We start from the raw sequence: 461,373 nt of genomic DNA on the forward strand, positions 1-461,373 counted from the left end.
CCACCGGATCCGGATAGCTTGGACTGCGGAGCAAATTAATGTCCAGCACGTTCCGTTCCGCGCTGTAGCCGTATTTGCTGTCGCTGAGCAGAGCTACGCCGTAGTCCGGCTGCGACAGGTCGATATATTGATGCGCGCATATTTCATCGCGGACAAATTCGATCATCGTGTTCCTTGTTGTCGGACGCTTCAAATAACCAAATTGAATCTCGCAGTTCACATGGTCGGACATGACCTGAACCGGGAAGGAGACGCGAAGCATCTTCTCCGATTCCTTCCAATCCGCCTTGGATTCAAATCTTACGGTGGTTGCTTCTTCATCCAGCACAATCCGCTGTACCAGCGTGGATTCGCCGAACCGATAATGCTGCTCCAGCACCGCTTGGCCTTGCTCAACCGAGAAGGAGCTTTCTTCCAGCTTCATGAGGCCAGCCACCGTCTCCCGGTAATCCCGAGGGAAATCCCAGGCATCGCCTCTGTCGTGATACACGGTCAGCACGTTGGCCTTCTGGCCCGGCATAATCGCTTCCCGGCCTGCTGCTTTGTCGTACAACGACTCGATGCTTCCGTCCTGTCCAAAGCGAATGCGCAGATTCTTGTTCTCAAGAAGCTGCTCGCCTGCGCGAAGCCCGGATTGCTCCGTCTGCTCTTGGCGAAGCTCCGCCTCCGCAAGAGACGCAAAGCCCATTGCCGGCACTTTCACGGCGTAACGGCTGCCCTTATGCTCTACAACCTCTTCGCGTTCCCACGGCAAAGAGTTAAAGACAACCGCCTGACCTTCACGGGCTCCCGCGAGCTCCGCCACTCTGGCATAGGTTTGCGCAATTAGCTCCTGCGTGCGGCCATGCATCGCGGCATAACGCTCCAGCGATTCTTCAAAGACGCGAGTAATCGAAGAGCCCGGCAAAATATCATGGAACTGATAGAGCAGCGTTTCCTTCCAGATCCCTTCAAGCTCCTCGGACGGGTACGCATTCTCACCCATTGCGAGCAATAGGGAGGCCGCAAATTCAAGCTCGCGGAGCGATTTCTCCATCTTGCGGTTATACCATTTGTTCCGGGCCTGCGAGGTCAGCGTACCTTGATGCTTCTCCAGGTACAGCTCTCCGCGGTACGTCTGGAAGCGCGCTCTCTCCTCCTCAAGCTTATGGAAGAAAGACAAGGAAGACTCTTGAACAACCGGCGGCAGTCCAAGAAGATTATGTTCGCGCGACAGCCGTTCCAGATGCTCCTCGCCCGGTCCCCCGCCGCCGTCGCCGATCCCGAACAGCATCAAGGCATGCTCGGATACGTTGCGGTCGAGATAGCTGTTCTCAATCTTGGCGAGCGATCTTGGCGCGCCCGGGCTGTTGTACGTATCCTCCGGCGGAAGATGCGCCAGCACCTTGCTTCCGTCAATACCCTCCCATTCAAAGCTGTGATGCGGATGCGTGTTGTACACGTTCCACGACAGTTTCTGGGTCATCATATAATCGACGCCCGACTTTCTGAGCAGCTGAGGCAAGCTAGCCGCATAGCCAAATACGTCCGGCAGCCACAGCACCTTCATCTCCTGGCCGAATTCCTGCTGGAAGAACCGTTTGCCGTACAGGATCTGGCGAACCAATGCTTCGCCGCCGGAAATATTCGTATCCGGCTCAACCCACATCGCGCCTTGTACTTCCCAGCGCCCTTCCTGAATACGCTCCTTAATCCGGTCGTACAGCTTCGGATAATACTCCTTCATCCATTGATAGAGCTGCGGCTGGCTTGCGCCAAATACGTAATCCGGATATTTCTCCATGTTCGTAAGCACGGTAGAGAAGGTGCGTGCGCCTTTCCGGATCGTCTCGCGGATTGGCCACAGCCACGCAAGGTCGATATGCGCATGGCCGATTGCGCTGACCGTCACAACGGGATCCCCGCCTTTTTTGGCAAGCTCCTTGGCCAGAATTTCTCTCGCCTGCCGAGCAGTCTCTTCATCAATCACTTGCAGCTTATGAGCCGCGTCATAGAGACTTTGAATCAAGCGTTCTCTTCTCGCACCGTTCTCCGGCGTATGCTCGGCAAGCTCGATAAGCACCTCGTAATCGTAATACAACTGCCGGATTTCCTCGTAACAGATCGCGATATCGGCTTCCTTCAACGTGCCGCTGCGGTATCTGCCGAATAGGTCGTTACAGCCGGCATCCGCCCACAGATCAATCTGCTGGCCAGCGGCTTCATAACCAAGATCAACGACGCGTTTGCCCGGCAGGCCAAGGCTGAAATCAAATTCGGAGTTGATATTGGTCAGCCCCTGCATTGGCGAGCCTTCTTTATCAACGAGGCATAACTCACCGTTGACGTCAATCAGCATGACGGCTTTTTTCCCGCTAACGGCTTCAGGTACAATCCCTTCAAACCGGAACCAGGCGCAATCCCACAGGTTGCCCCATTTCGCGCCGGGCGTAAGCTCGACAAGCTCTCCGGAGGTCCGCTCCTCGTAAGGCACCGGCTCCTTCGTTACCCAGGCGGTTACTTTCAGCGCGGAGACGGGTTGGTAGATCGCTTCGCGTATGCGCGGAAGGAGATCCTTCGCTTTCTGCAGCTTGATTCGTTTCGTTTCGTATGGCATAAAGTCACTCCTGTGAAAAAAAGAGGACTGATTAACAGTCCTGTGGCCGGAAGGATTGGATTAACTGGCTATTAGCACTAGGGGAAAAGGGTATCCTCTTCCGGCCGCTGTTGCCTGAGGGAAAAATCGAATTAGATTTGTTATATGAAATTTCCCTCAGGCAAAGGCGAACGCTTACGCTCCTCCAGAGCATACACCTTCTCCTCCTAGAGCTCAGCCACGTTATCAACACTTCGGGCCGTACAGGACGTGTTAAGAAAGTCCTCTTTTTAGATTTTTATTTGGTGATTTGTTCGGCTTTCTTTTGGGCGTCGTCCAGAATGGCTTTTACGTCGCCTTTGGTCATCAGCGATTTCACCACTGCGTCGCCCCATACTTGCCATACCTTGGAGTTGTCTTTCGCAAAGGTAGGAAGACCTTGGACATTGCCGTTCATCGCTTGGTAATGCAGGTACATCTCCGGATGCTTTTGCTGGTAATCAGGTGCCTCAGCGATTTCCTTCAGAATCGGGGAACGAACGTTGGAGTCCGCAATCAGCTGCTGAATTTCCTTGCTGTACATCGCTTTGATATACTCGAATGCCGCGTCTTTGTTCTTCGCGTCCTTCGGTACCGAGTGGAAAGCCGCGCCAATCGTTACGTTAGCAGCCGCTCCGTTAGGCGACAGAGGAATTGGCGACATGCCGCATTCCAGCTTATTGTCTTTACACTGCTGTACTTGCCAAGGACCGTCGATCAGATAAGCAATCTGGCCTTTGTTCCATGCATCGAAATACGTGCCTTCCGTATTGTTGACCATCAGTCCAGCCGGATGATCCGCATTCAGCTCGCGGAGCAAATTAACCGTCTCTACGTTTGCATCGGAGTTGAAGGTCGGCTGGCCGTTCGCATCGGCATAAGAACCGCCGTTAATTCCGATCAGCGCGCCGTAGCGCAGGTATCCGCCGAAGTTAGGACCCGCGTAAACGCCGCCGCCATAGAACTTGCCTTTGCCCGCTTCCGTTACTTTCTTCGCATTGTCAGCCAGCTCTTGCCAGGAAGTAATCGGCTTCTCCGGGTCGATGCCGGCTTCTTTCACCAGCTTCTTATTCCAATACAGGCTGCTTACGCCAGGCTGCGAAGCAAGACCGTAAATTTTGCCGTCGTACTCCATTGGCTTCCATGCCGCAGGCGATACATTTGCGCGGATATCCGCAGCCATATCGTCCGGGAACGGCTCGAGCAGCCCTTGCTGCGCGAAGCCAGGCATTTGCGTTTCGCCTACGATAATATCCGGAACGTTTTTAGCGAGGAAGCCTGCTGTCTCTTTCTGGATCAGCGGCTCGCCCCAGCCCCAGTCTTCGGTTTTCACGCTAATATTTTTCTCATGCAGTTTGCCTGCGATAATTTTCTGGTAATGAAGCGGGAATGCCGCTACCGGGTTGCCCGGCGTATAAGTAACGTCAATGCCTTTCCCTTTCAATTCCTTCTCTTTCGGCGCGAACAGATCGTCCAGCTTGCCAACCCCGATCCCCACGGCTCCTTCGTTCAGAACCGTAATCGTTACCGGATTGCCCGTTCCCGTGTCTGTGCTTTCCGACGGAGACGGTGAAGCAGAGGCGGATTCAGCCGGTGTAGCCGAATTTTGCGGCGAGTTGGTAGCTGCCGAATTATTGCCGTTATTGTTACCGCCGCAAGCTGATAATGAAACCGTTAATAGTGCAGTTACAAGCAAGGATGTGATCTTTGTACTTTTCACATGGAACCCCTCCAGATTAGGATAACTGACTTCTTGGCATTAATATATCATGACTATTTGTTATATTCAATATGTTATAACAAATATTTTCCCTTAACCTTTTATGCCTGTATTGGCGAGACCCTGCACGATGTACTTCTGAAAGAAGAAGAAAATAAGCAGCGCGGGAATCGTCATGCCTAGACCAAGCGTAATAATAAGCGGCCAGTTCGGAATAGCTCCCGGGCTCGCGGCAGCCGAGGACAGTCTTGTTATCGCGGCAGGCAGCGTCTGCAGCTTATCCGAAGAGGTATAGAAGAACGGCGTGGCAAAGTCATTCCAGGTAGCCAGCGCAGTCGTAATCGCGATAAACGCCATAATCGGCAGCTGCAGCGGCAGCATGATTTGGAAGATAATGCGCATGGTGCCCGCACCGTCCACTTTTGCCGCTTCATCGAGCTCAAACGGTATTTTCTCAATGGACTGCTTAACGAGGAATGCCCCCATAATATTCAAGCTTGGTCCGCCGATGAAGTACACCCACCACGTGTCGAGAATCCCGGAGCCCCCGGTGAAAATATGGTTGCCCCCGGCAAATGGAAAGCGCGCAAATTCCAGATAAGTCGGAATGAGGGCAATCGTTCCCGGAATCATTTGCGTCCCCAGCAGGACAAGGAACAGCTGATCCTTCCCTTTGAAACGCAGCCTTGCGAACACGTACCCGGCCAGCAAAGAAGTCAGAAGAGCCCAGAAGGTGTTGTAAATCGTGCGGTAGCCGGAATTAATGAAATATTTCTGTATGCCTGCATCGGCAGAGCCGTAGAACAGAACTAAAAAGTTCTGAAGGGTTGGCGCTTTGGCAATCGGTAACAACCCGATAATGGAGCTTGTAAACTCGTCTTTCGTGAAGAAGCCGGCCAGGATCATAAAGACCAAAGGGTATAACAGGACAAGTCCGATACCCAGCAAAACCAGATGGGCAAACAGATTGCCAGGCTTCAGTTGAAACGCCAGCTTTTTGGATAAGGAATCTTTCATGCTTTCGGACCTCCTTTAACCCCTTTGATCTTAATCGTTGTGCTTCTGTCCGAATTCGTCGACCAGCGGTAATAAGCGATGGTAACCAAAAAGACGATAACCGCCATAATAAGCGAGGATGCTCCCGCCATGCCGAGGTTGAAATCCCAGAACGCGTCGCGGTAGATGCGGAATACAAGCACTTCCGTTTTCCCGTAAGGACCGCCGCCCGTCATGAACAGCACCTGCTCGTAAATCTGAATCGCGCCAATCAAGCTTGTAATGACAATGTAGGTTGCAATCGGCTTCAAGCCTGGCAGTGTCACGTTCCAAAGCTTGCCCCAGCGTCCCGCTCCGTCGATTTCCGCCGCTTCGTACAAGGAGACGTCAACGGACTGCAAGCCCGCCAGCCAGATCAGCGCCGCGCCCCCTACGCCCTTCCATACGGAGTAGACAACGATCCAGAACACGCCCCAGAAAACGGAATATTGCCATACGATGGGTTCCTTGCCGATTGATTTCAGAAAGTTATTAATAACGCCATTGTTGGTATCGAGAAGGAGATTAAAAATCTGCGTAGTCGCAACCGTTGACGTAACCGCCGGAATGTACCAGATGGACCGGTAGATTCCTTTACCGAACAGCGGCATATTCATTAGCAGAGCTGCTCCAAAGCCGGCAATCAGGGTAATCGCGGTAACAAGTCCCCCAAGCCAGATCGATCTCCATAAGGCTTCGTAGTAAAGCGGATCGTGGAAAAATCGAACATAGTTGTCAAACCAGACAAACTTCGGATTAGCCGCAATGCCGATCCAGTCAAAAAATCCAAGGAAAAAGCCAAATAGCGTCGGGAACCCCGACAAGACAAGCCACCACAGTATCATTGGACTCAAGATGGCCGTCGCGATTAATGCATCTTTGTGTCTGACCGCAAACTTTTTGAGAGAGGACTTTGTTGATGCGTTTTGGACTGGCAGATGCAAAGATGCGGTTTTTACAACTTTCCTGTCGTTCATAATCATCTTCCTCCTTGCTTGTTTTAGACTTTCTCAAATGCTATAAAACCCTTATGCAATTAATTATATTTGTTATATCAAATTAGTCAAATAAAAAAAAAGAAAACCCAACCCCTTATGATGCAAGGGAATTAGGTTTTCTCGTATGTTTTGCCTGTATGACGGCTTATGCTTTCGCTTTTGCCGTTGTTTTGCGTTCAATCAGGGTTGGCTTCAAGATTTTCTTCTCGAACTTAATCGGCTGCTTGCCTTTATTCTCGATGACTTGAAGCAGCAGCTGCACCGCTTCGGCTCCCATTTGATATTCCGACTGGTCGATATGCGTCAGCAGACTGAACTCCTCGAGCAGCGGCGTCGGGTTATCAAACGTCACGATGGAGATATCCTCCGGAACGCGAAGGCCAACCTCCTTGGCAATCGATAAGATCTGAACGCCAAGCGAGCAGTTAAGCGCGATATAAGCGGTCGCCATCTGATTTTTCACGAAGCGGTAGAATGGATGCTCGGCACTCATGCCGCCGCCGTTAATATGGATATCATTCAGAATGAGCGACGGGTTAATCAACGCTTCCTTTTGTTTCATGGCTTCCTGATAGCCTTGGATCCGTTCGTCTACCGATACCGTCATAAGCGGAGAATCGGAGCAAATCGCGATATTGCGGTGTCCCAGCTCCCACAGATGGTCAACCGCCAGCATCGTCGCGAACGCGCTGTCCGATGCGACAACGTTTGTCTCCACGCCCGGCAGATACCGGTCAATCAGGACAAACGGGTAGTTCTGCATTTTGAGCGCGATAATCTCTTCGTTATACACCTCGGCGTCGACAGGGAAAATAATAAGCCCGTCAACGGTGTTCTTCATCTCCCGGATAACTTCCTTCTCTTTCTCCTTGGAGTTGTTGGTCAGCATAATAACAAGCGAATAACCTTTGGCCTTAAGGCCGTCCGTTATCCCCGCTATTAAGCGAATGGCAAAATAATCGGCAAGCACTGGGAACACGAGACCGATTTTCACTTTAGGTTCCGACTGCTCTCCGCGCGTTTCGCTGATCGGGCTGACTGCCATCTGCTTTTCCGGGATGCCTTTGACGAAGCTGCCTCTTCCCGGAATCCTGTAGATCCAACCATCTTTCGCTAGTTCAGCAAGTGCATTCACAACCGTAATCCGACTAACGTCGAATTCGTCCATCAGATCTTTTTCCGTCGGGATTTTATCGTCCTCTACGAGCTCCCTGGAGATGATCAGATCTTTGAAATGATTCTGTATTTTAATATACAGAGGCTCTCTATCTTGACTCACGCGTAATCCTCCTATCCGGACCGCAATTCATAGGTTATAACAAATATACCATATTCGGGTTTATTAACAAAATAGTTATTTAAACAATTGTCTATTTTCTTCAGTAGAGCAAAAACAAGGGCGCACTTCGCATGCGCCCCTGTCCGTCACAGGATCTTAAATTTACTTTCCTCCGTTGACGGAAGAAACCGCTTCGAATGCCTTCATAACGCCTTTGTCCTTCAGCACCTTCATGAAGATGCCGCCAACGACCGTCCGGTGCTGGAAGCCGATTTGACGCGCGGTAACCGTATCCGTCCAGTCGGAGAACTGTACGCGGTCTTCCGTCTCGTTCAGCATATCCCAGATCGGACTGACCAGCTCCTCGAAGTCGTCCTGGTTATCCGACAGCGCGGCCGACCAGACAAGCCAGTCGTTCTTCGTATAGTTGGCACGGTTGTCGAGCGGCGTGCCGTAATCGTTGCTCATTTTTTTATACCAGCTGATCTCCTTGTTAATCATCTCTTTGGAGAACAGCTCGGTGCCGAACAGCACATCCCAGATCAGGTTGTACTTGAGGCTCCACGTGCCTTCCGAGCCAAAAGCCAGCTTCGTATGGTCGCCATCCGCCGCAAGCTGCTCCCATTGCACGGCCATTTCCTTCGCCTTGGCCATGTAACGGCCTGCCGTTTCTTCATCGCCTTGCAGCTTCTTCAGGATCGAATAGCTCGCTACGCCCATAACCGCCTTCACGGACAGGTTCGCGTTGCGCGCAAGGTGGCCGGCAAAGTCATCCGTGCACAGCTGGTTTTCCGGATCAAGGCCGAACTCGGTCAAGTAGTCCGCCCACTCGCCAAAAATATCGATATGGCTGAACAGGTAGTCGCGGTTGCCGCCGGCAAGAGCGACGGATGCCGCCATGCAAAGCATGTTGCCGCATTCCTCAACCGGCATTTGTCCCTCGCGCTGGTTCTCGCTGTATACCTGGCCGTTGCCGATCGGGTATTGGCCGATATCATGCGGCGCGAATTCGAAGGTCCAGGCATCGCTCTCCGCATACTTCAGAATCGGACGAATCATCCCTTCCACCAGCTCCGGTGCGTACAGCAGGAACATCGGTACGGATGGATAGCTGACGTCAACCGTAGCCATACAGCCGTTGCTGTAGCATTCCTTGGATAGGAACAGAATCTCGCCTTCCGTATCGAGGACAAGCTTATGCGCAGCGATAGCCTGGCGGTAGGATAACGCGAGAAGATCCGCATAACGGCTTCCGCCGGATTGTTCGCCTTCGGCAATGATTTGTTTATCGAAAGCAGCGCAGCGCTCGAGCAGGCTCTCGTATTCCGAGAATGCGGCCGCGATCATTTCCTCCGTGCTTTGTCCGTTTCGTTTCCAGTAAGCCTGCAGCTTCTCGCCGAAATATTCAATCGCGATCACATCGTCGTAAGCGAGCACGGCCAGGCGTTTTTCCGTTACGGAGCCTACGCTGCCAATGTTGTAGACAAGCGCCATTACCGGCTGAACGTCCGCAACAATCTGCGCTTCCGTCTGTGCCGGAGATTCGGCCAATTTCTCGTTGCGAACAAAGTTTTTGCGGATATGCGCAGGCGCTATGTAGCCGCTCAATTGATCGGATTTCTCCGCGTTCAGGTAGAAGTAACCCCAGTCAATGCGGTGGTCGTCGCCGGAACGGTTCACGGGCTCTTGCGTCTCATGAGCGATCTGCAGCGAGATCAGGCCGTCCGTTTCCTCTTTCTTGCTGATAACGGCTTGCTTGGATTGATCCACGCACCATTCGCCGGTAACGTCGAAGTAGATCTGTACGTCATGCTCCCCGCCGTCGGTCGAGCGTACTTCGAACGCTACGTAGGAAGCCGGTCTCGACAGCACATCCAGGTCATTCAGAAGCAGCGGAGACGTAAAGCGGACCGTCAATTCGATTCCTGCCGATTGGAACGTGTAAACGGTGCTGAGCGGAGATACGGTTACGCTCTTTTGCTCCATCGCCTGCGGTTCCGTGTAATATCGCTCGGCGTTAGGCTCTACCAGCCCTGCAAATCGCTCGACCATACCGTCAATTCGGATCAAGCCGGTCATGGCATGCCGTTGTCCCGTCCAATGGCGGGTAAAGTCATCCGTAAGACGGTCCGCTTGGGACCATACACTGAAATAAGGATCTACCGTTACGAGAGGGACTGCAGGAGGACGAATTGCGCTCATGAAAACAACTCCTTTATCATATTAACATTTGTTATAATGGATATATTATAATGCTATATTAAATTTTATGTCAATGATCAAAAACGGGCGATGTACAGGTTTTTCTCCCTAGTAGTCTTACACACAATCCAATTCCAAGCTTGGTTCATATTCATACCTTAACACTAAGAATGAAAAGGACTGTGATTATGCCCAATCTAGCAGCTGAGATGTATTTGGAATTATTGAAGAAAACGATTCTATTTGAAATCTGGCTGGAGCATGAGCCCGGCGCCACGAAGGAGAACCGCCTTCAAGGCCTCGATTGGCCCATTATTGCGCATAGCATGATCGGCCGGATCCGGATGAACAACCTCCATATGCTGATGAATGACGTCATCGCCAACAACGTTCAGGGAGACTTTATTGAAACCGGGGTATGGCGCGGCGGAGCATGCATCTTTATGGCGGGCTATTTGAAAGCGCATGGCGTACGGAACCGCAAGGTGCTTGTGGCCGATTCCTTCGAAGGGCTGCCAAAGCCGGACCCGCAATATCCGATCGACGCAACCTCCAAATTCCACGAGCAGGACTTTTTGCGCGTTTCCTTGCCGGAGGTACAGAGTAATTTCAAAAAATATGACTTGCTGGACGACAGCGTTGTCTTCCTGAAAGGCTGGTTCAAGGACACGCTGCCTACGGCGCCTACGGAGAAAATCGCCATTGCCCGCCTCGACGGCGACATGTACTCCTCCACCATGGACGCGCTGAACAACCTCTATCCGAAAGTATCCGTCGGCGGCTACGTCATCATTGACGACTACTCCATCGGCTATTGCGCCGCAGCCGTGCATGATTTCCGCGCTGCCCATAACATCACGGACCCGCTCGTGACTATCGATATTACCGGCGTGTATTGGAAAAAGTCGAAGTAAGCTTGAGGAGCAAAAAGGAGCAACCGGTGGTTGCTCCTTTTTGCTCCTGCCAGTTGGCCGCCGGATCGGCCGGATCTGGCAGCCAACTGGCCGGATCTGGCTGGACTGCCCCAGCTTCCCGCACAGCGGGATTCCTTAACGATACGGCGTATCGTTAAGGAGCTGGATTGGGGGTCGAGCCGATGGCTTGACGATGTCGCACATCGTTAGGGTCGGCGAAATTGGCCAGTTTCGCCCTTTTTTATGCTCAGCGGGACTCCTTAACGATATGGCATATCGTTAAGAGGCTGGATTGGGGGTCGAGCCGTTGGCTTAACGATGTCGCACATCGTTAAGGTCGGCGAAATCGGCCAGTTTCGCCCTTTTCCAAGCTCAGTGGGACTCCTTAACGATATGGCATATCGTTAAACTGCCGGAATCGGGCTGTTGACGGCGGCTTAACGATGTCGCACATCGTTAAGCTCGGCGAAATCGGCCAGTTTCGCCCTTTTTCACGCCCAGCGGGATTTCTTAACGATATGGCATATCGTTAAGAGGCTGAAGTCGGGCGCGAGCCGAAGGCTTGACGATGTGACACATCGTTAAGCCTTCCATCAACACTCGTTCGACCGCGAAGCAACGCGGCCTACGTTGGATTCACTCCAGCGTAAAAGTCTATTCTACCCGGGTTCGTGTGCCTACGTTGGATTTCGTACAGCAAATTGGGCTCCATATCCACCTAATTAACCTCAAAAGCATAAATTTAGTGGAATGAATCCAACGTAGGTAGAAGCAGCAAACAAAAAAGAGTAACTTTACTGGACGAAATCCAATCTGGTGAGAGTCCCCCCTTACTACCTGCTGCAAATAGCTGACCTGTTCAAATGAAAAGAGGCTCCCGAGGTCATCTAAGATGACTTCAGGTAGCCCCTTTATCATGTCGTTTCTATCGCCTATAGCCTTCACTTTCTCGCAATGCAAGAAGTGAGTCTCCCAGCTCTATGAGCTCGTGTCTCAGCAGGATTTTATCCGTATACTTGGACGGGATCCCGTCATATCCCCAGTAGATACCGGCCAGTCCGCCTGCGATGGCGCCAATCGTATCGGAGTCGCCGCCTTTATTCGCCGCACGCTGCACTACATCCCCGAAGCTCCCTGCCGCAAGCAGATGATGGACAACCCATTCCATCGTGTGAACAACAAAACCATCCGGCGGAGATGCCGGCGCGACGCCGTTCAGCAGCCGTTCATAACGGGTTCCGGTTATTTCGGCGCGGATTGCCGTAGTCAGCTGTTCCCCTTCCAGCAGTCGAGCGGCTATCCGGTTGTAGATAAGACAAGCTTCCGCCGCCAGCGGATCCTCATGCGTCATCTCCGACTGACGTCTCGTTACTTCTTCCATCAATGCCGCATCCCCATAAGCAAGAGCAACAGGCAAACAACGCATCAACGTTCCGTTCCCCGCCGTTTTTCCGCCGAGCAACATACCTGCCTTCCTCGCCGCCTCCGGCCAGCTTCCGGCATAAAGACCAAACACCGTCCGGATAATATTGCCGATATCCTTCGGATGGGTAGCCTTCCACTCCATAAAATACTCCCCGATCGCCTCAATCGGATCCTGCGGATTGCGCAAAATCCCTTTTGCTACCGCAATCGTCATCGCCGTATCATCCGTAATCTCTCCGGCTTCAAGCCGCCAGACGCCTCCGCCAACAATCTCCTCCAGCCAGCCGTGCCTGCGCCGGATTTCCGCTTCGCTCATAAACTCCGTTGTTCCGCCCAAAGCATCGCCAACCGCAACCCCAAACAAACCGCCCAGAATTCGGTTTCTCATCATCGTAACACCCCCGTCCATTCATATGGATTTCTGTATTTCTCGTATCGCCCGAGAACGGCTTTTACCTGCTGCACCCTCTCCTCCAGGCTGCCGCGAAGCGGAATAAAAGGAATTTTACGCTCAATCAGATCCGCCACAATCTGCTTCTGAAAAATAGACCGGTTCACCTCACCCGAGCGGTCCGGCGTATCGTCATACGGAATATCATCCTCGCAAAGGAAGACAAGATCATAACGCGAAGCGCAGCGGACCGCCAGTTCCTCCAGCTTGGGATGAGCTTCGCCATGATAATAGAGCGAAAACATATAAGTCGTAATCGCATTCGTATCGACAAGCAGCACATCCTTTGCTTCAAGCAGCAATCGCTCCTCACGTTCCAGATGGCCCACCGCAATCTCGACCAGCTGCTCCAGCGTCAAGCGGCGCTCGATCTGATGCTCCTCCCAATATTCCCGGCCATACTCCGGCATCCAAACCGTCTGCAGCTCTTCGGCCAAACGGGCGGCAAGCGTTGTTTTGCCGGTAGAAGGGGCTCCGAGGAATACGGCGTTCGTAATAAGATCCCGGTAAACGATCGGATTCACCAAGCTTTTATTTTCGAACAAACCCTCTCGCACTTTGGTCCCGGATACGGGAAACGTCTCCCGCAGCGGGTCGACCTGACGATTAACCGCCCCAAGCGCTTCGCTCATATGCTCGCCGTAGAATTCGCTGGAATAGAAATACGTAACCTTCCTGTCGCCTAGCAGCCCTAAGATATAATTCTCCTGTATACGCTTGATCTCGGGCGTATCCCCGCTGTCCGAAGGACCGTCCCACGCTTCCAGCACTTCCACGGTTGGATACAGCTTGCGAATCCAGCGAGCCCGCATCGATAACGGCACAGGGGTCACCTCGGGGCTGTCGTAAATAACGACAATCAGATGGTCGACTTCGCGCAGCGCCGTCTCCACCACATGCTGGTGTCCGCGGTGAAACGGAGCAAATTTGCCCAGCGTCAGTCCTACTTTTTTAGCCGGCATACGTGTTCACCTCATCCTGCCGCGCCTGCATAGCTGAGGCTCTCCGCGCATATTCCCGCTTCCACTCCACAAGCCCCATAATCGCAATGCAGAGAAAAATAACATATAAGAACGAAGTCGCGTACAGCTCCTTGTAGTAATACATCCCAATCGAAAGAACGTCCACGACGATCCAGAAATACCAGCTTTGCAGGATTTTGTACGAGAGCAGGAACTGGGCGACCAGGCTTAGGGTAGCGATAAAAGCATCCAGATAAGGAATAGAGGCATCGGTATAACGTTCAAGAATGTAACCCCACGCCACCGTGAACACAACCAGGAACGCTAGTAGCAGCGCAGCCATTCGCGGGGTCCAGGTTCTTGTTGGCCGAACGGCCGCCCCTTCGCGCTTGGTCATCCATACGGCCCAGCCGTAAATACTAAGCACGAAAAAGAATACCTGCAGCATCATATCCGCATACAGCTTAACGTTCAGGAACATATAGAAAAAGCAGGCTACGTTGACCAAGCTGATCGGCCAGTTCCACATCTTCTCCTTCGCGGTCAGCCATACGGCCGCCAGCCCGGTTGTTGTAGCCGCAATCTCGATAGCGCTCGACGATGTAAAATAAGCGACCGCCAGAATCGCCGCAAGCAGTCCCAGCATCGATAGATTTTGCTTCATCATGCTAATCTCCTCCTAAAATGTATTGTCACCTAAATGGCCAATTTCGGACCGCTTGTTATGATTCATACTTCGTAAGCACTCATTAACTATAAATCGAAAGCTCCGGCACAAAGCCGGTAAAACGGTACAGCTGCGCCGCACGCTGTGAATACTGATTGGATTGCTTCAAGCTTCCGTCCGCATGGCGGACTTCTTCAATTAGACCCTTGCGGCTTTGCGTGGAGGTCACTTTGCGGATAAAATTCTTCTCTTCAAATGCCGGCACAACCGTCTGAATGATCTGATATAGCTCCCCGATCGTAAATTCCTCCGGTAAAAACTCCTTGGCAATTGGCTCGGTCACCACCTGCTGCTGAATGCGCCGGTAAGCGTCACGGATAATGTCATGATGGTCAAAAGCCAGCTCCAGCTCGAGCGCTTCGCTTAGCGGAAAAAGCTGCACGTCCTCCGCATCGTCCGATGCCCGCCTGTCTCGTAGGTATCGCTCATTCACCAGCGCGCAGAAGGCATGACTGATCATCCAGCCCCGCGGGTCGCGTCCCGGCTTGCTGTACACCTTCAGAAACTCCATGTGCACCCGCTCGACACCGGCTTCCTCCTTCAGCTCCCGAATCGCGCATTCCTCCACCGTCTCAGTCTCGCGGGTAAACCCGCCAGGCAAAGCCCATTGACCTGCAAAAGGCCATACTTTCCGCCGAATCAGCAGCACCTGAAGCTCCCTGTTCGGAAGAGCTTTCTTTGCCGACTCCTTCTCCTGCGAGGTAATCGTAAAAATAACAATATCCGTAGGCGCACCATCGGGAGTCCGGTAGTTGCCGGCGGAATAATTCGTTTCGTTTTCGTTCAGGTTCAAGGTACTGGCCTCCTCCGTAAATCATATTATCACTTTGATAATATCAATATGACATAATGAAAAGGAATGTGCAAGCACTTTCTGGAAAAAAAGAAATGACCGCCATACGCGAAGTAGGCGGTCATTCCCTTTTCCCTTATTTCAAAACAATCCGTTCCTGCTCATCGGCTTGCACGTAATCCAGCTCAATGGCTTTCTGAATGCCATTTCGAATCACCCGGTCAAGCGCATTGCCTGATCTTGCGTAGCTGAGCAATTTAACGACCTGCTTGATCAGATCCTCTTGCGGCAGGCTGATTTGCGCAGCAAGGACAGCCTTCACCGCTGCCGCAACCTCCTCCGCAGGCAGCTCTTCCGCCGCCCGTCTTGCTTCTTCGGTTGCAACCCTGTACCGGTCGTAACCAGACGGTTCGCTGCCTTCCGGCCAGTAGAACACAACTCCATCGGAGATCGTCTCCACAGGCTTCAGCCGTACAATCAGGTCGGTGAGACGCTGATCAAGCTTAGCTCCTAGACGGGTAATTCCCCATGCCTGCAGCACCCGCTTTGCCAGCAGACTGCGGCTGATTGGCCCTTCCTCGCGGATGACCTGCCTGATCTGTCCAAGGATCAGCTCCGTCGATGCGGGAGAATAGAAGAGGTCTGTTCCAAGTGTAACCGGTTCAAGCTGGCAAGGGATATACGAAAGCGATGAATCCTGCTTACCCGGCGCTTCAACCGCTGCGGGTTCTTCCGAAGCTTCCTCAGCATACGCATCCGCAGCAGTAGAAGAAGCGGTCGCCGAATGAATCGTTACAACCGGTTCAGGAGGAGCAACTGGCACTGCCACAGTCGTTTTTTCCTTGGCTTGCTCAATAGCTCCGACCACCTGCCGGATTACATTCCCCTTGTTCTCCCACCATTCCGGACTCCATACGCGAACTAGGTTCCAGCCAAGCTGCTCCAGCACCTGCTCGCGTAAAATATCCCGGTCGCGGGCAGCCTCCGCATCCCGGTACATCGGTCCGTCAAGCAATATCCCAAGCACATATTGCCCTTTATTCACCGGATCAAGTACCCCGAGATCAATCCGGTAGCCCGACGCGCCTACATGCTGCTCCGTTTCATAACCAAGAGCCTTCAGCTCTTCGGCTAGACTGCGGTGCAGATTGGACACCAGCGCAATTTGCTCGGCAGTTGAGCTTGCCGGCAGCGCGCGCTGGCCTTTTTCCGCATAATCCAGGAAAGCTTTGAGGCCCAGAACGCCTTGCGCGCTGATCCTGCTCGCGTTCAAATGATGCGACATTAACGTCGAGTAGACCAGCATCTCATATCTGGCACGGGATACGGCGACGTTCAGACGGCGCCAGCCGCCCTGCCGGTTCAGCGGTCCAAAGTTCAGATTCACTTTGCCGGCTGCATCTGGTCCGTACCCAACGGAGAACAGGATCACATCCCGCTCATCGCCCTGCACGTTCTCCAGGTTTTTCACAAAGATGGGCTCCGGAAGCTTCGCAAATAACAGATCCAGCTCCTGATCCAACTTCATCGCTTCCTCGAGCAGATCCTCGATCAGGGTCTGCTGCACGGAGCTAAACGTTACCACCCCAATACTGCGCTGGCGCAAGACCGGATCCTTCACTCTGCGAATCATTTCCGCCACAACCGCTTCACCCTCCGCCCGGTTCTGCTTCGAACGTCCGCGGTCATAATAGCCTTCGATCGGTATGAGGGTCACACTGGAGACCGGCTCATCCGGAGACGGGAAGGTCATCAGCTTGTTCTCGTAATAATGCGCATTGCTGAAGGCAATCAGGCTCTCATGCCGGCTTCGGTAATGCCAGGTGAGATGCCGCTCCGGCATGCCAAGCGCCAAGCAGTCGTCCAAGATGCTTTCCATATCCTGCAGCGCTTCTTCCTCATCCGCCTCGCTTGAGTTCTTCGAGAAGAAGCTTGTTGGCGGCAGCTGCTTCGGATCGCCTACGATAACGGCTTGATGCCCTCTCGCGAGCGCTCCAACCGCCTGCGCCGTCGGTACCTGGGACGCTTCGTCAAATATAACCAAATCAAACTTCGCACCATTCGGATCCAAATACTGCGCGACCGAAATGGGGCTCATCAGCATGCAAGGCGTCAGCCTTGGAAGAAGATTCGGGATCGTCTCGAACAGCTTGCGAATGGAGAGATTCCGTCCCCCGCTGCGAATGGCTCTCTGCAAAATACCCGCCTCGGAGCTTTGCGCGGCTTCCACCGTCATTTGCGGGATTTTGGCCGATAAACGTGCCGCAATCTCCTGCTGGGTTAAGCTCAAATACTGCTGGTCCGCGGCTCTGAACCGCTCAATCGTATCCTCGAATAATTTGCCCGAGAAGGCCTGCAGGCTTTGATCCCTTGCAATCATGTAGTTGGCAATGGATTTGTACAGCCCTCTCTCATAGGCGGCAATCAGCTGGGCATTAGAGACCTGGCCTTCCTCATACGGCGTAATAAGAGACAACAAGCCTGCTTCTACCGCTTCCGTACGGACTCTGCGCCAAGTCGTCCATTCGCGCAGCCGCTCGATATGAGCGGACCATTGGTTCGCTTTGTCTGAGATATATACCAGCCACTCCCCTGCGGTCTCCGATGCCCGCAGCTTCTCGAAAGAAATGCTCAGCAGTCTGGCTAGTTCCATCTCATCCGCCTTGATCCGTTGATCAAGACTTCCAACTCCTTGCAGAAGGATAATCTGGGCCTGATCATGACGGCCATCCAGAAGGACATCCGTCATTTGCTGTCTCAAAGATTGGGCAGCAGTCCGGCTGCCAGACCATTGAACAAGCGTTGCTTGCAGCTTTTCTACCCAATCGCAGGCAGCAGCAAGCTCCTCCCATTGGCCGTCCTCCGCATCCGCCCATGCCTGACCAAGATAAGGCGCTGCAGCTGTTTTCATCGTCTTCAGCTTCAACTCTTCTTCCTGCCAGACGGTTAGTTCCACGAGAGCGGGCTTAACCTGATCTTTAGAGAAGGAAGAGGCGTTAGCTGCCAGACCTTTTAGTCGTTTAAAAATACGCTTTTGCCCCGACCACTTCGGCAGGAACCATTGCAGCTCCGTCCGATCCCATTCGGCTAAAACCGATTTTGCGTCCAGCGTGGTGACTTCGGAGGTGAATCTGGCGAAAACCTTCGTCCGGAGCTGATCTCTACGCTTGCCTTGCTCGGCCGTTGCCCTCACCTGCGCTGCAGCCTCTTCGACATCGGCAGTTTGAAGGAAGGCAGGCTTGATCTCGGGAACCCGGCTCGCCAGCTCGCAGAGCAACACCAGCACCTGAAGACGCTGGTAGCTGAGATTATCCGCAGCCCCATTCAGCTTCAGACGTTCCACAGCCTGGCTTACGGCTTCACGCAGCTGGTCCAGCAGTGGAATATACCGCTTCAGCACCTGATCCGCTTCCGATTTGATCGCTTGCGAATAGGTGGTAAGCTCGGCGTCGCTCAAAGGATGAAGATGCGGATCCCCGCAATCCGCTCCCGCGATTTGCAGACGTGCCGCTAGATCCTTCCAGAGGATCAGCTTTTCAGGCGTTAAGGCATCTATAGACGAATCATCAAAACGGACAACGGCAGGAGCCTCTCCCGCTTGTTCGTACCCGGCTATTGCTTCGAACAAGGTCATGCCGAAAGGATATTTACGGTGAAGAGCCGATACATAACCGTTCAGCTCGTTCCTGAGCTGGAACAGACGGTCCGCTTGGCTGCTCCAGGAATCGGGCGCAGGAATCTTTTTCGCTTCAATAGCAGCAGCTAATTGGTCCAAGACGGATTTTTTCGTGCTCTTATTCGAATGCAGCTCCAGGCAAAACGGACCAAGCCCAATCTGCTCCAAACGGCGCTGCACGACGGATAAGGCCGCCATTTTCTCCGCGACGAACAAGACCCGCTTCCCTTGCGCCAGCGCATTAGCAATCATGTTCGTAATGGTCTGCGATTTGCCCGTTCCCGGAGGACCATGAAGGACAAAGCTTTGACCGCCTGCCGCTGCACGCACCGCCGATAACTGCGAGGAATCCGCGCTGATCGGAATCGATAACCGGGTTGGATGATCGAGATCAAGCGGAGTTGTCTCCTCCGGCTGCTCTTCCCATTTCAACTGGCCCTCCATCAGGCTGGCCACGATTTTGTTCCGGGCAAGCTTATCGGCATGCGTGCGGATATCATTCCACATGACGAATTGGCCAAAGGAGAACAAGCCCAGGTAGGCGGTTTCCTCCACATCCCACCTTGGCACCTGAATAAGCGCATGGCGGAACACATGGAATACCTGCTTCAGGGCAATGCCCTTCTCGTCGCGAGGCAGAGGGTCCAACCCGTCAATGCCGATGCCGTAATCCTGCTTCAGCATTTCCAGCAGCGTAATGTTCATCTGCGGCTCTTCGTCTCTTGCCCGGATGACATAACCTTGCCGCGAGGACTTCCGGATAATATCAACCGGGATCAAAGCGATTGGCGCATAACGAGGCAGCTCGCTGACCGAAGTCTCATACCATTTCAGAAGGCCCAGCGCCAGATACAGCGTATTGGCCCCATTTTCCTCAAGGGAGACTCTGGCCGAGCGATACAAATGCACCATTCTTCTCTCCAGCTCCACCGCATCCAGATCGACGCGCAGACGCTTCCGGTTGAACTCCTCTCTCAGAAGCTGAGCGAGCGGGTGATCGTTATTAATGCTCTGGTACAAATCCGCATTCCGGCCGTTGTTCTGCCAGTCGTTAGGCTTGGCAAGCAGTTGGAATTCCTCGCCGTCTGCCAGCGCGTCCTCCAAGTCACCTAACTGAGCCGTAATGACCGGAATACTCGACTTAGACAAACGGAAGTTAAGAAGCGAATTACGGAGCGTCAGATCCAGCAGCCTGCGTTCCCATAACTTCTGGCGAGGGGATTGCGACAAAGCTTCCACTTCGAGCGGTTTTTCGAAAACATCAACCAGCCCAGGCGCAGCGGCATCCGTCTCGCCGGGTGTTACCGCTTGAGGCTCCACAATCCAGCCTTCCGGCGTAGCCGTACGAATCGGCAGCGGGCGTACCGCCGCAGACCGGGCTCTTCGAATATCCAGCACGCAGTCGAACTGGTCGGGATCCTGGAGATGTTTTTCCGCTAATCCAACCGCTTGATCAAAGCTTGCCGTCTCGCCTTCCACGAAAGCCGTCGCTTCCACCACGCAGATCTGGTTCATGCCCGAAGCGATCCGCTTCGTAAGGACGGAAATATCATCCTGCACGCTTTCCGCAAAGGTCTCCTCCTCCAGCCATAAGCCGGAGAACGCATGTCCCTTGGTAAAGACGAGCAGCGGATGCAGCCCAACTGCCTCCAGACAAGCCGTGTAGAGAAGAGACAGGTCCAGACAATTGCCCATGCGGTGCGTAAAGATCGTCTCCGGCAAGCGAACGCGCTGCCCAATGACTTCAAAGCTTGGCGGTGCCACGTTATACGCGATTTTCCGGTTCTGCAAAGCTGCGTAAATGGCAGCCGCTTGCGTGCGCACCTTGTTCGGGTCCTTGCTCTGGTAAGCGGTGAACGAGGAGCTTCCGGTCCATTTGGCCAAAATATCCGCTGCCTCCCGGACAACCTGCGCAATATGATGATGATTCGGCATGACAAAAGCCGCCGTCAGCTCCGGCAGCACGGCAAGCCCGCTCCATTCATCGAAGGCTAATACGGCTATCGTCCCGCGCTCGCGGTAGACTTCCGAGTCTCCTTGAAGCACCTGCAAGGTAAGCGTCCCGGTCAACCGTTCGGACAGATTCGCCAGAAAAGACGCCGACATCTGCAGGTTAACCGTTCCGAGATTAAGCGATTGGCCGGCAGGCAGCAGGCTGTAGCTTTTGCTCCACTCGTAAGCAAAATCCGGCTCGGCTGAAATCCGGACCGTAAAGTTAGAAAGATCTTCTTCCGTATGATTATGTAGCTCTATACTTCTTACGACCGGTACGTGATTTTGCTGAATGCCATAATTAACAATCTCGCTATACGACCAGTCGCAGGATATACGTTTGTTTTCCAAAGGCTTCAAACCTCCTTGCTTTCCGTTTCTATCATTGGATGTCAATAGGTTTACTATAGCACTAAAGAATTAGGATTTCTCCTAAATTCGACATGAAAAAAGAGAGAGATTCCTCTCTCTCTTTTTTAAACAGATCGCTCCACTATTATACTGTTACATCCCGACATTCATGTCTATAGATAAAAACTGGCAACTACAGCGTCATCGCCTGCCCGTAACGGGCCAGATACGCTTCCTTGTCCTTGTAATCGGGCATGATGCTTCCGACCAGGCGCCAGAAGGAACGATCATGGTTCATATGCGTAAGATGGCAGAGCTCATGGATAATGACATAATCGATGACTTCAACCGGTGCCATCGCGAGGCGATAGTTGAAGGTCAGCTTTTTGCTGGAGCTGCAGCTGCCCCATTTGGTCGCCGATTCGACAATATCAATCGACTTGGGCTTTACTTTCAGCCTCTCCTGATAGGGCTTAATCCGCTCCGCTACAACCTTCTTGCAGCTGGCAAAATAAAACTTCCGGAGATTCAGCCTCAGCTCCTCCTCCGTTAAGCCTTCCGTCTCGATCAATTCATGGAGAGAATAGTATTTACCTAGGTGAAGGAATCTTCCTTCGTCCTCATACTCCCTGGTCTTAGGCGCTGTGGCCTGCGCTTTCGCAATGGCCTGCAGCCTGCTTACGATTTCTTTTTCATGCTGCTTCACGGCCTGCTGAATCACTTCATCGCTTGTATCGTTAGGGGCCTTCACCGTAATATGCCCCATCGAATCCATCTGGAGATACAGCTTCTTCCTGACGCCATAGAGGACGTTCACATCTATTGTGTAATTGTCTAACTGAACTTTCATAGTCACCATCGTTCCTAGTTATTGTATAGGTATACAATAACACAAAGACACCCTATCAGCCGCTTGTTCTTCCCGAACTTCGCTCCCGATAGGGTGTGCTTTTTACAATAATACTTGTGTGCGTGGCCACCGTCTACTCCCCGCGAACCAATCGAAAGCCCTGATCCGGCCCAAAGCCGTTAGGCTCGAACTTGCCCCGGAAGGCTGATTCGGCGCTGCCGATATCTCCAATCCAGCCGCCGCCCTTGACGACTCGCATAGCACCTTGCGGTACATCCTGCCCCACGTACCAGTCCCAGCACCATTCCCGTACATTCCCCGTCATATCGTATAAGCCTAATTCGTTAGGCTTCTTGATGCCAATCGTTTTGGTCGTATCGTGATTGTTCTCTATCGCAGGCCAGGTCCAGTCTCCCTCAAGATACTTGTCCCCGGCGTTTCTCCAATACCAGGCGACTTCGTTCACATTATTGCTTCCGCTGTAGGTAAAGCTCTTGCTCTGCTGTCCGCCGCTTGCGGCATATTCCCATTCCGCCTCTGTCGGCAGCCGGTAGCCGTTGGCCCCTTCGTTGATCGTAACCGTCCATTTGAGTTGATCATGCTCGCTCTTGTTATTCATGTCCTTCGTATTCTTGTCTATGCTGTAATAAGGCTTAAGCCCTTCCTTCGCGCTTCTCGCATTGCAATATTCAATCACGTCGTACCAGCTGACCATCTCAACCGGCAGCTTGGCGCCGCTGAACTGGGAGGGGTTGCTTCCCATCACGTTAACCCACTCTTCCTGCGTGACCTCGTATTTGCCGATATAGAAGTCCGGAAGCTTGATGTCTTTCCCATGGTAGCTGGATTTCGTATTGGCAAAAGCTCCGCCTTTCACCAGTACAAAGCCGTCATCCTTCTTGTCCTCCGACTTGGCAGGCTGAACGGCTGCGTCTTGAGAAGGCTTTTTCTGCGCGTTCTTGTCCGGCTGCGACTCCTCCGAGCAAGCGCTGACCATAACTAGTGCCGCTAATAGAGAGCAGGTTAAAAGCTTTCTCATCGGTTATTCTCCTTTGAGCATTCGAAATAGAGAAGGCCGCCGTCAGGGAGACCGGCCGGCCTTGGCTCTTTTTTTCCTATGGTAAAAAGCAAGCAGGCTCTCTTAGTAACTTATTAGATTACCACACCGTTACGTTCGAGCTGCCGCTGCTTTGATAGCCTTCCGTCGCGAGGACTTGGTAGGACCAGCTGCTGCCCAGGTTCATGCCTTTGCTCTTCCAAGCGTTAACGTGGTTGGCGAAGGTAATGGCGACGTTGCTGCCGGTTGCTCTCTTCGATTGACGGACGCTCCAGTATTGCGTGAAGGTAGCCGTTCCATCAATGGATGGCGCGTTGACGCGTTGAGCCGTGTAGATATCGTAAGTGCCGCCGTCGCTGCTCACCGTCCCTTTATAAGTACCGGTAGGCCGGTATGTACCCCAGCTGTCTACCACGTAATATTCGATCAGGGAGTTTCTAGTCCAGCCATAAAGAGTCAGATAGCCATTGCCGCTTGGCGCCCATACGCCCGCGTTATAGTTGATTACCCGGGATGCCGAGCCGGTAGTCCAGCCTTTACCTACCACGAAATTGCCGGTATTCGACCAATTCACGCTATAGTTGCCGCCGGAACCGTTAACCGCGTTCACCGTTCCGCCGCCATCCGTCCAGTTCTGCCAGTAGTCTGTTGCCGCATTTGCCGTTGCCGCGAATAAACCGATACTCATGGATGCTGCCAGTACTGCTGTCATAACCTTCTTTTTCAACTTAAACATAATCTACCTCCTGGGATTTTGATATGGCTTGTCACAACATTGTACCTACGACTTAACGTGAATCATCTCTGCGCGCTGATTCTCTATGAAGTAGATTGTTATTGTGTCTGACCCTCTCTGCTAAGCTTGGCGGCCACCTCCTTCTGAACAAGATTATAAAAGGAAAACGCTTTCATAATAAGGATCAAATTAAAGGGTTATCCCCCTTGAATTTAACTTGTATGTAAGTATTTTTTATTTTTGGGCCACCTTCGCAAGAGGTAAAGATAGTTCCATTACATGTAAAATTAATTGGATGAATACGCTTCCAAACTTTTCTATAATAAAGCGGCGTAATTGAATACGGAAGGGGGAACATCTGCGAGCCATTGCTTGGCATACGCATTCACCATCACATCTTAGACGAGACACTTGCAGCATGACCATCGTCCACAAAGGAGTGAGCAGGTAATGAAGATAAGCAATCCGCTTCAAAAAAGCCTTTCATTTGTTCTAGCGCTTGTTCTCGCTATTCCACTGATCTCCCCTGCCCCGGCTGCTGCCGCCGAATTTGCGCCAACCGTGGTTACCATCGACGGCGACGCCGCCGATACGAACCCTGCCAATACGTTTAAAGGCTACGGTCTTGTGTCCGCCAATAATACCTCCCGCCTGCTGCTGGATTATAAGGAAGAGCATCCCGACCAGTACTGGGAAATGATGAATCTGTTATTCAATCCGAACACCGGAGCTGGCATCAACGATATTAAAATCGAGATGGGCAACGACTCCAATACCTCCTCCGGTACCGAGCCCGCCACCAAGCGGTCAGCCGACGAAGAAGCCAATGTCCGCCGCGGAGCCGGTTACCTATTTGCAGCCGATGCCAAAACAATTAATCCCGACATCAAAGTCAGCATCCTCCGCTGGACGCAACCAGGCTGGGTACAGCCCTGGAGCGATGGCAATACCGATCCTTCCCAACCCGCTACAATAGCAGCTTACGAAAGAATGTACAAGTGGTACAAAGATACCGCGATCGCCATTCATAACACCTACGGCTACGACCTCGATTACATTAACCCGGACCGCAACGAGACCGGCACTCCTAACGTGAACTTCATCAAGTGGTTCGCAAACCGCATGCGCGGCGACGCGGAATTCCCTAACTACAACAAGATCAAGATTATCGCTTCCGACGAAAATACTTCCCTCAACATTCCGACCCGCATGCTCGCGGACCCGGATCTGATGAATGCCGTGGATGTGATGGCCTATCACTATAACATGGCGACCAGCGCCGACTACCTGAAAGTCAACGAGCAGAACCAGAAGGAGGTCTGGTACAGCGAAGGCGTTGCTCCTCAGACGTTCGCCAAGTACCGTGCCAATTCCGATGAAAAATTCGGCGGTGTCGCCAGCGCGCTGGACGTGGCCGGCCGCTTCATCGGCATGTACACGCAAGGCAAGCGGACGCATTACATGTTCCAGCCCGCGATTGGCGCTTTCTACAGCGGCGCTCCTTACAGCAGCAAAGAGCTGATCGGCGCAAGAGATCCATGGTCCGGCTACTACGTCCCGGACGTGGGTATCCAGACCGTGATGCAATTTACGCAATTCGCCGCCAATGACTGGATGTATATTCCGAACGCAAGTCTTGGCGTAATCGGCAGCCGCGGCAACAGCGAGATGGAGGGCAATGCGGCCGGAGCGGAATATAATCGGCTTGCTTTTGTCAGCCCGGATAAGAAGGACTTCTCCGTCGTCATGGTTAATGACAGCGACCGGGTGGCCGAATACCAATTCGACGTGAAGAAAAATATCGCAAACGCCGGCAACCCGCTCCAGGTCTGGGAAACACGCGGTGCCGACGCCGGGCAGGCTTATGATGCCAACTGGTACAAGCAGCTTGCTAACCTTGCTTCGACCGATAATGGAGACGTCTATTCGTATACCCTTACGGTCAAACCGCATTCCATGGTCAGCGTGACAAGCACGACGGTGAACCCGAATACGGGCAATCCGCGCACGCCATACACGCGCAATAACGATATTCCGGAGCAATCCGTGCTGGACGTTGACGGAAGCAATCCGGCCGTCCTGTACGAGGATGATTTTGAATATACGGATTATCCGGCAGACAGCAAAGGACTCAGCTATATCGAGCGCCGCGGCGGCACGCCTCGTTATACGGCCGACCAAGGCGGTGCCTTCGAGGTGTATCCGGGCATTGGTCAGGACGGTTCTAACGGCATGAAGCAGATGATCTACTCCGGCAACAAACCGGGGACTTGGGCAACGACGCCATTCTCGTATACGGTGCTTGGCGATGAACGTTGGGCGAACTATGAGACTTCCATCGACTTCAAGATGGACCAGGACGCTACGCATTCCGGCGACAACTATGTCGCGATCGGCATGCGCCATAAGCTGAACGGCACTACCTCCGATTCGGAGTCCGGTTATAAATTCCGGATTTATGCGGATGGCACTTGGCGCCTAATCCGCTTGACCGCTACGGTTGCAAGCGGCACTTTAACAAGTTTTGATGCTTCCAAATGGCATCGTATCTCCATTAAAGGAGCCAGCCAGTTCATCACCGCGTCCCTTGACGGCGAGGTTGTAACCACATACAACGATACGGCCAGCGGGGCTCCGCTCTCCGGTCAGGTGATCATTCAAACGAGTCTGCAGCAATCCGTTTTTGACAACCTGAAGGTTGAAGCGGTTAACGGTTATGTGCCTTACGTAGCGGAGCGGGTCGATGATCTGGATTCCCGCGTTACTTACCATGAAGGCAGCTTCCCGTGGTCGCATAGCTTGTCCGGCGGTGCCGATCGGCTAAACCGGACGATCTCCACCAGCGGAACAAGCATTATGTTCAGCAGCACCTCTAAGACCGAAGATACGTTGAACCGTTGGTACATGGTAAAGAACGAAGGCAATACCGCAGCCTGGAGCTCGAACAGCACCAATGCATGGGCCGGCGAGACGGGCAGCTATGCCTCCCTCACCTTTAACGGAACCGGCATCTCCGTATACGGCCAAGGGCAAGGCACCAACGCGGTTGTCCGGGTGGACGTGTACTTGGACGATTTTGGAACGGGCTATAATCATGACGTTTCGAAAAGAGTCGTTACAAGCAAAGCCTACGCCAACAACAGCAGCAGCCAGCTTATCTACCAAATCAGCGGTCTTGCGCCAGGCGTGCATAATGTCAAAATCGTCAAAACCGCCGCAGCATCCGGCAGCGGCAATTACCTTTCCATTGAGAAAGCTGTCGTAACCGCCGATGCAACGGATCCGACTTCTTTTGAACTGCCGTTTACGGGTACCGGCTTCCGTCTCGTAGGCGATACCGGAGCGGCAACCATAGATGTTGCGGTAGACGATAAGCTTGTAGGAACAAACGCTGCGATTCCTGCCGCTACGGTCAATCGGACGGACTCGTATTCCTATGAAGGCTTAAGCTACGGCCCTCATACGCTGAAGGTCTCCGTGAAGGACGGCAGCTTTTCCATCGATGCGATCGATATTTTGGGAGAGGTGTACGGAACGGTGTCCAAAGTGGCTCTCGCCGACTTCATTACCGAGGTTACCGGATACGCGGAAGCGGATTACATGCCTACGGAATGGGGAGCTTTTACGGCGGCCTTAGAGGCTGCGCAAGCGGTTCTGGCCGATGAAGCGGCTACGCAATATAAGGTAGACCTTTCCTTGAACAATTTGAAGGATGCTTCCGGTGCCCTCAAGCTGCGGACACAACCGGTGGCCGTTACGGGTAGGTACCCAACCATTATCGCAACCCGATCTGGGCAAGCCGTTACGGGACTTCCAGATACCGTAAAAGTAACGCTGGCGGACGGAACAACGGATGCGGATGCAACGGTTCATTGGCTGAACAACACGCCGGAGCGCTTCAGCACACCATACTCCAGCGTACAAGTGACCGGGGAAATTGTCGGCGGCAACAATCTGTCCATTACCGTGCAGGTCGAAGTTGTACCTGACAACCTGGTCTATTTCCTTGATCCAGGGGTATCGGACAACACAACAACGCCACCGTATAATGCCATCAAATCTCTTGTAGGTGACGCCCTGCTTAACGATAAAGCCGACCAGCCTTCTACCGGCGATACTGTCTGGGGACATACACCTACCGATGCAAACTATAAGTATAAGGCTCTTACGGGTGCTGTTGTTGCAACGGATAAAAGCCAGACCGGCGTCTACGGCTCGGATACGAGAAACAACCCGCTCGGATACGTCCTTCCGTTAACCGCGGGCGACTATACCATTACTTCCTTCCATAGAGACTGGTGGAATAACACAAACCGGACGATGGATATTACCCTGAGCTATAAGGATGCCGACAACAATGTCGTCACATTGCCAGTAAGGACCGGTCTTATCGCTGGACCTGACGGCGCAACGGTGACCTTTGATTTTACCCTGCCTATCGATAGCACGGTCACTTATTCCATCAACAACACGTATACCGGCAACCAGGCGGCATTAATCAGCTATCTGGGTGTTGCGAAACGGGTTGCGGATCCTGCGGATGTGCAGGCTCTCGAGATTGCGAAGAGCATTATTGAAGCGGGTAATTATACGGTCAAAAAGGTGAAAGCAAACTCGGAGGATGAAGTGAAAGCATGGCTCGCGGATGCGATCCAAGGCTTGGATGGCTTGAGCGCAACCGGCGCTTCCGTCGATAGCATTACGCTCGATGCCTTCCAGACTGTAACCGAAGATACGAACGGCAGCTTCAGCTTTACCGTTCAATTGTCGAAGGGACTTGCGAAAGATACTGCGGCTTCTGAGGGAGTTATTGCAGCAAAAGATACCGTAAAACCGGTTATCTCCTTGAACGGAGATGCGGTCGTTAACCTGCCAATCGGCGCCGAATATACCGATGCGGGCGCTACTGCGTCGGATGATTGGGACGGTGATCTTACTGGAAGCATCGTTACGACGATTACTAACGACGTGAATGACGGAACTACGCTGGATACTTCCGTGGCCGGTACTTACACCTTCCACTATAACGTGAGTGATGCTGCTGGCAATGCAGCGAATGAAGTGACTAGAAACGTTGTTGTTAGCGAGGATCCGGATACGGTGAAGCCGGTAATCACTTTACTTGGTGACGCTACAGTTAATCTGGCTAATGGAGCTAGCTATACCGACGCTGGGGCTACGGCATCTGACGACCAAGACGGGGATATTACCGGCCAGATCGTAACGACGATTACGAACAACGTCAATGACGGCACAACGCTGGATACATCAGTCGCTGGCACGTATACCTTCCACTACAAAGTATCTGATGCTTCTGGTAATGCAGCAGATGAGGTGACTAGAACCGTTGTTGTGGCGGAACGGGTACAGCCGCCAGTCGTAACCAACCCAACCCCATCTGAACCGACAGTTCCTGCAACTACCCAGGTTCTGACAAGTGCAGATCTGCAAAATGCGGTTTCCGGTACGATTACTGTCACTGTAGCGGACGGCAAGAATACGGTTCAGTTCCCAAACAATGTCGTTCAGCTTGTGGGTGACAATACCCTGAAGCTTGTTATGGATGGCATGACCGTATCGTTTACGAAGGATGATCTGACCGGGATCATGGGAGCTGTAACAGGTGCTCAAGCTTTTGAGGCGAAAATCAGCTTCTCTGCTGTTGAGGTGCCGAACGGTGAAGTGAATAGTCTAATTAACAACCAAGTTGTTAATGGCACAGTGAAGCTGACTACAGCAAGCCCTGTCTACGACTTCAGCTTGTCGGTTAGCAGAGCAGATGGAACTGCAGTGTCTGTCTCAACTTTTGATGAGCCATTGAAGCTTACGTTCACCGTTGATCCTGTTGCGAATCCTGATTTGCTTGGCGTATACTACATCGCAGCTGATGGAGCTTTGCAATATGTTGGCGGAACATTAGAGAATGGTCAGATGACGGCTTATGTTAAGCATTTCTCGCGATATGCTGTGATGGAGTACGACAAGTCGTTCACCGACGTCAGCCCAGCCTTCTGGGCACATGATGTCATTCAACAAATGGCTGCCAAGCACATTGTCACCGGAATCAGTGACACCCTGTTTAATCCGGAGGGCAATGTCACCCGCGCTGAATTTGCTGCTATGATTGCTCGTGCTCTAGGCCTTGAAGCTGTCGATGGATCAACAACCTTCCTCGATGTGAAAACCGATTCCTGGTACGCTGGGTACATCGGAGCGGTTAGCAAGGCAGGTATTGTGCTGGGTCGAAGCTCGAGTCAGTTTGCACCTAACGATGTCATTACTCGCGAGGAAATGGCCGTCATGGCCGTTCGGGCTTATGAGTATATAAAGGGTGAGCAGGGGGATGCTGAGAAGGATGCTACTTCATTTGCCGATAGCAGCAGCATTAGTGCTTGGGCACAAGATGCAACAAACCTTGCGCAGGAGCTTGGCTTAATCAAAGGTCGCGGCAATAATCTGTTTACTCCGCAAGCGCTTATGGCCCGTGCTGAAGGAGCGCAGGTTATGGGGAATTTGATTAGTCTTTTATAGTTATAAAAAAACAGATGCCATTCTCCAGGAATGGCATCTGTTTGATTTGATTTAATTAGTCATTACACATTTTATTTTAAATGTAATATGTATGATTACTCCTGGTTATTTAGTGGTTTCAATATCGTCACGTGTATAAAATCTAAATAATGATCAAGTGCTACACTATACATATTGTGACCTTTGATATTTTTACGTATAAAATACTCATTACCTTTTATTAAATCAATATTTTCCATTAGATCATACAACGAGGTAATGTTATAGAGATTCTCCTTAATTATTCCCCATTTAATCATATCTTTAGAAATTGAATTTATTGCGCGGGAATATTTATAAGCTGAACTTTTGCTCAATCCAATTCCGGTCGTTTCATTATTTTTATTTAATAACCAAAACTCAAATTCTTTAGAATTGATCACCTAATCACCTCAAACTGCCTGGATATAAATAGGTCAGACCTTGCATGATGGTCTGTGAAAAGAAACGTAAACTCCAAAACGGGTTTTGATTCTTCAAATTAAGGTAACCTATTTTATTAAGAAAAATAAGCGATTTCCCTCATTCCAGGTAATCCGACCGTTAATCCTCTATCTAGAAACCGATTAAATTCCTCACAAGCTGTTTCTGGTACAAGAGAACAACTATGACATGCAGCCATATTACATGAATCCGGGCCTTGTGCCTCAATCTCAGAACATATTGGGTCTGCAGAACACCATCCAGCATTTAACAATGATTTTCGAATTACCTGTTCCAAATAGCCGGGCTTTCCCATCCTAACTAAGCCCCCCATAGTTCCATCAGAATCACCCGCAGCAGTATAGATTAAGACGCCATACATTGGTTTAGATTCATCATTTGATATATACAATCGTTCTCTAAGCGACGAAGAACTATATCCACATTCAAACGTTAGTTGATTCATTAAAAGATGTGCAAAAGTATGTGCCATTACAAATCGTGGAATAATCTGTTTTTCGCGGGTACGGCGATTATTTAGCAAATGTCTATACCGCTCTGCTAATGGCTGGATCCTTGTATTTACATTAATCCGTTGCTCCCAATCATGTAATAATTCAGGATTAAACTTTAGAAATATTCCTTCACCATAAACTACATATGCCGGCAGCCAATCATCTGAAGTATTATGTGGTACACTTCTCCACATATGATGCTTTAATTCTAAGTAGTCCCTAGGCTGATCGTTAAATACCCTATTGAACCCCGCTAGTACCCTTGTTTCTTTTAACCTTTCTACTAAAAATACATCAGAGAAATACTTTTCAAGTTGGAATATTTGTTTATCATATTTCTCAATAGGTACATGACGAATCTTTAGTTCTTCTTGCTCAGTAGGCTCGCTTAACACACTATATTCTTCTAAACGTAATATCCTTTCTAAATCGAATTCTTCATTAACAATACCTGCACGTTCATCTTCATTTTGCTCCATAGCAATTAGTGCACGTTTAATTTCATTATCAGTGTACGATTGTAGTTCTGTTGGAAATTGTGTTCTTAACTCGATAATTGTTTTTTCAAAACTTAAATTACCGAGTTTTGTTAAATTTATTAAGCGCTCAAATTGATTTGTTCTAAACATTGTTACTAATTGATTAATCTGCTTATTGGCTTCTCCAGGAATATAAATTGCACTTTTTACTTGTGCAAAATATACATTTGATGCACTACGAAGAGAGCCTCGTAGGTGACAATCACAAGGTTCCCCTTCTTCTGTTCCAAGCCACGGCTTTTTTCCTTGGCAGGTAAATATCATCCCATCACCAATCAATTCTTTACTAAGATCTGTCGTTCCGTCTGGATGTGCTGTAGTTATTCCGTTTAATAAACGCGATTTTCCACAGCTGCATTTTACTTGCATCGTCGTCAGTGCCCCACCTCCTGTACTAATAAGTTTCATCTTTGCATTGCAAGAAGGGGATAACTCATGATGAACCCACTCTCTCCATGGAAAATCCTGAATATGCCCTTTTTCGCAAATTGCTATAAATGGTACTTGCACCATATATCTTTTTACATTCTTTTCTTTGCAGGAAGGGCATTCTTCTCGAGATTTCGTAGTCAGTTCTGTTTTTTTCATTTCACCACAAAATGTACAATAATGCCATTGTGGAAATCTTAAGAAGGGTACAGTGAGGAATTTATTCTTCTCACTTTCTCCTCTATAACGGAAATCAGGTGGTAAACGAAAATGATCTACGCCAAGTAAACGCTCTAATCTCCACTCCTTTATTTTGAATTCAGACAAATCTACCTTCTCAAAAGTACCGTTTTTATCTTTAAACCAATGATCCAACCCACTGCATATAGCCGAAAGTCCATTCTTGGAGATAGACATTGCTCCTGTACCAAATGGAGCAATAAGTTGAGCTCTTCGTATCGGATAAACCATTATTCAATACCCTCCAATTCTTCTAGTTTATACAATATAGAAATATCTCCCTGACATGATGCATCAACGTTGCGCAACGACATAGGTGTAGGCCATGAAAGCCTTCTGGTACGTTCGTCTGCATACTCACCTGCAAGACGTAGAAGAGGATAGTTACCATCTTCTGCACTTTTAGACCATTCAACAGGATTCAATTTTTCCCAATGCGCAATTCTTTTTTCAAATACTAGTTTAACATTTTCTATTTCAGCAGGATCAATATGTTCTACCCTCTTGAGAATAATATTCTTAATTTGATTTAATAATTTCATTAGCATTGGCCGCGGTGTATCAACCTCTGACATTTCTCCAAATTGACGGACATAGCCAACCATCACAGCATGAAGCAATCTGTCTACAACAGATGGCGAAAAAGGTGTTACACTTGTTGGCTCCACCTGGGAATAAAGCTTTTCGTGATAAGTCCTGAACTTCTCATAATGTGATCGATCCCTCGGCTTCGAGGCGCTATATAACGTTACCACTAATCCGGGTCTCTCATACCATCTTCTACCTACCCGACCGGTTACTTGAATATATTGACTTGTTGTCTTGGGCTGACCAACAACTGCCATTAACGAGAGTCGGTCAATATCTACCCCAACTTCGATAATATTTGAAGCAAGGCACACATCAATAGCAGCGCCACGTTTCACTTCCGTTTTCAACTCATTAATTGCAGCTGAGACTTCATCACTATTTAAGCGGGACGTTAATTCTTTAATCCTATTTAGTCGTCGCAGTTGCTCAAACCCTATACCTTCTCTATTTTTAATTACCTTTAAATGATTTGGTATGTCAGATTGAAGTAATGTTACCGTTGTACCTAGCTCTCTCAAACTATTAAAGAAAATTAATAGCGTCCACCATGGATCTTTTTCATTTTCATCCATGCCTACTGGACCCTGTAACAATGCAGTTAGAGATCTTACTTGAAGTGTTTGCATCGATCCTAATCCTGGAGTATTAATGCCTACATATTTTCTGCCTGGCATCATATTGCCCTCTTGATCAGTAGCATTTTGTGCAAAGAATGAATCTTCCACTTCAAGCCCCGGTGAAGGGAAAAGCCTTGTTTTTTCTCTGGCATATATATCTTGAACCTGTTTTTGAAATCTTCGTATAGTTGCTGTCGAGCAAACAATTTTTGGTCGTACCGGATTATCAATCGAGCGGTAGTCAGTACATAATTCCTCAACCAATACCTCAAACATTCCGGTCATAGATCCTAAAGGACCTGAAATAAGGTGTAACTCATCTTGAATTATTAATCCAGGAGGCGAGCAAAAACGATCCCCTTCCTTGTCTATGCCGAACATGGATCGAGGTGATGAATTCCAAGCAAGAAGTGCAAATTTATCTACAGTACCAATGACAAGAGTCGGACGTTTTGAATATATATCTTCATCTACAACATAGATAGGAAGCCCATCATGAAATATACATTCGTAGTCAGAACAATGGATAACAACAGTTCCTGCCGCCACTTTATACCCGTGAATACTGTGCTGTGTTGAGTTATTGTGTTTAAATCCTTTCCTCCCAATATTATGATTTTTACGAGTATCAAGTATCTTGCCTATTTGTGCTCCACACCAAGGACAGGATCTGACCAGGAAAGGATTATCCTCACTAGTTCCTCTCTTTAGTGCCTTTAAATCGGCTAGCGCTTTCACGTGGGTATTTGGAGTTGTATCAGAACCTAACCAAATACCGATAGAAAAAGGATCTTGACCCAGTTCGTTCACACTTGATTTGCGCAAATAGTCCATTGAACAGATAAGTCTTGATGCCCTTTGGAACTGATCTGCAGTCAATAGACGTAAAGTGTACCGCATAATGACGTGAACCCCCGAATCATACGGGTCACGAAGTCTTCTTAAGAAAATCGAAAACGCAGCTAATCCAAGATATGCCTCGGTTTTACCACCACCTGTTGGAAAGAAAATAAGCTCTACAGTATCCCGATCCAAAGAATAAAAGTTACTCGAAGATTCCAATGTCATCAAAATAAACGCAATCTGAAATGCACGCCATTTTCCTTTCGTTGTATTTTGAACATCCAGCTCAGGGTATGGTTTGTTAAACAAAATACCGGAATCAGTCACTTCTGCCTCTCTTATTTCATTCCCTGTTACCTGCTGAAGTAACATTGCGTGGTTTGCAAGTTGAAAGGCCTTTAATACTTCACCATTAGCCTTCAGGTAGTTAAGTCCCTGTTCCATCCTGTTTCCACACTCATCACAGAGTAAAAGATTTCTTTCAGCTGCAACTCGTAAGTAATTACTATCAAGTGAAGGTATTTCCTCACGCTTCTTTTTAATCCAAGATCTATATAGCGCTATGATCTCTTCTAGTTCATCTAAGCCATTATTATCAACTTCAAGACCAGCCAAAGCACTCATGGAAACGTGGATTTCAGAGCCGTCTGCTCTTTTTATATCTGGCGTTAAGCTTTTGGTTTCATACGATGGAAGAAATTCTGTCCATAGCCTTATAACATTATTTCCTTGTTTTTCCCAATCGGCTGAACAACCGTGTCCAATAGCATAAGTCTTCATATCTCGGTATAATAGAGCAAGAGATTGTTCCTCTTCGTCATATTCGGCGTTATCCTGCATCTCAGGATATGGAAGTATACATAGTTTTTTTTCATTATGGGAAATTTCAACAGAAAAATGCGACTGGAAAAAGCAAACACTATCAATCGGAATACCAGCTTCATGCTCTGAGCGGTTTACAAGACTAATTGTGACAAGTCGACTACCATCATCAGACGGTCTAGTCAATAATTGAACATGAAGTTGCAATCCGTCAACATTTGTAGATTCAATAATTTTCCCACTTATTAATGCCTGTTCCTCAACATTTAATTGCTCTGCTGTAAATGAAAGCTGGATACTTACTCCTGTACGCACCCACCACTTTCTCACTTTTTTATCATCCCGTACGCTTACTTTTAGAGGATTGTAACGCCCACCTGTTACTAATACTTTTAGTTCTGAATTGGGTATAAATTTCGCCCGAAAACTTATTGCCATACTACTCTGCTGATACTCATTTGCAGAAGAGATATCTAGTTCCTGAGAATCTTCTTCATCCTTACTTATATTGAAGTTATTTCGTGTTTCAATTACTTCAATGTCCTTTTCGTTTACAAATGTGGCCTTGTCGGCTTCGGGTAACAGAGGACTTTCTAGATTTCCATTTTCGTCGTGGCCAATTCCATATGGATATAATACTGCTGCTCCATATCGTCTAGAGGGTTGCTCCTGTAAAATCTCTTGACCGCTATTCTTATCTCTATATGGTTTATAGAGGTCTTCTTTACTTTCAAAGAATAATTCACTTTTACAATCCAGCGGGCTACTATTCGAAGATACGGATGGCCCAATAAATTCTCTTCTTAGTCCATTGTAAACAAGGTCTCTATTTTCCAGATTTCTTTTCAAATCACTGTTCAAGATAATCCACCCCATCCAATTGAAGTAAGTTTCTTGTCTGATGTTGATCAACAAAAAAAACTTTTCTACTTATATATTCCACTTTAAAAGCAGTAAAACTAGCGCTATTGGAACCCGGTAAAGGAAATAAAATTTTTGTTTCTAATTCTAATTTTGAAAGATCCGTACAGCTGACAACCTCCAATAATTGTTGCCTAATAATATTACCTGCTCTAATATGGTGTTTCGCCAATATCTCTGCCTCTTCCCATAGACTGCTCTCTTGTTCTTCATATTTCAGAAACTTAATAATGGCAGTAAAGTCATTTCTTTTTTGAGGTTTTATGTTATCTTCAGACATCCAATTTCTTAGATTTGTCGTGTTAGCCCTAGTGGAGCCATTTTTTCTTAATTGTTGAATTACTCCGTCGTATCCTTGTCTGTATACTTCACTTTGCAATTGCTTTTTCCAATTGTTATGCCTGTTTCTTATTTCGAAAGACCTCTCACCTAGCTGCTCATCAGCAATCAAATGAATTAAATCCTTACCGGTACCAGTACGAATGAGCAAATAGCAATCTGTATTAATCGCCTGAACAGGAAGCCTTTTTACTTTTTCCTCTTCATCTAATTGCAGAACCCATATATTATCTAGAGTATGGTTTTCAAAAAACACTGCTTTTCCTCCAGAAACAACAACTAAAGTTGTTGAAACTTTATTCGGTGCTTTTTGTTCACCTAAAGCTCTATTAAAGTTTTCTTCAATACCTGAATAATCAGTTTTTAGAAGATCAACTTCAATTTTATTATTTTGTTTAAAATGTGTTTTTGAACTTTTTATAACTGCTGCTCCTGAGTAAAGATTTGAATCCCCCCCTCTCAAGTGAGAAGCCTTATCAAAGCTCCATGCTTGCCAATCATATATCACAGTATCAATTAAAGGCGATCGGGGACTATGGTATAAGTGATCAGGATACCAATGTGGTGGGCCTATAATAAATAGTTGTTCATATATTTGACCATTCTTTAGTGCAAGCGGGCTAACCACTTTAATAGAGTTAGAAAATGTTTCAGCTAACACTCTATTATATAAATCAACACTTTGAGATACTTTTACAACTAAGCCGGTTTTAACATCTTGTTGAATCAAACCTTTGAGAAAGTTAAGTACTGGTTCATCTTTTGATTCGACAACGGTAACAAGCGCATTTAGCAATGTATGTAGCAAATCCTTTGACTCTGGAAAAAAAAGTGTACATTTTTTAATAAGGTCATTTATTTTAATTAAATTGAATCTATCTTTAGAGTAATGTGGAGATAGTGGACTTGCCATTAAAAAAAAACGATACCTTCTCAATTCACTAATAAGTTCATTGATTAAAATATCTTGCCTTATTTCACTTTCTAATGTACGTTCAAATTGAGAAAGTAATAATGAAAACTGGAATAATGATTTAAATGATAGCTCGTGAAACCGCAGTGTGTACTCATTCGAAATAGCGAATAATTGATTTATGTAGTTTAAGGTTCGCATTTTGACTCCTTCCAACATAGCGTCTCGATCCCATTAGGCATATCGCTGCTGAATTCTAGTTTTGGCGTTTCAGCAAACTTCATTACCTCAAGATATCTATTATTTAGCTCTTCCTTAGCGAGTTGATACTGTGTGTCAGTTCTATTAAGAATTACAATAGAGTTATTTCCCCGAAAGAAATCCCCCCAGTTTAGGTACGCTAGTGAATTGCAGTAAATGATTACAGTTCTTAAATCTTGAACCTGTTCTTTTTTATTTAATTTTGACGTCAGAACGTCTGATTGAAATAGCTCATTGGCTCCCATAAAAGACTTAATTCTCAGAATTTCATTAAGACTACCTGAAATAAATCTTTTTTTCTTAGCTATAAAACCAAACTTTGCATTAACAGTTTCATTTAACAACGATTCCCTTTCTCCTAAAAGAAGAAATTTGGTGTCTGAAAACGTGTAAGAGTTCTTATAATCAACATCTTCAAAAAAACAATCCATAAATGGAGAATAATAGTTTAATTCCTTTTTTCCTGACTGGCTATTAGGTATCCGACGGTCCTGATTTTGATTTATACTTATATCAAGCGAACGTTTCTTAGAAACAAACTCAGTTAAACCACCAGCACTAGCATTCTGAGTTTGTATCATTAGCAAAGTCTCATCAAACATCTCTGTTGTTCCAATAAATTTACCTATTTTAAACATTCCCTGATTTCTAAAACGTAGAATCGTACCTATTGGCAACTTTAATAAAGAATTGAAATGATTATCTATTAAATTAGTTGGGTTTGCAGAATTCACAAAACCAGCCATGAGTCCTAAGGAAATAATAGATGGAATAAAATTTCCTACCGGTACCGTTATTCCCATAGTCAATTTTCTTTTTTCTTCAATCTCTTGTGCAAAATATTGTCCAGTTTTAAAAAAGAAATTCAACCATCCAGGTGCTGGCAGCCAAGAACTTTCTGAATTATAGTAGAAATTTTTACCAATATTCATCATACTTGTGTCTTCCTTATATTTTTTATTTTCCTTTATATAATATTCCTTACTTTTGTACCATTTACCTTCAATCCAATAGAAAAAAAGTCCTATCACTGATTTCAAATTTATTTTTGAAATCAACTAGAGCAAAACGCAGAGTAACTTAGCTCTGCGATGATTTCAAATATTTTTTTGAAAACACTGTGGTAAAATAAGCCCCTTGCTTAAAAAAGACTTTGGTATATAAATTGTCTTCCACCTTCTTCGAGCATGACTTCGTTACGATTTACTAATCGAAGATTAAACAATTCAGATAATTGTGTACTTACTAAACTGATCTTTTTTCCAGATTCATCGGACAGATCTCTGGCTGTTATGCTTTTCTTCTCATAAACGATATCTACAACTTCTTTTAAAGTTTTGCCTAAATGTCCAAGTATTAAATGGGTATTATCTTTCTTTACAACTACACACTCTTTAATCCCTAATAAAGAGCTACCTATGTTATACTCATGATCATATTCTTCATTTAAATAATCAAGAAACAAAAATTTATTATGTCTTTGAATGTTATCTTTCATCCACACAAGTACTTTTACTATTATTTCATCTACTCCAGAAACATTTATTCCTTCAACATCGCACATGTTATAAAAAAATATAGTCCCCCTTGGAGCTTCTTTAACTTCATATAAAATTCTATTGCTCAGAGGTTTCAGGGAGGGACGATGTAAAAAATTTCGTTTGTTATACTCTTGAGTAATTAGATGTATTTGTTGCATTTTTCACCTCCACCGATTAGTTTCAAATTTTTTTTTGAAACCGAAAGTTTAATCAAATGATAACTGATGCTCTTTCTGCTGTCAAGATCAAGATATCATAATTGTCAAATAATAAAAGGTACCCAGAAAATAATTACTTTGTAGCCTTAGAATAAGATCATTTTCTTTTATTATATATGAAGAATTATGCGTTCTTATATAAAAATTAACGTCACTAAAATTATATGCTCTCGAAGTGACATCCATAAGTCCCTTGCCTCTGTTATCATTTACATGCCTGGAAGCATGTGTGAAAATAGCTTTTTTGATAACAGCATGTGACGTCAGAAAGGGTGAGACCACATCTTTTAGACTTTTGTATATTCCTTGTCCTGTATCACACATAGAAATACTTATTGTACGTGTAGCCTCATAATATTGGATACACGCGTATGGGATTGCGCCAGAATGCTCCAAAGCATTATTAGCTAATTCTGAGAATATATTCGCAATGTCAAATAACCGTTCCCGTTGAATTGATTTATCACGTAAAATTTTAACTATTCTGTGATAAAACAAATCAACATTATCTGGCGATGATAATTTTGATATTTCCAATAGATTGAATTCTTGATGATTTCGGACTCTGTCATAGAATCTATTCATGTTTATTTGATTTTCAAACTGATCTTTTATTCCGGCATCACATTGTTTAAAAAAATCCATCCTTTCTAAATATCCTATTGTGTCTCGATTTTCCGGTACATAAATTTGAACATTCTGATGCTTATAAAAATAATCTAAAGTAGATATTAAAACAGTGCATCCCATCGGTGAGAGCCAACCCAATTGGGTTAAATCAACCAGAAAGACTTCGTCAAGTTTTTTTGAGTTATATTTGAGAGAACATTGTTCGATCCATTTATCAATATCCTCAATAGTATCTAAATTACCTTGCCATTTGAGCATATTGTTTCACTTCCATAATAATTATTTTATTAGAGACTTGAGCATAATGTTTAAACCAAACTGATTTAATACTTCGTAACTTTCCTCACCAATACTGATTAACCGCTCTAAGTTAGTATGAGTATTCCCTTCCATGACTATATAAGTTCCAGGCGCAATTTCTTTAGGAACTAATTCCCTGGAAGTAATAATGTATCTAACATTATCCTTGTATATTTCGTTACTTCCAGATGAAAAACTCTTACTACGATTACCTGTCAAATTCTCAAGGGTATTTACAACTGATAACATATCATTTGCTATAATCACGATCTCAGTGGTTACTTTTGCTAATCTTATTAATTCCTTTCTAACCTTATTTGCTCCATCTTCGCCCATTTCGAGAATTGTACCATATTTATGACTAGGTTTCCCTACAAATGCTAGATGTTTTCTTTTCTCGTACATTAACCATTCAATATAAGGGAGATTTGCCATTATGGTTTCGGGTTGATTCCTTCTTGAACCCGATCCCCTCAGTGCACTATCAACATGTACAGCAGGATAAGAACATAGTCCTTCCCAAACTTTCTCTAATTCCGAAAAAGGACGTGTGCTTAATTCCCCATCGCCGGAAATTAATTCTATTCTTTTATTTTCTCTATCAACCTCAATTATTGTTAAACTGGATGCTTTTTTTATACTTTTTAGACCAATACCAATCATTTTTTCAATATCTGAGATAACATCTTCAAACATCATCTAAGCTTCCTCCATTAAATATGTAAATAATTATTTAATAGTATAGATTATACTATATTTATTGCTCTGTGGTTGTATATATTCAAATCATTTAACATTGGTTTCTTGATCTATCCATATTTCCATACTTACTTAATTGTCTAGCACACAAATTATTTAGTAGTTCTAACATGAATTGACTCATTTAATAGGTTTCCAGAATAAAAGCAACACTATTCATCTTCATGATTAGACTTCGTTTTAATTTATTGTAGAAACACGAAATACATCTTCTCAGTCAAGGAAGATGTATTTCTTTAATCACAAATATCATTCCTGATTATTAATTAATCAACAATTGACACCGCAATTTCTTTTAAAGCTCCAATGGACTCTTGCTTCAATAATATGAAATTAAGTTGTTTAACCACAGCTTGTGCTACCGCTTTTCCGAGTAGAGGAGGCACTGCGTTACCGACTTGTTTTAGTTGTTGAAATTCACTGCCTAGGAACTCATAATGATCAGGGAATGATTGTAATCTTGCAGCTTCACGTACAGTAATCGATCTCCCGTATTCATAATGAATAAAATCCGATAAATCCTTTGACATATGAGCTGTCAATGTCGGTGCAGGTTTCTTAGAATGAAGTCTTCTATATTTATTTTCATGTCCGCCAGCTCTTAACTCATCGGGTAAGACTGTTTGTAATTCCCCTTCTTTAAGACGAGAAATTCTTAATAAACGTGTTTCCAAAAGCTTTTTTGTATGATGATTTTTAATTACTGTTGCTTTACCTTGTATATATTTTTGATATTCTGTTTTTAATTTATTTGGGTATGACATTACTGGACTTGGGTTATGCCTGATACTTTCAACCACATCCTCAGGAAGGTTTCCGATAGCATCTTCGACTGAAACATAGGGCTTTAATTTCACAAATGAATCATTTTTTCCAATTGGCATGTGAGTACGTTCAGGATATCTTAAAGGCTTATCCGTAAGATCGCCACGTATTCCAAGAAAAAATACACGTTTTCGTAATTGAGGAACCCCATAATCAGCTGCAAGAAGGACCTCAGGTTCCGAAATAATGTACCCTTTATCAATACAAGTCCTTAGACTATTTAATATCTCTTCCTTAACATTTCCATCTTCCATAGAAAGAATCCCCAATACGTTTTCCATAATAAAAGCCTTTGGTTTGACCAATTGTATTACTTTTACAAACTCTTTAAATAAACGATTACGGGGATCATTAGGGTCACGTTGACCAATTATCGAAAAGCCTTGACATGGTGGCCCACCTACAACAATATCAATGTCTGAAAACTTCAAGCCCTTCTCAGATAATGCTTCGATCAAATCATGTTTACGTAACTCTTGAATATCCTTTTGGATAAATTTAGTCTCTGGATGATTATGTTCATGGGTCTTGGCCGCCCAAGAGTCAATTTCATTAGCAACTACTACCTCAATATCAGCCATTCTTAATCCTTCTGACAGTCCACCAGCGCCAGCAAATAAATCTATTGCTTTAAATCTATTCATGTGTTGCCTCCAATTCCTTAACCCTTAGACTTTCAATAAACACAACTTTAAGCACCAACTATTATCTTCTTTAAGATTTAAGTAGACAATAGGTAAATCGTGATGTCAATCATGATTTTATCATTTTTATCTTTTCAAATATAGCTTGATAAAAAATCCAGAATAGACTTTTCTTTTAGGGAAATAATTCTTTAGGAAATCGACTTCGAGAATATTGAATTAAGATAGGCTTATAATTACCCTGAAAAATTTTAGGACAACAAAAAACTCGCTCATATGAGCGAGTTTTCTATATTAAATAATTCTTAAACCCCGGCCGCCGGCCGCTCCTTCGCCTTATCCGACTCAATCGCGTTGCGAGTCGCAGCCTCTTTATCCTGGCTAAGCTCCTCGACCGACTTCGTCTTCAGGCGCGCAGCGCCTTGATAATTCTCCCGCGTTGGCAACAGGTTGCCGCTAGCCAACCGCTCCTCCGCTGCCGCTATCGCTTCCGTATACTGCGGCAGCCACTTCGCCTGCGCTACGAGCATCTCGTCGGCCATCTGCCAGATTTCCTTCGGATTGCACACCGCGCCGGTAAGCGGGTCCATCATCATCGCTTGGCGGAGCAGCTTGTCATCGCCGTGGACGGCTGCTTCTACGGCCATGCGTTGGACGGAGATGCTGACGTTGCAGACGGCTGCTGGGCCGAGCGGCAGGTCGCCGACAACCGGCATGTTGATGCCGTTGCGGTCGACATAACCCGGCGCTTCGATGATAGCATCGTCCGGCAGGTTGGTGATAACGCCGTTATTCACGACGTTGAAGTGACCGCGGTACACTCGGCCTGTCTCGAGACCCTCAATAATGTAGGAACCATGCTCTTCGCCGCGGTTCTCAGCCGTATACTTGAACGGCTCTGCCTTCATCCAGTTCGGGAAGTCGGTCTCGAACCAGTTGCGGCCTTCGGTACAGACGCGCAGGTAACCGCCGGTCTCGCCGTTGATCCATACGCCAAGATCAATCCAGTCCTTGATCTCATCGGCGCGTTTGCGGTACCAAGGCACGTATTCGCTCAAGTGACCATTGGATTCGGTGGAGTAGTAACCGAAGCGGCGCAGCATGTCGATCCGGACCTTTTCGGTCTGGGCGAATTCCGGTACCGATTCGAATGCCTCCAAGAGATCCCCCGTACGATCTACGCCATCCGTCTTAACCGAAATATACCACGTCTGATGGTTAATACCCGCGCAGATGATGTCGACGTCCTTCTTCTCCCGGCCCAGTGCGCGCGCGATCTGATGATGGCCGCCTTGCACGCCATGGCAGAGGCCGATGGTACGAACACCGCCGTACTTGTTGCACGCCCATGTCAGCATAGCCATCGGGTTCGCATAGTTTAGAAGAAGCGCATTGGGTTCCGCTACCTCGCGAATGTCCTTACAGATGTTCAGCATCTCGGCAATGCCGCGCTGGCCGTACATGATGCCGCCTGCGCAGAGCGTATCGCCGACGCATTGGTCGATGCCGTATTTTAATGGAATGTCGATATCGTATTGGAATGCCTCAAGACCGCCAATCCGCACCACGCAGAACACGTAACGCGCATCCTTAAGCGCCTCTCTGCGGTTGGTTGTAGCCTGAATCTCAATGGACAAGCCATTTTCGTTGATGTCTCTTTGCACAAGCTGGGTTACCATGTCGAGATTATGCTCGTTAATGTCTGTAAAAGCAACCTGAATATCCTTAAACTCCGGCACGGCGAGCAAGTCTCTCATCAAGCCGCGCGTGAACCCGATACTTCCCGCACCTACAAATGCCACCTTAAAACTCATAAAAAACGCCTCCTCTTCGCCTATAAGGGTGTTGTCTTTCGTTACCCTTATTCTAACAGGCGGAAAAAGAAGGCGTTTCCACATTCGCAACAGCTTGCGTTAGATGTTGTCAACTATTTCAACTTCATAATCGGTCCAACTGGAGATCGTATTCTTGGATTTGCGGTATTCGGCAGGCGATATGCCCGTCATTTTCTTGAATAACATACTGAAATATTGGCGGCTGTTTAGCCCGATATGATCCGCCACCTCGATGATGGGCACATCCGTCCTGGCGAGCAGCATTTTAGCCTTATCCATTCGCAAGTCCACCAGATATTCATTGATGGTCTTGTTCATATTCGATTTGAAAATACGCTGGAGATAGACGGGATGAAGATTAACGGCAGCCGCAATATCCTTGGCTTGAATCGCCGTATCGTAATATTGATGAATGTATTCCGTTGCTTGCCGCACGTATTGATGGATTTGGCGCTCCGTGCTATTTTTCGCCTCAACGGCAACTAGCCTTCCAACTCGGACGAGCAGCTGGGACATCAGAAGATTGGTCATCAGCTCGCGCCCCTGCTCCTTGCCTTCGCCGCCCAGATCCAGCTCGAACACGAGATTCCGCAGGTTCACCTGAATATCTTCATAGTCTCTCAGCACAATGGTATCGAGCCGCTGCTCCAGCAGCTTCGCGAACATCGGATTATGATTGGCCATTTGATTCATGGACGGGTAGATGCCGTCGCAGGGCTGGAACCCAAACTCTACGTTCAGCATCCGGCATGGACTGCCGCTCTCGACGATCAGCCTATGCGGTACGCCGGCGTCCAGCATAATAAGGTCACCTTTTCGCATCGCGATAACGTCCTTATTCGTCTCGACCGTGCAGTTCCCGGAAATGACGTACATGAACTCCGTCCAGTCGTGCTGATGGAAGCCCATGTGGAAATCCTCCCACTGCTTGTAGTAATACGCCATGATCTTGGGCCGGAACTCCCCGTCTCTCCACTTTGCATCGTAAAAGCTGTTCGCATTCATGCTTTTCCCACCTTTGCAACCGGTATAGCCTCTAAGGTCAGCATATACCTGCCGGCAAGGAAGGTCAACGCTTCCCGCTCTCCTCGTTCCATTGCTCCGGATAGATGACGAAATACCTGGTCCCCGGCTTCACCGTATAATGCTCGGTTGTAATGCCGTATAGCTTCAAGCGTTCCTTCAATCTTCGATAATAGCTGTCGAGTCTGCCCCTATCCTTCTTGTTGCCCGGCTCGAGCTCCTGCTTGTATCTGGCCATGAAGATCATCTCAGAGGTACAGGACAAGCCTTCGGTAATCATTCGGAATAACACGCACACATCTGCGGCAGACAGCTCCATGGCTTCGCCCCTCGCCAGCCATTCCCCTTTGCAGAGGTCCAGATAAATATCGTAATACAGCGGACGATGCTGTTCATACACCTGCTGGAGCTGCTGAGCCGTCCCGGCCTCTTTCCAGCCCTCCGCATCCGAATGGATGTAGGCCAGCACCTTTTTCTGCCTTGCCTCTATCGTTACTATCGCGCATCTCTCTTCCGTCATATTCACGTTGCTGCTTCCTCCTAGCCCTTTCCTGACTGAATCATTTTCCGATGCAAATACCCCGCTAACGATAAGCGAGGTACTTTACAAATATTTAACCGTTATTTCGCGAAAAAGGTTGCAGCCTTATCCCGGTGCTCGTCCGTAATATGCGAACTGATAGCCTTATAGGCAACGAAAATCGCCGTAGCATCATCTCCGTAACCGATAACCGGGAAAATATCCGGTACAAGATCGATCGGCAGAATCCAGTAAGCTAGCGCGCTGATTGCGGTAACTTTTACTTTTACCGGGGTATTGGGGTCCATCGCGCAATAGTACATCGCCACCGCTTCATGGGCAAAAGGCACCTTGCCCGCGTATTTTCTCACCTTGGACCAAAAGCCTTTGTTTACGTATTTCACTTGCTCCTCGTAATCGCCAATTTTGGCGGACCAGGAGTCGGTATCGACCTCTTCCTCCTGCCTCTCCGCAGGAAGCGACTCAACGCTGCTTGCAATCTCTTCATCCGACAAGTCGGCCGGAATAACCTCCTCTTGAATGAAGCCTTCGTGGCATGCTTCGCATTTGGCCTGCCTCAGCTTCAGAGCTTCAACCTGATTTTTGTGACCGCAACTTGGACATTCAACCGTAATTTCCGACATAGAAAGCCGCCCTCCTATTTGAAAATAGTTCTATATTCGCTTCCCGATATACAGCTGGATTGGACATAAGCCGGGCTTGTACAAGCCCTCTTATATCATTAAACAGAAAAACCAATCTTTAGACAATTAACTTTGGTTTATTTTTGCATAAAAAATCCAGCCTTTGGGTCACAATAGCTGTTGGGTGCTAAGCGGTGCCCGACTACCAACACGAATAAAGGAGAGGTATACGTATGGCAAAGCCGGACAATCGCGCGGACAATGCAGAACATCTGCAGGAGCATATCGCTAATACGCAGCAAAATATCCAGGAGACTGAACAGTATTTGAACGAGTTCAGCTCGGAGATCAGCAGCACGGAGCAAAACCAGCTCGAGGAAAAGAACGAACGCCGCAGAGAAAGCGTTGCGGAGTTCGAAGAAGAGCTCGCAGACGAAGAGGGCTAACAGTTAAGCCACAGAAGACTTCCGCATTCGGCGGAAGTCTTCTTTTTCATGTTCGCAACCTATGCTATACTGTCGCTAATTAGCTGCGAATCACGCACTCGACAAAGGAGCAGGCCTTAATGAACTTCGATCAATGGATCGCACCCGAACAATATAACATCAGCTCTGAGATTGAGCGTCACAAGTCGGACAAGCTTGCGCTCCGCTTGCTGGACGATCAGGGCCATACCACGTCAATTACATATAACGACCTGCTGAAGCAGGTGAACCAGCTGGCGGGCGGCTTGAACGAGCTTGGCCTGGCAAAAGGCGACCGCGTCCTCGTCATGGTCCCAAGAACCATCGAAGCGTATATGATCTACGTAGCCTGCTTGAAGCTTGGCCTTGTCATTATTCCATCCTCCGAAATGCTCCGGGCGAAGGATCTCTCCTACCGCCTCCAGCATTCCGAAGCGCGCGCGGTTATCGCTTGGGCAGAAGGTGCCGCTGAAGTAGACAATATTACGGAAGAGCTGCCGGCGCTGCAGTTCCGGATTGACGCAAGCGGCGGACAAACGGGCGGCTGGATTACTCTAAGCTCCTTAATGGAAGGACAGCCCGAGGAACGCGAAGCTGAGGCTACCCACCGCGATGATATGGCTATTCTTGCTTATACGTCGGGAACAACCGGCAATCCAAAAGGCGTCGTTCACAGCCACGGATGGGGTTATGCGCATCTGCGCATCACCGCTGCATGGCTTGGCATCCAAAGCTCCGATCTGGTCTGGGCAACCGCTGCTCCAGGCTGGCAGAAATGGATCTGGACGCCGTTCTTATCCGTGCTGGGCAGCGGCGCAACCGGCTTGATCTATAACGGTTCGTTCAGCGCGGAGCGTTACTTGCGGATCATTCAGGAAAACCAGGTTCAGGTGATGTGCTGCACGCCAACCGAATACCGCATTATGGCGAAGACGGATGGCTTATCCGGTTACGACCTGTCGTCGATCCGCAGCGCGGTATCGGCCGGCGAGCCGCTTAACCAAGCCGTAATCAAGCAGTTTGAAGAGCTGTTCGGCTTCATCATCCGCGACGGCTACGGCCAGACAGAAAATACGCTCTTGATCGGCAATCTGAAGGATTCCCCGATCAAGATTGGCTCCATGGGCAAGTCTATCGTTCCGGGTCTCGTCGAGATTATTGATGACGAAGGCCGTCCCCAGCCGATGGGAGAGGTCGGCAGTATTGCCGTTCATACCGACATGCCTGCCCTGTTCAAGTCGTATTACAAGGATCCCGAACGCAAAGGCGCCAACATTGTTGGTTCATACTTCATCACCGGCGACCGCGCGAGCAAGGATGAGGAAGGTTATCTGTGGTTCGAGGGCCGCGGAGACGATATTATTATCAGCTCCGGCTATACAATTGGACCGTTTGAGGTTGAGGAAGCCTTGCTCCGGCACCCCTCCGTCAAGGAATGTGCGGCAGTCGCAAGTCCGGACGAAATCCGCGGCCATATCGTGAAGGCGTTTATCGTGTTGAGGGACGGCGTCTCCGGCTCCCCGGAGCTGGTCAAAGAGCTGCAGGATCATGTCAAATCCGTAACGGCGCCTTACAAATATCCGCGTAAAATCGAATTCGTAAGCGAGCTGCCGAAAACCAACTCCGGCAAAATCCGCCGGATTGAGCTTCGCCAGCGCGAAGCGTTTCTGAATTCTTAAGCAAAATAACAGCCGCTGTTCAAACCAAGCTTTTACTAAGGCTTAGTTTTGAATAGCGGCTTGTTTATTACGATAGTTCTTTCTCTATGCCGCAGTAAATAACGTATTCTAGGCAATCATCTATCTCACTGGTATAATTAACCTATTAAAGGACATATTCTCTAGTAGCACGTTTGTAGAGGAGGAATGTTCTTGGAGGGCAAAGAGGAGGAGAAGGATGTGGCTAATAAACAAGAAACTATTAAAACAACCGTTGCCAGTGATCGTGTCGTTGAAGAAGCTATGAAAAAAGGCATGAAAAAATACGACAAGACACTTAAAAGGTTGTCGAAAAGTTAATGTATGTACAACTTACCGCAGAGCAGATTATTCAAATTCATGATGAACAATTAAAAGTATACGGCGGCCTACCTGGTATTAAGGATAGAGGCCTGCTCACGCATTTAACGATGCAAATAAACGCACTGCCGTCTTAACTTGTTATGTTTTTCTTGCAATCCACAACCAAGAGCTAATCGCCGATGATGATGACTTGTATGAAGTAGCTATAAAAGTCGCTACTAAAACAATGAATATAGATGAATTAAGTATTTGGCTTCAAAATAATTGCGACTGAACTAAGCCCCCAATCCTTCAAAAGGATTGGGGGCTTTGTTTTTACTGCCTTATACTTTTAACGAAAATGCCGCGTTATCGAAGTTGCCGATGTATTTCTTGCCTGTCTCGCCATTGCCGGCAGAGCCGGTAAGCACCAGGTATACATCTTGAATGCCTGTCAGCTTTTGCGTCAAGGCACCGCTTACGGTGTCATAGGTTGCCCAGTTTCCTGCCGTAGGAGGAGTGGAGATTTTACCCACGAGCGTACCTGTTGGACTACCGAGTCGTATTTCAACTGCGGAGTTCGTAAAACAATTAGTGGTATTACCCGCATACTCAACTGCGAACGTATTAACACCTTCCGTACCGAAGTCCATTCGTTTGTAGGCCAACCATGCGCCATTGAACGTGTTCTTCACTTGCAGCCCAGCTCCGCCTTTACCCGGTTCCGTTCCGAGAGCGGTGCTGTTCGCCGGATTCAATGCCGTTGTCCACGCATCGTACGATTCCAGCTCCAGCTTCGCAAAGTCGCTGCGGACCGTCTTGTAGCCAAAGGTTAAGCTGTCATAGTTGCCTACGTATAGCAGACTTGAAGTCGTGCTACCCGTCATTACGATGTACAAATCCTGCTTGCCTTTGATCGTCGTATTCAGATCAGCGGTTGCCGTATTATATTGACCCCATGTACTGCCTGTATTAGGGATCGCTACCGTTCCGACCAAGGTACCTGTTGGGCTGCCAAGCCTGATATCTGCTTTTACATCCGCAGGAGCTCTATTGGTTGGCGCATCGTAGACGATGGATACTTGGTTTTTGCCTTTCTCCGAACCAAAATCAACGTCTTTGAAGCCCAGCCATGCGCCTGTGTACGTATTGCCGATCGTCTGGCCGCCATTGTTGTTCTCGATCTTCATGGCTTGATTGTTAAACGTGTTGAAAGCGGTATTCCATTCGGTCTTGTTCTCGAATTGAACGGTAATTTGCTCTTGCTCCGGCTGCTGCGGCTCTTCCGGCTCCTGCACGCTCAAGGAGAAGGACGCATTATCGAAGTTGCCGATATATTTCTTGCCGGTCTCTCCGTTTGCTGCAGATCCGGTAAGCACCAGATAAATATCTTGAAGACCAGTCAGCTTCTGAGTCAAGCTGCCGCTTACCGTAGTATACGTTCCCCAAGCAGCCGCGGTTGGCGGTGTTGCCACCGTTCCAACCAGCGTGCCTGTTGGACTTCCGAGACGAACCTCTACCGCAGAGTTGTTGAAGGTATTGGTCGAGTTGCCCGCGTACTCGATCGAGAACTTGTCTACGCCTTCACTGCCAAAGTCCATACGCTTGTAGGCCAGCCATGCACCGTTAAACGTATTGGCTACCTGCTGGCCAACTCCGCCCTTGCCCGCTTCCGTCTTCAGCGGCGTATTGTTATTGCCTGTGTTTACATCCGTTGTCCACTCGTCATAGCTCTCAAGCTCAAGCTTGGCGTAATCCGTTCTAATCTTCTCATAATCGAACTTGAACCAGTCGAAGTTGCCGATATACGGAAGATTGTTAGGCGTACCCGCCACCATCACCACATACAGCTTCTGCTGTCCGGTGAGGGTTCTCGTCAGGTTCGCTTTGGTGGTGATATAGCTGCCCCAGCCTGCATTCTTGTCTTCTATATTAACCGTACCCACGAGCTCGCCAGTCACGCTGCCGAGTCGGAACTCCAGCTTGGAGCCGGCCGGCACCTTATCCGTTGGAGCATCGTATTGGACAGTTACGTTATTGTAGCCTGAAGTGCCAAAATCTACGTTATAAGCAAGCCATGCGCCGCCAAACGTATGGGCAACAACCGTTCCGCCGTTGCCTGCTTCCGTCTGCAGACCGCCGCCACCGTTCGGATGCGCAGCGGAAGTCCATTCCGCGCGGTCCTCGAATTGAATCTTCATTCCCGTCTCCGGCACTTCCGGTTCTTCCGGCTCGTCCGGCTTCGGATCCGGCAGCGGAATTGGTTCCGGCAGCGGCTCCTCGGTTACTGGCGGCCCCTCCGGATCCGGAAGCGATCCCGGCTCCGACTGCTGCACGATTGGATCGGCCAGCCAGAGCGGCGATTCGTAGATATCTCCGTTAAATTCGTTGACAAGGTATACGTTAACCTTGTATTTGCTAGCATCCACGTTATAGATTTGCGAGATGTCGAAGCTTCCGGTCTGAACCGGCACCGCGCTGGATACCCAAGCGTGTTCCTTGCCGTCCATCAGCTGGAAGACAACAACCGCCGAATCGGTATAGTCGCCTTTAAGCGTACCGGTAACATCCACCACCATGTTGCCGTCCTGGTGAATATCGGCATCCAGGTCATACACATCCCACTTCACGTCCGAGGTATAAGCCTCGGTAGACAGAAGGGCTTCGCCTGCTGCGCGATTGGCCGCCGCGTTCGCCATAACTCTAACTTGAACAATACCTGGGGCATAGTTCAGCGGTCCAACGGTTTGCGGATTCGCCTTCGCTTGCTTCCAAGACTTGCCGCCATCCGTGCTGAACTCGTAATCCGATGCGTTGTTGATGCCTTCTACAGGCGTCCAGCCAATGGTATTGGCTTTGTCATCAACAACCGGATGGGTTGGAGCAGCCGGAATGTTCAGCTTGCGTACCGCTTCTAGACTAAATTCGAACGCGATATCCGAGCTGGTTGCGTTAACCTGATGCACCTCTGCCGTCAACACGTTCTTGCCTTCAACCAGGTAAGAAGGATCGATAATGAAGCCATTCTTATCCCGCTCATCGCCAACCGTCGCATTGGCAAACGTGCTGTAGTTTACGGCGCCGGAAGGCATATTCGTACGGAAAATCTCATGTCCGTTCAAGTATACGATTGCGCCGTCGTCGCGGATCAGGCTGCCGTCCAGTTCAAGGATGCCGTCCAGATCCTTCGCGTCGAACGTTTTGCGGAAATACGTGGTTACGTACTTATTGTTGGCATTAGGTCCGTAGCTGACCGTCGTTGCCGGTTTGCCGTAGCTGTCATAACCCAGCATGGCTTTCCCGGAGCTCCAACTGCTGTCGTCGAAATCTACTTGCGTCCAGCCTTCGCCGGCTTCCTTGCCTTTGTCGTCATATTTCCAAGTCGATTTCTCGGGGATCAGCTGCTCATGGTTGAAGTCATTGTCCATGTCCGCGTTGTAATCAACCGTTGGAGGAGCAGCGCTTGCTTTCGCGCCCCAGCTCATGTTCGGCGTGCTGCTCATATGAAATTCAAGCGTGCCGCCAGCCATCAGATCATCGTACTTAATCCAGGACTGATTGAAGTCTTTGCCGTTCAGCTCAGCCGATTGGATAAAGCGGTTCTCGCTCGAAACATTATCCGCCTTGATCACAAGCGTCTTCCCGCTGCCCATATGCAGCTTCACTTCGGAGAAGATCGGCGAGCCGATCAGGAAGTAAGCTTCGCCCGGGTTGCCAGGGAATAAGCCAAGCGCGCTGAAGACGTACCAGGAGGACATGCCGCCTGCGTCATCGTCCATCGAAGACAGGTAGCCTTCCGGATCGTCCCGGTATACGCGGGATTTAAGCGGATAAGCGTAAGCCCCGTGGTTATGGTATTTCTGCGTCACGACTTCCGTCGTAAATTCTCTCGCATAGTATTGCGTCAGGTAGGGATAACCCAGATAGTTGAACAGATACGGCGCCGAGATGTCTTCTTCGTTAATCGCCATATACTCGTCGATCTCGAAGAAATGCTTCAGCTGCTTCGCCATCTCCGTCTTGCCGCCCATCAGCTCGGCAAGGCCGTTGATATCCTGCGGCGCGGACCAGCGGTATTGCCACAGGTTGCCCTGATAAGCATAGCGGTCAACCGCCTGAATGTCGCCGGCTCCAACCGTCGTACCGTTAGGCGTAAAGAAGCCGGTTGGGACACCCTTTTCATCTACTTGCGCCTTGTTCCACAGCTTTTTGTAAGAAAGAGCTAGCTCTTTGTACTTCTCGAATGTTGCTTTGTCTCCGATCAGCTGGGCCAGCTTCATCGGGAACGATGCACTGTTCGCTTTCTCCAGCTTGCCGGAGATCTCTCCGTCGCTGATGGAGAAGTTGTCCGCGTCAACCGCCATTCCTTTTAACGCCTTATAGACGTCAAAGTCCTGGAAGCCTTTCGCGTACGCATCAAGAATAACTTGTCCGTTGAATTCGTTCCGGACCGTTGGGCTTGGCCAGTAACCGTCGCCCCATTGGGTATAAGTGCCGCGGGTATTGTAAAGATCCACAAGCGACTTCACCATGTTGTTGTAGCGCTGCGGCTCGAACAAGGAGAACATCGCGTATTTGCGGAAGTCGTCCCATGTCGTCCAGCCGTTGTAATACTCGAAGTCATCGCCCAGCTCGGAAGCCTGGCGAATCGTATTCTCGTCTCTGCCTGCTTTGAACGTGCCGGCCGAGCTTGTTACGTTTTTCGGGCTCAGATAAGAATGGTACATTTGCGTATAGAATACGCGCTTGTTCTGCTCATCCGCATCCGTAATTTCAACCTTGTTCAATACGTTGCTCCAAGCTGCTCTTGCTTCCTCGTGACGGGCGTCAAAATTCCAGTCCGAGTACAAGCCGCGCTCCGCTTGCGCCTGCTCCACGCTAATCGTGGACAGACCTACCTTGGCTTGAACCGTCTTGCTGCCTGCCGTGTTGAAGTTCAGCCATACGCCGCTGTTCGAGCCGCTGCGCTGAGCTACCGCGCCTACGGAATCGCCTTGCCACGAGCTGTAGGAATCAAAGTCATGATCGAATTGAATTGAGTAATAGATTGTGTAGTAGCCATGGCCGCAGACGTTCTGGGATTTGATCATCCCCGTAATTTCGTTGCTGCCCGTTACTTTCAGGTTCGCATCCACCATACCCGCGTAGGAGTTCGACAGATCGACCAGAACGGAACCGGTATTGGCCGTATCCGGGAACGTATACTTGTGGAATCCTACGTTATCGGAAGAAGTCAGCTGCACGTTAATGCCGGAGGCAAGCGTTACGCCGTAAAAGCCTGCGGATGCCTGCTCGCTGCTCTTGTCATACTTCTGCTTGTATTCCGCAACGTTCTTCGTAAAATCGCGCGTCTCCGGCATCATCAGGATGTTGCCGCCTCCGCCGCTGCAGCCTACGCCGCTGAAGCGAAGATGGGAGAAGCCCTTCAGATTTTTGTTCTCGTAGTAATAACCGCTGAATGCTCCGCCGTCGCTGTCCGGACCAAGCGATACCAGACCAAACGGCGTTGTAGGGCCAGGGTTGGTCTGACCGTTATCGCCGAGCGTATTAATGAAAGGATCTACGTAATCGATCGGAGCCAGATTCGTCTCCGGTTCAGCCGGAATTTGATCGGCTTCAACCCCGTATACTTCCAGCTCGTAGATCCGGGCGATGTTGCTGTCATACGCCGCCTTGTCGATGTAGAGACGGAGGTACCGCGTGGTGAACGGAGTAATAAACCGGTCAACAATCGTCTGAGCGTTGTTCGTCACGACGTCGACATCCGTCCATGTCTCGCCGTCATCGCTTTTTTGAAGTCTGAAGTTTTTCGTATTCCAGAACGGGCTGTTGCCGGACTCGTTAATCGACGCGTTCTGCAGTACCCATTCGTTCACCAAATATTCTTTGCCCAAATCAAGCTTGAGCCATTTCTTCTGGGCGGAAGTGTTATCGCACCATTTCGTATCGGTCTTTCCGTCCACGGCGTTGCTGGCACTTTCGTTCGCGTTGCACTGGCCGGAAGCCGTCGCCGTCGCGTTTATAGCCACGTTCCTGGTCGTAATTCCTTCGGCCGCAGCCGCAAATGCGGCATTTGATCCGACAGGCACCAGAATGCCGGTCAAGCACATAACGGTCATCGCCACCGCAAAAAGCTTTTTAAACATTTGCCGGGTCCTCCCTCTTTCGTCATCCTTACGGCATCAGCCGGTTAATCATAACGGCGATTTCCGCACGTGTCAGAGCAGCTTTCGGATGGAACTGCTTGCCGTCGCCTTCGATTAAACCAAGCTTCCAAGCTTGATCGACAGCGGCGCTAGCCCAAGCCGAGATTTGTTTCTTATCCGCGAATGCCGGCGCATCTTTGCCGGTATCTTTTACTTCAAAGTACTTAACGGTCCGTACAAGCGTAACGACAGCCTCTTCACGGGTAATCGGATCGTTTGGTCTAAACGAACCGCCGTAGCCCGACATAATGCCAAGCGAAACCGCGCGCGTTACCGCATCGGTGTAATATTGGCCAGCCGGTACATCCTTGAACGGATTGGCTGCCGCCGCGTCTGCCTCTTTACCTGTGTAATCCACGGCGCGCATCATCATAGTCGCGAATTCCGCACGCGTAATGTTGCGGTTAGGCGCATAATGCTGCTGGTCCACGCCGGATACGATATGCTTCGCGCTCAGGGACTTCACAGCTGCTTCCGCCCAATGGCCAGCCGGCACGTCCACGAAGGTCTTGCTGTATTCCAGAATGGTATACGTGGAGAAATGACGAGCATTAAACTTGAACGTATTGCCTTCAAGCTTGCCGCTGACATAGTCAAGCTGCTTGCCGTTCACGTAATAAACGCCAGCCAGACCGGAATGGAGCTGCTTCGCTTGGTCATCCGTCAGCTTAAACGTTACTTCCGCAGGCTTGTCCAGATGATGAATCTCCGTAACGCTGCTGCCATTGATCACTTGAATCGTTGCCGTAAGCACAACGCCCGTGGAAGCGTAGTCCGGGTTCGATTGAAGCGCTTGGTTAACGGCGTTCTTGGCATCGCTTGTCAGAACCGTATTGACGACAATGCGAACCTGCGAGCTCGCCGATGTATCGGATGTCCCGATTGAACCTGCAGGGAATCGAAGGGTCGAGCTGCCCGAAGTCACAATCAGGTCCAGATTCTTGTCCTTCAGCGTCTTCAAGGTCTCTGCCGGGAAGTTGAGAGCGCTACCCGCATCGCCGGTCGCTGCAGGCAATTCTACCGTAATGGAGCCTTGAGCGCTGCCCATAGCGGAAGCTAAAGTGCCGCTTCCGAACATATAGCCGTCTTTGCCAAGCTCCGGCTTGATCGTAGAGCCAGTCGAGTCGCCGGCATCTGCAGGAATGGTTGCTGCAGGAGGTGTTGTTCCCGTGCCTCCGTTACCATTGCCGTTACCCGGGTTGGATGGCTCCTCCGGATCCGTGCCGCCTCCGCCAAGCTTCTCTACAACGGAGAAGGTCTTGTTCACCGTAGAAGAGCCGCTGGTTGCCGCAACGTTATACACGCCCCAAGGAGCAAAATCCTGCGTCTCGGGAATGGTAATGGTTGCTGTATAAGTGCCGTTAGTTGGTTCAATAACATCCATATAGAAAGTTGTCTGATTCGGACGGATGATCTTCAGGACTACATCGTCCTCTGCCGTTCCGGAGAACGTAATCTCTCCGCCGCGCAGCACTTCCTTCGCGCTTATATTAAGCGCGAAGGCTGCTGCAGCCGCGTAGCCGGTTGCCGGCAGAACAACAATACACAACGCCAGTAGGGCTGCCAAAACTTTTTTCACTTCACATGATCCTCTCTTTCCAGCCGTTATTGGAACAGCATCGGTCTTGCCAATTGAACCGGAGTCTCGTTCTTGCTGTCGAACTTGTTCACGACGAATACCTTCACCTTGTAATCTTCGCCGGTCTCGTTAAAGTACTGCGTGATGGCAAGCTTGGTCTTCTTAAGCGGTACGGCGCTGACGAGAATCGGCTGCGGATTGGTCCCCTTCATCAGCTGGAACACCACATAGGCATCATCCCCATAGTTCTTGAGCTGCTCGACATTAACGCTGACCTTCAGCTGCTCTTTGCGATCGATTGTCCCCGTAAGAAGGAAGGTATCCCGGGTATCGTTCTTCGTGAATGCCTTCGTGGATATTAGAGGCGTACCGGCCATAATGCTAAGCGATTCATTCGCTGCGACGCGAACCTGTACCGCACCGGCAGCAAAGTCACCATCGGCGATGGGCTGAGGGTTAGCCGTAGCCGGGCTCCAGGTTTTACCGTTGTCTACGCTGTATTCGTAGTTGATTACGGCATCGTAGCCTTTTACGTTAGTCCAGCCAAAGGTGTTATGCGCATCGTCCACAACCGGAGCTGTAGGCGCAGCCGGCTGGTTACCCACGCTTGTTGCGATTTTCGCTTCCGAGTTATCGCGTTTGTTAACTGCCTTCACGACGAATTGGTAGGACTGGTCAAGATTTGTTTTGTCTACGACATACTGGTAGCTGTCTTGGCCTGCAACCGTTGGAATGTACGCATTCCAGTTCATGCCAAGCTTGTCGTTCTTCTCGTAAATACGGAAGCCTCTGATTCCGTCATCCACCGGCTTGTTCCAGGTAATGGTCCGTTTGCCGTCCTCCGATTTGCTTACTTCCAATTGTTCAACCGGCTTCGGCTTCTCGTCTTCGCGTACAATCGTGTACGTATCGAACGGATCCGTCTCGCCCGTCATAAAGGAATCGATGGTGAAGGTGCTATCCGTCATGCTGACGCCGGAGAAAATCGCCTTCTTCGGCTGCTTGAACACTGCGGCGTAGAAGCGGTCAACACCGTCTTTGACATCATAGAACTTCGTTGCAGCCGAGTTGTTGATCATGTAGAGCGTACCGTCGGGATTAAGGGCTCTGCCTTGCACATCCGTCTCTACGTTCTGAACCGGCTTGTTATCGTACATTTGATATGAACGCATAAACGTATGGTCATGGCCTTGCAGGACAACGTCGATTCCGAGCTCGTCAAAGATCGGATACATCTTTTGACGCAGGGCCAGAATATCGCTGTCGAGCGCATGGTTGCCCACGGAATAGATTGCTTTGTGGAACGCTACGATCTTCCACTTCTTGTCCGTCTCCGCAACCTCGTGCTTCAGCCATTCAATCTCCTGCTCGAAGGATTCCTTCTGCGCATCGTCCCAGCCGATATCCATCGTGTTAAGGACCATGATATGCGCGTCGCCGTAGTCATACGCGTACACGCTGCCCGGCGGCAGCGGGTTCTTGATCGAATCGTTCGGGTAGTTGAAATGGTAGTAGTAGTTATCGTTGTACGGGCCTTCATGGTTGCCGACAGCAGCCATTAGCGGCAGGTTCATTAGAATCGACTGCGGCTTCTTGAAGTAATCCAGCCACTGCGATTCGAGTGCGCCCGCATCAACCTGGTCGCCGGTCATCAGCAGGAACTTCGCATCCGGGAACTTCGTGATGGCTTGCTGCATCGTGTTGCCCCAAACATCGTAATCCTGCGAATTGGAGCCTTGCGAGTCGGTCAGATACAAGAAGTTGAAGTTGTTCTCGTTATCGCTTTCCGTCGTGAAAGAACCCGTCTCGCTCCAGTAGCCGTCGGCGCCAAGGCGGTACTTGTACGCCGTGCCCGGCGTCAGTCCTTCAACCAGCACTTTATGGCTGATGAACGAGCCCGTCGTGCTGCTTGTCATTTTCAAATTCGTGAGAACCCGCGTATCCTCCGGCTTGCCCGTTACGCGGATTTTATTCGGCGAATCAAATCCTTCCGCTGCAGGCACGATCTCAACGATACTGTCCTTAATGTTCGTTGGAGCGCTTTGCGGACGGTCGTAAGGGGTATACCAGGCAAAGGAACGGTTCGTCTTCGCGCTGCCGTAGAGCGACATCGCGATTGCGATTGGCGAGTAGTCCGTTACCTCGGAGAAGTTGGAAGGACTAAACGCAAAAGCCTTAACGGCTGTTCCGTCCGCATATTTGAGATTGCCTTGACCGTCATAGGCAAGAGACACCGTTTGACCAGGCAATACGATCTTCGCCAGACTAACCGTCAAGCTTGCGGAATCCTCGCCGGCCGCAATCTGCGAAGCGGAGACCGGTTGGCCGTTCGCCATGACCGTAAGGTGATTATTCAGATCAGCCGGCAGTTCGCCAAGCCCGGAGAGCATGCTAAGCGATACGGTTTTTCCATCCGCGGCAACGTTTGCCGCCTTAGGACCTGTATACTCTGCCGGAAGATAGAAGGCGTTGCCCGGAATGATCTCCTTGGCGAGCGTTGGCGTGGACCAGCGCAGAAACAGGTTGGAACCGCCAAAGTCCTCGAAATATTCGATCTTGATATCATACTTGCGGTTGCCTTCGAGCGTAACCGGGGTGCTTGTCTGCTCTTTATCCCAATCGTTCACCCAATGGTCGATCACAAGTTTGTTGTCAATCCATACCCGGAAGCCGTTGTCGCCCATCATGTAGAAGGTGTAGTCACCGGATGCCGGCGGCATGATCTGGCCGGTCCAGCGCACGTTGGCGTTGTCCTCGACGCCTGTCCATCCCTTTAATACCGGGTTCAAATCTGTGAAATTAATAAGCGGATCTACCGTTGTCGCTTTATAATCGCCATAAGCAAAGTTGTTGCCCGAGCCTGAGTTCAAATAATATTCGCCGAGCAAGCCCTGCGCTTCGGAAGCTGTTGCGGCCAAATCAGAGGTTGCCTCTTGATTCGTATTGTCAGGCGTTTCCGGAGCTGCTTCGCTTCGATCGAAGCCAATCGCTTCAAATTCGTAAATCCGTGCGGCGTAAAAGCCGGTATCGGCATCCACATCTCCCGGATTCGTAATGTTAAGCTTGAAGTATCTTGCCGTCATCGGCGTGTCCAGCTCATGCGTCGTTGTGTCCTCGGTATTGCCGGCTACCGTTACGACAGGAGTCCAATTGACATTGTCATCGCTTGTCTCAATGGTAAAATCCTTCGTGTTGTACGGCTCCTCTTGGCCGCCTGCTCCGGCATGTCCAACGATAAACTTCTCTACGCTGACCTCCGAGCCGGCATCCACCTCCAGCCAATACGGATTGTCCGCCGTTGGCAGACCGTCGTTGCCTTGGAATACCCATTCACCGCTCTCTCTGTGTCCGTCAATGGCCAAGGAAGGCGCAAAAGCATCCGATACATAACCGTTTGCGGTTGCGGTAACTCCCGCTCTTGCAAACACGTTCTCGGCGGATGTTCCGGCATTAGCCTGCTGCACCATGAAATAACCGCCGGACGCGGCAACGGATGTCCACAGCGTCACGACGGCCAACATACGGTTTGTCAGCTTATAACTTCTCTTCACTCCCGATTCCTCCTACTCTACCTAATGCTTCTGCATCATAATAGAGTAGAATAATTTTGAGAATGTAAAAAACTTTTAAAGAAATAGTAAATGTAAGAAATTTTCATTGATTATTTCGATTTAATATTCTAAATTATTTATTTGATAATCGTTTGTATTATATATTTCATATAATTCCGGGCAGTAATATATATATATGAATTTTATAATTATTACTAATGTAAAATGTGCATCGTTTGCTTTTGAATGGAAGATACGACTTGTTCGGATAGATATTCTCTTAGGGTTTAAACATTCCATCTATAAATTACCCTATAAAATGGGATATTCCCTACTAGATGACAGGCATTTAGGAAATAGGTTTACATTGAAAAAGGAGGCTATAAGAGGAAAAAAGCCGCTGTTCAAGCGGGGCTTTAACAAGCTCCGGCTCAAACAGCGGCTTCTTGATTATACAATGGCATGAACGCCAAGTTTACGGTCAATCATATTCTTAATGTCTTTCACCAGCTGCACCGAAGCTTCAATCTCGACTTTACGCGTCGACACGCTTTCGATACTGCAGCCAATCGGGATGCCCTTCTCGATGCCGAACTCAAACAGCTCTTCGAAGATTTTGAGCGACAGCGCAACCGACTTGTCCAAAATATCGGTGGACTTGATCAGGTCGTTCTCCAGCCACTTCGGAATGCTGATGCCCAGCCATTTCATGAACTCGAGCGTTTTCTGCGAACCGCATGGCGCTAAATTGAACAGAATCGGAACGGTCTCAATGCCCTGCTCTTGGCAATAATAGTAGTAGTCGGACAGCATATTCTTCGATGCTTCCACATTAAAGGTCGCCTGCGAAATAAAGAACTTGCATCCGCCGTCTACCTTATCCCTGATGCGGAGATGCTCGTCGTTTTTCTTCATATGGCGCTCGGGAATAACGACACCGCCCAGCGTTAAGCGATCGTTCAGCTTTTTGCTAAGCTCGTAGGCTTCCGGCAGCTTCATCGTAGTCTGCTGCTTGCTCGAGGAAGTACCAACAAAGACCGAGAACCGGTCCTCTTCGGCATCCTGCTTCAGCCATTCCGCGAAGCTTTCTTCCGAGTTGTTGCCAACTACGCGGTAAATAATTTTGGGAACCTTCCAGTAGTTCAAGTAGTTCTTACTGTAGGAGGTTGGATCGAGCGCTTCAAGGTACGGGAAAGGTCTCTCCTCATCCGTCCGGTCCGCTTCATCCTGAACGTCGTACAGGATCAGGCCGTCAATATCGAGATTTTTCAGCCGCTCGTATTGCTTTTCCGATATTTCGGCCAGCTTCTCCGGGGTATGGCTTGATTTGGGCGGAGTCATGCCGTAAGTAATAATGCCCGCCTGTCTGTTCAAAATTTTATCCTTAAGCATCGTTCTTCATCCTTAACGTCCATAGTAGTAGTGGAATAATTTCTAGAGTACTTCTACATCCCGCGCTAAATTCCTTCTTATACAGTCGGATTTGTAACATTTGCTTGCTGATCCGGAATTCGGGCCATCAACCGTTCAATGGTTCCGTCAAAAGGAAACTGCCGCTCCGCGACACGGGCCTGCAGCCCGGCCAGCTCTTCCCTGACCTGCTTCATCAGCTGCTCCGAATATCCGAACTTAATCGCATTGTCGGCAAATTCGTCCTCATCTATAACCATCCATTCGCCGCCGCGCTGGACAAGGTCCAGATCATAATCAACAAAGGATATTTCGCTGCCATTAATAATAGCAGGCTGATTAATATTGCAGTAATATTCATTAATCCGGCCGTCTACAACGGCGGCGCTGACGGTAAACCAATGCTTGCTCGAGAAAAACTCGATCGACCAGTTGTTTACGGTAAATACGGATTTTTTCGTATGATGCTGAAGCTTCCTGCCGTAACGGCCAAGGACAAACACGTAGCCGTCCCCTTCCTCCAGCAGCTCGGTGTTCCATTCGTAATGCAGGAGATCACCGTGTTTTAACGCTTTTATTTGAACCGAATGATTCACGGAGCCGTCTTCCCTTCAACAATCGTTAGGTTAAGAAAGTATATCATACTTTCCGCCTATTCGTCGTTACTCATCGGCTTCCTCATATTGCCCGGTCACCTGCATTTTTCCGTTAATAAGCTCGTTGATGGTAACCTGCCACAGTACTTGATCGTCATCGAATTTGTGTATCAGGCTTAGGACAACTACAGGCGAGCCCTCAATATAACGATAGTAAACATCCGAATACTCGGCAGCATTATCCCGATTAAAACAATGAATGGTTTGCGTGAATGAATCAAACTCCGTAGCCGTTATTTCCTCCAGTTCCTTATTGAGCTCTAACAATGATGACTTCGGATTCCACAACCAATACAAATAAGGCGTATTTGGCCCTGCTGGAATCAACGATTGAATCCGAAGATCCAAGAAGCCGTCAAAATTCATGTCTTCGACCTCTGCTCCGAGATTCATACCATCCCAAGTATCGGTTGCCTCTAGCGGAATCGATTGAACTAAGCGGTCCCCGTCGTACAGCTCTATTTTATTGGCATGATAAGATTGGTCTTCAATGTGCTCCCCTTCGGCACGGCCGTATATCTTCAGCAAATATTCCGGCATGTCCGGATGAATGCGGATATACTGATAGCGTATAACGGCTTGGGGATCTGCGGCAAAAGAATCATCGATCTCGCGATCGGAAAAATAATCAATAACAGCCCGGCCTCCAAAACCGTTTTTATTACGAATTTCACCTATCTGAAAATAAACCATCTGCGTTCCGGTACCTTTATAACCGTCTACAAAATTTAATTCCATGCCGTATTGTCGAAGCGGATCTTGTTTAACCGTCTTGGCGGTGATGATAACCTCCTCACCCGTCCTGCGAAACCAGCCGATCAGCTTTTTCTGCTGTTCGAATACGGTATCGCTGCCGGATATTCTCCGAATGTCCGTTAAATCCAGCGTACGGATGGCTTTCTCGAGAATCGCCGGATAGTTGTCAAAGAGCATCTCCGCATAATAGCCGTCCCTTTTTACAGCACCGCTCCTCTGCTCCATATCCTTGTCGTAAGTCGTCCATTCTTCAAGCCCGCTGAGCTTAAGCTTGCCGTCCGCCTGCTTTGCGGTATAAAGCCAATTAAAGTCCTGCACTCTTGCCCCTTTGTCTGGGTAATGAATCATTACTTTCTCGGTCACCTCGATCTGAATTTCATTTTCTTTGTCCGTATAGCCATAGATCGTAGAGGAAATCAGACTTTCTGTGATTTGACGCGAATACAGATCCGCAACAAGCTTGCTCTGCGCTTCGTAGAGACTGCTGCCCGGAGCCAGATAGGGCTCCACCTCGGAGAATGTATTTGTATCGATTGCCTGAACCAGCTTCTGCTGATAGTGATGAATCAAACTGTTGATTTGATCAAACGTAGAATCCGGCGGTTCTTCCTTAAATGCTATAGGCTCGGCCGTATGTTCAGCTGCTGCCGGGGATACCGGCGCCGGCATTGATGTGGTCTCCGCGTTCGCCTGATTGGAAGGATGGCTTTGGCAGCTTGCAAGCAACACGCTTATTGCAATAGCCGCTGCAAGTACTTTTGACCTCACTAGAAAACAACTCCTATTCCTTAATCCTGCTCTTCATACTACCATATAAAACCAAAAAAACAGCCCCCCGTCTTAGACGAGGAGCTGTCTTATAAAGTTACTTTACATAAAATCTACGTACTCGAGCAGTCGCTTCAGCATCACGGTTGCTTCCGCGCGGGTCGCTTTGCTGCCTGGAGCAAAATTGCCGCCCGTCTTGCCTTCGATAATCTTCGCTTCAACCGCTTGCGCGACTGCCTGCTTCGCCCAAGCTTCGATAGAAGCTTTATCCTTGAAGGCGTTCAGCTGCGAGGCAGCGCCGGCTGGCTGTTTGCCTGCAAAAGCGAGGGCACGGGAGATCATAACCGCCATCTCTTCGCGGGTAATCGAAGCATTCGGCTTGAAGCTATTGCCATCGTAGCCTTTTACAATACCCGCTTTCACCGCTGCGCCTACCGCACCCGCGAACCAATTTTTGCTACTTACATCCTTGAAGGATGCCGCTGCTTGATCTTCGGAGATACCAAGAGCACGGACGACCATAGCTGCAAATTCAGCACGACTGACAACGGCATTAGGAGCAAACTTCGTATTGCTGGTGCCTTTGACAATGAGCTTGGAGGCCATCAGCTCGATATCCGTTTTCGCCCAATGTTTGCTCAGGTCGCTGAAGGTCTTGCTCAGCTGCACAACTCCATAAATACTGTTGCCGTTGCGTTGAATGGTTACAATCGTATGCCCGTTTACTTTCTTAAAGGTTGCCGGTACGAATGTAAACGTGCTAGTCGCCTCGTTATACATCACGGCTGTGGAATGCGAAGCATCCAAAGTCTGATTGATGTCGAGCGTACGGGATACGTACGTCTTGCCGAAATCATGAATTTCTTTTGTATTGCCGTTGGCTTGAAGGATGACGCTGAACTCAACCGGAGTACCAATCAGCTTAACGCCGGCTTTGGCTGCCTTGTCCTTCATCGTGCCCAACAATGTACTGTCCGCTTGATTAATCTTGATTACGATCGTAGCGTCAGTGCCGATTGTCATTGGCAGGTTAAGAGCGCGAATGGGCAGATCATAGCTTGCGTTACCCATGATAACCGAAATCGTCAGATTCGGAGCTTGCTTAAGCGCGTCCAGCAGCACTCGTGCCGGCAGCTCCGCGCTTACGGCTTGCTTGGAATCGGCTTTAATGGTTACCGTCTGGCCTTTTTGACCCGCAATCATTTTGATCGCTTCGTTCAACGACTTAGCCGATACGGTTAACGTTTGACCGGCTGTTGTGCCGTCAATGCTGACTCCGTTGTCTGTTTGCTCCGGCTTCTTCCCACCGTTACCGGATCCTCCAGGCACTTCCACAGGCGGCGGGGTTGTACCGGTATCGCCATTGGAGCCTGTGTTAAAGCTCCAAATGTCGGACAACGTCTTGCCGGAGAAAGCATCCTCGGCTGCCGCATACCATTGGTATTTGGTATTCGCCTTCAGACCGCTCCATTTCACGGATGCCTGCTCTCCGCTTGTTACCTGATCTACCTTGCCGATCGGCTGATCGGAGTAGACGTTAACGCCCATGTAGTCGGTTGAAACCTCTTTTACTTGCGGCTTTAAATCCACATCAAGCGTAAACTCTTCTTGTTTAGTCGCATCGCTTGGATCGTAGAAGTTATAGTCGTCCATGTACGGCGAGTACGTTTTTACGTACATCTTGCTATTCGCGATATCGAACTGCAGCAGCTTGATATAGCCTTGACCGCCTTCCGGACCTCCTTGGTAGTCGGACAGCATTTGATAAACCTTGCGGTCTGTCTTGCCGTCGCCATTGTCATCCAATTCGCTTACAAGAAGCTTGGAGTCATGGTAATGGCCGGAAAGGACGGCAAATACGTTTTTGTTCTTTTGTACGACTTCTTCAAAAATCTTATCCGCAATCGGAGCCCGGTTGCCGGATACAAGCAGGAATTCATGGAAATTCAGAATCGCTTTGCGGTCCGGGTATTTCGCCAGCACCTCATTCATCCAGTCGATATCCGAATCGCGGATCCCCCAGCCCATGTATACCATAATAAAATCATTGCCGTTCGAGGATACAAGGTCATAGTGACCGCGGTTGTTATCCAGGGAACCGCCGTAAGTCGGCTGATCCTTGAACCGGTCTTCCCCGAAGTAGTTCCAATAGTAATCGTAAGCGCCAAGCTGATGGTCAACGTCATGGTTACCGGCAAGCACGCCATAAGGAACGTTGGCGTCCTCCAGAACTTTCATGTCGGCGGAAGCACGCTTCCATTGAATTTCTTGATCCGCATCGTCGACAATATCGCCGGTATGGATCACGTATTTGATTTTGTTCTTCTCTTTATTGTCGGCAATCCAATTTACGACATCCTCGTAAATGTGCGGATAGCTTTCCGAGTAATACTGCGTATCGGACATCCAGGCAAACGAGAAATCATAGTTTTCCTGCGATACCGGTAGCTCGTCCTGCACCATAACCTGAAGCGTATGATTATCCGCGTATTCGCCTGCTGTAACCCATGCGCCAAGCGTAAAGTCTTCCGCACCGGCTACTTTGTAATCTACGCTAGTCCATTGCTGTTTGGACGGGCTCCATACATACATGCTGACTTTACGGCCTTCGAGCGATTTACCTTTCCAGCTCAGTTCAATCTTATCCGTATCCTTCACGGAAGGATCAAGCTGTACCTGGAAGCGCTGATAAGGGAACTGATCCGTGGAATCATCGGTCAAATATTTACCGTCAGCGGCGCTGATCAACGCATAATCTTCCGCGCTCATCGCTTTCTCGCCGGCAGGAGCTACTTCCTTCGGAGGCTCGACATCCGCTGCATTGCGGAAGCCCTGGAAGCCGTCCTTATTGGCCCCGTCATACTTAAAGCCGCGATAGAAGGAAACATCCATCTTGTCATTTGTAGGATCCTTAACCTTGACAGCCAGAACCGGATTGCTGCCTGTACCGGAAGCGCCATTAGCAGGAGATACCAGCTCCGGCTTAAGCGGATTCTCATCCGGCACGGAGAATTTAATTTCCTTAACGGCTACGTTGCCCACTTTATCGGTTGCTTGAACCTTGAATACATGCTCTCCGCCCGTAAAATCCTTGGATGCCGTTGCATACGGGATGGTGATTGGCGTCTCGTCGAGCCACACTTGCACTTTGTCCACGCCGGACAACGCATCATTAGCGGTAGCGTCAATAGTGAAGGCGCCGCGGTATTCTTTTCCGTCTTGAATCGTTGTTGTAACGGCTGGCGCGGTATTATCCACTGTCACAACCGCAGCCTTTTCTCCGTACTCGGAATGGCTTACTTTTACGGTATGATCGCCGTCCGTCAGCTTTGTTGTATCCAGAGCGTAAGCCTTCGATGCAAGCAGCTCGTCCGGAATAACAAAGTTGAAGTCCATAACCGGGAACTTACCGGCACTGTCGCCCATCGGGATAACGGTATCCCGGTTTTTGTAACGCTCGTCGAAAATTTCAGTTCCGTCCGCGAATACAAGTCTTACATTACGAACGGTAAAATCATCCTTGTTCTCTTCCGGGCGGTCATCAAACGGCGATGCCTTCGTACCCGCGCGGATGGAGATAACGTTACTTCCGCCCTTCAGGCGTTCCGCCGCGATTGGCACCGTCAGCGTTGTATAGGTGTTGATCGGATCCAGGAAGATCGACAGAATTTCGTCTCCCATCGTAACGCCGTTCTTAAAATAGTAGTTAACGCCATTCGCTTCGAAAGCGAAGTACGCATCCTGCTCAACCGCGCTGTACGTTCCTTCCGTCGCTTCGTTCTGATCAATGGACAAATGAAGCTCGGAAGCCGGCGCATTCTCCGCCGTTGCCTTCAGAACCTTCGTTCCGGCAAGGAAATCGCCGTCCTTCACGTTAAGACGCAGATCCGAATGATCCGTATTGCCGGTCACGCTCGTACGGTACTTCTCCGATGTTACTTCGTTCTGGCCGTCCGAGATAACGTAATAGTACTCGATGTAATCACGGCCGATAAGCTCCGGCGAGTAGATCGTGTAGTGATACAGCGTATCGTCGAAGCTTTCCGCCAGGTAACGCTTTGTATATTGCGTATCCAGGTTGCTCTTGTAATAGAGAGCTACGGATTTAACCTTATTCTCGTCTTTTGCTTCCGCAACGATCGAGAGGTTTTTCGATTTGTCGATTTCCGGCGTATTCGTCAGATCCTTATAAGTAGGGCTTGTTGTATCAACCGGTGTCTTAACCGTAATGATTGGCACCTGAACCGGAGCTACGGTACCTGGCGTTGCCGCTTCCGTACCGGCGCTGTATTTGATCATCTGCGTGCTGCCGGCCTGCGAATATTTATAGAAAATCCCTTTGTTCGCAACAGTCTCTGCGTCCGTATCGTAATAAACGGCCGAAATTTCCGTCTTCGTATTCGTCGCGATAACGATGCCGCGTCCGCCGCCGTTAGCCATACCGTCGCTGTACATCTTGACGATATCCGTGCCTTCCGTGAGGTTCGTGCCGTAGTTAGCGTTGAAATCGGCAACGGTTTTTTCCTTGTTCTGGCTGTTGATGACCCAGAATACCAGCGTCTTTTTCGAAGGAATAAGCAGGTCCTCCGAATCGGTCGGCCAGACCACGTCGGCATCCGGACCAGAAGCGGTGTAACGGTATTGAATTTTGTAATCTTTAAAGTTAACGGTTTTATCCGTATTGTTATAAATCTCAACAAACTCGTAGCCGTCAGCCGTGCCTACGTTTGTGGAGTCCGGAACAATCTCCGTCACCATCAGAGGAGGAAGCTTCGAGAAATCCACGTTGCCAAGCTCAATCGTTACCGTGTAAGTATTCGATTTGACCGTATCGATTCCGTCGTTCGCTTGAATATAGTATTGCAGCTGGGAATCGGTAAAAGCTTCCTTCGGAATGTTCGCCGAGAACACGTTGTTCTCTCCCGCCGTCATCGGCAAGGACGCGTAATCCGCTGCATCGCCTACTTTGTAGAACAACGATGCTGTTACGGTGTCGCTGTCCGGGTCAGCAATGTTTGCTTGCACCGTCAGATCATTATCGATGCTGCCCGAAGCAGGTGCCGTATGCTCGATAACCGGCAGCTTATTAACGGCAGGAGCCGGCTGCTCCGGAAGCAATGCCGCTTCTACCGTGCCAGGAGTGGCAGCAGTAACGCCCGCGCTGAACAGCTTCATCTGATTCGAGCCGTCAACCGGATATTGATAGAAAATCCCTTTGTCCGCTACCGTCTGCGCATCGTTCTCGTAGAACGCTTCGGCCATTTCCTTGCCGGTCTTCGACCCGATAACGATTTTGCGCTGGCCGCCGTTAGCCATACCGCCGCCGCCATCGATGCGGAACAGATTCGTATTCTCCACAAGAGCTGTATGATAGTTGGCGTTGAAATCATCCGCTTTCAGCTCATTGTTGACGCCGTTCATTACCCAGAACACTACATTGCCAAGCGGAGGAATAACAGCCGTGCTTGGAAGCTCCCATGCAGCGTCCGCTGTCGCGGAGTTCGTGTAACGATAGATCAGCTTATATTCGCTCATCGAGATTGGACGGGTCGTATTGTTGTACACCTCTACGAACTCATAAGCATCGGAGCTGACTCCCGTCACGTTGGTGCTGTCCGGTACAAGCTCCGTAATAAGCAGAGGAGGCACTTTCGAGTAGTCGAAGTTATGCTGCTCGATGGCAACCGTATAAGTGGACGATTTTACATGGTTAACCGCGTCCGCAGCTTCAATATAGTACTGCAGCTCGGTTCCCGTAAGAGAAGCCATCGGAATAACCGCGGAAAAATCCGAGCCTCCCGTATTGGTCATCGGTACCGAGGTAAACGCAACGTCGGACGAGTTCTTGTAAAAGACCGCCGCCGTAGCCGTATCATCGGCATCCGTAATTTGCGCCGTAATAGTAAGATCTTGTTCACTGCTTCCTTCCGTCACCGGCGTATGGGTAATGACCGGAGCCTGGTTAACCGGGCCTTCGGGGAATTGGTAGTGAACCGTCGGAATTTGTCCCTGTGCCAACGCGCCTGGAGTTGGGGCAGACTTTACTGCAAATTTGTCGGTTTGCACGCCGCCTGCTGCTGGCAGCATGTAGTGGTCGCCGAGACCGGCGCCAACATCGGTGGAGGCGGTATAGCTGGAACTCGAAATTTCGGTTCCTTGGCTGTTTTTAATGACAACCCCACGGTCAGCCGTATTAGAGAAGCCATTGAAGCCCGTAACCTGGACGATCTGGCTGTCCGTCAAGCTTACGCCGTATTTAGCATTAAAATCGGTGAGAACAAAGTTTTTGGGATTGTACCAGAACACCATAACCTGCTCTGGATCCAACGTTTTCTCGCCAAAGCTGAACGTTGCATCCGGAGAAGCCGTTGGGTCCGGATAACGGTATAGGAAGGTATAATCGTTCAAACGAATGGTTTTGTTCGAGTTATTGTATACTTCGAAAAACTCGTAATCATCCGTACCCGCTACGTCGGGATGAATTTCGGAGACAAACAGCTCCGGTACGGTATTTTCGTCTGCAGCCGCAACAACGCCTACAGAGGATAACAAGCCCATCATCATGCTTGCCAGTAGAACGCTAGAGATCCATTTCTTGTATCTCTTGCTTAACATAATAGGAAACACTTCCTTCTGATTAGTATGTAGCTTGTTACATCGTGAAGTCTGAGATCAGGCGTTCGATCAGCCAATAAAGTCCCATCAAACCAACCACCGAGGAGGTCACATACGTCCACCACATCTGACGGTTGCTTGTGCTTGCGATCAGCTTCCGGATCAACCAAAGGATTGGAATGACGATCGCCAGTACAACAAGCTGGCCAATCTCAACGCCAAGATTGAAGGAGAAGAGAGGCAGGGCAATGTTGCCCGACATCGTTCCGTGCAAAATCTCCGCAAAGCCAAAGCCATGCACCATCCCGAACATCACCGTGACGACAATCTGCTTGCCCTTCAGCTGCGGGAATCTTTTGCGGAACATCGTCTCAAAAGCTACGAACACGATACTCAGCGCAATAAGAGGTTCCACGATAAGCGGCGACAACGACGCCAGATCCATCGCGGATAAGACCAACGTGATGCTATGTCCAACCGTAAAGGCCGAGACCAGCTTCAGCATCGTCCAGCCGCTTGTACCTGAGGCAAGGATTAACCCGCAGAGGAACAGCATATGATCGGCACCCGACCAGATATGCTCCATCCCCATCGTCACGTAATCTTTCAGCATGCTTGTCCACGAGGATGATGTGTTTAATGGCTTTGAACCGGCATCGCCTTGAGCCGCCGCGCCCGTATCGGAGCTTGCCGCATCCGTTCCATGGTAGCCTTCCATCTGCAAAATGTTATTCGAGCTGTTAATCACTTGCACGATGGATTGCTTCCCCATCCGGATCGTTGCATAGCTGCGGTGGTCGGGGTTCGTACCGTCATAAAAGTTATATTGAACCATGTACCGGTCGACAGGCTCGCCAAAATCATAGTTGATGTCGATCTCGATCATCGGCACTTTTGCTTTTTCCGTCTGTTTGGCGGCGAGTACAACTCCCGTACCAACCTTGTTATTGCCCGTAACGATAAGCCTGTCGTGAACGAGTGCCGTAAGCTCATCATTTTCACTGGACAGCTCGTCTTCGGAAAGCCTGCCGTCACCGTTGCCGTCAAGCTGCGGCATAGCTTCGAGCAGCTCCCTCTCCAGCAAGAACAAGTTGTACTCCAGGCTCTTGTCCTTAACGGTAATATCCGAGAACCCCGTCGAGCTGAAATGTGCCTCGGCCGTTCCGCCCATTACGGTCAAAAGCACCCATAAAGCGGCCAGTACTACCCCAGCTTTTTTGTGTAGTTTCACCTGTGTCTCCTTTCTCCCTATTGCTTGGCTTCCTGCTTCTCTCTATCTATCGAATGCGGACATACTTAGCGATTATAGTTTTGAAGTGTTTGAAGAACGTAAATGATACTTAAAGAAATTATTGAGATTGAGGAAAATAGTAGAAAAGAACCCCCGCAGGCTGGCATCCAGCCTTGCGGGGGTTCCCTTACGCGATCGAAGAGCTTAATAGATCGCGCACATTGGTATAGTTCATCTGATGCGCGGCGGCGACGGCTTCATGGGTGACGAAGCCGTCCATGGCATTTACGCCGCGCCGGATCGGCTCGCTGCCGGCAAGCGTATCGCGGACGCCGCGGTCGGCCAGCGCCAGCATATACGGCAGCGTGGCGTTCGTTAGTGCCGCCGTTGCCGTATAAGGCACCGCGCCCGGCATATTGGCGACGGCGTAATGAAGGACGCCAAATCGCTCGAATACCGGATCGGCATGCGTCGTAATCCGATCGATGGTCTCCACGCTGCCGCCCTGATCGATGGCGACATCCACGATAACTGAGCCAGGCGGCATGGCACGCACCATGTCCTCCGTCACAAGCTTTGGAGCACGGGCACCCGGAATAAGTACGGCTCCAATCACGAGATCCGATTCAGCCACTGCCTCGGCGATTTGCCGGGAATGCGAGGCGAGTGTCTGCACTCTACCGCCGAACCGATCCTCCAGCGCCCGCAGCCTATCGGCATCGCGGTCAATAATGGATACGTCGGCGCCAAGACCAAGCGCGATTTGCGCAGCGCCTGTCCCAACTACGCCTCCGCCGATAATGGTCACGCGGCCTTTCCGCACGCCGGGAACACCGCCTAGCAAAATTCCTCTGCCACCATGTACCTTCTCCAGAAATTGTGCTCCGACTTGGGCCGCCATCCTTCCGGCAATATCGCTCATCGGGGTGAGCAGCGGCAGCTGGCCGTTTGCGAGTTGAACGGTCTCGTAAGCGATCGCGGTCACCTTATGATGCACCAAAGCCTCAGTCAGCTCCCGCTCCGCAGCCAGATGCAAATACGTAAACAACACCAGCCCTTCACGGAATTGCCGGTACTCTTCCTTCAGCGGCTCCTTCACCTTCACGACCATATCCCTTGACCAAGCTTCATCCGCAGTCGCTACAACTATGGCTCCAGCCGCTAGATACTGTTCATCCGGGAATCCGGAGGATGCTCCCGCTTCCGTCTCCACAAACACGCGATGTCCATGCTTTACTAATTCAAAAACGCCGCCGGGCGTTAGAGCAACGCGATGCTCCGAGCTTTTTCTCTCTTTTGGAACGCCAATTTCCATATACGCTCCCTCCCTTTTCCCCTGTCCACCTGCCACTATGCGTTACGTTGCCTGCGAATTCTATCCTCTTGTATAATGGGGAGAAAAAACTAGATTCAGATTCCCCCACTATTCCACGTTAGGGCGGTGAATGTCCATGGTTGAAACGTTGATGCAGCTAACCGTTAGAGACATCCTGCAGCGCCCGCTGTTTCAGAAGGCGGAGACGATCGCAAGCGAAGAAGCGCTGAATCGCACCGTACGATGGGTCCACATTATGGAAGTTACCCAGATTGGCAAGCTTCTAAGCGGCAATGAGCTGATTCTCTCCACCGGCATCGGCTGGCATGACGACGAGGAGCTAAGCCTATCGTTCCTCCGGCAGCTTATCGATTCCGGAGCCTCCGGCCTCTGTATCGAGCTGGGCACCTACACCAAAAAGCCATCCGATGCCATGATCGAGCTGGCTAAACGCGAGAACTTTCCTCTCCTTTTTTTCCACGAGGAGGTTCGTTATATCGACATTACCCAAGATCTTCACGCCTACTTCATCCATCAGCATCACCGCATGGTCTATGAGCTTGAAGCACTCTCCACCAAGCTGAACCAGCTGCTGCTCTCCGGCAAAGGCATTATGCCGCTGCTTAAGCTTCTCCACCACACGACCGGCACCCAAGTCGCTTTTTTTCCGCTAAATGCCGAAGCCGAGTTCGTTCCGCATATGCCCAAAGCCAAGGCAGACAGCTTCTACGAGCAATGGATTTACGGCGAAATGTTTGCCACTCCTGACCTGAAGCGCGGACTTGCGCACCGGCCGATTCTTGCCCTTGACCATCTGTTTGCCGATTTGCTGCTGCAGTCGGAGCAGGAGCTTAGCGAATTTCAGATTCTAGCTCTCGACCGCTGCGCTACCGCTATCGCCCAAGAAATGATGCGTACCAAATATATGGAGGAGAGACGTCGCTACAAAGATGAAATGTGGGTGACGGATTGGCTGAGCGGCAAGCATGCCGAGAAGGAAGTCCGGGAGTATATCAGCTCGATTAAGCCCGCCGCCAAGCTGTACGGCTTAACCGTTTGCGTATTCCGCTTGAACCTGAAGATGGCGGAATGGAAGGAAGGCGAGGAGCTGCTCATTCAGAAAAACATGGTCGCCCGCGCCATCTTCGAAGGCGAAGGCTACTTCCTTCTCCCCGCTATTTTGCATGATCATATCGTCTTTGTTCTAATTGATCAGATGAAGCAGCTCAAGTGGAAGGACCGCCTCCTCCGCGCCATTGACCGTCTAAGAAAAACCGAGCACAACCCGGATTCAGCCCTATTCGCCGGAACGTTGGGCATCGGCAAATATATGACCGATTTGTCCCGCGCCAAGGAAAGCTACGAGTCCGCACGGGAGACGGTTGCAATCCAGACGGATATCGGACCGCTAAGCTCGCCTTTTTTCAATGACCTGCACACGTACCGGATCATCTCGGGTCTCAAAAAGACCGGAATGCTGCCCGCCCTCATCGAGGAATATATCGGCCCGCTGGCGCGGTACGATCAGGAGAAAAACGGGCAGCTGCTCAAGACGCTGAAGGTGTTCCTCTCTCTGTCCGGCTCCAAGCAGGATACGGCCAAAGAGCTGTTTATCGTTAGGCAGACGCTATATCACCGGCTCGAGAAAATAGCATCGCTGCTAGGCGAAGACTACCTGGTTGCAGACAAAAGGCTTGCTATTGAGCTTGCATTAAATGGTTACGAATACACCTACGGAGCGATCCAGTAGTTCGTCATTACCCCGCATCGTTCCATCCGGAGGAAGCCAGCTGCTTCACCACCAGGTTGGACATATATTTCCGGGCATCCGCGGAGAGCAGCTGCAGCACCGCGCTCTCCCCGCCGGGATGGACAAGCTCAATCGTTGCACCGCTCAAATTCTCCACTACGCTATGAATTCTGAACTGCCTGCCGATATAAGCATCCAGCTTTTGTTTCTCTTCCAAAAACTCCCGGTAAGCGGACATAAGTAAGCACCTCCGTTGAATGGTCTTCCCGCCTGCATCCTTATCCCTGCTTACAGCTGTTCAACTTGTTCCTTGGCGCCTGCATTTGCCTGCTTGTATGTCGCGCGCTTCAGGAATTCCCCCGTGCCCGCTTCCCCTACAAAAGCTTGATTCCGAATGACAAACTCGCCTCGCGACAATACGCTTTCCGGCACGCCGCTCACGCGAAGCCCTTCAAACGGGTTGTAATCGACATTCATATGATGAGTCTCCGCCGAGATCGTTCTTTCCGCTGTTGGGTCAAAAATAACGATATCCGCGTCGCTGCCAACGGCAATCGTCCCTTTGCGCGGGAATAAGCCAAACAGCTTCGCGTTGCGGGTCGAGACAATCTCTACGAATTGGTTAAGGGTCAGCCTGCCCTTGGCAACTCCCTCCGAGTACAGGATCGAGAACCGATCCTCAATGACCGGACCCCCGTTCGGAATTTTGCTGAAATCGCCCTTCCCCAAATCCTTCTGCCCCTTGAAGTTGAAGGAGCACTGATCAGAGCCTAGCGTCTGCAAGGAACCCGTAATAAGCGCATTCCAGAGCACCTCTTGATGGCTCTTCTCGCGGAGAGGCGGAGACCAGACGTACTTGGCCCCTTCAAAATCCGGCAGCGCGAGGTACGACTGATCGAGCACCAAATATTGCGGGCAGGTCTCGCCCCACACGTCTACGCCGCGGGTTCTCGCCTCGCTAATCGCCTTCACCGCTTCCGCGCAGGTAACATGCACAACAAACAGCCTAGCACCCGTAAGCTCGGCAAGAGCTGCCGCTCGTGCCGTTGCTTCGCCTTCGATAGCAGACGGACGTGTGAGCGCATGGTAGATCGGGTCCGTATTCCCTTCGGCAAGCGCCTTCTCCACCAAAAATTCGATGACATCGCCGTTCTCGGCATGCACCATCACCATGGCGCCAAGCTCCTTGGCCGATAACATGGTCCGGTACAACGTGCCGTCGTCGGCCTGAAACACGTTTTTGTACGCCATAAACACCTTAAACGAAGTGATTCCTTCGTCCTTCACGATGGAAGGCAGCTCCGCCAGCACGGCGTCATTGATCTCGCTGATCATCAGATGGAAGCTGTAATCGATAACGGCTTTACCAGCCGCTTTAGCATGCCATTTCTTAAGCGACTCGCTTAACGGCTTTCCCTTGTCCGTCAGGCAAAAATCGATAACCGTTGTGGTCCCGCCAAAGGCCGCGGCTCTTGTTCCCGTCTGGAAATCATCGGCCGTCACCGTCCCGCCAAACGGCATATCCAGATGGGTATGCGGGTCTACGCCGCCAGGAAACACGTATTTCCCGGTGGCATCAACGATCTCGGCACCCTCAGCCGAAAGGCTATGGCCAATCTGCTTGATAACGCCGTCCTCGATCAGAACATCCGCCCGATACGTATCCGCAGCGGTTACGATTGTACCGTTACGTATGATTTTCGCAGCCATCCTTATACCGCCTCCTTGCTCGCGCCGCCTGGCGCTGGATTGGAATCGCCAACTGAAGCTACCGCCTTCTGGCGTTCATTCCAGGACATCGGCAGCTCGCCGGAAGGAATCTCCACCATGGAGATGGCGCCTTCCACCGGACAAACGATCGAACAAAGATTGCAGCCTACGCAATCCTCTTCCCGCACTTTCAAATAAGCACGGCCGTCGTCCGTTGTCAGGCGCTCAATGCATTGATGCGACGTATCCTCGCAGGCAATATGGCATTTGTTGCAGACAATGCAATTCTCCTCGTGAATCCGGGCAACGACCTGATAGTTCAGATCAAGATCGCCCCAATCCGAGTAACGGGAAACGGATTTGCCAATCAGCTCGTTAACGGAGGATAGGCCTTTGTCGTCCAGATAGTTGTTCAAGCCGTCGATCATATCCTCCACGATGCTGAAGCCGTGATGCATGGCCGCTGTACACACCTGCACCCCGGTTGCTCCCATAAGCATAAACTCGACCGCATCGCGCCAATTGGAGACGCCTCCAATTCCGGAGATGGGTACGTTCACCTGAGCGTTGCGCGCGCACTCCGCCACCATATTTAGAGCGATCGGTTTTACCGCCGGTCCGCAATACCCGCCATGAGCGCCTTTGCCGCCAACATGAGGGATTGTGTTCCAGGTGTCCAGATCCACGCCAGCCAATGAGTTAATCGTATTAATCAGCGAGATCGCATCCGCACCGCCGCGAACGGCCGCTCTGGCGGTAGCCGTAATATCCGTAATATTAGGGGTCAGCTTCACGATGACCGGTGTTTTCGCCGCTTCCTTCGCCCACATCGTTTGCGCTTCAACGAGATCCGGCTGCTGGCCGGAGGCCGAGCCCATGCCGCGCTCCGCCATGCCATGCGGACAGCCGAAGTTCAGCTCCAGCCCGTCGACGCCAACTGCCTCGACTTTTTTGACAATCTCATGCCACTTCTCCCGCTTCGGCTCCACCATGAGGGACACCACAACGGCATGATTCGGAAACCTTTTCTTTGTCTCGTAAATCTCCTTCAGATTCACTTCAAGCGGCCGGTCCGTAATCAGCTCGATATTGTTAAAGCCCGCCACGCGCTGTCCGTTAAAATGCACGGCCGCAAACCTTGACGACGTATTGATAATCGGATCGCCAAGCGTCTTCCATACCGCTCCGCCCCAGCCCGCCTCGAAAGCCCGCTGCACCTGGTAGCCCGTATTCGTAGGCGGCGCCGACGCTAACCAGAACGGATTCGGCGAGGATATGCCCGCCAGATTGATACGCAAATCAGCCATCGTTTTCCCCTCCTCCAAAGATCGTTACGCCGTTTCCTCCTGCTCCTTCACCAGCTGCCGATAGATGGCATACGCCGCTTTCTTGCCCTGCTGCGCCGCCGATACAACCATCGCTTCCCCTTGCCCGTCGCCAAAAATAACATCGCCAGCCGCATACACCTGCGGATCGGAGGTTTGGAACGTAACCGGATCAATCGCTACGATTCCGCGTTTATGCGATAGACCAAGCTGCTCGACCAGTCCGATATGGCGCGTTTGACCAATGGCCAGAACAACCGCATCCACATCCATAAAAAACTCCGAGCTTTCCACCGGCACCGGCCGGATCTGGCCAGCGCTCTCTTCCAGCTTCATCAACGTGCATTCAAGCGCCGTTACATTACCCGCGGAATCCCCAATAATCCGCTTTGGCGCGGTCAGCCATTTGAACATAACGCCATCCTGCTTCGCAAAGTCGAACTCAAAATCGTAGGCCGTCATCTCCGCGGAAGTCCGCCGGTAGACTATCGTCACCTCGTCCGCTCCAAGCCGAACAGAGCAGGTCGCCGCGTCGATAGCGGTATTGCCGGCACCGATAACGGCAACCTTTTTGCCCGCAATATCCGTCCGGATGGACGTTTTCGTGGATTCTACGAACTCGATCGCGTCATAGACGCCCCGGAGACCTTCGCCCTCGATGCCGAGCTTCGGCACCTTGGACATGCCGATAGCGAGGACAATCGCATCATACTGCTGCTTTATTTCCTCGACGCTTATATCGATGCCAACCTTCACGCCCGTACGGATCTCAACGCCAAGCTGCCGGACCTGCTCGACTTCCCACAGCGAGATTTCCTGCGGCAGCCGGAACGAGACAATGCCATACGTATCAAGGCCGCCTGCCTGCTCCTTCGCTTCGAACACCGTGACCGCAAAGCCGAACCGGGCCAGCTCCCTGGCCGCCGACAAGCCTGCGGGACCACCTCCGATAACGGCGGCTTTTTTCCCGTTGCTGCTTCCTGCCTTGAAGAAAACCTGCTCATTGTGGATTGCCCAATCGGTCGCATAACGCTGCAGATCCCCGATCATAATCGGCTTGGACGAATGATTAAGCACGCAGGCCCCTTCGCATAGCTCCTCAGTCGGGCAAACCCGCGAACAGCTTGCGCCTACCGGATTCGCCTCCATAATGGTGCGGGCGGAGCCTTTCATGTTGCCGGAGGCGATCTTTTTGATAAAGGACGGAATGTTGATGCCTGTCGGACAAGCCTGGATACACGGGGCATCATAGCAGTACAGGCAGCGGTTCGACTCCTCGATCGCTTCCTTGGGCTTCATTCCGGCTTTCACCTCGGCAAAATTGCGCCGCAAAGATTCCGCGGATATAAACGTTGCAGCCATCCGTTCATCCCCCTTTCCACTTAGCACTTATTATAGGTTTATGATGCTGTCGTACGTTTCCGGCCTGCGATCCCGATAAAACTGCCAAATATTTCGCACCTCGCGAATCAGCTCTTTGTCCATCACGCCAATCACAACCTCATCCTGATCCCGGCTGCCAATGGCAACGATCGAGCCTCGCGGATCCGCCAAATACGACTGACCGTAGAACTCACCCATATTCCAAGGCGTCTCATATCCGACCCGATTGATAGCCGCCACGTAATAGCCGTTCGCCACCGCATGTGCCGGCTGTTCCAGCTTCCACAGGTATTCCGAAGTGCCCGCTACCGTCGCAGACGGATTAAACACAATCTCTGCCCCGTTCAGGCCAAGCGCGCGAGCCCCTTCCGGGAAATGCCGGTCATAGCAGATGTATACGCCAACCTTCGCGTAAGCCGTATCGAATACCGGATAACCCAGATTGCCCGGCTTAAAATAATACTTCTCCCAAAAGCCGCAGCCCCCGTCGCCTGCCGCCACATGCGGAATATGATGCTTGCGGTATTTGCCGAGGTAAGCACCGTCCGCATCTATGACCGCTGCGGTATTATAGTAGCTCGCAATGCCCTCGCGCTCGTAAATCGGAAGAATAATAACGACGCCTAGCTCCCGGGCGAGCTCCCGGAACAGCCGTGTAGTTGGCCCGTTCGGAATTTCCTCCGCGGCGCCATACCATTTAGTTACCTGCTCCGCGCAGAAATACGGTCCGTAGAAGATCTCCTGCAGCGAGATAATTTTAGCGCCTTTGGCAGCGGCTTCGCGTACAAGACGGATATGCTTCTCAATCGCTGCCTTTTTATGCGCCTCTACCGGTTCATCGCCATGTACGTCATGGGATGCCTGAATTAATCCGATCGTTACTTTACTCATCGCTTCTCCTCCCGATTTCGGTTCCGCTTGCTATACGTACCGCCGACCGGTACAGCAGCTCCGCTCCCAGCGCGATATCCTCCGGAGACGAATACTCCTTGGGGTTATGGCTGATGCCGTCCTTGCACCGGACAAAAATCATGCTGTAATCCGTCACGTAAGACATCGTCAGCGAATCATGGAACGGCCCGCTCATCAGCTCGGGCAGCTTCATCCCCATGCCGGACGCTTCCTTCCGCAAGATGTTCTTCATCCATTCCGCGCAATACCGCGGCTCGCTGTTCGTATCCTCCCGGATCAGATACTGCAGGTCATGCTCATCGCAGATGTCCTGAATGGCTTCCAGAAGCTGCTGCTCACGCTCATTCCGGCGGGAAAGAACGATATCCCGGAGGTCAACCGTAAACGTCACCTTCTCCGGGATGATGTTGCGGGAGTCCGGGAACACCGACAGCGAGCCTACCGTCCCCACTGTTGAGGCCCCGTCTTCCAGACGGGCGAGGTCGTTAAGAGCGACGATCACCTTGGCCGCGCCAACCAGCGCGTCCCTCCTCATCGGCATGGGCACCGAGCCCGCATGTCCGGCAAAGCCGTTCAGCTCAACCGTCCACCAGAGCGGACCGGAAATACCGGTTACAATGCCAATTGGCGAATCCAGCGATTCAAGCACCGGCCCCTGTTCAATATGAAGCTCCAGGAAAGCGCCAATCCTACCCGCCTCAAACGTATATCCTTCAAACTCTGCCGGGTTGCAGCCGAATTCCAGCAGAGCTTCCCGGCGAGTTACGCCATTCTTGTCCTTCCGGTCGAGCTCCCCTTCCTCGAGCTTGCCCGTCATGCCGCGGACGCCAAATAACCCTTTGTTGAAGCGGCAGCCCTCTTCATCGCAAAAGGCAACCACCTCAATGTCCATTTCGGGTCTGAAGCCTTTTTCAGCCATCGTCTGGACCGCTTCAATCGCTCCTAGAACGCCGATAGCCCCATCATACCGACCGCCGTAGGGCTGGGAATCGACATGGGAGCCAAGCATAAGGACCGGAAGCTCCGGATGTTTTCCTCTGAATACGCCTATCAGATTGCCAAAAGGATCTATTCTTGCGCTCATTCCCGCTTCTTCCATCCAGCATTTCACTTGCTCTACGCCCGCTCTATCTTCCTTCGACAAAGCCAGCCGGCATACGCCGGTCTCCCCAATCCTTCCGATCTGCGCCAGCTCCTCGATATGCCGGTTCAGCCGTTCCGCATTAATCGTAGCGTTGAGCTCCACACTCATGTCCCGATCCCTCCCGCCTTGTCTCCGATGACATATAAGTATGTACGAGATTTGAATTTATACGGCTAGTCAGAGAGCCGCCCTCAGGCGAGGGCAGCCGTTTGAACGAAATTACCCCTGCATATCCCAATCCCGGCAGCCGCTTCCACTGGAACTTCGATGCCTACCGCAGTTTTCTCGAGCTTAAGATCCCTTAGGGACCTTAAGCTTCCCCCATCTCGCTAGCTTTTTTCCGCGTCCGCCAGAATCGTCTTGTCTATGGCTTTGCTCAAATCCGGCGCCGCCTTGATTAATCCGTATTTGAGCGAAATATCTACCGTCCGCTGTACGGCATCATCAACGAACGAGCCGACCTGAGCATCCGTGAACCCTTCCGGCTTCACAAGCTTCGCCATCTCCATCAGCATGGTGGACTGATGCTCCTTCGTTGTGCTGCCCTCCGTGACAGCCTTCATGACGATATCGACCGCCTCTCCCTGATTGGCAATGGCGTAGTTCCAGCCCTTCATCGTGGCGCGGATGGCCTTCACCGCGGTATCCCGGTTATTTTTCAGCCAATCCTCCTTCACCACCAGCGTATCCTCGAGCATCCCGACACCCGCATCCTCAAAGTCGTATACATACAGATCCTCCGGCTTCACGCCGCTCTCCAGCACGACATGGTACTCGTTATAGATGGTAGAGATCGCTACATCCAGCTGCTTGTTGAAAAACTGGTCCATCGTAAAGCCCTGCTTCACCAGCTCGACATCCTTCTGCGGATCAAGGCCGTTCTTCTCCATAAAAGCAAGCACCTGGAACTGCTGGCTTCCCGTCCACATGCCTACCTTCTTGCCTTTCATCTTCGCTGGGGAATCAATACCGGAAGCCTTGTCGGCAACAAACCTGTACGAGCTCTTTTGCAAAATCTGCGCCACAGAGACAAGCGGCAATCCGTTGTCCCGGTTCACCAACAAGCTGTCGAAGCTTGTTACGCCGATATCCGCCGCGCCGTTCACCACCTGCTGCTCGATAACGACATCCGGCCCGCCGGGCACAATTTCGACATCCAGCCCTTCCTGCTCGTAGAAGCCTTTTTCCTTGGCGACAAAAATCCCCGCGAACTGGGCTTGAGGCACCCATTTCAGCTGAATCTTCACCTTCTTCAGAGGTTCGCTTGACTTGCCTTCGTTCGCCGAGGATTCCGATGGACTGTTATTGCCGCAGGCGGCGACCATAAGCAGCGCCATTGCCATCGTCAGCGAGGTTACGGCCTTCATGACCCGGTTTCTCCTTTTCATCTACCCCATCCTCTCCCTATCGCTATCTATTTAAAAGATGAAGACATCCCCTGATGCGTAAGAAGTTATTGCGGTTTGCGCCTGGCGGCATGCCATGGAATCGCGATTCTCTCGATTAGCTGAATGAGATAATAGAGCGCGATGCCAAGCACGGCGGCGATCACAATGCAGGACCAGGCGATAGGCATATTGCCCAGCTTGATCTGATCGGATAGCAGAAAGCCAAGCCCTCTGGAGGAGATAAAAAACTCGCCAACTATCGCTCCTATAATGCCGGTTGCCATGTTAATCTTAAGTGCCGTAAAAATAGCCGGCAGGGCAAGTCTGAGCCTCAGCTTGAAAAAGATTGTTAACCTTCCTGCCGCGTAAGCATGCATCAGCTCCAGATAGGCGGGCTCAACGGAGCGCAGTCCCTTATAGGCGCTAACCCCCATCGTAGCCATCGTCATGATCGCGACAATCGCCATCTTGGAGGCGACACCGTCGCCAAACCAGTTGTTCATAACAGGCGCGAGCGCAACGATTGGGACGGCGTTTAAAGCAGCTACTAAAGTGATGGCTCCTTTGCCTGCTTGCGGAATAAAGGATGCCGCAATAGCAACGAGAAGGCCAATAGCCGAGCCAATCAGGCAGCCCCCGATCATTTCCGTGCCGGTATAGAGGGAGTAGTTCCAGAGAAGATCGCCATTGGAATGAATGGCTCTGACGATTGCCGATGGAATCGGCAATTGATAAAGCTCCAGGCGGAACAGCTTATGGAACCCTTTAAGCTGCCAGATGATCAGAAAGAGGAGGCCGAATCCGATAGGCAGCCATATCGTGCTTCGGGATTGTTTTCGTAAGGAATTTGGAGTTGAGCTATTAATCCTGGCGTTCAGTCCAGCTGATTGGTCTGCAGCTACTCTTGGTTGCGGGGTCGGCGCAGGGGACTGCTCCGTATTAACGGCGGTCATCATTCTTCCCCTCCCCCTTGCTGACGGAATTCCGGCTGCCACGGAGTCAGTAACCGTTCCGCCAGCGTGACCAGCAGAAACCAGATCAAACCGATGGCAACGCTGATTAGGATAGTGGACCAGAACATATACACTTGCGAGCTGCCGTAGTAGAGAGAGCTGAGCATTAATACGCCGATGCCGTTTGGCGCTCCCATCAGCTCAACGATGATAGAAGCGGTAATCGCGAGAGGGGCGGACAGCTTAAGTCCGGCAAAAAGTCCGGGAAGCGATGCCATCAGCCGCAGCTTGGTGTACGTCGTCCATCCGGAGGCTGCGTACGAGCGCATCAGCTCCTCCTGCTCAGGCTTGATGCTCTGAAGGCCGCGCAGCATATGGATGGCTACCGGAAAAAAGGTTACATATCCCGCCATCAGCACCCTCGACATCGCAGGATCATGGATAATGCCGTACAGGATTGGGGCAAGCCCAATGATCGGAACCATCTGCGAAGCAATCATATACGGAGATAAGGTTAGCTCGATGGTTCTGGACAAGCTCATGATAATAGCAAGAGCAGCCCCTACCGCCGTCCCAATCAGGAATCCCATTATCGAGTTCCCGAAGGTGATCGCGCCTTGCTCGGCTATCGTGGACCAATGCTTGATAAGGGCTTGAAGGACAAGATGAAGATACGGGAGCTTGGAGGCCGGTGCCAGTACATGTGCAATATCGGCTATGTACCAAGCCGCTGCTTCCCATAGCACCAGAGCTCCCGCCACCCATATGGCGAGAATACCGCCTTGGCCGCTTTTTCTAAGCCATCCGCTTATCAAGAGGATCACGCTCCTTGTAAAGGCAAGCTCTCACCCTGGCCGTCATCTCATGGAAACGTCCGGAATTACGGATAAACTCGTAGCTGCCCTCTTCCCGTTCGATGTCCAGAATCGTATGGACTCGCCCGGGATGCGCTGACATGACGATAACCCGATCGGACAGGAATACCGCTTCCGGAATGCTGTGAGTAACAAATACGATCGTTTTGTTGGTCTGCTTCTGGATGTCGAGCAGGTCAAGCTGAAGCTTCTCTTTCGTAAACTCATCCAAAGCGGAGAAAGGTTCATCCATCAGCAGAATCGGCGGATCAAGCGCCAATGCTCTGGCAATGGCCACTCGTTGCTGCATGCCGCCGCTTAGCTGCCAAGGATAGTGATCCTTGAATTTTGCTAAGCCAACCATGTCGATCAGACGGCTTGATATGGCTGAATATTCAGACTTTTTAAGGCCAAGCACTTCCATCGGCAGCTCGATATTATCCTTCACCGTGCGCCATTCGAATAAGGTAGGGCTTTGAAAAACAATCCCGAACTTTCTCTTCAATCGGACTTCACGGGGCTCCTCTTCGCCGATCGTAATCCGTCCGCTTGTCGGCTGCAGCAGATCAGCGATTAGCCGGAGTAATGTAGATTTGCCGCAGCCCGAAGGCCCTAGCAGGGAGACGAATTCGCTCCGATGGATATCAAAGCTGACCTGCGAGAGCGCCGTCACCTCTCTGCCCTTCCGTCCGAATACCATCGACACATCGTCGATCCGTATTTCTATTTCCTTCTGACTCTCTTGTGACAACCCCTCAACCCCCTCGCTCATGATGAAGATTGTTTATGTCATCCTTTTACGCGCCACTTGTGTTGTTATGTAATATTATATAACACGAAATTTGGATTACATTATACAAACTGTTTTACAAAATAGCATGAACGTTTGACGTTATGTATAGAGGCGGCTGGTTGGCGGTTAGTCGATGTAAGGGTCGGGTTAGTGTTGGCGCTACGTTGCACATTGTGCAGGATAAGGGACGTAAAACGCTCTCCCTCGGGGAATACATTGCACAGATTGCAGTAAATCGGGCCTCAATGGTCCGTTCCGCTGCTCATTCACCGCAATATCCTGCATAACGTGCAACGTAAAACAAGTTACTGGACTTTAGAGCCTCATTATACTGCATTTCGTACAGGGTGGCGGGCTGGGAAAAGGTTGGTTGGCATGGGCTCGATATGGTCTCGATTGCACTCTGGGGACAGGAGCGGTTACACAATTTGTTTCAGGCGTGAACGCACCATTCTGGGCTTGATAGACTAGTTTCAGCCTTTCAATTAAACATACAGACCTGCAAAAAAAATAGAGGCTGTCCCAAAGGGACAACCTCTATCCTGCAACCTTCTATTTCGTAGAGCGATCAACCGCCGAAATCGTAAACGTGAAGCTCAGGTCCTGATCCGCCGGGATTTGGTATTCCGGATGAACCGGAGCGCCCCAGCTGTCGTCGCCGCCTACGCCCATTTGGCGGCCGGCAACCGTTACAACCGTGTAATGCGGCTGCGGCAGCTCGTACCAATGAGCGGCATTTTCAAGCTCGAACGCCGTCCAAGGCGAAACGTTGCATTCCACCGGCGCCGATGCTGCAGCATTCAGCTGCAGGCCAAAGCCTTGGCTGTCGGTGATGCGCACTTGGCGTACGCCGGTACGGTTGCCCGTCTCTTGCGGTACCAGATACGGAGTTGGCAGGTCCTTCACCGCACGGCTGAATGTACCGAGACGCGCGCCAAAAGCACGGTCGATATAATTCTCTTCCGGCCCCATGGCATACCACTCGGTCTGATCATAGTCCGCAGACAGCTTGAACGTCAGGCCAACAATCGGCACATTCGGAAGCCCGGCCGCACCATTGTAATCGGTCTTCACCTCAATGCTTCCGTCAGCAAATACCGTATAAGTCGTGCGTACGCGCAGGTCGGCGCTAATGCTGAAGCCGTATTCGAACGCAACCGTTGCGCGGTCGCCCGACGCGGCAACGTCCAGCTCAACCTTCAGGCATTTGCGCGCCAAGCTTGCCGCATACCACAGACCGGCATCATAGCCATGCGCGTAACCTTTATCGTTATCCGTCTGCGCACGCCAGAACTGCGGCACCGGCGGTGCTGCGATAAACTCGCGGCTGCCGTAACGGATGGAAGCCAGCGAGCCAACGCCTTTGGAGAACTGGATCGTGAAGCCATCGCCCATCACGCCGATGTTCACGTCGCCTTCTACAACGCGAATCGAGCCTGTTGGTACGGCTTTCTCGGCAGCAACCTCGAATACGTACTCGCCAAAGGCTACTTCATGACCGGCTTTTGCCCACAGCTCATCCTGCTTGAGCACAAGCGCGGCATGAACCGCATACTCGCCGGCAATCTTTGTTACTTCCGCTGGCAACGAAAGCGGCACAACGTCTTCGCTTCCCGGTTCAACGGACGTTTCACCGTTCCAGCCGAATACTTCCACGCCATCGCGGTATACGCGGACCGTCAAATCCCACTCGCTTGTATTCACGAACAGGTTCTCGTTAATCACTTTAACGCCCGTACGCGAAGGAACCAGCTTTACGTTCTGGTACAGGAACTTCACTTCCTGCATTTTCGGCGTTACCTTGCGGTCTGCGAATACGATGCCGTTGCCGCAGAAGCTGTAGTCCGTCGGACGATCGTTAAAGTCGCCGCCGTAAGCGAAGAACTCTTTGCCATAACGGTCCTTGGTCATAATGGATTGATCCATGTAGTCCCAAATGAAGCCGCCTTGGTACATTGGGTACTTTTGCTCAAGCTCCGTGTATTTATGCATGCCGCCAACCGAGTTGCCCATTGCATGCATGTATTCGCAGCTGATGTACGGCTTGGACGGATTGGACTCCAGATATTCGATAATGTCCGCAGGCTTGGCGTACATCCGGCTTTCCATATCGCTTGTCGCGTCGTATTTCCGGTTGTGGAATACGCCTTCGTAATGGACAAGACGGCTTGGATCCTTCGCATGGAAGTACTTCGTTGCGTTGAGAATAACTTCGCCCGCATACGATTCGTTACCGCAAGACCAGATTAGAATCGAAGGATGGTTCTTGTCGCGCTCGAGCATCGACTCGGCACGATCCAGCACGGAGCCTTGCCATTCCGGCAGATTGCCCGGCACGTTCCAGGACGGCTCGACTGCGCCCATCTTCTGCCACGAGCCGTGGGATTCAAGATTCATCTCATCGATCAGATAAATGCCGTATTCGTCGCACAGCTCGTACCACAACGTCTGGTTCGGATAATGCGAGGTACGAACGGCGTTCATGTTATTCGCTTTGATCGTGGTAATATCCCAGATCATGTCTTCAGCCGTAATGGCGCGGCCGCGGCGTACGTTGAATTCATGGCGGTTAACGCCTTTGAATACGATACGTTTGCCGTTGATGTGCATCACTTTATCGATCATTTCGAAGCGGCGGAAGCCGGCTTTTTGCACAATGGCTTCAACCAGCTGACCCTGTGCATTCAAGACGGACAAGCATACGCTGTACAAATACGGAGATTCCGCGCTCCACAGCTTTACTTCGCCCGCATCAACCGTTACCGACAGCTTGCCGTCCGCAAAAGCACCCTCGCCCGCAGCTGCAACAACGCCTTCTGCATCCTTCAGCTCAAGCTTCACCGAAGCACCGGCATTGCCGGCTTGCTCCAATAATTCCAGATCCACCTTCAGCGTACCTTGCTTGTAGCTGTCGTCGAGGTCCGCATGGATACACATATCTCTAACATGGATCTCCGGAACCGTATACAGATATACGTCGCGGAAAATACCCGAGAAACGCCAGAAGTCCTGATCCTCGAGCCAAGCGCCCGAGCTGCGTTGGTACACTTCCACCGCAAGCTTATTGTCGCCTTCCTTGATAAACGGAGTCAGATCAAACTCCGAAGGCGTAAAGCTGTCTTCCGCATAGCCGACAAACTCGCCGTTCAGCCATACATAGAAGGCCGATTCGACGCCTTGGAACGAAATATAGACAGGTCCGTTCATGGATTCCGGCTTGCGGAAATGCTTCACGTAGCTTCCCACCGGATTGCTGACTACCGGGATAGCCGGAGGACGAACAGCGTCCAGACCGTCCCAAGGGTACATCGTATTTACATATTGCAGCTGACCGTAGCCTTGCATCTGGATATGCCCCGGCACTTGAATATCATCCCAGCCGCTGCAATCAAAATCTTGTTTATAGAAGTTTTCGATTCGGCTGGCCGCATTTACGGCGTAGCTGAATTTCCAACCGCCGTTCAAATCCTGGCGCATCGCCATTGGCGCTTTGCCCTCCGCTTCCTCCATCGAACGGTAATACCGATGATCGGAGTGCGCGTCCAGACGGTTTACGCGGTAAACTGTCGGATCGCTGAGCCAATTGATGTCTGCCCTTGTTGCTTTCATTTTTAAAAAATCCTCCCTAAAATGAATTATCACCACAATAGCCCGTTATACGGGTTATCGTGATGATTCATACTTCGAAAGCGTTCGCCTAATGAATTATCACCACAATAGCCCGTTATACGGGCTATCGTGATGATTCATTACTTGCGAGCCTATTTGACCGATCCTGTCATTCCCGCTACGAAATGCTTCTGCATCAGGAAGAAGACAATGGCTGTTGGCAGCGTCGCAATCAGAATAACAAGCATATTCACGCCGTAATCCGGCGAGTAGCTGGAGCCCAGGTTCGAGATCAGGAGCGGAATCGTCCGTTTCTCCGGGGATTGCAGCACAACGAGCGGCCACAAATAGTTATTCCAGCTGGACATAAACGTAATGATGGCAGCCGCCGCATAAGTCGTTTTCATGGTTGGAACGTAAATGCGGAAGAAAACGCCAAGTTCGTTTAATCCATCTATTCGACCTGCTTCAAGCATTTCCTTCGGGAACATCTTCGTACTTTGACGGAAAAAGAAAATTAAGAACGCGGTCGTTACCGTTGGCAGCACGACAGCCGTCATCGTATTGATCCCGATTGCCGGGATATTCTGCGTAATCGTACCAAACATACGGTACAGCGGAACCATCAAAGCAGCAAACGGAATCATCATCGAGAGCAGAAGGATGTTAAAAACAACGTCCTTCGCTTTGCTGCGGAAAATTTCAAAGCCGTAACCGGCCAGAGAAGCAATAAGAAGGGCCAGGATCGTTGTCGAGATCGAGATTTTTGCCGAGTTAAGCATGGCTTGCCCAAGATCGACCTGATCCAAAATTTTGTGCCAGTTCGCACCCAGACTTGAGCCGGGCAGCAAAGTCCCCTTCGTTACGTCAACCGATTTGTTCGTTGCGCTTATGATCATCCATATGAATGGGAAGATCGATACAATGGCCGCAATGCTCAGGAATACATAGGTGAAAATCCGTTTAGCCATTTTTATCACCTGCCAGTTTAAACTGAAGAATCGAGAAGATTACAATAAGAATAACAACGCCGTACGAGACGGTCGCGGCATACCCGAAGTCAGGCGTATATTTGAACGAAAGGTTGTAAATATACTGCGACAGCGTCATGGTCGAGTTGCCAGGTCCGCCCTTCGTAATGTTCATAACTTCATCGAACAGCTGCAGGGTACCAATCGTTGATGTGATCGATGTGAACAAAATGATCGGCTTAAGCAGCGGTACCGTAATCTGGCTGAATTGACGGAAGGCCGAAGCACCGTCAATCCGTGCCGCTTCATAAATCGAGTTATCGATATTTTGCAGGGCAGACAGATAGAAAATCATGTTATATCCGGTCCAACGCCATGTGATGGCGATAATAATCGTAATTTTAGCCCAGAACGGGTCAGTGATCCATTGAATGGGAGCGCTGATCAAATGAAGATTAGTCAGCAAAGAGTTAATCAAGCCGTCATTACCGAACAGGTATTTGAAAATAACGGAATAAGCAACAAGCGATGTTACTGCCGGCAGGAAGATCGCCGTACGGAAAAATCCTTTAAGCTTCAGCTTGCTATCATTAAGCAATACCGAGATAAACATGGCAAGTACGATCATGATCGGTACTTGGATAATCAAGAATATAAACGTGTTTTTCAGTGCGGTAATAAAAGTCTGGTCTTTAAACAGCCTTGCATAGTTGTCTCCACCAACATAATGCAGGTTCGTGCCGGTTCCGGTCTGGAACGATAACATCAGTGCCTTAATCATCGGGTAGAAATAAAAGGCGCAAATCATAATGACCGCTATCGCTATAAACGACCAGCCGATCGCATTCGTTTTCGCCTTAATATTCATTGCTTTTGCTTTACTCACAGCGGCAGCCAGCTCCTTCCTATCTTGAGCATTCATAATAAAGACCTTGGAGCATGCCCCGCGGGGCACGCCTTAAGAGATGGCGGCGGAACGCGGAGGACCATGTTCCAAGGTCAATTTCTCTCTTTATTTTACAGACGAGTCTGCTTGTGCTTGCGCGTCCTTCAATACATCGTCAATCTTCTTGCCGTTCAGGTAGTTCTGCATTTCCACAACCAGAATGTCCTCGATTGCGTAAGTGTGCATACCGTAGTTCACGCTTGGAATTTCGTTCGTCCATTTCGCGAAGTCCTGTACGATTTTTTGACCGCCGAAGAAGTCGTTAGCAGCTGTGTAAGCTTCGCCGGTTGTAGCCGGTTTGTAAGTACCGATTGCGCCAACGTCAGTAACGAGTTTTTGGTAAAGGTCAACGTTCGAGCCAAGAGTTGCTTTCAGGAATTCAGCTGCCTGCTCTTTGCCTGGAACGTTCAGAACGTACCACGAGCTGCCGCCAAGGTTAGTTGCGTGTACGGAGTTAGGCGTTTTCGCAAGCTTAGGCATTGGAGCAATCGCCCATTTGCCGGACTGCGAAGCTTCCGCCGTGATGGAAGGCGTGAACCAGTTGCCCGTTGGTACCGATGCAGCGTCACCGTTGTTGTAGTTCGCGACGAATTGGCTCCAGTCGGAGTGGATTTTCACGATGTTGGCATCCATCATTTTTTTGTATACTTCGAACGCTTCTTTCATTGCTTCGTTGTTCGCAATGTTAGGCGTTTTGCCGTCTTCGTTCAGGTACCACGAACCAGCGGATTGAATCATCATGCGGATGATACCGAGATCGTTCGGATCAAGGGAGATCCAGTCCTTGCCTGTTGCTTCTTTCACTTTTTTACCGATATCGATGTACTGGTCCCAAGTAATGTCTTGAAGATCATTAATGGTGTAGCCGGCTTTCTCGAGGTAATCCGTTCTTACATAAAGACCAGCAACGCCGGAGTCAAACGGAACGCCGTAGTATTTGCCGTCAACGCTTGTAGGTCCAAGCTTGTAATCAGCAAAGTCTTTAGGGTTGATCACGCTGCTCAGGTCGTAGAACATGTCCGGGTAAGCTTGCAGGAAGCTTTGCGCGCGGTAGTCCTCGATAAGTACAATGTTAGGCAGACCTTTCGTCGTGCCGGAGCTCATGCCCGTATTCAGCTTTTGAACGATATCGTTCTGAGCGTTTTCTACAATATCAACGGTCAAATCCTTGTTCGTTGCCGCATAAGCGTCTTTCGCAAGGTTCATCGCTTTGATGTTAAAGTTAGGATCCCATGCCCAAACCGTAATTTTGCTTGCAGCTTTGCCGCCGTTTTCCGCACCCGTATTCGCAGTGTTTTTGTTGTTGTCCGAGTTGGACGAACAAGCCGACAATGCAACCGCGCTAAGAGCAAGTACAGTGACTAATTTCTTCACTTTCAAGACCTCCGCATCTGTATATGTGTTGTAAGCGTTTTCCGGCTTACGAATCCATGATAGCATTCCCATCATGGCGCTCGTTAGAACGATCTTTACAACGAATTGTCATTTTATTATGAGTTGCTTGAAAGTGGTCTATTCGCACTAGGACAATCTTTAGAAATTTGGATCATTATTGGATTTGAGCAGCGGAATGCGAATTTTTACCCGGGTCCCTTCCCCGATCTGGCTAGTTATGGTAACTCCGTATTCCTCGCCGAACAACAATTTGATCCGGTCATTTACATTGCGCACGCCAATTCCGCTGAACAGCTGGCGTCTGTTCTCCTGGCTCGGGATTCCTCCGTTAATATTCATGCCGTCGCCGTTGTCCACCACTTCGCAGACCAGGGCGGAGCCTTCCTGCGCAACCATAATGTAGATATAGCCTTCGGATTTATCATTAAAAGCATGAAAAAAGGCGTTCTCGATAAAGGGCTGAATCATCAGCTTCGGAACCCGGTAATCCAGGCAATCCGGACCGATAAAGTAACTGACGCGGATCCGCTCGCCGTAACGAACCTGATTGATAAAGACATAATTTTTCATATTGTCGAGCTCTTGCTGTACCGTAATCATCTCGCTGACGTTGCCGATGGCATTCTGCAGAAGCGAGATAAGAGCATTAATCGTCTCAGCCGCTTTTTCCTTGTTGCCTTGCTGGACCATAAACTTCACCGAAGCGAGCGTATTATATAGAAAATGTGGATTGATCTGCTGCTGCAGCGCTTCCAGCTCCGCATTGCGCTGCTGCTTCTGCGTCTCCACCAGCTTGTCTACGTATTCATTCAGCTCGTCGATCATGGCATTAAAGGCAAGGCCAAGCTGACGCGTCTCATAGCTGCCGTCCACCTTCACGTGGCGGTCGAATTCGTACTTCGAGATGGTTGAAATCTGCTTCACGAGCCGGGTCAGCGATTTGGTCAGCCGTCTTGAAATGAGGAACACAATAATAACCGCAGCGGCCACAATCGCCATAACGATAAGCGTGATCTGCCTCGTATCCGTCAATTGTCCCAGGACCTGCTTCTTATCAATAACGTTCACCATGTAGAGGTCTAGTCCGGCAATATACTCCGATAAAAGAAGATGGTCTTTCCCCATAATGTCGGCATTCTTGTAATCCAGGTTCTTCTCGTCGATCTCTTTCGCATACTGAAGAAGATCCGGCGAACGCTGCCCGATCCAGTCATTGCGGTTGGAGGATACAATCGTTCCCCGGCTATCGATGACCGCCACATCATTTCCTAGACTTGTATTGCTGTCATAAAACCGGGCGAAATAAGGCTCGCGAACGGCAAAATAAACCATTCCATAGACGGTTCCGCTGCGATCGACCAAAGCCTTGGAGGCTACAATCGTAGGCTCGATGCCCGGCGTACCGGAGGTTTCGGCGTCGTCATAGGAATACATCAGCCTGCGAGGCTCCGCAAGCGAACGCTTCGTAATGGGATGGTTCGCAAGAGCATCGTCCGGTACCGGCCAATAGGAACGGTCCGTCGAATAACGACGGCCGTTCACCCCTGTTACCGTAATGCCTACCTCATAAGCGTCCACGCTGGATTTAATCTTGTTCATCTGCTGCCCCATCTGAAAATAACTGCCCACCATGACGTTCGATTCGCCGCTGCCTTCGGTCAGAAACTGCTTGATCGTACCGCTCTGCGAGATTTTGTTCGCCGTCAGCACAATGGAATAATTAAACGAATCCATACCGTTTCGGATCTGCGTGATAATTTTAGAATTGGTAATACTGAAGGTCTCCATAAACACGCGGCTGGATACGTTCATCGTTGTCCAGGTCGCCGTAATCGATACGGCCACAATGCTCACGACCATAATGATGAACATTTTCACGAAGAGGCCGTTATATTTGAATCGGTCGAGTATTTTACTCAAAGCTATCACTCACTCATCTCAGGTTTTGTTGCCGGTAGCGGCTTGGCGACAGTCCGGTATGCTTCTTGAACACCTTGCAGAAATAGCTGTGATCCGAATAGCCCACCATCCCGCTGATCTCCGAAATCGAAGCTTCCCCTGCCCGCAGCAGCTCCGATGCTTTCTCCAGTCTCACCCTATGCAAATAATCGACAAAGCCCTCATTATGATGGGTAGAGAAATAGCTCGACAGATACGACGGGTTAAAATGAAAATGCTTCGCCATCTCCGTCAAATTAAGCGATTCGGCATAATGCTCGTGAATATAATCAAGCAGCCGCTTCATGTTGGCATTGCCGGACTGCTCGGCTTTCTCGGCAATGCACAGCTTCGCTTCCCCGATAAACGCCGTCAGCAGCTCTGCCGCCGCATTGGCGTTCCGCGACTCTTCAATAGCTTTGAAGTAGTAATATTTCTTCGTCTCCAGCTGCTGCGTGCTGTAGTTCATATTGCCTAGCAGCACGGTAATGTTAAAAATAACATTGCTCAGAAACGACTTGAACTCAAAAACATCCGTCGTATAGTTTGTTTTGAACACTTCGAGATGATCCAGCAAATAATCAAATGCCGTATCAAAACGCTCGCGCTTGAAAGATTCCGTAAAGCTGTTCAAGTTAAACGGCTCTGCCGCCTGCCCGGCTTCCGGGAACTCATGGAACAATAACAGATGCTTGTCCGGGAAATAAAAGGCGTAATCCATCATTTTCAGCAGACTAGCCTTATAGGACTGCTCCAGCTCGGTAATCGCCGAGAAAGGCTCGCTTACCACAACCGCCACATCCAGCTTCAGCTGATTGATCAAGCTCGCCATCGTTCTTCCCCAATAAGGAAGCAGGCTTAGCATCGTATAATCCAGATTAAGGAGCAGCAGAATCATAGGCGCTTCGGCTTTTAGCACGTGGTAGACCAGCTGGTCGGCATGGACTGCCTGTTTATCCAGCTCGCCTTCCATCGTTTGCCGGATAGCATTCACCTGCTCCTTCGTTACATTCATTCCTCGGAAGTCCACGCCCAGAAGGCAGAAGGCGCTATGCGGAAAATGGTCGCCTAGCTCCGCTTCAACCTGCATGGCATCCATCTCGTAACCGGATAACAGCTTCTCCAGCACCGTGTCGATGGTTGGACCTTGATTCGCGGATGGCTCTTCCCCTTGCAGGGACGGAATTTTATCGGCAACGGCTTTCAGCACGTTCAGCATGTGACGGGTGTCGAGCTTGGGCTTTAATATATAGTCGCGTACGCCGCTTTGAAAGGTGGAGCGTACGTAATCGAAATCTCCGAAGCTGCTAAGGACAATAACTTCAATATCAGGGTATTTGACCTTGATCTGCCGGGTCAGCTCTTCGCCGTCCATAATCGGCATGACAAGATCCGTCAGCACGATATGAGGCTGCAGCTCCGCGATCATCTCAAGCGCTTCTTTCCCGTTTGAAGCCTCGCCCACGATCTGAAAACCTTCCTGCTCCCAGTTCATATAATGCTTGATCCCTTGCCGGATCAAAGCTTCGTCATCCACGATCAGCAGTCTGCAGTAGTTTGACATGGTGCTCCTCCTCAAAAGAATTGCCGCATGCTTTTTGTGGCAATTCTTACTTCGTAAGCATGGTTCTGCACTTACATATGTAAAGTACATTATAACCGATAAAGCGAGCCCATTTCTCACCTTTCTGAATGGGCTGTCCTTGTTACATTTTGGCGGATTATTTGGAAGTTTGCTAGAATCGGGCAACTTTTGCTTCACATATCCGGGGAGGACTTGAATATATTGAATAACAAACCCAAAAAAACTGTGCAAGGAGGTGCTCCGAAATGGGTTCAGCAGAAGATAGACTGTTTGTTGTATCTCAGGAGGATTGGTCGCTGCATCGTAAAGGCTACCAGGATCAAGCCAGGCACCAGCAGAAGGTCCGGGATGCCATTAAGCAAAATTTGCCCGACCTCGTGTCTGAAGAAAGCATTGTCATGTCTGACGGCAAGCAAGTAATCAAAGTGCCGATTCGGAGCCTTGACGAATTCCGATTTGTGTATAACTACAATAAAAATAAACATGTAGGTCAAGGAGACGGCGACAGCCAGGTCGGCGACGTGTTAGGCGTCGATCCGCAAGCGGCCAAAGGTCCCGGCAAGGGCGAAGGCGCTGGCGATCAGCCCGGCGAGGATGTTATCGAAGCGGAGATCAGCTTGGCTGAGCTGGAGAGCATGCTGTTCGAGGAATTAGAGCTGCCATTCCTTCGCCAGAAGGATAAGGATCAGCTCGAGACGAAGGAAATCCGGTTCAACGATATCCGGAAAAAAGGCATCATGTCGAACATCGACAAGAAGCGGACGATTATGGAAAACCTGCGGCGCAACGCTACCTCCGGCACGCCGGGCATTCACGGCATCTCGCCGGATGATCTTCGCTACAAGACCTGGGAAGAGATTGTGCGTCCGCAATCCAATGCGGTTATCCTAGCCATGATGGATACATCGGGCTCCATGGGCTCCTTCGAGAAATACGTAGCCCGTTCGTTCTTCTTCTGGATGACCCGCTTCCTGCGGCATCAATACGAGAAAGTCGAAATCGTATTCATAGCCCATCACACCGAAGCGAAGGAAGTGACCGAAGAAGAGTTCTTCACCCGCGGCGAAAGCGGCGGTACGATCTGCTCGTCAGCCTATATCAAGGCGCTCGAGATTATCGACAGCCGGTTCTCGCCAAACATGTACAACATTTATCCGTTCCACTTCTCCGACGGCGACAACCTGACCAGCGACAACGAGCGCTGCGTCAAGCTGATCGGCGAGCTGCTCAAGCGCTCCAACCTGTTCGGCTACGGCGAAGTGAACCAGTACAACCGTTCGAGTACGCTAATGTCCGCGTATAAGCATATTAATATGCAGCATTTCATGTACTACGTCATTCGCGAGAAAGGCGAAGTGTATAACGCCCTGAAGTCCTTCTTCCGCAAGCGGGAAGGCGTTGTAGGGTAAAAGGAAACCGGTCGTCCTGGGGACGGCCGGTTTTTCAATCCATCAATAAATAACAAACATATCATCATCCACTGTGCCATCAAAGTTAAAGAAGAGTTTATAATACCCGACAACCTTATCAGAGTACTCCATATTAAGGGCTGCAACGATATGATTGTAATCAAAATCAGGATAGTTGTTACTAAACTTTATTGATACTGAATCAATCTTAAGCTCAAGACAAGTTGAGTCATAATTAGGAAAAACTTCACCAAACTCAGCTGATTCCTCTACTTTGTAGTGTTCAAAGCTTCTCCAAAATGCTGAATACAATTTCGATTCGACATCATTTGTAAGCATCCACTCTCTCAAAACCCCAACCTCAAACATTGTCCAAGGACTCCTTCGTATATACACTTAAATTATGCCGATCTTGCACAAAAGCGAAAACAATTGCTGTATGCCATCTCTTAATCCTTCCTTGGCCTTGTAAAAGCTTCCCCAATTGGACAATAGGAACAAGTTGGACATACCGCATTTGCCTTATCCCTCTGAATGTTTAATTTGATTAGAGTATCCGCCATGAACAATCTTTCTCTCTCAAAATTAATGTCCATGCATACCCCTAATTCAACAGTCTGATCTAATAACTTACAATAATACTCGTCGTTCATTCACTCACCACATTATTCTCGGGCAATTCTTCTGCGATCGGCTCTCTAACTAAGTGCTTAAATATTACTTTGCAAACGCCATGCTTTTTATAATTTTTAATAGCTTCATTTAGTGACAGCTTGTTTGCCCCAATGCTTATATGAGGCTTTTCGTGCGCTATAAGATCATATTGCCAATAACAAACTTCACAAATATCTGCTAAAACTTCATCATCCCTGCAGATCGTAAAGTAACCGCAGCAAGGGCATTGAACATTTCCTAAGTTTGACCTGACAACCTCGGCATGAACCCGTTCCTGTTTATCCTTCCAATTCATCTGTCCAAAAATGATCCCCATTACCGCTCCTGCTAAACAGTCGTAGTAGTCGAACTCTCTATGAAACAACAAATAGGCAGCTAACATAAAGACTAGATAAAAGAGCTCCCCTTCTACTGCTCTTCTGAAAAGAAACTTGTACTTTATTCGCTTCATCGCTTTAGTATTCAACAGACCGCTTCCCTCCAGGAGCTATCAAATGAAGGACATCCTATATGGGTATATTATACAGAAAGATGACTCACAAAGAGTCATCTTTTTCCCGCTACTATCTATTCAAACACTGTAAACATCCCCGTCATCCCCGGGGAATGATCCTTGAACCCAAACTGCTCGTAAAATGCATCATTGCCATGAGAGGCAAACAGACCGACAAAAGCCAGCCCGTTCTCATGGCGGCGTTCTTTGATATAGTCCAGCAGCTGTTTTACAATAAGCTTTCCTAGGCCATTTTTCTGGTGCTCCGGCGCGATCGCTACGTCCTGGATGTAAAAGTACATAGCCCCATCGCCAACGATCCGTCCCATGCCGACAACCTCGCCTTCATGCTCGACTACCACGCCATACAGCGAGCCAGCAATCGATTGCCCGGACATTTCTATATGAATGCTCCCCCAACCTACAGCTTCCCATAAAGCTTTATGTTCCTGCACCGTGGGAAGACGCTTAATGATTTCGTATTGTTTATTTGCCATAAATAAATGACCACCTTTATCTCATCAATTGGTGGCTGCCACGTACAACCACCTGATTTATGGTTGGATCCCGCGGTTATACTCCATATTATTCATCCCCCTGCATGATTCTAACTGACACTTTACCGTAAATTCAGGTAGAAGGGAATCTATATTCGCAAAAACAACGGAACTAAGATGACTTTTAAGCTCCAAGTTCTCTCTCCCAACGCTTGTCCATCGTCGCTGATTGTTTTCCTTGAACCCATTTATACACCTGATAGGCTCCATGGCTCTGCAAAAGAATCAGTATAGGGATAAAGTCGAGCCGATACCTGGATTGAATTTCTATCAGCAAATGCGCTCCGATATATAGCAGCAAAAGAATTAAATAGAAGAATGCGTCATGCCCTTTATCCGTTCGCCATAAAGCAACCATACTTACAAAGCCAAATGCGCTCATGAGCACATACAATGGCCTCTCCCACTGGTGAAGGCTGGTCTCCAGTTCCCATTTGTCTAATCCCCGCAGGCTCCAATAAGGCGAAGAATCCGACGAACCCCACATATAAACAAGCTTTCTTCCAAATAAGGCGATAAGCTCGCTTTTATTTTGGAGGCGTTCTTTTATGATTACAAGCTCCGCCTGGTGACGCTCCTCGCCAAAAGAATACTGGTTCGTATAGTCAGCATCCTCCTTATTCCAGCTTCCGTTTGTCTGCGCGTTAAGCCCCACCATAAACTTCCAATATTTTTCTCCGCCAAATAACGAATGCTCGGTAACACCAGAGGAAGTCAGCGAAATGCTGGCTAGTAGCTGCACCAAATAATACACGGCTATCAAGGCTCCAAGCTTGCCTGCCGTACTCACCGCTTGTCTTTTGATAGGGCCGCGCCATTGCTGCCATAAGATTAGAAGAACAAATAATACAACACCAGCCAAATAGACGCTTCCAATGGGACGCATGAGATGCCCTAAGCCAATCGCTAATCCGGCAAGCACCCAATAGATAACCCGTTCCCTGCCTTTAAGAAGCAGAAAGCATCCCCCTATAAATAAAAACACCGATATATGCTGGTTCGTCAGCACCGAACACATCAGGATATTCGGAATATAAAAGAGGTACACCAAAGCCGCGATTCTTCCGCAGCTTTCATGAAATACTTTCGAAGCGGAAAGATAAAGGACAATAGCGGTTCCTATGCTAAACAGGACATTCAAGAGCTTAAAAATAATGAAGTGATCGCCAAAAAGCTTAATGACTCCGGCCTCATACATCGTAAACCCAAGCTGATAAGGAAAGCTGATATAGTAAGCTGAATCACTAAAAGCAAAGTCCCCCGAAGCCGCCGCTTGTGCCGCATTATACATAAATAGAAAATCCGATTCCGGCAGCGCCGGATTCCACAGGACCCATATCACTCGGCAAACCAAGCCAAGGAAGAGAAACACCATCAGGAAAGCTTTCCGGCTAAGAGCGGTAATTGCCCAATGAATAACAAGCAGGGTTAATACTGCCGCCGCAATAAATGCAGCGATCATTTTAAATGCCGAATCATAGAAGCTCCATGCATTTGCAAAGGAAGCTGCCAAAACCGTCGCAAAAAACAGTCCGCCTGCTGCAGAGAGAATACGTGTGCGAAAAGTCATACTACTCCTATCCTTTCAAAGTTTATCCAAATATGTTACCATATTTTTCTTTGAAAAGGCATGATTGCATGGAACTAATTTCCTGACGCTTCAACAAAAATAGCCATCCCTAAGGACAGCCGTGTCAATTTCCCGGGTAATTTATCGAATAAACAATTTTTAATCTTCTACTATATACGTTAGCCTATACCCGCTGTAATCCGTCCTCATACGCTATAGCGTACCTGCCTAAAAAAATGACTAAGAAGCGAAGTATAGCCATTCATTCATAGGGAGATGGATACGTGAAAGCCAAGACACAGCTTACGGGGCGAGTTATTTTCAAAGGTGATCCCGGTTACGAGACTGCTCGAAAGAACTGGGATCCTCATACGGACCGGTTTCCGAAAGTATTTGTTTTTGCGAAAAAAACGCGTGATGTAGCAAACGCCATCAAATGGGCACGGGAGCATAAGGTGCCGATCCGCCCGAGAAGCGGCAGGCATGCGCTGGAAACTAACCTGTCTCAGGTTAACGGCGGACTTGTCATCGATACAAGCGAACTGAAGAAGATTACGTTGAATAAAAAAAGCAATACCGCCGTTGTCGAGACCGGTAACCGCGTAGGAAGAATCGTAGATACGCTTGCGCGGCAGGGTTACATGGCGCCATTTGGCGACAGCCCTTCCGTCGGCATCGGAGGCATCACCCCCGGAGGAGGAATTGGTCCGCTGCAACGGACGACCGGGCTTATCAGCGACAATCTGCTAGCTCTGGAAATGGTTGATGCCAAAGGCAGAATCATTCGCGCAAGCAAGAAACGCAACTCCGATCTGCTCTGGGCTTCACGGGGCGGCGGCGGCGGTAACTTTGGCGTATATACGAAATACAAATTTAAAGTGAGACGCGCTCCGGTTCGGGCGACCGTATTCAGTATCACTTGGCCGTGGGAGCAGTTCGAGGAAGTCGTCAAAGCTTGGCAGCGATGGGCGCCTTTCACCAGCACCAAGCTGGGCAGCGAATTATCCATCGGTCCGAAAAAAGGCGGAAATGTCAGTATGCTGGGTGTCTACCTGGGCTGCAAAAAGAAAGCCCTTAAATTCCTGCAGCCTATCTTAAGCGTCGGAACAACGACCAAGAGGGACATCCAGTCTCTTCCTTGGCTGCAAGCAACCAAGTTCCTGCTCGCTCCGGATCCTATCCTTCCACAGAAGTTCAGCAACCAGTTCTCCAGCGGTTTCGGCAGACGTCCATTCCCGGATAAGGCGTTTAAATATATGCGCGAGTTCCTGGAAAAGGCCGAAGGCGGAACTCCGGCCGGCTTCTATTTCCTCAACTGGGGAGGAGCCATAAGAAAAATTGCGCCTAGGGCTACCGCCTTCTATTGGCGCGATCCGCAATATTACGTGGAATGGAACAGCTCATGGGTGAAACCGTCGCATGCGGCTAAAAATATTGCCCTAGCTCGCAACACCAGGAAGAAGCTGCAGCCGTTTATCGTAGGGTCCTATATCAACGTGCCGGACCAAGGCATTAAATGCTCCGGTCCCGTCTATTACGGCAAGAACTTCGCGAGACTGCGCAGAGTAAAAGCCAAATACGACCCGCAAAACGTGTTTAACAACCCTCAAAGCATTCCTCCGGCAAAATGACAAAACGAAAGAGGCAGCGGATCCCGGACTTGAATTACAAGTCTGGGGCCGCTGCCTTCTTGCTCTTTTATGTATCTGTTTCACCCTGATTGTTAAACTGAATTAATTGATCCAATTTTTCGGTTATCACAATAAACTCATCCGACCAACCATTACTTATTGAGATCTCTTGCATGGAGCCTGTTGGAGCGATAAAAAATTGTATGTCTTTCATTACATCAATATCCATAGCTGATAATCGAATAACATAACTATCTATTTCTTCTAAGATTTCTGAAACAGAATGGTAAGAGCTCCAAAATAAATCTGTTAAAGGAGACTCAACTCGTGCCCGTAGCTCCTCTAACAAATAGATAATCTTATTATGATTGTCTGTTATCTTCATCCCTCTATGTTCGTACTCCATATTCCACGCCCCGAACCTTAGAGAAAACCATCGTATCCCGCAGCGAACCGTCGTTGGCGCGTTTTTCGTTGCGCAAAATCCCTTCAAGCGTAAACCCGGACCGCTCGGCTACTCTAGCACTCTTCGCGTTGCGCGAATCACAGCGGATCTCGATCCGGTTAGCCTCTAATTGATGGATAGCGAACTCCGTAATCGCCTCTACCGCTTCCGATATGTAACCCTGCCCAGCGCAAGATGTCCTCACCCAGTAGCCGGTCTCAAAATTCCGTGCCTGCCAATCCATCCGGTGAAGCCCGCTGCTGCCAACTAATTGACCAGTCTCTTTATGAATGAGAAGCAGCCGCAAATCCGTCCGTTCCAGAAATTCGAGCCGGGACTTTCTGATCCCAATCTCAGACTCTTCTATCGTAGGAATTTGGTTCGCCCAAGGCATCCATGGGCGCAGCTCCTCGATGCTTTCCACTACTGCCTCGTTAACGGCCGCACCGTCTCCAAATAAAGGAGCACGAATAAGGAGCCGAGCGCTCTCAAAGCTTTCGGGTATTGTCAGCAGGATTGGATTTATACCGGATTGACTCATCGGCTCATCTCTCCCCTATTTCATAATGTTATTTTCATACAATTATAGTCGCCTGTTGTATGGGCCCGCAACGATTCCTTTTTGCACCACTTGCTCCGGCTTAAGAGGAACAGTATGATGGGAGGATTGACTATCACAACTAGAAGGATCAGGACAACATGAGAATTAGAGATTGGGACCGGAATTTAAAAATCCGGCTATTAGGAGAAACCTGCTTTAACGTTATCTTTTGGGTGTTCTACCCGTATTTGTCGATCTATTTCGCGCAATCCTTCGGCAAAAGCTGGACCGGTATCCTGCTCATCCTGTCGCAGGCTTTATCCGTACTCGTTAACTTATTCGGAGGTTATTTCGCGGACCGGCTTGGGCGGAAAAAGGTTATGGTGTTCGCAGCCAGCGGACAAGCCGTTGGTTACGGCATATTCGCCTTTAGCGCAACTCCTTGGCTGGATGCCCCTGCTATCGGGTTTATCGGCTTCGGTCTCGCCAGCTTATGCGGCACCTTGTATTGGCCTGCCAGCCAGGCCATGGTAGCGGATGTTGTACCGGAGGAGCACCGTTCCGGTGTCTTCGCCGTCTTTTACACGGCGGTTAATATGGCTGTTGTCATCGGCCCGTTGATCGGCGCAACCTTCTTTCTGGATTCGCCTTCCATCATCCTGTTTGCAGCGTGTGCAGTCTGTCTGCTTGTTGCCGTATTGCTTGCCTCTTTTACAAGAGAGACGCTTTCGGCGGACATGCTCAAAGAGAAGCGCAGCGGCAGCGAGCCGTGGCACAAAGCTGTCGCGGCACAACTTCGGGATTATAAGGTTATTGCCTCGGACCGCGTATTCCTGCTGTTCATCATAGCCGGTGTTCTGTTAGCCCAGACCTTTATGCAGCTGGATTTGCTCTTCCCCGTCTTTCTGAAAGAGACGATTGACTCGACTACGATACTCACTTACGGGAATTGGAGCTTCCAATTGTCCGGCGAGAAGCTTTTTGGACTCATCGTATCGGAGAACGGATTGTTTGTCGCCTTGTTTACGGTTGCCGTAACCAAATGGATGCTGCAATTTCGCGACCGCTTTGTATTCATCGGAAGCGCGCTGCTGTACGCGGCCGGAATTGCGATGTTTGGTCAAATGTCCACGTTCTGGGGCTTGACCGCGGCAATTGTTGTATTTACGCTTGCGGAGCTGATGACGGCCGGACCGCACCAGACGTTTGTATCCCGGCTGGCGCCGGAGCATATGCGCGGGCAATATTTCGCGGCTTCCAGCCTGCGGTTTACGATTGGGCGAACGCTGGCTCCGATCTCCATTCCGCTGAGCGAATGGATTGGTTATGACGGAACGTTTGCCCTTCTGACCTTGCTTGCCGTGCTGTCCGCGGTAATCTATTACAGGATGTTTAACCAGTTCGATAAACAAACGGCATAATTACAAGGCGAAAGGCTGAACCCTAGGGTTCAGCCTTTTTAACATGCTAGGTTCTAACCACAAGCTTCCCTTTGAAAAACAGCTCGGAGACTTCAGTCTCATCCAGCTCGCCGTCCAGGATCCGCTTCACGTCCTCCAACGTTTCGTACAGGGACAGCCATTCGCCGGCCTTATTCGTATAAGCCTCCGAGACGTAAAACGGCTGAGCCAGATAAGACTCCAATCTCTCTCCCCGTCTATACAGCTGCGAATCGGAATCCGTTATTTTATCAAGCCCGTGCGTGGTGACAATCAATCGCAGCTCTCTATAACGGCGAAGCAGCTTGCGGGCGCGTTGCTGCAGCGCAAGATGCGCCGCATCCAAGTAATTGCCTTCCGAGATCGTCGAGGTGGAAGTAATAGGATCGATAGCCGGATAAATGCCGCGGCTGATCAAATCCGAATCGAATCGCCATAACGTATCGAGCGGCCCGTAAGCTTCGGCAGCCGAATCGTCCGCAACCGCGTAAGCCATATCGACCAACGCGACCGTGATTGGTCTGGCACCCGCTTCCTTCAAGCTTTCCTTGAGCGAGAAAAGCTCTCCGCTTAATACGGTGCTGCGGTCAACGCCCAGCAAAATATCCTTCTCTTCGCGAAGCTTAACGATCTGTTTGTATAAGTCATCCCTTGTTGCAAGTACATATTCGGATTGATCTTTGACATGGCTAATGCCCGGAGCATCGGTACCCGGATCCCAAAAAATCGTCGTATAACCCCGTTTGTTCATCCGGTGCATAAATTCGGCCAACAACACAAGCTGCCCCATATTGGGTCTGGCCACAAAACCAACCGTTCCGCCCCGCACGACCGGTGCGAGCAAATCCAGCGCTTTAATTCCGGTTTCGATCATCCTCATCCCGCTCCCTCGAATAATGAGTTCATCAAGACTGCAACCTGCCAATGCGGCTAAAGCAACCAAAGTGCGGACCTCCGCGCGGCCGACGGGTATTTTCCCCGTACAGAGATTGGAGACGGTTGCTGCCCGAAGACCGGCTGTCCGTGCCGCGGAGGTAAGATTGGGTACGCGACGGCGCAATAGCGGAACGTTAAGCTGTAGCTCTTCCTCCATTTTTTAGCACCTCCTTACTTTATATAGTAATAATAATTACTCTAAAGCGCAACGACTAATTGTAAATAAATGTGAACGAAAATGGAATATCCCAATCTGTCGGCTTCCTATTTTTAACAAGAAATTTGACCTATTATATGCTACGATAAGGTTTGAATAAGTAGATTAACTCTAGTATTGGAGGCGCTTTCAGAAGATGAGTCAAAAACAAGTAGCTGAAGGATATTTTGGAGAATTTGGCGGCAGCTTTGTCCCGCCTGAGCTGAAGGAAGTATTGGACTACTTAAGCGCGCAATTCAACAAGTTCAAGGATGATCCGGAATTTAAGGAAGAATTGGATTATTATCTGAAGGAATACGTCGGCCGCGAAAATCCGCTGACTTACGCCGAGCAGCTGACGAACGCCTGGGGCGGCGCGAAAATCTATCTGAAGCGCGAGGACTTGAACCATACCGGCGCTCACAAAATCAATAACGTGGTTGGCCAGATTCTGCTCGCCAAACGGATGGGCGCCAAACGCGTCATAGCCGAGACCGGCGCCGGCCAGCACGGCGTTGCAACGGCAACCGCCTGCGCGATGTTTAATATGGACTGCGTCATCTATATGGGCGCAGAGGATACGCGCCGTCAGGCGCTGAACGTATTCCGGATGGAGCTGCTTGGCGCTACCGTTGTGCCGGTAGACAAAGGTCAAGGCCGCCTGAAGGATGCTGTTGACGAAGCGCAGAACGATCTGGTTGCCAACTATAAAAACACGTTCTACCTCCTGGGTTCGGCCGTAGGCCCGCATCCGTTCCCAACGATGGTCAAGCACTTCCAATCGATCATCAGCGAAGAATCGAAGCGTCAGATTCTGGCCAAGGAAGGCCGTCTTCCGGATGCCGTTATCGCCTGCGCTGGCGGTGGCAGCAATGCGATTGGCGCCTTCGCCCACTACATTGACGAGCCATCCGTACGCCTAATCGGCGTTGAACCGGATCAAGCGCCAACCTTGACCGAAGGCGTGCCTAGCATCATCCATGGCTTCAAATGCCTCGTGCTGCTCGATGAGGAAGGCAATCCTAGAAAAACGTACTCCATCGCCGCAGGTCTCGATTATCCGGGTATCGGACCGGAGCACAGCCATCTGAAAGTCAGCGGCCGAGCGGAATACGTTACGGTAAGCAACGAAGAAGTTCTGGCAGCGTTCCAGGAGCTGTCTCGTACGGAGGGCATTATCCCTGCGCTTGAAAGCGCGCATGCGGTTGCCCACGCGAAAAAGCTCGCTCCAACGATGAGCAAGGACGAAATCATCATTATCAATCTGTCCGGCCGTGGCGATAAAGACGTGGAGCAAGTCTTCCACATGCTTCATAAATAACGTTTGACTGCAGCTTCTGCCCCTTGGGCGGGGCTGCCTTTTTTTTGACTGCCCGGAAGCGTATACTTGGATTAGGCTTTTATAGCCTGAAGCGGTTATGGAGCATAAGCTTACGGAGTAAGAATCATCACGAGCAGTCTAATCCTGGTTGTTCGTGTGACAATTCTTTTTGGGAGGTACATAAACAATGAGTTATGAATCGTATTTTTCGGAACGTAGAGAGCAGCAGCTGGAGGAGCTTAAAGAGTTTTTGAGAATTCCAAGCATTTCGGCGCTGTCTGAGCATAAGCAGGACATGGTTAAAGCGGCCGAATGGGTGGCAGGCAAGCTTGAGGCAGCTGGCCTTGAGAACGTAAAGATTCATCAGACGGCCGGACATCCGATCGTATATGCCGATCATCTTCATGCGCCGGGCAAACCAACGGTCCTTGTCTACGGCCATTATGACGTGCAGCCGGTTGATCCGCTTCATTTGTGGGAGACGCCTCCGTTTGAACCAACCGAACGTGACGGCAAGCTGTATGCGCGCGGGGCAACGGACGATAAAGGGCAGGTATTCTTGCATATCAAAGCTGTTGAGGCCTTGCTGAAACAAGAGCAGCAGCTCCCGGTTAACGTGAAGTTCTGCATCGAAGGCGAAGAAGAGATTTCAAGCCCTAGCCTGCTGACTTTCTTGAACGAGAAGCAAGAGCTGCTCGCAACCGATGCCGTGCTGATCTCGGATACTTCCCTTATTGAAAAAGGCAAACCTGCCATCTCGACGGGTCTGCGCGGACTTTGCTCGCTCGAGCTGACCATTAACGCGTCGAACACGGACCTGCACTCGGGTACATACGGCGGCGGCGTTCCGAATGCGCTCCATGCGATGGTTGAATTGCTGGCATCTCTGCATGACAAGCAAGGCCGCATTACGGTGGAAGGCTTCTACGAAGGCGTTCCCGAGCTGACGGCAGCCATGCACGAAGAGTTCGAGAAACAGAAATTCAACGAAGAGCAGCTGAAGAAAACGCTTGGACTCGGCAGCTTGTACGGAGAAGAAGGCTATACGTTTGTCGAGCGCACCGGCGCCCGTCCAACGCTCGAACTGAACGGCGTATGGGGCGGCTTCCAAGGCGAAGGCACCAAGACCGTTATTCCGAAGGAGGCGCATGCGAAAATCACCTGCCGCCTGGTTGGCCAGCAGGACCCGCAGCGCATTCTGGATGCGATCATCGCGCATCTTCATGCGAACGTGCAGCAAGGCGTGAAGTTAACCGTGAAGCCAGGCGAAAAAGCGCGCGCCTTCGATATGGATCCGTCGATCCCGCTTCTGCAAACGGCTGCGGACGCATACGAAGCCGTATACGGCACACGCGCGTTGTTCACCAAGGACGGCGGTTCGATCCCAATCGTCGAGACCTTCTCCCGCCAGCTGTCGGCGCCCGTTATCATGATGGGCTTTGGCCTGCCGGACGAGAATCTCCATGCTCCTAACGAGCACTTCAATCTCGAGAACTTCGACAAAGGCTTGCTGACCATCGTGGAGTTTTTGAAAAGAGTATAACTAGACATAGGGGGAAAGCTCCAGCTTACCATCCCCGCAATTCTGTTGAGTCTCAAGCCGTTTGAGGTCAGGCCGAAAGAAGTCGTAAAAAAGCCGGGTGGGTATATGCCCCTTCCGGCATCGGCATAACGGGAAGACTAATTGCTACCTTGCACGAAGTGCAGCATATTCCGCGCAAATGAGCAATTACGAAACTCTATGTTGCACGAAGTGCAGGATTTTTCGCTAAATTGAGCTTTCATAGATCGTTTTGCCTCCTTATCCTGCATAATGTGCAGGATAAGGTTGGCTATTAAGCTAAATAGCATTTTTATGCTGTAAATAGTGCAATGTAATTAGCAATATACAAAAAAGCAGCCCGCATGGGCTGCTTTTTGTATCTATTAAAACGCCGGAAGCGCGATATCGCTGTAATTTTCTTCGAGGAATTTCTTTACCTCCGGGCCGGTCATCCGCTCTGCCAGCTTTTGAATCGCCGGGGAGTTTACGTTGTCCTCGCGTGCGACCAAAGTAATCACGAAGTCTGATTCGCTGCCTTCTTTGATCAAAGCGTCCTTCTTAGGCGTCAGACCAAGCGGCTTCGCGTAAGCCGGCGTCATGAGCACCATGTCTACGTCATCGATGACGCGGGCCAGCATAAGCAGATCCACTTCTTTGAATTTATACTTATGCGGATTGTCTACAATATCCGCCTGCGTGGCTTTAATCCCAACTCCTTCTTTCAGCTTAAGCAGGCCGTTGTTCTCCATCATGACAAGCGAGCGTCCGATATTGGACGGATCGTTGGCAATCGCGATGGTTGCGCCATCCGGCAGATCCTCGATTTTTTTATACTTTTTCGAGTAGCCGCCGTATACCGCATTGTAGATCGCTTTAACCGGTACCAGGTTAGCCTTGTTGGTTGCGTTGAAGTCGTTCATGTACGGAACGTGCTGGAAGAAGTTCGCGTCAACCTCTTTATGCTGAAGAGCCGTGTTCGGCTGCACGTTATCCGACAGCGTTACAATCTCCAGATTAATGCCGTCCTGCTTCAAGAGCGGCTTCACCAGCTCCAGAATCTCGCTCATCGGCGGGATGAGAACCGCTACCTTCAGGTTCACTTCCTGTCCGGCTTTTCCTTCGTTTGTTGCCTGATTGTCTTGCTTGTCTGGCTTATTATTTTGACCGCATCCCGCGACAATCGCCACAAGGAGTGCGAGCATGACGAGCCCGATTAATTTACTTCTCACTTTCCATTCCTCCCGTTTATATCCGGCTGGCTTTATTATCTCTCTCTGCCCTATTTGGCAGTCAGCCGCCTGTAAGACCCAAGTCTAAGCGAGTCCTATTCATAAATCAATCTAGAGATTCGCTCGCACTGTTCGCAATTCGGAATATGAAATATAATATAGAAAATAGAGATACGAACGGCTTGGAATGGAGGAACCTACTATGTCATTTACTGCACAAGAACTCGAATTAATAAATCGCCAGCTCCCTGTTTGGGTAGAGGCGAGTAAAGTCCGTTCCGCCTATGGCAAGACAGCCTCCTATATTCCGGAGCTGGCCAAAGCTCCGCAGCATGCGCTTGGCATCCATATGATCGATACAAGCGGGCAAGCTGTTTCGGCCGGCGATTGCGGCCTGGCTTTTACGATGCAAAGCATCTCTAAGGTGTTTACGCTTATTCTCGCCCTGATGGATAACGGGGAAGAAGCCGTCTTTCAAAAGGTCGGCATGGAGCCGACCGGAGACAACTTCAATTCCATGCTGAAGCTGGAGCTTGTCCGTCCCGGCATCCCTTTCAATCCACTGATCAACGCCGGCGCTATCGCCATTTCTTCTTTGATTCACGGCCGGAATTCGGCTGAGAAGTCCTCACGCATTCTCTCCTTCTTCCAGTCGCTTGCAAGCAACGATACGTTAACGTACGACATGGACGTATACAAATCAGAATCGGATACCGCCAATTTGAACCGTTCAATGGCTTATCTGCTGAAGGACAACGGCGTTCTGGAAGGACAAGTCGAGGATGTGCTGGACGTCTATTTCCGTCACTGCTCGATTCAGGTTACCTGCAGCGACTTGGCCCGAATGGCCCTGGTCCTCGCAAACAACGGCACCGATCCGGTAACAGGCGTCTCCCTTATCCCCCGCCGGTATGTGCAGATCGCGAAGACCTTTATGATTACCTGCGGAATGTACAACGCATCCGGCGAATTCGCCATCCAGGTAGGGCTTCCCGCAAAAAGCGGCGTGTCCGGCGGAATCCTGACGATGGTGCCGGGAAGGCTTGGCATCGGGGTAATTGGTCCGGCTCTTAACTCCAAAGGTAACAGCATCGCCGGCGTCCATCTTCTTGAGACCCTTTCGCGCGAACTGGATTGGAGTTTGTTCTAAAGTTATGAGAGAAGTTTCGAGCCCAATAATACCCTGTGAGGGTCTTATTGGGCTGTTTAAGGCTGTTACTTTAATTGATAAGACCCTGATGGGGTCTTATACTCAACCACAATGCGTATTTTCACCGGTTATTCTGCGTTTCGCAAACGAATAAGACCCTGCGGGGGTCTTATGTAGCTGGCCGCTGCCCTATTTTTATTAGATAAGACCCTGACAGGGTCTTATTTTGGCTACAACGCATGTACACTTTTTATACCTATACCCCACCCACATAGTGTCCTTAACTTAAAGTCCCTAAGGACCTTAAGCGAAAAATAAAAGGGATGTACGTAGCCCCGAGTCCCAGACTCGGCAGGCTACGCGCATCCCACCCTACTTAAAGCTCCCGCATAAATTCGTCAATATCTTTATCCGCTTTGGACTGATTACACTCATTGCAGGCGCATACGCAATTATCCGGCGTGGTATGGCCGCCCTTTGCGCGCGGCAGCATATGGTCGATGGTATCGCCGTATTGCCCGCAGAAATGGCAGGTGTAATTGTCTCTAGTTAGGATATAGCTCCGGAAATCCTTGTTGCTGAACAATCGGCGGATCGTGGTCCGGTTCACGATAACGGCTGCCCGCTCCTTCACGAGCGTAACCGCAAGCTCCAGTTCAATCTCCTGGTGCCATCGCCGTCCTTTATCGGTCTTTCCGCGCATCCAGACCGTTCCTTTGCGCGTCGTCCGCAACAGACTGGCATCCGTCGGCGAATAATTCGCCGGCAGCGGACGGGGACGGTATTTCCCGCCGGCTCCGGCAGTCCGCGCCTGAGCTTTGGACGGTCTAGGCCGCTTTGGTGCCACGGCAGGAGCAGCTGCCGCAGCTGGCTTTGAAGCAACAGCCGGCCCAACGGCATTCTCAGCTGGGCTTACCGGTACGGCTGCAGCCGCAACCGCCTCGGGCATCGCAGCCAATGGCGCTGCCGGCTGAACCGCCGCCTCTTGATTAGCGGCAGACACCGTAATCGGCGCGGTAATCCGGCTTCTTGTTTTCCGGCAGCTGCGGCAGGAACCGCGCCGCGAAGCCGGTCCCGAACGTCTGCCCGTACGGCGGAGAAAATCCGTCACCGGCTTTTGCTCCAGGCAATGCACGCATTGCTTATATTGAGTCGTTTGCAAGTTATCGGTCATCGGTAGTGCCGGGTGTTCGAGCACCCGCCTTTCACCCCATTACCCTTTATAATTACAGCTTCATCCGATAGATCGGTTTATTCTCCAGTCCGCGGACAACAGGCGTCCATGGCTCGCTTTCCGGAGTTGTCTGGAGGGCATCCTCGACCATTTGAAGCTTGGCGTCCATCGCATCGATATGATGCAGCGCCACGGCTTCCGCCGTTTGCGGCTGAACGGGACTCCCCCACTCTCCCAGATTATGATGAGACAGCACCATATGCTGCAATCCCAGCACTTTTTCCGAATCCAAATTAATATTGCAGCGGATGGCCGCTTCCGTAATCCAAGTGGACGCCAGCGAAATATGTCCCATCAGCTTACCCGAAAGGCTGTAGTCGGATACGATGCCAAGCTGCGCGATCATCTCCTCGGGCTTGGCGATATCATGAAGAATTATGCCGGCTTTAAGCAGATCCGCGTTCAGGAACGGCCGCTGCTTGCATAGAAATTCCCCGATCTCCAGCATTCTGGCCATATGGTAAGCAAGTCCGGCAAAATACGCATGATGATGCGTCTTGGCTGCCGGGTAATGCGTCAGCTTTTCCTCCACCTTCGACACGCAATAAGCGACAATCGCCTTAATCTCCGTATCTTGAATACTGTCCTTCGCTTTATAAATCGTATCGATAAGTTCATTGGAAGCAACCGGCGCCGAACGGATAAAGTCTGTCAGCGTAATGCCGTCTGCCTCTACCGCGGGACGCATGCGCGAAATCTTGATCTGAAGCTTCTCGCGGTACAAATGGACAATCCCCTGAACCTTAACGAGTCCCATCGTGAAAAAGGTTTCTTTGTCCTGCGAAGAGACATCCCAAAACTTAGCCCCCAGCTGCCCCGTACTATCGGCTAGTACAATATCGAAATAATCCTTTGGTGTTGTTGCATTGGTCTGTTTGACTTCCAGCTCTTTAAGCAAATAGAAGCCGGTAAAATCATCCTGATTGCGAAGATCTTTAATTTGCGTCATTCGTGTTCCTCTCTCCAGCTGCCCATAACACTTGCGCAAAGATGCCGTCGTTATGGGACACATGATGCTCCTATTATACTATGAAATGACGCGCTGCGGCGCGATAAAAGAAAGAGGCTGTCCGCCCGACATTTTGTCGGATGGACAGCCTCTGCCTTTTTTCCTCTTACGCTGTTGCCGGCGCCGAAGCCGCCGGTTCTTCGGGAGCCCCGGCTTCGCCGTTATCCTTATGCGTCTCTACAAATTCATGAGCCGCAAAAAGAATAGCAGCCGCTTCCGCGCGGTTTACGACTTGCTGCGGATGGAAATTGCCGTCCGCGTCAAGCGCAACGATCTTGTACAGCAGCGCGCGCTGAATCGTTCCTTGATAATCTACCGTTATATCCTTCTCATCCTGAATGTTGATGTACATCTTGATCAGCGGGTATTGGCCGGTTTTCTCAAGGGCCTGAACCAAATAATGAGCGAACTGCTCTCTCGTGAGCGGCTTATTCGGGTCGATGTCAGCCGGCAGATCCAGTCCGTTATAGTGCGCGATGACAAAGCTCTCCGCGTACCAGGCATCATTTTTCACATTGGTGAAAAAGCCGTCCGCGGTAGGAGCTTGATTGAAATCAATGGCGGCCAGGCTTAACTGCATCGTGCGGACGATCAGCTCAATCCCTTGCGCTCCCGTCAGGTTCTCTTCTGGATGGAACTCCGAGGAAGATACCCCTTTCACAATGCCAAGCTCCTGGAGAGCTTCAATTTGCGCGCGGCTGCCAGTATTGGCGATGTCCGTAAAGCTGGAATGATCGGCGGCAAGCGCCTGGCCGGATAACGCTCCGAACAAGACAGCGGCGGAAATGGCCGCGGCAGTGATGCGTTTTTTCATAATCGTATGTCCTCCTTCATCCTCTAAGCTGTGATATTGAACAGCTGTTCAAAGTTATGGACGAAGGTGCCTCGCGAAAGGTTGCTAAAAGCTGATTTCCCGCTTGTTCTTTTTGACGGCCGTCATCCTCATATACAAATAAAGCAAGGTGAACCCGACCAGTCCGATTAACGCCATTCCCGTTCCCGTCCAATAGATTGACTTTGGCCCGACTTGCTGGAACAGATACCCGCCGAGAAATCCGGATGCGATTCCCGACAAGCCGCCCCATGTCAACGCATAGACCGCCTGCCCCGATGCCCGCAGCTCGCTGGGCACAAGAAGTGCCGTCAGCTGCGTACCGATATAGTAGAAAGCTCCAAATGTCAGACAGTGCAGTGCCTGGATGAAAATAATCTGCTCCGCGTTGCCCGCTCCCGCCATGAGGAACCAGCGAAGCGCATACAGCAGGCTGACGAGAATCAGGCAGCTGACCATCGTCCGGGCATGCTTGGACAAGTACCGGTCAAAGAGCAGGAATACCGGAATTTCGAAGACGGAGGACAGAAAGGCTGACCAGCCCACAAGATCCGTATGCCCGCCAAGCTCCGTCATGTACAATCCGATAAACGTTGTGTTCATCGAGTTCGGAATCGAGATCAGAAGCCCGATGACGAGAAACACGAGAAACACCCTGTTGCCGAGCATCTGCCGGTAATTTACGCCCTGAGCCGTCTTTGGGGAGGATCCTCTTGGCAGGGTAAAAGCGAATCCGATCGCGATCAGCATCATAATCGTATACACCAGCCATAGCCGGCTGATGCCAATCTGTCCGAGTATCGGCCCCGTAACCAGAGCAAGTATCGCCCATCCGCACGATCCCCATAACCGGAACGCACCGAACTTGTGGCGCGTCCCTTCGATGCTGTTCAGGATCAGGCTGTTGCTCTGCGAGAACAACGGCATCTGGAAAAAGAAAAAGAGCAGCATGCAGCCAAATATAAACGCGTAGGAATCGCTTAAAAAAACGAGCTGCATCGCGACAAGATTACCGACCAGCATCAGTATAAGGATCAGCCGGATATTGCGAGTCCGGTCGCTCAAATAACCCCATAACGGGTTGGCAATGAGCGACACGATAGGGCCGCCTGCCATAAGAGCCCCGATCTTCAGCGGATTAATTCCGATCGACTGCAAGTAAAGGGCAAAAAACGTGCTGTAGACCGCTATCGTTCCGTAACTGAAAAAATTGAACGCCTTAATAAAGTGAAAGCTTCTTCTTTCTATTTTTCCTTCTATCTCACTCATGTTGTCCATCACCGCTTTCTTTGCAGCCTAGACGGGAATAGCCGTTGAGCTTGACCGGGCGATGACTTCCTCCGCCGTCACTTCGCGGCCGAGCTCCTCCGATAAATAAATCCCTTCGCTGATCAGCATCGTACGCAGCGCAATTTCGGCTGTCGGCAGCAGCGGAACCCTTCCCTGCAGTGCCGCAATCCAGTGATGCTGCGAGGAGTCGTAAGCGTCTTCATTCCCGCGAAGCCGGTGCCAGCGCAAATCCATCATGTCCAGGTCAATCGTGCTGTCCATATCGATATCGCAAACCGTGCTATGGTAGCTGAATGGCTGGGAGGATTCGCCAGGCAGTCCGTTAGGCAATCTGACGCCTCCTTCAGAGCCAAGAATGCTGCTTCCCTCAAAGCTTCCCATATGAACCGACCAAGCTTCGATCAGGTCAAGCGTTAAACCGCCCTTGAACCGGATAAAACCGGTGGCCAGCTCCTCCACGTTAAACCCGCTGCTATTCTTGCGTTCCTCCAGCATCGCCATCTCCTGATACACCTTGCCCGAGATGCGTTCTACTTCCGGATTGCCAAGCAAATAGAGCAGCTGTGCCACATGGTATACGCCCATATCGAGCAGAGCGCCTCCGGCAGCCGTTTCTTTGCGGGTGAAAAAGGGCGTTCCGTACCCGTCTACATACGGACGGTTTCTTCGGCGGAAGCCGGTGGACCGCGCGTGGTACAACCTGCCAAGCTTGCCGCCGTCAATCAGCGTTTTGGCCGCTTTCGTATCCTTGCCGTACAGCGTAAACAGCTGAATATGCAGCAGCTTGCCCGTTTCCTCCGCCGCCTCCAGCATTCTTCTGCCGTCCTCGTAAGTACCCGCGATCGGCTTCTCGCAATACACATGCTTGCCGGCCTCGAGCGCGGCAATCGTGACGGGAGCATGGAAGTTATTGTGCAGGCAGACATCAACCGCAACGATATCCTCGCGCCCAATCAGCTCGCGATAATCCGAGTATACATGCGGGATCCCGTATTGCTCGGCTACCCTTCTGGCCTCCGCCTCGTTTACGTCGCATACCGCGATAATCTGGGCGCCGGCGATCTGTCGGTACTTTTCGATATGCTGCTTGCCGATCTGGCCAACGCCGATAATCCCGATTTTAACCGTCTCCATTACCCTTCACTCCTTAAGTCAGCTTCGTCCGCAAGCAGCTTTTTCACCATGCCGAGCAGCCTCTCCGTCTCCAGATACTGCCGCTTCGCCGCGTTGTATTCAATTCCCCAATATCCCTTGTAACCCGCATCCTTCAACGTTGCGATCGTATTCAAAGCATCGCCGGATACGGCGGTTTTTTCATCGAAATGGGTATGGTAGGCCCACGGCGCAACCAGCCTGTCGCCCTCTTCAGGGTCGGCTTTCCACCGTCCGAGATGGACCAGGAAGCCAAAGGCCGGGTGGTCGACCGCTTCGGCGATCCGTCTCATTTCGCGCGGCAGCAGCGATGCGCCCATATGGTTCTCGGGGCCGATCAGGAAACCGTTATCCGACGCAAATTGCGCAAACTCCCTGTATATCCGGACCGTATAATCGAATTGCTCCTCCGTCATCGTCTCCACGTCATGATAGCTGCCGCCAGTATCTATCCGGACGGTCTTCGCGCCGAGAATGACCGATGCGCGCAAATGCACAATCGCGTTATCATAAAGCCGTTGTCGCACCTCAGGATCCGGATCCCACAGATGAGCGCCGTCGACGGCGAAGTTGACCACCGACATTTCCTTTTCGTCCAAAGCCTCGCGGATTTTGCGGATATAGCTTTCCTCTGCAAGCTGATAGATCGGCCCCGTGCTGCGGTCTATAAAGAAGCCGTTCCACAGATCGGCGACATCCAGCTTGTAACGGTATTTGACCGTTTCCAAATAGCCGAATACATCCATTTTCCCTTCCAGGTACGTGTTGTTAAACGAATAGCCTCCAATTGATACGTTCACGATTCCTCACTCCCGCTGATCAATATGTCCATCCCCTTCCATTATAGGGCTTGAACAGCGCGAAAAAGGGATATTTTTGGCGGCTTGCGGGGTAAATTTCTATTCGCCTTGCAACGCAAGAAGAAGGATCGTTCTCGAAAATGAATGCCTTTTATAAGAAAACAGCAGCTTTCTGCGGCGCTCACGTGTTGGATATTGCCAATATGAGCATAATAAGAAGGAAAAATGCCGCCCGCCAAGCCGAATCAATCTATATTCAAGATAATAATGATACATATTCGTTATTTAAGTTTTAAGGCCTGTTTATAATATAATGGATGCATAAGTAAGTTCTAATTTCCGTCCCTTTGAACTTCAAAATCCTAGACGGAGGTATCTGTCGATGTCATCTGGCAATTTACACAAGCAAGATCCTTGGGCTTCCTATTATGGGCCCAACCTTGGTTACGTCCAAGAACAATACGAACTTTTTAAACAAAACCCTGAATCCGTCGTAGCCGAGTATCGCGAGCTGTTCGAGCAATATGGCGAACCGCCTCAATACGCAGGCCACACGGCAGCACCAATCGTAACCGCGCAAGCTTCCGGCGGCGCGGCAATCGATGCCAAAGTCCTTCAAAACCTAGTAGCGGCTGGTAAGCTTGTATGGAACATACGCGCTTTCGGCCATTTAGCTGCGGATATCGACCCGCTCGGTATCAGTCCTAAGGTAAGCACCAACATGCTGGAACTTGAAACATACGGTCTAACGCAAGCCGATCTCGCTGCCCTTCCGGCAGAGCTTGTCTGGACGAAAGCTCCCGCTGACGTTAAAAACGGCTGGGACGCGATCGAGAAGCTTCGCAAAGCTTACACCGGAACAATCGCTTACGAGTTCAGCCACGTTCATAACGAAGAAGAACGCGCATGGCTGAAGCAACGCGTAGAGAAAGAAAATCCGGGAACCAAGCTGAATACGGAAGAACGCAAGAAGGTTCTGACGAAGCTGTTCGAAGCCGAACAATTCGAAGATTTCCTGCAACGCACATTCGTTGGCCAGAAACGCTTCTCGGTTGAAGGCAACGACGTTCTCGTAGCTCTCATTGACGAGATGGTCCATGAGCTGTCCAATGACGGCGTTAAACATATTCTGATGGGCATGGCTCACCGGGGCCGCCTGAATATTCTGGCGCATGTGCTCGGCAAGCCTTACAGCAAGATTTTCTCCGAATTCCATAATGCAACGAACAAGAAAATGAGTCCGTCCGAAGGCTCCATCGGCATCAACTACGGCTGGACCGGCGACGTGAAATATCACCTTGGCGCGAACCGTTCGATCGGTACGGGCGAAACGGTTAAGACCCGCATTACGTTGGCTAACAACCCGAGCCACCTGGAGTACGTGAACCCGGTTGTCGACGGCTTCACCCGCGCGGCGCAGGATGATCGCACGGCTCCAGGCTATCCGAAGCAGAACGCCGATCTCGCCGCAGCGATCATTATGCACGGCGACGCCGCTTTCCCGGGCGAAGGCATCGTTGCGGAGACCATGAACCTGTCGCAGCTTAACGGCTACGCGCATGGCGGTACGCTTCATATTATCGTCAACAACAAAATCGGCTTCACTACGGAGAGCCACGATTCCCGTTCGACGCATTACGCAAGCGACGTTGCGAAAGGCTACGAAATTCCTATCGTTCACGTCAATGCCGATGACCCGGATGCGGTAATCGCGGCGGCCCGCATGGCAAGCGAATACCGTACGAAGTTCAAAAAGGATTTCCTGATCGACCTGATCGGCTACCGCAAATACGGTCACAACGAAACGGACGATCCGGAAACAACGCAACCTACGATTTACAAAAAAGTAAAAGCTCATCCGACGGTAAGCCGTATCTTTACGGACAAACTGATTGCGGAAGGCGCGATTACCGAGCAAGAAGCAGAAGGCCTGAAGCAAGAAGTTATCGGCCGTCTGAAAGCAGCTTACGAGGAAATGAAGAGCCGCGAGGGCCAAGAGCCGGTTCATCAAACGCAAGGCCTGCCTAACGATCTGGCAACCGGCGAAGCGGTAGCTCCTATCTCGGTTGAAACCCTTCGCGAGATCAACGCCAACCTGCTGAAATGGCCGGAGAACTTCAAGGTTTATCCGAAGCTGCAACGCATCTTGGAACGCCGCGCAACGGCTGTGAACGACGGCGAGAAAATGGATTGGGGCCATGCCGAGACGCTTGCGTTCGCATCGATTCTGGCGGAAGGCAAGCCGATCCGCATCAGCGGCCAGGACGTGGAACGCGCAACGTTCGCACACCGCAACCTGGTGCTGCATGATGCCGAGACTGGCGACACGTTCTGCCCTCTCCATCACCTGCCTGAAGCGAAAGCATCGTTTGCGATTCATAACAGTCCGCTTTCCGAAGCAGCCGTGCTTGGCTTCGAATACGGCTACAACGTACACGCTCCGGAGACTATGGTCATCTGGGAAGCGCAGTACGGTGACTTCACTAACGTTGCGCAAGTACTGATCGATCAGTTCATTTCCGCCGGCCGTGCAAAATGGCAGCAAAAATCGAGCCTGATCATGATGCTTCCGCACGGTTACGAAGGTCAAGGACCGGAGCACTCCAGCGCTCGTCTGGAACGCTTCCTGCAGTTGTCCGCCGAAGAGAACTGGACGGTTGTGAACCTGTCCAGCGCGGCGAACTACTTCCATCTGCTTCGCCGCCAAGCTTCGATCACGGAAAGCGATGCCGCTCGTCCGCTGATCATCATGGCACCGAAGAGCTTGATCCGCAATCCTCGCGTAGCCGCGGAAATTTCCGAGCTGAGCAACGGTTCGTTCAAGTCCGTTATCGAGCAAAAAGGTCTTGGCGCGAAGCCGGACCGCGTAGAACGTCTCGTTCTTGCGACTGGCAAAATGGCCATTGATATTGAAGAAGCAATCGAGAAAAACGGCGATCAAGAGCTGGATTGGCTGCATGTCGTACGCGTTGAGCAGTTGTATCCGTTCCCTGAGAAAGAAATCGCGGCGATTATCGAACGCCTGCCGAATCTGAAGGAAATCGTCTGGGTACAAGAAGAGCCGCAAAACATGGGTTCGTGGTTCTACATGGAGCCTCGTCTGCGCAAAATCGCGCCAGCCGCTGCAAGCGTAAGCTACATCGGCCGTCCTGAGCGCTCGAGTACGGCAAGCGGCTTCCAGCAAGTACACAGCTTCGAGCAGCAGCACATTTTATTGCAAACTTTAAAATACAGTCCGACGTTGACATATAACACAGGGAGGTAAGCTCACGTGCAACAAATCATAGTACCGGCAATGGGTGAATCAATTACGGAGGGCACAATCTCCAAATGGGTCGTTAAGGTAGGAGACGCCGTTAAACAAGGCGACGTGCTTCTTGAGCTTGAAACAGACAAAGTAAACATCGAAATCAGCGCTGAGCAAGACGGCGTTCTGCAAGAAATCGTGAAAAACGAAGGCGACACCGTTGAAATCGGTGAAGTCATCGGCACAATCGGAGCTGGCAGCGGCGCTGCCGCTCCGGCACCGGCTGCTCCGGCAGCTGAAGCAGCGCCTGCACCGGCAGCCGCTCCGGCTCCTGCAGCTCCAGCTGCTGCTCCGGCTACAGCGGTAGCCGTTGCTCCGGCACCTGCGGCTGACAGCCACCTGAATGCTTCTCCTGCAGCCCGCAAGCTTGCAAGAGAAAAAGGCATCGACATCAGCGAAGCGCAATCGACGCTTGGACGCGTTGAGCTTCGCCCTGCGGCTCCTGCACCAGCAGCAGCACCTGCTCCAGCTGCAAAAGCGGCTCAACCGGAATTTACGTCGAACAAGCCTTACACTCGTACGAAAATGTCCCGCCGCCGCGCGACAATCGCTAACCGCCTCGTTGAAGCACAGCATACGGCAGCTATGCTGACTACGTTCAACGAAGTGGATATGACAGCGATCATGGACGTTCGCAAACGCCGTAAGCAATCGTTCCTGGACAAACACGAAGTTGGTCTTGGCTTCATGTCCTTCTTCACGAAAGCAGTTGTTGGCGCTCTGAAAGAGTTCCCTAACCTGAATGCTGAAATCAACAACGGCGATATCATCGCTAAACAATACTACGATATCGGTATCGCGGTATCGGCTAAAGAAGGTCTCGTTGTTCCGGTCGTGCGTGACGCGGACCGCCTGAGCTTCGCAGAGATCGAGAAATCGATCGTATCCCTGGCTAAAAAAGCACGCGACAACTCGCTGTCGCTGGATGAACTGCAAGGCGGTACATTCACGATCACGAATGGCGGTACATTCGGATCGCTCTTGTCGACGCCAATCCTGAACGCTCCGCAAGTCGGCATCCTGGGTATGCACAAAATCCAGCTTCGTCCGGTAGCAATCGACGCAGAACGTTCGGAGAACCGTCCGATGATGTACATCGCCCTCACTTACGATCACCGTATCGTTGACGGCTCGGAAGCAGTACGCTTCCTTGTAAAAGTGAAGGAAATGCTGGAAGATCCGGAAACCCTTCTTTTGGAGGGCTAAAAAAGTGGGCTGTACCCTTGGGTACAGCCTTTTTTATGTGCGGTGCGGTGTGGCTCGCTGTGGGCAGTCGCTGCGTAAATGTATCTTCTTCCGATCGCTGTGGTCTTTGGGTTCCTTCAACAACTATTGTTTAATGTTGGAACCCAAAGACCAAGGCGAACGCTCCGCTTCTCCAGAAGATACATTTACTCCGCGCCTTCCCGGCTCGCCACGCAACCCACAAAAAGGGCTGAACCCAAGGCTAAAAGCCCATGGGTTCAGCCCTTTTTGCTGTCGCCTATCGTTCCTGACTGACCGCCCAGGAACGATTGCATTTGCGCCTCTGGCGAATGCAAAAGTACATTTAAACGATCGGCTTGGCGGATCGCAGGATAAACAAAATGCAAAAATGCAGGTAAATCCAGCCTAATTATGCCTCACGGGCATAATGGGACGGATTAACCTGCATTTTTGCATCAGAATGAGGATTTTGCGCCGGTTAGCGCAAAACAACCTGCACTTCTGCGTTTGATAAAAGGTTGTTGATTGGCTGACCAGCCCAGCAACAACTAATAAAGAAAGGACTGCTGGGTCATCAGCAGTCCACACACGGCCCCACACACAAGGGCGAGCGACTATGGAGCGAAGGAAGTAAATGTTCTGGAGAAGCGGAGCGTTCGCCTTGCTTTTCCGGTTCCCACCGCTAATACTCGTTCACGGAACCGGAAAAGCACAGCGATTGGAAGAACATTTACTTTCGTAGTGACACACCCATGCGAGCATTTTCCCTGATTCACTTACGTAGAGACACCATCAGCGAGCCCATCACTCACTATAATGGACACGGAAAATCATGTCCTGATTGTAGTTGCCGAAGCCTTTGCCGAACAACGTTAGGCCTCCGACATGGGCGGCGTTGTCTTCGACGGCAAGGCGGAATACCCACTGATTGCGGTTTAGGCCAATCTGGTCGATTCCGACATCCGAAATTTTCTGACCATCGATGAAGGTACCGTTTTTCTGGACTCGGATAATCTTGAGCAGGCCGTACTGATTAACGAAATCCTGCCACCAAGTTGGCGTGTATTTCCCTTTTACGGCTCCGTAATCGCCGGGACTGGTCCACATGCCAATCCGGACGCCGTTCAGGGTAAATACGATGTCCGACGGCCAGTTTTCATTGTAACCCGGCGCCTCGGAGCTGATCTCCAGCACAATCTCGAGATCCTCGGGGTGCTGACCCGGCAGCAGATAATTCGGAATCCGGTACTCCACGTACCCTTTGCCGAACCATAGAATGCCGGCATTCATCCGCTCCGGCTCGAGGAAATACCTCGGGTCATCAAATTGGCCAATGACTTTCTCCGTTGTTGCAATACCGCAGGTCGGATACACCTCAAATTCGGTATAATGGCCGACCGGTATACTGATCTCGTGGGTTTTCTTCGGAGTAAAGCCGGGCTGCGGCAAATCAATCTGGATGCGAGAGGCCGCGATTTCGCAAATTTTATGCGTGCCACCCTGTTTTCTGACCATCTTCGTCTGGATAATTCCCGCTTGCTCGAGCTTGCGGACATGCATTGTTACGATGGCACTGCTCAGCCCAAGCGCGGCAGCCAGATCTTTGACATTCATCGGCTCAGCCGCAGCGGCGAGAAGATCCAGAATATTTAATCGCACAGGACTAGCCAGCGCTTCATAAAGCGGAAGCCAGGCTTGATCGGTATCCGCTTTGATTAACATGTTTCACATCCTGTTACTGAAGTTTAATTCGAATGACGTTCCAGGAAGCTTTGCTCAGAGAAGCTTCAATCGTGCCGTTTTGTTCAAGCTTTGCATTGCCGTTCGCATGCGGTTTCACGTTATCCGGATTTGCTGCCGTATTAACGGCTTGCAGGTCGTCATTCTCAAGGACAATATGCTCGATGACGCGGAACGAGCCAAAGCTGCGAAGATCGATGTCAAACGTTCTCGCATTGTCCAAATCGCGGTTAACCGCAAATACGGTTACTTCTCCAAGTTCTTCGTTATGAACGGCTACCGCTTCCACATAAGGTACATCGGTGTAATCCTTGGAGTCGTATTTATCCGATTTGAGCAAAGGAACCAATACCGTGCCGCGGCCGAACAGGCTTGCATGCATATACGGATAATAGATCGATTGCTTCCATGCGGCTCCGCCGTTCTCCGTCATAATTGGCGCAATAACGTTAACGAGCTGCGCGAGACAAGCCATTTTCACCCGGTCGGCGCGTTTCAGCAAGCTGATCAGCATGCAGCCAACCACAAGCGCATCCTCATGCGTATAAATATCCTCCAGCTGCGGCGGCGCGATAGACCAAGGCTCGATCTTGCGGTCGCTCTCGTTGGAGTGGAACCAGACATTCCATTCATCGAAGCTGAGGTTAATGTTTTTCTTGCTGCGCTTCTTCGCTTTCACATAGTCGGCCGTGGAAATAACCGTCTGAATAAAGGAATCCATTCCTAACGATTGAGCCAGGAAGTTCTTCGTATCCTTGTCTCTATTTCCATAATACTGATGCAGCGAAATGTAATCAACGTTATCGTACGTCAGATCAAGCACGGTTGCTTCCCAATCCGGGAAGGTTGGCATGCCAAGGCCCGAGCTGCCGCAAGCTACGAGCTCAATCGTTGGATCCACCCAGCGCATGATTTTAGCCGTTTCATTGGCAATGCGGCCGTATTCCACGGCTGTCTTTGCGCCAATCTGCCAAGGTCCGTCCATCTCGTTGCCAAGGCACCAGGTTTTAATGTTATGCGGGTCTTTGTAGCCATGCTTAATGCGAAGATCGGACCAATACGAGCCGGAAGCATGGTTGGAGTATTCGATCAGATTGCGGGCATCTTCCGGCCCGCGGGTGCCGAGGTTAACAGCCATCATCGCTTCGGTGTTTGCTTTTTTGCACCAGTCCACAAACTCGTTAAAGCCTACCAGGTTAGGCTCGATTGTCCGCCATGCCAGCTCAAGACGGCTAGGGCGGTCCGCAACCGGACCAACGCCGTCCTCCCAGTTGTAACCGGATACAAAATTGCCGCCAGGGTAACGGACGATAGGTACGTCTAATCCTTTTACAAGCTCAAGCACGTCCGAACGGAAGCCTTGCTCGTCTGCGGACGGATGATCAGGCTCGTAAATACCGCCGTATACCGCACGTCCCAAATGCTCAATAAAGGAGCCGTAAATTCGTTTATCTACTTCGCCTACGATAAAATCTTTGTCAACGATCATCTTTGCACGGTTCGTCATTAAAGAATCACCTCATGATAAATGTATAAATCAATATCTTTATTAAACATCAGTCGATGAAATAATTCAATAACGAATTCTTATATACTTGAATTAACAAAACCATTAATTGTGTAGATTAGTTTCATTTTGAAATACCCATTATTAAGAAGTTCTTTGTTGAGTCCGCAGCCGGTTTCGACTAAACTGGAATCAGAAGGTAATTTTTCGATATGGTTCGCCATTCTTGCAGGAGATGAACTACGCAATGCCCAGCAAAATTCGCTCATTCGACGATGCAGCCGGACATGTTCTACAGCTTTTGACCTCGTTTCTTCATGTCGACACTCTCTTTATTGCGGTACAGGAGGGTTCAAGCCACCGGATCGTTGGGGCTTATAACCGCAGTGACATCCTCGTGCAGACCGGAATGACTTTTCAATCCGACATCAGCGTAATTATTGGACAACGTTCCCACTATATAGTTCCGATATCAACAAGCGATTGCGTCGTTCATGGTGCTCTTTATCTGGTTGACCGGGATCCCTTGTCCCCGAGCGAAGAGGAGCAGTCGGTTCTGAATGCCATGGCCGCCTTGCTTGGTTACACGATAGATTTGGAGTACGCAACCGTTACCGACAGTTTAACCGGGTTGTACAATCGAAGGTTTCTGGACGAGCTGTTCCAGCGGAACATTGAGGCACCTCTAGGGGTCCTGTTTATCGATCTGAACGACTTCAAGCAGATTAACGATCAATTCGGCCATGAGTTTGGAGACCTGTTGCTCATTGAAATCGCCAAACGCCTGAAGCAGCAAATCCGGCACAGCGACCGGATCGTCAGGTACGGTGGCGATGAGTTTATTATCTGCTTCCAGAACTTAAGCGAGGATAACGGCGTTCGGACGGTACACGACAAGATCAACGCTGCTTTCCTGGATCCGTTTCTTGTTCAAGGTAAGCCCATTAGCCTATCGGCCAGCATTGGCATAAGCTCCAATCAAGACCGGTATACCAGTCTCAAGCAGCTGATTACCGACGCTGACCAAGCGATGTATCGAATGAAGCAGTTAAGAAAAAAACCTTGAAGGGAAAGCGCCATACCTAGGCGCCACACCTTCAAGGTTTTTTGTTTTGCTAGCTAGCCGATGAGTCCGCCCACCGCTGTCCATATCCCGGTAATCAGGATCAGCCAAAGCGCGATTGTTTTGAACAGCTTGTCATTAAGCCGTCCAACCGCCTTGATCCCCATAATAACCCCGGCAATAAGCGCCGGAGCCGCCCAGCCTGCCGTCTTCATAGCCGTCTCGTTAAGCAGTCCTTCATACCTATACGTCCCTATCGTAATGATATTCAGGATTAAGGCGTAAGCCGTAATGTTCGCCCGGAAGGTCATCTTGTCGAGGCCTTGGTTAGTCAAAAATAGCGCCACCGGAGGCCCGCTCATCGAGATGCTTCCGTTCAAAAAGCCGCTTACCGCACCAACCGGCGCATAAGCCAGCCGGCCAAGCGGAAAGCTTTTTCCGCTCAGCATCAGGATGGATACGACGGCGACTAGCAGGCCGGCCCCAAGCTTCAGCGCATTCGCCGGAACATATAGCAAGGCATAGGTTCCAAGCGGTGCCGCGAGCAAACTTGCGGCCATAAGCGGCCAAATCTGCCTGATCCGGATATGCTTCCGGCTGCTGTACAGCACGGCAATGTTGGTTAATAGACTTAAGACAACAACGACGGGGACGGCCTGCTGCATCGGCATCAGCTTTACAAGCAGCGGCATAGCTATTAAGGCAAAGCCAAAGCTTGTCAATCCCTGCACAAAGCCTGCAAGCAGGACAATCATAAAAACAAATACCAGTTCATCTAGATGCATAACGGAATGAAAACTCCTGATTCTTTTTAAGCAAGCGATAGACGACTTCAGCTGCCTCCGCGCGTGTCATCGATGCTGCCGGGGCAAACCGGTCACCGCTCCGTCCTTTTAACAGCCCTTGCTCATAAGCCCATTGTACAGATGGCATAGCCCAATCCGCAATTGACGATTTGTCCAGGAAAGGAAGTTCCTTTTCGGCAATAGAGGTAGCCGGGGCTGCTTTATGGGAAATTTCATAGGCTTTGGCCAGCATAACGGCCATTTCCTGGCGTGTAATCAAGCCGTTTGGCACAAACAGCTCTGCCGAACGTCCTTTTACAAGACCCGCTTCATAAGCCGCCGATACGGCTTCGGCATACCAGGCGGATGCCGGTACATCGCTAAAGCGCGAACCTTGACTACCGGTGCCGGACAGCTTTAATGCACGAACAAGGATGGCGGTGAACTCGGCACGGCTGATCGCGCGCTCCGGTTCAAAGCTTGCGGCAGCAGTCCCGTTAATAATCTGCTTCGCCGAGAGGGATCCGATGGCAAGCGCTGCCCAATGCGCATCCGGCACATCCGTATAAGATTTTTTCACTTCAAGCAAACCATAGCTGCTGAAATGCGCAACCTCTGCCTGCCATACGCCATTTACTAATTGCCCGCCAACATAATGGATGGATCCGTCTTCAGCGATATAATAAATGCCCGTCAATTCCGCGTTACCGCTTTGCGATGCCTTCATGCGAAGAGTCAACGGACTGCTGAACCTGGTCAGCTTCTCCGTATTGCCGGCCGCATCGGTTACCGACAACTCAAAGTTATAAACAGTGCCAAGCGCTCGGACATCCGCGCCGGTGCCGGCAAGCCTTGTATCCGCAGCCTCCCCTGTCACGGGCACGAGGCTTAAAGTAATCTTGCTGCCCGCCTCCGTCTTCAGCTTGCCAAGCAGCTCGATTACGACCGCCGAAGGAATCGTGAGGGACAGGTCTGCGGCAGACAAAGTAACAGGCCCTTTCTTCAATTGATCATACAAGCCGGCTGGTAAAACGGCCTGCGTTGTTCCCGTCGGCAACTCTACCGTATAACCGCCCTTGCCGTCCGCAGCCAATTGGGAGGAAGTAACGGTAGCAACGCCGTTCATGTTATTGCTTGATCCCCCGCTATTGCCGCTGCTTGTTCCGCCGTTGCCGTTATTATCGCCGCCGGAAGGCAGATCTCCTACTCTCACCAGCGCAATATCGTCCATGTAGCCCCATGCACCAGCTGGAGCATCCACATCAAAACCAATGGATGCTTTGCCGTCACGAACTGCAATGGTGCTGACCTTATAAGAATGCCAATCGTTCCAGCCGGTATTTACAACATCGGTGCTGTACGTTAATCCGCCGGATTTGGCGAACAAGCTTATCTTCTGCTCGTCGTATACGCCGCCGGAAGCCGATGCGCGGAGCTCGTAAATGCCGTTTTCAAGGTTCTCGAAAGACTGCGTAACCGTATACTTAAATGCCGTGCCCAGCCAATAATTCAGCGCATACTCGCCGGACTTGGCATTAGCCGCATTATGCTCGACCTTAACCGCTCCGCTATCCCCCGTAACCGTCCAAGGTACAAGAGTTCCGGTTTCGAAGCCTGGATTTTGCACGACGTTAACTTCTGCCGCTTCCACTTTTACCAGCTCAAGCTTGTCAAAATACCCCCATGCTCCTGCCGGTCCGTTCACATGAATACCGACCTTTACTTGGCCGTCCGTAACCCGAATCTCCCCAATCGTATATGGCTTCCAGACGTTGTATCCGGCATTCGTTACCGGAGTGGAAAGCGTCTGTCCGCCGGTCTCAGCCGTCAGCGAGATCGTCTGGTCCGCATATTCGCCCCCGGAAGCATAGCCGCGAAGCTCATACGTTCCGTTCTCAAGACCCGTTACCGTCTGCGATACCTGATAAGCAAAAGCCGAGCCCGACCAATAATTCAAAGCGTATTCGCCAGCTTTTGCGTTGCCCGCGTTATGTTCGATTTTCACCGCGCCCGTATCGCCGGAAACCGTCCAATCCGCCAGCGTACCGCTCTCGAAGCCGCCATTTTTCAACAGATTCGGGCTTCCCGTCACCGTCACTTCTACCGAGGTGCGAAGATTCGTGCCCGCCACATTCCCTTGAACCGTAAACGTTCCCGGCGTACTCAACAGCTCCGGGTTATATTCCTCCCATTCAACCGATGCCGCCGTAATGGTCCCTTCGTTATAAAGCACCTTTGTATCTGCCGGCAGTATCAAGGCATCTCCCGTTGCAATCGTAACCGGTGTCGCCGGGTACACGAGGATCGGATCTACGCTTGCGATGCTCCCCGGTACATATTGGAATGCGTTAAGCGAGTCAAGCGCATTGCCGTCATAATCAAACATCGCCTGATTCTCCCATGCATTGCCTTCGCCTTGCTTCCAGCCAACGCCCGGCAGCCAAGCCGGCTCCCAGTAAAAGACCCCGAGTCCCAGCCCGCCTTGCACATGGGCAACGGTGTTCAGCACCGTCTCGGTGACAAGCTTCTGGTTCGCCACGGATGCTTCAAAGCCAACCAGCTTTGTTTCGTTCTCGCCCACCGTATTGGGATGATCATCGCCATTCTCAAGCGTATTGGCATACGACGTTTCCGCCACGACAATCGGCTTGCCGTATCTTGCGGCGATATCGTCCATATTGGATTTCAGCTGCTGGAACGTACCGTGCCAGAACGGATAATACGACATGCCGATAACGTCATAGTCTACATTCCGCGCTTCCATTGCGTCAAAAAAACTGCGGAACTTGCCGTTATTGCCGCCTTCCGCCAAATGCAGCATGATTTGCGTCGTTTGACCGTTTGGCGTAGTATCCCGTACCGCTTTAACGCCTTCGCCGATCAACCCGGCAAGGTTATCCATATTGCCGGTCGATCCGTCGGGCAGCAGCATGCCGCTGTTAATTTCGTTGCCGATCTGCACCATGTCCGGATAAGCATCCGCATCCGCCAGATCGCTCATGACGTCCGCCGTATAATCATAGACAGCTGACTTCAGATCCGCAAAGCTGAGGTCCTTCCACGCCGCCGGCTTTACCTGCTGACCGGGATCCGCCCAGAAGTCGGAATAATGGAAATCCAGAAGCAGCTTCATTCCTGCCGCCTTCACCCGCTCCGCCATCGCAAGCACATGAGCCTTGTCATTGTAGCCATCCGCTTGCACCGGGTCATTCCAAAGGCGAAGACGGACGTAATTGACGCCATGATTTTTCATGATGGTCAACAGATCCTGCTGGATTCCTCCATCGTAAAACTTCACATTCTTATCCTCTAGCGCCTGCAAAGTCGAAATATCGACGCCTTTAATAAACGTATCGGGATCAGACAAATTGCTCTCCGCCGCCTCCGCTTTCTTCACCGGCCCAACGGCCAGCATCGATGTAAGCGCTAACGTAAATGTGAAAAATAAAAGAATGCTTCTTCTCACCATTCGTTTCATAAATTTTCCTCCCCATTTGGCTATAAATAAGGAGGAGACTTTTGTCTCCTCCTTAAGCTGAGAAAATTGTTCTAAGAGAATAGTTGGCGAAAGGAAAAGGGGTGTCCCCTGAGGAGCGTTAGCGTCCGCCTTTGTCTGCAGGAAATCTCCTTAACAAATTGGATTCATCTTTCCTGCAGACAACAGCGGCCGAAGGGGATACCCAGTTCCTGCACGCCTCCCATTCTCGAATCAATCATTTTCTTGCAAGGGAGAGACAACGGTCTCCCCTTATTGATTAGCCAAAAACGCATCGATCTGAGATTGAAGCTCTTTCTGAACCTTCTCGATACCAGCAGCTTTCAGCTGCGCGATCAGATCCGCTTGACCTTTGTCGATGTCCTTGATCAGGCCGTACTCGAGCGGAATCGCGTAACGAAGCATCACGTTGCCTACGTTAGCTACTTCGTTCTTCACGTTGGCGTCGTTGAATACAAAGGTCTCAAGCTTGAAGTGGTAAACCTTCTTTTCCCAATCCGTAGCAATCGCGTCTGCTTCCGCCGGATACGATGCGTCTTTGCGGTTCAGAGGGGAGTTCGAGCCCCAGTTGGAGAAGCCGGTGTAGTTCGGCGTGCCAGGCAAAGCGTTAAACTTGTCATCGCCTACAGGCTCATAGTTCGTGCCCGCAATGCCGTACATGAACAGGTCATGAATTTCTTTATCGTTTTGCAGCAGGTCAAGCACCATGAGCGAACGATCCGCTTTCTTCGACGTCGCATGGATCGCAAAGCCGTTTTGCGTCGAGATTGCCGCGATTTTCTTGCTGTTAGGCGTCAGATCCGCGATAGCCAGCTCAACATTCGGCTGCTCGCGTTTCAGTTCAGCCAGGTTCATCGCTACCGTACCCAGGTTTTGAGCGTAAGAAGCGGTTTTGCCGGCTTTAATATCCTGCCATACGTCGTTTTTGTTGGACACGATATTTTTGGACCATGCGCCGTTGTCAGCCAGATCTTTATAATAAGCAAGAAGGGATTTGAATTCCGGTGTGTCGTAAATGTTGAATACTTTGCCTGTTGCATCGTCCAGCTTGTAAGCAAGCGGCATGCTGTAGTCGACCAGGTTGAAATCATTCGCCTGCTCGAGCAGGATCTGGTCAAGCTCATGCCATTTCCAGCCGTCGGCGCCTTTGGCGTTAAAGCCGTTAATGCCTTTTTCGTTAGTCGCAATCGCCTTCAGGTAAGCCGCGTAAGTCTCAGGGCTGTTAACCGGCTCCAGATTATATTTCTTGCGCAGATCTTCGCGGATCAGTACCGCTTTGTCCGTTACTTCCGGGTTGTTGTTCGGCACCATGAACTGCTTGCCGTTCACCTTGGACTGCTCCCATGCTACCGCAGGCATAGCTTTCATCGTTTGCGGCATAAACTTGCTGAGCATATCGTCGGTCAGCTCCATGAAGCCGCCTTTGAGTGCCTGGTCATTGTAGAACGCCCAGTTCGCCGTGTATGCGATATCGAAATCTTCGTTTGCCGCGAATTTCAGCGGGTACTTCTGCGTCCAGTCCGCCCAATCGAGGAACTCGGCATCGATGGTTGCGTTAACCTTTTCTTTCAGCTTTTTATTGATCTCCGCGAATACCGCGTCGTAATCAACAGGCTTGCCGCCAACCATCAGCATTTTGATCTTTAGCTCTTGCGAAATGTCAACCGCGCCGGCATCAGCCGATGCCGCAGGAGATTGCGATTCCGCGGCAGGCGACCCTGTCGCTCCCGCATTTGTTCCGCCGTTATTACCATTGTTGCTGCCGCATGCACCAAGAACCGTAGCAGATAGGGCAAACGTTGCTGCCAGCATCATGACCGTTTTTTTGTTTCGCATGTGTATCCCCCTAAATAATGGTAGTCCTATATGATAACCAGGTCGCCCTGAGGTCATCCTAACCTTTTACCGCGCCAAGCGTGAGGCCTTGCACGAAATAACGCTGAATGAACGGATAAGCGAGCAGGATCGGCCCGGTAGCGACAATCGTCATCGCCATCTTCAAGCTTTCCGTCGGAATGTTGGTCGTGACGACAGCTCCCGAGGCGACCATCGCTTTACGCATGCCATCCATGTTGCCAAGCATTTTGTACAGATAATACTGAAGCGGCATCAGCTTCTCGTCGCTGACGAACAGCAGCGCGTTGTACCAGTCATTCCAGTAAGCCAAAGCGATGAACAAACCGATGGTGGCAAGTACAGGCTTGGACAGGGGCAGGATCAGCTGGACGAAAATGCGGAAGTCCCCCGCGCCGTCGATCTTGGCCGATTCGGTAATCGCCTCCGGAATGCTGCTCATAAACGTCTTCATAACGATAATGTAGAACACGTTCAGCAGCATCGGGAGAATAAGGACGATCAACTTGTCTTTCAAATCCAGATACGTAACGATCAGCATATACCATGGTACAAGACCTCCGCTGAACAATGTCGTAAAGAAGAAGAAGAAAGCAAACTGGTTGCGCCACCTGAAATCTTTGCGCTGCAGGACGTAAGCCGTCATCGCGGTTATGAATAAACCAACCAGCGTCCCGGCTGCCGTCACCGCAATGGTGACCCCATACGCCCGGAGCATTTGCTCCGGATATTTAAACAGAATGCTGTAAGCATCCGTGGACCACACCGCCGGTATGAGCTGATAACCCTTCTCCACAATGGAGCTTTCCTGCGATAATGAGGATGATACTACAAGCAGGAACGGTATGAAGCAGATAACAGCCAAGAGCGATATAAAGATGTATCCGATGAATCTCAGCAGCATGATGTCCGCCTGACGTTTAACCCCGCTTTTTCCCGTTTGGGCAATTGCACTCATCTATAAACCCTCCTTCGTAAGCATGTGCTTAGAACAATGCATGATCTTTGTCGTATTTGCGTACCGCATAGTTAGCCAGCAAGATCGTTGCAAAGCCAAGCACGGATTGATAGAAGCCTGCGGCGGCCGATAAGCCGATTTCGTTCGAGGTCGTCAGCGACCGGAAGACGAAGGTATCGATAACGTCGGTTGAAGAGAACAAGAGGCCGTTGTTGCCGACCATGTTGTAGAACATCCCGAAATCTCCTCTGAAAATATTGCCTACGGCAAGCAGGACCAGAATAATGACGGTTGGGAACAGATTCGGCAGCGTAATGCGCCAGATCCGCTGGAACACGTTTGCTCCGTCGATCTCAGCCGCTTCGTACATCTCGTTGTCGATCCCCGTGATGGCCGCCAGATACATAACCGAACCGTAGCCAAGCGTTTTCCAAGCGGATACGAGCACGAGAATGACCGGCCAATAGGAAGGCGTGTTGTAAATATCAACCGGCTGCATGCCTACAGCCTTCAGCAGCACGTTCAGCGTACCCACGTCGTAGTTGAAGAGGTTGTAAGCAATAGCGCCTACGACAACCCACGAAATAAAGTAAGGAAGGAACAGCATCGTCTGCGTTAACTTGCGGAACCATTTGCCCACCGCTTCGAACAAGAAGATCGCCGCCGAGATTTGCAGCACGTTGTTGACGATGATAAAGGCGATGTTATAAAGCGCCGTATTCCTCGTAACCATCCAGGCATTGCCCGATTCGAAGAAAAAGCGGAAGTTGCTGATTCCGTTCCACGGACTTCCGAATATGCCGCCCGTGTTGTTGTATTGTTTGAATGCAAGCACAATGCCGGCCATCGGGACATAAGCGAACAGTATAAAAAAGAATACCGCCGGCGCCAGCATGAGCAGCAGCGTCTTGTTCTGAAGGGCGTAACCCCAAAATCCGCGTCGCTTCATTCGTTTCTCCTCCTGTACAATCTCTCTGTCTTATACGTTAATTATATAAACCTCGCGGCCCCTCCAAAATTAAGCCAAACTACAAAAAGTAATACTTAATCTACGATTTTGGCCGGAAAGTTTAGTTTATAAGGGGAGGAAAAACAAAAGCCCGCAGGCTTGGAAAAACAGCCGCAGGCTTATGAATGAAGGTCAAACGGGCTAGATTTTATGCTTCTTTCGGTATTCGCCTGGTGTCATGCCGGTAAACTGCTTGAACTGCCGGTTGAAATAAATGATGTTCTTGTAGCCGACCCTCTCCGCTATTTCGTATACCTTCAGACAAGGATCCGCAAGCAGCTCCCTGACGCGGTCCATGCGCCGTTCATTCAGCCAGTCGCTGAATAAGGTGCCGGTCTCTTCCTTGAACAAGGTGCTCAAATAATTAGGCGTAAAATCAAAAAACGCCGCTACTTCCTTCAGCGTAATCTTCTGCTCCAGCCGCTCGTCCACAAACGCCATAATATTGTCGAACAGCTTGCGCTTCTGCTTCTGGCGCTTTACGTACAGCAGCTCGGACAGCTCGAAAAACCTTCTTCGCAGCCAGGACAGGATATCGTCGATCGTCTCGAACTGGAACAGTACGGCAGCCTTTTGCGCATCCCATTTCAGCAGCTCGTACAGATTTTCGTTTTGCTGAAGCAGATCGGCATGCAGCTTCGACGTTACCCGGATAATCAGGTCGTACGCATATTGCTTCTGGGATACGCTTTCGTTCTTGTCGAACAGTTTGAGCAGCCGGTCGTCTATCGCTACCAGATCGTAATCGAGGATTGCGGTCAGCATCTCTTCGACGTTCTCCTCGACATTGTGCTCCAGCTTGTCTTCCCTTGCCGTGCCGAAAACATCCTTGATCAGCCGGTTTTTGCCGAGCAGCCACTTCGCGCTAAGGGCTGCCTGCGCCTGCCGGTAGGATTCCCGCAGCTCCTCCGTGTCCCGTGCGGAGCTGCCGGCTCCTGCCGTGATCGTAACCGGGAAGCTCTGGCGGACCTCGCCAACCAGCTCCTCCAGCATGGCGTTGAATCGATCATCGGAGATCGGCGATAAAATAGCAATGCGCTGATCATGGCTGACCAGCACCGTACCTCCGTCATGGTCGCCGACAAACTGCTCGATAAAGGAGGAGATGCTGCGGATCAGGCTGCGCCGCTCCTGTTCGGGAATTTTCCACTCCACGTCATCGATCTCGATAACCGCTGCGGCTGCCCCGTATTGCAGGAGCGAGTTCAGGAACGGGACGATATGCTCCCGCTCATGCTCTTCGGTTGTATCGGCCAGCCACTTAAGCATCAGCTCCCTATTCACCAGCGATAAGGCCTCCGTTACGATCGAATGCCGCTTCCGCTCGCTCTCCACCTGCTTATAGACCGTTTCCAGCATGTCATGCAGCTCCTGGTCCTTGACCGGCTTCAGCAAATAGCCCGAAGCATTCATCTGAATCGCTTCCTTCGCGTATTGAAAGTCCTCGTGACCGCTGATAAAAACAACCTGAACATGCGGGTTCCGTTCTTTCGCCTTCCGCGCGAACTCCGTCCCCGACATAATCGGCATCCGGATATCGGACAGAATGACATCGATCCGCTCATCCTCCATCAGCTTCAGAGCTTCAAATCCGCTGCTTGCCGTCCCCACCACCTGCAAGGGCAGCGGGCTGCCCGTTACCCTGCGCCGCATCCATTCCAGATCTATCGCTTCGTCATCTACTAGTAATACTGTAATCATGCCAGCTGTCTCCTTTGCTCTTCCTCGTCCACGTTGCCCTGCCGGTCTATCGGCAGCAGAATCCGTACGGTCGTCCCTCCGCCGAACACGCTTCCGATCTCAATGCCGTACTCGTCGCCATACCGCAGCTTGATGCGGTCATCCACGTTGCGGATACCGTATCCGCCCGACTGCCCCGGCTGTGCCATTACGGCCTTCAAAGCATCCGGCTTCATCCCGATTCCGGTGTCAATGACCTTCAGCTCCACCTTATTCCCCACTGCTCTGCCGCTGATCCGTATCGCAATATGGCTGCCAAACCAGGCATGTTTAAAGATGTTCTCTACAAAAGGCTGCAATATTAGCTTAATGACTCTGCAATCTTCAAGTCCCCGCTCCATATCGATATGGACATCAAATTTCCCCGCGTATTTTATACGCTGGATGTCCAGATAAGCTTCTACTTGCTCCAGCTCCTTCGCCAGAGGTATAAACACGTGGCCGTCGTTCAGCGTAAGCCGGTAAAACTTCGCCAGCCCTTCCACCATGCCCGTTACCTTCTCCGTCTCCGACAAATTCGCAAGGCTGCCTATCGTCGACAGGGTGTTGTACAGGAAATGCGGATTAATCTGCGCCTGCAGCGCTTCGAGCTCCGCCTGTTTTTTCTGAATGCCTTCCACGTATACCTTTTTGATCAGGTCCTGAATATTCTCCGCCATATCGTTAAACGCACCGGCAATATGAACAAACTCGTCATTGCCGCTGAAGCGCAGTCGCTTCTGGAAGCTTCCCTGCTGGAAGGAACGGAGGAACGTGACGATACGCCTCATTTTTCGCCCGGACAATCTGGCTACGAGGAACCCGATAATCGACATCACAAGGAAGCTGATCAGGCATACGTAGAAAATAACGCTCCCCAGCTTGCCCGCATCTTTTCTCAGGTATTCGTTCGGAACCAGCGTCTCTATTACGAAGCTGGTGTTCGGAATCTTATTTTGCATAACGAGATAAGTGCCGTTATCCTCCTCTGGCATCGTGCTTGCAGCAGCAGCCCCGTCCGTATCCCCATTGTCTCCCCGTTGATAGAGAACCGTATCGCTGCCCGTGTCCACCAGGCGAAGAATAAGCCCCTCCTCGGTTGGAAACGCTTTAAAATCCCCAAGCAAATCATCCAGCCGCGTCGTAATCCGGACATAGCCGATAATCGTCTTATAATCGTTGTAAGAGACCAGCTTCCGGAAATGCGAAATATTGTTCAGGGTCCGGTCGGTATCGACCTGCAGCCATATATTATCCTTGTCCGAGTCTTGGATGGCGTTAAACCATGACTTATTCGTAATCTCGCTGTACGGCAAAATGTAATAATCGCTGTCCTTAATCTCCTCGTACATGCTGTCTCCGTCAACCTCGTTCAAATAGCCGTTGGTCGTATAAACAAGCAGCCGGATATGATTGCCGTACAAGTGGAGCGGTGCCTGAATCTGAGGCACGATCTCATCCAGCATCGTCAAATACGTCTGAAGGGGATCGCCCTTCTTCTGCAGCGCCCGCTGAAAGGATAAGCTGCCGAACAGCGTATCGGACATCCGCTGAATCTCGCCCAGCTGGTAGCTCAGATTATTTTCCGTCTGCTCCATGGCCGTCTTAATGTTGGTCTCTGCCATTTCCGTACGGGATTGCACCAGCATCGTATACGAGAAATAGCCGATAACCGCGTCCGTAACCAAGACCAGCAGCAGGTAGGAAATCATCATTTTATACGTAAACGGCATGAAGGTTCTCATCCGCTTCTCCATGTTGCTGCGCCCTCCCAGGTTCTATCGTTCATGAATAGGGAAATCATATACGAATTTGTCTAATAAATAAATAGGAGATTACTTGAACGCTTAGGGCATATCCAACCGCCGCCGCGGCATACACATGGTATGAACGGTATTTATCAAGTACGGGGGGATAGCGGAATGAATCAGGATGAGATCCGTGCACTGGAATATGCCATCGATGAAATTACGGAAATCGCGACAGGTTTCGGTCTAGATTTTTACCCGATGCGTTATGAGATTTGTCCGGCGGACATCATTTACACCTTTGGCGCTTACGGGATGCCGACGCGCTTCAGCCACTGGAGCTTTGGCAAAACGTTCAACAAGATGAAGATGCAATACGACTTCGGTCTAAGTAAAATATACGAGCTTGTTATCAACTCGAATCCGTGTTATGCCTTCTTGCTCGAGGGCAACTCGCTGATTCAGAATAAGCTTATTGTCGCGCACGTTCTGGCCCACTGCGATTTCTTCAAGAACAATGCCCGCTTCAGCCAAACCAACCGCAACATGGTGGAGAGCATGTCCGCTACCGCCGACCGCATTCATCAATACGAGATGGACCACGGCACGGAAGCCGTCGAGAAGTTTATTGACGCCGTTCTGGCCATTCAGGAGCATGTGGATCCGACCATTATTAAGCCTTACCAGCTGGATAAGACCCGGTATATCGAGCTGCTGACGAAGGAAAAATCTCGTTCCTCGAAGCAGTCGGCAAAGTCGGAATACGAGGATTTGTGGTCACTCGAGGAGATCGCCGAGTCGGCTGGAGCAGCCCCTCCGGCGTCCAATCACTTCCCTCCGGAGCCGGAGAAGGATCTGGTCTGGTTCATCGAGGAATATTCGCCAAAGCTTGAGCCTTGGCAGCGCGACATCATGTCGATGCTCCGCGACGAGATGCTTTACTTCTGGCCGCAGATCGAGACGAAGATCATGAACGAAGGCTGGGCTTCGTATTGGCATCAGCGCATTATCCGCGAGTTGTCGCTTACAAGCGACGAGACGATCGAGTTCGCCAAGCTGAACTCCTCCGTCGTTGTCCCTTCCCGCCACAGCCTCAACCCGTATTATCTCGGGCTGAAGATCTTCGAGGATATCGAGAAGCGATGGGATAAACCAACGAAGGAAGAGCAAGCGCGGTTCGGACGCGTGCCTGGCAAAGGCCGGGAGAAAATTTTCGAGGTCCGGGAAGAAGATTCCGACATCTCCTTCCTGCGCAACTACTTAACGAAGAATCTGACCGACGAGCTCGATCTTTACATCTTCGAGAAGAAAGGCCCGGAATGGAAAATTACCGATAAATCCTGGGAAAATATCCGCGATCAGCTCGTCTATTCCAAGGTAAACGGCGGCTTCCCGAGCATCGTTGTCACCGACGGAGACTTCAACCGCATCGGCGAGCTGTACCTGAAGCATAACTACGAGGGAACCGAGCTGGACTTGAAATACGTCGAGCGGACCCTCCCTTATGTCGTGCAGCTGTGGGGCAAAAACGTCCACCTCGAGACCATCGTTGAGGACAAGAAAATCGTGTTCAGCTGCGACGGGAAGAAGACCAGCCGGAAGTTTGTGTAAAGTTTTTGATTAAAAAAAGCCGCATCCAAGGCCTGTTCGTCAGGCACTGGATTGCGGCTTTTCCTTATTATGCGTCCTTCCGCCCGTAACTCCTCGCGAACTTTTTCATCTTCTTGTACGCCTTTGGGTCAAGTCGCTTCACCGGGTAAAACTGCGGGTGATTGGAGTTGACTTCTATGACCCAGAGGCGCTGCTTCTTGTCATAAGCAAAATCGATGCCCAGCTCATGCATGCCTTTGCGTTTGCCGCTGAGATGCTTAGCTATTTTAAGCGATCTCGATTTTAGCTGCGAGATCCGCTTAGCTGTTTTCTTTGGCGAGAGGCCTTGCTTCTTCCCAAGCTTCTCCATCGTATACAGCTTGCCGCCTTGATAATAATTCGTAACAATCTTCTTTGGAGCCCCAACCTTCACTATACAGCCGTTTACGGTCCAGGAGCCGCCCGGCTTGCGCTGCACCATTACCCGGATGTCATACGCTCTGCCGTCGACGCGGTCGAGTGAAATGCCTTTCTGAATAATTAACCTTTTCTCAGACCTCTTGCTGATATGGTCATACACGGCGGAAGTCGTAGTTAACCGCCGGCTAAGCTGCTTTTTGTTCACGATATGCTTGACCGTATAGCCGGAGCCCTTCGCTTTCTTGACTTTAAAAATCCCCACTCCGAGCGAGCCCGTATCCGGCTTTACATAGACCGAGGAATGCTCTGCCAGCATCGATGCCATATGTTTCCGGCTGAACGATACGGTGTGAGGGACAAGCTTCTTCAAGCTTTTGTGAGAAAGTAAATAGCGGCACACCTTAAGCTTTCCGTAGATGTTTCGGCTTTTGTATTTTTTTACGTACATGGAATTCACCCTCCAATCCCAGTGTATGTTCTGTCGCTTAATGCCACTTGTGCTGAAGTGGATAGGCCTCCATACAACTGCTGCTGCAACTATTCGGCTCATGCTCCCGTTAAGTAATTATTAGGAGAGTGGTGTCTCGTGCAAAAAAATGCGGTTATCCTCTGTTCAAGCCTGCTGCTTATTCTAGGATTGGGCGCAATCACCTATTGGGCGCTGGCAAGGGATCATTCCCAATCGATTAAAGGAAATGCCGTCATCGACTGGGTGGATTTCGTTAAGCTTAACGGTCATACCTACACCGGTCTTTATGACGGCGTGCTTGTGAATCCGGACGACGTAACGGATGCTGTGGCAGGCAAGGTGAAGTTCAAGGTAGGGGATGTTGTCTCCAATCCGGACTACCGGACCAAGGAAGGCGATGCGGCATTTCTTGCTATCGGCACGCAGCTTTATGAGGTAGAAGGTTATAAACCTGAAGAGATCATTGCTGCAGAGGATAAGAGCAGAATTGGCGGGTACCGCATTTATGTGGAAGATTCCTATTACAAAACGTTAAACCGGCGCAGCTTTAAGGACCTTCCTATGGACCAGGTCAGCAAGATCGAACTGTATAAAATGAACGAAACCATACCGTACCGGACGCTTGTGAATCAAGAGCAAGCCGACTTTATCCATTTATTGAAATCCGGCGAATATAAGCCTACTTATACGCCAAACACCCAGAATGGAGACCCGTCTTATTATTCAATGGTCTTTTATACGAATGAGCCGATCGCCTATTCCTTCAGTATTGCCGACGACGGCGACCATGTTTTCTTTTACCCGTGGGACCTCAGTCTTGTCGATAACCGGATACGGACATTAATGGCCGATTCTAACAAATCCTGAAATCCTGATAACCAAACTAAACAAAGGGCTGTTCCCTCTGCCAAAATCGGCTTTCGGGAACAACCCTTTTTTTGTGCTGAGCTAAAGCTCCTCTTCCTTCTATCGGCTGCTTCGCGCTTGTCCATGGAGCCCTTCCCAAAGCACCAGCTATAGCACGAAGCTACGTCTTACGGAACAGCTTCCCTATTTCAGCTTCTATTCCGTAATCGTCTTCGTATAAGTACTGTTTGTTGTGATGTAGACGGTTTTGCCGTTTACTTTAATTTGGTACCAGTAGCTGTTGACTTTCTTGATCAGCTCGGCTTTTTGGCCAAGCTCCAGTCTGCCAACCGTGGACGAGCTCGAGCTCGCAGCCGATTTCAGGCTAACCCAGCCCTTGACCGTTACCACATATGTAGTCTTCTCATTGGACGGATTCGACGGTGTCGGATCCGGAGTTGGCGTTGGTGCAGGCGTTGTAGAACCGCCGCCTGTTGATGGGCCCGTCCAAGCCGGAACCGGCTTTTGCGGCGGCAGCACATACGACTCAGGAATGGTAGGCGCTTTAATCGTTTTGCCTGCCATACCCGTGAATCCGGCTGCAGGGACTACGCGGCGGGCTTCCTTGAAGTTCTCGCCCCACCAATATTCCCAGCCGTCAACCGTGCCAAGCGCTGTTGGGTTGCCGTCCGAGCGGGTGCCGATAACAACCGGCTGACCATCGCGGTTAGTTCCCATGTAAATCGCAACGTGCATAATATGATCGGTTTCCTGCCAGGTCAGAATATCGCCAAGCTTCAGGTTCTCAATGCCGGTAAGCTTCCACTTGCCGTTCACCTTCTGTTTGCCGACACCGGCAACCTTTGTGCCAACCGTGTTGTAATTTGCGGATGTTCCTGTAACGTTAATGCCAAAGTCCCCGAATACGAAACGGACAAAGCCCGAGCAGTCCTCGTAGCCGTATTTGCCGTAAGCATCCGAACCGCTGCCATACACCATATAACCGTTTTCCATATACCAGATCGCCCGTTCGACGATTTGGTAAGCGAGAGTGTTCGACTGACTTCCGTATTTCGCCCGGAAATCCGCCACATTATAGAGCTCGTCCTTCATATAGCTATCCGCGTTTATGTACTCATTGTATTTCTTTACTGCGCTTGCCGTAGTCCAGGTCGTGCTTGCGTTTGCAATGCCGGCTGTCCCTAGTAAAGATCCGATAATAGCGAGGCTTAGTAATTGCTTTTTCATGCTTTTGTCATCCCTCCCACCCCTATTAAAATATATGCCAACTCTCACCGCAATGACCAAAAAGTACCACTATTGATAGACGGAGCCAATCTTACGGCCTTCTAATTTTCTAACCTTTACCAATGTTTTTTCTTAGTAAGCTTTAATGAAAATCCTCGTCAAACCTAGGCCGTGACTAGCTTTGATAGCATCCGGGAAGCCGCGTTTTTAGGCTGTTTTCCGTCATTTTGCAGGATAAAAATTCCTCAAAAAATCATTTCCTCCGTTACCAATTATGAGAAAAAATTTAGGAAAACTCGCCCAATAAAGCAAGATACCCGCTTATAGCATTTTCTCTCTATCTTCACTATAATTTCTCTAGTACCTACTAACGCGCAAAAAGACTTCCGAGGTGATACCGTTGTCCAAAGATAAATTCATAGGCTACAGAGTTATGTTTAATGTGGGACCAAGGTTTATGGTTCATGTCTATATGAAAGAGGAGTATTACGAGCAATGGCGATATACGCGGGATCAGCGGATCACGGATGTTGTCATCGAAGAGGTTGAGGTCGAGCTCGATTATTTTCTTGGTTAGCGATAAAAATAAAAAGGCTGCTTCCCTCGGTTCCGTCCATTGAACGAACCTGTGGATGCAGCCTTATTTTAACTTCCTATCCTTCATCGCATTAATCCTCGATTTTGCGTACATCTACCGTTACCTTCAGCTTCTGAAGCCCGTTGCCGCGGTATACTCCTTTTACCGGTACAATATCCTTATAGTCCCGGCCATGCCCCAGCTTGACATACCGCTCCCCAACCGGCGCTTCATTCGTCGGATCGAAGCTGCACCAGCCAAGCTGCGGCACATACGCCTCTACCCAAGCATGGGAAGCCTGCTCGAAATCGGCACTGCCGCCCTGCAGATCCCCCACGAAATGATACCCGCTTACGTAACGGGCGGGAATCTGATGAAACCGGCAGCAGGCAATCATGAGATGGGCGAAATCCTGGCATACCCCGCGTCTGCGCTCGATCAGATCGCTGGCTTTGGTCGTAACGGTCGTAGCTTCCGGGTCGTAAATAAACTCGGTTCTGATCTTGCTGGACAAGGAAATGAGCCAGCTCAATACGCTCATGTCTTCGCCTTCCTTCAAGGCAACGCTCTCCGCATAGCGCTCCACATCGGCCGTTAAATCCGCGTAACCGGTCGGCAGCAGAAACTCTGCGAAGCGGTTAGCCGCTTCCTCCGTCTCCAGCCAGGTCCATGCCTCCCTGGCAAGCTTGCCGTTCAGCAGAGCAGCCTGCTCCTCGGGACTAGGCGCATGCCTCGTTACGACCGTCATCTGCGTACGGATCGTCAAGCGCTTGTGCGGCGGGTTCACCGAGAACGAATGCACCCGGTTGCCGAAGAAATCCTCATAGCTGAAGAGCGAGGCATTCGGCTCTATGAAGATAGCCTGCTGATAGCAGGATTGACGTTCATTGGTGCTTGGCGTCAGCCGGATCTCATTGACACTGTCCGTTGCCGTCTCCTCGTAATCGTATTGCGTCACGTGGGATATATTTAGCTTCATGCGCTTGCCTCCCCCATCCGAAAAAAGGTTTTAGCAAAAGAATGCCCAAGCATCTGGCACGCCTCCAGCAAATGACCTACGATCGACCCGTTCCGGTCGACGATCATATCGTCATGCTCCAGGCAAGCCAAGTCCGCCTTCACCTTCGCTACCTGGCGGATGATTCGATCATTGGCGGTACGCAGTTGATTATCCGACAGCTCAATCTGCTTCATATGCTCGTCGAGCGCATGGAAGGAGAAATGAACGGAACGTGGAAACGATTGGTTCAAAATAACGAATTCCACGATGGACTCGACCGACATTCCATCGGCATAATAACGGCGGAACGACTGATGACCGCTCAGCGATTTCAGGACAGCTTGCAAGTAAGGATAAGCGCCGGCATTGTTCCAGCCATCGCCAACGGCCGCATTGCCAACCGCTTTAATAATCCGCAGCGTATTCTCCGACCGCTCCAGGAATCGCCCGCATTCGATGAAATGCCATTCGTTCTCGCGCGGCATAACCGATTGGCACAAGCCCTGGAACAGAGCCGCCCATTCCTTGATCCGGCCATAGAACAGATGAGGCGATTCCTTCATCAGGTCTTCCGGCTGTTTCTCGCGCAGCCATAAGTAAAAGGCATTAATCGTGTCCCACAGCTCGCTTGGAACCTTCTCGCGCAGAGTACGCAGGTTGCCTCGGGCATGGCTCACGCAAGAGACCAGCGAGTTGCCGTTGTCCCGGTCAAGCGTAATGTAATGAAGCACGTCTTGTTCGGTATAATTTCCGTATTGCTGCTCGTAAGCGCTTCTGCTGCCCAAAGCGTCTACAATCCGGGTCCACTTGCATGGAACCCCTTTGCTCTCGCCGTCTTGACCGCAAGCTTCAACGCCTAATTCATCCTCTGCCTGCAGGTGATAATGGACATCAATTAATCTTGCATGGTTCTCCGCTCTTTCCATATAGCGGCCGATCCAAAACAACGCTTCAGCGTTTCGGTTAAGCACAGCGATACCTCCGTTTCTGGATTGAAGCTATTAACGATTTAACACCCATGTATCCTTCACTCCTCCGCCTTGCGAAGAGTTAACAACCAGAGAGCCTTCCCGCAAAGCAACGCGGGTAAGTCCGCCGGGAATAACATGAGTGGAATCTTCCCCCATTAGCGCAAATGCCCTCAGATCGATATGGCGAGGCGTCATTTGCCCGTCGACCATAACCGGTGCCCGCGACAGCTTCATTGTGGTCTGCGCGATGTAACGGCTCGGATCTTTTTTGATCTCCTCGGCGAACTCCTTGATTTCCTTGGGGGTAGCCGTAGGGCCGATCAGCATGCCGTACCCGCCTGAAAGCGAAGTTTCCTTTACGACCAGCTGGTCCAAATGTTCCAGAACGTAGTCTCGCTCTGCCTTCCGGGATAACAGATACGTCGGTACATTGTGCAGAATCGGCTCTTCTCCGAGATAATAACGAATCATATCCGGAACATAAGCATACACTGCCTTATCGTCCGCAACACCCGTACCCGGCGCATTGGCTATGGCGATATTGCCTGCCCGGTAAGCGTTCATCAGCCCCGGAACCCCCAGCAGCGAATCCGGCTGGAAAGCAAGCGGATCAAGGAAATCATCGTCTATCCGGCGGTAAATGACGTCCACCTGACGAAGGCCTCTCAGATCGCGCAAATAAATTTTGTGATCTTTATAGACCAGGTCGCGGCCTTCAACCAAATGAATGCCGAGCTGCTGTGCGAGGAAGGTATGCTCATAATACGCCGAATTGTACGAGCCGGGAGTAAGAAGCGCAATTAACGGATCCTTCTTCCCGTTAGGCGCGAGAGAACGCAAAGAACGAAGGAAATAGTTCAGGCTGCGCTCAATGCTTTGAACGGAAGAGGACAAGTATAAATCATGGAAAAGCTCGCTCATAATGGTACGGCCTTTGAACAAATAGGAGTAACCGGAAGGCGAACGGAGATTATCCTCGAGGACAAAATAACGGCCCTTCTCGTCTCTAATTAAATCTATGCCGGAGGACGTAATATACACGCCTCCCGGAACGTCTAAACCCATCATTTCCGGGCGAAAATATACGTTGGATACGATCATTCGTCTTGGGATGACCCCGTCGGACACAATGCGCTGAGCGTGGTAAATATCGTGGATGAACATATTTAGCGCCTTTGTCCGCTGACGGACGCCTCGGTCCACTGCTTCCCATTCATGCTTAGGGATAACGCGAGGGATGTAGTCAAAGGGAATGGTTCTTTCCAGAGGCTCGCTTTGGTTAGGACTGTTCAGGGTAAAGGTGATTCCTTCCTCCATCATGCGTTGATTAAGAGCATGCTGCCGCATCGTCAATTCCGACGGCTTCATTCTTGCGAACAGCCGATGGATATTGTCATAGTGGGGACGAACCGAAAAGTCTTTCTCGAACATTTCATCGTAAAATGATTGCGAATCGTAATAATGCGACTGCGACTGTTTGGCCGTCGACATGCCAACCGCCTCCTCCATGATGGTACAGCACCTTCCCTGATGCCTGCATTGATGACTACCAAAGTTGGCTCAGAACCTTTTAAATGTTAACTTAATTTACATTTATACCATGAAAATCTTTATGAAAGTAAATTTTTGTTAGAACTATCATACAAGAAATGGATTTTCATGTCAACTTATATAGCACGAAAGCAGGGCTTCTGCGCTGGCGAAGAAACCCTGCTTTATATCATATGCCTATTCTCTTGTTATGTATTCAATTGACGCAAATCTTTTGTAACGGCATCCACGGTTTGAACGAAAACGGCAAGCTCCTGCGATCTCGCCGCCTGATTGCGGGCTTCAACCGAGGTTTTCTCCGATTCCATTTGAACCAAATGGATCTTCTTGTGAATCTCGTCCAGGTTCGTTTGGATCGTCTCCAGCGCTGTACGCGAGGATGCCGCAAGCTTGCGAACCTCGTTGGCCACAACCTCGAAGCCTCGTCCCATTTCGCCGGCGCGCGCTGCCTCAATAGCGGCGTTCAGACCAAGAAGATGCGTCTGGTCGGCAATCCCGCGGATCAACAGCCCCATCTCCGTAATACCCGCCAGCTCCTCCTGCAGATCTCCAAGCAGCTCATGCGAGTGGTCTTGCGACTGCGAAGTGGATACGGCCGCCTCGGCAATCGACTTGGCGCCTTGGTCAAGCTCCGTCATCAATCCCGACAGCTGCTGCACCGACTCTGTAATCGTTGTGAGCATAACCGATCTTTGGTCAGCCAGCTCCTGAATCAAAGACTGCTCGGCTCGGTTATACGCTTCAAGCACCAGCTGCGAGTCCAGATTAAACATTTTGGACAGGGAGTGCAGAACGGAAGTCCATTTCTCCGGAATCGCAAGCTGCAGCACGGTTGCGGCGATATCGAGATAGGTCATGTAGCTTCCCAGGTACCAGTCCGTCGTGAGTCCAATCCGGGAATGGACAAGCCCGATCGTAATGCGGTTCTCGATGTACTCCTGGTCAATGACTCCTGAAGCCAGAGACAGCCAATAACCGCGTTGTGTCTGTTTAAGCCGTTCAATGGTGCTTACATTCGAGATAATGCGCATCAGATGCGGCTGTTGTCCAATGTTGTCATAGAAGCGGTTCACAACCTCTTCGACGACTTGTTCGAATATAGGCTTGCATGCCGCGAGCCGTTTCAAATCTTCTTCCGTAATACGGGTATATTCCAGCTGTTTGCGGCGTTCTTCCGAGACTTTAATCATAGTTCCGATCTCCCCCTAAAAAGTCAAAAGTCTTATAACGATTATATCGGAAAATAAGGAACCGACTTGTATGCATTCTTGTATTCTTCATGACGAAAGGGCATAGTTAAACAGCATACTACGCATTTGAATGTTCTTCCGATCGCCATTGCTCGGGGATTCCTTCGGAACTATTCCAATAGGATTGGAATCCCCGAGCAAAAGCGACCACTTCGTTTCTCCAGAATCATTCAAAATGCTCCGTATGTATTTAACTAATTAACAAACCAAAAGCGGCTGTGCGAGGGATTACCCCGCACAGCCGCTTTTTAGTTGAGAAATTAACGATTCAAGAGGCTTCCCACGTACCGCAGCAGCTCGTTTGCGCACACCGGGCAGTAGCCGTGTTCGTCAATCAACCGTTTGGTCACTTCGTTAATGCGCTTCAGTTGGCTTTCATCCGGCGTTTTGGTCGAAGTCGTAATTTTCACGATGTCCTTAAGGTCGGCGAAAAGCTTTTTCTCAACGGCCTCTCGCAGACGTTCATGGCTTGTGAAATCGAACTTCTTCCCTTTCCTCGAGTACGAAGAGATCCGGATCAGAATTTCTTCGCGGAACGCTTTTTTCGCATTCTCGGAAACGCCGATCTGCTCCTCAATTGACCGCATCAGGCGCTCATCGGGATCCATCTCTTCGCCGGTAAGCGGATCTTTGATTTTGGACCAATTGCAATACGATTCGATGTTGTCGAGATAGTTTTCGAATAAAGTCCGGGCGGACTCTTCAAAGGAATAAACAAATGCCTTTTGAATTTCCTTTTTCGCCAGTCCATCATACTCTTTGCGCGCTACCGAGATGAAGTTCAGGTATCTCTCCCGCTCCTCCTTCGTAATCGAAGGATGCTGGTCAAGGCCGTCCTTCAGTGCCCGAAGCACATCGAGAGCATTGATGCACTGCATATCCTGCTTGATGAGTGCGCTGGAAATCCGGTTGATGACATAACGAGGGTCAATGCCGGACATGCCTTCCTCAATATACTCGTTCTGCATTTCCTTCAGATCGGCTTCCTTGAAGCCTTCGACCTCTTCTCCGTCGTACATTCTCATCTTCTTGACAAGGTCCATGCCTTGCTTCTTCGTTTCCTTGAGGCGAGTAAGTATGGAGAAGATGGCCGCGGATTTCAAGGAATGCGGCGCAATATGAATATGCTTCATATCGCTTTGGCCGATCAGCTTCGTATAAATCTTCTCTTCCTCGGATACTTTGAGGTTGTAGGGAATCGGCATGACAATCATACGCGATTGCAGCGCCTCGTTCTTCTTATTGCTGATAAACGACTTGTACTCGGATTCGTTCGTATGCGCGATAATCAGCTCGTCGGCCGATATAAGCGCAAACCTGCCCGCCTTGAAATTCCCCTCCTGCGTCAGCGAGAGCAGGTTCCATAAGAACTTCTCGTCGCACTTGAGCATCTCCTGGAATTCCATCAGACCGCGGTTCGCCTTGTTCAGCTCGCCGTCGAAGCGGTACGCGCGCGGATCGGATTCCGAACCAAACTCCGTAATCGTCGAGAAGTCGATACTGCCTGTCAAGTCGGCAATATCCTGCGACTTCGGATCGGAAGGGCTAAACGTACCGATACCTACCCTGTTTTCCTCCGATACGAGCACGCGTTCAACAATGACATTCTCTATATCTCCATCGTATTCAACCCGAAGCCTCATTTGGCAGGAAGGGCACAAGTTGCCTTCAATGCGGACACCAAGCTCCTTCTCAATCTCCGGACGAAGCTCATGCGGGATCAAGTGCAGCGGCTCTTCGTGCATCGGGCAGCCTTTAATGGCGTAAGTAGCTCCTTTCTCCGTTCTGGAGAAACGCTCCAGCCCTTTCTTCAGCATCGTTACAATGGTTGATTTGCCGCCGCTGACCGGCCCCATTAAGAGCAGGATCCGTTTACGGACATCCAGCCTTCTGGCCGCCGAGTGGAAGTATTCCTCCACCAGCTTCTCCACGGCGCGGTCGAGACCGAAAATTTCCTGTTCGAAGAACTTATAACGCTTCCTTCCGTTATCGTCCTCTACCCCAAAAGAATCAATCATCTCATAGACGCGCGCGTGCGCAGTCATGGCCGGGGTCGGGTCCTCTCTAAGCAGTTGAATATATTCTCTGAAAGATCCCGTCCACGCAAGCTTTTCACTCTCTGTCTGATACTCCGATATTCGCTTGAAAATGTCCATGCCGTGCCTCCTCCCATCGCTTCCGCAATCCGCTAGTTTTCATTCCGCCCGGGATTATCTCTACATCATTGATCGTGTGGACCAACTTTTTACTGAAGTATTACAATCCTATGCTTAGTTATGTAGGAAATTGACCACTATTTTAGTCGGCAATCCGGCAAATAACGACAAGCATTTGCTATAATGATGGGAGAAAGAGGGGAATTAACATGGCAGTTAACAAGGAAGAGGAGCTGTACAGCCCCATCAAGGCCTACTACGAAAAGCTAGGTTTTACGGTAAAAAGCGAGGTTCTCCATTGCGATTTGGTTGCGATGAAACCGGATGGCAGCGAGGCGGTTGTTGTCGAAATGAAAAAAACGTTCAATCTCGCTTTGCTGCTGCAAGGGATTGAACGTTTACGCATAAATGATCATGTTGTACTGGCTGTTGAGCGCAACCGCAAGAAAAGCGGCGCCCACAACCAGCGCTTCAGCGATATTACGGAGCTGTGCCGGATGCTGGGTCTCGGCCTGATGACCGTCACCTTCTTCAAAACCAAAGCGCCACTGATCGAAATGCTGTGCGAGCCCGGCGAGATGCCGAAGCGCGGGATCCGAAGAACCCGCCAGGCACGGCTCCTCAGGGAGTTCCGCGAACGGAGCGGCGATTACAACGTGGGCGGCAGCACCGGCCGCAAGCTGGTCACCGCCTATCGGGAGAAGGCCCTTCGGGCCGCATACGCCATGCAGCAAGCTGGCATCCTGTCGCCAAGTCAGCTGGCATCTCTGACGGGTAATCCGCAAAGCGCCTCCATGCTGCGAAGCAATTATTATAGTTGGTTCGAGAAGGTGGGGCGCGGCCAATACCGGCTAACGCCAGCCGGAGCCTTGGCCTTGGCGGAGTATGCCGAGGTGATCGCCGAATGGAAAGAGACCTTTACCCTTCCGCCGGCACCGGAGCCCAAACCCGCCAAAGCGCCAAGAACGAAAGCTCCCAAAGCTTCCACTGGAAAAACGTCCAAACGCGCAAAGGAAACTCCCTTTAGCTACGAGCGGTAAACTCGCGGATCGCTTCCGCCAGACGCGCAACGCCAAGCGCCGTTTTTTCTCCTTTATTATGGGTGAAATTAAGCCGGGCTGTGTTGCGTTTTGGATCGTAAGCATAAAAAGCGATGCCCGGAACAAAAGCGACGCCCTTTGATACCGCAACCCGCAGCAGCGCTTCGGCATCCAGTCCTTCGGGAAGTTCAACCCATAGGAACATGCCGCCCTTCGGCTCGATCCAATGAAGTCCTTCGATTTTTTGCGCCTTGATCAGGCTTTGCATTTCCCGCATCCGGTCCCCGTAGGATTCCGAAATTATGCGGATATGTTCGTCGAGCGGGAAATGCGCAAGCAGCTGGCTTAAGATCTGCTGATCCATCGTGCTGGACTGCAGGTCGGCCGCTTGCTTCGCTTTTGCAAGCATCTTGATCACCCGGGTATCGCCAATCGCCCAGCCGGTCCGGAGCGCGGGAGCTACGATTTTCGAGAAGGTGCTTGTGTATATAACAACGCCGCTTCCAAACTGCTGCTGGTCAAGCGCAAACAGCGTTGGGTAAGCCGCATTTTCATCGTATTTCAGCTCGCCGTACGGATCGTCCTCAATAATAGGCACTTGATGGCCGGCGCAGATCCGCAGAATTTCCTGCCTTCTTTCCAGACTCCACACATTGCCCGTCGGATTGCCAAAGGTCGGAACGGCATAAATTAACTTGGGCTTATGCTCGCGGACCAGTCGTTCCACATCCTCCGGAATCATGCCATGCTCATCGCTTTCCGCGGCAACCACCTTTAGACCATGCAGTTCAAACACTTGCAGGCAAGCTAAATAGGTAGGCCGCTCAACAAGCACCGTGTCCCCCGGCTCGGTGAGAACTTGAACAAGCAGGCTGATCGCCTGTTGGGAGCCTGTCGTAATAATCATTTCCTCCGGCTGCACGTTCATCCCCTTCTGAGCCATTCGGACGCACAGCTGCTCGCGCAGGGGTAAGTAACCTTCAGTAAGCCCGTACTGCAATGCGCTTGTACCCGCAGAAATCGCGCGGTCCGCAGCCTCCCTGACAGCCTGTACAGGAAAAAGCTCTTCCGCCGGCAGGCCGCCCGCAAAGGATACGATGTCATTTCCTTGCGTCAGCTTCAGAATATCTCTTACGACGGAAGACTTAACCTGCGTCATTCTTGATGCAAAGCGAAATTCCATATTTCCCTTCTCCTCCCGCAATAAAAACCATGATTTGTACTGTCATTATTGTCGCATAATAAAAAGAATCCATGCAAACTTAAACGTTTTCTTTTCCCTAATACTTGGTTATAATGAAGCTAGCATATCGGAGGTGCACAAAATGTCTATTACTTTCGTTATTGTTATGACAGTCTTTATTTTGTTCCTGACTGCCATCTTGACGTCTTCGTACAACGACGACAAGACCAAAGGCCTTTAATCAAGGCTCGGTGAAACGGCTTTGCCATCCTTTGGCTGCGAGGCGCGTTTTCATTCCGGAGAATTCTAAGACGTTGTAATAAATGGCTTGGAATTCAAAAAAAGAAGCTCCTCTCGTTTGCGGGAGGAGCTTCTTTTTTTATCTTCGTATGTTTGTAGTAGTGCTTGGATGATTATCCGATTAACGGTTTTGAAGTTGTCCCATTTCAATCATGCACGGTTCGCATAAATAACGGTCCTTGAATTCCTTCACATCTTCCATTGATCCGCAGAACACGCATCTTGGGCGGTAGCGCTCCAAAATAATATGGTCGCCTTGCACTAAAATCTCTACAGGGTCCCCCTCATTCATTTGATACCTTTTACGAAGTGATTTAGGAAGAACGATTCGTCCGAGTTGGTCCACCTTTCTAACCACACCTGCTGGTTTCATCTTTTCACCTCTTTTTATGACTGGATTTGCAAGCTAACGTTGTGTAAACATAGCACAGTAGACTTTCGATGGTCCCTAACGAATTCCTTCCTATGTTAGGATAGTCCTTAATATTATGTAAATTCAGTCCATTCCCGGGAACTTATTTTGGCGTAACGCCTCATACACAATAATCGCCGCCGAATTGGAAAGATTCAGCGACCGGACATCTCCCGTCATCGGCATCCGCATGCAAGTATCCAGATTCGCATCAATCAGCTCTTGCGGCAGTCCTTTTGTTTCCTTCCCGAACACGAAGAAATCCCCGTCCCGAAAGTCAAACTCCGTATACACTTTGGTAGCTCTCGTGCTTGCATAAAAGAATCTTCCGTTTGGATTCGCATCCTGCAGCTCCTTGAAGGAATCATGGTATTCCACATGAACCGCATGCCAATAATCCAGTCCGGCGCGTTTGAGAGTGCGGTCATCGGTCTGGAATCCAAGGGGGCGTACAAGATGAAGATGCGCGCCTGTTGCGGCGCAAGTCCGGGCGATATTACCCGTATTTGCAGGAATTTCAGGTTCAACCAAAACAATATGAAAAGCCATAACTGTACCAACCTCACATTCTATGTCATTATACACGAAACACTGCGTTCTCGCACCAGTGCCAAAGAGGCAATTTTTACATTAGGTTAACGTACTCTTAATCTCCGCATAAATGTCTCCCCTCATAATGAAAACATCATGTAGGAGGCAAAAGGAGAATAGATACGATGAAAAAGAAAATATTGGTCGTTGATGACGAGCCGTCCATCTCCATGCTTATCGAATTTAATTTGAAACTCGCCGGTTACGATGTCCGGTGTGTAAGCGATGGCGAGGCCGTATTCGAGATGTTAAAGCCATTCCGTCCTGACCTGATCGTACTCGACTTGATGCTTCCGAAGATGGATGGCATCCAAGTATGCCGTGAGCTGCGCAAGCAGAGCAATGCGGTACCAATCGTTATGCTGACCGCCTTGCAGGACGTCACGGACAAAATCGCCGGGCTTGATAACGGGGCCGACGATTATATGACGAAGCCATTTAGCCCGCAAGAGCTGATCTCGCGTATTCAGGCCATTTTCCGTCGAATTCAGTCCCTTCCGGGTCAAGCTGAATCAACAACCTTCGATATTGGCCGGTTGACGGTACGCGCCGAACAGCGCGAAGTGCTGATTGACGGCCGGACCATTGAATTGACACCGAAGGAATTCGAGCTTCTTCTCTTCTTATGCAAGCATAGAGGCAAAGTATTAAGCCGTCAGCAGCTGCTTCACGGGGTATGGGACTACCACTTCCTCGGCGATACGCGAATCGTTGACGTTCATATCAGCCATCTTCGAGATAAAATCGAGCAAAACGCAAGAACGCCGGAGTACATTATGACGGTCCGCAACGTCGGCTACAAGCTTCACGCCCCTAATATGGCCGATTCGTCACTGGCATAAACACCCCTAACAATGAAGACCGCCTTTCCGATTACGGAAATGGCGGTCTTTGTCAACTTTCTTAACCGTTGCGGCGCTGGAAGTCAGCCATAAATTCAGCAAGCGCTTTGCAGCTCTCGTGCGGAACGGCGTTGTACGTCGAAGCGCGCAGACCGCCAACATCGCGGTGGCCCTTCAGGCCAACAAAACCGTTTTGCTCCGATTCCTTAACGAATTGCTTCTCCAGCTCTTCGCTTTGCATACGGAAAGTGATGTTCATAAGCGAACGACTGTCCGGATGAGCGCATCCCACATAATAGCCGTTGCTTTGGTCAATAGCATCATAGATAAGCTTTGTTTTATCGCGGTTGAGCTGCTCCATAGCAGCAACCCCGCCGTTGCCCTTGATCCATTTCAGAACCAGGTTAACCATATAAACCGAGAAGGATGGCGGCGTATTGTAAAGCGACTTGTTCTTCGCATGCGTGTCGTAGCGGAAGATTGCCGGGATGTTCTTCGGACTTTCTTGAACCAGGTCATCGCGTACGATAACAACCGTAACACCGGATGGACCAAGATTTTTTTGCGCGCCGGCATAGATGAGGCCAAATTTGCTAATATCAATAGGACGGCTCAAAATATCGCTGGACATATCGGCTACAAGCGGTACATTGCCAAGGTTCGTTGGGAACTCCTGGAACTGTACGCCTCCGATTGTCTCATTAGATGTCAGATGAAGGTAAGCTGCATTTTCCGGCACAACGATTTCGTTAATGCTTGGCATACGCATGAAATTGTCGTTTTCTGACGAAGCAGCAATAACCGTCTCGCCAATCAGCTTCGCTTCCTTAATGGCTTTGTCAGCCCAAGCGCCCGTTTTAACGTAAGCGGCTGGACGGCCCGCGGAAAGCAGGTTCATTGGAATCATGGCAAATTGCTGGCTTGCGCCGCCTTGCAGGAAAAGAACATGATAGTTATCCGGAATACCGAACAATTCGCGCATGAGGGCTTGTGATTCGTTGTTCACTTGCTCATAAAGTGCGCTGCGGTGGGACATTTCCATGATGGACATCCCCGCGCCCTGATATTCGACAAATTGCTCTTGCGCCTGCTGCAGCACCTCGAGCGGTAAAGCGGCCGGTCCTGCATTGAAATTATAGGCTCGTTTCATTTCCGTTACCCACCTTTTGTTTTTGTTAAGCATCTCACATGATATTGATTATGATAGCAATTTTACCGGCTCTCTTCAAGTACATTTACATAATGTTAGTGACAAAAAGTCGAACGGAGATTATTCACATGGCAGATAATATTCGGATTTTCACCGCAATATCCATTCCTGCAAACCTTAGCGGACAAATCGTTAGCCATTTGCCCGATTGGCAGGATCAGCTCTCTTTCCAGAAATGGGTGGATCCCCGGGATCTGCACATAACGCTCCACTTTATCGGGGACATGCCCGTTTCCTCCATTCCCGCCATACAGACTGCCATGCAGGAAGCCGTTTCCCGAACATCATCCTTCTCGTTAGAACTGTCGAAACTTGGCAGCTTCGGACGCGAGGAACGCCCCTCCGTCTTATGGCTTGGCTTAAAGCAATTGCCCGCCGAGCTAACCAGGCTTCATCAATCGCTTGGCCAGTCGCTTCATTCGGGTATTGGCTATACGCCGGAGACCCGTCCTTACCGGCCTCACGTGACCTTAGCGCGGAAATATTCCGCCGATGAACCATGCACAGCCGAAAAGCTTGAGAAGCTCTCAAGCCCCTTTCTGCAGCATCAGACAGCCTTCGACATCACCGGCATTACGCTATACCGTACCCGGTTAGGCGAAAGACCTATGTACGAACCCATTGCAGTCGCACAATTCGACAAATAAAAAGCGGACTCCCGCCAAGGGAGTCCGCTTGAATAAGTGCGTTTCGAATTAGCAGCCGAAGTACAGGCTGTACTCGTGTGGATGAATACGAATCGATACCGCTTTTGCTTCGCTGCGTTTAACGGCAACATAGTTAGCGATGAATTCTTCCGTGAATACGCCGCCTTCAGTCAAGAATTCGGAATCCGCTTCGAGAGCGTCAAGCGCTTCGTCGAGTGTACCAGGTACGCTGCGGATTTCTTTTTTCTCTTCTTCTGGCAGTTCGTAGATGTTTTTGTCGAATGGACCGTAGCCGAGAGCAACTGGATCCAATTTACGTTTCACGCCGTCCAGACCAGCAAGCAGCATAGCCGCGAATGCCAGGTAAGGGTTAGCTGTGGAGTCCGGAGTACGGAACTCGATGCGGCAGCCTTTTGGCGTTACCGATGCGATTGGAATACGTACTGCAGCGGAACGGTTACCTTTCGAGAATACGAGGTTAACCGGAGCTTCGTAACCAGGAACCAGACGTTTGAACGAGTTTGTCGAAGGGTTCGTCAAAGCGATCAGAGCTGGTGCGTGGTGCAGAATACCGCCGATGTAGTGCATAGCCAGTTGGCTCAGGTTGCCGTAAGCGCCTTTTTCATAGAACAGCGGAGTGTCGCCGTCGAAGATCGAGGAGTGAACGTGCATACCGGAACCGTTGTCGCCGAACAGCGGTTTTGGCATGAAAGTAGCCACTTTGCCGTATTGGCGAGCTGTGTTGTGAACGATATATTTGTACAGCATGAGGTTGTCAGCTGTCTTAGTCAAAGTGCTGAAACGGAAGTTGATTTCTGCTTGGCCGGCAGTTGCAACTTCGTGGTGATGACGCTCAACGCGAAGGCCAACTTCTTGCATCAGGCGAACCATTTCGCTACGGATGTCTTGTTGTTGGTCAACCGGAGCAACTGGCACGTAGCCGCCTTTTACAGGAACTTTAAAGCCAAGGTTGCCGCCTTCTTCTTTACGGTTCGTGTTCCAGCCTGCTTCTTCGGAATCCACGTAGAAGGAAGAAGAATTCATTGTGCTTTCGTAGCGAACTTCGTCGAAGATGAAGAATTCGGACTCAGGCGCGAAGAATGCAGTTGTACCGATACCGGTTGTTTGCAGGTATTCTTCCGCTTTTTGAGCGATGCTGCGTGGGTCACGCTCATAACGCTCGCCGTCCGGTGTATGGATGTTACACATAATGTTCAGTGTAGGATGATCTGTGAAAGGATCAACGAATACTGCATCAGTATCTGGCATCATTACCATGTCAGATTCTTCAATACCGCGGAAACCTGGGATCGAGGAACCGTCAAAAGCTACACCGTTTACGAAAGTATCAGCGTCAACTTCTGTCGAAGGAAGAGTAATGTGGTGCGCGCGACCAGCAAGATCCACGAAGCGGAAATCTACAAACTGGATGTTGTTTTCTTGAATTTGTTCCAAAACTTTTTGAACTGACATCAGATATTTCCTCCATTTCCGAACATTTGCATAGTGGTGAACAGTTATTGTTCAAGTTTCTCGTTAAACTATGAGGTAATTATAAGACTACGTTTTGGCATCGTCAATACTTATGTCAGGTATTTTTTATTCATATGTAAGGTATACTTACAAGTTTAAACATTTGTTCACAATTAAGCCTTTACATTCGATCAGAAAAGCCGGGAGGCCTTGTGTATCAAGGCTTCCCGGCTTTTCACATTTTAAAACTGGATTAAATTTTCCATTCTGCAAAAGCGGCTGCGGGTTCTTTTGGAGTGTTGAATTGCTTTCCGACGATTGGCGCCAGCTTTTCTAAATCCTTTAATAAATTAGCGAATTGGTCAGGGAATAAGGATTGTACACCGTCACCTGTCATCGAATTATCCGGATCCGTGTGCATTTCGACAATCAGACCGTTCGCCCCTGCCGCAACGGATGCTTTGGACATCGGCTCTACCAATTCGCGGCGGCCCGTACCGTGGCTCGGGTCCGAAATGACTGGTAGATGGCTAAGCCCTTGCAGGACCGGAATCGCGGACAAGTCCAGCGTATTTCTCGTGTAAGTTTCGAACGTTCGGATTCCGCGCTCGCACAACATAACATTCGGATTTCCGCCCGCGAGGATGTATTCCGCCGCGTTCAGGAACTCGTCGTACGTTGCGCTGAAGCCGCGCTTCAGCAATACCGGAGTCTGAATGGTACCGAGCTTGCGGAGCAGATCGAAGTTCTGCATGTTGCGTGTACCGACCTGAAGGATATCGGCATATTCGGCACATACATCAACATACTCCGGAGTCATAACTTCGGTAATCGTGAGCAGGCCATGCTTCTTGCCCGCTTCCGCCATCATGATCAAACCTTCGACGCCAACGCCCTGGAAGCTGTATGGACCCGTGCGCGGCTTAAACGCGCCGCCGCGAAGCACCTGTCCGCCGGCTGCCTTGACAAGGCGTGCGATCTCATCGATCTGCTCCGGGGATTCAACCGCGCAAGGGCCGCCCATAATAACAAGGTTCTCGCCGCCGATCTTAACGCCTTTAATATCGATGACGGTATCGTCCGGATGGAAGTCCCGGCTCGCCAGCTTGTAGGACTTCGAAATTTTGATCACGTTCTCTACGCCTTTCATTTGACGGAGATGCTCCGCAAGCGTTGGCTCCGCCTTGCCGATAATCCCGATAACCGTACGGTCCGTCCCTCTGGATACATGGGCTTGCACGCCCGCTCTTTCGATATGATTCACAATTTCTTGAATACGCTCTTCGGCAATATGTGGGCTAGTAATTACGATCATGTCCATCTCTCCTTTTTCACTTCAACGCTTATACGCTTTTATGCTTTGCGGCTTTTATGCTTTTACTTGTTAAAGCAAATATACACGATGGACTTTGGGTTCGTCAATTATTATTTTTCTTAAACCAGCTGCTAAGCAGCTACGGAAGTGAATATTCTTACAATCGCTGTTCTATTCGGATTTCCCTGAACTAGTCTTATCCGTTGAAATCCAAATAGCAAGGCGAGCTACAAGCTTTCCAAAGGAAAGCTGTTTCGTAAGCATTATCTCCGCTTCTCCAGAACATTCACTTCCTTCGCCGCAGTCTGCTTCAGGAAAACAATAACACACTCAACCCTAATGTCCGGGGGAACCGGACCTTCACATCTGCTCGGTGTCCACCCGCATTTCCTGTCACCGAAAAAATGATCAAATCATTGGCGACAATGTCAGGATAGCTGGACTATGCTCAGCTTAAATTCCACTCTTAACGATGCGCGGCATCGTTAAGTTCTATCATTTAGGACAGAGTAGCCTCCTTTACGATGTCGCACATCGTTAAGGTACGGCCATACCATGGAGACGGCCTCCTTTTCACGACTTTCACGCTTCTTAACGATGCGCGGCATCGTTAAGCTCTATCATTTAGGGCGGAGCAGCCCCCTTTACGATGTCGCACATCGTTAAGGTACGGCGTGGAAATGGCCGCCTTTTCACGACTTTCACGCTGCTTAACGATGCGCGGCATCGTTAAGCTCCACCATTTAGGGCGGAGCAGCCTCCTTTACGATGTCGCACATCGTTAAGGCGCGGCTATACCATGGAGACGGCCTCCTTTTCACGACTTTCACGCTTCTTAACGATGCGCGGCATCGTTAAGCTCCACCAATTAGGACAATTCAACCCCCTTTACGATATCGCACATCGTTAAGGCAGGGCTAAACCCATGGAAATAGCCGCCTTTTCACGGTTTTCACGCTTCTTAACGATGCGCGGCATCGTTAAGCTCCACCATTTAAGGGCGATCAGCCTCCTTTACGATGTCGTGCATCGTTAAGGCACGGCTAAACCATGGACATGACCGCCTGATCACGGCTTTCACACTAGTTGACGATGCACGGCATCGTTGAGTACTAGCCTAAAAACAAAATAAATGCGGTGCAAGGGAGCACCGCATTTACTTGATCTTCTATTAAGCTTCGGCTGCGCCGGAAGCCGATTTGGTACGAATGGTCGGAAGGAGCTTGTTCTTGTTGACCGTACGCTTGATCTCCCACGTGGAGGGGTCGTTATGATCGTATTGCTCCAAATACGCGATAACTTCTTTTGTAATCGGAGTTGGAGTCGAAGCGCCCGAAGTTACGGCAACGCGGTCAACACCTTTTAACCATTCCTGCTCGATCTCCGATACGTCGGATACGCGATAGGCCGGTACGCCCGCGATCTCCTGGGATACCTGGGCAAGGCGGTTGGAGTTGTTGCTGCGCGGATCGCCAACAACAATGCACAGCTGCGCCTGTCCGGCTTGCTCCGCTACAGCCTCTTGGCGTACTTGCGTAGCCAAGCAGATCTCGTTATGAATCTCCGCCTTCGGATACGTCTCCAGAAGCTTGCTCATAATATGACGGATGTCCCATTGCGACATTGTCGTCTGATTCGTAATGATAATGCGTCCCTCAGGCACATTAAGCTTGGCAATATCCTCAACGCGTTCAATCAAGTGAACGCGATCCGGTGCCACGCCAATAGCGCCTTCCGGCTCCGGATGGCCTTTTTTGCCGATATAAATAATATGATAATCCTCGGCGACTTTCTCCCGGATCAAGTCATGCGTCTTGGTTACATCCGGACAAGTCGCGTCCACGATGGTCAGACCCTTCTCGCGCGCACGGTTGCGGACTTCGGGAGATACGCCGTGGGCCGTGAAGATAACGGTTCCGCTCTCCACCTGCTCCAGAATCTCCAGTCGGTTCTCGCCGTCAAGCGTAATGACGCCCTCTTGCTCGAAAGCTTCCGTTACATGCGCATTATGAACAATCATGCCAAGAATATAAATCGGACGCGGAAGGTCCAGGTTTTTGGCGGTTTGCAGCGCGAGCACCATGGCATCCACAACGCCATAGCAATAGCCTCGCGGCGATATTTTAACAATTTCCACTTGTAGCACCTGCTTTCTGAATAACGAAGGTTAGTCTTCGATTCGATCGGTTCCTTCTATTATAATCGAAGCAGGCTGGGGGGAAAAGTCTATTGGCAGCCAAATGACAAACGTGGACCCTTCTTCCTCCATCGTCGTCACCTCAATCGAGCCGCGGTGCTCATCGATAATCCATTTGGCTATGGACAGACCAAGCCCCGTGCCAACGGTCTTGCCGCGCGATTCGTCCGCCCGGTAGAACCGGTCGAAAATATGAGGAACCTCCTTCGGATTCATGCCGATTCCCGTATCCTTAATAATAATGCCAAGCTGGTTCTCCCGGCGTGTCGCCGACATCTCGATCCAGCCGCTCGGCGTATATTTGAACGCATTCTCTATGAAGATAAACAGCAGCTGCTGCAAATAATCCGCATTCCCGTGTACCTGGTATCCGTCCAGCGCGGTCAAATCGCCAATCCGCCACTCCGCATTGCGAGGCAAGAGACCCGCTCTCCGTCCTACTTCTTCCACGATCGGCAGCATAGGCTGCGTTGTTTTTTCCATCTCGTACCCCGCATCCGCTCTTGCCAGAGCTAGAAGGTCGTTAACGAGAGTGGACATCCGCCGCGCCTCCGCCGCAATATCCTGCATGGCTTCGTTAGACAGCTCATAGCGCTGGGAATCGAGCGCCAGTACAATATCTCCCGCTTCATCCGGCTCAAGCGTCTTGGACCACATCCGCTGCAGCAGTTCAATATTGCCGCGAATCGTCGTCAGCGGAGTACGAAGCTCATGCGACGCATCCGAAACAAACCGTCGCTGCGCTTTATACGATTCGTCCAGTCCGTTATACGCCATTTCAATGCGGGATAGCATAATATTCAGTGTGTAGACCAAATGGCCAATCTCATCCTTAGGACCCTCAATCGGAATCCTCACGCTCAAATCGGAACCGCTCTGAATTTTTTCGGTAGCGTGGACGACCCGTTCGATTGGCTGAAGAGCTTTGCGCGCCATAAAAAGACCAACAGTAAAGGCAATTATAAGGCATATCAAAGAAGACAATATAAGAATAACCCGAAGTCCGGCCAAATAGTTCTCTTCGCTTGCTACAACAGTACCAACCTGAAGCAGGCCAATTAACGTCCCGTCCGTATTGTTGGGAATTGGTTTTTGATAGATTAGAAAAGCAACTTCACCTGCATTTGTATTCAAAACCGCTTTTTTATAGCCATAATCCGGATTGGTCTTGGCTTCTGGGATTGGGAACTTAATTCCATTTATTTGAAGCTCGCCAGAGGTTTTTATAACGCCTTCTTTATAGTTGACTAATTGCACGTAAAAATCTTTCTCGTAAAAAGGGGAATTCCTTTTAATGTTCAGGTCAATCTGATTTAATCCGTTCTCGTATTTCACGATATCATAGGAATCGGCCTGATCTCGAAGCTGCGTCTTTGTATCGTCGTACGTATTCATGTTTACGAAAAAATAAATCGCTACGCATAACACGATTAGCGCTGCCGCAAGAATACCGGAAAACCATAAGGTCAGACGAAGCCTGATCGTCATGTGAAATCAACCCTCTCCCCGCAGTACATAGCCGGTTCCGCGTACGGTCTGAATAATCCGCTTGGCCCCGCCTTCCTCCAGCTTCTGGCGCAGCATCGCTATGTACACTTCAAGTACATTGGACTCGCCGCTGAAATCATAGCCCCAGATCTTCTCCATAATGGCATCTCGCGTCAATACGCGGCGCGGATTCTGCATGAATAAGAGCAATAAATCGTATTCCTTCGCGGTCAGCTCGATTCTTCTGCCGGAACGGATGGCTTCGCGGGAATCCAGATCCAAGGCCAGATCGTCAAATACGATCTTGTTGCTGCTGGATTCGTCAATCTTGTCCGATTTGCGGCGCAGCAAAGCACGGACCCGGGCCAGAAGCTCCTCCAACGCAAAAGGTTTGATCAAATAATCGTCCGCGCCCGCATCAAGCCCTTTTACCCGGTCCGAAATATCGTCTTTCGCGGTCAGCATAAGAATAGGCACGGTGCTTCCGCCTTCCCGCACGCGGCGGCATACTTCCCAGCCATCTACCTGCGGCATCATGACATCCAATATCAGCATGTCCGGGTCCGCTGTTAAAAGAAGCTTCAAGCCTTCCATTCCGTTACCGGCCGTTGATACTTCATAACCTTCGAAAGCAAGGCTTCTTCTGAGCAACGAAGTGATTTTCTCGTCGTCGTCCACGACCATGATGTGTTGTCTCATTTTCTACTCTCCCCTTGTATAGCTTATCTTTTCTAGAAAAGAAGCGCAGAGACTTTCCTCTGCGCTTACTTTACCTGCTTACTCGGCGTTAAATTTGTTTTTGTCGCCAATCTCTACTTTAAGATCCATTTTTTCGCCTCTGCGGATAATGTTCAGTACGGCTTTATCACCGACTTTATGTTTCTTGATCTCGTCAATCAGCGCCTGCGTGCCATTAAACGTTTTGCCGTCAATACCTACGATGACGTCGAATTGCTTCAGATCGGCGATGTAGGCCGGAGAGTTGTAGTATACGTTGCTGACAATCGAGCCTTGCGCTTTATCCATGCCGAGCTGCTTCGCAATCGCATCCGTTACGTCGCCAAGCTCTGCGCCGATGAACGGAACCGGCTCTTTCGGTACTTCCTTATTGTTTTTGAGCGTATCCAGAACTTCCTGGATGGTGCTTGTCGGAATCGCAAAGCCAATGCCTTGCGCCTGCGAGCTGACTGCGGTGTTAATCCCAACAACCTCGCCATTCACATTCAGGAGCGGACCGCCGGAGTTGCCCGGGTTAATGGAAGCATCGGTTTGGAGCAAATGTTTGTACTCCCGTGTACCGTCCGTATCCTGAATATCGATTGGACGTTCCTTCGCGCTAAGCACGCCTACGGTTACGGTATGGTCAAATCCATACGGGTTGCCGATCGCAACGACCCAGTCGCCGATGTTGATTTTGTCCGAGCTGCCAAGCGGCAGTGTAGGGAATGCTTTATCGCCCGTAACCTTCAGTACGGCAAGGTCAAGATTAAAGTCGGATCCCAGAAGCTCTGCCGTAAACGGCTTGTCATAGCCTTGTACCGTTACTTCGATTTTATCGGAATCCGCAACAACGTGCTGATTCGTGAGAATATAACCGTCCGATTCAAAGAAGAAGCCTGTGCCAATTCCCGCTGCCTGCAGATTGCTGTCGTCTTTCTTGTTATTGTCCTGCTGCTGATTCGCGTCCGGCGCATCCTCGCCGAAAAACTGACGGAAGAACGGATCATCCAAAATGCCGCCACCGCCGCCATTGCTTCGTGTTTGCGGCTTCACGTACGTCTCGATCTTTACAACAGCAGGGCTCGCTTTCTCGAATAGAGAAGCAATGTTGTCCGGTCTTGCCGCCGCTACGGAAGCGCCTCCGTTGCCGCTAGGCGAACCGGATGCCGTTGAACCAGAGCCCTCGTTAGCCGTGCTGTCCTGCTTGGAGGAAAATACCGAGTTGCTGGTAAACCAGTTATTCGTATCCGAAGCGTACATCAATCCGCCCATCAAGCCGCCAACCACCACAACGCCGGCGAGGAAAGAAACAAACATTCCTTTAATCGGGCTTTTCTTGCGCGGTTCGCGGTTCTGCCAACCGCTTTTGCCGGATTGCTGATTATAAGTAAAAGGTCTCATCGGCACCGGAGGCGTTACTTCAACCTTTGGCTGTTCCAGCTCAGGCTCGCTGTCGCCGGATGCCGCCGTGTAATAATCCTGAGGATTAGACCGGGACGGAACGTTCGCTCCGTTATCGTCTTGCGCCGAAGATTTGAAAGGCCCGTATGAATAATAGTAGGAAGTTTTACCCGGAGCTTCCGATCCTTCAGCCGTTGATGCCGTGTTGTCTTCTTCGCGCGGATTGTTGTCATCATCACCATTAGCACGATTTTGAAAGAAATCGTCGTATTTTTTGTTCTGATCGTCCATTTCCGTTCTCCTCCTTGATCTATTCCGTTAAAGCAGCCGAATCTTTCATTCATCGGCGCTTAATTCCTGTATTCCTATCATGCACATTCTACCTTAAAACAAACTTAAAATGAATTAAAACGAACATAAAAAAAACGCCTGACGACGTTATTTCTATGCACTTTTCGTATGACTCTACCAAACTCCCCATTTCTCAATAGGGAGTTTGGCGTGCGATATTCTATTGGGGGAACAGTCTTTCGACCTCTTTCAGAACTTCCTTCGCCTTGCCTATCCACTTCTGGTCGACATGGGCATCCGGATCGGAAGGCGCCTGGAACTGGTCGAATAACGCTCCTACTACGCGGGCACTTGCCTCCGGATCATTGCCCTCTTGATACTCATGCCTTAGCACATAGGGCTGCGCAAACGTAATAACGGCATTCGTATCCGCGTTTATATCCACTACGCTGCCATTCGTCACTTGAAACGGCAGACGAAGCCAGACTTTATTCTCTTCATCAAGCGCCCGGTCAAAGGAACCGTTCGTATAGTCCCAGTTGCCCCCGAGCGAGAATTGATGCTGCTCCAGCCAGTCTCTGGAATCGGTAAATGCTTGCTGACGGGCTTCCAGCGATGAGGATAATGGAATCATGACCGTTCATCTCTCCTTTAGCGTGTAGAGTGTGTATAACTCTCATGCATATATAACCACTAAAGGATAATATGTCCCACCGTTTGACCGTTTATGTGTTTTTGACCCAGCCTTTGCGATGGGCGAGCACCGCCAGCTGCGTCCGGTCCTCCAGCTCGCATTTCATCAGCAGATTGCTGACATGGGTTTTGACGGTTTTTACGCTGATATGAAGCTCTTCGCCAATCTCTTTGTTGGAGCGTCCTTCCGCGATCAGCAAAAGCACTTCCTTCTCCCGCTCCGTCAGCTCCTCGTCCCCCGATTGGGCCGTACGCTGGCGAAGACCCCTTGTAAGAGCTTGCGACACATCCGCCGTCATAACCGGCATGCCTTTGACTGCCCCGTGAAGCGCATAGATCAATTCTTCCGCCGATACGGTCTTCAGAACATAGCTTACCGCTCCGGCTTCAATGGCCCCGTATACCTTGTCGTCTTCCAGGAAGCTTGTAAGCATGATAATCTTCAGATTCGGATACTTGGCAATCAGCTGCCTGGTCGTCTCGATTCCGTCCATGCCCGGCATCATCAAATCCATCAGGACAACATCCGGTATGCCGGAAGGCAGACCCGCCTCCAGCAGCGAAATCGCTGCCTGCCCGCTGCCCGCTTCAGCTACGACTTCAAATTTGGGTTCCAGCATTAAATACGTGCGCAAGCCCGTTCTCACCATGTCATGGTCGTCCACAATCATAACTTTTAACGTATTAGTCTCGCTCATCGTTTTCATTCCTCCGCCACATTTTCGGTATCGTAACCTTCACTCTGGTGCCGCTGCCCGGCTTGCTTATAATTTCGGCAAGACCGCCCAGCTGCTGGGCACGTTCCTGCATCGTAGACAATCCGTACGATCCGCGTCTTACCTGATCGGCCCGGAAGCCCGCTCCGTCGTCCTGCAGACTAAGCACAACCTGCCGCTCATTCTCCGTCAGACTTAGCGAACAGCTCTGCGCACCGGAATGCTTTACGACATTCGCCATTGCCTCCTGAACGATCAGGAACAGCTGATGCTCCTTGGCTTCCGTAAGCGGTTCTGTCAACCGCCAGTCGAATACGCCCTGCAGACCGTTCTGCCGGCAATAATCCGGAAACCATTTATCAAGCGCCTCCAGCAGCGTACGCCCTTCAAGCTCCATCGGCCTAAGCTGCGCGATAAAGATCCGCATCTGCTTCTGCGCGAGCGTTGACATCTGAATAAGCTGCTCCAGAACGGAAGCAGCCCGCTCCCTGTCGATTTCCTGAAGCTTCGGCAGCGAGGAAGCACACATATGCATGGCGAACAGCTGCTGGCTGACCGTATCGTGCAAATCCCTTGCCAGCCGTTTGCGTTCCTCCTGAACCGCAGCTTCATTGGAAGCCGCTTGCGACATCACCTGTTCTTCGCCGGTCATCTGAAGACGTTTCATTCTCTCTTCCATCAGCTCGGCAAGATCGTTAAATTCACGGTACAGCTCCGAAAAGGAAAAATCGCCGGATTCCGTAATCCGAACCTGGAAATTCCCGTTGACCGCTTGCTTAAGCGCAAGCTGAAGCGTATCGATCCGTCTCTGAATATGCTGGCCCGTCCAGTACCCGAAGCCTGCGCTGACAAGCAGAAAGACGGACACTGCGCCATAGCGCACTTCCGTCTGCACATTGTCTCCGTCTGCCAATCCAACCCACACGGCGATTCCAAGCAGCAGCGCGGTTACGGAAGAAGCCACAAACATCGTGAGCAGCTGCCATTTGCCGCCGCGGAACAATCGTACGATCATAACCGTCTATCCCACCTTCGTCACACGAACATCGCCGACGAACGTGCTAACGACGAGTTTGATTTTTTTATCCGTCTCCTCATAGTAAGGGGAATGAATATGGATGCTCTTGAACATTCCGCCTTCCTTCTGGCCCAGAATCTTTACGTCCCCCACAAAAGCACTCGACACGACCTGAACGCCTACCTCGTAATCGTTAGGCACATAGACCTTGACATCGCCTATAAAGGAAGAGATGCAAATCTTCGTCTCGCCAAGCGGTATCTGAGCTTTCGTTAAATCTACAATGGTATCGCCGATAAAATGCGAAATATTAAGCGGCTTCAGCTCCCAATAATCCTGGCCGATGTGAATATCCCCGATAAATCCCGATCTAGATTGCGCATGCGGATCGTGGTTCCAGTATTCAAAAGAGCCATGCTTCGCCCGGTGACGATGCTCGCGGATATGCTCCCTTACTTGCTGCTTATGCTCCCGGATATGACGCTTTTGTTCATGAAGCTGACGGCGAAATTGCTGTCTCATGTCATGATGCCTCATGCGATGCAGCGGTTCTTCTCGGAAATCCCCGGCCGGCTCGCCGCGTTCATTCCTTCCATTAAAAGCAGAGGAATCTTCTTCGCCGGCGGAATCCTGGCTTCCGTCCGCGCTGCCCGGTTTCGTAGGATCCGGATGAAGCGGAGGAGCCGACGGCACTTCGCCTTTATAATCGGTATAAGCATTGTACGATTTCCACTCGTCTTCGTATTGCGGAGGTTCCTGGTGACGGTGCCGCGGACGGCGCAAGAAGTTAATGCCCACCAGGATGATGATGATCGGCCATGCATAGGAAATGATATCGCTGAACGACCAGGCGAACCATTCCAGATTATGACCCAGGAACAGAAAGCCGAGTATGATCATTACCCCTGCCCACCAGCCCGAGCCGTGACCCTGACGGCCCGCAAGCAGTCCATGCAATCCGATCCAGAGCAGCACGACCGGCCAATAATTGGAGATAATCTCGCCAATACTAATGTCGTAATCAATCATGCCCAGTTGTTTCAATAAGAAGAATACGCCAACGGAAATGATGACAAGACCAGAAAACAGCCGGTTTAGAAAGCTTCCATTCAATTTAGTCAACTCCCTGCCTGTACTTCAAAATGTCTTATTGCTACTTAGTATAGCTAATGAAAGAAGGGATATAAAGGGACGGCCGATTGAACTTGGCATCGGTCTCGAGACGGAGTTCAAAAGGGTTTGTCAGGTCATTTGCCAACTTTTCGAGTCCGAATTCTATAAATCTGTAAAAAAAAGTTAGACTGCGTCATAAAACATCACGCTAATACGTTGACATTACTTACTTCGGCTATTTATAATGGTTAGCGGATTCATAGAGACAGAGAAACCTTACATCAAATTAGACTATGAACAACGGGAGTTGAATCAATGGATGTAGCAGAACTGTCGAGAGGGCTGGATACCATATGGGTTGTCTTGACAGCAGCAATGATTTTGCTGATGGAAGGCGGATTTGCCCTGCTTGAGGCCGGATTTGTCCGGCAGAAGAATGCGGTTAGCATTATTATGAAGGTATTTGTCGACATTGTATTTGGTGCACTTGTCTTTTACTTCTTCGGTTTTGCCATCATGTATGGCAAAGACGTCGGCGGCTTGTTCGGCTCATCCGGTTTCATGCTTAACGGAGACTTGTCTCACATCAATCTAAATATTTCCCACGAAACCTACTGGCTGTTCCAATGCGCCTTTGTTATCGCCGTTATTTCCATCGTATCCGGAGCCGTTGCGGAACGAATTCATTTCCGGGCTTATATTTTACTTACCATCGCCATGACCGGGCTGATCTACCCCTTGTCCGGACATTGGGTATGGGCGGTGAACGGCTGGTTAGGCAAGCTGGGCATGATCGATTTTGCCGGATCGGCAGCAATCCATGCTCTGGGCGGATTCGCTGCGCTTGCCGCAACCTTGTTTATCGGTCCGCGGATCGGCAAGTTTTCGCCTGACGGCAAAGTAAATATCGTATCTCCATCTAATCTGCCGCTCGCATCGGTTGGCGCTTTTATTCTCTGGTTCGGCTGGTTCGGCTTTAACGCAGGCAGTACGCTTAGTGCAACCAACGCGGCAATCGGCCACATTGCCATAACAACGATGCTGTCCGCGGCATCGGGCGGCGCAATCTGTATTTTGTTTACGATGTTCCGTTACCGCAAAGCGGATCCGCCAATGGTGATTAACGGCTCTCTCGCCGGCCTTGTCGGGATTACGGCAGGCTGCGCCTTTGTATCCGACGGCGCTGCCATCTGGATTGGCTCTATTTGCGGGATTGCCATGGTTCTGGTTACGGAATACATGGAACGCAAACAAATCGATGATCCGGTCGGAGCTTTCGCCGTGCATGGCATAAGCGGCAGCATCGGCACCCTGGCCGTTGGATTATGCGCGATTCCCGAGCTGACCACAGGCGTCGGCAACGGCTACTACGGCCTTTTGTACGGCGGCGGCTGGCATCTGCTTGGCGCGCAAGCCCTTGGACTTGTCGTGATCGCAATTTGGGGATTTGGCCTAACATGGGCTGTATTATGGCTGATCCGCAAAGCGATGCCCGTTCGCGTATCCAAGGACGAAGAGCTTGTGGGCCTTGATGTCGGAATCCACGGCGTCCCTGCATACAGCCAGGAGAATGATTTTATCGATGTAGACCATATCACGAGAAAACCATAAAAATAACGGCGTTCCTCCGAAGGGGAACGCCGTTTATTTATAAGTATAAGGATTATCGATATAGTTCATTAACCAGGTCTCCGGAGACTGCTACGATATCTGTAGGCGACGATACCTGAATAGATCTTGCATGCTCAATCTCTAGCCGAAGCGCGCGAACCTGCTCCATCGGTTTTCTCACGAAATGGATGTATTCAACGGCCAAATGATGATCCGGCTTCCGGCCATGCAATAACCGGCGCAACGTGGACATCGACTGGTAAGCCCGTTCTTCCTTCAGACGCCGCTTCTCATAACGTTCAACCATTTGCTCGATTTCCGCGATTTCCTGCTCCTTCTTCGTTACATACGCATCGATAAAGGGCAGCACTTCAGCTGCTTTGCGATGATGGGTCGAAGAATGATTCGTATGGATAATTGGATCGGTCATGTCAACTCACCTGTCTTCATTGCGTGATTATTTATTACATACCTAATCATACAACAAAGATTCGCTCTTGAAAACTCAATTTATGTAACATTAGAAAAATTGACATAAACAATATTTTCAAATCAATAACCTTTCGTTGCACTTGCGGCAATCTTGGAAATTGAAGAAAAGAGGAACCAGAGAGGGTTCCTCTTGTTGATTGGTTTAAGTAGTTACTTCTGTGCTTTTTGAGTTGCTTGGTTAGCTGCTTTACCAGCTGTAGCATTTTGGTTCTGGTTGAATTCTTCAGCGAATTCTGCATTGTACTTGCTGCTTTGAGCTTTGTTGTTTTTATTTTTAGCCATGGTAGTCATTCACCTCCCCGTCCAACCTTAGTATGGCTGAGAGAAGGCGTATTATGCAGGTACGAAAGCAGAGGGATCACGACTCCAAATAGGTTTGCGGGATTGGTTTTCCCGCTTCCACGGCGCGGTTAATCTGGTTCAACCAGGACTGGGACAGCTTGCCGTTGCCTTTGCGGAGCACCTGAACATCAACCGTTCTTTTCCCCCACTGCTTGTATACATCTTTTATCGTCTCAAAGTATAAGTCGAGCCTGTGGCCTTTGATGGCCGAACCTGTATCCGCCACTACGCCGTAGCCATAGCCCGGGATATAGAGCAGAGTACCAATCGGGAACAGCTTTGTATCCGCCGCGACGGTCGATACTTGCCCCCTTCTGACTTTTACTCCGGAATAAGTGATTCCGTATTGCGGATGACCCGGACGCTTGCCGGTTGACTCATAACCAGCCGTATAACCGGTAGCTACGACCTGAACCGTTGACAGGGCCTGTTCCGCAATGGCTTCGACTGCTTCATTGCCGTTCTTGTTCTTCTTTGTTCCTTCATGAATTTCTTGCTTGGCTGCGGGTGCTGCTGCAAGGCTTGGAGCAGCAACTCCTCCTGTCAGCACGGCGGCTATCGCCAGGCTTGAAATTGTTTTTGTGCAAGTAAAAAAGCTTGTGACCATTTGGGCAGCTTCCTCCTCAGAAGAATATTTCCCAAACGGTCCAAGCTTTATGCAAGAGACTTAGATTGTTTTTGTTGCGATTTCGTTTTGCAGCAGCTCAACCAGCTCTGCTACTGGCTTAGCGCCAATATCGCCTTCGCCGCGCTTACGTACCGATACGGAGCCCGATTGCGCTTCGTTCTCGCCTACGACAAGCATGTAAGGCAGCTTCTCCAGCTGAGCTTCGCGGATCTTATAGCCAAGCTTCTCGTTGCGTAGATCGCTCTCAACGCGGATACCAGCCAGCTGCAGCTTCTCTTCCACTTCGCGCGCGTAAGCTTCGTACGCCGTGGATACCGGAATAACCTTCGCTTGAACCGGCGACAGCCACAGCGGCAGCGCGCCCGCAAAGTTCTCGAGCAGGAATGCAGTCATCCGTTCCATTGTACTGATGATACCGCGGTGGATAACGACCGGACGATGCTTTTTGCCGTCCTCGCCGATGTATTCAAGCTCAAAGCGGTCAGGCAGCAGGAAATCGAGCTGAGCAGTCGACAAAGTCTCTTCCTTGCCAAGCGCCGTTTTGATCTGAACGTCAAGCTTAGGACCGTAGAACGCCGCTTCGCCTTCCGCCTCGAAGAATGGCAGGCCAAGCTCTTCGACTACCTCGCGCAGCATACGCTGCGACATTTCCCACATCTCGTCGTTCTGGAAGTACTTCTCCGTATCCTGCGGATCACGGTACGACAAGCGGAAACGGTATTCCTTGATGCCGAAATCCTCGTAGACTTTACGGATCAGGTTAACAACGCGAGCGAATTCCTCCTTGATCTGATCCGGACGGCAGAAGATATGCGCATCGTTCAGCGTCATCGCGCGTACGCGGTGCAGACCCGTCAAAGCGCCCGACATCTCATAGCGGTGCATAGTGCCCATCTCGGCAATACGAACCGGCAGATCGCGGTAGCTTCTCATATCGCTCTTATAGACCATCATGTGATGCGGGCAGTTCATCGGACGAAGAACAAGCTCTTCGTTATCGAGTGCCATAAGCGGGAACATATCCTCGCTGTAATGCTCCCAGTGTCCGGAGATTTTATAAAGCTCCACGTTGGCGAGAACCGGCGTATACACATGCTCGTAGCCAAGGCGCTCCTCGAGGTCAACGATATAACGCTCCAGCGTACGGCGAACCTTCGCGCCGTTCGGCAGCCACAGCGGCAGGCCTTGACCAACCTCGCGGGAGAACGTGAACATTTTCAGCTCTTTGCCCAGCTTGCGGTGGTCGCGCTTCTTCGCTTCCTCGAGGAAATGCAGATGCTCGTCCAATTCGGCTTTCTTCGCGAAAGCTGTTCCGTAAATACGCTGCAGCATCTTGTTCTTGGAGTCGCCGCGCCAGTATGCACCAGCCACGCTAAGCAGCTTAAAAGCTTTGATACGGCCAGTGGATGGCAGATGCGGTCCGCGGCAAAGGTCAAAGAATTCGCCTTGGTCATACATCGTAATAACCGAATCCTCAGGCAGGTCGCGAATCAGCTCAAGCTTCAGGTTGTCGTCAAGCTCGGTGAAAATCGCAAGCGCCTCTTCGCGGCTGACAACGCGGCGGCGAATATCGAGGTTCTCGTTAACGATGCGCTGCATTTCTTTCTCGATCTTAGTCAGATCCTCCGGAGTCAGAGACTGGTCCATATCGATATCGTAATAGAATCCGTCCTCGATCACGGGACCGATGCCAAGCTTCACGTTGGCGTTGCCATACAGGCGTTTGATGGCTTGGGCCATCAGATGGGCCGTACTGTGACGGTACACTTCAAGGCCGTCCGCCGAATCAACGGTAACGATCTCGATTGCCGCATCGGATTCGATTGGCGAGTATACGTCAACGACTTTGCCGTTGATTTTACCTGCAATTGCATTTTTGCGCAGACCCGGACTGATCGAGCCTGCTACTTCTTCGATTGTTGTTCCAGCCGCATACTCGCGAACCGCGCCGTCTGGAAAAGTAACTTTGATAGACATGGATTTCCCTCCTGAGAAAGTTGAGATAGCAGGCGGGATGAACGCAAAAAAAGCACGCATCCCGCAAAGGGACGAGTGCTTGATTACCCGTGGTTCCACCCTACTTCGACTGCTCTCTTGCATCTGAATTCAGACCATTAGCTGAGCAATCCTTGTATTGATCTGATAACGGAGACATCCGGTGCGGCTTAATAGGGGCCTATTCGTCATAACCCACGTTCAACGGCACAGCTACAAAGGGGTATATTTGCTTATGTCACGAAGGAAATTGCAGCCGAGTTTCCTCTCTCTGAACCGACATTGCGGGGCAAATACATGGCTTTGTCATTGCTTTTTGCATAGTTATGAGAAAATTATAACCGCTTTATCCCCCATTGGTCAATAGATGCGGCTGTCAGGCTGGATGGTTCCGTTTCCTTCAAAGCATGGGCTGCAAGCCGGACATTGGGTGCAAATCGATACCCTGTTGTCAAAAATCGTCTCGATCGTCCGGATGACCTGCATATCATCCTGTCTCGTGTGGATCATAATATGCTTAGGCGAGACGGCAATGAGCGAACTGATCACCATATCTTCGATATTCATCTCGGTCTCCAGCATCTCGGCCACTAACTTGTCCGAGTGGGGCTTCGGTTCAAAAGGCTGAAATTTCTCGTTGAAAAGGACAAAATCATGGCTGCCCTTATGCACGAGATGGACAATCGGAACCTTGGATTCCTGCAAACCCACAAAATATTTCAGCAGCGAAATAAACTCCTGGTACTGTTTATCCAGTACGTATTCGTCCAAAGCGTAGTCTACAATTTCGGCTAATTCCGTCCGGTAGGGCAATAACCGGAAAGACGTTAAGCCATCCAAATGCAAAACAGAATTTTCCTGCAGGTAACGGTCGATCTCCTCGGCTACCTTCGTTTTGCGTCGCTGCCGGTCCGCATCCAGAAATCTCGTTCCCAGACCATCCCATTCGGTTCCGTGAAGCAGCTCGTGGCAATATTTTTCGATGACAGGCGCATCGATGGCGTGGTTGTTCCTGTATTTTCTCCGAATGATGGCTGCCAGTATGAGCGGTTCCATATCGGTTACGATGAATTCGGCAAGCGCTTTGGATGCCGCTTGAAGCACCGATTGGCTATGATCAGCCAGCTGAAAATACGGCAGGATTGCTTGGCAGCTGATTTCCTTGTCGGAAAGCAGCGTGTACTGTATAGCATCTTCTTCGATGTGTGCGATATGTAGATCATTGGTAGTGTATTCCGCCATCAACGCCGCTAATTGGGCAGCGGATTGCTCCATGTTCGAAGGCAGCGTTACGGTAAACAGCTCCATGAGCTCACCCCTTTCATTCCCCTTATAAGTATATGGCTGGGGGGTTGGGTATATACGAATGGAGTAGTGGGAGATGATGGGGAGTGGCGGTGGTGCGTGCTGGTTTGTTTTTGGCGGATGTTGATGGCGGGGTGATGGCGGTGATGGCGGTGATAGCGGTGGTGGCGGTATGGTCGCTGCGCGAAAGTAACGTTCTTCCGATCGCTGTTGTTCCCGGATTTCTTCGATTCAAACCGCGCTGCGGTTGAAATCCGGGGAACAAAGGCGAACTAAAAGCTTTCTGCAAGAAAGCTACATCGGAAGCATGAACTGCGCTTCTCCAGTACGTTACTTTCGCTCCGCTCACGCCAGCCAATAGCCAGTGCTCACACACCAAGCCTCACCCCGCCACTCCTGGTGGGGTGAGGCTTGGTGTACTGCCCGGTTTCCTCGGGCAGAAGCTTTACTAATCAATTACGCTGTATCTTCCTTCCACAAGGCTACGTTGGAATCACTCCATTACAATCGCTCCTTGCAGGCTCATTTCGAGTTTACGTTGGATTCCCTCCAGCGTAATTGTCGATTTTGCGCGCAAATGGATTAAATTGGAGCATTATACTGGAGCAAATCCAACGTAGAGATTGTAATCGGCTTTACAACGCTTTATTAATTGGAGTAAATCCAACGTAGCATAAACTATGGAGCTACTCCGTTGGCTGATGGAGATAAGTTTTTTTATGGGTCAGCAGCTTCGGACTGACGTCGCAGCAAAGCTTGATTTGCGGATCATCCAGGACAGACAGATTTTTGACAGCGATCATATTGAAGCCATGCGGAGGTCCTTCGAGATAAACCCGGTCCGGAGGGATAATTTCCACCGGCTTGCCGGCCATATCTATGTTGGTGTTATAATCGCGCAAGGCATAGATATGGTAGCCGAAGGATTGCAGGTATTGGATGATGTCACTCTTATCCAGCCCATTGCTCCAGTCAACGTAATTGCGGTGTACCTCGAAAATGATATTGGGGGCGTGGTACGGAGACAAATTCAATTGACTCTCAGCGCCCTGAAGGACGGTATGCTCCAGCCCTTCGATATCTAGAAGAATCAGATCCAGGCTCACAATGTCCTGCTCCTTCACGTATGTATCAATGGAAATGGTATGGAAAACATCGGCATTCCCGCAGCCGTCCTGCTCCGTCACCAGCTCCGCATGGGCGAAGGAATCTTCCCCGACCAGCTTCATTCTGGCCTGTTCGTCTTTCCATAAGCCGAGCTGCCACGCGCGTATATTATCCAGACCGTTCAGCTCCGCATTATGCTGCAGCATGTAGAACTGGTCCTTGTTGGGCTCAAAGCAATGCACGGTCCCGCCTTGCGGCAGTAGCTCCTTCGCGACGATCAGCGCCTGATCGCCAAAATAAGCTCCGCCAATCAGCACCTCCTTAGCCTGCCTGGAGAAAATCTTCAGCAGCTTGGTCGTCTGCGGCTCCCATACATGGTCGGGACAATCCGGTTCGGCCAGCAAAAAGTCGCGCGCGATTTTGGTCCGGTAGTAGAAATCGAAGGTTAACCCGCATGCGATTTTTTTCCTCAGAATGGTGTTTTCGTCAAAGACGGCATCCAATATGGGGGCCGTTAACTCTTCCCTTATATGGATACCTTCCCGGTGAAGGCTATTCTCCATCTGCTTGATTGCTGCAATTAGTTTCTGCTGGTCCATCCCTCTACACATCCTTCTCCACTTGTCTTGTTCATGGAAAAGAATATGTGGCTTCGGCCTCCTTTCATGCCGGAAATAAAAAAAGCATCCAAGCCCCGTAAACCGGGACCGGATGCTTATACCTCTATTAGTTCTGCATGACAAAGTCTTTCGAAGCATGCTCGTTGTCATCGTACATCTTAAGCGTGTTGTATTTCGTATCGCGTTGTGCCGGGATTTTGCCGGACTCGCGGATAAGCTGAAGAATAAGTTCAATATTAACTTTGTGCGTGGTACCCGCAGCGGATACGACGTTTTCCTCGATCATCGTGCTGCCGAAGTCGTTACAGCCGTACGAGAGCGACTGCTTGCCGATTTCCGGCCCCATCGTTACCCAGGAAGACTGGAAGTTATCGATATTGTCGAGCATGATGCGGCTAACCGCAACCATCTTCAGATATTCCTCCGGCTTCGACTTCTCCACCTTCCTCATGTTGGTGTTATCCGGCTGGAACGGCCAGCAGATAAACGCGAGGAAGCCTTTCGAATCGTAACCGTTAGCGATGCATTCATCCTGCGCGTCGCGAATGCGGAGCAGGTGGAGCGCACGCTCTTCCGCCGTCTCGCCAAAGCCGTATACCATCGTTGCCGTGGTGTTCATGCCATGACGGTGAGCGGATTTCATGACGTCCATCCAATCGGTCCAGGAGCCCTTCAGACGGCTGATTTTGCGGCGGGTGCGGTCATCGAGAATCTCGGCGCCGCCGCCAGGCAGCGAATCAAGACCGGCTTCGTGAAGCTGGCGAATCACCTCGTCAAGCGACAGTCCTTCCGATACTTCCTTCATCTTCTGAATTTCGGCTGGCGAGAAGGAGTGCATCGTAATATCCGGAAAATGCTGCTTGATCTCGCGGAGCAGATCCGTGTAATAGGAGAACGGCAGATTCGGGTTTGTACCGCCCTGCATCAGAATCTCCGTGCCGCCCACATCGATGGTTTCCTGAATTTTATTAAGTATCGTTTCGTTCGAGAGGACATAACCCTCATTCGAACCCGGGGCGCGGTAGAATGCGCAGAACCGGCAATACACATCGCAAATATTTGTATAGTTGACGTTCCGGCCTACGACAAATGTCGTAATCGGTTCAGGATGGCGTCTCAGCATCAGCTGATTCGCAACCTCGCCCATTTTTTCGATTTCATCGGATTCAAGCAGCGTTACGCATTCGTCAAACGTAATCCGTTCGCCCTGCAGCGCTTTATCCAAAATCTGGTCCAACGTAGACATCGCAAGACCTCCTTATCTTTCCGTTCTTAATAGCTATCAACTAATCCTATCATATCTCGTTCTTGTCCGTCATCTTTCGTATGTTACGGAAAAACGAAAAAATACGGTCTGTCGCAAGCGACAGCCGCATTTTTCGCTTATTTTGAACGAAAATTACCCGCGCAGGGCAGCGTCCAAATCCGCAATCAGATCCTCGATATCTTCGAGTCCCACCGAGTAACGAACGAGACCGTCCGTAATTCCCCGCTCATAGCGGACTTCCCTAGGCATTGCCGCATGCGACATTTTGGCCGGGTAAGATAAAATACTTTCCACCGCGCCGAGGCTGACCGCAACCAGCGGCAGCTGAACGCGGCTCAGAAGCGAGGCAGCGCGTTCGCCGCTTCCTACATCGAAGGACACGACAGCTCCGTAGCCCTTCGACTGCTTCTCGTGAATCTCGCGGCCCGGATGATCCTCAAGGCCAGGATAGTACACTCTCGTAACTTCCGGATGCTCATTCAACCATTCGGCGAGTCTGCGGGCGCTGCGCTCGCTATGCTCCATGCGGGCCTGCAGCGTCTTCATGCCCCGCATCAGAAGCCAGCTCTCGTGAGCGCTCAGAACCGCGCCGAGGCCGTTCTGAAGTTGATACAGCCGGCGTCCGAGCGCTTCGTCGTTCGTTACGGCCAGTCCAGCCAGCACGTCGCTGTGGCCACTCAGGAACTTCGTAGCGCTATGAAGCACAATGTCTACGCCAAGCTCGAACGGACGCTGGTGGTAAGGAGTCATAAACGTATTGTCGAGCATCGTTAGAAGGCCGTTTTCTTTTGCCCAGCCCGTTACCCGCGCGATATCGGTAATCTTGAGCGTCGGGTTGGACGGCGTCTCCATAAACACGGCTTTCGTGTTTGGTTTAATCGCGTCTTTTACTTGCTCGAAATCCGTCATGTCCACAAACGTGGTCTCAATATTGAAACGGGTCAGCACAGCCGTAAGCAAACGGTATGTACCGCCGTACACGTCCTCCGTTACGATCACATGATCGCCTGCGGACAGCAGCATAAACGCCGTCGAGATCGCAGCCATGCCGGAAGCGAAAGCGAAACCGCGGGTACCGCCTTCCAGCAAGGCGATATAGTTTTCGAGCGCCTCGCGCGTCGGGTTGCCCGAACGGCTGTAATCATGATGCGGCGGATTTTGAATATCCGCCTGATGGAAGGTTGACGCCTGGAAAATCGGTGCACTGGATGCGCCGGTTTGTTCATCGATTTCAGCGCCGAAATGAAGCAGCTTTGTCGCAAAGTGGCGTCCGGCGATTTTTTCGGGATTATGTCTGTCGCTCATGGCGCTTTAAACCCCCTCGATTTCGCGTTTTGCCTCAGCCAAAGCCTGCTCCAGATCGGCAATCAAATCATCGGCATGCTCGATTCCTACCGAGAAGCGGAGGAGACGGTCGTCGACGCCGATCTTCTGGCGGATTTCAAGCGGAATATCCGCATGAGTCTGAACGGCCGGGTAAGTCATAAGCGATTCCACGCCGCCAAGGCTTTCCGCAAATGCGATCAGCTTGATATGACGAAGGATTGGCTCGACGTAACGGGCATCCTTCAGACGGAAGGAGAAAATGCCGGTGTTGCCCGAGGATTGCTTGTTCTGCACATCATGACCTGGATGATGAGGCAGCGCAGGATAATAGACATCTTCGATCGCCTCATGCTCCAGCAAATAATTCGCAATAGCCGTTGCGTTAAGCTGATGGCGTTCCATGCGAAGCGCCAGCGTCTTCATGCCGCGAATCAGAAGCCAGGAGTCCTGCGGCCCGAGAACGGCGCCAAGCGAGTTATGCAGGAAAGCCATTTGCTCGGAGAGCTCTTTGCCTTTCGTTACGATCAGACCGGCAAGAACGTCATTGTGACCGCCCAAGTATTTGGTTGCGCTATGGACGACGATGTCCGCGCCAAGCTCTATAGGACGCTGGAAGAACGGAGTAAGCAGCGTATTATCTACAATAGTAAGGAGACCTTTGGACTTCGCCCAAGCGGATACCCGCTCCAGATCCGTAATCATCATCAGCGGATTCGTTGGCGTCTCGATCAGAACGGCCTTCGTGTTCGGTTGAAGAAGCTCGGACACGCCGTCAAGATCATTGGTATCTACGTACGAAGCCGTAACGCCGTATCTGGACATGATTTTCTCGAGCAAACGGTATGTGCCGCCGTACAAGTCAAGCGATACGATCAGATGGTCGCCTTGGCTGAATAAGGAGAAGATCGTTGTCAGAGCGGCCATACCGGAGCTACAGGCAAACCCTGCGTCGCCGGATTCGAGTTGAGCCGCCGCTTCTTCCAGAACGGTACGCGTCGGGCTTTTAGTGCGGGCGTAATCAAACCCTGTGCTTTGGCCAAGCTTAGGATGGCGGAACGCCGTTGCTTGATAAATCGGGAAGCTTACCGCACCCGTTACAGGCTCCTTCTCGGAACCGATATGCGCAAGATGACTTTCAATTTTCATAAAGTTCGTCCGTCTCCTTCGTCTTCGTCATGTCTAATTTATTATTTAGATACCCGCGCCCAAATCATAAGGCGTTTGTTGGTATACATAATAGTTCAACCAGTTCGAGAACAGCAAGTTCGCATGGGAGCGCCATGTCGAATAAGGAAGCTTTTCCGGATTATCTCCCGGGAAATAGTTCTTCGGAAGATCAATCTCCAGCCCTTTTGCTTTATCGCGGTCATATTCGTATTTCAGCGAAAGCGGATCGTATTCCGAATGCCCGCTGACGAAAATTTGCCTGCCGTCCTTGGAAGCTACAATATATACGCCGGATTCTTCGGACTCGGACAAAATTTCCAGATCCCCGATATTCTCGATATCCTCGCGGCGAACTTCGGTATGCCGGGACTGCGGTACAAAGAACATTTCGTCAAAGCCGCGGAGCAGATTGACGTTCTGCTTCTCGGTTGTATGCGGGAACACGCCGAAAATCTTTTTGTCCAGCTCGTATTTCGGTACCCCGTAATGATGGTACAAGCCGGCCTGCGAGGCCCAACAGATATGGAAGGTCGAGGTCACCTGACGTCTGCTCCAATCCATAATGTCCTTCAGCTCTTCCCAGTAATTCACGTCTTCGAAGTTCAAATGCTCGACCGGAGCGCCAGTGATAACAAGACCGTCATAATACTGGTCCTTAATGTCATCGAAGGTTTTGTAGAACGATTCCAGATGCTCGTGCGACGTGTTCTTGGACGTATGGGTCTTCGGATGCAGCAATACAATCTCCACCTGCAGCGGCGTATTGCCAATCAGGCGAAGAAGCTGCGTTTCCGTCGTTTCCTTGGTCGGCATCAAGTTTAATATGGCAATCCGTAATGGACGGATATCTTGATGGAAAGCGGTGCTTTCATCCATAACGAAAATGTTCTCATTGTTCAAAATCTCTTTGGCTGGTAAAGAATCAGGTACTTTAATCGGCATTGCGATTCACTCCTTTGCTTCGATATCGGCCTTCTCAACGCAAAAAGACCCTTTCTGCCGTGAGAAAAGGTCGTGCGCTCATCAAAAAAAAGAGCTCTCGCCTCCCTCATCTCTCAGAAACTAATGTTTCCGCAAGAATTAGCACCGTGCTTACGCCGGTTGCCGGGCTTCATCGGGCTAGTCCCTCCGCCTGCTCTTGATAAGAAAGTGGTTCTATTCGGTTGTCGAAATCCAATTCTATTCTTAACTTTAATGGATTCTGCCATTCGCGTCAAGGACGTTATTGACATATGCTGTAGAAGGCGTTTTTTGAAGGCGGTCGGCCTATTTTTCCGCTTGAATGTAAAGTGTATGGGGGAGTATACTAGACAAGGATTAAAAGCCGATTTTTCATGAAGAATAAAGGGTAAAGGAGTGCAAACAGACATGGAAGGCGATCGACCTAAGCCTGACAACAACCGAATACGGCAGCTGCCGGATCTATCGTTGCTCAAGCGGGCGTTTGCGTTTTAAGTCCGTTCTTTTGCTCGTTCATCCGGCAGCTCGTCACAAGAGAGGAGAAGCTCGGATGAAAATTCGTCATGTAAACAGCGGGTTATTTACCCTGATCGAAGACATTAATGAAACGCTGGTTCCGGCAGCGGAAGGCTTCTATTGGATTGATGCCGACGTGGAAGACCTCGCGATCCTGCAGCCGCTGTTCGGCATGCATGATCTGGCCGTCGAAGACTGCCTGAGCGAAGAAGAGCAGCGTCCGAAAATCGAAATTTATGAAAACCAATATTTTATCGTTATTAACAGTATCCGGTTCGATGACGAGGAAATTTTCCTCCGTGCGCTGAATATTTTTCTAGGCCGTCATTATATTATTACGATTACGAAGCAAAAGCTGAACGAGCTGCGCACGCTGAAACCCGTTCTGTGGGAACAGGAAGTTAACCGGCCGGACTATTTCTTATACCATCTCGTCGACATCGTGGTCGACAATTACTTCCTCGTAGGCGACCGGATCGACAACCGGATCGAGATGCTGGAAGAAGATATATTAATGAATACGAAAAAAACGCATCTAAACGAAATCATCGGTCTTCGCGGCGAGATTTTGTGGCTGAAGAAAGTGCTTGGCCCGCAAAAGGATCTCATCGCCACGCTGAACAAGCGGGATTTGAAGCTGATCGACGACCAGTTGCAAAAGTACTTCAGCGACATCTACGAGAATGCCGTAAAAATCGCCGAGTCCTTCGATACGTACCGAGAGCTCATGGGGAACTTACGAGAAGCTTATCAGTCGACCATCTCCGCCCGGGCGAACGAAATCATGCGCGTGTTTACCGCGATGACCACAATCTTCATGCCGCTGACCTTTATTACCGGGATTTACGGGATGAACTTCGATTTTATTCCGGGAATGCACGTGCGGGGCGGATCGATCATTCTGCTTGGCATCATGCTCGCGCTGGGTGTAGGAATGCTGGTTGTGTTTAGGAAGAAAAAATGGTTGTGAGTGTGTGGAGCCGCCCTGGTGTTGGGGCGGCTTTTTGCTGCTGTCCGCTTTGCTGCGTGGGCGATCGGGTCGGTCCGGTGCGGTCGGGTCGGTGTGCTCCGGGGACGGGGGAGATCTCCTTTCAGCCGCTGTTGTCTACACTTTGCCTGAATTAGTATTCCAAGGTTGCAAAGTGTAGACAAAGGCGGACGCTCCGCTCTTCAATGGAGATCTCCCCCTTACCCCTGCGCCCCTCCCCGACCGCCCCGCGCTCCCAGCACCGCCGCCCGCAATCCCCGGCGGCTTTGGGGAGAGGGCCGAAAGGGGCTCAGGTGCTGCGCACGAGCCCGACTTCACAATACAATAAGCACGATAAGACCCTTGCAGGGTCTTATCACGGCGACTTCAGCCCCCTTACAACGCAATAAGACCCTCGCGGGGTCTTATCTCATCGCCAACTGACCGTTTCCGCCAGTTTCACGCCGCTCGCTTAGACGATAAGACCCTTGCAGGGTCTTATCACGGCGACTTCAGCCCCCTTATAGCGCAATAAGACCCTCGCGGGGTCTTATCTCATCGCCAACTGACCGATTCCGCCAGTTTCATGCCGCTCGCTTAGACGATAAGACCCTACCAGGGTCTTATCACGGCGACTTCAACCCCCTTACAACGCAATAAGACCCTCACGGGGTCTTATTCCATCGCCAACTGACCGTTTCCGCCAGTTTCATGCCGCTCGCTTAGACGATAAGACCCTTGCAGGGTCTTATCACGGCGACTTCAGTCCACTTATAGCACAATAAGACCCTCGCGGGGTCTTATCTCATCGCCAACTGACCGTATCCGCCAGTTTCACGCCGCTCGCTTAAACGATAAGACCCTGACAGGGTCTTATCACGGCAACTTCAGCCCCCTTATAGCACAATAAGACCCTCGCGGGGTCTTATTGTGCTATGCGAAGAGCTCGCGCTCCTCGCCCTATTAAGCTTCGTCGTACAAATTCGCCGACAAATAACGTTCGCCCGTGTCGGGGAGAAGGACAACGATCGTTTTGCCTTTGTTCTCGGGGCGCTTCGCCAATTGCGAAGCCGCGAATGCCGCCGCTCCGGAAGAGATACCTACCAGCAAGCCTTCGCTGCGAGCCAGCATACGGGAATTGCGGTACGCGTCTTCGTTTTTGACCGTAATAATCTCGTCCACGACGGATGCGTTATAGTTGTCCGGCACAAAGCCCGCGCCAATCCCTTGAATCAGGTGAGGGCCTCTTTCGCCGCCCGATAACACCGCGGAGCTAAACGGCTCAACCGCAATAATCTTTACGTTTGGATTAAGCTCCTTCAAGCGTTCGCCAACGCCGGAGATCGTGCCGCCCGTACCTACGCCGGCCACAAAGATATCCACCTGGCCGTCGGTGTCGCGCCAGATTTCCTCCGCGGTTGTTGTCTTATGAATCTCGGGGTTCGCGGGATTGCTGAATTGCATCGGTATGTAGGAGCCCGGGATTTGAGCGGCGAGCTCATCGGCTTTGCGAATTGCGCCCGACATGCCCTCGGATGCCGGCGTAAGCACAAGCTCCGCTCCAAGCGCTTCCAGCAGCTTGCGGCGTTCGATACTGAACGACTCCGGCAAAATAATGATTATCCGGTAGCCTAAAGCCGCCGCCGCAAAAGCAAGCGCAATGCCGGTATTGCCGCTTGTTGGTTCAATAATAACGGAGCCTGGCACAAGCTTGCCTTTTTCCTCCGCATCCTTGATCATCGCAAAGCCAATCCGGTCCTTCACGCTGCCGGCCGGATTGAAATACTCCAGCTTGGCGATAACTTTCGCAAGCGAATCCTGACTCTTATTGTAATGAGTAAGCTCGAGCAATGGTGTGTTGCCGATCAGCTCCGTCAAATTACTGTAAATGCGTGGCATTCATCATCGCACCTTTCTATATTGGATCACTATCCATTATAGCATTAGCTGCGGAAGCCTGCTTATGCCATCTCTTCCTCTGCCGCTTCGCTTGCGCCTTTTTCCAAATTCACCTTCCACAATAAAACGATTCCAATGATGAAAAAAGCAATCAGAGACAAAATCGCGACCCGGCTCGAACCGGTAATGGTCCCTACCACGGAGAATACAAACGGACCCGCAAAGGAGGAAAACTTGCTCGACAGCGCCAAAAAACCGAAAAACTCGCCGGTCCGCGAAGGCGGCACCAGATTGGCATAGATGGAACGGGCTACCGCCTGGCTTCCGCCCTGAACAAGGCCAACCATGATGGCAAGCGCATAGAAATGGATGGCGCTGGTCATAAAGAAGCCAAGGCAAACGATAAGGACATAGATCATCAAGGAATAATACAGCATACGCTTCGAACCGAAACGTCCGGCCAGCCTGCCGAACAGGATCGTGCATGGCCATCCGACAAACTGCGTAATCAGCAGCGCAATAATCAGATCGCTTGTATCAATACCGATACCCGCTCCGTAAATCGTTGCCATGACGATAACCGTATTGATGCCATCGTTAAAAAACCAGAAGGAAGCCATATATTTCAGCAGCTCGGGATATCGCTTAATAACCGAGAAGGTCTTTCCAATCCGGACAAAGCCAGCCCGAATGATTTCACCTTTGCCCAGATGGTCAGTCGGCCTCCTGGTTTCCTTCACCCAGCGAAGAATCGGAACGGAGAACAGCAGCCACCAAATCCCTACCGTAATAAAGACCATTTGGGTAGCAAACGTTTTGCTTGGGAAGCCCAGCTTCTCCCAGCCTTGAATCATGATAACGTTAATAAGCAGCAGCAGGCCGCCTCCGGCATAACCGTAAGCATAGCCCTGTGAGCTGACGCGGTCCCTCGACTCCTGCGGTACACCATCCGCCAGCATCGCGTCATAGAAGGTATTTCCTCCGGAGAAGCCTATGGAGCCCAGCACCATCAAGCTTGAGGCCAGCAGCCAGTCTCCCTCACCGGCAAACGCCATAAATACGCAGGACAAGACGCCAAGCAGCATAAATACGGACAGAAATCTCAGCTTGGAGCCCGTATAATCGGCAATGGCCCCAAGAATCGGCGACAACACGGCCACCAGCAGCATCGCAATGCTTTGGGTATAGCCCCAATAGGTCTCAGCCCGGTTGCCCGCCAGATGAACGCCTGCGACATCGGAATAATAAACCGGCAGCACCGTTGCCATCATCGTAGTGGCAAAGGCGGAGTTTGCCCAGTCGTACATTTTCCAGCCACGCAATGCTCTATGATCCAGAACAAACGCCCCCCGTTTTAGGTATTGGCCATACTTCAGCAATAGTTCGACGGTCCCCCATTTATTCCTTTAAAAATGAATAGCCCTACAAAAAATTAACATTAACCGTTGGCGGCCATGATGCTTCGAAAACATCTTCTTAAGAATTTTTGAAGCTTGCTCGCTTTTTTGCTGTAATCATCCATTTGCTTTATAATATATAGTGATCATGTTCGAGGGGGAATTGAATTGAATATTAGCCAGCTTGAAACGCTCCTCACCATATCCAAGACGATGAGCTTCCGCAAAGCCGGCGAGCTGCTGAATTTGACACAGCCGGCCGTCTCTGCTCAAATCAAGACGCTGGAGGACGAGTTCAAGACAGTTCTCATCGATCGCAATCAGCCCGTTACCCTGACCGACCACGGAAAAGTTTTTTTGGAGCACGCGGAGAGAATACTTGCGGTTGTTGAAGAATTAAAGCAGAAGCTGTCCGATCTGAATGCGATACCTCAAGGCCATATTGTTCTTGGAACAACCTCATCCATGGCCATTCAAATATTGCCCCGGGTGTTATCTTACTTCCAGGACCAGTATCCGCTGATCAAAACGACGATCCACACGATGCCGTCCTCGCAAGTTCTAGCCAGCGTAGAGAACGGTTCCGTCGATATGGGCATTACTTACATCTCGGAAAAAAATCCGAACATGGACACATCCATTCTTTATTACGATTCCTTTGTCCTCGTTGCTTCTCCCGCTCATCCATTAAGCCAAGTAGTACATACTACGATAGATATGATCAAGGACTTCCCCTTTATCATGCTTGCGCCCGACACGCTTGGCCGCCGCTTCCTGGATCAAATCTTCAAGAAGAACAATATCCAGCCGAATATTATTATGGAGCTGTCGAGCAGCGAAGAAGTAAAACGAATGGTTGAAATAAATCTTGGCATTGCCGTCGTATCCAAACTGTCCATTGCCAATGAGTTGAAGCTTGGCTCACTGAAGATCATCAAAGTGGCAGAGCTTGAGCCGGAGCACCCGGTAGCTGTCGTTTATAAATCCGGCAGATATTTAAATACAGCCATGCAGCAGTTTTTAAGCGACTTAAAAGGCATGCCTGAGCAATCGTTTCTTGGCAGCGAGTAAACCAAACTTACGAATCATTTCGTTTTCAGGAGGAACTCATCATGAAATTCGATTTGCACACTCATCACGAACGTTGCGGCCACGCCGACGGCATGATCGAAGATTACATCATTGCCGCGCTTGACGCTGGCCTTGAGGTCATTGGCATTTCCGACCATTCGCCGTATTTCGGAAGCAAGCAGGACCAGCCTTTTCCCGGTATCGCAATGGCCCGAAGCGATTTTCAGAGCTATGTAGACGAGGTGCTGCGCCTCAAGGAGAAATATAAAGACCGCATTGAAGTACTCCTTGGCATGGAGTCGGATTTCTTCCCGCAGCATGCCGATACTTACCGGGATGCCTACCGCAATATCCCGTTTGACTACCTGATTGGTTCGGTCCATCAGGTAAGCGGAGTGAGCATCTTTAACCGCAACCGCTGGAAAGGCTTGTCCGATGAGAAGCAGATTTCGGAAAAAACGGCGTATTACGAGCTGATCCAGCAATCCGCCCGCAGCGGCATGTTTGACATATTGGGCCATATCGATGCGATGAAGGGCTATTACCCTGCCTTCTCCGATATTCCGGCGAATGACGTTATCGACGATACGCTCCGCGTTATCGCCAACTGCGACGTTGCCATCGAAATCAACACGTCGGGCGGCACGAAGGATGTTGGCGGCTGGTACCCTTCCGATGCGATTCTCGAGAGAGCGCTTCATTTTGGCGTAAATGTTACGTTTGGCTCCGACGCTCACAAACCAAGCCGCATAGGCGAGGATTTCGAGCTAGTGCGCAAGCGCTTGAAGGAAATCGGCTTCTCGCAGTGGGTCTTCTACCGCAAGCGCCAGCAAATCATCGTTCCTTTGTAATAAATGAAATTCCGGCTTTGCCAACTGGCAGAGCCTTTTTTGTTTCGTGATTTTCCGTTTCCGGACAAAAAAAGTGGACCTGTGCGCTCACAGGTCCAAAATCGATATATTAAAAGGGGGTCTTGTTTATTATAATAGCCTAATAATATGTTTGTACCGTAACAGAACTATTTCAATTGTGTAACAAATTCAGGTAGGAGATGACAAACGGATGTGGCTGGCAATCGCAGTCGGCAGCGCCTTGCTGTTTGGACTGGCAGGCTGGTGGATGAAGGTAAGCCAAATGCGCCGGGGGAATGTCTCGGTCATGCTGTTTGGGCTGTACGCCTCGGGAACGGCGGGCTTTGGCATGCATGCAGCCGTGGAAGGAACGATTCATCAATTAAGCGATTACCGGATATGGCTGGCCGGAATCATTATTGGAGCAGGCTCTGCTCTTGGCAATGCTTTATTTATGAAGGCGCTGGACTATGGCCCCGCTGCCTTGACGTCCCCGCTTACGAACATGAATATCGTGCTTGTTATTGCGCTTGGTACATTGTATTACGGCGAGAAGCTGCATTATGCGGAAGCAACGGGCATTGCATTGCTGCTTGCCGCCGTGGTTTTGATTTCGTATAAAAAACAATCGGCACCCTCTTCCGTGCAATCGCGATGGTACCTGTATGTAACCGCTGCGATCTTGTTCTTTACCTTTCGCAATGCCGGATTAAAAGTAACCGAAGAGCTGGGTCTATCCAGTGCCCCCATTTTGTTTATCGGTTACGCCTTATCTCTAATCTGGTTTGCGATTCCTCTTCGCAAAGCGAGCAGCTCGGCAGCGTTCCGAACAGGCCTCAAGCTGGGACTTCTAGCCGGCGTATTCTCATACGGCGGGCTTCAGCTGTATGCCGTTGCATTAGCGACCGGCCCCTCCAATCTGGCTGCGCCAATCTTCGCGACGAACAGCCTTGTTGTCGCAGCTGGCTCCATACTCGTTTACAAGGAAAAGCTGAACCGTGCCCAATGGGCCGCTTTTATTTTGACGATCGCCGGGCTTATTATTATCCGGATTTGACCGTTATCCCTTACAAAGCAAAAGCACCCCGGAGTCTGCCCGCGCAGAACCCTGAGGTGCTTTTTCTAATTTGCCTTAATTCAGCAATGCGTCAATCGAGAAATCTCCGGCGCCCGTGAAGGCTACGCCAAGAAAAACGGCAATCAGAACCAGGTTGTACTCGTAACCGTTTTGAGTAACCCAAAGGCCGTTAGCGCCATGCACCTTCGCAATCGCAACAATCATGGTAAGAATGAGCAATGCCGCTCCCACTTCCACCCAAAGCCCCGCTCCGAACAGTACGCCGCCCAATACCTCGAACAAACCTGCACCGGCTGCCATCAATACGCCTGGCTTCATTCCGATCGATTCAAGCCATCCGCCAGTACCTTTCAGACCGTATCCGCCGAACCAGCCAAACAGCTTCTGCGCGCCGTGTCCGATCATCAACAAACCAATAATAACCCGTATAATCAATAATCCTGTATCCATCATAATAGTACCTCTCCCTTTATCTCTTCTCGTTTGTTGAGCGGCCGCTCTCTTTGATGCACTTATCATAATGTATGTTACTTACTTTAGTCAAGTATATAAATAAAAATTAGCGAATACCCAAATTTGGCTATGCTAACGAACTTACTTTTCCTTAGAACATATGCTACAATATAGGTAGAAAAAGGGGTGATCGCGTTGGATTATTCAACTATGTGCCCAAAGTATGAAGCTGCGGCCGACATTCTTGGTAAGAAATGGACAGGGCTTATCATCCGGGTTATGCTTGGCGGACCTAAACGGTTCAAGGAAATTAAAGAGCAGATCCCCGAGATGAGCGACAAAATGTTAACGGATCGGATGAAGGAACTAGAGAGTCAAAGCATCGTGAAACGAACTGTCTATCCTGAAATGCCTGTTCGAATCGAATATGAGTTAACGCCGAAGGGTCGCGAGCTCCAACCCGTAATCGAATCGATTCAAAGCTGGGGCGAGCATTGGATGTAAAGCTGTACAACAAAAAAGCTGTGCCGGACTAAGGATATCCCTATCCTGTCCGGCGCAGCTTTTTTGCATGAGTTGACTTTCATCGCCAACTCCATTACTATTATTGATAATAGTTATCATTATCAAATAAGAGCAAGAAAAAGCCCCCCGCTGCTGCGGAGGGCGTCCTTCTTAGCCAAGCCATTTTTTGAACAATTGTTTGGTCGTATCGCGGTTGATCGCAGCGATCGAAGTCGTAAGCGGAATGCCTTTCGGGCACGAACGCACGCAGTTTTGCGAGTTACCGCAGCCTTCGATACCGCCGTCTTCCATCAACGTCTCCAGACGTTCAGCCTTGTTCATTTCACCCGTAGGGTGAACGTTGAAGAGGCGGACCTGGGAGATCGCTTGCGGGCCGATAAAGCTGTTGCGATCGTTAACGTTCGGGCAGGCTTCCATACAAACGCCGCAAGTCATGCACTTGGACAGCTCGTATGCCCATTGGCGCTTCTCTTCAGCCAGACGAGGGCCAGGGCCCAGATCATACGTACCGTCGATCGGAATCCATGCTTTAACCCGTTTCAGCGCGTTGAACATGCGCTCGCGGTTAATAACAAGGTCACGCACGACAGGGAATGTGCGCATCGGCTCGAGGCGAATCGGCTGCTCCAGCTTATCGATCAGCGCGCTGCAGGCCTGACGAGGCTTGCCGTTGATAACCATCGAGCAGGCACCACACACTTCCTCAAGGCAGTTGGATTCCCAGCATACCGGAGCCGTGTTTCCGCCATCCGATTTTTTCGGATTACGCTGAATTTCCATCAAGCCGCTGATGACGTTCATGTTGGCGCGGTAAGGAATCTCAAACTCTTCGGTATAAGGTGCGGAGTCCGGACCGTCTTGACGGGTAATAACGAATTTTACGGTTTTCGTTGCTGTCGTTTGAGCCATTGTTATTCTCCTTTCTTCTTGTTGGCTGTATAGTCGCGTTTACGCGGTTTGATGAGGGAAGTATCAACATCCTCATACGAGATTTGCGGACCCTCAGGCGTCCAGGTTGCTTTTGTTGTTTTGAGGAAGTCCTCGTCATTACGGTCCGGGAAGTCCGGCTTGTAATGCGCGCCGCGGCTTTCGTCACGGAGCAAAGCACCCAGAGTCATCGCTTCGGACAGCTCAAGCATATTCCACAGCTGGCGCGTGAACGCTACGCTGGAGTTATTCCATTTGAGCGAGTCGTTGATGTTGATGTTTTGGTAACGCTGCTTCAGCTCTTTGATCTTATCGATCGTTTGCTGCAGCTTGTCATTGAAGCGTACAACCGTCATGTTGTTGGTCATCCACTCGCCAAGCTCTTTGTGGATAACGTAAGCATTCTCGGTACCGTTCATGCCGAGGATCTTGTTGTACTTGTCTTCGTGGCGTTTCTTCTCGCGGTCGAATACCGAAGAGGAAACGTCTTCGGACGATTTCTTAAGGCCTTTGATGTATTCAACGGCTTTAGGACCGGCAACCATACCGCCGAAGATAGCGGACAGGAGCGAGTTTGCGCCGAGACGGTTCGCGCCGTGGTATTGGTATTCGCATTCGCCTGCCGCGAACAGACCAGGGATGTTCGTCATTTGGTTGTAGTCAACCCACATGCCGCCCATCGAATAGTGAACCGCAGGGAAGATTTTCATTGGGATTTTACGCGGGTCGTCGCCCATGAACTTCTCGTAAATCTCGATGATGCCGCCAAGCTTAACGTCAAGCTCCTTCGGATCTTTATGCGACAGGTCAAGGTAAACCATGTTCTCGCCGTTGATGCCAAGCTTCTCGTCAACGCAGACGCTGAAAATTTCGCGTGTTGCGATATCGCGCGGAACAAGGTTGCCGTACGCCGGATATTTCTCTTCAAGGAAGTACCAAGGCTTACCGTCTTTGTACGTCCAGATCCGGCCGCCTTCGCCGCGTGCCGATTCGGACATCAGGCGCAGCTTGTCGTCGCCGGGAATAGCCGTTGGATGGATTTGGATAAATTCGCCGTTTGCGTAATGTACGCCTTGCTGGTATACAGCAGATGCGGCAGTACCTGTATTGATAACGGAGTTCGTTGTTTTACCGAAAATGATACCAGGACCGCCGGATGCGAGAATAACGGCGTCGCCGACGAAAGTATGTACTTCCATCGTACGCAGGCTTTGTGCCGAAACACCGCGGCAGATGCCTTCGTCGTCCAGTACGGCGCCAAGGAATTCCCAATGCTCGTATTTCGTTACGAGACCGGCTGCTTCCCAGCGGCGAACTTGCTCATCCAATGCGTACAGCAGCTGTTGGCCGGTTGTTGCGCCCGCGAATGCCGTACGGTGATATTGCGTGCCGCCGAAACGACGGAAGTCAAGCAGACCCTCTGGCGTACGGGAGAACATAACGCCCATGCGGTCCATCAAGTGGATAATGCCAGGTGCGGCTTCGCACATTGCTTTTACCGGAGGCTGATTCGCGAGGAAGTCGCCGCCATATACGGTATCGTCAAAATGCTCCCAAGGGGAGTCGCCTTCACCTTTTGTATTTACAGCGCCGTTAATGCCGCCTTGCGCGCAAACGGAATGGGAACGTTTCACCGGCACGAGGGAGAACAGATCCACATGCACGCCCGCTTCCGCCGCTTTAACGGTTGCCATAAGGCCCGCAAGACCGCCGCCAACGACGATAATTTTATTTTTAGCCATAACGTTTCGCTCCTTGTCTAAATACTACTAACCGATATTGGTCAATGCCAATGCGGCACTTGCCGTTTCCTTGAACTCGTCGCCCATAAACGCTACGAGGGACAGGATGAACAGCGCAGCTACAAGCACAAAGATTACCATGCAGATATTCGCCGAAACCCGTTGAGCTTTCGGAGATACCGTAATACCCCAGCTGATCAGGAACGCCCAGAGGCCGTTGCTGAAGTGGAATACGGCAGCGAGAATACCGATGAGGTACAGAATGAACAAAGCAGGGCTGGTTGCAATATTATGCATAGTCGAGCCAAGCTCTTCATGCGTTACATTGCCAAGCGCTACCTGCACGCGAGTCTCGAACACGTGCCAGATAATAAAGATAAACGTGATTACCCCTGTAATACGCTGCAACGTAAATGCCCAGTTACGCTCATATTTGAAACGTCCCGAGTTGAGGTTCGATTGATAAGCCATATACAAACCGTAAACACCGTGGAACAAAATCGGCAGATAGATACCGAAGATTTCGAGCAGCGTTACGATAGGCAGGCCGTTAATAAAATTAACCGCTCTGGTGAAGCCTTCCGGCCCACGCTCATACGCCTGAAAATTGGCCAGGGCATGCACGATGATAAATCCACCCAGCGGAATCACCCCAAGCAGAGAGTGCAGCTTGCGCCAGTAGTACGAATTTCCTTTCATTAATACTTCTCCTTTCCAGACTGTGGTCGCTCCATGACATTTTTTGCTGTTGACAAACCATTCTACATTGTACCCCCGGCTTTTAAGTCCGTCAACAAAAGTCGACACCATTTGCGAAAGTTTCATTTCCCGACTTTTATTGCAATGGGGTCCCCGCAAAGTACCAGGATTAAAATTAGAAGCTTACCTTCACTTCTTGGGCGTTATTCAAATTGTGAACGTTCCGTGTATGCCACCCTTTTAATCCTACTCCTTTTGAGCTTATAATGGAATTGCATATTTATTATAATTTATTATAACCAATTCACATAAGCGATCGGGGAGACCAAAATGATCGAAGAATTTCATATGTTTGCTGCCATCGTGGAACATTCCAGCATGAATAAAGCGGCTAGCCTGCTTAATTTATCCCAGCCGGCCTTGTCCCGCAAAATAGCAAAGCTTGAAGAAGAGATAGGCGCCAAGCTGTTCGAACGCGTTGGCAAGCGGCTTGAGCTGACCCGCGTCGGTCAATTGACTTACGAGTATGCCGTGAACCTCCGCAAGCTGCACCGTCGTTACATGGATTCCGTTGCCGAGTACACCGCTGCGGGACGAACCTCCATCACAATTGGGGCAAGCTTAACGACGCTTCAAACCACATTACCCGATTTCATAAAGACGTTAAACGCCAGTCATCCGGAATTCGATATCAAGGCCGTAACCGGCAAAACCCACGAGATTGTCACGCTTGTCCGCGACAACAAAGCGGATATCGCCATCGTTGCTTCCATGATTGAAGATTCCCAGCTTCACTGCGTGCCGCTGTTTGACGATCATCTGCTGCTCGTTATCCCGACCAGCGTAACCGTAACGCATGAGGAGCCTCTTTCAATAGAAGATTTAAACGGGCTGCCCATGATTTTGTTCTCCAAAGGCACATGGTACCGCAAGCTGACCGACGAAGTATTCGCCAAATACCATCTTCAGCCGGATGTCCGGATGGAGATCGACTCCTTCGAGGCTATCGTCCGTCTTCTTCATACGTGCCGAGCGGCAACCCTGCTCCCGCATTCCTATATGCGCAAGCAGTTACTCGCCGACAACGAGCTTGTCGTTGTCCCCATCCGCGAGCTGGAAGAGACCAAGCGAACGACTTGTCTCATCCACAATGACCCTTCCGATCTTCATCCGGCGGTCCGGCGTTGGATCTCGGAGTTAGGTCAGTAGGTTTCGCTCTTGTGTCTTTCGCTCTTGTGTCTTTCGCTCTTATGCTTTTCGCCTTTATGCTGTTAGCCTTTGAGCTCTCCGCTCTTCTCGCTCCCGCAAGGGAGGACAGTGGTAGCGCTTTTTAGCGCTTCACTGTCCTTTTTCATTCCCTCGCAGGGGGAATGGATGGGTGCGGCGCGAGGCGGGAAAGGGGTATCTCTGGAGGAGCGCAGCGTTCGCCTTTGTCACTTCCTTTGCTACCCCTATGTAAACCTGTTCAGAGCAAAGGAATGACAACAGCGGCCGGAAGAGATACCCCGTCCCGCCGAGCCATCCCGCCCCATCCATTCCCCACCTCAGCAGCGAGCAAACAAAAGGACAATGAACGCTAACGGCGCCCACTGTCCTTATCATCACCTGATTATGGTTTCTTCAAACTGTTCAATCTGGTCGTTTGTTCCGATCACGACCATAACGTCCTTTTCCGTCACCACATCCGTCGCCGTAGGAGCAATTATAATACCGGAAGGCTTGTTAATGGCTACGATGCTGCATCCGAACCGGGCGCGCAAATTCATGTCTTGAAGCGACTTGCCGTTCAGGCATTTCGGCACCGAAAGCTCGGCAATGGTATACTCCTTCGACAGCTCGATATAATCAAGCAGATTCGGGGAGACAAGCTGATGGGCAACCCGGATGCCCATATCCCGCTCCGGATAAATAACGCGGTCAACGCCAATTTTCTCCAGCACGCGTCCGTGCAGCTCGCTCATCGCTTTAGCTACTACCCGCTTCACGCCCAAATCCTTCAATAATATAGTCGTCAGTATGCTGGCCTGAATGTCATCGCCAATCGCCACGACTCCGCAGTCAAAATTACGAACGCCTAGTGATCGCAGCGTCTCTTCGTCCGTGCAATCCGCCGACACCGTATAGGTCAGCACATTGCTCATCTCCTGAACGGCTTCCTCATCCCGGTCGATTCCAAGCACCTCATAGCCCAGCTTAATAAGCTCTCTTCCAAGACTGGAGCCGAACCTCCCCAAGCCTACGATCACGAATTGATTGTTCTTCATTCTTGCTCTCTATTCCCCTATCCAATCGTAATTTTGCCTTCCGGATACCGGTACAGCTCTTTCTCTGTTTTTGGCCCTAGCGCGTAAGCAAGCGTCAGCGGACCAAGCCGTCCGGCGAACATCGTTACCGCAATGACTATTTTGCCGAAGAACGTCAGCTCAGGCGTAATGCCCGTCGTTAGGCCAACGGTGCCAAACGCCGACGTTGTTTCGAATAAAATTTTCAGGAACTGCTGGTCTTCCGTCGTGGACAGCAGCATCGTTACCAATAGGACCAGCGTGAGCGACAGCATCGTAATCGTCAGCGCCTTGAAGATCCGGTCCTTCCCAAGCCGGTAATGGAAAAGAACGATATCTTCCCGCCCGCGGATCATCGCGATAACCGCCCCGACCATCGTGGTAAAGGTTGTCGTCTTGATTCCCCCGCCTGTAGAGCCCGGCGAAGCGCCGATAAACATCAGAATAACGGTGAAAAAGACGGTCGCCTGCCGAAGCTGGGTATAATCCAGCGTGTTGGCCCCCGCCGTTCTAGGCGTAACGGACTGGAAGAAGGAAGCCAGAATCTTTTCGCCCCAATTGAGGGAACCAAGCGTATTGCTGTTCGAAAACTCGAAAACGAAAATAACAACAGCGCCAGCGGCAATCAGGATGCCGGTTGTCGAGAGAACAACCTTGCTGTGCAGCGACAGTCTTTTGTTTTTCCGGAACTCCAGCAAATCCGCCATTACCACAAAACCTAATCCGCCAAAAATAATGAGCAGCATCGACACGATATTAACGAGCGGGTCCCCTACGTACATCGTTAAGCTGCGGAAATGGCCGAAGATATCAAAGCCTGCGTTGTTGAAGAAGGATATCGAATGAAAGAGCCCAAACCATACCGCTCTCCCAAACGGCATGTCAAAGGCGAATCGGACGGCAAACAGAACAGCGCCAACCAGCTCTATCGTTAAAGAGTAGAAGATCACTCTGCGGATTAGTCTGACGATACCCTCCATACTCGTCTGGTTCATCGCTTCCTGCAGAATGAGCCGTTCCTTAAGCGAAATCCTCTTGCGCAGCACCAGCGCAATCAGCGTGGCCATGGTCATAAAGCCTAATCCGCCAAGTTGGATAAGAGAGAGGATGATGATTTTGCCAAAGGTAGAGAAGTATGTACCCGTATCGACGACAACAAGTCCGGTCACGCAGGTCGCCGAGGTTGCCGTGAACAACGCATCGATAAAGGGCAGGCGCGAGCCATCGCTTGAGGAGAAGGGCATTGACAGCAGCACGGCTCCAATCACGATAATCATGGCAAAACCAAAGACCAGAATCCTTGGCGGCGACCATTTCAGGATATTGAGATATTTGGCCATTCTTCTCTCCTTTTAATAGATCTTTCAACATTTGGGCATAAAAAAAAGCACGGGAACTCCCATGCAAATGAGTCCTGTTCCACGCAGCCTACGAGGTTAGCTGACGGATTCGGGCCTGGAAAGGCAGCCCTATTCAAGCGGAATGCTCGAAATTCACCCCATGCTGGCGGATTGCTCCGGACAGCGGTTTGGTTCCCCCGTTTTCAAAAACGAAATTCGGCTGATACGATTCGATTAATATGACGTAACGATTATACGCCCAAACTGCGGAAACGATCAAAATGAGCCTAAGCGATAATTAAGCGGAATTCGTTCAAAAACGGGCAATCCTACAGAACAATTGGCTGCTTGCTGGCTGCAAGTCCTTATTTCACCGCTTTCCGTTTGCATCCTCTACTTTCGCCCGCATTGGATAAATGAGGTTAATAATGGTATTGTTACTGTAGCGAAGCATCGTCTGAATTCGAAATGGAGGTTTTGTATGATCCCTTCCATCGCTCCTCATGATTGGAAAAGATTCCTGTGGGCTGCTGTCGCAGGCGCAATTATTTTCATCTTTACCCAGTTCGGCCCTGCAGCCGGGGACCAACTGTTCTCAAGCTCAACTCCTAAGGTTATTGCAAAAAGCGAAGCCGAGTCGACCGCGAAAAAGTTCGTCCGGGAACAGTTCGGCAAAGCAGCCGTAACCGCCCATACGATTTATCAGACCGACAGTCTGGCAAACGGTTATTTCTCCAAGGAAGAGCTGCTGGGCAAGTTCGAAGATAAATATGACGCCAAGTTCCCGACCGATACGTTCCAGGTCAATCTGGATCTGGAGGACGGCACAAAAGCTTATGTCTACGTCCATATGACTAACGGCAGTATTACAGGCTGGCATTGGCTTGGCGGTCAATCTTCCGGCAATGCTCAATCGGTTCAAACGTCAGCGAAGGCTTTTGCCGAAACGAAAGGGTTCCGGCCGGAAGAATTGGACAGCCTGTACATCGATGACCAAGGAGACGCCGTGCTTCACCCTACCGGTTATACGCTTGGTGACGCTTCACTTGAGCTGATTATCGGAGTAGGTCTTGTTGATGATAAAGCAGTGATCACCAGGTACAAGCCAGCTTTCCAAGCACCGGCGGATTACGTCTCTTACGTGGAAGGCCAGAAAAAGACGGGCAGCGCGCTGTCTGTTGTCAGCCTGGCGTACATGTGCTTCATCTCCCTCGTTTTATCGCTTATTTACGCGATTCTTTACAGGGGACACACGACCTTTAAACGCGGGATATTTATCAGCTTGGTGTTTATCGTATTCTACATCTATAACAATCTGAACGTTCTTGATGGCATCATGGCAACCTTTGGCGAGCAGAGCCGGTCGGATGCCGAGATGAAGGCTACCGTTTTGATTACGGTCGTGCTGCTCATTCCGGTTGGCCTCGCCGTTTACTTCGCCTTAGTCGCCGGTGACGGGATGTGGCGCTCGCAAAAACGCCCCTTATGGCCGGGATTCCGCGAGCGAGGCTATGGCGAGCATGTATGGCGCAGCGTTGGCCTCTCCTATCTTTTTGCAGCGATTATCCTTGGCGCGCAAGCGATCATTATGGTCGCCATGAAGTTTCTTGCAGGCTCCTGGGCAACCAGCGATGCTACGCAGTCGCCTTACAATACGGATATGCTATGGCTTATGCCGATGATGGCCTGGTGCGCTGCCATATCCGAAGAAGCGATATTCCGGTTGTTCGGCATTGCTTTATTCAAAAAATGGTTCAAAAATACGTTTATCGCTACGCTTATTCCCACGATCATGTGGGCGCTGGGACATGTCGGCTATCCGATCTTCCCGTTCTATACGCGTATCGTGGAGCTTGTTATTCTGGGAACGGTATTTTGTCTTATTTTCCTCCGCTATGGCTTTATAACGGCCGTGTTCACCCACGCAATTCTGGACAGCCTTATTATGAGCTTCGAGCTGGTCAGCGTTGGAGGAGGCGTTAATATTACCGCAGCCCTTATCTATGCTATTCTGCCTGTTATTATCGCTTGGGTTATCAAATCCTGGCATAAACGGCGCACTCCAATACGGGTCTGAAAGGACTCCTTATAAAAAAAGGAATGTATCTCTTCGAAGATACATTCCTTTTTTCGCAATAACGGCACTCTACACCGCCCATTTAATAGAAACGGTCACTTTGTCCAAGAGAAATCCTGTCCAACTTAATATAATCTATTAAACCAACATATGGAGTGTGATAGGATTGATTGCAAGAATCAGCGGCTATGACCGCAAACAGAGCTCATGCAATAAAAGCTATGAGAAACAGTCGTCATGCAAAAAGTCAAGCGGCCATCACAAATCGTCCGGGAAAAAGAACAAATCAGGCGGCAAGAAAAATTGCTGCTGCCAACACAAGTCTTCCAGCAAAAAATCGGACGGCTATTCACACAAATCAAATGGCTGCAAATGCGAACACAAATCAAATGGCCGCAAATACGAGCACAAATCTTCGGGCTATAGCGACAATTCGGTAATTCCGTACAACAAGGAAGAAAAATCAAGCGGAAAAAGCTATGCTGAATATGCTTATGGCATCCTTAGCAAGCTGTCGCTCGGACAAGTTATTCATCGCGTTACGCTGGATAACGGAAAGGATCTGGATAAAGCGAAATGGGCTGGCTTTAAGAATGGGCATGCTACTTTCTCTGCTTTCAACTACAAAACGACTTACCTCGTTTATGTCCCGTTGAACAAAATTACAAGCATCGCTTTGTAAAGAAAATTAATCAAGAAACTATTTCATTTGTTTATCCACTCCTGTACAAGAGCAACTCTAGCAACCTTCATATAATCTAGTATTACGTTCATGAGGAGTGATAGAATTGCCAAAAAACCATAGCTCGGGTGGCAACCAAAGTCCCGGAGGCAACCAAAGTCCCGGCGGCAACCAAAGTCCTGGCGGCAACCAAAGTCCCGGAGGCAACCAAAGTCCTGGCGGCAACCAAAGTCCTGGCGGCAATCAAAGTCCTGGCGGCAATCAAAGTCCCGGCGGCAATCAAAGTCCTGGCGGCAATCAAAGTCCCGGCGGCAGAAGTGCAGGAGCTAACAAAGCTGGAGCTAATAAAAAATCAGGTGGCAGCAAAGGCAATAAAAGCGGTAAACCCGGTGGCAGCAAAGGCAATAAAAGCGGCAAATCAGGCGGCAGCAAAGGCAATAAAAGCAGCAAATCCGGTGGTAGCAAAGGCAATAAAAGCGGCAAATCAGGCGGCAGCAAAGGCAATAAAAGCGGCAAATCAGGCGGCAGCAAAGGCAATAAAAGCGGCAAATCCGGTGGTAGCAAAGGCAATAAAAGCGGCAAACCAGGCGGTCGCAAAGGCAAATAAAAAAATAAAGGCAAGTAATATAAAAAGGAATGAGGTTGCCTCATTCCTTTTCTTCTTCATTTAACGAAGCTAAAATTTGCGAAGCCAGCTTCTCGCCAATAGACAGAGGCTTGAAGTCCTCGATTGAAGCTTCCCTTATCTTCTTAATCGAGCCAAAATGCTTAAGCAGCAGCTTGCGGCGCTTCTCTCCGATTCCCGGAATCGCATCCAGCTGGGAAGCGATCATAGATTTGCCGCGCTGTTCGCGGTGGAAAGAAATCGCAAACCGGTGGACTTCATCCTGAATCCGCTGCAGCAGATAAAATTCCTGGCTGTCGCGGGGCAGCGGCACGACTTCCGGCGGATCACCGGTCATCAATTGGGCCGTCTTATGCTTTGCATCCTTCACAAGTCCGCATACCGGAATATAAAGCCCCAGCTCATTTTGCAAAATATCCAGTGCTGCGGAGATTTGTCCCTTGCCACCGTCGACTACGATTAAATCCGGAGGAGTCTGCTGCTCCTTCAGCATTCTTTCGTAACGGCGCCGCACAACCTCGCGCATCGTTTCGTAATCATCCGCGCCAACAACGGTTTTCACCTTATACTTGCGGTACTCTTTCCTGTCCGGCTTGCCATCCGTAAAGACAACCATCGCCGAGACCGGATTTGTGCCTTGGATATTCGAGTTATCGAACGCCTCGATTCGCCGGACCTCGGGCAGTCCAAGCCATTCGGCTAGTCCTTCCGAAGCGCGGACGCTTCTCTCTTCGTCCCGCTCGATCAGGCGGAATTTATCCGCCAGCGCAATCTTGGCATTATCGATAGCCATGGATACGGCTTCGCTTTTCCGTCCGCGCTGCGGCATCAGCACCTTCACCTTCAGCCAGTTATGCAGCATCGTTGCGAACTCATCGGCAGCCGTGGACGACTCCGCCGTCCCTTCTTCCTCATCGGCCGGGAGCGGCAGCAAAATCTGCTTCGGCAATGCCGGGTTATCGCTGTAATATTGGGTAACGAATGTCATAAAGTCATCGTATTCTTCCCCATAATAAGGGAATGTTGTGCCGCGCCGTTCAATCATTTTTCCCTGGCGCATGTACAGAATCTGCACGCACATCCAGCCCTTCTCTACCGCGTAGCCGAAGATGTCGCGGTCTAGGGCATCATTCATCGTAATCTTCTGCTTCTCGATAACCGCATCGATGCTGATGATCTGATCGCGGTATTCCTTGGCACGCTCGAAATTAAGCTCTTCGGCGGCAGCTTCCATTTTACGCTGAATTTCCGCTTTTACGGCATCATGGCCGCCGTTAAGGAACTTGGTAATTTCCTGAATCATCGCATCGTATTGGCCCTGCTCCACATCGTACTCGCAAGGGGCAATACATTGGCCGATATGATAGTACAAGCATACTTTATCAGGCAGCGTTCCGCATTTGCGCAGCGGATAAAGCCGGTCCAGCAGCTTCTTGGTTTGCTGAGCCGCGAAGGCATTCGGGTACGGTCCGAAATATTTGCCTTTATCCTTCACGACACGCCGCGTAACCTCAAGGCGCGGGTGTTTTTCGTTCGTAATCTTAATATACGGAAAAGTTTTGTCGTCCTTCAGAAGAACATTGTATCTTGGATGATATTGCTTGATCAGATTGCATTCGAGAATGAGTGCTTCCATATTGCTCGAGGTAATAATATAGTCAAAGTCGCGGATTTCCGATACGAGCCGCTGCGTTTTTCCGTTATGGCTTCCGTTGAAGTAGGAGCGGACGCGATTTTTCAACACCTTCGCTTTGCCTACATATATAATGGTGCCTTCCCCGTTCTTCATTAAATAACAGCCGGGCTGGTCTGGAAGCAGCGCTAATTTGTTGCGGATTAGCTCTTCGGCTTCCGCCCTGCTGGCGGGTGTATTTTGTTGTTGCTGATCCATTTTGTCCCTCCTAAAAAGAATTACCATACTATTGGCCGAGAATCGGCAATTGTGGTAATTCTTACTTCGTAAGCGTAAACTCAGAATTACCATACTATTGGCCGAGAATCGGCGATTTTGTGGTAATTCTTACTTCGTAAGCATAAGCTTCGCGCTGTTTATCTATTCCTTTATATTAGCATATCGAACGCATGTTTCGCTTTATAATTGTCAATGAATTGCTTTACAATTATTCGTAAAGTTGGGTATACTATTATAAGCTTGAATGGTCTTCAAGGGAGGCGTAATCCACTAATGGAAAATGTACGTGATCCGCGCGAACATGTGAATGAAGAACCGCGCCACGACTTGATGGACGTTATGACAGGCTTTGGCGGAATGCTGGGCTTTATGACCGTCATTTTTGCTGCAGCCGTCATCATTAAATTCGTCATTTCGTAACCACAAACAAGAAAAGCTCCGTACCGGATATCCGGTACGGAGCTTTTTTCGCTTTATTATCATTGGGCAACGGCGCGAAGGTTATCGCCGTTAGCTGCCTTTTGCTCCGGCTGCGCCTGCTTATGGGAAGGTTGATCGTAACGTGTACGTTCGGTACGGTCGATTTGAACAATACGTCCATCATGTACGGTAATATTGACAGAACCATACTGCAGCCCATTAACTTGCTCAAGAATACGGTCCAACCACAATTGATCTACTTCCAACGGTTTTGCCATTATTAACCCCTCCATAATCAACCGATTTACTCGGTATTAGGTTTAAAAAAATTTTAATCAACCTTTTCGCGCGATGCGTTTTGATTCGTTTTCCATTCGAACAAGGCTTTCACGAGCAGAGTCAGAACGGCCAGCATAACAAGCAGGGAAGCTACGGCAAAGGAAGCCGAGAACCGGTATTCGTTATACAGAATTTCAATATGGAGCGGCAGCGTATTTGTCTCCCCCCGAATATGGCCGGATACGACGGATACGGCGCCAAACTCCCCCATCGCCCGGGCGTTCGAGAGAATAATGCCGTACAGCAAGCCCCACTTGATATTCGGAAGCGTGATGCGCCAGAAGATCTGCAAGCCTTTTGCCCCAAGGCTTGCAGCCGCTTCCTCTTCCTGTACGCCTTGCGCCTGCATGAGCGGAATTAACTCGCGGGCTACGAACGGAACGGTAACGAAAATGGTAGCCAGTACAATGCCCGGAAGAGCAAAAACGATCTTAATATCATGCTCGTCGAGCCAAGGACCAAGAAAGCCCTGCGCACCAAACAGTAAAATATAAATCATTCCTGAAATGACAGGTGATACCGCAAACGGTAGATCGATTAACGTAATAAGAAGGTTCTTGCCTTTGAAGCGGAACTTGCTGATCGCCCATGCAGCCGCTATCCCAAACACAGCGTTTAGCGGTACGGCAATCAGAGCAACCAATAAAGTTAATCGCAATGCGGATAAAGCATCCGGGTCGGTGATTGCCGCTTTGTACACATCAAAGCCCTTTTTGAAGGCTTCGACAAACACCGAGATAAGAGGCATCGCTACGGCCAGCCCTAGAAATAACATGGCGATACTGATTAAAGTCCATTTTACGCCAGCCGATTCGGTAATATGCTTCGGTCTTTTGGACGCTTCTTGAGACAAATGCGCGGTAACTGCTCCAGCCATTGTTTTTCCTCCCCTTAGTCCGCTATCGTACGGCGGTTAATCCGCCATTGCATAAAGTTGATAAGCAGCAGCAGCAGGAAGGAGACAATAAGCATAACCAGCGCAATCGCCGTTGCGCCTTCGTAATCGAATTGTTCCAGCTTCGACATAATAAGGAGAGGAGCGATTTCCGTCCTCATCGGCATATTGCCCGAGATAAACACGACGGAGCCATATTCCCCGATTCCCCGAGCGAAGGCCAGCGCGAACCCGGTTAATAGCGCCGGCATCAGCTCCGGCAGGATAACCTTCCAGAACGTGCGCAGCCGGTATGCGCCAAGCATAACCGCCGCTTCTTCGGTTTCTTTTTCGAAGTCCTGCAAGACAGGCTGCACGGTACGGACCACAAAAGGAATTCCGATAAAAATGAGTGCAATCGTAATGCCAAGCTGCGTATAAGCAACCTTTATCCCCAGCGGCGCGAGAATCGAGCCTACCCAGCCATTTGGGGCATAAATCGCAGTCAACGAAATGCCTGCTACCGCCGTCGGAAGAGCGAACGGCAAATCGACGAGGCTGTCGATAATCTTTTTACCCGGGAACCGGTATCGGACAAGTACCCAGGCTACTAGCAGCCCGAATACAAGATTGGTCAGCGCGGCGAAAAACGATGTCGTAAAGCTGATCCGATAAGAAGCGATTACCCTTGGATTCGTAATAATCGCCCAGAATTCGTTCCAGCTCAGGCCGGTTGTTTTCACAAACACACCGGCGAGAGGGATAAGAACGATCAAGCTGAGGTAAGCGATCGTGAAGCCCATCGACAAGCCAAAGCCCGGCAATACGTTTTTGGACTTCCTTTTGGAACCTTTCATGTGAAGTCAGCTCCGTTCATCTGTGGTCACCATCATTATTTCGAGCCTGGCGTGTAAATCTTGTCGAAGATGCCGCCATCGTTAAAGTGTTTCTCTTGAGCCGTCTTCCAGCCGCCGAAGTCATCGATGGTAATCAGTTCAAGATCTTTGAATTGGTCTTTGTATTTCGCTGCAACCGTTTCGTTGATTGGACGGTAGTAGTTTTGCGCCGCAATTTCTTGGCCTTCGTCGGAGTACAGGTATTGCAGGTAAGCCGTAGCTACGTCACGCGTGCCGCGTTTGTCTACCACTTTGTCAACGACGGCAACGGGAGGCTCCGCTTTAATGCTGAGCGAAGGATATACGATATCGAATTTATCCGGACCAAGCTCTTTCACGGACAGGTAAGCTTCATTCTCCCAAGCAAGCAATACGTCGCCAATGCCTTTTTCTACGAACGTTGTGGTAGCGCCGCGTGCGCCGGAATCAAGTACAGGAACATGTTTATACAATTGTTGTACGAATTCTTGCGCTTTCGCTTCATCGTTATTGTTTTGTTTGAGCGCGTAACCCCAAGCCGCGAGATAGTTCCAGCGCGCACCGCCCGAAGTTTTCGGACTTGGTGTAATCACTTCAACGCCATCCTTGATCAGGTCGTTCCAGTCCTTAATGCCTTTTGGATTGCCTTTGCGCACAAGGAATACGATGGTGGACGTGTAAGGTGCGCTGTTATGTTCGAATTTTGTCTGCCAGTCGGGTTTGATCAGGCCCGGTTCTACCAGTGCGTCAATGTCGTAACCTAGCGCCAGCGTTACAACGTCTGCTTCCAGACCATCGATAACGGCACGCGCTTGTTTGCCGGAGCCGCCGTGGGATTGCTTAACGGTAACCTTTTGGCCTGTTTTGTCCAGCCAATATTTCGAGAATGCTTCGTTATATTTAACGTACAGCTCACGGGTTGGATCGTAAGATACGTTCAGGAGTTCAACATCTTTAGGTTTTTCGGTTGGAGCTTCCGATGCAGTGCCCGCATTGGATGCTGCAGGAGTTTCTTTATTTCCACTGCTCGAGGAATTCGAATTGGAGTTGGAGTTATTGCCGCATGCTGCGAGGGCCAGCGTAAAAGTAAGAATAAGTACGAACGAGCGGATAATAGCTAATCTCTTCATTGTCAACACACCCCTATTTTTATTGACAGACGAATAATGATTAGCATCCGGTGGTCCGGGTAGATAATATTATTCCTACCTGTTTAGTTGGTTATGGATGAATATTACCAGTCCGCCCAATCATCTGTCAATAGAAAATTGGAAATTATTTATTGACTATATAAGGCAAACTTATAAACAGACGCAATAAAAGCCGGGCAGCAGCCCGGCTTTTGTTGCGTTATTGAGCTAAACCTTCATCCAGCGGGAAATGGCAGGCGATTTGCCTTCCATCCTCGCGCTCCTTCAGAAGCGGTTCTTCCACGCTGCATTTGGCTTTCGCCGCCGGGCAACGCGGGTGGAAACGGCAGCCGGACGGCGGGTTAGCCGGCGACGGCACATCGCCTTGCAGCACGATTCTCTCCCGTTTCCGCGTCGGGTCCGGCCTTGGAATGGCCGATAAGAGAGCTGCCGTATACGGATGGAGCGGTTTCGCGAACAGTTCCTCCGTTGGCGCGATCTCGACGATTTTTCCCAGATACATAACGCCTACCCGGTCGGAGATATGCCGCACCACGTTAAGACCATGGGCAATAAAAAGAAAGGTTAACCCCAGCTCGCGCTGAAGCTTCATCAGCAGGTTAATAACCTGCGATTGCACCGATACGTCAAGGGCGGATACCGCTTCGTCCGCGACAATAAACTCGGGATTTAAAGCGATTGCCCTTGCGATACCGATCCGCTGCCGCTGACCGCCGGAGAACTCGTTCGGATACCGGTTGCGGCGAGTAGCGTCGAGGCCAACAAGCTCCATCAGCTCAACGACACGCTTGTCGATCTCGCGCTCCGTCATCCTTTCGTGCAGCCGCAGCGGTTCCCCGATAATATCCTTTACCAGAAACCGCGGGTTCAGCGATCCGAACGGATCCTGGAAAATAATCTGCATCTGCTTCCGCAGCCGGCGCAGCTCCGATCCTGCTAACTTCTGGACATCCGTCCCGTTGAAGTTAACCTCGCCTTCCGTCGCCTTATGTAGATTAAGTACAACCCGGCCAAGCGTTGATTTGCCGCAGCCCGACTCGCCAACAAGCCCAAACGTCTCTCCCTTGCGGATGGACAGCGACACGTCGTCCACCGCTTTGACCTGGCCAACTACCCGGTTCAGGAGACCCGACCGGATCGGGAAATATTTTTTCACTCCACGCAGCTCCAATACGTATTCCGCGTTCATCGGCTCACCTCGGGCTTCGATTCATTTTTCCATGCTGCGGCTCCGCCTTCCTCCGAATACATCCAGCAGGAAGCGTAATGATCCTCGGTTACGGCCATAGCCGTTGGTGCCTTCTCCCGGCAAATATCCTTCGCATACGGGCAGCGGGGATGGAAGCGGCAGCCCTCAGGGAGCTGGCTTAACCCGGGGATATTGCCCCGTATCGTATACAACTCTTCGCCGCGATCGCCTTCCAAGCCCGGCACCGATTTCAGGAGGCCTTCCGTATAAGGATGGCTAGGGCGTGCGAATATTTCGTTTGCGCTGCCCTCCTCCACGATGATGCCGGCGTACATAACCGCTATGCGGTCTGCCATCTCGGCGGCCACGCCCATGTCATGCGTAATGAGCAGAATGGACATGCCAAGCTCCTTCTGCAGGCTGCGGAGCAGATCGAGAATTTGCGCCTGTACCGTAACGTCCAGTGCCGTGGTTGGCTCGTCTGCGATAAGCAGGCTGGGATCGCACGCTAGGGCTATCGCGATAACAACCCGCTGGCACATCCCGCCGGACAGCTCATGGGGATATTGCTTGACCCGGATTTCCGGAGCCGGAATGCCCACCAATCGCAGCATGTCAACCGCCATTTTACGGGCTTCCTTCTTCCCTTTTTTCCGGTGAAGCATAATGCTCTCGGCGATCTGATCCCCTATGGTATAGACAGGATTGAGAGAGGACATCGGATCCTGGAAAATCATCGCGATTTTGTTGCCGCGAATCCGGATCATTTCATCCTGGCTCTTTTTCGCCAGATCCTCGCCTTGAAATTTGATGCTCCCTTCCAGAATCGCGCCGCCGTTATAATCAATCAGCCGCATGACGGCCAATGAAGTGACGCTTTTGCCGCTGCCCGATTCTCCAACCAGACAGACGGTTTTCCCTTTTTCAATGGAGATGGACAGATGCTCGGTTGCTTTAACCGTACCGCCCACCGTCAGAAATCCGGCCGTTAAATTTTCGATTTCAAGAAGCTTTTCCGCCATCTGTCAATCCTCCTCTCGGACATTTTCTGCCGCGGGTTCAGGGAGTCTTGAATGCCGTCACCTATAAAATTCACGGCTAGCACAACCAGAAGAATGCAAAGGCCCGGGTAGACGGCCTGCAGCGGATCAACAAGCATAAACTCCTGCGCGTTGCTCAGCATCAGCCCCCAGCTTGTTTTCGGCGCTTGAATGCCTAAGCCGAGATAGGATAATGCCGATTCGCTCAAAATCGCTGACCCCACCATTAGAGTTGCGTTTACGATAATCGGAAAGCTTGCGTTGCGGAGCAAATGTTTGAAAATAATGCCGAGATTCGATACCCCGATGGCCCTTGCCGCTTCTACGTACTGCATTTCCCGGAGCTGCAGGAACATTCCCCGCACAAGCCGCGCCACGCTCATCCAGCTCGTTAGGATCAGCACGATAATCATGTAACGGAATTCGGTGCCGAAGATCGCAAGCACCAGAATATTAAGGAACAATAACGGAATCGAATTCATCACGTCTACAAGCCGCATAAAGCAGGTATCGATAAATCCGCCGAAAAAACCGGATATGGATCCGATAATAGCCCCGATAATGACAGATCCGGCAGCTACGGAGAATCCAACAGTCAAAGAAATCCGAGCGCTATAGAGCAATCTCGCGAAGATGTCCCGGCCTAACTCGTCCGTGCCGAGCAAATGCCCGTCCGTACCCGCTTTTACATTTACAAACATCATATCGATTTTTGCCGGATCGTATTTCGTAAGCCAAGGCGCTGCCGCCCCGCCGATTATAAAAATCAGAAGGACAACAAGACCGGTGACCGCATAAGGATTGCGCCTGAATTTGGACCAAGCCGTACGCCAAGGGCCCGGAGGGCGCTTAAGCGGCTTACTCGCCTGTACTTCAACTTGCGGGATAACCGTTGAGGTTTGCAAATTGGCTTCGCTCATGCCGACCTTCCCCCTCTCTTGCCAAGCTGCACCCGTGGATCAACGACGGCATACAACAAGTCAGCGAGCAGATTACCGAAAATGACAATAACAGCCGTCAATAGAGTAATAGCCATAAGAACGGAGTACTCTCGCGCAACCGCCATCTGTACGAATAAACGGCCCATTCCCGGCCAATTGAAGACACTTTCGGTTATGGCTGCGCCGGCAACGAGCAGCGGCAGGTCAAGCGCAATAATCGTAATAATCGGAATAAGCGCATTGCGGAGAGCATGTTTGTAGATGACTTTCCCTTCCTGCACCCCTTTTGCCCGTGCCGTACGGATATAATCCTGATTAAGCACTTCCATCATGCTGGAACGCGAATATTTCACGTAAGCAGCTAGAAAACCGAGAGTAAGAACGGTCACCGGCAAAACAAGATGCAGCATCAAGTCGCCGAATTGACCTTCTTTATCCATGGAATACATATCGGCCAGCGGCAGAAGATCCAGCTTTATCGAGAAGATCTGCTGAAGAATGATCCCGAACCAGAAGGTCGGCATCGCAAATCCAATATACGAAATAAAGGAGGCCGTTTGATCGGATAGGCTATATTCCTTCGTGCTGTTGTAGATGCCCCATGGAATAGCGATGATCAGTGTCAGCAGCCAAGCGACACTCATCAGAATAAACGTGTTTTTAACGGTTGGCCAAATAATCTCGCCAATCGGCACATGATTCTTGAACGTATAACCCAGGTCGCCCTGCAGCAAATTGCCTAACCAACTTAAATATTGCATGGGAAGTGGTTTATCAAGACCCATGTTATGGGCCTGTATTTCCATGGCTTCCGGCGATAAGCCGGGCGCCAGCATGATTTGAAAAGGTCCTCCCGGAGCGGCATGGATAAGCCCGAATGTCACGAGCGTAATCAGGAATAGCACCAAGACGGACTGAAGTGTTCGGCGAATAATAAACTCGGTCATTTGCCCATCCTCCTAAAAGAATTGCCGCTGCTCTTGTGGCAATTCTACTTCGTAAGCGTAAACCTAAGAATTACCGCGCCTTTTGAGGTAATTCTTACTTCGTAAGCGTAACCCTAAGAATTGCCGCGGATTGGTTTACAAGGAAGAAGAGGGCCACGCCCTCTTCTCCTGCAAACGATTGATTACGCCGCTTATTCGGCCAGCCACCATTTGATCATATGATAGAAATATCCGGTTTGCTGCGTTGGTACAGGCGCATCCTCTTCCGCAAATTTCACTTTAGGTCCGATACCTTGAGGGTTGCCGTATTGGTACAGGAATACGTAAGGCAAGTCAGTCGAAATTTCGGTTGCGATTTGGTTGTAAATTTCTTTACGGGCTGCTTGATCCACGACGGAGTAACCGTCTACCCACAGCTTGTCGAGCTTCTCGTTCTTATACCAACCGCTGTTTTGACCTGCCGGCGGGAAGTATTTCGACGAGAAAATGCTTTCGCCGTCCGGATCCGGATTGCTAAGCGACCAGCCAAGCAGAATGGCAGGGTATTTACCAGGCGTAATGTTCTGATCGATCCATGTTGCGAAATCGATCGCCGTCGGCTTCACTTCGATGCCTACGTCCTTCAGGTTCTGCTGAATGATTTGAGCTACCGCTTCACGGCGGCTGTTGCCGGCGTTGTATTGCAGTTCGAAGGAGAAGCGGTGGCCGTCTTTCGCGAGAATGCCGTCTTTGCCGGCAACCCAGCCGTCTTCGGCCAGCAACGCTTTTGCTTTCTCGGCGTCGTAATTGTAATTAACCGCTTTGTCGCCTGGATCCGACCAGGAGCCTGGAAGGAACGGTGCATTCATCAGAGCGCCTGTACCTTTCAGAACGTTATCGACCATGCCTTGGCGGTTCAGAGCGTAAGCAATGGCTTGACGGCTCTTCTGCGAAGAGAACGGAATGAACTTATCCGGGAAGTTGTTGGCGTCAAAGTTAAAGCTGATATACTCGTAGGTCGAGGTTGATCCTTTAATGACATTGATTTTGTCGTTTTTCTCAACCGCTTCAAGCTGCGTGATCGGAATCGCCAGCGTCGTGTCCACATCGCCTTTGATCAGCGCTTGAACCTCCGTATTTTGATCGGCGTAAATTTTGTAAACGACTTTTTGAATATTAGGCTTTACTTCGCCCCAATAATTCGGATCGGCTTCCAGGCTTACGTATTGGCCGGCTTTCCACTCCGACCATTTCCAAGGACCGCTTGTCACCGTCTTGGCAGGGTCTTTACCGAATGCATTCGCCTGCAAATCTTCAGGCTTCACGTCCTTGAGGATATGGCTTGGCACCGGATTAAGCATCAGGGAATATTGGAATGGCGCGTATACTTGCTTCAGCGTAATTTTGACGGTGTAGTCGTCGACTTTCTCGACGCTGCCAACTTTGTCAAACGTGCTGATGCCTGGCGCACCCGCTTTTGGATTGATGATCGTATTAATAGTAAAGACCAAATCATCCGCGGTAATTGGTTGACCGTCACTCCATTTGGCCGTATTTTTCATTTTCACGGTATAGGTTTTGCTGTCTTCCGAAATTTGCGGAAGTTCGGCAGCCAGAGACCATGGCTGTACAACCAGGTTGCCGTCACGGTCCAGATCGTACAATTGGGCGAATAACAAATATTGCATATCTCCGGAAGCCGTATCATTCACAAAAATCGGATTGACCGAGACAATATCGGAGAATGTGCTTACCGTTAACGTTCCGCCTACTTTAGGCGCACTGGGATCCTCTGAAGGTTCCGCGGAAGGAGAAGCCGATTCATCGGCAGTCGTTGCCGAAGGCGAAGGGGAATTCGAGCTGTTATTAGTATTCTTATTGGAACAGCCTGCGATTAGGATAACCAGAATACTTAATAGGAACAAAAACTTCATAGATTTCTTTCGGGTAATCATCCTATCTCCTCCTTTAAATTGAACGTGATATCGTCCATACGCTCTCTGTTTAAACATCGCTGCCTTTCCATTTGTTCAAATCTTTTAATTTTTCTGATTATTTTGAACGTAAGTATTGCATTCTGTTTACGTCGCCTACATAATTTACTAGTAAGGCATTAATAGCAAACTCATTCTAAACTTCTGCTCACCGATTTTGTCTTCCATAGATGTACATCTTGAACTTTATTTTTCCAAGTATGTAACATTCTCTCACCTCCCCATGAAGAGAGTATACTATAAGTTATTAACGCGGTAAATAGTTAAAGTATGTTCAAAAAAAGAGGTCACACATTTGAACAAATGTGCAACCTCTTTTTTTATTTGCGTCCCCGCTTATTCTCTCCCGTGACCATAACAACCTCAACATAAGGTCTGATCCTGTTCATCAGGCGTTCTCCTTTATGCTGCTCATCGCCGTCTTTGCTCGTAAAGCTGAAGTGTCTCTCCAGAGCATCTAGCTCATAGTTGGAAGTATATAAGGTAGGCTTCCGGTTCATCCGGTAATTAAGAATCGATCCAAGGACATGGTCCCGAACCCACGGATTCAGATTCTCGGCTCCGATATCGTCAAAGATGAGAAGATCGGTCTCCTTCATCATTTCTACCGTCTCGCGAAGCTTAGTCTGGTCATGCATCATCGATTTCAAATCTTCCACGAATTCCGGCATGTAAACGATAGCTCCCGAGTATCCCGCCTTCGCAAGCTCGTGAAGCAGATAACACATAAGAAACGTCTTGCCCGTGCCGAACTTGCCGGCCAGGTACAAGCCTTCCTTTTGCAAACCTTCTTCCTTCGTCTTATCGATATAAGCGAGAATCTGATAGGCTGCCTCGGTCCGCTTCGGATCGTTGAACAATATTTCATCAGCCGAATAACCGTTATTCAGCGCAGTCTCGTCCACATAGAAGCTGCGAATCCGGTTCTTGATCTGCTCTTCGCTGCGCCGCGCGAGGAACTTCTTGCAGGATACCTTCCGGTCAATCAATTGAACCTGATCATTTACCGTTTCGCAGGAAAGTAATGTATAATGGCCTTCGAAATCATTCGGACAATTGTTTAATCCCGGGCAGTTCGAACAATTCCGGTATTCATTCACATATTGATAAACCCGGTTCATATTCATCCGTACCGCACGTTCATCCAGCTCAGGGTGCTTGACGAACAGACGCTCAACAAGAGGGTCCGCCATTAGCTCTCTAAGCTTTTGTTCCGCTTGATCGTTCATTGACTTACCGCCAGGCCATGCTTTTAACATTTCACCAAGCGATTCCATTCGTATTCACCCCGCTTTATGGTTTAACCTTTGCCGTCCAGCTTTCTGGCCAGCTTTCGCATTTGTTCCAGCTTCTCCGGCGAAATTGCCGTATCTCCCGCTCCTTCATCCTGTACAATCGGGATTGAAGGCTTACGCGAAATACCTCCGCGCGAGCTGTTGCGCGACGTTCCTCTCGTGCCCGGAAGACCTGCTGCCGCTCTGGCATTCCGGCGTTCCTTGTCGGCCTCTACCTCGGCTTGTTCTCTGACGTAAAGAACGGCCTTCTCGAAGGTATCCACCTGCTTTACCAGCATGTTGGACACAACGGCCTCCACGAATGTTTTCGTTACGCGCTGCGCATCGTTCATGCCTATCACGTAATGAATAAGTACGTTGATTACCGGTTCGGGGAGCTTGTAATTCAGATCAATCCGCTCAAAGGATCTTTCGATCCAATCCGGTACGGCCCCAGGGAAAAACCGCTGCAAAAAACGGGTATGCGGTTCGTTCCGCATGAGCATATTATATTGCTGCACGTCGCATCTGCCCGCCAATTGGCTTGGCACAAGCATGTAATACTCTTCCTGAACGCCAAACTCGACAAGCTCTTCCTCCGTCTCGTTTGGTTGAACGGCTGCTGCCTGCACGCGGGCAATCGTTCTTTGCCGTTCTCCTTCGCGCTTCTTATCCTGGCGGTACAGTTGATTCGCGCGCAGTTGAATTTCGTCTACGATCAGATCGCCATTCGAAGCGAAAATGCCGTCTTCATCCAATAAACGGCAAATGTCCGCAACGGATAGATTGTATTTGTAAGCAACATAATTGACTTGCGCGAGCTGCTCGGAATTGCCGCGCATTCGCTCCACATAACTTCGGTTCGCCGAATTTCGCGGAAAACGAAGGATAATTTCCCCGTAAGGAATACCTGCCGTCTCAAGCTGTGCCCGAGGCGCAGCCTGACGGGTTGGCGCTACTTCCGTTAAAGCTTGTTCGAGCTCCTGATCCACCGAATGCGTGTTCAGTTGGAAGAGCTCATAGAAAGGCACCGATATGTTTTCTTTGGTCAACTGCTTCTGCGCCAGCTCGTCCGGCTCTTGCGCCCCAAACGATTCGCGAAGCGAAATAACCGCGTACTTGCCGATCTTGTCCCTAAGAAGCAGGGTCAAATGCTGATTGCGGAAAAATTCCCCCGGCGTTAGCGGCTGCGACAGTTCGTATTCGTACATGACATCCGCCTGATCCGGCAATCCTACCCGCGACGTCTGCAGAAGCCCAACCGCTTCGAGGCGCGATGCCTGATCGATCAAATATTTTCTGCCGCGTTCGTTCATGTCCAGTCCAAGTCCCAGGAACAGCTTGCGCTGCGTTTCAATGGCGGAATAACCGGACGTTCCTTCGGCAATGCCATGATAAAGCTGCTGATATAAAGCAATAGCAAATGCGCCTATCATCGGCTGATAGATAAGCGACAACATTTTATAGTCCAAGCTGCTTAGCGAAAAATCTCGAAAAATGTAATAACGGTGATGTTCTGTATATTGCAGTAGATTACCGATGCGCAATTGCATCTCTCCATCTCATTCGTACTTTCTATTATTCTAACATAAAAAGAAGGGCCGGGGACGAATACAAAACTAGAAATATGAGGTGACGCGGCAAGCAGCCGTCGCTATCCCTGGCAGAACGCGGTATACGAGGAAACTAATAATTTTCTTAGAAACGGAAAACGGCTCCGTGATTCCCTTCGGAATAACGGAAGCCGTTGAATGATTTAGAACATTTTATAGCCGCCGCGGCGCAGCGCGCGAATGGCCCATCCGCTGATATAAGCACCCGCCAAGGCGCCGATTACCGGGATAACATCTACATATGTAAACTCTGTGAAATTGTCGACAAACGAAACGGAATGATCCCATGTCGACCATATGCCGATAGGCAGCAGTACGATTATAAAGACATAAATAGGAAACCACGTTGTTTTGAGAAGCATGTTGAGAATAAAGCCGATGCCGAACATCATGACCAGGAACAGCACGGTGGCTACAAATAATTGAAGCATGTCCTCTTCTCCTTATGGAAAGTCTCGCTTTTCAGTTTAAATAATGGAAATAAGGAAGTCAATCGGAGCTGTCCATTTGTCACAAGTCCGCCATTTGCTCTAGCTGATTTATTTACGATACAATGTTAAAAGCAATGTGACGAGAGGAGAATTTACCCATGAGTGAAGTAGCCATTACATTAGAAGGCTGGTACGCGCTGCATGATTTCCGTTCAATGGATTGGGCGGCATGGCGGCTTGCAAGCGATAGAGAACGGAGCCAGGCGTTGGACGAGCTTCAATCCTTCCTGAAGGAATGGAGCAGCGTTGACGAGAACAAGCAAGGCAGCACGGCTGTTTATTCCATCGTTGGCCAAAAAGCCGATTTCGTGTTTATGCACCTGCGCGAAACGCTGGAAGAGCTGAACGAGATCGAAACCGCGTTTAACAAAACGCTGTTCGCCGAGTTCACGCAGCCGGCTCACTCGTATGTGAGCGTTGTTGAGCTTAGCAACTACGTCAATTCCCCGGGCAGCGACCCGATGCAAAATCCGGAGGTTGTGGCGCGTCTAAAGCCATCCCTTCCAAAAGCAAGACATATTTGCTTCTATCCGATGAACAAACGCCGTTCCGGCAACGATAACTGGTACATGCTGAGCATGGAAGACCGCCGCAACATGATGCGCAGCCACGGCATGATCGGCCGCAAATATGCCGGCAAGGTGAAACAGATCATCACCGGCTCCGTTGGTTTCGATGATTGGGAATGGGGCGTTACGCTGTTTGCCGACGATGCCCTTCAGTTCAAAAAGCTCGTATACGAAATGCGCTTTGACGAAGTCAGCGCGCGTTACGGCGACTTTGGCGAATTCTTTGTAGGGAATCTGCTGACGGACGAGAAGTTTAAGGCGATGCTCTCGCTGTAGGCATTGTAGGTTAGTGGCAGGACTGCGCATTTGAATGTTCTTCCGATCGCTGTTGTTCTCAAAGTTATCTGAATGAATTACGCTAATGTAAACCTTTGAGAACAAAGGCGAACGCTACGCTTCTACAGAATCATTCAACCTGCTCCATCCTCGCTTAACCTTTTTATAAGACCGATAAGCCACCGGGTGATTCCGGTGGCTTTATTTTTTAAGGTAGATAGACGTCGTAGGACTGGTATTTTGTCCTGGTGGTTATTGGGATGGATGATTTGAGCAGGCCTTGGTTAGAACCGTCGGCTGCTTGGATGAATTGTTTTGCGAGATCAATGACCTGTGGGTCATTTAAAGCCTGAGACGGACTTTGGAATCGCAGATCGGAGATCTCGTTCTGATCCAATGCCTTTAGTTTGCCGGATACATACTCCATTTCGAATACAATATAAACCCCCGTTTCCCTAACATCCCCCACTTGCCTCACTCCGCTTCGGATGCCGACAATTCTTGTTGGGACAGCGGACAGCCCCGTCTCCTCCTGAACTTCCCGAATCAAAGCTTCCTCTAAGGATTCCCCCGCTTCAACAAATCCACCCGGCAGCAACCACAATCCTTTATTAGCTCCATAATTTTGTTGAACCAGCAAAACCTCATCCGCTTTGCGCACGATTCCCCCAACCGAAATCGAAAATGGATATGTCACCTTTGCCGCCTCCCAACATCCCTGCTTTGGTTACAGCATAATACCAACCTTGGTCATAACTGAAATATATAGACTCGATAGAGCTTATAGTTAATAACAATAACACTCCTGCAACTCTGTGTATCGAACACAGTCCGGAACCTCCACAAAAAAAGTCTCAGCTAACGAAACTACGTATCGCTATTCGCTCGAATTTAGCGGTTTGGGAATTCTAACGAAACCTGGTATCGCTATTTACCGCTTATAAGCATCATGATGCCCGAAAAAGGGCAAATAGCGATATGACGTTTCGTTAGATTTGACAAATGGTCTATTTGCAGCAAATAACGATATGACGTTTCGTTAGATCGCGAAGTGCGGAGCGGAGCGCGGAGCGGACGCGCGGAGCGGAAGCGCGGAGCGGACACGCGGAGCCGACACGCGGAGCCGACACGCAGAGCGGACACGCGGAGCCGACACGCGGAGCCGACACGCGGAGCCGACACGCAGAGCCGACAAAAAGTTCGGTCAAAACAAAAAAGCTTTCACCGAAGCGCAATGTCGTTAAGTTTGCTTAACTTAATGACATTGTCGCCGAAGCGAAAGCTTTTTATTAATCTTCGTCGTCCTCGTCCAGGAGGCCGAGACGTTTTTGTTCGAGATAGAGCTCGGTCGCACGGTCGCGCTCGCGGCCTTTCTCCTTCAGCCGCTCGATGGCGGGCAGAATGAGAATATCCACTTCTTTTTGCACCGTATACGACAGATCATAACGATGCTGGGACTCGAGGAACGAGCCCACCTCCATCAACGCATTGTATCGGTCGAGCTCATCCCGGGTCAATAATCCCCGGACTTGAACGCTGCAGTGGCGCATTACAGGAACTTCCCTTTGCGCAGCACAAGCGGAATACCGCCGATAATGAACAGGTAACGGAGATCGATCATCTTTTTCAGCCAAGCAGCCGTGCGGCCTTTGTATTTCTTGCCGAAGGCGATGCCAATCGCTTCGCCTTTGCCAAGCGACGCCACCGTGCCTTTGTTGCTGAAGACAAAGGCCTTCAAAGGCTGGTTGCGGATCGAAGCAATCAGGTTATGAGCGCATACAACGCCTTGCTGCATGGCGATTTGAGCGGTTGGCGGGTATGGACGGCCCTCAGGATTAAACATCAGGGAGTTGTCGCCCACGATGTAAATATTCTCATGGCCTGGCGCGCGCAGGTTGTCGTCCACTTTTACGCGTCCGCGCATCGTTTCAAAGCCTGCATCCTCAATCAGACGATTGCCGCGGATACCCCCGGTCCAAATAACCGTCTGCGATTTGATTTCTTCGCCTTCGCCAACGACGACGCCGTCCGGCGTGCACTCTTTGATCGCCGTTCCGATGCGGAACGTTACGCCTTTTTTAGTTAATACGTCCATCGCGTATTCCACGAGCTCAGGATCGAAGCCCGGAAGCGCGGTTGGAGCAGCTTCAATATTATAAATTTTCACGAGTGCGGGATCGACGTCGAACTGCTTGCACAGCTCAGGGATACGGTCGGACAGCTCGCCAATGAATTCGATGCCGGTAAAGCCCGCTCCGCCTACGATAAAGGTCAGGTAGTCGGTACGATGCGGTTCGCGCTTGAAGCGCGCGAATTGATATTCGATATGCTCGCGGATGAGGCGGACGGAGTTGATGCTTCTAATATTCATTGCATATTCGCCAAGCCCAGGAATGCCGAAGGTTTCCGGCTCGCCGCCAAGACCGATGACTAGATAATCATACGAAAGAGTTCCATCCTCGAGAATAACCTTTTTGTCCTGCGGACGAATCTGAACGACCGTCGATTTCACGAAGTCGATCTTGAATTCGTCAATCAGCTTGGAAATGCTGACGCGCGCATTCTCAGGATTATCCGTTCCCGCAGCAGGCATATGCAAATGCGTTGTAATATAATGATAGTCGTGCTTATTCACCAAAGTGACGTCGGCCTCGTTATAATTAAGTTCTTTTTGCAACCGCAGCGCAGTAAGCACACCGCCGTAGCCAGCTCCTAAGATGACAATTTTGGGTATGTTGCTCATCGTATGATCCCATCCATTCCTTAGCTTGTTTATGTGTCTTTTTGTTTGTGAAAAATTACACAATCCGTGCTGGATCTATATTTCTACCCCAGCGAATTGTGTCATTTTTTGGTCCGATTTATCGCTCCGATTGTACGCTATAAATACCCGCGTTGCAGTCCTATTTATCTACTGTTGACTGTCCAAATTCGGCGCCATACATACAATACATCAGAAATATTACATAGTTTTCACTTAAACTTCAAGAGCAAAATATACGAAAAACTTTAGAGCAGCATACAAATTAATATTTCCTTCTTGGAAACGGCAGGCATATAATAGAAAGCAGATCATCAATATATTGGAGGTGCTTTCCATGTCATCCGTAGAGCAGCCGAATAACCTTGCAGATATTATCATTATTGGCGGCGGGCCTGCCGGCCTGTTTGCAGCCTTTTATGGCGGAATGCGCCAGGCATCCGTTAAAATTATCGAGAGCATGCCTCAGCTAGGCGGTCAGCTAGCAGCCCTTTATCCGGAGAAGTACATATATGACGTGGCCGGGTTCCCGAAAGTTACAGCCCAAGAGCTTGTTGATCGGTTAATTGAGCAAATCAGTCTTTTTCAGCCGGAAATATTATTAGAAGAAAAAGTCGTTGAAGTGAACAAACAGAGCGAACGTTTATTTGAAGTCATTACCAATAAAGCCGTACATTATGCAAAAGCCGTTATTATTACGGGGGGCGTGGGCGCTTTCGAGCCGCGCAAGCTGGAGCTGCCCGAAGCCGTGCAATACGAGAAGAGCAATCTTCATTATTTCGTCGGGGATCTGAACCGGTTCAAGGGGCAAAAGGTACTGCTCACGGGCGGCGGCGATTCGGCCGTTGACTGGGCGCTGATGCTTGAGCCCATCGCGGAGTCGGTTACGCTGGTACACCGCCGCGACAAGTTCCGCGCGCATGAGCATAGCGTAGAGAATCTGATGAACTCGAAGGTTAACGTACAGACGCCTAAAGAGGTTACCTCCCTCCACGGGGACGGCCGGATCAGCCGCGTAACGCTGACGGATGTCAAAACCAAGGAGCAAGCCGAGATCGAAGTAGATGCGGTAATCGTCAATTACGGCTTTGTTTCCTCTCTCGGCCCGATTGCCGAATGGGGCATTGAAATTCAAGGCGGCTCCATTGTCGTGGATACTAGAATGGAGACCAGCGTCAGCGGCATTTTTGCCGCGGGAGACATTACGACCTACCCGGGCAAGCTGAAGCTGATTGCCGTTGGCTTCGGGGAAGCCCCAACCGCCATTAATAACGCGAAGGTCTATATTGATCCGGACGCTAAGCTCTCACCGGGGCATAGCAGCAACATGAAGCTGTAGCTAATGTTAAAACGGAAATAAGAAGGGTATCCTAACGTTGGCGTTTCATTCAAGTGCAGGCAATCTGCACGAGCCAAGGAGGATACCCTTATGTTTTGTCCTGTATGCAATGGCATGCAGCCGCTGGATGCAGCTTGCTCCAATTGTGGCCAAGCGATGGAAGATTGGGGCCGAATGACGGACTGGATTGGTCCTTATGCACCTTATGTGCCACTTGAGACGGAAATGACTTTATGGAATCAATCGGCCGATAATAGAAACTGCTTGCATATTGTATACTGCTCGTCCTGCGAACGGACGGTTGAGGCTGCCGTTATGGAAATAGGGAGTACACCTTTAAATAGCGGTTGAGGCGGCAGCCTTGTTGAGTTGTCTTCGCTTCATCTCGAGCAGAAGCATTCGGATGAAGTCGTCTTCCAGCTTGTACTGAATAGCGGCAAGGTAGGTGTCTTCCAGCAGCTCGTCTGACAGCAGATCCATACCTGGACACTTCCTTTCTTCCTAAAGTTTCCTGAGCTGTCCCCATCGTAACATGCCCTTTTCCCTACAACAATGGCCCCCATTATACACATATCCTTGTGGACAGGCTGTGTATGAGATGTGAATACAAGTCGAAAAATGAGGATTTAACGCAGTGGATGATGTGGATACTTTTATACACAGCCTTTTTTTACCAAAACGCGATAAAAAACTTTAATCGAAATTCCTTGCCCCATTAATGGAATATATTGAAATTACGTGCATAAGCTTGTAGTTTCCCAGTGAAAAAAAAACAAACCCGAAAGGGTTTATGATCGGCCTTTTCCTTCTTATTGCGGCCTCGTATTCACTTCGAAGATCCATATCTTGCCGTTAACGTCGATGCCGTAATCAAACCCTAACTGCCCAACGCCAGGGAACCTTTCCTCCAGTATTCGCGTTGATGCAACGGTCAGATCGCGCATTTTTTGCTTTTTCGCCCCCACCAGAGACGGAGATAAGGATCTGCGGATTCCCTCTGCCGCCGTAACCATCGTGCCGCCTTGGCACAGGTTCGTGACAAACAGACCCGGCTTTGCAATTCTCCCTACCATGGAGCGATATTCCCAGCCTGTTTCCGTCTTTACATATTTGACCCGGTAATCAATCGGACGAGCGCCAACCTTGGCAAGACGGATGCCCTTTTGAATCAAATAAGGACGATTTTTGCGTTTCTTGTCGAGTGCGGATTTGAGAGCTTCAAAGCTGGCATAAGAATGCGTTGTCGAATGAGAGGTAAAGCTGTAGCCCGAGCTTGTCTTCGATACCTTAATAACGCCGTGTCCTCCCGTGCCGATAACCGGCTTGATGACAACCATTTGATGCTTGCCGAGCATGCTTCTTAAGTTGCCGGCATTATATAGCTTTGTTGGCGGTATATGCGGGGCAATAAACGGATCGGCGAGCAGCGCCGCCTGCTTAGCCCATTTATCGGGGACTGGCCGGCCAAGTTGTTCTTCCATGCTATCAATCTCCTTTCCTATTAATAGCATATGAAAGACGAACGATTGTCTCTTGGATGATTGTCCGAGCAAAAAAGAGGGAGTACCGTTCTTCACGGCACTCCCTCTTTCGGTTATTCCTTATCTTGTTTGTTCATCGCGGCTTTCAGCGCATCGGCGAGACTATTGGACAGCGATACATTATCGCTGTACTGCTCGATCATCTTCTTCTGCTGATGCTTATTGATCCTTCCGCCCTGCTTGTCACCCAGCATCTCGATCACGTTGCATGGTCTGCACTGCGCGTACTTGCCTGCCTTGCCGTTATGAATTTCCATCTTCTTATGGCATTGCGGGCAGCGCTTATTGGACAACGCAGGCTCGGCCTGGCGGCGGTAGCTGCACTCCCGGTCGGAGCAGACCAGCGACTTACCGCGTTTGCCCTTCACTTCCATCAGCAGCTTGCCGCATTCCGGGCAGCGCGAATGGGTCAAATTATGCGGCTTGTATTCCTTCGTCTCATTCTTAACCGCCGTAACCCATTTGTCCGCCTGCTCCCGGATTCCCGTCATGAACCGCTTCGCGTCTCCCTGGCCATGCGCGATAAGCTCTAGCTCCCGCTCCCACTTGGCCGTCAGCTCCGGGCTGCGCAGCTCGTCAACAACCAGCTCGATCAGCTGCTTGCCTTTGCTCGTCGGAACCAGACGGTTCTGGGTGCGCTCAATGGTATCGGTCGAAAGAAGCTTCTCGATAATATCCGCGCGGGTAGCCGGCGTGCCAAGTCCATGCTTCTCCATTTTCGAGAGCAAAGAGGCCTCCGTGTAACGCGCCGGAGGAAGCGTGCGCAGCTCCTTCAAGCGGCTCTGCTTCACCGGAACAGCTTGTCCTTGGACAAGCTCTGGCAGCAGCTGCTCCGGAGTGCTCTTGTCCTCGCCGCGCCCGCTCTCCTCCTCGTCGTCCTCGTCTGCGGCAAGTCTCGCGTCACTGCCGCCGTACAGCTCTTTCCAGCCGATATCCTTCTGGACTTTGCCTTTCGCGTACAGCTTGTCTTGGCCAACCGTCAGCACGACGCTTGTCTCGTCGTACGTATACGGCGGGTAAAACAACGCGATAAAACGGCGCACGATCAGATCGTACAGCTTGCGTTCATCGTTGCTGAGAGCCGATAAATTCACGTACTCGTCGGTCGGAATAATCGCATGGTGATCGCTCACTTTGCTGTCGTCCACGAACCGTTTCGTGACGGTCAGCTGACCCCGGAGCAGCTTGCGGGCAAGCGGCGCATACGGCCCCACCGCAACGCTCTCCAGGCGTCCTTTAAGCGTTGGCACGATATCGCTCGACAAATAACGAGAGTCCGTACGCGGGTAAGTAACGAGCTTATGCTGCTCGTACAGCTTCTGCAGGACATTCGACGTCATTTTCGCCGAAAAACCAAGCCGTTTGTTCGCTTCCCGCTGCAGCTCCGTCAAATCGAAAGCCTGCGGATGAGGCTCGGACTTCTGGGTTGTGCGAAGCTTATCAACCTTGGCGTTCTTCCCTTGCAGGCGTGAGACAACCGCTTCAGCTTCGCTTCTGTCCCACACTCTGCCGTCATGATTGTCATTCTGGCGCCACAGCGCCTGGAATGCTCCCAGATCCGCCGATACCGTCCAATAAGGCTGCGATTGAAATTGGTTAATCTCTTTCTCCCGGTCGATCAGCGCGCCAAGCGTTGGCGTCTGCACGCGGCCGGCAGCAAGCTGGGCATTGTATTTCACCGTAAGCGCGCGAGTGACATTAAGTCCGATCAGCCAGTCCGCCTCCGCCCGGCAGACGGCCGATGCGTACAAGTTATCGTATTGCCGGCCCGGCTTAAGCGCCTTAAAGCCATCCTTGATCGCTTTGTCCGTCTGGGACGAAATCCACAGCCGCTTGAACGGCTTGCGCCAGTGAACAAGCTCCATAATCCATCTGGCTACAAGCTCGCCTTCCCGCCCGGCATCGGTTGCGATAATAAGCTCGCCGATATCCGGTCGTTTGCACAGCTGCGCTACCGCCTTGTATTGATGCGACGTCTCGCGCATGACCTTCAGGTTCATTTTACCCGGAAGCAGAGGAAGATCCTCCAGATTCCATGTCTTGTATTTCGGATCGTAATCCTCCGGCTCCGCAAGCGTCACCAGATGGCCAAGCGCCCAAGTGACTACGTAGTTGGGGCCTTCCATATAGCTTTTATTTTTACTGCCGCAGCCGAGAACGCGCGCAATTTCTTTTGCGACGCTTGGCTTTTCCGCAAGCACTAACGATTTCATACTCGAATCCCTCTCCCTGCCGTAAAATCATTGTACAAGTATACTAGAAAAAAGGCGGCGAGACCAATGCCAAGCGCTAAATCCGCCTTATTTTACCCGGCAATTCCCGGTGTGATATAGTAGGTTCACGAGTTTAACGAAACCTATATGCGCCAAGTAAGGAGATGTCCAAGTGAAAGCTAGATTTATTCCCGTTATTACCGTCTTCCTCCTTGTATTTGGCCTGGTGAACTGGTACATCGGCTGGAATGGATGGGTATACCTGTCCACGCTGTTTGACCTGGGGAACGCCTGGCCGTATGGCATTATCGTTGGCATCCTCTCCTTCGCCTGGCTTGCCGGACGTTTTGGACAGCATTCGGCTTCGCCGGTGCGCGAAGTTGCCTATTTCCTGAAATACATCGGCTCCTACTGGTTTGCCGTCATGGAGTACGGTCTACTCATTCTGCCTCTGGCGGATCTGGCCGTCTGGCTGCTGACGCTTGCTTCCGTCCCCTACAAAACAGCCGTTGCTTCCGTTGGCACAATTGCTTTCGTTCTCTTGGCCTCGATTCTTATTCGGGGAGCTTGGAACGCCTGGACTCCGATTGTCCGTCATTATGACCTGACTATTCCGAAGCAGGCTGGCGCTATCCGGAAGCTCCGGATCGGGGTTGCCTCCGATATCCATCTGGGCACAGTTGTTGGCAACAAGCATCTTGGCCGCCTTGTGAGCCACATGGAGGAAATGAAGCCGGATCTGATTCTTCTGCCCGGCGACGTTATTGACGACAGCATCGATCCGTTTATTCGCCGCAATATGGCCGCTACCATGAGCAAGCTGAAGGCACCGCTTGGCATCTACGCCGTGCTGGGCAACCACGAATATATTGGCGGACATATTCAAGAATACATCGCCCAGATGTATGCAATTGGCATTCGTGTGCTTCTGGATGAAAATATCCTTGTGCAGGACAGCTTCTATATCGTTGGACGCAAAGATCTGGCGGCGCGGCATAGCGATCCGGAAGGCCGGCTCCCGATCAGCGAGCTGATTGCCGATCTGGATAAAGCCCGTCCGCTCATTATGATGGATCACCAGCCTTCCGATTTGGAGCAGGCGTCCGTCAACGGCATCGACCTCTCCTTATCCGGCCATACCCATCGCGGGCAAATGGCGCCTAACCATCTCATCACCCGCCGTATCTTCGAGCTGGATTGGGGCTATAAGCTGAAGGGCAGTCTGCACGCCATTGTTTCCTCGGGCTTTGGTTCCTGGGGACCGCCAATACGTCTTGGCAGCCGTTCCGAGATTATTCAGATTGATCTAACGTTTCAGCCATAACCATATATCCGTCGCCAAGGAATGAAACTTAATAGTCCCCGCCCTCGTATAGAGTTTCAATCATCACCCTATTCCAGGAGGGAATTCCTGCTTATGACAAATTCTTTGTTTGATCGTTTGACGGAAGCAAAGGAACGCAAATACGAGCTTGATAGAGCCATTCGAAGACAGAGTCAATTCCGCTCCCGATTAAACGAATTGGAACGGCAAATTATCCGTCTGGAGCTTGATCTGGAATCCGAGCAGGCGGATGTCGATAAGCTTACTCGAATGACTCTGACGAATCTGTTTCATACGCTGCTGCGCAGCAAGGACGAACAGCTGGAGATGGAGCGTCAGCAGGCGGTCGCCGCAGCTCTCAGGCTATCGGAAGCCAAGCAGGAACGTGACAAGCTGAAGGAAGAAATTACGCGGGCCGGAATGGTCATTAGCGCGAATCACGGTGCCGAACAGGATTATTACGAGCTGCTAAAGGAGCAGGAACATTTCCTGAGAAGCATGCCGGACAAAGCCTCGGAGCTGCTAGCCATGGAAAGCGAGATTGCGGCTCAGCAGGTTACCGTACGCGAGCTGAACGAAGCTTTTACCGCGGGCAGACGGGTGCTTGCCTCGCTTGAGCCGGCTATCGAAAGTCTCGACAAAGCGATTAATTGGGGCAATTGGGATACCTGGGGCAACGGCGGGCTGATTTCCACCCATATTAAACACGAGCATATCGATGATGCGAAGGCCTCCATCGCAGCGGCTAATCATGAGCTGAAGAGCTTCCGGGACGAGCTGGCGGATCTGCAGCGCAGCCTGAATATCCATGTAGATATCAGCGGCCTGCTGAAGTTCGGGGACTATTGGTTCGACGGCCTGATTACGGACTGGATCGTTCAGAAGCGGATCAAAGAGACTCAGGACCGCACCTGCGAAGCCGCGCATGAAGTCAGAACGGTCGTAAAAAAACTGCAGGCGGAGTATGCAGCCGCGGAAGCAGCGCTCATCGGATTAAAAACAAAACGGATCTCATGGCTGGAGCAGCAGCAATCCACTTAAGAAAAAAAAACGGCCGGCGCCTTAAGCGCCGGCCGTTCCTCTATTCAATCCTTTGGAGTAGCTCATGCTTGCGAGCAGGAAGTAGATCGTCTGCATGACGACAAAGATGCCGATAATCACAAACGAATACAGCCACACGCTGGATTCCATCAATCCGTCCAGCGCCTTCATCGCAAACAGCGCATGAATGGTGCCCACCAAGCAGGGCAGATAAAAAATGATGGCGATCTGGGTCACCGTTATTTTTCTAATCTCCTGCCTTGTCATGCCTATCCGTTTCAACGCGTTAAACTGCGCCTGATCCTCCTGCAGCTCCGTGAACATCTTAAAGTAAATCAAGCTGCCCGATGCGATAAAGAACAGCAGACTGATAAACAACCCGATAAACAACGTAAGAGAGCTCGTTTCCTTCATGTTGGCAAAGTTATCCGCGCGATTGCGGCTGACCTGCCCTTCCAGATCTTCCTTCACTTGCAGCTTCTTAATGGCCGGACCCGCGCTTTCCCAGTCCTTCACTTCGTAGCCGTACCAGACAAGCTGATCGCTCTCCGGCACACCTGCGAGAAGCTGCTTATAGTCGCTGTCCGCCACAATAATGGTCATCCAGTTGAAATCCGTCTGGTTCATTACGCTATCCGAGTGATCCGCCGATACGGGTAAATCAATCGTCGTGTTCTGTACCTTCCCCTGAATCCGTTCGATAGGGGGACTGAAAGATCCCGGCATTGCCGCCATGCCCGGCTTCAAATGAAGCTTCTTCTTCCCTTGCGCTTCCGCCAGGCGGTTATAATCCGACTCCGAGATCATCATGGTATCCGGATTATAATCGATATTGTTCCCGTTGCTCCGTGTCAGCTTAATATCGGTTACACTTGCTCCGGCGACAATTTTCTCATCCGTAACCGGGTGGCCCGCTTCGCGAAGATGGGTCTTCAGCTCTTCCGGATCAATCACCTTGTGACTTTGAAGCCCTTTCTCCATAACGGCCATGGCATAAGGGTAGTATTGGTAAATTTGATGCTTCGCACTGATCTGCATCAGATAAAACGTACCGGATGCGGTCAGAATAACCGCGCTCATAATCGAAACCATAAACAGAATACGCGCGTTATCCTTCAGCTTGTAGCCCAGCTGAGACAGAACGACCATATTCGTACGGTTATAAAAGAAAGAATGGCGTTTCTGCAGGAAACGGATCAGCAGCACGCTGAACTGCGTGAATAAGAAATAGGTACCGACCGTCACCGTTACAAGAATGAGCAGGGCCATATAAAAGAAGTTAAACGAATTTAACATAATCGCCATGACATAGCCGGAGCCCAGCGACAAAAGAGCGAGCGCAACAAGCCATGGCGAGTACAAAAGCGTCCCTTTTGGCTTGCGGCCGGCCTTAAAGAGCTCGATCAGCTCGGCTTTGCCGATCCGAAGCGAGGTAAGGACCGCGATCGCGACAAACAGAACAAAAAATCCAAGCCCCGTCATTCCGACCGCCTTCAGGGGCGCGGCGAACGGGATCGGGTCCGTGACCTTCAAGAACACCGATAAAGCCATAAAGAACAGCTTGCTGAGTAACATGCCTAGTCCGATTCCGACGCCAATGGACAAAATGGCCAAGGCAATGCTTTCATAAATAACGAGCTTTCTCAGCTGCGCTTTGGTCATCCCGAATAAGGACAATAATCCAAATTCCTGCTTCCTTGTTTTAAGAAAAGCCGAGTTGGAGTACAGGACAAACAGGAAGGAGAAGATCCCGATAATGTACAGGCAGAACAACATTCCTCTTCTTACCTTCGCCGCCTGCTCAATATGCCCGTTTACCACATCCGGATGAAAAATAAACGACGAATACATATAGAAGATCAGTACGGAAAATACGCAGCTTAGGAAAAAGGCGCTGTAGGAACGCCAATTTCCTTTCATATTGCTAAGCGCGAGCGAACGGAACGTCATCGAAATTACCTCCCAGTACACTCAAAGAATCCAGAATCTGCTGGAAGAACGCCTGACGGTTCGTTCCTCTCCGGATCTCGCTGAACAGCTTGCCGTCCTTGATAAAGACAATGCGTTTGCAATAGCTTGCCGAGAACGGATCATGCGTTACCATCAGAACCGTCGCGCCTAGTCGCTCGTTCATATCTTTCAGCGCGTCCATGACATCCTTCGCCGCTTTGGAATCGAGATTGCCGGTGAGCTCGTCGGCAAGCACCAGCGCGGGCTGATGAATGATTGCCCGGGCAATAGCGGCACGCTGCTTCTGTCCGCCGGACACCTCATAGGTCCGCTTGTCCAGAATTTGATGGATATTAAGCATAATCGCAAGCGGCTTCAGCTTCTCTTCAATAACACGCGGCGCTACGCCTTCCAGCACCAGCGGCAAAATAATATTTTCCTTAATCGTCATCGTGTCCAGCAGGTTAAAGTCCTGAAACACAAACCCAAGCTCCCTGCGGCGGAACAACGCCAGCTTCTTGTCGCTCAGCTTGCCGGGCTGTATGCCGTTAATCTCCAGCTCGCCGGATGTCGGACGGTCAATCGTGGCCAGGAGGTTGAGAAGCGTTGTTTTCCCGCTGCCGGAAGGCCCCATGACGCCAACAAACTCTCCCGCTTCAATATTAAGATCGATATCCTCAAGTGCCCGATAGGACATATTCCCTTTTGAGTGATAAATCTTTCCAATCCCTTTCGTACGCAATACACTCATCGTAACTGCCTCCCCAAGACTTTCTCATTTGTTTTGATTATGGACTCAGTATAGCTCCATCAGCCCTATCAACCCATCGATTTACCTTTCAATTGGAGGCTTTGAACCTTACGATTTTGTCATGTTTCGATCGCATTTGCGTATTTAACGCAACAAATGGATCCCTTCAGGTCGAAACACAACCGTAACCTTCGTACCGGAACCAACCTCTGATTCGGCATGCAGCTCAAGACCGAGATTGCCGCATACCTTCTTCGCCAAGTAAAGCCCCATCCCCGTTGACTCCTCAACCGCACGTCCATTCTCTCCGGTGAAAAACGGATCGAAAATCCTTGGCAGGTCATGCGCCTCAATCCCGATTCCTTCATCTATAACTGACAGCCTGACGGCACTTGAATCGGGCTCCTTCTCAATGCTGACAATCAGCTTCTTCGAGCCCGGCTTGCGCTTTGAATATTTAATTGCATTGCCGATCAGCTGGTTCAAAATAAACGTCAGCCATTTCTCGTCGGTCTCCACCACCGCTTCCCCGTCAATTCTCGGGAATATAGCATGCCGGATGCACAGCTGCTTATGCGCGTTTATGACGCTGCGGGCCGCTTCATGCAGGGGAACCGAACGGGGATGCAGATCAAACTCGATCTTGTCGAGCCTCGCCGTATGCAGCATCATATCGAGCCCCCTTGTCATTCTGCCGGTCTCCTCGCGAATGCTTTGCAGTCTTTCCGTATGGGCAGGCGGAGCATCCTGTTCCTGCAGCGCCTCCTGGACAAGCAGATCAATAACCGACACCGGAGTCTTCATATGATGCACCCATTGCAGGACGAAATGATTATGCTGCTCCTGCTGCCGGCGGTATTGGCTAAGCTCGGTCAAGTATGCGCCGTATTGCGCGGCCAGTAGCTTTTGCACGGCAATCTGTTCTTTGGTGATCCCGGAAGTAATCACCATCGAAGCCTTGAGCTCCGTTCCGTGTTCAATCGCATCCCGAAGCTGCTTATAGTAGCTGCGCTGACGAAGGAAGTCAACGGCTAGTCCAATAACCAGCAGGAAGCCCGCAAGCTCGGCGTAATAATAGACAAGGCCCGCGTCCGCTCTCTCATAACGAAGCTTATCGAGAGAAAACATCGCGCAAGCCAGAATGGAGCCTAACAGGTAGGTTGCGATTAGAACTTTACGGTCCCAGAGATAAGCACGAATCATGCTTGGGCCTCCCGCAAGGCGTCGGCGCTCAGCCGGTAACCTTGTCCGCGTACCGTCTCAATCGCTTTTATAATGCCGATTTCTTCGAGCTTCTTGCGCAGCCGGGTTACATTAACGGTCAGCGTATTGTCATCCACAAACTGAACATCATCCCATAACGCCTCGAGCAGCTGCTCTCTTGCCACGATTTCATCCGGTTTCTTCATAAAAGCTTCGGCCAGCAGCCGTTCGTTCTTCGTCAGCTCGGTCCGCTCTCCCTGCCATTCCAGCTCGTTGCGGCTAAGATTAAGGCGCAGTCCGTACAATTCGAGCTCCGAGGATGCCGCTGCCGAAGCGGCGGAAGCCGCGGCATATTCCCCGTAAGCCCGGCGCAGAGCTCCCTTTACCTTCGCGAGCAGCAGATCAAGATGGATAGGCTTCGAAAGATAGTCGTCCCCGCCGTTTTCGATAGCCATCACCTGATCCATCTCCCCTTCGCGGGCTGATATAAACAGAATCGGGACGTTAGACCTTGTCCGAATCTGTCTGCACCAATAAAAGCCGTCGAAATAAGGCAGATTGATGTCCAGCAGCACAAGATGCGGATCATAGGACGCAAACTCCCCCAGCAAATCCTTGAACTGAGCAGCCCTTTTCGCTTCAAACCCGTATTTCTCCATCGTTGATTTCAGTATAGCTCCTATTTTGTCATCGTCCTCGATGATAAATATCCGATACATTCCGACATTCCTCCTCTTGTCATTTTTAGGATAGCAATTTCGACATTCCCTATCAACTTAGGTCTTTCTTCACAAAATCATTACAATTTCTAAATAATGGGATAATAATCCGCTGTTAGACTAGCTTTGAAATCGAAATAGTTCCGACGCGGCTTGACGGGGGGAGAAATCAAGGCCATTCATACATACCGGCGTAGTGCCGTCGGACCTAGCAACTATTCGAAAATAAGAAAGGTGACGAACTACAAATGAAAAAAGCAGTAGTCATTTCCGTGCTCGCAACAGCAATTGGAGCAGCAGCCGTTACACCAGTAATGGCGCAATCGGCCGTACAAACGGCACAAGCGGTTCAAGTCGGTTCCATTACCGTATCCATCAACGGCAATTCCGTCGCAATCCGCACGATTGACGCGCAAGGCGTAACGCTCGCTTCCGTTCGCGACCTGGCGAAAGCTCTTGAAGCTTCCCTGAACGTTACAGGCAGCACCATTACCGTTCAATTGAACCACAATGTTGTTAAGCTGAGCGATGCCGTGACTGTAAACGGTACAGCATTCGTTGAACCGGTAAGCTTCCTTGGCAAACTGGGCGTAGGCTACTCCAACGGCAACATCACTTCGGTCAAATTCCTCGAGAATGTCGATCAAGTGACATGGGTAAACGCTTCGAAGCTGATCGCATCGATTTCTGGCGAGAACGGCCGCGAAGATTACCTGGTTGACGCTGCGACAGGCAAAAATGAACTGCTGCTTACTTCGTCGGATACATCCGAGCTGATCGTATCCCCGGACGGTTCGAAAGCCGCTTATTCCGAAGAAGACGGCACGGTTAACGTTATCGATCTGAGCACGAAACAATCGACAAAAGTAAGCACGGATACTTCGATTAAAAACGAAATGGTATTCTCGGCTGACGGAAGCTCGATCTTCTTCTTCCAAGGCGACAAAAACTCCGTTATCTGCAAGCTCAGCCTGGCTGACGGCAGCGTAACGAAAGTTCTGGAAGATAAAGTCGACTACAAAGCTAACCTTACGGTATCCGCTGACGGCACTAAAGTGGCTTACTTCCAAATCAAACAGCCTGTTGTTAAAAATGACGCTACGGACGTAAGCAAGGACGATGTTACGATCGACCCAACAGGTACGGAAACGCAAGCTTTCTTCTACGACTCGGCTAAAGGCGACAACAAACCGGTTCAACTGACGAAAGACGCAAGCGACAAAGCGTTCCTGGAACTGTCCGCTGACGGTTCGAAAGCTTACTACGTAAGCATCAAAGACGATAACACGGGAAGCGTTGCTTCGGTAAACACGGCTTCTCTTGAAGCGGCATCCGTCTACAGCGCTGAAGACGTGTTCCAAATGAACCAAGCTGACGGCAAATTGATCGTCTTGACCGCAAAAGGCGATGCAAACAGCATCAGCGCCATCGATCCTGCAACAGGTACGGCAAGCAAGCTGTACAGCGTATCGGATGCGGTATCCGAGCTGATCGTATCCGGCAAAGGCGACATCGCCGCAATCAGCAACGACCAGCTGGCTGTTCCGGTTAACGGCAAATTCACAACGATTACTCGCTAATCGGCAAAAACTTAACATCTTTTTAGGAGGATAAATGAAATGAAATTGAAATGGCTTAAAGTGGCTACGGTAGCCGCTCTTATCGCAACCATCGGCTTTGGCTCCGTTCAAGCCCCTACTAAGACAGAAGCAGCCAGCAAGCTGTCCGGCAAAATCGTAATCAACGGCTCGTCCGCCCTTCTTCCGCTTACTCTTCAAGCGGCTAACGAATTCAAAAAGCTGAACCCGAAAGTTAAAATCTCAGCTTCGGCCGCCGGTTCCATCACGGGTCCTCAATCCGTGCGCAAAGGTATCGCCGATATCGGTGCGGTTGACTGGGACGCTACGAAAGCCGTTCCAGGCTTCGAAGCCTTCACTGGCCAAGTCGCTAACAAAGTAGCGGTTACTCCGTTCGCTGCGGTAGTTAACAAAAGCGTTACGGCAACAAACCTGACTACGAAACAGCTGCAAGACATTTTCTCCGGCAAAGTAACGAACTGGAAAGAAGTTGGCGGCAAAGATGCCGATATCATCGTCGTGAACCGCGCGTTTGGTTCCGGTACCCGCGTTAACTTCCAACAAAAAGCGCTGAACGGTACGGACTTTATGACAAAAGGCTCCAACTACAAAGAAGTTAAAACAAGCGGCGACATGAAAACAGCCGTTGAGTCGACTCCGGGCGCAATCGGTTACCTCGACTTCGCTTATATCACTACAAAAATGACTGGCGTAAGCATCAACGGCGTTGCTCCAACCGTAGACAACGTAATCAACGGTAAATACAAAGTCTGGGGCTACGGCTACTACATGACGAAAGGCCAACCTACAGGCGTTGTTAAAGAATTCATCAAATACGTGCAAAGCGCGAAGTTCCAAAACGGTTCGCTGAAAAAGCTGAAGTTCATCCCGCTTTCCGCAATGAAATAATCCAAGTTAATCGAATATAGGTAACGGCGGCCGTCTTTCGCGAAGCGACAGGCGGCTGCTTGCTACCGAAGGAGCCGATCAATCCATATGTTAGATACCTCATCCACTGCGGGCCAGATCGATCTGGGCGGCAGTCTTTTGACGGGAAGCGGAAAGCCGTTTGACCGCAGGAAGCGCCTGTTCGTGATGAACCGCCTGTTCCGTTACGTTTGCATTGCCTGCGCCGGTTTTGTGTGTCTTATTCTTTTCCTTATCCTTGCGCTTATGTTCCGCACCGGCGTGTTGACCTTTGGCGACGTGTCTTTCTCCGAATTTTTCTTATCCACCGAATGGAGTCCGGAGACCGAACAATACGGCGGACTGTTATTCATTTTCGGCACGTTTGCCCTTACTTTGCTGACTTTGATTATTTCCGTTCCGCTCTCGCTCCTGATCGCGGTCTTTCTGTCAACCTTCGTACCGGCCTGGCTGAAAAACGTGCTTCGTCCGGTTATGGATCTTCTCGTCGGCATCCCGTCCGTTGTTTACGGCTACCTGGGCCTCACGGTTCTTATTCCGCTGATCCGAAACGTTACCGGCACGGGCATGGGTGACGGCCTGCTTGCGGCGTCTCTCGTATTGACCATCATGGTCCTGCCTACGATCAGCCGGATCAGCGATGACTCGATCACGGCCGTACCGAAGAAATTCAGCGATGCATCCTATGCCCTTGGCGCTACCCGTTTCCAAACCGTCGTAAAGGTGCTTATTCCTTCCGCCCGCAGCGGTATTATGTACGCGGTTATTCTCGGCATGGCCCGCGCAATCGGCGAAACCATGGCGGTTGTTATGGTGATCGGCAATACCCCGCAAATCGCGGACAGCCTGCTTAAGCCTACGTCGGTATTAACGAGTAACATCGTTATGCAGATCGCTAACGTTCCGTTCGATTCTACCTGGAACTATGCGCTGTACCTGATGGGCTTCCTGCTGCTTGCCATCTCGCTTCTGATGATCGTAGGCGTACGCTGGCTGCAACGGAGAGGAGTTCAACAATAATGAGCAACGTAAACACCGCAGTAAACACAACCAATCCTTTCCGCGGCAAAAAAGGAATCAACAGCTTTAATAACCGTCTGTTTACGATTCTGGTCTGGACCGTTGGCATTGCCATCGTACTCTTTATTCTCGGCCTCCTGTTCCTTATTCTGAAGGACGGCCTGCCGAAGCTCTCTTGGGACTTCCTATTCGGCCTGCCGAGCGAGATTGAAGAAGGCGGCGGTATCGGGCCTGCCCTGCTGAACTCCTTCTATATCCTGTTCCTGTCGCTTGTTATCGCTATTCCGCTCGGGATGGCCGCGGGTATTTATCTCGCCGAATTTGCGCCGGACAACAAGCTGATCTCGTTCGTGCGGATTTGCGTAGAGGGGCTTGCTTCCGTCCCTTCGATCATCTTTGGTTTGTTTGGTATCGCGCTGTTCGTTGAGATGTTCCAGCTGGGCCTTACGATTCTCGGCGGCGCTGTCAGCCTGGCGTTCTTGAACCTGCCGGTTTTGACCCGCGTAACGGAAGAATCGATTCGTGCCGTGCCGAAAGAACTGAAAAATGCTTCCTTCGCGCTGGGAGCCACACATTTACAGACGATCGTTCGCGTCCTGATCCCTGCAGCCATGAACGGAATTATTACGGGGATCTGTCTTGTAGCGGGCCGCGCCTTTGGCGAAAGCGCCGTTATCATCCTGACTGCCGGTGTTACGACCTCCGGCGAAATGTGGGATTTCAGCCTCTTCTCGCCGGGCGAGACGCTTGCCGTTCACCTGTGGTATGTCCAGTCCGAGGCTATCGTTCCGGACGCCCAGGATATCGCCCAGAAGTCGGCGGCGGTACTCGTGTTCTTCGTTTTGCTTATCAACCTGGTGTTCCGTATTCCTCTTTGGATGAATTCTCGGAAGATGACGAGGTCTTAGAAGTCGTTATCCGCCACTGCGAAAGTGAACGCTCTTTCGGCCGCTGTTGCTCGGGGATTTCTTTGATTATATTTTAAGGTAGGAATCCCCGAGCAAAGGCGGACGCTGCGCTCCTCAAGAGCATTCACTTCCTCCGTTCCGTCGCCGACTTCTTTTTTAAAAACAAAAACCGGCGTCCGCTAAATGGGACGCCGGTTTGGTTTAGGCTAGACAGGTTGTGTTGGCAGCCTGTCTGATTAGGTCACAAAAGGCTGGCTGAGCCTGGCCTTTTGTGAATGCTTTTGTTTGGCTTCGCCAAACAGGCGGAGCAAAAGAATGTTCTGGAGAAACGGAGTGCTCGCTTTTGTTCCCGGAATCGTACCTTTTACGATTAATTCAAAGATTCCGGGAACAATGGTGATTGGAAGAACATTCTTTTGCGCAGCCTGCGTACGGCGATTCCCAATAAAAAAGCTGAGCACAGGCGTGCTCAGCCACTCATCAGCAGTCGCTATCCGGTTTCCCAGCCGCCGCAGCGGTACGGAAGCTCGAGCCGCAGCCGCATGTAGCGGTTGCGTTAGGATTTTCGATCGTAAAGCCGCCGCCCATAGCCGACTCTTTCCAATCGATGATAAGACCGTATAAATACTTCAAGCTTTCGTCGTCTACGACTACTTTCAGGTCCGCGACTTCCATCGACTTGTCGTTCTCGTTCTCTTCATCGTCGAAGCCCATGCCGTAGGAGAAGCCCGTGCAGCCGCCTTCCTTCACGCCAATGCGCAGGAACAGCCCGGGTGTGCCTTCCTCCTCGAGCATTTCTTTAATTTTGTCAGATGCCGATTCACTAATCGTGATCATGCTTCTTCCCTCCTCTATATAAATAAAAATAAATGTACCGTTATAGTTACAGTATACTCCTCTTCCTCCGCTTCCTCAAGAGATGAGAGCCTTCCTATTGGAACGAGTTGAAGACTTTAGGTGTTGCCGCCTTTTGCGTACGGGTTTATAATAATGGAAGCTTTCTTAATCGGATGAGCAAGTTATTTTTTTCACAAAGGCATAGCCTGAATTTATTCTACTCTTCCTTGAACGGTAAATGGCAGCATGCCGCAGCACTACGCATAACTAACTTTTGAGAAAAAGGAGGTTGCCACGATGAACATCGCCATTCCATCTGATAACAAGCAAATGCAGTCGATTATCGACAAAGTCCGTAACGGGGAACGCCTTACGCTTGAAGACGGTGTATTCCTGTATCAATCGGATGATCTGCTTACGATTGGGCAACTAGCTAATGAAGTAAACCTTCGCAAGAACGGTAAAAAAGTTTATTTTATCGAAAACATGAGCTTGTACTTTACGAACGTCTGCGAAGCGCATTGCGCATTCTGTAACTTCCGTAAAGACGAAGGCGCACCAGGCGCCTATACCTTATCCGGTCAAGAAATGATTGAGTACGTTGAACAGCATTTCCACCCTGGTGTACGAGAATTCCATATTGTAGGCGGTCATAACCCACATGTTCCGTTCCAATATTACGTCGATTCCCTGAAGGCCTTAAACGAGCGCTTCCCAGAAGTAACGCTTAAAGCCTACACCGCTGCGGAAATCGACTTTTTCTCGCGTATTAGCGGCTTAAGCTACAAGGAAGTATTGGAAGAGCTTATGAAGGTCGGCCTTAAATCGCTGACAGGCGGAGGCGCAGAAATATTATCCGATCATTACCGCAAAAAAATGCGCGTCGATAAAGCCGACGTCAGCCAATATTTAGAGGTGCACCGCACCGCTCATAATCTTGGCCTGCGCACGCATACAACGATGCTGTACGGCTCGATCGAATCGCATGAGGACCGTATTCGCCACATGATGCAGATCCGCGAGCTGCAAGACGAAACAAACGGTTTCCAGGTATTCATTCCGCTTTCTATGCAGCCGATTAATCCGAAAGCCGGCATCCGTCGCCGCAACTCGGCATTCGAGGATCTGAAGACGATCGCGATCAGCCGCCTGATGCTGGACAACATTCAGCATATTAAAGCTTACTTCATCAACATCGGCACGCAGCTGACTCAGGTCGCTCTGACGATGGGCGCATCCGATGCTCACGGTACCATTGTAAAAGAAAAAATCAGTCATGCGGCGGGCGCTCTTACGCCGGAAGGCATTACGCGTGAGGATCTCTTATGGCTCATTAAAGGAGCCGGACGTATCCCAGTGGAGAGAGATACGTTCTATAACGAAATTAAAGTATATGAGTAATCACGCGGCTAGACGCACATATTAGGCACACAACAAGTCATTCATCATTATGGAGTTGGGTAGGGAATCATATGAGAAAATTTGTTATTTTGGGCGGCGGTTACGGCGGCCAGGCTATCGCGGCAGACGTGATCGAGAAACAGCTGCCAATCGATGTTGAAGTCATCCTCGTGGACCGCATGCCTTATCAAGGCCTTAAAACAGAATATTACGCACTTGCAGCCGGTACGGTTTCAGATTTGGATATCCGCGTAAAATTTCCGCAGGACCCGCGTCTGACAACCCGGTTTGGGGAAGTTGTAGATATCGATCTGGACAAAAAGCTTGTTTATCTGGAAGGTCAAGATCCAATCGATTACGAGTGGCTCGTAATCGGTCTTGGCTGTACGGATAATTACCACGGCATCGAAGGCGCGGAAGAGTTCTCAAACAGCATTCAAACTCTTTCGAATGCACGCAAAACTTACCAGATGCTGAACGACGTGAAGCCTTACGGCCAAGTGTCGATCATCGGCGGCGGCCTTAGCGGCGTGGAAGTGGCTGCAGAGCTGCGCGAAGCCCGTTCCGACCTGAACATCCGCATCATTGACCGCGGACCAAGCGTCATGTCGGCCTTCCCTGGGTCGCTGCAGAAGTTTGTGGCTTCCTGGTTCAGAGAGCATGAAGTTGAGATGCTCAGCCATATTTCGCTCTGCCGCATTGAGCAAGGCGCATTGCACGACGCGAATGCGAATCAAACGATTCTTACCGACGTAACGGTATGGACAGCCGGCATTCAGCCGATTGAGATTGTACAGCGCATGAATCTGCCGAAGGACAAACAAGGCCGGCTTATCATCAATGAGTTCCATCAGCTGCCGGATTACACCGATGTGTTTGTTTGCGGCGACTGCGCGTCTCTGCCATTCTCCCCTAGCGGGCAAGCGGCCGGCGCGCAAGGCAAGCAAATCGCGGAAGCTATCCATGCCATTTGGAACAACAAAACGCCTAAGCTTGGAAAAATCAAGCTGAAGGGCGTTATGGGCTCCCTTGGCAAGAAGAGCGGCTTCGGACTCATGGGCAGCACGCCAATGATGGGTAAAATTCCGCGTTTGATCAAGAGCGGAATTCTCTGGAAATCGAAACGCCATTTTGGTTAATTTTGCTTTAAGCTGATGGCTTCGCGAATGCGGCGTTCCAGATCCTCTATGGATTCGGCAGCGATAATGCTGCCGTCAACTAACGCGAATGGCTTCAAATAACATTCTCCGCAGTTGCCGAGACAGCCGTATTCGACCACCTTCAGCCGATCGTCTAGTTCATACTGCTTCATAAGAGCTTCCGTTCCGTGATGCATGTTGCCGTTGCAGAACTCGATAAGCGGTTTTGACAATTTTTTGATCACCTGGCCTTAACGGTTGATATCCATTTTCATTCCTCGCACTTTGTACTATAATAGGGGAGAAAGGAGATGATTGCAATGAGTCAAGCACAAGATACAATGTACGACGAAGTATTGGACGTACTGGATAAATTGCGTCCGTTCCTGCAACGCGACGGCGGTGACGTAGAACTGGTAGACGTAGAGGACGGTATCGTTAAACTTCGTCTGATGGGTGCATGCGGAAGCTGCCCAAGTTCCACGATTACACTGAAAGCCGGTATCGAGCGCGCGCTGCTCGAGGAAGTTGAAGGCGTACAGGAAGTTGTTCAAGTATTCTAAAATGCAAGAGTCTTGCCCGCTTTAAGCAGGCAAGACTCTTTTTTTTGTTCCTTATAATCCGATTATGTTTGAACGAATTGCATCGAAACCGCCGGTTACGTTTATAATGCTGCCGGTCAAATAATCCGATCTCGATTGGCAAAGGAATCCGATTACCCTCGCGATATCTTCACCGGTTCCCGGTCTGCCGACCGGCGACTCGAATTCCCTTTCGCAAGCCGCCTCGTCAATCGTCCGCTCCTTGTTAAGGCCTCTAATATCGCCGGGTGCTATCATATTGACGGTAATGCCGGAAGGCGCCTCTTCGACCGCAAGCGATTTGGTGAACGAGACGAGACCGGTCTTCGCCGCCGCATAAACGGCCCTGTGAGGCCATGCCCTGGCTTCATCCGCGTGTCCGAAGCCAAGATGGATAATACGCCCCCAGCCGCGCTTACGCATGCCTGGAAGCAGCTTATGGTCCAGCAGCATTACGCCAAGCAAATTACCGTTTAGAAGTTGAATGATAGCGTCCTCATGATAATCCGCGAACAAGCGCCGCTCGCGTATAAACGGGCCTGCGTTGTTCACCAGGATATCGATGCCGCCATTCCAGGCTTCCGCTTCGGCTGCCAGCTGCGCTACCCCTGCCGGAACGGATATATCGCCTTGTATGGCGGTTGCTTTTACGCCAAGCCGCTCGATCTCGCGCTGAAGCTCCAGCGCTTCCTGCCTGCTCTCCAGATAGTTTAACACGATGCTGCAGCCAAGACTTGCGAGCTGCAATGCAGTCCGTTTGCCAAGCCCTTTGGCGCTTCCGGTTACAAGCGCCGTTCTGCCCATCAGCTCCACGAGCATTCCTCCTCGCGATTAAAGCCTACCTGGTTCGTATTAGTCCGCAAGCATAGTCAAAGGTTAGGCGTAATGATCCTGTCACCATCTGCAGTCCATGCTGGAGATCGTCCGATTGTGCCGCTATATTTTCTAATTGTACTTCCTGTCCGTACATTTTATGAGCCTGCGCAAGATCGTCCTGCATTTCCGTATTCATGTAATGAATCTCGGTATTGCGGCGCTTCCGCAGCCGCCCCATCGGTTCCTTCAGGCTCTCTTTGATGTCGTTCAGCTTCCAGGTCAGTTCCGGATGCGCCTTCTTGTCGCGCATATTGCGCAGAACGGTAAAGTAGGAGAAATGAGGCTTGATCTTCTCCGTCTTTAAATCAAGGATGTCATTCAGAAAAATGCTCAGCTTATCCAGCAAGGCAAAAATTCGGATAAACGCGTTTTTGTCAAAATAAACGTAGCGCTGGTAATTAAGCTCTTCCTCTTCCGACATCTGACTGACGGAAGGCGACTTGATCTTCTCCTTAAACCGCCTAGCCGCGTAGCAGCTTTGCTCGATTTCGTTCAAGGAAGCGACCAAGCCCTTCGTCCATACCTCATACGTACGAAGCTTATGGTCGTTGTCTTTGCCCGCTTCAATCTTCTCGTGCAGAATGGCGACGAACTGATTCATCAGCTGTAACGTGTCTGCAAGGCGGCCTTGCGGCTCCCTTTCCGGTTCGTCAAATAGAAAACGCAGCATCGGCCATCCCCGCCTCTCTTCGCAACTTAGGATTTGAAGTACTCGTTCCATCTGCTGTCAACCAGCTTGGTAATATCCTCGCGCGTGAACAGCTCTGCCGGATAGCCCGGCTTCATTCTCGCGTCGATAACGATCGGCAGCTTGTAGCCGAAATGATGGCGGCGAATTTCGGCATTCGCGTAGATATCGTCCGCCGGATTAAACCGCGTGAACACCGTCCACAAGAAGGACGTTTGCCCATGCGCAACGTTTGCGTCGTCCACAAGAATAACAAGCGGCCATTCCGTACCGCGCTCCGACAGCCTTGTCAGCAGACGCTCCGCAAGCTGCGGCTCTGCTTCATAGGATGCGCCGGATACAACGAGGCATCCGCGGCAATATACCTGAGCGTTCGTAATTTCCTCGATCACGCCTTCTTCATAGCGGGAAGGCAGCTCTCTGACAGGCTTTCCGACGCCAAGCATAACCGCTTTGCTGCCGTGGTTGAATTTACCGCTCGTATAATCCAGTGTATCATGGGAGGTTTCATCGAATACAAACAGATCCGTCTGCGGCTGGAACCGCTCAAGCACCGTCTCAAGCAATACGTCAAACCGCGACAGGTCAATCGGCTGGTCCGTCAGCATCAGGAACTTGGTCAAGGTAAGCTGGCCTTGGCCCAGAATACTGAAGGCAGTCGACAGCGCCTCACGGGAATAGGATTCCCGGACAACGGCTGCGGCAAGCGCGTGTACGCCCGCTTCCGCATATGCCCACAATTCGTGTACGCCCGGCATGACCATCGGGAAGGCCGGTGCCAGAAGGCGCTGCAAATACTCGCCCAAATAGTAATCTTCCTGACGAGGCTTGCCCACAATCGTCGCCGGATAGATCGCATCCTTGCGGTGCCAGACATGATTGACGTTAAAGACCGGGAAATCATGGATAAGCGAGTAATAGCCAAAATGATCGCCAAACGGACCTTCCGGACGGCGGAGATGCGGCGGTACCTGTCCGCTGATGACAAATTCGGCTTCCGCCGGAATGCGGTGCTTGCTGTGCGGATCGGATACAACCGGCAGCTTGCCGCCTAGGATAAGCGAAGCCATTAAGAGCTCCGGCAGATGCTCCGGAAGCGGCGCAATGGCCGAAGCGATCAATGCCGGAGGCCCGCCAAGGAAGACGGATACCGGCAGCGCTTCGTTCTTCTGCTCAGCCTCATGATAGTGGAAGCCGCCGCCCTTATGTATTTGCCAATGCATGCCGGTCGTTGAATCGTCAAAAATTTGCATGCGGTACATTCCTAGATTATGCGCTTTGCGGGATTTTAAGCTCTCCGTATAGACAAGAGGCAATGTAATAAACGGACCGCCATCCTCCTGCCAGCTTGTCACGCGCGGTAAACCGGCCAGCGGATTCTGGCGTTTCAGTACTTGCAAAATAGGCGCCGTGCCGCTCGGTACTTCCTTCATGCCTACCTTCATCATGTCCCAAATCAGCTTTTTCTCGCCCCAAATCGCTTTTGGCGTTGGAGGCATAATACGGTCCGCGGCACCAACGATCTGCTTCATGATTTCTTCCGGGCGCGTACCAAACGCAAGGTCAACCCGGCGGCTTGTCCCGAACATATTCGTCAGAACGGGAAAAGGACTGCCCTTCACATTGGTGAAAAGCAGTGCCGGCCCTTCCTCTTCGATAACGCGGCGGTGAATTTCCGCCAGCTCCAGATAAGGATCTACTTGCGCGTCGATAACGAGCAGATCATTCTCCTTTTTTAATACCTCTACAAATTCACGCAGGTTCTGAAAACTCAAGCGTTCTCCCGTCCTTCCCGCAGCCGCCAGGAACGTATCAGCATATCGCACAATATCCCAAACAAGCCCGTTATAATCAAATTATGAAGCAGGTTCGTAAACAGGAACCAATCATCGTTGCCGATTGTCTCCGTCAGAAGCGCTCCGCTCAGGATTTGAGCGATCACCAGAACGAGAGCCCAGCCGGCGGATTTCGTAAGACCTTTGCCTTTTCCGCTGATTTTGCGGACGTGTATATATAAACCAACTAGAGCAAGACCAAAAATAAGTGCACCTAAGCGATGGATAAAAACAGCAGCCGTCGCCCCTTGAAGCTCAGGCACAACCTCGCCGTTGCATAACGGCCAGCCTAGACAGCCGCCTGCAGACTCGGTATGCCGGATAAACGCGCCGAGATAAACCACGATATAACAGAAGATCGTTACGGCCAGCATCCGGGGATAAATAGCGCGGGGCACTGTAAATTCCACCGGCTTGCCGTCTTTTGCGCGGTAAGACCAAACAACGAGCAGCAAAGTAAAGGCAAAAGCAATTAAAGAAATGCCAAAATGAATAGCCATAACGGCGTCGGACTGATACCATACGACAGCTGCCGCGCCCATTAACGCTTGAATAACCGTGAAGAGCAGAGCTCCGCTCGCATAAATAAGCGGTTCTTTATAATCCGCATTGTTTTTGCGGAACAGCAGGTATATGGCGATAAAGGCTGCCACAACGAGCAAACCTTCAAATCCGGTAATCAGACGATGGGAAAATTCGATTGCGGTTTCCATTGTATACGCAGGAATAAATTTACCGTTGCAAAGCGGCCAATCATCACCGCATCCGCGTCCGGATCCGGTATTTGTAACGAGTGCTCCGGCAAGAAGAACAAAAAGCATTCCGATGCACGATGCGAGAGCAAGCGCGCGAAAACGGCCGGTAACCATAATAAAATCACCTTATTTCGGGTTTTGTTGTCACCTCATTATAGCCATTATAGGGGTCAAAAGCCATGTTGAAAATGTGACACTTCCTAGGGTGTGACAGTTCCGTGGCAATGATGCGCGGGCATAAAAAAGCGCGGCTAAGGAGAGTTCCTAAGCCGCACTTTTGCCTTTTATTAACCTTGGGGTAATGCGTCTGCCACCTGCACCGCGCGGTCCAGAAACTGTTCGATTTCTTCCCGCGTCTTGCGCAGCTTGTTCACGTACCGGATCAGCTCTTTGCCGTTATGGAAGGCAATAAAGCTCGGAATGCCAAGAATGTTCAGCTCGGAGCAAAGATCGGGCAGTTCATCCCGGTCGATCTCATAGAACGAGATTTTGCCTCCGTATTGCTGCTCTACATCCGGCATAAACGGATCGATGTAGTGACAATCCGCGCACCATGTCGTTTTGAATACGACTACCGTAATCCCATCGCCTTGGACGGCTTCCCGGAAGGCTGCGTCCGTTGTCAGTTTGTTCATCGTTGTCATCCTCCCTGCTCTTGCAAAATAAATTAATGGACTACGCGCTCGATGACAAAGGTGTCGCTGCCCCAGCTGTCATCCCAATGAACCTTCGCTCCAAGCGCGTTTGCGAAATCGCGTCCTGCTGCATACAAGGTACCGTCAACGGTTTTGGCTACAAACGACCATGTCGCTGGTTTGCCATTTACCGTTACGCGGTCAGAACCCTCCTTCAGGACGATCGTCGTATTGGTCGCCTCGTCATAGACTGTTACATTCTTCTTCTTTTTATCATATTTCACCGAAGCGCCAAGCTGTTCAGCCACTACGCGCACCGGAACAATCGTTACGTACTTAGGAGTAACAATGGCCGGATAAAGGCTAGAGTCCACGGACAGCTCAACCGTCTGCTCTCCGATGCCCAGCTTATCGAGCAGAGAATAGGCAGCCGATTGCTTGTCGAACATGCGAAGGAATTGATAACCCTGCATGGAATCGAGCTGATCGGTATGGATAGCTTGAGCAGGGATCACCGGCGCGTCAGCCTCTACCTTGCCGTTAACGTTCCACAGCTCGCTCTCCATACGCAGCGAGAGACCGTCAAGCGGGAACAAGGCTTGATCGCTTGGTTTAAGCGTAACGTCGATGACCTGTTTGCGGATATCCATCTTGCTGTCTACGTAAAGCTCCGCTTTAATCGATGAATCATCGTTGAAGATGGCCTTAAGATCCTCGCCGCCCTCTTCTTCCATCGCCTTCAGCTCTTCCTGGAGCGAAGCAAAGGTAGCTTCCAGCTCGTCCGTCATTTCTTTAATCATGTCATCGGTTGTAGGCATATCCAGTCCGGTTTGCTCGAACGGATTCACGCCCATCTCTTCCCAGAACTCCGGATGGCTGCTCATGATCGCTACGATTTCCTTCACGAACGTTTCGAGGCCATCCCGGTCGCTTGCAAGGACATCGACGTATTTTTTGACCCAAGCCCAGATTTCGGTACCACTCATCTCTGCCTTCACATGGAATAGCGATGTGTTAACGCCATTGATTGGCTCCTGAACGGCATTTACCGAAATTTTGTCCGGATTAGGCAGATTGTCGATAAAGAAGGACGTTGCGCTGTCCAATACCTCTTTGCCGATTGCCGTTACCGATTCGTCATCGGAGCCTGCAGCCGTTTCGCCAAGCTCGGCTGTACCCAGCATCGAGCCAATGCCCGCTCCCGTTACGTCGAGCACGATTGGAAGCTTAGCGCCTTCCACCTCGATAACCGCAGCTGTATCCGATTGCTTGATCGAGAAACCAATGCTGACGTTATCGCCGAAAATCAGTTTGCCCGCGTAGGACGCATGGCTTGCATCCTGTACCTTCACGCTATCCAACTGCAGCTTCATGTTAGAGAATAATTTCATGAGAGCAATATCTTCTTCAGGCATTCCTGCATACGCTTCTTCATTCATAAGAAGCTTCAGCTCTACCGACTGTTTGCTTTCCGCGGAGGTCACTTTAAGCGTATTTTTCAATACGGTGTTGAAATCCACGCCCTGAATCGCCTGACAGCCTGCAACGATGACAAGCGCAAGCGCCAAAATCAGGATGATCCCCCTCTTGAATCTTTTCAGACTTTTCAATTCACAAATCTCCCTTCACAGCCAGTAATAGATAGATTAATAGACCTATAACTCTATCTATTGTACCTGACGCTCAGGGAGGTTGTAAATGTATGGAATTTCTGTCGTTATTTCTGCGTTTGCGTGCGCCCAAGCGCCTTCAGAAGCAGGACAAACAGCTTACGCAGCGGCCCCGGGAAGGACTTCGCATCCTCCATGGTAACGACGCGGAGCAGCACAAGCAGGAACAGGTACAGGACTCCGATCACTGCGCCGGCAGCGGCCGCGGAGACCAGATACGTCAGCTTGTCCGGCCAGCTGCCAAGCAGATGGCGGATCCCCGTCTCGGTTCCCCAGCCTGCCGCAACGGATACGACGATCGTTACCAGGTAAGAAGGCCAGCGGCTTCCAAGCACCGTGAACTTTACTTCCCTGCGGATCGCCTCGATGTTCATCCATGTCATAACGACAAAGCAGACGCTTGTCGCCACAATAACGCCGTAAACGCCGTAAATCGGGGCAAGCGCGTAGCTGCACAGGATTTTCAGCCCGATTCCTACGAAAGTATTCATCATAGGGATGCGGGCTTTCCCAAGCCCGAACAAAATCGAGTTGCTTGTCATCATCGTAATCTGGAAAATCGTTCCTGCCGTCAAGGCGGCAACGATGCCGTAACCTCTTGGCCCCGTGAAAATAAGTCCGGTGACCGAATACGATGCCGCGGCAAGCGTTAAGGCTGCCGGCACGCCGGTGAACAAGACGATCCGCATAACGAGGGAGGTCTGACGCTCCACCTCGGCCATATTCCGCAAGGAATACGCAGACGAGATGACCGGAATAATCGACGTGCTGAGCGCGATGGCCAGAATCGGCGGAATGCCCGCAACCGTCTGCGCCTTGAAGCTGAGATCTCTCAATACGAGCAGCGCGTCATGATAGCCGTAATACGATTCCGTTAAACGTACGAATAAGGACGAGTCGAACGTATAAATAATTTGCACGGTCATCGCCGTAATAACAATCGGAATGGACATCGTGAAAATCTCGCGGTAAATGGACCGGAAAGGAATCTTGGCAGCGGCCTTGACCGCTGCGATATCCACCGACGGCCGCTCTGCGAGGTCGCCCCGGCGCAGCTTTGCCGCATAATACAGCATCACAAGCAGAGCGCCTACGCCGCCAATCACGTTGCCGAACGATGCCGCGGCCGCGCCCCATTTTTCGCCCCAGTCAATCGAGACGACATAATAAGCGAGCGCCACGCCTACGATAACGCGCAAGATTTGCTCCACGATCTGCGACATGCCGCCCGCCATCATGAATTGACGGCCTTGGAAGTAACCCCGCATCATCGCGATAATCGGGAAAATAAGCAGCGTTGGCGCAACCGCGCGGATCGCAACCTCCGCACCTGGCGTCTTGGCGATATGCACGGCATAATACGGAGCCGCGAAGTAAAGGGCAATCGTCAGGATAACGCCGGTTATGACGCCAAAGAGCAGCGCAGCCTGGTAGACCCGTTTCGCCTCATGCTCGCGGCCCAGCGCATATCTTTCCGATACCATCTTGCTGATGGCACTAGGGAGACCGCCCGTCGCCACGACAAGCAGCGTCAAATACACGTTGTTTGCGACCGCAAAATAAAGCCCGCCGTTCTCGGTCAGGATATGATCAAGCGGAACCCGCTGAAAAATCCCCAGAAAACGGGCAATCAGCGCGGCTGCCGCCAATATTAACGTACCTTTTATAAGCGAATCTTTTTTCATGTTGTCCTTCTCTTTCTTTAATGACTTGCCGGATTGCAGGTTAAGCTTGGCCTTTGATTAGCTCCAGAGGCTGATGGTTGCCGCGGACCGGCTTGCCTGCCTGGGAAGGAGCTGCCCACTTCACGCCGTTCTGGATAATTTGCAGCACCTGCGGATGATAGTAGGTCGGATGCGTCTCATGACCCGGACGAAAGTAGAAAATCTTGCCTTGCCCGCGGAAGAAGGTGCAGCCGCTGCGGAACACCTCTCCGCCTTCGAACCAGCTCACGAAGACCAGCTCGTCCGGAGCCGGAATGTCGAAATGCTCGCCGTACATTTCCTCGTGGTCGATCGTCACGTATTCCGGAATGCCCGCGGCAATCGGATGGGCCGGATTAACGGTCCAGATCCGTTCTTTCTCGCCGGCTTCGCGCCATTTCAGATCGCAGCCCGTACCCATCAGCTTTTTGAAAATTTTCGAGAAATGGCCGGAGTGGAGGACAATCAGCCCCATGCCGTCCATTACGCGTTGATGTACCCGCTCCACGATCGCATCGTCTACGCGGTCATGACCCATATGTCCCCACCAGATCAGAACGTCGGTGTTGTTCAGCTTTTCTTCCGTAAGGCCATGCTCCGGCTCTTCCAGCGTTGCGGTTTGAACCTCGATGCCCTCCGAGCGGATACCTTCGGCAAGCGCGTTATGAATGCCGTCCGGATATACCGCTTTTACCTCTTCATGCTCTTTCTCGTGCAGAAACTCGTTCCATACTGTTACCTTTACCATTTGCTCCATCTCCTTAGTTGGCCATTAACCAAATAATAAATAATGCGATCATTGCTGCCTGAAGAATGATTTTGACAACGACGCTGGTCAATAACCCAACCAACGAGCCGATGCCAACCTTAAACGATTTCTCGATATTGGAGCCCACCGCGAGTTCCCCGATAACGGCGCCGGCGAACGGCCCAATAATAAGGCCAAAGGCAGGAATAACGAATGGACCTAGTATAAGCCCTATCGTACTTCCGATGATAGAGGCCTTGGAACCCCCGAACCGGTGAACCCCCCACGCGCTGACCGCATGGTCGGCTATGACCAGGACGACGAGGATCAAGGTCTGCACCGTCCAGAACACCCAGCCAAACGGCTTGAACGAGAAGAAAAAGCCGTATACGAAGAAAGCGCCGTATATCGCGAAAACTCCCGGCAGAATCGGCCAGACCGCACCGGCCATGCCAACCACGAATAAAATGACAACCAGCGACCAGCCTAAAATATCCACTTAGGCATCAACCTTTCAATACATATTGTTTGATGATCTCGGCGACGCCGTTCTCGTTGTTGGTGAGCGTCACTACATCGGCCGCGTCTTTGACTGCCTGCTGGGCATTGCCCATCGCTACGCCAAGTCCCGCTTCGCGGATCGCGGCAATATCATTCAAGCTGTCCCCCGCGGCAACAACCTGCGACATCTCGATGCCAAGCATGACGCATAGTTCGCGGAGCGCGCTGGCCTTCGTAATGCCTTTCGGGTTAAGCTCCAGGTTCTCCGTGGAGGAATTCGTAATTTCAAGCGCGTCCCATTCGGTTATCTCCTCGAGAATGCGATTACGGACAACGTCATCCTCCGTGTAATAACCAAACTTCAGCCAATGGTGGTCTTCATACGTCGTTGACGGGTCAATCCACTTCTCCAGGTTGTAAATGCCCGTTGTCGAGTACGCCCAGAACCAGGTTCCCGCATGCCTCAGCGCCAGCTCGTGCAGCTGCTTGACGTAGACCGGGCTCATCAATGTGCGTTTATGCAGCACATGCGGCTTTTGCCAGATCTCGCTGCCATTGGCCGTAATCATCGGAGTCTCCAGCTTCAGCTGCTCCGCGAACGGAAGCGCCCCCCGGAAGCCCCGGCCCGTGGAAAAACTGACGGTAATGCCGGCATCCAGCGCCCGCTGGATCCATTCCGCGTTCTCCTCGCTGATCTCGCTCTGGTCATTCAGCAGCGTTCCATCCATGTCGAGTGCGACTAATTTGTAATTCCCCATGCTCGGTATCCTCCTGCCTGTTTCTACTATGCAATATTTTAGCACAGATTAAGGAGATTCCAAACGAAGCTATCGATATTGTTCTAAACGTTGGGACATGGGCGAAGGGTTCAATTAATTCGCTTGTCAGTCCGTAGAAATCTCTTTCAGCCGAATTCGTTCTCCATACCGACGCCGAGCCCGAAAAAAAAACCCCTTCCTCGGTTTATGAGGAAAGGGAATCTATACTCGACTTTTTAAGCCGCGAGCTTGCGGAGGCGGAGCTTCTTGGCGACGATGCCATGCGAAGGCGAGAACAGGAAGGCCAGCACGAACAGCACGGCTGCCGCGCATACGATACAGCCCGCAATGGAGGCATCAATCATGACGGCGGCAGCGTAACCGCCAAAGACGCTAAGGATGCCTGCGCCTACGCTGAGCACAATCATGCGGCCTAGCCTGTCGGTCAGCAGATAGGCGGTAGCGGCCGGGATGATCAGCATCCCGACAACGAGAATGGCGCCTACGCTTTCGAAGGAGCTGACGGTTGCCATCGATACCATGCCCATCAATAGGTAATGGAACAGCGCTACCGGAATGCCGCAAGCTGCAGCCAGCGCAGGGTCGAAGGAGCAAAGCTTGAACTGCTTGTAGAACAAGCTGATCACCGTCACTATGATAATCAGCGTTATGCCAAGCAGCCACACCGCTTTTGGCCCAAGGTTTATGCCGTTTACGACCCAGGTGTTCCAGTGCACATAAGCGATTTCGCCGTACAAAATAGCATCCTGGTCCAGATGGACCTGTCTCGCGAACAGACTGACCAGAAGGACGCCTATCGCAAACAAAGCGGTAAACACGACCCCGATCGAGGCATCCGCCTGCACCCCCTTGTTCTGAAAAAGCTGAATAAGGAAGACGGCGAACAATCCGCAGGCCATTGCGGCAACCATCATCAGAATCGAGTCCCGCGAGCCGCTGAGCAGGAACGCGATCACGATTCCCGGCATGACGGAATGGCTGATGGCGTCGCCGATCATGGCCATTTTGCGCAGAACGAGGAAGGCACCCAGTATACCGCTGCAGCTTGCCACCAGCATCCCGGTTAACAGAATCCAGAAGTCACTCATAACGACGCCTCCTTATTCAAGCGGTCGTCCACGGAAGCCGTTGCCGCCTGCTCCTCATAGCCATAACCAAGCGACCGCTTCATCCTTTGCTGCACCATTCTCCGGACAAGAATCCCCCGCTTGGAACCAAACAACAGCGATAGAAGAAACAGCAAGGTTGCGGCTAACACCGTAAGAGGACCGGTCGGCAGGCTGTCTCCCGTCGAGCTGACAATCGCTCCCGAAGCCCCGCTAATGGCGCCGAACAGGCCGGATACGACCACCATGACGCCAAGCCGGTCCGTCCAATACCTGGCGGATACCGCAGGGGTAATGATCAAGGAGGCAACCAGGATAACCCCAACCGCCTGAATTCCTACGACAACCGCCACAACCATAAGGAACATAAGAAGCTGTTCGAGCATCGCAACAGGATAGCCGATTCCTTTGGCAAAGCCCGGGTCGAAGGATACCAGCTTGAACTGCTTGAACAGGAAATAACAGATCGTAACCAGCAGCAGACTGACAATCGACAGAGTAAGAACATCCGAGCCCACCATGGAAGCCGCCTGACCGAATAAAAACTTATCCAGCCCCGCCTGATTTCCGTAGCCTCCATGCTGGACAAGGGTTAACAACACGATACCCAGGCCGAAGAAAGAGGATAATACGATTCCCATCGCCGCATCGTGCTTAACGCGTGAATGCCGCGTAATCCAGCCGATCCCGAAGGTTGCCGCTACGCCGGCGAGACCTGCTCCGATCAGGAAGTACAAAATGGACTTGGTACCGGTCAGCATAAAAGCAATACAGATACCCGGCAAGGCGGCATGCGCGAGCGTATCGCCCATCAGGCTTTGCTTCCGCAAATAGGAAAAGCAGCCAATAATGCCGCTGCTCAGCCCAAGAAGCGTGCAGCTGAGCAGAATCCACTGCATGTTGGGGTCCCGCAGAAGCGTCCATAACGTATTCATATCCGTTCACTCACCCTTCCGCGCTATCCGTCTTAGACAGGCTGTTCCGGTCCAGGAAAGCCAATCGGCCGCCATACGTGCGTTGCAGCAATTGCTGATTGAACACCTCTTTTGTCTTGCCGTAAGCAACAAGCTCTACGTTTAACAGCAGCACGGAATCAAAATATTCCTCCACCGTGGCAAGGTCGTGATGAACGACAATAACGGTCTTCCCTTGCTGCTTCAGCTCCTGGAGCAGCGTAATAATAGCCTTCTCCGTAGCGGCATCCACACCGGCGAACGGTTCATCCATAAAGTACAGGCTGGCATCCTGAGCAAGCGCACGGGCGAGAAATACCCGCTGCTGCTGCCCGCCGGACAGCTGGCTGATCTGGCGGGAGGCAAAGTCCGCCATGCCAACCTTGGCCAGGCATTCCATCGCAATCGCGCGCTCCTTCGCTCCCGGGCGCCCGAACAAACCCAGATGACCGTAACGCCCCATCATAACGACATCCAGTGCGTTCGTGGGGAAATCCCAATCGACGGATTCCCGCTGCGGCACGTAGCCAACCAGCTTACGCTGCTGTTTATAAGGCTTGCCGTAGACGAGCACCTCGCCGCCAAGGCGGGGAATAAGGCCAAGGGCAGCCTTCATCATCGTTGATTTGCCGGCGCCGTTAGGGCCGATAACCCCAATCAGCTCCCCTTCCGTTACAGTGAAGGAGACTCCGCGCAATACAGGCTTTTTCTGATAGGCTGCGCTAAGCCCTCTAATCGTTAACGGAGGCGCAGCACCCTCCCGCTCCCTTGCGGTTGCCGCAGACTTTACTTTTGCTTCCGACATGACTAACACTCCCTTTCCCTTCGTTTATCTCAATGCCTGAACAATGGTATCCACGTTATGTCTGACCATTCCGATATACGTTCCTTCCACGGTGCCGGCTTCCCCCATCGCATCGGAGAACAGCTCGCCGCCAATCGTTACCTCATGTCCCATGGAACGCGCGCCTTGAATGACCGATTCAATCGCTTTCTTTGGCACGCTGGATTCGATAAAGACCGCTTTGATCTTGTTTTCCACCAAAAAATCACGCAGTGAGCTGACATCCCTCGAGCCGTATTCCGACATTGTGTTCATCCCCTGCAGCCCCGTTACCTCAAGTCCATACTCATCGCCAAAATAACCAAACGCGTCATGAGCGGTTACGAGTATTCTTCTCTCCTCGGGTATCGCCCTGATCTGCTCGGTCGTATATCGGTCCAGCTCCTCCAGCTTCCCGATATATGCCGCAGCACGCGCTTGATAGCCCTCCGCATGAACCGGATCCTTCTCGATCAGGGAGTCCCGGATCACCTCCGCAGCCGATATCCACATCTTCACGTTGAACCAGATATGAGGGTCATGCGACTGGCTCCCTCCGCCCGGGAACGACCGCAAATCCGACTCCGGTATCCGCGAAGAGATCGCAACGGTAGGCTTGCGCTTCTCCAGCTTCTCGAACATCTCCGCCATTTTCCCTTCCAAATGCAGCCCGTTATAAAAAATAATGTCCGCCCGGTCCAGCTTCTTCACATCGCCATAGGACGCCTTATACAAATGCGGGTCAACGCCCGAGCCCATCAGTCCGGTAACTGCGACATCCTCTCCGCCTATTTCCTGAGCCACGTCGGCAATCATGCCGGTTGTAGCCGTTACCTTCAGCTTGCCTTTGCCCGCAAGTCCGTCGTTCTCCCCCGTCCCGCAGCCCGTCACCAGTAAAGCACTTACCGCCAGAAATAAAAGGGTCATTATAAACCGCTTAATCGCGGAGTTTGGCTTTTTCGAAAACCGCATATCCTTTCCCCCATCCATGAGTTATCCCGTGTTTTGCCTGGACGAACATTAGTTAGCTTAACGCCTCTTTGTTTATACTATTCAAAAATGTTTCTCTGATGCAACATTTCTTACGAAATTTGTCTATAAAAAGTTTCAAAAAAAAGCTGCTCCCGAAGATTCTTTTTTCGAATCTCCGGAAACAGCTTTTCAGCATCTTATTGGGTTTTACCCGGTGTACCGTTAGTACCCGCGTTAGCCGTATTATTCGCTTGATCCTTCGTCTTGCCCGGTGTACCGTTCAAGCCAACCTCGTAATCGTAAGCGTCGAAAATTTTCCGCGCGATTGGAGCTGCGCCCCAGCCGCCAAACTCACCGTCCGGAATAACAACCGCTACGGCCAGCTTCGGATTTTCTCTTGGCGCATAAGCGATAAATACCGCGTTATCCGCACGGCGGCCGGCTACGTCGGACTGTGCCGTACCGGTTTTTCTCTCGTACGTGTACGTAACGCCATCAAAGCCCTGCACGTTAACCCGGGACATGCCGTCCTCGATTTCCTTCCAATAAGAATCGGGGAAATCCACCGTGTTCAGTACTTCCGGCTTAAACGTCTGAACCACATTGCCGTCCGCGTCTTTAATCTGGTTGACGAATTGCGGCTTCATCCGTTTGCCGTGGTTCGCGAGCATGGACGCGTACTGCACGAGCTGCAGCGGCGTATAACGCGCTTGCTGGCCGAACGCTGCCCGCACCAATGCGGATTGGGAACTGGCCGTTTCCGCTTCGTGGTAGTAGTCGATCGTGCCTTTGGATTCGCCTCTCAGACCGCTGCCGGTCAATACGCCTAGCCCGAATTGCTTCATGTAGTTATCCCATACATCGACGCCTTTTTTGCCTTTGTATTTCTCATACAGATTGTTGCCCACCATCTTCGCCATAAACGGGTTGGAGGAATGGGCAATCGCCGATGCCGGGTCCAGCAAGCCGTAAGCATGGTTCGAGGCGTTGCCGATCCGTACTTCATGGCCTTTGGCGCCAAAGAAGTAAGCACCGTTATCGAAATACGTGCTTGTTGTCGTAAACAGCTTTTCGTTCAAGCCGATCAGAATGGATAAAGGCTTCATCGTCGAGCCCGGAGGAACCAGGGACGACGGATGCTGATTCCGCTCTTTGTCGGTTTCGTAGTGAGGGAATACCTCTCTGATCGTTCCGTTGTTTAGAACAGACGAAAAGTTTTTGTAGTCTTCGTTGCTGATCTTGCCGCCCGCCCAAATATTCGGGTCGTAATCCGGCATGCTCGCCATCGCGACGACTTTACCGGTGTTTACTTCCATCGCGACGGCGAAGCCGATCTTCGCGTATTCGGCACGCTCCGCCTTATTGGTCGACGTGCTGATTTTTTTGATCTGGTCGACAATCGCCTGCTCCGTCGTTAATTGCACGTTGCGGTTGATGGTCAGGTACAGGTCATCGCCCTTTTGCGGGTTGGTAATCTGTACGGGACCTATGATCCGCTCCGCGTTATTAACCGGATAAGTTTTCAGGCCGTTTTTGCCGCGCAAAATATCCTGGTACATATATTCAAGTCCGTCAAAACCAACGTCCTCGTCATCCAGATATTGAAGCTGCGGATCGTCTTCATTCCCTTTATCCTTGTAGAAATCAAGCGATTCGCGTACGCCTTTGAATTTCTTCAAGTAGCCGACCAGCTGCACGGCTACCGTATCATTCGTATAATTACGCACGCTTTCCTCGACGATATCGATCCCTTTGAATTCCGACTTGTGCTCGCTGAAGTAGGCAATCTCCTGCTCCGTTAAGCCGGTTTTTATCCGCCGCGGGGTAGAAATCGTATTCCGGCGGAAATCCAAGTCCATCTGACGGATAATATCTTCCACCGTCATTTGTTTTTCAGGAGCTTTATCCCCTTTTTCTTTAAATATGGCAGCCAGCTTTGCGGCAATCGCCTCCGCATCCCCGTCCTTGAAATCAGGCGAAATCGTAAAATAGAGCGATTGCGTTGATGTCGAATAAGCAATCGCATTGCCTGACGAATCGTAAATATTGCCGCGGATCGGCGCGATCTTCACGCTTCTGGTGCTCTTCTGGCTGCCTTGCGCGCTCAGCTTCGGACCTTCGACGAACTGCAAGATAGCAAGCTGAATAATAAGAACGCTAAATAGTCCAAATACGATAAAGAAGAAAAAGTTCAAACGAAACGAGAAATGACGCCGATTCGTTATTTCCCGTTTCTGCGGATCATCATGCAACCTGTTCACCTCTTGTCCAATTCTAACTTAAACGGCCCGGATATGAGTCTTGTCGAAATCAACCGGGTTGAACCAATCGCCGGAGGATGCCCATGTCGCATCGAGCGGAATCCAGGTACCGCCGTCTCCGCCTATTTTCACTTCATTCCAGGCATGCGGCCCGGAGCCTCCGCGGCCGTCCAGCCCCGTGCCGGTAACGACCTTCACGTCAAGTCCCGACGCACGGGCCATCACGGCGTACAGTCTGGCTACGTCGATACATACGCCTTTGCGGGTAGCAAACGTCTCCTCCGGGTTCTGTTCCTTCCATACTCCGTTGTCTACGTAGTTATTAGCCTTGTCCCAGTCATAGGCAATACGGCTGCCCAGCCAATCATACAAAGCCCTTGCCTTGTCTTCGTCGCTGCTCTTGTCCTTCGTAATCTGCAGAGCTGCCTGCTCAATATCCGTCGGGATATTGTAATCGATAATCTCGTATTTGCGCTGCAGCACATTCTGGAACTCTTCCTGCACGGCTTCCGCCAGTACGGGTCCGCGTCCGGCCAGCATATCTCCGGCAACCGGCTCAAGAACATCCGATGCCTTCATGTATAACGGAGATTGCTGAATCAATCCGGTCCAGAGGCCGTTTGGCGCTAGCGAAACATAAATAAACAAGGCGGCTACGAATACGAATGCCCTCCCGGCACCGTGAACCGTGCCAAAAACAGCTCCCGCCGCGCGGCTTGCCGCTCTTCCGCCCGGAAGGCGCTCCATGCTCTCGTGTCTGCCGCGCTGCTGTCTGCTAGCAAACAAAGTCTCCAGCAGCGGCGCAAGAAAGGATGCGGCCAGCCGAAGCAGCAAATACGAGAGCAAGAACAGGATGCCGTACCGGAGCAGGGCGAAATCGCGCAGGCTTGTTATAAACGTATACCAAGCCTGGGAGGTTGCACCCATTTCCTTCTGCGGCACGTTTACATGCCCGCTCAGCCAGTCCGCCGCAAGCGGGGACAAGCTGCCTGCAATTTTCCCCGCAAGCACAAGACACACAATCAACAGAATGCCGTCCCATACAAAAAAGAAAAGGCGCCTCGCTGAACCCGACGCGCCTCTTCTCATTCCTTGCAGCAGCGAAACCAGCAGAAGGAGAAGAACGATAAGCGAGACCGGTTCCCAGGCCGTCCCTGCGCGTATCCATTCCATCATCTTTACCCCTCCTTGCCTCTACCTGTATTGCATTGTTGTACTTGTTCTCTATCTATACTTTACCATTGGCCTTCGCTTGATCGATAAGCGCCTGAATGGTTGAATCTATTTTCATCGTACCAACCGATTTGCCGCGGAATTTTACGTTCACTTCACCGGAGCCGGGAACACCTGTCAATTCCAGATTCTCGGTCTTCACCGTGAAGGTTCCGTCGGAATTCGAGGTAAACGTTGCTTTATCCACTTCTCCCGCCATAGCCGATACGGCTTCCTGCTTCAGGCTGTCAATCGCCTGCGTGCCAATGGACTTCACGTCGTCCAGCGTATAGCCGCTGTAAGCGACAATGCCGACAACAATGACGAGCACCAGCGCCCATTTCACGAATGTCTTAACGACTCTGATTATAAAGAGCAGAACAACAAGCGCAATGACAAGCACCAGCCAATGATCCTGCAGGAAAGTGCTCCACGCATCCCAATCGTAGCCGGAAAAATCAAAGTAATTTTTCAACAAACAATCCCCCTAAAAAGAATGATCACACAAATAGGGAAACTACTGCCTACTGTGGTAACAAGCAGGCGGGATTTTGCTTACTGTGTTCATTCTTGCTTCGTAAGCAGTAGCCCTATTATAACTCGCGCAATGTCCCATTATCAAACATTATAACCCACCCAGAATATGCCGTAAACGTAAGGCGGCATATCTGCGCCGGAAGACATATCCTGTCCATCTTTCACGTACAAGTAAATTAAGAGGATATGCAAGGAGGAAGTAGCCGTTGAAAACCGCAATCTGGCTTTATCTATTTCTGTTCGTCGCTTTCTTTGATCTGCATGCGCAGTACCCGATCCTAACGCCCTTCGCCATCTCCCTGGGCGCGGCACCCTCCTTCATCGGGCTGATGATGGGCATGTACTCCATCACTCACCTGCCGGGCAATATTATGGCCGGATACGGGGTTGACCGTTTCGGAAGCAGATTGTTTATCGTATTCAGCCTGATGGGCGCGGGCGTTGTCCTGCTGTTCCAATCCAAAGTAACCGATCCGTGGCAGCTGCTGGTGCTCCGCTCGATCAGCGGATTCGTGCTGGCCTTTCTGTCTCCTGCCTGCCTTGCGCTGCTAGCCCGTATTTCGAGCGACGTGACCAAACAAGGCAAGTTTATGGCCGGCAACGGACTGGTGCATACGCTGGCCACGGTTGTCTCTCCCGCAGCGGGCGCGTATCTGGTTGCGAGGATCGGGTTTACGACCGCTTTTTATTTACTGGGCTGGGTGCTCATTATAACCGCAATCTGCGCCTTGTTCTTTATTCGGGATATAAAGGCAGCGCCGGCCGTGGAGATTGAACCGGCACCAAGCAGCACGAAACCCGTCCTAGCCGAAGGAACTCCCATCCCTTGGCTGGTGTTCCTGCTTCCGATTGCCATGAGCTGCGCGCAGGGTATTCTGTCATTTGAGCTGCCCCTGATGGCGACGTCCTCGGAAGGGATGATGGAGACCGGCATTTTGTTCTCCGTCGTCAGCATCGGCGCCTTGATTACGCTGAGCATGCTTTTCCTAAATAAGCTTTCGTCTTATTACCGGACCTTGTGGGGGGCGCTTGGACTTGCTCTCGTCTATTTTACGATTGCTGCCCAACCCCCGCTGCCGTTCTTTATGCTTCTATTATTCGTCGGGATGGCTAAGGGCATCGTTCTCCCCGCTATTTCAACGCTGCTAATCGAGCTTAGCGGCGGCGCCAAGTACGGCCGTACCTTCTCGGTTCTGTCCATTGCCTACTCGGTTGGCGCCTTCCTTGGGCCGATGCTTGCCGGCCATCTGCGGGACAATCTGTCCCCTTACTACCTGGCTTTTCTTGGACTAATGATCGGGGTCTGCGTCTTGCCGTTTCACCGCAGAAAAACTACGCTCACACCCATTTTTCCCAAGTCTAGGTGAATGCACAAGGCCATTCGCTCACCCGGGCATATAATGCACTATGTCAGGTGGCCACGAAGGACAGTTGCTCTGGAAGGAGCATTGCCCGGTCGACATGACGTTGAAGCTTGCTAGAGAGGGGTGACTTAGATGTCTGAAATTCATGTATCACCTGTAGGCGATCATCGCGGTGGCGGCTTTAACCATATGGGGTCCATCCTCGTATTGTTCATCCTGCTCGTTATCATCGTCTGCACCATTTGCGGCGGCGGATTATACTAAGAAACTCTTTATGAATATGAAAAGGGACGGAGCTCAAGTGGCTCCGTCCCTTTTCCATTAGGAATCTTTTTCTTGCCCGCGGCTTGTGAATATCGCTACACTACATGTAAGAAGCTACAGAATAAAAGGCTGGTGACTGCTATGGATATCGCCATTATCGTAGAAGGCAAAAACGACAAAAGCCGGCTTCGCCGCGTACTTGATGAATCCGTCCCCATCTTCTGCACCTTTGGTACGCCGGGTACCGTCCAGCTGGAGAAGCTGCGCAAGCAGATTGGAGACAAGGACGTCTATATTTTCACCGACAATGATTCCTCGGGCAAACGGATCCGAGGCATTCTCCGCGATTTATTTCCTGACGCCGAGCATATCTACACCCGCCGCGGCTACCCGGGAGTAGAGCATACCCCGGAGGATTATCTGATCGAGCAATTGGAGAAGGCTGGTCTGGAATCATTCATCCAATACCCCGTTAAATATGAAGAAGGAAAATAACGACCGCCACCGTAATAATGCTCATCACGGTCGAGAGAAATACGGCCTGCGAGGCGAATTCCGGTTCGTTATCGAACTCGACGGCAAGCAGTACGCTGCTGAGCGAGGTGGGCACGGATGACGATACGATAAGCGCCGCCGCCATCATATGGTCGATGGTCATAAAGAATCCAAGCACCCAAACGACCAATGCGGCCAGAGCCGGACCGCCTATCAGGCGCAATCCGTTCGCAAGCAGAACGTTTTTGATCAGAACGGGATTAAGCTCCCACTTCATATTGCCAAGCTGTACGCCCAGCGTAACCAGGGCCGTCCCGATAAAGGCATTCGACAAATACGTAATAGGCGTCTCGACGGATTGCGGCAGCTGCACCTGAAAGCCGTGAAGCAGAAAGGCAATCGGGATGACGTAAATAATCGGCTGCGACAGTATGGTACGAAGCGTGGAACGGAAGCTCATCCTATGCGCGTTAACGCTGTATATGCCGAATGTATTCGGAAGCAGAGACTGCGTAACCATTACGATAATCTGAATCGACAGCGTATAAGGGTTCGCCGAGAAAGCAAGCTGATTTAGCGGAATCCCGTAATTGGCGCTGTTGTAGAACAGGACGCTGTTGCGCATCGCCCCGCGCATGCCCCCCTCCAGCCCGCGCAGCCGGACGGCGGCTTCCACGCAAGAAGCCTGCAGGGTCATAAACAGAATGACGAACAATAAGACTTGACCGATCAGGGCTGCCGAGATATCCGTTGTATAGAGCAAATTAAAAATGACGGATGGAGAAAATACATAAAAGTTCAGCTTCGACAAGGTTTTGATATCCAAAGAAAAAAGCCGCTGCATTGTGAAGCCAACAGCTATCATCAATGTGAGCGGCAGGACATTGCTCCATAATATGTGCCAAAATATGTCCATCGCTTATTCCTTCGCGAGCTGCTTCAAATCCGACACCAAGCTCTCGGGCGTAAGGGATTCATCGCTGCCGTTAATCCATTTGCGTATTTGGCCCTTCTTGTCAACGAGCGTAATGACATTCATATGTATGAATGAATTGTTGGCCTCATCCTTCTTCACGCTGACGCCAAAATCTCTTGCCAGCTTGATCGAGGCTTCCTCATCATCGCCGCGCAGAAAGTCCCAGCCCCCTTCATCCAGCTGCGCAAAGTTGCGGGTTGCGAAGTCTCGAATGACATCAGGCGTATCATGAGCCGGATCGAAAGTAATCGAGATCAGCTCGGCTTTCGTGCCGAGAAGCCCTGCTTCACGGAGTTGGTCCTCTGCCTCGGAGATCATAAACGTTGTTGGAGGGCATACATCCGGACAGCTTGCCCAATAGAAGTAGACCAGCCTCGCTTTTCCGTTTGTGGAATCCAGCGAAACCTCATTGCCGTTAATATCTTTCAATGCAAATGACGGAGCAGCCATTTGAACGGGCATTTTACTGCCGCCGCTCGACTGCGAGTAGTTCGTAATGAATAAATAAATGCCCATTGCCAAGCAAAGCGCCAGTACAGCGAATTTGAAGCTGTGCTTTTTGAGAAATGCCATTTCGGTTCTCGTCCTCCCTAAAAGGAATCATCCTGGCTAAACAGATTACTTCACGGTATTTGCCATCATTACAATAAAGACAACCATTAAATAGTTAACGGAAATAAGGAAGTTAACCTTCGCCCATTTCTCGGTATTTTCCGCTTTTATGCCTCGAATCGTATGAACAGCCCAAACAACCCCGGCAATCACAGACAGGATCAGAAATACAATGCCCGTGTATCCGTAGGTGTATAGCAGTACACAGGTTGGAATCAGAAGGACGACATACGGAATCATTTGCAGCTTCGTCCGTTTAATCCCTTTCACCACCGGCAGCAGCGGGAAACCGGCTGTACGGTATTCCTCTACCCGGCGGATAGCAAGCGACCAGAAATGCGCCGGCTGCCACAGGAACAAGAAGGCAAACAGCAGCCATGCTCCCATATCCACTTCATTCGTCACCGCGCAATAGCCAAGCACCGGAGGCATTGCCCCGGAAATACCGCCAATCGACGTGCTCCAGGTGGACGTGCGTTTCAACCAGATTGTATAGATGAAGATATAAACAAACCAGCCTAAAAAACCAAGCCAGCCCGTAACCGGATTTACCAGAACAAACAATATCGCAAGGCCGATGATGCCAAGAACGATGCCGTATCCGAGCACAAAACCAGGCTGCAAACGGCCCATCGGCAATGCGCGGTCTTTCGTGCGCTCCATCTTCTTATCCAGCTCTCGGTCCCAATAATTATTAATGACGCAGCCCGAACCTATCGTAATCGCTGAGCCAATAACGACCCACAGCAATGTCAGCCAGTCAATATCCCATTTTGAAGCGACCCAGAAACCGCCAATTGCGGCAAATACATTAAGCCGGAGCAGCCGTGGTTTGGTTAATGCAATTAAATCTTTCAACACGAAGCGAGCCTCCCGAGTTATGCAACAAGGCACGCAAGCACGCGCGCCTATACATTTTCATTGATGAATCGTTCTTAATCATACAGAAAAATAGATGCCATGACAACGTTAGGAGCCATTGTTCATCAATTCGCCATTCAAATTGTGACAATAAATGTGTAACCCTTTTGACCGCCCTTCAATACTATAGGTATGTAGTCAAGTGCCCAGCTCTGTATAGGTTGAAGGGGAGCAAAAGAGCCCGAACATACGGCAGTCGTCAGCATTAGAATCCCGGAGGCTTTGAGGCTACGCAAGCAAAAAAGGTTTCTTTTAACAGAGCGCACGCGACAAGGAATAACCAGAAAGTAGAATTTGTCAACGAATGTATGGATCAATCAACAAATTTCAAAGATTGAAAGCGAGGATCAACAGCATGTCTTACGGTTATGGTTACAAAAATGCAGTAAGTCCGGCTAGCACTGGCGGTTACGGTGGAGTAAGCCCATTTGCAGGCGGCGGTTACGGCGGCTTCCCAACCGGCGTGTCTCCTGCCGCAACAATGCCTAATATGGCAATGCCTATGCCTGTAATGCCAGGTATGCAAGGTATGCAAGGTATGCCAGGCATGCCAACTATGCAAGGTATGCCAGGTATGCCAGCTCAAACGCTTGGAACGCAATCGCCTCCGCAGGTGCCTAGCGGTTCGTTCATTACGCCAACAGGTGGAAACATTGTAACAGTGGGTGTGGAAGAATCTTATGTAGAGAACATTTTGCGCCTTAACCGCGGCAAAATGGCTACTTTCTACATGACTTACGAGAACAACCGCGAATGGAACGCCAAAGTATTCCGCGGCATTATTGAAGCAGCCGGCCGCGACCATATTATTATTAGCGATCCTTCCACCGGCATGCGTTACCTGCTGCTCACTTTGAATCTGGATTATGTAACGTTTGAAGGCGAAATCGCGTATGAGTATCCGTTCCAAGGCGGTACCATTACGAATACGACTCCGCTGACGAACCGCGAAGGCTAAGCGCTACCCTGCATTTGAGCCAGCCCCCGCCGGCTTGAATGTCCATACATGCATTTTGTCCGCACCGCCGGGAATCCATTCGGCAACCCGGTACCAAGAAGAACGCTCATCGCAGCGTTCTTTTTTTATGGCTTCGGCTTCGGCTTCGGTTGCGGCCGTCCAGATCTCCACAAACAAGTTGAATTGATCGGTTCCTTCATATAATTGGACGCTGCGCCCCGATTCCTTCATTAATGTATTTACATAGGCTAAATAAACATCCCTCTCGCCCGCCGCGATTTTATATTCCGCAAAGCAAATGTACATGATCGTCATTAACCCCTTTCTATTTACCATTGATAAAGTAAAGCTCCTCCGTTGATACTACAGCTAATTGACTCAAAGCCCCCGCAATCATTTTTAGGAGGTCTTGCCGTGGACACAGGAACGCATCTTGTTATGGGGATCGGACTCGCCGGACTGGCTTGCGTCGATCCCGTTGTCGCCAACAACCCATCCATCTTCGCCGCTGTTTTGGTCGGAACCATCATCGGCTCGCAGGCTCCGGACTTTGACACCTTTCTGAAGCTGAAAGGAAATGCCAGCTATATCCGGAACCATCGAGGCATCTCCCATTCCTTACCGGCTATCGCCATCTGGACGATCCTAATTACGGGATTGCTTCAGCTCGTTTACCGGGGCAGCCTGCCATGGCTGCATGTCGGGTCCTGGGTGCTGTTAGCCGTCTGCCTTCACGTATTCACCGATTTGTTTAACGCTTACGGAACCCAAGCCATGCGACCGTTTACCGAGAAATGGATTTCATGGAATATCATCCATATCTTTGACCCGGTTATCTTCGCTACTCATGTCATTGCGATATTGATTTGGGCGTTTGGCCTTGCTAGTCCCGTTGCCATCTTTCCGGTTTTGTACCTGTTTACCATCATCTATTATACATGGCGGACGCTGGCACACAGAAGTACGCTCCGCAGGCTCCATTCCCTGGACCCTGAACCGGATGGAACACAAGGCTATATCGCCATTCCAACGATCTCGCTGTCGCATTGGAATATCGTAAAGCGAGCTGCCGACGGCAGCTTTGTTATCGGGGACCTTCGCGGGAACAAGCTCAGATGGCTGGACAATGTCCGCTGCTCCGATCATCCTGCCGTAGCCAAATCCAGAAACGACAACGCGATTCGCAGCTTTTTGTATTTCACCAAATTTGCTTGCGCCGAAGTGAAGGAGCATCCTTGGGGTTATGAAGTCCGCTGGTCGGATGTCCGTTACCGGCATCGCAAGCAATTTCCGTTTGTTGCCGTACTGCTCATGAACAAGGAATACGAAACGGTTGGCTCGTATGTCGGTTGGTTAAGCGACGACCGCTTAACGAAACGGCTGCGCATGAACTCTTATTAACTTGACGAAGGATGGCCCCTGACGCACAATAAGAAGGGGCTTTTTTTTTGTTATCATGCTGGCTTGTTGCACATGGAAAAAGCTCAAGGTTTTACCCTTGAGCTTCTTGGCTTCCATTGAAGCGTTGTGTATTTATAAACGTTTAGCGGAAGCTGCCGCCGGACAATTGTTGTTCAGCGATTTGGACAAGTTTCTTCGTGATATATCCGCCCAGGGAACCTGCATCGCGAGATGTGACGTTACCGTAGTAACCGTCCGCTGGGATTTGTACGCCAAGCTCCGAAGCAGCTTCCATTTTCATTTGGTTAAGAGCGGCTTGTGCTTGTGGAACCACCAATTGATTGCTCGATTTGTTGCTAGCCATGCTGATAATCTCCCTTCAGTTAAGAGCTGTGATGTTTTGCAAGCTTGCAAGCTTATTATGAGCATGTTGACGCAAAATATGCTAAGCTCAAAAAAATATTATTAAGCATCCGTAAAGGAGAGTTAACACCTTGTCTAAACCACTGTCTTTGTTCTTCGCTATCGTCTCTGTGCTGCTTATGTGCGCTACCGCGATTTCGATATCTTTTAACGCCTGGCTGGCCATACTGTTTGCGATTCTCACTCTGTGCATGATTGGCGGAGGTTTTGTTGTAAAAGCAAGAATCCGACGCCGTAACGAAAATAAAGGCTGACGCTTAATAGCGCCAGCCTTTTGTTTTATGATTATCCGCGCGGTGCAAGGAAGCCCATTTTTTCTTTGACGCCGGCAAGCGTGCGGTCCGCAAGCTCCGATGCGCGCTCTGCGCCTTGCTTCAGGATCGCATGGATCTCGCCGGATTCGCGGATCGCTTTGTATTTCTGCTGCAGAGGCTCAAGAACATTGACGACCTGCTCGGCCAGATCCTTCTTGAACGGCCCATAGCCCTGACCTTCGTAACGGGCTTCTACCTCGGCAATTGTCATGTTCGCGCAATGCGAGTAAATGCTGATCAGGTTGCTGATCTCCGGTTTGTTCGCCGGATCGTATTTCACCTCGCGGCCGGAGTCCGTAGTGGCGCGGCTGATTTTTTTGCGGATGACGCTTGGCTCGTCAAGAAGGGCAATATAGCTGCCGGCATTCGGATTGCTCTTGCTCATCTTCTTGCTCGCATCGTCAAGCGACATGATTCTTGCCCCAGTCTTCGGAATATAAGGCTCGGGAACCGTGAAGTATTCTCCGAATCGGGAATTAAAGCGGCTTGCCAGGTCACGGGTAAGCTCCAGATGCTGCTTTTGATCGTCGCCTACCGGAACAAGGTCCGCATTGTACACCAGAATGTCCGCGGCCATAAGCGAAGGATAAACGAACAACCCCGCGCCAACCGATTCCTTGCCCGCAGACTTGTCTTTGAATTGCGTCATGCGCTCAAGCTCGCCCATACCCGTAAGAGTCGTCATAATCCAGCCCAGCTCGGCATGCGCGCGCACATGGGACTGCACGAAAATGTTTGATTTAGCCGGGTCGAGGCCCGCAGCGATAAACAATGCCGCAACCGATTCGATCTGCTCACGGAACATAGCCGGCTCCTGAGGCACGGTAATCGCATGAAGATCCACGACCATAAAGAAGCATTCTTCCGTTTCCTGAAGCTTCACGAAGTTCTGCATGGCGCCGATATAGTTGCCAAGCGTAAGCTGTCCGCTCGGCTGAATGCCAGAAAGTACTTTTTTCATAAAAGTTCGTCCCCTTCTCTTCTTCTAATCCGTTACTAATGCGTATGTGAACGCAAAAAATCCCCCGCCGCAAGGGACGAGGGAACCGTGGTGCCACCCTAATTTACTCGTTGCTTCCCGCGGATATCCGATATTCATCGGACGGGCTAAAGACAACAAGCCTTCATTGTTCCGTAACGGGGAACGGCCGGATAAGCATAGACAGCACTTCAATAGTCTGTGTTCCGCTATCGGCTCCGGGATCCATTCAGCAATCAGGCTTGCACTGGCTTGCACCGTCCGCCAGCTCTCTGTTACGCATTAACCCCTGTGCTTACTTGTTCCCTTCATCGCCTTTCGTACCCTGATTATAGCGCAAGTCTCTACCGCCATGTCAAGCCCGGCCTTCAAAAGTTGTCCTATAGCGGCCAAGCCCAGCATAAGCTGGTTACTAACGTAATCATTTCCTGGTACAAAGAGAGGTTGGCTCATGCTGAACATGTTATTCCGATTCGGGACCCCGCTGCTGGGTATCGGATGTCTTGCGATGGTTTGCCTAATACTGGCTGGACAACCCTGGACCCTCGCTCTGCTCGAGTCCGATGGCGCGCAAGAGTTCAAAATTGTGTTTTTAAGCATTATATTAGAAGCTTTTCCATTCATCCTGCTTGGCGTTATTTTCTCTGCCCTGCTCCAGGTGTTCGTGACTGACGAGATGATCCGGAGGCTGACGCCCAAGCACCACATGGTTGGTATTCTTTTTGGCGCACTGCTTGGTCTCGTATTCCCGTTATGCGAGTGCGGGATGATTCCCGTCGTGCGGCGCTTAATCCGGAAAGGCATGCCCGCTTATATCGGAATTGTGTACTTGCTGGCCGGCCCCATTATTAATCCGATTGTCTTTACTTCCACTTACGCCGCTTTCCGCTTGGAGCCGCAAATGGCCTACGACCGCCTTATCATCGCCTTTATCGTTACCGTTATTATCGGCCTTCTTCTTCACCGGTTCATGAAAGGCAGCCCTCTTAAAGAATCATCCGGCAACATCCCTGCGCATCGCCATGAGCATGAACATAATCATCACCATGACCATCATGACCATCATGAGCATGCCCCCAACCCGGTTAAAAAAAGCCGGCGGCTGTCGGCAACGCTTAGCCATGCTTCGGACGAGTTTTTTGACATGGGCAAATATTTGATCTTTGGCGCACTGCTTACGGCCGTTATTCAGTCTTTTATTGACCGTCAGGCATTTGAGGCCGTTGCGGACCAGCCCGTTCTCTCCTATTTCTTCATGATGGGGCTTGCCTTCCTGCTGTCCATCTGCTCGACCTCGGATGCTTTTATCGCCGCATCGTTTGGAGGAATGTTCGATCATGGTCCGCTGCTCGCCTTTCTTGTGTTCGGCCCGATGATTGATTTGAAAAATACGATGATGATGCTGTCCGCGTTCCGCGCGCGGATCGTTCTTTCGATTACGCTGTTGACCTTTGCCCTTGTGCTGGCCAGCGTATGGCTCCTGGAGGTGCTGCGATGAATCATAACTGGATACGGGCAGGCTTTCTCGCGGGATTTGCTTTCCTCATCATTTACCTCGAACGTTTAGGTCAGCTGCCGCTGTATGTAGCCCCCCGGATGGAGCTTTATGTCAAGCTGTCGGCTATCGTCCTGAACGCCGCCGCCATCCACCAAGCCATGCTCGCCATGCAGCGTAAGCCCCCTGCGGATTGCGAGGAATGCGGCCATGATCATTCCCATCATGATCACGACCATAGCCACGATCATGATCATGACCATTCCATGTCTCCTCTAAAAAGCCTTCTTGTCTACGGACTGTTCCTTCTTCCGTTATTGCTTGGTTTCCTGCTCCCCGCGGCCGCACAGGAACATGAGGTCAACAGCGGCGGAATTCCCCATCTGCATTCCGGAAGCCACGAAGTGAAATAGCCGGCAATAAAATTCAGCCGTGCAGGAAACCCTGCACGGCTGTTCGAATGCATAATGGCTATAGCCTAAAAATCAAAGCCGGTATGATCGTTATTCTTTTCCCGCAGCATTTGATGCTTCGGCTGCTGGTAACGATAATTCCAGTTGGCTGTATTATAATTAGATTCGTAACAGATGCTAGCCGACCAGGTGCCCGCGTTCTGCCGGACAGCGAAATCATACATAATTTCGCCATGCGTCCAATTCCTTCTCAATTTCAAAGCATCAATCGCGAGTTTGCGAAACGCCTGGACCTGGGTTGGTGTCATTCCACCTTCACCTTCTTGCTCCAGCTTGCCGTTCCTAGTCTCAATCGGATTATGCCGAAGGCCGAATTTGCCTACCGCATTGTTCCGGATGTGAATATGAACCGTCCCTCCAACCGCATTTGTAAGTTCCTCTTCTAATTGGCGAAAAACAAAATCAACTTGCCGTGCCAATGGCATAGCATCTATATTCATATAATTTCTCCTCCTTTCTACCCTAAAAATATTGAAAATTAGTTGATTCCAACTAGTTCTCAAGTCTGATTATAGAATCTTTTCAATAAATTTACAATATAGTAAATTATAATTTTTTACAATTATCGCGCAATTACATCTATTCTTGACAATCAATTTCTCGATCTTATTCGACATTTATAGACCAATTTCACCGCTGATGCTATAATATGGTTATTCTATAAAAAGGAGCGCTTACATAATGAGCCAATGGTACTATTCCTTATCCGTTAGAAGTAAGCTGATGACCTCCATTTATTTAAATTTGGTCCTAGTTGCAATCGCGCTGAACCTGGTAATTTTATTCAGTGGGGGCTCCATCCTGGCCGGCCTTATCGTAACGGTGGTACTGGCGATTCTCGCTTACCCGACTGTCGGCTTTATCGAGAAGGCTTTAAACTCCTCCTTTGAAGAGATGTCAAACGCGGCGTTCCGGATCTCCAAAGGCGATTTCACGCAACGAATCGATACGGCTGCAAATGCGTCTCTTGGCGAAGTGGGCCATGCCTTCAACAGCATGGTGGACAAGCTGCGCGATATTTTGACCGAAACCTCTAATATTACAAGGCATGTATCCGAAACAAGCCGCAATATTTTTGATAAAAACAACCATATTCAGATCGCGATGGAGCAAGTCGCCGCCTCTTCGAACGAGCTGGCTACGGGTGCTAACGAAATTTCCGAGGATGTTGCGGACATGAGCGAATCCATTGCCGAGATCGAGAAGAAAGTCGCGAATTATGCCCATGCGACGAAAGAGATGAACGAACGCTCCGAATTCACCTTGAGTCTCGTTGACAAAGGACGAGGAGCGCTGGAAGCACAATCCGAAGGGATGCGCCGCAACGTGGAAGCCACGGAGAAGGTATCCGAGACGATCACCGATCTGGCCCGCAAGGCGCAGGGCATTACGGCGATGACTACGGCCATTTCCGATATTGCCGAACAGACCAACCTTCTCTCGCTTAACGCCTCCATCGAGGCTGCCCGTGCCGGAGAACATGGCCGCGGCTTTGCGGTAGTCGCCCAGGAAGTCCGCAAGCTTTCCGAAGAAGCCACGGTTTCCACGAAGGAAGTATTCAGCCTTGTGAAAAGTATCGATCAAGGCATTAAACAAACGATCAATCACATGAAGGTTAATGAAGAGGTCGTTAAGCTTCAGACGGAGCGGATCCGCGAATCCGAGATGGTATTTGCCGAGATCGTTCAAAGCGTTCAATTCATTACGCAGCAGATTGCGGCATTCGCCAGCGAAAGCGATCAAATGCTGGAGAGCGCACGCAAGATTTCGGACGCCATCCAAAATATTTCCGCGATTACGGAGGAATCCGCAGCCGGCACCCAGCAGGTATCCGCGTCGATGAATGAGCAGATTTCTTCCGTGCAAGGTGTTGTGCAAGAGACGGAGCGAATGCTCAATATGGCTACTCAGCTTCAACGCACGATTCAAGTATTCAAGATGAAGTAAGACAATTATGACGAACAGCCGCGTCCGGCTTACCGGATGCGGCTGTTTTTATTAAACGCATGTTCTCTCTTTTATCGGGGAAAAATAGCTTGGCGACTACATAAGAAACGGAGGCTATAAACGAATGAAGGGAATGCCGACTTTGTCTGGCAGTTTCAGACGATGGCTTGCTTTAGCGCTTACCATCGTCTTGCTGTTTGCTTCCGCAGAGCAAACCTATGCCTCTGCACCCGCAAAGCAAAAAAAGAAAAAGACGGCGGATATGTCCTGGGTAAGGATGCATAAGCAGTTTCCCAATACGTTTATCCTGAGCGGTCCAAGAAACGCCAAGCGAATAGCCCTAACTTTTGATGACGCGCCTGACCCAAGGTTTACGCCTCAAATTCTGGATGTACTAGCCAGCTACGATGTTTGCGCAACCTTTTTTGTTGTTGGATCCCGCGCGGTCAAACATCCGGCCCTAGTCCGGCGTATCCATCGCGAGGGGCATGTCATAGGAAATCATTCTTACAATCATGCCGTCTTGTCACAGCTTAATTCCCGGGAATTCCATACCCAGATCTGGCGGACGGATGCGATCGTAAGCAACATTATCGGGTATCACCCCCGATTCGTACGTCCTCCTTACGGAGAGATGCGCCCGGATCAAGTGGCATGGTCGGGCAAAAGCGGATATACCGTCGTCAATTGGGATGTAGACTCCGTTGATTGGCGCAACAATCCCAATAGCAGCATCGTTCTGCATAATATCAAGAAGACTCTGCAGCCGGGCTCCATAGTCCTGCAGCATGCAGGAGGCGGATACGGACAGGATCTGTCCGGGACAATCGAAGCTCTGCCCGTACTTATCACGCAGCTTAGAAAAAAGGGCTACAAATTTGTCACGCTTCCTGAACTGCTGAACAAATCCGCCGATAAAACGAAATAACCGGCAGCCTCTCGGCTGCCGGTTACCTTACTACTTCAGAACATATACTTTTACGTTTTGAATGCCGAAATTGCTTACCTCCGCAGGCGTGCCCGGCAAATAAATATCGATGCGGTTGCCTTTAATCGCGCCGCCAACATCGGATGCAGTCGCGATCATTCCGCCTGTTGGCAGGCCATCGGAATTATAACCCGTAACGTAAAGCTTTGTGCCAAGCGGAATAACCTTAGGGTCAACCGCAACCGTGCCTACCTTCAGCTTATTGCCGAAGTAGTCGAGGCCCGCCCAGCCGCCGTTCTCGGAAGCGTCGCCGCTGTAAGCCGTTGCTTGAATGCTAAGCTGCTTGCTGAACGTATGGATCGTGCCCGCTTGGTCCGTAACGCTTTGCGCGGTAACCGTAGTTGCTTTTGCAGCTGCAGCCTTGGCAGTTGTCGTTTTTGCTGCAGTTGTTGTTGTCGGGATAACGATCTTAAGACCAGCGTAAATATTCAAAGGATTAATCTTTGCATTCGCTTTCATGAGTTTATCAACCGACACGCTGTACTTCTGCGAGAGCTTCCAGAATGTATCGCCCTCAACAGCCGTATGCGTTTTGCTGGCCGCATGAACCGATCCTGTGGCAAAAATAAGAGATAAGCCGAGTACCGCCGTTGTCATCATCGAAGCTTTCTTCATTTGTGTTGTCCCCCTGGTTTCTGCGTATTTAAGTACGGATGCCTTGCTTATGTGAAGAAAAGAAAAGCGTCAGGCGGAACCGCCTGACGCTTGGTTCTTCCGGTTTACATGACTTCAATAACCGTATTGAAGAATTAGCCCGTGAATTCTTGTACCCACTCGCCATTCACGTAAGCTACGCCGATTTTCGTGTAGTTTGCGTTCAGAATGTTAGCGCGGTGACCGGCACTGTTCATCCAAGCAGTCATAACTTCAGTTGGCGATTTTTGACCCATAGCGATGTTCTCGCCAGCGTAGTTGTAAGTCACGCCGAACGATTTCATCATGTCAAACGGCGAACCGTAAGTTGGAGAGTTATGGTCAAAGTAGTTGTTTTGGTACATGTCTTGCGCTTTTGCCGTAGCTACTTTAGTCAAAAGAGCGTCAGATGTCAAAGCTTTCAGACCCGCATTAGCACGCTCTTTGTTAACAAGCGTTACAACTTGGGATGCGAACTCGCTTTGCGATACTGTACCGCTGCCAGTGTTGCCTGTACCTGTGCTTGGTGTTGTTGGCTTAGCTGGTGTTGTTGGTGTTGTTGGTTTAGTTGGCGTTGTTGTGTTGCCAGTACCCGTGCTTGGTGTTGTTGGCTTAGCCGGTGTTGTTGGCGTTGTTGGTTTAGTTGGCGTTGTTGTGTTGCCGGTACCCGTGCTTGGCTGCGTTACTTCCGTAGGCAATTTAATTGTAATGCCGCCGAAAGTGATTTTGCTAAGGTCGATACCGTATTGCTGAGCGATTTGATTAATTGTATCCATCGAAATATTATTGCAATTTGTGGAGTACGTCTTCACAGCTGGTGCTGCACCTGCAGTTGGAGTCGTTACACCTATGCTGATCAAAGCCGCTGCTGCTAAGCTAGTGACACCCACTCGTAATGTTTGCATCTTCATGATTTCATCCTCCTAAAATTGTATGTGGTATAAATGTTGTTGGCTTGTAACGTGTTAACTTGTTAATCACTTGCCCTCCGACGCCACTTATCGTAACATGTGTTTCGAACTTGTTTCATGGCACAAAAACTGGTAAGTTACGCGTTTTCACTGTAAAAACAGGTGGTTGAGCGTCTTTATGAGAATGTGCTCATTTCTCGCCAAAACCGCAAATTCAGGCGGCTGTTGGCGATTCCGCAGAGCTGTAAGAATATTTCAACTCTAGGAGATCGAAACATTAGAATCCTTTAAGAAAGCGGTTTCAAAAAAGAAGGATAATAAATAAGAAACTCCCCAAGAAGCCGCCTTTTCGGGCAGTCTCTTGAGGAGTTTCTTCAATATATAGCGATTAGTTTACTTTGATGAATTGGCCTGTTGCTTGGGATTCAAATGCGCTCAGGATAACTTTAAGCGATTTGCGGCCTTCTTCGCCCGGGATTGCCGGTACCGTGTCGTTAACGATCGAATCGATGAATGCATCCACCACGCCGCTCGACAGCTGTTTCGTGTTTGTGGAGATTTCGCCGACTTTATGCTTTTCAACGGATCCGTCGCGAAGCTCAACGATAACTTGATCTTCAGGATGCGTGCCGATCTTCATAACGCCTTTTTCGCACCACAGAACCGTGCTGTTGTCTTCGCCTTTGTAGTACGTCCAGCTTGCAACCAGGGAACCGATTGCGCCGCTTTGCATGCGTACAACAACGTTAGCGTTATCGTCTACGTCGCCTGCTTTGTCGATTGTACCGATAAATGCTGCAACTTCGGATACTTCATCGTTCAACAGGTAACGGATCAGGTCGGATTTGTGCACGCCAAGGTCACCCATTGCGCCCATGATAGCTTCAGGCTTGCGGAAAAACCAGCTTCCCGCGCCGTCGATGCTCCAGCCGTCCGGACCAGGGTGGCCGAACGATGTACGGAAAGTCAGAACGCGGCCAAGAACGCCGGACTCAAGAATTTGTTTTGCTTTTACGTGCGGAGGCATCAGACGTTGGTTATGTCCCACCATCAGCTTCACGCCGTTTTTCGCAGCAGCTTCGATCATTGCGGCCGCTTCTTCGTCCGTTACTGCCATCGGCTTCTCAACCAGGACATGCGCCCCAGCGTTAGCTGCCGCAATCGACATGGAAGCATGCAGGTAGTTAGGCGTACATACGCTTACCGCATCCGGCTTAACTTCAGCCAGCATGGTTTCGTAATCGGCGTAAGCTTTGCCGCCATGTTTTGCGGCATACTCTTCCGCGCGCTCGATTACCGGATCAACGAATGCAACCAATTCTACATTTTCGTTGCCAGCATACTCAGGAATATGACGATGTTTGGAGATGGAACCGCAACCGATTACTGCTACTCTTACTTTGCTCATTATTTTCCCCTGCCTCTTCTATAGTCAAAAGTCGAATATTATTGGTTCAAATAGTTCGTTTTCAGCCAGTTGATGCTTTCTTCAACGGATTGAAGCGGCGGATTCGCGCAGCGGTCCTGCTCAACGATCAGCCATTTTACGTCTGCCTGCTCCGATTGCTTGATAAGCGGAAGCAGATCCAGATCGCCGCGGCCAAGTTCAACCGTGTCGATTTCAGCTTTTTCTGTATTTTTAACGAAGTCCTTCAAGTGAACAAGCGGCAGTCTGCCGGCATATTTCGAGATATATTCAAGCACATCGCGGCCTGCATATTGCACCCAGCCAAGATCCATCTCGACTTGCAGCAGGTCAGCGCCTACTGTTTCGTACAGCTTGTCGAATACGACTTGTCCATCGATCTCAACTTCGAATTCGAATTCATGGTTATGGTAGCAGAAAACAATGCCTGCTTCTTGGAATCGCTTTCCGTATTCCGCGAAGTTTACAAGATGTTTCTTCCAGGCATCCGCATCGCGGACTTCAACAGGAAGCCATGGGCAGATCGCATATTTCGCACCGATTGTAGTCAAATAAGCAATTTCCTCATCGATCTTTGTTTCAAGGTTCACGAGAGGTACGTGATTGCCGATTGCAACCAGATTAAGCTCATCTAGCAGCGCTTTCATTTGTTCGGCAGGAATATCTCCGTAACCGGCAAATTCGACGCCTTCATAACCCATTGCCGCAACTTTGCGCAATGTACCTTCAAAATCTTGAGCTGTTTCTTCACGAAGCGTATACATTTGTAAACCGATACCCGGACGTGTCATTTGACAAGCACTCCTTTATCATTCAATTCCTTGTAGCCGTCTATTTTTCATAATCTTTACGATTCTCATTATACGGGTTGCGGTGAACAAAAAAACAGTTGTCTTATTACTCTTTTTTTATGCGATTTTGCCATTTCTTCCGTTTGAGCCGCTTATCTTGTCCTCATTTGCATCCTCGCGGCCGCAGATTCCTTGAATTGTAAAGAAATCATAACCATTTTTTAAGATTATCTTAATCTTTGTCGCTTAAAATAAGATCATTAGTTAACTTCTAGCGAATGTAAGCGACCCGTCTATAGTCCAGATTTATCGCCAAAGTAGTAAAAAAGTAAGCTAATTAAAATTCGGGCGAAACCTTCTGCAGGTTTTATCCGTATATGTTATATCAAAGTCTATTAATGGAATGGAGGCATTCCCCTATGAAAACAATGATTCTCTTTAATAACCGCACAATTCCCGTTTATTTAACCGATACGAATAAAAAAGCAATCGAAAAGTTGTCTGATGTCCTGAACCGCAAGGTTACAACGGGTAAAAATGCCTTGAAAAACTGTATCCGATCGCTGATCAGCGTCGAAATCGTCGGCAGTGAAGCTACGCTCCACTCGTTGTACGAGAAAGATACTTTAACGATCTCATTGTATTAAACCGACTAAGGAAACATTACAATAGCATGTCCCAAAGCCGGCTGTTATCATACGATGCAGCTGGCTTTGTTGTTTTTCATACGCAGCAAAAAGAAGCCCTGCCGGGCTTCTTTTTTTGTTTTTACTTCGTTGTTGTCTGCTGATCGGCCTGCTGCCCATTCTGGGCTCCGCCGCCATTCCGGAATTGACCCCCGCGTCCGCCTCCGCCGAATCCTCCGCCGCCAAAACCGCCTAGGCGAATGGACTCCGCTTCCTGCGTATCGTCCTTCAATTGTACCATAATAATATCATCGGCCTTCAGATCAGCCAGCGTCTTGTCCGTTTCCGTCATTTTCCCGTCGGCAAAGGATGCCGAGACAATCTTGGTTGCATCCGTTACCGTAATGTCCATTGTCTCGTCGGAGAACATGTTCTCCATATTACGCTGGCGTCCGCCGCCGGAGTTCTGCCCATTGCCCGCTTGAGGCGCCGAGCCGGCATCGCCTTGAGGAGGATTGCCTGAAGGAGGGTTGCCGTTTGACGCATCGCCTTGCGCTGCATCGCCCTGAGGAGGCTGTCCGCCACCTTCCGGTCTTTGGAATGAGGATTTATAAATCGTAATGGTCTGGCTATTAATCGATTTAATTTTGCCGATTGTGCCCATCATGGCTCTGCCTTGGAAACCGCCTTGCTGCCCTTGGTTTTGCTGCTGCTGAGCTTGTCCGGTCGTTCCGTTCGCGGCAGTGCCCGATTCATCCGATTTCGAGCCGCAGCCTGCCAAAGCAACCGAGATTGCGACAGCGCTTAGTGCAATTTTCCAGTTGTTCATCTCTCGTATTCCCCTTTTATGGCCTTTTGTCTGCATTGTAGCAGACCAATATGAACGAGAAATGAACAATCCGAACCCGAATGCCAAGCACACAAAAAAAGGGACCTGTATTCAGGCCCCTTCCCTATTATTCTCGTTACCGCAAGGGCCCGGAGGCTCCTTCCTGATGCAAAGCTTTTCGGTTGCCAGCCAGGAACAGCGCCGTTCCAATCCAGCCGAAAAGAGATGCAATGACAAGCAGCATCGTTAACGATACGCTGTCCGACAAGCCCGCTCCAAGCAGCGGTCCCATCGTGCCACGCACGCCAAACAGCATAAGATGCACGCCGAACACGGCCGCTTCCCTTCCCGGGGCAAGTCTGGAAACAAAGGCAAGGATGCCGATATCCCAAATAGCCTCGCCTACGCCTTGAATCCCGTTCCCTACGATAACAGCCGTATAGGTTCCCCATACTCCGTATAACATGGGTACGATCGCGTACGCGCTAATCCCGCATAACAGAACATGTTTAATATCGATCCGGTCAATCAATCGCCCGGCGATCAAGTAAGTTAGCAAAAGACCTGCGTAATAAGAGACACGGGCAAATCCAATCTGCACGTTGCTCAGCTCAAGCACCTGCACTTGAATAATCTGGTAGAGCGGATTGGACAGCATATTGCCGAAGCCGGAAAAGGTAGTCGCAGCCAAAAATACGGCCAGCTTGCGGTTCCCCGATACAAGCGTCCACTGGTCGCGAAACGAGAACTTCGCGCTTGCTCTGGAAGGCGCATGAAGGGCCTGCTTCGGAAGCCGAAGCGAGTTAAACAAGATAATGGATGCTACTCCGAATATGGAAGCCGTAATTAGCGGACCCGATGGTCCCGAGGCATCAGCCCAGGAGCCAACGACATACGCAAGAGGAATCATTAATGCTCCGCTTGCCACCCGCACATACCCCATCAGCCTGCCTCTCACATCGGCCGGATACATCCGCGCGACTAGAGAAGCGTAAGCCGGAGCCTGTATCCCCATCAGGATCTGAAAGACCAGAGCGGTTGCAACGTAAACGGATGGATAAGCAAACAAGGCCGGAAAAATAATGAGCAGTCTGCCAATGAGGTTCGGAACAATAACAAACGGTTTCGGATTGCCCGACCTTTCAATCCATGCCGCCCAGATCGGCGAGAACAGAAGGCCTACAGCCGGCGCCGCGGACAAAAGCCCCACCTGCAGGTTGGTAGCCCCTTCGCGAATCGCGAACGGCATAAAAAATTGATTCAATACCACGTTAAAAATACTAAATAATAAAGTCGCGCTGAAATCGATTCGCGCATTAAACCAGACGCGCGGCATCATCTGCATGCCGAGCTTATAGACACTGCCCTTTGTTTCCATCCCGCTGCAATCCTTTCGCTCCGCTATCCGTTACTATTTTGCAAGTCATACCCATTAGAGCAGAGATTTCCCGAAAGCGCAATAAACATTTTTGCCGGAGCTTGTCATCCCCAAAAAAACGGTCCTTACCGGACCGGAAGAACCGTTACACCAGTATGAACAGCAAGCCGAAGCAAGCGGCGGATACGCCGGTATAACACCAGGCTGCCGCCCGGCTGCAATCACGGAGACGCCAAATCCGCACAAGATACCCGATGGTAAACAGGACGGAGACAATCATAATTCCCATCATAATGCCGTCCATAAATGGATCGTTCATCATGCCGTTCATCCCGCCGCCATGATGCTGCATATTGGACCATTCCATTGCGCTTATGCCGCCCGTAAGGAGCACCGGAAGCAGCAAATGTATGCCATGCACAACGATTGGAAATAACATGCCGCCTATCGAAAGAAGGGAGCTTCGCGGCAAACGTTTATCGGTCACGTAGAGTCGCCTCCATCCCTGTTGCGTTACAACAGTATATGGCGCATCCACGCATAGATTCGTTTTTTTTGGCGGACAGTGATGTTGTACTGGCAACAAAGTGAAACAATTGGAATTCGCAAAAAAAAAGAAGCAGGCATCGCCTGCTTCTCCTCACGGCTATTCCGGTTGTTCCTTGCCGAGGAAGCGCCAGAAGTTCCGGTTGAACAAGTCGTCAAGATCCCGCCTGATCTCATCCTCCGTTACACTCCAGCCGCTGTTGTACAAACGCTCGTACTTCGAGGCCAGCACTTCCCCGATAATGCGGCGCGAGTGCTCCCACTTGTAAATCAGCTGTTCAAATACCCGGCAGTCCGAGTGCTGCGGGATGACGGAAGTGCCCAGCAGTTCGAGACGGAACTTTGTCATCTCCTCTACCATCGATTCAATGTGAAGGAACCACCAGCAGCCAAATACCATTAGATTGCGGAACTTCCGCGCAAGCACGGTCAGCTCATGCTGATTGCTGCGGGCCAGCATCGTGATAAGAAATTTTTGCTTCGGATAATTGCGGCATAAAGCTTCAACCGCGGAAACATCCGAATCCATGCTCATGTCGCCCGCAAGACGAAGCTCCGGATTCACGCGGCGGCGAACGCCAATCATGAGGGCAAACGGAATGCCATGCTTCTGGCAGACAGGCACCATCGCTTCGTCAATCATGCGAGTGCGGTGATCTTCAGCCGGATAGACGAAATCGCCCGGCATCGATACCGCCAGATACAAAGCGTCCATGCGAACAATCCATTCGGACAGGAAACGGCGTACTTCTTCCTTTGTCTTCTCCGTCCACTCCTCGGAAGCGTCGTAACCAAGGGAGCGGAGCTGAACGACCGCATTAGGCCAGTCATTCAGAAGGGTGTCTACCCGCAGGGCAGCGGAGAACCGGGAATCCGTATTGCCGCCGCGGTTCAGCCATACTTCACGCTCTTCCGGGTCAAACGGATCATTGGTCATGAGGACATGCTTCACGTTCGAGATCCGGAGAACCTCGTCCACCTGCTCAGCCGTCGTACGGCTGGCAAGCGCCTCGCGGTAATCGTTCAGATTACGCGAGGAAACATCAAGACCGAGACGGTGCAATATCGTAATAAAGCCGTTTGCCGCTTCGCTGATCGGCGAATGCTCGATAAAGAGCTTGTTCCAGATCCAATCCGCCTGCTCCCGCTTCGACATGGCCCAGAAGGCGTCATACGACTCCCGGTCATCCGCCCAGCGGAACGACTCCGAAATTAGATAATGATATATAAGCAGTTCATCGATTCCCCATAGCAGCAAATTGCCGAAATCGGCGGAAAATAAATGGGTATGCATATCCGTTACCGGCATCGTCATCGCAAGACGCCCAACGGTTTCTTTCATCGCACTGACGGATTCTATGGCCAGTTGTTCCTTGATCATAATCGATTATCCTCCTCAACTTGTCCTAATCACATCGTACCACCGCCGGGGGGCGTACCGCTTCTATCCGGTTATCGTTCATCGCAGGCCCATTTATATGTGGTTGGTGTAATTAAATGCCAAGCAGTATAATAAAACAACAGCTATTTCATCCGTGGAGGAATCTCATGAGCGTTCAAGAGCGATACCCGCTTCCCATTGAAGCGATGTACAATACATCCCAGATTCCAACCGACTTTCATTCCCATCTGGAATATGAAATTTATTATTTTCACAGCGGCAAATGCAAGCTTCTAATCGGCGACAGCATCTATGAGCTGGCTCCAGGCAACCTTATTCTGATGAACGGGATGACTCTTCATTATCCGTCCATCGATAACCGCTACGAATATTGCAGGACGGTCGTCCATTTTGACCCCGCGTTTGCTTCAGGCTTGTTTCAGCCGCCTTTTCTGATCCCCCTGCTGCTCCCCTTCGAGAGACAGACGAATCGCCTGATCTCCCTGAGAGCCGAGGAGCAAGCAAGGATTGAGCCGTTGCTGGAACGGTTATGCCTGCTACGCCAAAGCGATGATCCGCTGTCGCATGACCGGTTAATCCTCTGCTTCCAAGAGCTGCTGCTGCTTATTTACGAATTCGCCCATATGCCTAGTTACGGGCAAGCCTCTGCGCCCGGCAGCATTAAGCAACAGAACGTCCAGAAGCTGATCGCTTATATCGAGGAGCATTACCGGGAGGATCTTGAGCTGGACGATATCGCCGATTATATGCATCTTAATAAGCATTACCTGGTGAAGATCTTCAAGGAAACGACCGGCATCACCTTGTTCCATTACTTGTATCAGCGGCGAATCAATCAGGCTAAAATGTTGTTTACGATGAACCCGGACCGTTCCATCACGGAAACCGCCTTTGAGATTGGCTTCAAATACGTCTCGCATTTCAGCCAAACGTTCAAAAAATTTACCGGACAATCCCCCGATGATTATCGGAAGGGGATCGCCCGGCCTCTTGAGTAAACGTATATTCGGATTTTAGGTTGATTCAAGTACGGAATTGCTGCCGAATGCCGGCCACATAAACCTTAAGCACAACCTGAATACTCTCGTCCAGATTTACCGGCAATCCAAAGCCTCCGCTTCTCTCCAGCGTTGCGAAGCCATGCATAAAGCTTCGGAAGCCTCTGACGAGATGGATCGTATCCTCCTGCTTTATCTTATAAGCATAGTCCATCACCGTAATAATGAGCTGAATCAATTCTTCGCTTACTTTGATCAGCTCCGCGTCCTCCGTCTGCTGGGCCGGAAGCGTTGCCTCGTACAAGCCCGGATGCTCTCTCGCGAATCCGATATAAGCTAGCCCTATGGCAAAGACGGCATCATCGCCCGATCTTCCGGCCACGGCGCGGAGCAGCCGGTCATGCAGATTTTTGAGCCCGTATAAGGCAAGCTTCTCCTTAAGTCCGCTTAATCCGTCCACATGGTTATATAAAGAAGGAGAACGGATGCCAAGCTTCTGGGACAACGAGGCGAGGGTAACGGATTCGAGTCCGTTCTCGTCCGCCAGCTCGGCAGCCTTTTGTATGATGGTTGGCAGGTCCAATCCTATTCTTGGTGACATGGTCTATTCTCCCTTTCTAATGCTTACTAATGAACAATTACGGCATCAAGCTTGCGCGAAGCATCCTGAATGGCCAACTCCATCATCGCTTCCGGCTGAACAATCAAATCCCCGTGACCAACGGCCAGCAAGGATGGCTTCAGCTTCAGCAGCTTCATTGCGCTGCGGAGCGATTCGATCTTATTCCAGGTCGCCATCGCGGGAAAAGGGAACTTCCACCGCACCTGCCCGCTTACCGCTATTCCACCGCGCACCTGAAAAGCATCTCCGGCAATCAGTGCATGGCTCCGCGAGTCGAGAAAGGACATCGAGCCCGGCGTATGGCCCGGCGTCGTTATCGCCAGCAGGGAACCTACGCGGTCTCCATCCTGCAGAAGCACATCCGGGCGCGTTGCGATTTTGCCCGGCTTAGGCACGCCGCCCCGAATGGGCGTTTCCGGCTCATTCGCGTCAAGCGAGCGGTCACCGTTAAGCAGTCTGGAATCACGGGCGGAAATATATACCGTCACATCGGTCAATTGCTTCCTCAGCGCATCCAAAGCTCCAATATGGTCGCTATGGGCATGGGTCAGAACAATACGCGTAATCGGTTTGCCGATCTGCTTTGCCGCTTTCAGAATAGCTTCGGCATTGCCCGGCATCGCGGCATCGATTAGCGTCAAGCTCTTCTCTTCCTCCACCAAATAACAATTCACCGGAAACATTTTTGGCATAAAAGTAAGCTGGTAAACTTGTTCATGACGTGTCATTCTCATTTTAATTAACCACCTTCGCCCATAAACTAATATCGTTAGTTTTATAATAACTAATGTCATTAGTTTTTGCAAGAGGCAAATTGAAAAAAGGGCAGCACATATCGATCATAGTACAGCGACAAGAAACTCCCTTTTAAATTTTGAACAAATACTTGCTCATAAATACAACGTAAGCAGCCGGCATTATTAATCGGCTGCTCCACTGTCTCATTCAACTAACGTATCCCGTTCCCTCGTTTTTAAGGGTTTATCTCACATATACTCACTCATTCGCAGGATTTCTACACCTTGAATCGAGTTTATCTTAGGTACGCCAAGGTACAGAAACGGTTGGGGCTGTCAGTCGGGCATGTTGAAATAGAGGAACAAGTAGGAAATATTCCCCAATGACTTTCTACTGCACGCATACTCCACTTCTCCCTCGGAGGTTCACCCTCCCAGATCTCAACGGGTCACTGCCCTTACATTCCTTCGTTATACCTGTCCAAGGTGTGGAGACCGATAGCGTTTAGCGGATGGGTCTGAGCCCTTATGGGAAACGAACTCGGTCCTCCGTGCTTTCTTTGTGAAATCCCGCGAACGAGTCAATATACGTGACTACTTATAAAACTAACTTAGGCTGCTTCTCCCCAGACTAGGATTGTTTTCTCAGGTGTAAACTGTTCTCCTCGCTGAACAATGCCAACTAAAATACGTGCTAACTTCCCGATTAATTTAAAGATGGATTGCTGCTTTTTCATCTTCTTTTCTTGCACATTACGCTCATGCAGGTAACGGAAAACGGGATTATTCCAAACGAGCTGAACCGTTGCAAGGTAGAGATATTTCCGTAATGCAGAGTCACCTCGTTTTGAAAGAACAATTCGCCCTTTTCGTTTTCCTGATGTGCTTTCTGCTAAGTTGAGCCCCGCCTTTCGCAGTACCTGACGTCCATGTGAATATTGTCTCAGATCTCCTGTACCAGCTAATATTGCAGCAGTAAATATCTTTCCAAGTCCTCTTATAGAACGAAGTTGCTGTGCCATTGGAATCTCAGCAAGCAGAGTTTCTATATCTGCTTCAATTTCTTCAAGCATGATCGTAACTCGCTCATATTCCTCAATAAGTCGTTTTAAATCCGCCTTTGCTTCATCTTTAGCAGTACGTTCCCCAACGCTGTTCTTCGCCTGGGCAATGAGCTGTGCAGCCTTCTCAATGCCCGTAGTTCCTCCAGCGCGCTGCATATGAACCCGCCATGCTTGAACGACATCTGCCACAGTATATGTCTGTAAATCCTGTGGACATGGGAATGTTTTTAGCGTTGCCAACGATCGCTTGCAAGCCCAGTTTTTAAATACAGATGGATACTCAGGAAAACGGATGTCCAGCCAACGTACGATCCGATTTTGTAGTCGTATACTATTCGATACCCAGAACTCTCGATCACTCATCATGGTTCGTAATCTTTGAAACATAAGCGATTGACGCGTGTACTCATAGTAAAAACCACGACTGACTGAATCTGCAATGACCAATGCATCCTTGGGGTCATTTTTAGATGGGCTATTGTCTCGGTTTTCTTTGTTTCTCTTCGTCGTAGCAGGGTTAACCATGACCACGTGTACCCCTTTGTCTGATAGCCAATTAGCCAGGTTGAACCAGTAATGACCGGTCGGTTCCATACCAATGATCAGCTCTTTTAGCCCATGTTTTTGTTGTAGTTCCGCCATCCAGCTGCTCAATTTAGTAAACCCTTCAGCACTATTAGGGAATGAGAGATGCCGTTTAGAAACTACAATTCCGCGGAAGTTTGTAGCCTGGGCAACATGAGTTTCTTTTGCCATGTCGATCCCAACAACAAGATGTGATGTGGTAATTCGTTCAATACGTTGATTTTGTGCATCGGATTGCTTAAACTTCATAGTAAGAGCGCCTCCTTGATGTGTTGTGGACAAACCCATCATACCGAGGCGCTCCTTTTTTTACAAAGCCCATTTCTTAGGCTTAACAGGAATGTTTAGCTTAAAACATTGACCTTATTTTGAAATGTAGAAGCCTTTGTCTTCACCACTACAGCACGCGGATGACGATTTTACCACGCGCTCGGCGGCTCTCACTTTTTTCATGTGCCTTGGCAGTTTCCTCTAAGGGAAACACAGAGTCGATCGTTATGTTCAATTGTCCGCCGTTAACTAGGCGGGTCAATTCGTCTAGATAAGCAGTAGCGATCGGCGGGAACTGCACCTCCTGGACTGTTACAGACGCCTTTGCCGCGTTATCGAACGAATAGCGCCCAAGCGTAATCGGTACGAGGCGACCTCCCGGCTTCAGGGTATTCAGAAGCCAGTCTACGTTTTCTCCTCCCGCTGTATCGAGGACAATGTCCACGCTACGTTCGATCTCTGCCGGTAGACTTGCTGTATAGTCGACAAATGCATCTACGCCCAGATCGAGCAAGTATGACTCGTTACGGGCAGAAGCAGCTCCGATGACGCGTGCCCCCTTCCATCGGGCGAGTTGGACCGCAAGGTGGCCGACTCCCCCGGCGGCGCCGTTGATCAGTACCGTTTGTCCCGTCTCTAGTTTTCCTTGTACGAACAACGCATGCCAAGCGGTAAAGCCAGACTGAGGCAAAGCCGCAGCCTCGACGAAATCAATTGATTCAGGTTTGAGAGCCAAATGCCCGGCCGGTACAATGACATATTCCGCGCAACCCCCACTGTTGACGGTCATCCCGTAAACGGCATCGCCCGGACGAAAGCTTGTTACTCCAGCCCCCACACTGGCAACCACTCCCGAAACATCCCAGCCAGGAATATAAGGAAGTTTGAATCGATCGCCAGCTAAGCCCGAACGGATCTGCCAATCGCCTGGATTGACGCCGACTGCATGAACGCGGACGAGAACCTCGTTTTCACCTGCCTCCGGAACGTGCACTTCCTCGCAACGCAACACGTCTACCCCTCCGTAAGTAAAATAACGGATCGCTCTCATTTTCTGAGGTATTTCCATCGCCATGATCATTTATCCCTCTTTCCTTTCATTGAATAAACGGGCCACGTTCATTACAATAGTAATAAAATCGAAGACTGGTAACAACGGACAATACAGCCCGCAAGTCGTTTACCTGACAAATCGACGATTTTGTTGGGGCTGTCGGCTCTTGAGCTCCGTTGACGTCAAGCGAGGAGCGTTATAAACGATGGAAACGGAGAGGAATGAAGCCGATAGACGACGGAGGCGGTCGCAGTTACTGCTGAAGCAGTCGTTCGCGGAACTGATGCGGGAAAAGGGATTTACCGCGATGACAATTCAGGATATCACCGACCGCGCAGATGTACACAGGGGGACGTTCTACGCTCATTTTCCGGACAAATTCGCGCTGCTGGAGCAGTCCATCCGTGATAAATTTCGCCACATACTAGAGCGTGAACTTCCACCGGATGCAGGTTGGAATCCCGAGCATTTGCTCATGCTGGTCCGAATAGTACTGGATCACGTTCGCTCACTATACGGTCGGTGCAGCCCGATCGATACGGTAAACCCGCTATTCGAGAGCTCAGTACGTGACGAGCTCGCCGAATTGCTGCAACTCTGGCTACAAAAGCTTCGGGCGGACCAGGCTGATTGGACAATCCATGTCGACACGATGGCTCTCATGACAAGTTGGTCGATATTCGGCGCCGCGGTACAATGGAGCAAATCTTATGAAGATATAAGTGTGGACGAAATGACTCACCGCGTCGTAGCCGTGCTGACAGAAGGCGCAGGCCGATTTGCGAATAATGATAAGAAATTGTAATCGTTAGAAAACTGCATGAATGTAATCAGCAGCGTTTTGGAATACTGCGCTTTCAATGAAAAGCGATTGCCGATCAGATTACATGAGCATCCATCAATACTTTTACATAAAAAAGTAGCCGTTAAGTTAGCGACTACTTTTTTATGTTGCATTAAGCTATTGTCTCCAGTTAGCGTAATCACATGTCGCTTATCGGTACATTTGAACAAACCACATCTTAAAATCGTGTTTTTCGTAAAAACCAACGTTTTCTGCCACTGCTTACTTGCGGAATACACTGTGGAACGAGTTATACCATTGCTTTCAGCTGATTGGAGCAGCTTATCAACCATCGCATGCCCGATATTGTCGCTCCGATAATCTGGATGAACGTCATGGAATCCCTTCTTACTCATTCACCCTAAAAAATTACATATTAACCGCATTGAATTAACATTTTCTTATAAATTATGTAAAAACCATTTAAAAACCCGCAATAGGTTGCGGCATTTACTAATTATACTTGCGGTTGCAAATTATCAATATTGTGTTAATATCTTACAAGTGGGCCAGACATTTGTAGATAGTACCTGATGATTCCTCTTATAATTAAATCAATCAATCAGTCATACGAAAATACTACAATACCTCATCCCAACACTTATACATTACTCGGAGGTAAATCATGAAAAAGTTTATTATCACAGCAGCATCTGCAGCAATGTTATTCGCCGTTCCTTTAGCCGCTAGTGCGGATCCAGGTACTGAAACAAAGACGGTTACTGTTCAACCAACTTATGAAGAGATTACCCCCTCTTTCTCTTTTGCTAGATGCACCTTCCACTGTCATTAATGGACAAGGTTACCCATCTTTCAAATATAACACGAGTACTCCGGAAAATGTTCGTACATTCATTCAAAACGTTGGGACAACTACAATTACTTATAAACTAAAAGATCCTTCCGGTAACATTTGGCAAAGTGGCACTCTTACTGCAGGCCAATCGTATCAGAGCACCTATTCTTGGACTAGCGCTCAAAATGGTCAATGGACTTGGGAAATCAATCAAAACAATGGTTTACAGGCGACAGTCAAGTTAACTGTTCGTTCTGATGTTTAATAAATGATTAGATAATTAACGCATCCCCTCAAAATAGGTTAACTCACAAAAAAACCCATCACCTCGAAGGTAATGGGTTTTTGCAATTAACGTCCGAATACTGGAATAGCAAAACGAAATTGAGCACATTTTTTATCGTAAAGGGTTATGCCTATAATGATTCCCACAAGCATTGTCATTGCTCCTAGACCTCTTAAAACATTATTTATTTTAATCCCTCCTACAATTTATATGGATATTTATCCCAGACCGTTCGCTTAATGAAGTCCTGACTGTCGACACTTTATCTTCTCAGCACAAATTGCTCACACAACCCTTAATAGGGTGCTTTTCTTGTCGTTATTCCAGTATAAAGAGATTTTCACGTTTATAAAAAACGACAAGAAATGAAAAAGAACCTTGATTTATCAAGGTTCTAAATCGGGATTATCATGTCGTTGTACTAGCGATATCGATCATTGATTGTCGGATTAAGCTCGAATGGTATATTCTTGTATCAATGTGTATGCTCGCAAGCGAGTTCATAAGGAGGCCTTGTCCATTGAAAATAAAAGTGCTGATCGCGGACGATAATTCGTTTATCCGTGAAGGAATGAAGATTATCCTCACCACGTTCGACGAGTTCGAGGTTGTGGCCACCGTTGGAGACGGAGCGGAGGCAGTCGATTATTGCCGCTCGCACGAAGTGGATGTCGCCCTTCTCGACGTGCGAATGCCGAATATGAACGGCGTCGAGGCAACCCGTCTCCTGACCGAACAGACGAATGCCAAGCCGCTTATCCTTACAACTTTCGATGACGATGAATACATTCTCGAAGCGGTGAGGTCGGGCGCCAGAGGGTACCTCCTCAAGAATAACGATCCTGAGAAAATCCGGGACGCCATAAAGAGTGTTTACAATGATCATCACGTTCTTCAGGACGCCGTTCTGAACAAGATCAAATCCAATCTGTTGACGGGCACGCAAGCGAATCCTCCGGCAACCCGCGAAACAGATAACAATCATGCTGCCGGCCCCGGTTCGGATCGAATTAACCGCAGCTTGTTCACGGAACGAGAGCTCGACATCATGGCGCAGATCGCTAAAGGGTTGTCTAACAAGGAAATCTCAAAAAAGTTATTCATCTCCGAAGGCACGACAGCCAATTACATCACATCCATCCTGAACAAGACGGGTCTTGAACACAGGACGCAAATCGCGATCTATTATTTGACGGGCGAAGTCAAGCCCTCGGAAGATTAAGGAGACGCAGCATGGAATTTTGGATCATCGGCAACAAGGCCGTGTTGCTTGTCTACGTCATCTTCGTCTCGTATTCGGTCGTGCGTGGAGCATCTCCCTGGGAAATACTAGCCTACTTGTCTTACCTGTGCGTGAACATGGCCATTCCGATTCTGAGAAAGCAAAGACGGCTTCAATTGCTCGGATCGGCCCTTTCGGCCGTACTGGTCGTTGTGTTCGCCTTTCGTCTGAACACGGTTTTTATTCTGCTGCTGCCCGTCAATCTTTATGAGATTGTACTGATGTCGGGAGGAAGGAACCGATTCGCCCTGCTGCTTGGACTTGTGCCGCTGTTTCTCATCCCGGAAGATGAGAGCCTGATTTATCTTCTCGCAGCTTCCTTAAGCCTTCTTTTCTACTATAGCTTGCGGGTTCATACGGAGAAGCTCGAGAAGATCGGCGGGGAGAGAGAGACGCTTCGCCTCGATCTGCAGCATTTGAAGCAGTCCCTTAGTATGAACAAGGAGTATATTCGCCAATCCCAGTATACAAGTAAGCTGGAAGAGCGCAATCGGCTGTCGCAGCAGATACACGACGAAGTCGGCCATGCGATGGCGGGCGCCCTCATTCAGATGGAAGCTTCCAGGCGCCTGTTCGGTACGAATCCGGATAAGGCATCCGAGCTTCTTGGCAACGCGATTACGATCTCCAAGGAAGGGCTGGAGCGGATCCGCCTTACGCTTAAAGACATGAAGCCCCGGTCGGAAGAGCTTGGCATCCACCGGCTTAGGCTGTTTGCGGACGAGTTGTCCGCCAATCACTCGGTGAACGCCACCGTCACGCATGAGGGAGATCTGGATTTGGTCACGCCGCTGCAATGGAAGATTATCCATGAGAACGCGACGGAGGCGGTGACGAATTCGCTGAAGTACGGAGAGGCCACCGCTATCGAATTCGAAATTCGCGTCCTGAACCGCATGATCCAGTCCGTCATCGCCGACAACGGCAAGGGTGCTGAGAAAATCGTCAAAGGGTTGGGCATCGTTGGCATGGAGGAGAGAGCCGCGTCCGCGGGAGGGACCGTCATTGTTGACGGCACAAAGGGCTTCCGCGTGACCACTCTCCTGCCCTTCCAGAAAGGCGGATGAAAGAACTCACGCTTTAAACATGAGATTTCTCATATACAAAGGATGAACTTATGCACTGACATGAGGTCATCCTTTTTTATTAAAATAAAGCCATAAACATTACCGAAAACGGAGTGATACGGATGAACGTATTGGAAATCCGCAACTTGACCAAAACATTCGGCGAATTCATCGCCGTCGATAACATGAATCTCAGCGTTCACGAAGGTGAAATCTTTGGCTTCCTCGGAGCGAACGGCGCAGGCAAGAGCACGACGATCAACATGATCTCCTCTCTGCTGCGGATCACGAAGGGCGAGATCAAGCTTCTTGGCAAAGACATCGTAAAGGATAACAAATTCACCAAAATGAACATCGGCATCGTACCGCAGGATCTTGCGATCTACGAAGAGATGACCGCCTACGAGAATGTAAGCTTCTTCGCCGGATTGTACGGTCTCCGCGGCGCACTGCTTAAGGAACGCACGGAGGAGGCACTGGAGTTCGTCGGTCTCGGCGATAAGCACAAGGCTCTGCCGAAGAGTTTCTCCGGAGGAATGAAGCGGCGCCTCAACATCGCCTGCGCCATCGCTCACCACCCAAAGCTGATCATTATGGACGAACCGACGGTAGGTATCGATCCACAGTCGCGCAACTACATCTTAAACTCAGTCAAAAAGCTGAATCAGATGGGCTGCTCGGTCATCTATACGAGTCACTATATGGAAGAGGTTGAAGAGATTTGTACCCGGATCGCGATCGTCGATCACGGAAAGATTATCGCTGAAGGCACGAAGGAGCAGCTCAAGTCGATCATCACCGATACGAAGGAAACTTGGATCGGCGTGAAGAACGCCGAGCGCCTTGATCTGGACGCACTGAAGCAAATCTCCGGCGTCAATTCCGTTCGGTTGGAGGAACAGACGGTCAAGATCGTATCAAAAGGCGAAATCAATAATCTCAACTGGGTTATCCAACTGTTAATTCGAGATCAAGTCGAAATTAGTTCGGTCGAAGAGCAAGCCCCAAATCTGGAGACGGTGTTCCTGACATTGACCGGCCGGAACCTGAGAGACTAAAGGAGGACGAAAAACGTGAACGTGCTGAACATAGCGTTATTCGAGATCAAGAAGGACCTGCGGGATAAACGTACGCTTCTCCTGATGCTTGCCTTTCCGATCGTGCTCATCCTGATCCTCGGAACGGCTCTCACTAACGCCTTTAATAACGGAGTAGAACTCGGGGATATGAATCTGCTTGTTAAAAATACCGCGCAGAGTCCTCAGCTTCAAAGCTATTGGAACGGATTCGCTCAAGCGATCGGCAAAGAAGGCGTCGAGTTTACGCCCGCTGCGGGCGGCATCGACGGCAAGAATGCCGTTCAGGATAATGAATATACGGCGTATGCGGAGATCGACGATAACGGCATTCATTTCTATGGGAGCAGCCGCCAGACAATCTCAAGCAATATCATACAAGGCATGCTGACCTCGTTCGCCGATAAATACAACTTGGCAGCGGCAGCTTTGAAAAATAGTCCCGAAGCGGCGGATGCCATCATCGCCGGGGAAGCTTCGGTTGGTTCGTTCATCCAGGAATCCTCGCTTATTCCGGACCGTAAACCAGGCTCCATCGATTATTACGCTATCGTAGAATCAACAATGATCGCCTTCTATGCCTGCATGTCGGCTAGCTGGCTCATTCGCGGTGAAGTGAAGCGGAAGACAGCGCTGCGACTGGCCGCAGCCCCCGTCGGGAAGCTGGAAATTTTCGCGGGTAAGGTAATCGCTAGCACCCTAATTAACTTCTTGTGTATCCTTGTAGTTGTCCTTTTCAGCAAATACGTATTTAACGCCAATTGGGGCAACCACCTGGGCTCCGTGTTCCTCCTGCTGTTCACCGAAGTTCTGCTGGCGGTCAGCTTCGGCCTTGGCATCGCCTTTCTATTCAAAGACGATGCGGTCAACGCAGTGATGATGATCTTCGTTCAGTTGGCATCCATGTTCGGCGGCGCCTACTTCCCTGTCGACGAAGCATCCGGCGTCTTTGCCGGAATTGCGAACGCCTCGCCGCTTCGATGGGCGAACGAAGCATTAATGAAGCTGATCTATAACGACGACTTGCAGGCTGTATTCCCAGTCATGGGGCTTAATACCGCGATTGCGGCAGCATTCCTCGCATTCGTCGCCATTACGATGCGCAAACGGGAGGCGTTCTGATATGAATAACATCCTTTGGATCGTGCGCAAGCAGCTCCTCTCGACCTTCCGCAAGAGATCGAGTTGGATTGTTTACTTCGGATTGCCGGTCGCCGCCATCCTGCTCTCCATGCTAATCTACGGAAGCTCCAGCGGCGGCACCCTAAAGGTCGGTATCCTCAACCAAGACGGCGACAAAACGTTGACGCAGGATGCGATCCATTTCGTGGAAGGGCTGAACAACGTAAAGATCACGATGGTTGACCAAGCGTCCATGAACAAGGATATCGCTTCCGGCAAGCTGGACAGCGGTCTTATCTTCGAGGAAGGATTCGCGGGCAGCGTCCGGAACGGTCAACCTGCTCATCTTCGGATTGTCTCCGCAAAAGGCGCGGAAGTGACGTCTTACGTGAAGGCATTGCTTGAAGGCTACGTCGGCAATGTCGCCTCCATTGGCCAGTCGACGAAGAACGACGCGGATGCGTTCGACGCCATCTATGCGGATTACAAAAAGTCCAGCTTCAAGTTCGAGTCTGAATCGCTTGAAGATACAGCGAAGTATAAGGACATGACGTATCAAACGATAGGCTTCCTGCTGATGTTCCTTCTCTTCTCCGCAGTCAACATGAGCAACCTTATTCTTAAGGAGAGAGAAAATCGCACCTTTCTCCGTCTGCTGTCCTCGCCGCTCTCGGCCCGAGGATTCGTACTAGGAAACGTGCTGGTTACCTTCATTATCCAGGTATTGCAGATCGTCGTTACCCTGTTGGTCCTAAAGTACGCCATCGGTATCGATTCCGGGATGCCGTTCGGAGAAATGCTAGGCATACTCCTTCTTTTCTCGCTTGTCGCTATCGCCCTTGCCCTGCTGCTCACAGCGTTCTCAAAAAATAGCAAAGGCGCCAGCGCGTTGCAGACGCTAATCATTACGCCAACCTGTCTTCTTGCCGGCTGCTTCTTCCCATCGGAGATTATGCCGGATACCGTTCAGAAAATCTCGAGTTTCCTCCCGCAGCACTGGCTTCTCGATACCATTACTAAGCTGCAGGACGGTCAAGCGATCGGAAGTCTCGCGCTCAACTTGTTCATTCTCCTCGCCTTTGCCGTCGTGTTTACATTGATCGCCATATACCGTTTCAACCGTAACAACGATGTAAAGCAGTTTATCTAAACTCGCAAAAGCGCCCTCTCCCGTTGAAGGAGGGCGCTTTTTTCAGCGTTCTTGTCTATCGGTTAACGGTTGAATACCGAGAAAGGAATAACGAACCTAGGAAAGCCCTGCGCAGCGCCCAATAACTCGCCTTCGGTGAAGTAAATGACCACTCCGTTATGACTTAAGTAAAAGTCACGATTTGCCTCAATCGTTTTAAAAGGCGTGATCACGTCAAGCTTACGGTCTTTGATTTGTTTTTTTATCTGATCGTTAATGATCGTCACATAGTTTGCCTTACCTTCAGTCACGTCCTTCAAGGAAAGCTCGTTGCCCGTATTCAGATCGAACGTATGAGGGACGAGATTATGGAGGTCATGCGCTCCGCCTGAATCGATGCCGTAATACGTGTAAAGACTTAGCTTTCCTTTCTCGTTATACGTAACTTCGAATTCTCCCTTAAGATTGCTGTTGCTGATAACATCATATTCGTTATGCTGGCTCGCTAAGGCTATAGTCTTCTCAGCCTCTTGCTTCAACAGCGCATTGATTTTGGTCTGTACTTCCGTATTTCCCATGCCGGAGATCACAGGGTAATAAACGAATCGCTTCTTGCCGCCGCTATTATCGCTTAACGAGTGGGCTTGGATCGTCAGCTTATTCTCGGCAATGGCTTTAATGCCGATTTGCTTGGAAGCCGAGGTGTACGTCACTTCATAGCCCAAGCGTTCTAACAAGAAGCGCAGTGGAAGATATGTCGTATTATCCTGTACAATCACTTGCTGGCCATTAATGAGTTGACCGTTTAACGTCACGGTTTTGTTTTTTAGATCCAGCTTCATGATCCGGTTATGTCCGGTAACAGTAACCGATTGAGTCGTTTTATCGAAATTTGTTCCTAGTCCCAACGCCGTATTTAAGTTTCGCAATGCAATAAAAGTGGAGCCGTTGCTATTGATGGTACCGATGCTGCTCTTAACTCCCTCAATGCTAAAAGACTGATTGGTGATGCTGAATTTTGCGTTGGCAGCAGCCGCTTTCGCTTGACCCGCTGGCAGAGATAGGGAGATCGGGGAAACGAGTAAAGCTGCAGCAAGGGCTAGACCGAGTCTTTTTTGTTGTTTGAATTTCATGTATAACATCCCTTTCATAGAGGGGCATTACCCCTTTATTAATGTTCTTGCAAGTTGAAGTATAAAAGGTTCCTGTGTCCAACATGTGTATTTGAAATGGATATCAGGAGAAGTTTTATGGACATCGGAAAAAATAGTTCATTAATAATAAGGACAAACGAAAAAGAACCTTGATTTATCAAGGTTCCTAATCAGTATTATTTAAACCTGCACTTGCTCGCGCTTGCGGAACTGCTCTGGGGGCATGCCGGCATATTGCTTGAACAGTCTGCTGAAATGAGCCAGATGCTTGAAGCCAAGCCGGAAGCATACCTCCGTAACCGACAGCTCCGGCTGCATCAGGAACAGGATTTTCGCCTCGTTGATCCTTCTTGTATAAATGTAATGAAAGATCGTGACGCCGGTCACTTCTTTGAACAGCTTGGAAAGATACGACTTGCTTAAATGCAGCCGTTCTTCCAGCAGCTCCATATTCAGGTCCTCGGTATAATTCTCCTCCAGCACCGAAATAATGCGCTGCACCGTCGCTTCCTTCTCGGAGCTGTATTCCTGCCTATTGCGGTTTAGAAGCGGCTGCTCGCAATGATCAAGGATCATATAGAGCAGATCCACAAACGCAAGCCGGAACCGGTTGTCGCCAACCGCATCGCCGCGTTTTTGATATTCGTCCATCTTGGCCAGAATCCGCTCAACCTCCGCTTTATCCTCTCCCCGAAGCCGCAGCCGGTAATTGTTCAGCTGCTGAAACGGCTGAAGAATGTTGCGGGCATGCGGCAATTCGAGATAAGGCTGCAAGAGCGTTGGTTCAAAGTGGATGATGGACCGGATGTATTCAACCGACGGATCCGCCTTGGCGCAATGCAGCGTCATGCCGTACATAATAATCAAATCGCCTGGAGCAAGCTCATAAATCTGGTCGCCGATCAGATAGTTGCATTTGCCGCCATGGAAATAATAAACCTCGTAATGCATATGGGAGTGAAAAAACGGCTCGATCGGCTGGTCTGACCAGTAAAGCAAATCGAGCATATTAAGCCTCGGCTTGCAGCAGCTCACGCATATATTGAACAAAATGCTTCAACATTTGCTGAGTCTCAGGGAATTGTCCGCTGAAATCCTCAACGCCGAGATAACCGTCGTAACCTACCGCTTTCAAGTCGGCAATAACCTGCTTCCAAGGCACAACGCCTTCCTTGACGCCGCTCCATTCCGACTTCCACTTCACGCTTCCGTCTTCAGCCGTGCCGTCCGTTGCGAAGGCAGCGTTCTTTACATGGACATGGGCGAGGTAAGGACCAAGAATCTCCATCCCCATCCGGTAGTTCTCAAAGCCTTCATGCACCATATTGCCCGGATCGTACAATACGCCGATAAATGATGGGTCAAGGCCTTCGACAAGGCGGTAAGCGGCCGATGCGCTTGGTGCGATTGTCTGATGGTGAGTTTCTACAAGGCCTTTAATGCCGTATTGGCGGCATAAGCCTTCCGCATCCTTCAAATATTGACGCGCCAAGGCGAACAGCTCGCCGAATGGACGGGAACGATCGTAACCCGGAACGCCAAGGCGAATAAATTGCGCCCCTACACGCTTTGCTTTACGGAGTACATCCTCCGTTGCCTCCAGATCGCCTGCCGTCAAATAAGGCGTTACACTAATCGAGCTTAAGCCATGCGCAGCCGCGGCTTCGCGGAATTGATCCGCCATTTCTTCGCCGCCGGAAGGAAGCAGCGTGCAGAGGTTATTGCCCCAGAAGGACGGCTTTTGCTCGGACGCATTCTCGGGAGCTTCCTTGTAACGCCATTCAATGCCGTCGATGCCGGCCTCGCTTGCTACGCGTACCAGTTTCTCGGGAGATAGCTCCGGCGTTGCTACTGTAAAGATGGACAGCTTCATATCGGAATCCTTCTTTCGCTTTTAGTTGTTCTATTCGACTTTAACTGCTTGTCTCTGCGCTTCGAGGCATAGCTCGGCCGCCTTAAAGGTATGCTCCTGCGGCATCGCGAGATCCGTGCCGTTCAAGATATCAAGGATTAGTGCGCCAAAGTAAGGGAAGCCGACTTGATCCTTCACTTCGATTTTATGCTCGCCTTCGCCGTTCACGAGAAATAGATGATCACCCGTATTGCTTCTTGCGATGTCCACATATTTGCGGAGCTCAATGTATCCGTTTGTGCCAAGAATCATCGTTCTGCCGTCTCCCCATGTAGACAGGCCGTCAGGCGTGAACCAGTCGACGCGGAAGTAGTTGGTTGCCCCGTTATCGCCGATAAGAGTAGCATCCCCGTAATCCTCCAGCTCCGGATACTGCTTGTTATTATAGTTAGCTACCTTGCTGCTTTGTACTTTAGCATCCTTAGCGCCAGTGTAATACAGGAACTGTTCGATCTGATGGCTGCCGATATCGCAAAGGATGCCGCCGTATTTCTCCTTTTGGAAAAACCACTCCGGGCGCATATGCGCGTTCAGGCGGTGCGGCCCTAAGCCGATCACCTGCAGAACGCGGCCAATCGCGCCGTCTTTAATAAGCTGCCCCGCGAATTCCGCACTTTCTACGTGAAGGCGCTCGCTGTAATAAACCGAATATTTTTTGCCCGTCTCGGAAGCGGTCTTCTTGGCATCGGCCAATTGATCCAGCGTTGTGAACGGAGCCTTGTCGGTAAAATAATGCTTGCCATGCTGCATAACCTTCACGCCAAGCGGCCCGCGCTCGTTCGTTACGGCTGCCGCCGCAACCAGCTGCACTTCCGGATCCTGAAGAATTTGCTCCTGCGAAAGAGCAATTTGCACTTCCGGATAAGCGCGGCAGAATACTTCTACCTTGGCGGGATCCGGATCGTATACCCATTTCAAAGTGCCGCCCGCTTCGCGGAGGCCGTTGCACATTCCGTATATGTGTCCATGGTCAAGCGACATCGCGGCAAAGATAAACTCGCCTTGCGAAACGACTGGACGCGGCTTTCCTTGCGGCGCGTAATTCATTCCGTTTGCTTTCGACATTGTTAAGCCTCCTGATTAGTGCGTGCCGGTAACATCCAGCGTATGGTATTCGTTCGCGTTTTTCTTCGAATCGGATTTGGCGATTTGCTCCTGAAGCTTGTCATAGAACAGATCCTCGTCAATCGGCAGGTCAACCCAATTATCCGTCCAAGTGGACAGCAGCATCGCGTTCGAGATCATGAGGCCTTTGATGCCTTCTTCGCCCGGCGCGATAAGAGCAGTTCCCTTATTGATGGCATCCGCCCAGTTTTGCGTAATTTCCTGATGGCTGCCGCCGCTGCCGGTAATCGGAATTTCGAATTTCCAGCATTCCGGCTGGCCAAAGCCGCCTGTGTAAGTCTCGTTGAATTCGGATTCCAATACGCGCAGGCGATGGAAGGTCAGCTTGTTGTCTTCGATCACGATTTTGCCGCGGTCGCCCGAAATCTCAAAGCGGTTCGTACCCGGCGATTCAAACGTCGAAGTTACGAATACGCCCGTAGCGCCGTTCTCGTATTCGACATAAGCGGTAACGTCGTTCTCGACTTCGATGTCGCGGTGCTTGCCGAACTGGCAAAATGCGCGGACGCGTTTGGGCATAAGGCCCGTTGTCCACTGCCACAGGTCCAGCTGATGCGGATCCTGGTTAATCAGAACGCCGCCGCCTTCGCCGGCCCAAGTCGCGCGCCAGCCGCCGGAGTTATAGTAGCTTTGCGAACGGTACCAGTCCGTAATAATCCAGTTCGTGCGGCGAATCTCGCCCAGCTCGCCGGAAGCAATAAGCTCTCTCAGCTTCGCGTACAACGGATTCGTACGCTGGTTGTACATGATGCCGAATACTTTATCGCTCTTCGCGGCAGCTTCGTTCATCTCCCGTACGGTACGAGTATAGACGCCTGCTGGTTTTTCAATCAATACATGAAGTCCTGCGTTTAAAGCAGCGATTGCCTGCTCCGGGTGATCGTAATGCGGCGTACAGATAATTACGCCGTCAACCGTGCCCGATTCGAACATTTCCTGCGGGCTCAAAAACCCTTGAATATGCTCGCCCCACTCTGCTTTTACCTCCGCCAGACGCTCCGGACGAACGTCGGATACTGCTGTCAATTCTGCGCCTTTAACGCCGCCTGTAATCAAATAACGGGCATGCCCCGTTCCCATGTTTCCTAATCCAACGATACCAATACGTACCATGATTACACCCTCTCCATGCTTGATGAAATAAGGAATCTCTTTCTCCATTCTAGCACGGGCCATTGTGAAAGCGCTTGATTCTAATGAGCCAATAATGGCGTTCATTTAACTGTGGTTGTTGTGAAGGGCGAACCGGGTGGTGGCGCGGAGAGATGCTGTGGCTTCTCTTGTGCTTCTGAATGAGGTTGAGCTGTGACTTGGAGTACAGCTTGACTCTGGTTGAACCGTATTTAACCGTAGAGTCGCACTACGAGAAAGCTTGGGCTTCGGCCGCTGTTGTTTTTGAATCTCCTGAATTTGACTGTAGGTGTCGAGATTCAAAAACAAAGGCGGACGCTCACGCTCCTCAGCCTCAAGCTCTCTCTCCGCGCTCACACCCGGTTCTTGAAAAGGGATTATAATTAGCCGCCTCATTCCACGGCGGCTTTTATTTTTAAGGTCGCACTGCGAGAAAGCTTGGGCTAGGCGCAAGCGATTGCGCTGACACTACGCGAGAGCTTGCGCCTTCGGCCGCTGTTGTTTTTGAATCTCCTGTATTTGACTGTAGTGGTTGAGATTCAAAAAACAAAGGCGGACGCTTACGCTCCTCAGCCTCAAGCTCTCTCTCCGCGCTCTCACCCGGTTCTTGTAAAGGGATAATTATAAGCCGCCTGATTCCACGGCGGCTTTTATTTTTAAGAGCTCAAAAAATGGGTATGGCCTATCCACACGAATAGCCTCTTATAGGAATATGATTGTTTAGATACGAACCTCCCAGGTTACGAGAGCTTACAAGGAGATGTGTTGAATGACGCAACGCCGGGCGAAAGGTTCCGCACCCGTTCAGCTATATTCCGGTCACGCATACCGGTTTCTTGAAAAACTCGGCTGCAAGCCGAACGATCAATTGCATTTCTTATTGGTCTCCGACTCCAAAGGCAAAAACCGGGGTCATAGCTTTGCTACCGAGCTTCCCGCAATAACCTTGCGTAAACCTTTTCGATCCCTGGAAAAGCTGGCCCCCCGAATCAAGCTCTTTTCAAGGAGAAACAAGCTAGTAAACGTATTGTGGCTTAACAAGAAAGGCTATGCCGTATTCGTGGAGATAAACGGCCGGGAATCGGAGAAGGACAGCCCGTTTAACGCGATCAGGGCACAGTTCATCGATGTAGACTTAAACAAAATCTCAGCGCGCTGCAAAACTAAGGAACAAATCCAGCAAAAGATCGACGCTATTCTCTCCGACCCTTCGGAACAGCTTCAATCCATTACGCTCACGCAAAATAAAAACGGCCAATATCAGCTTTTAGCCCAGCGGACAAGACAAAGAGTAGCCGAGTTAAAAAAACAATTCTTGAACAAACACGGGGAGCAAATCAAGGATACGATGATCGTCGAAACGAAAAACGGTTATCACATCTATTGGATCATGCAAGACGGAAACATAAACAAATTCGTTCCTATTCAAAAAGCGCTAGCCCAAACCTTCGATTCCGATCCGATGATCACCAACTTATCAAGGGTTATGCGCATACCCGGTTTCTACCATATGAAAAATCCCGAAAGCCCCTACATGGTCAAGGTCATCCAATGGGGCAGGGAAAAGCCGTTCACGCAAGAGGAGCTCATTAAACGGTTGGAGTTAAAACCCGCGGTTACGTCGAAGCTCAAGCAAAAGAGCCGCAAGCTCCATGCCCGTAAAACTTCATAAGGCAGAAAACAGTAACCCCTGGCCGCTTCCGGCCAGGGGTTACTCGCGGTTACTCGGTCAATAACCGGCTTTGCAAATTATTAATCCTTCAATAAGCCTCTGCGGTACATGATCGTCAGGAGTCTAAAGAAATCGCGGGAGCTTCCGTCCGCGGGGGCATCGATAAGCCCCAGCTCAATAGCCCGGTCTACCGCAGGCTTTGCCCAGGAAGGAACCTTCATGTCATGCTGGGCCTCAAGCTCCGCTACACGGTTCACCAACGCTTCGAACTGCTTTCTTTCCGCTTCCGTCATCGGTACATCATCCTTCCCCAAGTGAGCATTCAGCTGATTCCGGACTCCGTCAAGAAAGTTCTCCCAGCCGTTCTTCCTGGCCCGTATAATATGCGGGCAGTTTTTCCCGCTCCAGTGGTTATGCTGGACAACGGCTACGATCGGAAGCTTCAGCTTATACAGCAGATCCCCCACCAGCCTTGAGGCACGAGCCTCGGCTTCCGCGCGATTGCCATCCTCGTTTTCGCAAATTTCAATGCCGATGGCGCTAAGGTTCCCCTCTCCGCGGCTTCCGTCACCCGCATGCCAGCCATGCTCCGTAATCGGCAAATGCTGAACAACCCGCGTATCGTCGACGGTAAAATGCCAGGATACCGGCAAGGCCTCGGCAGCCTCGCCTTTCAAATATTTTGCGTGCATAAGCGCATTCGCGCCTTTTCCCGGATTCGCCGTATCATGCACGGTAATAAAATAAGGGCCGTTAATCGGAGTGCCTGGACGATTATTTCGGCCGGCAGGAATCATATCGACTAGTATCGTCTCGAACATGCGCCTCACTCCTTTGCAGCTAATCTTCCGTATCGTTACATTTATACTAAGAAGAGGCTCAAAAGGTTTGTGTGCCGAAGGATAAAAAAATAAGCCAGGCCAATAGGCCTGACTCCATATATGTATGTGCGTTTTTTACAAGTGGTTCGTTTTTCTTCTTAAAAGACCAAGCAAGCCCCGCTTTCGCTTCTCTTGCTTCTCCTCGAGTATCCTTTTTACGCCATGAAGCAGCAGCTTGGATCTCATTTCGTCCTCGTGGCTGATTTTTCTCATTTCCGCAAAAAACTCTTTGTTCATCCGCTACCCTCTCCGCCGCTATCATCTAGATGTGTCTAAAGTCCTATATTTATTGTAATACCGCGCCGGGGATCTGTCAAAATTTGTCGCATTTAGACGTAAAAATCCCACATATTCCCTTTTATCAAAGGAACATGCGGGACGTTATGCTTATTCAAATCAACAAGCTATTCAAGACAAGACTGAAATTAGAAGCTAGCTGCCACTTTCTCAGCTGTTGCAACGCCTTCGGCAATAATCGATTCCGCTCTGTCGCTGAATTGGTTGTGGCCTTCAACGATAACCGTCTCGAAGTTTGTTACGCCGAAGAAGCCCATAATGTTTTTCACATAGTTCAGGGACATTTCCGCTGCCGCGAATGGACCTTCGGAATATACGCCGCCGCGTGCGTTCAGCAATGCCACTTTTTTGTCGCCTTGCAGACCAACAGGGCCTTCAGCTGTATATTTGAATGTTTTGCCTGCACGGTTCAGATAGTCAATGTAAGTGTGCAGAACAGCCGGAATCGTGAAGTTCCACAGCGGGAAGCCGAATACCACTTTATCGGCAGCGATAAATTGATCCAGGTATTTGTCCGCAATGCTTACGGCTGTTTGCTCTTCCGGAGTCAGTTCAAGACCTTGAGCCGCTTTGAAGCCGCCGTTGATCAGGTTCGCGTTCAGGTAAGGAAGCTCCTCTTTGAACAGATCCAGCTCAATTACAGTGTCTTGCGGGTGATTTGCTTTATAGCTAGCGAGGAACGCGTCATACAGCTTTACGCTGACAGCGATATCTCCACGGTCATTTGCTTTTACGAACAGTACAGTACTCATCTTTTTAATTCCCTCCATAAAATAATGTGTAGTAACTTTTTGTAACTGTCTTTATTTTATAGAGTTTTACTTTCTCCAACATCGGCTAATAGGCGGAAAAATGAAGCGGGACTGGTCTTACGACTATAGGCTGAGACCCGCTTAAGCCATCTGCCCCTTATTCTGAAAGAGCGGCGCCGCAAACAGGGCGGCCTGCGTGCGGTCCGATAAATCCAGCTTGCTTAAAATGCTGCTGACATGCGTCTTTACCGTTTTTTCGGCTACGATCAGCGTCTGGGCAATATCTTTATTGCTCAGTCCTTTTGTCAGCAGCTCCAGCACTTCAAGCTCCCTTGGCGTCAAAGCTTCCAGCGACTTGTCTTTACTCGAATGCTGGATAACCGGCTCCGGTCTTGGCTCCGGTTCCGTGCGGCTTAACAAGGCACGCGAAATATCCGGATGCAGCTGTATATTTCCCTTAAAGGCGCTTCGGATAGCCTCGGCAAGCTGATCCGGTTCCACATCCTTCAGCATGTAGCCTATAGCCCCTGTTTGCAGGGCGGGGACGATATGGCTCTGATCGGCAAAGCTGGTCAACACCAGAACTTTGATATGCGGATGCTGCTCCTTGATCAAGGCGCTGGCTTCGATTCCGTCCATGATCGGCATATTCAAATCCATCAGGACGATATCCGGCTGAAGCTCGCCGGCCTTCTCGACCGCTTCCTTGCCGTTATGAGCCTCTCCGACCAATTCGAAATCCGGCTGCATCGCAAGAAAAAACGATATTCCTTTTAAAACAATCTGATGATCGTCCGCGAGTAAAATTTTGATTTTCATATTAAGTAGTCACCGCTGCTTCCCTTCTCTTCCATGCAATGCGCCTGTACCGATTCAAGCGGAATCGTCGCTCGGACAATGGTTGGTTTGCCCCGTCCGCTCGTAATCGACAACGAACCGCCAAGCGTCTCCGCCCGCTCCCTCATGGAGCGCATCCCCATGGTCTGGCGGCCTTTTTTCCGGTCAACCTGAAAGCCTGTACCTTCGTCCCTTACCTCCAGAACGGCTGCCCCGTCCTGCTGTTTGTTAAGCCGGATATAGGCCGTCTGCCTGCCGGAATGCTTCCGGACATTGTTCAAGGCCTCCTGGCCAATCCGCCAGAACGCTTCCTCAATCGCGCGCGGCAGCTCCTGCACCCCGTCCGTCCGGTCATAGATCGTCAGGTTGAGGCCTTGCCCGTATTGCTTAAGCGCCGGCAGCAGTCCGTTCTCGAGACCCGCCGGATGCAGCTGCCAGATCAGCGTTCGCATCTCCTTCAGCGCCTCCTGCGACAGCTGCTGAATCTCGCTAAGCGAACGCTGTACGACGGGATCGCGCCCGGCAAGGACGTTCTCCGCCCCTTTGGCCAGGAAGGACAAGGAGAAGACCTTTTGCACGACGGAATCATGAAGGTCTCGCGCCATCCGGTTCCGTTCCTCCATCCGGGCCAGCTCGCTCCGGTGCTCGTAAATGCGGAGATTTTCCACGCATAAGGTAAAATGATCCCCCAGCGAATACATAAAGTCCTCGTTCAGGTCGTCGAATTGCCGCTGATCCGGACTGCTGATAAATATGACGCCAATCGTCCGGTTGCGCACGCGAAGCGGAATTGCCGCCGCCGACCGGAACGGAGGAATGCCAACCGAATCCAATTCATTGCCTTCCATGCAGGAAGACTCGATAACAATCCGATTATCCCGGAGCGCGGCCTCAATCGGACCGGCAGCTTCAACCGCAAGCGTCTGCCATTCCTTCATTACTTTCCCGTCGGAATACAAAGCCCGAAGCGATAGCTGCTGTCCGTCATACATCAATAAGGAGACATTCGGCCACCCGAATTCGTCTCCGATATATTGAACGGCCTTGATAGGCAGCTGATTAACGTCCTGAACGCCGTTAATACGCTGGATGACATCGCCCAGCTTGGCGTACAGCATCGCATTGCGCTCTTGCGTCTGGTACAGGCGAATCCGGTTAATCGCCGTTCCGATCTGCAGAGCAACAGCCTGCAGAAGCGCAAGCTCCTCCTCGCTGAAATGCTCCTTGCCTGCCTGCGCGACATTCAGCAGCCCGAACCGGTCCTTGCCGGCTTTAAGAGGGACGGTTGCATGATGGGTAATGCCTTCCGTGTCCCCAAGCTGATGGCTTACCGCATACGTAATGCGTTTGCATTCAATAATATTAACGGCATGGGTAAGCTTGCGCTGGCGGTAGCGCTCCACGCACCAGCAGTCCTCTCCGCACATAAGCGCGTAATTGCCGGCGGTTAAGGCGGGAGGCAGGTTATGATGGGCCGCGCAAGTATTTCCTGGAATATCGTCATCGATCAGGAAAATCCATCCCGTCGTAAAATCCGTTACTTCAAGCAGCTTCGCAAGCACATCGCTGAGCATCTGATCCATATCGTTGGTCGTATTGAGCATCTCTGCGATTTCCTTAAGCGCAGCGAGCTCGCTGACCCGAACTTCCCTTGGCATCCGGCTTCCCTCCTTCTCTGCCACCATTATACACTTACTGTTCCCCATGCCTCCAGCAGGGCATCCCGAAAGAGTTGGTCCAGCTGTTCGCCCTTCAGACCTTCCGCCGTGTTCAAATCTTTAGCCGTCTGTTCGAAATAAGCGATCTGCTCCTCCAAATAATCATTGAGCTGCCCGATGCGGGGTTCCGTACGAAGCTCTTCTCCCGCGCGTTTCCGGACTAGAAGGCGTTCAATAATGCCATAGAGCGCACTATCGGCAGGAATTAAATCCTCAACAAGCTCCTCGAAGAGCATCGGCGGCATCGCGTTATATTTCTCAATCCAGCCGCAAGCCAGCAAGGGACGGAGTACGTAAAAATATTTTTTCGCCCGTACTGTCTCACCCTGCAAATATTCGCGGTAGTTGCCCTTGGCCATATGAAGATAATGATACATGCAGGACTTAGGCGAAAAAGTAGCGCCTGACAAGGTGCGGATACGCTCGGCGGTGGAATAAGGCTCCCTGTACTTCATTGGCGATTGCAGCCACTCCAGCAGGGGAGGGTTGGACTTATTAAACAGCGCCAGCGCTTTGCGGAGATCCCAGCCGTTAATGTCCAGCATCTCGCTGATCGGGCGTTCAATCACGTCCCGGCGCTCGCGGATCGACAGATACCATTCCACCGGCCGCACGTACAGGAAGCGGACATCGTAATCGCTGTCCTTCGACGGGAAGCCCCAAGCTCTGGATCCGGACTCGCAGGCGTACAGGATGCGGATATTTTCTTCCGCTTCCATACGCGCCAGCTCGGCTTCTATCTTCAACCGGTATTGCTCATTCATCCTGTTCGCGCCTCCCTATCCTGAACGTTTGCCGCCAAGCAGCTGGTTTAACTGCTCGACCAGATTGCCGCCGCCCGTGAGCGATACGCTGCCGACGTTATCGCAAATTTTTTCCAGGAACTCAAGCTCCTTCAAACGGTACAGCGTGGCGTTCTCGTCCATCAGCTTTGCCGTATTTAGAAGGCTTCTCGTGGAAGCCGTCTCTTCCCGGCGGGTGATGAGGTTAGCTTGCGCTTTTTTCTCGGCCAGAAGCACGGTGTTCATGATGTCTTTCACTTCGCCCGGCAAAATGATATCCTTCACGCCGGCGTTCAGGAACGATACTCCATACTCCCCGCTCCGTGCCGCCAATCGTTCGAGTACAAAAGCCCCAATCTCCTGCTTCGTGCGAAGCAGCTCATCCAGCTTCATCGTCCCTACGTATTCCCGCAAAATTAATTGAAGCTGGATGTAGAGCTGCTCTTCAAAGCCCTTGATCTGCAGTGCCTTCAATGGATTATGAAGTACGTATTGGCTGACGAAATTAAGGCGAAGCGTCACTTTATCCTCCGTCATCATTTCCTGCCCGATCAGGTCGAGCTGCTGCCGGCGCATATCCATCGTCTGCATGACAACCGAAACCGGCGTGCGCCAGAACCGGTATTTGCCCGGACCAAGCTCGCGCTGCAGCATGTTATCGTAGAACAGGAAGCCCTTCTCGTGGCCGGCAACTTCAAACGTGTGGTACAAGCCGTTCAGCTTCATCAGGTCAGCGGCGTTTAAGGAAGCAGGCAGCTCGAGGCTCCGCGTGCTTAATCGGTTGAACGTATGCTTGATGGCCGATTTCCAGTACGCATGCTTGCCGGCTTTTAACACGCTGCCGCATCTGCCGTCCTCGTAGTGAAGCACGTATTCGTCATCGGCAACGTCAACGACATGTAGCTCCTCAAGCAGCTTGTCGTCATGCAGGAACAAGGCAAGTTCCTTGCCCGGCACCATAAACGGCTTGGTGATATCCATGACGGTTACCGTCGTTTTCGAGAACAATGGAAAGCGGTGTTTGCCAGGTCCCAGCAGCCTTGCATAACTTCCGTCCTTAAACAGCAGCCCGCGTTGATCGTTTTGAATCGTAATTTTGTTTATATATGTAGTCATAGGTATATAACCTCCTTTAATTTAGCGTTGTTTGGCGAAAATGTTCCCGTACCCGCGGCGGAGACCCGCTTAAGAACGGCATCATACCTGCCAACCGGCCTGCTCCTCCGGCAGCGCAGCAGACTCTTCTTGCTCCCGGTCTGCCTGCGGTGCATTTGGCAGCGGCCTTTCGCGCAGGCTTCTTCCCGTCCGGTATCCGCGGACTGCAGAGCTGCGGCGTACGGTGCAGCTGTATAAGCCTGCTGAGCATTTTCCCAAAGCAACTTGTTGCTTTTGAATTTGATTGATCTCGAGTGAAAGTCGAGTATCGCTCTACCATGATCGTCTCCGTGAGGACGATGGAGGATTCGAACCTCCGCAATAATTAGTAAAGTACGTACCAAGTCCGACAGCATACCGCGTACAAAGACTGTACCGGCACTGCGGGAATCCTACCGAAATCCCTGCCCGGTTCGGCCCGGCCGTTGCTTTACATCCTCATTATCTTCGACTTCCCGTTTCCGGAACATGGTAAAAGTATGGCGAAACAAAAAAAGTCCTGTTCAGTTAGTCAGGTAACGTTGCACGAAATACAGTATATTCGCCCATTTGAGCGACGACGAACGCATTATATTGCACAGATTGCAGGATACTGCGCCGATAAGGGGCGATTTGAGCTCATTTTCTCTGATATCCTGCATACCGTGCAGGATATTATGGATTTAGATCACACGATTATGCTGCAATTTGTACAACGTTGGCCGCGGCGGCACTTCAAATAAACGGGATCAGACCCTGATCAAATCCAACGTACGCCGCATGAAGTACCTGCCATAAAATAAATTGCCACCTATCCTCTTTTACCGGCCCAAGTTACAATAAAGGCAACTACCTCTTCGACAATGAAAGGGGCTTATGAACCGTGGCAAAAGAAAGCTTCGATAAAGAAATCCAGTTTCTGAGGATGCTCGTGCTGACAAGCGGCGCCTATAGCCGGCAGCAATTCGCCGATCGGCTTGGCATCTCCGTACATACCTTCGACAAGACCATCCGGCGCCTCAAGGACATTGCCGGATCCGTCCAGCAAGCCGACGAGCATAACAAAGCAATGACGGATATGCTGCGAACAAGCTATTACGAATCGGCGGACCCCCTGCTGCTCTTCCTGTTCCGCTCCAAATCGCTCAAGGAATCCGAAAGCTACCGCTTATCTCTGCTTATCGCTTCCCTTCAGGAGCAAGCGCTGACACCGCTGGAGCTGCTTGATCTATGCTGCGAAGGAATGCCGGAGGAGCTGGCGCTGCCGGACGAGAAAACGATCCGCTCCGATCTCAAGTATTTGGAGCAGGCCGGCGTCATCCGCCGGCTTCCGGGCGGAAGACCGCAGAAATATACGGCCCACAATGATTTCGTAAGCATGCTCTCCGACGAGGAGCTGTCGGATCTGTATGCTTTTGTGGACGTGATGGCGAATACGCAGGTTCCTTCCGTCCAGGGTTATCTGCTGCGCGACAGCTTGAAAAAAGCGATGAAGCGGCGGCAGCTGCCGGACGGTGCCAGCGACCTCTTCTTATACAAATACCATTATCATTCGCGTATTCTGGACGAAGCGCATCTATACACGATCATGCAGGCGATTGAGTCCAGACGGAAGCTAAGCTTCCACTACTTCACGCCCAAATCGAACCAAAGCTATCATTCCAAAAACACGAATCCGATGTTCGTCAAGCCATCCGAAGGCCGTCTCATCGAGATGCTGCCGCTTAAGGTCGCTTACGATCATCAATACGGAAGATGGTATTTGCTTGGCTATAGCTCGGGCCGGTCCCAAGTCGCGATTTTTCGGATGGAAGGCATCACGCAGCTTGTGGAAAGCGGAGTTGTAACGGAAGACGAGCATGCGGCAAAGCTGGCAGCATTAGAGCGCAATACCAGCTTCAGCTGGCTTGTCGATTTGGGCAGACCTGTCACGGTAAAGGTCAGATTTTTTAATCCGGAAGGCGCAAAAAGAAACTTTATTAAAGACCGGGTGCAGCTTCAGGGGCAATGGGGCGTTATCATGGAGGAAGATGAAGCTTCATTCCTGTTCGAGATTACGGTGAACGGCACGCAGGAGATCAAGCCTTGGCTGCGCAGCTTTGGATCTAGCTGCGAAGTGCTTGAGCCCGTGTCTTTAAGGCGGGAGTTTATCAAGGAATGGAAGGAGCTGGCGGAATACTATGAACCTGTTCGAAAAAATATTCAATTACCGGATGATGGCACAGCTTGAAGAGCATGGCGCCCTTGCGGTTACGGCTCAGGAACGCCGCTGGCTTCTGATGATGCTGGAGCATCCGGAGGCGGCGGCTGCCCTATCGACGGATACGCTGGATAAACTCCGGCAATGCCTTGGCGGCTCGGATGAACGCAACGATTCGCTGCGGTCCATTATTGTTGAAAAAGCAGGCAGCGCAGTTCCCTCTCTCTACCACCCGCTGCTGAGAACGCTTAGGCAGATGATTGTGAAGAAATCGGGCATGCAGCTGCGCCATACGCGGAAGGACGGCTTCCTTCTTCCCAGCCAAACCGGCGTTCCGTATAAACTGGAGTATTCGATGGTAAAGCGCGAATGGTATTTGCTCTGGTACAACAGGAGAACGCGCTCCCTGATGACAACGAGACTGCGGAGTATTCATAGCGTGGAAGAAATGCCGGTAAGCGGGGAATTTTTCAATCAGGCGGCTGCAACGCTAGCCCAGCAGCTGGAAAAGCGCATGCAGCACGCCACGATTGAGATTATTCCGGATTATAACAAAGAATTATCCCGGATTTTGTATGCTTTCTCTTGCTTTGACAAGCAGGTTCAATACGATGAGTTATCCGATACTTATACGATCAAGCTGACCTTTCTTGGCGACGAGACGGAATACGTGCTGTCCAAGCTCCGGTTTCTCGGTCTGCGTGTCCGTGTAACGGATCATCCCTATATGAAATTCCGGATGCGCGAAGCGGCGCAGAAATCGTTAGCCCGTTACGGCTATTCGTCAGCCCTCGAAACGGCTGAGCACGATAACGGCGTTATGTCCGCCGAAGCCGAATGAATTGGAAAGCCCGATGCGAAGCGGAGCAGGCTGGGCTGTCGCAGGAACATTCGTCAGTCCGCATTCCGGATCAAGCTGTTCCAAGTTGATGGTTGGCGGCACGATCCCTTCGCGCAAGCTCTGAATAAGGGCAATCGCTTCAACGCCGCCTGCCGCTCCCAGCATATGGCCCAGCATCGACTTGTTCGCCGTTACCGCAATCCGGCTTTCCCCTTCGCCGAACAAACGGGTTATGGCCTGACCTTCCGAGCGGTCCCCAAGCCCCGTGCTTGTGGCATGCGCGCTTATGATATCCACTTCATCCGGACGGATTCCCGCATCCGCAAGGGCTGTCCTCATAGCGGTGTACGCCCCGGTTCCTTCCGGATGGGTGGCAACGATGTGATAAGCATCCGAGCTTGCCCCGTAACCCAATACCTCGCCGTAAATCCGAGCCTCCCGCATCTTCGCATGAGTCAGAGACTCAAGCACGACGATACCCGCTCCCTCCGACATGACGAATCCGTCACGGCTCTGGTCGAAAGGCCGGCTGGCCTTTGTTGGCTCCTCGTTGCGGGAAGATATAGCCTGCGCGTTGCCAAAGCTGGCAAGCGACAGTTCATTAACCGTTGCCTCTGCGCCGCCCGCGATAACCACATCCGCTATACCGAGGCGGATAAGCCGCATCGCTTCGCCAATGGCGGTATTTCCAATGGAGCAGGCCGTAACCGGAGCAAGCGTAGGTCCTGTTAATTGGTACCTGATACTGATTGAAGCTGCCGCCATATTGGCGATCATCATAGGCACCAGCATCGGGCTTACGCGTTCGGGACCGCGGGTACGCAAAATTTCGTCCTGCTCCATCAGCGTGCTTAATCCGCCAATCCCCGAACCGACATATACACCGACGCGATCGCGATCCGCCTCATCCAGCTTAAGTCCGGAATCCGTTATCGCCTGATCCGCGGCGGCAACGGCGAATTGCACGAACCGGTCCATTTTCCTTGCATCCTTGCGGCCAAACAACGCTTCCGGATCAAAATCCTTAACGGTTCCCGCGAATTTCGTTTTCAGTCTTGCCGTATCGAAAGCATCTATGCTGGATATACCCGACTCTCCCCGCTTCATCCGGGACCACATTTCATCAACCGATTGTCCAAGCGGCGAAATAACGCCCATTCCCGTAACCACTACTCGTTCCATAGAGATCAGCTCCTAAAAAGAATTATCACCCGAATTGCGGTGTTCGCTATTCATGATGATTCTTGCCTCGTAAGCATTCGCTTAATGTATGTTCACACCTCAAAATTAGTACCTGATATTAAATCATGTTGCCACATGAAGTATCCTATTACAAGTTGTCGTTTATCCTAGTATAATGAGTAACAGGATCACCATTTGGAGGTACTGCTCAATATGAATAACAAAACACGGCTCACCGCGCTTTCAAGCTTTCTGAAAAACCAACGGGCTAAGCTCACGCCCGAGGAGGTTGGTTTTCCCCCTGGCAGCCGGAGAAGAACGCCCGGCCTCAGACGCGAAGAGGTCGCGGCGCTTGCCGGCGTAAGCACGACCTGGTATACCTGGCTGGAGCAAGGCCGGGATATTCAAGCTTCGCCAAATGTGCTGGATGCGATTGCGTCCGCCTTGCGTCTGACTCACGACGAACGCAATTATTTGTACGGTCTAGCGATTGAGCCTGGAGCCGGTCCGTCCATCACGGCCGAAATGCCCGCTTACTCGTCGGATGCGGTTAGCCCGCCCTTGCGCAAAATCCTGCAGGAGCTTAGGCAATGCCCGTCCATCATCTCGGACCGCCGCTGTCAGATTGTCGGCTGGAACGAAGCAGCCGCCCATGTCTTTGTAGACTTTGCCCAGATCCCCGAGCAGGAGCGGAATATGATTCGCCTCTTGTTCACGCGGAAAGAGCTGCGCCGACTAGCCGTCAACTGGAAGCAGTTCGCAAGTGGATTTCTGTCGATCTTCCGGGCTTATTACGGCCAATACGTAGAGGATAACTGGTATGATCAATTTCTGAAGGAAATGACGGGGCTGCATCCGGACTTTCAGGAGCTATGGGAGCATAGCGAGGTACGGACGGCGCCGGAGGTTGTGCTGGAATTCCGGCATGCCAAAGCGGGGAAGATGCTCTTCCATCTGACGTCCTTGCAGCTGCAGGGCGGCTCGGATCTTCGCTGCAGCATTTACACCCCTGCTCCGGACAGCGATACGGAGGAGAAATTAAGCAAGCTGATGCGCGGAAAGCCGTCTTAGCCTGAACCTCAGGCCAAGACGGCTTTCTTTTTTACGGATGACACATTTTAAGCTTCCGCAACCATGCGGTTCGTTAGCGCGCCTAGCTTTTCGATTTCGATCGTGACGACATCTCCGTCTTGGAGATACACCTGCTTCTCCGGCGGATAACCCATCACGACGCCTTCCGGCGTGCCGGTCAGAATAATGTCTCCGGGTGATAACGTCATGCATTGCGAAATATAGCTGACGATTTCCTTGCAGTTAAAAATCATATCCGATGTATTCGAGTCCTGCCGGACCTCTCCGTTTACCGTGCAGCTGATCCGCAAAGCATTGGGATCGCCTACTTCATCCTTGGATACGAGGTAGGGACCTACCGGAGCGAATTTATCGCAGGACTTGCCAGCCAGCCACTGGCTTGTCCGGGTCTGAAGATCCCGGGCTGACAGATCGTTTGACGCACTGTAACCAAATACGTAATCGAGCGCTTCGTCAACCGATACGTTTTTCGCCGTTTGTCCAATGACGATCGCAAGCTCTGCTTCGTAATCAACCTTTTGCGTCGACCGAGGCAGCGGTACATCTTCGCCATGCGCGGCAAGCGCGTTACTGAATTTGCTGAACAGAATAGGGTATTCCGGCAGCGGCATATTCGTCTCTTCCGCATGCTTCCTGTAATTAAGTCCGATACAAATGATTTTCCCCGGCTCCGGCACGGATGGTCCAAAAACAATCTCCGACTCATCCACAAAACGTTCTTGCCGTTCCTTGGATTCTTCAACGTATTGCCGGAGCTTGCTTAATTCCGCCTCTCCGCCCTGCAATAAGTCGTTTAAGGTGACATGGCCGGCATCAAGGATGCCTTTATCCGAACGTACGCCCAAACGGTAAGCAGAAGCTGCCGCCTTTTCCTTGAAATTGACTAATTTCACGAATAAGCCCTCCCAGTTCTCCAATGATCTGCAATAGATTCCTCCTTTATTATACAGTCTTAACCGTATCTCTTCAGCATCCCCAGAAATTTGCTGCCCGTCAGCGTTGGTGTTCCTGCATTGAGGCGGAATACCTCATCGGATCCTGGCTTGTTAATGCCGGGGTGCGTGGTGAAAAATAAAGTGACGCCCGCGTTTTTCTCAATCTGCTTAGCCGTCTTGTTAAACACGCCATACGGGAAAGCGATAAACTGATGCGTATTGCCCAGCTCCTCCTTCAGCCGCTTCTCCTCCAGCCGTGCATCGGCTTCTATGCGGGCTTTATATTCCGCTTTCGTCTCTACCCGGCCTTTGTCAGGCAGATAAATCGGATTGCTCAGCTTTGGTCCGGTTTTATGACCCTTTTCATCAAGCGGGGCATAATCATGTTGGTTATACGTATGGCTGTAGAAGCTGAAGCCTTCCGCTTTAAGCTTGCGCATGGTTTCCCAGGTCATATGCTTGGTGTGTACGTTCTGCTTGTCGCTGCTTGCGCCAATGATGAAATGGGCTGCGGTAAAATTGTATTTTTTCATAATAGGAACGGCGTATTGGTCAAAGCTCTCATATCCGTCGTCAAAAGTGATAACAACGGCATTATCGGGTACCTTGCCTTTGCCGTGCATGAAGTCCGCGAACTGCTCGATGCTGATGACATGGTAGCCGTTATCCTTCAAGATCTTCATTTGCGTGCCGAAACGGCTCGGTGATATCGTTGCCCCGCTCTCCGTTGCATCAATATGATGATACATGAGGACAATAACTTTATTCTTATAATGCGCCGGTTTATTCGTAGCCGCCTCGAGCTCATTTTTTGGCATCGGCCATGCAATGATAAAGGCAATGGCGAGCAGCGCGGCAATTCCTTTCAATTTCACGGATAGTTCCCCCCTATAGATGAATGGCTTGCGATTGCTCGAAGCTCTTGATTGATTTCAGTATAGAGAGGTGTTATCTCCATCGCGTTTCGGCATTGTAACAAACCTGCAAACCTTTTGCATGAACCACAAAAAAACTCCCCGCGCGGCGATGGAAGCCGTTCGGGGAGCCAGATCGGAACGCTTATTTCAATTTCGCTACGCCTGTTGCGATCTGCTCGATTTGAGCCTTAGTCAGGCTGTTATCCGCCGAGCTGATGGTAATGTAACGGTCGTCGATTTGGAAGCTCAGCTTAGCGGTTTTGCTAGACGTAAACCATTTTGCTTTCACGCCGTTTGCCAGCGTAACGGCCGTGCTGTCGTAACCAACCGAGTAATCGCGCGGCGAGATTTGAACATTCATGTGCTTGAACAAGAAGGTAACAGAATCTCCGCCCGTTACTTTTTGGAAGGCATCGTTTTTCGTCATTAAAGTTGGAGCGTACGCTGTTGTATAGCCTTCGAACTTCGCAAACTCGTCCTTAATCGCGTTTGCTTGAGCGGTCGTATACGTTACCTTTGCCAGATCGGATTGGACAGCGCCTACTTTGGCAACGGTAACGGCTACTTTTTCCAAGCGTGCATGAGTCAGATTAGCGTTTGGCGAACTTAAAGTAACGTAACGGTCATCTACTTTCAGCGTCAGCATATCTGTACCGTTTAATGTGTACCATTTCGCTGTTGCGCCGTTAGACAGCGTTACCTTTGTGCCTTCGTATTTGGAGGAGTAATCACGCGGCGACACGTTTACCGTCATATTCTCGAAAATGATGTTTACGCCGTCCTCGGTTGCTGCGGTTTTCTTCAGAACATCGCCTTTAACCATCATTTGCGGGGCATAAGCGGCTTCGAAGCCGGCAAAGCCGGCAAATGCTTTCTTGAGCTCATCGAGCTGTGCTGCCGTATACAAAACCTTTACCAGATCGGATTGAGCAACGCCTACCTTCGTTACGCTTGCCGCCGCTTTTTCTACCTGGGATTTGTTCAGCTTCCCGTTTGGCGAGCTGACCGTTACGTATCGGCCGTCTACTTTAACAGTCAGCGAGTCTTGGCCGCTTACGTTGTACCATTTAGCTGTCGCGCCGTTAGACAGCGTTACATTTGTACCGTCGTAGTCATGCGAGTAGTCGCGCGGCGATACGTTGACGGTCATATTGGCGAAAAGCAGGTTCACGCCGTCGCTTGTTGCCGCTACCTTTTGAAGAGCATCGCCTTTGATCATCATTTGCGGAGCGTATGCCTCTTCGAAGCCGTCAAAACCGGCAAATGCTTTTACGATCTGATCAAGCTGGGCAGCCGTGTAATTCGTCAATACCCATTGATCCGTTGTGCTTGTGCCGATATAGATGGTGTTTGTTTTGCTGTCGTATTGGATTGGCGTATTCAGCGCGTTGGACAATGCGCGAACCGGCAAATAAGTCGTGTCATGATACGTGATTGGCGAAAGCTTATTGCCGTTCTCATCCTTAGGAATATACGTGCTGCCGTTGATTTTGAAGCCGATGCCGTGGTTCAGGAACGCATTGATCTTCTCCATGTTTGTTCCGGCGAACGCGCCGGCTGCTCCCGATACCGTCATGCCTGCGATCATCATCGTTGCGACTGTTCTTTTCATGCTTTTGTTCATCTTTATAATCTCCTTTAAGGTTGAATTTGTTTTTTGTTTGAAGCTCCTTACAGACTTCAGTATAGATTCGCGTTATCTCGAAACCATTTCGAGCTTGTAACGAAGCTGTAAACCTTTCTGTCCAAGCCGTACCGATACTTTGGGGACAAAAAAATCCCCGCACAGCTGGGAAGCCGCGCGGGGAATGCAGAAAGAAAAGCTTATTTCAGTTTCGCTACGCCTGTTGCGATTTGCTCGATTTGAGCCTTACTCAGACTATTATCAGCTGAGCTGATAGTTACGTAACGGTCGTCGATTTGGAAGCTCAGCATAGGCGTGCTGCTTGGCGTAAACCATTTTGCTTTTACCCCGTTAGGCAGCGTCACAGCTGTGCTGTCATAACCAACCGAGTAGTCGCGCGGCGAGATTTGAACGTTCATGTGCTTGAACCAGAAGTTGACGGAATCTCCGCCCGCTACTTTTTGGAACGCGTCGTCTTTCGCCATTTTTGTTGGGACATAAGCCGCCGTAAAGCCGTCGAATTTCGCAAATTCGTCTTTAATGGCTTTCGTTTGAGCCTCCGTATACGTTACGGTTGCCAGTTCGGTTTGGGCAGCGCCAACTTTAGCTACGCTAACCGCTACTTTTTCCGCTTGCGCTTTGGTCAACGTTTTGTTTGGCGAGCTAACCGTTACGTAACGGTCATCTACTTTCACGGTCAGCATGTCTGTGCCGTTTACGTTGTACCATTTTGCTTTCGCTCCGTTAGACAGCGTTACGTTCGTGCCGTCGTATTCGAAGGAGTAATCGCGCGGCGATACGTTTACCGTCATATTTTTGAAGAACAGGTCTACGCCATCCTCGGCGGTCGTACCGATTTTTTGCAGAGCATCGCCTTTAACTGTCAGTTGCGGCGCGTATGGTGCTTCGAAGCCGGCAAAGACGGCGAATGCTTTTTTCATTTCATCCAGTTGAGCGGCCGTGTACGATACAGATGTCATATCGGATTGCACGGCGCCAATGCTAGTTACGGCAGCCGCTACTTTTTCCGCTTGCGCTTTGCTCAAGGCTTTGCTTGGCGAGCTAACCGTTACGTAACGGTCATCCACTTTTACGGTCAGCATGTCCGTGCCGTTTACGTTGTACCATTTTGCCTTAGCGCCATTGGACAGCGTTACGTTCGTACCGTCGTATTCGAAAGAGTAATCGCGCGGCGATACGTTTACCGTCATGTTTTTGAAGGTAAGGTTTACGCCGTCATTCGTTGCCGCTACTTTTTGCAAAGCGTCGCCTTTGATCAGGATCTGCGGAGCGTAAGCCGTTTCGAACCCTTCAAAGCCGGCGAATGTTTTCTTGATCTCATCGAGCTGTGCCGCCGTGTAGTTTGCCAAGACCCATTGATCGGTTGTGCTTGTACCGATGTATATCGTGTTCGTTTTGCTGTCGTATTGGATCGGCGTGTTCAATGCGTTCGAAAGCGCGCGAACCGGAAGGTAAGTGGTGTCATGATAAGTAATTGGCGCAAGCGTTTTGCCGTTCTCGTCTTTTGGAATATAAGTGCTGCCGTTAATTTTAAAGCCGATGCTGTGGTTCAGGAACGCGCTGATTTTTTCCATGCTTGTGCCGGCGTATACGCCAGCTGCTCCGGATACCGTCATACCCGCGATCATCATGGTTGCGACGGTTCTTTTCATGTTTTTGTTCATTTTAATTATCTCCTTTGAATTTGAATTTGTTTTTTATTTCCGAACTTCTAACCTTTTTTCTCTGTCTTTTTATAACCTGTTTCTTTTTGTTTGAAGCTCCTTACTGACTTCAGTATAGAGCGTTGATATCTCCAAAAAATTTCGGGCTTGTAACGAACCTGTAAACAAATTTCATCCGCGCTCTCCTTCATAACCTTTCATCCAAGCAAATGGGCACAAAAAAATCCGGATCGCCTGATCCGGATTGCTCATGGATATTCTCATTGAAAATCAATAATGTGCGTCACGGGCATGCTTTCCTTATCGGCGACCGTCACGCCAAGCCGCGTACCCGATGGATTCCAGCTTAACGGATATTGTGGAAAATAGCTTGGGCCAATCGGCGAAACCTTGCCCGTTGCCGAGTCGAAAATATAAACGCCGTTCATTCCGCTCTGGTTCTCGGTATACAACGCGGCCGCCAGCTTGGAGGAATCCGGGGACCAAGCGAAATACGGAATCAAATCGCCCTTCGCAATGGAGAGCCCTTCCGCGCTTCCGTTCGAGTTGAAAATACGAAGCTCGCTGCCCACCTTCCCGGCTTGCTTCTGGATTTCGACCGCGAGATGCTTGCCGTCCGGCGATACTTGGAATGTTATCGCATGTTTAACCAGTTCGGCTGGTTTCGGATCGTCAGGTGTAAATTGCTTTAAGGTGTGGTTATCATCCGTGTAATAGATGCGGCCTTGGCCGACTCCGAAATTCACAAACGGCTGATCCCCAAGTGCCGGGTCATCCAGCTTCAGAAGCGTTACGTTTCCGTCAACGGTAATCTGGCGGATATCGCCAAGCCCGTTCATCGAGCCCGCGGCCAGAACATACGTCGTATCGTTCAGCCAGCCGCCGTTCTCCAAGTAATTGCTTCCCTTGATTTCGGTCATCGTCCCGGTGCTCATTTCCTTGATAAAATTGCGTGCCGTATATTTATCCTTCCACTGCTGAATGAATACATACTTGCCGTCGGGAGACTGCTGTTCCTTCTGGATTGATTGAATGTTCTTCACCGGTTCTTCAGCCGATTTCTGCTCGTTGTTGCTTAAATCAACGCTTGCGGTATGGTATTCAAATTTTGCTTCTTCCGTAGCCGTAGCCTGCTTGACAAGCTTGGTGTACACAAGCTGCACCTGATCATCGGACAGCCATTTATCCATGCTTGCACCCTCAAAGCGATGAATCCGCTCTACCATAACTTCCTGGGTTGGTTTCTTCTCTGGGTTTTTGACAACCGTTAATTCCCCATGTTTATTTGAATTATTGCTGTTATTCGATGGATTACCACTTTGAATAGAGGAACACGCAGCAAGTGCGGCTGCGAGCGACAGCACGGCGCCTAATTTCATGATCTGTTTCATCGTTATCCCCCCGGATTCTTACCAGTTTCCATAAGTATAGAAGGCCTCTATGTCGAAAACATATCTGAATTGTATCCAAGTTGTAACAACTTTTTATTAGAATGCCCAAAATAAAAAGCAGCCCGGACTATCCAATGTCCAGGCTTGTTGTTTACTCTTCCGTCTGCTCTATGGCTATAGGCTCACCAGGCAAAGAGATGACGAATCGGGAGCCGTTAGGTCCTGATTCGGCCAGCTTGACGGTGCCGTGCTGCTTCTCGGCCAAGCTCCTTACCAAAGCTAAGCCTAGCCCTGTACCGCCGGTTTCCCGGGACCTGTCGTCGCTAACGGTAAAGAACGGGTCGAAGATCCGGTTCTGAAACTCTTCCGGGATGCCGATACCGCTGTCCACGACCTCGATTATGACACACCGCTCGCCGGAGGCTTCCGTTTCCGAATGATTGGCAAGCCGAACCCATCCGCCGGGGCGGTTATACTTTATCGCGTTGCTGAGCAAATTCGTAACCATATGCATGAGGTTATCCTGATCCGCCCATACGAGGTCATCCTTTAACTCGGAAGAAAGCGAGATCTTTTGTTTTTCCGCCTTCATCTGCAGACGGCTTAGCGCCTCCTCAAGCAGCGGCTTCACCTGGAACCGAGAGGCATTGGTCTCGAAATCGTAAATATCCATCGAAGAAAGCTGGAGCGCCTTCTCGATGAGCGCATACAACCGCTCCGCTTCCTTGCTGATCTGGGTACGGGCATTTTGCAGCAAAACCGGGTCATCGCTATACATGCCAAGCAGATCCGAATATGCCAGAATAGAAGTTAATGGCGTTTTCAGCTCGTGGCTGATATTGCCGATAAACTGCTTTTGCTGCTGCTCCAGCTCCTGCAGCCGCTTGATTGCCGTGAGCAGCTTCTGCTTCTCTTCGTTTAATTCGTCGACATAAGAAGAGATACTGCCGCTCATGTCATAAATGCCTTCCGCAAGCTCGCCGATCTCATCCCGCCTGCGAACGGGCGGCTTGTCCAGATACCGGCCTTCCCCAATATCCTTGGCTGCCTGATTCAGCTTGCCAAGGATAAAAGCTTGCCTCCAGACGTACAAATAACCAAGCAGGAGACCAGCTGCAAGCACGGCAGCCCCCGTCCCGATAAACAAATCGCGAATATGGCGGTAAAACATTTTCTGATCCTGGAGCGAGCCATGAAACTGTACGCTGCCGAGAAATTGATCGGCATTATAAAGCGGTGCCAGATACAACACCTGATTGCCTAGCGTAATATAGGCCTCCTGCCCTTGGGCGGTATGAGCAAGCGCATCCTTCACGTCGGTCACCGGCTGTACCGGCAGCGATGTCCCGGCGAATTGCCCGTCAGCGCTGTACAACGTCACCGCCATGCCGCTTTGTCCGCCAAGATCTACCGCCAGGCTCTGCCCGTTACGCTCCATAAATTCATCAGGCGACACACGTTCACCGGTCAAATACTCCTCGCGTACGCGAAGATTTGCCGAGCTCGCCAGCTGGGAGAAGCTTTGCTCCATCCGCCTCTGCTGATCCTCCCGGATACCCGCAAGCACCAGCATGCTGAGCAGCACCACTACAAAAGCGAGCAGCAGCGCGAGGAAAACAGTGATTTTACCCTTTAAGCCAATCCTGATCTTATGCCGAGAACCGGCAGCTCGGGTCATCCGTTTGTCCTCGTGCTTTTATAGCCGATACCGTAAACGGTTTGTATGAGTCCTTGCCATTCGCCAAGCTTCTTGCGAAGCCTTTGCACATGGATGTCCACAGTACGGGTACCGCCGGCAAAATCCATCTCCCACACCTGCTCAAGCAGCGCTTCCCTGGAATATACCCGGTCCGGATGCTTTGCCAGCAGCGCCAGTAAATCGAATTCCTTTGGCGTAAGGTCGCAGATTTCTCCGTCAACCCTGACCGTGCGGCTTAACAATTCAATCACGATGCCGCCAAGCTCCAATTTGCCCTCTTTATCCGGATCCTGTTCCGGCGCTTCAATCTGGCGCCTTCTGTGAAGAGCCTTCACGCGGGCCACCACTTCCCGGATATCAAACGGCTTAGTCATGTAATCATCGGCGCCAAGCTCAAGCCCAAGTACTTTATCTACAATATCGTTTTTAACGGTAAGCAGCATAATGGCAGGTTTGTTGCCCGCATCCAGCTTCCGGCATACCTCGTAGCCGTTCATTTTGGGCATCATGACATCAAGCACCATAACATCCGGCTTAAAGGCAGCAACCTTTTCAAGCGCCTCCAGCCCGTCACCGGCTGTCTCAACCGTAAATCCTTCACGCTGCAGCGCATAAGCTATCGCGCTGGAGATACTGACTTCATCATCTACGACAAGCACTTTAATCATGCGATTTATCACTCCTCGTTCGAACTTTCCTTATCACCCGGCAGATTCCATTATATATGGCTTATTCTTTTCATTATAGCCGCGCTTGTTCCAAAAGACCAAAAGACAAATCCGAATTCAAAAAGAAAACACAAAAAAATCCCTTACTGATGTAAGGGATTGAACTTTTAAGTTATGGTGCGGTAGAGAGGACTCGAACCTCCACGGGCGTACGCCCACTACCCCCTCAAGATAGCGTGTCTGCCATTCCACCACTACCGCACAATTTAATTTCATTCCCTTCATACCATCACTTCGAGGGAGAAGTAAATGGTGAGCCATGAAGGACTCGAACCTTCGACACCCTGATTAAAAGTCAGGTGCTCTACCAACTGAGCTAATGGCTCTCATGCTGTAAAACGAACTCTCGAGAGCCGCTACATTAAAGGAAATGGTGACCCGTAGGGGATTCGAACCCCTGTTACCTCCGTGAAAGGGAGGTGTCTTAACCCCTTGACCAACGGGCCTTGCTTACTTGTTGTTGCTATCGTCATCTCTCTCGAGCGACTTGTCCACCAAGAAAATTATGGCGGAGAGAGAGGGATTCGAACCCTCGCACCACTTACGCAGTCTAACCCCTTAGCAGAGGGTCCCCTTGAGCCACTTGGGTATCTCTCCATGGCTCCCCGAACAGGACTCGAACCTGTGACAACTCGATTAACAGTCGAGTGCTCTACCAACTGAGCTATCAGGGAATACTTCAATCACTTGCTTTTCTTTCTCGTTTCAACCGCTTGTTTACCGCGGCGACAAGTAATAATATATCACGGTCATTTCAGAAGGTCAAGCGTTTTTTAAAAAAAGTTTTCCGCGACATTTTCCGCATGCATAGCGGGCCGGATCAAGCCTTCTTTTACGCGGATATTCGGTGCCGCAGTTGAGGCAAACAAGCTTGTATTTGTAAGGGGCTGGCGCCTTTGCCGCCCTCTCCGGCAGCGATTTGCAGTAACGGGAACCACCGACGTAAGCGAGCAATTTTTTGAAATCCTCATCCCTGTGCTGGTACCCTCTCTTCATAATATGAAGATGATAATGGCAAAGCTCATGCTTAATAATTTTTTCGGTTTCTTCTTCACCAAACGCTACTAACTGATGAGGACTGATCTCGATGTTATGCGATTTCGTAAAATAACGCCCCCCCGTTGCCTTCAAACGCCCGTTAAAGGTCGCCTGATGGATGAAGGGTCGTCCAAAGCTTTCGAGCGATACGCGCTCAACCCACTGCTGCAGCTGGCCGTCTGTCATTTTCATGGTCATAGTATTCTCCCCCAGTACTTGAATTTTAAAGCGTTCATACGCTACACTGTCAAGTAGAAATCATTATAGATGGCCTACGAGGGGAGTTTATTTTCACCATGCCTACAATGCGTTACGTCCTTATGAACGGTAGCAGCCCAATTTTCTTTGTCGAGATGCCCGAAACCCATGCTTACCAGCTCAGCGCGCTGAACCTGCGCCTTCATAAAGAGATTGACAAGCTTACCGCCGACCACGTGCCTCAGCTGCCATACGCGGTCGCGGAATGCGACAATGTCGAGCTGCATGACAGCTCGATCCGGATCGTCTCCGGTCTGGACTACATTAATGAGCTGGAACGCGATTTCGCAGCCGTTAAGGAATCGGCTTACCCGCTGATTGCCCTGCTCACCGAGATTCGCGCCCTGCAAGCCCAGCTTGAACAATGGTACGAGGATGAAGAACTCTAAAAATGGACCTGCACGGACATTCGCCCTTCTCCATACTGTAGTAGTACATCAGGTATGGCCGGAAGGAGAAGATACGAATGCCGCAATGGCTTTGCAATCAAATGATGCGCGCTTTTCAGAAGAAGGACCTTAGGCAGATTAAACTGCTGAATGAATGCTGGTATTTCTATCGGAGCAAGCAAACAACAAAAAACGAAGACGAAAGCCGTCCCGAAATAACTCTTCATTAAAGTCTTAACAAAAAACTCCCGCCAGCTTGCTGCTGCGGGAGTTTTTGCGTCCGGAATTATTTTACGCTGTTCCAGAACGTGATATCGTCGAGCGGAAGACGTACGGTTGGACGGCCTTCCTCTTTTGCTTTGCCGATCGGCAGAACAAGAAGCGGCAGGTAACGGTCCGGAATTTCGAAGAAAGCTTTCAGCTTATCGCGGTCGTAACCACCCATCGGTACAGTGTCATACCCTTTGGATTTAGCCGCAAGCATAATTTGCATCGATACAAGACCGGCGTCAAAAGCAACGATCTCCGTCACGCGCTCCTTCGGAATGGAAGGGAACAGGTTTGTGTAATGATCCGTAAAGCGCTGGGCAATCTCTTCCGTCATGTAGCCGGCTTTAACTGCCGCTCCGTTGATTTCACCAAGCTTGGTGTAGAACTCCAGATCTCCAAGAATGACTACAACGGCCGATGCGTCTACAACCTGTTGCTGGTTGTTCGCAATCGGGAGCAATTGATCTTTCAGCGCTTGATCCGTGATTACCAGGAAGCGCCAGGATTGCGTATTTGCCGAAGACGGTGCTTTAGTTGCAAGCTCGAGAATTTCTTTGATTTCTTCATCCGAGATTTTGAACGATGGATCATAATGACGAACAGAACGACGGGATGTCAGAACTTCCGTAAAATCCTTGCCAACTTGTGTTTCGATAGCCATTGTTGGTTCCCTCCAATAATTAAATGATCTGTGTGCCAGATTGCTCAGTTAAAATCAAAAAAAGGCATAATAGAATGATGACGTCTGTGAAAAATAAACCACAGATTAAACTGCGAATAATTTTACACAGTTACAAATATGCTTATGGGCCTTTTATGCTGTAAGTACGCTCGCATCTGTAACAGTTTTGATAACAGTATAAAATCGAGACGGCGGAAAGTCAACTGGGCTAGTGTGACTATTTTTTCCGCCATCCATTTTAACTATTCAAATCCATTCGCTTGAGCGTGCAAATCCTCTCGGAGAGCTGAGCAATCGTAACCTGCCGCAGCACTTCCAGCGTCCTTCGTTCCACTTCGTCGGTTATTTCCATAAAAGCGACCCGCATCTCCTGACCGAAATCATGGATGCCGGTTGTATCCAGCATTCCGCTGCATAATGGCTCCCCTACGCGCAGAGCCAAATAGACATCGGCAAGCGTAATCGTCTCCGGGGCACGCTTCAATCGGTAACCGCCGTCGCGGCCCTCCCTTGTCTCAAGCAGCTGTTCCCTGGCGAGCTTGGCCAGTACGCGCCGCAGCATCGTGGCTTCCGACTTCATATGTCCCGCAAGCTCCGCGCTGGTACAAGCATTGGGTTTGCGGGATAACACAACAAGCGCCTGCAGGGACAAGCCGAACCATTTATGATTCGGAGCGCTGCTGCACCGTTCTTTTTCCGTTTGGATGGAATGGTTATCGGGCTGAATAATGATGTTCATCCTCTCCTTCCTTAGTAGGATCTTAGAGGCACATCTGTATTATAGAGTCCAAAATATGAAGTCAGCAAGCCCGAAATTATGCCTGCTTGCGCATGGTAAGGGACACCCGGCCTTTTTTCAAATCAACGCCAAGCACCCATACGGTGACGTTGTCGCCCACGGATACGACATCCATCGGATGCTTCACGAATTTATCGCTCATCTGCGAAATATGGACAAGGCCGTCGTTCTTGATGCCAATATCGATAAAGGCGCCAAAGTCGATAACGTTCCGTACCGTTCCTTGCAGCTCCATTCCCGGTGTCAAATCTTCGATATTGAGAACATCCGTATGGAAGATCGGCGGCGGCAGCTCCTCGCGCGGGTCGCGTCCCGGACGCAGCAAGCTGTCGATAATGTCCTTCAAGGTCGGTACGCCTACGCCAAGCGAAGGCGCAATGGCTGCGGGATCGATTCCCGATAGCTTCTCCTTCAGCTCCTCGGTGCCAAGCTGATTCTGCTTGAGGCCAAGCTCGGCAAACAGCTTGCCGACAACATCGTAGGATTCCGGGTGAATCGGCGTGCTGTCCAGCGGATTCGCGGCTTCCGGAATACGCAGGAAGCCGATGCATTGCTCGTAAGATTTCGCGCCAAGCCGCGGCACCTTCTGCAATTGGCCGCGTTTTGCGAACCTGCCGTTCTCCTCCCGGTACTTCACGATATTTTTCGCAATCGTTGCATTAATGCCCGCAACGTAAGAAAGCAGCGACGCGGAAGCCGTGTTTACGTCTACGCCAACATGGTTAACCGCGGATTCAACTACGCCGCCAAGGCTTTCGTCGAGCCGCTTCTGGCTGACATCATGCTGGTATTGCCCAACGCCAATCGCTTTGGGCTCAATCTTCACAAGCTCGGCGAGCGGATCCTGCAGTCTGCGCGCGATGGACACCGCGCTGCGCTCCGCTACGTCTAGATCCGGGAACTCCTCCGCCGCTAGCTTGGATGCGGAATAAACGCTTGCCCCTGCCTCGCTTACGATTATATATTTCAGCTCGCCTTGTCCGGCTGCCTTGCGTTTGCCGATCAAGCCGGCAATAAACTGCTCCGTCTCGCGGGAAGCCGTCCCGTTGCCGATAACGATAAGCGATACGCCGTAACGGTCAATCTGACCGTTAATGATTTTTTCCGCTTCCGCGACCTTATTATTGGGAGGAGTCGGATAAGTGACGGCTACTTCCATCAGCTTGCCCGTATCGTCAATAACGGCGAGCTTGCAGCCTGTCCGGTATGCCGGGTCAACGCCCAATACCACATTGCCGCGCACAGGGGGCTGAAGCAGCAGGTTCCGCAGATTTTCCGAGAAGATGGAGATCGCATGCTCCTCCGCTTTCTCCGTCAGTTCGCCGCGTACTTCACGCTCGATCGAAGGGGAAATGAGCCGTTTGTAAGCATCCTCAATAACAGCTGCCAATACATCGCGCACGGCGGGCGCCGTCTGCTGGCGAAGCACTTTGCGCTGAATAAACTCATGAATCCGTTCCGCGGAAAGTTCGAACGAAACGCGAAGAATATCTTCCCGCTCCCCGCGATTGATTGCCAAGACGCGGTGCGGCGGCAGCTTGCGGACCGGCTCCTGATAATTGTAGTACATCTCATAGACGGATTCGGCATCCGCGTTTTTCGCTTCGGTCTTAAGCAGCGCCTGGTCAAAGGTATGCTTCCGCACCCAGGAACGGATTGCTGCGTCATCCGCGATATTTTCCGCCAGGATATCCATTGCGCCTTGAAGCGCATCTTCTGCCGACGCTACGCCTTTGTCCTCATTCACATATTTAGCCGCCTCGACAAGCGGTTCGCCCTGGCGAGGCTGAGCCCACAGCCACAAGGCAAGCGGCTCTAACCCGCGTTCCTTCGCTACGCTGGCGCGCGTCTTGCGCTTCTGCCGGTAAGGACGGTACAGATCCTCAATTTCCTGCAGCTTGCCCGAACCCTCGATCGAGCGGCGAAGCTCATCGGTCAGCTTGCCCTGCTCATCAATCAGACGGATTACTTCGCGTTTGCGGTCTTCCAGATTGCGCATATATTGCAGCCGTTCTTCAATCGCCCGGAGATCATTCTCGTCAAGCTCGCCGGTCATCTCTTTCCGGTATCGCGCGATAAACGGAATCGTATTGCCTTCATCCAGCAGAGCCACAGCCGACTTCACTTTCGTAATCGGAATCGACAGCTGCGATGCCATGCTTTTTATGATTTGATCATTCTCGGCAGCAACCTGCTCGGGTGTCCGCTTGCCTGTTGCTTCCTCTTCCACTTGCTTTACTTTAGTATCTGCCAAACAACTGCACCGTCCCTTCAAACTTTTCATTTACAAAAAGGCCATAACTATATTGTCTCAGATTTGAAACCGCTTTTCCATATTTCCGGAAACACGAAACCCAAAAAGCAGCAAACCGCCGGCAGAATCAGCCGGCGGTTCGTCTAAGAAATTATCTCACGTAAGGGTTATTGGCCATTTCAAAGCCAATCGTTGTTTTGGGACCGTGTCCCGGATAAACCTTAACTTCAGGCGGAAGCTTATACAGCTTCAATTGAATCGAATCGAACAAATCCCGCTCCCGGCCGCCCGGCAGATCAGTCCGGCCAACCGATTGCCGGAACAGAACATCTCCCGAGAAAATATCATTCCCGCAAAGGAAGCTTACGCTGCCCGGAGAATGACCGGGCGTATGCAGCACTTTAAACGTATGACCGATAAATTTAAGCGTCTGCCCTTCGTCCAGCGCGTATTCGGCAGGACCTGTCGTCAGCGGCGGTGTCACGTCCGACCACCGCATCGAGCCGTTCTTGCGGGCATCCGTCAGCCAATCCGCCTCAAGATCATGAATGTACACCGGACAGCCCGCAGCGGTTCTTACTTCCTCTACGCCGCCCATGTGATCGAAGTGGGCATGAGTAAGCAGTATCGCTTCAACTTTAATTCCGGCGATCCGGTCCAGCAGCCGCTTCGGCCCCATTCCCGGATCGATAATAATTCCGCGCTCTTCGCCGCTTTGCTCATCTTTTTCCGTCAATAGATAAGCATTGGTTTGCAGCGGGCCAAGCGTAAACGTTTCAATACGCATGTTCGCAATACTCCAATCTAATCCGTTTACACCGATTCAATCAACGCTCTTAGTTCCTGTACAACCAAAGCGTGATAACCGGTGCCTTCGCCGTAACGGCGCATAATTTCTTTCCGCGTTTCCGCAAGCTTGTCCTGGTAGTCCGCTGCTTCGCGGTCCGGGTTTTCTTTCTTGAAGAGCACCATCGGTTCCTGAACGTAGGTTGGTCTTGGTCCCCAAGTTCCGTGTATCTCCTTGCCTTCCGCATCGGTTAAGATAACAACCGGAACGGATCGGCCTCCCATCGTGAGGAACTGATCCATCGTATCGAGATTTTCTTCCATAATAAGAACCTCAACCGGAACCTCTCCCGTCTCCAGCGCACGGAACACAACCGGAATATTGCGGACAACGTCTCCGCACCAATCCGCCATCAGAATAAAGACGCGCAGGTCATTACGGCTTTTGAGCGATTCGAAAAATTCGCGGTCGCTATCGCTTGCCCATTCAAATTTATCGTACCAGCCTTGGAATGCTTCCTTGTTCTTCGTCATTCCTTCAACAAACTGCTGCGGGCTAATCCCTCTGTTTAATTTGTCGGCTACGCTTCTGCTCATGTTCATCCCTCTTTCCGTTTTATTATACAGACTTGCCTCTGGAACGAATAAACTTGTATACCACATAGACAATCAGTAAAGCTATAGCAATCAGAATAGCCGGTTGTACGTACTGAGCGGCCTTCTGGTCGACATCTTCCCAATTCTCACCTAATGTTTTGCCCAAATGAACGAATAATATTGTCCAAGGGATCGAGGCAAGCGCCGTAAGCAGCGTAAACAAGCCGAAGTTCATCTTCGCCATTCCTGCCGGAATCGAGATAACCTGGCGCATAACCGGGATAAAACGGGCGGTAAAGACGATACCCGCTCCGTATTTCTTGAACCAGCCTTCCGCGATATCCACATGCTTCATCTTGATCTTAATATATTTGCCGTATTTCTCGACCAAAGGACGGCCGCCGAATCTTCCAATCGCGTACAAAATCCAGTTTTGCCCAACCGCGCCAAGCACGCCGAAAATGATCGCGCCCAGATACGATATTTTTCCTTCCGACACCAAGTACCCGCCGAAACCTAATACTATTTCACTTGGAATCACCTCTATGAGTAATCCAATTAGTATCCCGAAGTAACCAAGGCTTTCAATCCATACTAAAAGTTCGTGCAATATATCCTTTATTAAATCCATTCCATCCCGCCTTCCCCAACCTAAATAATAGCAATTGACTGTATTCTACCATACGGAGCGGATAAGCATCTACCCGGCTGAAGTCCGGCTTGTCCATGCGACGAAAGGTGTCATGCCGGGACAGGCCTCCGCATACACTAGCATAACTTCGAAACCGTTCCCCATTAAAAGATTAAGAGGAGGAGTCCCAATGCCGCGTGTATTTATCATTAATAAAAAGCATGTACAGCTATTTGCATTTGCCCTGCTTATCATCCTCCTGGCAGCCGTCTATTTCAGCTGGGACCGTGCGCACACGGCAAGCAGCCAGCCGACAAAGGTGCAAACCATCCAGCTTGTTACGGGCGAATTCAGCACAACGACCGAAGACGGCAAAAAGCTGGAGGTGTACCGCTGGGATCCGGGCACCGTCAGCCTCCGCAAGGGCGAGCCTGTCGAGCTGCGCATCAGCGGCGTTAACGGCAGCAGCCACCCGTTTGTCATTGAAGGCCTCGGCATTAAAGGCGAGGTAAAGAAAGGACAAACCACGGTTGTCCGTTTTACGCCTGAGCAGGCCGGCACCTACCCCATTATATGCCAGGTTCATACCGATATGAACAATGGCGGACCGATGGTCGGCTACATCGAAGTCCATTAACTCACAGTAATACGCGGATAATGAAGTGACCGTCTCAAACTCTGGCGCATATTTATGAGTTAGAGAGGAGTCGGTTCACGATGAAGTCAACTACCCAGAAGCATACGTCCGGCCTGCCGTCCGCACGAAAAATCCGCCGCGCCTGCAGCAATGAACTGTATCGAACCGTCAAACGGTTGAAGGTATGGGTACCCAAAGAAAAAATGGAGCAGGCCGAAGAATTGTATTACAAAAAGGTCATTATGAACCTGCTCTTTATTGCGGAGAACGAAAAAAACCGCAAGGTTCTGTCCGACTGGTGGGACGAGAACGTTGCCGGCGATATCGCCGAGCTGTGGGACGTGGATATCGCCAAGCTCCGCTGGGCATTCCGCGATGCATTCGGGGGATAAAGATAAAAAGCTGCCGGGAGACCGCAATATCATTAAGGCCTTAACTTAATGACATTGCAGGAAACCGGCAGCTTTTTTATTTTATAAACAATCAATAATAATTGCTGTTCATAATCGGCGCATCCACTTTGTCCTGCAAGGTTGCAAGTCTAAGCAGAACGATACTGATCTGTGCCTTCGTAACCGCGGCGTTCGGGTTAAACTTCCCGTTCTCGGCCGTTAACAGGCCTAGCTTCATCGCAATCGTTACGGCGCCTTTATTTTTGATTTGGGCAGCATCCTTCAGCTTGGTAACATCGGTATCTCCGGACATAAACTCGGACAACTTATCGTATTTGAGCAATTTGGTCAGCCATACCGCCAAGTCGCCCCGCGTTAGAGCCTGCTCGGGATGCAGCTTTTGCGTTGGGGATGATTTCAGGAAGCCTCTTTGCACCAGGTATTCGACCGCCGAAGCATATTCGCTGTCGACCGGAACGTCTGCAAACCGCTGCTTCTGCGGGGTCGTATAGCTTTGTCCTCCCGTAAAGCCGGCCAGCAGCATGTTCACCCAGTCTCCATTGTTAACGGTTTGGTCCGGGTGAATAAGTCCGTCGGCTTCCGGCTTGATTATGCCATAGTCAAACATAACTTGCAGCGATTTGGACGCCCAATGCTTCTTCGCGTCCGCCGGAATTTCACCCTTCTGCACCGTTGTGCCAGGGAAAATATATTGCTGCTCCAGCTTGCCGGTAACCGCATTGACAATAACTCCCCAGTTGTTGTCGTCGGTTAATTTAGGCATGTACACAAGCTTCACTTGCTGCTCCTGAAGCTTGCCATCCACATAGTTGCCTCCGATTGTGCTGTATTGCAGTTCGGCGCTAATCGAGTCGCGGTATAACTTGAGCGCTTCTTCCTCCGTGATTTTCGCGGTTAAGGAATCCAGCTTGCTTAGCTTGTCCGCCGGTGTAGTGGAATTATAATAGTTAGTAAGATTCCCTTGTCCATCCAGATTGATTTGAACAGCTGACGGCTGAATCGGCTTGTCTTTATAGAACTGCTGGAAGCTGTAGATAAAGGCTGTGTCCGGACTGTAGGAACCCGTTCCCGAGCGGTCGACCAGCTTCAGGCTGCCGGATGCATTCGGATATAACGAAGTGACGAGATCCTGGGCTTTTGCCTTTGCTTGCGCTTCCGTAATCGACGGCTTCCCTGCCGTTTGATCCGCGGCGGAGGAATCACCGGTCGGGTATGAAAAAGTCGAGTACTCGATTAATTGGCCGGTTTTCGCATCCACTGTTGCATGGGTTTGAATACCGCCAAACGGGCTGCCATTATAAATCGACCAAGTCTTGCGGCCGTCGCGGTCCGTGCTGGTCGATGCTTGTTGGGTTCCTTCCGCGTTTGCCTTACCGGTAACCGCAGTCACAACCGCAATAGCTTCCTCCTTGGTCAATTCCGCTCCCGTATGAGGCTTGAAGGGAGATGCCGAAGAAGAGATAGCGGAGTAGCTGGTTGCCGGAAAAGAATCGATGGCCTGACCCTGATCATCGAGGAACTTGCCCGACTTCGCATCAATCAAGCCTATCCCGCTAACCGCAACATAACCAAGACGGTAAGCTGATGTATTCGTTTGGTTCGCGTAATAGTCGGCACCCGGAACGTAGGCCAGCTGAAGCTTCAATTCCTTTTTCATTTTTTCGGCGGCTTGTTCCGCGGTCAGGGTTGTATCCGAAGACGGGTAATCTGTACCCGTGCTAAAACCGTAATAACTATTAATATTCCCGTTACCGTCAACAACCACTTGAATTTGATTGCTTGTTGTCGGAATGCCGTTTACTTGAGCCTGATAACTGAAGCTGTACTGTACCGGGCCAAACAAAGCTTGCGGATAATCGCTCTCGACTGGCTTAAGCTGAAGCTTGTCCGTCGACTTCATGGAAGGAGATGCAACCAAAATAAACTGCTTGGCGATTTTCTCAGCCTCTGCTCTCGATACTTTTGCCGGATAATAAGCTTCTTCCTTAGGAAGCGAATTATAATAGGTAATGATATCCCCGGTGATTGCGTCAATTCTGGAATCAAATCCATAACTTCCGTTCTCGACGGACACGTTCCACTGTATCGTCCAGACCATTTCGTTGCTTGGGGGATATTGATTTGGATTACCAAGATCAATGCTTGTCACCTCAGCATCCTTCAATTCGGGGAACAGCTTTCTGAAACGTTCGACTGCCTCGTCCTTCGAAATTTTCGCCAGGCTTTCGTCCAGAACGCCGCCCGGGGCGGTACTTGCTCCCGTGCCCGTGGAGGCAACAGCTGTCGTTGTTACGGAAGAGTCCGCCGCGTAAGCAAGACTTCCAACCGGAAGCAAGCTGAGCGCCAGAACCGTGGCAAGCAGCTTGCCTTTCATCGATGTCTTCATCCCTTTTCCTCACCTTCTCTAATTTAGAAATCACTTCCAAAAATACACCTTAGTATAGACGATAGAAAAGGGACGAAGGTTTCAATTTTTTACAAATTGTTCATGAGAATGATTTACTATTAAAAAAAAAAGAAAACCGCCAGACTTAACACCTGACGGCTTTCTCCATTCAACCTTATCCTTCTTGCAAACGATCTACGGCTACCGTCTTGGAATGTCCTCCAACCTGCACGGTCGCTGTACCGCTTGCTTCATCCACATGCTCAATCCATACGGAATTTCCGTCATCAAGATGAACCTTGATCGATTCCTCGGAATTATAAATTTGCTTGGCACGGTTTACGTCCATTTGCTTTAGGGCCTCCTATGCACTTGCCTTTGCAGGTCAGTCTTTTGTCTCAGGAACCATGTAATCGGTAGTTGATTCATCGATTAACCCGTTATGCTCGGACACGGTGCCTCCGCCCAAGCCCTCATTCACCATCCGGTCGATATCCATAAAGTAATTGTCGCGGCCTTCATCCCATTTGTCTGCCGGCGGCTTTTCGTTGTTTTCCAAGTCGTCAAATTCCATCATAGTCGGTTCGCTCCTCCCTGCTGCATGCGTTATTGGTTCAAGCAAAATATACCCGAATTGATTGATTCTCATGCATTGCGGGAACAATAAGAGTAAGAGAAGGCATAAGAAATTCATTTTAGGAGGAGTAACCAGATGCATACGGTGTGGAAAGGCGCAATCAGCTTCGGGCTTGTCCATGTGCCGGTGAAAATGTTCACCGCCACGGAGGATAAAGATATTTCGCTTCGCATGATTCACAAGCCTTGCGGCAGTCCCATCGCCTATGTTCGGCGCTGTCCGAATTGCGATGTAGAGGCGGAATGGGACGATATCATTAAAGGTTATGAGTATGAAAAAGGCCGTTACGTGCTGTTCGAGAAGGATGAATTAGAGCAGCTGGCCGGAGAAAAATCCCACACGATTCAAATTCTTGATTTTGTCGCACTTGAAGAGATCGATCCGGTCTACTTCCAGAAGACGTATTATTTGTCACCGGATCAAGCGGGAAGCAACGCTTACGGCTTATTGCTTCAAGCCATGTCGGATACCGGCAAGATTGGCGTAGCCAAAGTATCGATTCGTTCGAAAAGCAGCCTGGCTGCTATTCGGGTTATTGAGAACTGCCTGGCGATGGAAACGATCTTCTATCCGGACGAGATCCGCTCGATCTCCCATGTTCCCGGCATTCCCGAATCGTTTTCCATTAACGACAAAGAACTGACGATGGCCAAGCTTCTTATCGAGCAGCTGTCCACTCCGTTCGAACCGTCCAAATACACCGATGATTACAGAGCCAACATGCTCCAGGCTATCAATAACAAAGTGGCAGGCCAGGAAATACGCGTAGCTCCTCAGCAGGAGCAAACGAATGTGCTTGATCTAATGGCAGCCCTGCAAGCAAGCCTTGATGCAGCCAAGCTGCCTCCGGGTGGAGTAGGTCTCGATACCGGCGCGGGCAAGCCTGCGGCTGCAGCTCCTGAAGCAGCAGCGGACCAACCGGTCGTTAAGCCGCGCAAACCTAGAGCCAAGAAGCCTAAAGCAGAGGAGACCGTCTCTTAATGACGGTCTTTACGCTGCCTGCCGAGCCGATGATTCCTGTCGCGGATGATCATATCCCCAAGGAATCCGGCTGGATCTACCAGATCAAATGGGATGGCGTCCGAATCGTTACCACGGTTCACGATGACGGCAGGATTGATTTGTTCTCGCGCAAGCTGCTGAACAAAAACGCCGTCTATCCGGAAATCCACCGGACATTGCAGGAGCAGGCTGACGCTCTTGGCCCCTGCATGCTGGACGGAGAGATCGTCTATTACGATGGCGAACGTCCGAATTTTCAAATGGTGCTAAGCCGTGAACGCAGCTTCGGCGGGGATCTCTCTTCGTCTTCAAGCAAAGGGAAAGTGCTGTATGTTCTCTTCGACCTGCTGCAGGACGGCGAAGAGGACTTGCGCCCGCTCCCCTATGCGGAGCGGCATAAACGGCTGCTTGCCAAGCTGAAGCCCATCCGATCCGATCGGCTTCTTATAGCCGATCTCTATACCGATGCGGATGCTTTATGGAAATGGGTCGATGACCATCAGTGGGAAGGAATCGTCAGCAAGCGGCTGGATAGTGCTTATAAGGAAGGCAAGGCTCATCGCGATTGGCTGAAAAAGAAACGGGCTCTCCTCCTTGACGTTGGCATCGTAGGCGTTAAGCGCCGCGACGGCCGCGCAGCCAGCCTGATTATGTCCGATCAGGGCCGTTTTATCGGCAGCGTCTCGCTTGGCCTCGACGAAGCCATGCGGGATGCGCTTGGCCAAATGCTGCAGCTGCGGAGAAGCGATGCCCCCTCGTGGCCGATGCCTTTCCCGGCTCTGCCGGCTGAGCTTAAGGGCGAGAGCGTAATCTGGCTGCCGTCCCCGCTTCCTTGCCGCGTTACCGGACTGGAGCTGACATCCGCCGGATTATTAAGGCATCCCAAGCTTGTATCCTTTGGTCTAAAACCAGCAGGAGGCTCCTCATGAACAAGACAAGCGCATCTGCCAAGCGGCCCGCAACGGTCATGGTAGAAGGACGGGAAATAACCGTCACCAATCCGGAAAAACCGCTTTGGCCCGAACATGGGATTACCAAGCTGATCTATTTGGAGAAGCTCGCGTTGCTGTCGCCTTTTTTGCTGAAGCATTGCAAGGACCGTTATTTGACGACTATCCGTTATCCGCATGGTTATGCGGGCAAGTCGTTTTATCAGAAAAACTGTCCGGAACCTAAACCGGATTACGTCCGTATCGCCGAAAACGAAGGGATCTCCTATATTCATCTCGATAACCTTCCGACTCTGCTATGGCTTGGCAACTTGGCTTGCCTGGAATTCCATGCTTCCTTCGACCGGATCAGCAATCCGGACTATCCTACCGAATGGATTCTGGATCTTGACCCTTCCCGCGAGGAGGAACCGCGTATCATCGAAGCGGCCGCGCTTGTCGGGAAGCTGCTGGAATCGCTGAAGATCAGATCCGTTCCAAAGACCTCGGGGGCAACGGGCGTCCAGATTGTCGTACCGGTTCAGCAGAAGTACACCTTCGATGAGCTGAGAGGCTTGGGTCAATTTGTCGGAGACTACTTGTCCAGCGCCTATCCGCAGCTGTTCACCGTCGAGCGGCTGACCAAAAACCGCGGCGATCTGATTTATGTCGATTATCTTCAGCATTACAAGGGGAAAACCATCTCGGCCCCCTATACGCCGAGAGCTCGCTATGGCGCCCCCGTCTCCACGCCGCTCAAATGGGAAGAAGTGTACGCCGGAGGCATAAAGCCGGCCGACTTCCATCTTCTGAACATCGGAGAACGTCTGCAGCGTTACGGCGATTTGATCGATCTGGAGCAGCCGCAGGATTTGGAGCATGTGCTCAGCTTTATCCACGCTAAAAAATAAGCCGCTCTTTACAAGAGCGGCGATAACAGCCTGGCAGCGGCTTCCGCTGCCTTTTCCTTTTTCGGTCTTTGCCGAAAGCCTTCCAGATCAAGCTCGCGGCTGTCGAGCAGATCCTGTTCGTAATCCCGCTTCAAATGCTTGATCGTCCCGGCGTCGAACAATACCGCATTTTGCTCAAAGTTGCTGTGAAAGCTTCTCATATCCATATTGGCCGTCCCCACTACCGCAAGCAGCTCATCCACGATCATCACTTTAGCGTGAATGAAGCCTTTCTGGTAACGGTACACCCGGACACCCGCTTCCAGCATCCGCTCTACAAACGACAAGGTCGCCTTTAGAACGAGCTTCGTGTCGGGAATACCGGGGATGATCAACCGTACGTCTACCCCGCTCTTTGCTGCACTCCCGAGTACGGCCAGCAGACTCTCATCCGGTATAAAATACGGCGTTGATATATAGACGCTTGTCCGGGCCGCTTTCACGGCAGCAAACGCCGTCTCCAGAATTGGCTCTCCGCTGCGGTCCGGCCCGCTGGACACAATTAACACCGGCTCCTGCAAAGCTTCATCCGGATCATGCTCGGGCATATAACCGGCATTCACCGGCAAGCGCTCCTTGACGGCCAGCTCCCAGTCCTTCATGAACAGCTCCTGCAGAAAATAAACCGCATCCCCTTCAAGCCGAAGCTGCGTATCCCGCCAGAAGCCAAGCTTCTTATCCTTGCCCAAATACTCGTCTCCGATATTGATGCCGCCCACGAATCCGACTCTCCCGTCAATCACGGCAATCTTGCTATGATTGCGGCTGTTCAGGAGCCGGTTGAGCAAAGCCGCCCCCGGCGGTGAAAAACAGCTTGCCTGCACGCCCGACCGCTTCAGCTCCCTGACATACCGCTTGCTCAATTTGACGCTTCCTATCCCGTCATACAATACGCGAACCTCAACGCCAACCTTGGCTTTAGCGGTCAGGATATCCAGAAATTCACGGCCAATCCCGTCATCGCGAATCGTGTAATAGTCCAGATGAATATGATGATTGGCCTTCTTCATTTCTTCTAATATAGAGGCGAACGTCTCCCTCCCGTTTGTCAGCACCTTCACTTGGTTGCCCAGCGTAACCGGTCTGCCGGAGCTAACGCGCAGGAGACGAAGCAGCTGTTCCTGCTCCAGCAGGCCGGCTTGCCCAAGCTCGCCCGGACCGGCGGCGCAAATAGATAACCGCTCGGCAGCTTGTTCGTATTCTCTCGAGACGGCTTGTCCTTCCTTGACGCGTCTCGAGCGGCCCACCAACCAATACCCCGCAAATCCAAGAACAGGAACGGCCAGGGAAATGACGATCCATGCGACCGCCTTCGCCGGAAGACGCCTTTCGATCCATACAATGACGGCAGGCTGAGCGCTATACAGGAGTAAAAATAGGATTATTGCCGTAAGCCAACCGATCATCCTCTCACCCCATTACTGATATCCCCTGAAATACCCATTCACTTAGTGTGGTCGACCTGTCATAAGCGTATACTTTAAGAACACAAAAACAGCCCATCTGCCGGCAGTTCCGGCAGATAGGCTGTTATCCCCCCATAAGAGGATTGGATAAATAATGACGAAGCGCTTCCCGCCAATGCGGAAGCGGCTTAAATCCGTTGCTGCGAATCGCGCCGTGATCCATAACCGAATAATGCGGGCGGGGAGCCGGCCTTGGATACTCTTCCGTCGTACAAGGTTCAATCCTCGTGCCGCTGCCGCTTTCCTCCATAATGGCCTTCGCAAAATCAAACCAGGTGCAGATCCCGCTATTAGAAGCATGATAAATACCGAAGTAATCGGTGCTTACCAGCTCCAGCAGAAAAATAGCCAAGTCCCTGGTGTATGTCGGCGAACCCCACTGATCCGCTACAACCTTTAGCTGCTCCCGCTCCGAAGCAAGCTTCAGCATCGTTTTTACGAAGTTATTGCCGTAAGCGCCAAATACCCAGGAGGTTCTGACGATAAAATACCGGTCATGAAGGCTCGACACGGCCTGCTCGCCCGCCAGCTTGGACTGACCGTATACGGTCCGGGGATTAGTCTGGTCATGCTCCTTGTACGGAACCGTTCCCGTTCCGTCAAATACGTAATCGGTGCTTACCGCGCATAGCTTGGCGCCAACTTCTCTTGCCGCTACGGCTATATTGCGCGTACCGGCAGCGTTAATCCGGAAGGCTTCATCCGGCTCCGCTTCCGCCTTGTCTACTGCCGTATAGGCCGCGCAGTGAATAACGGCATCCGGACGAAGCCGGGCTAATACGCTGCGGCATTGCTCCAAATCCGTAATATCAAGCTCCGTGCGGCTTAATCCAATGATCTCGAATCGGCCTTCGGTATCCAGCAGGACGAGCTCGCGTCCCAGCTGTCCGTTTGCTCCCGTAACGGCTACCTTCAGCTTCCTTTTCTCCCCCGCTGTGGTCATTTGGACTCCAGCCTTTTCGCATACTGCGTATCGTAATAGTTCCTATACGCACCGGATACAACCTGCTCGAGCCATTCTTCATTGCGAAGATACCATTCGATCGTCGATTTAATCCCGTTCTCGAAGCTATGCGACGGTGTCCATCCAAGCTCGCTTTTGATTTTATCCGCATCAATCGCATAACGCCGGTCATGGCCGGGACGGTCCTTCACATGGCGGATCAGCGATTCCGGCTTGCCCAGCTCCTGCAGGATGGTTTTTACCACGTGTAAGTTGGTCCGTTCATTGCTGCCGCCAACGTTGTACACTTCCCCGACACGGCCTTGATGAAGCACCAGATCGATCGCTTTGCAATGATCCTCGACATACAGCCAATCTCTGATCTGAAGACCGTCGCCGTAAACCGGCAGCGGCTTATCCTGCAGCGCATTGAGAATCATCAGAGGAATAAGCTTTTCCGGAAATTGATACGGTCCGTAGTTATTCGAACAGCGCGTAATGACGGCCGGCAATCCGTAAGTCTCGTAATAAGCGCGGACAAGCAGGTCTGCTCCGGCTTTGCTTGCCGAATATGGACTATTAGGCGCAAGTGGCGTATTTTCCGTAAACAATCCCTCTGCGCCAAGCGTACCGTACACTTCATCCGTCGATACCTGCACGTATTTCTTCGCTTGATACGTCTTGGATAAGTCAAGCAGCGTCTGCGTCCCGACGATATTCGCATGCACAAACAGTCCCGGCTGCAAAATACTGCGGTCTACATGGGATTCTGCGGCAAAGTTAATGACCGCGTCAATACCGGACTCAAACAGAGGGGTAAGCGCCGCCTGATCCGCGATATCCGCTTTGACAAACGTATAGTTCGGATGACCCTCCACCTGCCGCAGATTTTCCGGGTTGCCCGCATACGTTAAGGCATCGACATTAATGAGCTCGTAATCGGGATAACGGCTTATCATGTAATGAACGAAGTTGCTCCCGATGAATCCCGCTCCGCCCGTAACTAAAAGTTTCATTGTGGTATGCTCACCCCTCATATACAAAATTGATTTCCGCCTGGGCAAGCACGGGATGCTTGGCGTCTTTATCCGATAAGATCGGCTTCGTCACCGGCCAGTCAATGCCAAGCGCCGGATCATTCCAGGCGATCCCCCTGTCATGCTCCGCAGCGTACAAGGCATCCACCTTATACTGTACCTCGCAGTTCGGCACCAGTGTACAGAAGCCATGGGCAAAGCCTTGCGGAACTAACAGCTGTCTTTTGTTGGCCGCGCTTAAAATAAAGCCCTGCCATTGTCCAAAGGTTGGCGAGCCGCGGCGAATATCCACAACCACATCGTAGATCGCCCCCGCCGTTACCCGGACCAGCTTCGTCTGCGCTTTTGGCTGAAGCTGATAATGCATGCCGCGGAGAACCCCCGCTTCTACCGACAACGAATGATTATCCTGAACGAAAGCATGGAGGATGCCATTCTCGCGTGCCGTCTTTTCGTTATAGCTTTCCGTAAAAAAACCTCTGTGATCGCCGTATACGGGTGGCTCCAGCAGCTTCACTCCCGGCAGCCTTGTATCCATTACGTTCATGCCTCACCATCCTGTTAGATCAAAAATCAACACTATCATTATATTCGACAAACTCGTACTGACCCGTAGGTATACGCCATTTTTCTCCTATAGATCGAAGATAAATCTGGCATGTTTCGAGCTTTGCGAGAATAAAAGTCAATAGAAAGTCAAATACCGGCCGAACGGAAGGAGGAGCAGCATCCCCATGTTCAAGGACAACAAGCGCGTTTCATGGACCGATACGTTAATTGGTCTAGGGACGCGTATCGAGGGTAAGCTGATCTGCGAAGCACACCTCCGCATCGAAGGAGAACATAGCGGAGACATTGAATGTCTGGGAGATGTCATTATCGGGGAAAACGGTATGGCACGCTCGAACATAACCGCCAGAGATATCACGATTGCAGGCAAAGTATACGGCGAGGTAACCGCTAAAGGCAGGCTGACCATTACTTCAACCGGTCAATTGACCGGCAGCGTATCCGCCCAAGGCATGATCGTGCAGGACGGCGGCATGCTGAACGGTACCTGCCACATGGAACGTCCAAGCGAACGTACCCGGCCATTGTCCGAGACAGGCAGCGGAAGCCATACGTCCCCGCCCGCCAAGGAACAAACCCCCGAGAAGGAAAAAGCCCGCCAGGCCGTCTGATCGGAACCAATACGGACACGAAAAACTCCCATTCTGCTCTTCCGGAAGGAAGAACCGAATGGGAGTTTTTTTCGTTTTGCTTTAAGCCGCTACGTCCCTCTTCTTGAAGACGTACCAGGCCAGAGCAACAAAAATGGCATAATAGATAGCCAGGACGGCGATGGAAAAGCCCATCGTTGAACCGTCGCGCAATGGCGTGTCGTTCAAATATTGCGTAAGATCAAGATGGATGAACAGAATATAATCCGCCCATTTGTACTTAAGCGCAGCCAGCAGCGGCGTAAAGGTATTAACCCCCAGAATTAGGAACAGCGACAAGCCTATAGCGAGCGCGCCGCTACGGGATACGGTTGCCAGCATAAACGCCAGCGTTGTGGTGACGATCAGCGACACGTACTTCAGCAGGGCGTATTTGATCAAATAAGCCGCGATGGAGCCCGAAACAAGCGGGGAAACAATATCGGCTGCCGCATTATCGCTTGCATCGAACAGAATGATATTCAGCACGACGGTAAACAGCAGCATAACGACGACCATGCCTAGCGCGTACAGAAGAACGGCAATGTATTTGGACAGCAAAATTTTGGATCTTGTCCACGGACGAATCAGGAGCAGCTTGATTGTGCCGCTCGTGAACTCGTCGGCTACGCCGGAAGAAGCGATAATGATCGTAAATACCGTAATTAACGTATACGAGATCATCACTTCCGTCATAATCATGCTCCATGCGGAGGTATTATGATTATGATCCACGAAATAACCGATAATCGATATAGCCGCGATCAAAGCAAGCAGGATTCCCAGCATGACATACGTCCGTGGGCGGCGGTAAATTTTCATGTTCTCATTCTGAACCAGCTTGAAAAAATTAAACAATGCGTTCACCCCCCGTTACTTCAAGGAATTGATCCTCAAGCGACTTGGTTTGGACGCGGATACCGTATACCTTGATGCCCGCGGCAACCAATCGGGCATTAAATTCAGCAGCGAACTCGCGGTTTGCTTCAATAATAAGGCTGTCGCCTTCCCTGAACGCGGCTTTGCCAAGCCCGGCCGCAACTTCGGATGCTTCGGCAGGCTTGTCTACCTCGAACAGCATATTTACATCGCTCGCAGCATCCAGACCTCCTTGGTGGATGGTCCGAACATCGATCAGCTTGCCGTTTTGAATAATCGCAACCCTGTCGCACATCAGCTCCATCTCGGAGAGCAAGTGACTGGAGACAAACACGGCAATGCCTTCTTCCTTGGACAGCTGGCGAAGATAATCGCGCAGCTCGCGGATACCGGCCGGATCCAATCCGTTGGTCGGCTCGTCAAGGATAAGCAGCTTTGGACGGTGCAGGATGGCTTGAGCTACCCCAAGTCTTTGACGCATCCCGAGAGAATAAGTTTTCACCTTGTCATGAATGCGGGATTCCAGACCAACAAGGGCTATGACCTCCTGAATCCGTTCAGGCGTCACACCCTCGATCATTCGCGCAAAATGGACAAGATTCTGGTAACCGGTCAAATACTTGTACATTTCCGGATTCTCAACAATCGCTCCCACATTGCGTATAGCCTGCTGGTACTGGGTCCTGATGCTGTACCCGCCGATTTTGATTTCGCCCGCGGTCATGGCCATAAGGCCTACCATCATGCGGATCGTGGTTGTTTTACCGGAGCCGTTGGGCCCGAGAAAACCAAAAACTTCGCCAAGCGGCAGGTCTAGCGTCAGATTGTCGATAATCGTCTTCTTCCCGATTCGCTTCGTCACCTGCTGCAGCTGTACGATCGGTTGCTCCATGATACCCTCCCTTTAAATGATTCATTCTATGATGAATCATTGCTTTATTTTCCAAAATCTAGTTCTATGTATCGTCCGTCTATTATAGCGAATTAGAAGGGGGAGGGAAAGTGAACAGCCTATTAAGACTTTATTTCGTTAGACCCGGGAACAGTCCGAGCAGCAGCCAAGCGGAAGGACAACACGGAAAAAGCCGGTCCGAAAAAGCGCCTTTGCATCATGCACCTTCACCATTTTTCCGCAGCCCACGCAATAAAAACATTCTTCCAATTGCATCATCATTATTCCCCCGCTCCCAATACTATTTGTATCATTATCAATTATTGTTACACTTCGTATCTATACTTTATTGGATTTAGCGAAAGTTGTCAATACTTGTATATGATTTGTCGTCTTTTATGTTGTAAGCGTATACATTACGAGAGACAAAAACAGCGCCCTGTTAAGACGCTGTCTGATTGGTATCCATCTGTTCTTTAAGCAGCTCATGAATTCTCTCTTTCTCTTCCTTGCTTACAATAAGGTACCATATTTTATTGATCATGCTTCCCGAACCGCTAATCTCAACCGTGTTAATATTGCCGAGATCTTCCCGGTAATCGGACATGAAGGTCTTCATCTCGTCAAACGTAATGTTGGTCTTGACGCTGTTTCCAAGCTCTTTCAGTATTTTTTGAATCTGCGTAATGTTGGAGAACTGAAGCGAGCTCTTCATAACCTCCATCATGATCTCCCGCTGTCTGGCGTTCCGGCCGAGATCGCCTCTTGGATCGTCGTAACGCATTCTGGAATAGAGGAGCGCCAGATCTCCGTTTAATTTTAGGGTGCCTTGATCGAATTGATGCTCCCCGTAATAGAAGGCGAACGGATTGTTTACCTCGACGCCGCCGAGAATGTCAATCAAATGGGCGAAGCCTTCCATGTTGATCCGGATGTAATAATCAATGGGATAATCGAGGAAATGCTCGACCGTATTTTTCGCCATCGACACTCCGCCAAAGGCGTACGCGTGATTGATTTTATCCGTTGTACCATGGCCGATAATTTCCGTTCTCGTATCACGCGGGATGTTAAACATGAGGATCGATTTCTTCTCTGGATTAACCGCAAGCACAATCAATGTATCGGAGCGTCCTTTATCATTCTCCCGCTCGTCAACGCCCATCACCACTACCGTAAAAGGATGCCGCTTCTCAATCAAGGCTTGAGCCGCTTGCTGCGGTTTGACCGTAACCTCAGGATCTTTGCTTACATATGTCGTTGGCTGAATCGGCTCATAGATTTTGTCCGCCGTCTTTTTCACCGAACCATATAGATGCCAGGCATATCCGCCTGTCCCGGCAGCAATGACGACCAATCCCGCTCCAATGCCAATGAGTGCCCTTCTCCAGCCCCGTTTCACCCTTCGCTTCCCCCTTCTTCATTACCGCAAACTCTAGATAGCCGTATGGACTTCTTCCCCATGATTCCCGAGCACAATCCGGTCATCTTCGGTTAGATCCGTTCCGATGTGAGCTTCCAGGAGCGTGAGTCCGGACCTGGCCATAACGGTATGCCGATCTCCCGGCAGAAGCTCGACAACCTCACCTGTCTTAATCATGCTTCTCTTCTCATTGCGGATCAGCTCTCCTACACCGGACAGTACCGTCCAGACAATCTTACGCTTCAAATAAAAGGCATAGCTTAGGAACCCGCCGTCAACCACTTCGAGCTTTCTTGTGATGGCTTGCTGTCCATCCTCGCGGGATAAGCTGCTAATTACGACGGCATTGCCCCACCTGCCTGCCTCATAACCTGGAACCAGCGGCGGCTGTTCCTTGCTTATATTCCGCGCCTGTTCATCAGGAATGCAGGCGGCTTGATCGGCAATCAAAATTCCCGCGGAAGAAACGGCCACCGTAATATTGCTCAGCCCCATCATAATTACGGGAGCTGCCGAATCATTATAAATAGAAGCGTTTTCCGGGAAGGCGGCAGCAAGAGCATTCCAGCTGTTAATGCGGCTAAAGGGCTGCTCCGGCATTCGGAAGGTAGGGCTCTCTTCCAATAATCCGATCATTCTGTCTTCCAGCCGGCTATAAAGCTCCTCGTAACGACGGAAAAGCTGCTCATACTGGATGGGAAGGCCCTCTTCAGTCAAAGCGGAGATTACGCTTTCCAGCCGGAAGACGATAATGCCGCTCTCATCGCTTGTCACCGCACGATTTAATTGATGCCTGCGAAGCTGCTCCGGCAGCTCCTTCAGCGTCTCGAACCAGTCCTCTTCTTCCACATACAGATCCGCAGGCAATACGGCAACCGTCTCGTGGAGAGGAATGGATGCAACCGAATAAAGATAGGAAGCAGCAAGGGCAACGGCGGGGTAACTCCCTTTCGTCTCCGGCTCCTGAATCACGTTCAGGCTGATGGAGAGCTGATTGCGCAACGTTTCCGCCTGATTGTGGCTGATTGTAATAAACGTATCCTGCTGCAATCCGACCTGATCCAGCTGTCGCCACAGCCTGCTCAGCAAAGACTCCTTTTCACCGCTTGGTCCAGGCAACAGGGGAAGAAGCTGCTTCGCACGCTTCGAATGAGAAAGCGGCCACATCCGTCTGCCTTGACCGCCGGCTAATAACACGAGTCTTACTTGCTGCTCTCCCATTACATCCTCCTGTTTGTACCGTAATAGGTGTAATACAGCTGATCCTTGCTTTTCTTTTTCTTATTGTTGAGCACCACTCCAAGCAGCTTCGCTTTTACATGCTCAAGACTGGCGTACAATTTTTTCGCTTGCTGACGCTTGGTCATCCCAACGCTGATTACGGCAACTACGCCATCGCATTTGGAAGCAAGCACAAGTCCGTCGGTTACAACGAGGGAAGGCGGAGCGTCAAACAGGATCATATCGTAATGGGCGGACAGCTCTTCAATAAGCTGATTCATCTTTTTGGAGCCCAGCATTTCCGAAGGATTAGGCGGAGTGGGACCGGAGCCGATAAAAAACAAATTATCGACCGAGGTGGAATGCACGGCATCCTCCCAATCCATCTGATTAGCCAAAACGTTCGTCAGGCCGGTCTGATTAGACAGCATAAAAACCGTATGAAGAGTTGGCCGTCTCAAATCCGCATCAACCAGCAGTACACGCTTGCCCTCTTGCGAGAAGGCAACCGCAAGGTTCGCAATCGTTGTTGTTTTGCCGTCACCGGACTGACAGGACGTGACCATCAGCGTCTTCACGGGTACATCAATGGAAGAGAATTGAATATTCGTACGCAAAGAACGGTACGCTTCGGCAATAGGGGAATCGGGATTGCTCGTCGTAATCAGCTTGCTATTTTCCATTAGGGATTGTTGCATGGGTTTACCACCTGCCACCTATTATTGAATTGCCTTATAACTTAATGCCCGATATAATGCATGAATCTTGTACTGCTGCGGGCTTTGACGCAGAAGCTCCTGATTCAGCATGCGGACCAGCACAGCTTGAAGCCGGTTGGGAGGATGAAAGACGATGCCGTACTCATATTGGTTATCCCTTGCGTTACGCCAAACGACATGGCCGCGCAGATTGATCGCCACGCCGGAAATCTTCATCCGGAAATCCAGCATGTAGCCTTTATGCACAGGAAAGCGTAGTCCCGACAAAAAGCATAGTCCATGACGGCTCATATTCAGGATCAGCACCGGACATGTCGAGGCCGTCAGCAAGAGGCCCTGCTCATCGAGCAGACCAGCTATTGCTGTTATCCCTTCGTGCAGATGAATACGAATATTAGACCGTGGTATAAACGGGTCGGCCCCCATGGCTGAAGCATCTCCTTACCTGAATTTCACCCGCGGAACCCCATCTATCGGTTACGCTAGCAGAGAGGAATAAAGGCTGCGAAAAGTGTGAATACTGAGGATAAATGATACAAAACGTATCTAGTATTTCTTCCACTTTACGATACGTTATGTAACATGTCAAGTGGAAATAAAGAGTACGCGGATATTTTGCGACGTTTTGTTGCAACAAATGAAATTTTAACGTTTACGTATTAATATAGGTGTAGCGGAAGTCAGTCATTTTAGGAGGATATAAAGATGAATATAGGAAACCGAATTGCTGGCTTGAGGGAAGAAAGAAAATGGACACAGGAGCAAACCGCCTCGAAGCTCGGCATATCCAGGGCTGCATTATCTCATTACGAGAAAAACCGCAGAGAGCCTGATACGGAGACCTTGGCGAAGTTTGCTGACCTGTATCAAGTTTCCATAGATTATTTGGTAGGAAGAACAACGAATACACAGGCGGCGTTAAGCGAAGATATTCGTAACTTTGTCGATCATTTGGAGCTGTCTGACGAAGAGCTGCTGGAGAAGTATAATTTAAGCGTGGACGGCCGTAAGCTTACAGCTGAAGAAACAAAACGGTTTATTGCCTTCGTTCGGGCTGAACGTATGATGAATTAGGCTGGGACAATGGTTAGGGCTGGATCAGATCCGCTGGCCATTTTTCCGGTGGAATATTGAGTTGAATTAATATTTCCCTAATATTTAGCTCAGTACGTTTATCTTCGGTGCTTGCTACTTGCATTTCTGCATCTCTCATTTTATCCGACTCCCACTCCTAATAAAGTAAAACAATAATGTTATTATACCTAACAGTTCGGCTGGAATATGTCGGAAAGTGTGGTAAGATTAGTTCTTTTTTTGTCGAAAATAGGAGTATGGGCCCATTTTTTCATGAAATTCCAGCCTCAATCGAGTTGGAAGCCTTTGTAAGATCGCATAACAAATGGTTAGGAATAGGTTAGAGACAGATAGATCTGCTCCTAACCTTTTTTTCATAGATAGGCTTCTTCATCGCTTGTTCCTTACTGCTTCCATCCTATGCAAGTCCAAAACATAAAATAACCGTCTCCTCAGAGACGGTTATTTTATGTTCGGCGATGTCTTTGGAGGCTAAACGGTGAGTTCATTCTCTGACTTAAGCTTTATGGCATTTTGCAGCAGACGCTCGAGCAAAGCGCCAAACACGGCGACCACAAATGAAGCAAAGGTTACAGCCAGCCCTATTACGATAATCCCCGGAGCATCTTCTTGCCTCGCCATGATAAACACAAACGGCATCATCGCCACAAAAATAATTCCGATAGATACGCCGCAATATTTAATCTTCTTTAACGCCCGGACGGACAATTCGGAAAACGCGGTGTTGTTATCAATATAACCCAGTAATTTCATGACCGTATATAGTGCTATAAAGTATGGAATTACAGCTGCAAAAAAGCCGATATCCGATGGATGCATCCTGCCCGGAAATTGATTAGGGTTATTCCTTATCAGTCCAATCACACCAAATACGCATACCGCGATCGCAGGCATCGCCATGAACAACACGGTTATCTTTAGAAAATAAGTGGATACGCGGTTCATTACAACCACCTCATCTGTGTAGACTCAGTGATATTATAACCTTACATTTATCGTTTTACAATATATTTTAATCGTTTTGCCCCTTAGACTCTGGGATGTATTTGCATTGCTCTACGCCTTTGCCCTCCGCTCTCTGCTCTTCGCTTTTCGCCTTTTCGCTTTTCGCTTTTCGCTTTTCGCCCTTCTCTGCCCCGCCCTTCAACAGGCGAGCGGCATTTTGCGCCGCCTGCTATTTTTGTTTTTGTAGTGTGGGTGGAGGGAATAGAGGGAATGTATCTCCTGAAGGAGCGGAGCGTTCGCCTTTGTCTACACTTTGCAACATTTAAATATTGTTCAAGCAAAGTGTTGACAACAGCGGCCGTAAGGAGATACATTCCCGTCATTCCCGAGCATCCCCACACTCACCAAACAACAAAAAAAACAGGCTGAGCAATTGCCCAGCCTGTTCCCCATTATCCTCCTGTACGAGCCAGCTCTTTCATGCTTTCTTCGAAAGCGGCTAGAAGCGCTTTGTCGTCTTTCAAGCCGGCATCTTCCGCTTTGCGGATATGCTCCAGCATTTTTTTGTAATCCTTCGGAATAACCTTCACGAATTTCGCGAGCGATCCTTCCCAATCGTTAAGGACACGCGAGCCAACCGCAGAGCTTGTGTACTCCACATGGCGCTCAATCAGGCCGCGAAGCTCGGCAACATCTTCTTCGGTCTCCGGACGCTCAAGGAGAACCATCTCGATATTACAGTTATTGAAGAAATCGCCTTGCTCATCGTACACGTATGCAACGCCGCCGGACATACCTGCCGCAAAGTTGCGGCCCGTGCCGCCAAGTACAACTACCCGGCCGCCCGTCATGTATTCACAGCCGTGATCGCCTACGCCCTCGACAACAACTTTCACGCCGGAGTTACGAACCGCGAAGCGTTCGCCTGCGATACCGCGGATGTAAACTTCGCCATCCGTTGCACCGTACAGTGCCGTGTTGCCGATAATAACGTTCTCTTCGGCTACAAACGTAGCTTTCGGAGACGGAGCAACGATAATTTTACCGCCGGAGAGGCCTTTGCCTACATAGTCATTGGAGTCGCCTTCGAGCGAGAGCGTAATGCCCTTCGGTACGAATGCGCCAAAGCTTTGGCCGGCAGAACCAACGAAGTGGTACGAGATTGTATCTTCAGGCAAGCCTTTCGCGCCGTAACGGCGGGTTACTTCGCTGCCCAAAATTGTACCTACTACGCGGTTTGTGTTGTAGATCGGGAATGTGCCGCGAACGCGTTCGCCGCTTTCCAGAGCTGCTTGCGCGCCCGGAACGAGCTCCTTCATGTCGAGCGACAGCTCGAGGCCATGATTTTGCTCTTGTACGTTATGACGCGCTGCGTCTTGCGGTACGTCCGGCGTATGCAGCAGAAGGCTAAGATCGATGCCTTTTGCTTTGTAATGGTCAACCAGGTTCTTCGATTCGAGAATGTCGACGCGGCCGACCATCTCTTGAATCGTGCGGAAGCCCAGTTCGGCCATAATTTCGCGAAGCTCCTGCGCAATGAAGGTCAGGTAGTTCACGACATGGCTTGGATCGCCCATAAACTTCGCGCGAAGCTCAGGGTTTTGCGTTGCAACGCCAACCGGGCAAGTATCCAGCTGACATACGCGCATCATAACGCAGCCCAGTACAACAAGCGGTGCAGTCGAGAAGCCGTATTCTTCAGCGCCGAGAAGGATGGCGATCGCAACGTCGCGGCCGTTCATCATTTTACCGTCGGTTTCGATAACGACGCGGTCGCGCAGGTTGTTCAGCATCAGCGTTTGATGCGTCTCCGCAAGACCAAGCTCCCATGGCAGACCCGCATGGCGGATCGAGTTCATTGGAGATGCGCCAGTACCGCCGTCGTAACCGCTGACCATAATAACGTCAGCACGAGCTTTCGCAACGCCTGCAGCGATGGTGCCTACGCCAACCTCGGATACGAGCTTCACGTTGATGCGAGCGCGAGGGTTTGCGTTCTTCAGGTCATGAATCAGCTCGGCAAGGTCCTCGATCGAATAAATATCATGATGCGGCGGTGGCGAGATCAAGCCTACGCCCGGAGTGGAACCGCGAACTTCCGCAACCCAAGGATAAACCTTGCGTCCTGGAAGCTGGCCGCCTTCACCCGGTTTTGCGCCTTGCGCCATCTTGATTTGAATCTCGTCCGCGTTAACCAAGTAGTTGCTCGTTACGCCGAAACGGCCAGATGCAACCTGCTTGATCGCGCTGCGGCGGGAATCGCCGTTCGCATCCGGGATAAAGCGCGCAGGGTCTTCGCCGCCCTCGCCGGTATTGGATTTGCCGCCAATACGGTTCATCGCGATAGCGAGGCTCTCATGCGCTTCTTTACTGATGGAGCCAAACGACATTGCGCCTGTTTTGAAACGTTTGAAGATCGATTCAACCGGTTCAACCTCTTCGATAGGTACCGATTGCCGTCCATCCTTGAACTGGAGCAGCGAGCGGAGCATCATATGCTTCTTGTCTTCGCCTTGAACCATGTTCGAGAACTTCTTGTACAGTTTATAGTCGTTCTTACGGGACGCCATTTGCAGCGTGTGAATCGTTTGCGGGCTGAACAAATGGTCTTCGCCGTCTTTACGCCATTGGTAATCGCCGCCGGAGTCGAGTTCTTTCTCCCCGCCCTCTTGGTCGGCGTATGCTTTGTTATGAGGCTTCAGCGCTTCTTGAGCGATGATATCGAGACCGATACCGCCAATACGCGACGGAGTCCATGTGAAGTATTCGTTAATCAATTCTTCCTGCAGGCCAAGCGCTTCGAAGATCTGCGCGCCGCGGTACGATTGAATGGTCGAAATACCCATTTTGGACAGTACTTTTACTACGCCTTTTGTTGCCGCTTTGATGAAGTTCTTAACGGCCTTCTCATGCTTGATGTTGCTCAGCATGCCCTGGCGGATCATATCGTCAAGCGTCTCGAAAGCGAGATAAGGGTTAACTGCATTGACGCCGTAACCGAGCAGGAGGGCAAAATGATGCACTTCGCGCGGATCGCCGGATTCAAGCAGAATCGCTACCTTCGTTCTTGTGCCTTGACGGATCAAGTGATGGTGCAGAGCCGCTACGGCAAGCAGCGACGGGATCGCAGCGTTGTCTTTGTCAATACCGCGGTCGGACAAAATAAGAATATTATGGCCTTTATCAATAACGCGGTCGGCTGCATCGCACATCAGCTTCAGCGCTGCGCGCAGGCCTTTTTCGCCTTCGGCAGCCGGGAAGAAGATCGGAAGCGTAATCGACTTGAAGCCGGGACGGCGTACGTGGCGAAGCTTCGCGAATTCTTCGTTCGACAGGATTGGCGTATCCAGCTTGATATGGCGCGCGCTTTCCGGTTCCGGCTTCAGCAGGTTGCGCTCAGGTCCTATTGTCGTGCTTACCGATGTAACGATCTCTTCGCGGATCGCGTCGATCGGCGGGTTCGTCACTTGCGCGAACAGCTGCTTGAAGTAGTTGAACAAGCGCTGAGGGCGCTCGGACAATACGGCAAGCGGCGCGTCGTAACCCATGGAAGCGATCGGCTCCTGGCCGCTGCTCGCCATTGGCTCAAGCACTTTGCGAACGTCTTCGAACGTATAGCCGAATGCCTGCTGACGCTGCTGCACGGTAGCGTGATCCAGTTCAGGAAGCTCCGGCGCGTCAGGCAATGCTTCGAGATCAACGAGATGCTCGTCGAGCCATTCGCGGTAAGGCTGTTCAGCCGCGATTTGCGCTTTTACTTCCTCGTCGGAAATAATGCGGCCTTCTTTCGTATCTACAACGAGCATACGGCCCGGACGAAGACGGTCTTTGTACGCAATCTCTTCTGGAGCGATTTCGACAGTGCCGGCTTCGGAACCGAGGATGATATGATCGTCTTTCGTTACATAATAACGGGCTGGACGCAGGCCGTTACGGTCCAGGTAAGCGCAGATTTGCGTACCGTTCGTAATCGCCATTGCGGCAGGTCCGTCCCACGGCTCCATCAGAGTCGCGTGGTATTCATAGAATGCTTTTTTCTTGTCGTCCATGCTCTCATGGTTCGACCAAGGCTCCGGTACCATCATCATCGCAACATGCGGAAGGGAACGGCCGGACAAATGCAAGAACTCAAGCGCGTTATCGAACATCGCTGTATCGGAACCATCCGGGCTGATGACCGGCTTTACCTTCTCCATGTCTTCGCCGAACAGCTCGGTTTCGAACAAGGTCTGGCGGGCATGCATCCAGTTGATGTTGCCGCGCAGCGTATTGATCTCGCCGTTGTGGATCAGATAATGGAACGGATGCGCGCGCTCCCAGCTCGGGAAAGTGTTCGTACTGAAACGGGAGTGAACAAGTGCCATAGCCGACACGACTGCTTCGTCGTTCAGCTCCTGGTAGAACGAGCGTACCTGCTCGGTAGTCAACATCCCTTTGTAGACGATTTTCTTGCTCGAAAGGCTTGTGAAGTAGAACATCTCTCCGCCTTCTTTGCCGCCGAAACGGATGGCGATCTCCGCGCGTTTGCGGATCACGTACAGCTTGCGCTCAAAGGACAATTCGTCCTGAATGCCCGGGTTCTTCGCGATAAACACTTGGCGAACGAACGGCTTCACCGACAAAGCGGATTGGCCAAGCTTCGAATCGTTCGTAGGAACCGTACGCCAGCCGATCAGCGATTGGCCCTCTTCGCGGATGATGCTCTCCAGTTCGCGCTCGAACGAGCTGCGGATCGCTTCATCATGGGGCATAAACAGCAGACCAACGGCATATTCTCCTTCTTGCGGAAGGTCAATCTCAATCTTTTTCAATTCACGTGCGAAGAAATCATGCGGGATTTGAATCAGGATACCTGCTCCATCCCCCGTGTTAGGTTCGCTGCCTTGACCGCCGCGGTGCTCCATGTTCTCGAGCAATGTCAGCGCCTGACGAATGACAGTATGCGATTTTCTTCCCTTGATGTTTGCTACAAATCCCATGCCGCATGCGTCTTTTTCATAGCGCGGATCGTATAGACCTTGTTTCGGCGGTAATCCAAAAATTTTCTCTTTCATCGTGTGCAACCTTTCTATCAGAAGATTTTTGGGCAAGCATAGCTCAATAACGGTATATCGAACGGCAGCAATCGAGGCGCATCGGCCTGTTGCTTGCCATTCTTACGAGCTTAAACGTGATGGCTTGATGGCATCTTATCCGCGGACACAAACTTTCCGAAGCTTTTAAAGGAAATCGTTCGTATCTGGTCGAAAATAATTAGCTGCATGAAGCTTTCGTTTAAGATTGACCATGTTCCGGGCCGTGTTCCGCCATTGCGGTTATTATATTATTTTAACATCAGGCCAAAAGGGAATCAATTTAATATTTTTATGAATGTGATAAAACTTTACTTTACAGCACATTGTTCGTGTTCTTATACTATGCCTAACATTTTATCAAAAGGAGGATGAACATTTGTATAGCAAATCAAGGAAAATCCAATCTGTTATTGTAATGTTAGCTTTCATGATCTTGGCCGCATCGGCCTGGGGAGGGTCGCCGGCTAGGGCTGAATCGGGGGTGCCGGAGCCTTATCGGATCGTTGCTCTCGGCGATTCCTTAACTGCGGGTTACGAGCATGGTTATACCGAAAAATCCGTTCCTTACGGTTACGTCGAGCAGGTGTACGAGCAGTCGCTGTTCCACGGTCTCCGCGCGGAATACGTCAATTACGGGATACTTGGACTTAAGGCCGAAGGCTTGAACCGCCTGCTTCAGGCTGTTTCGGGCGGCCGTACCGTGAAGGCCGACGATATTCAAAAAGAGCTGCAGGACCCCCGCAAGGAAACGCTTGCCGCTCAAACCGTCCAAATGGCTAAATCCATACGTTCCGCCAGCTTGATCGTTCTAACGATCGGAGGAAACGACCTGCTTCCGGTGATGACGAAGCTGGATTCAGGAGCAACCGACGAAGAAATTACCACCTACATCCAAACGATATTGGATCAGTACGAAAAAGATCTCGAAGCTTCAATCCGAACGATAGCCGCCCTGAACCCCAAGGCGCAAATGGTCATGTCGGATCAATATTTGCCGGTTCCCGCGCCTTTGCAGTTCGGCTCCACGACAATCGAGCTGTATCCCGAAGCAAAGCGCAAGCTTCTGCTCGACGGAGTTACGAAGCTCCGCGGCAAGCTTGAATTGGTAAGCACCCGTCTTGCGGCCGACGGCATCAAGCTTCAGGTTGCGGATGTCAGCAGCTTGTTTGTCGGCCACGAGCTGGAGTACACCTCCATCGCGCAAGGCGACATTCATCCGAACCATCTCGGTTACGCGGCAATGGGACGCGCTTTCGCAACCGCGATCTGGGGCGATTACCGGACCGTCCGCCCGCGCCAGGCCAACGTTCAAATGTCCGTTGTTGTGGCCGGCAAGGAGCTTCCCGCTTCGGCAGCCCCGCCCGTTCTTCGCAGCAACCGCAGCTTTGTTGCGATGAGGGACATCACGGATGCTTTAGGCGCGAAGCTGACCTGGAATAACGCAACCCAAAGCGCAACGGTTTCTTATAATAATCATACCGTTATCCTTACTATCGGTTCCGCATACGTAACGATCGACGGCAAGAAGGTCAAGCTGACAACGCCTCCCGCATTTTTGCTGAAGTCAGGAAAGGAATCGAAAACTTACCTTCCGCTCGCCGCCTTGTCCGAAGCACTCGGCCTTCAGGTCACTTATCGCGGCACCCTGCAAACCGCCTTTATAAACAAATAACCAAAAAGACCGCAAGGTCTCGATTTACCTACTATAGTAGAAGAAATTATTCTAGTTACTTATATTCCTTCCGCAATTCCTTCAACATTTCCAGCCCGCGCGCGGACCATCGCATCAGACGGTCCAGCGCGGCGATCTGGGCTGCAACCGCCTCCTGCAGCGAGGCATTGTAGTCCGGCACTTCCCCTTCAAAAGGCTTCACATCGCGAAGCAGCACATTCGTTTTTTCCGTATAGCTCAAAGCTCTGCGCTCATGAAACATCGCGACGTCCGGATTATAAGGATGATGCAGGTCTCCCTGCTCGGGATGCTTCAATACGGCCAGCACCTTAAAGACCGCGCGCGGCCCGTTTACTTCCACAATCTCGCCAATATATTGGCCGGACCTGACATCGGCTTTAACCAACGCTCCCGGAACGATAAAATCACGGTTTTCTTGCATATGTAATAATCCTCCTAAAATAAATTGATTAACCTGTTTTGCACATTCGAATGCTCGCTACTTATTTCCAATGTGCTATAATACCGCTTAGTACATCGATCGGCTTTTCTTCATCCAGCAGAAATTCACAATATCATATAAGAATGATTTCTTGCAAAGCAACCCGTGATTTTCCGATTGCAGCCGCGATGGCCGTCAGCTAGGACTATCGCCCCTGCAACTTCAATAGCAGGATGACTTGTTTTAAATCGAGCAGAGTCGTAATATGGAACTAGAAAAGTAGGTGACATTATGCGTAAGAAAAGAGTGCTCCTGCTCTCCGAAGGATTCGGATCAGGGCACACGCAAGCCGCGCATGCCTTGGCAGCAGGCCTGCGCCAGCTCAACCCGGATATACAGACCCGCGTGATGGAGCTGGGCAATTTTCTTAATCCCGTGCTAGGACCTTTAATTATTTCAGCCTATCGCAAAACGGTAAGCAGGCAGCCCAAGATGGTTGGCCTGATGTACCGCAGCAATTATAAAAAATCGTTAAACCGATTTATGCAGCTTGCGCTTCACCGTATGTTTTATACACATACTTCGCAGGTTATCGCCCAATTGAAGCCGGATCTCGTCATTTGTACTCATCCCGTTCCGAACGCGGTTGTCAGCCGCCTGAAGCGGCTTGGGCTGAACATAAAGCTATGCACCGTCATTACCGATTACGACGCGCATGGTTCATGGGTGAATCAGGAAGTGAACAAATTCCTTGTCTCCTCTTCCCTGGTAAAGGACAAGCTCATTAACCACAGCGTGCCGGAGAGCCGGATTGCCGTAACCGGCATCCCCGTCCATCCTCTTTTCTGGAGGAGCTACGACAAGGCCCAGATCAGGGAACAGTTCGGACTCAAGGCGCTTCCTACCGTCCTTATTATGGGCGGCGGCTGGGGTCTTATGTATGAAGACAGCCTGCTGGAATATATGACGGAGTGGCGCGAACGCGTTCAATTTATTTTTTGCGTAGGAAATAACGACAAGGTGAAAGAAAAAATGCTCGCGAATCCAAGGTTCCGGCATGACAACATCCGGATCATCGGATTTACCAAAGAAGTCAGCAAGCTGATGGATGTCGCGGATGTTCTTGTAACCAAGCCAGGCGGGATGACCTGCACGGAAGGGATGAGCAAAGGCATTCCGATGCTGTTCTACGAGCCGATTCCCGGGCAGGAAGAACAAAACTGCGAATATTTCATCAAAAACGGCTTCGGCGAAATGCTGGAGACGACCGAAACGGTCGATAAATGGATGGCTGTCATTCAGCAGCCCGAAGCTTCGGCCAGCTACCGCCAGACCCTGATCCAAAAAAGAAACGAAGAATACAATCCGCTTACTTGTCCTAAAGCCGTCTTGCAGCTGCTGCAATGACGGCTTTTTGCTTGTACAAAATCCTTCCCCGTTCGAATAGTACAAACCTTTTCCGGTTATTGTTATTATAGAGAAGGATACGTATATCGCAGTCGAATAGCAAAGGGAGAGGATTAAGATGAAGGAACGGAGCATGGACGGAAAAACAATCATACTGCGTCTCGAGATCGATACCCAGCAGGCGTATTTCGGCAAAGCCGTCTCCGCGATTGAAGCGGCAGGCGGCGATATTGTAGCCATTGACGTCATTCAAACCGACAAGCAGGTCAGCATACGGGACTTGACGGTGAAAATTACGGAAGCCGGCGCAGCCGAGCGGCTGCAAGCCGCGCTTCAGAGCGTGCCGGGCATTCGCCTCCGGCATGTGTCAGACCGAACTTTTCTATTGCATCTTGGCGGAAAAATAACGATACAGCCCAAAACCCCCATCCAAAACCGGGATGATTTATCCCGCGTGTATACTCCGGATGTCGCGAGGGTGTGCCAAGCCATTGAGGCTGATCCGAAAAAGGCATTCACCCTCACCATCAAACGCAATACGGTTGCCGTCGTCTCCGACGGAAGCGCAGTGCTTGGCCTCGGCAATATCGGCCCTTATGCGGCAATGCCCGTTATGGAAGGCAAAGCGATGCTGTTCAAGCAGTTCGCGGACGTGGACGCCTTCCCAATCTGTCTCGATACTCAGGATACCGAGCAGATTATTGCGTCGATCAAGCATCTCGCCCCTGCCTTCGGCGGAATTAATCTGGAGGATATATCGGCGCCCCGCTGCTTCGAGATTGAACGCAGGCTTAGGGACGAGCTCGATATTCCGGTCTTCCATGACGATCAGCACGGGACGGCCGTCGTCCTGTACGCAGGGCTTCTGAACGCTCTCAAGCTGACGAAACGAAAAATCGAAGATACGCGGTTTGTCATTTGCGGAATCGGGGCTGCAGGAACGGCATGCACAAAAATGCTGCTGGCCGGCGGCGCCAAGCATATCGTAGGGGTTGACCGCGAAGGGATTCTGACGGCAGACAAAACCTACAGCCATCCGATGTGGCAATGGTACGCTCAGAATACCAATGAGGCAAGAATCAGCGGAGGGCTAACAGAAGCGCTTGCCAATGCCGATGTATTTATAGGGGTATCCGCCGGCGGCATCCTGACCCGGGAGCATATTCAATCGATGGCACCCGAGCCTATTGTGTTCGCCATGGCAAATCCCGAACCCGAGATTCGGCCGGAGCTGGCCGAAGATATCGTAGCTGTCATGGCTACGGGAAGAAGCGACTATCCGAACCAGATTAACAACGTCCTCTGTTTTCCGGGCATTTTCCGGGGGGCGCTGGACAGCCGCGCGGTCACGATCAATGAGCAGATGAAGCTTGCCGCAGCCGAAGCGATCGCCTCCGTCATCAACGAGGATGAGCTGAGCAGGTTCTATATTATTCCAAGCGTATTTAATGCAAGAGTGGTTGAAGAGGTTCGCAAAAGAGTGATTCAAGCTGCGCAGGACAGCGGAGCAGCCCGCAGAAGACCAAGAGAATAAATAAAGGAAAATAACAAAATTTGTCTTAATCTCAATTGGGAGATTAAGACAAATTGTTGTGTATGCCTGTTCGTTTATACTATAATAACTAGGTTAATAGGTTAATAGCTTAGAACCTAAGGAAGGATGTATAACGAATGGCTACGGCTTCACCAACCCTGCAGAAAAGGGACAATATTCCCCAGCTGCTACTCGTACGGGCAATGGCTATTATAGGCGTCCTGTCCGTCCATTCCACTTCGTTTGCCACCGTGGCTATGGTGGATTCGAACTACTTTTTTCTTTACAACTTCTTCAATATTTTCATGAAGATAGGAACGACAACCTTTATTTTCCTAAGCAGCTTTGTCCTCTTCTACAATTATTATACGCGGCCGTTGGACAAGCAGCTGCTCGGAAGCTTTTATAAGAAACGGTTGTTGTACATTATAATTCCGTATTTGGTCTTCTCTTTGTTTTATTTTACGGTGCTGCATTACCTTTATTATCCGGATCGGTCTCTATCAACGGAAATTCATAATTTTATCGATAAAGTACTTACCGGCAAGGCCTATACGCATTTATATTTCGTGTATATAAACATACAGTTCTATCTGATGTTTCCGTTGTTCCTGTGGCTGATGAAAAAATATCCGCGCACGATCAAATGGGCCATTCCCGCGGGGATTGCCATTCAATGGGCGTTCTTTATTATCAATAAACACGTGCTTCCAGACCCCGGCGTTCCTAACCGCGGCAGCTGGTCGTTCTCTTATTTCTCTTATTATCTGCTTGGCGCTGCTCTTGGGATTTATTATCCGAAAATCAAAGAATGGATTATTATGGCAAGGAAGCATGCAACAAACGCTCGCGTCGTAACGTGGGTTGCCTTGTGGGCACTGTGGATCGCGGCGGGCTTGGCCCATGTGTATTTGTATTACGAGACCAGGCTGCACCTGAAATCGTTCAACACTACATTGTTCGATCTGGTGTGGAATATTCATGGGGTGCTGACGGCGCTGGTTTTATTGCAACTTTCGTTTATATTGTCCAAGAAACTGCCGAATGTCCTGACCAAGGTTATCGCAAGACTTGGCGCTTTATCGTTTGGCGTATACCTGATTCATCCATTCTTCCTGCTTCTCTACCGGGAACACCCGCTTCATACGGGTACGGCATGGCTGCTTCATCTTTGGTATCTCGGCGGCTTCGCGCTTGCCCTGACCGCATCCTGGTTCGTGGTTGGTTTCTTCGCCCGTTATGTTCCATTTAACTGGATCGCTTTCGGCAATCTGCCAAAGCCCAAAAAACGGCCTTCTCAGCCGGTTATGCCGGAAAGACAGCTGGACGCGTAATACATCCGTAGGAGGAATAAGTTGTGAGAATGAAAGTGATTGCTGCACTCCTCGTCATCGCCATTGCGATCACTTGGCCGGTGTCCAAATACCAGCTAGAGGCTTCCGCCAACAAACCAGCTCATTACAAGAACAAAGTTATCGTCCTTATGTATCATCATATCGATGAGAAAGAAAGCGGAGCGACGATCTCGCCCAGCCGATTCGGCACGCATATGAAGCTTCTGAAGGAGAACGGCTACAATGTCATCAGCATTGAGCAGTTCGAGGATTTCATGCAGCACAAAGCGAAAGTACCGGATAACGCCGTTGTTATTACCTTTGACGACGGGTACGAAAGCTTTGACCAATATGCGGTTCCCATTTTGAAAAAATATAATTTCCCGGCTACGCACTTCGTTATCGGCTCGAGCAGCGACCATCAGAATGTGCACACGAAGCATCTGACTTGGGATACGATGCGCAAGCTAAAAGGCGAAGGCTTCAGCTTCTATAGTCATACTTACAACCAGCATGACTATGCCCCGCTTGATAAAAAGGGCAAGAAAAAGGGCCCTATGCTGAGCAATCCGATTTACCTTCCGGACAAAGGCCGCGTGGAGACGAAGAAGGAATACATGGCGCGCGTTGAAGCGGATGCCCAGCTGATGGAAAAAAGGCTGAAGGAAGAGCTGAATAATACGCGTCAGATGCTCGCTTTCCCGTATGGCGCTTTCAGCCCGACGGCAAAACAGCTTGAGAAAAATGCAGGCGTTACCTTATTCTTCACCGTGCATCCCGGCATTAACCGACCGGGGTCAGACGAAGCATTCCGACTGAATGCCGGAACTCCTGCACTCTCGGGCAACAAATTCCTCGAGATGCTGAAGAAATACGGATAACTGATTAGGAATAGCCCTACAGCAAATAACCTTAGCCGCACTGGCTAAGGTTATTTATTTATTAATGCAGAGCACCGGAACCGGGATAGGGCTCTTCATGCGGCTCCACATGAACATGGACGCTCATGATGTTATGTTTGCCTTCCATCCGCTGCTCGATCTCATCGCTGATCCGATGACTTTCAATAAGCGTCAGACCGGGATCCACCTGCACAATTACATCGATGAGCACATTGCTTCCGTGTACGCGGGCCTTTATGTCCTTAATGGATTTGACGCCTTTAGTCCCCTCTATCGTGGAACGCAGCGTCATCAGCTCGTTGGCATCAAAGCCATCCGTCAAGGCATGGGTTGAGCTGTAGAAAATATCCCAGGCTGTCTTGCATATGATGGCGCCTACCGCAAGCGCGGCTACCGGATCCAGCCAAGGCAGGCCAAACTGAGCGCCTATAATCCCGATTGCCGCACCGATGCTGACAAGCGTGTCGGATAAATTATCTTTTGCCGCCGCATGCAAAGCCTGATTATTGATCCGGTTAGCAAGCCTGCGGTTATAGAGGTATACGGCCCCCATACAGGCTGCCGCAAACAAAGCAACCCATGCCGAGGTCAGCGAAGGCACGGTCTGCTCACCCGAGAATAAAGAACGTACCGTGTTGATGATCACCTGCAGACCAACCGTCGCCATAATGAACGAAGCAATAAGCGCCGCAATCGTCTCTGCCCGGAAATGTCCGTAAGGATGATCCTTGTCGGGCGGCTTCTGAGAGATGCGAAGACCAATCAGTACAGCAACCGAAGCGATAATATCCGTCAGGTTATTAAAGCCGTCCGCAACGAGCGCCCCAGAGGCAAACCAATAGCCTGCGCCTAGCTTGATAGCCGACAGCCCGATATAAGCCCCGATGCTGATCAAGGCTCCTTTCTCGCCCTGCTTGATCTCTTCATACTGATTCATGACAGCAATCAAACCTCCCCTATCCAAGCGATTCCATTAGGGCCTAAAGAAACAGTGTTTACCCTATGCGTGCTTTTATGCATGCATACAAAAAAAGAGCCGTACAGTCAGGACTGTACAGCTCTCTCTATACGATTAAACCGCGTACATACGCTCGCGAAGGGCTTTAATCTCATCGCTCTCGAGGTACTCGTCGTAAGTCATCATTCTGTCGATCAAGCCGTTAGGCGTAATCTCCATGATTCTGTTCGCAATAGTTTGCACGAACTGATGGTCATGCGAGGTAAACAGAACCGTGCAGTCCGTTTCCGTCAGACCATTGTTAAGCGCCGTAATGGACTCGAGGTCCAAGTGGTTCGTAGGCTCATCGAGGATAAACACGTTTGCGCCGCTCAGCATGATTTTGGAAAGCATGCAGCGTACTTTCTCGCCACCGGACAAAACGGATGCTTTCTTCATCGCATCGTCGCCGGAGAAGAGCATACGGCCCAGGAAGCCGCGAATAAACGTCTCGTCCGGATCCTTGGAGTATTGGCGAAGCCATTCCACGAGGTTCAGCTCCACGCCGTCGAAGTAAGGCGCGTTGTCTTTCGGGAAGTAGCCTTGCGTTGTCGTAACGCCCCATTGATACGTGCCGGAATCTGCTTCCAGCTCGCCCATGAGAAGTTGGAACAATACCGTCTTCGGCAGGCCGTTAGGGCCAACGAAAGCGATTTTGTCGCCTTTGTTTACGGCAATCGTCAAGTTATCGATCACTTTCTCGCCGTCGATTGTCTTCGTCAGACCTTCAACAAGCAGCAAGGATTTGCCCGCTTCGCGTTCGCCCTTGAATTGAATGAACGGATATTTGCGGTTCGACGGACGAATGTCGTCGAGCGTAATTTTATCCAGCAATTTTTTACGGGAGGTCGCTTGCTTGGACTTCGATTTATTCGCACTGAAGCGTTGGACAAACGCTTGAAGTTCTTTAATCTTGTCTTCTTTCTTCTTGTTCTCGCTGCGTTGAAGCGCGAGAGCCAGCTGAGAAGACTCGTACCAGAAGTCGTAGTTGCCCACGTACATCTGGATTTTGCCAAAGTCGATGTCCGCAATATGCGTACATACGGTGTTCAGGAAGTGACGGTCATGGCTGACAACCACAACGGTGCCTTCATAACCGGACAGGAAATCTTCCAGCCAACGGATCGATTCGATGTCCAAATGGTTGGTAGGCTCGTCGAGGAGAAGGATGTTCGGCTCGCCGAACAACGCTTGCGCGAGCAGGACGCGGACTTTCTCGTTGCCGCCCAGCTCAGACATTTTCTTATCATGCAGATCCGGAGTGATGCCAAGACCGTTCAGCATCTCAGCCGCTTGCGATTCCGCTTCCCAGCCGTTCATGTCGGCGAATTCGGCTTCCAGCTCGCCTGCGCGCATGCCGTCTTCGTCGGTGAAGTCGGCTTTCGCGTAGAGGGCATCCTTCTCTTTCATCACGTCATACAGCTTCTTGTGGCCCATAATAACCGTTTCGAGGACGTTGAACTCGTCGTATTCGAAATGGTTCTGCTTGAGTACCGCAAGACGTTCGCCCGGGGTAATGTGAACTTCGCCGCTGGACTGTTCAACCTCGCCGGACAAAATTTTCAGAAACGTCGATTTACCGGCGCCGTTTGCGCCAATCAAGCCATAGCAGTTGCCAGGCGTAAATTTAATATTTACATCTTCGAACAATGGCTTCTTACCGTAGCGAAGCGTTATGCCGCTAGTACTAATCATTGTATTTAATCCCGTCCTTCTTTTCCAACTCAATTTATCTCGAACCATTATACCACAGTCTGAACGTTCAATTACACCCAATGGGAAAAGATAATAGTAGGTTAAATGGCAAACTGCGCATTCAAATGTTCTTCCGATCGCCATTACTCGAGAATTCCTTTGAATAATTTAGCTTTATTTGTTTGAATCCTCGAGCAAAAGCGAACGCTTAAAAGCTTTCTGCAGGAAAGCCTCTTCGGAAGCATAAGCTCTGCTTCTCCAGAATCATTTGTAATGCTCCGCTTGCATTTAACCTGATAACGAAAAAAACAATAAAAGCGGCCGTGTAATACAAACACGGCCGCACATTCATTCAACTTATTAATCCCAGTTCAGCTTCACTTCGTTGCCGGTACGGGACGATTCGTAAATAGCGTCCAAAATGCGGCTGTTGGTATAGCCCGAAAGCGCGGAGGATATCGGCTCCTTGCCTTCGTTAACGCATTCCACGAAATGCTTGCTCAGCAGCACGCGGTCTTCTTCGCCTTCAAGCGGCTCAATGTTCGACTCGACGATATCGTCGCCTTCATGGGTTACGAATTTGCCGTCGCTGCCAACAAGCGCCGCGCCGCCTTCCTTGCCCATCAGGTGGATAAACGGATCCTGGCTCATGCCCGCCGCATGCGCGGCCCAGCTTACGTCAAGCGACAGCGTTGCGCCGTTATCGAACTTGATCAGCGCCGTTGCAAGATCCTCAACATCATAGTAGCCGTCCCAGTTCGGAGTACCCCAAGTGCCGATGCCGCGGCGTTCCGGACCAAATTCGGCATAAGTGGAGCCGTATACGGATACCGGCTTTGGATTGCCCATCAGATAAAGCGACAGATCCAGCATATGAACGCCGATGTCGATCAGCGGTCCGCCGCCGGCCATATCCTTGCGGGTAAACCAGGAGCCCCAGCCCGGGATGCCTTTTTTGCGCACCCAGCCGGTTTTTACGTTATAGATACGGCCAAGATCGCCGTTTTCAACACGCGCTTTAATCGCGCGGTTAATGCCGGTCCAGCGCATTTGCTGCGCCATCATGAGCACTTTGCCCGAAGCCTTCTGCGCTTCGTAGATCGTGCGGGCCGCCTCGGCATCAATCGCCATCGGTTTCTCGAGCAAGACATGCTTGCCCTGCTTTAAAGCTTCAATGGCGAGCGGTGCATGGAACTGGTTCGGAACGCCGATAACGACGGCATCGATCTCCGGATCCTCCAGCAAGGCCTGCGGGTTCTCGTGAACCGTCTTTACGCCGAACTCCTCTGCTCTTTGCGCGGCAAGCGGCAAATAAGCATCGGTAATCGCGGCAACGTATACCGATTCCGCTCCAACCTTCGCGAATGTTTCCAAGTGGACCTTGCCGATAGCCCCTGCTCCAATTATGCCAAGACGAATAGGCTGACTCATGTTCTCTAGTTTCCTCCTAAAATGAATTATCACCGTAATGGCGATATTCAATTGCAACAATATATCCCTAAGTATAGCTCTCCTGCCGAGGAGAGTCACTGTGCTTATTTGGCTTACTCTTGTTCTCGTTTGTTATTTTCCCGGCTTGGGCAGCGCCAAGTCTCGCCGTGAAGGAGAATTCGGACACGTTGTTCATCCAGCCCGATCCGTTCCCGTTCGTTAGCCAGCCGGTCAAGAGCTTCGCGCGGCGTATCGTCGGCAAGCTTGAACGCCCCGTAATGCATCGGCACAAACCATTTGGCTCCCGTATCCTCAAACGCCTGCAGCGCCTCCTCCGGCGTCACGTGCTGTGGTCCCATGAACCATTCCGGCTCGTACGCGCCAATCGGCATTAAAGCCACATCGATATCGAATCGGCTGCCGATTTCCCTGAACCCGGAGAAATAACCGCTGTCACCGGCAAAATAGATCGTTGGCTCCAAGGAATTCTTGTCGGCCGGCTCCATCACCCAGCCGCCCCAATGGGAGCTGTTCATGTCCCATAGATTGCGGCGGGTCCAATGCTGGGAAGGCACAAAGGTAATGCGGATGCCGTCAATAACAACCGACTCCCACCAGTGCAGCTCCCTCACATTCGTGAATCCCTTCAGCCTGAGCTTCGTGCGGAGCCCTGCCGGAACCAGCAGCAGCTTGCTGCCCTGAAGACGCCGAAGCGATTGGATATGAAGATGATCGTAATGGGAATGAGAGATAAGGATAATATCAACCGGGGGTACATCCTCGATGGGCAGCCCCGGTGGTGCCAGTCTTCTTTGAAAAGCCATTTGTCCGGCCCATACGGGATCCGTGATCATATTTTTTCCGGCAAGCTGAATAAAGAAGGTGGAATGCCCAACCCATGTCAAAGACGGCTTTGCCCGATTTTCATGCAAAAAGGAAAGATCCGGCTCAACGCTCGGAATGGAATAAGAATAATCCTTCGTTTTTATTTTACGGAGACGCTCCTGGCGCCATCGTTGCAAATGCTTGATGGAATTTTGCAGCTGTACCGGCTCGCTGTTCGTAAATTTCGTAAATTTATTCTGCTTCAACCGTACATCCCTCCTGATTGTCTTGCCCTGTTATTTAAAGATACCAACTTGGGAATGTCCAATCAACCGCTGCGGAGCTGTATTCGCGTAAGCTGTTTTTTTCATGTACACTATGATTATAAGCTCAAGTTAGTGAACGGGAGGCATAATGAAAATGAAACTTATTTCAATAGAACCAACCCCAAGTCCAAATTCCATGAAGCTGAACGTGGATGAATCGCTACCGCGCGGCATCAGACAATCCTATACGAAAAAAGAAATCGAGTCCGCACCGGAGCCGCTGAAGGCGCTCCTCGCAATTGAAGGCGTGCGGAGCATCTTCCGCACGGCCGACTTTATCGCGCTGGACCGCGTGTCTAACGCGGACTGGGCGCGTATTCTCGCCGATGCGAGAGCGCTGCTGCAAGGCGGCAATGACGGAGACGCCGCAGCGGGAGCCGCGCTTGCGGCCGAGAGCTACGGCGAGGCGCATGTGCTTGTGCAGATGTACCGCGGCATTCCGATACAGGTACGCGTGAAAAACGGCGAACGCGAAGCCCGCTCCGCGCTGCCTCAGAAATTTACCGATGCCGTAACCGAAGCAGCCGGCGCTTCGATGATCCGCGAACGGAAGCTGGAGGAATTCGGCGTTCGTTACGGCGAGCTCGAAGAGATTGCCGCCGAGATCGTGAAGGAACTGGAAGCCGCTTATACGCCTGACCGGCTGAAAGAGCTCATCTCGGCAGCCCAGGCATTAGGTCCCGGCGAAGAATCCGCTGCTCCGGCTAGGCCGGCACCGCTGTCCGGCGAAGAAATCGCCGAGCGCTTCGAGTCGCCGGAATGGCAGGTCCGCTACGCCGCGCTGGAGCGGATGGCCCCGGAGCCTGAGCTGCTGCCGCTGATTGCCAAAGCACTGCATGACGAGAACATGTCGATCCGCCGTCTTGCCGTCGTTTATCTTGGCGATCTGCGCACGCCGGAAGCCATGCCTTACCTGTTCGAGGCGCTGCGCGACAAGTCCGTCTCCGTACGCCGTACAGCCGGCGATACGTTGTCCGATTGGGGCGATCCGGCCGCAACCGGCCCGATGATTGAAGCGCTTCGCGATCCGAACAAGCTTGTCCGCTGGCGCGCTGCGCGCTTCCTGTACGAAGCCGGCGACGAGAGCGCCGTGGAAGCGCTGCGCGAGGCAGCGAAGGACGCCGAGTTCGAGATCCAGCTGCAAGCGCAGATCGCGCTGGAGCGGATCGAGCGAGGTGAGGAAGCGGCCGGCTCGGTATGGCAGCAGATGACAGCCGCCAGAAGGAGCGAGCAGCAGCAATAAGAGCAAACGTAGACCGTATTTGAGCCTCAGCTCGGAAGCGAAGCTGCATTGTATCTATTGCAGCATAATGGAACAATTTCATGCGATAAGCGGATTTAAGTTGCAGAAAGTACAATATATTACCTCAAATTCATCCTTTTTAAGCCAATCCGGGCTATATATACTGCTGATATCGCAATGGTGTCGCAAAAAAAGAGCATTCGCTTGATCGCAAGCGAATGCTCTTTCTTATTGTTTAGGCTTCTTATTGATAATCCAGCTGGACCTGCACAAGCATCGAACCGTCATTGCCGTACGGCTCGTAACGGGCCGAATAGCGAACGGATACGTGCGCTACCTTAAAGGCCGTCGGCAGATCGGTCGCAAGCTGCGAGCCATGCACATAACGGAACTTCATGCCCGTCTGCTGCTCCATCACGGCCTCGCGGATTTCCTGCTCCAGCTCTACCAGGCTCGCTACCGTATTTTCCGGCTCCGTCCAGTGCAGGCCAAGATCGGTAATGAGCTTAGCGTAGACATCCGCCTTCCCGCTGTCCGTGCTCCGCAGGTTGTTAAGCTCGCTGCCATAGGAATGGTTCGCCGTTGGATAAGTTTTGACCCACTGATGATCGACGCGCATCTCGTCATCCGTCTTCAAGTAATAGTTATAGCTGAGACGGGACTCGGTCTGCTGCGTGCCGGCTTGCTTCACAACCGGATCATCCCAGGTCAAATCGAGATGATACCAATTGCCGCCGAGCTGCACCATATTCCAAGCATGATCGCCGGTCTTGACTTTGCCTTCGGCAATAAGAACAGGAATTCCGACAGCTTTTAGCATTTTATAAGCAAGCAGCGAATAACCTTGACATACAGCGGTTCCCGTTGTGAGAGCATCGTAAGCGGTGTAATGCTTCAACGTCTCGTCATACTGCAGTCTATTGACAATCCAGTCGTGGATCGCCTTCACCTTCTCGTGCTCGTTCATCTGCGGGGTAATGATCTGCTTGATCGCTTGGCTGACCGTTGCGTCAACGGCAGCGGTCTGGTCCGTCGTCTCGCGGTATCTGGCCTCCAGCTTGATGGTGGACAGATTACCCCAGCTGCGGATGGTATAAAGATAGGAGTCAAGAATATACGCGGTGTAATCATCCTGCGCCAGCGCAAGATTAATCGTATTTTGCAAGCCGTCGGAAAGCTTGTGCTTGTCTCCTTTATATTGAAGCGTAAAATGCTCGGATCTGCTTTGAAATTGCGATGCCAGCTCATCCTCGAGCTGATCGATCGTACCGCCTCCGCCGCTTGACGCGGAAGCGAAAACAGAGAACAGATCGGATTTCATATTTAAACCGATGGCAACGGCAAGCAAGGCTGCTACTGTCGCTATTTTCCAACCTGTTTTTCGCATAGGTACCTCCCGCTTCGGGAATATTAGTTTCTTTCCTTATTTTATGCGATTCCCAATCGTGATAAACACTACAGTACCTAAAATATAAAGGATATGAATCTATCTCCATCATAACGCTATTTTCCGCTATGGCAAGATAAGATTTCATTGTCGAACAGGAAGCGAAAAAATAAAGCCAGCCTATGCAAATGCTGGCTTTACGTTTCGGTCATCTTGCTTTTCGTTCTCTTAATGAATTATAGTAATAAAGTAAATAATAGAGACTTCGTACACCCGTGCTCGGAGGTTATTGCTTTGATGCTTTCCCGTCAAACACCCCCGCAGCACTTTTTCGTCTGCTGGCATGCATGAACGTACGATTTTGAACAACCCTATTACTAATCCCGCAAGTCGCGAGCTGCAATCGGTACATACGGGGGCAGCCGTTCATATTATACAGCTTACCCCTGGTAATTAACTGAATGAAAGGGAGACGATTCGTTTTGACTAACGGATATCGGTGGAAAGCGCTGCTGAACAAGCCTTTTGTTGTCTTTTCCATCATCATGATTCTAAAAATGCTCCTCGTCTGGATCATCGTATTCGATGGCGGCACGGGAGATATCGTAAAAATGCTGTTAACCGGCATTTCATCAATCGGATTTATTTTCTGCCTTATCGAGGCCTTTGCTTACAGGAAGAAGTTTATGACTTACCTGATCCTCGACCTTATTTTAACCGGTATATATTTTGCGGTTATTATGTATTACAAATATTTCGGCGTTATCGTTACTTATCATGAGCTGCGCCAGGTGAACCAGGTTGGCGAAGTAAACAGCAGCGTCTTCTCGCTGATGGATCCTTACTTCCTGTTTATCTTCACGGATATCGTGTTCCTGTTCATCATGGTTGCCAGCAGCAAGCGATTCCGCGCATGGAGCCGGACCTTGTCGGTTAAAGGAAAAAGAAGCTGGTTTGTGGCTGGACAAGTGCTTGCGGTTGCCGCATGCGCGACTGCCATTATTCCTTACCGCCAGGACATGAACGAATTCCAGCAAGCGAAAAACATGGGGATTCTGAACTACGAAATTTATGCGACGTTTGCTCCTTCCAAGGACTTGCCGATTAACGCGGAGGAAGTAACCCCGGCTATGGTCGAGCAGGAAAAAGGAAGCGCTCAGCCCGCGCAGCCTGCTTATTGGGAAGCTGCTAAAGGCAAAAACGTTATTGTTATACAGCTTGAGGCCTTCCAGAATTTCCTCATTAACTTGAAAATCGACGGCAAAGAAATTACGCCGAATATGAATAAGCTGGCCGCGGATCACTTCTACTTCCCGCATTTCTTCCAGCAAGTAGGTCAAGGCAATACGGCGGATGCCGAGTTTGTCGTGAACACATCGCTTTACGTGCCGCCTAACGGCGCGGCTTCCGAGGTGTATGCTGACAAGGAGCTGCCAAGCATGCCGAAGGCCTTTGCCGCTAACGGCTACCAGACAGCAACCTTCCATACGAACAACGTTATGTTCTGGAACCGCGACCAGCTGTATAAGGCGCTTGGCTGGGGCAAATATTATGATGACCGGTTCTTTGGCAAGGAGGATCCCGTTGCTTTTGGTCCTTCCGACGAAGTTCTGTACGCGAAGACGGCCGACGAGCTTGCGCGCATGCAGCAGACCGGCCAGCCGTTCTACGTTCAGCTGATTTCCATGTCCGGCCATCATCCGTTCCGCATTCCGGAAAGCAAATACAAGATGGAACTGCCGGACCGCTATAAAAACACGCTTGTCGGCGACTACATTGAAGCCCAGAACTACGCGGATTACGCGCTTGGCCAATTGATCGACGAGCTGAAGAAGAACGGCGTCTGGGATAACAGCGTAATCGTCCTGTACGGCGATCATCAAGGACTGCCGATTTACTCCCTGAACAACAACGAGAAGAAGCTGATGAAGGAAATTTACGGCCGTGACTATACGCTGCCGGATATGATGAATATCCCGCTGATTATGTCCGTGCCGAATCAAACTCCTCAAGTCTTCCCTCAGGTTGGCGGACAATCGGATATTTTCCCGACCATCTCGAACTTGATTGGCGTCTTGCTTAAAGATCAGGTCCACTTCGGACAGGATCTGCTGAACCATACAAGCAACATCTTGCCTGAACGTTACTATCTCCCTACCGGTTCGTTCATTACGGATAAAGGCGCGTTTGTGCCAGGCTCGGGTTACGCGGACGGCATCACCTATCCGATCTCGGGCGGTCCGGTCACAACTCCGCAGGATACGGAGGACACCTTCACGAGAGCTCACCGACTGATCAGCATGTCGGATGAATATGTCGCTTCGCTGCCGGAATGGAACAAGAAGGTTACGCCGGCTGACGATACGAAGCAGGTTGCTTCTGCAAAATAACAGGTTAAACGAAAAATAGCGAAGCAGGAGTTTCCTGCTTCGCTATTTTTTATGGTTACATCAGATTCACTTCGCGGATCTTCTCGATCGGAAGCTTTGGCTTGCGGTCCGCCGTAAGCACTCCGTTCACTTCCTGCTGCACGTCCGTAATTTGCGTATAGCAGTAGCCAACGATATAATCTCTGTCCTTAATCGCTTGATGGATATTGCGGAAGCGGTTCAGGAACGCCTCATCCGACGCAACCTGGTTGCCGTAACCCCAGCCTGCTTCCGTCTGGAAGGCGATGCCGCCAAATTCGCTGACGATGACCGGCTGCCCTTGATATTCGTAACCATCCGCAAAAGCATACTTCCAATGGTTAAACGAAATCTCGTTATTCAGAATTTCGTCTTTATTGCTGTAACGCTTCTCGAACTCTTCCTTCGTCTCCACGTAGTCATGAAGAGTCAGAATATCGGACACGGTATGCTCCCAGCCGTCATTCGTAATAACCGGACGGTAGGGGTCAAAGCTTTTGGTCAAATGATAGATGGCTTCGGTAAACTTCTGCTGCTTCATGTCCTTCTTAATATTCATGACGCCCCAGGATTCGTTGAAAGGAACCCAAGTAATGATGGACGGGTGATTGTATTGCTGGCGCACAACCTCCATCCATTCGTTCGTAAACTTATGAACGGCGTTATCGTTAAATTCGAAGGTTGCGGCCATCTCGGACCAGACGAGCAGGCCTTTCACGTCGCACCAGTACAGGAATCGCGCATCCTCCACCTTCATATGCTTGCGGACGCCGTTGTAGCCCATCTCCAGAATAAGATCGATATCCTCAATCAGCGCTTCTTCCGACGGGGGCGTCAGATGACTATCCGGCCAGTAGCCTTGATCCAGAATAAGACGTTGATAGAGCGGCGCGTTGTTGAGCAGGATGCGGCCCTTTTCGATCGAGATTTTTCTCATGCCGAAGTACGAATACACGTGGTCCAGCTTGGTATCGCCCTTGTACAAAATAAACTCCACGTCATACAGATTCGGATGCTGCGGCGACCACATGCTATGCTTCCACGGACCGTTCGCCTCGTGAACGAGGTCGGCATCCAGCTGCAGCCAAGGACGGTCTACCGTCAGGCTCATCCGCTTCACCTGCTTACCCTTCAAGCTAATGACGGTCTCCACGCGGATATCCGAAGCCGAGTAATCGCCTTCTACCTGATATTCGAAACGAACGGAGCGGTTGTCGATATCCGGCGTAATCTTGACGGCATCCACGCGGACGGGAGCGACAAACTCCATCCATACCGATTGCCAGATCCCTGTCGTCTGCACGTAGAAGCATTCGAAATTATCCTTCACCCAGCGCTGCTTGCCGCGCGGCTGCGTTGCGTCCATGCTGTCCTCTACCTTAACGGTCAGCTGGTTCTCCCCGCCAACGGCGATATAAGGCGTAATGTCGAAGGAAAAAGCCGCATAGCCGCCTTGATGGGAGCCGACGTAAGTACCGTTAATCCATACCTTCGCGACATAGTCGACAGCCTGGAAATGCAGAAGCACTTTCGAGCCCTCTGCTTCGGCCGGAATATCCAGCGTACGGTTGTACCAGACATAAGGATGATGGCTTTCGTCGTTAATACCGCTCGCCGGCGTTTCGTAAGTAAAAGGCACGTTAATCTTCAAATCGCTGCTGAATACAGCCGGCAAATTCGCTTCGCCCGTATTGGCATCATCAAACGCAAAGTTCCATTCGCCGTTCAAATCGACCCATTGCTCGCGGACGAATTGCGGACGGGGGTAGTTTTTGATATACATTTTTGTTGTCATGCGTGTTCCCTGCTTCCTGTAACGCTTATGTGCTGCGTTTAATTATGGATGAATGTTATGATTTCGTATTGACCGTGATATGACTGAATTGCCAGTCCGAAGAGCTTGCGCGAAGTCCGATCCTTCCATGCAGGAAGGCATTCCGGTCCGTCCAGGACAGAACGGGCTCGTCATTGTCCCCGTCGAATACCTCTATGCTTGGTCCCTTCAGCTTAATCCGGATCCGGTGGGCTTTACCGTTCCCCAGCTCCAGCACGCCGGAGGTAAGCTCCTGATTCACTTCGTAGCTGACTTTCTTCAGGATGATTCTGCCGTTGCGGAAGGTAAGCTCGTATCCGATAAAAGAATCGGCAACCTGATCGCGAAACGAGGATTCCATCGTTGTCCGCAGCAGAATAGATGCCTCGTCTTCGGCTGCTTCGGCCTGTGTGACGTCCACACCAACCTCCATGTCCGTCCAGCGGGCATCCCCGCCGAAAATCATCGAATTATCGCCAGCCAGCTGCAGCCCTACGGTACCGCCGTCTTCCTGCCAATACCCAAAGGTTGAGTCCGGGTCAAAAGCAACCTGCTGCTCTGCTTCAGGCGCTGCCGCCTCGCTTGTTTCGATGAACCGGATGTCCGGATTTCCTTTTCCTTTGGAAAGCGTCAGCCACTGCAGGCCTTGCTTTAACGAGTACGTTCCTAGCGGAACCTTCATCCATTCCGAAGAATCGTCTTCGGTAACGAACAGCTCCGGCTTAAGCTTTACGGACCGCTTTACGCCGCCCGCTTCAACCTCAAGCGTAGAACCCGCGGAAGCATCCGATACCATCGCAGCCAGCATATAGTCCCCGTCCGAACGGACGTATATCGGGAAAGCTAGCTCCGCGGCTTTGCCGATCAGTTCGGACGAGTAGCTACCGTCAGGCGTTCCTTCATGATGAAGAGTGACTTCATTATTATCGGACGCTGCGGCATGTGCGGCTTCCATCGTGCCGGGCACCTGCTTGATCATTTTGTTGTCGCTGCTGCCGCCCGCTTCATTCGAGAATGCCGTGTACTGCAGCTCCGGCTTCAGGCCTCCCGTCCAGGCGTAACCGATTTGGCCGGCTTTTGCCGCGAGCCCCGCATTATCGATGAGCAGAAGTCCATCCCAATACGCTCTTGTTCCGCTTTGGTCCGCTTCCACCCGAACGGTATGCAGCTTGGAGAAGTCCATGCCCTCAGGCAAAGAGGCCTTCTGGATTTCTTTATCCGCCGCCGCATCCCTTAACGAAATGGAATGGTCTGACGGATTGATCCGAATGCTGCGATAATCATCCGCGCTTGCATAAGAGAAGATCGTCTCCAATTCACCGCTCTCGCTGCCAAGCGCTACGTTGTATTCCGCCGTAAACCGATCCCCGGTTGGCATCGTAGTCACCCAGGCCGCATCCGCCCCGGAGATTTCGGCAGATTGCCATTTATCCGCGCTTGGACTGCCGCCAAGCGGATCGCGGAACGCCGGAAGCGCGGGAGCCGGAACCGGAGCATCATGCGTTGGGCCAAGCACCGTCATTTTATCTCCGTTAAACGTCAGACGATCCATGTTAAGCTTCCTTACCGGAGGTCCTTCGGCCGAGCTGCCGACCAGATTGTGATAGACGATATAATAGGAATCCATGTCCGGGCCAAGCACCGTTGCGCTATGTCCAAGTCCGTTAAAATCCTTGTCCGTCGAGATGATAAGCGGATTATTCTCGGGAATCGTATACAAGCCCGTCGGCGACTCATGCCCTACCGCGTAATTAACGCGATAACCCTTGGAGAATACGTGATTGCCGGTATACGTAATAAAATATCTGCCTTCCCGCTTAATAATCATCGAGCCTTCCGTCCAATGTCCCAATGACGTGTTCAGCTTATCGCCTGCTTCGATCGTATAAGGATCGCTCATGCTGCTGGCCATAATGCCGCCGGATTCCGCATGGGTGAAATACCATTTGGCGTCATCGTCGATAAAGACGGAGCCGTCAATCGTCAGGCCGAGATTATCGGTTTTTACCTTGAACGGTCCCGTGGGACTGTCGCTTTGCAGCACGTAATGCCCTTTGCCCGCGGGAGACGTATACATATAGAAGGAACCGTTCCAATACACCACCTCCGGCGCATAAGCGCCTTCGCTTACCGGCTCCTCCGTTACCAGCCCTTCGTAGCTCCAATTCACCAGATCGTCGGAGCTCCACGCTTTTATGCCAACCCGCCAGTCCTTCGTGCTGCAGTACAAATAATATTTGCCGTTGTGGCGCAGCACGTAAGGATCGCCGATGCCGTAATCCTCCCATTCCTGGTCCAGCGTCATCGGATTCTGATAGGTCCGGTCCATCGTAATAGCCTCTCTTGCTTGTCCCTGCTCATCCTGCTTTTGCGTAAGCAACCATATCCCCCCTCCGCCTGCTGCGAGTACGACCGCGATGCCAATGCCGATCAAGGACCGTTTCATTTGCCATCCGCTCATGCCTTTACCCCTTAATACCGCTGATCGCCATCGATTCGATGAAGTAACGCTGCGCCATAAAGAACACGATAACAACCGGCACAAGCGCAACAATCGACGCCGCCATCAGGGACGGGTAATTCGAGGTGGAAATATAGTTGGACTGCATGCTTGCGATAAGCACTTGAATCGTTTGGCGTTCTGGCGTATGCAGGTAAATGAGCGGACCCATAAAATCATTCCAGATGCCCATAAAACCAAGCGCTGCTTGCGCGGCAATCGCCGGCTTCGCAATCGGAAGCGCAACGGTCGTAAAGGTGCGGAAATAGCCGCAGCCGTCGATTTTGGCCGCATCGATCAGATCATTCGGTATAGAGCCCTGCATAAACTGCCGGAAGAAGAAGATCGTTACGATATTGCCGAACAGGCCCGGAACGATAAGCGGCGCAAGCGTATCCACCCACCCAAGCTCCGAAAAGCCGATATATTGCGGGATCATAACAACCGAATAAGGAATCATCATGGTGCCAAGCAGCGCCATAAAGATCCATTCCTTGAACGGAAACTCGAACTTGGAGAATGCGTAAGCGGCCATTGCTGCCACAAACAAACCGACAGTCAGCACGCACACGACAACGATTGCGCTGTTCATGAATCCGTATAATAGGGGCGCCTTCGACCAGACATCCTTATAGTTGAGCCAAGTGAGCGGTTCCGGAATCCATTGCGGTGGCACGTCGAACACATGCTGCTGCGTTTTTAATGAAGTCGACACTGTCCATACGAGCGGGCCCAGCATAATAACGGATCCCGCAAGCAGCAGCACGAATATTAAGGTATTGATAAGACGGCGTTGATTAGCCATTGCTTAAAGGCCTCCTAATCCTGGTACACCCACCGCTTGGACAAGCGGAACTGTACCAACGTAATGATGAATATAAGGATGCCAAGCACCCAGGCAACCGAACTTGCGTAACCCATGTTGAAATATTTGAACGCTTCTTGGAAAATGTAGTACACGATTGTCGCGCCGCTGTATTCGGGTCCGCCGTCTGCAGCCAGAATGTACATTTGGCTAAAGGACTGGAACGTTCCGATAATGCCCATAACGACAACATAGAAGTGAATCGGCGACAAAAGCGGAAGCGTAATATGCCTGAATTGATGCCAACGGGTAGCCCCGTCAACTTCTGCTGCTTCGTAATAGGAAGATGAAATGCCTTGGAGACCGGCCAGATACAACACCATCGTACCCCCTACGCCGCCCCATAATCCCATAATAATGAAGGATGGTTTTACCCAATTCGGATCGCCCAGCCAATTCGGGCCTTGCGTTCCGAAGACTTTCCAAATAAACTCGTTAACCAGGCCGTAATCATAATTAAGCATCCACTGCCATAAGAGGGATACCGCAATAATCGGCGAGATGACGGGAATGTAATAAATCGTCCGGAAAATCGAGATGCCTGCCAGCTTGCGGTTCATCATAATAGCCAGAATCATCGAGATGACCATGCCTAGCGGAATGCCGAGCAGCAGGAAGAAGGTGTTGTATAGCGACTTATAAAATTTCTCGTCATTAAACATATAATGAAAATTATCGAAGCCGACAATTTTCGAAGGGGTTAACATATCCCAGGTCATAAAGCTGAGACCAAACGAAGTTAAGAGCGGCGCCAGTCCAAAGATCAGAAATCCAAGCACGGGCGGCGTGACAAATATGAGGGACCAGATAATTTCCTTGCGCCGGTATCCGGTAATTGTTTTCTTCATTAATAATCCTCCCTGGCCGAAGATGAGAGGGGCAAAGACACATCGCTTCATGCGATTGTCTTTCCCCCGCGTACTCCAGCAAGTTCAACCTGCTTACTTGTTGCCTTCGTCGTACAGTTTTTGAAGCTTCGGCTGCTCCGCTTTCACGAAGTCGGCCGCGCTTTGCTTGCCGGTCCAGACCGCGCTTGCGTCCTGCCAGAACGTATCCAGCCATTTTGTGTTTTTCGAGCTGTTTTCAATTGGAGGACGGCCGTAATCGGAGATAATATCAAGGAATACTTGGCGGCTCTCCGGTTTTTTGTCCATTTGCATAAATTCGCCTTTAGCCATATCCATCAGGTTCGGAACCGCTTGGCCAAGCTGATAGTTTTGTCTTTGCGAGTCTTGGTCAAGGCTGAGGTATGCCGCAAGACGGAAGGCGTCATCAGGGAACTCGGTTTTAGCCGATACGACAAAGCCAAGCGATCCAAGCCATGTTGCGGTTTTGCCTGTATTCGGGCTAGCTGGCCATGCCGCGATATCCCAGTTGAAAGGCAGATCCCAGAAGCCCGGTTGATCCCATGGGCCCATCGGGAACATCGCCACTTTACCCGCTACGAAACGCGAATAACCGTTTTGCGCTTTTTCATCATCCTTGGAAGGACTTACTTTGTTAACAAGGCTAAGGTCAGCTACAAATTGCATGGCTTGCGCAAACTCAGGAGTATCAATCGTGATCTTGCCATTGCCGTCTGTCCAGTCTCCTCCGTTTGCCCATACGGCAGATTCGGTGGAGTATGCGGCAACGCCAAAGGTATCGATCTTGCCGCGTTCATTAGCAACCGTCAGCTTCTTCGCGTCGGCAATCATATCGTCCCACGTGTATTCGCCGGCTTTTGCGCTAGGATAAGGAAGACCGGCTTTGTCGAACAGATCTTTGTTATAAGCAAGCGCCCAAGGGCCAACGTCTTTCGGAAGACCGTAGATGTCGCCTTTGCCGGAAGTTGTACCGTCATAACGGTAGCGGTCCAGAGCAGCAGGCCATACGTTGCTTTGATCAACCAGACTGCTTGTGTCCAGCAACTTCTGAAGGTTCATCAGCACGCCGCTGCTTACGAGCTTGTTGAAGTTCGCGCCGCCTGCGTAGAACACATCCGGTGTTTTCTTAGCCGCGATCAGAGTATCGAGCTTTTGGTAATACTCGCCTGGAGGTACAACCGTGTATTTTACCTTTTTGTTCGGATACTTCTTCATATAAGCATCAATCAGCTTTTGGAAGACGGCTTTCTCCGTGTCTCCGCCCCAGCCCATAAATTCGATGCTCGATTTCGCGTCGGCTCCGGCATCCGTTCCTTCTGCCGCCGCTCCCGTATTCGAAGATTCCTGTGCTGCCGCGTTGCTGTTGTTCTTGCCGTTATTGGAGCTTTCCTTGCTGCCGCCGTTATTGGAGCTGCAGCCTGCTAGTACGATAATGAGACAAAGCATTGCAGCCATCCAAATTTTACCGCTTCTCCATTTCGCCATCTGTTACTTCCCCCTTCATAATGAATGAACGATATGATTCCCTGCGCTTAAAACAAATAAGCCATGACCCTTATGTACAGTTCAAACGACCCCCGCTAGCGTTCCTTCCATAGGCTCGTGCATACCGACATATTTTTTATTTTGTTTCAACTTATTTGTTTATAAACAAAATATACATGCGACATATCGTAATGTCAACGCTTTCTTTCAATAAAACTGTATCATTCAACAAAAAAGTTCCAGATGCTTTTTTGCTAACAAAACATCTGGAACAATTGGACGCTATTCGTATTGCATGCGCATAATTATTCCCTGCGCGTAATCGCCAAACGATTTGCCAAACAAATTCATGCCGCCCTGATGCTTGGCATCCGGCTTGAGTCCGATCCGGAATGTAATAAACGGCTTCTGGTCCATCTGCAGATCCCGAAGCGTTGTCGAGGAGCTTTTCTCGTTATCGATGGTGCTGCGGCTTTCTTCGATCGCCCAGGTTTTGAGCAGTCCGTGCTGGGTGCTGGAGTCATTCCACCAAGGCGGATTGAGCTTGCCCCGGTGGTCGCCGAAATCGCCGGGCGAAATCCAGGAGCCAATCTCCCTATCATTTACCCATACCGTAATTTCGGAAGGCCAATCGTTATTATAGTTCGGCGCTTCCGAGCATAGCTCAAGAGAGAACTCGAGCGATTTCACCTTAGCGCCCGCCGGCAGCTTCTTTGGAAACCGGTATTCGATCCAGCCCTTGCGGAACCAGATAATCTCGGCCGTCCGGCTGTCCGGATGATAGAAGTTTTCCGGTTCATCCTCAATAAAGAGCATGCCGGTCGTATTCGCCATCCCGCAGGTTGGCTGGATGTCGAAGTTAATGAAATGGCCGATCGGCATTTCGACTTCTACCGCCTTGCTCGTATTATGATAGTAAGCAATCGGATTAAGGATCATGCGCACATCGTCGAAATTCCGGCTGCACACCTTCATGGCCCCGCGCGATGCAGGCTGAAGCTCGGTCAGAATAAGCTCTGCCTCTTCGAGCACCTTCACATTGGTAGCCGCCGTGGAGACTGGAATATCGAGTGCTTCCGCAATTTCAATAATATTCAGGTTTGGCTTGGCAAGCAGCAGCTTTATGATGCCGATTCTGGTATGTGTACTAAGAGCATGCGCAACCTTTACGAGACGATCGGGCTCGTCTATCGTTAATTCTAACAACGCAAAGTCCCTTCTTCCTCTGTATCGATTATGTTTCTTACAATCAGATTAGCGCCATTTGAAATTTTTGTCTAGTTTATTTGTAACAAAATATAATTTTGTTTTTGTTTCAGATTTTGTGTAACTATAAGTTTATCGGGACGCCATCCAAGTTCTAATCCATTCCATCAACTTTCTTGCTGCCGGGGAGACATTCTTAAAAGACCTTGCGGCAAGGCCAATATGGCGGAAATGCTCGCTTTCCAGCGGACGGCAGCAGACGTTGTCCGGAAGATGCGTCAATATCATTTCGGGAAGAATGCTGATCCCAAGATTGCTTTGCACCATTGCAATGATGGCATGGTCATCCTCCAACTCGTATTTAATTTGCGGCTTGCATTTGTTCTGCGAAAAGATTCGTTGTACATCCGTGTCGCAGCCTGCAACCGGCATAATAAAAGGCTCCTCCATAATCAGCTCCAAGCTGACAGCCTTCCGATGACTGAAAGGATGCCCGGCATTCATTACGCACATCATCCTATCCTGATGAAGCGGTACTACATCAAATGCTTTGCGGGCTGGGAGATTAACAAAGCCAAAATCGGCCGATCCATTCGCGATCCACTCCTCGATCTCATCATAGTTGCCGTCCAGCAGCTTCACTTCGATTTGAGGATACAGATTCTGAAATTGCTTCATGATTTGCGGCAGCCATTGTATTGAAACGCTAGTGAAGGTCGCGATCTTAACCGTTCCGATCTCGATTCCTTTTATAGCGGCTACCTCTTGGTTCAAAATATCATTCGCGCGAAGAATTTCTCTGATCGGATGGATCAGACGTTCACCGTTGTTCGTAAGCTGAATTCCCGCCCTGTTTCTTATAAGCAGACTCAAGCCAAGCTCGTTCTCCAAGCTGGAAACCGCGTGACTGATCGCCGATTGCGTCAGATTCAAGAGCTCCCCCGCCTTTGTTAAACTTCCCACCTCAACGACCTTGCTAAAAATCCGGTACTTTTCTATATTCATCGTTGTCCCGCCTTAAATGAAACTCTTTCATGTTTAGCATTATTATCATTCATTTTATTTATCTTACAATCAATAGTATAGTCTAATTAATGCAGAAAGGAGCCTGATAAACATGGTAATGGACACTTGTTATGCGGTTATTTTTTCGAGTCAACGGACGGACGGGGATCATGGATACGGCGCTATGTCCGACAAAATGGAGGAGCTTGCCGCAAAGCAGCCTGGATTCCTGTCCGTGGAGAGCGTGAGGGATGCCTCGGGAGCAGGCATTACGATTTCCTATTGGGAAAGCCTGGAGGCGATTCAAAACTGGAGGCAGAACGGGCTGCACCAGGTTGCCCAGGAGAAAGGCAAGCAGGCCTGGTATGAGAGCTACAACGTTAAAATCTGTAAAGTTGAACGGGCCTATTCCTACCCGGCAGCCGGTCATTCATGACGGCTGCCTTCTCTTAGTAGTCTCTTTTATTCCCCTTTTTCACGGAGTCCCACTCGACCTCAATATTTTTCCTGACCCTTTGCAGCAATTGGAAAAGCGTTTCCGCTTCCGCTTCCGTTATTCCCGCCAGTGCCACAGAATTCGAATGATCCCCTTCCCGCTTCAAAAAAGGATAAGCCAACTTGCCTTTCTCCGTTGTAAACAGCCTTTTGATCTTCTTGTTTGATTCATCGTCTTTCTTCTCGATAAAGCCTTGAATCTCAAGCTTCTGGATCGCACGCGCAGCCGTCGTCCGGTCTACCTTTATCATTTCCGCCAGCTTCTCCTGAATAATTCCCGGATGCTCAAAGATGCGAACCAGATACAGGTATTGTCCTTTGGTAAGCTCAAGCTCCTTGAACTCGATATTGCTTATGGAATCTAATGCCCTCGCGATCATGCCAACCTCACGAAGTATCTCCCTCATGTTGTCACCTGCCAGCCATTAAATTTTGTTGCATTTACAGCAATAATAATTTTATATATACTGCATTTATCGCTGTTATTCATTATGACGATAATCGCCATAAAAATAAATCCGGAAAGGCTGGGGAACGTATGAACCCAACAAAAATTGCAACACCCGAGGAGCTCGAGAGCGCATTTTCGATCAGAAGGAAAGTGTTTGTTGAAGAACAAGGAGTATCTCTTGCCGATGAATTTGACGAATTTGATCGGTTGGACGGAAAATGCGAGCATATTCTGGCCTATTATGATGGGGAAGCGGTTGGTACGGGAAGGATCCGCACGGTCGAAGGAATGGGCAAGCTAGAGCGTATTTGCCTATTAGAGCCTTACCGTAAATTCGGGATTGGCCGGCAAATCATCGCCGCATTGGAGGAAATCGCGCTCGAGAAGGGGCTCCCTAAAGTTAAGCTGCATGGACAAACGCATGCGAAAGGATTCTATGAGAAGCTTGGCTATGAGGGAGCATCGGCTGAATTCATGGAGGATGGCATCCCTCATGTTCTCATGACCAAGTCTATCAAATGAAATCAGGCCATCGCGCGGGATGAACCTTTTCGCCGCATGCAGCGCACATTTTTGCTTGCGGCGTGCGCAACGGCTTACCGCATTTGGGGCAGGGCTCCCCGTACATGGAGATTCTATGGTGCATGACGGCATTGTGATGCATATCTCCCCCTTTATTCGGAGTCTTTATTGGTTTGGGAATGGAGCAGAAGATCAAGCTTCTCGATTATAAGCTTCTGATTCTCCAAATGCTTCTTTATTTTCCCGTCTATATTGAGCACGGCCAGCAGCATAATGACAAACGCAATGATAAAAAAGATTCCCATAACGTCCCCTCAACTTTCGATCACGGATTGTTGTAAATCACATCCTGTTTCCACTAAATGTTAACGCGGGAAGACGGATGAAGTTGCGCTTTTCCCCGCTAACGAAACTACAGAGCGTTAGAACGCGGAAAACATCCTCTCGCCAGTTCTAACGAAACTGTATATCGCTATTTGGCACTTTGACGGTCAAATTGCACCAATACACCGTCAATAACGATATGTAGTTTCGTTACAATTACAAAGTCCTCGTTTTGAAGCGAATAGCGTTACGTAGTTTCGTTAGCAGTCAGGCGGATCAGGCGATTTGGCGATTTGGCGATAGGCAAAAAGCTGCCCCTCATCATCCGAAGATGACGAGGGGCAGCTCCACGCGCTATTAGCCTTTTACAACATAAAGCCGGCTGGATTCCTCAAAGATTTCCCCAGCAGCCAGGCTTAGGAGACCGATTTCATCCGCTGGCAGATCCACATTGGGAGCATTCACCAGATTGATCTGCGGCTCCGGACAGAAGAAGCCCTCCGTCGCATTGTTATTCCAGATCATCCACTGCTTGTAGGAGGTGCCTACATCATAGACAAGCTTAACGCCCGCTTTGGTATCTGTCAGCTCCATCCGGTTGCGTCCGTTCTGCGGGCGAGCCGTATAGTGGTTATCCATCGCTTCGAAGAAAGGATATACGCCGCTGTCGCGCATAAGCTGCTCTTCTTCCTTCAGAGGCTGATACTGCTTCGTCGGCAGCATCCGCTCGTTCAGCTCCCAACGCTCTCCAAGCGTCATATGGATGCGGTAATCCTTAGCCTCTCCGCCCGGCACAAACGGCGCGTTCACCGAAGTATGGAAAGCGAGCAGGCAAGGCATTGCCTCTTCGCCGTCATTGCGGACCGTCACTTGCTGCAGCAGGCCGTTCTCGCTTAACGAGTAACGGAGACGAATCGTATAGTTAAACGGGAAGCTGGCATAAGAAGGATGGTTCTCATTCACCTGAACCGATACGACCACATAGCTCTCCGTTTTGTTAACGCCGAAGTCTTCAACCTGCCATGGAGTCTGATAAAGGAAGCCATGAAGATGGTTGCCCGTTGCCGGTTCATTGACCTCGAATTGATGAACTTTCCCCTTCCAAGGGAATTTGCCGTCCTCATAGCGGTTCGGCGGGAACAGCACGGGGATGCCGTGGATCATCGGCCTTGCCTTGAAGCTCTCCATCTCCTCGGGCGTTGGTTCATGCAGGAAGCTGTATTCCTTCTCTACATCCCGAAAAGCAATCAGGTTGCCGCCAATCTCAGGAAGAAGCGCAGCCTCGTACGGTCCAAAACGCAGCCAAATCGCGCGTTCGCCGTGGAAAAATCCTTCGTTTGCTTGATTTACCGTCATTCTTCTTACACCTCGTCTGTTAGTTTCCGTATTATCGTGTTCTTGATGTCTTTCGTTCGCCGATTAACGGGAATTCCCCGATCCGAAGCTTTGCTCCGCCATACGGAACAAGTACAAGCTCGGTGACCGGCTGATCATCTGTATTCGGTGCGATTGGCGGAGTTCCTGCATTATTGCCCTCCATTTTCCAATCCGGCACCAGCTGGCCCAATACGGCGAGCTTAACGGGAGACTCTACGGCCAGGAACGGCTGGTATGGAATTTCCTCGCTGCTTGCAACCGCCTTGAACGTGGTATCCGCCAGCAAGCCGTATTTCCACGGGGAAGCCGGGTACACCTCATAATCATGGAACCGTTCGCGCTTCCGCAGCAGCTGCCAGCTCTCTTCCACGGGAAGGGCATAAACAAGAGGTCCGCGTTCTACGCTTACGGCATACAAATTGCGGGAGACGGTCTTCGGCTCCATCGGAAGCAACAGCTCAATGCGGTCCCCCGTCTGCCATTCGCGGTGAATGGCCGCATAACCTTGCTCGATCTCAAGCGCTGCAGCGGTTCCGTTTACCGTAATGACCGGCGATTCGCACCAGCCCGGAATACGCAGCCGTACCGCAAAGCTAGCCGAACGCTCCAGCTGAAGCTCTACTTTTACCCGCTCCCGGAACGGATACTCCCCGGATACCCGAAGCTCGGCTTGCACGCCGCCCGCGACCTTCGTACGAACAAGACATGGAGCATAGGAAACGGCAGCTAACCCTCCCTCATGGTCTTTCATCCACAAATGGGAAACCAGCTTAGGCCAGCCCTGGTGCATGTTGGCCGTACAGCAGCCGAAATTCGGCTCCAGGCCAAAGACGTTGGCATATGGACCGTTGCTCCATGCGCGTGGGGCCACGTTGCAAATAATCTGATTCACCTGCTGATCGTATTGATGGGAGGTCCAATCAGCCGAAATGGCGGCAGGCAAAGCGTTAAAGGCTACCTTTTCCAATACGTCGGCAAATTTGCCGTCTCCGAAAATCCGTATCAACTGCTCCAGCGTGAACATGTATTCCACTACCGCGCATAATTCCACGCCTTGGCTTGGATGCGTGCCAGACAGCCATTCGTCGCCGGAGAACATGCCATGCGCCTGTCCGTGATAAGTCATCAGGCTTTCGATTCCGCGGTACACCGCCTCCAGCTCATGGCTGTCCTCGGTCAGCTCGTAGAGCACGCCCGGCATCTTGAATCCCATCGCCACATTAACGACATGCGTTCTCCAATCCCACTGCTCGACCTTCCGCCAGAACGGAAAATCGTAAAAGATATCGGTCCAGTCCGTTGTCTGCTCCTTCACGATGGAAGCCAGCTTCAGCAGTTCTTCCTTGCCGGTGCGCTTATACAGCCAGATGAGGCAGAGAAGCAGCTCCGCGCCGCGCGCTTTGGCCCATCCCTGCAGCGGCTGCTCCTCAATCTGCCCGGCTACGTAATCCGCGAATCTCGTCAGGAACGGAATAACCCGCGCATCGCCGGTCGCTTCCTCGTATTGCGTAAAGACCTTGAGCATGATCATGTAATGCCACCAATCCTGCTCCTTGCTTACGTCATTATTGACCGTCTCGATTCGCGCCGGACCAAACATGCCGCTCTCCTGCTGGCTGTTCAGCGCCCATTCCACCCAGCGGTTTGCCTTCGCGATCAATGTCTCATCGTTCAAAATATACGCAAGCGGCAGCAATCCGTCCAAATAATACGGACCACGCTCCCAGCTTTCGCCGTTGCCGCCAATCCATCCGTTATCCGGGCCAACGTCCGGCCAATGCTCCTCCAGATGTCCCGTTAATCCGTCTGCCTGAATCCGAAGCTGGTTGTACAGCCATCCTTCCGCTTGAATGCTGCCGAGCGGCAAAGCCTCAAAGATACTTTTCATGGTTAAGCTCCCTCCCATTCGTCTGCTTCGAATATACCATTAGACCGGCCTCGGGCTGGATAGACAATCGCAACTACTATTTGTCCGATTACAACTTAATAGATTCGAAGGCATGTTTACAAAGCTCCCGTAATTACTTATACTGGATTCATTCCTGTTCAATCGGAGGATTCTGATAATGTTTCATTTTGAATGTCCGCCTATGCCCCACTTTGTTCAAATCGGGGAAGATACGTACCAGCCGGGCAGAAAGCATCCCGACCGCAGCAGCATCGGCGTGTTTGATCTGCTCTTCGTAACCGAAGGATGCCTGTATCTGGCCGAAGGGGAGAACGAGCTCACCTTGCCGGCCGGTTCTTTCGGCATATTGCGCCCGGATCTGGACCATCATACCGTCATCCCTTGCAGGGAAGAGACTCACTTCTACTGGCTGCATTTCCAGACGACCGGACAGTGGCATCCCGAGCCTTACGACAAAGAACCCTTGCCGCCTGAGCAAGAGCCTCTTTATCCGCCTATTGAATACTTCTCCTTCTATCTGCCGCGCTCCGGCCCGGTACAAAGCCTCGGAAGAGGAGAAGAGCTGTTCCGCGAGCTTCTTCACCTGTATGAAAATCCGGCCGGTAACTCCCGCTGGCAGGAGCAGCAGCTGTTCCACGCGATTCTCCTTAAGCTTCAGGAGGACAGCAAGGGAGAGACAACGCAAAGCTCCCATCTGCAGCTGGCCGAGGATGCCGCCCTTTATTTGCGCAAGCATTACCGTGACCCGCTAAGCTATAAGCGGATGGCGGAGGAGCTGCATTTTCACGCCAACTATATCGCCTTGTGCATGAAAAGAACGTTTGGCTGCACGCCGCTTGACTATGTCACCCAATACCGGATCGAACAAGCCAAACGGCTGCTTATTCACACCAACGATCCTGTCGGAGCCATTGCGGAGGATACCGGCTTTGGCTCCTTCCCGTATTTCGTCCGCTGCTTCCACAAGCGAACCGGCAAGACGCCTAAGCAGTTCCGGATGCTGTACCGTCAGAACAAGCCGCCCACTACCTAGGCGCGAGGAAGCCGCCCACTACCTAGGCGCGAGGAAGCCGTCTCTTTCCAGCTCCGCCATCGCCTCAAGAAGCATCACGCCGCTCAGCTGGCCGCTCAGTTGAACTTCCGGCTCCGGCTCTCCTGCCCAGGATAAGCTGAACAAGCCGGCTTCCGAACGTCCCCGCTCCCACAAGGAGACCGCGTTATGCCGGATCAGATTGACCCATGGCAGCGACAAATCGGGCTGAATACGAATGAGGTTAACCAGATAACGGATCAGAATGCCTTTGAACAGGCCGCAGTCGTCATTCCCCTCGCGCGGCAGCATGCCCGTCTCCGGATCGACCAGCTCCTGGACGGTTGCCCCTGCGGTTCTCTGAGCATCAATGAGATAGCTCTCCTCCCCCGTGCAGTTGTACAGCTCAATGCCGGCTCCGATAAAGACGCCTTGGCAATACGTATATTTCCAATCGTAATCGATCTTGCCGTCGCCCAGCCGGTTCATGCCGTCCCAGACGAAGCCGGTCTCCGGGTCAACAAGCCGTTCCTTATTGAATTGGTAGATCCGCTTCGCCCATTCCAAGTCTTCTTCGCGGCGGTTCAACTGATAAATGCGCGCAGCCAGAATGGAGGCCGGAGCATTCGCTGGCGTGTTTTTGTAGTCCAGTTGATCCTTCTTCCACGCCATGCCGCCGCCCATATGATCGTTCCATGCGGTCTTGATATCTTCCCACAGCTCAAGAGCGCCTTCCTTGTAGAACGATTTCCCTGTCGTACTATAAGCTCTGAGCAGCGCAAGCGCCATCCATTCCATATCGTCGTAGTAATTATGAAGCAGCGTATCGCCGTTCCATTTCTTTGCCCCGCGGAATGCCCGCTCCAGCAGAGCCTCATCCTCTTCCGACTTCGTGCGCTCCAGGGAGTCTACCAATACGTCTACCACATGCGCATGCCACCAATAAATCCAGTGATCATTGCAAGTGCCGTTGCAGGGCACCACCTGATCCATTACGCCGCGCTGTTCATTCCAGAACAGACGGCGAAAATCCTCCTGCGCGATTGCCGCGCGTTCTGCCCAAATTCCTTGTGCCGCCATCGCCATTAGGACTGTACCTCCTCGGATAATGCCGTGCTTGTCAGACCGCGCTTCTCCAGCACTGCCAGCTGTTCCAGCAGCATTATGCCGCTAAGCTGCGTGCTAAGCGTAACGCGCTCTTCCGGCTGAACGCTCCAGAAGGTGCTGAATACCTTGCGCGCAGGATCAGCGCCACGCGTCCACAAGGCTTGGCCCTGCTGTTCCAGCAGCGCCGACAGCTCTGCCCGCTCCTCCGATACGGAAGCCAGCTCGCCCAGATAGCGGATCAGAATGCCCTTGAACAAGCCGCCGTCTCCATCGCCTTCATCCGGCCATAAACCGCCTTGAAGCAGCTCGTCTGCCGCAGCCTTCGCCGTGCGCTCCGCGTCGCGCAAATAAGCCGAATCGCCCGTAATCCGGTACAGCTCTACCGCAGCGCCAATATAAACGCCTTGGCAGTAAGTGAATTTCCAGTCCTTATCAATCGATCCGTCGCCGGTCCGGTTCATGCCGTCCCAGACAAAACCGGTCTCCGGATCCACAAGGCTTGCCTTCAGCCAATTATAGATCTTGTGAGCCCACGCCAGATCCTCTTCGCGGCCAAATGCCTGATACAGTCTTGCCGCCAAAATAACGGCAGGCGCGTTGGCAGGGGTATTCTTGTAATCGAGCTGTGGCTTCTGCCAAGCGATTCCGCCTCCCGCATGCTCGTTCCAGCCGGTCTGGATATCCTCCCACAAGAGAAGGGCCGCACCTTTGTATTTCTCTACGCCGGTCGCCTGATAAGCCCGCAGCCAAGCGATCGCCATCCATTCCATGTCGTCGTACAGCTCATTGGGCCATTCGCCGTTGTTGCGGCTCAATATGCCTTCGTAGAAAGACTCCAGCCGTTCCCGGTAGAAGTCGCTTCCCGTGCGGTTCAGTCCATCCGCCAATGCATCTACGGCATGCGCCATCCACCAGTAATGAAAAATCGTATTGCAAGCGCCGTCCGGGCACGGAATTTCGATATCGTACATGTTAATGGAAGGATTCCAATACAATTGCTCCAATGCCTGCTGCGCCTCTTCCGCTCTTGCCGCCCACACCATTGCTCTCACTCTCCCCGTATCCTCTGCCTACTGTAATTGTCCGTTTTTCTCCAATACGGCCATCTGCTCGAGCAGCATTATTCCGCTTAGTTCCGTGCTTAACTGCACGATGGCATCCGGCGCTTCGGCCCATGAATTGCTGAATACCGCTTTGTCTTCCGCTTTGCCGTATTCCCATAAGCTGTTCGCGTTGGTCTCAAGCATGCCAACCCATTCGTTACGCTCCGGCCCATCCGGATCAGCGGCAATCAGTTCTCCCAAATAGCGGATTAATACGCCTTTGAACAAGCCCCCGTCGCCGTCGCCTTCCGATGGAAGCATCCCGGTTGCGGGAGACAGGAACGCTTCCTTCAGATGAGCCGCCGTCCGGCGGGCATCCTCCAGATAAGCCTTATCCTCCGTTGCCCGGAATAGTTCAACGCCGGCCCCGATAAACACGCCTTGGCCATACGTGAATCTCCATTCCTTGTCGATATTGCCGTCGCCCGTCCGGTTGATTCCGTCCCATACGAGACCGGTATCCGGATCCACAAGCGTCTCTTTTTGCCAATCGTAAATTTTTTTCGCCCAGGCCAGATCTTCCCCGTTATGGAAATGGCCGTACAGCCGCGCCGCCAAAATAGCCGCAGGAGCATTCGCCGGCGTATTCTTGTAATCGAGCTGCTCCTTGCGCCAAGCGATGCCGCCGCCCATCTCCCCGTTCCAGCCGCCTTTAATCTCTTCCCACAGTTCAAGCGCTGCCTGCTTATACTTCTCGTCCTTGGTGGCATCGTAAGCTCTCAGCCAGGCTAACGCCATCCATTCCATATCATCGTAATAATCGTTAATCATCACGCCGGCGTTGCGATCGAGCAGACCTTGATGCAGCTTGGCGATCTGCTCCGCGTACCGTTCATCGCCGCTGCGCTCGTAGCCGTCGACCAGCGCATCCACCGCATGCGCCAGCCACCAATAGTTAAACGGATCGGTGCATAGCTGGGCAATACACGGCGCGGCATTGTTGTAGAGCCCGCGCTTGTCGTCCCAGAAGGACTTGGTCAGTTCAAGCTGCGCTTCTTCCGCCCGTTCCTGCCAAATGACGGAGGTTGCTGCCGGCCTATCCTTCCAGACCAATGACCAGACCAACGCTATAAGGATGACTGCCGAAGCGACGGCCAGCCATAAATATCGTTTGTTGCGATTCAATGCGATCAGCCTTTCGTTCCCGTAAAGGCAATGCCCTGTACGAAATACTTCTGGAGCAGGAGGAACAAGACGAGAATCGGCAGAATCGCGATCAGCGCACCGGCCATCATAGGACCGAAATCGGTCTGATGGTTGAACGAGAACGCCTGCAGTCCCATCTGTATCGTTGCTTTTGCCGGATCATTCAAGACGATCATCGGCCACAGGAAGCTGTTCCAGCCCGCCTGGAAGGTAAAGATCGAAAGGGTTGCCAGCGCCGGCTTCGTCAGCGGCAGGTAAATATTCCAGAAGATGCGGAACTCGCCGGCGCCTTCGATCCGCGCCATCTCCATCATGTCGGAAGGCAGCGTCAGGAAGAACTGCCGCATGAAGAAGACCGCAAACGATCCGGACGCACCCGGCAGAATAATTCCCCAGAAGGAGTTCAGGAAGCCGTTGCCTCCGGCTCCAAGGATGTCATTGCCGCCAATCAGCGGGAAATGCTTCAATACGTAGAAGCTTGGAATCATCGTCACGATTCCCGGAATCATCATCGCCGCCAGCAGTATGCGGAACAGCGGTTTATTCAGCTTGAAGTTCAGCTTGGCGAAGGCGTAGCCGCTGATGGACCCAAAGAACAGGTTGCACAAAACGCCCGCTGCGGCCAGGATAAAGGAGTTTGCGAAATATCCCGCGAACGGTACGGTCGTAAACGCCGACCGGTAATGCTCTAACGTAAGCTTGGACGGAATCCACTTGATCGGCACCGAGAAGATCTCGTTGCTTGGTTTAAACGAAGTAATCAGACTCCAGAAAAACGGCAAGAACATTGCTGCCGCTATAGCTATCGCAACCGAGTAGAACAACACGCCGACCAGAACCCTTTTGAGAGTATAAGAAGGCGGCTTGGGTGCGCGTACTGCAATGGATTTGACAATAGGCTGTGCCATTTGCGTGCCTCCTTACACAATCGGTTCTTCGGATTTATTAATGCGCATGTTAATGAAAGAAAAGATCAGAATCGCCACGGCCAGCACAAACGCTTGGGCAGACGCGTAACCCATCTTGAGCTGGTTGAAGCCCTGGTTATAAATGAGATATACCGGCGTCTTGGTTACGTTGCCCGGACCGCCTTGCGTCAAGACAAAGGCCTGGTCGAACAGCTGCAGCGCCCCGATAATCGCCATCGTGCTGACAAGGAAGGTTGTTGGGCGAAGCTGCGGCCAAGTAATATAACGGAACCGCGCAAATGCGGTTGCTCCGTCCAGCTTGGCGGATTCGTACAAGTAATCCGGCACGCCTTGCAGGCCGGCGATATAAATGATCATATTGGAGCCGACCGACTGCCATAACGTCACCATAATAATGGAGAACATTGCGGTCTCCGTCTGAGCGAGCCAAGCCGGACCGGTAATTCCCACGTAGCTGAGCAGGTTGTTCACCAGGCCGAACTCCGGATGGAGCAGCCAGATCCAGACCGTGGACGCCGCAACGGCGGAGGTTAAGGTCGGAAGATAATTCATCGTACGGAACAGCTTGACTCCGAACCGCTTGAAGTTCAGCAGCATGGCAAGCAATAAGGAAATGATGATGTTCAGCGGGACGAAAATAACGGAATAGAAGAATACGTTCTTGAACGTCGTCCAGAACAGATCATCCTCAAGCAGCTTCTTGTAGTTGTCGAGCTTAACGAATTCCATCCGGCTGACCACATCGTAGTTCGTAAAGCTTAAGTAGAGCGCCATGACGACAGGAATAATGGTAAAAGCGAAAAACAGCAGCATCGTTGGGGTAATAAACAGGTAGGCCATGCGGGCCTGATGCTGATTCAGCTTGCCCATTGAAGACATCAGCACTCCTCCCTCCTTCGTAGTGAATCCCGTTTGGCCGGCCGGAATAAATAAAGGGAGGTCTCCCTCCCTTTATCATCCGGTCCGTGCCACCGGGAGACCATTAATTATTTCACGTCTTCGTTGTCCGCGAGCTGCTGGTCGCCCCGCTGCTGCGCTTTCTTGAGCGTATCCTCCGCGTTTTGCTTCTTCTGCTGGTACAGCTCCAGGTTCGGAATAAGCGCTTCGGTCTCCATGACGGAGTAGCCAGGGTGAGCCGGACGAGTCTTCGCGAATTCGAGCGTATCGAGGAATGGCTGCCAGAGCGGATCTTCCTTGAAGAACGGATCGTCAAGCGCCGGCTTGTAGCCAGGAATGTTCAAGCTTGTTTTTGCCCACAGAAGCGCGTTGTCTTTGTTTGCCGTCCACCACTTGATGAACTCCCATGCCGCTTCCTGATTTTTCGAGGCTTCCGGAATAACGAGGCCAAAGCCGCCCATCACGCCGCCTTTATCTCCGTTAGGTCCAGCCGGAGGAGGCACAACCCCGAAGTCCAGATCCTTGCCGTATTTCTTATACGTGCTCAGCATCCATGGACCGTTGTAAGTCATCGCTACCTTGCCGGTCGCGAAAGCGTCGGTTCCTTCGCCAAGTCCTTGCTCGAAGCCAACCTTATACACTTTGTCCTGGTTCAGCATGCGGTCCCAGAACTCGAGCACGGACAGGCCTTTTTCGTTGTTGAAGTTCGTTTTCTTGCCGTCGTCGGTCAGCATGGAGCCGCCTGCCTGTTGAAGATACATATTAAAGAGTCCGTTATCGGCAAGCGAGAAGCCTGCTACTTCAAGCTTGCTTCCGTTCCATTTGGTTGTCTTGATGGCAGCCTGCTCGAGCTCATCCCAAGTTGTAGGAGGCTGCGTTACGCCTGCGTCGGTCAAAAGTTTTTTGTTATAGAATAGCGCGCGGGCATCAACGGTTAAAGGAAGGCCGTACAGCTTGTCGCTATTGGACAATTCCTTCAGCGCTTCGCCGTAGAAATCATCCTTGTTCAAGCCGTCTTTCGTCATGAAATCATCAATTGGGTGAAGCACGTTTTTCGGCGCGTACAGAGGTGTCCGCCATCTGTCCCACAGCAGTACGTCAGGTGCGCCGCCGGAAGTGGCAGCCGTCAGGAACTTCGTAATCAGATCCTGCTGAAGCACATACTTGACATGAATTTTGTCCTGCGATTTGTTGAAAGCATCAACCATCGTCTGGAATTGCTTCTGTCCGTCACCGGCCCAGTCGCCCCAGAACGTCAGCTCTACGGCTTTGCCGCCGCCGGAATTCCCCGAAGCGTTATCCGTTTGCCCATCGTTGCTTGCACTCGCATTGCTGCTTTCCGTACTGTTGCCGTTGCTGCTTGTCGTTGTTTTTGCGCAGCCGGCTGCCGTTGCTACTACCGTGACCAAGGCGATCATCGTGATCCATTTTTTCACTTTTCATGCCTCCCTTTTTTAGTAACCCACTACACTATTTATTTCGAAGGAAGCCTCCGTTAAGCAAAGCCTCCTATGAAACCGCTTTTATTTCGTTTGTACTCGAATTCCGCAATAATCAAGCAGAAGCTCGCTGAACATCATGTTGGCCCACGAGAACCATGGACGGCTGAACTGATACGGATCATCCGCGTGGAACCCTTCGTGCATAAATCCGGTTCCAGCCGTTGTGGCTTCCATCAGGCTCAGCAATCTCTCCTTCTCGGAACGGTCATTCGTAGTCAACCCCTGCATCGCCAGCGCAATGTGCCAGATGTAACGGTCCGGGGTGTGCGGACTGCCGATTCCGGCTGCCGCTTCGCCTTCGAAGTAATAAGGATTGCTGCTGCTTAGCACAAAATCGCGCGTATTGCGGTAGATCGGATCCTCCTGCGAGGTATAGCCGAGATAAGGAATCGACAGAAGACTCGGTACGTTAGCGTCATCCATAAAATTGTAATGGCCTAATCCGTCGGTTTCATAGGCATATATTTTTCCAAATTCCGGATGATCGGTAATGGCATAGGTTTGGATGCCTTGATGAAGCTCCCCGCCAAGCTTAGCCGCTCTAGCCGCAAGCTCCTCGTCGCCAAGCACTTCTTCGGCAATTTCCTTGAGATAGCCCAAGACGACAACCGCAAACATGTTAGCCGGTACCAAGTAACCGTATGTACAAGCATCATCGCTAGGACGGAAGCCGCTCCATGTCATGCCCGTATATGCGGTCTCCGTGCCTTTGCCTTCGCGCAGCAGCGTATCCGTTGGCGCGCAATTAAAGCGCTGGAACCGGTAAGGAGATGCGCTCTCATGCTGCTGCTCCGTTGTCCAGAGCTTCAGAATCGCATCCGCGGCTTGACGGAAGGCGTCTCCAAATTGCGAGGTTCTGCCGGTATTCTTCCAGAGCAGATAGCTGAGCTGCAGCGGGTAGCAAAGCGAATCGATTTCGTATTTGCGCTCCCAGATGGATGGTCCCATCTCCGTCAGATCATCCTGATGTCCTTTGCCGGTTGGCCCGTTATTAAAGGCATTCGCGTAAGGATCAAGCAGGATCGAATCCATTTGCCTCCGGACAAGACCTTCAATCAGATCGGCCAGCTCGGCATCCTCGGACGCAAGCACCAGAAACGGGCGAAGCTGCGCGGCGGAATCGCGAAGCCACATAGCTGGTATATCACCTGTTATAACAAATGTCGTGCCGTCCGGCAGGCGCTGAATCGTCGTTTGCAGCGTATTGTGAATGGCCTTCTCGAATATCGCCGACCAATTCGGATGATCCGCTGTTTTTTCCTTGATACGCTCCACTAGTCGCGTTAAGGATGCGGGAATTTCTGTCGATTGCGTCATCAGTTTTGTGCCTCCTTGTTTCCTTTGAACGCTTTTTATAAAACGCTTTCATTTGATATTGCTATTATATTGGCATGTATATGGTATGTCAATATATATTTTTTTGAAAGGTTATACCAACCTTTATACTAATCAACCGGGACTTCGGAAGCAAAAAAAAGAACCTCCAGACCGGAGGCTCTTCCTGCGCCTTTATTTTAAATCAATTCCTTTGTTCAACGGGAACGTTAAGCGGGATCTTGAAATACCAGACATAGAATGCGCTGAGAACAAACGTGATTCCGTAGGCAACAAGCGGTCTCCTGTGAAAGATCCACAGCAAAGGGAACATGGTGAAGTCAAAAAAGATAGACCAGCCAAGACTCCAGCCGTACTGGTAGACGATCCGGTCCGTCAGCATAAACAACCACTCCACCCCTACGTATACCCCGATGTACCTTGCGTAATGACCGATGATTTTGTTAGACCGGTCAGGGTAATTCGAGATAAACATTAACGCCGTAGCGGGGAATATGACAAAGGTATATACCATTTCGGTCAAGCTGTGGTTAGGAAAAAAGTCCGGCTTCAGCTTCCAGAGGAAATGGCCCGCCGTCAGAAAATTATAGAGCAGGTTGCCAATGACAATAAACATCATGGTGTGATGATATCTTTGCCAATGCCGCCAGTCTCCGTACCTCCATGCCGCGAGCACGGTAATAACCCCCAGGATCAAATGCACATCGATTGCCCCTCTTTATAGGTCGAGCTCAGATCAGCTCTTGGAATTTTTGTCGGCGACTAAAGTAGTGAGCCAATAAATAAAGACCAAACTGGATCGGAACGGAATACGTGTATCGCCATTTCGTTGGCTGATAAATGCCAAGCCAATGAATAAAAGGCTCTGCCGCATAGGAGGTTAGCAAGGCAAACACCAGCGCTTTTAAGTAGGGATTGCCGGCAGGCTTTATCTGTAATAAAAACATGATGCCTACAGGCATTAAAGTTACATCCCAGGGGAAATAAGTCGGGATAAGCGGAATGACGTTAAATCTGTAATGCCAGAATCCGTATTGATCGCCCAGTACATCCAGCATCAGCGACAGGATTGTGATCAGAAATCCGGCATATAGGATTCGGTCCGTGCTTTGCTTGTTTCGCAGCAGAATCCACAATATCCAAGGCACAACGCTTAGCATAACGCCCAGCCACCATAATCCCGAGAAGACCACATAGTCGGACCAGATTTGCATTTTTTGATCAAGCAATTCTTCGATTTTATAATAATTTTCATCAATGAGACCAGCGACCTTCTCTTTATCCACGGTTCTCCATCCCCCCCTGTAAAAATATTGTGCTCTAACCTTATTTTGTTATTCCTTATCCGCAATGAAAAAGCGCAAATAAAAAAACCTCCGCAAAGGAGGCTTTTGTGTACTTGAAAACTAGGATGGGGCCGGACCTGTCGAGTCGCTGACAACAAGCGCAGCATCCAGCAGAATTTTATTCGGTACGGATTGCCCGGCCCACAGCTTAAGCACGTTCTCGAAAGCAACGCGCCCCATCTCATGCTGATTCTGGCTAAGGTGGGTAAACGGGTAACGTCCATTGGTTTCCGGACAATCAAAGCAGACAATCGAATAGTCCTTAGGCACGGACTTGCCCATCTGCTGCACCGCCTGAAAAGCGATCTGCCCGATATTGAATTCCGTCGCAAACAGCGCCGTTATCTGCGGGTGCTTATTCAGATGGCTGATCAGCTTCTGAATATCCTCCTGCTTGTTCTCCTCCGTATTGTGCTTCGGAAGCGTAGACGTAATATTCTCCATCCAGATCTCCCGGTCAACAACAATCCCCTTCTCCGCATGGGCTTGTATAAACCCTTCAATCCGTTCCTCGATAGCGGTTGTGTCCACCGGCGGAGGCGTCAGGAATGCAATCGATTTATGTCCAAGCTCAAACAAGTAGTTGGTTCCGTCCTTGGCGGCCCCTACATTGTCCGTTGCAATGGAGCTGGCCGAGATCCCCTTCAGATGGCGGTCGACAAGCACAAACGGGAACTGGTTAATGACCAGCTTCAAAATTTCGGCATTAAAGTATTCGCCTTGCGCCGGGAAAATAATGAGTCCGTCCACGCCAAGCTCCAGCAGTCCCTTGATTGCCTCCTCTTCGAGGGCTGGCATGCCGAACGTACGCCGGAGAACCAGGTAGCAGTTATGATGGCGGGAGGCTTCCTCCATGCCGTAAATCAGCCCGTTGCCGTAGCTGTCCGCAAAATCGGTAATGACAAGGCCAATCAGCAGCTTGCCGTCTTCCTTGCGCGCCTTCTGTGCCGGGGTCCCGGCTGCTGCCTGCTGCTTCGGCTGCGGCGCCGGCTGATCCGATACGAAAGAGCCGCGTCCCGGCTGCCGGATAATATAGCCTTCGTTAGCCAGAAGCTCCAGCGCCTTCTTGCTCGTAATCCGGCTCACGTTGTATTCGTCGCCCAGCTCCTTCTCCGAAGGAACCCGGTCGCCCGCCGTATATTTCTTCTCTATAATGTCTTCGCGGAGTGCTTCGAAAATCCGTTCATACATCGGTTTCGATGATTCGTTCATCCTGTTCGTTCCCCCGTCTTCCCTCTGACAAGTGTTTATTATATAACAATATATCATGATATATGTTATTTGCCAAGATGAAATGACATATCAACTGCAGAATAACGACAACGCAAAAAGCCTGTATTCCCGGTCGGGAGACAGGCTTTCAACAACGATTACATAGCTAGATCGGCATTTCCTTGCCCGTATAATCGACAAAATTGAACTTGCCCTTCGGCACGAGCTGACCTTCGATCATATCCAGAATACCCTTCGCGCTTTGGCGCGGATCGGTAGGCGCGTTCTCCCCGCCCATGTCCGTCTTCATCCAGCCCGGATGCACGCTAAGCACTTGAATGCCCCGTTCCCTCACGGCGGACAGGAGCTGCTGCGTGAACATATTCAGCGCCGTCTTCGAGATGCCGTACGGGTAATCACCCGGATAAGCATTCGAGATGCTGCCCGCTTCGGAAGAAATATTGATGATGGCTCCATGCTTCTCCGTTACTAGCGGAAGGAAATGCTTCGCGACCCGCATTGGCCCAAACAGATTAATATCGAAGGTTTTAGCGACTTCCTCGATATTCAACTGCTCAATCGGGGTATTGCGTTCTACGAGAATGGCGGCATTATTGACGATTGCGCCAATGGCTCTTCCTTGCTGCCGCAAGGTCCCCGCTAACGCGGCAACTCCCGCTTCGTCCGTAACATCCAGCTCCACAAGCTCCAGCTGCCCGCCGTATGGCTTGGCAAGTTCGGCAAGCTTGCCTGGCGCCGCGGTATCGCGCACGCCCGCAAGAACATGATGCCCGCGCTCCAGCGCTTCGGCAGCGATTTCGTAACCCAGACCTCTATTGGAACCCGTAATAAGTATATTCACAGCGCAATCTCCTCCTTAATCTTCCATTCTATTAACTATAGCATAAAGGCATGTACACATACCTTAGCAAATCCTTTGATAATATAAGGAGTTCCTATTAAAAAGGCTGAGCAGATAGAGCTGCTCAGCCTAGGGAAGGTTACACCCTGGATCTTTAGATCTTTTCCAGTAAATTATCGATGGCCTGCGCAATTTCCGAGCGGGTGCCTTGACGACCCGGAGCGAATTGCCCGTTGCCGTCCCCTTGCATCAGGCCGGCCGCGCCGGCTTCGGCAATCGCCTTTTTCGCCCAGGCGGCTATTAGAGCCGCATCGGCATACTGCGTCCTGCCGGCCTCAGCCTCCGGCAATTCGCCGCCTGCAAGCTTATAAGCTCTCAGCAGCATGACGGCCAGCTCCTGGCGGGTAATTGGAGCGTTCGGGTTAAAGCGTCCTGAAGCATCTCCTTGAATGAGCTCCGCTTCATAAGCGGCGGATAATTCCTTGCTATACCATGCACCTGCCGGAACATCTTTAAATCCGGCTGCAGAGGAGGCCCCGTTCCCGCTCAGATTTAGCGCACGGACAATCATAGCCATCACTTCGGCGCGGGTGCCCTTCCGTTCAGGAGCAAACTGCTTTTCGGTCACCCCGTTAACGACATGCTTCGCCGACAGCGAAGCAACGGCTTCGTAGAACCAGCTCGAGCTTCCTACATCCAAGTAGCTCTTCTCGTATTCAAATACGGCAAAGGTGCCTGAGATATTTAATTCAGCCGTAAAGCTGCCATTTGAAGCCTTGTATCTGCCGCCCGCATACTTCCACTGACTATTCTCGCGGTCATAGACATACAAACCAAGCAGCTTACCCGTTAGCTTTGGAGCTGACACTTCAGACTCCACTTCAGCCTGAAGATGGGACTGAGCGGATGTCAGCAGCCTTCCGTCCATTGCCTTCAAATTCAGCTCAATGGAATAGACGGTACCTTTAAGCTTCATGGCTGGCGCAACGGCAGGCGCTGCGGTGGACGGCAACGGCTTCAGCACAAGCTCCATATAGGCTCCGGCCGGCGCCGAACTTGCAAGCTTCTTCAGCGTATCAGGATTCCACTGCAGCGTAAGACCGCCGCTTGCCCGAAGCGCTAGTTTATTCGTGCCGAGGCTGCCGATGAGCGAAACAGGGAGCAATACGCGGTCCGTTCCTTTTTCCAATAGGATGGCTACTTGACCGTTTGCGGCGTTGTTCACATCCTGTTCAGTTACGGTACGACTGCCCTCAGACGGCGGTATAACCGCCGTGCCCCCGCCTGATCCCCCACTGCCGTTTAAATCAAGCTGCTGTGCTTGTCCTTGCTTCGGATCGCGGTCTACGACCAGCATCGTCCAATAATCTACTGACGGAACATCAATCGCAATATGATCGCCATTCCAGGTATAAGTCAGCTCCGTCATGGCGCCTTCCCCACGGTCAGGGGTAGCCGCAAATACCTTCAGCCCCGCAGCTTCCTGCTTGGTGACGCCAACCGCATAATCAACCTTCAGATGGCCTTGCTTCTCCGGCTCGTTTGCCGCGTTTCTCCAGTCGGAGTCGTTATTGAGCAAATTAACCAGATGGATAATATCGTAATGTTCATACCCTTCGTTCGAAGCATTCCTGCGGACGGTATACCAGAGCGTATTTTCCGAGCCGTCCTTGCTTAGCGCCAGATCGTTTCCTCCTGCGGTCTTAACGCCAATTGTAGCGTCAGAATCGGCCTTACTGTCGAAGAGCAGGTTCTCGTAAGCCGCGAAAAACTTATAATAATCCTTCATCGCTTCCTTCGTGCTTTCCGTCATCTTCTTGCTGCGGTTCGGGTAATACTCGTGAGCCAGCATATTTGGCCCCTCCCCGAGCTTCTCCGCCGTGCCCAGCTCGATATGGGTGGCTCCCATAGATGCCAGCGCCGCATCCATCAAGCGCACGGAAGATTCGTCGAAATAGCCTGCCGTTACGCCGCGCAGCTGGATCATGCCGGGTTCATCGTCCTCTTCCATCTTAAGCGTCACCGTGTGCTGCCCAGCCGTCATATGCGGGATAATCACGTACCCGTCGCCGCTGTAACGGTCTTTGTTGTCCGTCCCCGATAATCCCAGCTTAAGAGTATTCCCGTTTGCATCCTTGGCTCTTACGCCATCTATATAGACGGAACGGGTCGTGAACGCCCCCGGGTTGGAATACGTAAAGATCAGGCTTTGCTCTCCGGACTGCGGGATCGTGACCGGATAAGTGACCTGCTGTCCGACTTCGCTGAAATTCATTACCGTATCTTTGTATAACGAAAACGGCGTTACCGTGTTTAAGCTTTCCGCCTCGTAGGAGCGCTCGGCAAGGCTGCCTCCTCCTGCTGGAATAACCTTCAGCTTGTCCAGCTGAATGCCGCTGTCGCTGCCTTCAAGCATTTTGATCACTACCCGGTTTGCGCCTTTTTGAAGCTGTACTCCGCTTAACACGGCTTCGCCCCATTCGTCGCTAGCCGTAGGCGCAAAGCTTACCGTCTGACCTGCTCCGTCCCCGATATAAACCGAGCGGCTTAGCGGCACAACATCCGACCCGTTATTCCGGTAGAACCAATGCAGATCATAGCTTCCCGCTTCCTCCGCGTCTACGTTGAACGCAAGCCGGTCGTTTTCGTTGTTAAAATCGGAGGCATAACCAACCACCGGAATGACGCCTCCGCCGGTCACCGCGCTTCCCGTGCTGTATTCGTAACCGCCGGTCAGCAGCCCGCCGACATTCGTATATTGGCCGCTGGATTCCATCCGGAGCGTAATCGCATGATGGCCGGCCGGAACCGCTGCCTCCAGCGTCATCCGCTGCATCGCGCCGCCCCAGCCGCCAGGCGTTTTCGGGAACAACACCTTTTGCGCGCTCGCCGCAGGCTCGCCGTCTACCAGCACGGTCATCGTTGGGCTGTTGTCGCCATGATAGAGCACCGTAATCCGATCAACGGCGTCCGCCAGATCCACCTCATAGGTTACCGTTTGACCGGGCTGACCGAAATTATCCGTCTTGCTCTCATTGTAGGAAATACTGTTCGTCTGCGGGATATCCGCATATAGCGCCTCGTACTTTTTGTCCCCGACAGTCATGTACCGCAGCTTTATGCCCAGATCATCCGTTGGCGCCTTCAGCATAATCGTATTATCGCCAGCCTCCAGATGAACGGTCGCCAGCCCGCTACGCGTAATAAACTTATCCCTAGTACCGTTGCCCGGGAAAGCAACGCTGCCCTGCGGCTGATCGTTAACGATCAGGTCACGGCTTACCGTCTGCCAATCCGACGCGTAGCTGAAGCCAAGCGGATAATCGCCCGCTTCCGGCACGCGGACGCGGAACTTCAAATAATCGCCTTTTGTATCAAAATAGTAGACGTTGCTGTACTGATCGACGATAGCCGTATCCAGCTTGGCGTCCACTGCTTCGTAACGGTCGTTCACGCCGCTTCCCACCACGTCCAGGCTGGCCAGGTTCAGCCACAGGTTGTTCGTATTGAGCGTCAGCTTAACCGTGTTCTCACCGGCTTTAAGCTCCGCCGGCACCGTGTATTGCGCGGTTGGATTTCCCCAACCCGTATTGACCGAAAAAGGAATAGCGGCGTCCGCAACCTCGCCGTTTACGGACAGCTTGCCTTCCGGCCCCGTTGCCCCGTTGCCTTGACCGTAATTCAGAACAAGATTGTAATTCCCTGCTTCCGGAACGGTTACGGTAAAGGTCACCGCGTCGGTATCCTTGCGTCCGAAGTTGCCAACCCATCCGTAAGCCTTTGATATCCGGGATTGGTAATCGACGGTGGCCGGTACATCCTCCGCTTCCGTTCCGCGGGTTGTTACGCCGGTCGCCTGCTTATAGTTCATATAGCCCGCGATAACCATCGCTTTGCCGCCGTTTGCGGAGCGCGTATCCTCTACGACCTTCTGAAGATCTCGGTATTGATTCCGGTCCTGCCAGATTTCGCTGTAATCAAAGTCCGTCTTGGTGGCCGGATTCGGCACCGCGCTGTATTCCGCATTGCCGCCGACCATGTTGAAGGTCACATCGTTTCTATTCGGGTTATTGACGGCCAACGAATTCTTGACCGCGTTAATCAGCTTATCGTAATCAAGCGAATAATACCGTTTGTTGCCGTTGTAATCATACAAATAGTCGTTATCGTTTGCTCCCCATTGGTCCAGATGAATGCCGTTAAAGCCAAACTCGTTTACCGCGCGGTTAAATTCGTTCGCAATAAAAGCCTGCCACTCCGTATTGCCCGGATCCTGCAGGAACAGCGACGTCGGATGGCCGTTCACGTCAAACGTAAATCCGTTCTGGTCCTTCTGCGGGTTGCCCGTATCAAGCGGGAACTGCGCCGACTTGTTATACAGCCCCCATAACGGGCTGACGCCAAAATCCTCATAACTCTCCCTCGCGGCATAATTCATCTCGTAAGCCATCGCGGCAGAGCCGTATTTCTGGGCGGCTGCCACCTGCTGCTTCACCGACATCGGAAATAATTCGCGTCCGAGCAAATCCGTGTAATGCGTATCCGCATCCATCGTTTCCGTTATGAAATTTCCGTTCTCGTCGGTAATAGGCTTGCCGCTGCTGTCCGTTTTGGAATAGACCGATACATCGTGCCGCCACATCCAATCGTAAAACTGGTAGCCGTTCAAATAGTAGTCCTGGGACAACTGCTTCAGCTTCGCATCGCTTTGCTCCGCCTTTTCCTTCGGAAACTCGCCGACATAGCCGTACCTCGGGTACTTCTTCCAATCGCTGGACACATCGATGGCAGCGGTTGCAAAATCATCGCTGGCCGCCCCTTTTATCCAAGCCTTCACCAGATAGCCCTTATAGTCCTCCGCCGGCGGCTTCCACTTTACCTGCAGCTCTCCCTGCCCCTGCAGGACCGTAACGGCCTTAGCGCCTTTGGCCACAAGCTTGTTTAACTGATAAATCTCCACATGGAGCTCGCCGCTCCAGGAGCTGTCGTCCTTCAATGCGAAAGTCAGCGTTGCCTCTTCGCCGGGCGTATAGCGGGCCTTATCCACCGTCAGCGAAGTAATCGCTTTCACGAATTGGCGCTGTTCACTGCTTGTCGTTTCGGCATAAGCCTTCGCCGTATGTTCACCGGCTGCCGCTTCGAATACCGGTACCGCACCTTGCAAGGCAACTATAGCTGCAAGCGACTGCAGCAAGGTTTTATTCAGCTTGTTCATCGTATCCTCCTAAAATGAAATTCGTATGTCTGCCGTTCTAAATAAGAAGGGTATAACCGCTGTGGATTATACCCTTCATGCTGCTTATTTGCCGTTTGCCGCGCGCCAAGCGTCAAGCTGTTTTTGCGCTTCGGCGATGACTTTGTCCACGCCTGCCGCTTTTTGCTTCTCGAGCAATTTCGGAATGTTCTCCTCCGGATCCAGCTGGCCGGATTTCAGTCCGTCAACAAAAGCTTTGTTAGCATTGTCGATGGCGATAATCTCGTTCTTCACCGGTTCCGGATCAAAGATAAAGCCAAACGTACGGGCCGGACGGCTCGAGACCATCTCGTTAAACTTCTCGTAGTTCTGATATTTGTTCGGATCTTCGCCTTCGCGGGTGTAGTTCAGCATCTGGTTGCCGATCTGCCACATAATATCGTGATAGAAGCCCGTGTCGTTTGTTGTTTTGCCGTCAGGCAGCGCGATTTGGCCGTTCTTCAGCACGTAATGCTTACCCTCTACGCCGAAGTTGAACAACGTAAGAAGCTTTTGATCCTTGAAGAACAGGTTCAGCAGCATCATGGCACGTGCCGGGTCTTTCGACGTTTTGGATATAGCTTGCATCGTTGCCGTCATTTTGCCGGTTTGCAGTCTGTCGACGTTTAACGGGATTTGGATCATTTCATGGCCGGCTTTAATAGAGGCGTTAGGCGCCTTAGCTACCGAGCCGATCTCCATATTAGCCAAAATCTCCATATCGCCTACCAGGGCGAAAGCTTTGCCAGCCTGGATTTTCTTCCATGCATCAAGTCCCGGAGTCAACGCGTCTTTGTTAATAAAGCCCGCTTTGAACCATTTGTGGGTCAAGTCGGCAAGCTCCTTGTAACGAGGCGTTTCAAAAGAATTAATGACATCAAGGCTGCTCGGATCCGTATTTAACGTGTTTACCGCCGCTACGCTCGAGATCGTATCCAGCGTGCCCGACGAATAGTAAGCTTCAAGCGGGAAGCTTGGCGCCGCCAGCGGCGTTACGCCCGGCTCATTATCTTTAATGATTTGAAGCAAAGGCTCCAGATCTTCTACTTTGCCGGATTTCAGAGCGGATAAGTCCATGTTGTATTTGTCGACCAGCGCTTTGTCGAGATAGACGCCTTGCGAGCCGCCCAGCTCCTGATGCGTATGAATGCCGTACAGCTTGCCGCCGCGTTTGGCCGGCTCGTGGTAATCCTTTTCCACCGCCTCGATATCCGGGCCGTATTGGGCAAGCAGCTCGTCAAGCGGAAGCAATCCGCCCTTTAATACCTGCTGGTTATAGCCTAACCAGTCGGCCGTGAACAGCAGGTCGAACTTCTCGTTGGAGGCCATCATAAGGTTCGTCTTGTCGTTCCAAGCGCCCCAGTCAATCGGATTCAGCTTCACCGTCATATTTAATTCCGGGTATGTTTGCTTCAAATAATCGTTCATTCCGGTCTGTACGCTAGCCAGATCCGCTTGCGGCGCGTCCGGGTACACCATCACGACCTCATAAGGATCAAGCGCCTTCGCTGCGTTTTTTGCCGGTTCCGCCGAAGTATTCGCCGAGCTCGAAGCAGTATTCTCTTCCTTGTTGCCGTTTGAGGCTTTGTTCGTCGACGAGCATCCCGTTGCGGCAAACGCAATCGCAAGGATAAGCGTCAGAAGAACAAGCGAGCTTTGTCTAAACCTTTTCATTAAAGTGACCTCCCCAAAATGATCAAGCTTAAGTTCTGTATACTAAACCGAAGCGAGTTCGGACTTAGCCTTTGACTGCGCCTACCGTCAGCCCTTTGACGAAATACTTCTGCAGGAACGGAAACACGAACACAAGCGGTCCGATCGCCACCATCGCCATCGCCATCCGGATCGATTCCAGCGGCTGCGTCACATTGGCGGTATTGCTGTAGGCCTTGTTCGCGATGCTTTGCAGGAACGAAGCGTTCATCAGCGTTTTGTTAAGCAGATACTGCAAGGAGTACAGCTTCTCGTTATTGATAAACACCAGGCTTGTGAACCAGTCGTTCCAGTAGGAAACGATAGTGAACAGCCCGATCGTGGCCATAACCGGCAGGGATAGCGGCAATATGATGCTGAAGTACGTCCGGTACTCGCTCGCGCCGTCAATCTTAGCCGACTCGACAAGGGACGGCGGAATGCTGTTCGTAAAGAACGTCCGGATAATAAAGACGTTGAAGCCGCCGATTAACCCCGGTATGATAAGCGCAAGCAGCGTATCCTGCACATGAAGGAACCGGGTATAAACCAGATACCAAGGCAGCAGTCCGCCGGAGAACAGCATGGTGAAGAATACATAGAAACCTAGTGCATTCCGATACGGAAACTCAGTTCGAGACAAGGCGTAGGCCATGGCCGAAGTAATCAGCAGACTGATGACAACGCCGGTAAGCGTAACCGTGATCGTTACCCCGTACGCTCTCGCGATATTCGCGGAATCATGGATCAGGTAACGGTAGGCTTCCCAGTCGAAATGCTTGGGCCAGAACGTGTAGCCGTTTCGCGTTAGATCGTTCTCATTGGTCACCGATACCATAAAAACAAGCCAGAACGGAATGAGACAAGACAAACTGAACAAGGTTAAGAACAACAGGATAAACGGGTTTGTGCGATTATTCGTCTTCATGCTTGGCCCCCTAGAACAACGCGTTTTCTTTGCTGAATTTCTTCACGATATAGTTGACCGTAAGAACAAGCACAAAGCCAACGACCGATTGAAGAAGACCTGCGGACGATGCGAGCCCCGTATCGCCGGTTACCAGCAAAGCGTTGTAGACGTAGGTATCGATAACCTCGGTTGTTTCCTTCAGCATCCCCGAAGCCATCGTCGCTTGGTAGAACAAGCCGAAATCCGCGTTAAAAATCCGGCCTACCGCAAGCAGCGTCAGAATAATAATGACCGGCGTGATGAGCGGTACGGTTATGCCGGTCATCTGCTTCCATTTGCTCGCCCCGTCAATGCGGGCGGCTTCGTAATACTCCTGGTCGATGCCAACAATCGCGGCCAGATAGACGATGGCGGAGTAGCCGACCGTCTTCCACGTATTGACGATCGTGAGAATATACGGCCAATATTTCGGCTCCGCATACCAGGCAATCGTCTCCTTGCCCATCGGTTCGAGAATCGACTTGTTAATAAAGCCAAGCTCCGGATTCAGGAAGCCGTAGACGAGGTAGCCAACGATAACCATTGATACAAAGTTCGGAAGAATGGCGGCACTCTGGAAAAACTTCGACAGCACCTTCCGCCTGACCTCATTGAGCAGAATCGCAAGCAGTACGGCCAATGCCGTATTGATGACCAGAAAAGCGACATTGTACAAAATCGTGTGCTTAATGATCATCCATGCGTCATTGGAGGCAAACAGGAACTTGAAGTTCTGCAGTCCTACCCAATCGCTGCCCCATACGCCCTTCGTATAATTCAGATCCTTGAACGCCAGGAAAATGCCGAACATCGGAAGATAGTTATTGATAAATAGCATGATAATCCCCGGTATCGCGAGAATAATCAATGCGCGATGCTTCAGCAGCCGTCGCAGCACGGGCATGTGTTTCACCTTCTTGTTGTTTGTATGTCCTAAGTATACGGCCGCCCGGCAGACCTCCCTACCGTTTTTGTAACCTCAGTCTAGTCGTTTTGTGACATTGCGGTATTCTTGCGGATTAACTCCATATTGCTTCTTGAACATCTTCGTAAAATGCGAAAAATTCGAATAGCCGACCTGCTGCGCGATTGCGCTGACCGTCATTCCCGTCGTATCGAGCAGCTGTCTGGCTCTTGCCATCTTCGTCTCGATGAGGTAATCAATCAGGTTCTGCCCGGTCTCCTTCTTGAACAGGCGGGATAAATAAGCCGGATTCAAACCGACATGCGCGGCGACGTCCTCGCGGGAGATGTCCTCCTCCACGTTCTCTTTCATATACTGAACCGACTTCTGCACCACGCTGTTGCTCTCTAATGCAGTAAAGGCCGCATCCATGACGGCAGAGACGATATTTTCCGCCCAATGCCTGTATTGGGACAAGCTGCGGATTTGAGCCGATGCCCACAGCGGGAAGTTGGGCACCTGGCTTGGGTTGATTCCCTTTACGTGCATAAAGCCGTAAACCACCTGCAGCGTGTCCAGATGGTAGGTCTCCAGCTGGTTCTGATGTATTTGACCCGCTTCCAGCTTATCCACGCTCCGGTTAATCAAGGAGATTACCTTGTCCCGTTCCTTGTTCAGCATATAGGACGACCATTCCGTTACGTTGATGTTGTCAGGCACAAGCAGCGGCGCGGCCGTACTGCCTTGAGGCACATACATAATGACCGACTGCGACTCCTTGACGTTATGACGCTCCTTGTCCTTCAGCCCTTCGCATAACCCGGACACTTCCTGAAGGCTGACGAACTTTCCGATATAACAGGTGATCTGGCAATAGAAATAGGTTCGGCATACTTCGATGAACTTTCTGCAGGGCTCGGCCCAGCTGCCCGCAGACCGGGCGGCTCCTCCCGTATAGACCATTGCGAACATCACGCCGCTCCGGTCCGTAATGACATCCCCGGCGCCGCCCGAGAGGAACAGCTCTCCGGCGGCTTTTTTCACCGCGTACTCCATAATCTCCTGATCCCGCGCATCAAGCGGCTTATGCCATTCTTCGATGCTGATGAGAATAGGCATAACTCTGCCGTCCGCTTCCAGCTCGATTTGGGCATCCTTCAGTCCCCGCTCAAGGAAATCTCCGAACGAGAGCTGACGCCTCGACAACATATCCTGCCAGAAACGTTCGGCGAGCAGCGGCTGCTGCTTGCGCCACAGCTCCGCGTATTTGCGGTACTCGGCATGATGCTGTACGCTCTCTTCCTTCTCTCTAACCGCTTGAAGCATTAAGGAGACCGCCTGCACCAGCTCCTCGCCGTCGACCGGCTTCAGCAAATAATCGAAGCTGCCGAGGTTAACCGCCTGCTTGGCGTAAGTAAACTCCGAGTGGCACGTAAGAAACAGAGACTCAGTATGCGGGGAATGCTGTTTCACCCAACGGACCAGCGACAATCCGTCCTCGTCGGGCATCTCGATATCGCAGACGAGAATATCGATGCGGTGCTCCTTCATGATTTGTCTTGCGGCATCGGCGTGATTGGCGGTATACACCGCTTCAATGCCCAGCGTTGACCAATCGTTGCATTCGCAAATGCCGTCCACCGCAAATTTCTCGTCGTCAACGACCAGCATCCGCGCCATCTTCATCCCGCTCCTTTGTATGATCGATAGGTAAAGTCAGCCGTATGGCTAATCCTTTTGGTTCGTTTGGCCGGAAGCTGATCCGGGCTAGGCTGCCGTAACGCATCGCCGCCCGTTTCTTCACGTTCCAGATTCCGATGTGATTATCGTCCGAGGAGGGCTTGTATTGCTCCGATGCCAGCTCCTCCATCCGCTCCTCGCTTAAGCCTTTGCCGTTATCCTTGACTTCAATCTGCATCAGGCCGGAGTCCTCGGCGTCCCGCATGGCCGTGATTTGAAGCAGGAACGGTTCACCTTTGACGCTCATGCCGTGAATCATCGCATTTTCCGCAAACGGCTGCACGAGCAGCGAGGGAATACGGGCATCCCGAAGCTCCTCCGCGCACCCGATCTCGAATTCGAAGGTATCCTGATACCGCATCTTCTGAATCTCCAGATAGTTGCGGATATGCTCAAGCTCCTGCGACAGGGTGATCGTATCCCGGCTCGTTCCAAGCATAAACCGGAAGTAGCCGACCATATGGCGCACCGTCTTCTTCACCAGCTCGTATCTTTTCAAATCCGCCAGCTGAAAAATAATGTTCATCGTATTGAGAAAAAAATGTGGATTAATCTGCGTCTGCAGATGCTTCAGCTCCGCCTTCTGGGCGTTCAGCCGCTCCTCGTACACGTCGATCTTTAGGTCCTTGATCTCGTCCATCATGTTGTTAAAGGTATGATTAATGATCGCAAACTCGGTAATCGGCGAATCCGGCAGCTTCATCTCCATGTCCCCGTCCTTCACCCGCCGGATGGTGCCAAGCAGCTGGAGAATCGGGGCGAGGATGATGCGCCGGAATACAAAGAGATAGACAAGCAGAATAATCAGGACAAACAGCGGAAGCAAATTGATAATCGTCTGGAATTGCTTCAGCCCTTTCAAGAGATCCGAATACGGCAGAACCACGGCCATGCTGATCCCGCTGAGCGGCGATTTGCTCGTAATGACAAACAGCTTCTTGCCTCCGTCCGAATAGGAGAAGGACGTATTCCTCGCCAGCTTATCGGCCGGAAGCCGAAAATCCTTGCTTAAGCTGTCTGACGGCTTGGACAGAATCATCCCGTCTTCTCCGGCAAACAGCACGTCGCCGCCCGTCCGCACATCCTGAAGAGGCAGCTTTAACGTATTCATGCTGATCAAGGCGCCGATATAGGCATTATTGGTCGTATCATCGCTGACAACCCTGTGCAAATAATAGTCCTGTCCAATCTTGACGATCTTCCATTGATACAGAAGCGGATGTAGCTCTTCGGCGTTATTCAGCGTCTGCGTAATCCAGCTGCTGACCAGGTCATGGTCGGTGTCCGAGATGACATTGGTTGTCGCCAGGATGTCATTGGGCTTCGAATATACATAGAACATGTCTACCGTATGGTAATAGGAGCGGTAAGCCGAATTTCTCTGAATCAGCTCCATCTGGGCAAAATAGTATTCGGAGTCCGACAGCCCCGTCTGTCCGAACTTCTGAAAGTTCTCGTCATGGTCCACGTTGTAGACCATATTCGTCGTTATATCGTCCAGGCTCCGGTCGATCATATTCAGATTGGAATTCACCAGATTCTGATAGGAATTCGCCACCTGCGTGAGCACGACATCCTGCGCGTAGTGACCGGCAGCAAACAGGATAAGCAGGAGCGGCAGGGTGACGGCCGAGAACAGCAGGACAAACCGCGAGCTTAGCTTTTTCGTTTTTTTCATGGATTTGCCAAACATGGTGGAACCTCCCGCACCCAATATAAGAGCAGAAAATGCGTGACAGACCTCTTGCATTGGCCCGCCACGCATTTCCTGTTTTATGTACGCAAATCCTTGACTGTCTGCCTTTCCACAATCTCATGCGGAACAATAAGGCTCGGGACGATCTTTCCCGTTTCAATCATCGTAATGACCTTGTCGACCGCATCTCGTCCTAACTGCAGCAATGGCTGCCCAACTGTCGTCAGCGCCGGATAGATCATCCTTGACAGCCGGATATTATCGTAGCCGATCACAGACAAATCCTCAGGCACCCTGATGCCTAGCTGCATGGCAGCATTCATGGCTCCAACGGCCATTTCGTCGCTTGCGGCAAAGACGGCCGTTACCCCGCGCTCTTGCTCCAGCAGCGTCTCCATCGCCGCTTGCCCGCTGTCATAATGGAAATCCCCGTAAGCAACCCGCGAGCTGCGGAACGGAATTCCATTGTCATACAAGGCATCCTTATAGCCCTGCAATCTTGGTATGCCCGCTATCGGATCCTCCGGTGTACCGGCGATCATCGCGATATCCTTATGCCCCTTATCGATCAGATAACGTACCGCATCGTACGAGGCCTGTCGGTCATCGACCTTTACAAACGGAACCTTCGGATCCTCATTCTTGGAGGAAACGAGTACAATCGGCACCTGCATCGTATCCAGCATCTGCTTGTATTCATGCTTAAGCACTTCGCTTGCGAAAATAATGCCGTCGATCTGCCGTTCCCGAAGCACCTGCAGATACTTCATCGTCCGGTTCCCGTCTACTGCCGTATTGCATACAAGCACGCTGTAGCCCCGCTCCAGCGCATATTCTTCGATCCCCTGCAGAACCGCTGATGAGAACTCGTTCGTGACAGCGGGGAACATCACCCCAATCGTCTGGGTGCGCCTGTTGTTCAGGTAACGCGCTATGGCGTTGGGATGATAGCCCATATCCTCTATTGTTTTAATCACCTTTTGCTTGGTTTTATCGGAATAGCCTGTTAATCCATTTAGAACCCTGGAAACAGTGGCGATTGATACATTGGCTTCTCTAGCAACATCTCTGATTGTCGGTATCATAGACCATCCATCTCATTCCATGAAGTATTGCCCCGTCCATTTTACGTAACCGGTTACCTCAAAGTATATGGCCCTGAAAAACTTTCTGTCAATCGCCTTGAAATAGTAAATTATTTACTTATTTTTTCTAGAGGTTCTACGCGGCCGTAGGATGCTGCTGCTCCGTGTATCGGCGCCGCCCAATTTACGGCATTTTTGATCACGTGAAGGATCTCCGGCTGATGATAAATCGGGAAAGTTTCATGGCCCGGACGGAAGTAGAACAGCTTGCCTTTGCCTCTGCGGTAGCAGCAGCCGCTGCGGAATACTTCGCCGCCTTCGAACCAGGAGATGAACACCAGCTCATCCGGTGCCGGAATCTCGAAGCGCTCGCCGTACATCTCTTCCTTCGGAATTTCGATGTATTCGCCGAGACCGTCGGCAATCGGGTGGCCGTGCTCAATAACCCAAAGCCGCTCCTTCTCGCCGTCATCCCGCCATTTGAGCGCGCCGGTCTTCGTGCCAAGCAGCTTCTCGAACACTTTGGATGCATGGCCCGAGTGGAGCACGATCAGTCCCATGCCCTGAAGCACGCGGTCTCTTACCTTCTCGGCAATATCATCCCGTACTTCATGATGGGCCAGATGCCCCCACCAGATCAGCACGTCGGTGTTGTTGAGTACGTCGTCCGTGAGGCCATGCTCCGGCTCGTCAAGCGTAGCGGTTCCAACCTCAAAGCCTTCAATCGTTTTCAGGTATCCGCCAATCGCATTATGAATGCCTTCCGGATAGATGCCTTTTACATGCTCGTTATGCTTCTCGTGGCGATACTCGTTCCATACGGTTACTTTAATTTGCTTCATGTTTGTTAGTGCCTCCTATTGTTGAATGGTGATCCAGCGTTCTTCGGTAAAAGATTGAATGATCGCGTCTACGGCCAGCTGGTTAATATAACCGTCCTCTATCGTGGCGTCCATGCCGTCCCCTTGGCCGCTCAAGAGGCGAAAGAACGCCTGCATTTGACCTATCCTGCAGTGATCCGGGATGTCAACCGGCCGGAAGTGCTCATCGCCTTCCTCCTTGAACTTCACTTGAAGCGAGTCTGCCGCATCCAGGTTATAGACAAGAGCGCCTTTGGAGCCGTAAATCTCAATCTGCTGATAATTGCCCCGCCCGTAAGCGAAGCGGGAGATCAGCATGGAAGCCGATACGCCGCCCTCCATCCGGGAGAGGACATGGCAGAAGTCATCCACGTCTACCACGCCTTGGCCGGAGCCGTCCAGCAGATCCCGCTGCTTGATAATCGTATCCGCATCGGCAATCAAGCGCTCCGTATTGCCAACCAGGAAGCGGGTCAGATCCAGGATGTGGCAGCCAAGGTCGCCAAAGGCTCCCGAGCCGGTAACGGACTTGACGAACCGCCATACAAGCGGAATATCGTCATGGATGCCCCACTCCTGCAAGTATTGGCTATAAACGTGGCGGATCGTGCCTAGTCTGCCTTCTTCGATAAGCTGCTTGGCGTATCGGACGGCTGCTTTATAGCGGTAGGAGAAGCAGATCATATGAGGCAGCGGTTTATTCTGCAAAGCCGCCCGCAAGGCGGCCGCTTCCTCCGCGTTCATCCCGACCGGCTTTTCCAGCGCAAACGGCTTGCCCTGCTCGATGGCTGCCATCGCAATGGCGAAGTGGCTGACGGTTGGCGTGCCGATGGTGACGGCATCCACCTCCGGATTGCGAAGCAGCTCGGAATAGCTGAGGTAAGCACGCTCCTCGGGAATATTCCATTGGACGCGCCTTGCGGCAAGGCGCTTCTCATCCTCGTCGCAGATCGCCCAAATCTCGGCCTCCCCGCTTGCAAGTATGCCTTCGCTATGAAAGTCGGCAATGCCGCCAAGTCCGATAATACCGATTTTTAATTTACTCATACGCACCATCCCAACGATTCCCGGATTAAAAACCACACCATCAGATTAGCCTGTGATAGAATGATTGAAAATGGCGGATCGAGACACTTTTTGTACAATAGCGACTTTTAGAAAAAGGAGAATGTTATGCTGGCCGTAAATATGGAGCTTGTCCCTACCGTTACGTTTCTCGGATTCGTGGCTTACACGAGCCCTTGGATTCACTTCAAACGAAACGTCGACGAATATATTCTGTACATCATCAAAAGCGGAGAACTGCACATCGAGGAGAATGGCGAGCGTTACGCATTGCGCAAAGGGGACGTGTTTATGCTGGAGCCGAATCTGGATCACGAAGGGTTCGAGAAGCATATATGCGATTATTACTACATTCACTTCAAGCATGCGGATATTCAAACGGTTCATATCGGGGATATGGAAAGTTACGCGAGGAGCTTCTTCCTGGAGGATCAGGAACCTGAGGCCGGCTGCAGCCATGGCTTCCCGAAGCATTTTAACCTGGCGAACCTAAACGCGCGGAGTCAAGTGTACAATCACCTGAATGAGATGGGGCAGCTATACCAGCGGAAAAATTATAACCGCAGCATGACGGCCCTCAAGCTGGCGGAGCTGTTCGTCCAGTTGTCCCGCGCTTATCTTGCGGAGCATCTGCAAAGCGCAAGGAAGCGGTCCACCAAAGGGGAGGCTACCGCTTACGAGCTGCTGGATTACATCCACCAGCATTACCCGGACAAAATAACGGGCTCCGATATCGAAGCCCGCTTTGATTGCAATTTCGATTATTTGAACCGGATCTTTAACAAGATTACCGGCCGCTCTATCACGCATTATGTCAATAAAGTGAGGGTGAACCGGGCCCGGGAGCTGCTGGAGAAAACGCAAATGACCATCGGCGAGGTCGCCGAGCTGGTTGGCTTCGGCGATATTTATTATTTCAGCAAAGTGTTCAAGAAATACGTTGGACTCTCCCCTGCTTATTACAAAGGGACAAGGTGAAACGGTTACGATGTTTCGAGGCAAGCAACGGCTAGGCCTTGTCGCGGTAGATTTTCCGGTATGCGGCAGGCGTAAGGCTCTCGAACTTTTTGAACGTCTTGATAAAATAACCCGCGTCGGCGAAGCCAAGCTCGTCGCTGATCTGGTTGACGGACAGCTCCGTTGTCTCGAGCAGCTCCTTCGCCCAGCCGATCTTCAGATGCGGGACAAACACCGAGAAATTCTCGCCCGTCTCCTTCGTGAAGATCCGGCTGAAATAACTCGGGCTGACATGGCATAAGGCAGCCATCTCCTTGAGGTCCGCATTCTCGTGCTTATGGCGGTAAATATAGTCAAAGGCCGGCTGCAAAATCGAGTTGCCGGCCTGGTAGACGCCGGAGGATTTCTTCAGCTTTTTCTCAATCAGCGTATTGGACAGTTCGCTTTGCAGCGCTTGAATGTGCTCATAAGAAGAATCAATCGCTTGAACGGGAGCAGCTGTTGGATTTTCCCGGGATAAGGAGTCCCGGTACATCTGAAGCATGTCGCTCTTGCGGATCGCTTCCTCCACGATATAGTTGCACAGATGGAACAGCATATCGGCGATCTTCTCTACTTCCCCGTAAGACAACACCGGCAGCGACCGGTACTGCTCCCGCAGAGCGTTGAACTTTTTATCCGTCTCCGCATTGGGCGGCCTTGTCACGATCTGCTCAATCGGCACTTCGGGATCGCTCAGCTTCACCTGTCCCGCCATAACCGCGCCAATATATTGGTCATCCACCACAATGGGAATCGCGATGTCGAGAATTTGAAAATGGCATTGGTAAATATAAGGCTTGTTCGACCGGACTGCCTCAAGTCCCCCGCGCGCGTCGCATTTCTGGCAATAGGACGATAACGCAGGGTCCTTCCGCACCTCGCGGCAGAAAGCCTGGCATTCGCTATGCTTGGAGACGGGGATACCCTTGTAATCAACCGTAATAATCGCCATCTTCGTTACAAGAGACATGGAATCCTGAAGCTTATGCCATTTGTCGATATCCATAATTTGTTTCAGATCGTATCTTGCGTTCATTGGGATCGCTCCAAACCTGAAGGGATGCCTTTATTATACTAGAACGCGTCGTCAGGACAAAATAGTACAATCCCAGGAAAGAATGAGCATAAAAACACCATCGTAATCTGCTTTATTTTGCGCTTATCGTACAATGCTTCCTCCCGCCCCCTGATTTTATAATGAGAGTAGTCCGTAAGCGAAGGCTTACCATGGCTCATGCTTAGGAAGTATGAACATTTCAGGAGGTATATCCAAGATGAGAAAAGCATTTATCAGCCCAAGCAAATACGTTCAAGGTGAAAACGAACTGCTTAACCTCGGCTTTTTCGTTCAATCGTACGGCGATTCCGCCCTTCTAATTGCTCATCCCGATGATGTAAAGCGCGTAAAGGACAAGCTGGACTTTACTTCTAATAAATTCCATATTACGCTGGTTGAAAGCGGATTCCGCGGCGAATGCTCCCGTGAGGAAATCGCCCGGTTGAAAAAGCTTGCCCGCGAGAAAAACTGCTCCTGCACGATTGGCCTCGGCGGCGGCAAGGCGATCGATACCGCGAAATGCGTAGCCGAAGGCGAAGCGCTTATTATCGTTCCGACGATTGCCGCGACCGATGCTCCAACAAGCCATTCCGCCGTTATTTACACGAATGACGGGGCTTTCGAGGATTATGCATACTTTAAATCCAGCCCTAGCGTTGTAATGATCGACACGACCGTTATTGCGAATGCCCCTACACGCTTCCTCGTATCCGGCATGGGCGACGCGCTGTCGACTTACTTTGAAGCTAGAGCAACGTCCCGCTCCTTCTCCAAAGTAAATGCCGGCCTGCCTAACGGCGTACATGCCGGCGCGGCGCCAATCGCCCGCGGAACCAAAGCGGCGCTTGCGCTTGCGAAGCTCTGCTATGAGACACTCCTCGAGGACGGTGTGCAAGCGAAGTTGGCGTCCGACAGCAACAAGGTGACAACGGCGCTTGAGAATATCATCGAGACCAACATTCTGCTCTCCGGTCTTGGCTTCGAAAGCGGAGGCCTTGCGGCAGCCCATGCGATTCATAACGGACTGACCGTGCTTGAAGGCACGCATCACTATTTCCACGGCGAGAAGGTTGCCTTCAGCACGATTGCGCAGCTCGTTCTGGAGAACGCGCCGAAGGAAGAAGTAAACGAAGTGCTTGCATTCTGCGCGGCGGTTGGACTGCCGGTATGTCTTTCCGATATCGGCGTAGACAGCATTACCGGCGAGGAGCTTGCACAGGTTGCGGCGCTTGCCTGCATCCCGGAAGAATCGATTCATGCTATGCCATTCCCGATTACGGAGGAAGCGGTAGCCGCTGCGATCATCGTTGCCGATCAGCTCGGCCAGGCTTTCAAACAAGGAAGGAAGTCGTAAGATGAAAAAGATCATCAATCAGCCGGAGACGCTTGTCCGCGAGATGTGTAACGGACTTGCGATGGCGCATCCGGATCTCGAATTCAACTCTAAATATAAAGTCATGAAGAAAAAAGACATTAACGCCGCCAAAGTGACGCTGATCAGCGGCGGCGGCAGCGGACACGAGCCCGCTCATGCCGGCTTTATCGGCAAAGGAATGCTGGATGCGGCGGTCTGCGGCGACGTCTTTGCCTCCCCTTCGCAGATTCAGGTCTATCAGGCGATTAAGTCTACGGCAAGCGAGCAAGGCACGCTGCTTATTATCAAGAACTACAGCGGCGATATGATGAACTTCAAGAATGCCGCTCATCTTGCGGCAGAAGACGGCATTCAGGTTGATTACGTCAAAGTCGACGACGACATTGCCGTTGAGGACAGCCTGTATACGGTTGGACGCCGCGGCGTTGCCGGCACGGTGCTTGTTCACAAGATTGCCGGCGCGGCGGCGGAAGCGGGACGGAGTCTCGCCGAAGTAAAAGCTGCGGCGGAGAACGCGATTGCAAATGTCCGAAGCATCGGGTTTGCTTTTACCTCCTGCACGGTTCCGGCGAAAGGCACGCCTACGTTTGCGATTGGCGAAGACGAAATGGAATACGGCGTTGGCATCCACGGCGAGCCCGGGATCCGCAGAGAAAAGCGAATTTCCGCCGACGAGCTTGCACAGCGCATGGTATCGGAGTTGCTTGCCAGCCTGGGCATGAATGCCGGCTCCACCGAGGAAATTGCCGTTCTGGTCAACGGCTTTGGAGGTACTCCGCTTCAGGAGCTGTACCTGCTGAACAATGCCGTCATGCGCGAGCTGCATGAAAAAGGCATTGCCGTTAACAAGGTGTTTGTCGGCAACTACATGACCAGCATCGATATGGCGGGTGCATCCCTGTCCATCATGAAGCTGGACGAGCAGCTGAAGCAGCTGCTGAACGAAGAATGCGATACGCCTGCCTTCCTTGTGCGCGGGGGTGCCTCGGAGCCCGTGTCCTATGTGGCTTTGGAGGAAACGGCAGCAAATGATGAGAACGTGTCTTACCGCGTTGAAACCGGCGAAGAGTATGCCGTAGTGGAGAACGGAAAGCTGTCCCTTCGCAATATGACTTACCTCATCGATAAGATGAGCGAGATTATTATCGAGAACGAAGTGCCGTTCTGCGAGCTGGATTCCCATGCCGGCGACGGGGACTTTGGCATGAGCGTGGCGAAAGGCTTCAAGCAGCTGAAAGCGGAATGGAAGGATATCGTGGGCGAGTCCGAGGATATCGGCAGCTTCCTGCATGCCTGTTCCCTGATCATTATGGAGCATTGCGGCGGCGCGTCCGGCCCGATCTGGGGCTCGGCCTTCCGCGCTGGCGGCAAATATGCCGAGGGCAAAACGGAGCTAACTGTTGCCGAGGTGGCGGAACTGCTTGATGCCGTAGTAAAAGGCATTCAGGCAACCGGCGAAAGATCGTTTGGCCGCGGCGCCGTTGTAGGAGACAAGACGCTTATCGACGCGTTGATTCCTTACGCAGAAAGCTGGAAATCCGCTGCGGAAGCGGGAACCGAGCTGAAGGCTGCCGGCATTGCGGCTGCCGAAGCAGCAGTCGAAGGCGCCAAGCAAACCGAGACGATCGTTGCCCGCATGGGCCGCGCCGGCACCGTCGGCGAACGCAGCATCGGTTATCCCGATGCGGGCGCTTACGCGCTTGGGGTTATTTTCACGGGATTGTCGGTTGTGTTGAAATAATAAGCGAATAAAATAAATGCAGCAGCCTGGGATGCAATATAATTCCCAGGCTGCTGCTTTGTTCAACTCATACTTATGGAGCCTCGTAGTTTTTTAACGGTGTCCCTACATATTCTCGAAATGACTGGATCCTGTCTTCTTCATACTCAAAGACGACAGTAAGCTCATTGAGATAAGACTTTCCGTTTAATACCCCTTCGGCGCGAAATACAACAATCCCGTTGTCTTCGTTTTCTAGCACAAGGATAGGGGTGAAATATGCTTGCAATACGGAGCGCTCGAACCTAATCAGATCCTCGAACCTCTCTTTGCCATACTGCTCGTTGTTCCATCCCTCCAAAGGTAGTGGGACGCGGAAACGAAAATCCTCCGTTACCTTCTCAAGAAAATTTATGGTCTTCCCTGTTTCGAAAGCATGCTTGAAAGCATCAAATGCATCATACGTCCGGGATATACGCGTACCAGTGGACTTATGCATGGAAGAGCCCTCCTTCATGTAATTCATGCTTCACAGCAATTAGCGCGACAAAACCTGCAACTGGCTGGATATCGTTCCTAGGTGAATGGCTTCGTGAATAAGGGCGAAGTTGAATAATTCTCCGGCCGTGTTAAATTGAAACGGTCCAAATACATAAGGAGCTGAAAGCTTCTTTTCCAGCATTTCAGGCGTCAGCTCAGATAGGCGGGAAAACTGTGCCGTTAATAACTCTGCAAGCTCTTCCGTAGACGGAGGAACAATCGTCCAATCCGAAGGTCTTGTTCCAGAGTTAAACAACTCTTGATACGTGCTGGGAATAGACGAGGGGGTACCAAAGCTTATAGAACAATACTGATCCATCCAATAGATGATATGACCGACATTCCAACGAATGGTATTGTTGAAGCCTTCCGGTTGCATGTCATAATAGCCTTCCGTTATACCTTGTAGCTTGCCAATCACGATCTGATGAAGCATTTTACCGGTATTGATAATGGATTGTGTCATTGTTAACCGCCTCCTAATAAAGTTGACTTCATGTGGTTCGTTTTCTTATCCCAAGATTACCTCCACACGGAACTTTCCATCAATGCAGCAGGCGTTACCGAAACGTTAAGCATAAGTTAACAACAAGATATTGACAGAAGCGGAAGATCGCGTGACACTATTCATTAATCAAATACCCGCATAGCGATGGAAGGCAGGTATGAGCTATGGAGTTCAAACAACTGCAGTATTTTATGGCGATATGCGAAGAGCTTCACTTTACGAGAGCGGCTGAAAAAATGGGAGTCAGCGCCCCCAACATTAGTCAGCAGATAAGGAGATTAGAAGAGGATTTAGGAGTCCTGTTATTCGATCGAATTGGAAAAACGATTGTCCTGACGGAAGCGGGAGCGATTCTCCGTGAACATGGCGCTGCCGTGCTCGGACATCTTCAACAAGCGAGCGACGCTATCGCTGACCTGAAGCAGATGCGAGGAGGATCGTTATCGATTGGGGTTTTGCCCGGTGATGCGGATCTCCTGTTTAACGCTTTGCTGCTAAGCTTCCACCAGACGTATCCAACCATCTCTCTATCTCTACTGGAATCTATGAAGGTAACCGAACAAGTACTGGACAGTAGCATTGATATCGGAGTAACTATTGGGCCTGTTATAGACGAACGGCTCACTTCAATCCCCTTGTTTCACGAAGAATTCTCATTGGCGGTAAGCAGGAATGATCCTCTTGCAACCGAGAGCATTATCCCATTCAACAAGCTCCAAACCCTGAAGCTGGTCATGTTCCCGCCCGACCATCAATGCCGCATGCTGATCGACCGTTATGCCACGGACAACGGGTTTTCTTTGCAGCCTCATATGGTGACGACAACCTTATCATCCCTCCTCCAGATGGTGCAAAATGGGGTTGGCGCTTGCGTTCTACCGCGATTGCTGCTTGAAAATCTGCATCATCCCGACATTAAAGTCGTGCATTTGAAGAATCCCTCACCTTCCCAGGATATATGTCTCATTTATCGCAGAGACAAATATATTGGATATGCTATGCGCACATTCATCAAAACCGTAAGAGCCTACATCGAGAATGCGATCAAGCATGCAAAGTCCTCATAGGGCAGTTGGATCCTTCTCCAAATCCAGCGTATATTCCCGCAACTATTTATCGAATGGCGCTTTCATTTGTTTCAGCTCTTCGTTAACTCTTTGAGCCTCATCCCTATTTACAGCGGGAGAGCTGACAACAAGCTTTGATTTTCCATCATATTCTTGATATGTAATAAGCTTGTATATCTCCGGGTCGGTTACCTCAAAAGATACTCTTAAACTTTTTGGATCAAAAAAGACTTGACCTACGGATGTCCTTTCTGCGCGGACGTAAGAGATGAGGCTGTATCCGCTCGCAAATAGAACATGTTCAAGCTTGATGTTGTCACCAATTGTTAAGGAGCCCTGGAAACTATATTCTTTTTTATTATAATTTCCTTTCAAGGTTAGCGTGGTTTTTTCATTGAAATGATCGCCATATATAAAAGCGGAGCCATCGACATTTACTTTTTGATAAGGATCCGGACAAGCAACCAGCAGTAATACGATAAATAGCGAAATGAATAGTAGAGTTAAGACTGTCTTCAGAATAGATCCTCCTTCTTTGAAGCCAACAGATGAAGACAACACTATCATTACGTAACAGAAATTGGAATAGATCTCAAAAACTATTGTGTCATTCCCGGGCACTCACCGGACGTTGGATTTTCTCCAATGAAAACAGGTTAATAGGAAGAACTTCAGAGACTACGTTGGATTCACTCCAGTAAAAAGGGCGGGAATACGCTGCTATTACAAAAATAGGCTGTTTTTAATGTAGACAATCCAATGTAGCTCGGATCGCAGGGAAAAATCGCTTCTTACGCTGTATGAAATCCAATCAAGCTCTAAGCCAAGCTTATAAAAAACAAAGGACAGCCCCGTCGTCAAATAATGACTTCGGGACAGCCCTTCATGCATGCCGTATCTCATTTTTTGTTTTTCTTTGAAGCCATCCAGAAAACGAGAATGACGACGGGAATAAAGATAAACCAAGGAATATGAATCGTGCTTTGGGTAATCACGGCGAGCACCAGCAAGCCTAAAGCGCCAATAATAAGCCAGAGGCAGCCTCTGCCGAACGTCTCCATGCCTACGAATCCTCCTCCCTCTTCGACAGCCTTCTTTAAGCCCATTGTATTAATTGGAACCCGATAATAAAACGGCGAAGGCAACAAAAAGCCCGGAGAAGGAAAAGGTTATAGACGTTGCTTATTGGTTTTGTTTATTTTCAAGCTCCAGCTCAAGATACCATTCGTACCTGCCGTAACCCGGAATAACCGTGGTTTCTCCCTCGTCCCAAGCCGCGGAGGCATCGTCAAGGAAGCCGGTTGCGGGCTCCAGCGCGACATGATACTGATTCAAATAACCGCCGTAATTCGCCCATACCGCCAAATAAGGTACCTGCTCCTTGGGGAAGGTCATCGTAAGCATCTCCCCGCTGGCTGAATCATACAAGGAAGCCCGCCCTTCCGGCAGCGTGCCGTCAAAATAAAACTTCTCCGCGGTTTTCGCGTCCGCCGATTCCACGATATTCAAGCTGACGGCCGGCAGCGGCCGTGGCCACGGCAGAAGCGTTCCCTTATCGCCTAGTCTGCGATTATGGGAGTAAGACACCGCAATTCGTTCCAGCCTTGCGGGCACGATAATTTCCATTCCCGCTTCGACTTGAAACAAGGGATGAGCCGCCCAGAGAAACGGGAGAGGATCGGCGCCTAGATTATGCGCGATGTAATCAATCCTCAAGCGGCCTTCTTCCGTAAACGAGCAGGTCTTCTCCAACCGGTAAGGCAGTCTGCGGCCTTCCACTTCGCAAAACAACCGATCGTCCCGCAGGCCGCATTGCCAAGCCAGCGACCATACCTCGCCGTGATCGGGCAGATCGATATCCGCCCACGGCGCTTGCCGCAGACGGCAAGCATCGACCGTCGGGAACATCTCGTCCCAGCCGCTGCCGTCGGCTTCCGCGAATGAACTGGCATACCCCGCGTTGCCAAGCGGAAGCGTAGTACGGGACAACCACTCCCGGCCGGTAGCAGTGTCCTTCAGCGATACGACCTTGCTGCCCAGCGACGGAATAAGCGTCAGCTCCAGCATGGAAGAACGGCCTCTCCATGCCTCGCAACCCTCGAACATCACTTTCTCCCAATGCATGCTTGTCATTGTCTTCAAGCACCTCCCGTTCATATTGAAGCCGCTTTGCGAATAAGGGAGCGTTGCGCAGTCCTGGGCAGGACTGTTCCTCGCTCCCGAAAAATTATGACATGTAGGCCGAAGCCGGCAAGCTGCGATGAATAGCGGCACCCTGGTGGGTCGGCTCAAGCTCCAGCACTTCTCGGAAATGCTCTTCGGCTATTGCCGCCTGCCCTAAGCCTAATTGACCAAGCGCTATCATGTAGTGGCAATGAATGCGGTTCTTCTTGTCCAGATCCTCGTCGAAGACCAGGAAATCCGGGAGCGATACCGCAAAGTAATCGATCTTCTGCGGCTGGAACAAATGCTGCTCGCCGTAGTCGACCAGCTTGTTGAACCGGCTGCGGGCTTCCCGCTCGCGTCCCAGCTCGCGCAGCGCCACGCCTTGGTAATAAATCATGTGAGGCGGCTGGTCGTTGTAGAACATGGCGCTGGTTGGTTCGTCCAGCCCTTCCGAAGCCAGCGACCAGAAGGCCTCAGCCCGCTCCGCGTCGCCGAGAATCCGGTACGCCATGCCGAGATAGTAATTGATATTGTTCTCTTGCGCGCCTTCAAGCTTGCCTTCGTTAATGGACAACGGATATTGCTTAGCCGCTTCTAGCTGTTTGATGGCTTCGCCGGCTTGCCCTTGCTCCAGAAGCTGCTTAGCCAGCTCTACGCGGGCCAGTACGTATTGGGCCGGCACCTTTCCTTCTCCGCCTTCCCAAGGATGGAAGTTGCGGGCGAAGATGAGCTCCAGCGCTTCTTCATGACGCCCAAGCGAGTTGTGAAGCGTTACGTATTCGAGATACAAATCATCGCGAAGCTCTACCAGCTCCTTGTTCCGCTCCAAGACGGTCAGGCGCTGCTCCGCCGTGTAGGCCAGCTTCTTGTACAGCTGATCCAGCTCGTAGAAAATGCGGGCGTCGTCCGGCGCCAAGGCATGCGCTTTCTCAAGCGAAGCCAAGGCCGCTTCCGGCTTGTTCTGTTTATTGTAATAAGCGAGCGCGAGATTTCGGTGGACGGTTGCGTAATTGCCGTCGATGGCCGCCGAAGCTTCCCAGCTTGCCGCGGCTTCCGCATGGCGCTTCTTGTCATACAGCAGATTGCCGAGATAATAGAACGCTCTTGCGTCATCCGCGCGTACCCGGGCCGCGTGGGTCAGAACAACGTAATCCGCAAGCGTATTCGGGAAGCAGTAAGCCGGATTCGCCTCTTGGCCAAGCGAGTAGCAATAGTTGCCTGCGGATTGGTCTCCCGCCATATGATGGTAGTACCCCTGGTAATAATGGACCATCGGATAGACGCTGCCCGCCGTCCGCTCCTCGATCCGCCCCAGCACGTCTTGCGCTTCGGCGTACAATCCCGCATCCGCGTAATCTTGCGCCAGCGAGATGTAATTGTGGGCGTCGTCCCGCATAAGGCCGGCGAGAGCTTCCAAAGCTGCCGAAGCTTGCTCTTCCCTTCCTTCCAACTGATGAATGCGAATCCATTCGTTGCGCGAGCCAAAGTCGATCGGATCATACTCGGATGTTTCCGCCGCCACCCGCCCCGCTTCTTCCATGCGCCCCAGTCTGCGCAGCAGAGCCGTTTTTAACAGCCGGGCCTTGCGGTTGCGATACTGCGCATCGATGGAACGATCGATTAACTCCAGCGCTTCCTCGTATTCGCCGCTGCCCGAGGCCAGCTGGGCAAGGGCAAAGTATCCCGCAGCCTGCCAAGCACCGGACCAGACCGACTTATAGAAGGCGGCGAATGCTTCCTCATGACGCCCCTGCCATTTCAGCACCTTGCCCAGATGGAAGAATGGCTCCGCGTCGTATGGCCGAGCATTATGCCGAGTCAGCGTCTCAATCGCGCGGCGGAAATACGTCTCGCTCTCCGCGAATTGGCCCCGTCGCAGCAGCAGCAAGCCGTAAGCATTGTTCAGGCGGATATCCCCCGGATCGCGCTTAAGTCCTTCCAAGTAGTAAGGATCGGGCTCGTAAGTTGCATGCCGGTACTGCTCCAGATGCTGCGCTGCGAGGAATAACGCCTCCGTACTGCGAAGCTCTTCCGGCTCGCCAATCGCTTTTGCCGGATCCGGCGTCTTCTCCAGCTGCTTCCGCTGCGGACGATAGCTAACAAGCTCTTTGCCGTTGTCCGCGAATACCGCAAGCTTCAGATTCTCCTCCAGCTCCCCTTCTTCAAGAACCACTGTTGCGGCAAAAACCTGGGATGGCGATAAATCCGCCGTTTGATCAATATAGGTGCGGACTGCCCCCTTTAATACGATGCGGGCATTTGCGTAGACCGAAGTCGCGTATGCATTTACGCTTGCCTGCTTGCCTTCGACTTCCAGATTAACCGCGGCATCGATCGTAGCATTCTTCACCATGCCGACTTCCTTGTAAGGCATAAAGTATTGCTTGAAGCTTTTCTCCTCGTACGGCTGCAGCCATGTGAAGTCCGGCTGGTTATCCGTATAAACGCCCGTCATCAGCTCGATGTAAGGCCCGTCCTCGTCCGTCAGGTTCCGGTCCCAAGCCTGGCCGAATTCGCCATGCCCCCAGGTCCATTGTTTTTTGCCGGGAGACACATGCTTGTTGGCAATATGAAGAATGCCCGCTTTCACGTTGTGGTCATAGCCGCCGACAAAGTCGTAATCCGACCGGTACGCCATATACGAGGTTGGCACCGGAATGTTGCGGTAACGGGAAATGTCCACTCCCTCGGAATAGTCCATTTTGTAATATGTGCCGGTTGCGATCGGGAATTTGGATACATCCCGCTTGCCGTGGTCAAACACGGCGTGAACGTCGGGCGGAAATACGGACTGCGTATGGTCGTTGACCGCAACCGCCGGATTCGCCCACCACAGGAACGTTTGTGGCTCAGAGGTCCGGTTGAACAGCTGCGCGCTTATTTCCAGATAAGCCTTCCCTGGGAACAGGGTGAAGCCTGTCGTCACCTTGGTTCCGTACATCCGGTCGATTTCTCCGACCCATACCGTCTTGCTGCCGTCCGCATTCTCCCGAATATCGCATTCCACCGGTCCGTAGGTGTTCGGACGGTGATGCTGCGGCCAGTTGAACTCAATGCCGCCGGAGATCCAAGGACCGGCAAGTCCAACCAGAGCCGGCTTGATGACCTGATTATGATAGACGAAATCATAATTGTTCGTCTTGTCCACCGCCCGGTAGATCCGGCCTCCAAGCTCGGGCATCAGTTGAATTTGCACGAATTCATTTTCCAAAAAAACGATTCGGTAAGGCTTCATCACCTTCTCGTCGTAAATCTTGTCGATAACGGGATGCGGGTAAACCCGTCCCGAGCTCCCTTGATAGACGCGTTTCTCCAGAAACATCGGATTAGGGTCCGGTTTCCCGACTTCATAAGTGGGCAGCTCCACCGTCTGCTCCCATACTTTTACTTCAGCAGCCATTCTCGATTCATCCTCCCCGAGGTACGATAGTTATGGATTAATCGTACGCAATCGCGGCTAGGACCGCCATTGACAATCAAATGATTATAATGGACAATATGATGATTATTAGAGCATGCGAAGACCGATCTAAAGGCATGATTGGAGGATATCCCGAGGCATGGATAGATTATTAAAGGAAGATGGCTTCCCTTCACAGAGACTGATCGTGCTTCCCGATCACATATTGGCCGAATATGCCGCCCATCCTCTTATCCGGCCCCTTCATATTACGGATATCGGCTGCTTCCCTTACGCGCGGCATCACTACCGCCGCCGTCCGGAAGGAAGCGAGGCCTATATTGTCATGTACTGCACGGACGGCTGCGGATGGGTCAAACTGGACGACGAGCGGCGCCATGAGGTACGCAAAGGCGAGCTTGCCGTTATTCCCGCCGGTACGCCCCATGAATACGGATCGTCGGAAGAGGAGCCATGGACCATCTATTGGATCCATCTCAAAGGCGAGCTTGCTTTCTCCTTCTTCGGCGAGAAGGGGAAAGCAGCCCCCGTACCCATCCCGGTGGAGCGTTCCTCGGCGATCATCGGGCTGTTCGACGAATGCTACGAAATGCTGCTGAAAGGCTATACGCTGGATCATGTCGTCTACGTCTCGCAGCTCGCTTGTCATCTGGCGGGCATGATCCGGTTAATTCATGCGCATCGCCAGGCAGCTCCAAGCCCGCGCAGGCAGCTCGACATCGAGAAGGCGATTCACTATATGACGGAGCATCTGGAGGATAACGTGTCGCTGGCGGAGCTGGCGGCGGAAGCGGCGCTGTCCGTGCCCCATTTTACCCAATTGTTCAAAAAAAAGACCGGCTATTCGCCGATCGATTATTACTTGCGCTTGAAGATTCAGCTGGCCAGCCAATACCTCGATCTGACGGATCAAAGCGTCAAGGCCGTTGGCATTCGCGTCGGCTTCCAGGACCCCTATTACTTCTCGCGGCTGTTCAAAAAAATAATGGGGAAGTCGCCTTCCGCGTACCGCAGCACGCATAAAGGATAACTTCCCCGTCCGAATACGATTATTGTTGTTCCCGAATATGGTACATCAAGCTGTCGAAGTCGCCTCTCAGCGGCAGCTCCACGCCGATCCGCATGAGCGACCGACCGCTGAATACGACTTCGATACCTTTAATAGCGTACCGCTTGTCCGGTTTAAGGCCCTGCAAAAGCAAACGCGGGAAATGGTCCCCAAGCTTCTGGGAATGCAGGAAGGCGAACAGCACGCTTTCTTCTTCCCCGCTTTCGCCGATACCGACGTATTGCACCGCTTCCACGCCTTTATGTTTCAGCGCGCGGAGTCGATACTGCCGGCCTTCTTGAACGAGCGGACGGATCGTTTTGTATTGCGCGACCAAAGCGCCCGCTTCCGCAAGCTGCTCCTCGCTCCAATGATTCAGGTTGGCCCCGATGCCAAGCGTGCCCGTCATGGCACTATGGAAGCGATACGGGATGGAAGTCACGCGTTTGTTCATTCCGCTTACCTCTTCCGTCACCCAGCAGGTCATCAGCTTCGGCGCGTACGCATAGGAGAAGCCTTCTTGAATGCTCAGCCGGTCGAAAGCATCCGTGTTGTCGCTTGGCCAAGCTTGCTCCGCATAACGCAGCATGCCGAAGTCGATGCGGGAACCGCCGCCCGCGCAAGTCTCAAACGCGACATGAGGGAATTTCTCCCGCAGCTCCGACCAAATCTCGTACAAGCTTCGCACATGGCGGACCCACAGCTCCTTCTGCCGGTTTAGCGGATGGTTCATCATGCCCGGCTCGGTAATCGTCCGGTTCATGTCCCATTTCACGAAGGAAATATGATGACGCTCCAGCAGATCGGACATAAAGCCGATAATGTAGCGTTTTACTTCCGGCATGGAGATGTTGAGGACAAGCTGGTTGCGCAGCTCCGTCCGCGAGCGTGTCGGGAAATGGTAGACCCAATCCGGGTGCTGCCGGTACAGGTCGCTGTCCGGGTTAACGGCTTCCGGCTCTACCCAGATGCCGAACTCCATGCCAAGTCCACGAACCTTGTCAATCAGCTCGCCGAGTCCGTTCGGGAATTTCTCCGGATTAACGATCCAATCCCCAAGGCCCGCGTGGTCATGGTTGCGCTGCCCGAACCAGCCGTCGTCAATGACGAACAGCTCTACGCCAAGCTTCGCCGCACGCTCGGCAAGGGCCGTCTGATCCTGAACGTTGACGTCAAAGTACGTCGCTTCCCACGAATTATACAGCACCTTGCGCAGACTCCGGCCCGGCGCCACGACTTCATACTGATACCGATGCAGCATTCGGCTCATCGAACCAAAGCCGCCGGAAGCGTAGCCTCCGACAAATACGGGCGTCTCGAAGCTTTCTCCGGGAGCAAGCGTCCATTCGCTGTCGAAGTCATTAATGCCGCCCGTTACCCGCACAAGGTCAAACGCCGTTTTCTCCGCTACGATCTTCCAGTTGCCGCTCCAGGCGAGCGCGCCAAACCATACTTCTCCGGATTCCTCCGTTGCTCTGCCGTTGTCGATCGCAAACCAAGGATTCGCGTGGGCGTCGGTAAAGCCGCGGCGGGACTCCAGCACCTTCTTCCCTTCCGACAGCACCGTCTCCCTCAGTTGAAACTCGCCGGCCCATTTGCCCGTTACATGCGTCAGCCGGTAATTCTCGAGCGTTGGCATCATCCAAGCTGCCGATTGGGCATTCTCCAGCACGATATTCTCGCTGCCCGTATTTACGATAACCGCGGACCGCTCAATCAAATCAAGCCCGGGCACTACCGTATAGATCAGATGGGCTTCAATCGGGTACGTCTCGTCCTTCAGCGTAACGGTCAGCGTCTCTTTGCCGCCCGCTGCTTCCGTTTGATATCCATCATAGACAAGGCGCAGATCGCGCACGCCATCGTGCAAGCGAACCTTCAGCGTAGGTTCCATGTACGACAACCCGCCCCAGAAAGCGAATTCTTCCGCTTCGCGGTCAAGCGCGGCGTCAAACGAGCTATGCGAACGGGAGCCCATGAGGAGCGCGCAATCGGCTGCTTCAACGGGAGCTCCCCAATACAAATGCTGCAGGATCCCTTTATCGTTTAATCCAAACACGTAGGAGCTGTTTGCCGTCGAGATCGAAAATAACCGCAAATCGGAGTCAAAATGTATGTTCAAGAGAATCACCTCATGTATTTGATGCGCTAATCGTACGGAAAAACGAAGCCCGAATCCATTAACGATATACGGATAATGATGGACGATATGATGATTCAATCAAGAAGGCAATCAAAACGATAAAAATCCAACCGCTATGCCAATGGCCTCTCCCCCGTAAGGCGGTATAATGAAATCTCGGAAGACAATACCGGTCATTTGTCCTCCGGAGAATAGCCGTAATCCCGGTACTCCTGCGGAGTGACGCCTACCAGCTTTTTGAACAGGTAAGTAAAATACGCGGTTGTCTGAATGCCCACCTGTTCGGCGACCTCGTAAACTTTAATATTGGGATCCTGGAGCAGCTTCCTGGCCCGTTCAATACGGGTATCCTGAACGAACTCCGAGATCGTCCGGCCCATTTCCCGTTTGAACAGCACGCTGAGATAGCTCGCGTTCAAGTTGAAATGCTCCGCCAACTGCTTCACCGTCCAATGCTCGTGAAGCCGCTCCTCGATGAACAGGGATACTCGCCGGATCAAGTTATGCTGCTGGTTCAATTGAGCCTTCTGCTCGGTATCCATGTACCGCTGCACGTAGCCGGCCAGCAGCTCCGCCAGCTGCAGGGCGCTTCCGCAATCGAGCATTTGCCGCCACAGCAGAATGTTCGCTTCGCTATCCGGCTCGTTCTTCCATTTCAAATGGCGGATCAACTCGCCCAGGAAGCTCATCGCGAAGGCTTGCGCATAAGAGAAAGAAGCATTCCCCGTCGCAAGCAGCGCATCCTTGATCCGATTCATGTATTCGGCAGCCTGCCCGGCATCGCCGGAGTCCAGCCGCTTAAGCAAGCCCGGAATAAACTCGTCATGCATCCGGTAGGCTGCGAAGTCGCTGGGCTCTACTTCGTTGTAACGCACGATCTGCCCGTCGGCTATCAGCCTCGCCCTCGTCATGCTGAATCGTATTTCCCTGTACAGCAGCGGCGCTTCTTCCCATGCGGAGCCTTCACGGCTGCAGCCAATCGTTACGCTTGCTCCGTACTGCTCGCTCATGATGGATTGAATAAATTGATATTGCTTCTCCGCTTTGGCGCGCGCAGCCGGCGACGGATTGACGTGTAGCGCGACAAATTCGTCAAACGAAGTCTGCGCAAGCCAGATGGAATCGTCTTGGGAGAAGGCGATTTCCACCGTTTTCTTAAAGCTGCTTCCGAGCAGCATCCGCTGCTTCGCCTCCTGCCCGGAGGAAGGATTACGGTCCAGGCCAAGCACGATAATCTGATAGCCGGAATCCAGCTCAGGCAGCGTCAGCAGGCCGCCCCACGAAGCAAGCAGCTCATCGACGGGAAGGGCTTCGGCAATCAGGTCGTCGACGAACCTTTCTTTAACGAGCTTTACGCTTCCCGACACTTTTTTCTCAAGTTCCCGGGTCTGCTCAACAACATCCTTCCGCATCTCAATGGCGCTCCGGAAGCTTTGCAGACGCGAAGCCACCTCTTCCGTCTTGAGCGGCTTCAGCACATAAGCCTGGGCGCCGACATGGATGGCATCCTGGACGAATTCGAATTCGTTATAGCCGCTAATCATCAGAATCTGAATATGGGGATGAAGCCGCTTCGCCTCCGCCGCAAGCTCGATTCCCGTCATGCCGGGCATGGAAACATCCGAGATCAGCACGTCAAATTCGGAGCCTTGAAGCAGCTCTACGGCTTCCTCTCCCGATTCCGCCGTCGACGGGGCCGCGTAGCCCAGCTTCTCCCATTCGATAAACCGGACGAGTCCCTGCACATGCGATATTTCGTCATCCACAATAAGTACGTTCAGCATCTTTATCGCCCCTTCTTAATGACTGGCTGGACCCGGCAGGCCGGAAAATCAATCGTAACCAGCGTCCATGCTCCCAAAGCGCTTTCTATCGTATAACGGGCATCGTCGCCAAAATACAGCGCCAGCCGCTCCTTAATATTCGTGGAGCCAAAGCCGTTCCCTTTCCCTTCGTAAACGCCATCGGCCAGCTGCCTGATCGTATCCCCGGAAATGCCCTGTCCGTTGTCGAACACCGACATAACTACCCGGTCGTCCCTCCTCTCAATGGAGATGCGGATGAAAGCATCCGGCTTGCGGACAATGGCCCCATGCTGATAGCAGTTCTCCACAATCGGCTGCAGCACCGTCTTGATCGTATACCATTCAAGCGCCGATTCGTCGATCTCCCACTCAAGCCGGACTTTGCCCGGATAACGGAATTCGCAGATTTCCAGGTAAGCCTTCACATGCTCTACCTCTTCCCTGATTCGAATAACGCTAATCTGATTGTTCAGCGTCAGCCGGTAGAAGGTCGTCAGCGCGTCGATAATCTGAATTTGTTCCTGATCCCTTGCATCCATGGCGCGCCAGCGGAGCAGCCCCAGCGAATTATAAATAAAATGCGGATTGATTTGGGCCTGCAATGCCCTGAATGCCTGCTCCTTCTCCTGCAAGCCGGCTTGCGTGATGTCTTCGACGAGTTTGCCTAGACGTTCGGACATCAGGTTAAACCTATTTTCCAGGTCGCCTAGTTCGTCCTGCTCGCTGTAGCGGATGGCCGCTTCGAATTCACCCCGTGACAGATCGCCCATTCGGTTGCCAAGCTTGCGGATCCGCCGAACGATGTTCTGCACGACGGTCATCATCAAAGATACGGACAGCAGCAGAAAGAAGATCGTAATCCCGGCAATAAGAAGCAGAATCATGCGGTCCTGCGTGCTCAACTGCTTCATCGCGGTGGACGAGACAACGCTCCAACCGGAAGACAGCGGCTTAACGATGAGCAGCTCTTTGCTGTGCGTGAGATCCAGCCAATGAGCTTTATCGTTGATGTTGTCCTCCTGGAGTTGCTCTTGCCACTCGCTTAGCGCAAGCCTTTTCCCAATCTGCTCCCGGTCGGTTGCCGCCAGGATGCTCCGGTTGTTATCCACGATGAACAAGCTTCCCTTATCGTTAAACGGACGGTCGACCCGCTCCCCGAATACGGCGTCATAGTCCAGCAATATATAAACGAGACCCAGCGGAGTCCCCGTCCTGTCTACAATCTTGTGCGTGATGACGACACGATCAGGGCTCCCCGGCACGCTGCTCCATTTAAGAGGCTCCGCGGCCGCCATGGTATCCCGATACCACGCGCTTTCCTTCTGGCCCGCAATGCTTCTCGATTCCGGGCGCCATAACAGCTGGCCGTCCTGCACAAGCGTATCGTTCGTATGATAAATGCGGAAATCCAAAATGCCGGGCAAATACTTGCCCGTAAGCAGGAAGGTGCGATCTACGTAATTGACGGTATCCACCACTTCCGTCATATCGTCGTAATGCCTGGAGAGACGGGAGATCAATTCCCCGTCGGTTGCCGTTCGGACGGCTAATAGATCATAGTTTCGTTTGCTGAAATCCGCAATCTGCGCCGTCTGAAGAACCGTCTCATCCACGGCGGACAAATAGCTGTTATGGAAGCCCCGGGCGACCAGATACGCGGAGCCGCTTCCCAATAACAGCGTGGGCAGCAGCAGGATGAGCACGTATAGGGACAAAATCTTGCCGCGGAGACTCATGCCGCGGGTAAATCGGATAATCCATCGAGAGAGAGGAACACGCAAGAGCTCCCGCTCCTTTCCTGAAAATGCCCGGCCGCAGCCGACGGAAGGGAAGCCGGCATCCCGGCTTCCCTTCTCTCACGGCTTGAGCTGCGCCGTATCTATGTTTTTTATGCTCCCGGGAATTGCTTGGACAGCAGCTGATGCCATTCATCCTTCAGCTCGCTCCAGTGCGCGCGCTTCTCAAGCGCCGACTGGAATTCGGTCCATGCCGCTTCGAAAGCCTTGTCGTCCTTGGCCATCATCAGCTTGGCCTTGTATTCTTTTCTTACGTTTTCCAGCTCGGGCGAATATTTCTCCCACAGGCTGCCCGGTTCCGATTTGACCAGGTCATACGGCTGAGCGACCCGAATGGCCCCCATTTTGCTGATCGCGTTGGTGAAGTCGATTGTCTTCTGGCGTCCCGCTACGCTGTCGGTTGCCTCGTAGTTCCACCATGGATACCACTCGTTGCTGTACGAGGACGTTGCGTAAAGCTCAGGCGTCGTGCTAGCTTTCTTCGCCGCATCGCCGGAATCGTGAAGAGCCGTGTAATTCTCGTCGATATAATGCCATTTGCCGAGCGGCTTATCCACCCAATCCCAGAAGGTTCCCGCAGGTCCTTCATTGACGACTTGCTGCATTTCCGGCTTAGGCGTAAGCGTATAATCGAAGAATTTGAGTATGGCGTCTAGATTTTTCGTATTTTTGCTGATATACACGTCATCGCCCGGATTCGGATTAATGATGGTGTTGATGCCGACTTTGTCTACGCCGGCCACTTTAGGATACGGAATAGTCTGTAAATACCAAGCTGGTGCCGTTGGTCCATTGAGAGTTTCCCAGAGCGAGGCGTCCATGTTGAAGAATCCGCCAGCGTTCATCGCAATGCGTCCGGACTGATTTTTTTCCTTGTAGCGCTCTTTTTTGTCCGTGATCGCTTCTTTGTCGATTAGACCTTCATTGTACATTTTGTTCATCCATTTGTAAGCTTCCTTGTATTGCGGATTGTCATAGATGAACTCGTAGTCGTCGCCCTTCTTCTCCACCGGTACGACGCCGCCGCCGCTGGTCGATACGCCGAACGTGTTCAGAATGACGTTCTCGTCATTGGCATCCGACAGGAAGCCAAGCGGGATAAGCTTGTTGCCGGAGGCGTCCGTCTGCTGGCTTGCCGCCTTCAAGTATTGCTCCACGCCTTCAATCGTAGCCAAATCTTCTTTCTTCATGCCCGCTTTCTCCAGGACGTCCTCGCGCACGAACCACCCAAGAGATGCCCAGCCCGGCCATGGATCTTGCGGATTCTGGTCAAACCACGTCGGAATGGACCAGATATGTCCGTCCTTGTCCTTCATCGCATCCAGATATTGCTTCGGAATCGAAGCAAGCCCCGGATATTTGTCCGGCATGTCGAAGTATTGCTCAAGCGGCTGAATCGTGCCGGAGCGAACCATGGACGTATTGATAACGTCGCTCCGCCCGAAGATGGCCGCATCGTCGAAGCCGCCCGTATTCAGCTTCAGGTTAAGCGCGGTGGATGCATCGCCTTGCGTGGACTCGATCTGTACATCGACAAATGGTTCGTTCTCTCTCCAATATTTTTGAACCATGCTGTCGTTGTTGACGGTGGTCGTCCATCCGAGCCACAAATCAAACTTTCCGCCTTGCTTGCCTCCCTCAGCCGTCTGCCCGGTCTGTTCCGGATCCTTCGATGGCGAGTTCGTCGAATTGCCGCCTCCGCCCGAGCAGGCGGTTAATGCCAGCATAAGCGCGGCCAGCGCGCCGGCCGTGGTCGATTTCGCGTAAAATGCGCGACTTTTCATGTTTTTTCCCCTCTCTGTCTAGCTATTTTGGTATATGTGGTTAATCCTAATACCCTGCGATAACCTTCAACAAGATCGGAATGTCTTATCCTTTGACCGAACCGATTAGTACGCCTTTGACAAAAAACCGCTGAAGGAACGGATACACGCACAGAATCGGAATGGCGCTTACCATAACGGTTGCCATCTTGACGGACATCAGCGTCACTTGGGCCAAGTTCTGGCTGCCCCGCGCGAGCGCCTCCACGCTATTGTTGGAGCCCATCACTACCGAGATATCCTGGGCAGAGAGCAGCTGCTGCAGGAACGTTTGGACCGGAATCAGATTCTGATCCGAGACGAAGAAGGCGCCTGCGAACCAGTCGTTCCAGTGCATAACGCCCGTGAAGAGACCAAGCGCGGCGAGCATCGGCTTGGATAACGGAATAATAATCGAGAACAGGACTCTTGGCGGCTTGGCGCCATCCATCTCAGCCGATTCGATCAAGGCTTCCGGAATGCCCTGGATAAACTTCAGCATGACGAACATGTTCCAGGCCGAAAAGGCGCTTGGCAGAATGTATACCCAGAACGTGTTGATCAGCGACAGATTAAACAGCTGGATATAGAACGGAATGAGTCCGCCGCTGAACAGCATCGTGATCAGCACGATCGTCAGCAGCGCCTTTCTCGCCGGCATCTGCCTGTAGGACAAGGCAAACGCGGCAAGCAGAGTTACCAGAAGACCGCTTACTGTGCCAATGATCGTTCGCAGAATCGTAATCAGGTAAGAGTGCTGAATGACCTTGTTGCCAAGCACGATATGGAAGTTGGACCACGTGAATTGCCTCGGCCACAAATATACGCCTCCCTTGGCGGCGTCGCTGCCCGTATTCAGGGAAATCGCCAGCATGTAAACGAAGGGATAGAGGACCGTCAAGCAGAGCAGCAGCAGGAGCAGGGTAATAACCGCCTGTCCGAACTTTTCGCCGGTTGAACGTTTCATCGGTTACCAGAGCCCCTCTCCGTTGATTCTTCGGGATATCTGGTTTGTGCTGAGAACCAGCAGCAGACTGATAACCGAGGACAACAAGCCTACTGCCGTCGCGCTGCCGAAATAGCCTTGCTGCAGACCGCTTCGGAGAATATAAGTATCCAGAACATCCGCAACCGGTTGGTTGGCTGGGTTCATCAGCGGATAAATCTGATCCATTCCGACCGCAATCAAACTTGGCATGCTGAGGATCAGGACGATGGAAATCGTCGGCAGGATACCCGGGAACGTGATGTGCCGGATTTGCGCCAGACGGCCCGCTCCCTCCACCTTGGCTGCTTCGTAGAGCTGCGGATCGATGGACGTGATCGCGGCCAGATACAGAATCGTGTTCCAGCCAACCTCCTTCCACAATCCGCTGGCTACGATCATCGGCCGGAACCACTCGGTCGAGCCCAGGAAAAATACCGGATCACCGCCGAGAGACACGATCAGCTGATTCACGAGACCGTTGTCCAGAGTAAGCAGCGATTGCAGAATGTAAGCGACTACAATCCAGGAGAAAAAATGGGGCAGATAGCTGACCGATTGGACGAATCGTTTGAAGCCCCCGTGGCTTACTTCGTTGATCATCAAAGCCAGAATGATTGGAGCGGGAAAACCGAATACGAATTTGAGCAACGCGATGTACACGGTGTTCTTCACCACCAGCCAGAATTGGCTGTCCTGAAGGAATGCGAAATTTTCGAAGCCGGTCCATGGGCTGTTCCAAATCGTATAGCCGATATGGAAGTCCTTGAACGCGACCTGTATACCGGCCATCGGCACGTAGCTGAACAGCAGAAGCAGCACGATGGCCGGCATGATCATGAGATATTGCCATTTGTATTTAAGTATGGCAGACATCGTATCACCTCTTTCTAGCTTAATTGTACGGCAGCGCCGGACTTTCGAACTACGCAACAACGATTGGTTTTCTATCGCAATGTTTGTCAATTTCAATTGGCAGCCCCGAAGAGAAAAGACACACGCAAGCGGCAATTGCCGGGCGTGTGTCCTCCCTTCCCTTCCATGATGAGCTTTATTCAAAAGTATCGTACAAGCTTGTAACAACTAGCTGCTCGCGGAACGCAGCCAGGCTAAGCGGCTCGGACAAGCCGTCCTTCGGTACCGTCACAACGGCCGGACGATCGGCCGAAAGAGCAAATACGTTGTTGCTCCAGCGGGCGTCGGCATGACTCAGCTCCAGCAATAAGAACGGCGCAAACGCCCGGCTGTCCAGCGTAACGACAAAACGGTCGTCTTCCTCCGCCACCGCAGCGCGGATTTCCGGATTCAGCAGCTCAAAATGCTTCGGCTTCACGAACAGAGCCGTACCCTCGCTAATCGTCTCTTCGCCCCTGACAAATTCGTAGGCGAGATAGCTTTGGCCTAGCAGCTGCTTGGTCGTCAGCGTCTCCGAGAAATCAAGCGAGACGATCTCTTCCGAAGCGAGAGCGTCCAGCGTTACTTCGGCTTCGCCGAATTGGATCGTCTCCGACTTGCGGTCCAGCAGTCTCCAGCGGAGCTGCCCTTTGACCGTCTGCAGTGTTTCGTTCGTCACGTGAAGCGATACCGTCGTCCCTTCCTCCAGAGCGGATGCAAGCACCGGCGCAAAGAAACGCTTGGCGGCATGATGCGTCGCCTTCCATCTGCCGAAGTAATCCAGACTGGACCAGGACGCGCCAGGCCAGATGTCGTTAAGCTGCCAGTAGACCGCCCCCATGCATCTGCCGCGGTTGCGTCTCCAATGCTCCACGCCAACCCGCATGCCTTCAGCCTGAATGAGCTGGGAAACATACAGCAGCTTCTCGAAGTTTCTCGGATATTTGAAATATTCGCTGATGTAATACATGATCTTTTCGTTGCCGGTTCCGTTCTTCTGATGAGCCTCCATCACCCGCGAGAAAATATTGCGGTCTTCGGGAAGCGTAAACGTCTCCACCGTCTTGATGGAAGGGAACGACTGCAAGCCGAACTCGGACATAAAGCGCGGATGCAGCGTCCGGTATTCCGTTATCGGCTTCCGTCCGTGCCAGACATCCCAATAATGCATGTCACCGATATCTTCGTTATTCGGATCGTCAATACCGCCCTTGGAGGATGGCGAGGATACCAAATAAGAGGTGTTTGGATCAAGCGACTGCGACAGCACCGGCAGGAACTCTTCGAACTGCTTCAGGTAATCGTCGCGCTGCTTCTCGCCGTAACGCTCCGTCCAGCCCCAATACGCCCATGCATATTCCAGCTCGTTATTTCCGCTCCAGAGGCCCAGTGAGGCATGGTGACGAAGCCGCTTCATATTGTCGATCGTCTCGAGGCGGATATTTTCCTTAAACTCGTCGTTGAAATCGTAAGCGCCGCAAGCATATAAGTGATCCTGCCACACGATCAGGCCGTGCCGGTCGCATAGGTCATAGAAATAATCGTCAGCGTAGTACCCGCCGCCCCAGACGCGGATGCAGTTGTAGTTAGCCTCGACGCAGCTTTGGATCAGCTGCTCCGTCCGCTTGTTGCTGCGCCGCCCAAAGATGTTGTCCTCCGGAATAAAATTGGCGCCCATCGCGAAGATCTGATGACCGTTAATTTCAAACGCAAACGATTCGCCCCATTGATCCGGCTGACGGGCGACATGCAGCGTCCGGAGTCCGATGCTCAGCGAGCGTTCATCCAGTATCCGGTCTCCGCTCCGAAGTTCGACCCGCAGCCCGTATAAAGGCTGGCTTCCGAGATTGTTCGGCCACCATAGCTCGGGATTCTGAACATCGATCACGAGGTTCGAGATGTCGCCAGCTTCACTCACCGACGCCTCCAGCGTCCTTCCATCCGGTGTCTTGATCGTAGCGTAAAGAGCAAGCGACTCGTCAGAGGACCAGCGCTGCAATTCCGCGGCGATATTCACCTTAACGTTATTGTCGCCATGCTGCTGCGTAATGTAGACATCATCGATTCGGCCAATATTGAAGCCGCATAACGTTATATCCCGCCAAATGCCCATATCCGGCAGCTGCGGACCCCAATCCCAGCCAAACATGCTATGCGCTTTGCGCAAATGCGAGATGCCCGGTACGGCGTCGGCGCAGCTCGTCAGAAAAAGCTCCTTATCCTTCGCAAGCACGAAATTCGTGGCGGAGCGGATAATGACGTGAATGTCATTGCTGCCTGCGGTGAGCAGCCCCTTCACATCGGCTTCGTAGGTCCGGTGCATATTGTCCGTATTTAATACGGCTTGTCCGTTTACGTAAACCTCGCAGAGCGTATCCAGCCCTTCGCAGCGGAGCAGCACGCGGTCCATCCGCAGCAGCTCCCCGTCGACGAGGAAGCTCCGCCGGTATTCGTAATCGAACTTCGTCAGCTCCAAAATATCGTATTCGTTATCTCGATAATACGGATCCTCCATCTTGCCCGCAGACATTAGATCATGGAATACGGAGCCGGGAACAATCGCATTGTTCCACTCCGCTTCATCCGTTCTTTTCATCGTCCAATTGCCGTTTAGCGTTACTGAGCGCATGCTTATCAACCTGCTTTCAAATGTATGGATTGTGCTGGAATGATGCCATTCCTTCGACATTAGGTTAGGAAGGATGCATGATTCGGCCCTATCGTAGCATTCGAAGCCATTTAACGTCTTGTTATGCAAATGCTTTTTTTGTGCTATATTAACATCACTATTTAATTCCAACGACAACAAGGAGGACGGCCTCCATGACCGTTAACATGCTGTACGCCGCGGCGCTGATCGATCCGCTGGTGCAATCCAACTTTCACATCGTGCACTCGGTCAGACACGCTTATCCGCTGCACGGACACGACTTCTACGAAATCTTTATCGTCATTTCCGGCCAATGCACGCATTTGATCAACGGTGACGTCCAATTGCTGAAGGAGGGGGACATGGTATTCATTCGTCCCGACGATACGCACGGATACGATTTGCTGGAGGGAAAAGACTGTCAGTTCTTGAACGTCAACTTCTATAAAGAGGTTGTGGAGGGCGCTTTTGATTACATCGGACACGCGGCGTTTGCCCAGGCGCTCCGGAGTCCGCAGCTTCCGCCCGTCATCCAGCTGCCCGGAACGGACATGGAGGCTCTCATGAGAAAAAGCGAGCAGATTCAGCTGTTTAACTCGACCGATAAGCAAAAGGCAAGAACGATGGCCCGCAGCTTCTTAAGCGATGCCTTAACCCATTTCTTCCTTAACTTCCGCAATGATAGCACGCAGGCGCTGCCGCAATGGTTCGATCAGCTGCTCGCGCAGCTGCAGCGAAAAGAAAATTTCAGCGCCGGACTGCCCAGGTTGCGGGAATTAACGGACCGGAGCGACGGCCATCTTAACCGCGTATTCAAGCAATATCTCCGCATGACGCCAACGGCTTATTTGAACCACCTGCGGCTAGGCCATGCCAAAAACCTGCTGCTCACCACGCAGCTACCCATCGTCGATATCGCTTACGACGCCGGGTTCGATAATCTAAGCCATTTCTACCATCTCTTTAAAGACGCCTACGGGATTGCACCGGGCAAAATCCGCAATTGGCAATGAGCGGCAGGCTGCACAAATAAAAGAGGCTGTCTCAAACTTAGATTGAGATAGCCTCTTTGCTTAGACCAGTAGGTTAAATTGCAAACTGCGCATTCGATGTTCTTCCGATCGCCATTGCTCGGGGATTCCCCTAAACGGGGAATAAGGAAGGAATCCCCTCACAAAAGCGAACGTTCCACTTCTCCAGAATCATCGAATACTCCGTTTGGCATTAACCTTCCCTTACATTCGTACGACTTGGGGGAAGAGGTCCTCTTGGTTCTGCTATTGGGATAGCTGAACTATTCTTGTGACGAAAAAAGCGGTGCAGGATTTAGTCCTGCACCACTTTGGGTCATTAAGTTATATTAACCGCGCGCGAAACCGCGATCATATTGTCTTGGAACTTCGATCTCTTTGTGGAGAACGGTCGCTGCTTCGAGGGCCCAGTAAGGATTGCGAAGCATGCCTCGGCCTACGGCTACAAGGTCCGCGTCTTCGTTGCCGATCACGGAGTTGGCGAGCGCTGGATCGTCTAGTCTGCCGACTGCGATAACCGGGATATCCAGTGCTTCTCTGATCGCTCTCGCGAGAGGCACCTGGTAACCCGCATGCGTACCCGGTCTGCCGGCAGCCGCGATCTGACCTTCGCCGCCCGCGCTGATATGGAAGAGGTCGACGCCAGCTTCTTTGAATTCTTTCGCGAAAGCAATGCTTTCGTTAATGCCATAGCCGCCTTCTACATATTCGCGCGCGGAAATCCGCATAATTAACGGCATATGGTCCGGCATTTCGCTTTTTGCGGCTTTAATTACTTCTTTGCCGAATAACGTCCGGTCTTGACCGTATTTATCGTTTCTTTTGTTCGTCAGCGGGGACACAAACTGGTGAATCAGGTAGCCGTGGGCACCGTGAATCTCAATCGTATCTACGCCAGCCTGTACGGCACGGCGCACGGCAAGTCTAAATTTCTCCACCATTTGCTCTACTTCTTCGGTAGTCAAAGCCCGGGGCGTTTTTGAATTTTCGTCAAACGGAATTGCCGACGGGGCTACCGGCAGCTCCGCGTCCTCGGCTTTACGGCCGGCATGGGCAATCTGAATGCCTATCTTGGCCCCATGCTGATGGACGGCATCAACGATGCGGGCCAGCGCCGGAATATGATCATCCGACCACAAACCCAGATCATAATCGGTAATCCGGCCGTCCGGCTCGACGTCCGTCATTTCGATAATAATCAATCCCGCACCGCCAACTGCGCGGCTGACGTAATGCGCGTAATGCCAATCGTTTGCGATGCCGTCTTTGGCCGTTACCGAGTATTGGCACATCGGCGGCATAACGACGCGGTTTTTCAAGGACAAGCTTTTCATTTCGTACGGAGTAAATAAGTGCTTCAAAATATGATCTCTCCTCTATTCTATAGTTCCACGAATCCAATTCGGTTACATCATAATGTACCCCGTTTCGGACAACTCATGAACAGGCATTTGTAAAGAAATGTTACAGAGCCCATTATACCCTTGTTCCGACAATAAAACTAATTATATAAATTGCATTAAATCATAAAAATATTTATAATTTGGTTTTACTTATGAACGATAGAGGATGAGGAATAAGATGGTCGATTTTGAATGGTACCGAAGCTTTATTGCTATCTACAAGCATCACTCCGTCTCCGAGGCCGCCAAGACCAGGATGATGACGCAGCCCGCTATGAGCCAGCATTTAGCCGCGCTTGAGGCCGAGGTTGGCGAAGCTTTATTCACGCGAGTATCGAGAAGACTTGTCGTAACCGAACGGGGGAAGGAGCTCTACTCCCGGGTTGCGCCGTTAGTCGAGTCCCTGGAGGAAACAACGGCCGGGCTGAAATCCACGTCCCTGCCGAACAATAAAGTGTTCCGCATCGGCTTGTCCCTGGAGTATTTCCAGGAGCTGTTTCTTCCCAAGGTTACGAATTCCGGCATGTGCAGCGTCTCTTACTTCGGGACCGCCGACCAATTGCTCGAGCTGTTAAAAGAAGATCAAGTGGAGCTCATTATTACTCCCAAGAAATTTATCGTGCCCGGCCTTGAGTATGAACTGCTAATGGAAGAGACGTTTACGATCATAACGCCGGCTTCGCTCGAGATCCCCGATCTTCACCATCCCAAAGAAATCGAGGAATGGTTGTCCGCGCAGCGATGGATTTCCTACGGGCTGGAGCTCCCGATTATCAGACGTTTATGGAGAGAGCATTTCAAGAGACGTCCTCTAATTAAGCCCAAGCACGTAATCCCTAATCTGCATGCGGTCGTTAGAGCCGTAGAGATGGGAGCCGGAATCAGCGTGATCCCAACGTATCTGCTCGAGAATTCGAAGGCCGGTATCCGTACCTGCTTCGACCATCTGACTGTCACCAATGACCTGTTGATTGGTTATAAAAGCAAGCATAAGCATCTTCCCGAGCTGCAGGAGATTATTTCGATTATCCGGAAATAATAAAAAATACCGCTTAAATGGTATTATCCCCTCACGGTAGACAACAAGAAAAAGACATCTGTTAAGATGAACTTACTAGTTGTTTGCCGGAGGGGATTTTTCATGGGGAAAACAGGTCGTACGAACAAAAGTTATCCTGAAGATTTAAAACTAGAAGCAGTGAGGCTGGTTACAGAGGACAACTTGGCGTACCGTGAGGTCGCGAAGCGTCTGGGAATACAAAACAAAACGCAGGTTGAGGTATGGGTCAAACGACATCGGGCAGGACAGCCCTTCGTACAAGAAGCTACGCGAAAGGGTAAACCGAAGACTAAGTTTAGCAGCGTAGAGGAAGAAATGGCTTACCTAAGAGCGGAGATTGAGTACTTAAAAAAGCGGTATCCAAATCTACACGGGGAGTGACTAGCAAAGCCATTCGTTTTGAGATCATTGAGGGAATGCGGCAAAAGTATCCGTTGCGTTGGCTTCTGAAATTTGCCGAGGTATCACGAGCAGGCTATTACAAGTGGCGGAAAAGGGTATTCGATCCAACCGCTCGTATACAGGAAGAGCGACTTCTAGAGAGGCATATCATGGCGATCCACCGACTACACCCTTACTTTGGTTACTTACGCATGAAAGTCGCCTTGAAACGCGAAGGACTGCATGTGAACCATAAACGTGTTTATCGGCTCATGAAGAAACTGGACATCCGCTCGGTGATCCGAAAGAAGCGGCGCTTCTTCGGAAAGCAGGTATCTGTTGTTTATCCCAATCGGTTGGAACGCCTGTTTTCTGCAGAGGCGCCACTGCTTAAACTCGTTACGGACATTACCTATATCCGGGTAGGAGAGCAATTTGCATACCTTTCAGCTATTCTGGATCTCTACAACAATGAGATTGTTGCCTGGCAGTTGGCCGAACGAAACGACCTTGCACTTGTTACCAAAACAGTCGACGCCCTAAGCGAGAGAGCAGATCTCACCGGTGTTCTCCTGCACTCCGATCAAGGATTCCAGTACACCTCTAACGCATATAACCGCAAACTTGAGAAGCTCGGGGTCATTGGCAGCCACTCTAGACGTGGAAACTGCTATGATAATGCCTGCATCGAGTCGTTCTTTTCACATCTTAAAACGGAAAAGATTTATCTTGTTCGTCCGCAAACGATGTCTGAATTGGAACAAGCGGTCGAAGAATACGTTTCGTTCTACAACAACGAACGCTTCCAGAAGAAGCTAAACGACCGTTCCCCGGTGGAATACCGTGAAACGGTCGCTGCATAGAGTTGTCTTTTTATAGATGTCTACTTGACGGGGTTATGACCAAAATGGCGGCTTTTTGCTTATGCTAGCTAGATTGTCGAGAACCCCAGGATCATTTGTAATCTTCCTGTAATATTTCGCTCAGGTTCCTTTCATCATCGGCTCCTATAATAAGGGACATGACCCCCCTTTATATATTCTCTATTGTTGCCTGCGGCTGATTGCCGCAGGCTTTTTGTTTCTTCTTGCGTCTTAATCCTCTCAGTCTGCGACCTTAGCGCTTACCTTGATATCGTCAAAGTAAAGAGTAGTCAGCCCTTCAAAGCCTGAATCGGAGCCTATAAGAATAAAGATCTGGCCTTTGGCGTTAGCCGTCACCTTGGCGTTGTAGTCAAACTCAACACGCTGATACCCTTCCTTGTCCACATCCGGTTTAGCCGCATTGCCGATGACCTTGACATCCTTGCCGCCGGTTCCTTGGCTGCCGATGTCTACGTTCATTCTGTAATATTCTTCACCCGAAGAGGAGGTTGGCACGGACAACGGCTCGCTCGGCAGGATACCGGCCTTTATGAAGATGGATTCCGCAGGCGAGCCGCCGATACCAATCGATCCTCCTCCCGCTTCGGTGTACATCGCAAATTTCAAATTAACGTTGTAAGAGGTATTTGGTTTGAAGCCTTCAATACCTTTGGAAAGATACATAAACAAATCATCGCTTCGATTATGCCCGGAAAGCTTCAAGCCGTAATTAGAAGTATTGTTCGGCACCGGAATCAAGCTGCGCGCAAAGTCGAGCTCGTAAATCTCTTTGTTATAGTTGGTCGGCATATCGGCAAAGCCGCCCTTCCATCCTTCCGTATCCTTCTGAAACGAATAATCGGAGTCCAGACTGGCCGGAGTATTCGCCTGACTGGTGAGAGTAACCGTATGGGCTGCAGGCTCCCATTGCAGGCGGGCCCCCATAAGAGCTGCCAACGACCGGGCCGGAACAAATACCGTTCCTTTGGCCTGGCGAACCTGCTCGGGCAGCTTGATTTTCTCTCCCTTCGCATTTACCGCATAGGAAGAGTTCAAGGTGAATTTAATCGTTCCGAAGGCTTTCCCCGACAAGGTAATCATTCGATCCTTGTTATTCCAGCTTATCGATGCGCCGAGTGATTCGGCAGCGGCTCTAACGGGAACCATCGTGCTTCCGTTACGAACATAAGGCGCTGCGAGCAAGCTATGCTTACCCGTGTTATCGCTATAAATAACATCGTTAATTTTGAAAGTAACCGCAGAAGCCGCGGCAGTTGCAGATTGGCTTTCTGCTCCGTGTACTATTGAAGCGCTGCCTGCTGAAATCGCGGTTGCGACAATAAGACTGGACAGCATGAGATTTTTTTTACGCATATTTATATTCTTCCTTTCTGCTCAGATGTACTTTCTAGACGCATCTATGAATTTAAAGGTTACAGCCTTTACAATTTGCAATTATTGGCGAAAGAGAATTAAAAGAAAGCACCCGGCTTTGCAAGCAAAGCTGGGCGCTTTCTCAGTCTGTACATATTTTTTTGGGGGAAAAATAATATTACACTATACTATAATGACCAATAAAGTTTGGAGAAAGGGCAATCCTTACATGAACCATGCCTTATATATAAGCCCTACCATGGAGCAATGAGAATTTGGGAATCCGTTCTGCTTATTATGCTGACCATTAGCACGATGACAATGAATCGAAATCAGTCTTACTTACGCGTCTTTTGTATGCTTCTGCCCGTTCCCATGATTGTTCATTTATTAACCGAAGGATATCGCTGGCAAATGGTTCCTTCGTATTTATTCGCTTTCTATTCGTTTGTGACCGCTGTTCCGGGATTATTCAAGCGAAAGCGCATGTCCCCCATCCGTATGGGATTGATACCCTCACTCGGATTGCTGCTGATGTGCTGGGCATTGCCTTATTTGATACCCGTTCCTTCGCTAGAGGTTCCGTCGGGAAATAACCCGGTCGGTACAGTCATGTATCACTGGATTGACACAAGCAGGCCCGAGCAGACTATGGAGAAGACGGATAAATACCGTGAGATGAACGTTCAAATCTGGTATCCGGCACAAGTCAAAGGAAGAATACAGCAGGCTCCGTATATTCCCGAACTAACCGGCTTGAGCCATTACATAAACCAGCGCTTGCATATTCCTTCCTTCTTGCTGAGCTACATGCGCCTTGCGAGGACGTATACCTACATGGATGCCGATATGGCGAATAATCAAAGCCTGTATCCAGTCGTTATCTTTTCCCATGGTTGGACAGGCGCACGGTACGCCTATCATTATCTAGTCACGGATTTAGCTAGCAAAGGTTATGTGGTAGCCGTAGTTGAGCACACCTACGGTACGCTTGCGACTGTTTATCCCGACGGTCGGATTATGTCCCAAAAAGCTCCTTCGGAATTTCAACTTCCGGCTTGGGACCGTATCATCGATAATGTTTGGGCGGAAGACGACAGCTTTGTGCTGGATCAGTTGGAAAAGCTGAACGAGGGAATTATGGATAAACGGTTCAACCATCGTCTAAATCTGGAGGAAACCGCAATTGCCGGCCATTCTTTTGGCGGGGATGATGCCCTTGCCGTGCTTCGCAAGGACAAAAGGTTCAAGGTGGGAATTAGTCTGGACGGCTCCTTTTACGGAAGTACACAGACCCCGCTTTCCGCGAATCAATCTTTTCTATGGATGTGCACCGATAATTATTTGAATGGGCTAGGTCTGCCGGAACCAAGCGACAAGCAGTTGTCGGAAGAAGGGATACAACGAGCCGTTTATAATGACTGGATAGACAACTTCTATCGCAGAAAAGACCAAGCGATATCCGAAGGCGGTCAAATTTTGCAGCTTAAAGGGATAAAACATTCAAGCTTCTCGGATTTTTACATGTACTCCCCTTTTCTGAAGTGGAAAGCCAAAGCACCGGATCCGAAGCAAAGCCATCGACTGATTCTGAAATACGTCGAGTTATATCTGGAACAGTATCTAAAGGGACATCCATCGGGAGGAAGGTTCGAAAACGCAATGGCTTCCGCCTCAAATTAATGGAATTAAATTCTAAAGAAAAGAGCCCTTTTGCTGTAAAGGGCTCTTTTCTATGCTGATAGGAATAAAACGATTATTAATTAAGCAGCTATGAGCATCAAGTCATAGCCGCTGTGCAAAACCTTTTATGCCCCAACGTAATACTGAGCCTGCGCATTCCACAGCTCCGCGTATTTCCCGTCCCGTTCGGCTAGGAGCTTGTCATGGGAACCGCGTTGAATTAGCCGGCCCTCGTGAAACACGGCGATATCATGACAGAATCGGCAGGAAGAGAGCCGGTGCGAGACGAAGATCGCCGTTTTACCGCCGATTAATTCATTAAACCGGGAATAGATCTCGAACTCCGCGATCGGGTCCAGTGCCGCCGTAGGTTCGTCTAATATCACGAAAGGCGCGTTCTTGTACAGCGCCCTTGCAAGTGCCACCTTCTGCGCTTCCCCTCCTGAAATCTCCACGCCGTCGTCAGAGAAATCCTTATGAAGGTAAGTATGAAGCCCTTCCGGCATGTTGCTTACCTTTTCGCTCAGCCCCGCCATAATAAGCGACTCCTCCGCCAATGCCGCGTCATAACTCTCGGATGCGGCAACGTTATGGCCAAGGGAGAACGAATACAGTTTAAAATCTTGAAACACAACGCTGAATACGCCCATATATGCCGAATAGTCGTACTCTCTGATGTCGATGCCGTTTAACGTGACAACGCCCTCCGTAGGCTCGTAAAGCCGGCATAGCAGCTTAATCATCGTCGTCTTGCCGCTGCCGTTCAACCCCACGACGGCAAGACGCTCGCCGATATTGAATTTCATGCTAAGGTTCTTAATGGCGTAATGGTTAGAACCAGGATATTTGAACGAGACGTCACGAAACTCAAATTCTAGTTCTTCTTGCGGGATTTGTCTGCCGCTGGCGCTATTTTGCATGTTGTCCGGCAGGTCAAGATACTCGAACACAAGGCTCAGATAAGGGTTGTTGGTTATAAAATTGCCCACAACGGAGACCAGCTTGGCGAGCGCGCCTACAACGCCGGTCACTGCGCCGATGTACTGCACCACGCTGCCTAAAGGATACATGCCATAGAGCGCCCTCAGGCCGATAAAGAGATACACGCAGCCGCCTAGTACGGCATTCATAGCCGCTGCCAAGGCGTTGTTTTTTCCGACCAGGTTAAAAATGCGGTACCAGTACTCCGCTCCAACCGATTTATTGTAATGATCCTCTATCGCCGGCGCCTGTTTATAGAGTCGAATGTCCTTGGCGGCATTCTTTGCCTGCATGTATTCGTTGAAGAAATCCACATAGGTATTTGCCTTCGGGTTATCCTCGAACACCTTCTTCTGAATTCTCTCCTCCCTCTTTTTGATTAAATAAGTGAAGGGAATCATGGACAGGATGAGGAGAATCAGCAAAACGGTAGCATACGGTGAGGTTATAAACGTCTGCTCGTAGGAAGAAGCGGACGTGAACATCCCGATAACCAGTATGATAGATAAGATCAGTTCAAAAAGAGGCTGCAATAGTTCCGGCAGACTGTAATGCAGGCGCAGAAGGCCAAGCCCGTTTCCGTTCGACTTCGCTTCAATATCCGCTAACCTCTCATTATTCATCGTATCTTCCACTTGATCGTAGTTCAGCTGCATGTACCGGTTGCCCAGGAAGAAGTAGAAACGCGCCCACAACGTGCTGTTTAAGGTCGTGATCCGTCGGTTAACCGCGGCATTGATAGCCGAACCGGCAAAAGCAAGTCCTACTGCGAGTACGGCATACAGCGTAATGCGCCCGGTGTCGCGCTCGCCGGCCAGCTCGTTGATGATCTGGGCGGATAGGAAGAGCACCATTAAGGGCTGAACCGCTTTAATAAAGGAGGAGGCGACGGTAAGCGGAATGTAGGTTGGCGTTAAGCGATTTACGATGCCGTATCCTCGGACCAGGTTACGCCAGATGGAACGCTCCTTCATGATCGGTCACCTCCCCATCCTTATAATAATGAGACTGCACGTTAAACATCTCGGCATATTTCCCGCCATATCTCATGAGCTCATCGTGCGTGCCGCACTCGGCGATGCCGCCGCCGTCGATTAATAGAATCCTGTCACAGAAGCGCGTGCTTGCCAGCCTATGAGAGATGTAAATCGATGTTCGCCCTGCAGTCAGTTCGGCGTATCGCTGGTAAATCTCGCTTTCGGCGATCGGGTCAAGCGCAGCGGTAGGTTCATCCAAGATGATAACCGGCGCGTCTTTGTACAGCGCGCGCGCAAGCGCAAGCTTCTGCTTCTCACCGCCCGAGAGTTCGATAGCGTCAGCATGCACCCGGCGTACTAGAAGCGTGGATTCCCCTTTCTCAAGCCCTCTAACCTTATCCATAAGCCCGGACATGACGAGACATTTCTCTACCTTCCCGTAGTCCGTCTCTTCCGGGGACTGCTGCGAGATATTGCCTGCAATATCACAGCAGAAGAGATGAATATCCTGAAATACCGTTGAAAAAAGCGAAAAATATTCGTCTCTGTTATAACGCGTGATGTCGACGCCGCCGAGCGTAATCTCCCCGCATGTCGGCTGGTAAAGTCCGCATAATAACTTAATAAGCGTCGTCTTGCCCTCTCCGTTCGCTCCGACAATGGCGATGCGCTCCCCCGGCTTGATCTCGAAATCGATGCTTGAAAGGGTTGGTTCTTTTGCATCCGGATAGGTATATCCGACGTTTTTTAATATAATCGCGGGAGGAACAAGATCGCCGGAAGGCAGCGCATGGCCGGGGCTGGTATTCGAAAGATCGGGAACATCCAGATAATCTCGTATGTCCGACAGCTCGCTTAAGGCACGAATCAGCTCGCTTGCGCTGGTCAATATACCCGACAACCAGCCCGCAAATGCCCCGATGGCGGCGAATACGAGGACGAAGCTGCCCAATGTCATTTCGCCGTTCAACAGCAAATAAATGAGAAACGCGTACGAAGCACCGTCACGAATGAGACTAAGCGCCGCATCCGATAACTGAGCTTTCATATCTCCAGTCGTTACCTTTTGCTCCTTATCGGTTGAGGAACCGAGTACGTTTTGAAAAATACCACGGATTAAGCTGCCAAGATCATAGAGACGTACGTCTTTACCGCCGGACGGCTCTTTCGATACCTTCTGAAGATACCAGAGCTTTCCTTGAAGCTTTGACCGTTCTTCTCGCGTGTCCCTCTCAACCTTACGTGCACGGGAGAGCGCAAGCCAATTGATTCCGGCAGAAATGGCCAGCAAGAGAATAATAAGGGGATGTACCGAGACGATAACTGTTCCGTATACAAGAAAACCCAATACGTTCATTAGAAGCTGCGATAGGTTTCTCGGTATGTTGGAGGCGGGAGAGTGATTGCTCTGCATGGCCCGCCACGCCTTCTCGCCCCGTTTGGCGTATCCGGGGCTTTCCAGCACCTCGTAGTCCATATTTAGATGCTTATGCATGACGGTTTGGAGGTGCTTCAATATGCTGATGGTACCTACGGATTCATGGGTAATGAGATCCGCGTAGCTTTTAGCGCTGTTAAGCGCGGCCAGGAGAAGCGCCATAAGGCCTACCGACAGTATAAACTCGCTTGGCGTGACTCCCGCAGTGATATTGTCGATGACAATTTTAGGCATATAGATGCTTACAAAAGGCACGCCGACGCCAACAAGCGCCGAGACGGCACAGCAAATGAGCGTAAGCGGCCTCGCCCGCCAATGCAGCTGCATAGAGTACATGATGTTTGACCACGCGGAGTACGCAGCTTTTTTCTCTGTTGACACTCTAAAACCTCCTAAAAAGAATTGTTTGAAGAGTACTGTCGAAATCAGCATTGCACACGCATGGATATCAACCTATCAAGCAATAGAAGGTCATCAAATACCGCCAGCCAAAATCTTTTTTATGCTTATTAATTGAACGCATACGCATAACACTTTAATCGCTAACTCGAGTTCCTTAATTGAAGGGAAAGTTGGCGCTATTCGAATATTCCGATCTCTCGGATCTTTTCCATAAGGATATGTAGCACCTGCGTTCGTTAATGTGACCCCGATTTGGGCTGCCATATTTACAACTTCTTTTGCACAACCGTCCAACGTGTTAAGACTAATGAAATAGCCGCCATTGGGCTTATTCCATTCGGCAATATTTTTCCCGCCTAAATCCACCTCAAGCTGATGTAAAACCAAATCAAATTTAGGTTTAATAATAGCAGCCTGCTTCTTCATATGAACATTCAAATAATCCAGACTTCGCAGGAAACGAACGTGCCGAAGTTGGTTTATCTTATCCGGACCAATGGTTTGAATTCCAAGCTGTTTCTTTATAAAATTCACATTTTCTTCGCTGGATGCTATCATCGCAACGCCTGAACCAGGAAACGTAATTTTGGAAGTAGAGCTAAACATATAAACGCGGTTCGGATATCCTGCAGTTTTGCAAGCAGCGAGGATATTTTTCAACTGATCGGGCTTATCGGTTAAATGGTGAACTGTATATGCATCATCCCAAAATATGCGAAAATCCCTTGCCTTTGTCTTCATGCAGGCGAGCCTATCAACTATCTTATCGGAGTAAGTGATTCCATCAGGATTACTATACTTGGGAACACACCAAATACCTTTTATGGAATCGTCGTCACTTACAAGCCTTTCAATGGTATCCATATCCGGGCCATCTTGATTCATGTCTATGGTTATCATCTCAATATTTAAGAGTTCGCAGATTGCGAAATGCCTGTCGTAACCGGGACTCGGGCAAAGAAATTTAACTTTCGGGAGTTTCCCCCATGGCATTTCGCCTTCGCTGACTCCGAATAGCATCGCTCTGGAGAGAGCATCGTACATCATATTCAGGCTGGAATTCCCACCGATAATGATTTCTTTGGTACTCACCCCAAGCATTTGAGAGAATAATTCCTTCGCTTCGTCTATTCCATCAACTCCCCCATAATTGCGGCAGTCTATACCATCCCTAGCTTTTATTTGATCGTCAGATTTCAATATATCAAGCATTTCCATGGAAAGCTCAAGCTGTTCAGGACAAGGCTTCCCTCTGGACATATCCAATTTCAGATTCTGATTCTTGTACTCGTTGTATTTTCCCTGTAACTCATGATAGAGATCCTTTAGTTCATCTGTACCTAATTTCAAAAAATCGGTTCCAAGATTCATTTCCCCACTCTCCCACACATGCGTTTTGAAAATTATACCATATTCAATAAAGATAACTGCCCTATGGTTCAATAAAAAGGAGCAGTTGCTGCGTTTAGCAAACTGCTCCTGAATTTGAACTAACGTTCCCCGATAGTTGAACGGATTATCTGCAGGTCCTTAATAAATCAAGTCTTCTCTGGCTTCAATCCCCTGCAATTCGCAATAAGCTCTATACTTATTAAGAATGGTATAAATATCGTCTTGACCAACAATTTGATCATTCTCATCAAAGTACTGAAGAGCTCCTCCTAATATAAACAGAGTTACTACTTCTTCGTTTTCTGTTACAAGGGTATGAATGTCACCAGGCGGCTCAAAGATAAAGGTTCCAGGTCCAGCAACCCATTCTCGCCCTTCATATCTCCACTTCCCCTGAATATTATAGCCAATTACCGATCCACCAGTGTGTCTATGTCTTCCCAAAACCTGATTACACTTAATTTTAAATAAGTAAATCCATGTTCCGGTATTTAGATCAAAACGTAATGGTTTGAAGTAGCAAGAGTGATTCTCAGTGAACGGGACCCAAGGTAAATCCTCAATGTTCACAATACGCTCTGGCAACTGAAATCTCTCTGCGAGTTTTATTACTGATTCTTCAATTAGAGGATTCATTAGTAGCACCTTCATTCAATTTGGTTAGTTCATATCATTCGATACCCCCCCTTATTTCACCTTTATTCCCAATACCTTCAATTACGTTAAACTGCCCTTTACTTCAACAAAGACCGGTAGCGGATCTCTGATCTGCTGCCAGTCTTTGTTTTAAACTAATGTTCCCAGTTAGTTCAATGAATGTTTCAATTTATATATCGTTGGAGAGCCACACAACTTTGAAAGGAGATTATATATCCCTTGCTTTAAATTCTTTTAAAACCCTACCTTTGTAAGTTGCTGTACCATATGTACGGACATTTATATTAGCGTATACTTTCGGATTTGTAACATTTAATTCGATTGTCTCGTTATTCTCATTTACTGCATATACTCTTCGAGACATATATGAATAATTAACTCCTTGAACTTTCTCTTCCTCTTTACTTAAAATGTAACAATTCATCTGGATAGGTTTAGACCCATAAAAAAACTTATAATGTAATAACATTATCAACAAGATCAAGATAACACCAAATATCACCATATCGTTCTCCCTCAATCATTAACGAATTCGATAACAATTTATGTGATATTACTTAAATTTTTTTTTGAATAACCTGATTTAAAGGAGATAGGTAGTAATAGCAACTTCCATAATACGGTACGTTAAAAACGATTAAAGGTTGCCTTTTTATTCAAATAAAAGCGGCAGATGATCCAATGATCTGCTGCCGCTGTGTTGATTGAACTAACGTTCCCAGTTAGTTTAATTCTTTGTCATCCGACCAAAGGTAATTTTATTGGGAGTGCTTTTTGATTGTTCGTAAACTTCTCTAATGTCTGGTACATTCTCCTTAGTAAGAATCAGTCCACTTATTACATTACTGGTAACAACTAGTTCATCCTTGGTGAATGTTTGCAGTTCTGGAATTAAGCTTTGGATCCTTCTTTTGAATACCTTTGATAATGCATCGCTTACCATTTTCATTTCTTTTTCAGTAAGCTTTTCACACTGATTTATAATTGTATTTATCATTTTGTTCATACCTCTCCGGCTCCACTTTGATCCGATTATTGTAGTCCTACCATACATACTTTAAACTACAGGTTTTGGTTGCAACAAATCCCCATTAATGTAATGAAGCAGCCGTTCGAAACCGGCTGCTTCATCTTCGTCGTTTGTTGAACTATCGTTACCCGTTAGCTTAAGAATAAACCTCAAGATAATTCTTATTACTTAACCATGTTTCATACCAAATTACCGAGCTGTACTAGAGAGTTTAGATCCAGTTTATGGTAAGATTATCTTAAAGGTAATTAGACTTTAGTAAGGGGGAAGCAATAACTTGAAGTACTAGTGTTGTGCTTTAATAACATTTAATAAACCCAAAGAAATACCTCGCTGTCTCAGGGGGGGAGTATCTTACTTAGTAAAATCAGAATTGAAAGGAATATTTAAAAACTATGAAGAATAAATGGATAATCATAATGCTCGTATTTGTCCTCGTTTTCCCGACTCCCGGTCTGGCATCTGGACAAAGTAGTTTAAAAGTACTGCTGGATGGAAAGGCGCTTTCACTATCTCAACCGCCTGTTGTAAAGAATGGAACCAATATGGTACCAGCTATTCCTGTATTAAAGAGTGTGGGAATGTCCATTGAAGCAGATACAAAGGCGGGAACGGTAAAAGCAAGCAAATCAGGTAAAGTTATTTGGCTTAAAATGGGAAGTAATATCACGACAGTTAATGGCATTGTTGTCTATTTAGAAGAGCCTGTTCAGACCGTTAACGGGACAACCATGATACCAGTGAAGTTTATCTCTGATGTTCTTGGGGCTCAACTTAAGGTAACGAAGGATAGTATTTCTATTAGTAATACGAAAAAGGAAACCATGTTTGATATCGATCCTGCTATTGTGGTATCCGCTAATTATGTTAAAAATGTAACGGATACCGACTATACTGAAGTAGGATTCACGGAATTTTACTATAACGTTTATAATGACGATATTGTAACGGCTAATATGACCATCAAGGGATTGAATGCTGGTAGCACGAAAAAATATAGTAGCAATGAGATAGTAAAGTCCAGGTATGCTAACGATAAAAATTATTTTTACATGGGAAGTGTCTTTTCTTATTATGTGGATGAGAGTCAGAACCGTCTGGATAATAAGAATCTTGAGAAGATTAATACCTTTTATCATTCGGACAATTTCCTTAATAAGACCTTTACAACTATACATGAAGGGCGAATTAAAGCGTCTCCAATTGAAATTGTAGATGTAGTCCTCCGTTGGAATAGTGATAATATTCCTCATTTCGTTTGGACGCTTAAAAACAAATCAGCTAAAGTAATTACCTACTATGATTTTGAGTTCTATTGCTACGATAAATACGGTAATCGTGCTCGTGTAGGCGCCGATTCGGTAAATATTAACTGGAAACCCGGCGAAATCATTACTGAGTCGTGGATACTTCAGCCAACGACGGATAGTGTGGGGCGTTTAATTTTAAATGAAGTGAAATTCAAAGATGGTACTAGTTGGACGTTTTAAGGATTTGCAAAAGGGGCCTAACTAAATAATCGGCAGTCCCCTTTTAAATGGTTTAGACTAGACGTTAGCTCTGGTAGAGCTGTTGTTCGGGAACACGTAATCCCTTGTGGTTCTTCCCCTTGCTCTAGCTTTACCTGAAAATTGGAGCACACTAGTAGTTGCAATTATTGTGACGCAAACCATTGTTGAGCTTGCTGGAGAACTTATCTATGTTCGTTTTGTTTCTAATGTGATTCTACGTGACAAAAGCTAATCAGGAGAATTCTGAATAATCAAAGGAGCCCCCAACTTGAGTGGAGGCTCCTTTGATTTTCTACGCTATCCTGCCCGTTAGTTGAGAAAACGACAGCTCATCATGTGATTAGCTGCCGTGTGCTGTCCTAGACTATCGTTCCCCGTTAGCTAATATCCGAATGAGCCGCTACGTAAATATGGTTTTATGCCATGTCCATACGAACTAATCACAATTCATTTATATTTACGTTCAGATATTCTTTGTTTTACGATTTCTCTAATCTCTACATCTTCATCGTCTCTCAGCATTTGAAGAATTTTTAGTGTTACTTTTTTATTTCTTGCAATAGAACTTCTTACTAGTGCTTCATGATCCAATGCTAATTTCATTTGAATTTCTTCTGTAATCTTGTTTTTTGAAGCAATCATGCTTCGAACTCGCCATTCTTCATGATCAGTTAGTATCCCAAGAATTTCATTTGACACTGTTTTATTTTGTGCTACCCAGAAAGCCATGTCGGGGTAATTTTTTATAATCTCCAGCCATGTTTCTGTTTTAGCCTCATCCCATGCTGCCTTTAGGTACTCTTCAGGATTTTCACTTGTTCTTAATTGATAAAACTCTTCTGCGGAATTAATCAAAAAACTCACCATCTCATTTATATAATTTTTGGCTGTTGCACTTGTCTTTATGGAGCTATCGTCAACTTTAATTAGAGTTTTTCTATAGCTTGCTTAATCATATTGTCATACTCAGAATTTTCTTCAGGATATTGAAAATGGATGACCAGTATATTGTTAGACTCGTACACAATAGGTTGATAAACAAAGTCAGTTGGGTTCGAAATCCTACGAAAATCTTTAAGCCCGTCAACTCGTTCTTTCTCGTTATTAAAAACGTAAATGTACACATTCGCAAGAAGCGCAATATCGACATTTACTTTATTATGAACTTCATCTGTGACATCCCCCATATCATAGGAATCTAAAGCATAAGTCTCAGCCTCTATATCATTGAGCTTATTATATGTTGACATTCTACTTTCTGGCTCGATTTGAAGTAGTTTTAAACCTTCGTTATCCATAGATTGAATTACGTCATCCAACGATTTATTATCATGACCACCAGCCGAACAGGCTGATAGTACAATTAACGAAACTAGAATTACAGATATGATTTTAAAATACATCTAATCATTTCTCCTCCCGAAATACCTAGCTCATTGACGCTGTTGTGTTTAAAGAGTTGCATTAATTATATGGTTATATTTCTACGCAATGAAGCTGCCGGTTCGCAACGGCAGCTTCATTTAGTTTATTAATTGAGCTAAAGTCTCCAGATAACTTAATGCCACAATGATTATATATGCTCAGTAGCTTTATCGGTATCAATATAAAAAAATCTGCAAGTTGTCTTCACTAGGATTTCCAAGTCTCTCCACCATCTGTTGTTTTAAATTCAACTGACTCTGTATTCGAGATGCCCACAAATTCAATCTTTAATGTTCCTTGCTTTGTATCTTTTTCATTGAAAATGGGAGGGTACGCATTACCGTATTGATATCCCTTAGGGATATCAATATTCTGAACACTCCAGCTTTTCCCTCCATCTTTTGTGTAATAAAGTGGCACCAATTCCGTTCCATGCTGGGTTGCTGCAACCCAGCCATTCTTGTCATCACTAAAAGTTACGCCTGTTACGTAACCATCTATAACTTGAGAAATGTCATTAACGAAGGCCCAAGACTTTCCGTTGTCTTTAGATTTATAGAGGGTCTTCCCCATTTGCCCAGCTGACGGTTCCGAAGCGAGCAGAAGCCAGCTAACATTTGAATTAGAAACAATTGAGGCAAAGATACTTTCTTTTACGACGTATTTTTCCCAGTCCTTACTAATCGGCACGTTTGATGTACCACCGTTTGTTTTTACAGTAAGGGAAGAAACACTGTTCCTATAAAGCACCAGTTGCTTATCTTGCGAATTTGATGAGAAGGAAGCCAGTAATCCATCCTCTTTGTGTTCGCTAGCTGTAGTTGGTTGGGTAGACATAACTGTTGATTGAGTAAAGGTCGGTTGAGATAGGGTCAAGGATGGATTTGAAGATTCACCTTTTTCTTCACTCGTACAACCAGATAACAAAATAAAGAAAACAATCAGCGCAATGGATAATTTTTTCACCAAAAGCACCTCCTTCTTATATGACTCACGAATCACCGGATTAGTTGCTCCTAATTGATTTGCAGATGATATTAAACTGCTTTTACTTCAACAACCAACCGGCAGCAGATCTCTGATCTGCTGCCGGTTGGTTGTTCTCAACTATAGTTCCCCCGTTAGTGTACCCATTAACTCTCGTTATTGGTACTGTTATACGCTGCGGTCAAGCAGATTCACTACTTCCTCTCGCGTGAGTGACATTTGTTTCATCATTAACTCAATCAGTTCTTCCGTAAAAACCATCTTTACATCCCCCCCGAAACGAGCTATATGCTCAGAATAGGCTTGCAGCGCCTCCTCCCTGACAATCGGGTGAATAAATGAAATATATCCAGTCTCTAACTCAAGATAATCCCGGCTAACTTCTCTTATACATGCTTCTATGACTGCTTCATTAATACCTTCACTCGGATACCATACTTCCAATGAACGAGGATACAAGCCACGCTCGTTGCGTGGCAACTTCTCATAAGGCAATTCATAAAGATCATCGTCTTCTGGACGGTCATAATAGTAGTGATAGCGGACCTCATCTCCAACAAGGAAAGCTTCCTGTAGGCTGCGATCAGTTTGATTTGAACTATCATTACCCGTTAGAGCACAATGCATCCTCAGTTTGGTCTTTCATTGCGCATACCATTTTAAAGAAAACATCTTCCCAGTCTAAATGTACATTTTCTATCGTATGGGTTGCAAAATGTAGCGTATCAAGCAACCATAATTCGATTCGCTTGCGGTTCTCCATAAACTTAATATTTTGTTCTGATGCGAAACGGGGTTTTGAACGGATGGATGAAATCCATACTTGCTGGTCGCGCACACTAGGTTGGGTTAAATAAATTAAGATTGGATTCATAGCAGCAATTTCATGGGCGATTCCTTGAATATGCTGCTCAATCTGGCTATCAGAGGCTTGATAATGTTTTAGCAAATCATGAATTTGATGCTGAAAAAACACCGCTTCAAGTACATAAACGGTATCGGTAAGGCTGGCAAGCTCGACGAAACGAGCCCAATGGCGTTGGATTAAATATGTAAACTCTGACTGCGCAACTATAGGCATTTCCGCCCAGCATAGCTCACGGGATTTCAACTCTGCATTGAGCGCAATTTGTCCGTTGAACTCCTTAACCCCACGATAGGGCAGTAAAAAATTGCTACCATCCTTTATAGCCCGTAAACTGATATCGTTAGCTAGGTTCGGATAACGTTCCAGAAATTCATTATATTCCTCTTCTCGAAAGAGAGCATGCCAGTTTAAGCTTGCTGGATGCCCTTCGGCACCTTCATCATAAAAAACAGACGATTTGCCTTGTTGTACAAGATAGTGATGCAATCGTTCCGCTAACGTTGATTTACCAGTGCCGCACAACCCTTCGACCAAGATTAACTTGCAATCTTTCTGCATGCAATTTCCTCCTAACGACAAAGTTTACTTTGAGATTCTGAAGATTGGAATACTCTTGTCACCCAGATTTTCGCATTTATCTAGCATATATTCATATGAGTCTGATTTTTCATTCAAGCTAATACTCTTACACTGATACACCTTTTTCCCTCTGTCATTCTCTGCACTCATACCATCTCTTGTATTATCAATTGTCCAAGTAATTTCTTTTCCATTTGAACGCACATCATATATCCAGTATCCCCCATCAATAACTGGTGGGATTAACATGAGATAGTCTCCATCACCATTATTATGTCGTTGAACCAACTCATTCAGTCTCTTAACATCCTTTTTGTCGAATCGGGTAAGGATAATGTTTTGTGTGTCATTCGTTGTCGAAGAATTATTTTGCGTAAGAGTTAAGGTTAGAATAATAACCAAAACCGCAATAATCCCAATTAAAACTCCGATTGTCAGCTTGGTATTCAATTAGGCCACCCCTTAATAACTACATTTTGAATATTGACGCATAATGTTCTTCAAAGTCGCGTTAAAACAAAAGCTGCAGTTGATCCTCCGATCTGCTGCAGCTTTATTTATTGAACTAAAGTGTCCAATTAGTTGAATGCTTATTTCTAATTATTAAGTTTATTTCCTGATTTTGCACATCAACAAATTTTACTAGTAATGCAATTTTGTTCTCAGAATTAATACGTTCCCAATAGTAGTCTGCTATTTCATCAATTGAGTCGTAGAGTGGTACTACCCTTTACGGTTAGGGCGTTTTTTAACTAATCAAACGCAGTTAGCAATTGGTGCGTATGCATAAAAAGTATTTATATACATTTAATCCCAAACCATAGTAAAATGAACGAAAACATTTTACCTACTTTACGGTTTTTGAGAGTAAAAAAGAGGAGGTGTGCATTTCGTTGAATCTGCAAATTATGCCGCAGCAATGGAGGAAAAACGGAATCGCTTATTTGGTGGCGGTTATATTAATTGTTTCTCTGTTAATAGGAGGGCTGTCTGCTTCTCCGTTGGTAACAAGTGCTGCCGATGCTCAACCTGCGGGAATAGAGATTGAGCTGAAGCTGGGCAGCGATACGGCTTTAGTAAATGGCAAAGAAATAAAAGTTCAAGGTATGTATGAAACAAAAGGCGTCACAATGATACCCGTTAGAGTGTTAATGAAAGCGTTCGAGCTAAACATCCAATTTTTTAATAGTGCCCATGAAAAGTCTTTCACATTGAATAGCAAATCGTATCGGGATTACAGTGCTTATGTAAAACTTGGCGCGCTGGAAGCTCAAGTGGGCGGCAAAGTTGTAAAACTTCCTCAGCCGGCGGTAGAGAAGCAAGGCTCACTTATGGTTCCGTTGCGGGTTTTTGCCGAGTCCCTTGAAGCCGTAGTCAAGCTTGACAGGAAGAATAAGACGATTCGTATTACGAGAGCGGCTGATATTCTGGTCGACGGCAAGCATCGTATAGGCAGCAGTAAGGATAGCTGGTCGATCGCGGCACCTCTTTATAACCCGAGCGAACCGACCGCCATAAGCTGGTATGGATTCGAGACCCATCCGGGAGCCTGGAACTGGAGCGGATCGCTAAATGCAAATCCGAACGCTAGTTTCACTGTTACGATATGGACGGATGACGGCGGGAAGCCATTGACGGAGGACGAGTCGTTGGAGCAACTGAAGAAGCAAATCCATACGTCTTGGTTTACGATTCAGAAGCGGACATTGAAGACAAGCGACGGTAGTTTCGTCGGTTTTGTGGCCGGCCATAATGAACCGTTCTCCGTCACGTACTCTCAATTCTGGATCCTACGGTTGCCGGAGAAGACATACTATATCGAGATCTTTATTGGCAATGGTTCAGTAGAAAAGCATACATGGGTAGCGGATCAGCTGCTCCCGACTTTCCGCGCATCTTTCGATGATAAGGACGCCAACAGTAAGGATGTTACCTTGATCAAGCAACACGCAACGAATTAAAGAACACCTTCCAGTAAGCCGCGTGATGCGCTCCGTAATTCGTATTAGGTACTTCAACAACAAGCCGGCAATGGATCTCTGATCTGCTGCCGGCTTGTTGTTTTCAATTAATGTTTTAATTGTCAGGTCAGGAGCTTGATTAAACAGTCTACTTCCCGCTGCTAATACCCCTCGCCATCTTGTGTCCGTGGGAAGAAGTCAATATCCTTCCTTAAAAAGGAGAAGCCCTTCGTCAGCTAAGAATTACGGTCTTATACAGTTCACGTTTGGGCGCGTGTCGCGTATTCTATCGAGAAAGGATTTTGATTCGCGGAGGCAACGACAGTGGGATATTACGTAACGGTAGAACCCGGAGTAAAGCTCTACGTTGAAGACATCAACCCGGGAGGAAGCAAGACGATCGTGTTTCTTCATGGCTGGCCGTTCAGCCATGACCAATTCGAGTATCAGTTCGATGTACTGCCGAGCGCGGGGTTTCGCTGCATCGGTATCGATTGGCGCGGCTTCGGCAAGTCAGATCGCCCCTATGGCGGTTATACTTTAGAGCGGCTTGCGGACGATATCCGCAAAGTCGTTGACGTGCTACAGTTGAAAGATTTCGTGCTCGTCGGACATTCGACCGGAGGCGCAATAGCTATCAAGTACGTGGTGCGTTACAATGGCGGAGACGTATCCAAGCTTGTGCTAATAGACGCGGCAGCGCCAACGGGCTTCACCAAGGAGACTGCAGCACAGCTGCTGAAACAAACGTTGAACGACAGGGCAAATATGTTGCGCGGCGTAACTGACATTTTCTTCTTCCAGTACATCACCAAGCCATTATCGGACTGGTTCAATCAGATAGGCATGCAAGCTGCCGGCTGGTCAACGGCCGCGATCATTATCACGTTGCGCGACCTTGATCTGAATGCCGACCTGCCAAAAATCCAAGTGCCGACACTGATCGTGCATGGCATTCACGACAAGGTTATTCCATTCAGCCAGGCAGAAGAGATGCATCGAAAAATCCCCCATTCACGGCTCGTGCCGTTCATGTACAGCGGCCATGGTTCGTTCTACGAAGAGCGCGACAAGTTAAATGAATTACTCCGGGAATTCACTGTAATGAACTAAATGAAGAAAACGGCAGCCTCCCTTCTTCAATAAATAAGGCAGCTGATCCTCTGACCAGCTGCCTTTACGTTGTTTTCAACTATTGTTTCTCGCTCAATCACTTATAATATTACCGCTTCATTCTGCAATCTCGTGATAATTTCATCAACGGTTTTTTCAGGGGTTAATTCAGATGAGTCTAACCACAGTCCAATTCGA

General features: G+C 50.6%; 384 protein-coding genes, 5 tRNA genes, 4 pseudogenes, 2 riboswitches and 1 other annotated feature (2 of these 396 only partly in view). Of the genes and pseudogenes, 101 read left to right on the plus strand and 292 right to left on the minus strand.

Annotated features, from left to right (window positions below):
• The 6 genes from ACR9FF_RS22740 to ACR9FF_RS22765 form a co-directional block, all read right to left on the minus strand.
• On the minus strand, positions 1-2,596 hold the 5' portion of the coding sequence (locus ACR9FF_RS22740) for an alpha-mannosidase (protein WP_435165075.1). The gene continues 404 nt to the left of window position 1, outside the view; the window shows 2,596 of its 3,000 coding nt (coding positions 1-2,596); its start codon is at positions 2,594-2,596; the stop codon falls past the left edge of the window.
• 277 nt (positions 2,597-2,873) lie between these two features.
• Positions 2,874-4,334, minus strand: coding sequence for an extracellular solute-binding protein (locus ACR9FF_RS22745; RefSeq protein WP_435165078.1), 1,461 nt, complete (start codon positions 4,332-4,334; stop codon positions 2,874-2,876).
• 93 nt (positions 4,335-4,427) lie between these two features.
• A complete protein-coding gene (locus ACR9FF_RS22750) occupies positions 4,428-5,351 on the minus strand; it encodes a carbohydrate ABC transporter permease (RefSeq protein WP_127492896.1) in 924 nt (307 codons plus the stop codon).
• Positions 5,348-6,346 (minus strand): carbohydrate ABC transporter permease, encoded by a 999-nt coding sequence (locus ACR9FF_RS22755; protein ID WP_435165081.1) that lies wholly within the window; start codon positions 6,344-6,346, stop codon positions 5,348-5,350. The genes ACR9FF_RS22750 and ACR9FF_RS22755 overlap by 4 nt, the downstream gene beginning before the upstream one ends.
• Before the next feature lie 166 nt (positions 6,347-6,512).
• The gene (locus ACR9FF_RS22760) at positions 6,513-7,646 is read right to left on the minus strand and encodes a GntR family transcriptional regulator (protein WP_127492898.1); all 1,134 of its coding nucleotides are present in this window, start codon (positions 7,644-7,646) and stop codon (positions 6,513-6,515) included.
• A gap of 162 nt (positions 7,647-7,808) precedes the next feature.
• Complete coding sequence (locus ACR9FF_RS22765; RefSeq protein ID WP_435165084.1) at positions 7,809-9,848, minus strand: glutaminase domain-containing protein; 2,040 nt, start codon at positions 9,846-9,848, stop codon at positions 7,809-7,811.
• Between the two features lie 188 nt (positions 9,849-10,036).
• Between ACR9FF_RS22765 and ACR9FF_RS22770 the strand changes: the two genes are divergently transcribed.
• Both ACR9FF_RS22770 and ACR9FF_RS22775 read left to right on the plus strand, forming a co-directional pair.
• Positions 10,037-10,762: a TylF/MycF family methyltransferase gene (locus tag ACR9FF_RS22770; RefSeq protein WP_435165087.1), complete on the plus strand. Its 726-nt coding sequence runs from the start codon at positions 10,037-10,039 to the stop codon at positions 10,760-10,762.
• 30 nt (positions 10,763-10,792) lie between these two features.
• Complete coding sequence (locus ACR9FF_RS22775; protein WP_435165090.1) at positions 10,793-10,972, plus strand: hypothetical protein; 180 nt, start codon at positions 10,793-10,795, stop codon at positions 10,970-10,972.
• Positions 10,973-11,687: 715 nt separating this feature from the next.
• Here the strand turns inward: ACR9FF_RS22775 and ACR9FF_RS22780 are convergent.
• The 8 genes from ACR9FF_RS22780 to ACR9FF_RS22815 all read right to left on the minus strand — a co-directional run bounded on the left by ACR9FF_RS22780 (position 11,688) and on the right by ACR9FF_RS22815 (position 23,782).
• Positions 11,688-12,578, minus strand: a complete 891-nt coding sequence (locus tag ACR9FF_RS22780) for an ADP-ribosylglycohydrolase family protein (RefSeq protein ID WP_435165093.1) — start codon at positions 12,576-12,578, stop codon at positions 11,688-11,690.
• Entirely contained in the window at positions 12,575-13,600 is a 1,026-nt protein-coding gene (locus ACR9FF_RS22785) for an AAA family ATPase (protein ID WP_435165096.1), read from the minus strand. Before ACR9FF_RS22785 ends, ACR9FF_RS22780 begins: the two co-directional genes overlap by 4 nt.
• The gene (gene pnuC, locus ACR9FF_RS22790) at positions 13,590-14,267 is read right to left on the minus strand and encodes a nicotinamide riboside transporter PnuC (protein ID WP_435165100.1); all 678 of its coding nucleotides are present in this window, start codon (positions 14,265-14,267) and stop codon (positions 13,590-13,592) included. Before pnuC ends, ACR9FF_RS22785 begins: the two co-directional genes overlap by 11 nt.
• A gap of 82 nt (positions 14,268-14,349) precedes the next feature.
• Positions 14,350-15,120, minus strand: coding sequence for an NUDIX domain-containing protein (locus ACR9FF_RS22795; RefSeq protein ID WP_435165103.1), 771 nt, complete (start codon positions 15,118-15,120; stop codon positions 14,350-14,352).
• Between the two features lie 136 nt (positions 15,121-15,256).
• A complete protein-coding gene (locus ACR9FF_RS22800; RefSeq protein WP_435165106.1) occupies positions 15,257-21,139 on the minus strand; it encodes a DUF3320 domain-containing protein in 5,883 nt (1,960 codons plus the stop codon).
• Positions 21,140-21,332: 193 nt separating this feature from the next.
• Positions 21,333-21,989, minus strand: a complete 657-nt coding sequence (locus ACR9FF_RS22805) for a M48 family metallopeptidase (protein ID WP_435165109.1) — start codon at positions 21,987-21,989, stop codon at positions 21,333-21,335.
• 133 nt (positions 21,990-22,122) lie between these two features.
• Positions 22,123-23,028: a formylglycine-generating enzyme family protein gene (locus ACR9FF_RS22810; protein ID WP_435165112.1), complete on the minus strand. Its 906-nt coding sequence runs from the start codon at positions 23,026-23,028 to the stop codon at positions 22,123-22,125.
• A 118-nt stretch (positions 23,029-23,146) separates the two neighbouring features.
• On the minus strand, positions 23,147-23,782 hold the full coding sequence (locus ACR9FF_RS22815) for a glycoside hydrolase family 11 protein (RefSeq protein ID WP_116394279.1): 636 nt from the start codon (positions 23,780-23,782) through the stop codon (positions 23,147-23,149).
• Positions 23,783-24,232: 450 nt separating this feature from the next.
• On the opposite strand from ACR9FF_RS22815, the gene ACR9FF_RS22820 reads away from it, so the two are divergent.
• Positions 24,233-30,313, plus strand: a complete 6,081-nt coding sequence (locus ACR9FF_RS22820) for an S-layer homology domain-containing protein (RefSeq protein WP_435165115.1) — start codon at positions 24,233-24,235, stop codon at positions 30,311-30,313.
• 95 nt (positions 30,314-30,408) lie between these two features.
• On the opposite strand, the gene ACR9FF_RS22825 is transcribed toward ACR9FF_RS22820, so the two are convergent.
• The 13 genes from ACR9FF_RS22825 to ACR9FF_RS22885 all read right to left on the minus strand — a co-directional run bounded on the left by ACR9FF_RS22825 (position 30,409) and on the right by ACR9FF_RS22885 (position 46,744).
• The gene (locus ACR9FF_RS22825; RefSeq protein WP_435165118.1) at positions 30,409-30,735 is read right to left on the minus strand and encodes a hypothetical protein; all 327 of its coding nucleotides are present in this window, start codon (positions 30,733-30,735) and stop codon (positions 30,409-30,411) included.
• A 116-nt stretch (positions 30,736-30,851) separates the two neighbouring features.
• Positions 30,852-32,729, minus strand: coding sequence for a DrmB family protein (gene drmB, locus ACR9FF_RS22830; protein WP_435165121.1), 1,878 nt, complete (start codon positions 32,727-32,729; stop codon positions 30,852-30,854).
• Positions 32,729-36,232 carry a helicase-related protein gene (locus ACR9FF_RS22835; protein WP_435165124.1) on the minus strand — a complete coding sequence of 1,168 codons (3,504 nt, stop codon included), beginning with the start codon at positions 36,230-36,232 and terminating at the stop codon, positions 32,729-32,731. The genes drmB and ACR9FF_RS22835 overlap by 1 nt, the downstream gene beginning before the upstream one ends.
• Positions 36,222-37,763 (minus strand): DUF7764 domain-containing protein, encoded by a 1,542-nt coding sequence (locus tag ACR9FF_RS22840; protein WP_435165127.1) that lies wholly within the window; start codon positions 37,761-37,763, stop codon positions 36,222-36,224. The genes ACR9FF_RS22835 and ACR9FF_RS22840 overlap by 11 nt, the downstream gene beginning before the upstream one ends.
• Positions 37,733-38,740: a hypothetical protein gene (locus ACR9FF_RS22845; protein ID WP_435165130.1), complete on the minus strand. Its 1,008-nt coding sequence runs from the start codon at positions 38,738-38,740 to the stop codon at positions 37,733-37,735. The genes ACR9FF_RS22840 and ACR9FF_RS22845 overlap by 31 nt, the downstream gene beginning before the upstream one ends.
• A 206-nt stretch (positions 38,741-38,946) precedes the next feature.
• Positions 38,947-39,504, minus strand: a complete 558-nt coding sequence (locus ACR9FF_RS22850) for a hypothetical protein (protein ID WP_435165133.1) — start codon at positions 39,502-39,504, stop codon at positions 38,947-38,949.
• A gap of 87 nt (positions 39,505-39,591) precedes the next feature.
• Complete coding sequence (locus ACR9FF_RS22855; protein ID WP_435165136.1) at positions 39,592-40,452, minus strand: hypothetical protein; 861 nt, start codon at positions 40,450-40,452, stop codon at positions 39,592-39,594.
• 21 nt (positions 40,453-40,473) lie between these two features.
• Entirely contained in the window at positions 40,474-41,193 is a 720-nt protein-coding gene (locus tag ACR9FF_RS22860) for a hypothetical protein (protein WP_435165139.1), read from the minus strand.
• Between the two features lie 326 nt (positions 41,194-41,519).
• A complete protein-coding gene (locus tag ACR9FF_RS22865) occupies positions 41,520-42,722 on the minus strand; it encodes a DNA cytosine methyltransferase (protein ID WP_435165142.1) in 1,203 nt (400 codons plus the stop codon).
• Positions 42,723-43,027: 305 nt separating this feature from the next.
• Entirely contained in the window at positions 43,028-44,536 is a 1,509-nt protein-coding gene (locus ACR9FF_RS22870) for an alpha-glucosidase/alpha-galactosidase (RefSeq protein ID WP_435165145.1), read from the minus strand.
• A gap of 99 nt (positions 44,537-44,635) precedes the next feature.
• Positions 44,636-45,562 carry an AraC family transcriptional regulator gene (locus ACR9FF_RS22875; protein WP_435165148.1) on the minus strand — a complete coding sequence of 309 codons (927 nt, stop codon included), beginning with the start codon at positions 45,560-45,562 and terminating at the stop codon, positions 44,636-44,638.
• A 64-nt stretch (positions 45,563-45,626) separates the two neighbouring features.
• The gene (locus tag ACR9FF_RS22880) at positions 45,627-46,106 is read right to left on the minus strand and encodes a hypothetical protein (RefSeq protein ID WP_435165151.1); all 480 of its coding nucleotides are present in this window, start codon (positions 46,104-46,106) and stop codon (positions 45,627-45,629) included.
• 95 nt (positions 46,107-46,201) lie between these two features.
• Complete coding sequence (locus tag ACR9FF_RS22885; RefSeq protein WP_435165154.1) at positions 46,202-46,744, minus strand: YkvA family protein; 543 nt, start codon at positions 46,742-46,744, stop codon at positions 46,202-46,204.
• A 233-nt stretch (positions 46,745-46,977) separates the two neighbouring features.
• On the opposite strand from ACR9FF_RS22885, the gene tlp reads away from it, so the two are divergent.
• The 4 genes and pseudogenes from tlp to ACR9FF_RS22905 form a co-directional block, all read left to right on the plus strand.
• Positions 46,978-47,190 carry a small acid-soluble spore protein Tlp gene (tlp, locus tag ACR9FF_RS22890; RefSeq protein WP_435165157.1) on the plus strand — a complete coding sequence of 71 codons (213 nt, stop codon included), beginning with the start codon at positions 46,978-46,980 and terminating at the stop codon, positions 47,188-47,190.
• Between the two features lie 119 nt (positions 47,191-47,309).
• Complete coding sequence (locus tag ACR9FF_RS22895; protein WP_435165160.1) at positions 47,310-48,887, plus strand: acyl-CoA synthetase; 1,578 nt, start codon at positions 47,310-47,312, stop codon at positions 48,885-48,887.
• A gap of 192 nt (positions 48,888-49,079) precedes the next feature.
• Entirely contained in the window at positions 49,080-49,226 is a 147-nt protein-coding gene (locus ACR9FF_RS22900; RefSeq protein WP_015846226.1) for a hypothetical protein, read from the plus strand.
• A gap of 154 nt (positions 49,227-49,380) precedes the next feature.
• Positions 49,381-49,503, plus strand: a pseudogene (locus ACR9FF_RS22905) (type II toxin-antitoxin system death-on-curing family toxin); the annotation flags it as partial.
• 49 nt (positions 49,504-49,552) lie between these two features.
• Here ACR9FF_RS22905 and ACR9FF_RS22910 read toward each other — a convergent pair.
• From ACR9FF_RS22910 to ald, 9 genes are all read right to left on the minus strand, one after another.
• A complete protein-coding gene (locus tag ACR9FF_RS22910) occupies positions 49,553-55,354 on the minus strand; it encodes a glycoside hydrolase domain-containing protein (RefSeq protein WP_435165163.1) in 5,802 nt (1,933 codons plus the stop codon).
• 28 nt (positions 55,355-55,382) lie between these two features.
• Complete coding sequence (locus ACR9FF_RS22915; RefSeq protein ID WP_435165166.1) at positions 55,383-56,993, minus strand: S-layer homology domain-containing protein; 1,611 nt, start codon at positions 56,991-56,993, stop codon at positions 55,383-55,385.
• Between the two features lie 26 nt (positions 56,994-57,019).
• Positions 57,020-60,544, minus strand: coding sequence for a PA14 domain-containing protein (locus ACR9FF_RS22920; RefSeq protein ID WP_435165169.1), 3,525 nt, complete (start codon positions 60,542-60,544; stop codon positions 57,020-57,022).
• Between the two features lie 450 nt (positions 60,545-60,994).
• Positions 60,995-61,936: a methylenetetrahydrofolate reductase gene (locus ACR9FF_RS22925; RefSeq protein WP_015846231.1), complete on the minus strand. Its 942-nt coding sequence runs from the start codon at positions 61,934-61,936 to the stop codon at positions 60,995-60,997.
• 77 nt (positions 61,937-62,013) lie between these two features.
• On the minus strand, positions 62,014-62,550 hold the full coding sequence (locus ACR9FF_RS22930) for a DUF402 domain-containing protein (RefSeq protein ID WP_127492934.1): 537 nt from the start codon (positions 62,548-62,550) through the stop codon (positions 62,014-62,016).
• 66 nt (positions 62,551-62,616) lie between these two features.
• Positions 62,617-64,134, minus strand: coding sequence for an XAC2610-related protein (locus ACR9FF_RS22935; RefSeq protein ID WP_435165174.1), 1,518 nt, complete (start codon positions 64,132-64,134; stop codon positions 62,617-62,619).
• A gap of 102 nt (positions 64,135-64,236) precedes the next feature.
• A complete protein-coding gene (locus tag ACR9FF_RS22940; protein WP_435165177.1) occupies positions 64,237-70,749 on the minus strand; it encodes an S-layer homology domain-containing protein in 6,513 nt (2,170 codons plus the stop codon).
• 37 nt (positions 70,750-70,786) lie between these two features.
• A complete protein-coding gene (locus tag ACR9FF_RS22945; protein WP_435165180.1) occupies positions 70,787-71,980 on the minus strand; it encodes a HupE/UreJ family protein in 1,194 nt (397 codons plus the stop codon).
• 187 nt (positions 71,981-72,167) lie between these two features.
• Positions 72,168-73,295: an alanine dehydrogenase gene (ald, locus tag ACR9FF_RS22950; protein ID WP_435165183.1), complete on the minus strand. Its 1,128-nt coding sequence runs from the start codon at positions 73,293-73,295 to the stop codon at positions 72,168-72,170.
• A 136-nt stretch (positions 73,296-73,431) separates the two neighbouring features.
• On the opposite strand from ald, the gene ACR9FF_RS22955 reads away from it, so the two are divergent.
• A complete protein-coding gene (locus ACR9FF_RS22955; protein ID WP_435165186.1) occupies positions 73,432-75,045 on the plus strand; it encodes a PucR family transcriptional regulator in 1,614 nt (537 codons plus the stop codon).
• 7 nt (positions 75,046-75,052) lie between these two features.
• Here ACR9FF_RS22955 and ACR9FF_RS22960 read toward each other — a convergent pair whose 3' ends face one another.
• From ACR9FF_RS22960 to ACR9FF_RS23035, 16 genes are all read right to left on the minus strand, one after another.
• A complete protein-coding gene (locus ACR9FF_RS22960; RefSeq protein WP_127492944.1) occupies positions 75,053-75,283 on the minus strand; it encodes a hypothetical protein in 231 nt (76 codons plus the stop codon).
• Between the two features lie 50 nt (positions 75,284-75,333).
• Positions 75,334-76,755, minus strand: coding sequence for a dihydropyrimidinase (gene hydA / locus ACR9FF_RS22965; RefSeq protein WP_435165190.1), 1,422 nt, complete (start codon positions 76,753-76,755; stop codon positions 75,334-75,336).
• Positions 76,756-76,757: 2 nt separating this feature from the next.
• Positions 76,758-78,062, minus strand: coding sequence for an NAD-dependent dihydropyrimidine dehydrogenase subunit PreA (gene preA, locus ACR9FF_RS22970; protein ID WP_127492948.1), 1,305 nt, complete (start codon positions 78,060-78,062; stop codon positions 76,758-76,760).
• 24 nt (positions 78,063-78,086) lie between these two features.
• Complete coding sequence (locus ACR9FF_RS22975) at positions 78,087-79,442, minus strand: NAD(P)-dependent oxidoreductase (RefSeq protein WP_435165194.1); 1,356 nt, start codon at positions 79,440-79,442, stop codon at positions 78,087-78,089.
• Between the two features lie 30 nt (positions 79,443-79,472).
• Entirely contained in the window at positions 79,473-80,354 is an 882-nt protein-coding gene (locus ACR9FF_RS22980; RefSeq protein ID WP_127492952.1) for a nitrilase-related carbon-nitrogen hydrolase, read from the minus strand.
• Positions 80,347-81,627, minus strand: a complete 1,281-nt coding sequence (locus ACR9FF_RS22985) for a M20 family metallo-hydrolase (protein WP_317980822.1) — start codon at positions 81,625-81,627, stop codon at positions 80,347-80,349. The genes ACR9FF_RS22980 and ACR9FF_RS22985 overlap by 8 nt, the downstream gene beginning before the upstream one ends.
• 221 nt (positions 81,628-81,848) lie before the next feature.
• Complete coding sequence (locus tag ACR9FF_RS22990) at positions 81,849-82,907, minus strand: ABC transporter substrate-binding protein (protein ID WP_435165197.1); 1,059 nt, start codon at positions 82,905-82,907, stop codon at positions 81,849-81,851.
• Positions 82,908-82,972: 65 nt separating this feature from the next.
• The gene (locus ACR9FF_RS22995) at positions 82,973-83,863 is read right to left on the minus strand and encodes an ABC transporter permease (RefSeq protein WP_435165200.1); all 891 of its coding nucleotides are present in this window, start codon (positions 83,861-83,863) and stop codon (positions 82,973-82,975) included.
• Complete coding sequence (locus ACR9FF_RS23000) at positions 83,860-84,675, minus strand: ABC transporter permease (RefSeq protein ID WP_435165203.1); 816 nt, start codon at positions 84,673-84,675, stop codon at positions 83,860-83,862. Before ACR9FF_RS23000 ends, ACR9FF_RS22995 begins: the two co-directional genes overlap by 4 nt.
• Positions 84,656-85,465: an ABC transporter ATP-binding protein gene (locus ACR9FF_RS23005; RefSeq protein WP_248759019.1), complete on the minus strand. Its 810-nt coding sequence runs from the start codon at positions 85,463-85,465 to the stop codon at positions 84,656-84,658. Before ACR9FF_RS23005 ends, ACR9FF_RS23000 begins: the two co-directional genes overlap by 20 nt.
• Positions 85,466-86,059: 594 nt before the next feature.
• Complete coding sequence (locus ACR9FF_RS23010; RefSeq protein ID WP_435165206.1) at positions 86,060-89,116, minus strand: glycoside hydrolase family 2 TIM barrel-domain containing protein; 3,057 nt, start codon at positions 89,114-89,116, stop codon at positions 86,060-86,062.
• A 152-nt stretch (positions 89,117-89,268) separates the two neighbouring features.
• The gene (locus tag ACR9FF_RS23015) at positions 89,269-90,087 is read right to left on the minus strand and encodes a carbohydrate ABC transporter permease (RefSeq protein WP_201008643.1); all 819 of its coding nucleotides are present in this window, start codon (positions 90,085-90,087) and stop codon (positions 89,269-89,271) included.
• A complete protein-coding gene (locus ACR9FF_RS23020; RefSeq protein ID WP_127493186.1) occupies positions 90,080-90,955 on the minus strand; it encodes a carbohydrate ABC transporter permease in 876 nt (291 codons plus the stop codon). The genes ACR9FF_RS23015 and ACR9FF_RS23020 overlap by 8 nt, the downstream gene beginning before the upstream one ends.
• A gap of 144 nt (positions 90,956-91,099) precedes the next feature.
• Positions 91,100-92,407 (minus strand): ABC transporter substrate-binding protein, encoded by a 1,308-nt coding sequence (locus ACR9FF_RS23025; RefSeq protein ID WP_317980817.1) that lies wholly within the window; start codon positions 92,405-92,407, stop codon positions 91,100-91,102.
• 159 nt (positions 92,408-92,566) lie between these two features.
• On the minus strand, positions 92,567-94,348 hold the full coding sequence (locus tag ACR9FF_RS23030; protein WP_435165210.1) for a sensor histidine kinase: 1,782 nt from the start codon (positions 94,346-94,348) through the stop codon (positions 92,567-92,569).
• Positions 94,349-94,361: 13 nt separating this feature from the next.
• Positions 94,362-95,930 (minus strand): response regulator transcription factor, encoded by a 1,569-nt coding sequence (locus ACR9FF_RS23035; protein ID WP_435165213.1) that lies wholly within the window; start codon positions 95,928-95,930, stop codon positions 94,362-94,364.
• Between the two features lie 266 nt (positions 95,931-96,196).
• Between ACR9FF_RS23035 and yhbH the strand changes: the two genes are divergently transcribed.
• Entirely contained in the window at positions 96,197-97,360 is a 1,164-nt protein-coding gene (gene yhbH, locus ACR9FF_RS23040) for a sporulation protein YhbH (RefSeq protein ID WP_435165216.1), read from the plus strand.
• A 42-nt stretch (positions 97,361-97,402) separates the two neighbouring features.
• On the opposite strand, the gene ACR9FF_RS23045 is transcribed toward yhbH, so the two are convergent.
• From ACR9FF_RS23045 to ACR9FF_RS23060, 4 genes are all read right to left on the minus strand, one after another.
• Positions 97,403-97,729: a hypothetical protein gene (locus ACR9FF_RS23045; protein ID WP_435165219.1), complete on the minus strand. Its 327-nt coding sequence runs from the start codon at positions 97,727-97,729 to the stop codon at positions 97,403-97,405.
• 280 nt (positions 97,730-98,009) lie between these two features.
• A complete protein-coding gene (locus ACR9FF_RS23050) occupies positions 98,010-98,501 on the minus strand; it encodes a CPCC family cysteine-rich protein (protein ID WP_435165222.1) in 492 nt (163 codons plus the stop codon).
• A 101-nt stretch (positions 98,502-98,602) separates the two neighbouring features.
• Positions 98,603-99,025 (minus strand): GNAT family N-acetyltransferase, encoded by a 423-nt coding sequence (locus ACR9FF_RS23055; RefSeq protein WP_435165225.1) that lies wholly within the window; start codon positions 99,023-99,025, stop codon positions 98,603-98,605.
• 184 nt (positions 99,026-99,209) lie between these two features.
• Positions 99,210-100,655 carry a glycosyltransferase family 39 protein gene (locus tag ACR9FF_RS23060; protein WP_435165228.1) on the minus strand — a complete coding sequence of 482 codons (1,446 nt, stop codon included), beginning with the start codon at positions 100,653-100,655 and terminating at the stop codon, positions 99,210-99,212.
• Positions 100,656-100,939: 284 nt separating this feature from the next.
• Between ACR9FF_RS23060 and ACR9FF_RS23065 the strand changes: the two genes are divergently transcribed.
• Complete coding sequence (locus ACR9FF_RS23065) at positions 100,940-102,286, plus strand: FAD-binding oxidoreductase (protein WP_127492979.1); 1,347 nt, start codon at positions 100,940-100,942, stop codon at positions 102,284-102,286.
• 67 nt (positions 102,287-102,353) lie between these two features.
• Here the strand turns inward: ACR9FF_RS23065 and ACR9FF_RS23070 are convergent, their stop codons facing one another.
• Together ACR9FF_RS23070 and ACR9FF_RS23075 are read right to left on the minus strand one after the other, a co-directional pair.
• Positions 102,354-102,692 carry a hypothetical protein gene (locus ACR9FF_RS23070; RefSeq protein WP_317980809.1) on the minus strand — a complete coding sequence of 113 codons (339 nt, stop codon included), beginning with the start codon at positions 102,690-102,692 and terminating at the stop codon, positions 102,354-102,356.
• Positions 102,676-103,272, minus strand: coding sequence for a GNAT family N-acetyltransferase (locus tag ACR9FF_RS23075; RefSeq protein WP_435165232.1), 597 nt, complete (start codon positions 103,270-103,272; stop codon positions 102,676-102,678). The genes ACR9FF_RS23070 and ACR9FF_RS23075 overlap by 17 nt, the downstream gene beginning before the upstream one ends.
• Before the next feature lie 158 nt (positions 103,273-103,430).
• Here ACR9FF_RS23075 and ACR9FF_RS23080 point away from each other — a divergent pair, with 158 nt between their 5' ends.
• Positions 103,431-104,693, plus strand: a complete 1,263-nt coding sequence (locus tag ACR9FF_RS23080; RefSeq protein WP_435165235.1) for an MDR family MFS transporter — start codon at positions 103,431-103,433, stop codon at positions 104,691-104,693.
• A gap of 46 nt (positions 104,694-104,739) precedes the next feature.
• On the opposite strand, the gene ACR9FF_RS23085 is transcribed toward ACR9FF_RS23080, so the two are convergent.
• Positions 104,740-105,804, minus strand: coding sequence for an ATP synthase beta subunit C-terminal domain-containing protein (locus ACR9FF_RS23085; RefSeq protein WP_435165238.1), 1,065 nt, complete (start codon positions 105,802-105,804; stop codon positions 104,740-104,742).
• Positions 105,805-106,000: 196 nt separating this feature from the next.
• Here ACR9FF_RS23085 and trpB point away from each other — a divergent pair, with 196 nt between their 5' ends.
• Positions 106,001-107,164, plus strand: coding sequence for a tryptophan synthase subunit beta (gene trpB, locus ACR9FF_RS23090; RefSeq protein WP_435165241.1), 1,164 nt, complete (start codon positions 106,001-106,003; stop codon positions 107,162-107,164).
• 187 nt (positions 107,165-107,351) lie between these two features.
• Positions 107,352-108,707, plus strand: coding sequence for a dipeptidase (locus tag ACR9FF_RS23095; RefSeq protein WP_435165244.1), 1,356 nt, complete (start codon positions 107,352-107,354; stop codon positions 108,705-108,707).
• Between the two features lie 383 nt (positions 108,708-109,090).
• On the opposite strand, the gene ACR9FF_RS23100 is transcribed toward ACR9FF_RS23095, so the two are convergent.
• Complete coding sequence (locus ACR9FF_RS23100) at positions 109,091-109,909, minus strand: MetQ/NlpA family ABC transporter substrate-binding protein (protein WP_435172192.1); 819 nt, start codon at positions 109,907-109,909, stop codon at positions 109,091-109,093.
• Between the two features lie 229 nt (positions 109,910-110,138).
• Between ACR9FF_RS23100 and glsA the strand changes: the two genes are divergently transcribed.
• Positions 110,139-111,086 carry a glutaminase A gene (gene glsA, locus ACR9FF_RS23105; protein WP_435165247.1) on the plus strand — a complete coding sequence of 316 codons (948 nt, stop codon included), beginning with the start codon at positions 110,139-110,141 and terminating at the stop codon, positions 111,084-111,086.
• 376 nt (positions 111,087-111,462) lie between these two features.
• Here the strand turns inward: glsA and ACR9FF_RS23110 are convergent, their stop codons facing one another.
• The 6 genes from ACR9FF_RS23110 to ACR9FF_RS23135 form a co-directional block, all read right to left on the minus strand.
• Positions 111,463-112,260: an HNH endonuclease gene (locus tag ACR9FF_RS23110; RefSeq protein ID WP_435172194.1), complete on the minus strand. Its 798-nt coding sequence runs from the start codon at positions 112,258-112,260 to the stop codon at positions 111,463-111,465.
• Between the two features lie 52 nt (positions 112,261-112,312).
• Entirely contained in the window at positions 112,313-113,269 is a 957-nt protein-coding gene (locus tag ACR9FF_RS23115) for a 3'-5' exoribonuclease YhaM family protein (RefSeq protein ID WP_201008663.1), read from the minus strand.
• Between the two features lie 166 nt (positions 113,270-113,435).
• Positions 113,436-114,143, minus strand: a complete 708-nt coding sequence (locus tag ACR9FF_RS23120) for an S-layer homology domain-containing protein (protein ID WP_127492995.1) — start codon at positions 114,141-114,143, stop codon at positions 113,436-113,438.
• Positions 114,144-114,227: 84 nt separating this feature from the next.
• Positions 114,228-115,430 (minus strand): MFS transporter, encoded by a 1,203-nt coding sequence (locus ACR9FF_RS23125; protein ID WP_244935540.1) that lies wholly within the window; start codon positions 115,428-115,430, stop codon positions 114,228-114,230.
• 27 nt (positions 115,431-115,457) lie between these two features.
• On the minus strand, positions 115,458-116,585 hold the full coding sequence (locus ACR9FF_RS23130) for a Gfo/Idh/MocA family protein (RefSeq protein ID WP_435165252.1): 1,128 nt from the start codon (positions 116,583-116,585) through the stop codon (positions 115,458-115,460).
• On the minus strand, positions 116,585-117,403 hold the full coding sequence (locus ACR9FF_RS23135) for a sugar phosphate isomerase/epimerase family protein (protein WP_201008666.1): 819 nt from the start codon (positions 117,401-117,403) through the stop codon (positions 116,585-116,587). The genes ACR9FF_RS23130 and ACR9FF_RS23135 overlap by 1 nt, the downstream gene beginning before the upstream one ends.
• Positions 117,404-117,785: 382 nt before the next feature.
• Between ACR9FF_RS23135 and ACR9FF_RS23140 the strand changes: the two genes are divergently transcribed.
• Both ACR9FF_RS23140 and odhB read left to right on the plus strand, forming a co-directional pair.
• A complete protein-coding gene (locus ACR9FF_RS23140; RefSeq protein ID WP_435165255.1) occupies positions 117,786-120,668 on the plus strand; it encodes a 2-oxoglutarate dehydrogenase E1 component in 2,883 nt (960 codons plus the stop codon).
• Positions 120,669-120,674: 6 nt separating this feature from the next.
• Positions 120,675-121,916 carry a 2-oxoglutarate dehydrogenase complex dihydrolipoyllysine-residue succinyltransferase gene (odhB, locus tag ACR9FF_RS23145; RefSeq protein WP_127493003.1) on the plus strand — a complete coding sequence of 414 codons (1,242 nt, stop codon included), beginning with the start codon at positions 120,675-120,677 and terminating at the stop codon, positions 121,914-121,916.
• 804 nt (positions 121,917-122,720) lie between these two features.
• On the opposite strand, the gene ACR9FF_RS23150 is transcribed toward odhB, so the two are convergent.
• Both ACR9FF_RS23150 and ACR9FF_RS23155 read right to left on the minus strand, forming a co-directional pair.
• Entirely contained in the window at positions 122,721-123,638 is a 918-nt protein-coding gene (locus ACR9FF_RS23150) for an ArsR/SmtB family transcription factor (protein ID WP_317980796.1), read from the minus strand.
• Positions 123,639-123,651: 13 nt separating this feature from the next.
• Entirely contained in the window at positions 123,652-125,163 is a 1,512-nt protein-coding gene (locus ACR9FF_RS23155) for an alpha-N-arabinofuranosidase (RefSeq protein WP_127493013.1), read from the minus strand.
• Positions 125,164-125,410: 247 nt separating this feature from the next.
• Between ACR9FF_RS23155 and ACR9FF_RS23160 the strand changes: the two genes are divergently transcribed.
• Positions 125,411-126,229, plus strand: a complete 819-nt coding sequence (locus ACR9FF_RS23160) for a GGDEF domain-containing protein (RefSeq protein ID WP_164775403.1) — start codon at positions 125,411-125,413, stop codon at positions 126,227-126,229.
• Between the two features lie 53 nt (positions 126,230-126,282).
• Here the strand turns inward: ACR9FF_RS23160 and ACR9FF_RS23165 are convergent, their stop codons facing one another.
• From ACR9FF_RS23165 to ACR9FF_RS23195, 7 genes are all read right to left on the minus strand, one after another.
• Positions 126,283-127,011, minus strand: coding sequence for a sulfite exporter TauE/SafE family protein (locus ACR9FF_RS23165; RefSeq protein ID WP_435165262.1), 729 nt, complete (start codon positions 127,009-127,011; stop codon positions 126,283-126,285).
• A complete protein-coding gene (locus tag ACR9FF_RS23170) occupies positions 126,998-130,489 on the minus strand; it encodes a glycosyl hydrolase 53 family protein (RefSeq protein WP_435165265.1) in 3,492 nt (1,163 codons plus the stop codon). Before ACR9FF_RS23170 ends, ACR9FF_RS23165 begins: the two co-directional genes overlap by 14 nt.
• A gap of 270 nt (positions 130,490-130,759) precedes the next feature.
• Positions 130,760-132,343 carry a DUF3502 domain-containing protein gene (locus ACR9FF_RS23175; protein ID WP_435165268.1) on the minus strand — a complete coding sequence of 528 codons (1,584 nt, stop codon included), beginning with the start codon at positions 132,341-132,343 and terminating at the stop codon, positions 130,760-130,762.
• A 58-nt stretch (positions 132,344-132,401) separates the two neighbouring features.
• Positions 132,402-133,319 (minus strand): carbohydrate ABC transporter permease, encoded by a 918-nt coding sequence (locus tag ACR9FF_RS23180; RefSeq protein ID WP_127493021.1) that lies wholly within the window; start codon positions 133,317-133,319, stop codon positions 132,402-132,404.
• A gap of 28 nt (positions 133,320-133,347) precedes the next feature.
• The gene (locus tag ACR9FF_RS23185; protein ID WP_435165272.1) at positions 133,348-134,268 is read right to left on the minus strand and encodes an ABC transporter permease; all 921 of its coding nucleotides are present in this window, start codon (positions 134,266-134,268) and stop codon (positions 133,348-133,350) included.
• A gap of 201 nt (positions 134,269-134,469) precedes the next feature.
• Positions 134,470-136,029: a response regulator gene (locus ACR9FF_RS23190; protein WP_435165275.1), complete on the minus strand. Its 1,560-nt coding sequence runs from the start codon at positions 136,027-136,029 to the stop codon at positions 134,470-134,472.
• Entirely contained in the window at positions 136,026-137,804 is a 1,779-nt protein-coding gene (locus ACR9FF_RS23195; RefSeq protein WP_435165278.1) for a sensor histidine kinase, read from the minus strand. Before ACR9FF_RS23195 ends, ACR9FF_RS23190 begins: the two co-directional genes overlap by 4 nt.
• A gap of 165 nt (positions 137,805-137,969) precedes the next feature.
• Between ACR9FF_RS23195 and ACR9FF_RS23200 the strand changes: the two genes are divergently transcribed.
• Positions 137,970-139,406, plus strand: a complete 1,437-nt coding sequence (locus ACR9FF_RS23200) for a SpoVR family protein (RefSeq protein WP_127493028.1) — start codon at positions 137,970-137,972, stop codon at positions 139,404-139,406.
• A gap of 67 nt (positions 139,407-139,473) precedes the next feature.
• Here the strand turns inward: ACR9FF_RS23200 and ACR9FF_RS23205 are convergent, their stop codons facing one another.
• Positions 139,474-140,253: a YheC/YheD family protein gene (locus ACR9FF_RS23205; protein ID WP_435165282.1), complete on the minus strand. Its 780-nt coding sequence runs from the start codon at positions 140,251-140,253 to the stop codon at positions 139,474-139,476.
• 138 nt (positions 140,254-140,391) lie between these two features.
• On the opposite strand from ACR9FF_RS23205, the gene ACR9FF_RS23210 reads away from it, so the two are divergent.
• Positions 140,392-141,141 carry a hypothetical protein gene (locus ACR9FF_RS23210; RefSeq protein ID WP_435165285.1) on the plus strand — a complete coding sequence of 250 codons (750 nt, stop codon included), beginning with the start codon at positions 140,392-140,394 and terminating at the stop codon, positions 141,139-141,141.
• A 195-nt stretch (positions 141,142-141,336) separates the two neighbouring features.
• Here ACR9FF_RS23210 and ACR9FF_RS23215 read toward each other — a convergent pair whose 3' ends face one another.
• The gene (locus ACR9FF_RS23215; protein WP_435165288.1) at positions 141,337-142,368 is read right to left on the minus strand and encodes a C40 family peptidase; all 1,032 of its coding nucleotides are present in this window, start codon (positions 142,366-142,368) and stop codon (positions 141,337-141,339) included.
• Between the two features lie 400 nt (positions 142,369-142,768).
• Here ACR9FF_RS23215 and ACR9FF_RS23220 point away from each other — a divergent pair, with 400 nt between their 5' ends.
• Entirely contained in the window at positions 142,769-142,945 is a 177-nt protein-coding gene (locus tag ACR9FF_RS23220) for a hypothetical protein (RefSeq protein ID WP_164775404.1), read from the plus strand.
• A gap of 91 nt (positions 142,946-143,036) precedes the next feature.
• On the opposite strand, the gene ACR9FF_RS23225 is transcribed toward ACR9FF_RS23220, so the two are convergent.
• The 6 genes and pseudogenes from ACR9FF_RS23225 to ACR9FF_RS23250 form a co-directional block, all read right to left on the minus strand.
• Complete coding sequence (locus ACR9FF_RS23225) at positions 143,037-143,924, minus strand: transglutaminase family protein (RefSeq protein WP_127493036.1); 888 nt, start codon at positions 143,922-143,924, stop codon at positions 143,037-143,039.
• Positions 143,921-144,916, minus strand: a complete 996-nt coding sequence (locus tag ACR9FF_RS23230; RefSeq protein ID WP_127493038.1) for an alpha-E domain-containing protein — start codon at positions 144,914-144,916, stop codon at positions 143,921-143,923. Before ACR9FF_RS23230 ends, ACR9FF_RS23225 begins: the two co-directional genes overlap by 4 nt.
• Positions 144,917-144,946: 30 nt before the next feature.
• Positions 144,947-146,407 (minus strand): circularly permuted type 2 ATP-grasp protein, encoded by a 1,461-nt coding sequence (locus ACR9FF_RS23235; protein WP_127493041.1) that lies wholly within the window; start codon positions 146,405-146,407, stop codon positions 144,947-144,949.
• Between the two features lie 248 nt (positions 146,408-146,655).
• Positions 146,656-146,970: pseudogene (locus ACR9FF_RS23240) on the minus strand (methyl-accepting chemotaxis protein); the annotation flags it as partial.
• Positions 146,971-147,198: 228 nt separating this feature from the next.
• Positions 147,199-147,657, minus strand: a pseudogene (locus tag ACR9FF_RS23245) (protoglobin domain-containing protein); the annotation flags it as partial.
• Between the two features lie 320 nt (positions 147,658-147,977).
• Positions 147,978-149,873, minus strand: a complete 1,896-nt coding sequence (locus ACR9FF_RS23250) for a PrkA family serine protein kinase (RefSeq protein WP_127493045.1) — start codon at positions 149,871-149,873, stop codon at positions 147,978-147,980.
• A 209-nt stretch (positions 149,874-150,082) separates the two neighbouring features.
• Here ACR9FF_RS23250 and ACR9FF_RS23255 point away from each other — a divergent pair, with 209 nt between their 5' ends.
• Entirely contained in the window at positions 150,083-150,913 is an 831-nt protein-coding gene (locus ACR9FF_RS23255; RefSeq protein ID WP_201008690.1) for a DUF2161 domain-containing phosphodiesterase, read from the plus strand.
• On the opposite strand, the gene ACR9FF_RS23260 is transcribed toward ACR9FF_RS23255, so the two are convergent.
• The 3 genes from ACR9FF_RS23260 to trmL all read right to left on the minus strand — a co-directional run bounded on the left by ACR9FF_RS23260 (position 150,897) and on the right by trmL (position 153,357).
• On the minus strand, positions 150,897-152,096 hold the full coding sequence (locus ACR9FF_RS23260) for a PLP-dependent aminotransferase family protein (protein ID WP_435165295.1): 1,200 nt from the start codon (positions 152,094-152,096) through the stop codon (positions 150,897-150,899). The genes ACR9FF_RS23255 and ACR9FF_RS23260 overlap by 17 nt on opposite strands.
• A gap of 421 nt (positions 152,097-152,517) precedes the next feature.
• Complete coding sequence (locus ACR9FF_RS23265) at positions 152,518-152,769, minus strand: AbrB/MazE/SpoVT family DNA-binding domain-containing protein (protein ID WP_127493051.1); 252 nt, start codon at positions 152,767-152,769, stop codon at positions 152,518-152,520.
• 123 nt (positions 152,770-152,892) lie between these two features.
• A complete protein-coding gene (trmL, locus tag ACR9FF_RS23270) occupies positions 152,893-153,357 on the minus strand; it encodes a tRNA (uridine(34)/cytosine(34)/5-carboxymethylaminomethyluridine(34)-2'-O)-methyltransferase TrmL (protein ID WP_015846324.1) in 465 nt (154 codons plus the stop codon).
• A gap of 167 nt (positions 153,358-153,524) precedes the next feature.
• Here trmL and ACR9FF_RS23275 point away from each other — a divergent pair, with 167 nt between their 5' ends.
• Positions 153,525-154,241, plus strand: a complete 717-nt coding sequence (locus tag ACR9FF_RS23275) for a response regulator transcription factor (RefSeq protein ID WP_127493053.1) — start codon at positions 153,525-153,527, stop codon at positions 154,239-154,241.
• A 61-nt stretch (positions 154,242-154,302) separates the two neighbouring features.
• Here ACR9FF_RS23275 and serC read toward each other — a convergent pair whose 3' ends face one another.
• Positions 154,303-155,391, minus strand: a complete 1,089-nt coding sequence (gene serC / locus ACR9FF_RS23280) for a 3-phosphoserine/phosphohydroxythreonine transaminase (RefSeq protein WP_127493055.1) — start codon at positions 155,389-155,391, stop codon at positions 154,303-154,305.
• Positions 155,392-155,519: 128 nt separating this feature from the next.
• On the opposite strand from serC, the gene thpR reads away from it, so the two are divergent.
• Positions 155,520-156,098, plus strand: coding sequence for an RNA 2',3'-cyclic phosphodiesterase (thpR, locus tag ACR9FF_RS23285; protein WP_435165302.1), 579 nt, complete (start codon positions 155,520-155,522; stop codon positions 156,096-156,098).
• Between the two features lie 48 nt (positions 156,099-156,146).
• On the opposite strand, the gene glnA is transcribed toward thpR, so the two are convergent.
• The 10 genes from glnA to liaF form a co-directional block, all read right to left on the minus strand.
• Entirely contained in the window at positions 156,147-157,571 is a 1,425-nt protein-coding gene (gene glnA / locus ACR9FF_RS23290) for a type I glutamate--ammonia ligase (protein WP_127493059.1), read from the minus strand.
• Positions 157,572-157,824: 253 nt separating this feature from the next.
• Positions 157,825-158,886: a 3-deoxy-7-phosphoheptulonate synthase gene (aroF, locus tag ACR9FF_RS23295; RefSeq protein WP_127493061.1), complete on the minus strand. Its 1,062-nt coding sequence runs from the start codon at positions 158,884-158,886 to the stop codon at positions 157,825-157,827.
• Positions 158,887-160,057: 1,171 nt separating this feature from the next.
• Entirely contained in the window at positions 160,058-161,023 is a 966-nt protein-coding gene (locus ACR9FF_RS23300; RefSeq protein WP_435165307.1) for a 4-hydroxy-3-methylbut-2-enyl diphosphate reductase, read from the minus strand.
• A 30-nt stretch (positions 161,024-161,053) separates the two neighbouring features.
• On the minus strand, positions 161,054-162,571 hold the full coding sequence (locus tag ACR9FF_RS23305; RefSeq protein ID WP_435165310.1) for a sensor histidine kinase: 1,518 nt from the start codon (positions 162,569-162,571) through the stop codon (positions 161,054-161,056).
• Positions 162,572-162,577: 6 nt separating this feature from the next.
• On the minus strand, positions 162,578-163,270 hold the full coding sequence (locus tag ACR9FF_RS23310) for a response regulator transcription factor (protein WP_127493068.1): 693 nt from the start codon (positions 163,268-163,270) through the stop codon (positions 162,578-162,580).
• 78 nt (positions 163,271-163,348) lie between these two features.
• Positions 163,349-164,983 carry a S1C family serine protease gene (locus tag ACR9FF_RS23315; protein WP_435165314.1) on the minus strand — a complete coding sequence of 545 codons (1,635 nt, stop codon included), beginning with the start codon at positions 164,981-164,983 and terminating at the stop codon, positions 163,349-163,351.
• Positions 164,984-165,203: 220 nt separating this feature from the next.
• A complete protein-coding gene (locus ACR9FF_RS23320; RefSeq protein WP_127493072.1) occupies positions 165,204-165,617 on the minus strand; it encodes a YugN-like family protein in 414 nt (137 codons plus the stop codon).
• A gap of 91 nt (positions 165,618-165,708) precedes the next feature.
• Complete coding sequence (locus ACR9FF_RS23325) at positions 165,709-166,374, minus strand: response regulator (RefSeq protein ID WP_435165318.1); 666 nt, start codon at positions 166,372-166,374, stop codon at positions 165,709-165,711.
• Positions 166,361-167,407, minus strand: a complete 1,047-nt coding sequence (locus ACR9FF_RS23330) for a sensor histidine kinase (protein ID WP_127493076.1) — start codon at positions 167,405-167,407, stop codon at positions 166,361-166,363. The genes ACR9FF_RS23325 and ACR9FF_RS23330 overlap by 14 nt, the downstream gene beginning before the upstream one ends.
• 6 nt (positions 167,408-167,413) lie before the next feature.
• Positions 167,414-168,523 (minus strand): cell wall-active antibiotics response protein LiaF, encoded by a 1,110-nt coding sequence (gene liaF, locus ACR9FF_RS23335; protein WP_435165322.1) that lies wholly within the window; start codon positions 168,521-168,523, stop codon positions 167,414-167,416.
• Between the two features lie 315 nt (positions 168,524-168,838).
• Here liaF and ACR9FF_RS23340 point away from each other — a divergent pair, with 315 nt between their 5' ends.
• Positions 168,839-170,134, plus strand: a complete 1,296-nt coding sequence (locus ACR9FF_RS23340) for an ammonium transporter (protein ID WP_201008697.1) — start codon at positions 168,839-168,841, stop codon at positions 170,132-170,134.
• Between the two features lie 52 nt (positions 170,135-170,186).
• On the opposite strand, the gene ACR9FF_RS23345 is transcribed toward ACR9FF_RS23340, so the two are convergent.
• The 5 genes from ACR9FF_RS23345 to ACR9FF_RS23365 form a co-directional block, all read right to left on the minus strand.
• Complete coding sequence (locus ACR9FF_RS23345) at positions 170,187-170,564, minus strand: hypothetical protein (RefSeq protein WP_435165326.1); 378 nt, start codon at positions 170,562-170,564, stop codon at positions 170,187-170,189.
• Positions 170,565-170,776: 212 nt separating this feature from the next.
• A complete protein-coding gene (locus tag ACR9FF_RS23350; protein WP_268960382.1) occupies positions 170,777-170,908 on the minus strand; it encodes a hypothetical protein in 132 nt (43 codons plus the stop codon).
• Positions 170,909-170,984: 76 nt separating this feature from the next.
• Positions 170,985-171,575, minus strand: a complete 591-nt coding sequence (locus tag ACR9FF_RS23355) for a 3D domain-containing protein (RefSeq protein ID WP_435165329.1) — start codon at positions 171,573-171,575, stop codon at positions 170,985-170,987.
• Positions 171,576-171,635: 60 nt separating this feature from the next.
• Positions 171,636-173,573 carry a threonine--tRNA ligase gene (thrS, locus tag ACR9FF_RS23360; protein WP_127493085.1) on the minus strand — a complete coding sequence of 646 codons (1,938 nt, stop codon included), beginning with the start codon at positions 173,571-173,573 and terminating at the stop codon, positions 171,636-171,638.
• Between the two features lie 378 nt (positions 173,574-173,951).
• On the minus strand, positions 173,952-174,899 hold the full coding sequence (locus ACR9FF_RS23365; protein WP_127493087.1) for a putative sporulation protein YtxC: 948 nt from the start codon (positions 174,897-174,899) through the stop codon (positions 173,952-173,954).
• An 83-nt stretch (positions 174,900-174,982) separates the two neighbouring features.
• Here ACR9FF_RS23365 and ACR9FF_RS23370 point away from each other — a divergent pair, with 83 nt between their 5' ends.
• Positions 174,983-175,147, plus strand: coding sequence for a hypothetical protein (locus tag ACR9FF_RS23370; RefSeq protein WP_435165334.1), 165 nt, complete (start codon positions 174,983-174,985; stop codon positions 175,145-175,147).
• A gap of 435 nt (positions 175,148-175,582) precedes the next feature.
• Here ACR9FF_RS23370 and ACR9FF_RS23375 read toward each other — a convergent pair whose 3' ends face one another.
• From ACR9FF_RS23375 to metA, 5 genes are all read right to left on the minus strand, one after another.
• On the minus strand, positions 175,583-176,602 hold the full coding sequence (locus tag ACR9FF_RS23375) for an FkbM family methyltransferase (RefSeq protein WP_435165337.1): 1,020 nt from the start codon (positions 176,600-176,602) through the stop codon (positions 175,583-175,585).
• Positions 176,603-176,729: 127 nt separating this feature from the next.
• Positions 176,730-177,869 (minus strand): cyclic dehypoxanthinyl futalosine synthase, encoded by a 1,140-nt coding sequence (gene mqnC / locus ACR9FF_RS23380; protein WP_127493091.1) that lies wholly within the window; start codon positions 177,867-177,869, stop codon positions 176,730-176,732.
• 153 nt (positions 177,870-178,022) lie between these two features.
• Positions 178,023-179,195, minus strand: coding sequence for a trans-sulfuration enzyme family protein (locus tag ACR9FF_RS23385; RefSeq protein WP_127493093.1), 1,173 nt, complete (start codon positions 179,193-179,195; stop codon positions 178,023-178,025).
• A gap of 6 nt (positions 179,196-179,201) precedes the next feature.
• Positions 179,202-180,362, minus strand: a complete 1,161-nt coding sequence (locus ACR9FF_RS23390) for an aminotransferase class I/II-fold pyridoxal phosphate-dependent enzyme (RefSeq protein WP_435165342.1) — start codon at positions 180,360-180,362, stop codon at positions 179,202-179,204.
• A 45-nt stretch (positions 180,363-180,407) separates the two neighbouring features.
• Positions 180,408-181,325 carry a homoserine O-acetyltransferase MetA gene (metA, locus tag ACR9FF_RS23395; RefSeq protein ID WP_127493097.1) on the minus strand — a complete coding sequence of 306 codons (918 nt, stop codon included), beginning with the start codon at positions 181,323-181,325 and terminating at the stop codon, positions 180,408-180,410.
• Between the two features lie 103 nt (positions 181,326-181,428).
• Positions 181,429-181,531: riboswitch (SAM riboswitch) on the minus strand.
• Between the two features lie 362 nt (positions 181,532-181,893).
• Here metA and corA point away from each other — a divergent pair.
• Entirely contained in the window at positions 181,894-182,829 is a 936-nt protein-coding gene (gene corA, locus ACR9FF_RS23400) for a magnesium/cobalt transporter CorA (protein ID WP_435165346.1), read from the plus strand.
• A 960-nt stretch (positions 182,830-183,789) separates the two neighbouring features.
• Here corA and cysK read toward each other — a convergent pair.
• Together cysK and ACR9FF_RS23410 are read right to left on the minus strand one after the other, a co-directional pair.
• Positions 183,790-184,725: a cysteine synthase A gene (cysK, locus tag ACR9FF_RS23405; RefSeq protein ID WP_435165349.1), complete on the minus strand. Its 936-nt coding sequence runs from the start codon at positions 184,723-184,725 to the stop codon at positions 183,790-183,792.
• Between the two features lie 62 nt (positions 184,726-184,787).
• Positions 184,788-186,062 (minus strand): MFS transporter, encoded by a 1,275-nt coding sequence (locus tag ACR9FF_RS23410; protein WP_435172196.1) that lies wholly within the window; start codon positions 186,060-186,062, stop codon positions 184,788-184,790.
• Between the two features lie 228 nt (positions 186,063-186,290).
• Here ACR9FF_RS23410 and ACR9FF_RS23415 point away from each other — a divergent pair, with 228 nt between their 5' ends.
• The 3 genes from ACR9FF_RS23415 (at position 186,291) to ACR9FF_RS23425 (ending at position 189,101) form a co-directional block, all read left to right on the plus strand.
• Positions 186,291-187,193 carry a LysR family transcriptional regulator gene (locus tag ACR9FF_RS23415; RefSeq protein ID WP_127493105.1) on the plus strand — a complete coding sequence of 301 codons (903 nt, stop codon included), beginning with the start codon at positions 186,291-186,293 and terminating at the stop codon, positions 187,191-187,193.
• 41 nt (positions 187,194-187,234) lie between these two features.
• Complete coding sequence (locus ACR9FF_RS23420) at positions 187,235-188,044, plus strand: histidinol-phosphatase (RefSeq protein WP_201008010.1); 810 nt, start codon at positions 187,235-187,237, stop codon at positions 188,042-188,044.
• A 211-nt stretch (positions 188,045-188,255) separates the two neighbouring features.
• A complete protein-coding gene (locus ACR9FF_RS23425; protein WP_435165354.1) occupies positions 188,256-189,101 on the plus strand; it encodes an EamA family transporter in 846 nt (281 codons plus the stop codon).
• A gap of 75 nt (positions 189,102-189,176) precedes the next feature.
• Here ACR9FF_RS23425 and ACR9FF_RS23430 read toward each other — a convergent pair whose 3' ends face one another.
• Positions 189,177-189,575, minus strand: coding sequence for a DoxX family protein (locus ACR9FF_RS23430; RefSeq protein ID WP_435165357.1), 399 nt, complete (start codon positions 189,573-189,575; stop codon positions 189,177-189,179).
• Positions 189,576-189,770: 195 nt separating this feature from the next.
• Here ACR9FF_RS23430 and ACR9FF_RS23435 point away from each other — a divergent pair, with 195 nt between their 5' ends.
• Positions 189,771-190,079 carry a winged helix-turn-helix transcriptional regulator gene (locus ACR9FF_RS23435; RefSeq protein WP_236013489.1) on the plus strand — a complete coding sequence of 103 codons (309 nt, stop codon included), beginning with the start codon at positions 189,771-189,773 and terminating at the stop codon, positions 190,077-190,079.
• Between the two features lie 171 nt (positions 190,080-190,250).
• Here the strand turns inward: ACR9FF_RS23435 and sdhB are convergent, their stop codons facing one another.
• Genes sdhB through ACR9FF_RS23450 form a run of 3 tightly spaced genes read right to left on the minus strand, consistent with a single transcriptional unit; the run spans position 190,251 to position 193,468 of the window.
• Positions 190,251-191,009: a succinate dehydrogenase iron-sulfur subunit gene (gene sdhB / locus ACR9FF_RS23440; RefSeq protein ID WP_015846358.1), complete on the minus strand. Its 759-nt coding sequence runs from the start codon at positions 191,007-191,009 to the stop codon at positions 190,251-190,253.
• Positions 191,010-191,011: 2 nt separating this feature from the next.
• The gene (gene sdhA / locus ACR9FF_RS23445) at positions 191,012-192,769 is read right to left on the minus strand and encodes a succinate dehydrogenase flavoprotein subunit (protein WP_127493115.1); all 1,758 of its coding nucleotides are present in this window, start codon (positions 192,767-192,769) and stop codon (positions 191,012-191,014) included.
• A gap of 27 nt (positions 192,770-192,796) precedes the next feature.
• Positions 192,797-193,468 carry a succinate dehydrogenase cytochrome b558 subunit gene (locus tag ACR9FF_RS23450; RefSeq protein ID WP_015846360.1) on the minus strand — a complete coding sequence of 224 codons (672 nt, stop codon included), beginning with the start codon at positions 193,466-193,468 and terminating at the stop codon, positions 192,797-192,799.
• Positions 193,469-193,798: 330 nt separating this feature from the next.
• On the opposite strand from ACR9FF_RS23450, the gene ACR9FF_RS23455 reads away from it, so the two are divergent.
• The gene (locus tag ACR9FF_RS23455) at positions 193,799-194,677 is read left to right on the plus strand and encodes a LysR family transcriptional regulator (protein ID WP_127493118.1); all 879 of its coding nucleotides are present in this window, start codon (positions 193,799-193,801) and stop codon (positions 194,675-194,677) included.
• Between the two features lie 392 nt (positions 194,678-195,069).
• Here the strand turns inward: ACR9FF_RS23455 and ACR9FF_RS23460 are convergent, their stop codons facing one another.
• Together ACR9FF_RS23460 and ACR9FF_RS23465 are read right to left on the minus strand one after the other, a co-directional pair.
• Positions 195,070-195,732 carry a potassium channel family protein gene (locus ACR9FF_RS23460; RefSeq protein ID WP_015846363.1) on the minus strand — a complete coding sequence of 221 codons (663 nt, stop codon included), beginning with the start codon at positions 195,730-195,732 and terminating at the stop codon, positions 195,070-195,072.
• A gap of 17 nt (positions 195,733-195,749) precedes the next feature.
• Entirely contained in the window at positions 195,750-197,090 is a 1,341-nt protein-coding gene (locus ACR9FF_RS23465; protein WP_435165364.1) for a TrkH family potassium uptake protein, read from the minus strand.
• Between the two features lie 70 nt (positions 197,091-197,160).
• A riboswitch (cyclic di-AMP (ydaO/yuaA leader) is annotated at positions 197,161-197,322 on the minus strand.
• Positions 197,323-197,571: 249 nt separating this feature from the next.
• On the opposite strand from ACR9FF_RS23465, the gene ACR9FF_RS23470 reads away from it, so the two are divergent.
• The 3 genes from ACR9FF_RS23470 (at position 197,572) to ACR9FF_RS23480 (ending at position 200,520) form a co-directional block, all read left to right on the plus strand.
• On the plus strand, positions 197,572-199,167 hold the full coding sequence (locus ACR9FF_RS23470) for a CPBP family intramembrane glutamic endopeptidase (protein WP_435165366.1): 1,596 nt from the start codon (positions 197,572-197,574) through the stop codon (positions 199,165-199,167).
• A gap of 166 nt (positions 199,168-199,333) precedes the next feature.
• Positions 199,334-199,849 carry a hypothetical protein gene (locus tag ACR9FF_RS23475; RefSeq protein ID WP_435165369.1) on the plus strand — a complete coding sequence of 172 codons (516 nt, stop codon included), beginning with the start codon at positions 199,334-199,336 and terminating at the stop codon, positions 199,847-199,849.
• Between the two features lie 128 nt (positions 199,850-199,977).
• Positions 199,978-200,520, plus strand: a complete 543-nt coding sequence (locus tag ACR9FF_RS23480; RefSeq protein WP_435165372.1) for a hypothetical protein — start codon at positions 199,978-199,980, stop codon at positions 200,518-200,520.
• Here the strand turns inward: ACR9FF_RS23480 and uvrC are convergent.
• Positions 200,497-202,365 carry an excinuclease ABC subunit UvrC gene (uvrC, locus tag ACR9FF_RS23485; RefSeq protein ID WP_317979843.1) on the minus strand — a complete coding sequence of 623 codons (1,869 nt, stop codon included), beginning with the start codon at positions 202,363-202,365 and terminating at the stop codon, positions 200,497-200,499. The two genes, ACR9FF_RS23480 and uvrC, sit on opposite strands and share 24 nt — an antisense overlap.
• 294 nt (positions 202,366-202,659) lie before the next feature.
• On the opposite strand from uvrC, the gene ACR9FF_RS23490 reads away from it, so the two are divergent.
• Positions 202,660-202,806 (plus strand): hypothetical protein, encoded by a 147-nt coding sequence (locus tag ACR9FF_RS23490; protein ID WP_015846369.1) that lies wholly within the window; start codon positions 202,660-202,662, stop codon positions 202,804-202,806.
• A 59-nt stretch (positions 202,807-202,865) separates the two neighbouring features.
• On the opposite strand, the gene ACR9FF_RS23495 is transcribed toward ACR9FF_RS23490, so the two are convergent.
• The 12 genes from ACR9FF_RS23495 to ACR9FF_RS23550 form a co-directional block, all read right to left on the minus strand.
• Positions 202,866-203,084: a YezD family protein gene (locus ACR9FF_RS23495; protein WP_127493128.1), complete on the minus strand. Its 219-nt coding sequence runs from the start codon at positions 203,082-203,084 to the stop codon at positions 202,866-202,868.
• Between the two features lie 53 nt (positions 203,085-203,137).
• Positions 203,138-204,022, minus strand: coding sequence for a sulfate ABC transporter permease subunit CysW (gene cysW, locus ACR9FF_RS23500; protein WP_435165377.1), 885 nt, complete (start codon positions 204,020-204,022; stop codon positions 203,138-203,140).
• Positions 204,023-204,036: 14 nt separating this feature from the next.
• Positions 204,037-204,876 carry a sulfate ABC transporter permease subunit CysT gene (cysT, locus tag ACR9FF_RS23505; protein ID WP_127493132.1) on the minus strand — a complete coding sequence of 280 codons (840 nt, stop codon included), beginning with the start codon at positions 204,874-204,876 and terminating at the stop codon, positions 204,037-204,039.
• A 35-nt stretch (positions 204,877-204,911) separates the two neighbouring features.
• Positions 204,912-206,024, minus strand: a complete 1,113-nt coding sequence (locus tag ACR9FF_RS23510) for a sulfate ABC transporter substrate-binding protein (protein WP_127493134.1) — start codon at positions 206,022-206,024, stop codon at positions 204,912-204,914.
• 220 nt (positions 206,025-206,244) lie between these two features.
• Complete coding sequence (locus ACR9FF_RS23515) at positions 206,245-207,234, minus strand: ABC transporter ATP-binding protein (RefSeq protein ID WP_127493136.1); 990 nt, start codon at positions 207,232-207,234, stop codon at positions 206,245-206,247.
• A complete protein-coding gene (locus ACR9FF_RS23520) occupies positions 207,231-208,256 on the minus strand; it encodes an ABC transporter ATP-binding protein (RefSeq protein WP_435165382.1) in 1,026 nt (341 codons plus the stop codon). The genes ACR9FF_RS23515 and ACR9FF_RS23520 overlap by 4 nt, the downstream gene beginning before the upstream one ends.
• On the minus strand, positions 208,223-209,194 hold the full coding sequence (locus ACR9FF_RS23525) for an ABC transporter permease (protein ID WP_435165385.1): 972 nt from the start codon (positions 209,192-209,194) through the stop codon (positions 208,223-208,225). Before ACR9FF_RS23525 ends, ACR9FF_RS23520 begins: the two co-directional genes overlap by 34 nt.
• A complete protein-coding gene (locus tag ACR9FF_RS23530; RefSeq protein WP_132307856.1) occupies positions 209,191-210,162 on the minus strand; it encodes an ABC transporter permease in 972 nt (323 codons plus the stop codon). Before ACR9FF_RS23530 ends, ACR9FF_RS23525 begins: the two co-directional genes overlap by 4 nt.
• Before the next feature lie 191 nt (positions 210,163-210,353).
• Positions 210,354-212,096: an ABC transporter substrate-binding protein gene (locus tag ACR9FF_RS23535; protein ID WP_435165388.1), complete on the minus strand. Its 1,743-nt coding sequence runs from the start codon at positions 212,094-212,096 to the stop codon at positions 210,354-210,356.
• Positions 212,097-212,455: 359 nt separating this feature from the next.
• Entirely contained in the window at positions 212,456-213,412 is a 957-nt protein-coding gene (dnaI, locus tag ACR9FF_RS23540) for a primosomal protein DnaI (RefSeq protein ID WP_201007996.1), read from the minus strand.
• A 23-nt stretch (positions 213,413-213,435) separates the two neighbouring features.
• Entirely contained in the window at positions 213,436-214,956 is a 1,521-nt protein-coding gene (locus ACR9FF_RS23545) for a helicase DnaB (RefSeq protein WP_127493149.1), read from the minus strand.
• A gap of 209 nt (positions 214,957-215,165) precedes the next feature.
• The gene (locus ACR9FF_RS23550; protein WP_127493152.1) at positions 215,166-215,453 is read right to left on the minus strand and encodes a YuiB family protein; all 288 of its coding nucleotides are present in this window, start codon (positions 215,451-215,453) and stop codon (positions 215,166-215,168) included.
• Positions 215,454-215,611: 158 nt separating this feature from the next.
• On the opposite strand from ACR9FF_RS23550, the gene hemQ reads away from it, so the two are divergent.
• Complete coding sequence (gene hemQ / locus ACR9FF_RS23555; protein ID WP_127493155.1) at positions 215,612-216,358, plus strand: hydrogen peroxide-dependent heme synthase; 747 nt, start codon at positions 215,612-215,614, stop codon at positions 216,356-216,358.
• A gap of 208 nt (positions 216,359-216,566) precedes the next feature.
• On the opposite strand, the gene ACR9FF_RS23560 is transcribed toward hemQ, so the two are convergent.
• From ACR9FF_RS23560 to ACR9FF_RS23570, 3 genes are all read right to left on the minus strand, one after another.
• Complete coding sequence (locus ACR9FF_RS23560; protein WP_435165393.1) at positions 216,567-217,055, minus strand: NUDIX domain-containing protein; 489 nt, start codon at positions 217,053-217,055, stop codon at positions 216,567-216,569.
• Positions 217,056-217,647: 592 nt separating this feature from the next.
• Positions 217,648-217,908: a hypothetical protein gene (locus tag ACR9FF_RS23565; protein ID WP_435165396.1), complete on the minus strand. Its 261-nt coding sequence runs from the start codon at positions 217,906-217,908 to the stop codon at positions 217,648-217,650.
• The gene (locus ACR9FF_RS23570; protein WP_015846384.1) at positions 217,908-219,101 is read right to left on the minus strand and encodes an NAD(P)/FAD-dependent oxidoreductase; all 1,194 of its coding nucleotides are present in this window, start codon (positions 219,099-219,101) and stop codon (positions 217,908-217,910) included. Before ACR9FF_RS23570 ends, ACR9FF_RS23565 begins: the two co-directional genes overlap by 1 nt.
• 355 nt (positions 219,102-219,456) lie before the next feature.
• On the opposite strand from ACR9FF_RS23570, the gene ACR9FF_RS23575 reads away from it, so the two are divergent.
• Complete coding sequence (locus ACR9FF_RS23575; protein WP_435165400.1) at positions 219,457-220,458, plus strand: NAD(P)/FAD-dependent oxidoreductase; 1,002 nt, start codon at positions 219,457-219,459, stop codon at positions 220,456-220,458.
• Positions 220,459-220,794: 336 nt separating this feature from the next.
• On the opposite strand, the gene sda is transcribed toward ACR9FF_RS23575, so the two are convergent.
• The 3 genes from sda to ACR9FF_RS23590 form a co-directional block, all read right to left on the minus strand.
• Positions 220,795-220,938, minus strand: a complete 144-nt coding sequence (gene sda / locus ACR9FF_RS23580; protein WP_336776565.1) for a sporulation histidine kinase inhibitor Sda — start codon at positions 220,936-220,938, stop codon at positions 220,795-220,797.
• 329 nt (positions 220,939-221,267) lie between these two features.
• Complete coding sequence (locus ACR9FF_RS23585) at positions 221,268-221,939, minus strand: YheC/YheD family protein (RefSeq protein WP_127493168.1); 672 nt, start codon at positions 221,937-221,939, stop codon at positions 221,268-221,270.
• A gap of 113 nt (positions 221,940-222,052) precedes the next feature.
• On the minus strand, positions 222,053-224,212 hold the full coding sequence (locus ACR9FF_RS23590; protein WP_435165404.1) for a DNA topoisomerase III: 2,160 nt from the start codon (positions 224,210-224,212) through the stop codon (positions 222,053-222,055).
• A gap of 172 nt (positions 224,213-224,384) precedes the next feature.
• Here ACR9FF_RS23590 and ACR9FF_RS23595 point away from each other — a divergent pair, with 172 nt between their 5' ends.
• Entirely contained in the window at positions 224,385-225,536 is a 1,152-nt protein-coding gene (locus tag ACR9FF_RS23595) for a metallophosphoesterase (protein WP_435165407.1), read from the plus strand.
• Between the two features lie 93 nt (positions 225,537-225,629).
• Positions 225,630-226,577, plus strand: a complete 948-nt coding sequence (locus ACR9FF_RS23600) for a hypothetical protein (RefSeq protein ID WP_435165410.1) — start codon at positions 225,630-225,632, stop codon at positions 226,575-226,577.
• A 21-nt stretch (positions 226,578-226,598) separates the two neighbouring features.
• Here the strand turns inward: ACR9FF_RS23600 and ACR9FF_RS23605 are convergent, their stop codons facing one another.
• From ACR9FF_RS23605 to ACR9FF_RS23620, 4 genes are all read right to left on the minus strand, one after another.
• Positions 226,599-228,527: an ABC transporter permease gene (locus ACR9FF_RS23605; protein ID WP_435165413.1), complete on the minus strand. Its 1,929-nt coding sequence runs from the start codon at positions 228,525-228,527 to the stop codon at positions 226,599-226,601.
• Positions 228,502-229,278 carry an ABC transporter ATP-binding protein gene (locus ACR9FF_RS23610; protein ID WP_201007987.1) on the minus strand — a complete coding sequence of 259 codons (777 nt, stop codon included), beginning with the start codon at positions 229,276-229,278 and terminating at the stop codon, positions 228,502-228,504. The genes ACR9FF_RS23605 and ACR9FF_RS23610 overlap by 26 nt, the downstream gene beginning before the upstream one ends.
• A 144-nt stretch (positions 229,279-229,422) precedes the next feature.
• Positions 229,423-230,481, minus strand: a complete 1,059-nt coding sequence (locus ACR9FF_RS23615; protein ID WP_435165417.1) for a sensor histidine kinase — start codon at positions 230,479-230,481, stop codon at positions 229,423-229,425.
• Positions 230,478-231,200 (minus strand): winged helix-turn-helix domain-containing protein, encoded by a 723-nt coding sequence (locus tag ACR9FF_RS23620; RefSeq protein ID WP_435165420.1) that lies wholly within the window; start codon positions 231,198-231,200, stop codon positions 230,478-230,480. Before ACR9FF_RS23620 ends, ACR9FF_RS23615 begins: the two co-directional genes overlap by 4 nt.
• Before the next feature lie 248 nt (positions 231,201-231,448).
• On the opposite strand from ACR9FF_RS23620, the gene ACR9FF_RS23625 reads away from it, so the two are divergent.
• The 4 genes from ACR9FF_RS23625 (at position 231,449) to pstA (ending at position 235,632) form a co-directional block, all read left to right on the plus strand.
• Positions 231,449-232,780 (plus strand): TolB family protein, encoded by a 1,332-nt coding sequence (locus ACR9FF_RS23625; protein ID WP_201007984.1) that lies wholly within the window; start codon positions 231,449-231,451, stop codon positions 232,778-232,780.
• A 39-nt stretch (positions 232,781-232,819) separates the two neighbouring features.
• The gene (locus tag ACR9FF_RS23630; RefSeq protein WP_127495562.1) at positions 232,820-233,686 is read left to right on the plus strand and encodes a phosphate ABC transporter substrate-binding protein; all 867 of its coding nucleotides are present in this window, start codon (positions 232,820-232,822) and stop codon (positions 233,684-233,686) included.
• A gap of 87 nt (positions 233,687-233,773) precedes the next feature.
• Positions 233,774-234,724: a phosphate ABC transporter permease subunit PstC gene (pstC, locus tag ACR9FF_RS23635; protein ID WP_201007983.1), complete on the plus strand. Its 951-nt coding sequence runs from the start codon at positions 233,774-233,776 to the stop codon at positions 234,722-234,724.
• A complete protein-coding gene (pstA, locus tag ACR9FF_RS23640; protein ID WP_435165425.1) occupies positions 234,724-235,632 on the plus strand; it encodes a phosphate ABC transporter permease PstA in 909 nt (302 codons plus the stop codon). The genes pstC and pstA overlap by 1 nt, the downstream gene beginning before the upstream one ends.
• A 236-nt stretch (positions 235,633-235,868) precedes the next feature.
• Here the strand turns inward: pstA and ACR9FF_RS23645 are convergent, their stop codons facing one another.
• Both ACR9FF_RS23645 and erpA read right to left on the minus strand, forming a co-directional pair.
• Positions 235,869-236,093 carry a hypothetical protein gene (locus tag ACR9FF_RS23645; protein ID WP_435165428.1) on the minus strand — a complete coding sequence of 75 codons (225 nt, stop codon included), beginning with the start codon at positions 236,091-236,093 and terminating at the stop codon, positions 235,869-235,871.
• Positions 236,094-236,112: 19 nt separating this feature from the next.
• Positions 236,113-236,469 (minus strand): iron-sulfur cluster insertion protein ErpA, encoded by a 357-nt coding sequence (gene erpA, locus ACR9FF_RS23650; protein ID WP_127495565.1) that lies wholly within the window; start codon positions 236,467-236,469, stop codon positions 236,113-236,115.
• A gap of 297 nt (positions 236,470-236,766) precedes the next feature.
• Between erpA and mqnE the strand changes: the two genes are divergently transcribed.
• Together mqnE and ACR9FF_RS23660 are read left to right on the plus strand one after the other, a co-directional pair.
• Complete coding sequence (gene mqnE / locus ACR9FF_RS23655) at positions 236,767-237,870, plus strand: aminofutalosine synthase MqnE (protein WP_127495566.1); 1,104 nt, start codon at positions 236,767-236,769, stop codon at positions 237,868-237,870.
• A gap of 71 nt (positions 237,871-237,941) precedes the next feature.
• Positions 237,942-239,009 (plus strand): NAD(P)/FAD-dependent oxidoreductase, encoded by a 1,068-nt coding sequence (locus ACR9FF_RS23660; RefSeq protein WP_127495567.1) that lies wholly within the window; start codon positions 237,942-237,944, stop codon positions 239,007-239,009.
• Here ACR9FF_RS23660 and ACR9FF_RS23665 read toward each other — a convergent pair.
• Positions 239,006-239,242, minus strand: coding sequence for a YuzB family protein (locus tag ACR9FF_RS23665; RefSeq protein ID WP_127495568.1), 237 nt, complete (start codon positions 239,240-239,242; stop codon positions 239,006-239,008). The genes ACR9FF_RS23660 and ACR9FF_RS23665 overlap by 4 nt on opposite strands.
• A gap of 87 nt (positions 239,243-239,329) precedes the next feature.
• On the opposite strand from ACR9FF_RS23665, the gene ACR9FF_RS23670 reads away from it, so the two are divergent.
• Positions 239,330-239,572 carry a NifU family protein gene (locus ACR9FF_RS23670; protein ID WP_015846404.1) on the plus strand — a complete coding sequence of 81 codons (243 nt, stop codon included), beginning with the start codon at positions 239,330-239,332 and terminating at the stop codon, positions 239,570-239,572.
• A gap of 51 nt (positions 239,573-239,623) precedes the next feature.
• On the opposite strand, the gene ACR9FF_RS23675 is transcribed toward ACR9FF_RS23670, so the two are convergent.
• The 17 genes from ACR9FF_RS23675 to ACR9FF_RS23755 form a co-directional block, all read right to left on the minus strand.
• Positions 239,624-240,409, minus strand: a complete 786-nt coding sequence (locus tag ACR9FF_RS23675) for an SDR family oxidoreductase (RefSeq protein ID WP_435165434.1) — start codon at positions 240,407-240,409, stop codon at positions 239,624-239,626.
• 19 nt (positions 240,410-240,428) lie between these two features.
• A complete protein-coding gene (locus ACR9FF_RS23680; protein ID WP_127495570.1) occupies positions 240,429-241,136 on the minus strand; it encodes a Cthe_2314 family HEPN domain-containing protein in 708 nt (235 codons plus the stop codon).
• Positions 241,137-241,162: 26 nt separating this feature from the next.
• Positions 241,163-242,929, minus strand: coding sequence for a UbiD family decarboxylase (locus ACR9FF_RS23685; protein ID WP_201007978.1), 1,767 nt, complete (start codon positions 242,927-242,929; stop codon positions 241,163-241,165).
• Positions 242,926-243,858, minus strand: coding sequence for a COX15/CtaA family protein (locus ACR9FF_RS23690; RefSeq protein WP_248762063.1), 933 nt, complete (start codon positions 243,856-243,858; stop codon positions 242,926-242,928). The genes ACR9FF_RS23685 and ACR9FF_RS23690 overlap by 4 nt, the downstream gene beginning before the upstream one ends.
• Before the next feature lie 173 nt (positions 243,859-244,031).
• Positions 244,032-244,379 carry a thioredoxin family protein gene (locus tag ACR9FF_RS23695; RefSeq protein ID WP_435165439.1) on the minus strand — a complete coding sequence of 116 codons (348 nt, stop codon included), beginning with the start codon at positions 244,377-244,379 and terminating at the stop codon, positions 244,032-244,034.
• Positions 244,380-244,411: 32 nt separating this feature from the next.
• Positions 244,412-245,989, minus strand: a complete 1,578-nt coding sequence (locus ACR9FF_RS23700; protein ID WP_435165442.1) for a copper amine oxidase N-terminal domain-containing protein — start codon at positions 245,987-245,989, stop codon at positions 244,412-244,414.
• 107 nt (positions 245,990-246,096) lie between these two features.
• On the minus strand, positions 246,097-247,734 hold the full coding sequence (locus tag ACR9FF_RS23705; RefSeq protein WP_127495574.1) for a putative polysaccharide biosynthesis protein: 1,638 nt from the start codon (positions 247,732-247,734) through the stop codon (positions 246,097-246,099).
• A 40-nt stretch (positions 247,735-247,774) separates the two neighbouring features.
• Positions 247,775-248,500, minus strand: coding sequence for a ThuA domain-containing protein (locus tag ACR9FF_RS23710; protein WP_435165445.1), 726 nt, complete (start codon positions 248,498-248,500; stop codon positions 247,775-247,777).
• Positions 248,501-248,513: 13 nt separating this feature from the next.
• Entirely contained in the window at positions 248,514-248,999 is a 486-nt protein-coding gene (locus ACR9FF_RS23715; RefSeq protein WP_435165448.1) for a DUF456 domain-containing protein, read from the minus strand.
• 7 nt (positions 249,000-249,006) lie between these two features.
• Entirely contained in the window at positions 249,007-249,759 is a 753-nt protein-coding gene (locus ACR9FF_RS23720) for a Cof-type HAD-IIB family hydrolase (RefSeq protein ID WP_127495577.1), read from the minus strand.
• 236 nt (positions 249,760-249,995) lie between these two features.
• A complete protein-coding gene (locus ACR9FF_RS23725) occupies positions 249,996-250,868 on the minus strand; it encodes a metal ABC transporter permease (RefSeq protein WP_435165451.1) in 873 nt (290 codons plus the stop codon).
• On the minus strand, positions 250,865-251,821 hold the full coding sequence (locus ACR9FF_RS23730; RefSeq protein WP_127495579.1) for a metal ABC transporter permease: 957 nt from the start codon (positions 251,819-251,821) through the stop codon (positions 250,865-250,867). The genes ACR9FF_RS23725 and ACR9FF_RS23730 overlap by 4 nt, the downstream gene beginning before the upstream one ends.
• A 10-nt stretch (positions 251,822-251,831) precedes the next feature.
• A complete protein-coding gene (locus ACR9FF_RS23735; RefSeq protein ID WP_435165455.1) occupies positions 251,832-252,644 on the minus strand; it encodes a metal ABC transporter ATP-binding protein in 813 nt (270 codons plus the stop codon).
• A 24-nt stretch (positions 252,645-252,668) separates the two neighbouring features.
• Positions 252,669-253,634 carry a metal ABC transporter solute-binding protein, Zn/Mn family gene (locus ACR9FF_RS23740; protein ID WP_127495581.1) on the minus strand — a complete coding sequence of 322 codons (966 nt, stop codon included), beginning with the start codon at positions 253,632-253,634 and terminating at the stop codon, positions 252,669-252,671.
• Between the two features lie 197 nt (positions 253,635-253,831).
• The gene (locus ACR9FF_RS23745; RefSeq protein WP_435165459.1) at positions 253,832-255,886 is read right to left on the minus strand and encodes a peptidoglycan D,D-transpeptidase FtsI family protein; all 2,055 of its coding nucleotides are present in this window, start codon (positions 255,884-255,886) and stop codon (positions 253,832-253,834) included.
• Between the two features lie 27 nt (positions 255,887-255,913).
• Entirely contained in the window at positions 255,914-257,071 is a 1,158-nt protein-coding gene (locus ACR9FF_RS23750; RefSeq protein WP_127495583.1) for a transglutaminase domain-containing protein, read from the minus strand.
• 52 nt (positions 257,072-257,123) lie between these two features.
• Positions 257,124-257,582, minus strand: a complete 459-nt coding sequence (locus tag ACR9FF_RS23755; protein WP_127495584.1) for a hypothetical protein — start codon at positions 257,580-257,582, stop codon at positions 257,124-257,126.
• 268 nt (positions 257,583-257,850) lie between these two features.
• On the opposite strand from ACR9FF_RS23755, the gene ACR9FF_RS23760 reads away from it, so the two are divergent.
• The 3 genes from ACR9FF_RS23760 (at position 257,851) to ACR9FF_RS23770 (ending at position 259,767) form a co-directional block, all read left to right on the plus strand.
• On the plus strand, positions 257,851-259,011 hold the full coding sequence (locus ACR9FF_RS23760) for an MFS transporter (protein WP_201007971.1): 1,161 nt from the start codon (positions 257,851-257,853) through the stop codon (positions 259,009-259,011).
• Between the two features lie 129 nt (positions 259,012-259,140).
• Positions 259,141-259,272 (plus strand): hypothetical protein, encoded by a 132-nt coding sequence (locus ACR9FF_RS23765; protein ID WP_280525713.1) that lies wholly within the window; start codon positions 259,141-259,143, stop codon positions 259,270-259,272.
• Positions 259,273-259,413: 141 nt separating this feature from the next.
• Positions 259,414-259,767: a toprim domain-containing protein gene (locus ACR9FF_RS23770; RefSeq protein ID WP_127495586.1), complete on the plus strand. Its 354-nt coding sequence runs from the start codon at positions 259,414-259,416 to the stop codon at positions 259,765-259,767.
• Here ACR9FF_RS23770 and ACR9FF_RS23775 read toward each other — a convergent pair.
• The 3 genes from ACR9FF_RS23775 to cyoE are packed head-to-tail and all read right to left on the minus strand — an operon-like array spanning position 259,745 to position 262,237.
• Positions 259,745-260,683, minus strand: coding sequence for an AEC family transporter (locus tag ACR9FF_RS23775; RefSeq protein ID WP_248761953.1), 939 nt, complete (start codon positions 260,681-260,683; stop codon positions 259,745-259,747). The genes ACR9FF_RS23770 and ACR9FF_RS23775 overlap by 23 nt on opposite strands.
• Before the next feature lie 3 nt (positions 260,684-260,686).
• Positions 260,687-261,316, minus strand: a complete 630-nt coding sequence (locus ACR9FF_RS23780; protein WP_127495588.1) for an SCO family protein — start codon at positions 261,314-261,316, stop codon at positions 260,687-260,689.
• Between the two features lie 45 nt (positions 261,317-261,361).
• Positions 261,362-262,237, minus strand: coding sequence for a heme o synthase (gene cyoE / locus ACR9FF_RS23785; protein WP_435172198.1), 876 nt, complete (start codon positions 262,235-262,237; stop codon positions 261,362-261,364).
• A 394-nt stretch (positions 262,238-262,631) separates the two neighbouring features.
• Here cyoE and gerQ point away from each other — a divergent pair, with 394 nt between their 5' ends.
• Entirely contained in the window at positions 262,632-263,234 is a 603-nt protein-coding gene (gene gerQ / locus ACR9FF_RS23790; protein ID WP_435165466.1) for a spore coat protein GerQ, read from the plus strand.
• Positions 263,235-263,237: 3 nt separating this feature from the next.
• On the opposite strand, the gene ACR9FF_RS23795 is transcribed toward gerQ, so the two are convergent.
• Complete coding sequence (locus ACR9FF_RS23795; RefSeq protein WP_435165469.1) at positions 263,238-263,570, minus strand: hypothetical protein; 333 nt, start codon at positions 263,568-263,570, stop codon at positions 263,238-263,240.
• A 78-nt stretch (positions 263,571-263,648) separates the two neighbouring features.
• Between ACR9FF_RS23795 and ACR9FF_RS23800 the strand changes: the two genes are divergently transcribed.
• A complete protein-coding gene (locus tag ACR9FF_RS23800) occupies positions 263,649-264,635 on the plus strand; it encodes a metal-dependent hydrolase (RefSeq protein WP_248761920.1) in 987 nt (328 codons plus the stop codon).
• A 142-nt stretch (positions 264,636-264,777) separates the two neighbouring features.
• Here ACR9FF_RS23800 and ACR9FF_RS23805 read toward each other — a convergent pair whose 3' ends face one another.
• Positions 264,778-264,999: an alpha/beta-type small acid-soluble spore protein gene (locus ACR9FF_RS23805; RefSeq protein WP_015846431.1), complete on the minus strand. Its 222-nt coding sequence runs from the start codon at positions 264,997-264,999 to the stop codon at positions 264,778-264,780.
• A gap of 130 nt (positions 265,000-265,129) precedes the next feature.
• Here ACR9FF_RS23805 and ACR9FF_RS23810 point away from each other — a divergent pair, with 130 nt between their 5' ends.
• Entirely contained in the window at positions 265,130-265,312 is a 183-nt protein-coding gene (locus ACR9FF_RS23810; protein ID WP_127495593.1) for a DUF5325 family protein, read from the plus strand.
• Between the two features lie 31 nt (positions 265,313-265,343).
• Here the strand turns inward: ACR9FF_RS23810 and trpS are convergent, their stop codons facing one another.
• Complete coding sequence (gene trpS, locus ACR9FF_RS23815) at positions 265,344-266,333, minus strand: tryptophan--tRNA ligase (protein ID WP_435165474.1); 990 nt, start codon at positions 266,331-266,333, stop codon at positions 265,344-265,346.
• Positions 266,334-266,402: 69 nt separating this feature from the next.
• Positions 266,403-266,672 (minus strand) — a binding site (T-box leader).
• A 130-nt stretch (positions 266,673-266,802) separates the two neighbouring features.
• On the opposite strand from trpS, the gene ACR9FF_RS23820 reads away from it, so the two are divergent.
• Entirely contained in the window at positions 266,803-267,849 is a 1,047-nt protein-coding gene (locus ACR9FF_RS23820; protein WP_435165477.1) for a permease, read from the plus strand.
• The gene (locus ACR9FF_RS23825; protein WP_435165479.1) at positions 267,846-268,259 is read left to right on the plus strand and encodes a DUF1980 domain-containing protein; all 414 of its coding nucleotides are present in this window, start codon (positions 267,846-267,848) and stop codon (positions 268,257-268,259) included. The genes ACR9FF_RS23820 and ACR9FF_RS23825 overlap by 4 nt, the downstream gene beginning before the upstream one ends.
• 65 nt (positions 268,260-268,324) lie before the next feature.
• Here the strand turns inward: ACR9FF_RS23825 and ACR9FF_RS23830 are convergent, their stop codons facing one another.
• Positions 268,325-268,759, minus strand: coding sequence for an O-methyltransferase (locus ACR9FF_RS23830; protein ID WP_201007961.1), 435 nt, complete (start codon positions 268,757-268,759; stop codon positions 268,325-268,327).
• 241 nt (positions 268,760-269,000) lie between these two features.
• Between ACR9FF_RS23830 and ACR9FF_RS23835 the strand changes: the two genes are divergently transcribed.
• A complete protein-coding gene (locus ACR9FF_RS23835) occupies positions 269,001-270,266 on the plus strand; it encodes a methyl-accepting chemotaxis protein (RefSeq protein WP_127495598.1) in 1,266 nt (421 codons plus the stop codon).
• Positions 270,267-270,390: 124 nt separating this feature from the next.
• Positions 270,391-271,194, plus strand: coding sequence for a polysaccharide deacetylase family protein (locus ACR9FF_RS23840; RefSeq protein WP_248761866.1), 804 nt, complete (start codon positions 270,391-270,393; stop codon positions 271,192-271,194).
• 30 nt (positions 271,195-271,224) lie between these two features.
• On the opposite strand, the gene ACR9FF_RS23845 is transcribed toward ACR9FF_RS23840, so the two are convergent.
• The 4 genes from ACR9FF_RS23845 to ACR9FF_RS23860 all read right to left on the minus strand — a co-directional run bounded on the left by ACR9FF_RS23845 (position 271,225) and on the right by ACR9FF_RS23860 (position 275,015).
• The gene (locus ACR9FF_RS23845) at positions 271,225-271,869 is read right to left on the minus strand and encodes a 3D domain-containing protein (RefSeq protein ID WP_127495600.1); all 645 of its coding nucleotides are present in this window, start codon (positions 271,867-271,869) and stop codon (positions 271,225-271,227) included.
• A 134-nt stretch (positions 271,870-272,003) separates the two neighbouring features.
• Positions 272,004-272,798: a CAP domain-containing protein gene (locus tag ACR9FF_RS23850; protein WP_435165484.1), complete on the minus strand. Its 795-nt coding sequence runs from the start codon at positions 272,796-272,798 to the stop codon at positions 272,004-272,006.
• 388 nt (positions 272,799-273,186) lie between these two features.
• The gene (locus ACR9FF_RS23855) at positions 273,187-274,206 is read right to left on the minus strand and encodes a Gfo/Idh/MocA family protein (RefSeq protein WP_127495602.1); all 1,020 of its coding nucleotides are present in this window, start codon (positions 274,204-274,206) and stop codon (positions 273,187-273,189) included.
• A gap of 38 nt (positions 274,207-274,244) precedes the next feature.
• Complete coding sequence (locus tag ACR9FF_RS23860) at positions 274,245-275,015, minus strand: sugar phosphate isomerase/epimerase family protein (protein ID WP_201007957.1); 771 nt, start codon at positions 275,013-275,015, stop codon at positions 274,245-274,247.
• A 419-nt stretch (positions 275,016-275,434) separates the two neighbouring features.
• Here ACR9FF_RS23860 and ACR9FF_RS23865 point away from each other — a divergent pair, with 419 nt between their 5' ends.
• Positions 275,435-275,662: a hypothetical protein gene (locus ACR9FF_RS23865; RefSeq protein WP_015846443.1), complete on the plus strand. Its 228-nt coding sequence runs from the start codon at positions 275,435-275,437 to the stop codon at positions 275,660-275,662.
• Between the two features lie 121 nt (positions 275,663-275,783).
• Here ACR9FF_RS23865 and ACR9FF_RS23870 read toward each other — a convergent pair whose 3' ends face one another.
• The 4 genes from ACR9FF_RS23870 to ACR9FF_RS23885 all read right to left on the minus strand — a co-directional run bounded on the left by ACR9FF_RS23870 (position 275,784) and on the right by ACR9FF_RS23885 (position 279,775).
• Positions 275,784-276,470, minus strand: coding sequence for a hypothetical protein (locus ACR9FF_RS23870; protein ID WP_435165489.1), 687 nt, complete (start codon positions 276,468-276,470; stop codon positions 275,784-275,786).
• Between the two features lie 136 nt (positions 276,471-276,606).
• Positions 276,607-277,848, minus strand: a complete 1,242-nt coding sequence (locus ACR9FF_RS23875) for an MFS transporter (RefSeq protein WP_435165492.1) — start codon at positions 277,846-277,848, stop codon at positions 276,607-276,609.
• A 145-nt stretch (positions 277,849-277,993) separates the two neighbouring features.
• Positions 277,994-278,335, minus strand: coding sequence for a hypothetical protein (locus ACR9FF_RS23880; RefSeq protein WP_201007955.1), 342 nt, complete (start codon positions 278,333-278,335; stop codon positions 277,994-277,996).
• 159 nt (positions 278,336-278,494) lie between these two features.
• A complete protein-coding gene (locus ACR9FF_RS23885) occupies positions 278,495-279,775 on the minus strand; it encodes a glucuronate isomerase (protein WP_435165495.1) in 1,281 nt (426 codons plus the stop codon).
• A gap of 167 nt (positions 279,776-279,942) precedes the next feature.
• Here ACR9FF_RS23885 and ACR9FF_RS23890 point away from each other — a divergent pair, with 167 nt between their 5' ends.
• A complete protein-coding gene (locus ACR9FF_RS23890; RefSeq protein ID WP_127495607.1) occupies positions 279,943-280,794 on the plus strand; it encodes an AraC family transcriptional regulator in 852 nt (283 codons plus the stop codon).
• Between the two features lie 25 nt (positions 280,795-280,819).
• Here ACR9FF_RS23890 and ACR9FF_RS23895 read toward each other — a convergent pair whose 3' ends face one another.
• From ACR9FF_RS23895 to ACR9FF_RS23910, 4 genes are all read right to left on the minus strand, one after another.
• Complete coding sequence (locus tag ACR9FF_RS23895; protein WP_435165498.1) at positions 280,820-281,395, minus strand: WHG domain-containing protein; 576 nt, start codon at positions 281,393-281,395, stop codon at positions 280,820-280,822.
• Positions 281,396-281,421: 26 nt separating this feature from the next.
• The gene (locus ACR9FF_RS23900) at positions 281,422-282,150 is read right to left on the minus strand and encodes an MBL fold metallo-hydrolase (protein WP_248761843.1); all 729 of its coding nucleotides are present in this window, start codon (positions 282,148-282,150) and stop codon (positions 281,422-281,424) included.
• Between the two features lie 614 nt (positions 282,151-282,764).
• Positions 282,765-284,051, minus strand: coding sequence for an IS110 family transposase (locus tag ACR9FF_RS23905; protein ID WP_435162984.1), 1,287 nt, complete (start codon positions 284,049-284,051; stop codon positions 282,765-282,767).
• Between the two features lie 148 nt (positions 284,052-284,199).
• A complete protein-coding gene (locus tag ACR9FF_RS23910) occupies positions 284,200-285,153 on the minus strand; it encodes an NADP-dependent oxidoreductase (RefSeq protein ID WP_435165501.1) in 954 nt (317 codons plus the stop codon).
• 178 nt (positions 285,154-285,331) lie between these two features.
• Between ACR9FF_RS23910 and ACR9FF_RS23915 the strand changes: the two genes are divergently transcribed.
• The 7 genes from ACR9FF_RS23915 (at position 285,332) to ACR9FF_RS23945 (ending at position 292,749) form a co-directional block, all read left to right on the plus strand.
• Positions 285,332-285,931, plus strand: coding sequence for a TetR/AcrR family transcriptional regulator (locus ACR9FF_RS23915; protein WP_435165504.1), 600 nt, complete (start codon positions 285,332-285,334; stop codon positions 285,929-285,931).
• 664 nt (positions 285,932-286,595) lie between these two features.
• Positions 286,596-286,763, plus strand: a complete 168-nt coding sequence (locus ACR9FF_RS23920) for a hypothetical protein (protein ID WP_435165507.1) — start codon at positions 286,596-286,598, stop codon at positions 286,761-286,763.
• Positions 286,764-287,572: 809 nt separating this feature from the next.
• Complete coding sequence (locus ACR9FF_RS23925; protein WP_435165510.1) at positions 287,573-288,274, plus strand: response regulator; 702 nt, start codon at positions 287,573-287,575, stop codon at positions 288,272-288,274.
• 11 nt (positions 288,275-288,285) lie between these two features.
• Positions 288,286-289,401, plus strand: coding sequence for a sensor histidine kinase (locus tag ACR9FF_RS23930; protein ID WP_435165513.1), 1,116 nt, complete (start codon positions 288,286-288,288; stop codon positions 289,399-289,401).
• 122 nt (positions 289,402-289,523) lie between these two features.
• A complete protein-coding gene (locus tag ACR9FF_RS23935) occupies positions 289,524-290,459 on the plus strand; it encodes an ABC transporter ATP-binding protein (protein ID WP_435165516.1) in 936 nt (311 codons plus the stop codon).
• A 15-nt stretch (positions 290,460-290,474) separates the two neighbouring features.
• The gene (locus ACR9FF_RS23940) at positions 290,475-291,599 is read left to right on the plus strand and encodes an ABC transporter permease (RefSeq protein ID WP_435165519.1); all 1,125 of its coding nucleotides are present in this window, start codon (positions 290,475-290,477) and stop codon (positions 291,597-291,599) included.
• Between the two features lies 1 nt (position 291,600).
• Entirely contained in the window at positions 291,601-292,749 is a 1,149-nt protein-coding gene (locus ACR9FF_RS23945) for an ABC transporter permease (RefSeq protein WP_317979796.1), read from the plus strand.
• Positions 292,750-292,811: 62 nt separating this feature from the next.
• Here the strand turns inward: ACR9FF_RS23945 and ACR9FF_RS23950 are convergent, their stop codons facing one another.
• The 5 genes from ACR9FF_RS23950 to ACR9FF_RS23970 all read right to left on the minus strand — a co-directional run bounded on the left by ACR9FF_RS23950 (position 292,812) and on the right by ACR9FF_RS23970 (position 298,032).
• Positions 292,812-293,861, minus strand: a complete 1,050-nt coding sequence (locus ACR9FF_RS23950; RefSeq protein WP_435165523.1) for a stalk domain-containing protein — start codon at positions 293,859-293,861, stop codon at positions 292,812-292,814.
• Between the two features lie 201 nt (positions 293,862-294,062).
• Complete coding sequence (locus ACR9FF_RS23955; protein ID WP_127495620.1) at positions 294,063-294,890, minus strand: AraC family transcriptional regulator; 828 nt, start codon at positions 294,888-294,890, stop codon at positions 294,063-294,065.
• Between the two features lies 1 nt (position 294,891).
• Entirely contained in the window at positions 294,892-295,755 is an 864-nt protein-coding gene (locus ACR9FF_RS23960) for a sugar phosphate isomerase/epimerase family protein (protein ID WP_435165527.1), read from the minus strand.
• 30 nt (positions 295,756-295,785) lie between these two features.
• Positions 295,786-296,859 (minus strand): Gfo/Idh/MocA family protein, encoded by a 1,074-nt coding sequence (locus ACR9FF_RS23965; RefSeq protein WP_127495622.1) that lies wholly within the window; start codon positions 296,857-296,859, stop codon positions 295,786-295,788.
• Positions 296,860-296,874: 15 nt separating this feature from the next.
• A complete protein-coding gene (locus tag ACR9FF_RS23970; protein ID WP_127495623.1) occupies positions 296,875-298,032 on the minus strand; it encodes a Gfo/Idh/MocA family protein in 1,158 nt (385 codons plus the stop codon).
• A gap of 787 nt (positions 298,033-298,819) precedes the next feature.
• On the opposite strand from ACR9FF_RS23970, the gene ACR9FF_RS23975 reads away from it, so the two are divergent.
• Positions 298,820-299,722 carry a DNA-primase RepB domain-containing protein gene (locus ACR9FF_RS23975; protein WP_435165532.1) on the plus strand — a complete coding sequence of 301 codons (903 nt, stop codon included), beginning with the start codon at positions 298,820-298,822 and terminating at the stop codon, positions 299,720-299,722.
• A gap of 80 nt (positions 299,723-299,802) precedes the next feature.
• Here the strand turns inward: ACR9FF_RS23975 and ACR9FF_RS23980 are convergent, their stop codons facing one another.
• The 8 genes from ACR9FF_RS23980 to ACR9FF_RS24015 form a co-directional block, all read right to left on the minus strand.
• Positions 299,803-300,543 carry a peptidoglycan recognition protein family protein gene (locus ACR9FF_RS23980; RefSeq protein WP_435165535.1) on the minus strand — a complete coding sequence of 247 codons (741 nt, stop codon included), beginning with the start codon at positions 300,541-300,543 and terminating at the stop codon, positions 299,803-299,805.
• A gap of 135 nt (positions 300,544-300,678) precedes the next feature.
• A complete protein-coding gene (locus tag ACR9FF_RS23985) occupies positions 300,679-300,840 on the minus strand; it encodes a hypothetical protein (protein ID WP_164775493.1) in 162 nt (53 codons plus the stop codon).
• Positions 300,841-301,028: 188 nt separating this feature from the next.
• Positions 301,029-301,652, minus strand: coding sequence for an FMN-dependent NADH-azoreductase (locus ACR9FF_RS23990; protein WP_127495626.1), 624 nt, complete (start codon positions 301,650-301,652; stop codon positions 301,029-301,031).
• Between the two features lie 141 nt (positions 301,653-301,793).
• Positions 301,794-302,471 (minus strand): response regulator, encoded by a 678-nt coding sequence (locus ACR9FF_RS23995; protein WP_435165539.1) that lies wholly within the window; start codon positions 302,469-302,471, stop codon positions 301,794-301,796.
• Positions 302,468-304,147 (minus strand): GAF domain-containing sensor histidine kinase, encoded by a 1,680-nt coding sequence (locus ACR9FF_RS24000; protein WP_317979792.1) that lies wholly within the window; start codon positions 304,145-304,147, stop codon positions 302,468-302,470. Before ACR9FF_RS24000 ends, ACR9FF_RS23995 begins: the two co-directional genes overlap by 4 nt.
• A 26-nt stretch (positions 304,148-304,173) precedes the next feature.
• Complete coding sequence (locus ACR9FF_RS24005; RefSeq protein ID WP_201007931.1) at positions 304,174-304,971, minus strand: nucleotidyltransferase domain-containing protein; 798 nt, start codon at positions 304,969-304,971, stop codon at positions 304,174-304,176.
• Positions 304,972-304,986: 15 nt separating this feature from the next.
• A complete protein-coding gene (locus tag ACR9FF_RS24010; protein ID WP_435165544.1) occupies positions 304,987-306,105 on the minus strand; it encodes a slipin family protein in 1,119 nt (372 codons plus the stop codon).
• A gap of 81 nt (positions 306,106-306,186) precedes the next feature.
• The gene (locus tag ACR9FF_RS24015; RefSeq protein WP_435165547.1) at positions 306,187-306,363 is read right to left on the minus strand and encodes a hypothetical protein; all 177 of its coding nucleotides are present in this window, start codon (positions 306,361-306,363) and stop codon (positions 306,187-306,189) included.
• Between the two features lie 643 nt (positions 306,364-307,006).
• Between ACR9FF_RS24015 and ACR9FF_RS24020 the strand changes: the two genes are divergently transcribed.
• Complete coding sequence (locus ACR9FF_RS24020) at positions 307,007-308,353, plus strand: helix-turn-helix transcriptional regulator (protein ID WP_435165550.1); 1,347 nt, start codon at positions 307,007-307,009, stop codon at positions 308,351-308,353.
• The gene (locus ACR9FF_RS24025) at positions 308,304-309,164 is read left to right on the plus strand and encodes a WYL domain-containing protein (protein WP_435165553.1); all 861 of its coding nucleotides are present in this window, start codon (positions 308,304-308,306) and stop codon (positions 309,162-309,164) included. The genes ACR9FF_RS24020 and ACR9FF_RS24025 overlap by 50 nt, the downstream gene beginning before the upstream one ends.
• On the opposite strand, the gene fabF is transcribed toward ACR9FF_RS24025, so the two are convergent.
• Positions 309,108-310,346 carry a beta-ketoacyl-ACP synthase II gene (gene fabF, locus ACR9FF_RS24030; protein ID WP_435165556.1) on the minus strand — a complete coding sequence of 413 codons (1,239 nt, stop codon included), beginning with the start codon at positions 310,344-310,346 and terminating at the stop codon, positions 309,108-309,110. The genes ACR9FF_RS24025 and fabF overlap by 57 nt on opposite strands.
• A gap of 213 nt (positions 310,347-310,559) precedes the next feature.
• On the opposite strand from fabF, the gene ACR9FF_RS24035 reads away from it, so the two are divergent.
• Entirely contained in the window at positions 310,560-311,417 is an 858-nt protein-coding gene (locus tag ACR9FF_RS24035; RefSeq protein WP_201007925.1) for a helix-turn-helix transcriptional regulator, read from the plus strand.
• A 47-nt stretch (positions 311,418-311,464) separates the two neighbouring features.
• Here ACR9FF_RS24035 and ACR9FF_RS24040 read toward each other — a convergent pair whose 3' ends face one another.
• The 13 genes from ACR9FF_RS24040 to ACR9FF_RS24100 all read right to left on the minus strand — a co-directional run bounded on the left by ACR9FF_RS24040 (position 311,465) and on the right by ACR9FF_RS24100 (position 321,641).
• A complete protein-coding gene (locus ACR9FF_RS24040) occupies positions 311,465-312,331 on the minus strand; it encodes a fumarylacetoacetate hydrolase family protein (protein ID WP_248761693.1) in 867 nt (288 codons plus the stop codon).
• A 59-nt stretch (positions 312,332-312,390) separates the two neighbouring features.
• A complete protein-coding gene (locus ACR9FF_RS24045) occupies positions 312,391-313,248 on the minus strand; it encodes a polysaccharide deacetylase family protein (RefSeq protein WP_435165561.1) in 858 nt (285 codons plus the stop codon).
• A 184-nt stretch (positions 313,249-313,432) separates the two neighbouring features.
• Positions 313,433-314,914 (minus strand): hypothetical protein, encoded by a 1,482-nt coding sequence (locus ACR9FF_RS24050; protein ID WP_435165564.1) that lies wholly within the window; start codon positions 314,912-314,914, stop codon positions 313,433-313,435.
• Between the two features lie 200 nt (positions 314,915-315,114).
• Complete coding sequence (locus tag ACR9FF_RS24055; protein ID WP_435165566.1) at positions 315,115-316,599, minus strand: hypothetical protein; 1,485 nt, start codon at positions 316,597-316,599, stop codon at positions 315,115-315,117.
• 260 nt (positions 316,600-316,859) lie between these two features.
• Positions 316,860-317,990, minus strand: coding sequence for a TolB family protein (locus tag ACR9FF_RS24060; RefSeq protein ID WP_435165569.1), 1,131 nt, complete (start codon positions 317,988-317,990; stop codon positions 316,860-316,862).
• A gap of 151 nt (positions 317,991-318,141) precedes the next feature.
• The gene (locus ACR9FF_RS24065) at positions 318,142-319,668 is read right to left on the minus strand and encodes a HAMP domain-containing sensor histidine kinase (RefSeq protein WP_435165572.1); all 1,527 of its coding nucleotides are present in this window, start codon (positions 319,666-319,668) and stop codon (positions 318,142-318,144) included.
• Positions 319,665-320,357 carry a response regulator transcription factor gene (locus ACR9FF_RS24070; protein ID WP_127495641.1) on the minus strand — a complete coding sequence of 231 codons (693 nt, stop codon included), beginning with the start codon at positions 320,355-320,357 and terminating at the stop codon, positions 319,665-319,667. The genes ACR9FF_RS24065 and ACR9FF_RS24070 overlap by 4 nt, the downstream gene beginning before the upstream one ends.
• A 175-nt stretch (positions 320,358-320,532) precedes the next feature.
• Positions 320,533-320,618: transfer RNA gene (locus tag ACR9FF_RS24075), tRNA-Leu, on the minus strand.
• Positions 320,619-320,667: 49 nt separating this feature from the next.
• Positions 320,668-320,743: transfer RNA gene (locus ACR9FF_RS24080), tRNA-Lys, on the minus strand.
• 45 nt (positions 320,744-320,788) lie between these two features.
• Positions 320,789-320,863 (minus strand) — tRNA-Glu (locus ACR9FF_RS24085).
• 60 nt (positions 320,864-320,923) lie between these two features.
• Positions 320,924-321,014 (minus strand) — tRNA-Ser (locus tag ACR9FF_RS24090).
• A gap of 1 nt (position 321,015) precedes the next feature.
• Positions 321,016-321,091, minus strand: a tRNA-Asn gene (locus ACR9FF_RS24095).
• Positions 321,092-321,179: 88 nt separating this feature from the next.
• Positions 321,180-321,641 (minus strand): SprT family protein, encoded by a 462-nt coding sequence (locus tag ACR9FF_RS24100; protein ID WP_435172200.1) that lies wholly within the window; start codon positions 321,639-321,641, stop codon positions 321,180-321,182.
• A gap of 110 nt (positions 321,642-321,751) precedes the next feature.
• On the opposite strand from ACR9FF_RS24100, the gene ACR9FF_RS24105 reads away from it, so the two are divergent.
• Complete coding sequence (locus ACR9FF_RS24105; RefSeq protein WP_127495642.1) at positions 321,752-322,102, plus strand: hydrolase/acyltransferase; 351 nt, start codon at positions 321,752-321,754, stop codon at positions 322,100-322,102.
• A 77-nt stretch (positions 322,103-322,179) separates the two neighbouring features.
• On the plus strand, positions 322,180-322,332 hold the full coding sequence (gene cmpA, locus ACR9FF_RS24110) for a cortex morphogenetic protein CmpA (protein WP_015846520.1): 153 nt from the start codon (positions 322,180-322,182) through the stop codon (positions 322,330-322,332).
• A 56-nt stretch (positions 322,333-322,388) separates the two neighbouring features.
• On the opposite strand, the gene ACR9FF_RS24115 is transcribed toward cmpA, so the two are convergent.
• The 6 genes from ACR9FF_RS24115 to ACR9FF_RS24140 form a co-directional block, all read right to left on the minus strand.
• Complete coding sequence (locus ACR9FF_RS24115) at positions 322,389-323,033, minus strand: nitroreductase family protein (RefSeq protein WP_127495643.1); 645 nt, start codon at positions 323,031-323,033, stop codon at positions 322,389-322,391.
• Positions 323,034-323,292: 259 nt separating this feature from the next.
• The gene (locus ACR9FF_RS24120; RefSeq protein ID WP_248761611.1) at positions 323,293-323,793 is read right to left on the minus strand and encodes an Rrf2 family transcriptional regulator; all 501 of its coding nucleotides are present in this window, start codon (positions 323,791-323,793) and stop codon (positions 323,293-323,295) included.
• Positions 323,794-323,869: 76 nt separating this feature from the next.
• Positions 323,870-326,107 carry a Tex family protein gene (locus ACR9FF_RS24125; RefSeq protein WP_435165579.1) on the minus strand — a complete coding sequence of 746 codons (2,238 nt, stop codon included), beginning with the start codon at positions 326,105-326,107 and terminating at the stop codon, positions 323,870-323,872.
• A gap of 151 nt (positions 326,108-326,258) precedes the next feature.
• Positions 326,259-326,894 (minus strand): MBL fold metallo-hydrolase, encoded by a 636-nt coding sequence (locus ACR9FF_RS24130; protein WP_317979776.1) that lies wholly within the window; start codon positions 326,892-326,894, stop codon positions 326,259-326,261.
• A 26-nt stretch (positions 326,895-326,920) separates the two neighbouring features.
• Positions 326,921-327,490: a thioredoxin family protein gene (locus tag ACR9FF_RS24135; protein WP_201007914.1), complete on the minus strand. Its 570-nt coding sequence runs from the start codon at positions 327,488-327,490 to the stop codon at positions 326,921-326,923.
• Positions 327,491-327,512: 22 nt separating this feature from the next.
• Entirely contained in the window at positions 327,513-328,121 is a 609-nt protein-coding gene (locus ACR9FF_RS24140; RefSeq protein WP_201007913.1) for a DedA family protein, read from the minus strand.
• A 190-nt stretch (positions 328,122-328,311) separates the two neighbouring features.
• On the opposite strand from ACR9FF_RS24140, the gene ACR9FF_RS24145 reads away from it, so the two are divergent.
• Together ACR9FF_RS24145 and ACR9FF_RS24150 are read left to right on the plus strand one after the other, a co-directional pair.
• Positions 328,312-328,758, plus strand: coding sequence for a cupredoxin domain-containing protein (locus ACR9FF_RS24145; RefSeq protein ID WP_201007912.1), 447 nt, complete (start codon positions 328,312-328,314; stop codon positions 328,756-328,758).
• Positions 328,759-328,838: 80 nt separating this feature from the next.
• Positions 328,839-329,150, plus strand: a complete 312-nt coding sequence (locus ACR9FF_RS24150) for a dehydrogenase (RefSeq protein WP_201007911.1) — start codon at positions 328,839-328,841, stop codon at positions 329,148-329,150.
• A 91-nt stretch (positions 329,151-329,241) separates the two neighbouring features.
• On the opposite strand, the gene ACR9FF_RS24155 is transcribed toward ACR9FF_RS24150, so the two are convergent.
• From ACR9FF_RS24155 to ACR9FF_RS24165, 3 genes are all read right to left on the minus strand, one after another.
• A complete protein-coding gene (locus ACR9FF_RS24155; protein WP_435165585.1) occupies positions 329,242-331,557 on the minus strand; it encodes a YcdB/YcdC domain-containing protein in 2,316 nt (771 codons plus the stop codon).
• Positions 331,558-331,732: 175 nt separating this feature from the next.
• Positions 331,733-331,906: an H-type small acid-soluble spore protein gene (locus ACR9FF_RS24160; protein WP_435165588.1), complete on the minus strand. Its 174-nt coding sequence runs from the start codon at positions 331,904-331,906 to the stop codon at positions 331,733-331,735.
• Positions 331,907-331,942: 36 nt separating this feature from the next.
• Entirely contained in the window at positions 331,943-332,131 is a 189-nt protein-coding gene (locus ACR9FF_RS24165; protein ID WP_127495674.1) for a hypothetical protein, read from the minus strand.
• Between the two features lie 138 nt (positions 332,132-332,269).
• On the opposite strand from ACR9FF_RS24165, the gene ACR9FF_RS24170 reads away from it, so the two are divergent.
• From ACR9FF_RS24170 to ligD, 3 genes are read left to right on the plus strand one after another with little or no spacing between them, the layout of a single operon-like run.
• The gene (locus tag ACR9FF_RS24170) at positions 332,270-333,175 is read left to right on the plus strand and encodes a Ku protein (protein ID WP_317979773.1); all 906 of its coding nucleotides are present in this window, start codon (positions 332,270-332,272) and stop codon (positions 333,173-333,175) included.
• The gene (locus ACR9FF_RS24175) at positions 333,175-334,125 is read left to right on the plus strand and encodes a DNA ligase (protein ID WP_435165591.1); all 951 of its coding nucleotides are present in this window, start codon (positions 333,175-333,177) and stop codon (positions 334,123-334,125) included. The genes ACR9FF_RS24170 and ACR9FF_RS24175 overlap by 1 nt, the downstream gene beginning before the upstream one ends.
• Positions 334,122-335,036 (plus strand): non-homologous end-joining DNA ligase, encoded by a 915-nt coding sequence (gene ligD / locus ACR9FF_RS24180; protein ID WP_435165594.1) that lies wholly within the window; start codon positions 334,122-334,124, stop codon positions 335,034-335,036. The genes ACR9FF_RS24175 and ligD overlap by 4 nt, the downstream gene beginning before the upstream one ends.
• A gap of 8 nt (positions 335,037-335,044) precedes the next feature.
• Here ligD and cls read toward each other — a convergent pair whose 3' ends face one another.
• The 4 genes from cls to rfbC all read right to left on the minus strand — a co-directional run bounded on the left by cls (position 335,045) and on the right by rfbC (position 339,068).
• Positions 335,045-336,481, minus strand: a complete 1,437-nt coding sequence (cls, locus tag ACR9FF_RS24185) for a cardiolipin synthase (RefSeq protein WP_435165597.1) — start codon at positions 336,479-336,481, stop codon at positions 335,045-335,047.
• A gap of 124 nt (positions 336,482-336,605) precedes the next feature.
• A complete protein-coding gene (gene rfbD, locus ACR9FF_RS24190) occupies positions 336,606-337,457 on the minus strand; it encodes a dTDP-4-dehydrorhamnose reductase (protein WP_435172202.1) in 852 nt (283 codons plus the stop codon).
• 23 nt (positions 337,458-337,480) lie between these two features.
• Positions 337,481-338,500: a dTDP-glucose 4,6-dehydratase gene (gene rfbB, locus ACR9FF_RS24195; protein WP_435165600.1), complete on the minus strand. Its 1,020-nt coding sequence runs from the start codon at positions 338,498-338,500 to the stop codon at positions 337,481-337,483.
• A 10-nt stretch (positions 338,501-338,510) separates the two neighbouring features.
• Positions 338,511-339,068, minus strand: coding sequence for a dTDP-4-dehydrorhamnose 3,5-epimerase (rfbC, locus tag ACR9FF_RS24200; protein ID WP_127495657.1), 558 nt, complete (start codon positions 339,066-339,068; stop codon positions 338,511-338,513).
• 187 nt (positions 339,069-339,255) lie between these two features.
• Here rfbC and ACR9FF_RS24205 point away from each other — a divergent pair, with 187 nt between their 5' ends.
• Positions 339,256-339,702 (plus strand): bactofilin family protein, encoded by a 447-nt coding sequence (locus ACR9FF_RS24205; RefSeq protein ID WP_435165605.1) that lies wholly within the window; start codon positions 339,256-339,258, stop codon positions 339,700-339,702.
• A gap of 81 nt (positions 339,703-339,783) precedes the next feature.
• Here the strand turns inward: ACR9FF_RS24205 and ACR9FF_RS24210 are convergent, their stop codons facing one another.
• The 7 genes from ACR9FF_RS24210 to ACR9FF_RS24240 all read right to left on the minus strand — a co-directional run bounded on the left by ACR9FF_RS24210 (position 339,784) and on the right by ACR9FF_RS24240 (position 345,280).
• Positions 339,784-340,578 carry an ABC transporter permease gene (locus ACR9FF_RS24210; RefSeq protein ID WP_435165608.1) on the minus strand — a complete coding sequence of 265 codons (795 nt, stop codon included), beginning with the start codon at positions 340,576-340,578 and terminating at the stop codon, positions 339,784-339,786.
• Positions 340,571-341,491: an ABC transporter ATP-binding protein gene (locus ACR9FF_RS24215; protein WP_435165611.1), complete on the minus strand. Its 921-nt coding sequence runs from the start codon at positions 341,489-341,491 to the stop codon at positions 340,571-340,573. The genes ACR9FF_RS24210 and ACR9FF_RS24215 overlap by 8 nt, the downstream gene beginning before the upstream one ends.
• 138 nt (positions 341,492-341,629) lie before the next feature.
• Positions 341,630-341,773, minus strand: a complete 144-nt coding sequence (locus tag ACR9FF_RS24220; RefSeq protein ID WP_317979764.1) for a hypothetical protein — start codon at positions 341,771-341,773, stop codon at positions 341,630-341,632.
• 160 nt (positions 341,774-341,933) lie between these two features.
• Positions 341,934-342,893, minus strand: coding sequence for an LCP family glycopolymer transferase (locus ACR9FF_RS24225; protein WP_435165615.1), 960 nt, complete (start codon positions 342,891-342,893; stop codon positions 341,934-341,936).
• A 33-nt stretch (positions 342,894-342,926) separates the two neighbouring features.
• Complete coding sequence (locus ACR9FF_RS24230; RefSeq protein ID WP_435165618.1) at positions 342,927-344,135, minus strand: sugar phosphate nucleotidyltransferase; 1,209 nt, start codon at positions 344,133-344,135, stop codon at positions 342,927-342,929.
• Complete coding sequence (locus tag ACR9FF_RS24235; protein ID WP_127495663.1) at positions 344,135-344,833, minus strand: CpsD/CapB family tyrosine-protein kinase; 699 nt, start codon at positions 344,831-344,833, stop codon at positions 344,135-344,137. Before ACR9FF_RS24235 ends, ACR9FF_RS24230 begins: the two co-directional genes overlap by 1 nt.
• A gap of 21 nt (positions 344,834-344,854) precedes the next feature.
• Positions 344,855-345,280 carry a PilZ domain-containing protein gene (locus tag ACR9FF_RS24240; protein ID WP_435165622.1) on the minus strand — a complete coding sequence of 142 codons (426 nt, stop codon included), beginning with the start codon at positions 345,278-345,280 and terminating at the stop codon, positions 344,855-344,857.
• Between the two features lie 279 nt (positions 345,281-345,559).
• On the opposite strand from ACR9FF_RS24240, the gene ACR9FF_RS24245 reads away from it, so the two are divergent.
• Entirely contained in the window at positions 345,560-345,928 is a 369-nt protein-coding gene (locus ACR9FF_RS24245; RefSeq protein ID WP_127495665.1) for a helix-turn-helix domain-containing protein, read from the plus strand.
• A gap of 13 nt (positions 345,929-345,941) precedes the next feature.
• Here the strand turns inward: ACR9FF_RS24245 and ACR9FF_RS24250 are convergent, their stop codons facing one another.
• The 3 genes from ACR9FF_RS24250 to gltB all read right to left on the minus strand — a co-directional run bounded on the left by ACR9FF_RS24250 (position 345,942) and on the right by gltB (position 351,948).
• Positions 345,942-346,067: a hypothetical protein gene (locus ACR9FF_RS24250; RefSeq protein WP_280525714.1), complete on the minus strand. Its 126-nt coding sequence runs from the start codon at positions 346,065-346,067 to the stop codon at positions 345,942-345,944.
• A 353-nt stretch (positions 346,068-346,420) separates the two neighbouring features.
• The gene (locus ACR9FF_RS24255) at positions 346,421-346,894 is read right to left on the minus strand and encodes a DUF2975 domain-containing protein (protein WP_435165626.1); all 474 of its coding nucleotides are present in this window, start codon (positions 346,892-346,894) and stop codon (positions 346,421-346,423) included.
• A 452-nt stretch (positions 346,895-347,346) separates the two neighbouring features.
• Positions 347,347-351,948 (minus strand): glutamate synthase large subunit, encoded by a 4,602-nt coding sequence (gene gltB / locus ACR9FF_RS24260; RefSeq protein ID WP_201007896.1) that lies wholly within the window; start codon positions 351,946-351,948, stop codon positions 347,347-347,349.
• A gap of 397 nt (positions 351,949-352,345) precedes the next feature.
• Between gltB and ACR9FF_RS24265 the strand changes: the two genes are divergently transcribed.
• Positions 352,346-353,641, plus strand: coding sequence for a stalk domain-containing protein (locus tag ACR9FF_RS24265; protein ID WP_435165629.1), 1,296 nt, complete (start codon positions 352,346-352,348; stop codon positions 353,639-353,641).
• Between the two features lie 55 nt (positions 353,642-353,696).
• Here ACR9FF_RS24265 and ACR9FF_RS24270 read toward each other — a convergent pair whose 3' ends face one another.
• The gene (locus tag ACR9FF_RS24270; protein ID WP_127491566.1) at positions 353,697-354,083 is read right to left on the minus strand and encodes a kinase-associated lipoprotein B; all 387 of its coding nucleotides are present in this window, start codon (positions 354,081-354,083) and stop codon (positions 353,697-353,699) included.
• Positions 354,084-354,374: 291 nt separating this feature from the next.
• On the opposite strand from ACR9FF_RS24270, the gene ACR9FF_RS24275 reads away from it, so the two are divergent.
• The 4 genes from ACR9FF_RS24275 (at position 354,375) to ACR9FF_RS24290 (ending at position 359,239) form a co-directional block, all read left to right on the plus strand.
• Entirely contained in the window at positions 354,375-355,490 is a 1,116-nt protein-coding gene (locus ACR9FF_RS24275) for an MGDG synthase family glycosyltransferase (protein WP_435165632.1), read from the plus strand.
• 118 nt (positions 355,491-355,608) lie between these two features.
• The gene (locus tag ACR9FF_RS24280; RefSeq protein ID WP_127491570.1) at positions 355,609-357,024 is read left to right on the plus strand and encodes an NAD-dependent malic enzyme; all 1,416 of its coding nucleotides are present in this window, start codon (positions 355,609-355,611) and stop codon (positions 357,022-357,024) included.
• A 137-nt stretch (positions 357,025-357,161) separates the two neighbouring features.
• Complete coding sequence (locus ACR9FF_RS24285) at positions 357,162-358,358, plus strand: acyltransferase (protein ID WP_201007892.1); 1,197 nt, start codon at positions 357,162-357,164, stop codon at positions 358,356-358,358.
• Between the two features lie 29 nt (positions 358,359-358,387).
• Positions 358,388-359,239 carry a polysaccharide deacetylase family protein gene (locus tag ACR9FF_RS24290; RefSeq protein ID WP_248762452.1) on the plus strand — a complete coding sequence of 284 codons (852 nt, stop codon included), beginning with the start codon at positions 358,388-358,390 and terminating at the stop codon, positions 359,237-359,239.
• A gap of 61 nt (positions 359,240-359,300) precedes the next feature.
• Here ACR9FF_RS24290 and ACR9FF_RS24295 read toward each other — a convergent pair whose 3' ends face one another.
• The 4 genes from ACR9FF_RS24295 to ACR9FF_RS24310 all read right to left on the minus strand — a co-directional run bounded on the left by ACR9FF_RS24295 (position 359,301) and on the right by ACR9FF_RS24310 (position 364,474).
• Positions 359,301-360,197: a cation diffusion facilitator family transporter gene (locus tag ACR9FF_RS24295; protein WP_435165637.1), complete on the minus strand. Its 897-nt coding sequence runs from the start codon at positions 360,195-360,197 to the stop codon at positions 359,301-359,303.
• A 135-nt stretch (positions 360,198-360,332) separates the two neighbouring features.
• On the minus strand, positions 360,333-361,952 hold the full coding sequence (locus ACR9FF_RS24300) for an ABC-F family ATP-binding cassette domain-containing protein (RefSeq protein ID WP_127491578.1): 1,620 nt from the start codon (positions 361,950-361,952) through the stop codon (positions 360,333-360,335).
• Positions 361,953-362,312: 360 nt separating this feature from the next.
• The gene (locus ACR9FF_RS24305; protein WP_127491580.1) at positions 362,313-363,383 is read right to left on the minus strand and encodes a Gfo/Idh/MocA family protein; all 1,071 of its coding nucleotides are present in this window, start codon (positions 363,381-363,383) and stop codon (positions 362,313-362,315) included.
• Positions 363,384-363,496: 113 nt separating this feature from the next.
• Positions 363,497-364,474, minus strand: a complete 978-nt coding sequence (locus tag ACR9FF_RS24310) for an MBL fold metallo-hydrolase (RefSeq protein WP_435165642.1) — start codon at positions 364,472-364,474, stop codon at positions 363,497-363,499.
• A 154-nt stretch (positions 364,475-364,628) separates the two neighbouring features.
• On the opposite strand from ACR9FF_RS24310, the gene ACR9FF_RS24315 reads away from it, so the two are divergent.
• Entirely contained in the window at positions 364,629-365,777 is a 1,149-nt protein-coding gene (locus tag ACR9FF_RS24315) for a virulence factor (RefSeq protein ID WP_248761528.1), read from the plus strand.
• A 244-nt stretch (positions 365,778-366,021) separates the two neighbouring features.
• Here ACR9FF_RS24315 and ACR9FF_RS24320 read toward each other — a convergent pair whose 3' ends face one another.
• A complete protein-coding gene (locus tag ACR9FF_RS24320; protein ID WP_435165645.1) occupies positions 366,022-367,164 on the minus strand; it encodes a transglutaminase domain-containing protein in 1,143 nt (380 codons plus the stop codon).
• Positions 367,165-367,646: 482 nt separating this feature from the next.
• On the opposite strand from ACR9FF_RS24320, the gene ACR9FF_RS24325 reads away from it, so the two are divergent.
• A complete protein-coding gene (locus ACR9FF_RS24325) occupies positions 367,647-369,554 on the plus strand; it encodes an LTA synthase family protein (protein ID WP_435165648.1) in 1,908 nt (635 codons plus the stop codon).
• 55 nt (positions 369,555-369,609) lie between these two features.
• On the opposite strand, the gene ACR9FF_RS24330 is transcribed toward ACR9FF_RS24325, so the two are convergent.
• The 7 genes from ACR9FF_RS24330 to ACR9FF_RS24360 all read right to left on the minus strand — a co-directional run bounded on the left by ACR9FF_RS24330 (position 369,610) and on the right by ACR9FF_RS24360 (position 379,312).
• Positions 369,610-371,367, minus strand: a complete 1,758-nt coding sequence (locus ACR9FF_RS24330; RefSeq protein WP_435165651.1) for a glycoside hydrolase family 2 protein — start codon at positions 371,365-371,367, stop codon at positions 369,610-369,612.
• Positions 371,368-371,422: 55 nt separating this feature from the next.
• A complete protein-coding gene (locus ACR9FF_RS24335) occupies positions 371,423-373,846 on the minus strand; it encodes a glycoside hydrolase family 43 protein (protein WP_435165654.1) in 2,424 nt (807 codons plus the stop codon).
• 4 nt (positions 373,847-373,850) lie between these two features.
• Positions 373,851-374,690, minus strand: a complete 840-nt coding sequence (locus ACR9FF_RS24340; protein ID WP_127491594.1) for a carbohydrate ABC transporter permease — start codon at positions 374,688-374,690, stop codon at positions 373,851-373,853.
• Positions 374,691-374,704: 14 nt separating this feature from the next.
• On the minus strand, positions 374,705-375,598 hold the full coding sequence (locus ACR9FF_RS24345) for a carbohydrate ABC transporter permease (RefSeq protein ID WP_127491596.1): 894 nt from the start codon (positions 375,596-375,598) through the stop codon (positions 374,705-374,707).
• Positions 375,599-375,691: 93 nt separating this feature from the next.
• A complete protein-coding gene (locus ACR9FF_RS24350) occupies positions 375,692-377,101 on the minus strand; it encodes an ABC transporter substrate-binding protein (RefSeq protein ID WP_201007884.1) in 1,410 nt (469 codons plus the stop codon).
• Between the two features lie 282 nt (positions 377,102-377,383).
• Positions 377,384-378,307 carry an ArsR/SmtB family transcription factor gene (locus ACR9FF_RS24355; RefSeq protein ID WP_127491600.1) on the minus strand — a complete coding sequence of 308 codons (924 nt, stop codon included), beginning with the start codon at positions 378,305-378,307 and terminating at the stop codon, positions 377,384-377,386.
• Between the two features lie 132 nt (positions 378,308-378,439).
• Positions 378,440-379,312 carry a LysR family transcriptional regulator gene (locus tag ACR9FF_RS24360; protein WP_435165660.1) on the minus strand — a complete coding sequence of 291 codons (873 nt, stop codon included), beginning with the start codon at positions 379,310-379,312 and terminating at the stop codon, positions 378,440-378,442.
• 112 nt (positions 379,313-379,424) lie between these two features.
• On the opposite strand from ACR9FF_RS24360, the gene ACR9FF_RS24365 reads away from it, so the two are divergent.
• Complete coding sequence (locus ACR9FF_RS24365; RefSeq protein WP_201007881.1) at positions 379,425-379,748, plus strand: antibiotic biosynthesis monooxygenase family protein; 324 nt, start codon at positions 379,425-379,427, stop codon at positions 379,746-379,748.
• Between the two features lie 13 nt (positions 379,749-379,761).
• On the opposite strand, the gene ACR9FF_RS24370 is transcribed toward ACR9FF_RS24365, so the two are convergent.
• Positions 379,762-380,214, minus strand: a complete 453-nt coding sequence (locus ACR9FF_RS24370) for a MarR family winged helix-turn-helix transcriptional regulator (RefSeq protein ID WP_435165663.1) — start codon at positions 380,212-380,214, stop codon at positions 379,762-379,764.
• A gap of 131 nt (positions 380,215-380,345) precedes the next feature.
• Here ACR9FF_RS24370 and ACR9FF_RS24375 point away from each other — a divergent pair, with 131 nt between their 5' ends.
• Positions 380,346-380,780, plus strand: coding sequence for a GNAT family N-acetyltransferase (locus ACR9FF_RS24375; RefSeq protein ID WP_435165666.1), 435 nt, complete (start codon positions 380,346-380,348; stop codon positions 380,778-380,780).
• Positions 380,781-380,932: 152 nt separating this feature from the next.
• Here ACR9FF_RS24375 and ACR9FF_RS24380 read toward each other — a convergent pair whose 3' ends face one another.
• The 3 genes from ACR9FF_RS24380 to ACR9FF_RS24390 all read right to left on the minus strand — a co-directional run bounded on the left by ACR9FF_RS24380 (position 380,933) and on the right by ACR9FF_RS24390 (position 384,369).
• Positions 380,933-381,085, minus strand: coding sequence for a hypothetical protein (locus tag ACR9FF_RS24380; RefSeq protein WP_164775372.1), 153 nt, complete (start codon positions 381,083-381,085; stop codon positions 380,933-380,935).
• Positions 381,086-381,461: 376 nt separating this feature from the next.
• Positions 381,462-382,460 (minus strand): aldose 1-epimerase, encoded by a 999-nt coding sequence (locus ACR9FF_RS24385; RefSeq protein ID WP_435165669.1) that lies wholly within the window; start codon positions 382,458-382,460, stop codon positions 381,462-381,464.
• A 31-nt stretch (positions 382,461-382,491) separates the two neighbouring features.
• Positions 382,492-384,369: a beta-L-arabinofuranosidase domain-containing protein gene (locus ACR9FF_RS24390; protein WP_435165672.1), complete on the minus strand. Its 1,878-nt coding sequence runs from the start codon at positions 384,367-384,369 to the stop codon at positions 382,492-382,494.
• A 178-nt stretch (positions 384,370-384,547) separates the two neighbouring features.
• Between ACR9FF_RS24390 and ACR9FF_RS24395 the strand changes: the two genes are divergently transcribed.
• Positions 384,548-385,423 (plus strand): helix-turn-helix transcriptional regulator, encoded by an 876-nt coding sequence (locus ACR9FF_RS24395; RefSeq protein ID WP_435165675.1) that lies wholly within the window; start codon positions 384,548-384,550, stop codon positions 385,421-385,423.
• Between the two features lie 18 nt (positions 385,424-385,441).
• Here ACR9FF_RS24395 and ACR9FF_RS24400 read toward each other — a convergent pair whose 3' ends face one another.
• The 20 genes from ACR9FF_RS24400 to ACR9FF_RS24495 all read right to left on the minus strand — a co-directional run bounded on the left by ACR9FF_RS24400 (position 385,442) and on the right by ACR9FF_RS24495 (position 412,065).
• The gene (locus ACR9FF_RS24400) at positions 385,442-386,506 is read right to left on the minus strand and encodes a glycoside hydrolase family 76 protein (RefSeq protein ID WP_435165678.1); all 1,065 of its coding nucleotides are present in this window, start codon (positions 386,504-386,506) and stop codon (positions 385,442-385,444) included.
• Positions 386,506-387,570, minus strand: a complete 1,065-nt coding sequence (locus tag ACR9FF_RS24405; protein WP_435172205.1) for a glycoside hydrolase family 76 protein — start codon at positions 387,568-387,570, stop codon at positions 386,506-386,508. The genes ACR9FF_RS24400 and ACR9FF_RS24405 overlap by 1 nt, the downstream gene beginning before the upstream one ends.
• A 27-nt stretch (positions 387,571-387,597) precedes the next feature.
• Complete coding sequence (locus ACR9FF_RS24410; protein WP_435165681.1) at positions 387,598-388,755, minus strand: glycoside hydrolase family 76 protein; 1,158 nt, start codon at positions 388,753-388,755, stop codon at positions 387,598-387,600.
• Between the two features lie 5 nt (positions 388,756-388,760).
• Positions 388,761-389,684 (minus strand): carbohydrate ABC transporter permease, encoded by a 924-nt coding sequence (locus ACR9FF_RS24415; protein WP_435165684.1) that lies wholly within the window; start codon positions 389,682-389,684, stop codon positions 388,761-388,763.
• A gap of 12 nt (positions 389,685-389,696) precedes the next feature.
• A complete protein-coding gene (locus ACR9FF_RS24420) occupies positions 389,697-390,584 on the minus strand; it encodes a carbohydrate ABC transporter permease (protein WP_248761466.1) in 888 nt (295 codons plus the stop codon).
• Between the two features lie 107 nt (positions 390,585-390,691).
• Entirely contained in the window at positions 390,692-392,038 is a 1,347-nt protein-coding gene (locus ACR9FF_RS24425; protein WP_435165688.1) for an ABC transporter substrate-binding protein, read from the minus strand.
• An 87-nt stretch (positions 392,039-392,125) separates the two neighbouring features.
• On the minus strand, positions 392,126-393,421 hold the full coding sequence (locus tag ACR9FF_RS24430; RefSeq protein WP_435165691.1) for a glycoside hydrolase family 125 protein: 1,296 nt from the start codon (positions 393,419-393,421) through the stop codon (positions 392,126-392,128).
• A 202-nt stretch (positions 393,422-393,623) separates the two neighbouring features.
• The gene (locus ACR9FF_RS24435; protein WP_201007871.1) at positions 393,624-394,142 is read right to left on the minus strand and encodes a CBO0543 family protein; all 519 of its coding nucleotides are present in this window, start codon (positions 394,140-394,142) and stop codon (positions 393,624-393,626) included.
• 28 nt (positions 394,143-394,170) lie between these two features.
• The gene (locus ACR9FF_RS24440) at positions 394,171-394,725 is read right to left on the minus strand and encodes a CBO0543 family protein (protein WP_435165695.1); all 555 of its coding nucleotides are present in this window, start codon (positions 394,723-394,725) and stop codon (positions 394,171-394,173) included.
• Positions 394,726-394,845: 120 nt separating this feature from the next.
• On the minus strand, positions 394,846-395,997 hold the full coding sequence (locus ACR9FF_RS24445; RefSeq protein WP_127491624.1) for a GntR family transcriptional regulator: 1,152 nt from the start codon (positions 395,995-395,997) through the stop codon (positions 394,846-394,848).
• A 166-nt stretch (positions 395,998-396,163) separates the two neighbouring features.
• The gene (locus tag ACR9FF_RS24450) at positions 396,164-396,859 is read right to left on the minus strand and encodes an SDR family oxidoreductase (protein WP_127491626.1); all 696 of its coding nucleotides are present in this window, start codon (positions 396,857-396,859) and stop codon (positions 396,164-396,166) included.
• 154 nt (positions 396,860-397,013) lie between these two features.
• On the minus strand, positions 397,014-402,074 hold the full coding sequence (locus ACR9FF_RS24455) for a glycoside hydrolase family 66 protein (RefSeq protein ID WP_435165700.1): 5,061 nt from the start codon (positions 402,072-402,074) through the stop codon (positions 397,014-397,016).
• A gap of 84 nt (positions 402,075-402,158) precedes the next feature.
• Positions 402,159-403,766: an ABC transporter substrate-binding protein gene (locus ACR9FF_RS24460; RefSeq protein ID WP_435165703.1), complete on the minus strand. Its 1,608-nt coding sequence runs from the start codon at positions 403,764-403,766 to the stop codon at positions 402,159-402,161.
• 64 nt (positions 403,767-403,830) lie between these two features.
• Entirely contained in the window at positions 403,831-404,712 is an 882-nt protein-coding gene (locus ACR9FF_RS24465) for a carbohydrate ABC transporter permease (RefSeq protein WP_127491633.1), read from the minus strand.
• Positions 404,713-404,722: 10 nt separating this feature from the next.
• Positions 404,723-405,637, minus strand: a complete 915-nt coding sequence (locus ACR9FF_RS24470; protein ID WP_127491635.1) for an ABC transporter permease — start codon at positions 405,635-405,637, stop codon at positions 404,723-404,725.
• Between the two features lie 75 nt (positions 405,638-405,712).
• Complete coding sequence (locus ACR9FF_RS24475) at positions 405,713-407,317, minus strand: response regulator transcription factor (RefSeq protein WP_435165708.1); 1,605 nt, start codon at positions 407,315-407,317, stop codon at positions 405,713-405,715.
• Positions 407,295-409,070, minus strand: coding sequence for a sensor histidine kinase (locus ACR9FF_RS24480; protein WP_435165711.1), 1,776 nt, complete (start codon positions 409,068-409,070; stop codon positions 407,295-407,297). Before ACR9FF_RS24480 ends, ACR9FF_RS24475 begins: the two co-directional genes overlap by 23 nt.
• Before the next feature lie 80 nt (positions 409,071-409,150).
• Entirely contained in the window at positions 409,151-410,158 is a 1,008-nt protein-coding gene (locus ACR9FF_RS24485) for a LacI family DNA-binding transcriptional regulator (protein WP_201007863.1), read from the minus strand.
• Between the two features lie 110 nt (positions 410,159-410,268).
• Positions 410,269-411,000: a ThuA domain-containing protein gene (locus ACR9FF_RS24490; protein WP_127491643.1), complete on the minus strand. Its 732-nt coding sequence runs from the start codon at positions 410,998-411,000 to the stop codon at positions 410,269-410,271.
• A gap of 15 nt (positions 411,001-411,015) precedes the next feature.
• A complete protein-coding gene (locus ACR9FF_RS24495) occupies positions 411,016-412,065 on the minus strand; it encodes a Gfo/Idh/MocA family protein (protein ID WP_435165716.1) in 1,050 nt (349 codons plus the stop codon).
• A gap of 126 nt (positions 412,066-412,191) precedes the next feature.
• Here ACR9FF_RS24495 and ACR9FF_RS24500 point away from each other — a divergent pair, with 126 nt between their 5' ends.
• The gene (locus ACR9FF_RS24500) at positions 412,192-413,061 is read left to right on the plus strand and encodes a helix-turn-helix domain-containing protein (RefSeq protein WP_435165719.1); all 870 of its coding nucleotides are present in this window, start codon (positions 412,192-412,194) and stop codon (positions 413,059-413,061) included.
• Between the two features lie 31 nt (positions 413,062-413,092).
• On the opposite strand, the gene ACR9FF_RS24505 is transcribed toward ACR9FF_RS24500, so the two are convergent.
• Positions 413,093-414,118: a PocR ligand-binding domain-containing protein gene (locus ACR9FF_RS24505; protein WP_435165722.1), complete on the minus strand. Its 1,026-nt coding sequence runs from the start codon at positions 414,116-414,118 to the stop codon at positions 413,093-413,095.
• Positions 414,119-414,356: 238 nt separating this feature from the next.
• On the opposite strand from ACR9FF_RS24505, the gene ACR9FF_RS24510 reads away from it, so the two are divergent.
• Both ACR9FF_RS24510 and dhaK read left to right on the plus strand, forming a co-directional pair.
• A complete protein-coding gene (locus ACR9FF_RS24510) occupies positions 414,357-415,493 on the plus strand; it encodes a glycerol dehydrogenase (protein WP_435165725.1) in 1,137 nt (378 codons plus the stop codon).
• 1 nt (position 415,494) lies between these two features.
• A complete protein-coding gene (gene dhaK / locus ACR9FF_RS24515; protein WP_435165728.1) occupies positions 415,495-417,255 on the plus strand; it encodes a dihydroxyacetone kinase subunit DhaK in 1,761 nt (586 codons plus the stop codon).
• A gap of 73 nt (positions 417,256-417,328) precedes the next feature.
• Here dhaK and ACR9FF_RS24520 read toward each other — a convergent pair whose 3' ends face one another.
• Together ACR9FF_RS24520 and ACR9FF_RS24525 are read right to left on the minus strand one after the other, a co-directional pair.
• On the minus strand, positions 417,329-417,733 hold the full coding sequence (locus ACR9FF_RS24520) for a nuclear transport factor 2 family protein (protein ID WP_435165731.1): 405 nt from the start codon (positions 417,731-417,733) through the stop codon (positions 417,329-417,331).
• A 39-nt stretch (positions 417,734-417,772) separates the two neighbouring features.
• Positions 417,773-418,240, minus strand: a complete 468-nt coding sequence (locus ACR9FF_RS24525; protein ID WP_435165734.1) for a DinB family protein — start codon at positions 418,238-418,240, stop codon at positions 417,773-417,775.
• Between the two features lie 206 nt (positions 418,241-418,446).
• On the opposite strand from ACR9FF_RS24525, the gene ACR9FF_RS24530 reads away from it, so the two are divergent.
• Positions 418,447-419,349 carry a LysR family transcriptional regulator gene (locus ACR9FF_RS24530; protein ID WP_435165737.1) on the plus strand — a complete coding sequence of 301 codons (903 nt, stop codon included), beginning with the start codon at positions 418,447-418,449 and terminating at the stop codon, positions 419,347-419,349.
• A gap of 42 nt (positions 419,350-419,391) precedes the next feature.
• Here the strand turns inward: ACR9FF_RS24530 and ACR9FF_RS24535 are convergent, their stop codons facing one another.
• The 4 genes from ACR9FF_RS24535 to ACR9FF_RS24550 all read right to left on the minus strand — a co-directional run bounded on the left by ACR9FF_RS24535 (position 419,392) and on the right by ACR9FF_RS24550 (position 424,915).
• Positions 419,392-419,907, minus strand: a complete 516-nt coding sequence (locus tag ACR9FF_RS24535) for a hypothetical protein (protein WP_435165740.1) — start codon at positions 419,905-419,907, stop codon at positions 419,392-419,394.
• A 341-nt stretch (positions 419,908-420,248) separates the two neighbouring features.
• Positions 420,249-420,410 carry a hypothetical protein gene (locus ACR9FF_RS24540; protein WP_201009108.1) on the minus strand — a complete coding sequence of 54 codons (162 nt, stop codon included), beginning with the start codon at positions 420,408-420,410 and terminating at the stop codon, positions 420,249-420,251.
• A gap of 121 nt (positions 420,411-420,531) precedes the next feature.
• Positions 420,532-421,482 (minus strand): hypothetical protein, encoded by a 951-nt coding sequence (locus ACR9FF_RS24545; protein WP_435165743.1) that lies wholly within the window; start codon positions 421,480-421,482, stop codon positions 420,532-420,534.
• A 94-nt stretch (positions 421,483-421,576) separates the two neighbouring features.
• Positions 421,577-424,915 carry a DUF5107 domain-containing protein gene (locus ACR9FF_RS24550; protein WP_435165746.1) on the minus strand — a complete coding sequence of 1,113 codons (3,339 nt, stop codon included), beginning with the start codon at positions 424,913-424,915 and terminating at the stop codon, positions 421,577-421,579.
• Positions 424,916-425,075: 160 nt separating this feature from the next.
• Here ACR9FF_RS24550 and ACR9FF_RS24555 point away from each other — a divergent pair, with 160 nt between their 5' ends.
• On the plus strand, positions 425,076-425,966 hold the full coding sequence (locus ACR9FF_RS24555) for an AraC family transcriptional regulator (protein WP_435165750.1): 891 nt from the start codon (positions 425,076-425,078) through the stop codon (positions 425,964-425,966).
• A gap of 19 nt (positions 425,967-425,985) precedes the next feature.
• On the opposite strand, the gene ACR9FF_RS24560 is transcribed toward ACR9FF_RS24555, so the two are convergent.
• From ACR9FF_RS24560 to ACR9FF_RS24590, 7 genes are all read right to left on the minus strand, one after another.
• Positions 425,986-428,106, minus strand: a complete 2,121-nt coding sequence (locus tag ACR9FF_RS24560; RefSeq protein ID WP_435165753.1) for an alpha-galactosidase — start codon at positions 428,104-428,106, stop codon at positions 425,986-425,988.
• 194 nt (positions 428,107-428,300) lie between these two features.
• Complete coding sequence (locus ACR9FF_RS24565; protein ID WP_435165756.1) at positions 428,301-429,911, minus strand: response regulator transcription factor; 1,611 nt, start codon at positions 429,909-429,911, stop codon at positions 428,301-428,303.
• A 2-nt stretch (positions 429,912-429,913) separates the two neighbouring features.
• Positions 429,914-431,713: a cache domain-containing sensor histidine kinase gene (locus ACR9FF_RS24570; RefSeq protein ID WP_435165759.1), complete on the minus strand. Its 1,800-nt coding sequence runs from the start codon at positions 431,711-431,713 to the stop codon at positions 429,914-429,916.
• Positions 431,714-431,820: 107 nt separating this feature from the next.
• On the minus strand, positions 431,821-433,512 hold the full coding sequence (locus ACR9FF_RS24575; protein WP_127491674.1) for a hypothetical protein: 1,692 nt from the start codon (positions 433,510-433,512) through the stop codon (positions 431,821-431,823).
• Positions 433,513-433,597: 85 nt separating this feature from the next.
• A complete protein-coding gene (locus ACR9FF_RS24580; protein ID WP_201009101.1) occupies positions 433,598-434,497 on the minus strand; it encodes a carbohydrate ABC transporter permease in 900 nt (299 codons plus the stop codon).
• 3 nt (positions 434,498-434,500) lie between these two features.
• Positions 434,501-435,391, minus strand: a complete 891-nt coding sequence (locus ACR9FF_RS24585; protein WP_435165764.1) for an ABC transporter permease — start codon at positions 435,389-435,391, stop codon at positions 434,501-434,503.
• Positions 435,392-435,566: 175 nt separating this feature from the next.
• Positions 435,567-438,038, minus strand: a complete 2,472-nt coding sequence (locus ACR9FF_RS24590; protein ID WP_435165767.1) for a beta-mannosidase — start codon at positions 438,036-438,038, stop codon at positions 435,567-435,569.
• 194 nt (positions 438,039-438,232) lie between these two features.
• Between ACR9FF_RS24590 and ACR9FF_RS24595 the strand changes: the two genes are divergently transcribed.
• A complete protein-coding gene (locus tag ACR9FF_RS24595; protein WP_435165770.1) occupies positions 438,233-439,072 on the plus strand; it encodes an AraC family transcriptional regulator in 840 nt (279 codons plus the stop codon).
• 347 nt (positions 439,073-439,419) lie between these two features.
• Here ACR9FF_RS24595 and ACR9FF_RS24600 read toward each other — a convergent pair whose 3' ends face one another.
• Complete coding sequence (locus tag ACR9FF_RS24600) at positions 439,420-440,451, minus strand: NADH:flavin oxidoreductase/NADH oxidase (protein WP_127491684.1); 1,032 nt, start codon at positions 440,449-440,451, stop codon at positions 439,420-439,422.
• Positions 440,452-440,671: 220 nt separating this feature from the next.
• On the opposite strand from ACR9FF_RS24600, the gene ACR9FF_RS24605 reads away from it, so the two are divergent.
• Together ACR9FF_RS24605 and ACR9FF_RS24610 are read left to right on the plus strand one after the other, a co-directional pair.
• Positions 440,672-441,532 (plus strand): LysR family transcriptional regulator, encoded by an 861-nt coding sequence (locus tag ACR9FF_RS24605; protein ID WP_435165774.1) that lies wholly within the window; start codon positions 440,672-440,674, stop codon positions 441,530-441,532.
• Between the two features lie 102 nt (positions 441,533-441,634).
• A protein-coding gene (locus ACR9FF_RS24610) for an IS3 family transposase (RefSeq protein ID WP_435165777.1) occupies positions 441,635-442,797 on the plus strand; the annotation gives its coding sequence in 2 pieces (ribosomal slippage) (positions 441,635-441,911 and positions 441,911-442,797; 1,164 coding nt in all).
• A 240-nt stretch (positions 442,798-443,037) separates the two neighbouring features.
• Here the strand turns inward: ACR9FF_RS24610 and ACR9FF_RS24615 are convergent.
• The gene (locus tag ACR9FF_RS24615) at positions 443,038-444,171 is read right to left on the minus strand and encodes a copper amine oxidase N-terminal domain-containing protein (protein ID WP_435165780.1); all 1,134 of its coding nucleotides are present in this window, start codon (positions 444,169-444,171) and stop codon (positions 443,038-443,040) included.
• 267 nt (positions 444,172-444,438) lie between these two features.
• Between ACR9FF_RS24615 and ACR9FF_RS24620 the strand changes: the two genes are divergently transcribed.
• Positions 444,439-445,854 (plus strand): alpha/beta hydrolase family protein, encoded by a 1,416-nt coding sequence (locus ACR9FF_RS24620; protein ID WP_435165783.1) that lies wholly within the window; start codon positions 444,439-444,441, stop codon positions 445,852-445,854.
• A gap of 125 nt (positions 445,855-445,979) precedes the next feature.
• Here the strand turns inward: ACR9FF_RS24620 and ACR9FF_RS24625 are convergent, their stop codons facing one another.
• From ACR9FF_RS24625 to ACR9FF_RS24645, 5 genes are all read right to left on the minus strand, one after another.
• Positions 445,980-447,809, minus strand: coding sequence for an ABC transporter ATP-binding protein (locus ACR9FF_RS24625; RefSeq protein ID WP_435165786.1), 1,830 nt, complete (start codon positions 447,807-447,809; stop codon positions 445,980-445,982).
• Positions 447,784-449,631 (minus strand): ABC transporter ATP-binding protein, encoded by a 1,848-nt coding sequence (locus ACR9FF_RS24630; protein ID WP_435165789.1) that lies wholly within the window; start codon positions 449,629-449,631, stop codon positions 447,784-447,786. Before ACR9FF_RS24630 ends, ACR9FF_RS24625 begins: the two co-directional genes overlap by 26 nt.
• A gap of 93 nt (positions 449,632-449,724) precedes the next feature.
• Complete coding sequence (locus ACR9FF_RS24635) at positions 449,725-451,023, minus strand: aminotransferase class I/II-fold pyridoxal phosphate-dependent enzyme (protein WP_435165792.1); 1,299 nt, start codon at positions 451,021-451,023, stop codon at positions 449,725-449,727.
• Between the two features lie 159 nt (positions 451,024-451,182).
• Positions 451,183-451,680, minus strand: coding sequence for a 2,4'-dihydroxyacetophenone dioxygenase family protein (locus ACR9FF_RS24640; RefSeq protein ID WP_435165795.1), 498 nt, complete (start codon positions 451,678-451,680; stop codon positions 451,183-451,185).
• Positions 451,681-452,428: 748 nt separating this feature from the next.
• Positions 452,429-452,707: a hypothetical protein gene (locus ACR9FF_RS24645; RefSeq protein WP_435165798.1), complete on the minus strand. Its 279-nt coding sequence runs from the start codon at positions 452,705-452,707 to the stop codon at positions 452,429-452,431.
• A gap of 419 nt (positions 452,708-453,126) precedes the next feature.
• Between ACR9FF_RS24645 and ACR9FF_RS24650 the strand changes: the two genes are divergently transcribed.
• Positions 453,127-454,221, plus strand: a complete 1,095-nt coding sequence (locus tag ACR9FF_RS24650) for a stalk domain-containing protein (RefSeq protein WP_435165801.1) — start codon at positions 453,127-453,129, stop codon at positions 454,219-454,221.
• Positions 454,222-454,321: 100 nt separating this feature from the next.
• Positions 454,322-454,474: pseudogene (locus tag ACR9FF_RS24655) on the plus strand (arsenic resistance protein); the annotation flags it as partial.
• A 215-nt stretch (positions 454,475-454,689) separates the two neighbouring features.
• On the opposite strand, the gene ACR9FF_RS24660 reads toward ACR9FF_RS24655, so the two are convergent.
• The 6 genes from ACR9FF_RS24660 to ACR9FF_RS24685 form a co-directional block, all read right to left on the minus strand.
• Positions 454,690-455,097: a hypothetical protein gene (locus ACR9FF_RS24660; protein ID WP_435165804.1), complete on the minus strand. Its 408-nt coding sequence runs from the start codon at positions 455,095-455,097 to the stop codon at positions 454,690-454,692.
• Positions 455,098-455,168: 71 nt separating this feature from the next.
• Positions 455,169-455,645 (minus strand): hypothetical protein, encoded by a 477-nt coding sequence (locus ACR9FF_RS24665; protein WP_435165807.1) that lies wholly within the window; start codon positions 455,643-455,645, stop codon positions 455,169-455,171.
• A 229-nt stretch (positions 455,646-455,874) separates the two neighbouring features.
• A complete protein-coding gene (locus ACR9FF_RS24670) occupies positions 455,875-456,633 on the minus strand; it encodes a WD40/YVTN/BNR-like repeat-containing protein (RefSeq protein ID WP_435165810.1) in 759 nt (252 codons plus the stop codon).
• A gap of 189 nt (positions 456,634-456,822) precedes the next feature.
• Complete coding sequence (locus tag ACR9FF_RS24675) at positions 456,823-457,281, minus strand: hypothetical protein (protein ID WP_435165813.1); 459 nt, start codon at positions 457,279-457,281, stop codon at positions 456,823-456,825.
• On the minus strand, positions 457,259-458,080 hold the full coding sequence (locus tag ACR9FF_RS24680) for a hypothetical protein (RefSeq protein WP_435165816.1): 822 nt from the start codon (positions 458,078-458,080) through the stop codon (positions 457,259-457,261). Before ACR9FF_RS24680 ends, ACR9FF_RS24675 begins: the two co-directional genes overlap by 23 nt.
• Before the next feature lie 24 nt (positions 458,081-458,104).
• A complete protein-coding gene (locus tag ACR9FF_RS24685; RefSeq protein WP_435165819.1) occupies positions 458,105-458,551 on the minus strand; it encodes a hypothetical protein in 447 nt (148 codons plus the stop codon).
• Between the two features lie 443 nt (positions 458,552-458,994).
• Between ACR9FF_RS24685 and ACR9FF_RS24690 the strand changes: the two genes are divergently transcribed.
• A complete protein-coding gene (locus tag ACR9FF_RS24690; RefSeq protein WP_435165822.1) occupies positions 458,995-460,062 on the plus strand; it encodes a stalk domain-containing protein in 1,068 nt (355 codons plus the stop codon).
• A gap of 324 nt (positions 460,063-460,386) precedes the next feature.
• On the plus strand, positions 460,387-461,175 hold the full coding sequence (locus ACR9FF_RS24695) for an alpha/beta fold hydrolase (RefSeq protein WP_127491711.1): 789 nt from the start codon (positions 460,387-460,389) through the stop codon (positions 461,173-461,175).
• A 101-nt stretch (positions 461,176-461,276) separates the two neighbouring features.
• Here the strand turns inward: ACR9FF_RS24695 and ACR9FF_RS24700 are convergent, their stop codons facing one another.
• Positions 461,277-461,373 carry the 3' portion of an AAA family ATPase gene (locus ACR9FF_RS24700; RefSeq protein ID WP_435165825.1) on the minus strand. It continues 446 nt past the right edge of the window, so 97 of the gene's 543 nt are visible here — the last part of the coding sequence; its start codon lies beyond the right edge, outside the window; its stop codon occupies positions 461,277-461,279.

It is taken from the genome of Paenibacillus glycanilyticus (genome assembly GCF_051200795.1).
Lineage (GTDB): Bacteria > Bacillota > Bacilli > Paenibacillales > Paenibacillaceae > Pristimantibacillus > Pristimantibacillus glycanilyticus.

Coding starts and splice junctions, on each gene's coding strand:
- ACR9FF_RS24430 (WP_435165691.1), bottom strand. CDS start 393,421: ATGACGCAATCGACAGAAATTCCCGCATCCTTAACGCGACTAGTGGAG.
- thrS (WP_127493085.1), bottom strand. CDS start 173,573: ATGTCTATCAAAGTTACTTTTCCAGACGGCGCGGTTCGCGAGTATGCG.
- ACR9FF_RS23265 (WP_127493051.1), bottom strand. CDS start 152,769: ATGAAACCAGCAGGTGTGGTTAGAAAGGTGGACCAACTCGGACGAATC.
- ACR9FF_RS24650 (WP_435165801.1), top strand. CDS start 453,127: ATGAAGAATAAATGGATAATCATAATGCTCGTATTTGTCCTCGTTTTC.
- ACR9FF_RS24230 (WP_435165618.1), bottom strand. CDS start 344,135: ATGGGAGAGCAGCAAGTAAGACTCGTGTTATTAGCCGGCGGTCAAGGC.
- ACR9FF_RS23735 (WP_435165455.1), bottom strand. CDS start 252,644: ATGTCGGAAGCAAAAGTAAAGTCTGCGGCAACCGCAAGGGAGCGGGAG.
- ACR9FF_RS24460 (WP_435165703.1), bottom strand. CDS start 403,766: ATGAAAAGGTTTAGACAAAGCTCGCTTGTTCTTCTGACGCTTATCCTT.
- ACR9FF_RS22820 (WP_435165115.1), top strand. CDS start 24,233: ATGAAGATAAGCAATCCGCTTCAAAAAAGCCTTTCATTTGTTCTAGCG.
- ACR9FF_RS24160 (WP_435165588.1), bottom strand. CDS start 331,906: ATGGACGTAAACCGTGCCAAGCAAATTTATAATTCCGAGGAATCGATC.
- ACR9FF_RS22855 (WP_435165136.1), bottom strand. CDS start 40,452: ATGCTCAAATGGCAAGGTAATTTAGATACTATTGAGGATATTGATAAA.
- ACR9FF_RS23055 (WP_435165225.1), bottom strand. CDS start 99,025: ATGGCAAATAAACAATACGAAATCATTAAGCGTCTTCCCACGGTGCAG.
- dnaI (WP_201007996.1), bottom strand. CDS start 213,412: ATGGAATCGCTTGGTGAAATGTTAAAAGCATGGCCTGGCGGTAAGTCA.
- ACR9FF_RS24455 (WP_435165700.1), bottom strand. CDS start 402,074: ATGAACAAGCTGAATAAAACCTTGCTGCAGTCGCTTGCAGCTATAGTT.
- ACR9FF_RS23720 (WP_127495577.1), bottom strand. CDS start 249,759: ATGGGGAATTACAAATTAGTCGCACTCGACATGGATGGAACGCTGCTG.
- ACR9FF_RS24550 (WP_435165746.1), bottom strand. CDS start 424,915: ATGGCTGCTGAAGTAAAAGTATGGGAGCAGACGGTGGAGCTGCCCACT.
- ACR9FF_RS23180 (WP_127493021.1), bottom strand. CDS start 133,319: ATGAGTGCAATTGCCCAAACGGGAAAAAGCGGGGTTAAACGTCAGGCG.
- ACR9FF_RS23990 (WP_127495626.1), bottom strand. CDS start 301,652: ATGAGTACTGTACTGTTCGTAAAAGCAAATGACCGTGGAGATATCGCT.
- ACR9FF_RS24470 (WP_127491635.1), bottom strand. CDS start 405,637: ATGCCCGTGCTGCGACGGCTGCTGAAGCATCGCGCATTGATTATTCTC.
- ACR9FF_RS23845 (WP_127495600.1), bottom strand. CDS start 271,869: ATGAAGAAAGCTTCGATGATGACAACGGCGGTACTCGGCTTATCTCTT.
- ACR9FF_RS23375 (WP_435165337.1), bottom strand. CDS start 176,602: ATGGACCAGCAGAAACTAATTGCAGCAATCAAGCAGATGGAGAATAGC.
- ACR9FF_RS23860 (WP_201007957.1), bottom strand. CDS start 275,015: ATGACACGTCCGGGTATCGGTTTACAAATGTATACGCTTCGTGAAGAA.
- ACR9FF_RS23200 (WP_127493028.1), top strand. CDS start 137,970: ATGAATCAGGATGAGATCCGTGCACTGGAATATGCCATCGATGAAATT.
- ACR9FF_RS23955 (WP_127495620.1), bottom strand. CDS start 294,890: ATGCTCGATTTGCTTTACTGGTCAGACCAGCCGATCGAGCCGTTTTTT.
- ACR9FF_RS23775 (WP_248761953.1), bottom strand. CDS start 260,683: ATGGACATATTTTGGCACATATTATGGAGCAATGTCCTGCCGCTCACA.
- ACR9FF_RS23075 (WP_435165232.1), bottom strand. CDS start 103,272: ATGAGTCAATCCGGTATAAATCCAATCCTGCTGACAATACCCGAAAGC.
- trmL (WP_015846324.1), bottom strand. CDS start 153,357: ATGGCTTTTCATATTGTTTTGGTTGAACCTGAAATTCCTGCAAATACG.
- ACR9FF_RS24465 (WP_127491633.1), bottom strand. CDS start 404,712: ATGAAGACGAATAATCGCACAAACCCGTTTATCCTGTTGTTCTTAACC.
- ACR9FF_RS22805 (WP_435165109.1), bottom strand. CDS start 21,989: ATGAAAGTTCAGTTAGACAATTACACAATAGATGTGAACGTCCTCTAT.
- hydA (WP_435165190.1), bottom strand. CDS start 76,755: ATGGCTGCGAAAATCATACGTAACGGTACAATCGTAACCGCTGCGGAT.
- ACR9FF_RS23865 (WP_015846443.1), top strand. CDS start 275,435: ATGAAAACAATGATTCTCTTTAATAACCGCACAATTCCCGTTTATTTA.
- ACR9FF_RS23520 (WP_435165382.1), bottom strand. CDS start 208,256: ATGGCGGAAAAGCTTCTTGAAATCGAAAATTTAACGGCCGGATTTCTG.
- ACR9FF_RS24400 (WP_435165678.1), bottom strand. CDS start 386,506: ATGGCGATGGCGGCACAAGGAATTTGGGCAGAACGCGCGGCAATCGCG.
- ACR9FF_RS23205 (WP_435165282.1), bottom strand. CDS start 140,253: ATGTACGTAAAAAAATACAAAAGCCGAAACATCTACGGAAAGCTTAAG.
- ACR9FF_RS23495 (WP_127493128.1), bottom strand. CDS start 203,084: ATGGCAAAACCGTTGGAAGTAGATCAATTGTGGTTGGACCGTATTCTT.
- ACR9FF_RS23570 (WP_015846384.1), bottom strand. CDS start 219,101: ATGAGCAACATACCCAAAATTGTCATCTTAGGAGCTGGCTACGGCGGT.
- ACR9FF_RS22785 (WP_435165096.1), bottom strand. CDS start 13,600: ATGCCGGCTAAAAAAGTAGGACTGACGCTGGGCAAATTTGCTCCGTTT.
- ACR9FF_RS24575 (WP_127491674.1), bottom strand. CDS start 433,512: ATGAAAAGTCGCGCATTTTACGCGAAATCGACCACGGCCGGCGCGCTG.
- ACR9FF_RS23895 (WP_435165498.1), bottom strand. CDS start 281,395: ATGTCACCAAGAATAGGATTGGACCTGCCAACCATCATACAAAAGGCT.
- ligD (WP_435165594.1), top strand. CDS start 334,122: ATGAACAAGACAAGCGCATCTGCCAAGCGGCCCGCAACGGTCATGGTA.
- ACR9FF_RS24475 (WP_435165708.1), bottom strand. CDS start 407,317: ATGGCGCGGATGCTGGTCGTTGACGACGAGAAATTTGCGGTGGACGGC.
- ACR9FF_RS23310 (WP_127493068.1), bottom strand. CDS start 163,270: ATGAGACAACACATCATGGTCGTGGACGACGACGAGAAAATCACTTCG.
- ACR9FF_RS24130 (WP_317979776.1), bottom strand. CDS start 326,894: ATGCGTATTGAAACGTTTACGCTTGGCCCGCTGCAAACCAATGCTTAT.
- ACR9FF_RS23465 (WP_435165364.1), bottom strand. CDS start 197,090: ATGGCCAAATATCTCAATATCCTGAAATGGTCGCCGCCAAGGATTCTG.
- pstC (WP_201007983.1), top strand. CDS start 233,774: ATGTTAGATACCTCATCCACTGCGGGCCAGATCGATCTGGGCGGCAGT.
- gerQ (WP_435165466.1), top strand. CDS start 262,632: ATGTCTTACGGTTATGGTTACAAAAATGCAGTAAGTCCGGCTAGCACT.
- ACR9FF_RS23455 (WP_127493118.1), top strand. CDS start 193,799: ATGATCGAAGAATTTCATATGTTTGCTGCCATCGTGGAACATTCCAGC.
- ACR9FF_RS24565 (WP_435165756.1), bottom strand. CDS start 429,911: ATGCTGAACGTACTTATTGTGGATGACGAAATATCGCATGTGCAGGGA.
- ACR9FF_RS24140 (WP_201007913.1), bottom strand. CDS start 328,121: ATGGATTTAATAAAGGATATATTGCACGAACTTTTAGTATGGATTGAA.
- ACR9FF_RS24255 (WP_435165626.1), bottom strand. CDS start 346,894: ATGAACCGCGTATCCACTTATTTTCTAAAGATAACCGTGTTGTTCATG.
- ACR9FF_RS23350 (WP_268960382.1), bottom strand. CDS start 170,908: ATGGCTAAAAATAAAAACAACAAAGCTCAAAGCAGCAAGTACAATGCA.
- ACR9FF_RS23590 (WP_435165404.1), bottom strand. CDS start 224,212: ATGAAATCGTTAGTGCTTGCGGAAAAGCCAAGCGTCGCAAAAGAAATT.
- ACR9FF_RS23340 (WP_201008697.1), top strand. CDS start 168,839: ATGGATGTAGCAGAACTGTCGAGAGGGCTGGATACCATATGGGTTGTC.
- trpB (WP_435165241.1), top strand. CDS start 106,001: ATGAGTCAAAAACAAGTAGCTGAAGGATATTTTGGAGAATTTGGCGGC.
- ACR9FF_RS23610 (WP_201007987.1), bottom strand. CDS start 229,278: ATGAGTGTATTGCGTACGAAAGGGATTGGAAAGATTTATCACTCAAAA.
- ACR9FF_RS23850 (WP_435165484.1), bottom strand. CDS start 272,798: ATGAAGATGCAAACATTACGAGTGGGTGTCACTAGCTTAGCAGCAGCG.
- gltB (WP_201007896.1), bottom strand. CDS start 351,948: ATGAAAGAGAAAATTTTTGGATTACCGCCGAAACAAGGTCTATACGAT.
- ACR9FF_RS24510 (WP_435165725.1), top strand. CDS start 414,357: ATGAGAAAAGCATTTATCAGCCCAAGCAAATACGTTCAAGGTGAAAAC.
- ACR9FF_RS23950 (WP_435165523.1), bottom strand. CDS start 293,861: ATGAAATTCAAACAACAAAAAAGACTCGGTCTAGCCCTTGCTGCAGCT.
- cysT (WP_127493132.1), bottom strand. CDS start 204,876: ATGAAAGGTTCCAAAAGGAAGTCCAAAAACGTATTGCCGGGCTTTGGC.
- ACR9FF_RS22990 (WP_435165197.1), bottom strand. CDS start 82,907: ATGAAAAGGAGAAACCGGGTCATGAAGGCCGTAACCTCGCTGACGATG.
- ACR9FF_RS23900 (WP_248761843.1), bottom strand. CDS start 282,150: ATGAGAATGACACGTCATGAACAAGTTTACCAGCTTACTTTTATGCCA.
- rfbB (WP_435165600.1), bottom strand. CDS start 338,500: ATGAAACTTTTAGTTACGGGCGGAGCGGGATTCATCGGGAGCAACTTC.
- ACR9FF_RS23330 (WP_127493076.1), bottom strand. CDS start 167,407: ATGATCGTACGATTGTTCCGCGGCGGCAAATGGCAGCTGCTCACGATG.
- ACR9FF_RS22960 (WP_127492944.1), bottom strand. CDS start 75,283: ATGTCCGCTTACCGGGAGTTTTTGGAAGAGAAACAAAAGCTGGATGCT.
- ACR9FF_RS24060 (WP_435165569.1), bottom strand. CDS start 317,990: ATGAAACAGATCATGAAATTAGGCGCCGTGCTGTCGCTCGCAGCCGCA.
- ACR9FF_RS23430 (WP_435165357.1), bottom strand. CDS start 189,575: ATGATGGATACAGGATTATTGATTATACGGGTTATTATTGGTTTGTTG.
- ACR9FF_RS24100 (WP_435172200.1), bottom strand. CDS start 321,641: ATGACAGACGGCCAGCTGCAGCAGTGGGTTGAGCGCGTATCGCTCGAA.
- ACR9FF_RS23510 (WP_127493134.1), bottom strand. CDS start 206,024: ATGAAGAGATTAGCTATTATCCGCTCGTTCGTACTTATTCTTACTTTT.
- corA (WP_435165346.1), top strand. CDS start 181,894: ATGAAAATTCGTCATGTAAACAGCGGGTTATTTACCCTGATCGAAGAC.
- ACR9FF_RS22840 (WP_435165127.1), bottom strand. CDS start 37,763: ATGTTGGAAGGAGTCAAAATGCGAACCTTAAACTACATAAATCAATTA.
- ACR9FF_RS24545 (WP_435165743.1), bottom strand. CDS start 421,482: ATGACAAGCATGCATTGGGAGAAAGTGATGTTCGAGGGTTGCGAGGCA.
- ACR9FF_RS24405 (WP_435172205.1), bottom strand. CDS start 387,570: ATGGTGTGGGCGGCAAGAGCGGAAGAGGCGCAGCAGGCATTGGAGCAA.
- ACR9FF_RS24500 (WP_435165719.1), top strand. CDS start 412,192: ATGCTGGCCGTAAATATGGAGCTTGTCCCTACCGTTACGTTTCTCGGA.
- ACR9FF_RS23420 (WP_201008010.1), top strand. CDS start 187,235: ATGAAATTCGATTTGCACACTCATCACGAACGTTGCGGCCACGCCGAC.
- metA (WP_127493097.1), bottom strand. CDS start 181,325: ATGCCGATTAAAGTACCTGATTCTTTACCAGCCAAAGAGATTTTGAAC.
- ACR9FF_RS24615 (WP_435165780.1), bottom strand. CDS start 444,171: ATGCGTAAAAAAAATCTCATGCTGTCCAGTCTTATTGTCGCAACCGCG.
- ACR9FF_RS23920 (WP_435165507.1), top strand. CDS start 286,596: ATGAAAAAGTTTATTATCACAGCAGCATCTGCAGCAATGTTATTCGCC.
- ACR9FF_RS24480 (WP_435165711.1), bottom strand. CDS start 409,070: ATGTTTGGCAAATCCATGAAAAAAACGAAAAAGCTAAGCTCGCGGTTT.
- uvrC (WP_317979843.1), bottom strand. CDS start 202,365: ATGGATCAGCAACAACAAAATACACCCGCCAGCAGGGCGGAAGCCGAA.
- ACR9FF_RS24375 (WP_435165666.1), top strand. CDS start 380,346: ATGAACCCAACAAAAATTGCAACACCCGAGGAGCTCGAGAGCGCATTT.
- ACR9FF_RS23780 (WP_127495588.1), bottom strand. CDS start 261,316: ATGGCATTTCTCAAAAAGCACAGCTTCAAATTCGCTGTACTGGCGCTT.
- ACR9FF_RS24315 (WP_248761528.1), top strand. CDS start 364,629: ATGAAACTTATTTCAATAGAACCAACCCCAAGTCCAAATTCCATGAAG.
- ACR9FF_RS23160 (WP_164775403.1), top strand. CDS start 125,411: ATGCCCAGCAAAATTCGCTCATTCGACGATGCAGCCGGACATGTTCTA.
- ACR9FF_RS23325 (WP_435165318.1), bottom strand. CDS start 166,374: ATGAGCGAGACTAATACGTTAAAAGTTATGATTGTGGACGACCATGAC.
- ACR9FF_RS24280 (WP_127491570.1), top strand. CDS start 355,609: ATGAAGGAACGGAGCATGGACGGAAAAACAATCATACTGCGTCTCGAG.
- ACR9FF_RS24150 (WP_201007911.1), top strand. CDS start 328,839: ATGAAGTCAACTACCCAGAAGCATACGTCCGGCCTGCCGTCCGCACGA.
- ACR9FF_RS23250 (WP_127493045.1), bottom strand. CDS start 149,873: ATGGACATTTTCAAGCGAATATCGGAGTATCAGACAGAGAGTGAAAAG.
- ACR9FF_RS22850 (WP_435165133.1), bottom strand. CDS start 39,504: ATGCAACAAATACATCTAATTACTCAAGAGTATAACAAACGAAATTTT.
- drmB (WP_435165121.1), bottom strand. CDS start 32,729: ATGGTTTATCCGATACGAAGAGCTCAACTTATTGCTCCATTTGGTACA.
- pstA (WP_435165425.1), top strand. CDS start 234,724: ATGAGCAACGTAAACACCGCAGTAAACACAACCAATCCTTTCCGCGGC.
- ACR9FF_RS24580 (WP_201009101.1), bottom strand. CDS start 434,497: ATGAAACGTTCAACCGGCGAAAAGTTCGGACAGGCGGTTATTACCCTG.
- ACR9FF_RS24285 (WP_201007892.1), top strand. CDS start 357,162: ATGGCTACGGCTTCACCAACCCTGCAGAAAAGGGACAATATTCCCCAG.
- ACR9FF_RS24635 (WP_435165792.1), bottom strand. CDS start 451,023: ATGAATCTTGGAACCGATTTTTTGAAATTAGGTACAGATGAACTAAAG.
- ACR9FF_RS23980 (WP_435165535.1), bottom strand. CDS start 300,543: ATGTTCGAGACGATACTAGTCGATATGATTCCTGCCGGCCGAAATAAT.
- ACR9FF_RS23460 (WP_015846363.1), bottom strand. CDS start 195,732: ATGAAGAACAATCAATTCGTGATCGTAGGCTTGGGGAGGTTCGGCTCC.
- aroF (WP_127493061.1), bottom strand. CDS start 158,886: ATGATCGTAATTACTAGCCCACATATTGCCGAAGAGCGTATTCAAGAA.
- ACR9FF_RS24390 (WP_435165672.1), bottom strand. CDS start 384,369: ATGAAAAGTATCTTTGAGGCTTTGCCGCTCGGCAGCATTCAAGCGGAA.
- hemQ (WP_127493155.1), top strand. CDS start 215,612: ATGAGTGAAGTAGCCATTACATTAGAAGGCTGGTACGCGCTGCATGAT.
- ACR9FF_RS23530 (WP_132307856.1), bottom strand. CDS start 210,162: ATGACCGAGTTTATTATTCGCCGAACACTTCAGTCCGTCTTGGTGCTA.
- trpS (WP_435165474.1), bottom strand. CDS start 266,333: ATGAAAAAAGTACTTTCTGGCATTCAGCCGAGCGGACAGCTTACGCTT.
- ACR9FF_RS24585 (WP_435165764.1), bottom strand. CDS start 435,391: ATGTCTGCCATACTTAAATACAAATGGCAATATCTCATGATCATGCCG.
- ACR9FF_RS24010 (WP_435165544.1), bottom strand. CDS start 306,105: ATGACTACATATATAAACAAAATTACGATTCAAAACGATCAACGCGGG.
- ACR9FF_RS24295 (WP_435165637.1), bottom strand. CDS start 360,197: ATGAATCAGTATGAAGAGATCAAGCAGGGCGAGAAAGGAGCCTTGATC.
- ACR9FF_RS23830 (WP_201007961.1), bottom strand. CDS start 268,759: ATGAATATAGATGCTATGCCATTGGCACGGCAAGTTGATTTTGTTTTT.
- ACR9FF_RS22985 (WP_317980822.1), bottom strand. CDS start 81,627: ATGAGTGTGGAGCTCAACGCTACGATTAATGCGGAACGGCTGAACCGG.
- ACR9FF_RS23585 (WP_127493168.1), bottom strand. CDS start 221,939: ATGGAAGAACAACTTGGCCGGCCAGTCCCCGATAAATGGGCTAAGCAG.
- ACR9FF_RS23155 (WP_127493013.1), bottom strand. CDS start 125,163: ATGACGAACCGTGCAAAGATGATCGTTGACAAAGATTTTATCGTAGGC.
- ACR9FF_RS23965 (WP_127495622.1), bottom strand. CDS start 296,859: ATGTCGAAAGCAAACGGAATGAATTACGCGCCGCAAGGAAAGCCGCGT.
- rfbC (WP_127495657.1), bottom strand. CDS start 339,068: ATGAACGTAATGGATACAAGGCTGCCGGGAGTGAAGCTGCTGGAGCCA.
- ACR9FF_RS23890 (WP_127495607.1), top strand. CDS start 279,943: ATGAGCGTTCAAGAGCGATACCCGCTTCCCATTGAAGCGATGTACAAT.
- ACR9FF_RS24645 (WP_435165798.1), bottom strand. CDS start 452,707: ATGAACAAAATGATAAATACAATTATAAATCAGTGTGAAAAGCTTACT.
- ACR9FF_RS23045 (WP_435165219.1), bottom strand. CDS start 97,729: ATGTTTGAGGTTGGGGTTTTGAGAGAGTGGATGCTTACAAATGATGTC.
- ACR9FF_RS23960 (WP_435165527.1), bottom strand. CDS start 295,755: ATGAAGCTGTCCATCTTTACAGTAGCAACGCCGGAGCTATCTCCCGAG.
- ACR9FF_RS24275 (WP_435165632.1), top strand. CDS start 354,375: ATGCGTAAGAAAAGAGTGCTCCTGCTCTCCGAAGGATTCGGATCAGGG.
- ACR9FF_RS23615 (WP_435165417.1), bottom strand. CDS start 230,481: ATGATTCGTGCTTATCTCTGGGACCGTAAAGTTCTAATCGCAACCTAC.
- cls (WP_435165597.1), bottom strand. CDS start 336,481: ATGATCGGTTGGCTTACGGCAATAATCCTATTTTTACTCCTGTATAGC.
- ACR9FF_RS23020 (WP_127493186.1), bottom strand. CDS start 90,955: ATGAATATTAAGGCGAAAACGAATGCGATCGGCTGGTCGTTTATAGCG.
- ACR9FF_RS23315 (WP_435165314.1), bottom strand. CDS start 164,983: ATGGACGATCAGAACAAAAAATACGACGATTTCTTTCAAAATCGTGCT.
- ACR9FF_RS23100 (WP_435172192.1), bottom strand. CDS start 109,909: ATGCTCGCACTCCTTGTGGCGATTGTCGCGGGATGCGGTCAAAATAAT.
- ACR9FF_RS23855 (WP_127495602.1), bottom strand. CDS start 274,206: ATGAGCAAAGTAAGAGTAGCAGTAATCGGTTGCGGTTCCATCTCCAAA.
- ACR9FF_RS24540 (WP_201009108.1), bottom strand. CDS start 420,410: ATGGAGACGTTCGGCAGAGGCTGCCTCTGGCTTATTATTGGCGCTTTA.
- ACR9FF_RS24415 (WP_435165684.1), bottom strand. CDS start 389,684: ATGGCACAGCCTATTGTCAAATCCATTGCAGTACGCGCACCCAAGCCG.
- ACR9FF_RS23260 (WP_435165295.1), bottom strand. CDS start 152,096: ATGGAATTTCGCTTTGCATCAAGAATGACGCAGGTTAAGTCTTCCGTC.
- ACR9FF_RS23970 (WP_127495623.1), bottom strand. CDS start 298,032: ATGGTACGTATTGGTATCGTTGGATTAGGAAACATGGGAACGGGGCAT.
- preA (WP_127492948.1), bottom strand. CDS start 78,062: ATGGCTGATTTGCGTATCAATCTGGCGGGCATATCCTCGCCGAATCCG.
- ACR9FF_RS24590 (WP_435165767.1), bottom strand. CDS start 438,038: ATGCGCTCAGTAACGCTAAACGGCAATTGGACGATGAAAAGAACGGAT.
- ACR9FF_RS24320 (WP_435165645.1), bottom strand. CDS start 367,164: ATGCGAAAAACAGGTTGGAAAATAGCGACAGTAGCAGCCTTGCTTGCC.
- ACR9FF_RS24495 (WP_435165716.1), bottom strand. CDS start 412,065: ATGAGTAAATTAAAAATCGGTATTATCGGACTTGGCGGCATTGCCGAC.
- ACR9FF_RS23795 (WP_435165469.1), bottom strand. CDS start 263,570: ATGGTAAATAGAAAGGGGTTAATGACGATCATGTACATTTGCTTTGCG.
- mqnC (WP_127493091.1), bottom strand. CDS start 177,869: ATGTCTACGTTGGACCAGATTTTGGATAAAGCGCTGCAGGGCGAACGG.
- ACR9FF_RS23390 (WP_435165342.1), bottom strand. CDS start 180,362: ATGAAAATTGAAAGTCATCTTGCGCATATCGGTTCCGAGAAGGAGCCT.
- ACR9FF_RS23770 (WP_127495586.1), top strand. CDS start 259,414: ATGGATATCGCCATTATCGTAGAAGGCAAAAACGACAAAAGCCGGCTT.
- ACR9FF_RS24330 (WP_435165651.1), bottom strand. CDS start 371,367: ATGACAACAAAAATGTATATCAAAAACTACCCCCGTCCGCAATTCGTC.
- ACR9FF_RS24250 (WP_280525714.1), bottom strand. CDS start 346,067: ATGAGAGATGCAGAAATGCAAGTAGCAAGCACCGAAGATAAACGTACT.
- ACR9FF_RS23630 (WP_127495562.1), top strand. CDS start 232,820: ATGAAATTGAAATGGCTTAAAGTGGCTACGGTAGCCGCTCTTATCGCA.
- ACR9FF_RS23170 (WP_435165265.1), bottom strand. CDS start 130,489: ATGAAACGAATGGTGAGAAGAAGCATTCTTTTATTTTTCACATTTACG.
- ACR9FF_RS23975 (WP_435165532.1), top strand. CDS start 298,820: ATGACGCAACGCCGGGCGAAAGGTTCCGCACCCGTTCAGCTATATTCC.
- glnA (WP_127493059.1), bottom strand. CDS start 157,571: ATGTCAGTTCAAAAAGTTTTGGAACAAATTCAAGAAAACAACATCCAG.
- ACR9FF_RS24380 (WP_164775372.1), bottom strand. CDS start 381,085: ATGGGAATCTTTTTTATCATTGCGTTTGTCATTATGCTGCTGGCCGTG.
- ACR9FF_RS23425 (WP_435165354.1), top strand. CDS start 188,256: ATGTGGCTGGCAATCGCAGTCGGCAGCGCCTTGCTGTTTGGACTGGCA.
- pnuC (WP_435165100.1), bottom strand. CDS start 14,267: ATGATGAAGCAAAATCTATCGATGCTGGGACTGCTTGCGGCGATTCTG.
- ACR9FF_RS22995 (WP_435165200.1), bottom strand. CDS start 83,863: ATGATGACCGCCGTTAATACGGAGCAGTCCCCTGCGCCGACCCCGCAA.
- ACR9FF_RS23515 (WP_127493136.1), bottom strand. CDS start 207,234: ATGAACGCGGAATACGTATTGGAGCTGCGTGGAGTGAAAAAATATTTC.
- ACR9FF_RS24115 (WP_127495643.1), bottom strand. CDS start 323,033: ATGGCTATCGAAACACAAGTTGGCAAGGATTTTACGGAAGTTCTGACA.
- ACR9FF_RS24215 (WP_435165611.1), bottom strand. CDS start 341,491: ATGGAGCAACCGATCGTACAGCTGCAGCAGGTGACGAAGCGAATCGGG.
- ACR9FF_RS23730 (WP_127495579.1), bottom strand. CDS start 251,821: ATGAATACGTTATGGACGCTTCTGCGGGACCCCAACATGCAGTGGATT.
- ACR9FF_RS24340 (WP_127491594.1), bottom strand. CDS start 374,690: ATGGCTAATCAACGCCGTCTTATCAATACCTTAATATTCGTGCTGCTG.
- cmpA (WP_015846520.1), top strand. CDS start 322,180: ATGCCGCAATGGCTTTGCAATCAAATGATGCGCGCTTTTCAGAAGAAG.
- ACR9FF_RS23740 (WP_127495581.1), bottom strand. CDS start 253,634: ATGCGGTTTTCGAAAAAGCCAAACTCCGCGATTAAGCGGTTTATAATG.
- ACR9FF_RS23070 (WP_317980809.1), bottom strand. CDS start 102,692: ATGGAGTACGAACATAGAGGGATGAAGATAACAGACAATCATAATAAG.
- ACR9FF_RS23305 (WP_435165310.1), bottom strand. CDS start 162,571: ATGACGATCAGGCTTCGTCTGACCTTATGGTTTTCCGGTATTCTTGCG.
- ACR9FF_RS24595 (WP_435165770.1), top strand. CDS start 438,233: ATGACCGTTAACATGCTGTACGCCGCGGCGCTGATCGATCCGCTGGTG.
- ACR9FF_RS23820 (WP_435165477.1), top strand. CDS start 266,803: ATGCTGAACATGTTATTCCGATTCGGGACCCCGCTGCTGGGTATCGGA.
- ACR9FF_RS24050 (WP_435165564.1), bottom strand. CDS start 314,914: ATGAACAAAAGCATGAAAAGAACAGTCGCAACGATGATGATCGCAGGC.
- ACR9FF_RS23345 (WP_435165326.1), bottom strand. CDS start 170,564: ATGACCGATCCAATTATCCATACGAATCATTCTTCGACCCATCATCGC.
- ACR9FF_RS23150 (WP_317980796.1), bottom strand. CDS start 123,638: ATGTTAATCAAAGCGGATACCGATCAAGCCTGGCTTCCGCTTTATGAA.
- ACR9FF_RS23535 (WP_435165388.1), bottom strand. CDS start 212,096: ATGATTACCCGAAAGAAATCTATGAAGTTTTTGTTCCTATTAAGTATT.
- ACR9FF_RS23995 (WP_435165539.1), bottom strand. CDS start 302,471: ATGAAAATCAAAATTTTACTCGCGGACGATCATCAGATTGTTTTAAAA.
- cysW (WP_435165377.1), bottom strand. CDS start 204,022: ATGGCTGGAGCAGTTACCGCGCATTTGTCTCAAGAAGCGTCCAAAAGA.
- ACR9FF_RS22865 (WP_435165142.1), bottom strand. CDS start 42,722: ATGAATAGATTTAAAGCAATAGATTTATTTGCTGGCGCTGGTGGACTG.
- ACR9FF_RS23910 (WP_435165501.1), bottom strand. CDS start 285,153: ATGATCATGGCGATGGAAATACCTCAGAAAATGAGAGCGATCCGTTAT.
- ACR9FF_RS24350 (WP_201007884.1), bottom strand. CDS start 377,101: ATGGCGAAATGGAGAAGCGGTAAAATTTGGATGGCTGCAATGCTTTGT.
- ACR9FF_RS24170 (WP_317979773.1), top strand. CDS start 332,270: ATGCATACGGTGTGGAAAGGCGCAATCAGCTTCGGGCTTGTCCATGTG.
- ACR9FF_RS23680 (WP_127495570.1), bottom strand. CDS start 241,136: ATGCTGCGTTTTCTATTTGACGAACCGGAAAGGGAGCCGCAAGGCCGC.
- ACR9FF_RS23175 (WP_435165268.1), bottom strand. CDS start 132,343: ATGCGAAACAAAAAAACGGTCATGATGCTGGCAGCAACGTTTGCCCTA.
- sdhA (WP_127493115.1), bottom strand. CDS start 192,769: ATGGCTAAAAATAAAATTATCGTCGTTGGCGGCGGTCTTGCGGGCCTT.
- ACR9FF_RS23935 (WP_435165516.1), top strand. CDS start 289,524: ATGAACGTATTGGAAATCCGCAACTTGACCAAAACATTCGGCGAATTC.
- ACR9FF_RS23625 (WP_201007984.1), top strand. CDS start 231,449: ATGAAAAAAGCAGTAGTCATTTCCGTGCTCGCAACAGCAATTGGAGCA.
- ACR9FF_RS23525 (WP_435165385.1), bottom strand. CDS start 209,194: ATGAGCGAAGCCAATTTGCAAACCTCAACGGTTATCCCGCAAGTTGAA.
- ACR9FF_RS24175 (WP_435165591.1), top strand. CDS start 333,175: ATGACGGTCTTTACGCTGCCTGCCGAGCCGATGATTCCTGTCGCGGAT.
- ACR9FF_RS22885 (WP_435165154.1), bottom strand. CDS start 46,744: ATGTCGGAAATTACGGTTGAATGTCCAAGTTGCGGTCACAAAAATCAG.
- ACR9FF_RS23275 (WP_127493053.1), top strand. CDS start 153,525: ATGAAAAAGAAAATATTGGTCGTTGATGACGAGCCGTCCATCTCCATG.
- ACR9FF_RS24345 (WP_127491596.1), bottom strand. CDS start 375,598: ATGAAGAAAACAATTACCGGATACCGGCGCAAGGAAATTATCTGGTCC.
- sda (WP_336776565.1), bottom strand. CDS start 220,938: ATGGATCTGCTGTCAGACGAGCTGCTGGAAGACACCTACCTTGCCGCT.
- ACR9FF_RS23885 (WP_435165495.1), bottom strand. CDS start 279,775: ATGATCAAGGAACAACTGGCCATAGAATCCGTCAGTGCGATGAAAGAA.
- ACR9FF_RS23215 (WP_435165288.1), bottom strand. CDS start 142,368: ATGAAAAAGCAATTACTAAGCCTCGCTATTATCGGATCTTTACTAGGG.
- ACR9FF_RS23110 (WP_435172194.1), bottom strand. CDS start 112,260: ATGACCGATAACTTGCAAACGACTCAATATAAGCAATGCGTGCATTGC.
- ACR9FF_RS23605 (WP_435165413.1), bottom strand. CDS start 228,527: ATGACGTTCCGTTCGCTCGCGCTTAGCAATATGAAAGGAAATTGGCGT.
- ACR9FF_RS24640 (WP_435165795.1), bottom strand. CDS start 451,680: ATGAATCCTCTAATTGAAGAATCAGTAATAAAACTCGCAGAGAGATTT.
- ACR9FF_RS24120 (WP_248761611.1), bottom strand. CDS start 323,793: ATGAACATCATTATTCAGCCCGATAACCATTCCATCCAAACGGAAAAA.
- ACR9FF_RS23355 (WP_435165329.1), bottom strand. CDS start 171,575: ATGGTCACAAGCTTTTTTACTTGCACAAAAACAATTTCAAGCCTGGCG.
- ACR9FF_RS23840 (WP_248761866.1), top strand. CDS start 270,391: ATGAAGGGAATGCCGACTTTGTCTGGCAGTTTCAGACGATGGCTTGCT.
- ACR9FF_RS23705 (WP_127495574.1), bottom strand. CDS start 247,734: ATGAAAAAAGATTCGCTTATAAAAGGTACGTTAATATTGGCGGCAGCC.
- ACR9FF_RS23875 (WP_435165492.1), bottom strand. CDS start 277,848: ATGGAAACAAAGGGCAGTGTCTATAAGCTCGGCATGCAGATGATGCCG.
- dhaK (WP_435165728.1), top strand. CDS start 415,495: ATGAAAAAGATCATCAATCAGCCGGAGACGCTTGTCCGCGAGATGTGT.
- ACR9FF_RS24605 (WP_435165774.1), top strand. CDS start 440,672: ATGGTCGATTTTGAATGGTACCGAAGCTTTATTGCTATCTACAAGCAT.
- ACR9FF_RS22910 (WP_435165163.1), bottom strand. CDS start 55,354: ATGTTTAAAAAGCTTTTTGCGGTGGCGATGACCGTTATGTGCTTGACC.
- ACR9FF_RS22975 (WP_435165194.1), bottom strand. CDS start 79,442: ATGGCTGCAACGTTTATATCCGCGGAATCTTTGCGGCGCAATTTTGCC.
- thpR (WP_435165302.1), top strand. CDS start 155,520: ATGGCAGATAATATTCGGATTTTCACCGCAATATCCATTCCTGCAAAC.
- erpA (WP_127495565.1), bottom strand. CDS start 236,469: ATGATCACGATTAGTGAATCGGCATCTGACAAAATTAAAGAAATGCTC.
- ACR9FF_RS24370 (WP_435165663.1), bottom strand. CDS start 380,214: ATGAGGGAGATACTTCGTGAGGTTGGCATGATCGCGAGGGCATTAGAT.
- ACR9FF_RS24305 (WP_127491580.1), bottom strand. CDS start 363,383: ATGAGTCAGCCTATTCGTCTTGGCATAATTGGAGCAGGGGCTATCGGC.
- ACR9FF_RS23945 (WP_317979796.1), top strand. CDS start 291,601: ATGAATAACATCCTTTGGATCGTGCGCAAGCAGCTCCTCTCGACCTTC.
- ACR9FF_RS23115 (WP_201008663.1), bottom strand. CDS start 113,269: ATGACGCAAATTAAAGATCTTCGCAATCAGGATGATTTTACCGGCTTC.
- ACR9FF_RS22770 (WP_435165087.1), top strand. CDS start 10,037: ATGCCCAATCTAGCAGCTGAGATGTATTTGGAATTATTGAAGAAAACG.
- ACR9FF_RS23750 (WP_127495583.1), bottom strand. CDS start 257,071: ATGATGGAATGGATACGCGCAGGGACGGCCTGGGAACCGGTCTCGCTT.
- ACR9FF_RS23690 (WP_248762063.1), bottom strand. CDS start 243,858: ATGGTTACCGGCCGTTTTCGCGCGCTTGCTCTCGCATCGTGCATCGGA.
- ACR9FF_RS24035 (WP_201007925.1), top strand. CDS start 310,560: ATGAATAACAAAACACGGCTCACCGCGCTTTCAAGCTTTCTGAAAAAC.
- ACR9FF_RS23710 (WP_435165445.1), bottom strand. CDS start 248,500: ATGGTAAAGGTAACAGTATGGAACGAGTTTCTGCACGAGAAAGAGCAT.
- ACR9FF_RS23765 (WP_280525713.1), top strand. CDS start 259,141: ATGTCTGAAATTCATGTATCACCTGTAGGCGATCATCGCGGTGGCGGC.
- ACR9FF_RS24055 (WP_435165566.1), bottom strand. CDS start 316,599: ATGAACAAAAACATGAAAAGAACCGTCGCAACCATGATGATCGCGGGT.
- ACR9FF_RS24335 (WP_435165654.1), bottom strand. CDS start 373,846: ATGAGCGGATGGCAAATGAAACGGTCCTTGATCGGCATTGGCATCGCG.
- ACR9FF_RS24065 (WP_435165572.1), bottom strand. CDS start 319,668: ATGACCCGAGCTGCCGGTTCTCGGCATAAGATCAGGATTGGCTTAAAG.
- ACR9FF_RS22780 (WP_435165093.1), bottom strand. CDS start 12,578: ATGATGAGAAACCGAATTCTGGGCGGTTTGTTTGGGGTTGCGGTTGGC.
- ACR9FF_RS24025 (WP_435165553.1), top strand. CDS start 308,304: ATGAACCTGTTCGAAAAAATATTCAATTACCGGATGATGGCACAGCTT.
- ACR9FF_RS24300 (WP_127491578.1), bottom strand. CDS start 361,952: ATGATTAGTACTAGCGGCATAACGCTTCGCTACGGTAAGAAGCCATTG.
- glsA (WP_435165247.1), top strand. CDS start 110,139: ATGTCATTTACTGCACAAGAACTCGAATTAATAAATCGCCAGCTCCCT.
- ACR9FF_RS24205 (WP_435165605.1), top strand. CDS start 339,256: ATGTTCAAGGACAACAAGCGCGTTTCATGGACCGATACGTTAATTGGT.
- mqnE (WP_127495566.1), top strand. CDS start 236,767: ATGAACATCGCCATTCCATCTGATAACAAGCAAATGCAGTCGATTATC.
- ACR9FF_RS24445 (WP_127491624.1), bottom strand. CDS start 395,997: ATGAACGAATCATCGAAACCGATGTATGAACGGATTTTCGAAGCACTC.
- ACR9FF_RS24365 (WP_201007881.1), top strand. CDS start 379,425: ATGGTAATGGACACTTGTTATGCGGTTATTTTTTCGAGTCAACGGACG.
- ACR9FF_RS22955 (WP_435165186.1), top strand. CDS start 73,432: ATGGTTGAAACGTTGATGCAGCTAACCGTTAGAGACATCCTGCAGCGC.
- ACR9FF_RS23085 (WP_435165238.1), bottom strand. CDS start 105,804: ATGGAGGAAGAGCTACAGCTTAACGTTCCGCTATTGCGCCGTCGCGTA.
- ACR9FF_RS23660 (WP_127495567.1), top strand. CDS start 237,942: ATGAGAAAATTTGTTATTTTGGGCGGCGGTTACGGCGGCCAGGCTATC.
- ACR9FF_RS22815 (WP_116394279.1), bottom strand. CDS start 23,782: ATGTTTAAGTTGAAAAAGAAGGTTATGACAGCAGTACTGGCAGCATCC.
- ACR9FF_RS22845 (WP_435165130.1), bottom strand. CDS start 38,740: ATGATGAATATTGGTAAAAATTTCTACTATAATTCAGAAAGTTCTTGG.
- ACR9FF_RS24525 (WP_435165734.1), bottom strand. CDS start 418,240: ATGACACAATCCATTATCAATACCGGTAAAATGCTTCATCAGATCGTG.
- ACR9FF_RS23915 (WP_435165504.1), top strand. CDS start 285,332: ATGGAAACGGAGAGGAATGAAGCCGATAGACGACGGAGGCGGTCGCAG.
- ACR9FF_RS24620 (WP_435165783.1), top strand. CDS start 444,439: ATGAGAATTTGGGAATCCGTTCTGCTTATTATGCTGACCATTAGCACG.
- ACR9FF_RS24270 (WP_127491566.1), bottom strand. CDS start 354,083: ATGCAAGAAAACCGTGATTTTATCGTTCCGGGAGCGTTGGTTAAAGCC.
- ACR9FF_RS24360 (WP_435165660.1), bottom strand. CDS start 379,312: ATGAATATAGAAAAGTACCGGATTTTTAGCAAGGTCGTTGAGGTGGGA.
- ACR9FF_RS24520 (WP_435165731.1), bottom strand. CDS start 417,733: ATGCATAAGTCCACTGGTACGCGTATATCCCGGACGTATGATGCATTT.
- ACR9FF_RS23985 (WP_164775493.1), bottom strand. CDS start 300,840: ATGAACAAAGAGTTTTTTGCGGAAATGAGAAAAATCAGCCACGAGGAC.
- ACR9FF_RS24420 (WP_248761466.1), bottom strand. CDS start 390,584: ATGTCTTCAATGGGCAAGCTGAATCAGCATCAGGCCCGCATGGCCTAC.
- ACR9FF_RS24395 (WP_435165675.1), top strand. CDS start 384,548: ATGTTTCATTTTGAATGTCCGCCTATGCCCCACTTTGTTCAAATCGGG.
- ACR9FF_RS23095 (WP_435165244.1), top strand. CDS start 107,352: ATGAGTTATGAATCGTATTTTTCGGAACGTAGAGAGCAGCAGCTGGAG.
- ACR9FF_RS22860 (WP_435165139.1), bottom strand. CDS start 41,193: ATGATGTTTGAAGATGTTATCTCAGATATTGAAAAAATGATTGGTATT.
- ACR9FF_RS24505 (WP_435165722.1), bottom strand. CDS start 414,118: ATGAACGCAAGATACGATCTGAAACAAATTATGGATATCGACAAATGG.
- ACR9FF_RS23565 (WP_435165396.1), bottom strand. CDS start 217,908: ATGCGCCACTGCAGCGTTCAAGTCCGGGGATTATTGACCCGGGATGAG.
- ACR9FF_RS23450 (WP_015846360.1), bottom strand. CDS start 193,468: ATGAAAGGAAATTCGTACTACTGGCGCAAGCTGCACTCTCTGCTTGGG.
- ACR9FF_RS24220 (WP_317979764.1), bottom strand. CDS start 341,773: ATGATGATGCAATTGGAAGAATGTTTTTATTGCGTGGGCTGCGGAAAA.
- ACR9FF_RS23320 (WP_127493072.1), bottom strand. CDS start 165,617: ATGATTCCATTATCCTCATCGCTGGAAGCCCGTCAGCAAGCATTTACC.
- ACR9FF_RS24165 (WP_127495674.1), bottom strand. CDS start 332,131: ATGGAATTTGACGACTTGGAAAACAACGAAAAGCCGCCGGCAGACAAA.
- ACR9FF_RS24665 (WP_435165807.1), bottom strand. CDS start 455,645: ATGTATTTTAAAATCATATCTGTAATTCTAGTTTCGTTAATTGTACTA.
- ACR9FF_RS23620 (WP_435165420.1), bottom strand. CDS start 231,200: ATGTATCGGATATTTATCATCGAGGACGATGACAAAATAGGAGCTATA.
- ACR9FF_RS24530 (WP_435165737.1), top strand. CDS start 418,447: ATGGAGTTCAAACAACTGCAGTATTTTATGGCGATATGCGAAGAGCTT.
- ACR9FF_RS23130 (WP_435165252.1), bottom strand. CDS start 116,585: ATGGAGACGGTTAAAATCGGGATTATCGGCGTTGGCCAGATCGGCAAG.
- ACR9FF_RS24485 (WP_201007863.1), bottom strand. CDS start 410,158: ATGATACCGACAATCAGAGATGTTGCTAGAGAAGCCAATGTATCAATC.
- tlp (WP_435165157.1), top strand. CDS start 46,978: ATGGCAAAGCCGGACAATCGCGCGGACAATGCAGAACATCTGCAGGAG.
- ACR9FF_RS22755 (WP_435165081.1), bottom strand. CDS start 6,346: ATGAACGACAGGAAAGTTGTAAAAACCGCATCTTTGCATCTGCCAGTC.
- ACR9FF_RS24235 (WP_127495663.1), bottom strand. CDS start 344,833: ATGCAACAATCCCTAATGGAAAATAGCAAGCTGATTACGACGAGCAAT.
- ACR9FF_RS23185 (WP_435165272.1), bottom strand. CDS start 134,268: ATGAAGCGACGCGGATTTTGGGGTTACGCCCTTCAGAACAAGACGCTG.
- ACR9FF_RS23930 (WP_435165513.1), top strand. CDS start 288,286: ATGGAATTTTGGATCATCGGCAACAAGGCCGTGTTGCTTGTCTACGTC.
- ACR9FF_RS23470 (WP_435165366.1), top strand. CDS start 197,572: ATGATCCCTTCCATCGCTCCTCATGATTGGAAAAGATTCCTGTGGGCT.
- ACR9FF_RS23870 (WP_435165489.1), bottom strand. CDS start 276,470: ATGAACAACTGGAAAATTGCACTAAGCGCTGTCGCAATCTCGGTTGCT.
- ACR9FF_RS23550 (WP_127493152.1), bottom strand. CDS start 215,453: ATGCTTCAATTATTTGTAGCCACCGTGCTGTTCCTGGTCATGATGTTC.
- sdhB (WP_015846358.1), bottom strand. CDS start 191,009: ATGGCTCAAACGACAGCAACGAAAACCGTAAAATTCGTTATTACCCGT.
- fabF (WP_435165556.1), bottom strand. CDS start 310,346: ATGGAACGAGTAGTGGTTACGGGAATGGGCGTTATTTCGCCGCTTGGA.
- ACR9FF_RS24135 (WP_201007914.1), bottom strand. CDS start 327,490: ATGAGCAGAAGCGTAGCCGACAAATTAAACAGAGGGATTAGCCCGCAG.
- ACR9FF_RS24490 (WP_127491643.1), bottom strand. CDS start 411,000: ATGAAGCAAATTAAAGTAACCGTATGGAACGAGTATCGCCACGAGAAG.
- ACR9FF_RS23385 (WP_127493093.1), bottom strand. CDS start 179,195: ATGAGCGACAGACATAATCCCGAAAAAATCGCCGGACGCCACTTTGCG.
- cysK (WP_435165349.1), bottom strand. CDS start 184,725: ATGCCACGCATTTACAGTAATTTGACGGAGCTGATCGGCAACACACCA.
- ACR9FF_RS23165 (WP_435165262.1), bottom strand. CDS start 127,011: ATGCATCTAGATGAACTGGTATTTGTTTTTATGATTGTCCTGCTTGCA.
- ACR9FF_RS24155 (WP_435165585.1), bottom strand. CDS start 331,557: ATGAAGACATCGATGAAAGGCAAGCTGCTTGCCACGGTTCTGGCGCTC.
- ACR9FF_RS23670 (WP_015846404.1), top strand. CDS start 239,330: ATGAGTCAAGCACAAGATACAATGTACGACGAAGTATTGGACGTACTG.
- ACR9FF_RS24680 (WP_435165816.1), bottom strand. CDS start 458,080: ATGCAGAAAGATTGCAAGTTAATCTTGGTCGAAGGGTTGTGCGGCACT.
- ACR9FF_RS24625 (WP_435165786.1), bottom strand. CDS start 447,809: ATGAAGGAGCGTTCCATCTGGCGTAACCTGGTCCGAGGATACGGCATC.
- ACR9FF_RS23255 (WP_201008690.1), top strand. CDS start 150,083: ATGGCAGTTAACAAGGAAGAGGAGCTGTACAGCCCCATCAAGGCCTAC.
- ACR9FF_RS23120 (WP_127492995.1), bottom strand. CDS start 114,143: ATGAAAAAACGCATCACTGCCGCGGCCATTTCCGCCGCTGTCTTGTTC.
- ACR9FF_RS24145 (WP_201007912.1), top strand. CDS start 328,312: ATGCCGCGTGTATTTATCATTAATAAAAAGCATGTACAGCTATTTGCA.
- ACR9FF_RS24005 (WP_201007931.1), bottom strand. CDS start 304,971: ATGAATGAGCAATACCGGTTGAAGATAGAAGCCGAGCTGGCGCGTATG.
- ACR9FF_RS23725 (WP_435165451.1), bottom strand. CDS start 250,868: ATGAGTGACTTCTGGATTCTGTTAACCGGGATGCTGGTGGCAAGCTGC.
- ACR9FF_RS23060 (WP_435165228.1), bottom strand. CDS start 100,655: ATGACTTTTCGCACACGTATTCTCTCTGCAGCAGGCGGACTGTTTTTT.
- ACR9FF_RS23365 (WP_127493087.1), bottom strand. CDS start 174,899: ATGGAGCTGTTTACCGTAACGCTGCCTTCGAACATGGAGCAATCCGCT.
- ACR9FF_RS23125 (WP_244935540.1), bottom strand. CDS start 115,430: ATGAGTGAGATAGAAGGAAAAATAGAAAGAAGAAGCTTTCACTTTATT.
- ACR9FF_RS22925 (WP_015846231.1), bottom strand. CDS start 61,936: ATGCTTAAGGATAAAATTTTGAACAGACAGGCGGGCATTATTACTTAC.
- ACR9FF_RS23140 (WP_435165255.1), top strand. CDS start 117,786: ATGTCATCTGGCAATTTACACAAGCAAGATCCTTGGGCTTCCTATTAT.
- ACR9FF_RS23825 (WP_435165479.1), top strand. CDS start 267,846: ATGAATCATAACTGGATACGGGCAGGCTTTCTCGCGGGATTTGCTTTC.
- ACR9FF_RS24070 (WP_127495641.1), bottom strand. CDS start 320,357: ATGATTAAAGTGCTTGTCGTAGATGATGAAGTCAGTATCTCCAGCGCG.
- ACR9FF_RS24385 (WP_435165669.1), bottom strand. CDS start 382,460: ATGACGGTAAATCAAGCAAACGAAGGATTTTTCCACGGCGAACGCGCG.
- ACR9FF_RS23195 (WP_435165278.1), bottom strand. CDS start 137,804: ATGGAGAAGCGGATGAGAACCTTCATGCCGTTTACGTATAAAATGATG.
- ACR9FF_RS23035 (WP_435165213.1), bottom strand. CDS start 95,930: ATGTCAAACTACTGCAGACTGCTGATCGTGGATGACGAAGCTTTGATC.
- ACR9FF_RS24675 (WP_435165813.1), bottom strand. CDS start 457,281: ATGCATTGTGCTCTAACGGGTAATGATAGTTCAAATCAAACTGATCGC.
- ACR9FF_RS23805 (WP_015846431.1), bottom strand. CDS start 264,999: ATGGCTAGCAACAAATCGAGCAATCAATTGGTGGTTCCACAAGCACAA.
- ACR9FF_RS24555 (WP_435165750.1), top strand. CDS start 425,076: ATGGATAGATTATTAAAGGAAGATGGCTTCCCTTCACAGAGACTGATC.
- ACR9FF_RS23235 (WP_127493041.1), bottom strand. CDS start 146,407: ATGTCGACGGCCAAACAGTCGCAGTCGCATTATTACGATTCGCAATCA.
- serC (WP_127493055.1), bottom strand. CDS start 155,391: ATGAAACGAGCCTATAATTTCAATGCAGGACCGGCCGCTTTACCGCTC.
- ald (WP_435165183.1), bottom strand. CDS start 73,295: ATGGAAATTGGCGTTCCAAAAGAGAGAAAAAGCTCGGAGCATCGCGTT.
- ACR9FF_RS23225 (WP_127493036.1), bottom strand. CDS start 143,924: ATGAAGCTAAATATATCCCACGTGACGCAATACGATTACGAGGAGACG.
- ACR9FF_RS22810 (WP_435165112.1), bottom strand. CDS start 23,028: ATGAGAAAGCTTTTAACCTGCTCTCTATTAGCGGCACTAGTTATGGTC.
- ACR9FF_RS24240 (WP_435165622.1), bottom strand. CDS start 345,280: ATGGGGGCCGACCCGTTTATACCACGGTCTAATATTCGTATTCATCTG.
- ACR9FF_RS23080 (WP_435165235.1), top strand. CDS start 103,431: ATGAGAATTAGAGATTGGGACCGGAATTTAAAAATCCGGCTATTAGGA.
- ACR9FF_RS23835 (WP_127495598.1), top strand. CDS start 269,001: ATGAGCCAATGGTACTATTCCTTATCCGTTAGAAGTAAGCTGATGACC.
- ACR9FF_RS22895 (WP_435165160.1), top strand. CDS start 47,310: ATGAACTTCGATCAATGGATCGCACCCGAACAATATAACATCAGCTCT.
- ACR9FF_RS22750 (WP_127492896.1), bottom strand. CDS start 5,351: ATGAAAGATTCCTTATCCAAAAAGCTGGCGTTTCAACTGAAGCCTGGC.
- ACR9FF_RS23010 (WP_435165206.1), bottom strand. CDS start 89,116: ATGAAAGCAACAAGGGCAGACATCAATTGGCTCAGCGATCCGACAGTT.
- ACR9FF_RS24000 (WP_317979792.1), bottom strand. CDS start 304,147: ATGCCAAGGGAAGTTCGGGTCAGCGAGCTCGCTGCGCTTAAGGAAATC.
- ACR9FF_RS22875 (WP_435165148.1), bottom strand. CDS start 45,562: ATGAATGCGAACAGCTTTTACGATGCAAAGTGGAGAGACGGGGAGTTC.
- ACR9FF_RS23575 (WP_435165400.1), top strand. CDS start 219,457: ATGTCATCCGTAGAGCAGCCGAATAACCTTGCAGATATTATCATTATT.
- ACR9FF_RS23905 (WP_435162984.1), bottom strand. CDS start 284,051: ATGAAGTTTAAGCAATCCGATGCACAAAATCAACGTATTGAACGAATT.
- ACR9FF_RS22940 (WP_435165177.1), bottom strand. CDS start 70,749: ATGTTAAGCAAGAGATACAAGAAATGGATCTCTAGCGTTCTACTGGCA.
- ACR9FF_RS23675 (WP_435165434.1), bottom strand. CDS start 240,409: ATGCTCGTGGAGCTGATGGGCAGAACGGCGCTTGTAACCGGAAGCGCC.
- ACR9FF_RS23695 (WP_435165439.1), bottom strand. CDS start 244,379: ATGAACAAACTGACAACGGACGCAGCCTTCCGGGAAGCCGTCCAAGGC.
- ACR9FF_RS23190 (WP_435165275.1), bottom strand. CDS start 136,029: ATGATTACAGTATTACTAGTAGATGACGAAGCGATAGATCTGGAATGG.
- yhbH (WP_435165216.1), top strand. CDS start 96,197: ATGGGTTCAGCAGAAGATAGACTGTTTGTTGTATCTCAGGAGGATTGG.
- ACR9FF_RS24105 (WP_127495642.1), top strand. CDS start 321,752: ATGCCTACAATGCGTTACGTCCTTATGAACGGTAGCAGCCCAATTTTC.
- ACR9FF_RS24290 (WP_248762452.1), top strand. CDS start 358,388: ATGAAAGTGATTGCTGCACTCCTCGTCATCGCCATTGCGATCACTTGG.
- ACR9FF_RS23015 (WP_201008643.1), bottom strand. CDS start 90,087: ATGGCTAAACGGATTTTCACCTATGTATTCCTGAGCATTGCGGCCATT.
- ACR9FF_RS22870 (WP_435165145.1), bottom strand. CDS start 44,536: ATGAGTTTTAAGGTGGCATTTGTAGGTGCGGGAAGTATCGGGTTCACG.
- ACR9FF_RS23600 (WP_435165410.1), top strand. CDS start 225,630: ATGACAAATTCTTTGTTTGATCGTTTGACGGAAGCAAAGGAACGCAAA.
- ACR9FF_RS22765 (WP_435165084.1), bottom strand. CDS start 9,848: ATGAGCGCAATTCGTCCTCCTGCAGTCCCTCTCGTAACGGTAGATCCT.
- ACR9FF_RS24245 (WP_127495665.1), top strand. CDS start 345,560: ATGAATATAGGAAACCGAATTGCTGGCTTGAGGGAAGAAAGAAAATGG.
- ACR9FF_RS22980 (WP_127492952.1), bottom strand. CDS start 80,354: ATGAGTAAAGTAACGATCGGATTAATTCAGGCATCCCATGACGTACAT.
- ACR9FF_RS23490 (WP_015846369.1), top strand. CDS start 202,660: ATGGAAAATGTACGTGATCCGCGCGAACATGTGAATGAAGAACCGCGC.